Source organism: Christiangramia gaetbulicola, from assembly GCF_003054225.1.
Lineage (GTDB): Bacteria > Bacteroidota > Bacteroidia > Flavobacteriales > Flavobacteriaceae > Christiangramia > Christiangramia gaetbulicola.
Map to the genome: position 1 here is coordinate 1,095,759 of NZ_QBKQ01000001.1, position 369,088 is coordinate 1,464,846.

At 39.4% G+C, this 369,088-nt stretch carries 327 protein-coding genes, 3 tRNA genes and 2 pseudogenes (1 of these 332 running past the window's edge); 214 read left to right on the forward strand and 118 right to left on the reverse strand.

The genetic code is table 11. The features are described from left to right. The 3 genes in view from C8P64_RS04975 to C8P64_RS04985 are tightly spaced (at most 8 nt apart) and all read left to right on the forward strand, a layout consistent with a single transcriptional unit that may run on beyond the window. Positions 1-110 carry the end of an MBL fold metallo-hydrolase gene (locus C8P64_RS04975; RefSeq protein WP_108170918.1) on the forward strand. Its footprint begins 754 nt before the window's first position, so 110 of the gene's 864 nt are visible here — the last part of the coding sequence; its start codon lies beyond the left edge, outside the window; it ends in the stop codon at positions 108-110. 8 nt (positions 111-118) lie between these two features. Beyond that, positions 119-1,804, forward strand: a complete 1,686-nt coding sequence (locus C8P64_RS04980; protein ID WP_108170919.1) for a S8 family peptidase — start codon at positions 119-121, stop codon at positions 1,802-1,804. Between the two features lie 2 nt (positions 1,805-1,806). Beyond that, positions 1,807-3,696: a M1 family metallopeptidase gene (locus tag C8P64_RS04985; RefSeq protein ID WP_108170920.1), complete on the forward strand. Its 1,890-nt coding sequence runs from the start codon at positions 1,807-1,809 to the stop codon at positions 3,694-3,696. Between the two features lie 36 nt (positions 3,697-3,732). Here C8P64_RS04985 and C8P64_RS04990 read toward each other — a convergent pair whose 3' ends face one another. Together C8P64_RS04990 and C8P64_RS04995 are read right to left on the reverse strand one after the other, a co-directional pair. Then, a complete protein-coding gene (locus C8P64_RS04990; protein WP_108170921.1) occupies positions 3,733-4,935 on the reverse strand; it encodes a succinylglutamate desuccinylase/aspartoacylase family protein in 1,203 nt (400 codons plus the stop codon). Further along, complete coding sequence (locus C8P64_RS04995) at positions 4,932-6,788, reverse strand: glutamate-cysteine ligase family protein (protein WP_108170922.1); 1,857 nt, start codon at positions 6,786-6,788, stop codon at positions 4,932-4,934. Before C8P64_RS04995 ends, C8P64_RS04990 begins: the two co-directional genes overlap by 4 nt. A gap of 117 nt (positions 6,789-6,905) precedes the next feature. On the opposite strand from C8P64_RS04995, the gene rnpA reads away from it, so the two are divergent. From rnpA to C8P64_RS05010, 3 genes are read left to right on the forward strand one after another with little or no spacing between them, the layout of a single operon-like run. Beyond that, positions 6,906-7,274, forward strand: coding sequence for a ribonuclease P protein component (gene rnpA / locus C8P64_RS05000; RefSeq protein WP_108171288.1), 369 nt, complete (start codon positions 6,906-6,908; stop codon positions 7,272-7,274). A gap of 5 nt (positions 7,275-7,279) precedes the next feature. Beyond that, a complete protein-coding gene (locus C8P64_RS05005) occupies positions 7,280-8,914 on the forward strand; it encodes a S41 family peptidase (protein ID WP_108170923.1) in 1,635 nt (544 codons plus the stop codon). Positions 8,915-8,954: 40 nt separating this feature from the next. Continuing rightward, positions 8,955-9,743, forward strand: a complete 789-nt coding sequence (locus C8P64_RS05010) for a sterol desaturase family protein (RefSeq protein WP_245889658.1) — start codon at positions 8,955-8,957, stop codon at positions 9,741-9,743. Here C8P64_RS05010 and C8P64_RS05015 read toward each other — a convergent pair. The 3 genes from C8P64_RS05015 to C8P64_RS05025 all read right to left on the reverse strand — a co-directional run bounded on the left by C8P64_RS05015 (position 9,740) and on the right by C8P64_RS05025 (position 11,390). Further along, the gene (locus tag C8P64_RS05015) at positions 9,740-10,186 is read right to left on the reverse strand and encodes a GNAT family N-acetyltransferase (protein ID WP_108170925.1); all 447 of its coding nucleotides are present in this window, start codon (positions 10,184-10,186) and stop codon (positions 9,740-9,742) included. The genes C8P64_RS05010 and C8P64_RS05015 overlap by 4 nt on opposite strands. A gap of 3 nt (positions 10,187-10,189) precedes the next feature. Continuing rightward, positions 10,190-10,633: a ribose 5-phosphate isomerase B gene (gene rpiB / locus C8P64_RS05020; RefSeq protein WP_108170926.1), complete on the reverse strand. Its 444-nt coding sequence runs from the start codon at positions 10,631-10,633 to the stop codon at positions 10,190-10,192. A 514-nt stretch (positions 10,634-11,147) separates the two neighbouring features. Then, on the reverse strand, positions 11,148-11,390 hold the full coding sequence (locus C8P64_RS05025) for a hypothetical protein (RefSeq protein ID WP_108170927.1): 243 nt from the start codon (positions 11,388-11,390) through the stop codon (positions 11,148-11,150). Positions 11,391-11,811: 421 nt separating this feature from the next. Here C8P64_RS05025 and rnr point away from each other — a divergent pair, with 421 nt between their 5' ends. Both rnr and C8P64_RS05035 read left to right on the forward strand, forming a co-directional pair. After that, positions 11,812-14,010, forward strand: coding sequence for a ribonuclease R (rnr, locus tag C8P64_RS05030; protein ID WP_108170928.1), 2,199 nt, complete (start codon positions 11,812-11,814; stop codon positions 14,008-14,010). Positions 14,011-14,107: 97 nt separating this feature from the next. Continuing rightward, the gene (locus C8P64_RS05035; protein WP_108170929.1) at positions 14,108-14,845 is read left to right on the forward strand and encodes a LysE family translocator; all 738 of its coding nucleotides are present in this window, start codon (positions 14,108-14,110) and stop codon (positions 14,843-14,845) included. 253 nt (positions 14,846-15,098) lie between these two features. Here the strand turns inward: C8P64_RS05035 and C8P64_RS05040 are convergent. Then, positions 15,099-15,169, reverse strand: a tRNA-Cys gene (locus tag C8P64_RS05040). 51 nt (positions 15,170-15,220) lie between these two features. Then, complete coding sequence (gene folB, locus C8P64_RS05045) at positions 15,221-15,577, reverse strand: dihydroneopterin aldolase (protein ID WP_108170930.1); 357 nt, start codon at positions 15,575-15,577, stop codon at positions 15,221-15,223. A gap of 248 nt (positions 15,578-15,825) precedes the next feature. Here folB and C8P64_RS05050 point away from each other — a divergent pair, with 248 nt between their 5' ends. The 4 genes from C8P64_RS05050 to C8P64_RS05065 all read left to right on the forward strand — a co-directional run bounded on the left by C8P64_RS05050 (position 15,826) and on the right by C8P64_RS05065 (position 18,604). Continuing rightward, entirely contained in the window at positions 15,826-17,505 is a 1,680-nt protein-coding gene (locus tag C8P64_RS05050; protein WP_108170931.1) for a glutamine--tRNA ligase/YqeY domain fusion protein, read from the forward strand. Between the two features lie 125 nt (positions 17,506-17,630). Then, a complete protein-coding gene (locus tag C8P64_RS05055; RefSeq protein WP_108170932.1) occupies positions 17,631-18,005 on the forward strand; it encodes a YtxH domain-containing protein in 375 nt (124 codons plus the stop codon). A 6-nt stretch (positions 18,006-18,011) separates the two neighbouring features. Then, positions 18,012-18,371, forward strand: a complete 360-nt coding sequence (locus C8P64_RS05060) for a phage holin family protein (protein ID WP_108170933.1) — start codon at positions 18,012-18,014, stop codon at positions 18,369-18,371. Continuing rightward, positions 18,371-18,604: a DUF6327 family protein gene (locus tag C8P64_RS05065; protein WP_108170934.1), complete on the forward strand. Its 234-nt coding sequence runs from the start codon at positions 18,371-18,373 to the stop codon at positions 18,602-18,604. Before C8P64_RS05060 ends, C8P64_RS05065 begins: the two co-directional genes overlap by 1 nt. A gap of 42 nt (positions 18,605-18,646) precedes the next feature. Here the strand turns inward: C8P64_RS05065 and C8P64_RS05070 are convergent, their stop codons facing one another. Continuing rightward, positions 18,647-19,609: an SPFH domain-containing protein gene (locus C8P64_RS05070; RefSeq protein ID WP_108170935.1), complete on the reverse strand. Its 963-nt coding sequence runs from the start codon at positions 19,607-19,609 to the stop codon at positions 18,647-18,649. Between the two features lie 120 nt (positions 19,610-19,729). After that, positions 19,730-21,247 (reverse strand): glutamate--tRNA ligase, encoded by a 1,518-nt coding sequence (gene gltX, locus C8P64_RS05075; protein ID WP_108170936.1) that lies wholly within the window; start codon positions 21,245-21,247, stop codon positions 19,730-19,732. 118 nt (positions 21,248-21,365) lie between these two features. Between gltX and C8P64_RS05080 the strand changes: the two genes are divergently transcribed. The 5 genes from C8P64_RS05080 (at position 21,366) to C8P64_RS05100 (ending at position 28,587) form a co-directional block, all read left to right on the forward strand. Further along, the gene (locus C8P64_RS05080) at positions 21,366-24,611 is read left to right on the forward strand and encodes a DUF4175 family protein (RefSeq protein ID WP_108170937.1); all 3,246 of its coding nucleotides are present in this window, start codon (positions 21,366-21,368) and stop codon (positions 24,609-24,611) included. Beyond that, positions 24,592-25,026 carry an rRNA maturation RNase YbeY gene (ybeY, locus tag C8P64_RS05085; RefSeq protein ID WP_108170938.1) on the forward strand — a complete coding sequence of 145 codons (435 nt, stop codon included), beginning with the start codon at positions 24,592-24,594 and terminating at the stop codon, positions 25,024-25,026. The genes C8P64_RS05080 and ybeY overlap by 20 nt, the downstream gene beginning before the upstream one ends. A 15-nt stretch (positions 25,027-25,041) precedes the next feature. Then, positions 25,042-26,913 (forward strand): tRNA uridine-5-carboxymethylaminomethyl(34) synthesis enzyme MnmG, encoded by a 1,872-nt coding sequence (gene mnmG / locus C8P64_RS05090; RefSeq protein ID WP_108170939.1) that lies wholly within the window; start codon positions 25,042-25,044, stop codon positions 26,911-26,913. 38 nt (positions 26,914-26,951) lie between these two features. After that, positions 26,952-27,821: a class I SAM-dependent methyltransferase gene (locus C8P64_RS05095; RefSeq protein ID WP_108170940.1), complete on the forward strand. Its 870-nt coding sequence runs from the start codon at positions 26,952-26,954 to the stop codon at positions 27,819-27,821. A 211-nt stretch (positions 27,822-28,032) separates the two neighbouring features. Next, the gene (locus C8P64_RS05100) at positions 28,033-28,587 is read left to right on the forward strand and encodes an OmpH/Skp family outer membrane protein (RefSeq protein ID WP_108170941.1); all 555 of its coding nucleotides are present in this window, start codon (positions 28,033-28,035) and stop codon (positions 28,585-28,587) included. A gap of 70 nt (positions 28,588-28,657) precedes the next feature. Here C8P64_RS05100 and C8P64_RS05105 read toward each other — a convergent pair whose 3' ends face one another. Continuing rightward, positions 28,658-29,053, reverse strand: coding sequence for a DoxX family protein (locus C8P64_RS05105; protein ID WP_108170942.1), 396 nt, complete (start codon positions 29,051-29,053; stop codon positions 28,658-28,660). A gap of 2 nt (positions 29,054-29,055) precedes the next feature. After that, positions 29,056-30,213, reverse strand: coding sequence for a DNA polymerase III subunit (locus C8P64_RS05110; protein ID WP_108170943.1), 1,158 nt, complete (start codon positions 30,211-30,213; stop codon positions 29,056-29,058). A 74-nt stretch (positions 30,214-30,287) separates the two neighbouring features. Between C8P64_RS05110 and C8P64_RS05115 the strand changes: the two genes are divergently transcribed. Genes C8P64_RS05115 through C8P64_RS05125 form a run of 3 tightly spaced genes read left to right on the forward strand, consistent with a single transcriptional unit; the run spans position 30,288 to position 34,112 of the window. After that, positions 30,288-31,472, forward strand: coding sequence for a phosphoglycerate kinase (locus C8P64_RS05115; protein ID WP_108170944.1), 1,185 nt, complete (start codon positions 30,288-30,290; stop codon positions 31,470-31,472). Between the two features lie 49 nt (positions 31,473-31,521). Further along, the gene (locus C8P64_RS05120) at positions 31,522-33,108 is read left to right on the forward strand and encodes a lytic transglycosylase domain-containing protein (RefSeq protein ID WP_108170945.1); all 1,587 of its coding nucleotides are present in this window, start codon (positions 31,522-31,524) and stop codon (positions 33,106-33,108) included. Positions 33,109-33,131: 23 nt separating this feature from the next. Next, a complete protein-coding gene (locus tag C8P64_RS05125; RefSeq protein ID WP_108170946.1) occupies positions 33,132-34,112 on the forward strand; it encodes a DUF4837 family protein in 981 nt (326 codons plus the stop codon). A 53-nt stretch (positions 34,113-34,165) separates the two neighbouring features. Here C8P64_RS05125 and tatA read toward each other — a convergent pair whose 3' ends face one another. Beyond that, positions 34,166-34,372, reverse strand: a complete 207-nt coding sequence (gene tatA / locus C8P64_RS05130; protein ID WP_108170947.1) for a twin-arginine translocase TatA/TatE family subunit — start codon at positions 34,370-34,372, stop codon at positions 34,166-34,168. A 157-nt stretch (positions 34,373-34,529) separates the two neighbouring features. On the opposite strand from tatA, the gene C8P64_RS05135 reads away from it, so the two are divergent. From C8P64_RS05135 to C8P64_RS05165, 7 genes are read left to right on the forward strand one after another with little or no spacing between them, the layout of a single operon-like run. Further along, positions 34,530-35,399 (forward strand): M23 family metallopeptidase, encoded by an 870-nt coding sequence (locus C8P64_RS05135; RefSeq protein WP_108170948.1) that lies wholly within the window; start codon positions 34,530-34,532, stop codon positions 35,397-35,399. Between the two features lie 3 nt (positions 35,400-35,402). Then, complete coding sequence (locus C8P64_RS05140) at positions 35,403-36,896, forward strand: GH3 auxin-responsive promoter family protein (protein ID WP_108170949.1); 1,494 nt, start codon at positions 35,403-35,405, stop codon at positions 36,894-36,896. Positions 36,897-36,905: 9 nt separating this feature from the next. Next, entirely contained in the window at positions 36,906-38,594 is a 1,689-nt protein-coding gene (locus C8P64_RS05145) for a DUF6909 family protein (RefSeq protein ID WP_108170950.1), read from the forward strand. A gap of 9 nt (positions 38,595-38,603) precedes the next feature. Continuing rightward, positions 38,604-39,149, forward strand: a complete 546-nt coding sequence (gene rfbC / locus C8P64_RS05150; protein ID WP_108170951.1) for a dTDP-4-dehydrorhamnose 3,5-epimerase — start codon at positions 38,604-38,606, stop codon at positions 39,147-39,149. Next, positions 39,146-39,994: a dTDP-4-dehydrorhamnose reductase gene (rfbD, locus tag C8P64_RS05155; protein ID WP_108170952.1), complete on the forward strand. Its 849-nt coding sequence runs from the start codon at positions 39,146-39,148 to the stop codon at positions 39,992-39,994. The genes rfbC and rfbD overlap by 4 nt, the downstream gene beginning before the upstream one ends. Before the next feature lie 25 nt (positions 39,995-40,019). Continuing rightward, the gene (locus C8P64_RS05160) at positions 40,020-41,009 is read left to right on the forward strand and encodes a UDP-glucuronic acid decarboxylase family protein (RefSeq protein ID WP_108170953.1); all 990 of its coding nucleotides are present in this window, start codon (positions 40,020-40,022) and stop codon (positions 41,007-41,009) included. Between the two features lie 2 nt (positions 41,010-41,011). Further along, positions 41,012-41,797 (forward strand): glycosyltransferase family 2 protein, encoded by a 786-nt coding sequence (locus C8P64_RS05165; RefSeq protein ID WP_108170954.1) that lies wholly within the window; start codon positions 41,012-41,014, stop codon positions 41,795-41,797. On the opposite strand, the gene C8P64_RS05170 is transcribed toward C8P64_RS05165, so the two are convergent. Further along, positions 41,778-43,088, reverse strand: coding sequence for a phenylacetate--CoA ligase family protein (locus C8P64_RS05170; RefSeq protein WP_108170955.1), 1,311 nt, complete (start codon positions 43,086-43,088; stop codon positions 41,778-41,780). The genes C8P64_RS05165 and C8P64_RS05170 overlap by 20 nt on opposite strands. 84 nt (positions 43,089-43,172) lie before the next feature. Here C8P64_RS05170 and purD point away from each other — a divergent pair, with 84 nt between their 5' ends. Next, positions 43,173-44,444, forward strand: a complete 1,272-nt coding sequence (gene purD / locus C8P64_RS05175; protein WP_108170956.1) for a phosphoribosylamine--glycine ligase — start codon at positions 43,173-43,175, stop codon at positions 44,442-44,444. Here the strand turns inward: purD and C8P64_RS05180 are convergent. Then, positions 44,436-44,666: a DUF6341 family protein gene (locus tag C8P64_RS05180; protein ID WP_108170957.1), complete on the reverse strand. Its 231-nt coding sequence runs from the start codon at positions 44,664-44,666 to the stop codon at positions 44,436-44,438. The two genes, purD and C8P64_RS05180, sit on opposite strands and share 9 nt — an antisense overlap. 43 nt (positions 44,667-44,709) lie before the next feature. Here C8P64_RS05180 and C8P64_RS05185 point away from each other — a divergent pair, with 43 nt between their 5' ends. The 3 genes from C8P64_RS05185 (at position 44,710) to C8P64_RS05195 (ending at position 47,431) form a co-directional block, all read left to right on the forward strand. After that, positions 44,710-45,633, forward strand: a complete 924-nt coding sequence (locus C8P64_RS05185) for a DUF6427 family protein (protein WP_108170958.1) — start codon at positions 44,710-44,712, stop codon at positions 45,631-45,633. A 120-nt stretch (positions 45,634-45,753) separates the two neighbouring features. Then, positions 45,754-46,362 (forward strand): DUF4254 domain-containing protein, encoded by a 609-nt coding sequence (locus C8P64_RS05190; RefSeq protein ID WP_108170959.1) that lies wholly within the window; start codon positions 45,754-45,756, stop codon positions 46,360-46,362. Between the two features lie 4 nt (positions 46,363-46,366). Next, entirely contained in the window at positions 46,367-47,431 is a 1,065-nt protein-coding gene (locus tag C8P64_RS05195) for a glycosyltransferase family 9 protein (RefSeq protein ID WP_245889659.1), read from the forward strand. A gap of 105 nt (positions 47,432-47,536) precedes the next feature. Here the strand turns inward: C8P64_RS05195 and C8P64_RS05200 are convergent, their stop codons facing one another. Continuing rightward, positions 47,537-48,586 carry a ferredoxin--NADP reductase gene (locus C8P64_RS05200; RefSeq protein ID WP_108170960.1) on the reverse strand — a complete coding sequence of 350 codons (1,050 nt, stop codon included), beginning with the start codon at positions 48,584-48,586 and terminating at the stop codon, positions 47,537-47,539. Positions 48,587-48,681: 95 nt separating this feature from the next. On the opposite strand from C8P64_RS05200, the gene C8P64_RS05205 reads away from it, so the two are divergent. From C8P64_RS05205 to C8P64_RS05305, 21 genes are all read left to right on the forward strand, one after another. Then, positions 48,682-50,166 carry a DUF5687 family protein gene (locus C8P64_RS05205; RefSeq protein ID WP_108170961.1) on the forward strand — a complete coding sequence of 495 codons (1,485 nt, stop codon included), beginning with the start codon at positions 48,682-48,684 and terminating at the stop codon, positions 50,164-50,166. A gap of 12 nt (positions 50,167-50,178) precedes the next feature. Beyond that, entirely contained in the window at positions 50,179-50,889 is a 711-nt protein-coding gene (locus C8P64_RS05210; RefSeq protein ID WP_108170962.1) for an ABC transporter ATP-binding protein, read from the forward strand. Between the two features lie 95 nt (positions 50,890-50,984). Then, positions 50,985-53,516: a type IX secretion system periplasmic lipoprotein PorW/SprE gene (porW, locus tag C8P64_RS05215; RefSeq protein WP_108170963.1), complete on the forward strand. Its 2,532-nt coding sequence runs from the start codon at positions 50,985-50,987 to the stop codon at positions 53,514-53,516. Between the two features lie 12 nt (positions 53,517-53,528). Further along, entirely contained in the window at positions 53,529-53,927 is a 399-nt protein-coding gene (locus tag C8P64_RS05220; RefSeq protein ID WP_108170964.1) for a bactofilin family protein, read from the forward strand. Beyond that, the gene (locus C8P64_RS05225) at positions 53,908-54,123 is read left to right on the forward strand and encodes an AtpZ/AtpI family protein (RefSeq protein ID WP_108170965.1); all 216 of its coding nucleotides are present in this window, start codon (positions 53,908-53,910) and stop codon (positions 54,121-54,123) included. The genes C8P64_RS05220 and C8P64_RS05225 overlap by 20 nt, the downstream gene beginning before the upstream one ends. Next, positions 54,124-54,507 (forward strand): hypothetical protein, encoded by a 384-nt coding sequence (locus C8P64_RS05230; RefSeq protein ID WP_108170966.1) that lies wholly within the window; start codon positions 54,124-54,126, stop codon positions 54,505-54,507. A 135-nt stretch (positions 54,508-54,642) separates the two neighbouring features. After that, positions 54,643-55,743: a F0F1 ATP synthase subunit A gene (gene atpB / locus C8P64_RS05235; RefSeq protein WP_108170967.1), complete on the forward strand. Its 1,101-nt coding sequence runs from the start codon at positions 54,643-54,645 to the stop codon at positions 55,741-55,743. A gap of 24 nt (positions 55,744-55,767) precedes the next feature. Next, positions 55,768-55,989 carry an ATP synthase F0 subunit C gene (atpE, locus tag C8P64_RS05240; RefSeq protein ID WP_011711113.1) on the forward strand — a complete coding sequence of 74 codons (222 nt, stop codon included), beginning with the start codon at positions 55,768-55,770 and terminating at the stop codon, positions 55,987-55,989. Positions 55,990-56,072: 83 nt separating this feature from the next. Beyond that, positions 56,073-56,567, forward strand: a complete 495-nt coding sequence (locus tag C8P64_RS05245; protein ID WP_108170968.1) for a F0F1 ATP synthase subunit B — start codon at positions 56,073-56,075, stop codon at positions 56,565-56,567. A gap of 3 nt (positions 56,568-56,570) precedes the next feature. Then, positions 56,571-57,125 carry an ATP synthase F1 subunit delta gene (gene atpH, locus C8P64_RS05250; protein ID WP_108170969.1) on the forward strand — a complete coding sequence of 185 codons (555 nt, stop codon included), beginning with the start codon at positions 56,571-56,573 and terminating at the stop codon, positions 57,123-57,125. Between the two features lie 45 nt (positions 57,126-57,170). Then, positions 57,171-58,751 (forward strand): F0F1 ATP synthase subunit alpha, encoded by a 1,581-nt coding sequence (gene atpA / locus C8P64_RS05255; RefSeq protein WP_108170970.1) that lies wholly within the window; start codon positions 57,171-57,173, stop codon positions 58,749-58,751. A gap of 114 nt (positions 58,752-58,865) precedes the next feature. Next, entirely contained in the window at positions 58,866-59,726 is an 861-nt protein-coding gene (gene atpG / locus C8P64_RS05260) for an ATP synthase F1 subunit gamma (RefSeq protein WP_108170971.1), read from the forward strand. 126 nt (positions 59,727-59,852) lie between these two features. Beyond that, entirely contained in the window at positions 59,853-60,296 is a 444-nt protein-coding gene (locus C8P64_RS05265) for a hypothetical protein (protein ID WP_108170972.1), read from the forward strand. A 61-nt stretch (positions 60,297-60,357) separates the two neighbouring features. Beyond that, entirely contained in the window at positions 60,358-61,800 is a 1,443-nt protein-coding gene (locus C8P64_RS05270; RefSeq protein WP_108170973.1) for an oligosaccharide flippase family protein, read from the forward strand. Between the two features lie 3 nt (positions 61,801-61,803). After that, positions 61,804-62,238, forward strand: coding sequence for a dUTP diphosphatase (gene dut / locus C8P64_RS05275; RefSeq protein ID WP_108170974.1), 435 nt, complete (start codon positions 61,804-61,806; stop codon positions 62,236-62,238). Positions 62,239-62,259: 21 nt separating this feature from the next. Then, complete coding sequence (locus C8P64_RS05280) at positions 62,260-63,270, forward strand: sugar phosphate nucleotidyltransferase (protein WP_108170975.1); 1,011 nt, start codon at positions 62,260-62,262, stop codon at positions 63,268-63,270. A 9-nt stretch (positions 63,271-63,279) separates the two neighbouring features. Then, positions 63,280-64,647, forward strand: a complete 1,368-nt coding sequence (locus tag C8P64_RS05285; RefSeq protein ID WP_108170976.1) for a tetratricopeptide repeat protein — start codon at positions 63,280-63,282, stop codon at positions 64,645-64,647. Further along, positions 64,647-65,417 carry a lipoprotein insertase outer membrane protein LolB1 gene (lolB1, locus tag C8P64_RS05290; RefSeq protein WP_108170977.1) on the forward strand — a complete coding sequence of 257 codons (771 nt, stop codon included), beginning with the start codon at positions 64,647-64,649 and terminating at the stop codon, positions 65,415-65,417. Before C8P64_RS05285 ends, lolB1 begins: the two co-directional genes overlap by 1 nt. After that, positions 65,414-66,637, forward strand: coding sequence for a murein hydrolase activator EnvC family protein (locus C8P64_RS05295; RefSeq protein WP_108170978.1), 1,224 nt, complete (start codon positions 65,414-65,416; stop codon positions 66,635-66,637). The genes lolB1 and C8P64_RS05295 overlap by 4 nt, the downstream gene beginning before the upstream one ends. Positions 66,638-66,693: 56 nt before the next feature. Continuing rightward, complete coding sequence (locus C8P64_RS05300) at positions 66,694-67,380, forward strand: hypothetical protein (RefSeq protein ID WP_108170979.1); 687 nt, start codon at positions 66,694-66,696, stop codon at positions 67,378-67,380. Beyond that, positions 67,364-67,990 (forward strand): hypothetical protein, encoded by a 627-nt coding sequence (locus C8P64_RS05305; protein ID WP_108170980.1) that lies wholly within the window; start codon positions 67,364-67,366, stop codon positions 67,988-67,990. The genes C8P64_RS05300 and C8P64_RS05305 overlap by 17 nt, the downstream gene beginning before the upstream one ends. Here the strand turns inward: C8P64_RS05305 and C8P64_RS05310 are convergent, their stop codons facing one another. Together C8P64_RS05310 and C8P64_RS05315 are read right to left on the reverse strand one after the other, a co-directional pair. Further along, positions 67,991-68,503: an acyl-CoA thioesterase gene (locus C8P64_RS05310; RefSeq protein ID WP_108170981.1), complete on the reverse strand. Its 513-nt coding sequence runs from the start codon at positions 68,501-68,503 to the stop codon at positions 67,991-67,993. Positions 68,504-68,565: 62 nt separating this feature from the next. Next, positions 68,566-69,495 (reverse strand): HU domain-containing protein, encoded by a 930-nt coding sequence (locus C8P64_RS05315; protein ID WP_170106626.1) that lies wholly within the window; start codon positions 69,493-69,495, stop codon positions 68,566-68,568. A gap of 99 nt (positions 69,496-69,594) precedes the next feature. Between C8P64_RS05315 and dprA the strand changes: the two genes are divergently transcribed. Continuing rightward, positions 69,595-70,695: a DNA-processing protein DprA gene (gene dprA, locus C8P64_RS05320; protein WP_108171290.1), complete on the forward strand. Its 1,101-nt coding sequence runs from the start codon at positions 69,595-69,597 to the stop codon at positions 70,693-70,695. Here dprA and trpS read toward each other — a convergent pair. Continuing rightward, positions 70,692-71,660, reverse strand: a complete 969-nt coding sequence (trpS, locus tag C8P64_RS05325) for a tryptophan--tRNA ligase (RefSeq protein ID WP_108170983.1) — start codon at positions 71,658-71,660, stop codon at positions 70,692-70,694. The genes dprA and trpS overlap by 4 nt on opposite strands. 75 nt (positions 71,661-71,735) lie before the next feature. On the opposite strand from trpS, the gene C8P64_RS05330 reads away from it, so the two are divergent. Beyond that, a complete protein-coding gene (locus C8P64_RS05330) occupies positions 71,736-72,479 on the forward strand; it encodes a lysophospholipid acyltransferase family protein (protein ID WP_108170984.1) in 744 nt (247 codons plus the stop codon). Here C8P64_RS05330 and C8P64_RS05335 read toward each other — a convergent pair. The 4 genes from C8P64_RS05335 to recA all read right to left on the reverse strand — a co-directional run bounded on the left by C8P64_RS05335 (position 72,476) and on the right by recA (position 76,102). Continuing rightward, the gene (locus tag C8P64_RS05335) at positions 72,476-73,963 is read right to left on the reverse strand and encodes a hypothetical protein (protein ID WP_108170985.1); all 1,488 of its coding nucleotides are present in this window, start codon (positions 73,961-73,963) and stop codon (positions 72,476-72,478) included. The genes C8P64_RS05330 and C8P64_RS05335 overlap by 4 nt on opposite strands. Further along, positions 73,960-74,508 (reverse strand): RNA polymerase sigma factor, encoded by a 549-nt coding sequence (locus C8P64_RS05340; RefSeq protein ID WP_108170986.1) that lies wholly within the window; start codon positions 74,506-74,508, stop codon positions 73,960-73,962. The genes C8P64_RS05335 and C8P64_RS05340 overlap by 4 nt, the downstream gene beginning before the upstream one ends. Positions 74,509-74,533: 25 nt before the next feature. After that, positions 74,534-74,995: a hypothetical protein gene (locus tag C8P64_RS05345; protein ID WP_146167179.1), complete on the reverse strand. Its 462-nt coding sequence runs from the start codon at positions 74,993-74,995 to the stop codon at positions 74,534-74,536. 93 nt (positions 74,996-75,088) lie between these two features. Next, the gene (gene recA / locus C8P64_RS05350; RefSeq protein ID WP_108170988.1) at positions 75,089-76,102 is read right to left on the reverse strand and encodes a recombinase RecA; all 1,014 of its coding nucleotides are present in this window, start codon (positions 76,100-76,102) and stop codon (positions 75,089-75,091) included. A gap of 198 nt (positions 76,103-76,300) precedes the next feature. Here recA and trhO point away from each other — a divergent pair, with 198 nt between their 5' ends. The 7 genes from trhO (at position 76,301) to C8P64_RS05385 (ending at position 86,437) form a co-directional block, all read left to right on the forward strand. Further along, positions 76,301-77,332 carry an oxygen-dependent tRNA uridine(34) hydroxylase TrhO gene (gene trhO, locus C8P64_RS05355; RefSeq protein WP_108170989.1) on the forward strand — a complete coding sequence of 344 codons (1,032 nt, stop codon included), beginning with the start codon at positions 76,301-76,303 and terminating at the stop codon, positions 77,330-77,332. Between the two features lie 212 nt (positions 77,333-77,544). Then, a complete protein-coding gene (locus C8P64_RS05360) occupies positions 77,545-78,720 on the forward strand; it encodes a PSP1 domain-containing protein (protein WP_108170990.1) in 1,176 nt (391 codons plus the stop codon). Continuing rightward, positions 78,713-79,201 carry a gliding motility lipoprotein GldH gene (locus tag C8P64_RS05365; RefSeq protein WP_108170991.1) on the forward strand — a complete coding sequence of 163 codons (489 nt, stop codon included), beginning with the start codon at positions 78,713-78,715 and terminating at the stop codon, positions 79,199-79,201. The genes C8P64_RS05360 and C8P64_RS05365 overlap by 8 nt, the downstream gene beginning before the upstream one ends. A 17-nt stretch (positions 79,202-79,218) precedes the next feature. Then, the gene (locus C8P64_RS05370) at positions 79,219-81,528 is read left to right on the forward strand and encodes a penicillin-binding protein 1A (RefSeq protein WP_108170992.1); all 2,310 of its coding nucleotides are present in this window, start codon (positions 79,219-79,221) and stop codon (positions 81,526-81,528) included. A gap of 108 nt (positions 81,529-81,636) precedes the next feature. After that, a complete protein-coding gene (locus C8P64_RS05375; RefSeq protein ID WP_108170993.1) occupies positions 81,637-82,338 on the forward strand; it encodes a CoA transferase subunit A in 702 nt (233 codons plus the stop codon). 2 nt (positions 82,339-82,340) lie between these two features. Further along, on the forward strand, positions 82,341-83,000 hold the full coding sequence (locus C8P64_RS05380; protein WP_108170994.1) for a CoA transferase subunit B: 660 nt from the start codon (positions 82,341-82,343) through the stop codon (positions 82,998-83,000). A 224-nt stretch (positions 83,001-83,224) separates the two neighbouring features. After that, the gene (locus C8P64_RS05385) at positions 83,225-86,437 is read left to right on the forward strand and encodes a M4 family metallopeptidase (RefSeq protein ID WP_108170995.1); all 3,213 of its coding nucleotides are present in this window, start codon (positions 83,225-83,227) and stop codon (positions 86,435-86,437) included. A gap of 47 nt (positions 86,438-86,484) precedes the next feature. Here C8P64_RS05385 and C8P64_RS05390 read toward each other — a convergent pair whose 3' ends face one another. From C8P64_RS05390 to hemA, 18 genes are all read right to left on the reverse strand, one after another. Next, positions 86,485-86,844, reverse strand: coding sequence for a DUF6616 family protein (locus C8P64_RS05390; RefSeq protein WP_108170996.1), 360 nt, complete (start codon positions 86,842-86,844; stop codon positions 86,485-86,487). A 174-nt stretch (positions 86,845-87,018) separates the two neighbouring features. Continuing rightward, positions 87,019-88,299 carry a tetratricopeptide repeat protein gene (locus C8P64_RS05395; protein WP_108170997.1) on the reverse strand — a complete coding sequence of 427 codons (1,281 nt, stop codon included), beginning with the start codon at positions 88,297-88,299 and terminating at the stop codon, positions 87,019-87,021. An 80-nt stretch (positions 88,300-88,379) separates the two neighbouring features. Further along, positions 88,380-89,090 (reverse strand): DUF4331 family protein, encoded by a 711-nt coding sequence (locus C8P64_RS05400; RefSeq protein WP_108170998.1) that lies wholly within the window; start codon positions 89,088-89,090, stop codon positions 88,380-88,382. Positions 89,091-89,116: 26 nt separating this feature from the next. After that, positions 89,117-89,794 (reverse strand): DUF4331 family protein, encoded by a 678-nt coding sequence (locus tag C8P64_RS05405; protein ID WP_108170999.1) that lies wholly within the window; start codon positions 89,792-89,794, stop codon positions 89,117-89,119. A 154-nt stretch (positions 89,795-89,948) separates the two neighbouring features. Beyond that, entirely contained in the window at positions 89,949-90,665 is a 717-nt protein-coding gene (locus C8P64_RS05410; protein ID WP_108171000.1) for a 3'-5' exonuclease, read from the reverse strand. Then, entirely contained in the window at positions 90,655-91,803 is a 1,149-nt protein-coding gene (locus tag C8P64_RS05415; RefSeq protein WP_108171001.1) for a serine hydrolase domain-containing protein, read from the reverse strand. The genes C8P64_RS05410 and C8P64_RS05415 overlap by 11 nt, the downstream gene beginning before the upstream one ends. 71 nt (positions 91,804-91,874) lie before the next feature. After that, positions 91,875-92,345, reverse strand: a complete 471-nt coding sequence (locus C8P64_RS05420) for a methylated-DNA--[protein]-cysteine S-methyltransferase (protein WP_108171002.1) — start codon at positions 92,343-92,345, stop codon at positions 91,875-91,877. Then, complete coding sequence (locus C8P64_RS05425; RefSeq protein ID WP_108171003.1) at positions 92,326-93,483, reverse strand: CNNM domain-containing protein; 1,158 nt, start codon at positions 93,481-93,483, stop codon at positions 92,326-92,328. The genes C8P64_RS05420 and C8P64_RS05425 overlap by 20 nt, the downstream gene beginning before the upstream one ends. A gap of 131 nt (positions 93,484-93,614) precedes the next feature. Next, a complete protein-coding gene (locus C8P64_RS05430; RefSeq protein ID WP_146167180.1) occupies positions 93,615-94,073 on the reverse strand; it encodes a hypothetical protein in 459 nt (152 codons plus the stop codon). A 107-nt stretch (positions 94,074-94,180) separates the two neighbouring features. Beyond that, positions 94,181-94,537: a hypothetical protein gene (locus tag C8P64_RS05435; protein ID WP_108171005.1), complete on the reverse strand. Its 357-nt coding sequence runs from the start codon at positions 94,535-94,537 to the stop codon at positions 94,181-94,183. A gap of 175 nt (positions 94,538-94,712) precedes the next feature. Then, complete coding sequence (gene hemB, locus C8P64_RS05440; protein ID WP_108171006.1) at positions 94,713-95,702, reverse strand: porphobilinogen synthase; 990 nt, start codon at positions 95,700-95,702, stop codon at positions 94,713-94,715. A gap of 34 nt (positions 95,703-95,736) precedes the next feature. After that, on the reverse strand, positions 95,737-96,096 hold the full coding sequence (locus tag C8P64_RS05445; protein ID WP_108171007.1) for a four helix bundle protein: 360 nt from the start codon (positions 96,094-96,096) through the stop codon (positions 95,737-95,739). 49 nt (positions 96,097-96,145) lie between these two features. Then, a complete protein-coding gene (hemF, locus tag C8P64_RS05450; protein ID WP_108171008.1) occupies positions 96,146-97,048 on the reverse strand; it encodes an oxygen-dependent coproporphyrinogen oxidase in 903 nt (300 codons plus the stop codon). Further along, positions 97,048-97,443 (reverse strand): hypothetical protein, encoded by a 396-nt coding sequence (locus tag C8P64_RS05455; RefSeq protein WP_108171009.1) that lies wholly within the window; start codon positions 97,441-97,443, stop codon positions 97,048-97,050. Before C8P64_RS05455 ends, hemF begins: the two co-directional genes overlap by 1 nt. Further along, positions 97,440-98,474: a uroporphyrinogen decarboxylase gene (gene hemE, locus C8P64_RS05460; RefSeq protein WP_108171010.1), complete on the reverse strand. Its 1,035-nt coding sequence runs from the start codon at positions 98,472-98,474 to the stop codon at positions 97,440-97,442. Before hemE ends, C8P64_RS05455 begins: the two co-directional genes overlap by 4 nt. 13 nt (positions 98,475-98,487) lie before the next feature. Beyond that, complete coding sequence (locus C8P64_RS05465; RefSeq protein ID WP_108171011.1) at positions 98,488-99,138, reverse strand: uroporphyrinogen-III synthase; 651 nt, start codon at positions 99,136-99,138, stop codon at positions 98,488-98,490. A 3-nt stretch (positions 99,139-99,141) separates the two neighbouring features. After that, a complete protein-coding gene (gene hemC / locus C8P64_RS05470) occupies positions 99,142-100,059 on the reverse strand; it encodes a hydroxymethylbilane synthase (protein WP_108171012.1) in 918 nt (305 codons plus the stop codon). Continuing rightward, positions 100,056-101,312: a glutamyl-tRNA reductase gene (gene hemA, locus C8P64_RS05475; RefSeq protein ID WP_108171013.1), complete on the reverse strand. Its 1,257-nt coding sequence runs from the start codon at positions 101,310-101,312 to the stop codon at positions 100,056-100,058. Before hemA ends, hemC begins: the two co-directional genes overlap by 4 nt. Positions 101,313-101,514: 202 nt before the next feature. Between hemA and C8P64_RS05480 the strand changes: the two genes are divergently transcribed. From C8P64_RS05480 to C8P64_RS05540, 13 genes are all read left to right on the forward strand, one after another. After that, the gene (locus tag C8P64_RS05480; protein WP_108171014.1) at positions 101,515-102,405 is read left to right on the forward strand and encodes an AraC family transcriptional regulator; all 891 of its coding nucleotides are present in this window, start codon (positions 101,515-101,517) and stop codon (positions 102,403-102,405) included. 3 nt (positions 102,406-102,408) lie between these two features. Beyond that, positions 102,409-103,122, forward strand: a complete 714-nt coding sequence (locus C8P64_RS05485) for a ThuA domain-containing protein (RefSeq protein ID WP_108171015.1) — start codon at positions 102,409-102,411, stop codon at positions 103,120-103,122. 86 nt (positions 103,123-103,208) lie between these two features. Further along, complete coding sequence (gene hemH / locus C8P64_RS05490; RefSeq protein WP_108171016.1) at positions 103,209-104,243, forward strand: ferrochelatase; 1,035 nt, start codon at positions 103,209-103,211, stop codon at positions 104,241-104,243. Further along, a complete protein-coding gene (locus C8P64_RS05495; protein WP_108171017.1) occupies positions 104,243-105,583 on the forward strand; it encodes an MATE family efflux transporter in 1,341 nt (446 codons plus the stop codon). The genes hemH and C8P64_RS05495 overlap by 1 nt, the downstream gene beginning before the upstream one ends. A 58-nt stretch (positions 105,584-105,641) precedes the next feature. Then, on the forward strand, positions 105,642-108,743 hold the full coding sequence (locus C8P64_RS05500; RefSeq protein WP_108171018.1) for a VPS10 domain-containing protein: 3,102 nt from the start codon (positions 105,642-105,644) through the stop codon (positions 108,741-108,743). Beyond that, a complete protein-coding gene (locus C8P64_RS05505; protein WP_108171019.1) occupies positions 108,743-109,291 on the forward strand; it encodes a CopD family protein in 549 nt (182 codons plus the stop codon). The genes C8P64_RS05500 and C8P64_RS05505 overlap by 1 nt, the downstream gene beginning before the upstream one ends. Positions 109,292-109,332: 41 nt before the next feature. Further along, positions 109,333-110,787 (forward strand): sensor histidine kinase, encoded by a 1,455-nt coding sequence (locus C8P64_RS05510; protein WP_108171020.1) that lies wholly within the window; start codon positions 109,333-109,335, stop codon positions 110,785-110,787. Between the two features lie 5 nt (positions 110,788-110,792). After that, on the forward strand, positions 110,793-111,575 hold the full coding sequence (locus C8P64_RS05515; protein WP_108171021.1) for an enoyl-CoA hydratase/isomerase family protein: 783 nt from the start codon (positions 110,793-110,795) through the stop codon (positions 111,573-111,575). Between the two features lie 154 nt (positions 111,576-111,729). Then, positions 111,730-112,803 carry a PA0069 family radical SAM protein gene (locus tag C8P64_RS05520; RefSeq protein WP_108171022.1) on the forward strand — a complete coding sequence of 358 codons (1,074 nt, stop codon included), beginning with the start codon at positions 111,730-111,732 and terminating at the stop codon, positions 112,801-112,803. Positions 112,804-112,878: 75 nt separating this feature from the next. Then, positions 112,879-113,661 carry an Fpg/Nei family DNA glycosylase gene (locus C8P64_RS05525; RefSeq protein WP_108171023.1) on the forward strand — a complete coding sequence of 261 codons (783 nt, stop codon included), beginning with the start codon at positions 112,879-112,881 and terminating at the stop codon, positions 113,659-113,661. A gap of 67 nt (positions 113,662-113,728) precedes the next feature. Then, complete coding sequence (locus C8P64_RS05530) at positions 113,729-115,426, forward strand: tetratricopeptide repeat protein (RefSeq protein ID WP_108171024.1); 1,698 nt, start codon at positions 113,729-113,731, stop codon at positions 115,424-115,426. A gap of 213 nt (positions 115,427-115,639) precedes the next feature. Next, positions 115,640-116,059, forward strand: coding sequence for a hypothetical protein (locus C8P64_RS05535; protein WP_108171025.1), 420 nt, complete (start codon positions 115,640-115,642; stop codon positions 116,057-116,059). 119 nt (positions 116,060-116,178) lie between these two features. Continuing rightward, positions 116,179-118,476 carry an alpha/beta hydrolase family protein gene (locus tag C8P64_RS05540; protein ID WP_108171026.1) on the forward strand — a complete coding sequence of 766 codons (2,298 nt, stop codon included), beginning with the start codon at positions 116,179-116,181 and terminating at the stop codon, positions 118,474-118,476. A gap of 51 nt (positions 118,477-118,527) precedes the next feature. Here the strand turns inward: C8P64_RS05540 and C8P64_RS05545 are convergent, their stop codons facing one another. The 3 genes from C8P64_RS05545 to C8P64_RS05555 form a co-directional block, all read right to left on the reverse strand. Next, positions 118,528-119,181: an HD domain-containing protein gene (locus C8P64_RS05545; protein WP_108171027.1), complete on the reverse strand. Its 654-nt coding sequence runs from the start codon at positions 119,179-119,181 to the stop codon at positions 118,528-118,530. A gap of 9 nt (positions 119,182-119,190) precedes the next feature. Then, positions 119,191-119,922 carry a lysophospholipid acyltransferase family protein gene (locus C8P64_RS05550; RefSeq protein WP_108171028.1) on the reverse strand — a complete coding sequence of 244 codons (732 nt, stop codon included), beginning with the start codon at positions 119,920-119,922 and terminating at the stop codon, positions 119,191-119,193. 91 nt (positions 119,923-120,013) lie between these two features. Continuing rightward, positions 120,014-120,424 (reverse strand): BrxA/BrxB family bacilliredoxin, encoded by a 411-nt coding sequence (locus C8P64_RS05555; protein WP_108171029.1) that lies wholly within the window; start codon positions 120,422-120,424, stop codon positions 120,014-120,016. A gap of 182 nt (positions 120,425-120,606) precedes the next feature. Between C8P64_RS05555 and C8P64_RS05560 the strand changes: the two genes are divergently transcribed. Further along, a complete protein-coding gene (locus tag C8P64_RS05560; RefSeq protein WP_108171030.1) occupies positions 120,607-121,341 on the forward strand; it encodes a TerB family tellurite resistance protein in 735 nt (244 codons plus the stop codon). Positions 121,342-121,377: 36 nt separating this feature from the next. Here the strand turns inward: C8P64_RS05560 and C8P64_RS05565 are convergent, their stop codons facing one another. Then, positions 121,378-121,845 (reverse strand): thioredoxin family protein, encoded by a 468-nt coding sequence (locus C8P64_RS05565; RefSeq protein ID WP_108171031.1) that lies wholly within the window; start codon positions 121,843-121,845, stop codon positions 121,378-121,380. Between the two features lie 10 nt (positions 121,846-121,855). Continuing rightward, positions 121,856-124,213 carry a TonB-dependent receptor gene (locus tag C8P64_RS05570; RefSeq protein ID WP_108171032.1) on the reverse strand — a complete coding sequence of 786 codons (2,358 nt, stop codon included), beginning with the start codon at positions 124,211-124,213 and terminating at the stop codon, positions 121,856-121,858. 102 nt (positions 124,214-124,315) lie between these two features. Here C8P64_RS05570 and C8P64_RS05575 point away from each other — a divergent pair, with 102 nt between their 5' ends. From C8P64_RS05575 to C8P64_RS05585, 3 genes are read left to right on the forward strand one after another with little or no spacing between them, the layout of a single operon-like run. Further along, positions 124,316-124,972 (forward strand): metal-dependent transcriptional regulator, encoded by a 657-nt coding sequence (locus tag C8P64_RS05575; protein ID WP_108171033.1) that lies wholly within the window; start codon positions 124,316-124,318, stop codon positions 124,970-124,972. 1 nt (position 124,973) lies between these two features. Then, positions 124,974-125,795 carry a ZIP family metal transporter gene (locus C8P64_RS05580; RefSeq protein ID WP_108171034.1) on the forward strand — a complete coding sequence of 274 codons (822 nt, stop codon included), beginning with the start codon at positions 124,974-124,976 and terminating at the stop codon, positions 125,793-125,795. 51 nt (positions 125,796-125,846) lie between these two features. Continuing rightward, the gene (locus C8P64_RS05585) at positions 125,847-126,299 is read left to right on the forward strand and encodes a hypothetical protein (RefSeq protein ID WP_146167181.1); all 453 of its coding nucleotides are present in this window, start codon (positions 125,847-125,849) and stop codon (positions 126,297-126,299) included. On the opposite strand, the gene C8P64_RS16435 is transcribed toward C8P64_RS05585, so the two are convergent. From C8P64_RS16435 to C8P64_RS05600, 4 genes are all read right to left on the reverse strand, one after another. Then, the gene (locus C8P64_RS16435; protein WP_146167182.1) at positions 126,300-126,449 is read right to left on the reverse strand and encodes a FeoB-associated Cys-rich membrane protein; all 150 of its coding nucleotides are present in this window, start codon (positions 126,447-126,449) and stop codon (positions 126,300-126,302) included. Positions 126,450-126,481: 32 nt separating this feature from the next. Further along, positions 126,482-128,584, reverse strand: a complete 2,103-nt coding sequence (gene feoB, locus C8P64_RS05590) for a ferrous iron transport protein B (RefSeq protein WP_108171036.1) — start codon at positions 128,582-128,584, stop codon at positions 126,482-126,484. A gap of 1 nt (position 128,585) precedes the next feature. Continuing rightward, positions 128,586-128,816, reverse strand: a complete 231-nt coding sequence (locus C8P64_RS05595; RefSeq protein ID WP_011711045.1) for a FeoA family protein — start codon at positions 128,814-128,816, stop codon at positions 128,586-128,588. Between the two features lie 75 nt (positions 128,817-128,891). Further along, on the reverse strand, positions 128,892-129,563 hold the full coding sequence (locus tag C8P64_RS05600) for an SCO family protein (protein ID WP_108171037.1): 672 nt from the start codon (positions 129,561-129,563) through the stop codon (positions 128,892-128,894). A 153-nt stretch (positions 129,564-129,716) separates the two neighbouring features. Between C8P64_RS05600 and rseP the strand changes: the two genes are divergently transcribed. From rseP to C8P64_RS05620, 4 genes are all read left to right on the forward strand, one after another. Continuing rightward, complete coding sequence (gene rseP / locus C8P64_RS05605; RefSeq protein ID WP_108171038.1) at positions 129,717-131,033, forward strand: RIP metalloprotease RseP; 1,317 nt, start codon at positions 129,717-129,719, stop codon at positions 131,031-131,033. A gap of 233 nt (positions 131,034-131,266) precedes the next feature. Next, positions 131,267-131,340, forward strand: a tRNA-Asn gene (locus C8P64_RS05610). Between the two features lie 439 nt (positions 131,341-131,779). Then, a complete protein-coding gene (locus C8P64_RS05615) occupies positions 131,780-132,985 on the forward strand; it encodes a porin (protein ID WP_108171039.1) in 1,206 nt (401 codons plus the stop codon). A 70-nt stretch (positions 132,986-133,055) separates the two neighbouring features. Next, complete coding sequence (locus tag C8P64_RS05620; RefSeq protein WP_108171040.1) at positions 133,056-135,299, forward strand: inorganic phosphate transporter; 2,244 nt, start codon at positions 133,056-133,058, stop codon at positions 135,297-135,299. A 49-nt stretch (positions 135,300-135,348) separates the two neighbouring features. Here the strand turns inward: C8P64_RS05620 and C8P64_RS05625 are convergent, their stop codons facing one another. Together C8P64_RS05625 and C8P64_RS05630 are read right to left on the reverse strand one after the other, a co-directional pair. After that, on the reverse strand, positions 135,349-135,795 hold the full coding sequence (locus C8P64_RS05625) for a protein-disulfide reductase DsbD domain-containing protein (RefSeq protein ID WP_108171041.1): 447 nt from the start codon (positions 135,793-135,795) through the stop codon (positions 135,349-135,351). Then, positions 135,782-136,372, reverse strand: coding sequence for a peroxiredoxin family protein (locus tag C8P64_RS05630; protein WP_108171042.1), 591 nt, complete (start codon positions 136,370-136,372; stop codon positions 135,782-135,784). Before C8P64_RS05630 ends, C8P64_RS05625 begins: the two co-directional genes overlap by 14 nt. A 293-nt stretch (positions 136,373-136,665) precedes the next feature. Between C8P64_RS05630 and C8P64_RS05635 the strand changes: the two genes are divergently transcribed. Genes C8P64_RS05635 through pncA form a run of 4 tightly spaced genes read left to right on the forward strand, consistent with a single transcriptional unit; the run spans position 136,666 to position 139,796 of the window. After that, entirely contained in the window at positions 136,666-137,166 is a 501-nt protein-coding gene (locus C8P64_RS05635) for a hypothetical protein (protein WP_108171043.1), read from the forward strand. A gap of 55 nt (positions 137,167-137,221) precedes the next feature. Next, positions 137,222-137,758 (forward strand): macro domain-containing protein, encoded by a 537-nt coding sequence (locus C8P64_RS05640; RefSeq protein ID WP_108171044.1) that lies wholly within the window; start codon positions 137,222-137,224, stop codon positions 137,756-137,758. A gap of 14 nt (positions 137,759-137,772) precedes the next feature. Continuing rightward, on the forward strand, positions 137,773-139,185 hold the full coding sequence (locus C8P64_RS05645) for a nicotinate phosphoribosyltransferase (RefSeq protein WP_108171045.1): 1,413 nt from the start codon (positions 137,773-137,775) through the stop codon (positions 139,183-139,185). After that, on the forward strand, positions 139,182-139,796 hold the full coding sequence (pncA, locus tag C8P64_RS05650) for a bifunctional nicotinamidase/pyrazinamidase (RefSeq protein WP_108171046.1): 615 nt from the start codon (positions 139,182-139,184) through the stop codon (positions 139,794-139,796). Before C8P64_RS05645 ends, pncA begins: the two co-directional genes overlap by 4 nt. Here pncA and C8P64_RS05655 read toward each other — a convergent pair. After that, positions 139,793-140,566, reverse strand: a complete 774-nt coding sequence (locus C8P64_RS05655) for a THC0290_0291 family protein (RefSeq protein ID WP_108171047.1) — start codon at positions 140,564-140,566, stop codon at positions 139,793-139,795. The two genes, pncA and C8P64_RS05655, sit on opposite strands and share 4 nt — an antisense overlap. A 200-nt stretch (positions 140,567-140,766) precedes the next feature. Between C8P64_RS05655 and gdhA the strand changes: the two genes are divergently transcribed. The 7 genes from gdhA to C8P64_RS05690 all read left to right on the forward strand — a co-directional run bounded on the left by gdhA (position 140,767) and on the right by C8P64_RS05690 (position 150,599). Further along, positions 140,767-142,110, forward strand: coding sequence for an NADP-specific glutamate dehydrogenase (gdhA, locus tag C8P64_RS05660; protein WP_108171048.1), 1,344 nt, complete (start codon positions 140,767-140,769; stop codon positions 142,108-142,110). 78 nt (positions 142,111-142,188) lie between these two features. Next, a complete protein-coding gene (recO, locus tag C8P64_RS05665; RefSeq protein WP_108171049.1) occupies positions 142,189-142,908 on the forward strand; it encodes a DNA repair protein RecO in 720 nt (239 codons plus the stop codon). Next, positions 142,909-145,308 (forward strand): TonB-dependent receptor plug domain-containing protein, encoded by a 2,400-nt coding sequence (locus C8P64_RS05670; RefSeq protein WP_108171050.1) that lies wholly within the window; start codon positions 142,909-142,911, stop codon positions 145,306-145,308. Positions 145,309-145,448: 140 nt separating this feature from the next. Continuing rightward, entirely contained in the window at positions 145,449-148,850 is a 3,402-nt protein-coding gene (ileS, locus tag C8P64_RS05675) for an isoleucine--tRNA ligase (protein WP_108171051.1), read from the forward strand. 3 nt (positions 148,851-148,853) lie between these two features. Further along, positions 148,854-149,237, forward strand: coding sequence for a TraR/DksA family transcriptional regulator (locus tag C8P64_RS05680; RefSeq protein ID WP_108171052.1), 384 nt, complete (start codon positions 148,854-148,856; stop codon positions 149,235-149,237). A 41-nt stretch (positions 149,238-149,278) separates the two neighbouring features. Then, positions 149,279-149,932, forward strand: a complete 654-nt coding sequence (locus C8P64_RS05685) for a DUF4097 family beta strand repeat-containing protein (protein ID WP_245889660.1) — start codon at positions 149,279-149,281, stop codon at positions 149,930-149,932. Positions 149,933-149,975: 43 nt separating this feature from the next. Continuing rightward, the gene (locus tag C8P64_RS05690) at positions 149,976-150,599 is read left to right on the forward strand and encodes a lipoprotein signal peptidase (RefSeq protein WP_108171053.1); all 624 of its coding nucleotides are present in this window, start codon (positions 149,976-149,978) and stop codon (positions 150,597-150,599) included. Here C8P64_RS05690 and C8P64_RS05695 read toward each other — a convergent pair. The 8 genes from C8P64_RS05695 to C8P64_RS05730 form a co-directional block, all read right to left on the reverse strand. Further along, the gene (locus C8P64_RS05695) at positions 150,596-151,012 is read right to left on the reverse strand and encodes a response regulator (protein ID WP_108171054.1); all 417 of its coding nucleotides are present in this window, start codon (positions 151,010-151,012) and stop codon (positions 150,596-150,598) included. The genes C8P64_RS05690 and C8P64_RS05695 overlap by 4 nt on opposite strands. Before the next feature lie 12 nt (positions 151,013-151,024). Further along, positions 151,025-152,479 carry a sensor histidine kinase gene (locus tag C8P64_RS05700; protein ID WP_108171055.1) on the reverse strand — a complete coding sequence of 485 codons (1,455 nt, stop codon included), beginning with the start codon at positions 152,477-152,479 and terminating at the stop codon, positions 151,025-151,027. A gap of 53 nt (positions 152,480-152,532) precedes the next feature. Beyond that, positions 152,533-153,105 (reverse strand): 5-formyltetrahydrofolate cyclo-ligase, encoded by a 573-nt coding sequence (locus C8P64_RS05705; RefSeq protein WP_108171056.1) that lies wholly within the window; start codon positions 153,103-153,105, stop codon positions 152,533-152,535. After that, entirely contained in the window at positions 153,086-154,087 is a 1,002-nt protein-coding gene (locus C8P64_RS05710) for a succinylglutamate desuccinylase/aspartoacylase family protein (RefSeq protein WP_108171057.1), read from the reverse strand. The genes C8P64_RS05705 and C8P64_RS05710 overlap by 20 nt, the downstream gene beginning before the upstream one ends. Before the next feature lie 3 nt (positions 154,088-154,090). Then, the gene (gene rimK / locus C8P64_RS05715; protein WP_108171058.1) at positions 154,091-154,963 is read right to left on the reverse strand and encodes a 30S ribosomal protein S6--L-glutamate ligase; all 873 of its coding nucleotides are present in this window, start codon (positions 154,961-154,963) and stop codon (positions 154,091-154,093) included. Then, the gene (locus C8P64_RS05720) at positions 154,932-155,384 is read right to left on the reverse strand and encodes an ATP-dependent zinc protease family protein (RefSeq protein ID WP_108171059.1); all 453 of its coding nucleotides are present in this window, start codon (positions 155,382-155,384) and stop codon (positions 154,932-154,934) included. The genes rimK and C8P64_RS05720 overlap by 32 nt, the downstream gene beginning before the upstream one ends. Positions 155,385-155,501: 117 nt before the next feature. After that, positions 155,502-157,727, reverse strand: coding sequence for a TonB-dependent receptor (locus C8P64_RS05725; protein ID WP_108171292.1), 2,226 nt, complete (start codon positions 157,725-157,727; stop codon positions 155,502-155,504). 122 nt (positions 157,728-157,849) lie between these two features. Then, complete coding sequence (locus tag C8P64_RS05730; protein ID WP_108171060.1) at positions 157,850-158,308, reverse strand: hypothetical protein; 459 nt, start codon at positions 158,306-158,308, stop codon at positions 157,850-157,852. Positions 158,309-158,432: 124 nt separating this feature from the next. On the opposite strand from C8P64_RS05730, the gene uvrC reads away from it, so the two are divergent. The 13 genes from uvrC (at position 158,433) to C8P64_RS05795 (ending at position 179,669) form a co-directional block, all read left to right on the forward strand. After that, positions 158,433-160,226, forward strand: a complete 1,794-nt coding sequence (gene uvrC / locus C8P64_RS05735) for an excinuclease ABC subunit UvrC (protein WP_108171061.1) — start codon at positions 158,433-158,435, stop codon at positions 160,224-160,226. Beyond that, positions 160,227-162,455 (forward strand): patatin-like phospholipase family protein, encoded by a 2,229-nt coding sequence (locus C8P64_RS05740; protein WP_108171062.1) that lies wholly within the window; start codon positions 160,227-160,229, stop codon positions 162,453-162,455. It begins immediately after the preceding gene. Between the two features lie 171 nt (positions 162,456-162,626). Further along, the gene (locus tag C8P64_RS05745; RefSeq protein WP_108171063.1) at positions 162,627-163,799 is read left to right on the forward strand and encodes a homogentisate 1,2-dioxygenase; all 1,173 of its coding nucleotides are present in this window, start codon (positions 162,627-162,629) and stop codon (positions 163,797-163,799) included. 104 nt (positions 163,800-163,903) lie between these two features. Beyond that, the gene (gene hppD, locus C8P64_RS05750; protein WP_108171064.1) at positions 163,904-165,046 is read left to right on the forward strand and encodes a 4-hydroxyphenylpyruvate dioxygenase; all 1,143 of its coding nucleotides are present in this window, start codon (positions 163,904-163,906) and stop codon (positions 165,044-165,046) included. Between the two features lie 301 nt (positions 165,047-165,347). Continuing rightward, positions 165,348-166,124, forward strand: a complete 777-nt coding sequence (locus C8P64_RS05755; protein ID WP_108171065.1) for a DUF3108 domain-containing protein — start codon at positions 165,348-165,350, stop codon at positions 166,122-166,124. Between the two features lie 2 nt (positions 166,125-166,126). Continuing rightward, the gene (locus C8P64_RS05760; RefSeq protein WP_108171066.1) at positions 166,127-167,092 is read left to right on the forward strand and encodes a tryptophan 2,3-dioxygenase family protein; all 966 of its coding nucleotides are present in this window, start codon (positions 166,127-166,129) and stop codon (positions 167,090-167,092) included. A 4-nt stretch (positions 167,093-167,096) separates the two neighbouring features. After that, complete coding sequence (locus C8P64_RS05765; RefSeq protein ID WP_211307592.1) at positions 167,097-168,332, forward strand: peptidoglycan DD-metalloendopeptidase family protein; 1,236 nt, start codon at positions 167,097-167,099, stop codon at positions 168,330-168,332. After that, on the forward strand, positions 168,333-169,967 hold the full coding sequence (gene pgi / locus C8P64_RS05770) for a glucose-6-phosphate isomerase (protein WP_108171068.1): 1,635 nt from the start codon (positions 168,333-168,335) through the stop codon (positions 169,965-169,967). Positions 169,968-170,152: 185 nt separating this feature from the next. Beyond that, a complete protein-coding gene (locus C8P64_RS05775; protein WP_108171069.1) occupies positions 170,153-172,885 on the forward strand; it encodes a TonB-dependent receptor in 2,733 nt (910 codons plus the stop codon). Positions 172,886-173,175: 290 nt separating this feature from the next. After that, on the forward strand, positions 173,176-175,710 hold the full coding sequence (locus C8P64_RS05780) for a TonB-dependent receptor (RefSeq protein WP_108171070.1): 2,535 nt from the start codon (positions 173,176-173,178) through the stop codon (positions 175,708-175,710). Positions 175,711-175,720: 10 nt separating this feature from the next. Beyond that, complete coding sequence (locus C8P64_RS05785) at positions 175,721-177,436, forward strand: hypothetical protein (RefSeq protein WP_108171071.1); 1,716 nt, start codon at positions 175,721-175,723, stop codon at positions 177,434-177,436. 109 nt (positions 177,437-177,545) lie between these two features. Continuing rightward, positions 177,546-179,183: an Ig-like domain-containing protein gene (locus tag C8P64_RS05790; protein ID WP_108171293.1), complete on the forward strand. Its 1,638-nt coding sequence runs from the start codon at positions 177,546-177,548 to the stop codon at positions 179,181-179,183. A 48-nt stretch (positions 179,184-179,231) separates the two neighbouring features. Beyond that, on the forward strand, positions 179,232-179,669 hold the full coding sequence (locus tag C8P64_RS05795) for a hypothetical protein (protein WP_108171072.1): 438 nt from the start codon (positions 179,232-179,234) through the stop codon (positions 179,667-179,669). An 84-nt stretch (positions 179,670-179,753) separates the two neighbouring features. Here the strand turns inward: C8P64_RS05795 and C8P64_RS05800 are convergent, their stop codons facing one another. Then, positions 179,754-180,740, reverse strand: coding sequence for an endonuclease/exonuclease/phosphatase family protein (locus tag C8P64_RS05800; protein ID WP_245889661.1), 987 nt, complete (start codon positions 180,738-180,740; stop codon positions 179,754-179,756). A 175-nt stretch (positions 180,741-180,915) separates the two neighbouring features. On the opposite strand from C8P64_RS05800, the gene C8P64_RS05805 reads away from it, so the two are divergent. The 3 genes from C8P64_RS05805 (at position 180,916) to C8P64_RS05815 (ending at position 185,625) form a co-directional block, all read left to right on the forward strand. After that, positions 180,916-183,741, forward strand: a complete 2,826-nt coding sequence (locus tag C8P64_RS05805; protein WP_108171074.1) for a TonB-dependent receptor — start codon at positions 180,916-180,918, stop codon at positions 183,739-183,741. A gap of 11 nt (positions 183,742-183,752) precedes the next feature. After that, positions 183,753-185,132 (forward strand): DUF5689 domain-containing protein, encoded by a 1,380-nt coding sequence (locus C8P64_RS05810; protein ID WP_108171075.1) that lies wholly within the window; start codon positions 183,753-183,755, stop codon positions 185,130-185,132. 133 nt (positions 185,133-185,265) lie between these two features. Then, positions 185,266-185,625, forward strand: coding sequence for an endonuclease domain-containing protein (locus tag C8P64_RS05815; protein ID WP_170106627.1), 360 nt, complete (start codon positions 185,266-185,268; stop codon positions 185,623-185,625). 184 nt (positions 185,626-185,809) lie between these two features. Here the strand turns inward: C8P64_RS05815 and mfd are convergent, their stop codons facing one another. Continuing rightward, positions 185,810-189,190 carry a transcription-repair coupling factor gene (gene mfd, locus C8P64_RS05820; protein ID WP_108171294.1) on the reverse strand — a complete coding sequence of 1,127 codons (3,381 nt, stop codon included), beginning with the start codon at positions 189,188-189,190 and terminating at the stop codon, positions 185,810-185,812. Between the two features lie 143 nt (positions 189,191-189,333). Here mfd and C8P64_RS05825 point away from each other — a divergent pair, with 143 nt between their 5' ends. Beyond that, on the forward strand, positions 189,334-190,689 hold the full coding sequence (locus tag C8P64_RS05825) for a dihydrolipoyl dehydrogenase family protein (RefSeq protein ID WP_108171077.1): 1,356 nt from the start codon (positions 189,334-189,336) through the stop codon (positions 190,687-190,689). Here C8P64_RS05825 and C8P64_RS05830 read toward each other — a convergent pair. The 6 genes from C8P64_RS05830 to C8P64_RS05855 form a co-directional block, all read right to left on the reverse strand. Further along, entirely contained in the window at positions 190,686-191,483 is a 798-nt protein-coding gene (locus tag C8P64_RS05830) for a hypothetical protein (RefSeq protein ID WP_108171078.1), read from the reverse strand. The two genes, C8P64_RS05825 and C8P64_RS05830, sit on opposite strands and share 4 nt — an antisense overlap. A 10-nt stretch (positions 191,484-191,493) precedes the next feature. Next, positions 191,494-192,129: a ligase-associated DNA damage response endonuclease PdeM gene (gene pdeM / locus C8P64_RS05835; RefSeq protein ID WP_108171079.1), complete on the reverse strand. Its 636-nt coding sequence runs from the start codon at positions 192,127-192,129 to the stop codon at positions 191,494-191,496. After that, on the reverse strand, positions 192,129-193,280 hold the full coding sequence (locus tag C8P64_RS05840) for a methionine aminotransferase (RefSeq protein WP_108171080.1): 1,152 nt from the start codon (positions 193,278-193,280) through the stop codon (positions 192,129-192,131). Before C8P64_RS05840 ends, pdeM begins: the two co-directional genes overlap by 1 nt. Before the next feature lie 84 nt (positions 193,281-193,364). After that, entirely contained in the window at positions 193,365-194,108 is a 744-nt protein-coding gene (locus C8P64_RS05845) for a succinate dehydrogenase/fumarate reductase iron-sulfur subunit (RefSeq protein WP_108171081.1), read from the reverse strand. 81 nt (positions 194,109-194,189) lie between these two features. Beyond that, complete coding sequence (locus C8P64_RS05850) at positions 194,190-196,193, reverse strand: fumarate reductase/succinate dehydrogenase flavoprotein subunit (RefSeq protein ID WP_108171082.1); 2,004 nt, start codon at positions 196,191-196,193, stop codon at positions 194,190-194,192. 3 nt (positions 196,194-196,196) lie between these two features. Then, positions 196,197-196,913, reverse strand: a complete 717-nt coding sequence (locus C8P64_RS05855) for a succinate dehydrogenase cytochrome b subunit (RefSeq protein WP_108171083.1) — start codon at positions 196,911-196,913, stop codon at positions 196,197-196,199. A 262-nt stretch (positions 196,914-197,175) separates the two neighbouring features. Between C8P64_RS05855 and C8P64_RS05860 the strand changes: the two genes are divergently transcribed. The 3 genes from C8P64_RS05860 to C8P64_RS05870 are packed head-to-tail and all read left to right on the forward strand — an operon-like array spanning position 197,176 to position 198,907. After that, entirely contained in the window at positions 197,176-197,685 is a 510-nt protein-coding gene (locus C8P64_RS05860) for a DinB family protein (RefSeq protein ID WP_108171084.1), read from the forward strand. A gap of 14 nt (positions 197,686-197,699) precedes the next feature. Further along, positions 197,700-198,620, forward strand: a complete 921-nt coding sequence (locus tag C8P64_RS05865) for a DnaJ C-terminal domain-containing protein (protein ID WP_108171085.1) — start codon at positions 197,700-197,702, stop codon at positions 198,618-198,620. Continuing rightward, positions 198,617-198,907, forward strand: a complete 291-nt coding sequence (locus C8P64_RS05870) for a chaperone modulator CbpM (protein WP_108171086.1) — start codon at positions 198,617-198,619, stop codon at positions 198,905-198,907. The genes C8P64_RS05865 and C8P64_RS05870 overlap by 4 nt, the downstream gene beginning before the upstream one ends. 7 nt (positions 198,908-198,914) lie before the next feature. Here C8P64_RS05870 and C8P64_RS05875 read toward each other — a convergent pair whose 3' ends face one another. Beyond that, entirely contained in the window at positions 198,915-199,433 is a 519-nt protein-coding gene (locus C8P64_RS05875) for a GNAT family N-acetyltransferase (RefSeq protein WP_108171087.1), read from the reverse strand. 120 nt (positions 199,434-199,553) lie between these two features. Here C8P64_RS05875 and C8P64_RS05880 point away from each other — a divergent pair, with 120 nt between their 5' ends. Together C8P64_RS05880 and C8P64_RS05885 are read left to right on the forward strand one after the other, a co-directional pair. Further along, entirely contained in the window at positions 199,554-200,846 is a 1,293-nt protein-coding gene (locus tag C8P64_RS05880; RefSeq protein WP_108171088.1) for an aminopeptidase P family protein, read from the forward strand. 91 nt (positions 200,847-200,937) lie between these two features. Next, positions 200,938-201,717 carry an alpha/beta hydrolase gene (locus C8P64_RS05885; protein ID WP_108171089.1) on the forward strand — a complete coding sequence of 260 codons (780 nt, stop codon included), beginning with the start codon at positions 200,938-200,940 and terminating at the stop codon, positions 201,715-201,717. A 320-nt stretch (positions 201,718-202,037) separates the two neighbouring features. Here the strand turns inward: C8P64_RS05885 and thiL are convergent, their stop codons facing one another. Beyond that, the gene (thiL, locus tag C8P64_RS05895) at positions 202,038-203,093 is read right to left on the reverse strand and encodes a thiamine-phosphate kinase (RefSeq protein WP_108171091.1); all 1,056 of its coding nucleotides are present in this window, start codon (positions 203,091-203,093) and stop codon (positions 202,038-202,040) included. Between the two features lie 224 nt (positions 203,094-203,317). Here thiL and C8P64_RS05900 point away from each other — a divergent pair, with 224 nt between their 5' ends. The 17 genes from C8P64_RS05900 (at position 203,318) to C8P64_RS05980 (ending at position 216,626) form a co-directional block, all read left to right on the forward strand. Next, a complete protein-coding gene (locus tag C8P64_RS05900) occupies positions 203,318-203,647 on the forward strand; it encodes a HesB/IscA family protein (protein ID WP_108171092.1) in 330 nt (109 codons plus the stop codon). 30 nt (positions 203,648-203,677) lie between these two features. Continuing rightward, entirely contained in the window at positions 203,678-204,067 is a 390-nt protein-coding gene (locus C8P64_RS05905; RefSeq protein ID WP_108171093.1) for a four helix bundle protein, read from the forward strand. A gap of 38 nt (positions 204,068-204,105) precedes the next feature. Continuing rightward, positions 204,106-205,551 carry a Fe-S cluster assembly protein SufB gene (gene sufB, locus C8P64_RS05910; protein WP_108171094.1) on the forward strand — a complete coding sequence of 482 codons (1,446 nt, stop codon included), beginning with the start codon at positions 204,106-204,108 and terminating at the stop codon, positions 205,549-205,551. A 25-nt stretch (positions 205,552-205,576) separates the two neighbouring features. Next, positions 205,577-205,972 carry a hypothetical protein gene (locus C8P64_RS05915; RefSeq protein WP_146167183.1) on the forward strand — a complete coding sequence of 132 codons (396 nt, stop codon included), beginning with the start codon at positions 205,577-205,579 and terminating at the stop codon, positions 205,970-205,972. A 38-nt stretch (positions 205,973-206,010) separates the two neighbouring features. Continuing rightward, a complete protein-coding gene (gene sufC, locus C8P64_RS05920) occupies positions 206,011-206,763 on the forward strand; it encodes a Fe-S cluster assembly ATPase SufC (RefSeq protein WP_108171096.1) in 753 nt (250 codons plus the stop codon). 79 nt (positions 206,764-206,842) lie between these two features. Continuing rightward, entirely contained in the window at positions 206,843-208,159 is a 1,317-nt protein-coding gene (gene sufD / locus C8P64_RS05925) for a Fe-S cluster assembly protein SufD (protein WP_108171097.1), read from the forward strand. A 24-nt stretch (positions 208,160-208,183) separates the two neighbouring features. Next, positions 208,184-209,422: an aminotransferase class V-fold PLP-dependent enzyme gene (locus C8P64_RS05930; protein ID WP_108171098.1), complete on the forward strand. Its 1,239-nt coding sequence runs from the start codon at positions 208,184-208,186 to the stop codon at positions 209,420-209,422. A 41-nt stretch (positions 209,423-209,463) separates the two neighbouring features. Beyond that, the gene (locus tag C8P64_RS16715; protein ID WP_108171099.1) at positions 209,464-209,655 is read left to right on the forward strand and encodes a PLDc N-terminal domain-containing protein; all 192 of its coding nucleotides are present in this window, start codon (positions 209,464-209,466) and stop codon (positions 209,653-209,655) included. 418 nt (positions 209,656-210,073) lie between these two features. Next, positions 210,074-211,048 carry a zinc metalloprotease gene (locus C8P64_RS05940; RefSeq protein ID WP_108171100.1) on the forward strand — a complete coding sequence of 325 codons (975 nt, stop codon included), beginning with the start codon at positions 210,074-210,076 and terminating at the stop codon, positions 211,046-211,048. Between the two features lie 82 nt (positions 211,049-211,130). Then, positions 211,131-211,562: a hypothetical protein gene (locus C8P64_RS05945; RefSeq protein WP_108171101.1), complete on the forward strand. Its 432-nt coding sequence runs from the start codon at positions 211,131-211,133 to the stop codon at positions 211,560-211,562. Positions 211,563-211,599: 37 nt separating this feature from the next. Then, positions 211,600-212,022: a SufE family protein gene (locus C8P64_RS05950; RefSeq protein WP_108171102.1), complete on the forward strand. Its 423-nt coding sequence runs from the start codon at positions 211,600-211,602 to the stop codon at positions 212,020-212,022. A 1-nt stretch (position 212,023) separates the two neighbouring features. Continuing rightward, the gene (locus C8P64_RS05955; protein ID WP_026914726.1) at positions 212,024-212,347 is read left to right on the forward strand and encodes an iron-sulfur cluster assembly protein; all 324 of its coding nucleotides are present in this window, start codon (positions 212,024-212,026) and stop codon (positions 212,345-212,347) included. A gap of 9 nt (positions 212,348-212,356) precedes the next feature. Next, the gene (locus C8P64_RS05960) at positions 212,357-212,869 is read left to right on the forward strand and encodes a DUF2480 family protein (protein ID WP_108171103.1); all 513 of its coding nucleotides are present in this window, start codon (positions 212,357-212,359) and stop codon (positions 212,867-212,869) included. A 2-nt stretch (positions 212,870-212,871) separates the two neighbouring features. Further along, positions 212,872-213,768 (forward strand): DUF3078 domain-containing protein, encoded by an 897-nt coding sequence (locus C8P64_RS05965; protein ID WP_108171104.1) that lies wholly within the window; start codon positions 212,872-212,874, stop codon positions 213,766-213,768. A 115-nt stretch (positions 213,769-213,883) separates the two neighbouring features. Further along, a complete protein-coding gene (gene hflX / locus C8P64_RS05970; protein ID WP_108171105.1) occupies positions 213,884-215,107 on the forward strand; it encodes a GTPase HflX in 1,224 nt (407 codons plus the stop codon). Positions 215,108-215,177: 70 nt separating this feature from the next. Next, positions 215,178-215,900, forward strand: coding sequence for a hypothetical protein (locus C8P64_RS05975; RefSeq protein WP_108171106.1), 723 nt, complete (start codon positions 215,178-215,180; stop codon positions 215,898-215,900). Positions 215,901-216,050: 150 nt separating this feature from the next. Next, complete coding sequence (locus C8P64_RS05980; protein ID WP_108171107.1) at positions 216,051-216,626, forward strand: hypothetical protein; 576 nt, start codon at positions 216,051-216,053, stop codon at positions 216,624-216,626. Here C8P64_RS05980 and C8P64_RS05985 read toward each other — a convergent pair. Both C8P64_RS05985 and C8P64_RS05990 read right to left on the reverse strand, forming a co-directional pair. Beyond that, entirely contained in the window at positions 216,623-217,426 is an 804-nt protein-coding gene (locus tag C8P64_RS05985; RefSeq protein ID WP_108171108.1) for a Rossmann-fold NAD(P)-binding domain-containing protein, read from the reverse strand. The two genes, C8P64_RS05980 and C8P64_RS05985, sit on opposite strands and share 4 nt — an antisense overlap. 1 nt (position 217,427) lies before the next feature. Continuing rightward, complete coding sequence (locus C8P64_RS05990) at positions 217,428-219,749, reverse strand: M20/M25/M40 family metallo-hydrolase (protein WP_108171109.1); 2,322 nt, start codon at positions 219,747-219,749, stop codon at positions 217,428-217,430. Between the two features lie 123 nt (positions 219,750-219,872). On the opposite strand from C8P64_RS05990, the gene C8P64_RS05995 reads away from it, so the two are divergent. Beyond that, complete coding sequence (locus C8P64_RS05995) at positions 219,873-220,340, forward strand: CBS domain-containing protein (RefSeq protein ID WP_108171110.1); 468 nt, start codon at positions 219,873-219,875, stop codon at positions 220,338-220,340. Here the strand turns inward: C8P64_RS05995 and C8P64_RS06000 are convergent. Continuing rightward, positions 220,337-220,753 (reverse strand): helix-turn-helix domain-containing protein, encoded by a 417-nt coding sequence (locus C8P64_RS06000; protein ID WP_170106628.1) that lies wholly within the window; start codon positions 220,751-220,753, stop codon positions 220,337-220,339. The two genes, C8P64_RS05995 and C8P64_RS06000, sit on opposite strands and share 4 nt — an antisense overlap. A gap of 212 nt (positions 220,754-220,965) precedes the next feature. Between C8P64_RS06000 and C8P64_RS06005 the strand changes: the two genes are divergently transcribed. Next, a complete protein-coding gene (locus C8P64_RS06005) occupies positions 220,966-221,664 on the forward strand; it encodes a CPBP family intramembrane glutamic endopeptidase (RefSeq protein WP_108171112.1) in 699 nt (232 codons plus the stop codon). Position 221,665: 1 nt separating this feature from the next. Here C8P64_RS06005 and C8P64_RS06010 read toward each other — a convergent pair whose 3' ends face one another. The 7 genes from C8P64_RS06010 to C8P64_RS06040 all read right to left on the reverse strand — a co-directional run bounded on the left by C8P64_RS06010 (position 221,666) and on the right by C8P64_RS06040 (position 225,629). Beyond that, positions 221,666-222,094, reverse strand: a complete 429-nt coding sequence (locus C8P64_RS06010; RefSeq protein ID WP_108171113.1) for a DUF4174 domain-containing protein — start codon at positions 222,092-222,094, stop codon at positions 221,666-221,668. A gap of 47 nt (positions 222,095-222,141) precedes the next feature. Then, positions 222,142-222,489, reverse strand: a complete 348-nt coding sequence (locus C8P64_RS06015; RefSeq protein ID WP_108171114.1) for a hypothetical protein — start codon at positions 222,487-222,489, stop codon at positions 222,142-222,144. 51 nt (positions 222,490-222,540) lie between these two features. Beyond that, the gene (locus C8P64_RS06020; RefSeq protein ID WP_108171115.1) at positions 222,541-223,506 is read right to left on the reverse strand and encodes a hypothetical protein; all 966 of its coding nucleotides are present in this window, start codon (positions 223,504-223,506) and stop codon (positions 222,541-222,543) included. A 37-nt stretch (positions 223,507-223,543) separates the two neighbouring features. Beyond that, positions 223,544-224,041 carry a hypothetical protein gene (locus C8P64_RS06025; RefSeq protein ID WP_146167184.1) on the reverse strand — a complete coding sequence of 166 codons (498 nt, stop codon included), beginning with the start codon at positions 224,039-224,041 and terminating at the stop codon, positions 223,544-223,546. Between the two features lie 51 nt (positions 224,042-224,092). Continuing rightward, entirely contained in the window at positions 224,093-224,413 is a 321-nt protein-coding gene (locus tag C8P64_RS06030) for an antibiotic biosynthesis monooxygenase family protein (protein ID WP_108171117.1), read from the reverse strand. Beyond that, complete coding sequence (locus C8P64_RS06035; protein ID WP_108171118.1) at positions 224,410-225,033, reverse strand: class I SAM-dependent DNA methyltransferase; 624 nt, start codon at positions 225,031-225,033, stop codon at positions 224,410-224,412. The genes C8P64_RS06030 and C8P64_RS06035 overlap by 4 nt, the downstream gene beginning before the upstream one ends. Positions 225,034-225,182: 149 nt before the next feature. Further along, entirely contained in the window at positions 225,183-225,629 is a 447-nt protein-coding gene (locus tag C8P64_RS06040) for a hypothetical protein (protein ID WP_108171119.1), read from the reverse strand. A 239-nt stretch (positions 225,630-225,868) separates the two neighbouring features. On the opposite strand from C8P64_RS06040, the gene C8P64_RS06045 reads away from it, so the two are divergent. Next, entirely contained in the window at positions 225,869-226,201 is a 333-nt protein-coding gene (locus C8P64_RS06045; protein WP_108171120.1) for a single-stranded DNA-binding protein, read from the forward strand. A 51-nt stretch (positions 226,202-226,252) separates the two neighbouring features. Here the strand turns inward: C8P64_RS06045 and C8P64_RS06050 are convergent, their stop codons facing one another. From C8P64_RS06050 to metG, 7 genes are all read right to left on the reverse strand, one after another. Further along, a complete protein-coding gene (locus tag C8P64_RS06050; RefSeq protein WP_108171121.1) occupies positions 226,253-229,027 on the reverse strand; it encodes a M16 family metallopeptidase in 2,775 nt (924 codons plus the stop codon). A 158-nt stretch (positions 229,028-229,185) separates the two neighbouring features. Continuing rightward, positions 229,186-230,088 (reverse strand): histone deacetylase family protein, encoded by a 903-nt coding sequence (locus C8P64_RS06055; protein WP_108171122.1) that lies wholly within the window; start codon positions 230,086-230,088, stop codon positions 229,186-229,188. 21 nt (positions 230,089-230,109) lie between these two features. Next, positions 230,110-230,328, reverse strand: coding sequence for a hypothetical protein (locus C8P64_RS06060; RefSeq protein ID WP_108171123.1), 219 nt, complete (start codon positions 230,326-230,328; stop codon positions 230,110-230,112). A 48-nt stretch (positions 230,329-230,376) separates the two neighbouring features. Next, complete coding sequence (locus C8P64_RS06065; RefSeq protein WP_146167185.1) at positions 230,377-230,988, reverse strand: hypothetical protein; 612 nt, start codon at positions 230,986-230,988, stop codon at positions 230,377-230,379. A gap of 38 nt (positions 230,989-231,026) precedes the next feature. Next, the gene (locus tag C8P64_RS06070) at positions 231,027-233,480 is read right to left on the reverse strand and encodes a hypothetical protein (RefSeq protein ID WP_108171125.1); all 2,454 of its coding nucleotides are present in this window, start codon (positions 233,478-233,480) and stop codon (positions 231,027-231,029) included. A 213-nt stretch (positions 233,481-233,693) separates the two neighbouring features. Further along, positions 233,694-236,105 carry a hypothetical protein gene (locus C8P64_RS06075; protein ID WP_146167186.1) on the reverse strand — a complete coding sequence of 804 codons (2,412 nt, stop codon included), beginning with the start codon at positions 236,103-236,105 and terminating at the stop codon, positions 233,694-233,696. A gap of 367 nt (positions 236,106-236,472) precedes the next feature. Then, a complete protein-coding gene (gene metG, locus C8P64_RS06080; protein ID WP_108171127.1) occupies positions 236,473-238,548 on the reverse strand; it encodes a methionine--tRNA ligase in 2,076 nt (691 codons plus the stop codon). A gap of 124 nt (positions 238,549-238,672) precedes the next feature. Between metG and C8P64_RS06085 the strand changes: the two genes are divergently transcribed. Continuing rightward, entirely contained in the window at positions 238,673-239,254 is a 582-nt protein-coding gene (locus C8P64_RS06085; protein ID WP_108171128.1) for a hypothetical protein, read from the forward strand. Positions 239,255-239,266: 12 nt separating this feature from the next. Continuing rightward, positions 239,267-239,626 carry a YraN family protein gene (locus C8P64_RS06090; RefSeq protein WP_108171129.1) on the forward strand — a complete coding sequence of 120 codons (360 nt, stop codon included), beginning with the start codon at positions 239,267-239,269 and terminating at the stop codon, positions 239,624-239,626. 51 nt (positions 239,627-239,677) lie between these two features. Here C8P64_RS06090 and C8P64_RS06095 read toward each other — a convergent pair whose 3' ends face one another. The 3 genes from C8P64_RS06095 to C8P64_RS06105 all read right to left on the reverse strand — a co-directional run bounded on the left by C8P64_RS06095 (position 239,678) and on the right by C8P64_RS06105 (position 243,045). Continuing rightward, positions 239,678-241,744: a M13 family metallopeptidase gene (locus C8P64_RS06095; RefSeq protein ID WP_108171130.1), complete on the reverse strand. Its 2,067-nt coding sequence runs from the start codon at positions 241,742-241,744 to the stop codon at positions 239,678-239,680. Between the two features lie 176 nt (positions 241,745-241,920). Next, complete coding sequence (locus tag C8P64_RS06100; RefSeq protein WP_108171131.1) at positions 241,921-242,451, reverse strand: nuclear transport factor 2 family protein; 531 nt, start codon at positions 242,449-242,451, stop codon at positions 241,921-241,923. A gap of 15 nt (positions 242,452-242,466) precedes the next feature. Continuing rightward, positions 242,467-243,045 (reverse strand): hypothetical protein, encoded by a 579-nt coding sequence (locus tag C8P64_RS06105; RefSeq protein ID WP_108171132.1) that lies wholly within the window; start codon positions 243,043-243,045, stop codon positions 242,467-242,469. A gap of 153 nt (positions 243,046-243,198) precedes the next feature. On the opposite strand from C8P64_RS06105, the gene C8P64_RS06110 reads away from it, so the two are divergent. Continuing rightward, a complete protein-coding gene (locus C8P64_RS06110) occupies positions 243,199-244,158 on the forward strand; it encodes an NAD-dependent epimerase/dehydratase family protein (protein ID WP_108171133.1) in 960 nt (319 codons plus the stop codon). A 52-nt stretch (positions 244,159-244,210) separates the two neighbouring features. Here C8P64_RS06110 and C8P64_RS06115 read toward each other — a convergent pair whose 3' ends face one another. From C8P64_RS06115 to aspS, 4 genes are all read right to left on the reverse strand, one after another. Further along, on the reverse strand, positions 244,211-244,405 hold the full coding sequence (locus C8P64_RS06115) for a cold-shock protein (protein WP_072553653.1): 195 nt from the start codon (positions 244,403-244,405) through the stop codon (positions 244,211-244,213). 91 nt (positions 244,406-244,496) lie between these two features. Beyond that, complete coding sequence (locus C8P64_RS06120) at positions 244,497-244,724, reverse strand: hypothetical protein (RefSeq protein ID WP_108171295.1); 228 nt, start codon at positions 244,722-244,724, stop codon at positions 244,497-244,499. A 92-nt stretch (positions 244,725-244,816) separates the two neighbouring features. Further along, a complete protein-coding gene (locus C8P64_RS06125) occupies positions 244,817-246,607 on the reverse strand; it encodes a chloride channel protein (RefSeq protein WP_108171134.1) in 1,791 nt (596 codons plus the stop codon). 56 nt (positions 246,608-246,663) lie between these two features. Further along, on the reverse strand, positions 246,664-248,412 hold the full coding sequence (gene aspS, locus C8P64_RS06130) for an aspartate--tRNA ligase (RefSeq protein ID WP_108171135.1): 1,749 nt from the start codon (positions 248,410-248,412) through the stop codon (positions 246,664-246,666). A gap of 229 nt (positions 248,413-248,641) precedes the next feature. Between aspS and C8P64_RS06135 the strand changes: the two genes are divergently transcribed. Continuing rightward, entirely contained in the window at positions 248,642-249,007 is a 366-nt protein-coding gene (locus tag C8P64_RS06135) for a toxin-antitoxin system YwqK family antitoxin (RefSeq protein ID WP_108171136.1), read from the forward strand. A 57-nt stretch (positions 249,008-249,064) separates the two neighbouring features. Here the strand turns inward: C8P64_RS06135 and C8P64_RS06140 are convergent, their stop codons facing one another. From C8P64_RS06140 to C8P64_RS06155, 4 genes are read right to left on the reverse strand one after another with little or no spacing between them, the layout of a single operon-like run. Continuing rightward, a complete protein-coding gene (locus tag C8P64_RS06140) occupies positions 249,065-252,526 on the reverse strand; it encodes an efflux RND transporter permease subunit (protein ID WP_108171137.1) in 3,462 nt (1,153 codons plus the stop codon). 5 nt (positions 252,527-252,531) lie between these two features. Further along, complete coding sequence (locus C8P64_RS06145; protein ID WP_245889662.1) at positions 252,532-253,734, reverse strand: efflux RND transporter periplasmic adaptor subunit; 1,203 nt, start codon at positions 253,732-253,734, stop codon at positions 252,532-252,534. Continuing rightward, positions 253,724-255,163 carry a TolC family protein gene (locus tag C8P64_RS06150; protein ID WP_108171138.1) on the reverse strand — a complete coding sequence of 480 codons (1,440 nt, stop codon included), beginning with the start codon at positions 255,161-255,163 and terminating at the stop codon, positions 253,724-253,726. The genes C8P64_RS06145 and C8P64_RS06150 overlap by 11 nt, the downstream gene beginning before the upstream one ends. Next, entirely contained in the window at positions 255,153-255,833 is a 681-nt protein-coding gene (locus tag C8P64_RS06155; protein WP_341476482.1) for a TetR/AcrR family transcriptional regulator, read from the reverse strand. Before C8P64_RS06155 ends, C8P64_RS06150 begins: the two co-directional genes overlap by 11 nt. A gap of 56 nt (positions 255,834-255,889) precedes the next feature. On the opposite strand from C8P64_RS06155, the gene C8P64_RS06160 reads away from it, so the two are divergent. From C8P64_RS06160 to odhB, 3 genes are all read left to right on the forward strand, one after another. Beyond that, positions 255,890-256,864, forward strand: coding sequence for a polyprenyl synthetase family protein (locus C8P64_RS06160; RefSeq protein WP_108171139.1), 975 nt, complete (start codon positions 255,890-255,892; stop codon positions 256,862-256,864). A 168-nt stretch (positions 256,865-257,032) separates the two neighbouring features. After that, entirely contained in the window at positions 257,033-259,813 is a 2,781-nt protein-coding gene (locus tag C8P64_RS06165; RefSeq protein WP_108171140.1) for a 2-oxoglutarate dehydrogenase E1 component, read from the forward strand. A 44-nt stretch (positions 259,814-259,857) separates the two neighbouring features. Continuing rightward, the gene (odhB, locus tag C8P64_RS06170) at positions 259,858-261,132 is read left to right on the forward strand and encodes a 2-oxoglutarate dehydrogenase complex dihydrolipoyllysine-residue succinyltransferase (RefSeq protein WP_108171141.1); all 1,275 of its coding nucleotides are present in this window, start codon (positions 259,858-259,860) and stop codon (positions 261,130-261,132) included. Between the two features lie 243 nt (positions 261,133-261,375). Here odhB and C8P64_RS06175 read toward each other — a convergent pair whose 3' ends face one another. Continuing rightward, positions 261,376-261,810, reverse strand: a complete 435-nt coding sequence (locus C8P64_RS06175) for a retropepsin-like aspartic protease (RefSeq protein WP_108171142.1) — start codon at positions 261,808-261,810, stop codon at positions 261,376-261,378. 109 nt (positions 261,811-261,919) lie between these two features. Here C8P64_RS06175 and C8P64_RS06180 point away from each other — a divergent pair, with 109 nt between their 5' ends. Both C8P64_RS06180 and C8P64_RS06185 read left to right on the forward strand, forming a co-directional pair. Further along, entirely contained in the window at positions 261,920-263,479 is a 1,560-nt protein-coding gene (locus tag C8P64_RS06180; RefSeq protein WP_108171143.1) for an NAD(P)/FAD-dependent oxidoreductase, read from the forward strand. Between the two features lie 252 nt (positions 263,480-263,731). Continuing rightward, positions 263,732-264,541, forward strand: coding sequence for a hypothetical protein (locus tag C8P64_RS06185; RefSeq protein WP_108171144.1), 810 nt, complete (start codon positions 263,732-263,734; stop codon positions 264,539-264,541). Between the two features lie 241 nt (positions 264,542-264,782). Here the strand turns inward: C8P64_RS06185 and C8P64_RS16520 are convergent, their stop codons facing one another. Then, the gene (locus C8P64_RS16520; RefSeq protein ID WP_170106613.1) at positions 264,783-265,088 is read right to left on the reverse strand and encodes a hypothetical protein; all 306 of its coding nucleotides are present in this window, start codon (positions 265,086-265,088) and stop codon (positions 264,783-264,785) included. 110 nt (positions 265,089-265,198) lie between these two features. Between C8P64_RS16520 and C8P64_RS16695 the strand changes: the two genes are divergently transcribed. The 4 genes from C8P64_RS16695 to C8P64_RS06195 all read left to right on the forward strand — a co-directional run bounded on the left by C8P64_RS16695 (position 265,199) and on the right by C8P64_RS06195 (position 266,929). Further along, complete coding sequence (locus C8P64_RS16695) at positions 265,199-265,375, forward strand: FAD-dependent protein (protein WP_341476483.1); 177 nt, start codon at positions 265,199-265,201, stop codon at positions 265,373-265,375. Between the two features lie 49 nt (positions 265,376-265,424). Then, on the forward strand, positions 265,425-265,637 hold the full coding sequence (locus tag C8P64_RS16700; protein ID WP_341476484.1) for an FAD-dependent protein: 213 nt from the start codon (positions 265,425-265,427) through the stop codon (positions 265,635-265,637). A 39-nt stretch (positions 265,638-265,676) separates the two neighbouring features. Then, on the forward strand, positions 265,677-265,874 hold the full coding sequence (locus C8P64_RS16705; protein ID WP_341476485.1) for a hypothetical protein: 198 nt from the start codon (positions 265,677-265,679) through the stop codon (positions 265,872-265,874). A 236-nt stretch (positions 265,875-266,110) separates the two neighbouring features. Further along, entirely contained in the window at positions 266,111-266,929 is an 819-nt protein-coding gene (locus C8P64_RS06195; RefSeq protein WP_146167187.1) for a hypothetical protein, read from the forward strand. Between the two features lie 154 nt (positions 266,930-267,083). Here C8P64_RS06195 and C8P64_RS06200 read toward each other — a convergent pair whose 3' ends face one another. Together C8P64_RS06200 and dinB are read right to left on the reverse strand one after the other, a co-directional pair. Beyond that, on the reverse strand, positions 267,084-270,077 hold the full coding sequence (locus tag C8P64_RS06200; protein ID WP_108171146.1) for a DNA polymerase III subunit alpha: 2,994 nt from the start codon (positions 270,075-270,077) through the stop codon (positions 267,084-267,086). A gap of 451 nt (positions 270,078-270,528) precedes the next feature. Beyond that, a complete protein-coding gene (dinB, locus tag C8P64_RS06205) occupies positions 270,529-271,749 on the reverse strand; it encodes a DNA polymerase IV (protein WP_108171147.1) in 1,221 nt (406 codons plus the stop codon). A gap of 152 nt (positions 271,750-271,901) precedes the next feature. Here dinB and C8P64_RS06210 point away from each other — a divergent pair, with 152 nt between their 5' ends. The 3 genes from C8P64_RS06210 to C8P64_RS06220 all read left to right on the forward strand — a co-directional run bounded on the left by C8P64_RS06210 (position 271,902) and on the right by C8P64_RS06220 (position 275,725). Then, the gene (locus tag C8P64_RS06210) at positions 271,902-272,291 is read left to right on the forward strand and encodes a (deoxy)nucleoside triphosphate pyrophosphohydrolase (protein WP_108171148.1); all 390 of its coding nucleotides are present in this window, start codon (positions 271,902-271,904) and stop codon (positions 272,289-272,291) included. Then, positions 272,288-275,425 carry a DEAD/DEAH box helicase gene (locus C8P64_RS06215; protein ID WP_108171149.1) on the forward strand — a complete coding sequence of 1,046 codons (3,138 nt, stop codon included), beginning with the start codon at positions 272,288-272,290 and terminating at the stop codon, positions 275,423-275,425. The genes C8P64_RS06210 and C8P64_RS06215 overlap by 4 nt, the downstream gene beginning before the upstream one ends. A gap of 66 nt (positions 275,426-275,491) precedes the next feature. Continuing rightward, on the forward strand, positions 275,492-275,725 hold the full coding sequence (locus C8P64_RS06220; protein ID WP_108171150.1) for a hypothetical protein: 234 nt from the start codon (positions 275,492-275,494) through the stop codon (positions 275,723-275,725). Between the two features lie 50 nt (positions 275,726-275,775). Here C8P64_RS06220 and C8P64_RS06225 read toward each other — a convergent pair whose 3' ends face one another. Further along, a complete protein-coding gene (locus C8P64_RS06225) occupies positions 275,776-276,252 on the reverse strand; it encodes a YybH family protein (protein ID WP_108171151.1) in 477 nt (158 codons plus the stop codon). A 154-nt stretch (positions 276,253-276,406) separates the two neighbouring features. Here C8P64_RS06225 and C8P64_RS06230 point away from each other — a divergent pair, with 154 nt between their 5' ends. Beyond that, on the forward strand, positions 276,407-277,030 hold the full coding sequence (locus tag C8P64_RS06230) for a dioxygenase family protein (RefSeq protein ID WP_108171152.1): 624 nt from the start codon (positions 276,407-276,409) through the stop codon (positions 277,028-277,030). Positions 277,031-277,151: 121 nt separating this feature from the next. Here the strand turns inward: C8P64_RS06230 and C8P64_RS06235 are convergent, their stop codons facing one another. Together C8P64_RS06235 and C8P64_RS06240 are read right to left on the reverse strand one after the other, a co-directional pair. Further along, complete coding sequence (locus C8P64_RS06235) at positions 277,152-278,948, reverse strand: DUF885 domain-containing protein (RefSeq protein ID WP_108171153.1); 1,797 nt, start codon at positions 278,946-278,948, stop codon at positions 277,152-277,154. Between the two features lie 155 nt (positions 278,949-279,103). Then, positions 279,104-279,472 (reverse strand): TM2 domain-containing protein, encoded by a 369-nt coding sequence (locus tag C8P64_RS06240; protein ID WP_108171154.1) that lies wholly within the window; start codon positions 279,470-279,472, stop codon positions 279,104-279,106. A gap of 51 nt (positions 279,473-279,523) precedes the next feature. Here C8P64_RS06240 and C8P64_RS06245 point away from each other — a divergent pair, with 51 nt between their 5' ends. After that, entirely contained in the window at positions 279,524-280,393 is an 870-nt protein-coding gene (locus tag C8P64_RS06245) for a hypothetical protein (RefSeq protein WP_245889664.1), read from the forward strand. A gap of 293 nt (positions 280,394-280,686) precedes the next feature. Further along, positions 280,687-281,163, forward strand: a complete 477-nt coding sequence (locus C8P64_RS06250) for a PEGA domain-containing protein (protein ID WP_108171155.1) — start codon at positions 280,687-280,689, stop codon at positions 281,161-281,163. A gap of 83 nt (positions 281,164-281,246) precedes the next feature. Here C8P64_RS06250 and ahcY read toward each other — a convergent pair whose 3' ends face one another. Beyond that, entirely contained in the window at positions 281,247-282,563 is a 1,317-nt protein-coding gene (ahcY, locus tag C8P64_RS06255; protein WP_108171156.1) for an adenosylhomocysteinase, read from the reverse strand. Between the two features lie 64 nt (positions 282,564-282,627). On the opposite strand from ahcY, the gene C8P64_RS06260 reads away from it, so the two are divergent. The 11 genes from C8P64_RS06260 to C8P64_RS06310 all read left to right on the forward strand — a co-directional run bounded on the left by C8P64_RS06260 (position 282,628) and on the right by C8P64_RS06310 (position 291,483). Continuing rightward, a complete protein-coding gene (locus C8P64_RS06260; protein ID WP_108171157.1) occupies positions 282,628-283,275 on the forward strand; it encodes a 4'-phosphopantetheinyl transferase family protein in 648 nt (215 codons plus the stop codon). Next, entirely contained in the window at positions 283,275-283,991 is a 717-nt protein-coding gene (locus tag C8P64_RS06265; RefSeq protein ID WP_108171158.1) for a phosphoglycerol geranylgeranyltransferase, read from the forward strand. The genes C8P64_RS06260 and C8P64_RS06265 overlap by 1 nt, the downstream gene beginning before the upstream one ends. Before the next feature lie 522 nt (positions 283,992-284,513). Further along, positions 284,514-284,900 (forward strand): VOC family protein, encoded by a 387-nt coding sequence (locus C8P64_RS06270; RefSeq protein ID WP_211307593.1) that lies wholly within the window; start codon positions 284,514-284,516, stop codon positions 284,898-284,900. Between the two features lie 16 nt (positions 284,901-284,916). Beyond that, a complete protein-coding gene (locus C8P64_RS06275) occupies positions 284,917-285,282 on the forward strand; it encodes a VOC family protein (protein ID WP_108171159.1) in 366 nt (121 codons plus the stop codon). Between the two features lie 318 nt (positions 285,283-285,600). After that, positions 285,601-285,861, forward strand: coding sequence for a YkoF family thiamine/hydroxymethylpyrimidine-binding protein (locus tag C8P64_RS06280; RefSeq protein ID WP_108171160.1), 261 nt, complete (start codon positions 285,601-285,603; stop codon positions 285,859-285,861). Beyond that, positions 285,845-286,477, forward strand: coding sequence for a nicotinamide riboside transporter PnuC (gene pnuC / locus C8P64_RS06285; protein WP_108171161.1), 633 nt, complete (start codon positions 285,845-285,847; stop codon positions 286,475-286,477). The genes C8P64_RS06280 and pnuC overlap by 17 nt, the downstream gene beginning before the upstream one ends. Then, positions 286,438-287,010 carry an AAA family ATPase gene (locus C8P64_RS06290; RefSeq protein ID WP_108171162.1) on the forward strand — a complete coding sequence of 191 codons (573 nt, stop codon included), beginning with the start codon at positions 286,438-286,440 and terminating at the stop codon, positions 287,008-287,010. Before pnuC ends, C8P64_RS06290 begins: the two co-directional genes overlap by 40 nt. Next, positions 287,007-288,545 carry a DUF4301 family protein gene (locus tag C8P64_RS06295; RefSeq protein WP_108171163.1) on the forward strand — a complete coding sequence of 513 codons (1,539 nt, stop codon included), beginning with the start codon at positions 287,007-287,009 and terminating at the stop codon, positions 288,543-288,545. Before C8P64_RS06290 ends, C8P64_RS06295 begins: the two co-directional genes overlap by 4 nt. Before the next feature lies 1 nt (position 288,546). Further along, the gene (arfB, locus tag C8P64_RS06300) at positions 288,547-288,948 is read left to right on the forward strand and encodes an alternative ribosome rescue aminoacyl-tRNA hydrolase ArfB (RefSeq protein WP_108171164.1); all 402 of its coding nucleotides are present in this window, start codon (positions 288,547-288,549) and stop codon (positions 288,946-288,948) included. Between the two features lie 503 nt (positions 288,949-289,451). Continuing rightward, positions 289,452-289,787, forward strand: coding sequence for a hypothetical protein (locus C8P64_RS06305; protein ID WP_108171165.1), 336 nt, complete (start codon positions 289,452-289,454; stop codon positions 289,785-289,787). Between the two features lie 343 nt (positions 289,788-290,130). Then, positions 290,131-291,483: a sigma-54-dependent transcriptional regulator gene (locus C8P64_RS06310; protein WP_108171166.1), complete on the forward strand. Its 1,353-nt coding sequence runs from the start codon at positions 290,131-290,133 to the stop codon at positions 291,481-291,483. Here C8P64_RS06310 and C8P64_RS06315 read toward each other — a convergent pair. Continuing rightward, positions 291,473-293,914, reverse strand: coding sequence for a hybrid sensor histidine kinase/response regulator (locus tag C8P64_RS06315; RefSeq protein WP_108171167.1), 2,442 nt, complete (start codon positions 293,912-293,914; stop codon positions 291,473-291,475). The two genes, C8P64_RS06310 and C8P64_RS06315, sit on opposite strands and share 11 nt — an antisense overlap. A gap of 283 nt (positions 293,915-294,197) precedes the next feature. On the opposite strand from C8P64_RS06315, the gene C8P64_RS06320 reads away from it, so the two are divergent. Beyond that, a complete protein-coding gene (locus C8P64_RS06320; RefSeq protein WP_108171168.1) occupies positions 294,198-296,579 on the forward strand; it encodes a TonB-dependent receptor in 2,382 nt (793 codons plus the stop codon). 67 nt (positions 296,580-296,646) lie between these two features. Here the strand turns inward: C8P64_RS06320 and C8P64_RS06325 are convergent, their stop codons facing one another. After that, positions 296,647-297,075 (reverse strand): Rieske (2Fe-2S) protein, encoded by a 429-nt coding sequence (locus C8P64_RS06325; RefSeq protein WP_108171169.1) that lies wholly within the window; start codon positions 297,073-297,075, stop codon positions 296,647-296,649. Between the two features lie 253 nt (positions 297,076-297,328). Here C8P64_RS06325 and greA point away from each other — a divergent pair, with 253 nt between their 5' ends. The 3 genes from greA (at position 297,329) to C8P64_RS06340 (ending at position 298,708) form a co-directional block, all read left to right on the forward strand. After that, positions 297,329-297,805 (forward strand): transcription elongation factor GreA, encoded by a 477-nt coding sequence (greA, locus tag C8P64_RS06330; protein WP_108171170.1) that lies wholly within the window; start codon positions 297,329-297,331, stop codon positions 297,803-297,805. A 97-nt stretch (positions 297,806-297,902) separates the two neighbouring features. Further along, complete coding sequence (locus C8P64_RS06335; RefSeq protein WP_108171171.1) at positions 297,903-298,298, forward strand: HIT family protein; 396 nt, start codon at positions 297,903-297,905, stop codon at positions 298,296-298,298. After that, positions 298,295-298,708, forward strand: a complete 414-nt coding sequence (locus tag C8P64_RS06340; protein ID WP_108171172.1) for an acyl-CoA thioesterase — start codon at positions 298,295-298,297, stop codon at positions 298,706-298,708. Before C8P64_RS06335 ends, C8P64_RS06340 begins: the two co-directional genes overlap by 4 nt. Here C8P64_RS06340 and C8P64_RS06345 read toward each other — a convergent pair. After that, a complete protein-coding gene (locus tag C8P64_RS06345) occupies positions 298,705-299,853 on the reverse strand; it encodes a sensor histidine kinase (RefSeq protein ID WP_108171173.1) in 1,149 nt (382 codons plus the stop codon). The genes C8P64_RS06340 and C8P64_RS06345 overlap by 4 nt on opposite strands. Before the next feature lie 114 nt (positions 299,854-299,967). Between C8P64_RS06345 and C8P64_RS06350 the strand changes: the two genes are divergently transcribed. From C8P64_RS06350 to aat, 3 genes are all read left to right on the forward strand, one after another. Then, positions 299,968-300,840, forward strand: a complete 873-nt coding sequence (locus C8P64_RS06350; protein WP_108171174.1) for a flavin reductase family protein — start codon at positions 299,968-299,970, stop codon at positions 300,838-300,840. Between the two features lie 8 nt (positions 300,841-300,848). Continuing rightward, a complete protein-coding gene (locus C8P64_RS06355; protein WP_108171175.1) occupies positions 300,849-301,223 on the forward strand; it encodes a DUF3127 domain-containing protein in 375 nt (124 codons plus the stop codon). 106 nt (positions 301,224-301,329) lie between these two features. Beyond that, on the forward strand, positions 301,330-301,968 hold the full coding sequence (gene aat, locus C8P64_RS06360) for a leucyl/phenylalanyl-tRNA--protein transferase (protein WP_108171176.1): 639 nt from the start codon (positions 301,330-301,332) through the stop codon (positions 301,966-301,968). On the opposite strand, the gene C8P64_RS06365 is transcribed toward aat, so the two are convergent. The 7 genes from C8P64_RS06365 to C8P64_RS06395 all read right to left on the reverse strand — a co-directional run bounded on the left by C8P64_RS06365 (position 301,961) and on the right by C8P64_RS06395 (position 306,497). Further along, positions 301,961-302,554: a DNA-3-methyladenine glycosylase I gene (locus C8P64_RS06365; RefSeq protein ID WP_108171177.1), complete on the reverse strand. Its 594-nt coding sequence runs from the start codon at positions 302,552-302,554 to the stop codon at positions 301,961-301,963. The two genes, aat and C8P64_RS06365, sit on opposite strands and share 8 nt — an antisense overlap. Before the next feature lie 5 nt (positions 302,555-302,559). Continuing rightward, entirely contained in the window at positions 302,560-303,288 is a 729-nt protein-coding gene (locus C8P64_RS06370) for a hypothetical protein (protein WP_108171178.1), read from the reverse strand. A 22-nt stretch (positions 303,289-303,310) separates the two neighbouring features. Next, on the reverse strand, positions 303,311-304,027 hold the full coding sequence (gene truB / locus C8P64_RS06375; RefSeq protein ID WP_108171179.1) for a tRNA pseudouridine(55) synthase TruB: 717 nt from the start codon (positions 304,025-304,027) through the stop codon (positions 303,311-303,313). After that, positions 304,017-304,811 carry an undecaprenyl-diphosphate phosphatase gene (locus C8P64_RS06380; protein WP_108171180.1) on the reverse strand — a complete coding sequence of 265 codons (795 nt, stop codon included), beginning with the start codon at positions 304,809-304,811 and terminating at the stop codon, positions 304,017-304,019. The genes truB and C8P64_RS06380 overlap by 11 nt, the downstream gene beginning before the upstream one ends. Positions 304,812-304,816: 5 nt before the next feature. Beyond that, positions 304,817-305,074: a DUF3098 domain-containing protein gene (locus tag C8P64_RS06385; RefSeq protein WP_108171181.1), complete on the reverse strand. Its 258-nt coding sequence runs from the start codon at positions 305,072-305,074 to the stop codon at positions 304,817-304,819. Between the two features lie 34 nt (positions 305,075-305,108). After that, a complete protein-coding gene (locus C8P64_RS06390) occupies positions 305,109-305,483 on the reverse strand; it encodes a GxxExxY protein (protein ID WP_108171182.1) in 375 nt (124 codons plus the stop codon). 135 nt (positions 305,484-305,618) lie between these two features. Then, on the reverse strand, positions 305,619-306,497 hold the full coding sequence (locus C8P64_RS06395; RefSeq protein WP_108171183.1) for a cell division protein FtsX: 879 nt from the start codon (positions 306,495-306,497) through the stop codon (positions 305,619-305,621). Between the two features lie 384 nt (positions 306,498-306,881). Here C8P64_RS06395 and C8P64_RS06405 point away from each other — a divergent pair, with 384 nt between their 5' ends. The 3 genes from C8P64_RS06405 (at position 306,882) to ald (ending at position 311,976) form a co-directional block, all read left to right on the forward strand. Next, the gene (locus C8P64_RS06405; RefSeq protein ID WP_108171185.1) at positions 306,882-307,814 is read left to right on the forward strand and encodes a ketopantoate reductase family protein; all 933 of its coding nucleotides are present in this window, start codon (positions 306,882-306,884) and stop codon (positions 307,812-307,814) included. Positions 307,815-307,959: 145 nt separating this feature from the next. Beyond that, a complete protein-coding gene (gene leuS, locus C8P64_RS06410) occupies positions 307,960-310,773 on the forward strand; it encodes a leucine--tRNA ligase (protein WP_108171186.1) in 2,814 nt (937 codons plus the stop codon). Positions 310,774-310,875: 102 nt separating this feature from the next. Further along, the gene (gene ald, locus C8P64_RS06415; RefSeq protein ID WP_108171187.1) at positions 310,876-311,976 is read left to right on the forward strand and encodes an alanine dehydrogenase; all 1,101 of its coding nucleotides are present in this window, start codon (positions 310,876-310,878) and stop codon (positions 311,974-311,976) included. Here the strand turns inward: ald and rimM are convergent. Together rimM and C8P64_RS06425 are read right to left on the reverse strand one after the other, a co-directional pair. Beyond that, positions 311,973-312,500: a ribosome maturation factor RimM gene (gene rimM / locus C8P64_RS06420; RefSeq protein ID WP_108171188.1), complete on the reverse strand. Its 528-nt coding sequence runs from the start codon at positions 312,498-312,500 to the stop codon at positions 311,973-311,975. The genes ald and rimM overlap by 4 nt on opposite strands. Before the next feature lie 13 nt (positions 312,501-312,513). Then, positions 312,514-313,110 (reverse strand): 30S ribosomal protein S16, encoded by a 597-nt coding sequence (locus C8P64_RS06425; protein ID WP_108171189.1) that lies wholly within the window; start codon positions 313,108-313,110, stop codon positions 312,514-312,516. Positions 313,111-313,384: 274 nt separating this feature from the next. On the opposite strand from C8P64_RS06425, the gene C8P64_RS06430 reads away from it, so the two are divergent. The 39 genes and pseudogenes from C8P64_RS06430 to C8P64_RS06620 all read left to right on the forward strand — a co-directional run. Further along, positions 313,385-313,831 (forward strand): ferritin-like domain-containing protein, encoded by a 447-nt coding sequence (locus C8P64_RS06430; protein ID WP_108171190.1) that lies wholly within the window; start codon positions 313,385-313,387, stop codon positions 313,829-313,831. Between the two features lie 433 nt (positions 313,832-314,264). Continuing rightward, on the forward strand, positions 314,265-318,650 hold the full coding sequence (gene dnaE / locus C8P64_RS06435; protein WP_108171191.1) for a DNA polymerase III subunit alpha: 4,386 nt from the start codon (positions 314,265-314,267) through the stop codon (positions 318,648-318,650). Between the two features lie 302 nt (positions 318,651-318,952). Beyond that, positions 318,953-319,270, forward strand: coding sequence for a thioredoxin (gene trxA / locus C8P64_RS06440; RefSeq protein WP_108171192.1), 318 nt, complete (start codon positions 318,953-318,955; stop codon positions 319,268-319,270). An 81-nt stretch (positions 319,271-319,351) separates the two neighbouring features. Beyond that, positions 319,352-320,281: a DUF58 domain-containing protein gene (locus C8P64_RS06445; RefSeq protein WP_108171193.1), complete on the forward strand. Its 930-nt coding sequence runs from the start codon at positions 319,352-319,354 to the stop codon at positions 320,279-320,281. Between the two features lie 86 nt (positions 320,282-320,367). Beyond that, positions 320,368-320,441: transfer RNA gene (locus C8P64_RS06450), tRNA-Asp, on the forward strand. A 619-nt stretch (positions 320,442-321,060) separates the two neighbouring features. Beyond that, a complete protein-coding gene (locus C8P64_RS06460) occupies positions 321,061-321,675 on the forward strand; it encodes a hypothetical protein (RefSeq protein ID WP_146167188.1) in 615 nt (204 codons plus the stop codon). Positions 321,676-322,050: 375 nt separating this feature from the next. Next, complete coding sequence (locus tag C8P64_RS06465; protein WP_108171196.1) at positions 322,051-323,640, forward strand: tetratricopeptide repeat protein; 1,590 nt, start codon at positions 322,051-322,053, stop codon at positions 323,638-323,640. A 173-nt stretch (positions 323,641-323,813) separates the two neighbouring features. Continuing rightward, positions 323,814-324,884, forward strand: coding sequence for a type IX secretion system outer membrane channel protein PorV (gene porV, locus C8P64_RS06470; protein ID WP_146167189.1), 1,071 nt, complete (start codon positions 323,814-323,816; stop codon positions 324,882-324,884). Positions 324,885-324,889: 5 nt separating this feature from the next. Continuing rightward, positions 324,890-332,485 carry a S8 family serine peptidase gene (locus tag C8P64_RS06475; RefSeq protein WP_108171197.1) on the forward strand — a complete coding sequence of 2,532 codons (7,596 nt, stop codon included), beginning with the start codon at positions 324,890-324,892 and terminating at the stop codon, positions 332,483-332,485. A gap of 192 nt (positions 332,486-332,677) precedes the next feature. After that, complete coding sequence (locus C8P64_RS06480; RefSeq protein ID WP_108171198.1) at positions 332,678-333,232, forward strand: hypothetical protein; 555 nt, start codon at positions 332,678-332,680, stop codon at positions 333,230-333,232. Between the two features lie 720 nt (positions 333,233-333,952). Then, the gene (locus tag C8P64_RS06485) at positions 333,953-334,426 is read left to right on the forward strand and encodes a UpxY family transcription antiterminator (RefSeq protein ID WP_108171199.1); all 474 of its coding nucleotides are present in this window, start codon (positions 333,953-333,955) and stop codon (positions 334,424-334,426) included. 236 nt (positions 334,427-334,662) lie between these two features. Continuing rightward, complete coding sequence (gene gmd, locus C8P64_RS06490; protein WP_108171200.1) at positions 334,663-335,775, forward strand: GDP-mannose 4,6-dehydratase; 1,113 nt, start codon at positions 334,663-334,665, stop codon at positions 335,773-335,775. Between the two features lie 27 nt (positions 335,776-335,802). Further along, positions 335,803-337,053: an L-2-hydroxyglutarate oxidase gene (gene lhgO, locus C8P64_RS06495; RefSeq protein WP_108171201.1), complete on the forward strand. Its 1,251-nt coding sequence runs from the start codon at positions 335,803-335,805 to the stop codon at positions 337,051-337,053. Between the two features lie 25 nt (positions 337,054-337,078). Further along, positions 337,079-338,248: a GDP-L-fucose synthase family protein gene (locus C8P64_RS06500; protein ID WP_108171300.1), complete on the forward strand. Its 1,170-nt coding sequence runs from the start codon at positions 337,079-337,081 to the stop codon at positions 338,246-338,248. 171 nt (positions 338,249-338,419) lie between these two features. Continuing rightward, positions 338,420-339,859, forward strand: a complete 1,440-nt coding sequence (locus C8P64_RS06505; RefSeq protein WP_146167190.1) for a hypothetical protein — start codon at positions 338,420-338,422, stop codon at positions 339,857-339,859. Between the two features lie 83 nt (positions 339,860-339,942). After that, positions 339,943-341,574: a hypothetical protein gene (locus C8P64_RS06510; RefSeq protein ID WP_108171203.1), complete on the forward strand. Its 1,632-nt coding sequence runs from the start codon at positions 339,943-339,945 to the stop codon at positions 341,572-341,574. A 73-nt stretch (positions 341,575-341,647) separates the two neighbouring features. Then, a complete protein-coding gene (locus C8P64_RS06515; protein WP_108171204.1) occupies positions 341,648-342,685 on the forward strand; it encodes a Gfo/Idh/MocA family protein in 1,038 nt (345 codons plus the stop codon). A 15-nt stretch (positions 342,686-342,700) separates the two neighbouring features. Continuing rightward, a pseudogene (locus tag C8P64_RS16720) lies at positions 342,701-342,937 on the forward strand (LbetaH domain-containing protein); the annotation flags it as partial. A gap of 93 nt (positions 342,938-343,030) precedes the next feature. Then, positions 343,031-343,180 (forward strand): annotated as a pseudogene (locus C8P64_RS16725) (acyltransferase); the annotation flags it as partial. A gap of 25 nt (positions 343,181-343,205) precedes the next feature. Then, positions 343,206-344,330: a DegT/DnrJ/EryC1/StrS family aminotransferase gene (locus C8P64_RS06525; RefSeq protein WP_108171206.1), complete on the forward strand. Its 1,125-nt coding sequence runs from the start codon at positions 343,206-343,208 to the stop codon at positions 344,328-344,330. Next, positions 344,320-344,967: a NeuD/PglB/VioB family sugar acetyltransferase gene (locus tag C8P64_RS06530; protein WP_245889665.1), complete on the forward strand. Its 648-nt coding sequence runs from the start codon at positions 344,320-344,322 to the stop codon at positions 344,965-344,967. Before C8P64_RS06525 ends, C8P64_RS06530 begins: the two co-directional genes overlap by 11 nt. Positions 344,968-344,976: 9 nt before the next feature. Beyond that, entirely contained in the window at positions 344,977-345,948 is a 972-nt protein-coding gene (locus C8P64_RS06535) for a glycosyltransferase (protein WP_108171208.1), read from the forward strand. Position 345,949: 1 nt separating this feature from the next. Next, the gene (locus tag C8P64_RS06540) at positions 345,950-346,318 is read left to right on the forward strand and encodes a DMT family transporter (protein WP_108171209.1); all 369 of its coding nucleotides are present in this window, start codon (positions 345,950-345,952) and stop codon (positions 346,316-346,318) included. Then, positions 346,311-347,306 (forward strand): NAD-dependent epimerase/dehydratase family protein, encoded by a 996-nt coding sequence (locus C8P64_RS06545; protein WP_108171210.1) that lies wholly within the window; start codon positions 346,311-346,313, stop codon positions 347,304-347,306. The genes C8P64_RS06540 and C8P64_RS06545 overlap by 8 nt, the downstream gene beginning before the upstream one ends. Continuing rightward, a complete protein-coding gene (locus tag C8P64_RS06550; protein ID WP_211307594.1) occupies positions 347,290-348,441 on the forward strand; it encodes a DegT/DnrJ/EryC1/StrS family aminotransferase in 1,152 nt (383 codons plus the stop codon). The genes C8P64_RS06545 and C8P64_RS06550 overlap by 17 nt, the downstream gene beginning before the upstream one ends. A gap of 30 nt (positions 348,442-348,471) precedes the next feature. Then, a complete protein-coding gene (locus tag C8P64_RS06555) occupies positions 348,472-349,782 on the forward strand; it encodes an MATE family efflux transporter (RefSeq protein WP_108171211.1) in 1,311 nt (436 codons plus the stop codon). A gap of 167 nt (positions 349,783-349,949) precedes the next feature. Beyond that, a complete protein-coding gene (locus C8P64_RS06560) occupies positions 349,950-351,041 on the forward strand; it encodes a hypothetical protein (protein WP_211307595.1) in 1,092 nt (363 codons plus the stop codon). Positions 351,042-351,091: 50 nt separating this feature from the next. Beyond that, the gene (locus tag C8P64_RS06565; RefSeq protein ID WP_108171212.1) at positions 351,092-351,982 is read left to right on the forward strand and encodes a glycosyltransferase family 2 protein; all 891 of its coding nucleotides are present in this window, start codon (positions 351,092-351,094) and stop codon (positions 351,980-351,982) included. 22 nt (positions 351,983-352,004) lie between these two features. After that, entirely contained in the window at positions 352,005-353,069 is a 1,065-nt protein-coding gene (locus C8P64_RS06570) for a glycosyltransferase family 4 protein (RefSeq protein ID WP_108171213.1), read from the forward strand. 22 nt (positions 353,070-353,091) lie between these two features. Next, positions 353,092-354,351, forward strand: coding sequence for a glycosyltransferase family 4 protein (locus tag C8P64_RS06575; RefSeq protein WP_108171214.1), 1,260 nt, complete (start codon positions 353,092-353,094; stop codon positions 354,349-354,351). Between the two features lies 1 nt (position 354,352). Beyond that, positions 354,353-355,690: a hypothetical protein gene (locus tag C8P64_RS06580; RefSeq protein ID WP_245889666.1), complete on the forward strand. Its 1,338-nt coding sequence runs from the start codon at positions 354,353-354,355 to the stop codon at positions 355,688-355,690. Positions 355,691-355,733: 43 nt separating this feature from the next. Then, the gene (locus C8P64_RS06585) at positions 355,734-356,789 is read left to right on the forward strand and encodes a glycosyltransferase family 4 protein (protein ID WP_108171215.1); all 1,056 of its coding nucleotides are present in this window, start codon (positions 355,734-355,736) and stop codon (positions 356,787-356,789) included. Positions 356,790-356,844: 55 nt separating this feature from the next. Next, positions 356,845-358,017, forward strand: coding sequence for a glycosyltransferase family 4 protein (locus C8P64_RS06590; RefSeq protein ID WP_108171216.1), 1,173 nt, complete (start codon positions 356,845-356,847; stop codon positions 358,015-358,017). Beyond that, positions 358,014-359,183, forward strand: a complete 1,170-nt coding sequence (locus tag C8P64_RS06595; RefSeq protein WP_108171217.1) for a glycosyltransferase — start codon at positions 358,014-358,016, stop codon at positions 359,181-359,183. Before C8P64_RS06590 ends, C8P64_RS06595 begins: the two co-directional genes overlap by 4 nt. 37 nt (positions 359,184-359,220) lie before the next feature. Continuing rightward, positions 359,221-360,153 (forward strand): glycosyltransferase family 8 protein, encoded by a 933-nt coding sequence (locus tag C8P64_RS06600; RefSeq protein WP_108171218.1) that lies wholly within the window; start codon positions 359,221-359,223, stop codon positions 360,151-360,153. A 55-nt stretch (positions 360,154-360,208) separates the two neighbouring features. Further along, on the forward strand, positions 360,209-360,814 hold the full coding sequence (locus tag C8P64_RS06605; RefSeq protein WP_108171219.1) for an LbetaH domain-containing protein: 606 nt from the start codon (positions 360,209-360,211) through the stop codon (positions 360,812-360,814). 57 nt (positions 360,815-360,871) lie between these two features. Continuing rightward, entirely contained in the window at positions 360,872-361,705 is an 834-nt protein-coding gene (locus C8P64_RS06610; RefSeq protein ID WP_108171220.1) for a glycosyltransferase family 2 protein, read from the forward strand. 13 nt (positions 361,706-361,718) lie between these two features. Further along, positions 361,719-362,690 (forward strand): UDP-glucuronic acid decarboxylase family protein, encoded by a 972-nt coding sequence (locus tag C8P64_RS06615; RefSeq protein ID WP_108171221.1) that lies wholly within the window; start codon positions 361,719-361,721, stop codon positions 362,688-362,690. Between the two features lie 216 nt (positions 362,691-362,906). After that, positions 362,907-369,088: N,N-dimethylformamidase beta subunit family domain-containing protein (locus C8P64_RS06620; protein WP_108171222.1), on the forward strand; the 6,182-nt coding region annotated here is incomplete at its 3' end.

The window sequence follows — 369,088 nt, forward strand, 5'->3', positions numbered from 1 at the left end:
ACTATTTGTTCTTAGAGCATGATGCTCATAATGAAATAATAACCCTAAAACACACTGAGAAAGGAGTGAGGCTTGATAAAACCCACACTTTCAACGAAATCTTTAACTAAAATAAGACATGAAGATACCTTTTTTTAAACCATTTCTATCCCTACTTGCTGCCGGTATCATTACCGGATGTAGCAGTACCGCACCTAAAATAGTTTCTACGCCGGTAAAGAATATCGATTCTATCCCTTTAAAAGTTAGAGATCTTAGTGATGCACAGTTAAAGACCTGGACCAATGCAGATCTTTTAACCGACACCATTCCGGGAATGAGCGTGGATAAGGCATATGCTGAAATCATTAAGAAGAACAGGCCTTCCCCGGTGATCGTTGGAGTTATTGATAGCGGTGTAGACATTGATCATGAAGATCTTCAAGGCGTTATCTGGACTAACACAGACGAGATACCAGGTAACGGAAAGGATGATGATAACAACGGTTATATAGACGACATTCATGGATGGAATTTCCTGGGTGACGCAGTCGCAGAAAATATGGAGTATACCCGTATTTATAAAAGACTGAAACCAAAATTTGAGGGTAAATCTGAAAGCAGTATAAGTACGGCAGATCGTGAAGAATACAACACCTATAAAGCTGCCAAAGCAGAATATGAAAAAGAGTATAACGAATCTGTACAAACCCGTGATCAATACCTTCAGATCAAAGAGCAGATCACTACCGCGCATAATGCCGTTTCAGCGAAATTAGGAACTGAGGATTACACCAAGCAGCAACTTTCAGATTTTAAACCAGAGACTCAGCAGATGAGTCAGTACAAATCTATACTTTCCCAGATCCAGTATAACGTGAACGAGAATATTCCGGAAGCATTAAAGGAATTGAATGAAGCCATAGATTATTATAAAGACAGACTTTCTACCCATTTTAATCTGGAGCTTGATGGCCGTGCGGTTACTGGTGACGATCCATATGATATCACTGATACCGATTATGGAAACAATGAAGTTTCTGGACCAGAGCCAGATAAGGAGCATGTGAAGCACGGTACCCACGTTGCCGGGATCATCGCGGCAGATCGTTCTAACGATATTGGACTTAAAGGTGTTTCCAGCAACGCCAGAATAATGGTGGTTAGAGCAGTACCAGATGGAGATGAGTATGACAAGGATATCGCTCTTGGAATTAGATATGCTGTAGATAATGGCGCAAAAGTGATCAATACCAGTTTTGGTAAATACTTTTCTACCAATCCGGAATGGGTGATAGATGCCATAAAATATGCTGCTGAAAATGATGTATTAATCGTGAATGCAGCAGGTAATGAAGGGCTTGACCTTGATTCTAACAGGGTTTATCCGAATGACCAGGATCCTACTAGCACTACAGAGTTTGCAGATAATTTCCTTACCGTTGGAGCCTTAAATTATGAGTATGGTTCTGGACTTGTAGCAGAATTCTCTAATTACGGAAAAACCAACGTAGATGTTTTCGCACCAGGAACCAAAATATGGTCTACAACCCCTAATAACGAATATGAGTACCTACAGGGAACTTCAATGGCTTCACCGGCCGTTGCAGGTATTGCCGCAATTATCAGAGGTTATTATCCGCAACTTAGCGCCGCTCAGGTAAAGCAGGTTATTATGGATAGCGGTCTTACTACCAATGCTACAGTTATCGTTGGAGGTGATAGAAGCAATACCAAAAAATTCGAAAGTTTGTCCACTTCAGGAAAGATGGCCAACTTATATAACGCATTAATCTTAGCCGACCAAATCTCTAAAAACAATTAAAAATGAATAAGATACTTTTTAGTTTTTTATTAATTACTACAGGCCTTTTACAGGCTCAGAATAATACCTCTTACTGGCAACAGCATGTAGATTACACCATGGAGGTAGACATGAATGTTGAGAATTTCAAATATACCGGAACCCAGGAACTGGTTTATACCAATAATTCTCCAGATACCCTGAACAGGGTTTTCTATCACCTGTTTTTTAATGCCTTCCAGCCAGATAGCGAAATGAATGCCCGCTTGGAAAGTGTGCCAGATCCAGACAGTAGAATGACCATGAATAAAGGAACTAAGGAAAATCCTGAGATCGTAAGCAGGATCACCGGTCTTTCTCCTGAACAACAGGGATACCTTAGAGTGAATTCCCTTACCCAGGATGGGAAAGAACTTCAATATGAAGAAGTAGGAACAGTACTGGAAGTAGAGCTTGCCAAGCCAATTCTACCTGGTGAAAAGACCACCTTTAATATGAATTTTGAAGGTCAGGTGCCAGAGCAGATAAGGAGATCTGGTAGAAACAGTTCTGAAGGTGTAGCTCTTTCCATGAGCCAGTGGTACCCTAAATTAGCTGAATATGATTTTCAGGGATGGCATGCAGATCCATATATCGCTCGTGAATTTCACGGAGTTTGGGGAGATTTCGATGTAAAGATCACTATTGATGATGAATACACCTTAGGTAGTACCGGATATCTTCAGAATCCACAGGAAATAGGCCATGGTTATGAAAAAGAGGGTACAAAAGTAAAATCCAAAGGAGACAAACATACCTGGCATTTCGTTGCTCCTAAGGTGCATGATTTCACCTGGGCTGCAGATCCAGACTATATACATGATAAACTGGTAGCAGAAGATGGCACCGTGCTTCATTTCCTTTACAAGGATAACGATGAGATCAAGGATAACTGGAAGAAACTTCAGCCTAAAACTGCCGAATTACTTGCATACTTCAATGAACATATAGGCCCTTATCCATGGGATCAATATTCTGTGGTTCAGGGTGGAGATGGCGGAATGGAGTACGCGATGCTAACCCTTATTACCGGGGAACGTTCTTTTGAAAGCCTGGTAGGAGTAACCGCTCACGAGATGGCTCACGCCTGGTTCCAGCATCTGCTTGCTACCAATGAAAGTAAACATGAATGGATGGATGAAGGTTTCACTTCTTATATCTCTTCTGAAGCTGAAAATGTAGTTCTTGGTAAGAATGCCGAAAATCCACATACTGGATCATACAGAGGCTATGGATACCTGGCAAATTCAGGTAAGGAACAGCCACAAACAACTCATGCAGATCGTTATGCCATGAATGCATTATATGGTGCTGCGGCTTATTCTAAGGGCGCTGTGTTCCTTGCTCAGTTAGGTTATGTTATAGGAGAGGAAAACCTGGCAAAAACCCTTAATCGCTATTATGACGAATGGAAATTCAAACATCCAACTCCAAACGATTTTATTAGAATTGCTGAAAAGGTTTCCGGAGCTGAACTTGACTGGTATTTAACCGACTGGACACAGACTACCAATACGATAGATTACGCGATCAATTCTGTAGAAGGGGATGGAGAAAACACAAAGATTATTTTACAGAGAAAAGGAGCTATGCCTATGCCTGTAGATGTTGATGTTACTTATACCGATGGTTCTAAAGAAACGTTCTACATTCCATTGCAGATGATGCGTTGGGAAAAACCAGCTGCAGCCGGACAGAATAGAACTGTTGAAAAAGACTGGGCCTGGGCATTTCCTGGTTACCAGTTAGAAATTCCTGTAACAAAAGATAAGATCTCTGTGATAGAAATTGACGAATCCAAGTTAATGGCAGATGTAGACCGTTCAAATAATAAATGGAGCGATTCAGATAATACTTCAGATTCAAGTAATTAATATTTGAACACTTAATTTTTTAAAAAGCCCTTTCTGTCATGAAAGGGCTTTTTTATACCATTTAAGTTCCCTATAAAGCTCCATTTTTGAAACCCGGTCACGGCTGCTAACCTTTATATGATCAGGTCCTGTTTCCCTGCTCCTGTAACCCAGCAAATGGAAAATTTGTTTCGCCAGGAACCTCGCTATTTTCAAATTAATCAATAGGGCAGACCTGTTAGAATTCTCCCAGGAAACACCGGGTAGTAGCACCAGAACATGATCGGCATTGATCTTTCTTAAATAAGCTGATAATCGCAAAAAGAAAGGTTCAATTTTTCTGATGAGGTAATAACCATCCTCACCTTTTTTCTGATACAGTGGCATGAACATGGTTGCCTTCCGCGAAAGGTAGATATCCCTTTCATCGCTCGTTGCCAGTAAGGTTCCTTTTTCTACCTTTTCAAAACTTACAAAACCCGGTTTCATCTTAAAATGTTCGTTCTTCATGATATTATATCTGTAGATGATCTCGTATATTTTTCTATTATTTTCAGCCGCTTTGGCCAGTTTTAAAGATTCCTTTTCCACCTGGTCACTGAGTTTCAATATTCCCGAAAAATGCAGTGCCATTCTTATAAAAGATTCCGCATTATAAACAGCTTCTTTAGAGGTATGCTGGCCAGATTCAAAACCAAGAGAAACAAAACCAAGATTATTGATATAGCTTAAAAGGGGTCCTTCAAGGTATTCTTCGATCCCAAGGATCACGGGAACGGGAAAAAGTTTTGAAAACCTGCGGTTTATGAGACTGTCATTTATGGTTATAAAAGGCAGGGTATCACTGGAAGTTGTATGCAGGTCTATAAAGTAAAGTGGAGTTTTATTTTCTGAAATTATCTCCTGGATGATCCCGAACAATTCCTCCTGTTCAAGATCTTCAGCATATAATTCTTTCTCAAAAGATCTTTTTTCTATCCTGGCAGAAGTCCACATCCTGTTAAGATCACAATCCAGATATCTCTTGTTTTTAGAGAGTGCTTTCAAATTCCCTGATATGGCATAAACACTCCCCTGAAGCATTTTTGGATCTATTTCACTTAAAACCTTCTCCAAAGCAATCATTCCAGCCGGTTCATTACCATGTATCCCGGCAAAGAAGATCAAAACGGGACCAGTTCTTTCGCTTTTAAGAACTTTTAAAAACCTCCTTTTTTTCAGATCTTCTATGGTGACTTCCTTTTGAAATTCCGGGGTCATATGTTCAGGTCATTCTTAGTTAGTATGGCGATAAGTTTATTTCTATTTATCACAGGAAGGCAACCTATTTTATTATTTTTCATAAGCTCTACAGCCTCATTTAAAGGCTGGTCCTGTGTGGTGGTGATAAGGTCTTTCTTCATTACATCCTGTACGTAAAGCTGCTGGCTATCTCCGTTTCCTACATATTTTTCGATATCACTCCAGCTCAATAATCCAATGATCATTTTTTTTGAATTGATCACGGGCATATGATGTATATTATTCCAGAGCATCATATTAATCACCAGTTGCAGGCTATCTTTTGGATCAACAGAATAGATGTTGGTGTTCATGTTATGTTTAACGATACGCTGAATATGGAAGTGGGTAGAAATATCGGACTCTAAGATCCTCCAATCACTAACTGGTAGATCCTTTTTTTGATTCTCATAGATATAGGAAGTCAATACCTGCATGGCTTCCAGAGGTTTTTTCTTTTCCTGAAGACTTCTAAAGCTTTTAACGGTCCACTCGGCACCATTCCAGGTCTCTAATCTCTTTTCTATTACGTTCAGATATTTATCTATATCTGCTTCTAAAATGTGGCATTTTTCCAGTCCTTTTCTTGCAATGGGGAGTAACTCCTTCAAAAGAAGCTGTTTTGCGGTAATTTGCCTGCCATTCCAGGTAAATACCGAATCGAGACCCGTACGACCGGCTTTATAAAAATTCGCTCTTACATTCCTGAAATCTTCCCTTTCATGAATATTCCTGAATTCTTCCGGCTGTCCCATCATTAACCCTATCCACAAAGCCATATTTGCGATCTCATCTAAAACGCTAGGTCCTGCTGGAATATACCTGCATTCTATACGTACATGAGGCTTTCCACCCCCAACACCATAACATACCCTGTTCCACCTGTAGACAGTGCCATTATGAAGATTAAGTGCTTTTAACTTAGGAATTTTGCCCTGTTCTAACTGGCTCATATTGTCTTCATCAAAATCTGAAGTTAACAGACTTCTAAACCTGGAGATATTGTCTTTAAAAATATCTGTAATCCCTTTTGTTTCCCAGTGCGATCCAAAACTTACCCTGGCTTGCTTTTCATTCAGCACAAAGGAATTGGCCCGGGTATCTGTACTTTGATTAAAAAGGGCAATTCGGGTCTCAGACCAAAGTTCCTTTCCAAAGAGAATAGGGGAGTTAACACATACGCTTAGAACTGGACCAGCGATCGCCTGTGCCCAGTTATATTTATCTATGAACTCGTCTGGGTTGATCTGCAGATGCATTTGAAAACTCGTATTGCAGGCCTCCAACATAACCGAATCATGCATAAGATTGAGTTCATCTACTCCCTTGATATGTATCCAGAAATCCTGTTGTCTAGATCTTTTTATAGCATCGTTCAGCGCAAAATATCTCGGCTTTTCGGTCATATATTCTTCTGAAATATGCCTTAGACGCAGGGTAGGTAAGATGCCGGTTAAAATGATACGGGAATCGTGCTTATTAGCAATTACTTCAGCTTTCTTTAAATAGGAATTCAGCGTTTTGTGCAGCCTGGAAAAACAATCTGAAGTCAGTTCTAATGGGTCAAGATTAAGTTCCAGGTTATACCGTCCAATTTCGGTCGTGAAATGATCATCATCGAGATCCTCCAGAATGTCGAGCGAATTATTTACCGGTAAGAAATAATTGTTGATGAGGCAAAATTCCTGTTCTGCCCCAATTCTTATAGGCGATTTCTCTATGAGATCATTTTCAATTAAATGATCTAAAGCCTGCAGATCTTTAATGAGGTGATTTACAAAGCTTGCCCTATCCTTTTTTCTATTTAAAACAGAAACTTCTAAATTTCCCATATCCTAAGAATGAACATACAATTAATTGAAATTCAGCATATCATACTATGATCACTGTCATATTTGAATTATTTTAATTAATTGTGGAATTGCTACTTTTACCGCATGTTAAGTAAGATGGACCAAGGATTCGGAAAGAAAGACCGTTTAAAAAGCAAAAAACTTATAGATAAGTTATTTGTGGAAGGAAAAAGTATCAAATCCTATCCTTTAAAACTGGTGTATACCTCTTTTGAAAGTTCAGAATTACCTGGACTTAAGACCGGAGTTTCTGTTCCTAAGAAACTCGTGAAGACCGCGGTTAAACGAAATAGAATTAAAAGATTGATGCGGGAAGTTTTCAGAAAAAATAAGTATCTTGTTACAAGTGATTTATCTACTTCCCAGGCCTTCATGTTCATTTATATTTCCCGAGACGAAATAACCTACGAAAAACTAGAAGAGAACATGATAAGAATTCTGAAGAAATTCAGTGAAAAAAATTGAAAAAAATGAAAAAGCGCATCATCAAAATCATCATCCTTCCGGTTGTTCTGATCGGAATTTTCATTGGTACCGTAAGTTTTAAATCAGACTTTTTTGAGATCGCCAAACAGATAGAGATCTTCACCACGCTTTTCAAGGAGATCAACATGAACTACGTTGATGAAACGAATCCTGCGGCACTTATGGATACTGCCATTAAATCCATGCTTACAGATCTGGATCCTTATACCAATTACTGGAACGAACAGGATGTTGAGGCAGCCAGGATCAATAGCGCGGGGGAATATACCGGTATTGGAGCACTGGTAAAAACAGGGCCCGAGGCTATCACCGTAGTGGAGACTTATAAAGATTATCCTGCCGATAAAGCCGGTTTAAAAGCGGGAGATGAGATAATTAAAATCGGAAATATCAATGTAGTAGATTTTAAAGAAGATGCGGGAGAATTGCTTAATGGCGCTCCAGAAAGTAATATAGATATCACTTACCGCCGCCAGGGAGAAATCAAGACCACTTCCCTAAAAAGAAGTTCGGTAGAGCTGAATGCTGTTCCATTTTATAAATTATTAGAAGATAAATCTGGATATATCGTGCTTTCAAGGTTCAACGCAAAAGCTTCTACAGAAGTCGCCAGAGCTTTAAAAGACCTTAAAAACCAGGGTGCAGATAAGATCATTTTAGACCTAAGGGGTAACCCGGGTGGATTGCTTAACGAAGCTATAAACGTTAGTAATATTTTTATTCCTGAAGGTGAGCTTATTGTTACCACCAAATCTGTTATCGAAAAATATAACCGGGAATATTTTACCAAGAAGGAACCTATAGATACAAAAATTCCACTGGTGGTGCTTGTTGATGGTAGAAGTGCTTCTGCCAGTGAGATCGTGGCCGGGGCCATGCAGGACCTGGACAGGGGAGTGATCGTGGGAGCAAGAAGTTTTGGAAAAGGACTGGTACAGAGACCACGTGAACTTGCTTATGGAACACAGTTAAAAATTACCATTTCCAGGTATTATACGCCAAGCGGAAGATGTATACAGGCACTGGATTACCGCAGAAGAACTGAAGATGGTAAAGCGATAAGAACCAAGGTTGAAGATTATAATGAGTTCAAGACCAAGAATGGTAGAAAAGTTTATGATGGTGGAGGAGTGCTTCCAGATATAAAAATGGAATCCTCACAATTCAGTAATATCACCCAGTCATTGCTCTTTCAGGATGCTATTTTTAATTACGCGACAGATTATTATTATTCCCACGAGCTTAAAAAACCCGATAATTTTAATTTTACCGATGAAGATTTTGAGGATTTTAAAAGCTACCTGAAATCTTCAAATTTTGAATATCAAACCGCGACAGAAAGGGAATTGAACGAGATGATGGATAAAGCGGAAGATGAAGAATTAAAATCTGAGATCGCTCCTGAAGTTGAAAAGATAAGATCGCAGATCGCCTCTTTCAAACAGCAGGAACTGGAAGAAAAAAAGCCTGAGATCGTTAGTCTTTTAACCGATGAGATCATTAAAAGATATTTCTACAAAGAAGGTCTTTATGAATATTATACAGAGAATAATCCTGAGATTGCTAAAGCTCAGTTCATTCTGAAAAGCCCTGAAGAGTACGCTAAGATCTTGAAGTAATACCTGAGAATTGGAAAATTTTCTTTTGTTTTTTGAAAATATGCCCACCTGGCAAAAGCTGCTTTGGATAGTATTTGTACTGGGTATTTTCTGGATGCTGGAAGGTTACTATGCCCTGGTAAAATTCAGGTATCATAAATGGAAACATGCCAGGACCAATTTCATTCTGCTGGGATTTGTAATGTTGATCAACCTCATTTTCGGAATTATAACTGGAGGTATCTTTCTATGGCTGGATGATTCAAATTTCGGTTTATTACAACTATTTGATCTGCCAATATGGATAGAGCTCATAATGGCTATTTTCGTGCTGGACCTTATCGCACAGTATTTTGTGCATTATTTACTGCATAAAGTAAAATGGATGTGGAGATTGCATTTAATCCATCATACCGACACCCATGTAGACGCCACCACAGGTACCAGGCATCATCCTTTCGATTTTATCATCAGGGAATCATTCGCTTTGATCGCCGTGATCATAATGGGAATGCCGGTCGCTTATTATCTTTTCTACCGGATCTTAAGTATTTTCTTTACCTATTTTACCCATGCGAATATCAGGTTGCCAAAAGGTCTTGATAAGATATTGAGCTATGTCATTGTCACACCCAATATGCATAAATTCCATCATCATTACCAATTGCCGTGGACAGATAGTAATTACGGAAATATGTTAAGTATCTGGGACAGGATCTTTGGAACTTTCTCATATGATGACACTAAAAAGATTAGGTATGGGATAGATATCGTGGAAGACGATACCTCAGATAAAATTGGCTTTCAACTGGGCATTCCTTTCAATAGATCTATAAAAACAAAGAATTAATCCTTTACCATGGCGATGTGGGGGATCCCATCTTCCAGATATCCTTCTCCGGTAGTTTGGTAACCGTGAGATTCGTAAAATTTGATTAGATATTGTTGTGCTGAAAGTTTGATCCTGGAGGTTTTATATTGCTCCTTTATCGCTTTATCTGATGCTTTCATGATCTCGTGGCCATAACCATGTTTTCTTTCAGAATCCTTAACCACCACACGACCAATGGCAGCTTCTTCAAAATAATAACCTGGTTTAAAACAACGGGTATAGGCTACGATCTTACCGTTCTTAAAACCTATGACATGCAGGGCTTCCGCATCCTTACCATCGATGTCCTGATAGACACAATCCTGTTCTACCACGAAAACTTCCGATCTTAATTGTAAAATATCATAAAGTTCAGTGAGCTTTAACTCACTGAACTTTTTTACTTCTATGTTTAAAGCCATAGGTTATGAGCAGTATTTTTTTGCCGGTATCTTATCTACCCTTCTTTGGTGACGGCCACCTTCGAATGGAGTATTCACAAAAGTTTCGGTCATTTTTTCTGCAAGTTCTTCAGAAACGAATCTAGCTGGTATACTTAATACATTAGCATCGTTATGTTCTCTAGCCAGCTTGGCGATCTCTTCATTCCAGCAAAGAGCAGATCTTACACCCTGGTGTTTATTAGCGGTCATGTTCGCTCCATTACCACTACCACATATAATGATACCAAGATCTGCCTTTTTGTTTTCCACGTCTTCTGCAACGGGATGTACAAAATCTGGATAATCTACACTATCATCAGAGTTGGTTCCATAATTAGTCACTGTATGACCCATAGATTCAAGTTTCTCCTTGATCATTTTTTTATAACCGGTACCGGCGTGGTCATTTCCAATAGATATTTTCATAGTTGAATTGTTTGCCGCAAAGTTAAAAAAAGAGGCTGTTAACTAGCTTATTTTTGATTGTTAATTACTTTATCGAATAGCTTAGATTCCAAGGCTTTAAAATTGACACCTAATTGTTAAAAACATATGATGATTTCCTAATAAAGAAATTTGTTTTATAAGATAATTTTAACAATAGCAACATTAAACTGGATAAATCAAATTATAAGTCTGGATTTTTTTAGATACTTATGAGCACTTAAAAACACGTTATCCACAATTGTTAACTTCTAACTTTTCAAGAAACTTTATTAATTCAATTTTATGAACTTTTGTTAAGTAAATCTTAAAACGCTAAGAATATCAATCACTTAAGAATTAACACTTATGTTCATAACCTGTTAGCTAATGCTTACAAGTGAAATACCAAACAAACTTCATTTTAATTGTTCTACAAATTAACACACCATCATATAACATCATTTTAATTTTTTAAAAAAGAAGAAAAGATAAATATGATATATAATGTTTATAACTAAACGATCCTTAGATGGGAAGTTTTGTCATTTAAAGAATCTATTATTTGTTTTGCTTTGGTAAGATCTGCTGGGTGGACCATTAGTCTTATACCGCCAAAGGCTACCGAGGATAAGGGCAAAAGGCCAATCAGTGTTTCGTTCTGGAAATAATGGCGAATGCCACCGTCATCGAATTTTAGCTTAAGCACAAAATATTCGTACGGATAGGTAAAAGTAGCCAGGCATATATAATCTTTCATAAGTAAAGAATTAACCTAACTAAAGATAGGTTTTATTCCTGATAAGTAGATGCTATCGCAACAGGTTGGGTTGGCTGTTCTTTTCTGAAGAATTCGGTCTTTTTATCCAGCGAACGATTTATGGAGGTCACAACGAGAATTATTCCGAAAATAAATATCAGAAAAAATAAAGCGGAGAATTTGGCTGACTTGCTGACTTTCATAATATTAATCAAATATAGGGGCAAGTAGTCCGGGGGAATGTTAAAGTAAAATTAAGAAAAAATTAAGAATTAATCCTAATTGAATCTAAAAAAAATCTAAAAATTGATCTTTCGGTTTTGAAACTACCGGTTTGAAGCATAGTGAGTTAACAAAACTTTAAACTGAAATCCTGTGTGAGTGATTATAATGGCGTAATTTTATCGTATACTAGTTGATAATGAAGAAACAGAAAAAGAACAAACCAAAAATACAAGGCAATCTTTCCAGAAGTATCATCGATATACTTCGAAACAATTCCGGAAAAACATATAACTACAAACAAATTGCTTCCATTCTTGGAGTAAATGATGCCAGTAGCAGAAATCAAATAATTAAAAAACTGGCTCAATTGGCAGCAAAAAAAGAAATTCAGGAAGTAGATCGTGGCAAGTTCATGATCGAAGGAAATAAGAATTATTACACCGGCGTACTCGATCTTACAACCAAAGGTTATGGTTATGTGATGGTGGAGGAATTTGCAGATGATGTTTTTATCGCGCAGAAAGACCTGCACGCAGCTTTTGACGGGGATACCGTAGAGATCTACGTTTATAACCGCAGAAGAAGAAAAAGATCTGAAGGTGAAATCACCAAGATCTTAAAAAGAAAAAGAACCGAATTTGTTGGAACGCTTCAGCAGAAAAAAGATTTCGGATTTGTGGTCATCGATGATAAATCGATGTATACAGATTTCTTTGTTTCAGGAAATAAACTGAACGGTGCCCAGAATGGCGATAAAGTAGTGGTGGAATTTGAAGAATGGCCAGATAAAGCCGATTCTCCATTTGGAAAGATTACCAGGGTTCTGGGAACTCCCGGTGAACATCATACCGAAATTCACTCTATCCTTGCCCAGTACGGCTTACCACATGATTTTCCTGAAGAAGTTGAAGAATTTGCCAACCAGATAGATACTTCCATCAACGAAGAAGAGATCAGTAAAAGAAGAGACATGCGAGATGTACTTACTTTTACTATAGATCCTAAGGATGCGAAAGATTTTGATGATGCCTTAAGTTTTCAAAAACTTGAAAATGGTAATTACGAGATAGGAATTCATATAGCAGATGTATCACATTATCTTCAACCAGGAACTATCCTGGATGAAGAAGCCTATGATCGTGCAACCTCAGTATATCTGGTAGATAGGGTAGTACCCATGTTACCTGAAATTTTATCGAATAATGCCTGCTCTTTAAGACCAAAAGAAGAGAAATTCACTTTTTCAGCAGTTTTTGAAATCGATGATAATGCGCAGGTAAAGGATCAGTGGTTTGGTAGAACGGTAACATATTCAGATGAGCGATTTGCTTATGAAGAAGCTCAGCATATAATAGAAACGGGAACAGGAACTATTCCTGATGATGTTTCGATTAGAAAACACGCTTATAGTGTTCGTGGTGCTTTGGTGGAAGCAGTGGTTACTTTGAACCGTCTGGCTAAAAAGATGCGTTCCAGAAGAATGCGTGATGGAGCAATTTCTTTCGACAAAGTGGAAGTCAAATTCAATTTGAATGAAGAAAATGAACCTGTTGGAGTTTTCTTTAAAACAGCCAAGGACGCTAATAAGCTTATTGAAGAATTCATGCTGCTGGCCAATAGGAGAGTTGCAGAATTCATTGGGAAACAGAGCCCTAAAAAGACTTTTGTTTACAGATGTCATGACGAGCCAGATGATCAAAAACTAGCTGCTTTGCAAACTATAGTTGGAAGATTCGGGCATAAACTGAATCTTAAAGATCGCAGCACTACCACTTCTTCTCTGAACAAATTACTTGAAGATGTTCAGGGTAGAAAAGAACAGAATATGGTAGATACACTTACCATTAGAACCATGAGCAAGGCCTATTATGGTACAGAAAATATTGGGCATTATGGTTTAGCCTTCGATTATTATACTCATTTTACCTCACCAATTCGTAGGTATCCAGATGTGATGGTACACAGGTTGCTTCAGCATTATCTGGATGGAGCAAAATCTGCCAGTGAAGAGGAATATGAGGCTAAATGTCATCATAGCAGTGAAATGGAAAACCTGGCTACCAATGCCGAAAGGGATTCAATTAAATACATGCAGGTGAAATTCATGCAGGATCATGAGGATGAAGAATTCCTTGGTGTGATCTCTGGTGTAACCGAATGGGGAATCTTTGTAGAGATCGTTGAGAATAAGTGTGAAGGAATGATTCGTTTAAGGGATATGAACAATGATCACTACGAATATAATCCGGATGAATTTGCCGTAATTGGTAAAAGAACCGGGCAAACTTACACTTTAGGTGATGAGGTTTATGTAAAGGTTAAAAATGCCGATCTTGTAAGAAGACATCTTGATTTTACCTTATTAGGAAATCGTCAGGAAGTAGAAGCTAATTAATTTCAAAATCAAGGTAAACTTCTTGAAATTAGGCTTTAACAGCATCATGTTCTTCTAAAAGGACAAAAAGTTTACATTTGCATTACAACTTAACTGTATGTTACAGGACGTTTTAGCTGCCCTACCACTAGGAATTTTTCTGGCTTTTTTATTTGGGCCGGTATTTTTCGTATTACTCGAAACCGCCGCCATAAAAGGGTTTAGGGCCGCTTTCTCTCTGGATATAGGCGTTATTCTAGCCGATATTGTCTTTATTACCATCGCTTATTTTAGTACTACCAAACTTTTGGAAAGACTAAAGGATGATCCTGCCTTATTCATATTTGGAGGTATGATCCTGGCCACTTATGGGGTAATGAGTTTTATACAGTGCAAAAAAGTTCTTCATACAGATGAGGAAACTCCTGAAATCAGGAAACTTGGAAAAAGCGCTTATTTTAATCTCTGTGCGAAGGGTTTTCTGCTCAATTTTATCAATATAGGTGTTCTGGGCTTCTGGCTCGGAGTAATCATCGTATTTGGCCCTAAAATGGATATGGAGCCCGATAGGATCTCTGTTTTCCTGGGTAGTGTACTTCTAACATACCTGGTCGTTGATATTGCCAAGATCCTTCTTGCTAAAAAACTGAACCGGAAATTAACCCCGAACCGCATTTACGTGATGAAAAAGGCGATAAGTGTGTTATTGATCGTCTTTGGCGGGGTGCTGATATTCCAGGGTTTATTTCCAAACCAGGTTGATGAGATCAAGGATCAGATCGAAGAAATTACTCCGAGTGATTCTCTTATTGGAAAACTGGAACATTTCGTAGATCCAGAAGAAAACAGGAGATAATAATATATTTTCTGGCTAATTTTTATCCTTTTCGTAAAGCCATTCAGTTTCCTGAAAAACTTTATTCAGGCATCGAACGTCCCGATACTTCGGGAGCACCGCTGTCGTATTTGAATTAATGCCATAAAAAAAGCTCCCTGTTTTACAGGAAGCTTTGTTGAGGCATCTATCGTTCCGATGCTTAGGGAGAACCGCTGTATTATTTGAAATAATACCATAAAAAAAGCTCCCTGGATTACAGGAAGCTTTGTTGAGGCATCGAGCGGATTCGAACCGCTGTACAAGGTTTTGCAGACCTCTGCCTAGCCACTCGGCCACGATGCCCTATATTGGGTTGGCAAATGTAATAAAAATTTTAAGTTTCAAAACTAAAATCTAGCGGGATTTGGTTCTGCTTACCGTAACCATAGCTACATTTCCGCCAATAGGGGGGTTGATCTTGGAAACATCTACCTTAGCCTTCTGCACCATAATGAGTTCATCCATAATGCGTTTCAGTATCCTTTCAGCCACGGTTTCCAGTAACTTGGAACGAATCGCCATTTCTTCTTTCACGATCTTATTAAGATGCACATAATCTATGGTATCACTAAGTTTATCTGTCTTTGCAGAATGCGAAAGGTCTCCATGAACTTTAAGATCTACCCGGTATTCGCTTCCAATTTTACTTTCTTCATCAAGACATCCATGATATGAAAATACCTTGATATTGTTAAGTTTTATTACTCCCACACTTATTTTTTTACAAAGATAACGGCTCTAAACTTGTTTTCAATTATTGAATATGTTTTTTCAATCCAGGTGTTTTAAAAAATTAAGTAAATAGCTGAAAATGCTCGGAATAAATCGAATTCAAATACATCCTGCAGGCCTATGAATAGTCGTTCCGGCTGTGTTATTGAATTTTACTGATACTAATAGGCTTAACCTGGCGGTATCGACTTAAATTTTGATAAATTTGCCTTTTATTTTAAATCATTATGGCCGAAGGAAAAAAGTCGCTCAATTTCATTGAGCAAATTATAGAAGAGGATCTAAATACTAATTATAAAAAGGAAGACCTGAAATTCAGGTTTCCACCAGAACCAAACGGATATCTACATATTGGGCACGCATCTTCCATCTGTCTTAATTTTGGACTTGGAGAAAAGTATGATGCTCCTGTAAATCTTCGATTTGATGATACCAATCCCGCAAAGGAAGAACAGGAATATGTAGACGCTATTAAGGCTGATATCGAGTGGCTTGGTTATAAATGGGCTAAAGAGTGTTATGCCTCAGATTATTTTCAGCAGTTATACGACTGGGCGGTAGAAATGATCAAAAATGGCGATGCTTATGTAGATAGTCAGACTTCTGAAGAGATCGCCGAACAAAAAGGAACTCCAACTCAGCCTGGAACCGACAGTCCTTATAGAAATCGTTCAGTTGAAGAAAATCTTGAGCTTTTCGAAAAAATGAAGAATGGAGACACCCCTGAAAAAGGTGATGTTCTAAGGGCTAAAATTAGTATGGGAGCTTCTAATATGTTGATGAGGGATCCAGTTATGTACAGATGTCTGCATAAAAACCATCACCGTACCGGGACAGACTGGAAGATCTATCCAATGTATGACTGGGCGCATGGTGAAAGTGATTTTATCGAGCAGGTTTCACATTCTTTCTGTACCCTTGAATTCCTTCCACATCGCGAATTATATAACTGGTTTATTAAGAAAGTAAGTAAACCGGGAGATTTTGAACCTAAACAACGTGAGTTCGCCAGGAGAAATCTTAGCCATACTGTTGTTAGTAAGAGAAAACTTCTGCAACTGGTAGAGAAGGGGATCGTGGATTCCTGGGATGATCCAAGAATGCCAACTATTTCTGGTTTAAGAAGAAGAGGTTATACACCAGATTCTATTAGAAAATTCGCCGATTCTATTGGTGTTGGAAAACGAGAAAATCTAATAGATGTTTCTCACCTGGAATTCTGTGCCAGGGAAGATCTTAATAAGGTTGCTCCACGTGTAATGGGTGTTCTGGATCCTGTAAAACTGGTCATCACCAACTATCCTGAGGGAGAGGAAGAGTGGCTTGAGGCTGAAAATAATCCTGAAGACGAATCTGCTGGAAGTAGAGAAGTTCCTTTTTCCCGTGAATTATACATAGAACAGGAAGATTTCAAGGAGAGTGCCAATAGAAAATTCTTCAGATTAACCTTAGGAAAAGAAGTAAGGCTGAAGAATGCTTATATCATTAAAGGAGAGGACGTAGTAAAGGATTCTGAAGGAAATATTACAGAAATTCACTGTACTTACGACCCTAAAAGTAAAAGTGGAAGTGGTACCGAAGAATCTTTAAGAAAAGTAAAGGGAACCTTGCACTGGGTATCTGTAAAACATGCGATCGAAGCTGAAGTAAGGCTTTATGACAGGTTGTTTACTGAAGAGACACCAGATGGGGTAAAGGATAAGGACTTTATGGATTTTATAAATCCGGAATCCTTAAAAGTAGTGACTGGATATCTCGAGCCAAGCCTGAAAGATGCCAAAGTTCAGGACAAAGTACAATTTCAACGCTTAGGATATTTCTGTGTAGACAAAGATTCTACTGCAGCGAAGCCTGTTTTTAACAGAACGGTTGGTCTGCGTGATTCCTGGGCTAAGATCAAAAATTAGACAGATTTTTTGTATATTAAGAATAATTTAGCAAAGAATTTTTTACATATTAACCGGTTGTTAACAACCTATGGCATTTGCATCTGTTACCTTTGAGAGAATAATAACTTAAAATTCAAAAACTTATGGCAAATACAGGAAATACACTTTTAGCATTAATTACAGGAGCTGCGATAGGCGCCGGAGTAGGATTACTATATGCTCCAGATAGCGGTGAAAAGACTCGCAAGAAGCTTAAAAAAGATGCTCAGAAAGCTCAGGATAACCTAAACAAGCGTTATCATGAAACAAGTTCAAACCTAAGCGAAAAAGCTAAAAAGGCTAGAGTGGATTTTGAGGAGAGATTAGAAGAAACTTTATCTTCTGCAAGTCATAAAGCAGACGATATTCTGGCCGCTATGGAGACCAAACTTGAGGAATTAAGAAAACAAAATGCTAAATTGCAGAAAGACAAAGCAAGCAAATCCTCTGGTAGCTCTCCAGATAAAGCAGTAGTATAATCTTTTATGGCATTTGAAAAACTATCCAACAGTGTTCACGATTTAAACAATAATGTTCAGTCTTTCTTACACAGTAATTCTGAGTATTATAAATTAAAAGCCTTCAGACAGGGAATGAAAGGAGCTACGGCTCTTGTTCGTTTTCTTATAATGGCATTTTTGCTGAGTACTGCAGGAGTGATGATTTCTTTTGCCCTGGCTATAGTCATTAGCCAAGCGATTGGGGTTCCAAGTTCCGGTTATTTTATCGTAGGCGGATTTTACCTGATCGTATTTGTATTGATATTCATCTTTGGAAAAGAGCCTATAGAGAAATTAGTTCTAAGAAAATTCTCTAAAGCTGTATTTAACGATAAAGACGACTAATGAGAGTATATTCATCCTTTGAAGAAATAGATAAGGATCTAAAGATCCTGAAGCTTCAGACCGAAATAGACAAGGAAGAGATCAAACTAAGCATTGATCAAACTAAAGAAAGTCTATCTCCGGTTTCGCTTATTGGTAGCACCATAGGTTCTATCATCCAGAAAGCTTTGGTCTTAAAAGCTGTTTCTAAGATAATAGGAGTGAAGAAGGTTATTGCTTCAACGAAAAAATAACCTTGTATCTCAAAATTTAAAAAGCCCCGTTTGGGGCTTTTTTTATGCATCATCGTTATCTCTGTCTTTTTTAGACTTACCGGCTTGTTTCCTGTTCTGTTCTTTCATTGCTTCTCCAATTTGATTGGAAGCGGTGAACGAAGCCACCATGTTGTTCAACATATCGCTACCGGCCTGGGGAGAATTTGGTAATAATATTAAGTTAGAATTGGTCTCTTCACCTATAGCCTGTAAAGTGTCATAATGCTGGGTAACTACTATTAATGCTGAGGCTTCCTGGGAATTAATACCAACATTATTTAAAACATCCACACTCTCTTCCAGTCCTCTGGCGATCTCGCGTCTCTGGTCTGCAATACCCTGTCCCTGTAAACGCTTGCTTTCTGCTTCTGCTCTGGCCTTGGCTACGATCTTGATCCTGTCTGCCTCGGCATCGTACTCTGCAGCAACCTTTTCTCTTTCTGCGGCATTTATACGATTCATAGCGGCTTTTACCTGTACATCTGGATCTATATCTGTAACCAGGGTTTTAATGATATCATACCCATAAGACTGCATAGCCTCGTTCAATTCACGATTAACAGCGATAGCGATGTCATCTTTACGTTCAAAAACATCGTCCAGCTTCATTTTAGGTACTTCTGCGCGCACAACGTCAAAGACATAGGCTGTTATCTGGTCGTGAGGACTTTCGAGCTTATAGAAGGCATCGTATACATTATCTTTTCTAACCTGGAACTGTACCGATATCTTAAGTTTTACAAAAACATTGTCCTTGGTCTTTGTTTCTACCATTACATCCAGTTGCTGGACTTTTAAATTTATTCTTCCCGCAACCTGGTCTATAAAAGGAATTTTAAGCTGTAATCCTGAACTTCTTATACTGGTGAATCTTCCAAAGCGTTCTATGATCGCTGAAGTTTGCTGTTTTACAATAAAGATCCCGGAAAAAATTACCAGGATCATGAGGACCACAAGAATGGGTATAAAAATTAAATTAAGCATGGTGTAATTATTAAATTATGAATGCTTCAATTTAAGAATAAAAGGTTGAACCCTTATAAAAATAAAAAACCGGCTTTGAACTGTTTCAAAGCCGGTTTTCTTTATGATATAAAATGAATTTTAGGACAGGGTTTCTGTCGCTTTTTTTATTCTGGCTAAAGTTGCTTCCTTTCCAATAAATTCTGCGATTTTATAAAGATCTGGTCCCTGTAACGCTCCTACCAAAGCAACGCGCAAAGGCATCATAACTTTACCAAAGCCAATTTCCTTGCTTTTTATCCAGCCTTTTACAGTTTCCTGAAGACTTTCGGCTTCAAAATTATCAACCGATTTAAGGAAGGCATAAAGTTCATTCAGTAACTCATTGGTATCTTCTTTCCAGGCTTTTTTTGAATCCTTAGGATCAAAAGAAGTAGGGGCGATAAAAAAGAAGTAGCCCTGGTCCCAGAAGTCTTCTACGAAAACGGTTCTTTCTTTGATCAAGGCCACTACATCGGCGATATACTTTTTATCTGCCTTGATCTCTTTCTCCTGAAGCTCTTTTTCGAATTCATCAGCTAAAAATGCATTATCTGCTTCCTGCATATAATGTTGCTGGAACCATTTGGTTTTTTCAGGATCAAATTTAGCGCCTCCTTTATGTACACGTTCCAATTCAAAAGCTTTACTAAGTTCTTCAAGCCTGAAGAATTCCTGCTCTGTACCCGGGTTCCATCCTAAAAAGGCCAGCATGTTTACTACGGCTTCCGGGAAATAACCTTCCTCGCGGTAACCGGTAGAGATATCTCCAGATTTTGGATCTTTCCATTCTAAAGGAAATACCGGGAATCCCATTTTTTCACCATCTCTTTTACTTAATTTTCCTTTCCCCTGTGGTTTAAGTATAAGTGGGAGATGAGCGAATTCTGGTGCTTTCCAGCCAAATGCACGGTAAAGCATATAGTGTAAAGCCAAAGATGGCAGCCATTCCTCACCACGAATTACATGTGTGATCTCCATTAGGTGATCATCAACGATATTCGCCAGGTGATAAGTTGGCATTCCGTCACTTTTAAAAAGTACTTTATCATCCAGGATATTGGTATCGATCTCCATATCACCTCTAATCACATCTTTTAGATGTAAAGTTTCATCCTGAGGAGATTTAAAACGAATCACATATGCTTCGTCTGCATCCAGTTTTTCCTTTACTTCTTCCTGGGATAGAGACAGGGAATTTTTCAATTTCTGGCGATTATGCCAGTTATAGATAAAGGTTTTCCCTTGTTCTTCATGATCTTTTCTATGCGCATCAAGTTCATCTGCGGTATCGAACGCATAATAGGCGTTTCCAGATGCTATTAACTTTTCAGCATATTCACGATACTTATCTTTGCGCTCACTTTGTCTATAGGGACCAAATCCTTTTTCCTTTCCCGGGCCTTCATCATAAGGGATTCCACACCAGTTTAGAGATTCTATGATATAATCTTCAGCTCCTTCTACAAAACGGTTTTGATCTGTATCTTCAATTCTCAATACAAAATCACCGCCGTGCTTTTTGGCGAACAAATAATTATATAAGGCAGTTCTTACACCACCAATATGTAATGGTCCTGTTGGGCTGGGAGCAAATCTTACTCTTACTTTAGAAGACATGTTATTTAAATTTTTGTGAGCAAAGATACAACCTTATTAATCCAATCCTAAACCCTGATTCATACATCCTGAATAAGTACTAATTTTATTGTATTTTTAAGGAAACATTGCATTGAAAATGGGGAATTTCGGGCTGGTGCAGCAAAAACTGGAAGCTTTTATAAAAAAGTATTATTTAAATCTAATACTTAAAGGGAGCATACTGTTTTTGGCTACCGGTCTTCTTTATTTTTTATTGGTAGTAAGCCTGGAATATTTTCTTTGGCTTTCAACAACGGGTCGAAGTATTCTCTTCTGGTTATTCATCCTGGTAGAAGTCCTGCTGCTTTTTAATTTCGTAGGGATTCCCTTGTTCAAAGTTCTTAAGATCTCCAAAGGAATTGATGAATTCGAAGCTTCAGAAATTATTGGAAAACATTTTCCTGAAGTGAACGATAAGCTTACCAATTTGCTTCAGCTTAAAAATGATTCCCGGCAAAGTGATCTTTTGATCGCCAGTATAGATCAAAGATCAAAAGAACTTACCCTGGTACCTTTTTCAGGAGCAATCGATCTCAGGGAAAATAAAAAATATCTACGCTATGTGGTCCTGCCATTATTGATCATTCTTGGTTTGTTTGCTGCCGGAAAAGCCGAGGTGATTACCAAAAGTTTCAGCAGGATCTCAGATTATAATACCACCTATCTAAAGCCAGCTCCTTTCCAGTTTATAATTAAGAATGATCAATTAAAGGTTAGGGAAGGGGAGACCTTAAAATTGCAGGTTAGAACCGTTGGAGATTATAATCCAGAAAGTGTGCAGATCGTTCTTGATGGAAATGAGAATTTCATGAAACAGATTTTGCCCGGAATCTTTGAATATTCCATTTCAGGAATTTCAGAAGACTTGGAATTTAAGCTCAGGTCTAACGAGGTTTCTTCAGGAGAATATAAAGTTGAAGTGATCATGGTTCCCAAATTATTGAATTTTGAAATGGATCTGGATTATCCTTCCTACACCGGTCTTAATGATGAAAAACTTGCCGGTACTGGAAATATTACCGTTCCAGAAGGCACTAAAATCAACTGGAATTTCAATACAAGGAATACTGATCTTATCATTTTCAAAATAGCAGATTCCACTATTAAAGTAAGGGCTAAAGATGGGAAGGCTAATTTTCAAAAAACGCTGGGTTCTAATTTGGATTATTCGGTGAGCTCCTCCAATAGTCTGGTAAAGGATTTTGAAAATCTGGACTATGCGGTAAAGGTAATTAAAGATCAATTTCCCGAAATAAGGGTTATTTCTGAAAAGGATAGTTTAAATTCTGATATACAGTATTTTAAAGGTGAAATTTCAGATGATTATGGGTTAAGTAGGCTTGAACTGGTCTATTTTACTGAAGAAACCGAAGAAAAGCCCGAAAGATTGGTAATTCCTGTTTCAAAAGAGAGTTACGATGAATTCCATTTTAGTTTTCCTGGTAATCTTCAACTAAAGCCGGGCAGGAGTTATAATTACTTTTTCAGGGTTTATGATAATGATGCGGTAAACGGATCCAAATCTTCCCGATCTGCTACATTTTCATACCGCAAAAAGACGCTGGAAGAATTACAGTACGAGCAGTTGCAGGAACAAAATGATGCGATAAAGAATATGGGTGAAAGATTGGAAGAGTATGAAAAATCTGACGAGGAATTGAAGGAGATCTCTAAACTTGAGAAAGAGAAAGATGAGCTTAATTATAATGAAAGAAAAAAGCTGGAGGAATTTTTAAAGCGACAGAAGAAGCAAAATGAAATGATGAAAAGCTATTCTGAAAAGCTGGAAAAAAGTCTTCAGAAAAATGACGATCAGGAGAATTCTCCGATGAAAGAGGAATTGAAAAAAAGGCTGGAAAATAATGAGAAGAGACTGGAGGCAAATGAAGAATTATTGAAAGAGCTGGAAGAATATTCTGAAAAGATCCAGAAGGAAGATCTCGGTAAAAAACTCGATGAACTTTCAAAGCAAAATAAAAATAATCAAAGGAATCTTGAGCAACTTTTAGAACTGACCAAACGCTATTACGTAGAAGAGAAAAAACTAAAACTAGGTCGTGATCTGGAGAAACTTGCCGATGAGCAGGAAGAGCTTTCAGAAAAGAAAGATGAAAACACTGCTGAAGAACAGGAGGAGTTGAATAAAGAATTCGATAATTTCAGAGAGCAAATGGATGAGCTGGAGAAGGAGAATGAAAAATTAAAACAGCCACAGGAACTGGATAGGGAAGAGGTAGAGGAAGAAAGTATTCAGAAAGATCAAAAAGAAGCTACCGAGAGTTTAAAACAGAAAAATGATTCTGAAGCCAAACCCAAGCAAAAGGATGCGGCAAAGAAAATGAAACAAATGAGCCAGCAAATGCAACAATCTTCCATGGCGCAACAGCAGGAACAACTCGAAGCAGATGCTGAAACCTTAAGACAGATCCTGGATAATCTTATAGTATTTTCATTTGAACAGGAAGATCTTTTAAATGAATTTAAAGTGATTCAACAAAGCAATCCCAGGTATGCGGGCAGGCTCAAAGAGCAAAGCAATCTAAGAGAAAATTTCAGTCATATAGATGATAGTTTGTACATGCTGGCCATGAGAAATCCTATGGTGAATGAGGTGATTACCGATAAGCTTACGAACATAGAATTTGATATTGAAAAGTCTATCGAGAGACTTTCAGAAAATGAGATCCCCCAGGGAACTTCAAGTCAGCAATACGTGGTTACCGGCGCTAATGATCTTGCCAATTTACTGGACCAGATCCTTGGTTCCATGCAGCAAATGATGGCTAATCCTCAATCTGGAAATGGTAAGGGCGGTCAGGAATTTCAGCTTCAGGATATTATAGAGCAGCAGCAGCAGCTTTCAGAAAAGATGAAAGAAAAGTCTGATGGCGAGAAAGAACAAAAAGAAGGTATGCGGCAAAGTGAGGGTGAAGGACAAAGCGGGGAACTTTATGAGATCTATAAAGAACAACAGATGCTGCGTATGCAAATGGAACAATTAATGCAGGAGAATGGTATGAAATCTGGCGACGCGGCAGTGGAAGAAATGAAAAGGATAGAAGAACAACTGCTCGATAAAGGATTCGATCCTGAGACAGCGAGGAGGATGCAACAACTGCAATACGAATTGCTTAAATTCGAGAAGGCACGAAAACTTCAGGGAACCGATGATAAACGAAAATCTGAAACAAACAGATTAGACTATGAGAACGGTCTTAACAATCAGATTGATAGGGCTAAAGAATATTTCAATTCTACTGAAATTTTAAACAGACAAACCTTACCTTTGCGCCAAATTTACAAAGAGAAAGTAAAGGATTATTTTGGAAAAGGGAGAGATTAACTTTTTTAGTGAAAATGATTTTAAGCTCAAGCAGGAAAATGATTTTCGAAAATGGGTAGAGCGCGTCATAGAATCAGAAGATAAATATGTTGGTGACATCAATTTTATTTTTTGCGATGACGAATATTTACTTGATATAAACGTAAAATATCTCGACCACGATACCTACACCGATATTATTAGTTTTGATAATGGGATAGGGAATACTTTACACGGAGACATTTTTATAAGCACCGAAAGGGTAGAGGAAAATGCTTCGAATTTCAACGTAGATTTTATAGAAGAATTAAAACGTGTCGTGATTCACGGCGTGTTGCATTTTTGCGGATATCAGGATAAATCTGAAAGGGATAAGGAAATGATGCGACGCAAGGAAGAAGAAAAAATCAAATTGTTCCACGTGGAACAATCATAAAAATTAGATCAGGATATGTTCGATAAGCAGTATGATGTTATTGTTGTTGGAGCGGGGCATGCCGGAAGTGAGGCAGCTGCTGCAGCCGCAAATATGGGTAGTAAAACCCTTCTTATAACCATGAATCTTCAAAACATTGCTCAAATGAGTTGCAACCCTGCTATGGGTGGTATCGCCAAAGGGCAGATCGTGAGAGAGATCGATGCTATGGGAGGTTATAGTGGTATTATAAGTGATACCAGTGCTATCCAGTTCAAGATGCTTAATAAATCTAAAGGACCTGCTATGTGGAGTCCGAGGGTACAAAGCGACCGAATGAGGTTTGCGGAGGATTGGAGGATCAAACTGGAGCAAACTCCAAACCTTGATTTTTATCAGGAAATGGTAGCTGGTCTAATTATAAAAAATGAAAAGGTCGTTGGAGTTCGTACTTCTCTCGGACTTGAAATAATGGCTAAATCTGTAGTATGTACCAATGGTACTTTTTTAAATGGATTGATCCATATTGGAGATAAACAATTTGGGGGAGGTAGAGCAGGAGAAAGAGCCGCAACCGGAATCACTAAAGATCTAATTGATGTTGGTTTTGAAGCCGGCAGAATGAAGACAGGAACCCCACCAAGAGTAGATGGAAGATCACTGGATTATTCTAAAATGGTGGAGCAACCGGGAGATGATATTCCAGGGAAATTTTCATTTTCAGACGAGACTAAACCACTTACTAAACAACGTTCCTGTCACATGACCTATACCTCTAATGAGGTGCATGAAATTCTTAAGGAAGGTTTCGATAGGTCTCCAATGTTTAACGGTAGAATTAAAAGTATAGGACCAAGATATTGTCCTTCTATTGAGGATAAAATAAATCGTTTTGCAGATAAGGACAGGCATCAACTTTTCGTGGAGCCAGAAGGATGGAATACGGTTGAAGTATATGTAAATGGATTCTCAACTTCGTTGCCAGAGGATGTTCAGTTTAAAGCTTTACGTTCTGTAGAAGGATTCGAAAATGTAAAATTCTTCCGTCCGGGATATGCTATAGAATATGATTATTTTCCACCTACGCAGTTAAAGCATACCTTAGAAACTAAACTGGTAGAAGGTTTGTATTTTGCTGGACAGATCAACGGAACTACTGGTTATGAAGAAGCAGCCTGCCAGGGAATGATGGCTGGTATAAATGCTGCTTTAAAAGTTCAGGAAAGGGATGAGTTTATCCTTAAACGTAATGAAGCATATATAGGTGTTCTTATAGATGATCTAATTACTAAAGGTACAGAAGAGCCATATAGAATGTTTACTTCCCGAGCAGAATATAGAACTTTATTAAGACAGGATAATGCCGATTTCAGGTTAACCGAAAAGTCTTATAATTTAGGTCTTGCTTCTGAAGAGCGTATGCGTAAAATGGAACAGAAAAAAGAGAAGTCTTTTAAATTTGTTCAGTTTTTGAAAGATCTTAGTGTGGTTCCTGAAGAAGCGAATCCGGTTCTTGAGAAAAGAAAATCTTCTCCAATGAAACAAAGTGATAAGGTCTTTAAAGTTTTTTCCAGGCCACAGATCACCATGGAAGATGTGAAGAATTTTAGTGGAGTAGAGGAGTTCATTTCTGAAAATGATCTCGATGAAGAGATGATCGAACAAACCGAAATTCAGGTGAAATATTCCGGATATATTCAGAAGGAAAAAAATAATGCCGATAAGTTGAACCGTTTGGAGGATATCAGAATTCCGAATAATTTTGATTACTCAAGGATCAAATCCATGTCTTACGAAGCGAGGGAAAAATTGAAAAAGGTTCAGCCAACAACGATTTCTCAAGCATCAAGAATCAGTGGAGTTAGTCCGAATGATATTTCGGTTTTACTGGTTTATATGGGTAGATAATTTTCCAATGTTCCACGTGGAACATAGCAATTGAATTTTTGATTACAACAGAAAAAAAATACAGCACTCAGATCCAGGATGAGCCAAAACTGGTTTGCAAAGATCATTTGGTAACTGGAGAAGAATTTCAAATTTCAGAATACGAAAATGGAATTCTAAGAACAAAACCTGTTCCTTCAGATCTTGGTAAATATTACGAGAGTGAAAATTATATTTCTCACAGTGATTCCAAAAGCGGTTTACAGGATAAGATTTATCAACTTGTAAAATCTCACATGCTTTCTAAAAAAGCGAAGTGGGTGAGAAGGTATTTTAAGCAGGGAGATATTTTAGATTTTGGAGCGGGTACCGGAGAGTTTTTAAATAAGATGAAAAAGTTCCTCTGGAATGTAGACGGAGTAGAGCCAAACAAAACTGCCCGGGATCTTGCCATCTTAAAAGGGCTGAATTTAAAACCCGATCTTTCAGAACTCAGGATCAAGAAATTTGATGTTATAAGCTTGTGGCATGTTTTGGAACATCTGCCAGATCTGGAAAAAAAGATCCAGGAATTTTATGATCTTTTAAACGAGGATGGAATTTTGATCATTGCCGTTCCTAATCATAGATCTTATGATGCGGAATTTTATAAAGAGGATTGGGCAGGCTGGGATGTGCCCAGACACCTCTGGCATTTTTCCAGAGAAGGACTTACCGAAAAGTTTTATGATTTCAATTTTGAACTGGTAGATGAAAAGCCTTTAAAATTTGATTCTTATTACGTAAGCCTTTTAAGCGAAAAAAATAAAAACTCTTCAACCAATCCTTTAAATGCATTCTATCGGGGATTCGTCTCTAACCAGAGAGCCAGGAAGACTGGAGAGTATTCTTCTATCGCTTATTTCTTTAAAAAGACACCCAAAACTTAATTTAAGCCATTTATAGGCTGTTTTACTTTATTTAGCTTGTCGTTTATTAGCTATAAAGCGAATATGCTCTTAAAACGCTTAAAAACGCACCGTTTTTTATAGGTGTACGCTATATTAAAAATAATAACCATAGAATTTTACTATTACTAATAAAAATAAGGCTTTGGTAGAAAAAATACTTTTATACATTTGCCTTTCAAAACAAAAACTTATGATCAAAAGATTTATTGGAGTTGCAGCAATTGCAATTATGATGGTTTCATGTAACGAGCAAAAAACTGCTTATGTAGACACCACAAAAATTGTTCAGGAATATAAAGAGATGAAAGATGTGGAAGCAGAGTTCACCTCTAAATCAGATTCAGTGAGAAAACAACTGGATTCTGTAGCTCGGGTTTTTCAGCAGGAAGTTCAGGCCTACCAGTCTGAAATGAATTCAATGTCTGATGCTCAGCGTAAGGAAAAAGAGCAGCAGTTGATGCAAAAGCAGCAAATGCTACAACAGCAGCAACAAATGCAGAGCAATCGTCTTAGAGAGCAGAGTTCTGCGATCATGGATTCTATTGTAACCAAGATCAAGGATTACGTGAAAGATTACGGTAAGGAAAATAACTATACTTATATCTTTGGATCTAACGAGAGCGCGAACATCATGTATGCTGAAGAAGGTTTAGATATTACTCAGGATATTCTAAAGAAAATGAACGAGGAATATGGTGGAAGTGATGCTGTGGAAACTGAAACTACCGAAGAAGTAGAGGACTAGTTCCAACTCATATCAAATAAAAAAAGCTTCAGATACCTCTGAAGCTTTTTTTATTCTATTTATTTTGGGGTTAACTTAAAATGTAAACCCCGAACATGCAAACTATAAAGTAACCGGTTAGGGTGAAGGCTCCCGCATAATCCTTGGCAATTCGCTGCCCGAACAATAACATCAATAAAGTAATACAGGAAAGTACACAGGTATATAAAGCCATATTGGAATCTATCCCTGCCAGGATATGATAAAGGCTTATAATAGCCATTAAACCGGTGATCACTTCAATAACTAAAATTATAGCGACCATTAACGGTACGATGCCTGAAAGTATGGTGCCTGAAAAATGATCTTTTAACCATCCTGTATTACCACCCCAGTCGGTAGCTTTATCTATTCCAGACTGCAGGAAGGTGATGAGGATGAAAATAAGGATAAGGATCTCGGTAAAGTTCGAAGTAATGTTTTCCATATTTATGCGGCTTTTTTATGTAAAAATCGGGTTAGTTTTATCGAAAGATCGGTAAGGATTATTTTAGCGTTACCATTACGCTCTATATGATAAATGGCCTTTTCCAGGGCATCTGTTATTTCCATGATATTATTCCCGTGAACAAAAGGCGCAAAATTTTCCAGTTTGAATTTTTCTGCCGTAGGTTCAAGATAGACCAGCGTTTTTGCCTTGTAGTTCATTAAAAGCGACTGCCGGAAAAAATCCATACAGTATAAAAGGAAGCTCTTTTGGGTCTCCCTGCCTAGCGCGGCGATCTCTTCACTCCAGGCAACCAGTTCCAGCACGGTAGATTTATTTCCTTTTGCCTTAAAGGCACTTCTTATCCAGCTGATGAACCAGGCTTCGAATTGTTCGTCGCCAGCGTTCTTTTTCAAAATATGGATAGCTTTCGTGTAATCTCCATTCGCCTGGTGGGCGATCTTTTTTGCCAGAGATTCCTCACAGCCCTCACGTTCTATAAGTGCCTTGCAGATGTCTGCTTCTCCCAGCGGAGGGAAATGCAGGCTCTGGCAACGGGAACGAATGGTCTGTATAATGTTCTCCTCGTCTTCTGCTACCAGGATGAAAACCGTATTTTTTGGTGGCTCTTCAATGAGCTTCAGTAATTTATTAGATGCGGCAATATTCATTTTTTCAGCCATCCAGATGATCATCACCTTAAAACCTCCTTCATATGCTTTTAAGGAAAGAGATTTTACAATATCCTGGGCCTCATAAACGCTTATTTGTCCCTGTTTGTTCTCTACTCCTAAGTTCTGATACCAGTCATAAAGGCTACCGTAAGGATTGTTCTTTACAAAGCTTCTCCATTCCTCCAGAAAATGAGAGGAAACCGGGTTTTTTTTCACCTTTTCATTACCGGCTACGGGGAAGGCAAAATGCAGATCTGGATGAGATAAATTCCTGAATTTCAAATTGCAGCTTGCCGACTCTTCATTGTTGTTTTCTCCATCTGTATTTTTGCACAAAATGTACTGTGCATAAGCTATGGCCATAGGCAGAACGCCACTTCCCGGTTGTCCCGTAAAAAGTTGGGCATGGGGAATTCGGTTTCTGTCTGCGGTGGTCGTCAGATGATTTTTTATGTGTGGAAGACCAATTACATCGTTAAAAAGCATAGGCAAATATAAAATTATATAGGCTTTATTATCTTCGGAAAAATTTATATTTGTAAGAAAGCAAAAGCAATACTATGAAAACTATAGACGATTACAATTTTAATAATAAAAGGGCACTTATAAGAGTTGATTTCAATGTTCCTCTAAATGATGAGATGAAAGTGACCGATGCAAATCGGATTGAAGCAGCTAAGCCAACAATTATTAAGATTCTCGAAGATGGTGGTAGTGTTGTGCTTATGTCACATTTAGGAAGGCCTAAAGGAAAAGAAAGCAAATATTCTTTACAGCATATAACCTCTAAGGTTTCTGAAGTCCTTGGGGTGAAGGTGAAATTTGTTGAAGATTGCGTTGGTGAAGAGGTTGAGAAAGCCGCAGCCGATTTACAGTCTGGTGAAGTGCTTCTTCTGGAAAACCTTCGTTTTCATGAAGAAGAAACCAAAGGAGATGAGCATTTCGCAGAACAACTTTCAAAACTGGGAGACATCTATGTAAATGATGCCTTTGGTACTGCCCACAGGGCTCATGCTTCCACAACTGTAGTAGCTAAATATTTCGAAGACAAATGCTTTGGGTATTTACTGGCTAAAGAGATCAAAAGTCTTGATAAGGTATTAAACAGTAAAGAGAAACCTGTTACTGCCGTTCTTGGTGGAGCAAAAGTTTCTTCTAAAATCACCGTAATTGAAAACATACTTGATAAAATAGATCATCTAATTATAGGTGGAGGGATGACTTATACCTTCATTAAGGCACAGGGAGGCCATATAGGGAATTCCCTGGTCGAAGATGATAAGCAGGAACTGGCACTGGAAATACTTAAAAAGGCCAAGGAAAAAGGAGTGGAAGTACACCTTCCAGTAGATTCTATTATTGCCGACAGTTTTTCTGAACAGGCAAGTACTCAGACAGAAAGTGTAGATAATATTCCTGACGGCTGGATGGGATTGGACGTAGGTCCGGAGACTGTTAAGAATTTTTCTGATGTCATCAGTAAATCCAAGATCATCCTTTGGAATGGACCTTTAGGAGTATTCGAAATGGATACTTTCGCAAAGGGAACTATCCAGTTGGGTGAAGCGATCGCTGAAGCTACTAAACACGGTGCTTTCTCTTTAGTTGGAGGAGGGGACTCTGTTGCAGCTGTTAAAAAATTCGGACTCGAAGATAAGGTAAGCTACGTTTCTACCGGTGGTGGAGCGATGCTTGAGATGCTTGAAGGAAAATCCCTTCCGGGAATTGAAGCAATTAAAAAGTAAAGAGGTACGAAATTTGATTACTTTCCGTTCGTTAATGTAAAATGAATTTATGCTGAAACGAAAATATTTTATGTTATTGCTCCTTGCCGGGATGTCTACCCTGGCACAGGAAAAGAAGAACAAGGAAAGGGTTGAAAAGGCTAATTTCAGGGTTCAGATATTTCAAAAGAGCGATGACACAGAGATCAAACTCGCAGAGCCTGATCCTGAATTTAGAGACAAACTGCCAATTTCTGCAGCAATTAGAGATTCCTCGAAGGTAAAACTGAAGGATCTCCCCCATGCAAAAACGATAGATTCGTTATGGAAGCTTGAACTTACTAATTCAGATCTTTTCGAGGATATGCAAAAAAGCATTCGCGAACAGGATTATGAAGAGGTGGTCTATAAAGAACTTCCAACAGATACTTTAAAAGCCCGACTGGCAAAATTAAATGCCAGAACGCCTTTTAATATTGAATACAATCCAATCCTGGAAAGTGTTATAAAGTCTTACCTGAAGCGAAATAAGCAGGGTATGGAGCGCCTAATGGCCTTGAGCACCTATTATTTCCCAATGTTCGAACAGGAACTGGATAAATATGACATTCCTTTAGAGATCAAATACCTTGCGATCGTAGAATCTGCCCTAAACCCAAAGGCTAAATCCAGAGTTGGAGCTACGGGACTTTGGCAGTTCATGTTTACCACTGGTAAAATGCACGGCCTGGATGTAAGTTCTTATGTAGACGAACGTATGGATCCGGAAAGGTCTACTGAGGCTGCTGCACAATACCTTGCCAGCCTGTATAAGGTTTTTGGAGATTGGGACCTGGTACTGGCTTCTTATAATTCTGGCCCGGGAAATGTTTCCAAGGCTATTCGAAGAAGCGGTGGATCTACAGATTACTGGCAATTAAGGAGGTATCTTCCACGTGAAACAGCAGGATATGTTCCTGCATTTCTGGCTACTATGTACCTTTTTGAATATGCAGATGAGCATAATTTCCAGCCTAAGAATCCAGATGTGGTCTATTTTGAAACCGACACCATCCAGGTAAAACAATTACTTACTTTCGACCAGATCTCCAAGGTAACAGGTGTGGAAAATGAAATGCTTCAGTTTTTAAATCCAAGCTATAAGCTAGGGATCATTCCGTTTGTGGAAGATGAAAAATATAGCCTAAGGTTACCAAAACCTGCTTCAGGAAAATTCGTGAGCAACGAAAGCGCCATCTATAATTTCGCTGAAACTCAAATAGCCGAGGAAAAGAAAGAACTTCCTAAATACGTAGAGACTGAAGATCGTATTCGCTATAGAGTAAAAAGCGGTGATTACCTCGGGAAAATCGCAGAACGTTATGGAGTAGGAGTTAGCAGCATCAGGAGATGGAATAATATGCGTAGCAATAACATCAGGGTAGGGCAATATCTTACGATCTACCCACGGAAACCGGTAGAGGTTGCCAGTAGCAAAAAGGCCTCTGAAACTAAGAAGAGTTCAAATCCCAGATTCTATACGGTGAAAAGTGGAGACTCACTTTGGAGTATTTCTAAAAAGTTCCCGGGCGTTACGGTACAGAATTTGCGGTCATGGAATGATATGAACTCAAATAGTCTTAAACCGGGCATGAAAATTAAGATTTCCAAAGGTTAAGACCACTAATCAAATCCGATAAAATGAAACGTAGCTTAATCCTGCTAGCCAGTATTTTTCTAATTATTTCCTGTAATGACGGGAAAACCAAAAAGGAAAGAAGGATCCTTTCAGATTCCTCAGGAAACATTAACCAACTAACCGTAGTGATAGAGAATGAACTCTGGGAAGGAGAGGTAGGAGAAGCGATTAGAACTAATTTTGCAGCGCCGGTAGATGGTCTGCCTCAGGAGGAACCTTTATTCAGTTTAAGCCAGATCCCGCCAGAAACCTTTTCTGGTTTCGTTAGAAACAGCCGGATCTTTTTAAAAATAGAAGATTCTACCCCTAAGGGTATGGACCTTTTCGAAGATGAATTTGCCCGTCCGCAAACCGGAGTGGTGCTTATGGGAGACAATTCTGAAGAGTTAATCGATGTGATTAACGAAAAGTCAGATTCTATCGTAAAGCTTCTTAAAAAGACAGAATTGACCGAAAAACAGCGAAGAATACGTAAGTCTTTGAAGAAAGATGATGCTCTTAGCGAGAAATTTGGATTAAAATTAAAGTTTCCTTCAGCTTACAGATACGCAAAAGAGGATGAACATTTTTCCTGGATACGTAAAGAGATCCCTAAGGGAAGTATGGAGATCCTGGTATATGAAGTGCCTATCAACCAGATCGAGAATGATTCCAGCGTTATTGCGAACATTATAGAGATGAGAGACTCAATTGGAGAAGCTCAGATTCCTGGTCGTTTAAAAGGTTCTTATATGATCACTGAAAAGGCTTATGCGCCTTACCTTTTCGAAACGGAGATAGACGGTAAATTCGCTTATGAAACTCGTGGTACCTGGGAAGTGGCCAATGATTTTATGGCTGGTCCATTTGTGAACTACGCGGTGAAAGATGAAGAGAATAACCGCTTTGTGATCCTGGAAGGTTTTGTATTCTCACCATCGAGAGGAAAACGGGATAATATATTCGAGCTGGATGCGATACTGCAATCGGCAGAATTTGAATAAATAAAAAACCCAACTGAAAAGTTGGGTTTTGTTTTTTTATATAAAAGCCTGTGTTACTTTTTTTCTTCAGAAACCTTATTGTCGTCTGATGTTGTTCCTTTTTCGTCGTCTTTAGAAGCGTCCTTGAATTCTTTAATTCCACTACCAAGTCCTCTCATCAATTCAGGAATCTTACGTCCTCCAAAGAGCAGCAATATTACAACCACAATTAAAATGATCTGTGGAGCTCCTATAGCTAAAGGCAAAATAAATGCATTCATGTCTTTTAATTTAGTTTTACAAACTTAGCAAGAATTCACCAATTTAAACGTTAAGAAGGCAATAATTTGACTCTCATTAGTGTCAGCTTTAATTACTTATCTGGCATTATTAAAGAGGAAATTATTTAATTTATCTTTGTAGAACCTAATAAAGGCTATGGCTCAAAATAACAAACCAAAAAAGAAGTTCGCGAAGAAACTGCTTCATAAGTACCGTATGGTCGTTCTTAATGAGGATACTTTCGAAGAACGTTTTTCTTTCAGGCTTACCCGCCTAAATGTATTTGTGACCGTTGGTTTATCTGCCATATTTCTTGTGGTCATTACCACCATTCTTATCGCTTTTACTCCGCTAAGAGAATATATACCGGGCTATTCCTCGGCAGAACTTAAAGAAAGAGCAACTAATCTTTCCTATGTTTCAGATTCCCTGCAGAATGTAATACGAATGAACGACCAGTATCTTAGTTCGATTAAGAATGCTCTTACAGGAGATCTGGATACTGAGCAACTTAACCGTGATTCGATCTTAAGTCAGCCAATTACTGATGCTGAATATGAAGAAATAAATCGGATAAAAGCAGATTCCCTGCTGAGGGAAGAAGTAGCCCAGGAGGATAAATACAATATTCTACCTACGGCGACAGACGATATTAATTTCTCTCTTTTTCCGCCGGTGAAAGGATCCATATCAGATCCTTACAGCATAGAAGATAAACATTATGCGGTAGACATCGTTACTTCCCGTAATGCGCCCATTAAGTCTATTGCAGACGGCAGGGTTATCTTTGCTGAATGGACCGCAGAAACGGGTTATGTAATTATCATAAAACATAGCTATGGCCTTATTTCGGCCTATAAGCATAATGCTTCTATTTCAAAATCCCAGGGTGATATGGTTAGAGCAGGAGAAGTGATCGCAACAGCCGGAAATACCGGCGAATTAACTACCGGGCCTCACGTGCACTTTGAATTATGGAATGAGGGAAATCCGGTTGACCCTTCAGAATACATTGATTTCAATTAAAATATGTCTATAAAGTCTTTTGCAGCTAAAATATTCGCCTCACACATCAGGAAAAAGATCGATAAATGGGCCGCGAATCCTCATGATACCCAGCAGAAAGTTTTTGATGAACTAATCAAAACAGCCAGAAACACCAGGTTTGGTAAGGATCATGATTTTGGTGAAATAAGATCACATGCAGATTTCGTGCAAAAGGTTCCGGTTCGGGACTATGAAGAACTTAAGAATTATGTAGATATGATGGTTGCAGGCAAAGAGGATATCCTTTGGCCGGGGAAACCATTGTATTATGCCAAGACTTCCGGAACTACGAGTGGGGCAAAATATATTCCGCTTACCAAGGAATCCATGCCAACTCATATCAACGCGGCCAGGAATGCTATTCTATGTTATATCGCCGATACCGGCAAGTCTAAATTTGTAGATGGGAAAATGATCTTTCTACAGGGAAGTCCGGAACTTGACGAGAAGAATGGCGTTAAACTGGGCAGGCTTTCAGGGATTGTAGCGCACTATGTGCCAGGATATTTACAGAAGAACCGTATGCCGAGCTGGGAAACGAATTGTATAGACGACTGGGAGAGAAAAGTAGATGCGATCGTGGAGGAAACTCTGCCGGAAGATATGTCTGTGATTAGCGGTATACCTTCCTGGGTACAGATGTATTTTGAAAGGCTTATCGATAAGACCGGAAAAAAGGTAGGTGATATTTTCCCTAATTTTGATCTGTTCATTTACGGAGGCGTGAATTATGAGCCCTATCGCTCTAAATTTGAAACGCTGATAGGCAGAAAAGTGGACAGTATTGAGCTTTACCCTGCTTCTGAAGGTTTTTTTGCTTTTCAGGACAAACAGGATGTAAAGGGAATGCTGCTTCAGCTGGACTCGGGTATGTTCTATGAATTCATCAAAGCAGATGAGTTCTATTCAGAAAACCCTGAAAGACTGCTTTTAAAAGATGTTGAAGAAGGAGTGAATTACGTAATGATCATTTCTTCTACAGCCGGTTTGTGGGCTTATAATATCGGGGATACGATTCAGTTTACTTCCTTAAAGCCTTACCGGGTGATCGTTTCTGGCCGGATAAAACATTTTATTTCAGCTTTTGGAGAGCATGTTATCGCTAAAGAAGTTGAAGAGGCCATGCAGGATGCGGTTGCCGAAACAGGTGCAGAAATTAGTGAATTTACAGTGGCGCCGCAGATAAATCCTGACGGAGAAGAACTTCCCTACCATGAATGGTTCATAGAATTTGAGCAGGAACCGGAAGATTTAAATAGATTTGCTGATATTATTGATAAATCTTTACAAAAGCAGAATTCCTATTACCTGGACCTTATCAAGGGAAATATTCTGCAGCGACTTAAGATCACAAAAATCCCCAGGAACGGATTTCAGGATTATATGAAATCTATCGGGAAACTTGGTGGGCAGAACAAGCTTCCAAGATTATCTAACGATCGCCAGATCGCAGATAAACTCAAAAATATTATTTAAAAAATTACTATGTCGATATTAAAATTACAGGGACGCACGAGAGCACAGGAGAGTTCGGGAGCTATAGAACGTATGTATATCACCATGAGACACCTCTTCAATCGAGGTTTCTATAAGCCAATGGGAGTTTCTGGTGATACCCTGAGAGAATCCCTTTTAACCCTGAGACCGGAGATCTATGGATCTATAGCTAATGATAAAGCAGAACTTGAAGGGCTTTTATATGTGATAGACCGTCTTCCCCACGGGATAGAGGAATGTCGTTTTATCAATCTTACCAGTGATGAGGGTTATGGGAATTCACATTTTAAACCTATTGTTCCTCCAAAAAGAAGAAGAAATTGTTACAGGATCGATGATGAGCAAATGAATATTGAGATCACCAGGGGAAGATCTGAGATCTATGATATTCTTACCCACTTAACCTTCCTTTTTATTGAATCACATAAAATCATGAAAAGGGTATTGATAGATGAGGAAGGCAGCGTGAACCGTGATTGGGAAAAGCTTGAATTCGCTGTAAAACAACAGGGCGATCTATCCCAGGCTCAGCGTGAGGTTGCATTAACCCATACCGCCAGCATTCTGGGCAGGACCTTTCATGAAATTTCTAAATTGTATCCCAAGTTCTCAACGCCAGATAATCCTGATCGCTTTCTAAGGCTGGTATGGTCTTTAGGAAACATGGCGATTAGAGAAGGTGTGAAAAATGAAAAGAGGATCATCACCTTTAGCCCGGTGCTTAGAGAGCGCCTGGGTCACCACATTCATGGAGAGATATGGGCAAATCATATCAAGCAGTGCCTTATGGAAAATGATCTTATGGACCGGCCACTGCACATAATCAGCGCCAATATGCATAGCGTGATGAACACTCTGTATACGCCTTATGCCCTTAAGACAGAATTGAAAAAGAAGAAGACCCTCGATATTTACGAGGAATTAAGTGATAGCGGTAATGGTGCTCTTAGAAATAAAGTGACCAAAGCTGCTTTAGATAAGGGTATGTTCTTCCTAGAAGATAAAAGCGGAACCAATATCGATGTTCAGATCTTTGATACCGCCAAGCTTGAGGATGGCTTTAATGGCAAGAAACTGGAAAACCTTAAAGCCGGAGATAAACCGGTAATTCTGGTGATGGACTATGCCTTTGGAGAGCAGGCTTATGAAACAATGGATGAGTTGCTTAAGCCTTATAATCTGAAGGATGAAGAGTTGAAAATGAACGTCAAGTCTATCTCTATTATGGGGAAAGCGGGAATTCTTGAAGGCGGAAAAGGTGATATAATGATCCCGGATGCTCACCTTTTTGAAGGGACAGCAGATAATTACCCATTTGAAAATCAGCTTAGAAAATCCGATCTTGAAGGACACGGAATCAAAGTAGTTGACGGAGCGATGATCACGGTACTTGGAACATCGCTACAGAACAAGGATATTTTAAGGTTTTTCCATGATTCAACCTGGAATGTTTGCGGGCTGGAAATGGAAGGTGCTCATTACCAAAAAGCCATCCAGGCTGCCTCTAGATTACGAAGAAGTATTTCTGAAGATGTTGAGGTAAGATATGCCTATTATGCTTCAGATAACCCGTTGGAAACAGGGAGTACGCTGGCCTCGGGAGGATTGGGAACTTCAGGAGTAAAACCTACTTATCTGATCACAGAAAAGATACTGGAACAAATTTTTAATTCATAAACTAAAAGAATGCAGGTAGAAGAAACACCTTTAAAAGACTGTTTTCTTGTAAAACCGAACATATTTAAAGACCACCGTGGAATCTTTCTGGAGACCTATCACAGGAAGCGTTTTGCTGAACTTACCGGGATAGACACCGAGTTTGTTCAGGATAACCAATCGGTGTCTTCTTACGGCGTACTTCGGGGGATGCATTACCAAAAAGGTGAGTTTGCGCAAACCAAAATTGTAAGAGTGATCTATGGCAAAGTGCTGGACGTCGTGGTAGATCTCAGGCCAGATTCTCCGACATTTAAACAAACCTATTCTGCCATTCTGGATGATCAAAACCTTCATCAGTTATACGTTCCCAAAGGGTTTGGTCACGGATTTTTGACGCTTTCAGCGAAATCTGTTTTCGGATATAAATGTGATAATTACTATACACCAGGATCTGAGGGAGGTATTATTTTTAACGACCCAGATCTTAATATAGACTGGGACTTTCCTTTTAAAGAAATGGTGCTTTCAGATAAGGATAGAGATCTTCCAACTTTTAAGGAGGTATTTGGATGAAAACGATTCTAGTAACAGGAGCTAACGGCCAGTTGGGGCAATGTTTTCAAAAACAAAGTAAGAAATTCCCGAATTTCAGGTTTCTTTTCTGCTCTTCAAAAGAATTGGATATAAGCTCGAAGAAATCTATAACTGCCTTTTTTCAGGTACATAAAATCGATTTCTGCATCAATTGTGCGGCCTACACTAACGTAGAGCAAGCCGAAAATGAACAGGAAAAAGCATTTCTGATCAATGCGGATGGAGCAATGAATATAGCTGAAGCCTGTAAAGAATTTGGGGCAACTCTATTCCATTTTTCAACAGATTATGTTTTCAATGGTCAATCTCAAGAGCCATACAAAGAAACAGATGAGGTTGACCCTATTAATGTTTACGGTGCTTCCAAGATAAAAGGGGAGGAGTACATCCAAGAAACTCTGGGAGAATATTTTATTTTCAGAACTTCCTGGTTGTATTCAGAATTCGGGCATAATTTTTTCCGCACCATTCTAAGAAAGGCTGATGAAAAAGCTGAGCTGAATATTACTACCACACAACTAGGAACACCAACCAACGCAAACGATCTGGCAGATTATGTACTTTGTATTATAGCTGCAGGCTCTAAGAAATATGGCCTTTATCATTTTAGCAATGAAGGTAAAGCTACCTGGTATGATTTTGCCGTAGAGATCCTAAATTACTCCAAAAAAATGGCTGAGGTTACTTTAAATAAGACCGGGTTCTTTAAAACTTTGGCGGAAAGACCTGAATATAGTGTACTTTCAAAGGAAAAGGCAATAAAGAATTTTGGACCAATCAAGGACTGGAAAATAAGTCTTCATCAGCTAATTGATGAAAATTGACTAATTTTTGACCAAGTAAAAAATTATGGCTAAAAGAATATTGATCACCGGTGCAGCCGGATTTTTAGGTTCTCACCTTTGCGACCGATTTATCAAAGAGGGTTTCGAAGTAATTGGGATGGATAATCTTATTACCGGAGATCTCAGGAACATCGAGCATTTGATGAAAAACAAGAATTTTGAATTTCATCATCACGATATTACTAAGTTCGTGCATGTTGCCGGTGACCTGGATTATATACTGCATTTTGCTTCCCCGGCCAGCCCTATAGATTATCTTAAGATCCCTATTCAAACACTGAAGGTGGGGTCTGTTGGGACTATGCATTGCTTGGGACTGGCGAAGGAGAAGAATGCCAGAATCCTTATTGCATCTACTTCTGAAGTGTATGGAGATCCCCTGGTTCATCCTCAAAATGAAGAATATTACGGCAATGTAAACGCCATAGGCCCACGCGGAGTATACGATGAAGCCAAGCGTTTCCAGGAATCAATTACCATGGCCTATCATAGATTTCACGGTTTAGAGACCAGGATCGCCAGGATATTCAACACTTATGGCCCCAGAATGAGGCTGAATGACGGTCGTGTAATTCCCGCTTTTATTGGTCAGGCATTGAGAGGAGAAGACCTAACGGTTTTCGGGGACGGTTCACAGACCAGGTCTTTCTGTTATGTAGACGACCAGGTAGAAGGTATCTACAGGCTGCTTTTAAGTGATTATTCTGAACCGGTAAATATTGGTAACCCCAATGAAATAAGCATTCTTGATTTCGCAGATGAGATCATCAAGCTTACGGGTACAGATCAAAGAATCGTTTATAAGGAACTTCCGCAAGACGATCCGTTACAGAGAAAGCCCGATATCACCAGGGCCAGGGAGATCCTTGGCTGGGAACCAAAAGTGAGCAGGGCAGAGGGAATGAAGATCACTTACGACTATTTCAAAAGTCTTAGCCAGGAAGAATTACAGAAAAGAGAACATAAAGACTTTTCAGAACACATCAGGAGATAGTCATGGAGCTTAACAGAATGGTTTCAGTCATCATGCCCGCCTACAATGCCGAGGCCTTTATTGCTGATTCCATCCAGTCGGTCATAGCTCAAACATATCCAAACTGGGAACTTCTGGTGATCGATGATGCTTCTTCAGATAAGACGAAAGAAATAGTAAAGGGATTTTCTGAAAAAGATAAGAGGATTAAACTCTTGGGAAATGATTCTAACCTGGGAACCCATCATAGCCGTAATAAAGGAATTAAAGCCGCTCAGGGAGATCTTATAGCTTTTCTGGATGCAGATGACCAATGGAAGCCCTGGAAGCTTTATAGGCAAGTGAAAATCCTTCAGGAGGAAAGAATCGCAGCATGTTTTTCCAGCTATGAACTCATTTCGGAAAATGGCGACCCATTGCATAAAAAGATCGAAGCCCTGCCGAGACTTTCCTATGAGAAATTATTGAAGGCTAATTATGTGGGTAACCTTACCGGAATTTACGATGCACAAAAGATCGGGAAGATCTATTGTCCTGAAATTTCTAAAAGACAGGACTGGGCTTTATGGCTGAAAGTGATCGAGAAAGGTGGTCCCATGACAGGAATAGAGGAATCGCTGGCCATTTACCGTGTGCGTAAAAATTCGATTTCAAGAAATAAACTAGAGATGCTGAAGTACAATTTCAGGATCTACCACGAAGTCCTTGGATACAGCTATTTCAGCAGCCTTTCTAAAATGCTGGTGTTTTTAAACGAACAGTTTTTTGTGAAGTCCAGGCAAACCAAGATTATTGCAACTGAGAAGTAAATTGTTTTAATTTCCCGCTTTGGCTTCGCTTAAGAATATCTTTTCTTTCGAAACCTATCTTTAAATTCTCTCCCACGTAAATGCCTACGGCATCCAGAATTTTGCTTTTTTGATCTGAGGTAAGCTCATGCTCGCTGACATATTCGATCTGGAATTCATCAATTTCAGTCTGAATGATTACGAACTCTTTGATATTCCCGTTGTCTTCAATTATGGTTTTGGTAACGTAGTAAAACGTTAGCCCCGGTACTACTTTCCCATCGGGAAGCCTGGCGATATCATTGGTTCTACCTATAAGCTTTTCAAGAATAGGCTTTTTAAGCGTACTTTTTTTAGAAAGAGAACCAATATCCCCAATATCATAGCGAATCATGGGATGCGCTTTATTATAAAGCGAGGTGATCACTACACGACCCTCTTCCCCATAGGGCAGAATATTGTCATTTTCGTCCAGGATCTCGATATAAAGGTCTTCAGAGTTAACGATCCAGTGATTTTCGGCGTCCTCAAAGGCGATCAGGCCTACCTCGCTGGCACCGTATTCATTAATTACCGGCACCCCCAAGGCAGCTTCAATAAGTTGTTTGTCCTTTTCAAAAAGCCTTTCAGAAGTAACTATACAAATATTGAGGCTGGGACAGAGTTCTTTTAGAACAATGCCTTTATCTTTCAGAAACCGTGCAAAAAGGACGATGGCGCTGGTATATCCGTTCAAATAATTAAAATCTGATTTTTTAAAGCGTTCCAGGAAGATCTCCATTTTCTGCTCGCTGAGGTCGAAAATATTGAAACGGCGTCTAAGGCTTATTCTGTCTTTAAGTCTCTCCTGAATATTCCCGTAAAAATCCAGCGGAATGCCATAAAAACGGGCTTGTAGAGACTTATTGAGGTCTATGTCGTACCAGCTGTACCTGTCCTGAAAACCTGCCCAGCTAAGCGCATGTGCAAACCTGTTCTTGGCGAAAATAAATGGATGCCCGCTGCTGCCAGAAGTCTTCCCAATATAGGCCGTTTTGGTATTATAAGTAGAACTCAGCCTTTCTTTTAAAGGATGCTGAAGATCTGCTTTTTTCATGATGGGCACATGTTTCCAGTCATCGAAACCTTCCCAGTTGAAAAATTCACGATAGAAATTATTATGCTGTATATGATAATCGATGATGGCATTGCGCCGTTTTCTCTGGAATTCGGCATAGTGTTCCTCTGGAATATTCTGAATCTTTTCCAGGGTACTTTGCGCCCTTTTGATCGGGAATTTATTTAGTTGCAACGAAAGTTTAAACCAATCCAAGGGCAGAGAAGCTTTTTTAACGATTTTATTCGTGCTTCAATTTACAAACAATTATTTTTGAAGCAATATTTAAAACCACAACTAATGAATATTCTTATCCTTGGCTCTGGTGGCCGTGAACATACTTTTGCCTATAAGATTTCGCAAAGCAATAAATGCAGTAAACTCTATGTTGCTCCGGGTAATGCGGGTACAGCGCAGATCGCTGAAAACCTTCAGCTTAATCCTATAGATTTTGCTGCGGTGGCCAATACTGCCATAGAAAAGGATATAGATATGATCGTGGTTGGACCGGAAGATCCTTTGGTTAAGGGAATCGTAGATTTCTTCGCCAAAGATGAAAGGCTTAAGGATATACAGATCATTGGGCCATCAAGCCGCGGAGCTTTACTTGAAGGAAGTAAGGAAAGAGCGAAAGAATTCATGGCAATGCATAAAATACCTACTGCAGCTTATGAAAGTTTCAGTTTTGAAAGCCTGGATGCCGGAAAGAACTTTTTAGAAACCCTGAAGCCGCCATATGTTTTAAAAGCAGATGGACTTGCCGCAGGGAAAGGTGTTTTGATCATAGATGACCTTGATGAGGCCAAAAAGGAGCTTGAGAATATGTTGTCTGGAAAATTTGGTGCTGCCAGCGAAAAAGTGGTGATCGAAGAATTTCTGGACGGTATAGAATTAAGTGTGTTTGTGCTTACAGATGGTAAAAACTACAAGATCCTGCCAACGGCGAAAGATTATAAAAGGATCGGTGAAGGAGATACAGGATTGAATACCGGTGGGATGGGAGCTGTTTCCCCGGTTCCTTTTGCTGATGATACCCTGATGCAAAAAATCGAAGATCGCATTGTAAAACCTACTGTTAATGGCCTTCAGGAGGAAGAAATAGATTATAAGGGATTTGTATTCATTGGGCTTATTAAAGTAAATAATGAGCCTTATGTGATCGAATATAATGTGAGAATGGGTGATCCTGAAACAGAGGTTGTGCTTCCAAGAATAAAAACAGACCTGGTAGAATTACTGGAAAAGACCTGGAGCGGAGAGCTTGATAAAATAGATCTGGAGATCGACGAAAGATCTGCTACTACAGTGATGCTGGTTTCAGGAGGATATCCGGAATCTTATCAAAAAGGAAAAGAAATTAGTGGATTAGACCAAATCGAAGATTCGATCGTTTTCCATGCTGGAACAAGGAATGAAGAAGGGAAGATATTAACTAGTGGAGGGCGTGTGATCGCTTTAACTTCCTTTGGAGAAGATTACAAACAGGCACTAAAAAAATCTTACCAAAGTGCAGGCATGCTGCAATTTGATAAGATGTATTTTAGAAAAGATATAGGTTTCGATCTAACCTAGGAAAGAGTGAGAAGTAGATTCTCTGTTTTCCTCGTTTCTATCGTTGAATTTCTTTAATTGCTTCATCCAGTAAAGGAAAGCAACAAAACCAATAAGCATGAAGCCCCAGTTAAGGATATTCGCTAGAAACCATGAATCTAACTCAAGTGCTCTTAAAGCATCAAGAGGATAAAAAAGTATATTTTCAAAAAACCACTGTATCGCCTCAAAAAAATCTTTCATTGTCTGAACTTTATTTGTGAGTACAAAAATATAAAAAACCCTAATGCTAACAAGCTTTTTTAGCAAATCCAAACCTTTTAACCTTGCCGTCATCATTCTGTTGATGAGTCTTTTCTACATAGGTGCTAGTTTTACTGATTGGGACAACGGTTTTGACTGGCTGGAATTTTTTGAAAAAATAGGAGTACTACTTCTACTGGTTTTGAGCCTTCTGGTACTCAACTTTATTGCTAAAAAGAATGAGCTAACCAAGCGGAGTGCTTATAAAACGTTGCTTTTCGCGATATTCTCGATATCCTTTTTCAACCTTTTACGTAATGAATCCATCATTATTTCCAACTTATGTGTGCTGTTTGGGTTAAGACGAATTATTAGCCTGAAATCATATATTTCTGTTCAGAAAAAGATATTTGACGCTACTTTCTGGATATGTATTGCCACGCTTTATCATTTCTGGTCGGTGTTATTTCTTGCTTTGGTGTTTTTCGCGATTCTAAATTTCGCTTCTTCATTCAAGAACTGGTTAATACCTTTTGTTGCCTTTTTTGCCGTGGCATCGCTCACTATTTGCTTCCATTTACTGGCCTATGATGAGTTTTACCTGTTTGCCGACTGGTACCAACCAATTAATCTGGACTTTTCGAAGTATGGTGATCTTAAAATGCTGATTCCTTTGAGTATTTTCCTGGGATTGCTCATCTGGACCCTTTTCCAGTATTTCGCAGCGATTCAAAAAGCCAGTATTACCAGAAGACCGGTACTGAGTATGATCCTTTTCAGCCTGGCGACCTCGGTGGCGGTAGCGATATTTTCGCCTACCAAGAACGGGAGTGAGCTTATCTTCTTTTTTGTTCCATTAAGCATAATCGCTTCAAATTATTTTGATGATAAAAAAGATAAGATCTTCAAGGAGATCATTCTCGTGACACTTTTATTGGTGCCGTTCATTGTGGCTTTTTTTGTTTAGAACCGAATGTTTAAGCTTGCCTTAAGCCTTACTCTTTTTAAAAATAATATCTTTGCAAAGGCTTTTATTATGGATTAAAGCCGCTTGGAATTAAAATAGAACCAGAAGAAATTATACAATATGTTTTCAGATAAGGCCAACACGATTTTTAGAGAAGTAATCAAGAAATATCACGAAATAGACAGCGTAGACCAGGAATTCAAAAATCCTTATGATGCTGAACAAAACCTGATAGAACACCTTCTTTACAGAAAATGTTGGATAGATACCGTGCAATGGCATTATGAAGATATCATCAGGGATCAGAATATAGATCCGGTTGAAGCTCTGGAATTAAAAAGGAAGATCGACGCTTCTAACCAGGACCGTACAGATACTGTTGAATACATAGACAGCTACTTTTTGGAAAAATATAAGGATGTACAGCCAAATACAGATGCTACCATAAATTCTGAAAGCCCGGCATGGGCCATAGACAGACTTTCAATTCTTGCTTTGAAGATCTATCATATGAATGAAGAAGCGAACCGTGAAGACGCTTCACAGGAGCATCAAATGAAATGTAAAGCAAAGCTGGATGTACTTTTAGAGCAAAGAGTAGACCTTTCTACAGCCATTAATCAGTTGCTTGAAGATATCGCCAATGGCGAGAAATATATGAAGGTTTACAAGCAAATGAAGATGTATAATGATGATGAGTTAAACCCGGTTCTACGAGGCAATAAGTAATTTTATGGACCAAGACCGCAATTCCTTGTCTGCAAATAAAGGAAAGAGCACACATATCCTGGTAATTCGCTTTTCTGCAATGGGCGATATTGCCATGATCGTTCCTGTTCTCAGCGTACTGGTAAAGAAATATCCGGAGCTTACCATCACCGTACTTACCAGGCAATTCTTTGCTCCACTTTTTAGTCATTTGCCTAATGTTAGGATCTATGAAGCAGATCTTAAGGGCGTGCATGATGGTGTTCTGGGATTAGGGACACTGGCCAGAGAGCTAAGGGAAGAGGAAATAGATGCGGTGGCAGATCTTCATGATGTGCTTAGAACAAATGTCTTGAGATCCCTGTTTTATTTCTACGGAATACCTTTTAAACAGATCGATAAAGGACGTTCAGAAAAGAATGCGTTGGCTAGTAATAAGAAAGGCTTTCGCCAGTTAAAATCCACCCATCAAAGGTATGCAGATGTGTTTGCAGACCTTGGTTTCCCAATAGACCTTTCAGAATATACCCCGCCTCAAAGACGGGAATTGTTACCTAAGGTCTATGACCTTATTGGGAAGCAATCAAAAAAATGGCTTGGAATTGCACCTTTCGCCCAGCATGATTCCAAATGTTACCCGACGGACCTGATGGAAGAAGTGATCTCTGATCTTTCTTCTAAAGGAAATATCAAACTAATTATGTTTGGTGGCGGAGAGTCAGAAAGAGAACAATTGGAAGAATGGGAGCAAAAATTCGATAATTGCATAAGTGTCGTGGGCAAACTTAGTTTTGCTGAAGAATTAAGTCTTATTTCCAATCTTGACGCCATGCTTTCTATGGATAGTGGAAACGCGCACCTGGCGGCTATATTTGGAATCCCGGTAATAAGTATCTGGGGAGTTACCCATCCTTTTGTAGGTTTCAAGGCGTTTAATCAGCCCATAGAGAACTGTATACTTCCCGACCTGGAAAAATATCCTAAGATACCGACTTCGGTTTATGGAAATAAGGTTCCGGATGGTTATGAAGATGTGATGCGCAGCATTCCGCCAGAAAAAGTTGTTCAAAAGGTTCTGGAAAACCTATAATTTACCACCATCTAAAACCGGTTTGAACTATTTTACAAGTTCTTATTGAAGAAAAAAGGAATCCTGAAGCTTTGGGCTATTATCAAAGCTTCAGGATTTTTTTATTTAAACATCATCAAAGTCTACCTTTAGGGTAGGAGTGGTTGGATGCGCCTGGCAGGTTAGAACAAAACCTTCTTCGATCTCTTCATCTGTTAAGATCTGGTTTTTGCTCATCTCAGCTTTACCTTCAGTGATCCTGGCCATACAACTACTGCAAATACCGCCCTGGCAGGAATAAGGAACATCGATGTCGTTTTCAAGAGCAACGTCAAGTACTACCGATTTTCTATCCATAGAAAAAGTAAATTCCTCATCATCTACCGTGATCGTTACCGCAGTTGCGCCATCTGTATCACCCTGGATTTCTTTCTCCTCATCTGTCGTGGTGAAAAGTTCGAACAGGATCTGTTCCTTTTTCACACCATTATTAAGCAATACATCCGTAACGTGGTTGATCATTTCTTCGGGACCACACAAATAGAATTTATCGAAAGGGTGGTCCTTGAACTTGTTCTTCACGATATAGTTAACCGTACTGGTCTCTATTCTTCCAAAATGAGCATTATCTTCCCTCGTTCTGCTGTAAATGAACTCCACGAAAAGTCTATGTGGAAATTCAGCCTGAAGCTCAAGAAGCTCTTTAAAGAAGATGGTATCGTCTATAGATTTATTACCGTAAGTAAGCACGAACTTACTATGGGCTTCATCTCTAAGCACAGATTTTATGATTGAAAGTACAGGAGTTATCCCGCTTCCGGCAGCAAAAGCCGCGTAATTCTGTCTTTTTTCACCGGGTTCAAAAATGAACTTTCCTTCTGGTGGGTGTACCTCCAGAACATCGCCGGCTACAAGTTTGTTATTGGCGATTACTGAAAATCTACCGCCTTCTACCTCCTTAACCGTTACCTTGAATTCATCTGAATTTGGTGCGGAACAAAGGGAGTAAGCCCGGCGAATCTCCTCGCCATCTACCTTGGTTCTTATGGTTATATACTGTCCTGCAGAAAAGTTAAATTCCTCTTTAAGGTTTTCAGGGATCTCAAAAGATAAACTTACCGCCTGTGATGTTTCGCGAATTATTTCCTTTATTTTTAGCGGATAGAACTTGCTCATTATTTTTTATTTGTGCGCAAAAATACAAAGTATGACGGTTTTAGAAATGTAACAAAAGTTTAAATTTCAATACCAATTAATCAAATACGGTGTTTATGTTCAAAAAATTTGCCTGGTTGGAATGGAAATCTTTCCTGAGATCTGCCAGTTTTGGAAAGAGTTTGGGACTAAAGATCCTTATGGCATTTTTGGCCTTATATTTTTCGGCAATGTTCCTTCTCTTCGGGATCTCCTTATTTCCTTTGATACATAAATTTTACCCGGAACAGGATCCATTAAAGGTGGCGAACAGCTTCGTCCTGGCATATTTTACTTTTGAACTTATATTCAGGTTTATGTTGCAAACCCTGCCGGTAATGGATATAAAACCATTAATGGTCTTGCCGGTAAAGAAGAAGAAAGTTGTGAATTTTGTGCTTTTCAAGTCGCTCTATTCGTTCTATAATTTTCTTCCATTATTACTGATAGTTCCGTTTGGTTTGTTTTGCATGTTCAAGGACGATTACAGCACTGCTGGAATGACGGGCTGGATCATCGCCATGTATGCGATCACTTTGTGCATGAATTTCCTGAATTTTATCATCAAGAAAAGGTTCACAGAAAATCTCAAGGCACTTATTCCTATTGTAGGTGCAGGAGTTATTATCGCGTTACTGGATTACCTAGGGATATTTGATATCACGGCCTATTTTGGAACTTTACTGGATTACCTCGTGCTGAATCCTTACCTGGCTATTATTCCCGTATTGATACTAATTGCTTTGTTCTGGTGGAATTTTCAGAATCTCAGAGATAAGTTTTACCTGGATGCAGATCTTAAAGGAAAAAATAAAGCCGCCAGCACTAAGGAATTCGGCTGGACCAAAAGGTTTGGAAGTCTGGCTCCTTTTCTTCAGCAGGATCTCAAGCTTATCTGGAGGAATAAAAGACCGAAGACTACGATCTATTTATCTTTCATTTTCCTCGCTTACGGACTTATCTTTTATCCGAATGACACATACCAGGAAATGCCAACATTTTTCGTTTTTGCGGGAATTTTCATAACTGGGATTTTTATGATCAATTTCGGGCAGTTCGTACCGTCCTGGGATGCTTCTTACTATCAAATGATCATGGCTCAGAATATCCCAATGCGGCAGTACCTGGCCTCCAAAATGGGCTTGATCACTTTTAGTGTGCTTGCTCTTGCTATATTATCCACGCCTTATGTATACTTCGGTTGGAATATCTTATTTCTGAACCTGGCCTGTGCTCTTTACAATATGGGAGTAAACATTCCTATCCTTTTATATGCCGGTTCATTCAATAAAAAACGTATAGATCTGGATAAAAGTCCGTTCATGAATTACCAGGGTACTGGTGCTTCACAATGGCTGGTAGGTTTACCGCTTATCTTAATCCCGATATTTCTTTTCTGGATCACCAACAAATACATTAATTACGAAGCAGCGATCGTAATACTAGCGGTACTGGGAATTATAGGACTTATTTTAAGGCCAAACCTGCTAAGCTTTTTAACACAAAGGTATCGCAGCAGGAAATACGTGATGATTCAGGGATTCAAACAAAAAGGAGACTAAAACTTTATTTTTATGATTACAGCAACCAATCTTTCAAAAATGTATAATGGCACGAAAGTGCTGGATATAGAACATTTGGACATCCCTTCAGGACAGAACTTTGGCCTGGTAGGAAACAACGGCGCTGGCAAGACTACCTTTTTCAGTCTGCTTTTGGATCTAATTCAGCCTACCACGGGGAATATTTTCAATAAAGACATCACCGTGAGCGAAAGCGAGGACTGGAAACCTTTTACTTCTTCCTTTATCGATGAAAGTTTTCTTATTGGATATCTTACTCCTGAAGAGTATTTTTACTTCATTGGCGAGCTTAGAAACCGAAATAAGGCAGATATCGATAGCTTTCTAACACAGTTTGAAGATTTCTTCAATGGAGAGATCATTGGCCGCAAAAAGTATCTGAGGGATCTTTCCAAAGGAAACCAGAAAAAAGTGGGGATAGTAGCTGCTTTGATCGGCGATCCTGAAGTGGTCATTCTTGATGAGCCATTTGCGAACCTTGATCCAACTACCCAGATAAGGCTAAAGAAATTATTGAAGGAACTTTCACAGATCTCGGGAACTACCGTTTTGATCTCCAGTCATGATCTTATTCATGTTACCGAGGTTTGCGAGCGCATCGTGGTCCTGGATAAAGGGGTGATTGTGCGTGACATGGAAACTTCAGAAGCTACTCTAAACGAACTGGAGCAATACTTTTCCGCTGAAATTGCCGAAAGCTAGTACATCCTACTTATTGGACTTTGGAAAAAGAAGTTTACTTTTACATACTAAACCAGCTGTATCAAAGTTATTCATGATACCACAAAAGGTTCATTTTGAATACGTTTACCCGTTTTACTCTTTTTCTAGTGCTTTCGGCAGCCATCTTTAGCTGTTCCCGAAAGAAAGACACTTTTATCAACAGGAATTACCACGCCATTACTGCCGAATACAATACGCTATTCAATGGCGAGATGGCTTTTGAGCAGGGTAGAGAAGAGATTAATCAAAACTATGCCGATAATTACTGGGATATTCTTCCGGTTGAAAGGCTGGATGTGGATGACAAGATCTTACTACCAGACAGCGTTAGAAATCAGAATTTTGGAAGGGCAGAGGAAAAGGCTGTAAAGGCAATTCAGAAACATTCCATGCAGATTGGTGGGAAAGAACGCAATCCAGAAATGGATGAAGCTTACCTTCTGCTAGGAAAAGCAAGGTATTTTGATCAGCGATTCATTCCTGCTTTAGATGCCTTCAATTATATACTTTACCGCTATCCCGCCAGTAATAATATAAACCATGCGCGTATCTGGCGCGAAAAGACCAATGTTAGAATTGGGAATGAGAAATTAGCTATTAAAAACCTTAAGAAGATACTGGATTCAGATAATCTGGAAGATCAGGACATAGCAGATGCAAGCTCCAGTCTTGCTCAGGCTTATATAAATCTCAATCAAATAGATTCGGCTGTAGTTCCCATTCAAAATGCAGCTGAATTCACGAAGATCAACGCTGAAAAAGGAAGATTTTACTTTATTCTGGGACAGCTTCATGATCGCCTGGGAGAAACAGCGGAAGCAAATGCAGCTTTTGATGAGGTCATAGAACTTCACCGTAAGTCACCAAGGATCTACTACGTGAATGCTTTTGTGGAAAAAGCCAGAAATTTCGATTTCGGTAAGGGAGACGAGGAATTTTTACTGGATATTTTAACCCAGCTTGAAGAAGACCGGGAGAACAGGCCATACCTGGATAAGATATATTTCCAGCTGGGAGAATACTACACCAAACTGGATTCTACAGATAAGGCCATGGAGTATTATAATAAGTCCCTGAGGTCTAGATCCAGTGATGTCTATCTTAAATCTGTGAATTATGAGATCCTTGCCAATATAAATTTCGACAGGGCAAATTACCAGGATGCAGGAAAATATTATGATAGTACGCTTATTAATATGTCTCCAGATTTACTGGAATATAGAAGTATAAAAAAGAAAAGGACCAATCTCGATGATGTTATCAAGTATGAGAAGATCGCTGAAGAAACCGATAGTATTTTAAGATTAGCCGGATTGTCTGAAGAAGAGAGAATTGCAATTTTCACCAGATATACAGATGATTTAAGAGAAAAAGCGGTTCGGGAGATGGAAGCCGGTGAATTACCTGTTTACACAGCGAGTATAGGACCTCAAAATAATTTTTCTTCGGCCAGCGTACCTCCGGCAGGTGAAGGAAATGCTTTCTATTTTTATAACCCATTGCGGGTATCAAGAGGAGCCCAGGAATTCCTTCGCGTATGGGGAACCAGGGAGTTAAAAGATAACTGGAGATGGGGTTCTACAGCTATGAATCAAAGCTCGGTGAATGCCCAGGAAAGGCTTATGGACATTAACCTGGATAACGATCCTTTATATGACCCCATGACCTATGTAAGCCAGATACCCGGTGAACAGTCTGTGCTGGATAGCCTGGCTACCCAGAGAAACCTGGCCTATTTTCAACTAGGGGTTATTTATAATGAAAATTACAAGGAATACGAACTGGCTGCAGAGAAACTGGAGTTCCTGCTAGAAAACGATCCACAGGAGCGATTGATCCTTCCGGCAAAATATAACCTTTATAATATTTACGGAGCACAGGGCAGGCTTGCAGATCAGGAAAGGTTGAGAAATGACATTCTTCAAAACTATTCAGATTCGAGATATGCCGCTTTTATAAGAGACCCACAAAGTATTCAGAGGGATGAGAATAGTCCGGACCTGCTTTATAATGCCCTCTTCAGAAAATATGAAGACCAGCAATACCAGGAGGTTATTGATGAGGCAAATGAATATGTCTCACGTTTTACAGGAGATCCTATAGTTCCAAAATTTGAATTACTGAAGGCCCGTGCAGCTGCCAGGCTAATGGGAGTTGATGCTTATGAAAAGGCTTTAAACTATGTCGCGGTTACCTATCCGCAAACCACAGAAGGTAGAAAAGCTCAGAATATTCTTAATACTTCGATACCCGAATTAAAGGGACTTGAGTTTAGTAATGACAGCATACCTACCAGCTATAAACTTATTTTTCCTTTAGATAATCCTGCAGAGGAAGAAGCAGAGAAACTGAAGAAAACCATCGAAAAAGCTTTGTCAGAATTAGACTACAATAAATTTTCAGTTTCGATCGATGTTTATGATATTGACCAGACTTTTGTTGTTGTTCATGGATTAAGCGAAAAATCTAGATCTCTTGGCTTTCAGGAGTTACTGAAAGAAAATAAAAACTATAAAATAGACAGGCAGGCTTTTGTCATGTCGGCGGAAAATTATAGAATTGTACAAATTAAGAAAACTTTAAGAAGTTATCTGGACAATTACTAAAACCGCCCTATCATGTTTTCAGAATCCAAAAAGACCAAGCCAGCTAGTAATCAGAACGAACAAAATAGAATAGCCGCCGGTACGCTTATCACAGGTGAGATCTCTGGAAAAGGTTGTTTCAGGATAGAAGGAACTCTGGAAGGTAGTTTGAAAACGCCAGGAAAGGTTGTAATTAGTGAAGGAGGTTTGATCAATGGTACCCTAGAGTGTGATAATGCCGATATAGAAGGCAGATTCAAAGGCAAGCTTCTGGTAAAAGGAGTGCTAACGCTTAGAAGTCCTGCAAATTTAGAAGGTGAAGTAATTGCAGGGAAACTGGCGGTAGAGCCTGGAGCAATTTTCAATGCTACCTGTGAAATGAATGGGGGAGTAAAGCCTCTTAAAAAGGAAAATGAAAAACGATCGGCCTAATAAATATCTCGCCTTTGTAAATATCGCCCTCCAGATGGGCATAATAATAGCGGCAGGAGTTTTTGCCGGCATCTGGCTCGATGGGAAGTTTCCCAATAAATATTCCGCTTATACTATTTCTCTATCCCTTCTGGGAGTTTTTATAGCATTATACCAGGTTTTCCGGGCGGTTAAAAACCTAAATGAAGACGAATAAATGCAAGCAAGACTTATTTCCTTTCTGAAATTATTTTTACCCTTTTCGATAATTTTATTTTTCATTCAGTTCGCGCTGGTCAATTATGTTTTCAAGATCGAATTATACTATTCTACACTGGCAATCTATGCTTTCCATTTTCTAGCGACATTCTTGATCTTTCTTTTTCTGGTTTTCGTGCATAAGACCTTCAGTGACAAGACGGGATTCGCCTTTATGGCCTGTAGTCTTTTAAAGATGCTGGCCGCTGTGCTGTTTCTCTTGCCGGTGATGTTGAATGATACTCCTAATCCATTTCAGGATATAGTTGCTTTTTTTATCCCTTATTTTTTATTTCTGATTTTTGAAACTATTTACGCGGTAAAGCTTATCAATACTAAATAACTGACTGTAATTCAGTAAAATCGTTAAAATTGCCGAAACTGCTAAAAAATTATTCGCCGGACTTTCAGATAAAAATTAAAAGTATACCTTTGCACGGAAATTTAGAGCCCATAATTTTTAAGTAGAACAGGTACTATGACAGCACAGAAATCTTTAGTGATTAGCTTGTACTTTACATTAGCATTTGCCATTTTCCCTTTGTTTACCTTCGCTCAGGAGCACGAGCAGGAGCATAAGTCACTTCAGGAGGCTGAAGAACAGTTTAACGCGACCGAGATGATCATGCACCATATTGGTGATGCTCACGGATGGCACTTTTTTGGAGAGGGAGATAGCTCTGTGACCCTGCCTTTACCTGTGATTCTTTACACAGATAACGGGCTGGTTACATTCATGTCTAGCGAATTTCATCATGATACTGAAGGACACCACGTTGTGGAGAAAGATGGAATGCGTTTCGTAAATCTTCATGAAGATATTTATAAGCTGGATGCTGGGGCAGAGGCTGTTGAGTTTGATGCAGATCATCATCCTGTAAACGCTTCCAAGCCATGGGATCTTTCTATAACCAAGAACGTTGCTGCAATGTTCCTTACGGTGATCTTAATGCTTTTATTTTTCACTAGTCTTGCGAGACACCACAAGAAGAACAAGCATGCGCCAAAAGGATTTAATAACGCTCTTGAAACTTTAGTGTTATTTGTAAGAGATGATATCGCAATACCACAGATCGGGGAGAAAAAGTACATGAAATTCATGCCTTTCCTTTTAACGGTATTCTTCTTTATCTGGATCACCAACTTAATGGGATTACTTCCTGGAGCGGCTAACGTAACCGGAAATATAGCGGTAACAGTTTCTCTTGGATTATTTACCATGTTGATCATGATCTTCAACGGTAACAAAGATTTTTATAAGCATACTTTCTGGATGCCGGGGATCCCAACATGGGTTAAGCCTATACTTGCGGTTGTTGAAGGTTTAGGTTTGCTTATTAAGCCTGCTGCACTAATGATTCGTTTATTTGCGAACATTACAGCAGGACACATTATCATCCTGAGTTTGATCGGGTTGATATTCATATTAGAAAATGCAGGTATTGCCGGAGTTTCGGTTCCGTTTGCCTTATTTATAACAGTACTGGAATTGTTAGTAGCATTCCTTCAAGCGTTTATTTTTACGATTCTGTCTGCCCTGTTTATCGGGATGGCAGTTGAGGAACATGAACATCATTAATTTTAATTTTTAATTTTTTCAACTATGGAATTATTGTATGTAGGTCTTGCAGCTTTAGGAGCTGGACTAGCGGTTCTTGGAGCCGGAGTAGGTGTAGGTAAAATCGGTGGTTCTGCCATGGATGCTATCGCACGTCAGCCAGAAGCTTCTGGAAAGATCCAGACAGCTATGATTATCGCTGCTGCACTTGTAGAGGGTGTTGCTCTTTTTGGAGTGGTTGCCTCTTTACTAGGTGTATTAAGATAATTAATTCAAAGAGTCCCTTTCGCAACGGTTGGTTGCGAAAGGACTTCTTTAAATGATGTTTTTAACTATTATTATTTAAAACTATGGATTTAATAACTCCCGAAATTGGCTTGTTCTTCTGGCAAACCGTTGTTTTTTTAGTATTGCTTTTCCTTATGGCGAAGTTCGCCTGGAAACCTATTCTTAGCTCGATAAGAAACAGGGAACAATCTATTAACGATGCGTTGGCTTCAGCTGAAAATGCACGTAAGGAAATGCAGAATCTTAGATCAGACAACGAGCAATTAATGAAAGAAGCTCGTGCTGAAAGAGATGCTATCCTTAGAGAAGCCCGTGAGTTAAAAGAAAAAGTGATTGCAGATGCTTCAGAAGAAGCTAAAGTAAAAGCTGATAAAATTGTTGCAGACGCTAAAAGAAGCATTGAGCTTGAAAAGCAATCTGCTATGGCTGAATTGAAAAATCACGTAGCCGAACTTTCAGTTGAGATCGCTGAAAAGATTGTTCGTAAAGAACTTTCAGGAAAAAATGAACAACACCAGATGATCGAGAAGATGATCGGTGATGCTAAGCTAAACTAAGTTATGAGAGGAACCAGAGCCGCACAACGATATGCAAAGGCGATCCTTTCTTTAGCAAAGGATAAGAATTCGGCGGAAGCTGTAAATAAGGATATGATCACGATCTCCAAGACTGTGCACAACAGTAAGGATCTTGAGAATATGCTTACCAGTCCTGTAGTAAAAGACAGTATTAAGAAGAGCGCCTTGCTTGAAATTTTCAAGGATCTTAATGCCGTGACCAAAGGTGCGATAGATATATTGCTGGAAAACGGAAGGATCAACATTCTTCATATTGTAGCCAGACAATATTTCATTCAGTATAACGAAATGAATAATGTACAGCAGGCGGTAGTTACCACTGCAGTACCTTTAGATAAAGAACTTGAAGCTGTTATCCTTGCCAAGGTTAAGGAATTAACAGGTTCTGAAGCCAGTCTCAAAAGCATCGTTGATGAAAGCATCATTGGTGGTTTTGTGTTGAGGGTTGGAGATTTGCAATATGATGCAAGTATCTCCCGTAACCTGAGCAGGCTTAAAAGAGAATTGAAAAACAATACATACGTTTCAAAAATTTAATTAAAACCGGTACGCCTCTGGCGCACCATTTTATCTTGAATAATTATGGCAGAAGTAAATCCTGCTGAAGTATCAGCAATATTAAAACAACAATTATCAGGTTTTGAATCCAAGGCCTCTTTAGATGAAGTAGGTACCGTTCTAACCGTAGGTGACGGTATTGCTAACGTTTATGGATTGGCTAATGCTCAGTATGGAGAATTAGTACAGTTTGAAAGCGGTCTGGAAGGGATTGTTCTTAACCTTGAAGAAGACAACGTTGGGGTAGTACTTTTAGGTCCTGCAAAGGAGATCAAAGAAGGTTCTACAGTAAAAAGAACTCAGCGTATCGCTTCTATCAAAGTAGGTGAAGGAATTGTTGGCCGTGTGGTTGATACTCTAGGGAACCCTATTGATGGGAAAGGACCAATTGAAGGTGAGACTTATGAGATGCCGCTTGAGCGTAAAGCTCCTGGGGTAATCTACCGTCAGCCTGTAACCGAGCCGTTACAAACTGGTATTAAGTCTATCGATGCGATGGTACCGGTAGGAAGAGGACAGCGTGAGCTTGTAATTGGTGACCGTCAAACTGGTAAAACTACTGTTTGTATCGATACCATCCTTAACCAGAAAGAATTTTACGATGCCGGTGAACCGGTATATTGTATATATGTAGCTATTGGGCAAAAGGCCTCTACTGTAGCAGGGATCGCTAAGGTTCTTGAAGACAAGGGAGCTTTAGCTTATACTACGATCGTAGCTGCAAACGCATCAGATCCTGCTCCAATGCAGGTTTATGCTCCTTTCGCAGGTGCAGCGATCGGCGAGTATTTTAGAGATACAGGTCGTCCTGCATTGATCGTTTATGATGATCTTTCTAAGCAGGCGGTTGCTTATCGTGAGGTTTCCCTATTACTTCGTCGCCCACCAGGACGTGAGGCATATCCTGGGGATGTATTCTTCCTTCACTCAAGACTTCTAGAGCGTTCTGCGAAGGTGATCAATGATGATGATATTGCAAAACAAATGAACGACCTTCCAGATGTTCTTAAGGATAAGGTAAAAGGTGGTGGGTCACTTACTGCCCTTCCAATTATCGAGACTCAGGCGGGAGACGTTTCAGCATATATTCCAACAAACGTAATTTCGATTACAGATGGACAGATCTTCTTAACATCAGACTTATTTAACTCAGGGGTGCGTCCTGCAATTGACGTGGGTATCTCTGTATCTCGTGTGGGTGGTTCTGCACAGATCAAGTCTATGAAGAAGGTAGCTGGTACTTTAAAACTTGACCAGGCACAGTATCGTGAACTTGAAGCATTCGCTAAGTTTGGTTCAGACCTTGATGCTGCAACTATGAACGTGATCGAGAAAGGTAAGCGTAACGTGGAGATCCTTAAGCAGGGACAAAACGATCCTTACCCAGTAGAAAACCAGATCGCGATCATCTATGCTGGTTCTAAGAACCTGTTAAGAGATGTACCAGTAGAAAAAGTAAGAGAGTTTGAAAGAGATTATATTGAATATCTTGATGCTAAGCACAGAGACGTTCTTGATACTCTAAAAGCAGGAAAATTAACTGATGAAGTAATTGATACTTTAACTCAGGCTGCTAAAGAACTTTCATCTAAATACAGAAGCTAGTATTGAGTACAAAGATTTGAGGTCTTAGATCTCGGGTTGCAGTATTTAAATTGAAAATTATAAAGGTATTGAGCGATTAACAACTAATTGCTCAATACTCAATACTAAATAAAAATGGCAAACTTAAAAGAATTACGTAGTAGGATCACTTCAGTTTCCTCAACGATGCAGATCACCAGTGCCATGAAAATGGTATCGGCTGCAAAATTGAGCAAGGCTCAGGATGCGATCACATCTATGAGACCTTATGCTGAAAAGCTGACCCAGTTGCTACAGGATTTAAGTGCTACTCTGGATGATGACGCCGGCAGTAAATTTGCTGAAGAGCGTGAGGTAAAAAAGGTTTTGATCGTTGCTATTTCTTCTAACAAAGGTTTAGCCGGAGCTTTTAATACCAATATCATCAAGAAGGTAAAAGTTAAGATCCAGGAACAATACCAGGGGAAAGACGTTGAAGTTTACACCATTGGTAAGAAGGGTAATGACATTCTTAAAAAGACCTTTGATATTTATAAAAATAACAATGGCATTTTTGATGAACTTACTTTCGATAATGTTTCTGAGATCGCAGAAGAATTGATGCAGGTATTCCTTGACGGTAAATTCGACAGGATCGATATCGTTTATAACCAGTTCAAGAATGCGGGAACCCAGTACGTGATAGACGAGCAGTTCCTGCCTATTGAAAAATTTGACAGCGATAGCGGGAAGCAACTGGATTATATCTTTGAACCTTCTAAATTGGAGATCGTTAAGGATCTTATCCCTAAGTCTTTGAAAATGCAAATATTCAAGGCTCTAAGAGACTCTTTTGCTTCTGAGCATGGTGCACGTATGACTGCGATGCATAAGGCAACAGACAACGCGAAAGAGCTTAGAGATGATCTTAAACTTTCTTATAACAAAGCAAGACAGGCTTCTATTACCAATGAGATCCTTGAGATCGTTGGTGGTGCCGAAGCATTGAACGGATAATTTACTACGTCATGCTGAATTTATTTCAGGATGACTAAATGAATAAAGAAAGCCCTCAATTTAGAGGGCTTTTTTTATTTGGTACGTGTTTTGTTTTAATAACTTCAACTTCTAAAATCTGTAGTTATGACTAAAATATTATTCTTTATGGCCGGAGTCTTAATGGTAGTGCTATTTGCCTCCTGTGGGAGCAATAAAGACCTTCAGGAAAGAGCGCCTGCTCAGTTCAACAAGGTTTATTATACCTACAACTCCAATGGTATTGAATTGAATATTCCGGTAGTTTCTATCCAGGATGAATTGGTGAGTCTGGATGCCGTATATTTTCACGGGATGAAGTCTGTACTTGAAAAAAGCGATGACCAGCCTAATCTTTATGTGGCTAATTTCCGCATGGGGACAGGAGATATGGTCATGGATGCCGATCCTGCGAAAGAGTATGGCAATAAACCACCGCAATTACCAGAAGAGAGTCCTTTTTCTATAGATGAAGATGAGGCGATACTGGTTTTTACTCAGGACGATAAAATCAAATATTATAAGCTAACAGGGATTGTGGAAAAGGAATAAAGGCTAAAGCTTTTATAATCCTGATTTATTCAGATATTTGTAGTAAACCAACCCGCTCCTGTTGAGTACTTTAAAAAGATTTTTTCAAGACACTCTTATTTACGGTTTTGCAACGGTATTCCCGAGACTGATGAATTTTGTCCTGGTGCCGTTGCATACCGATGTCTTACCGGCAGAGGAATATTCTGTTAATACTGTTTTCTATGTCTGGGCGGCATTTTTTAATGTGTTGCTTACCTATGGGATGGAAACCTCTTTTTTCAGGTTTTTTAGCCGTTCTAAAGAAAGTTCCAGTGTTTTTTCTACGGTATTTATAGCGCTCACGGTTACCACGGTATTATTCGCTACTGGGGTATTTATTTTCCAGGAAGAACTAATTGCCTTAATGGATCTGGATCCTTTTTATTTCAGGTTGCTTTTTAGCGTGCTGGTCCTGGACACGCTGGTGGTAGTTCCATTTGCTTATTTAAGGGCCACAGGCAGACCTTTAAAGTTTGCAGGTATCAAAGTCCTGAATATTCTTGTCGTGGTCATCCTGAACCTTTATTTCTTATGGTTCGTAAGGGATTATCCTCAATACGCCCCACAATGGGTTTTAGATAATTACGGTCCTAAGGATATTGTAGGCTATATTTTCATTGCCAACCTTGCTGCAAGTGCGGTGACCTTTCTCTTGCTTCTACCTTATTTTTTCAGAACAAAGATCAGTTTCGATACCGCTGTTTTCAAACAGATGTGGAAATACGGCTGGCCTATTATGGTGGCCGGTATCGCCTTCGTGATCAACGAAAACCTGGACAAGTTGCTTATTAAGGACATGATCTCAGATGAGATTATGGGTGCCTATTCGGGTTGTTATAAACTGGCGGTTTTTATGACCATTTTTGTTCAGGCTTTTAAAATGGGGGCAGAGCCTTTTTTCTTTAATCATGCAGATAAGGACAACGCAAAGGAAACCTATGCCGATATATTGAAATATTTCGTGATTTCAGGAAGCCTTATTTTTCTTGTGCTGGTTTGTTTTATCGATTTTTTCAAAGCACTGGTAATTCGTGATCCTGAATACTGGATGGCCATAAGCATAGTTCCAATCATTTTGCTGGCCAATCTGTTCCTAGGGATTTATCATAACCTATCTGTATGGTATAAACTAACCGACAGGACCAGAACAGGAATGTATATTTCCATTCTCGGGGCTATTATCACCATTGTTCTTAACCTCGCCCTGATCCCGGTGCTTGGTTTTATCGCTGCTGCCTGGGCTACACTTTTCGCTTACGGCAGTATGATGCTGGTTTCCTATTTCCTCGGAAAGAAATACTACCCAGTGCCTTACGACATTAAAAAAATTGCCGGTTATATATCACTTTCAGTCTTAATTGCCGCGATCTCATTTTATGTATTCCCGGGAAATTATTTTGTGGGAATACCGTTATTATTACTATTCATCGGGATAGTTTATTTTTCTGAAAAAGATCAAATTCTCAAAATCATACAATCTTAATTTATGGATGTTAAAATTATAAACAAGTCGGCCCATAAATTGCCGCATTACGAAACAGATTTTTCAGCAGGGATGGACCTTAGGGCTAATATTGAAGAGCCAATCACCCTGAAGCCCCTGGAAAGAGCCATCGTGAAAACAGGACTTTTTATGGAGCTTCCTCTAGGATTTGAAGCACAGGTAAGACCAAGAAGCGGACTGGCAGCAAAAAAGGGGATCACCGTACTTAATTCTCCAGGCACAATTGATGCCGATTATCGCGGGGAAATAGGAGTGATACTTGTAAATTTGTCCAATGAAGAATTTGTGGTGAACAATGGAGAGCGCATCGCTCAAATGGTCATAGCAAAACACGAACATATTTCCTGGAAAGAAGTAGATATCCTTGGCGAAACTTCACGTGGCGCCGGAGGATTTGGAAGTACAGGACACGAATAAAAATTAATTTAAAAAGTAGAAATGAAAATTATTGTACCAATGGCAGGTCGTGGTTCACGACTTCGTCCACATACTTTAACCGTACCAAAACCGTTAATTCCTATAGCCGGTAAGCCAATTGTGCACCGTCTGGTAGAAGATATTGCCAAGGTTCTGGACGAGAAAATAGAAGAAGTTGCTTTTATCATAGGTGAAGATTTTGGTGAGCAGGTAGAAAAAGATCTTATGAAGATCGCCAATAGCCTTGGAGCTAAAGGAACCATCTATTATCAGGATAAGCCCCTGGGAACCGGTCACGCGATCATGTGTGCCAAGGAATCCCTAACAGGACCAGCGGTAGTAGCTTATGCAGATACGCTTTTTAAAGCAGATTTCAACCTGGATAAATCAGCAGATGCGGTAATGTGGGTGAAGAAAGTGGAGAATCCTTCTGCTTACGGTGTGGTAAAACTGAATGAGAAAAACGAGATCACAGATCTTGTTGAAAAACCAGAAGAATTCGTTTCAGATCTTGCAGTGATCGGAATTTACTATTTCAAGGATGTTGAAGTATTAAAGAACGAACTTCAGAATGTACTGGATGCAAAATTAACCCGTGGCGGTGAGTACCAGATCAATGATGGTATTGAGGCCATGCGAAAAAGCGGATTGAGATTTGTACCTGGTAAAGTTGATGAATGGATGGACTGCGGGAACAAGAACGTAACCGTTGAGACCAATGGAAGAATGCTGAATTTCCTCCATAGGGATGGAGAGAAGCTGATCTCAGATTCTGTAAAGATCAAGGATTCTGAAATAACCGAGCCTTGTTATATAGGTGAGAATGTAGAACTGGTTAACGCTAAGATAGGACCAAACGTTTCTATAGGCGACGGAACTAAAGTTGTAAATTCTACCATAAAAAATAGTCTTATTCAAACTTTTGCAGAAATAAAAAATGCAAATTTGGATAATGCTATGATCGGGAATCATGCTAAATTTGATGGGGATTTTACTCAAATTAGCATAGGTGATTTCTCTGTTCTGGAATAAACATTTTATATGAAAAACCTGATTATCATCCTGATCGCGGTGTTTACGGTGATTCCGGCTAAAAGCCAGGAGTTGCTGCCACAGCTTTTTCTGGATGTTAATCAGGATGATCTTGGAAACGTCAACAATGAATTCCAGGAATATTTCTTTGAAGCCCTTAAACAAAAAGGCATCGAGAATTACGAGAAAGCAATTACCGCTTTAGAAAAATGTCTTGAACTCGATACAGAAAAAGCGGTCGTTTATTTTGAATTGGGTAGAAATTACCGAGAACTTGAGCAGTTCGAAAATTCCCTGGAGAATCTTAAAAAGGCCCATGAACTGGCCCCTAAACAGGAAGATATCCTGGTATATCTATTCCAGACCTATGGGATGACCAAAGATTATGAGGGATCTATTGCAACAGTAAAGCAGCTTATTCCGCTGGATGAAGCTTATAAAGAAGATCTTGCGAATCTTTATTTCCTTAATGAGAATTACGATAAAGCCCTGCAACTTTTAGATGAACTGGATGAAGAGCAGGGAGCAACCACTTACAGGAATTCTTTGAGGAGACAGGTCTACGCCCGCACCAATAACACCGGAGCTCAGATAAATAATCTCCAGGAAAGCATTTCTGCAAATCCAGAAGTGGAACAGAATTACCTGAACCTTATTTATATCTATAGCGAACAGGGAGAGGATGAGGAAGCCTTTCGCGTAGCACGGGAGCTTTTGGAGACAAATCCCGGCTCTTCTCTGGCTCACCTTGCGCTGTATAAGTTTTACCTTGATAAGAACGATACAGAGGCCGCAGTGGCTTCTATGAAAATTGTTTTCGAGAGTGAAGAAATAGATGCTGAATCCAAGTTCAAGGTGCTTAATGATTTTCTGAGTTTTGTTCAGGATAATCCACAATACGAGGATGAGCTGATTGAAGTTGCCGGTAAACTAACAGAATGGGAAAACGCACCAAAACTTTTCGAGCAGCTGGGAAAATATTACCTAAAAAAAGATAACCGGGAAGATGCCCTTAAGTTCTTTGAACTGGGCCTTAATGAAGATCCTGGAAATTTTGAACTTATAAAGAATACTCTTTTGCTGCAGCTGGAGTACCAGAAGTTTGAATCTGCACGCGACCTGAGCGAAACAGCCCTGGAAAGTTTTCCTTCCCAGCCTATGCTTTACCTTTTTAAAGGAGTAGCATTGAATAACCTGAATGAATTTGAAACTGCTGAAGAAAGCCTGAAAGATGGCCTTGATTACCTGATTGATGATAAAAGAATGGAGTTCGATTTTTATTCTCAGCTAGCCATAAGCTACAATGGTATGAATAATGCTGTTAAAGCTGATGAGTATCGCCGTATGGCGGAAAATTTAAAAAAAGAAATTAACTGATGTTAAAGAAGATATTTACCCTGATGCTGCTTTCCACTTTTGTGATCTCTTGTGGTAGTAGAAAATCGACCGGAAAGATAGCAACTAAGGATGCTGAAGCAGTTTCGGTCATTAAAAAACATTATTCCAGCGAAACCCAGTTTAGCACGGTTTCAGGAAAGTTACGTGCGGTTTACCAGGATGAGGAGAAAACCCAGTCTGTAAACCTTAGTTTCAGAATGGAAAAGGACAAAGCCATCTGGATGAGTGCAAGTATACTTGGTTTTCCCGTGGCTAAAGCTTATATCACCCCAACCAGGGTAAGCTATTATGAAAAAGTATCTCAAACCTATTTTGAAGGGGACTTCAGTCTGGTAAGTGAATTTTTGGGGACTCCGCTGGATTTCCAGAAACTTCAGAATTTATTGATCGGGCAGGCGATCTATGATCTGCGAACCGAAGAATATAGTTTTATGCAATCTCCAAGAGGATTTCAGTTCGTGAAAGATGATGCGATGTTGATGAAAAGGATGTTCCTGCTTAACCCGGCAAGCTTTAAAGCTGAAGCCCAACAATTAGTACAGGATAAGGATAATCGTGGATTAACGGTTACTTATGATGAATATCAAACGGTGAATGGCCTTGTATTTCCAGAAAATATCAGGATCATTGCCAATGAAGGTGGATCTAGCACCAATATAGATCTTACTTACAGGTCTCTTACTTTTAATGAACAGGTAAGTTTCCCATTCGATATTCCATCAGGTTATGAAGAAATCAGCTTGAAATGATTGCATTAAAATCTCCCAGAAACCTACTTTGCTTACTTTTATTTATTCTTGGACTGAACATCTCAAATGCTCAGACCAACAGGGAAGAACTTGAAAAAAGACGTGTTGAGTTGCGTAATGAGATCACCAGGATCAATGAGCTTAGGATCTCCAACCAGAAGAAACAACGCTCTGTCCTGGTACAGGTTGAAGATCTCAACCAGCAGATAAAAAGCACCGAGGATCTTATCAAGCTTACCAATCAGCAGGCAAACCTATTAACCCGGGAGATCAGTACCAATACCAATAAGATTGGGCAACTAAGAAAAGAGTTGGAGAAGCTTAAGGAGGATTATGCGAGGATGATCGAGAAATCCTATAAAAGCAAATCCCAGCAGAGCAGGGTGATGTTCTTATTATCTTCAGAAAGCTTTTTACAGGCATATAAACGGCTTCAGTATATGAAACAGTATACGAACTACAGAAAGCAGCAGGGTGACGAAATAAAAGCTAATACACAGGAACTGCAGGAGCTTAACGCGAGGCTGGTAAGACAAAAGGAAGAAAAGGAAAAGCTTATTGCCGAGAACAGGAAAACAAGGGCTGAATTAGAAAAGAACAGGAAATCTCAGCAAACCCTTATGGCTACGATCAGGCAGAAAGAAGGTCAGTTTGCTTCACAGATCAAGAAAAAACAGGAAGAAATAGATGCTATAGACCGTGCCATAGATAAAATGATTCGGGAGTCTATTGCTAAGGCCAACAAAGAAAGCGGATCAACTTCCAGAAGTACTTACAACCTTACGCCCGCAGCCAAAGCACTGGCTGCAGACTTTACCAATAATAAGGGAAAATTACCATGGCCGGTAAAATCTGGTGTAGTGACCATGAGGTTTGGAAAACAACCACATCCCGTGGTAAAATCTGTAATGGTAAATAACAACGGGGTTAGAATTGATACCGATGAAGGAGGGAAGGCCCGGGCGGTTTTTAACGGTACCGTTAGTGAAGTACAGGCGGTAAAAGGAGCGAACCAGGCGGTGATGGTGAGACATGGTGATTATATCACGATCTATAACAACCTGGAAAAGGTATATGTGAAAAGAGGTGATAATGTGACCACCGAACAGGAAATAGGGGAGGTAGCCACCAGCAGGGCTACCGGTAAGACGACCTTACACTTTCTAATTTACAAGAATGACCAGAAGATGGATCCTGCGGCATGGATCTATAGAATGTAAGCTGCCAACGCAACCTTTATTGTATTTTAGCATCTAATAAATGTGATCCTTCAATTATGAAAAAACTGATCCTTCTTGCGTTTATTATTTCACTGGTAGGTTGCGATGAGGTTCTCATAGAGCAAAACAGGCGTATTCAGATAAAAGGAAATTTAAACTCACCTGAAGGCGATCCTATAGGTGGAATTCATATTATTTCTGCCGGAACTTACGAGAATTACCTCGGTACAAATAGTGATAAAATTCTGGGCAGAGATGTCTCTGCAGCTAATGGGAATTTTGATTTTATTTCCCTGGACACCTATTCTCATGATCTCATCATGGCGATAAATGCTGAAGAGATAGATCATGATTCAGTATATTCCTCGCTGTATTTCTTTGATCCAAGGGGAGAACATGCCGAATCATATGATCTGGGAGAACTTCAGCTAGCTAAAAAAGTATCGTTTCAGTTCAATATTGAAAGAACATCCCAGTCGCAGGATACCTTGCGCTATGTTCTGAATTTTCAAAAGCCGGTGAAAAGATTCATTTACGAAAATGGAACATTTACCGAGCAGCCAGATAATGATAACTTCATTTCCATAAGGCGACATATGCCGGAAAGCGAACCTTTGGCTCTTGCTTTACCCATAATGGTAGGCACAGAGCTTGTTTTTTCTTATAGCCTTGGCGATGATCCCCTGCAACGAATAACTATTCCTATTAGTGCTGAAAATACTTCCTATGATTTTGAATACTAGGCTACTTTTATTCGCTCTGCTATTTACTGGTTTGGTTAAAGCCCAGGAGCAGGAAAGACAACCGAATCAATATTCTGAAGATCCTGAGACCGTATTTTTAAATTTTGAATTGTATTATCCCGTAAGTCTGGGAAATTCAGCCTATGCCGATTATAATTTTGATCCTGGTTACGCAATAGATTTCAACTGGTTCTTCAGACCTGAATTCACCCTTGGAGCTAGATTGGCCGTTCACAGGGGCTTTCCTCAGGATATTTCGGAAACCGGTAATATTACCCGGGGTACTTTTCATCTTCTTGGAGCAGATCTTGGGTATTACGTTCCGTTACAGAATGACTGGAACCTGCATTACAAAGCCGGAATTGGGATTACCAGTAATGTTTACCAGGCTAAGGAAGATAAGTTCAGTGAAGATGGTGGTAAAGCCTGGCTCTCTGCCGAGGTTGCCAAAAGATTAGACCGTACCTTCGGATTGTTCCTGAAGGCCGGCCTGGATTATGATTTTAATACGATTGAAACTTCCGCAGAAAAGAATAACTATTTCAACCGTAATTTTCTATTCACGGTTGGAGCAGGTATCAGAATAAATTTTCAGAATCCCGGAGGATAATTATTCCTCGAAAAGGGCTTTTAATTCGGTAGCCTCGTTCGGTTTCATTTTGCCGGCAAGTACAAGGCTGAGTTGCTTTCTTCTTAAAGCGGCTTCAAAACGCTCTTTTTCGATCTTTGTTTCCGGTTCTAAAGCAGGTACCTGGATTGGAGCACCGGTTTCGTCTACTGCTACAAAAGTATAGATAGCTTCGTTTGCCTTGGTTCTACGGCCACTTTCTCTATCTTCCACCCAAACATCTATATAGATCTCCATAGAGCTCTTAAAAGCTCTTGAAACGGCAGCTTCAACGGTTACGACGCTTCCCAGTGGGATCGCTTTGTTAAAGGCAACGTGGTTTACCGAAGCGGTAACTACGATTCTGCGGCTGTGTCTTCTGGCGGCAATACTTGCTGCTCGATCCATTCGCGCAAGAAGTTCCCCTCCAAAAAGATTATTTAAGGGATTAGTTTCGCTTGGTAATACAAGGTCTGTTAATGTAGTACGTGATTCACTAGGTCCTTTGGCCTCCATATCTAATTTTTTTGCAAAAGTAAGGAGGATTTAGGAGGTATAGCCGTTAACGAAGTATTAAATTAAAGTTCCTGAACAAGTAACCAGGCGGCCTCGTTAGTTCTTTTTACCTCGTATAACTTGTTGATGGCATCCCTTCTGGACTGGTGACTTGAATAAACTACCTGATGAAGTCCGTATTTGTTTGCACCAATGTATCTGGCTTTAAAACCCGCATCTCTAAGTTCATCAACTTTCTTATGAGCATTTTCTTCTACTCTGAACGCTCCGGCCACGACGTGGTAATTTCCTGATTGTTTTTCAACCTCGAAAGTAACCGCAGGTAATGGGTTGTCTATAACGAAAGTTGCCTGCTGAATTTGCTCGTGAAGCTGGTTTTCAGCTTCCTGTTGCTCTGCGATGTTGTGTTTCGAAACCTGGCTGCTGTAAATGTTCAGTCCGGCAAAACTTGAAACCCCAAGGGCGATAAGACCAATTGCGGCGTATTTAAGAATAGATGATCTTCTTCTTTCCGGAGTAAATAAAAGCGGAGTTTTCTCTTCAAGTTCTTCAACCTGTTTCTTGTACACTTCTCTTTGTACCGGTAATGCTTTATAAGAAGCAAGCCCGAAAGATTGTGTAAGGAAATTGATCTCGCTGAAAGGTTCAAACTGCAGTTTGTCTTCGGCATCCAGGTAGAACTTACCAATATTAGCCAATTCTGCCTTAGCGTCATTCTGCAGTGAATTCTCCAGGTCGTAAACGAATTCCTGGATCATGTTATTTGCAGAATTATATTTCACAGATTCCACCTCGGCGATATAGTTCGCTAATAAACCGTCATTCTTGATCAACTGCCTGTTGAAAGAGATCACTTTATTAGGTGGATAAAATTCGTTGGAATTCTCGTCTATATATGCTGACTGCTTTTGCGAAAGAAAAGCACCGAAACCGGGCAATACTACGCATTCGTATCTGTAAAGCAGATCCTGGATGTGGCTGGAAATATTCATTGGTCGCAAAAATATAGGTTATTGGTAGTGGGTTAAAGTTACCCAAAGAATTTTTATTAACAAATGTTTTTTTCTGTAAATTTATTCAAATTGGCCTGGATGAATTCTGATGACTTATTATATGCTCTTGCTTTGCAACATATTCCAAATCTGGGAGATACGACGGCTAAAAAACTATTGGGCAAATTTGGTAATTCCCGGAATATCTTCCAGGAAAAAAAGTCAAATCTTCTTAAAATTGACGGAGTTGGACAGGTAAGGATACAGGAATTAAATAATTCCAGTCACTTAAAAGCTGCTGAAGAAGAACTAAAGTTCATCGAATCTAATAAGATCAAGGTGCATTATTTCCAGGACAACGATTACCCGGAAAAACTGAAACATTGCCTGGACGGTCCTATAATCCTCTTTTCTAAAGGGAATATAGATCTTGCCCGAAAAAGAGTGATAAGCGTGGTAGGCACGCGTAGGATCACTTCTCATGGAGTTTCATTTTGTGAGGAATTCATTGAAAATCTGGCAGTTTTAGATCCCGTGATAGTTTCAGGCTTTGCTTATGGCGTTGATATTACTGCCCAAAAATCAGCCATGAAAAATGGATTGCAAACCATAGGGTGTCTTGCACATGGATTGAATCAGATCTACCCGAAATCGCATAAAAAATATATGAAGGAAGTCGAGGAGAACGGAGGCTTTTTTACTGATTTCTGGAGTACAGATAATTTTGACCGGAATAACTTTTTGAAACGGAACCGCATTATCGCTGGCCTTAGTGAGGCAACGATCGTTATTGAAAGCGCAGAAAAAGGTGGAGCACTGGTAACTGCAGATATTGCTAATTCATATGACCGGGAAGTATTCGCCGTGCCGGGAAGACCTTCAGATAAATATAGTTTAGGTTGTAATAACCTCATTAAGGCTCAAAAAGCCCACGTTTTGACCTCTGCCGCAGACCTGGCTTATATTCTTAACTGGGAAATTGAAAGAAAGCATGAACCGGTTCAGAAACAATTGTTCATAGACCTTGAGGAAGAAGAGCAGGTTCTATATGAATTCCTGAAATCCAGCGGCAAGACCGAACTGGATCTTCTCGCCCTTAATTGCAAGGTGCCAACTTTTAAAGCAGCTTCCCTTTTACTTAATATGGAATTAAAAGGAGCGGTAAGACCGCTCCCTGGTAAACTTTTTGAAATTATCTAGTAGCCGAGTTTCGTTCTCACTTTTCCAAGGACTTCATTGGCAACTTTTTGTGCCTTTTCTGCTCCAAAGGTTAATGCCTTATCTACTTCTTCTAGATTATTGATATAGTATTCGTATTTCTCACGTGGTTCAGCAAACTTTTCCTTGATAAGTTCAAATAATGCCTGTTTAGCATGACCATAACCGTAATTTCCTCCTTCATAATTCTGGCGCATTTCTGCAGTTTGCTCTTTACTGGCTAGAATTTTATACAGGGCGAAAACATTACAGGTGTCTGGATCCTTAGGTTCTTCCAGCGGAGTGCTGTCTGTCTCGATACCCATGATCTGTTTTCTTAGCTTTTTGTCTGTCTGGAAAATATTGATGAGGTTATCCTTAGATTTACTCATTTTTGCACCATCGGTTCCCGGTATATACATGGTCTCCTCCTGTACTTTTCCTTCAGGAATTACAAATACATCACCCATTTTGGCGTGAAACCTGGAAGCGACATCCCTAGTCATTTCAATGTGTTGCAATTGATCTTTTCCTACCGGAACAATTTCAGCATCATATAAAAGTATATCTGCCGCCATTAGCATAGGATAGCTAAAAAGTCCGCTGTTCACATCTTCCAGCCTGTCTGCTTTATCTTTAAAAGAATGAGCCAGGGTTAATCGCTGGTATGGGAAAAAGCAGCTCAAATACCAGGATAGCTCGGTAACCTGGGGAATATCGCTCTGGCGGTAAAAAACACTTCTTTCAATGTCAAGGCCACATGCAAGCCAGGTAGCAGCTACAGAATAGGTGTTTTGCCTAAGCGTTTCTGCATCTTTGATCTGAGTAAGAGAATGCAGGTCTGCAATGAAAATAAATGAATCATTATCTGGATCATTGGCCATTTCTATTGCCGGCATTATAGCTCCTAAAAGATTCCCTAAATGTGGGGTTCCTGTACTTTGTACTCCTGTAAGTATTCTGGACATTGACTTCTTGAATTTTGTTGCAAAGGTAATTTTTTTATAGAATTCACTCGGTTCATTTTACTACTTTTGGAGACTATGAGATTTATTAAATCGGCGGCAATTCTGTTATGGCGAATCTGGTTCTATATTCTAATGATCGTCCCGATTGTTATCATGCTTCCCTTTTTAATAGTCTTTACTTCTTCTGAAAAGTTTTACCCGCAGTTCTTTATATGTGCGCGTATCTGGGCAAAAGTGATCATTTTCGGGATGGGTTTCAATATAAAAGTTGAAGCTGAAGAATTTCCTGAAAGAGATAAAAGCTATATGCTTGTGGCCAATCATGCTTCAATGCTGGATATTATGTTAATGCTAAGCGTGATAAAACAACCTTTCGTATTTATCGGTAAAAAAGAACTTGGTAGAATCCCTGTTTTTGGATTCTTTTACCGCCGTACCTGTATCCTTGTAGATAGAAGTAACCAGAGAAGTGGAATGGAAGCATTTACAGAAGCTCAACGAAGACTGCAACAGAAGAATAGTGTGTGTATCTTTCCTGAAGGAGGCGTGCCAGATGACCAGTCGGTTATACTGGATCAATTTAAGGATGGTGCTTTCAGGCTGGCGATAGAACACCAGATCCCAATTGTGCCAATTACATTTCACGATAACAAAAAGCGTTTCTCTTACAGCACCTTTACCGGTGGCCCCGGGAAATTAAGAGTTAAGATCCATCATTTCATCGACACCAAAAAGCTGGAACTCACCTGCCGGAAGGATCTTAAAGAAAGAACTCATAAGATCATTCTGGAAGAACTGAAAAATCCCAGTTTTACTTAGAACTTGAAGTTAAGCCCTGAATAGATTCCGAAGTTTGTTGGCCTTACATTATCTACGTTACTAAAGGCGTTTAGCTGGTATTTAAATATTGGCTCAACGCTAATGCTGAATTTATCGCTGATATCATAATCCATTCCCAGCCCTATGTTGGTACTGAAACTGGTGCTGTTAATGTTGGTTGCTTCTCCCAGGTTGGTTCTGTTATTTGCTGAAACAAGGTCAACCTTATTATCATCTAAAAATAAACTGCTGGCACCTCCAATTAAATTAAGACCGAATTTTTTATCGATAAGCGCAAACTCCAGTTCTAATGGCACTTCGATATATCCATATTGCTGGTTTATTTCTCCAGGTGTAAAAGACATGGCTGTAAACGAATTGCTAAGATCTCCCGTTCCTATGGGCAGACCATTTTCTGATGGACTGTTGCCCATAATTTCCAGGTTGTCTTCTACAGGGTTTATGTTTTCAAATCCCATCGATCTTGCCACTGGTGAATAGCTAATATCCTGGATATTGTTGCTGATGTTCACTTTGCTGATACCCGTCCTTATACTCAGTTTTTTGGATACCTGATAGGCTACTTTCACCCCATAGGATAGGGTAACTTCTGAGGATGACCCGTTCTCAGCGAACTGATTGGAAAGCTCATTTCCACTGCCTACATTATTGTAAAAAATAGGCGCTGCAAAGGTAGAGAGGCGCATTCTTTTGGAATTCTCTGCAATGGCATTCTCCTCTTCCTCTTTGGCTTGCTTTTCCTTTTCTATATCTGCCAGCGCGTTTTCCTCCTGAAGTATAGATGTTGTTTTTGTTGAATCGATTTTTGCCTCTTGGGTCTGTGTTTCTTCGGTTTGCGCAATGATGGCGGAAGCTTTATTTTGATTTGCCCCCGGCTTAATTACGCTTTTTTCCTTTTCATGGATCGGTTTAGAAGATCCTGCTTCTGTATCGGCAATTGCAGTACTTCTTTGCTGTGTATTATTATTTTCTGGTTTCGCCAGTTCAGAAGGATCTGGCTTTTCTTTTATGTTTTTTATAGTGTTCGAAGACGAAATAGCTGAATTTGCTGCAGAAGAAGATCTGTTATTAGATTTGCTGTTTTCGGTTCCTTCTAATTCTTTTTTTGCGGGATCTACAGTGATTTCTTTGGTAGAGGTTTTATCTGAATTTTCGCTGTTATCAGAAACACTTGTATTTATTGTATCCTGGTTATCTGAGGCTTCATCGGGATTTTCAAAGACAACTTCAGGTTCTCCGCTTAATGGGTTTTCATTATTGGTGAAGAGCAGACTGGCCACGATTATTGCTAATACCGCCGCTACACTTCCCATTTTCATCCATAGGGGGATGATAAATGGTTTCTTTTCTTCCTTCTTATCAAGTCTGTTCGAGATATTTTCCCAAACCTTATCGCTGGGCTCCCTTTCGAAATCCTTGAATTTCTCCTGATAAATCCGGTCTATGTTCTTTCTTTCTTTCATATCGATTGAGCCGAATTTTTAATATTCTGATCTTTTTCAATCTTTTCCTTTAAAGCCTTTCTTGCCCGGGCAAGGTTCGACTTGGAGGTTCCTTCTGAGATATTAAGGAACTCTGAAATTTCTTTATGTGAATAACCGTCCATCACGTAGAGGTTAAAAACCTGCCTGTATCTGTCTGGAAGGCTTTGTATACATTCCAGTAGAAAATCTACCGAAAGATCTTCGGTTTCTATCTCGACCTCTTCCTGTTCTAAATGCTCTTCATTTCTTATGTCGTAAACCTTTTGCTGACGGTGTTTCTGAAGAGCGGTATTAATAAGGATCCTTTTCATCCATCCTTCGAAGGATCCCTGGTCCTTGTATTGAGAAATTTTTTCAAAAATGGTTATGAACCCATCCTGAAGGTTATCTTCAGCCTGCTGATAATTATCTGAATATTTAAGGCAAACACCGAACAGCTTTCCCGCGTAAATGCGGTAAAGCTGCTCTTGTGCCTTTCTATCCTGTTTCTTGCAGTTTAGGATGAGATCCTTTGTCGTAACCAATATTTTATCTTGATTGAATCAAACTTTAGCTAGCCGGTTCCAAATCGGTTTCTCCAACAGGGATTTCAATGGTTTCATAAACCGGGTTGCCTTCAGCATCATTTTCTATCCAAAGATTAAAAATAAAAACTTCATCCTCAGAAACATTTTCACTGATCATAAAATTTCTGATCGTACTAAAATTGGTCAATTCTGCATCTTCAGTATCACAATCTGTACGGTCCAGGTTTCTCGTGGTCAAAGCATAAATAAAGAATTCCTGTGAGTTGATATCTTCTCTCCCTCCGTCAAAACCAACGAAATTGTGACATGAGCTTGGCAGCTTGTAGGTAAGCTTAATATCATAATTTTTTCCAGCTTCAAAATACGCGGGGAATTCTGAATCTGTTATTGGAGCTAACCCATATTCAATGTTCGGACCATCATCTTCCGGGGAACAACTCGTCATTAAAAGTCCCAGAAGGACAAATAGCATTAATCTTTTCATTTTTTTATTTAATGTTTATTTCTATCTCCTAGATGAAATGAAAGTGAAAAGGTTGCGTGCTATCCAAAAAAAAATCCCCTTTCGGGGACTTTTTTATTCTTTAGCGATCTTGATCGCATTTTTGATCTTCTCTTCGAGTTCCTCCATGAGGTCTGGATTATCTTTCAGCAGTGTTTTAACCGCATCACGACCCTGGCCTAATTTTGTGTCTTCGTAGCTGAACCATGAACCGCTTTTCTTCACGATCTCATAATCCACTCCAATATCGATGATCTCACCTATCTTGGAAACTCCCTCTCCGTACATAATGTCGAATTCGGCGGTTTTAAATGGTGGAGCTACTTTATTCTTAACCACCTTCACCCGGGTCTTGTTACCCATTACGTTATTGGCGCTGTCTTTTATTTGAGTTGATCTTCTAATATCCAGTCTTACCGATGCGTAGAATTTTAGAGCGTTACCACCGGTAGTGGTTTCAGGATTCCCGAACATCACCCCGATCTTCTCTCTTAACTGGTTAATGAAAATAACCGTACAATTTGTTTTACTAATAGAAGAGGTAAGCTTTCTAAGAGCCTGAGACATTAATCTCGCATGAAGACCCATTTTAGAATCTCCCATTTCCCCCTCGATCTCACTTTTTGGAGTAAGCGCGGCTACGGAGTCAATTACAATAATATCTATTGCGCCAGAGCGAATAAGGTTATCGGTAATTTCAAGAGCCTGTTCCCCGTTATCTGGTTGAGAGATAATAAGGTTATCGATATCTACATCCAGCTTTTCCGCGTAAAAACGATCAAAGGCGTGCTCTGCATCAATAAACGCTGCAATTCCTCCTTTTTTCTGAGCTTCAGCAATGGCATGCAGCGTTAGGGTTGTTTTACCTGAAGATTCAGGTCCATAAATTTCTATCACCCTTCCTCTTGGATATCCTCCAACACCTAAGGCAAGATCAAGACCTAAAGAACCGGTGGAGATCGCATCTACATCTACTACGACCTGGTCGCTCATCTTCATAACGGTCCCTTTACCGTAGGTTTTATCCATCTTATCAAGGGTAAGCTTTAGTGCCTTTAATTTCGCTTCTTTTTCTTTATCGTTGCTCATTTATGTGTTTTATAAATTTGAAATAAGGTCTGCTAAAATAAGATAAGTTTTGCTGCAATACAATAATTATTATGGACGATTTATGGAATTATTCCAAATATTTGGACAAAACCTATTCTGTAGGAACTTTTATGGCTTATTAATGGAAAAATGTATCTTTGCAAAAATTTTCTTTAACACTTAAAATATTAGTATAGCATGCAACTGTACAATAAATTGAGCGCTAAAGAAAGAGAAGCCCTTTTAGAAGAAGCCGGTGAAGACAGGCTTACGCTCTCTTTCTATGCTTACGCAAAGATCGGAAATCCCGAACTATTCAGAAATCATTTATTCATTGCCTGGGACCAGATGGATGTTCTTGGTAGAATTTACGTTGCCCACGAAGGGATAAATGCCCAGCTTTCGGTTCCGGCAAAACGCTTTGCCGAATTCAAGGCTTTTATAGATGATATCTATTTCCTGGAAAATGTTCGTTTGAATATTGCTATTGAACACGATATAAAATCCTTCCTTAAGTTAAAAGTTAAGGTTAGAAAAAAGATCGTTGCAGACGGTTTGAATGATGATACCTTTGATGTTACCAATAAAGGTGTTCATGTAGATGCTGCCAAATTCAATGAACTTATAAATGATCCAAACACGATTTTGGTGGATATGAGAAACCACTACGAAAGCGAAATTGGTCATTTCCAGGGAGCGATAACTCCAGATGTAGATACCTTCAGGGATTCTCTGGATATAATCGAGGAAGATCTTAAGGAGCATAAGGAAGATAAGAACCTGGTGATGTATTGTACCGGCGGAATTCGTTGTGAGAAAGCCAGTGCCTATTACAAACACCGCGGATTTAAAAATGTATTTCAGCTTGAAGGCGGGATCATTGAATATACGCGACAGGTTGAGAAACAGAAGCTTGAAAATAAATTCATTGGTAAGAATTTCGTGTTTGACCACAGGCGTGCCGAGCGAATTTCAGAAGACGTGATCGCTCAGTGCCATCAATGCGGAAAACCTTGCGATACGCATGTGAATTGTGCCAATGAAGCCTGTCATTTGCTTTTTATTCAGTGTGAAGAATGCGCTGAAAAAATGAATAATTGCTGTTCAGACGATTGTAAAGAGATAGCTGCCCTGCCTTACGAGGAGCAAAAAGCCTTGAGAAAAGGAAAAGGAGCCAGCAATAAGATCTTTAAAAAAGGAAGATCTGAGGTTCTGCGATTTAAGCATTAGGTTTGTTTTCTAAAATGGTGGTGCCAATTAATATTGGTATATTTACTGTTGAAAATTTTTATGAACCTCAAGGAGGTGCTTTAATAAACGTGTCTGGCTAATATTTAGCCTGTCGAAGATGAAGGAGATTCTGCGATAATTGCCTGATGGGCAGGACAGAATGATGATTAAATATGAACACGAAAAAGTAACTTCCTCAATATATATAATATATGGCTTGCACAAGTTGCTCGACCGGCAAAGACGGTCAGCCGAAAGGATGTAAGAATAATGGAACCTGTGGAACCGACGGATGTAATAAACTTACCGTTTTCGATTGGCTTTCTAATATGTCCCTTCCCGGGGGCGTAGAACCTTTCGATTTTGTTGAAGTTCGCTTTAAGAACGGTCGCAAACATTTCTTCAAAAACACAGAAAATTTAAGCCTTAGTATCGGTGATGTGGTGGCAACTGAAGCCAGTCCGGGTCATGATGTTGGTATTGTAACCCTTACCGGGGAGCTGGTTAGGGTGCAGATGAAAAAGAAAAAGGAAGATCCAAATTCTGGAGAGTTCCTTAAAATATATAGAAAGGCATCCCAGAAGGATATCGATGTTTGGCAGGAAGCCCGTGACCGGGAAGAGAAGATCAAACAAAGGTCCAGGCAGATCGCGATCAGGCTTAAACTAAGCATGAAAATCAGCGATATCGAGTTCCAGGGAGATGGTTCTAAATGTACTTTTTATTATACGGCTGAGGATCGTGTAGATTTCCGCCAGCTGATCAAGGAATTCGCCCGTGAATTCAATACCCGTATCGAAATGAAGCAGATCGGTCTGCGCCAGGAAGCGGCCAGATTGGGAGGAATTGGTTCTTGTGGTCGTGAACTTTGCTGTTCTACCTGGTTAACAGATTTTAGATCGGTAAGCACTTCTGCGGCGAGATACCAGCAATTATCCCTGAATCCGCAGAAATTAGCGGGACAGTGTGGGAAGCTTAAGTGTTGTTTGAATTACGAATTAGACACTTATCTGGAAGCATTAAAATCTTTTCCAAAAACCGACGTTAAATTAAAGACCAAAAAGGGAACTGCAGTATGTCAGAAGATCGACATATTCAAAGGGCTTTTATGGTATGCATATGAAGGGGAGTGGATGAACTGGCATACTTTAACACCAGAGCAGGCCAATAAGATCATCGCTAAGAACAAAAAAGATGAAGCTGTAGGGAGCCTGGAAGAATATGCTCTTGATCTGCAACTGGAAGAAACCAATACCAAGAATTTCAATAATGCCGTTGGAGAAGATAGTTTAACACGTTTTGATAAACCTAAACAACAGCGTAAAAAGCGTCCTAATAAAAAGAGAAAAAAACGTAAAGGAAATTCCTCAAGATCTAAGAATGCGTAGTGCTTTTTTTGTTTCTTTTCTGGCTTTAATGATCATCGCTTTTTCCTCTTGTGACAGGAATAGAGTATATGATGAATATAAATCACTAGGAGGCTGGAATAAAGATTCGGTAGTTACTTTTCAGCTTAATAATATAGATTCCAGTAAGGTTTATGATCTTTTTATAAACGTAAGGAACAATAATGAATATCAATACAGCAATCTTTTTTTGATCACCGAAATTAAATTTCCGCAGGGAAAAGTTATCAGCGATACCCTGGAATATGAAATGACGAAGCCTAATGGAGAATGGCTCGGCACAGGATTTGGTGATGTAAAAGAAAGTAAGCTTTGGTATAAAGAGGATGTTAGATTCGATGAACCCGGAGAATACAAAGTAACCATTCAGCAGGCAATGCGTAAGAATGGTGAAGTGGATGGCGTCCAGGTACTGGAAGGAATTACCGACGTAGGATTCAGAATTGAAAACAGCGATAATTAATTTTTGTGATATAGATAATGGCCCGCACTACAAAAAAGACTAAAAAACCTGCTCATAGCAATCGTAAATATATAATCGGTTTCTGGACCCTTTTCGGAATTGGACTTCTGGCAGCCGTTCTTATTTTTCTTCTTGCAGGTTGGGGAGCATTCGGTAAAATGCCAAGTTTTGATGAGCTCGAAAATCCTGAAACCAATCTTGCTACCGAAATTTTTTCTTCAGACGGAAAAACCTTGGGGAAATATTACAGCGAGAACAGGACTCCTATAAAATATGAAGACTTGCCGGAACACCTGGTGCAGGCTTTGGTTGCGACCGAAGATGAAAGATTCTATCAACATGCCGGGATCGATGCTAAAGGAACCGTTCGTGCGGCCGTGTTCCTGGGAACCCGTGGGGGTGCGAGTACCATTACGCAACAGCTGGCAAAGCAGTTATTTACCGCAGATGTTGCCCAGAATGACCTTGAAAGGGTTTTTCAGAAAGTAAAAGAATGGGTGATCTCAACGAGACTGGAAAGACAGTACACCAAAGAGGAGATCATTACCATGTATTTCAATAAATACGATTTTGTATACCAGGCGGTGGGAATTCGTTCTGCCTCCAAGATCTATTTTGATAAGGAGCCAAGAGAACTAAAGATAGAAGAATCTGCTGTTCTTGTGGGAATGCTTAAGAATTCAGCCCTTTATAATCCAATGAGAAGGCCTGAACTGGTAAAATCCAGAAGAAACCAGGTCTTTGAACAAATGAACAGGAATGGCTTTATTTCTGAGACCGAAATGGACTCGCTTCAGAAATTACCTATGAAAATAGAATTCACTCCTGAAGGTCATGACGAAGGTATGGCGACATATTTTAGAGTATATCTGCAGGGATTCATGAAAGACTGGATCGAGAAAAATCCTAAACCAGATGGTGAGGAATACAATTTATTTCGTGATGGTTTAAAGATCTATACGAGCATTGACTCAAGAATGCAGAAATATGCCGAAGAGGCCGTAACCAAACATATTTCTCATCTTCAGAAAGAATTTGACCGCCAGAATGAAAAGAATCCAACGGCACCTTTCAGGGATATCGATAAGTCCCAGGTAGAAAATAGTATTCAGAATGCGATGAGAGTTTCCGCGAGATGGAAAAAGATGAAAGCTCAGGGAAAATCTGAAGAAGAGATCAAAAAGTCTTTCGAAGAAGATGCTGAAATGCGTGTTTTCAGCTGGAATGGAACTATAGATACGGTGATGACCCCAAGGGATTCTATCCTGTATTATAAATCTTTTCTACAGGCTGGTATGATGTCTATGGTACCACAAACCGGTGAAGTAAAAGCCTGGGTTGGTGGAATCGACTTTAAGCATTTTAAATATGAACACGTAAAACAGGGGAAGAGACAGGTAGGATCTACCTTCAAGCCTTTCGTGTATGCAACGGCCATAGATCAGCTTAAATTCTCACCATGTGACACCTTACCGAGAAGTAAGTTTACCATTGAAGCAGGAAAACATGGTAATATGAATGACTGGTCACCCGCGAACAGTGACAATGAATATGATGGTATGTATACCCTTAAAAAGGCGCTGGCTAGTTCAGTAAATACCATTACTGCCCGTCTTATAGATAAAACTGGACCTGGGCCGGTAATAGATTTGATAGGTAAACTGGGAATAGATACAGAGAATATCCCGGCAGTGCCTTCTATCGCTTTGGGAACAGCAGATATTAGTCTTTTTGAGATGGTTTCAGCTTACAGCACGTTTGCCAACCAGGGAGTTTATATTAAACCGGTGATGGTAAATAGAATTGAGGATAAGAACGGAACAGTTCTATATCAAAATGTGCCTGAAACCAGAGACGTTCTGAGTAAGGAAGCAGCCTATGTAACCGTTAATTTACTCGAGGGTGTAACCCAGGGTGGTTCAGGAACCAGGTTGAGAGGAACTTGGGCCAAAGGACGTACAGATTATGAGAGAGCTGTAACCGGATATCCATACGATTTCAAAAATCCGATTGCCGGTAAGACCGGTACTACTCAAAATCAGAGTGATGGATGGTTCATGGGAATGGTGCCAGACCTGGTTACAGGAGTTTGGGTTGGAGCTGAAGACAGAGCGGTTCATTTCCCTACCATCACCTACGGGCAGGGAGCGACCATGGCCTTACCTATCTGGGGGATGTATATGAAAGATGTCTATTCAGATCCAGAACTTGAGGTTTCCAAAGGAGAATTTGAAAAGCCGGAAAACCTAAGTATTGCCGTAGACTGTGATAATTATGGTGCTTCTAAAGAAACTGATAATTCGGTGCCAGACGAACTGGATTTTTAGAATTTTCGCAATAATAACTACGATTATTTTCAGATAAATCAAGGAAGTGGTCTTTTAGCGTTGTAACCACATTTTTATTTTTGTATTTTCGGTTAAAATACTGAAAAAATGATCATAAAAACTGTTGATAACGTACAGGAGGCCGTGAATGGCGTAAAGGACGGGATGACGTTTATGCTGGGAGGTTTCGGACTATGCGGAATCCCCGAAAATGCCATTTCTGAGCTGGTTCGCTTAAATGTAAAAAACCTTACCTGTATCTCTAATAATGCCGGGGTCGATGATTTTGGCCTGGGACAATTACTTCATAAAAAACAGATCGATAAAATGGTTTCTTCCTATGTAGGGGAGAACGCGATCTTCGAAAAACAAATGCTTAGCGGGGAACTTGATGTGGAACTAATTCCGCAGGGAACTCTTGCGGCCAGATGCCAGGCTGCTCAGCAGGGATTTCCGGCTATTTATACCCCGGCTGGTTACGGTACCGAGGTTGCTCAGGGAAAAGAAACCCGTGAATTTGATGGTAAAATGTATGTGCTGGAAAAAGCTTTTAAAGCCGACTTCGCTTTTGTAAAGGCTTGGAAAGGTGATAAGGCTGGGAACCTGATCTTTAAAGGGACAGCCAGAAATTTTAATCCGGTTATGTGCGGTTCGGCTACTATCACGGTGGCTGAGGTTGAAGAGCTTGTAGAACCTGGTGAATTAGATCCAAATCAAATTCATATTCCAGGGATCTTCGTACAAAGGATCTTTGAAGGAAAGAACTACGAGAAAAGAATTGAGCAACGCACGGTAAGACAAAAAGCATAATTATGGCACTGGACAAAAACGGAATAGCACAAAGAATAGCTAAAGAGGTAAAAGATGGATATTATGTGAACTTGGGAATAGGTATTCCAACCCTGGTAGCTAACTTTGTAAGAGATGATATACAGGTAGAATTTCAGAGTGAAAACGGAATTCTTGGTATGGGGCCATTTCCTTTTGAAGGAGAGGAAGATGCCGACCTTATCAATGCAGGTAAACAAACGATCACCGCCTTACCGGGAGCAAGTTTTTTTGATTCAGCCACAAGCTTTGGGATGATTCGCGGTCAGCATGTAGATCTAACCATTCTTGGCGCTATGGAAGTTGCTGAAAATGGTGATATCGCGAACTGGAAGATCCCTGGAAAAATGGTAAAAGGTATGGGAGGAGCGATGGACCTTGTTGCTTCGGCTGAAAATATTATCGTTGCAATGATGCATACCAATAAAGCGGGAGAATCGAAACTTTTAAAACGATGCTCGCTGCCTTTAACAGGAGTAGGTTGCGTGACCAAGATCGTTACCAATCTAGCGGTTATCGAGGTAACCGATGAAGGTTTCAAGTTACTGGAAAGAGCACCTGGCGTTAGCGTTGAAGAAATTCAGCAGGCTACCGAAGGAAAATTAATAGTTGAAGGTGAAATACCAGAGATGAAACTGGGCTAAATAACAGCTTTCTACTAATTCTTATGAAAGGATGTGGTAGGTGATGGTTTTGGATGAGGCTCAAAACTTTAACATCACCTGTTACATCCTTTTCTAGTCTGGGCTAAGAGCTTCTATAAACATCGATTAAGTGCAGAATAATTCGTTAAAATGCGTTAAAATTTTATCATAATGTTATAATCTCCTACTTTAGGGCCAGTAAAACCAAACTAAACCCTATTAACGTGAGAAAAAAATTACTCCTCAATTCCGCATTATTTGCGGGATTAACCCTTTTTACTTTCCACACAAATGCTCAGGAATCTGACAAGGAGGTAAAAAAACGTATCAATGACGAGAAGGGGAAGCCCACCCTTATCGTATTTAAAGAAAATTCCAGCTACAAAGCAAGTGATAACCGAAAGCTGTTTAAGGAACAGTTGAAGCTAAACGACCATTCGAACTTCAAAAAAATAAAATCGGAGCGGGATAACGCAGGCTTTAAACATGACAAATTCCAGTTATTCTACAAAGACCTTAAAGTAGAATTCGCAACCTATACCATTCATTCGGCTGGAGAGGATCTGCGATCTATGAGCGGTGAATACTACAATGTTGAAGATGTGGATGTCACCCCAAAGATCTCTGCACAGGTAGCTTTTAGAAAAGCTGTTCAGCATATAGGAGCGCAATCCTATCTATGGGAAGATCCTGCCAGTGCCGCTAAAATAGGTTACAGCAAACCTGAAGGCGAACTGGTACTGTTACCTACCATGGAATTTGAAGCGGTAAACGAAAAGAGTTTTAAAGAAGAGGTTCGCTTAGCTTACAAATTTGATATCTACGCGACAGCACCGGTAAGTCGTGGTAATCTTTATATCGACGCTAAAAACGGTAGAGCTTTATTATACGATGCCGTTATAAAGCATGCCGGTAAGTTTAGTCATGCTAAATCTGGTAATGCAGCAACATCTAAAAGATCGATGCTGGAAGATGCCATGTTTGCAACAGGAACTGCAGCTACAAGGTATAGCGGGTCCAAAAGTATTCAAACCTCTGTAAGCGGATCTTCTTATATACTTTCTGATGTGACCAGGGGTAACGGTATACAAACCTATGATATGAATACCGGGACTAATTACAGCAACGCGGTTAACTTCACCGATAATGATAATAACTGGACAGCAGCAGAGCATAATAATGCCGCAAAAGATAATGGCGCATTAGATGCACATTGGGGTGCAGAAAAGACCTATGATTATTTTGCCAGTGTTCACAATCGTAACAGTTTTGATAACCAGGGAGCGGCTATTCGCAGTTATGTGCATTACGACAATGCTTATGATAATGCTTACTGGAATGGTAGTGTAATGACCTATGGTGATGGTAGTGGAACTTATTTTGACATACTTACTTCACTAGATGTTGCTGCCCACGAAATTGGACACGCGGTTTGTGAAAAAACAGCTAACCTGGCCTATCAGAAAGAATCCGGAGCTATGAACGAAGGTTTTTCCGATATCTGGGGAGCCTGCGTTGAATATTATGCTGCACCTTCAAAATCTACCTGGTTGATCGGGGAAGACATCGAAAGACGTTCCGGTAGTGCTGCTCTAAGATCTATGAGCGATCCTAATTCTGAGGGTCAGCCAGATACTTATGGAGGAACTTACTGGAAAAATGTGAACTGTACACCTACAGATCAAAATGATTATTGTGGAGTGCATACCAATAGCGGAGTTTTAAATTACTGGTTCTATGTTCTGGCTGTCGGGAAATCTGGTACCAACGATATTGGAAACTCGTTCAACGTGACGGGGATCAGTATAGATAAAGCGGCTAGAATAGCCTATAGACTGGAAAGCGTTTACCTTTCTGCCAATTCAACTTTTGCCAATGCCAGGACTTACGGAATTCAGTCTGCCATAGATCTTTATGGGGAAGGTTCTCCGGAAGAGATCGCTGTGACCAATGCATTTTATGCCGTTGGGGTTGGAGCAGAGTATGGAAATGTTAGCTACTGTACTTCTAAAGGAAATAGTGTTGCAGATGAATACATAGGTAGAGTTCAATTAGGAGATATAGATAATGCTTCTCCTGCAGGCAGCGGATATACAGACTTTACTTCTGTTTCCACAAATCTTTCAAAAGGAAATTCTAACACTATAACTATAACTCCAACCTGGACAGGAACTACCTATAATGAAGGCTATGCAGTGTGGATCGATTATAATCAGAATGGTGATTTTAGCGATGCAGGAGAACTGGTATGGAGCAAAGCAGCCTCTAAAACTACTCCGGTTTCCGGATCTTTCACTGTGCCGGCTAATGCTGCCAGCGGGGAAACCAGAATGAGAGTTTCTATGAAATACAACGGTATTCCAACCGCATGTGAGAGCTTTAATTATGGAGAAGTAGAAGATTACACAGTAAACATTGGTGCTGGTGCTGCAGATACCCAAGCGCCTTCTGCACCGTCTAATTTGGCGGCCAGCGGTACTACTCAAACTACTACAAGCCTTTCCTGGAATGCTTCTTCAGATAATGTAGCCGTAACAGGTTATGATATTTACCTGGATGGAAGTTTGCTAGGTTCTACAACATCAACCAGTTCCAACATCACTGGTCTTACTTCTTCAACCACTTATGCTTTTTACGTAAAAGCTAAGGATGAGGCTGGAAATGTTTCAGCAAAATCGAATACGATATCTGTAACAACCCTGGGTAGTTCAGTTTCTTATTGTGCTTCAAAAGGGAATGATTCTAACTACGAGTGGATAGACCTTGTACAATTGAATAATTTGAACAATCCTACAGGGAATAATGGCGGTTACCAGGATTTCACTTCTATGAGCGCAAACCTGCCCTATGGATCTAATACTATTTATATAAGTACCGGTTTTTCTGGTACCGCTTATACAGAGTACTGGAAGATATGGATAGATTATGATAAGGATGGTGTTTTTGAAACTTCAGAACTTGTAGTAAACGGATCTTCATCCAGCAGCGGAACTTTATCTGCTTCTTTTACGGTGCCTACTACCGCAACTGCAGGACCTACAAGAATGAGAGTTTCCATGAAGTATAATTCGGTTCAAACAGCCTGTGAGACCTTCTCTTATGGTGAAGTTGAAGACTACACGGTGAACGTAGGACAGGCGGCTGCAAATATAGCCGGCAACGGATACGCTTTAGGTGATTCAAAAGCTCTTGGTAACGAGAAAAATGTTTTTGACGCCAGCCTTTATCCAAACCCGGTAGTAAGTGGAAACCGCCTGAATGTGGATATTCCAGACAACAGAAAACTGGATTACAAGATCTTTAATTCTGTTGGCTATGAAGTGGCTTCCGGAACACTTAATAAGGTAATTAATGTATCAAAATTAACCAGCGGAACTTATATAATCAGGTTCAGTGATGGTCAAAAGGAGATCGTTAAGAAGTTCATCAAGCTTTAAATTTGATTTGCCAAATGAAAGAGCCGGATTTAACGATCCGGCTTTTTTTATGCAAACGAAGTTGAATTCTCTTCGATGTCTATCAGGAAGTCTATTGCTTCATCCTGGGTAATAAGTTCTCCTCTGGAGTTAGCTTGCGAGAAATAGTTATACCAGCCAACCTTTTCCAGGTTGCTTTCAAGAACCTTTACTTCTTCTATAGAGGGCATTTTCCAGACGGTCATATAACGGTAATCACTGCGATATGGAGTGAATTCATCATTACGGGCCCAACCCAGGTTTTCTACACCACTAGCTTTCATGTTATTCACACGCTGATGCATATTATCCATGAGTTCCTTTCTCTTTTCCCGGCTTAATTTCATCCACCTGGTAGTGACATTCCACATTTCGATATATAAATACATAGAATTAAATTTTTAGTTAGAAAAAAGATTAATAGCTATATAAAGGTAACATTCAGATTTGAGAAAACCAGAAGTTTGGCTGGGTAAGTTTTTGATTAGTAGTGTATTAAAATTTAAAAAGGTCTGAATATCTTGAATATTCAGACCTTTTATAAAATGGAAAGTATTGGGTTTTTACAAAGCCTGTATTTCTTTATAAGTTACCGGTCCCAGTTCAAATTTGGCTTCCAGTAGCTCGCCTTTCAATCTTTCAACCTCACTCTTACGATTATTGGCCTTATAAACCTTAGCCATCGCTAACTGTGCTTCGGGTTCAAAAGTTTTACCAGCAACATTATTTTCTATGATCTGTAAAGCTTCCGCCTTATTGCCATTTTCCAATTCTGCCAGTGCCAGCATTTGATAAGTTTCTGGTGTGGCTCTGTTAGCTATTTCCTTTCTGGCCAGTTGCAGTGCCTTTTGTTCATTTCCGTTTTCAGCCAGGTAAACTTTAAGGTTATGGGCATTATACATCTCACCATATTCCGGTTTACTGGTCAATTTAATGTAGTTATCAAGAGATTCATTTTTTAATTTCGAATTCCCATTGCTTTCGGCTATTTCGGCCTTTAAGAGGTAAAGATCGGGCGACTGGTGGCTTACCAGAATGGAATCTAAAATTCGAAGAGCCTCCTCGGTATTATCTTCATGAGAGAAAAGTATCCAGGCGATTCCTTTTTTAGCGTAAGAATTCGCGGGATCTATCTCCAGGGTTTTTAAGTAATGATCATAACTTTCCTTTATCCTTCCGGCATGACCGTAATAATCTGCGATATTGGAGTAAACCCACAATAATAAGCTCCTGTTCTTGCTTTCTTCTGCCTTTTGCCGTGCTTTCTCCATGAACATGATCGTACGGTCCAGATCACCTTTATAATCGTTCCATTTGGCTGCACGTATCATATAATTGAAATCGTAGGGATCTGCAAACAGCTTTTGCAGGCTATCAGCCTTTATATAATGTCCCAGTTCCATATGAACATCAAATAAAAGATGCTGATTTTCGGGAAGATCTTTTCCCAGATACGAAGCCGAATCAGCGTATACCAAAGCTTCTTTAAATCTATGCTGAGAAATATAATTCCTGGCTAAAGAGCGGTAATATTTGTCTTTATCAATATTCGCTACTTCCACCGCCTTTTCCAGGGTTTTTTCTGCTTTCTTAAGATATTCAACATCACCAGTAGACTCGAAGAAGGAATTGTATTGTCCTGCTACGGGCCCGAAACTTGGCAATTCTACACTATCTGCAGTGATCTTTGAATTCCACAGCTCAAAATAGGGAGAAGTAGTTCTTGTTTCCTGTACGGCAAGGTATTTATTGTAATCCCCGGGACTGGAAACTATTTCTTTAGATTGCCTGTCACAGCCTATGATCAGGATGGAAAGAAGGATGTAAAAAATATTGATTCTCATGATTTCTACTTATTAGATAAAAAAGAGGTTGTATGTGATCGGGAATGTTTCCCGCATACAACCTCTAGGCAAAATTCATATTATTCCGGCGCTCCGATATACGGAAAACTGCTGGTTATATTATCTGCGGTTAAAGCCACACCGTCGGTAACCAGTTGAGGTAATCCACCTTCACCATTAAAGCGTGCTCCGGTTTCTCCACCAAATAAAAGGATAAGGGAAACATCGATCACATCGTCCTGAAGCGTTCTGCCAGTAAGGCCTACTGCTCCTTCAAAAGTTGGTGCTCCACTTCCTGGGTTAAAATAGGTCGTAGGGGCGTCTGGTGCTACTTCAAGTACATCTGCAGCCAGAACTGTGGTTAATACAGTTGCTGAAACCGGGTTTGGATTATCCATTGAAGTTGGTTCAGGCCCGTTAAGGATATCACCAAGGATATTAGGTTCAAAATTAATTGCTGCCGGGTCTGCTCCAAGAGCTACTGCATATGCATCGTGCAAACCTTCCAGTTGTGCTTCAAAAGAAGCCTGGAAAGCAGCCCCCATTTCAGAAGGGATCGTTCTGTTGTGCATGTTCTTGATCTCTGAACTGCTGCTAAGAACAGTGTTTATTCCTGGTCTTCCCATATGGTCTACCTGGCTATAAGTTCCACTGAAATCTACCTCCATTACCGGTGGCGGGTTCATCCCATCAGTTTCAGTCATCATAAAGTCATCATCTTCGCTACAACCTACCATCAATATGCTTAGGCATAGGGCAGAGAACAAAATATTTATATTACGTAATCTCATAATTCTATTTTTTAAATAATTAAAGTCTATTGTTTACGGTTCGTAGTTACCCATGTTTTGTAAACCGGGATTCCCAGAACATTGGTGGCAGTTGGAGTTCCCAGTAAAGAATTTGGAATTTCCAAAGCAATAGACAGGGTGTTGGCACCGTCGAAGGTATCTGTTCCTGGAACGTTGAATCCTGAATTGTCCTCTGCAGTAGGAGCTACAACTTCGTTGAATCTCACAAAATCAAAATAGAACGCATCCTGTCTTGGTCCTGCAAATATGGAAGCTCCACTGGCAGTAGTGTTAGTGATAGCCGTGGTAGAAGAAATTTCTACGCTACCTAAAGGACTGTCGGTATTAACTTCACTATCAAGTCCTGTAGAACCTGGAGTAAAAGGTCCGAAGAAATACATCATCCCGTCTCTAGGGATCGCCTGTATCACTCTGTCTTCAACCAGGTCTCCATCAAGGTCGATATTGATCTCTACAAGTACATCTTCATCGAAGCTTCCATAAGTAAGGTCTGGAAGAACGTTGGATTGGACATCTACAATAAATACCGTGTTACTGGATCCTGTAGTTGGTTCGAATGCATAAAAATCAGCGATATCTGCTGAAGTTCCGGCCACTCCCGGAGCATCTACGTGGTCTGCGGCTATAAAAATTGCTGCGGAAAGAGCAATTCCTAAAACTGCGAAAAGCTTAACTTTTTTCATAAGGTTTGTTTTTAGATCAAAAACTTTCTTGTTTTTAACTGCTATATGTACGCTTATGAAAAGGGGTGGGGTTTTGTATTCGTAGTTAAGGTTTTGTTAAAGAAATTTATGGCTTTTCAGCAGCCTAATATCAGGGCTTTAATAATAGTATTTATTATTCCAGAGAAGTGATCTCGCTATCACTAAGCAGATTTTCCTGCCTAAGCTTCAGGATAACCTGTGCTATAGCCACCACATCCCGCTCGCAATATTTCACGATACGGTCCAGTTCTCCATTCTCATAATATATGTCCCTTACCATAGAACCATCTATATCTTCCTTGGGAGATGGTATTCCCAGAACATGGGTTAGAAGTTTAAGGGACGTATAATGTTTATAATCTCCGAATTTCCATAATTCCAGGGTATCCAGATGAGGTACTTCCCAGGGCTTCTTTCCGAAGAGATCAAGCTTTGCCGGAAGTCTCATATTATGAATAAGCATACGCCGGGCGATATACGGAAAATCGAATTCCTTCCCATTATGTGCGCAAAGAAGATTATAAGGCTGGGGAAAATACTTTTCCAGCAGGCTCGTGAAATCTCTTAATAATTCTTTTTCCTCTCCTTTAAAACTGGTCAGCCTGAAATGCCTGCTTCCATCCCTGAAACTGAAGAAACCGGCAGAGATACAAATGATCTTTCCAAACTCGCTCCAAATGCCGGCGCGGGAATAGAATTCTTCAGCAGTAAACTCATCTTTTCGCTGATACTTGGATTTTTCATCCCACAACGATTTTTTTACCTCATCTAATTCAGAGTAATCCCTGAATTCAGGTACGGTTTCAATATCCAGAAAAAGGATATTTTCCAGGTTTAATTTAAGAAGCATGATCTAACATTTTATAAGCTTCCTCAATATACATATAAAAGTCCTGGTAATGTTTATCACCGTTTGTACTTCTTATAAGTTTACTGCCCAGCCGTACGATCACCAGGTCATCTTCAGGAATTACTATAACGTACTGGCCTAAAATCCCGCGCATGTAAAAGATATCTTTATCAAGATGATCGCTCAGCCAGAAGCCGTAACCATAATAGGGAGTTTCTTCGAATCTCGGTTTTGAGGCTTTTGCGATATAAGCCGAATCCAGTAACTGTGTTCCCTGCCATTCACCATCGTTGATGAATAGCTTCCCGAATTTGGCAAAATTGCGAGCATTGCTGGCGATACAGCAATAGGCCTTTTCCATACCCGATTCTTTGCTGTCCAGCTGCCATAGAGCATCATCGTTCATTCCCATTGGTTGCCAGAAACTTTCACTTAGGTATTGGCTCAGGGTTTTTCCGGTGGCTTTTGCTATGACCATACCCAATAATTCGGTGTTGCCGCTGAGGTATTTAAATTCTTTGCCCGGTTTATTTATAACTTTAAGATCCAGGATCTGTTCTTTAATATCATCATCAAAATAGGCTCTTGCTGTAGAGGCGAAGGGATTATAATAGTTCTCGTTCCAGTTAAGCCCAGAGGACATTGAAGAAAGATCTCCAATAGTAAGTTGCTTATCAAATTGGGGATAAAAATCTGCTACTGGTTGGTTGATGTTTTCCAGGTGACCATCCTGAATGGCCTTGAACATTAAAGCAGAAACAATGCTTTTTGCCATGGAAAACGAATTGGTCCTGGACATTTCATTGTAACCATTATAATATTCCTCGAACCAGATGCTGTCATTTTTGATGATGAGAAAAGCAGCGGTCTCCAGTTCCTGGTTAAGACTATCTAATTTTGAAGTTGGTGAAGCTTCGTTATAATCTTGAGATAAAGCCCATGGCTGAACTTTATCTGGTTTTTGGATCACATGGTTATCAAAATAAGTGTAGTCGTCTATAAAGGCGGTCTTATGACCTGTAAAATAGGTCGTGGCAATTCCCTTAAAGATATAGCCATAACCTGCAACATATAATACCAAGGAGGCCAGAAGCAGGAATGCAATGAATAATAAAAATGCTTTTGAGAGCTTTTTCATCTATAATATTTTAATTCAACCAGAATTGAGGAAAGTTGAGACTCAATTTTTCCAGTAGTAAAATACTATTTTTAAAACAGACTTTGCTGTGAAGGAGGGTTTTCCATATCGAGCAGCCATTTTTTTCTTTGTAATCCTCCGGCATAACCGGTAAGCGATCCATCACTGCCTATAACCCGGTGGCAGGGAACGATGAACCATAAAGGATTTTTTCCATTAGCCGAAGCTACAGCCCTGATAGCTTTCTTATCTCCCAAATCTTTTGATAACTGAAGATAAGAGGTAGTAGTACCATAAGGGATCTCAAGTAATTTTTTCCAGACTTTTTTCTGAAAATCTGTGCCTTGCGGATTCAATTTAAGATCGAAGCTTTTTAAGATTCCCTGGAAATATGCTTCCAACTGTGAAGCAGGTTCTTGCAGTTCTGAAGGGATTTCTGCAGAAACAATACCTTCATCCAAAACCTTTACTGAAGCCAGTCCATATGAATCACCCGTTAATTCTGCAATTCCCAGAGGAGTCTTAATTCTGGCTTTTTTCATTCTTTTCCTCTTCTTCAGTTTTCTCCTCGTCTTTCTTTTCTTCTTTCTTCTCCTCAGCATCTTCTGTTTCCTGATCCTGTTTTCTCTGGATCAATCCAAGGCGTTTTGCACGTCTTTCCCAGTTCTTTCTGGCCAGCATCTGCATATCCTCAACACTATCACTTTCATCCATGATCTCAAGGCCTAGCAGGGTTTCAATGATATCTTCCATGGTGACGATTCCGGTAACATTACCGTATTCGTCCACGATCATGGAAATATGCGCCCTTTTCTGAACAAAAATTTCAAAAAGTTCCGGAATAGGCGTGTTATCATTGGTAACGAGGATGTCTCTTTTTATTTCGCTTAAAGGCTGGTGACCTTTTTCATCGATTACTTCTTCAAGAACATCATCTTTAAGGATAAAACCGGAAATGTTTGTAGATCTACCCTGGTAAACAGGAATACGCGAAAACTTCAGGTTTTTATGGTTCTGATGAAATTCCTTTAATGAAAGGCTCTCATCTTCGGTTATCGCCACAGAAAATGGGGTCATCACATCTTTTGCCTCCACAGATTTAAATACCAGAAGGTTTTTGATCACCGTAGTCTCGCTTTCTTCAAATACACCTTCTTCTTCCGCAGCATCTGTTATAGCTGCAAATTCTTCCCTGCTCATAGAACTTACGTGGGCCGATTTTCCTATAAGTTTTGTAGTAAGCATCAATAGCCATAGAATTCCGGTATACTTCAATGGGAAGATCATCAAGGTTAGCGCTCTGGCTGTGAAATTTCCCAGGGACTTCCAGTAAGTGGCTCCAATGGTTTTTGGGATGATCTCAGATAAAATAAGAATGGCCAGGGTCATCACCGCAGAGACGATCCCTACAGAATTGCCGCCATCACCAAATGTTTTCTCTGCCTGCACCCCAACCAGGATAGCACCTACGGTATGCGCAATGGTGTTTATGGTTAGAATTGCTATAAGAGGTTTATCGATATCCTGCTTTAAACTTGCCAGGATTTTGGCATAAGGTTTACCTTCTTTCTTCTTGATCTTAATGTATGATGGCGTAATACTGAGCAATGCCGCTTCAAGTATTGAGCACATGAATGAAAAGAAGATCGATAAAAATGCATAAATAAATAATAAGCCCATACGCTTAAATGACTGTTAGACTGGCTAATTTATATATTCTGAATGCAAAATTTAAAAAAGAAATGATAAAAGGGAATTAAAAAAGCCTTCCGGTATCCCGAAAGGCTTCTAATTATTACTGATAACAGGGCTTAAACGGCCATATTTTTATGAATGATCTCATCCCATTTTTTTGCCTCATGCAAGCGTATGTCCGCATCGGTGCTTTCATAATCCTCTTCATCATAAAAGACCAGTTCGGTCACTTTTGAAGAATTTTGCTCTGCAAGCTGAAGACCAAGATGAATGATCCTTTCTTTATTAGAATCAACACGAAGAGTGTTTTTTGAAATATTCACCTTGCTCACCTTTTTCAGGTCTATCACTAAATGATCTATTTCCATTTTGGGATCAATCGCTACCAGAATTTTATTCGAACTGTCCAGCCCAAGGCTTAAATGACCAATAGTTTCGAATTTATCCAGCTTAAGGCCGTGTTTCCCGGCAATTGTATTAAGGGCTTTTTTTTGTTTCGCTTCTATGGATTTTTGTTTTCGCAAAACGTATATTATTGGGAACATGAAGATAACGAACAACAGTGTTCCGATCATTAAAGATGATTTATCCATTTTATTTTTATTAAGTAATTGAACAACTACCCGCTCATAAAAGGAACGAGTAAATTTTGCTTTTTAAAGCCTGTAAATAAGCTGTTTAATTACCAGAAAAAATGGAAGGGAAAAATCTGTGTTTTTAAAAGGTTTCTCTTGTTCGGCTGAAAAGTTGAAGCAACTTTTTCTTCAGAAGATACTTGGGATTCAAATTCGGTAAAACGTAGATCCAGGTACTGGGGAAAGAAATCATTTTCATTCTCCTGTGAAGATCTAAAGTTACCTTCAGCAACAGTCTCTTCAAAAATTACAGCCTTGGTATTCTGCTCTGTTCTTAGAAATTCTCCCTGTCTTGAATCAAGATCTGGAGTTACTTTGGTGAAAGCAAAAGCGTTCGTGGCTGAGGTTAGGAAAATAACCTGCAGCAGGAACAGACTAAAAAAAGAAGACTTCTTAATTTTCACAATGTAAAGCTACTGAGAAAACAGATTCGTGACTGAAAATTATAGTTATATTTTTCAGATCTAGATTATTTTATTTGGTGTTAAAATACTCAGAAATAGAAATGCCGGTCGAATTAAACCGGCACTCCTGTTATATAAATTATTAAACCCAAACCTTTTAAATCGGGGAATGATATTAAGAAATTAATTTCACTGCTTCTTTCGCAAAATAGGAAGCGATCATATTCGCTCCTGAACGTTTAATAGCGGTTAATTGTTCCAGGATTACGGCATCATGATCTAGCCAGCCTTTTTCGGCTGCAGCTTTTATCATTGCGTATTCCCCACTTACCTGGTATACCGCAACAGGTACATTTACAACGTTCTTGATATCTCTGACGATATCCAGGTAGCACAATCCAGGTTTTACCATAACTATATCGGCACCTTCTTCGATATCCATCAAAGTTTCTCTAATGGCTTCATCGCGATTTGAAGGATCCATTTGGTAGGTCTTTTTATCTTTTGGAATATCCTTGGCGTCTACCGGGGCCGAATCCAATGCATCTCGAAAGGGTCCGTAAAAAGCGGAAGCATATTTCGCGCTATAGCTCATGATGCCTGTTTCATCGAATCCTTCATCTTCAAGGAGGCTGCGTATTTCAAAAATACGACCATCCATCATATCACTTGGCGCTACGAAATCTGCTCCTGCCTTGGCGTGGGAAAGAGACATTTCAGCAAGCAGGGCAGTAGTATCATCATTCAATACCTTTCCGTCGGCAATGATCCCGTCATGTCCGTAAGCAGAATAAGGATCCAGGGCAACATCGGTCATTACCAGCATTTCAGGAACGGCATTCTTCACGGTTTTTATTGCTCGTTGCATCAAGCCTTCAGGATTTATTGCTTCCTTACCTGCGTTATCTTTAAGATCTTCAGGCACCTTTACAAATAGCAAAACCGACTTCAAGCCCAGGCTCCAAAGTTCCTTTACCTCTTTTTCAATTAGATCGAGGCTATACCTGTAATATCCCGGCATAGATGCGATCTCATCTTTTACATTTTTCCCTTCAACAATAAATAGCGGCACTATAAAATCATTAGGAGAGATAATGGTCTCTCTAACCAGTGATCTTATAGATTCGTTCGTTCTTAGTCTTCTGTTTCGGCGTAGTGGGAACATAGCGTTAAGTTTTAAGTTATAAGCTTTAAGCTAATTATAGATCAGATTTAATTTTCTGAATTAGTACATAAAGCATTTTTTTGATTTCCATTATTTCAGTCATCAGCTTTTCAGAATTTGCTGAATCTATAAATTTTAAATCTGTAGAAACTAAAATTAAATATTCAAGTTCGAAAGCTGAACCTGAAGAAATATGCAGGAAACGTAAAAATTCTTTTTGGGTTTCTCTTCCACAACCTTCAACAATATTCGTTGGGATAGAAAGGGCCGCTCTGTTTAATTGTGAGATCAAATTGAATTTTTCCTCTGCAGGAAAACTCCTGGTAATTTTATAGATTTCCAGTACCAGGGCATGAGCCTTTTTCCAAACCATATAATTTCTATAATCTACCATAGTTGTCAATAATAAGAGCTTAAGACTTAGAGCTTAAAGCTATTATCCTCTAAACCCATTTCACGGGCTTCTGTAATACTTTAAGCAGCTTCTCTTCTTCGCTTCCTTTTTCAGGATGATGGTCATAGACCCACTGTACATGGGGTGGCAGACTCATCAAAATACTTTCGATCCTTCCGTTGGTTTTAAGCCCGAATAAAGTTCCTTTATCATGCACTAAATTGAACTCCACATAGCGGCCACGTCTTATTTCCTGCCATTTTCTATTCTCTTCAGTATAAGACATGTTTTTTCTCTTTTCCACAATAGGAACGTAGGCTTCCAGGAAGGAATCTCCAATATCGGTTACAAAATCATACCAGTCTTCGATCTTCATATGGCTGTCACCTTTCAGGTAATCGAAGAAAAGTCCGCCAATTCCGCGGGCTTCATCGCGATGTGCGTTCCAGAAATACTCATCGCATTTTTGTTTATAATCTGAGTATAAGGAAAAACCATGGGGATCACAGGCCTTTTTAGAGACCTTATGGAAATGTCTCGCATCTTCTTCAAAAAGATAATAGGGGGTAAGGTCCTGCCCGCCGCCAAACCACTGGTCTATAACGGTTCCATCTTTATCATACATTTCAAAATATCTCCAGTTCGCGTGTACTGTAGGAACCATAGGGTTTTTTGGGTGAAGTACCAGGCTGAGCCCACAGGCGAAAAAATCTACGTCACCAACCTTAAAATATTTTTGCATTGCAGGAGCCAAAGCGCCGTGAACAGCAGAGATATTAACTCCTCCTTTTTCGAAAACCTTTCCATTTTCGATAACCCTGGTTCTTCCGCCACCGCCTTCTTCGCGCTTCCAGATGTCTTCGTGGAATTTGGCCTTTCCATCAATTTCCTCAAGTTTTGAGGAGATCTTATCCTGTAGTTCCTTTATATATTTTAAAAACTCGTTCCGCATTAACTTAAGGATTTTGCTTCTTTTATTTTTTCGATCAGGCCGAAGGAATATGTTTTAGATTCAGTTTGGAAATATTCGTAAAAGAATAACGCATGGCTGGCCAATTGTTGTGTATGGTCTGGCTCCACCAGTGTAATATTCAGCATAAGATCACCAAAATGTTCATACTGGTCTGCACTGAATCTTTTATTTTGAAGTTTTAGAAGCAATACATCGGGTAAAGTTTCATAGAGTCCCGAAAGTCCGGTTTCTATGATTTCCTCCAGCGCTTTATCGACTTTTTCCCTCTGGCTTTTTCTCCAGAGATCTGGCATAAAGTCTTCCTGAAGCAAACCCGTTAAGACTTCCCCGGCCTTTTCATTTTCATCGTCTCTAAAACTCTTACTGCGTATCATCTGTTTGGCGGTTGGTATCCCTTTACCGCATCTACAAAAGCTTTCGCGTTATCTACCGGGATATCTGGTAAGATACCATGGCCCAGGTTGGCGATATATCTGTCTTTACCAAAAGCATTGATCATATCGTTAACCATATACTTTATCTCAATTGGTTTGGAATATAATCTTGCAGGGTCAAAGTTACCCTGAAGGGTGATCTGTCCGCCACTTAAATACCTCGCGTTTCTAGCTTCACAGGTCCAGTCTACTCCAAGTGCAGCTGCACCTGATTGTGACATTTCTTTCAAGGCGAACCAGCATCCTTTACCATAAGCGATCACGGGTACTTCGTCTTTTAATGCATCGATGATCTGCTGCATATACTTCCAGGAGAATTCCTGGTAATCTTTAGGTTCTAAAAGTCCACCCCATGAATCGAAAAGCTGTATAGCATCTACACCCGCTTTTACTTTTTCCTTTAGATAAGCGATCGTGGTGTCCGTGATCTTTTGTAATAAAGTATGCGCAGCGATAGGTTCCATAAAGCAGAATCTTTTCGCCTTGTCAAAGGTTTTTGAACCCTGGCCTTGCACGCAGTAACATAATATGGTCCATGGAGAACCGGCAAAACCTATTAAAGGAACATCGTCGTTAAGTTCCTGTTTGGTAAGTTTGATAGCTTCAAAAACATAGTCCAGTTCTTCATTCACATCTGGAACGATTACTTGCTCAACCTTTTTGGCAGTATTTACAGGGTTTGGTAACCATGGTCCAACCCCAGGTTTCATTTCCACTTCAATGTTCATCGCCTGCGGCACCACCAGGATATCGCTAAAAAGAATAGCGGCATCAGGTCCAATCTGCCTGATCGGCATAACCGTAATTTCTGTAGCCAGCTCCGGAGTTCTGCAACGGGTGAAGAAATCATATTTCTCCTTAAGTTTCATGAAATCTGGTAAATATCTACCGGCCTGTCTCATCATCCAAACTGGTGGGCGTTCAACAGATTCTCCTTTTAGTGCTTTTAAAAACAGGTCGTTCTTTATCATTTCCTGATGTATTTTATTCGTTCTTTAAATTCGAGACCACTTTTGCGATCACATTTTCAATTGCGGGTTTGGTAGCGACAATAATTTTATCTGTATGTTTTCTTGCTTCTGTAGCGGTAGTTTCTCCAATGCAAAATGCCGTTGTATTTAACGGGTTCTTTTCAGTGAAACTCTTAACTCCGCTGGGGCTGAAAAACAAAATGCCATCAAATTCCGATTCGAATTTTCTTGGGTTCAGGCTGGTTTCGTAAACCCTGGTCTCGTTATATTTTATATTATTTTCTTTTAATATCTCCGGAAGTTCTTCTCTTCGCTTATTTCCGCTGAAAAAGTGAAATTCCTTTTGAGCATGTTCTTTTACTATTTGCAAAGCCAGCTCTTTGGCGTTATCTGCCCTGGCTGAAATTTTCAAGCCACGAGCTTCGGCATAAGCAGCCGTTTTCTCACCCACACAAAAGCAATTTTCAACTGCAATATTCTTTCGTTCAATTGCTTTCAGGGCATTTTTACTGGTGAAAATAGCATTCCCGATCTTGCTATCCTCTAATTTGAAATCAATGAACTTAATAGTGATCGCATCATATTCTACCAATCCTATTCTGCTGTTCAGCAATAACTCTTTCTGGTTAAGAGCGAGTTTTTTGGTGGATAGAACCGTAGGCATCGATCAATTATTTAATACCGACTTTATATCGGCCATCAATTCTTTTCCGCCGTTATTCAGTATTTCCAGAGCACAGTCTTTTCCTAAATTCTCGACTTGGGCTACAGGTAGACTTTTCTCAACATCTATCTTATGCTTTCCATCTAAACTGAATAAAGCTCCATGAAAATGTATATGTTCATCCACGATCCTGGCTAAAGCTCCAATAGGCGCTGTACAGCCACCTTCGAGAACTTTCAGGAACTCACGCTCAACATGAACACATATCTCAGATTCTTTATGATTTAGCAAGGCTAAGGCTTCGCGGCAATATTCGTCATCCTCCATCGCAACAATAAGCATGGCGCCCTGCGCAGGTGCCGGGATCATCCAGTTGAGGTCGATGAAATTCTCTGGTTTTATCTCTATCCTTTCCAGGCCTGCAGCAGCGAAGATCGCCCCATTCCATTCGTTATCATCAAGCTTCTGCATACGGGTATTTACATTGCCGCGCAGATCCACTACTTTATGATCTGGATATTTATGAAGCCATTGTGCTTTTCTTCTTAAACTTCCGGTAGCAATGGTGCCTTCTCCATTTTCTAAAAACTTTACGCCTTTATGCACCAGGATATCTTTATTACTCGCCCTCTTCATCACCGCTCCTTCAACAATTCCCTTGGGCAAAGCCGTTGGAACATCCTTCATAGAATGTACAGCGATATCAACTTCTCCCTTGATCATAGCGACGTCAAGGGTCTTGGTGAAAATCCCCGTAATTCCCATTTCGTATAGAGGCTGATCCAGATTTAGATCCCCGGTAGATTTTACAGGAACCAGTTTAGTCTTATGACCTGTTTTTTCAAGAGCATTTTGTACGGTTTTGGCCTGCCAAAGCGCTAATTCGCTATCGCGGGTACCAATTCTTATCACTTTGCTCATTTTGTAACTTCTTCTAAATGAAAGACCTTTTGTATAAGTTCAAGGCTTTCATCGGTGGTTTGGTTATCTTCCTTTAAATGATTGGCGAAGTGTTTCATGATCTTTTGAATGATCCTGTTACTTACGATCTCTGCCTGTTCATCATTAAAGTCTGATATCTTTTTACGTTGAAAATCGAGTTCGGCATCCTTCATCATTTTCAGCTTTTTCTTTAAAGCTTTAATGGTAGGTGCAAATTTTCTCGTTTCCAGCCACTGGTTAAAATCGTTTTCAACCTCGGCGATGATCTCTTTTGCCTGCGGAATGAATTGTTTACGTCTTTCCAGGGTTTCATCTGTCATTTGAGATAGATGATCAAGATGGATCAATTTTACATTTTCCAGTTCCTGAACATCGTCTGAAACGTTCTTGGGAATAGAAAGATCAAGGATCAGAAGCTCTTTTTTCGGGTAAATAAGTTCCTTTGAAATGGTAGGATTATGAGCTCCGGTAGCAACGATAAGAATATCGCTGTTTCTTATTTCGGCCTGTAGATCTGCGTAATCTTTAACGATAAGGTTAAACTTACCAGCGATCTTTTCAGCTTTGTCCTTGGTACGGTTTATAAGGGTAATATGGTTGTTCCTGGTGTGTTTTACCAGGTTCTCACAGGTATTTCTCCCAATTTTACCGGTCCCGAAAAGAAGGATGTTCTTTTCAGAAATATTTTCAATGTGCTTTAAAATATACTGAACCGAAGCGAAGGAAACAGAAGTTGCTCCACTGGAGATCTCGGTTTCGTTCTTGATTCTTTTGCTTGCCTGTATCACCGCATTCACCAATCGCTCCAGGAATGCATTTACCAGACCTAATTTTTTAGATCTTACAAATGCAACTTTAAGCTGACTTATGATCTCGAAATCTCCCAGGATCTGACTGTCCAGTCCTGTTCCCACTCTAAATATATGTGAGATGGCTTGTTTGTTCTTATATACGTAAGCTACTTTTTCGAATTCTTCTACAGTACCGTGTGTATGTTCGCAAAGTAATTTTATAAGCTGAAATGGGTGCTGCGCGAAACCATAGATCTCGGTTCGGTTACAGGTAGAAGTCACTAAAATACCGTCAATACCTTCATCTTTAGCCTGTTCCAGCAGTCTTTGCTTGGACTCTTCGGTAAGACTAAAATGGCCTCTTATCTCAGCATCGGCCTTCTTGTAACTTAAACCTATGGTATAAAAGTGTTTTCCTTTAGAAATGTGATAATCTTCCATGTATCAGTTTAGGTGGACACGGCAGCAAAATTAATATAAGCTTAAATCAAAAAGTAACGCTGGAGGCACTAAATATGTCGATAGATGATAATTATCATGAAAATAAGACCCAAAAGATGAAAATGCCCTACTTTTGTAGTAATGATAGCAGGTTTAGAGCGATTAGTTTAGATTGATTCTAAATAAATAAAAATTGCATTCTATGGAAGATCACTTAAAAAATAACGCTGTAAGTATCTCTGAAGAGATAAAGATCGAAGATGGTTTTTTCATTCTTAAGTTTCAGAACGATACTTCAGATACCAAGCTAATGTCCAGGGAGATAGACAATAGTTTTATCCAGTTTCATTTTAATGTAAAAGGCACAAGCAAGTTCCTTTTTAATAATGGCAGTTACGAATTGCCTTTAGCCGAAGAGAATTCATTATTGCTTTATAATCCGCAGAGAGACCTGCCTTTGAATGTTTCTTTGGCGCCAGAATCCTGGCTGATATCCCTGGTGATCTCGATCAAGAAATTCCATGCACTTTTCTCGCAGGAAGCAGATTATATCACTTTTTTAAGTTCAGACAATAAGGATAAGAAGTACTACAAGGACGCGGCGATATCTCCGTCTATGGCGGTGGTTTTGAATCAGTTAATGAATTTTAACCTAACGCCAAGTATTAAAAATTTATATTTTAAGGCCAAGGCTTTTGAATTGTTGAGTCTGTATTTCAATAAAGCAGAAAATCCCGACCTGGAGCAATGTCCGTTTTTAAGTGATGAAGAAAATATTAAAAAGATAAGGAGAGCTAAGGATATTGTTATTGCCCGGATGGCCGAACCGCCTTCGTTACAGGAACTTTCCGAAGAAATAGGCTTGAGCCTGAAGAAGCTAAAAGAAGGTTTTAAGCAGATCTATGGTGATTCTGTATATAGTTTCCTTTTCGATTATAAAATGGAATACGCCCGGAAGTTACTGGAAACCGGTGAGTATAATGTGAACGAAGTTGGTTTGAAAGTTGGCTATAGTACCGCGAGCCATTTCATTGCCGGGTTCAAAAAGAAATTTGGAACAACCCCTAAAAAATATACGCTTTCAGTAAATTAGGTGATGCATAAATTCCTTTTCGCTTTCGTGTTTTCGATATTGTTAAGTCTGGAAATGGCGGCTCAGAGGAGTGTACTAATATTTCATGAGACCGAGGACTACAGGCATGCATCTATAGAAAATGGTATTCAGGCCATACAGCAGATGGGAGATGAAAACAATTTCAAAACATTGGTTAGCCAGGATAGTAATTTCTTTATAGAGAATGATCTGAGTTCCCTGGATCTGATAATATTTCTGAATACCGAGGGAGATATTTTGGATATGGAAGAGCAAATGGCTTTTCAGAATTATATGGATAATGGCGGTAATTTCTTCGGAATTCATGCCGCAGCAGATACAGAGCATGATTGGAGTTGGTACGGAGATCTTGTAGGCGCTTATTTTAACGGTCACCCTGAAATTCAGGAAGCCGAATTGAATATAAAAATGCCCCAGCATATGACCGTGGAACATTTACCTGAGCCATGGAAAAGAGTGGATGAATGGTATAATTATAAAGAAATATCCCGCGGTTTAAACATTTTTATGACCCTGGATGAGAGTACTTATGAAGGCGGTGAAAATGGCGATTTTCATCCTATTGCCTGGTTTCAGAATTACCGCGGTGGCGGAAAATCTGTTTATACAGGTCTCGGGCACACTTCAGAATCCTATTCAGAGCCGAATTTTCTGAAACATTTAAGCAGGTGTATCGAATTTGCGATGATGGATTAAAAATTATTCTATTATAGAAAACTACGATAGTAAAGGAAGACAAAGAATTATACAGAATATTATTTTTGAGTTGAAAAAGAAAAATTATGAGTAAAGGTGTACTGATGGTTAACCTGGGTTCCCCCGATAGTACCGACCCAAAAGACGTGAAAAAATATCTTGGCGAGTTCCTAATGGACGAGCGCGTGATCGATGTTCCTTACTGGGCGCGTACATTGCTGGTAAAGGGAATTATCCTGAATACACGTCCTAAAAAATCGGCAGAGGCATACCAGAAGATCTGGTGGGAAGAAGGTTCACCGCTGATCGTACTTTCAGAAAGGTTGCAATCCAAGATCGATGATCAAACCTCGATTCCTATTGCTTTGGCTATGAGGTATGGAACGCCAAGTATATTGCAGGGATTACAGGAATTACACGATAAGGGTGTAGATGAGGTATTACTTTTTCCGCTGTACCCTCAATTTGCTATGGCCACTACCGAGACAATCCTGGTGCTGGCAGAGGAGCTTAGAAAAGAGCATTTCCCTGAAATGAGTTTCACCACTGTTCCGCCTTTCTATAATCATTCAGATTATATAAGAACCCTGGGAAATAGTATCGCTGAATCCCTGAAGGATGTGGAATATGAACATCTTCTTTTTTCATATCACGGTGTACCAGAAAGACATATTAGAAAGAGTGATATAACCAATTCACATTGTAAGATAGATGGCTCCTGTTGCCAGTCGGCTTCTACGGCGCACCAGTTCTGTTACCGTCATCAGTGTTACGAGACCACCCGTCTTGTAGCCGAATATCTTGGAATGAAACCTAATACTTACAGCGTTTCCTTCCAGTCCAGGCTAGGATTTGATCCATGGTTAAAACCTTATACAGATAGAACTATTGAAAGATTTGGGAAGCAGGGGATGAAGAAAATGGCCATTGTGACTCCGGCTTTCGTTTCAGATTGCTTGGAAACCCTAGAAGAGATCGCCATGGAAGGTGAAGAGATCTTCCACGAAGTAGGTGGAAAAGAATTTACCGTGGTTCCTTGTCTGAATGATAGGGAAGAATGGGTAAAAGTGCTTTCGAGATGGATCGATGAATGGGCTCATCAAAAGCCGGTCGAGGCTTAATGGCCGTTCGAAATTCTAAAGAGCTGGGCGAAAAGCCTATTGGGAAGCTGTTAATTCAGCAAGCCGTTCCTGCGTCTGTCGGGATCCTGGTAATGTCCCTTAATATTCTTGTAGATACTATTTTTGTTGGAAACTGGATTGGACCCATAGCTATTGCGGCAATAAATGTGGTGCTTCCGGTTTCGTTCTTTATAGCCGCCTTGGGAATGGCCATTGGTATTGGCGGTTCCTCAATTATTTCCCGTGCCCTTGGTGCTGATGATAATTATAAAGCTCTTAAGACCTTCGGAAACCAGATCACGCTAACGATCTTACTTTCCAGTGCGCTGGTAATACCCGGGCTAATATTCGTGGATAGTCTGATCCCGGCTTTTGGGGGAAAAGGGGAAATATTCGATCCTGCCAAAATATACTATATCATCGTTTTGTGCGGGGTTCCTTTCCTGGCTTTAGCCATGATGGGGAATAACGTAATCAGGGCAGAGGGAAAACCAAGGTTTGCCATGACGGCGATGATCATTCCTTCTGTCGCTAACCTGATCCTGGATTATATTCTTATCAACCGTCTCGATATGGGTATGCAGGGAGCTGCTCTTGCTACAACGGCTTCTTATGTTTTCTGCCTGGGTTATATTGTATGGTTCTTTTTATCTAAGAATTCAGAATTAAAGATCAGCGCAGCCCACTTCAGGCTGGATATTCCTATTTTAAAGGAAATGTCTTCCCTTGGCGCAGTTACCCTGGCGAGACAGGCCGTGGTAAGCATCACCTATCTTTTGATGAACAACATTCTTTTTGACCTGGGAGGGGAAGATTCGGTTACCGTATATGCGATTATTGCCAGAATGCTCATGTTCGCATTATTTCCTGTGCTGGGAGTTACCCAGGGATTTCTGCCAATTGCCGGGTTCAATTACGGGGCTCAAAAATTTGCACGGGTTAGAAAAAGTATAAATACCGCCATTTTATATTCCTCTTTAATGGGACTTTTGATCTTTCTGGGGATTATGTTCTTCGCGTCAGATATCGTAAGCATATTTACCGATGAAGCTTCGATTATTGAACAAACCCCGTCTGCAATGCGATGGGTATTTGCGGCGATACCAATCGTTACCATTCAACTGATCGGGGCGGCCTATTTTCAGGCCATAGGAAAAGCAATTCCTGCATTCCTTTTAACGTTGTCCAGGCAGGGCTTTATCTTTATTCCCCTGGTTCTAATATTACCTTATTTTTATGGGGAGATAGGTGTTTGGATTTCTTTTCCTATAGCAGATCTTCTTTCAACCATTATTACTGCCTATTTTCTAAACCGTGAGATCAAGGAGACCCTGAAATAAGCCTTATTGAAAATTAACTTAAATCCTTATCTTTAAAACTTAACTAACCTGCACCTCTATGAGTAAAAATCTACTTCAGTTAAGCATTATTCTATGTTTATTATTTAACGGAATTTTTATTGAGCAGACGTCGGCTCAGAACTACGATGAGAAATTATATGGCGCCCTTGAATATAGGTTGATAGGACCTTTTAGAGGAGGGAGAAGCGCTGCTGTTACTGGCGTTCCACATAAACCAAACCTGTTCTATTTTGGAGCTGCAGGCGGTGGAGTATGGAAAACAGAAAATGGAGGTAGAAGCTGGGAAAATATATCTGATGGTTATTTTGGTGGATCTATAGGTGCTATCGAAGTAGCAAAAAGTGATCACAATGTCATCTATGTTGGAGGAGGAGAAAAGACGGTTCGTGGGAATGTATCTTCTGGATATGGAATCTGGAAATCTGAAGATGCTGGCAAAACCTGGACCAGTGCCGGATTAAAAGAGAGCAGGCATGTACCTAGAATAGTAACTCATCCCAAAGATTATAATACCGTTTACGCGGCTGTCCTGGGGAATATCTATAAACCTACGGAAGAACGTGGGGTTTATAAATCTACCGATGGTGGTAAGAACTGGAGAAAGGTATTGTTCTCCAACTCACAGTCTGGTGCGGTAGATCTAACTATGGATCCCAATAATCCAAGGATACTTTACGCTTCTACCTGGAACGTGCAAAGAACACCATATAGCCTGAGCAGTGGAGGTGAAGGTTCAGCTTTATGGAAAAGTACAGATAGCGGCGAGAATTGGAAAGAGATCTCAAAAAATAAAGGTTTTCCGCAGGATACATTGGGTATTATAGGTGTCACGGTTTCTCCAGCTAATAGCGATCGTGTTTGGGCAATCGTGGAAAATAAAGATAAAGGCGGAGTTTACAGAAGTGATGATGGTGGAGCTACCTGGGAGCTTATTAATGATGACCGCAGCCTGAGACAAAGAGCCTGGTACTATACCAGAATTTATGCCGATACAGAAGATGAAGATATAGTTTATGTGCTGAACGTAGACTACCATAAAAGTACAGATGGAGGTAAATTCTTTACATCAGATAAAGCACCACATGGTGACCACCATGATCTCTGGATCGCTCCTGAAAATTCTCAGCGCATGATCATGGGGGACGATGGAGGAGCACAGGTGACCTATGATGGTGGAGAAACCTGGAGTACTTATCATAACCAGCCAACCTCGCAGTTTTACCGCGTAACCACAGATAATGCTTTCCCATACCGGATTTATGCTGCTCAGCAGGACAATTCTACCGTTAGGATAAGACATCGTACCGAAAGTGGAAGTATAGATGAAAGCGCCTGGGAATCGACTGCAGGAGGAGAAAGCGCCCATATTGCCGTGGATCCTGAAAACAGCGATATCGTCTATGGAGGAAGCTATGATGGCTTCTTAACCAGGTATAACCATGAGAACGGAACCGTTAGAAGCGTGAGCGTATGGCCCGATAATCCCATGGGTCATGGTGCCGAAGATCTCAAATACAGATTTCAGTGGAATTTCCCGATCTTCTTTTCTCCGCATGACTCTGATAAACTCTATACGGCTTCAAATCACCTGCACCTGACTACCAATGAAGGAGAAAGCTGGAAAGAAATTAGTCCGGATCTTACCAGGAATGATAAGTCAAAGCAAAAATCTTCTGGAGGACCAATTACCCAGGATAATACTTCCGTAGAATATTACAGCACCATTTTTGCCGCGGCTGAATCCCCGGTGAAGGAGGGAGTTCTTTGGACAGGTAGTGATGACGGACTTATCCACGTTTCTAAGGATGGTGGCGAGAACTGGGAAAATGTCACACCTAAGGGAATGCCCGAATGGATGATGGTAAACAGCATGGAACCTTCTTCTTTTGATGCGGGAACTGCGTATGTTGCCGGGACACGTTATAAACTTGGAGATTTCGCTCCATATTTATATAAAACTACCGATTACGGGAAGTCATGGAAAAAGATTACCAACGGAATTGAAAATGAACATTTCACCAGGGTCTTAAGAGAAGATCCGGAGCAAAAAGGACTTCTTTATTCAGGGACCGAAACCGGGATGTATATTTCTTTTGATGATGGAGCAAACTGGAAAAAATTTCAGTTGAATCTGCCAATCGTACCTATTACAGATCTTGCCATCAAAGACAATAATCTTATTGTAGCTACTCAGGGTAGAAGTCTCTGGATCATAGACGACCTCACGCTTATTCATCAGTTAGGCAAAGTCGATAAAGATTCAAACGTTCTTTTCCAACCGAAAGATAGTTACCGGATGAGTGGAAGCTCTTCTGAATCTCTTAGCGCCGGGACCAATCATCCGGCAGGAGTGATGACCTATTTTTATCTTAAAGATCCAAAAGATAAAAAAGTAAAAATCAGTTACCTGAATACTTCTAACGATACCATCCAGAGTTTTAGCACTACAGATGATAAGAATAAACTGGAAGTGGAAGAAGGTGCCAATATGCATACTTGGAATATGCGTGGTAAAGGAGCTGAAAGACTGGAAGGAATGATCCTGTGGTGGGCAAGTACTGAAGCTCCGCAGGCAGTTCCCGGCACCTATCAGGTAGTTCTTGAAGTTGGTGATGAAGTACTGAAAAAAGAATTTAAAATATTAGCAGACGCCAATGCTGAAACTGATATCGCAGGCATGCAGAAGCAATACGACTTTATTAGCAGCGTGAATAAAACCGTTGATAAGGCGCATAATTCCATCAGGAAAATGAGAGATATCGAAGCTCAGCTTGAAGATTTCCAGAAGCAGTACAAGGGAAATGAAAAGGTACAGCCCCTTATTGAAAAAGCTAAATCTCTGAGCAAGCAACTTTCTGAGATCGAGAATGCCCTGTATCAAACCAAGAACAGGAGTAATCAGGATCCGTTGAATTTCCCGATCAAGCTTACCAATAAGCTTGCACATTTGAACAGCCTGGTGAGCATAGACGATTTCCCGCCAACAACCCAGGATATCATGGTGAAGGATGAACTTACGGCCGAGATCAATGCTGAACTGGATAAATTTGATAGCTTGCTGGCAGATGAGATCAAGGAATTTAACAGGCAGTTCAATGAAATGGATCTGAACTATTTATTCGTACAGGCTGAAGAATAATGGAATATTACAATTACATAAAAGCACTGCACCTCATATTTGTGATCACCTGGTTCGCGGGCTTATTCTATATCCCCCGGTTATTTATATACCAGATCGAGGCCTATCAGAAAGATGAACCTGAGAAGAGTATTCTTACCCGTCAGTTAAAACTGATGACCAAAAGATTGTGGTTCATCATCACCTGGCCTTCGGCGATACTCGCCAGTATCTTTGCTTTTACCTTGCTCATTATGATCCCAGACTGGCTTCAGCAACCGTGGATGCATGTAAAACTGGGATTTGTGGTGCTATTATATGCCTACCATATTAAATGTCATCTTATTTTCAGGGAGCTTCAGAATGACGTGGTGAAATGGAATTCGAACAAAATGAGGATCTGGAATGAGGGTTCAACGTTAATTCTGTTTTCGGTTATTTTCCTGGTGATCGTTAGGGATGCTATCAACTGGATCTATGGAGTTGTCGGTATTTTTGTACTCGCGATCATGCTCATGCTGGGTATCAAACTTTATAAAAGAATAAGAGCAAAAAATCCAGATGCCTGAAATGGTTCGATAATTGTAACAATTGAGGCAAGCCGTCAACTATGAAACTGCTTAAATTATCTTTACGAACCCGTATTTTTATCTCCATGATCTTATTGGTGCTGGGAGCATCGATCCTGATCTTTGGGGTTACGGTCTATCAATATAAGCAGGAAGCTGAAAGTTACCACAAGGAAAGGCTGGAAAGAAAACAAAAGGCGATCCTGGAGAACATTAAGTTCGTACTTGCCAGTACTACCTACGTGGTAGATACAGAAAATCTTGAGCCTATTTTCAATGAGCGCAACAAGATCGATGAGATGGCTGAGGTTCACGAAATGCAGATCCATATTTATGATCTGGAAGGAAACCTCATTATTAAATCTGATGAATCTTTCTTTAAAGATACCACCGAGGTAAAGATCGAAAAAGAGACGCTGGAAAAGCTGGATGCTACGGCCGACAAGAGATACCTGAAGAAGACCGAGATCAACGGGCAGAAATACCAGTCTTCTTATTCCTATATCACAGATGGTAAATTCAAGCCGCTTGCTATCTTATATTTGCCCTATTTGCAGGACGATAGTTTACTTAACAGGGACCTGAATAATTTCCTTGTGCGCATGGGGGAGGTTTACCTGTTCATGCTTTTTATTGCCATTATCCTCTCATTTTTTCTTTCAAAATATATTACCAAGTCCTTGAAAATAGTTTCTGAAAAGATCAACCAGACCCGGCTTGATAAGAGAAACCAGAAAATTGAACTTTCTAACGCAACAGAAGAGATCTATGCCCTTGTTTCGGCTTATAATAGTATGATAGATGAACTTGAAGAAAGCGCGGTAAAACTGGCTACAGGGGAGCGTGAGCAGGCCTGGAGGGAAATGGCGAAACAGGTGGCCCACGAGATCAAGAATCCGCTTACGCCAATGCGTCTAAGCGTGCAAAGCTTTCAGCGTAATTTTGATAAGAACGACCCCAATATAGAATCTAAAGTAGAGGAATACAGTAATACGCTCATCAACCAGATTGATACTATGAGTTCTATTGCTTCTGCATTTTCGAATTTTGCCAAAATGCCGGCTCAGCAGAGCGAAACTTTAAATGTGCCTAAGATCGTGAAGCTCGCGCTGGATATTTTCAATGAGAACTACATCGAATTTAAATCTGAGAAAGAGGAGATACTGGCTAAATTCGACCGTACCCAATTGATCAGGGTGGTTACCAACCTAGTTAAAAATGCTACCCAGGCTTTAAAAGATGTGGAGAATCCTCATATTCTGGTGATGGTAGAAGAGGAGGAAGAGACTGTGCTGGTTTCGGTTTCAGACAATGGTTCGGGAATTTCTGAAGAAAATAAAGAAAAGGTCTTTGAGCCAAAATTTACCACCAAATCGAGCGGAATGGGACTTGGCCTGGCGATGGTTAAAAACATCGTGGAGACCTATAACGGAAGCATTAGCTTTGTTTCAAAACAAAATAAAGGCACTATATTTAACGTACGATTTCCAAAATAAAATTTATGAGTTATAAGAACATATTAGAGGAGATAGATGATAATATCTTAACGATCACTATTAATAGACCTAAAAAACTTAATGCCCTTAACCGGGAGACCATCCAGGAACTTCACGATGCGCTTAAAGAAGCTAAAAGCGATGATGAGGTGAAAGTTGTGATTTTAACCGGTAGCGGTGAAAAAGCATTTGTAGCTGGCGCAGATATTAGCGAGTTTGCAGATTATTCTCCGAAAGAAGGAAAGGGACTTGCTGCCGATGGGCAGAAAAAATTATTTGATTATGTAGCAAATTTCCCAAAACCGGTCATTGCAGCGATAAACGGATTTGCACTTGGTGGCGGACTTGAACTTGCCCTGGCGGCACACTTCAGAGTGGCCAGCGATAACGCGAAAATGGGACTTCCAGAGGTTTCTCTTGGGGTGATCCCTGGTTATGGGGGGACACAGCGTTTACCACAACTAGTAGGAAAAGGACGCGCCATGGAAATGATCATGACCGCCGGAATGATAGATGCTAACCAGGCATTGCAATATAATCTCGTGAACCACGTGGTGGAACTCGGAGATTTGCTTGAATTTACTGAAGATATCGCGGCTAAGATCATGAAGAATTCTATGGTAGCGATTTCAGGAGCGATAAAGGCGATCAATGCCAATTATGATGATGGTGTAAATGGATTTGAAACCGAGATCAATGAATTTGGACGTGCTTTTGGTACCGAAGACTTTAAAGAAGGAACTACAGCTTTCCTGAATAAGAGAAAAGCAGACTTTCCGAATAAATAGAAGCAACTAAAGAGGCGATCGTTAGTTTTAAAACCTCATCCTGTCCCGATGCTTCGGGATAGCTTGACGAAAAATTATAGCGATCCCCTCTTTTTTATTATTACAAAATATGGAAATAATCCTTTAAATAGGAAAAATTCCATATTTTTGCTTTATGTCGTCAGAGGAATATATCAAAGGAAGAGGAGCACAATTAAACGTTTCTAATCGGTTTCACGAAAACAGTCATGAAACGAGGGACGATTTTCTCAACTATTGCGCTTCAGAAGGTGAGGAAGCTGAAAGCAATCGCACTACGATCATAGAAACCTTTCCCAAAACAATAATAAATAAAGTGACCAGCCCCGATGTGGGAATGGATTTTTCACTGAATCCTTACCAGGGATGTGAGCATGGCTGTATTTATTGTTATGCCCGTAATTCTCATGAATACTGGGGTTACAGCGCGGGAAAAGATTTCGAACAAAAGATCCTGGTAAAACGGAATGCGGTGGAACTGTTGGAGAAAAAATTAAAAAGCAAAAGCTGGAAGGCATTGCCTATCGTTCTTTCTGGAAATACCGATTGTTACCAGCCCATCGAGAAGAAATTGAAGATTACCAGGAATTTATTGCAGACCTTTTTAAAGTATCGCCATCCGGTGGGAATGATCACCAAAAATGCGCTCATTCAGAGAGACATGGACATTCTTAAAGAGCTGGCGCAGGATAACCTGGTTCATGTTAATATTTCTATCACCTCGCTCCAGGAAGAAACACGCAGGATCCTGGAACCTCGAACAGCAAGTATTAAAAAACGACTGGAAACGGTTGAAAAACTGTCGGCAGCGAATATCCCGGTGAGCGTGATGATGGCGCCTATAATTCCTTCGATCAATAATCATGAGATCATGCCGCTGGTAAAGGAAATAGCTGAAAGAGGAGCTCTTGGAGTAGGTTATACGATCGTAAGGCTGAATGGTGCCATCGGGGAGATCTTTAGCGACTGGATAAGGAAAACGATGCCAGATAGGGCAGACAGGGTATTGAATCAGATTGAGAATATTCATGGAGGTAGTTTGAATGATAGCAGGTTTGGAACCCGCATGAAGGGAGAAGGAGAATTTGCCGATCAGGTGAAACAACAATTCGCGATAGCGAGAAAACTATACCTGAAAGACCGTGAAAAACCAAAACTCAATTGTAAACTTCATGAGGATTACAAGGACGGGCAGATGAAGCTTTTTTAATCCTGACTACTCAAAAACTGAAATTTTCAATAACTTCAAAAATTATAATTCAGGAAATTCTAAAAACAAAAAATTATGCCCGAGTTACCAGAGGTCGCCTATCAGAAGTTGTATGTAGATTCTACTAGCCTGCACCAAAAAATAGTGAAGGTTGATCTGGGTGCAGATAAGATCTTTCAGTCCCCGAAAAAGGATTTTGAAGAAGTCCTTACGGGAAATGAATTTGTTGCCAGCCATCAGATTGGTAAATACCTTTTAATGGAACTAAAGGATAAAGGCTTTCTGGTAATACACTTTGGAATGACCGGTAAGCTGGACTATTTCCAGCATAATGAGATCCAGAAACATGCGCAATTGACCTTGATTTTCGAAAATGGAGGTAAACTGTCTTTTGTTTGCCCCAGGAAATTCGGGAAGCTTTTTCTAACTGAAAGTATCGGGGCTTTCAGGAAACAACAGAATTTAGGTCCACATGCTACCGAGCTTAAAAAAGCCGATTTCCATAAGTTATTCGAAAAGAAAAAAGGAAGTGTGAAAACCGCTTTAATGGATCAGTCTTTTATTGCCGGGCTCGGGAATTTATATGTAGACGAAATGTTGTTTCAAAGTGGCATTCATCCCAAAACAAAATCGGAGAACCTGAATAAAAAGGACCTGGACAAAATGTATAAAAACATGGTCGACATATTGGATACGGTCACTAAATGTAAAACTGAGGGCGTTCCGGTTCCAGATTCATATTTACGAAGGCACAGAAACGAAGAAGAAGACTGCCCTAACGGAAAAGGAAAAATTGAAATGATAAAAGTAGGAGGAAGGAGCACCTATTTTTGTCCTGAATGCCAGGAGGTAAAATAGAAGTTGCTTTAATTTTTAATTAGGTATATTTAGCGTCCTTCAAAATCTGGGGGATTTTAATAATTCTATGAGATTTTTCAAACTTGCTTTGCTTCTTTGCTTATTCATTTCTTTTAATCTAATTGCTCAAAAAGATTCTTTAGAAACTAAGACTTATGATGAGCTCAGAACGTTAATAGGAGGATTAGAAAAAGAGGAAATCAACTTTGATCTTATAAATTATTACCTCAGGAAAGCCGAAAAGGAGCGAAATATTGAGCAGCAATTTGCAGCTAAAAGCTTATTTATCGAAGCTTCTATCTGGGATAGAAATTTTGATAGAGCACAGGACTCCTTAAAGCCCTTAAGAAATTTTTCTTCCCAACATGAATTAGCACCTCAAACTGTTAGTTCTTTATTTCGAATTGGCGTGGCTTATTTTTATCAGGGTCTATTGGGAAAAGCTTTGGATATTTATAATGAGGCCCTTGCTATTTCAGAAGAAATAAAAGATAAAAAGATTCAGCATAAGTTACTGCTTCAAATAGGATATATTAGATCCTCTATTGGAGATCATACTGAGGCTATAGATATTTATAACAAAAGTTTAGATGTTTTAGATGATTCAGATTTCGAAGCTATAGAGTTAGAAAAGGCTAATGCACAAAGCTATTATTATCTATCATTAACTTTTACCGATATAAAGAAGGGAGACTCTGCTTCCTATTATATCGAAAAGGCTTTAAAATTAACTCAAAAGGAAAAGGACTCCTGCCGAAGAAAATATTTTCTAAGAAGTAAAGCAAACATTCAATTGCTTAATAATGATCTCTCAAACGCAGAGAATAATCTAAAAAAAGCATTTAAGTTATGCCAGCCTTCCTCTAAAGGTGATACCCTTGTATTTTATAAGGACTTAGGGGAGGTTTATCTTGCAAAAAAAGAATATAAAAAAGCCCAAAGGTATATTCAGGACGCGATCGATATTTATCAAGTCAAAGAAGGCGAAGAGGGGTTTATGGATGATTATTACAAGCTTTTAGCCAAAGCATATAAACATACCGGAGATATAGAAAAATCTAATTTTTATCTTGAAAAGTATATAAACACTGTAGCCCAGTTTAATAAAATCAAGGACACGGTAAACCAATCTTTAAAACTTAAGGAAGTAGAGGATTTCAAAAACGAGTTATCTACGATTAAGCAGGAAAAGAACCTAACACAAGCCCACTTAAATTATCTTTTTCTTGGAGCCTCGATCATTGTGCTTTTATTATTGGCTGTGTTGCTTCGTTTTTACAGAAATAAGAAAAAGAACGAAGAGAAATTTGAAGCCTTGTTGCAGAAAATCGAAAATAATAATGAGTTAGAACGGATTACTGATTCAAAAGATCAGGTATTAGAAGAGAAAAGCAGTAATGATGTACCTGAAGAGACTAAACAAAATATTCTGCAGGGTCTCAAAAAGCTGGAAGAAAAAGAATATTTCTTAAGACAGGATTGTAATTCTTACAATGTTGCCAGGAAGATTAATACCAATACCTCCTACCTTTCCAAGGTGGTTAATTCACATTTCGGCAAAAACTTCAATACTTATATCAATGATCTGCGAATAAATTATGCGATCGTTAGGTTAAAGAACGATGTGATCTTTCGTTCCTATTCCATACAATCTATAGCCGAGGAGGTAGGTTATAAAAGCGCCGATTCCTTCAGTAAATACTTTAAACTTAATACCGGTTTAAATCCATCCTTTTACATTAAAGAGATCAAGAATATTGCCTGAAGAAGATGATCAAGCCCTAAATTTATAAAAATAGGGTTGGAGGATCCCCCCACCTTTTCAATCTAATCCGTTTCCCTGAAGGGGCTCTTTTAGCGGGGCTTTACAGGGTATTTTCTGTTCCCCAAATTTCTAAAACTGGGTCGTCTTTTCTTTTTAAATGGAATTTAGTGTTGCAGATTTGGTTCTGGAAATCAACTATTAAATATTTCAATTATGAAATTAAAAAAACCAGTAAAGCTAATCTTCATTATGATAATTTCCGGTTCAATCGGACTCACTTTTGGATTTGGAGTTGCCCAGGGTGTCATGGCCAATAATAAATTGGTAAACGCGATCGAAACCAAACTTCAGAAGAATTGCAATTGTGAAATTGTAAGTTCAGATGTAAGTTCTGTGGGAATTCAGTTCAATGTGGAGGACGGCTTCAGTAATTCTAAAGCCAGTTTCATTCTTGAAAATTGCGCTTTTCCTCTTTCTGTAGAACATGAAGCAATACGCCTAAATGATATGCTGAAAAGAGATATTGAAAATTATGATTCTCTAGACCTGATCACTTTTCATTTCAAAAATTCAGACCAACAAAAACCTGTAAAGTTCAAAGAAGGTTGTTTACTCGAAACCGGAAATATCTAATAATAACCAGATGAAGATAGACACAGCAAAGCGCATAAAAATTATTAAGGCGGCTATCGGCGTCATATTCGGCATTACTATTTACTTATTCATTAAACTCTTATTTTAAATTAAACACTATGATATCACTTTTAAAATACGTGACGGCATTGATTCTAATGCTTTTCGTAACATCGCTGGAGGCACAGGAATTAAAGGGCTCCTATAAAGGAAACCTTGAAATTCAGGGTATGCAAATGGAATTAGTTTTCAACTTTACACCAACAGATAATGGTTATACAGCAACTTTAGATGTTCCTGCCCAGGGAGCTTCGGGATTCAAGCTCGATTCGGTAGTTTTGCAGGATAAGGACGTAACAATTAAGTCTGCCAAGTTACAAATGACTTATACAGGGACATTTGAAAATGGTAGTATTAAAGGAACGTATAACCAAATGGGGAAAGAATATCCCTTAAACCTAGAGAAAACTGTGAAGAAAAAACCGGGAAACACATCATTGCCATCTACTACAGTCGAACTGGAAAAGCTTGAAGCCTTAGAGACCGGAGATTATAAATATTCTGTAGAGGATTATTTTAAAACTCCCGAAGCTTATTCCTTTCAGCTGTCTCCAGATGGAAAATATATTGCTTATATGAAACGTAGGGATTCTGGAGAGCGAGATATCTACATAAAGGAAACAGCCACCCAGAAGGAAAGTTTGCTTAAAAAACAAGGAGAGGATTTGATACGTGGATTCTACTGGTCAACCAAGGACCGTATTTTATATCTTCAGGATAAGGGCGGAGATGAAAATTACCATGTATATGGCGTAGATGTTAACGGTGAAAACGATAGCGATCTAACTCCTTTCGATGGAGTAAGAGTGAATATCATCGCTACCTTAAAGGAAGATGAGGAGCATGTTATTGTGCAAATGAACAAGGATAATCCTGGACAGGAAGAGCCTTATAGGCTGAATATAAATACAGGTGAGGTCACTAAGCTTTATACTGTTAAAGAGGGTGATGCGCCCGTCGCAGGTTACGATTTTGATCGTAAAGGAAACTTGCGCGCTATTACGCGTGTGGTAGATGGGGTGAATACTGAGCTTTTATATAAGATTGATGGTGAATTTCAAAGGGTTAAACTTACTGAATTTGGAGACTCTTTTGGAATTTCCTCTTTTAATACAAATTCTGAAAATCCTGATGACGCCTATGTAGTATCTAATCTGGAGGGTGATAAAACCGAAATTCAGCTTTATGACCTGAAGAAAAATAAAAGGCTAAAAACTGTATTCAGCAATGATACTTTCGATGTATCAGGGATATCGCTTTCCAGAAAGCGCGACTATGAAATTGACTATTTCAGGTATACCGGAGAAAAGACAGTGATCGTCCCAGTGAGTGATACTTATAAAAAGATCCATGCCCGTTTAAAGAAGGAGTTTGGCGAAAAGCAATTCTTCACTGTTGGAAAAACAGACGATGAAACGCAATATATGGTTCTTGTTAACGGCGATAAGATTATAGGAGAGTATTATTTGTACGATGTAGAGAAGGATGAGGTGAAGTTGCTATACAAACTTTTACCTCAATTAAGGGCTGAAGATATGGCTTCCATGAAGCCAATTAGTTTTAAGAGTCGGGACGGTTTAGACCTTCACGGTTATATTACATTGCCTCACGACTATAAAGCCGGTAAAAGAGTACCGCTTATAGTGAATCCTCACGGTGGACCTCAAGGTATTCGTGATAACTGGGGCTTTAATCCAGAAGCACAACTTTTTGCCAGTCGCGGGTATGCAACTTTGCATGTTAATTTTAGAGTTTCTGGTGGTTACGGTAAGAAGTTCTTAAAAGCTGGTTTTGGTGAGATAGGACGAAAGGCTATGGATGATGTAGAGGATGGTGTTGATTTTGTTGTGAACCAGGGATGGGTAAATAAAGATAAAGTCGCTATATACGGGGGAAGCCATGGCGGTTACGCAGTTTTACGTGGAATGACCAAAACCCCTGAAAAATATGCCTGCGGGGTGGATTACGTTGGAGTAAGCAACCTGAATACCTTTATGGAGACCATTCCTCCATATTGGGAGAAATACAGGGAGATCCTTTACAAGATCTGGTACAACCCAAATATTCCTGAAGAGAAAAAAATAATGGACGAGATATCTCCTGCCTTGCATGTGGACAAAATAAAGAAGCCACTATTTGTAGTGCAGGGAGCAAATGATCCCCGGGTGAATATAGACGAGGCAGACCAGATAGTTAAAAGTCTTAGAGAGCGTGGTGTTGAGGTGCCTTATATGGTGAAATATGACGAAGGACACGGTTTTGGGAAAGAAGAGAACAGGCTGGATCTTTATAAAGCTATGATGGGCTTCTTCGCTGAACATCTTAAAGATGAAAAGCTAGAACAAGTGAAGGGATAAATATTCTGAATCCTGTTATATTTAAAAGGCTGATGCTAATGCATCGGCTTTTTACTTTTCACCATTCCATTCTTTATAGAACTGGTCAAGATACTGCACCATAAAGGCATGCCTGTCTGCAGCAATCTTACGACCGGTCTCTGTATTCATACGATCCTTTAGCAAGAGAAGTTTTTCGTAAAAGTGATTGATGGTTGGAGCATTCGATGCTTTATACTCTTCCTTGGTCATATTTAAATTCGGCTTTATCTTGGGATTATAAAGTCCTCTGTCCTTAAAGCCGCCATAATTAAAAGCACGGGCAATACCAATTGCTCCCAAGGCATCAAGCCGGTCGGCATCCTGCACGATAGCAAGTTCGGGAGAAGTGAATTTCTGGTCTACATTTCCACCCTTGAAAGAGATATTTTCGATGATTTTAATAACATGATCTATCACTTCTCCTGAAGCTCCCTGAGATCTTAAAAAATCTGAAGCCACTTTTGGGCCTACGGTCTCGTCACCACCATGAAATTTTGAATCTGCGATATCATGCAGTAGAGCACCTAATTCAACGATCTCAAGGTTGGCATTTTCTCCTTCTGCTATTAACCTGGAGTTATTGAGCACTCTTTTTATATGAAACCAGTCATGACCTCCTTCAGCATTTGCAAGGCGTTCTTTTACGAATTTGATCGTATTATCGATCAGCGTATTTTCAAGCATAAATAAGAGTTATATGATATCGGCAATAATGATTCGCTCCACTTTAGCGGCAAGACTTTCCGGATCTTCAGAATTAACAGGAATGGGCTTATGTGTTTTCAATTTGACATTCACTCCAAGGTCTATGGGATAATTCCCATGTTTGAAAAGTTTCCAGGAATTATTGATGGTAATGGGCACCACGACCGCATCTGGAAGTTTTTTGAATAACATCATCAGTCCGTTCTTCCGGAATTCCTTTGGCTCCCCGGTTCTGCTGCGGGTTCCTTCTGGAAATATCACGGCAGATCTTTTGGTTTCTTTCAGGTAATCTCCAAACTGACTCATTTTCAATAAAGATTCCCGGCGATTCTTACGGTCTATCAAGACAGAACCTCCATGCCTTAGATTGAAGGATATACTAGGGATTCCATGTCCCAGTTCTTTCTTGCTTACGAATTTGGGATGATGCTTTCTAAAATACCAGATAATAGGAGGGATGTCATACATTCCCTGGTGATTAGAGACAAAGATACAGGTCTTGTCTACCGGGATATCGTGATCATTTTCTATGGTAAAAGTAGTCCCCAGGATATTCAGGCTGCGCAGTAAGAACCAGTTGAAAATATCTACACTTTTCTTGTGCGCCTGGTAACCTCCAATTTTCAAACAGATCCACTGGATAGGATGAAAAATGAGCATACTTAGAAAAAAGAAAAAATAGAATATGACCGATAAGGGATAGGAGAAAAATCTTTTCATCTTAAATTAAAAGTACAAAAATAACTATTTCAAAATAGGCGCATAAAAAAACCACGCGTAAAGCGTGGTTTGATCTGCTATTTAAAACTTATTAGCAAAATTCGTTATAAGCTCCAATCAGGTTCTCTGCGATCATATCTGCAGGACGTCCCTCAATGTGGTGACGCTCTAGCATATGAACCAGTTCCCCGTCTTTAAATAGAGCCATAGATGGAGAAGATGGAGGGAATGGTACCATCATATCTCTTGCTTTTTCTGTAGCTTCTTTATCTACACCTGCAAAAACAGTTACCAGGTTATCTGGTTTCTTAGCGTTCTGTAGAGAAAGTCTTGCTCCCGGACGTGCATTCGCTGCAGCACAACCACAAACTGAATTCACCACTACCAAAGTAGTTCCTTTTAGTTCCATAGCCTTCTCAACATCTTCTACAGTATGTAATTCTTTAAAACCAATATTGGTAAGATCTTCTCTCATTGGTTTTACTAATTCTGCTGGATACATATATATTCTATTTTTTTATTAAACTTTATTGAGGCACAAAGATACCAAATTAAGTTCAGCTTACATATCTCAAATTACTATGTGCTAATAGGTTCAATTTATGACAGAAGCTAAGAACAGATAGGCTTAGATTACCAATTAAATACTGAAAATGTTATCTTAGCCGCAAAGAAAATTGCCCGATGATCAAATGGCTTGCCGCAGTTCTGGGATATATGTACTTCAGGTTTCCCGGCGCTATTCTTGGATTTATTATAGGTTCCCTGCTGGATAATTATATCCGGTCTTCTGGAGGCATCTTCAATTCCATGATGGGAGAGAAGAAGCAAACCGTTTCCCCGGGTGATTTTGAATTGAATCTTTTATCTCTAAGCTCTATCGTTATAAAAGCAGATGGACAGGTTTCCCAGCAGGAACTGGATTATGTACGTTCTTATTTTATCCAGGCCTACGGAAAAGAGCGGGCCAATGCCACTTTTAGAACCTTTAACGAGGTGGTAAAGAACAGGCAGGTTTCGGCTTCTAATATCGCCAGGTACCTGGCCGCGAGGACAAAATATCCTACCCGTCTACAGATCATTCATTTTCTCTTCGGAATTGCCCAGGCAGATGGTCGTGTTAGTGAAGCTGAAGCTGAAGTAATAAGCGAGATTGCCGGTTATCTTCAAATTGGAAGACGAGATTTTGAAAGCATCAAAGCGATGTTCTTTAAGAACACAGACTCTGCCTATACCATTCTGGAGATCGATAAATCTGCTACTGATGCTGAAGTGAAAAAAGCCTATCGTAAAATGGCCAAAAAATACCACCCCGATAAACTGGGGCATATGGATGAAGCTTATAGAAAAGGAGCTCAGGAGAAATTTACTAAAGTCCAGGAGGCATACGAACAGATACAGAAAGAGCGAGGGCTTTAGAAACTTGGCTTTTATGTTTTGAAGTAAATTCTACAGTTATCCATTAATCAATAGCTTCATTTTCTCTGAAGTCAGGTAATCGTAACTTTTAATTTTCACCCTGAAATTTTCATCAAGAACCATTAAAACGGGAAAAGATATCGGTCTATCATCCCTGCTCCCCAGAATTAGAGGAATCTGGTGGATGCCGTTTCGTTTTATCCTGGCCTGTTCGTTGGTAAAAACCTGACCGTCGAATTCAATTTTTTCCAGGCTTTCAGCATTCATCTTTACCGGATAAAAATCTTTATTCAGTTTTGAAACTATCTTGGGATCTTTAAAAGCATTCCTGTCCATCTTTTTACAGTACACGCACCAGTCTGTATAAAAATATACAAATACCGGTCTGCTTTCTATCTGCAGCGAATCTTCCAGTTCTTCAAATCCCATCCATTGGATCTCCTTCTGTTGCCCCAGAACAGCTTGTGAAAGACAGATGAATATTATGAGAATTGTTCTATTCATGCTTCAGCAACTATTCGTGCAGATTTCCAAACTTGATCCCAAAGAAAAAAGTACGGGGCCTCGATGGTCCATAGATGAAATCTGAATCCCGTGTAGGGCCGGAGTCAAAGTCATCCTGGTATTCATTGAACACATTCTGGACACCCGTACTTAGATTAATATGAAAATTCTCCGTTATATCTATATGCTGACTAAGCTTAATATTCATGTCCCAAAAAGTTGGGGACTCTATTAAATCCAACATTCCATTAGGATTGATCACCCGTGGAATGGTCATTTTGCCGGTATAAGTTCCTGTAAGGTCAACCGCAAAGCCTTCGAAAGGGGAGGTGTTAACATTTAAGTAGCCGTAAAAATCAGGATTCCTTACAAATTCAGAGATAATAATATCCTGTTCTGAACCTGAATTTGGGTCTGCTTCAAATAGGATCTGGTCTTCTTTATAGATAGAACGCTGGTAAGTTCCACCAAGTTGAAAGGTTAGATCTGAATTTGGAGAAACACCGATTTCAAAATTCGTTCCCGTTACGTAGGCTCCACTTCCGTTCCGTACTTCTTTCAGGATAGAACCGTTGGGGAGGCTTGCACCAGTACTTACGGTAGTGAATGGATCCTGAAGTTCGGTAAAGAACCCTTCCAGAAGAAAATCTGTTTGTAGTTTGTTTTTGCTGAAAGAATAATTGAAAGAGGCCGTGTAGGCATTCGAATATTCAGTTTCGAGATCGTTCGATAAGATCACGAACTGAGGTTCTCCACCTACCGAAGATATATGCAGGTCTTCATTAAAGGCTTGCGGTGCCCTGAAGCCTCTGGCATAGCCTCCTCTAAACTGTAATTCTTCGGTTATGTCATAAAGTATGGTGATCCTTGGGCTCAGAACTGTTTGATCGATAATGGAGAATCTGGAAATATCCTCTACAGCGTAATTCCCTGTAATATTTATGTGGTCGAGCCTTGCTCCTAATAAAGCGGTGAAATTTTCAACGGGTTTCCATTCATATTGGGCAAAAGCGGCATAAGAATTCACTTTCTGATCTATATATCGATTATAACCGGCTATATCATCTTCGGTATTGCTATGATTATATTCTACACCTGTGGTAAGCACGTCATTGTTGGCAAAATTTCTTGTGAACTGAAAACCTCCCAGTAATGCGAGATCAGTTGTATTCCCATAGGCATTAGAAGCAGAAATGCTATCCTGTGCGGTACGGCCTCCACCAAGGCCGCCATAATAACTCTTTCGGTCTGTATGCTGACCGGAAACATAAACAGAATAATTATTGGTTCTTTCGACGTTTGAAAAGTCGTAGGTAAGTCCGCCTATAAATGTATTATGATCCAGTTGTTCGGTAATATCTGTTAAGTGAGGAGGGAGTTCCAGGCGATCACCGCCTTTTCTATATTCTTTTAGTGCGGTGAGATCAAGGCTCAGTTTACTAAGTTCATCAGGTTTAAAAAATGCTTTCGCACCCAGCGTGTTATTGGTAAGTTCGGTTATCTCGGTAAAACCATCGCCATTGGCATCGAAGGCCGAGCGATCTCTGTTCATTCCATAAATAGTAACTCCACTATTCAGATCTTCGGCTACAACCGAACCTGCAAAATTTAAAGTTCTATCGGGGATCTCGCCATCTATTAAAGAAAGATTACTAGCGATATTCCAGGTATTCAGGACCGGTTCTTTGGTAATAATATTTATAGTACCGGCAATGGCGTTTGAACCGAATAGCGCAGATCCTCCACTGCGGACAACTTCTACCCGGTCCAGAATAGAGGTTGGGATCTGTTCTAACCCGTATACGCTGTTCAAAGCGCTGAACACAGACCGGCTGTTTATGAGGATCTGGGTGTAACTCCCGTCAAGACCGTTTAGCCTAACCTGGGTAAAACCGCAGTTCTGGCAATTGGTTTCCACACGTACTCCGGGTTGAAAATTTAAAGTTTCAGCAACCGAAGCGGACTGGGTAGCATTGAACAATTTCGAATTCAGTACGTTAACGATGACCGGAGCCTGCTTTAGGTCTATTCTGTTCCTGGTAGCACTAATAACTACCTGGTCCAGTCCAAGTGCATCCTCTTCCATTTGGATCGTTAATAGTTCTGCTTCATAATCCCTTGGATCAATCTTTATTTTTCTTGTTTTAAAGCCGATCGCCTGGATAATAAGTTCTGCTTTTTCAGATTTAAGCTTAAGAGAGAACCTGCCATTAGGGTCTGCACTGGCGCCATGATTGGTTCCTGAAACAGAGATATTGGCAAATGGAACTGCCCGGCCATTGTGAGATACCAGTCCTTCGATTTCAGTGGACTGAGCTATCGCCGTTGAACAAAAAATACTTAATAATATACCTGCTAAAAGCTTCACGTAGAGTTATTTTATGCAAAGCTATAAAATTAATTTAGGCTAATCTAAAAAATTGATTAATTAAATTTAAAAATGTATTTTTGGGCAATTAAAATTTAATTCATGTTCAGCTTATCTGAAGAAAATTATCTCAAGGCCATTTTTCATCTGGAAACAGCTTATAAAAGTGGAGTTAGTACGAACGCCCTCGCGGAAGAAATGCAGACCAAGGCTTCTTCTGTGACCGATATGATTAAGCGTCTGTCTGATAAAGACCTGGTGAATTATAAAAGGTATCAGGGAGTTAAACTGAGTGAAGCGGGAAAGGATGCGGCGATAGAAGTCATAAGAAAGCATCGCCTCTGGGAGGTTTTTCTGGTAGAAAAATTAGGTTTTAACTGGGATGAGGTTCATGAAGTTGCCGAGCAACTGGAACATATCAAGTCTGAAAAGCTTACCAACGAACTGGATAAATTCCTGGAATACCCAAAAAGGGACCCGCATGGAGATCCTATTCCAGATGCTAAAGGGAATTTTGCCGTGGCCAACCGTGTGCTTTTATCTGAACTTAAAAAAGGAGAAATCGGTATTTGTGTGGGTGTTAAAGATTCTTCAGCCGAGTTCCTGCAATACCTGGACAAGAACAATATTTCTCTTGGTAAGGAGATAGAGGTTAAAGAAAAAGAAGATTTTGACCAGTCCATGCTGATAAAGATGGACGGAAAGGAATTAAGGATATCCAACCAGATATCAGCGAACTTATATATAAAAACAACTTAGAATGGATATTATTTTAGATTATTTTGAATCTCTGGATCCTGTTTTTGCGGCTTTTCTGGCGACACTTTTTACGTGGGGTCTTACCGCATTAGGAGCCTCCCTGGTTTTCCTATTTAAAGGGATGAACCGTGCTTTCTTTGATGGAATGCTTGGTTTTACCGGTGGAGTGATGGTAGCAGCAAGTTTCTGGAGTCTTCTGGCTCCAGGAATTGAGATGAGTCCAGGAGAAGGTTTCGTAAAGGTGATTCCGGCAGTAGTTGGTTTTGGTTTAGGAGCTCTTTTTATTTTTGGACTGGATAAAGTGTTACCGCACTTGCATGTGAATTTCAAAATGAGCGAATCTGAAGGTATAAAAACACCTTGGCATAAGTCGGTTTTATTAACTCTTGCCATCACGCTTCACAATATTCCGGAAGGTCTTGCGGTAGGAGTTCTTTTTGGTGGTGTAGCTGCTGGATTTGAAGGCGCCAGTATCGGTGGGGCGGTTGCTCTGGCGATTGGGATAGGACTTCAGAATTTTCCTGAAGGTTTCGCCGTAGCCATGCCTTTAAGAAGATTGGGCCTTAGTCGTTGGAAAAGTTTTAATTACGGGCAACTATCGGCTATCGTGGAACCCGTGGCCGCTGTTCTGGGTGCCTGGGCTGTACTTACTTTTCAGCCTATACTTCCTTATGCCTTATGTTTTGCTGCTGGAGCAATGATCTTTGTGGTTGTGGAAGAAGTGGTTCCGGAAGCCCAGCAGGGTAACTTTACAGATATTTCTACCATGGGATTTATTGGCGGATTCATGGTGATGATGACCCTGGATGTAGGGCTGGGATAATATTTCCTGTAACACTTCATTGGAATGGTCGTCCTTATAATAAAGCCAACCATGAAGATAGCTCTATTTTTTCTCGTTCTGTTCCATTCAGTTTTAATTGGAAATCAGGATCCTGTACCTTCCAAATATAACGTGCAGGAGGCAACTCTTTGCCAGGGAGACAATCTGGTACTGGGCGATAAGGAGATCAAATTCAAGGAAATAATTTCAGATTCGAGATGTCCTAAAAGAGTTTCCTGTATCTGGGCGGGTGAAGTTAAGGTGCTTGTAGAGTTTTATCAGGACGGTAAATTCAAAGGTGAAAAGGTTATTACTGGATCTAATTATTCAGCGGGAAATGCGAGTGTTACGGCTTCAACCGATATTTCAATAGCTGAATTTTTTAAAAACTCAGAATTCGTAATTAAGAAAGTTGTAGTGATGCCTTATCCTGAAGCAGGATATAAAATAGGGGAGGAAGAATACAGTTTACAGCTTATGGTGTCACAAGCTTTAAAGAAGTAATTAATCACCGCATCCACAATCTGAAACTCCGCAGGATCCAGATTTCTTTTTACCACTTAGAAATGCAGGTTTCCAAACGAACTTGGTGATAATATATCCCAGTGCGAATAAAAAGGTGATAAAGACCAGTATTTCCTGTAAGATTTCCATATTCTTTAAGTCGTTTTCAATTCTTTTCCTTACTATTTCAGCAATTGAAATGCAATGAGGGCCACTACATAAGCAAAACCACTCATTATAATTAATTGCAATAATGGCCATTTCCAGGTATTGGTTTCCCGTTTTACAATAGCCAGGGTACTCATACATTGCATGGCAAAAGCATAGAACAATAAAAGGCTGACCCCGCTGGCAAAAGTAAACAGAGGACCTCCCAGAACCGGATTGGTTTCAGCGGCCATTCTATTCTTTATGGTTTCTTCTTCATCACTACCAACACTATATATCGTAGCCAGTGTGCCAACAAAAACCTCTCTTGCGGCAAATGAACTAATAATGGCGATACCGATCTTCCAGTCGTAACCAAGTGGAGCCACAGCAGGCTCGATACCTCTACCCATGATACCGATATAAGAATTCTTCAGTTTAAAAGATGCGATCTCTTCATCCAGTTCATCCTGAGGAATACTGTTTTCAGTAGTATAATTTGAAGAAACGATCTCTTCGGCATTTTCAAAATTATCTCCCGGGCCATAACTTGCCAGAACCCAAAGTATCACTGAAATAGCTAAAATGATCTTTCCGGCTCCAAATACAAAAGACTTGGTTTTTTCCACCACATTGATCGCGACATTCTTGATCATAGGCAGTTTATAATTCGGCATTTCTATCACGAAATAGCTCTTGGTCTTGGTTTTCATGATCTTATTAAGGATCCAGGCTGAAAATATGGCCATTCCAAACCCTAAAAGATAAAGGATCATTAAGGTGATTCCCTGTAAATTAAGTCCAAGGAAAGCTTTGTCTGGTATTACCAGAGCGATAATGATCAAATAAACGGGTAACCTCGCCGAACAGGTTGTAAAAGGCACTACCAGGATGGTGATAAGCCTTTCTTTCCAGTTTTCGATATTTCTTGTAGCCATTACTGCCGGTATCGCACAGGCGGTACCAGATACCAGTGGCACAACGCTTTTTCCGCTTAAACCAAATCGCCTCATGATACGATCCATAAGGAAAACAACCCGGCTCATATAGCCAGATTCTTCAAGAATGGAAATGAAAAGGAACAGGAATGCGATCTGCGGAATAAAGATTACGATCCCACCTAAACCGGGCACGATCCCTTCAGATATTAGATTTGTAAATGAACCTGAAGGTAAAGTATCCTTGGTCCACTCGCTTAATGAAGCGAAAGCGGCATCGATCATATCCATAGGATAACTCGACCAGCTGTAGATAGCCTGGAAAATCAATAATAATATTCCGAAGAAGATAAAATAACCCCAAACCTTGTGTGTAAGGATCCGGTCCAGTCTGGATCTTAAGTCTGTCGCGGCATTTTTATCAACTTTCATGGTTTCCCTAAGGACTCCATTAATGAATTGATACCTCAAAATGGTTTCCTTCTGCTGAAGTCTTTTAAGATCGCTTATGGATTTGGTGCTGAAATCAGAGTTCTTCTTTAGTTCTCCACGGTTAATGTTTCCAAAGTTCACATCCTGGGTGATCACCAGCCATAATTTGTAAAGAGACTGGTTAGGAAACGCTTTTCTTAAGTTTCCGAAATATTCCGGGTCTATTACCGATGCATTTACGCAGGGCTCGATAGGAATATGTCTGTAATTAAGTATAAGTTCTTTAAGATAATCTATGCCCATTCTTTTACGGGCGCTAATAAGAGCGATCTTCGTCTTAAGACGTTCCTCCAGAAGTTCTACATCAAGGCTGATTCCCTTTCTATCCATCCTGTCGGCCATATTAATGGCAAGAATTGTTGGAATACCAAGATCTTTTATTTGGGTAAAAAGTAGAAGATTCCTTTTCAGGTTTTCAACATCGCTAACTACTACCGCGACATCTGGAAAGTCCTTGTCGTTCTTATTGAGTAATAGTTCGATAACAACATTTTCATCAAAAGAAGATGCGTTAAGGCTATAAGTTCCGGGAAGGTCAAGAATATGGGCTTTCAGGCCCCGGGGAAGTTTACAGATCCCTTCTTTTTTTTCAACCGTAATACCGGGATAATTACCAACCTTCTGGTTAAGGCCTGTTAACTGATTAAATACAGAAGTCTTGCCGGTGTTGGGATTACCAATTAAAGCAACATTAATTTGCTTACCCATATTAGCCTATTAATTCAATTTCTATTAGTAAAGCGGTTTCTTTTCTTATGGCCAGATGACTTCCATTTATATTGAGATACATTGGATCATGGAATGGCGCAGTTTGAACCAGTTCTACCTCGTTCCCGGGAAGGCAACCCATTTCAAGCAGCTTTAGAGGTACCATATCTGCCGAGAATTCTTTGATGATTCCCCGCTGACCTCGTTTTAAATTAGCAACCGTCACCTTCACTTTTTATTTAGATTGATTTTAAACAAGGCAAAAGTAATGGATTTTAGACCAATACAAAAGTTAAAGGCCAAATTATTAGTTATCCTCGGCTTTAAGGACTTTTAGGTCATGCATAAGGTTCTCGATGGCTTCAGGATCTGTACCATCATAAAATCCTCGAATCTGCCTGTCTTTATCAACCAGGACGAAGTTTTCTGTATGGATCATGTCATATTTTCCGCCATCTCCGGTAGACTTTGTGGCCAGGTAAGATTTACGGGCAAGATCATAGATCTGTTTTTTATCCCCGGTGACCAGGTTCCATTTTTCATCGATGACTCCTTTTTCTTCCGCGTACTTCTTTAAAACAGGCACACTGTCTGTAACCGGAAAAACAGTATGCGATAGCAGGAAAACTTCATCATCGTTCTTGATCTTCTCCTGAATCTGGATCATATGATCTGTCATGATAGGGCAGATCGTAAGGCAGGTAGTAAAGAAGAAATCGGCTATATAGATCTTGTCTTTATAATCTTCCTGGGTGATCGTATCACCATTTTGATTCACCAGTTCGAAATCGGCGATCTTATGATATTTTCTAACATATTGCTTGGTGGAGTCTACCAGTTCAGCATTTACCATATCTGGCTGGTATACTGGCAGGCGTTCTTCGGGTTTCAGTAATGTATAAATGCAGAAAATAATAATTACTGAGAGTATAAAGAAAACTATGGCAAAGGTTTTGTATCGTGCAAAAAACTTGAGCATAAGTTTAAATTTCTGCAAAGTTATAGCCTGGGGATCAAATAGTCGAATTCTGTTGATGAAATTTTCAGAAGAGGATAAATCACTTGAAACATAAACTTTTGTAGGAGCTTATAAAAACTTACTTTTGTGCGATTTTAAATTTGAAGTTACCTGATGGATCCATTTTTAGTAAAAGCCATACAATTAATACTTAGCCTGTCTTTTTTGATCGTTCTGCATGAACTTGGTCACTTTGTTCCGGCGAAACTTTTTAAGACCAGGGTTGAGAAATTCTTCCTTTTCTTCGATGTTAAATTTGCCCTTTTCAAAAAGAAAATCGGTGATACCGTTTACGGGATAGGATGGCTGCCTTTAGGTGGTTATGTCAAAATCTCCGGAATGATCGATGAGAGCATGGACAAGGAGCAGATGGCTCTTCCACCTAAAGAATGGGAATTCAGGAGCAAGCCGGCCTGGCAAAGACTTATCATCATGCTTGGTGGGGTGACGGTGAACCTTGTTTTAGGTTTCCTTATCTATATGATGATCATGTTTGTTTGGGGTACGGCTTATGTTGGTCCAGATGATATGCCAGAAGGATTTGCAGTTGTAGATTCTTTTGAAGAGTATGGATTTGAAGATGGGGACAGAATACTTGAAGTAAACGGAAAGGAATTCGAGAATAGCCTGGATATCAATAAACATCTTTTTATGAGAGATGTTGAGAACATCACGGTATTACACCAGGATGGGACCGAGGAAACTATAAGTGTTCCAGAAGAAATAGGTACCCAGATGTTCGAACAGGGCATAATGCAGCCATTCGTGCCGATAATGGCTCCTGTATTGGATTCGGTTCAACCAGGACTGGCAGCTGAAAAAGCAGGCCTTAAAAAGGGTGATAAGGTTATCTCTTTAAATGACATTGAAATAGGATACTACCATGAACTGGCTCCGGTATCTGTTGAAAATAAAGGAAAAGAGGTGAGCTTGGTTTATGAAAGAGACGGTAAAATTAAGAGTACTTCTATAACTCCTAATGAAGAGGGTAGACTTGGGTTTGTCAAAAATTACGAATTCGATATCCAGAGAAAAAGCTATAACTTTTTACAGAGTATAAGTAAAGGTTTTGATTACGGGTATTGGACACTTCGTGATTATGTATATCAATTTAAATATGTATTCACCAAGAAAGGAGCTTCTCAATTAGGAGGTTTTGGTGCTATTGGAGGTTTATTCCCTGATACCTGGAACTGGGCCGGATTCTGGCATACCACAGCTTTATTATCGATTATCCTCGCGTTTATGAATATCCTGCCAATCCCGGCACTGGACGGCGGGCATGTAATGTTCCTGTTATATGAAATGGTAACCGGTAGAAAACCAAACGACAAGTTCATGGAAGTAGCGCAGATGGTTGGATTCTTCTTATTGATCGCCCTGGTGCTTTACGCGAATGGAAATGATATCTATCGCTGGCTTTTTGAATAAGTAGATGATATCAATTAAAATAGAAAAGGCAGTGCGTTGGCACTGCCTTTTTTTTGGTTTTTACTTTTTCTAATGAAGAAATTTAAAATTATAATATTTTGCTCAAGCACCTAAAATATTGACATTCTGAGGGATTCAAAATTCTCTAAAAATTCTTCAAAAAAAATCGAAAAAATCTTTTGACGGCATTTAAAAATTGATTTATATTTGCAACCGCTTACAAAGCAAAACACTCCTCCTTAGCTCAGTTGGTTAGAGCATCTGACTGTTAATCAGAGGGTCCTTGGTTCGAGCCCAAGAGGAGGAGCAAAATTAAAGCCTGACATTTATGTTGGGCTTTTTTTATGGATTAATATTTGGGCGAGAAGTTTATCCCGGGCGGGGAACAAGTCTCGGGAAGCCTAAGAGGAGGAGCAAAAAAAGCCATTCGTTTTACGAGTGGCTTTTTTGTTTTCAGATGGAACCTATCACTAATTCTATCCTTTAGGAAATCTAATCCTTAATTTTTATTTAATATACCGTTGATGCAAAGTTTAAACTTGTGGGTTTTATTTGTTGCCTATATAAGACACACTTAAAATCGTTTAAGTTTTTGTCGACTTGATTAGTATAGTGTGTAAGGGCTGTCTTTAAAGGCGGCCCTTTTTTTCTTATAAAAACTTGCCGTAGTCTTAACTGTTTGGAAACATTAAGTTAACCTTGGAGTCGTTTCTTTGCCGGCGACAAAAACTTAATAAACGATTTTCATGAAAAATGCGATCTACGCAGTACTAGTGTGTGTTTTGACTTCTTTTAACCTGTACTCACAGGAGATTAGCGATACAAAATTTGGTAAAGGATTGATCAACTTCACGGCTAAGGACAGTTCTTTTAGCGTGAAATTTGCTCCAAGGATTCAGTTTAGATCATATACCTCCTGGGATTATGATGGTGAAAACTTTGAAGATCCAGAGCAGGCGTTTCTAATTAGAAGAGCCAGATTGAAATTTGACGGTTGGGCGCTTACTCCAAAACTTAAATACAAGATCGAATTAGGATTATCTAACAATGACATTTCTGGTGCCAATGAATTTACCCGGAATGCTCCTAGATATATCCTTGATGCGGTTCTTAAATGGAATTTCTATGAGAACTTCGAACTATGGGCTGGTCAGACCAAACTTCCCGGTAACGTAGAACGTGTAGTTTCTTCCGCCAACCTTCAGTTTATAGATCGATCTATCCTAAATAGCAGATTCAATATAGACCGTGATATAGGATTACAACTTCACCACAAGATAAATATCGGGGAGAATTTTGTGATCAAAGAGAAACTGGCCCTTTCCCAGGGTGAGGGGAGAAATATCACTGTAGGTAATCTTGGTGGTTTGCAGTATACCGGTAGACTTGAATTATTGCCTTTCGGTGAATTTACTAATAAAGGAGATTATGTACAGTCAGACCTTGAAAGAGAACAAACCCCAAAACTGATGTTGGGTGCGGTTTACGATTTTAACGACGATGCGGTAAAAACAAGAAGTAACCTGGGTAGTTATATGATCCTGGAAGATGGTACTTTGTATCAAACAGATATCACCACATTATTCTTGGATGCCGTTTTTAAATATAATGGTTGGTCTATGCAGGCTGAATATGCGAACAGGGAGGCAGATGCACCTCTGGCAATTAGAGAAGGTGAGACCAATCTTCCAGACTATGTTGTTGGTGTGGGAAATGCTTTTAATATTCAGGCAGGTTATTTATTCAAAAGTAATTATGAGATCGCCGCAAGGTATTCTACCAACGATTTTAAAGAAATAACAAATTTATTGAACAGAAAAGAATATACTCTGGGAGGTTCTAAATATATTGTAGGGCATAAATTAAAGATTCAGGCAGATTTGACCTATGCCTTACAGGATGATATAAACGACTATATAGCTTTTAGAGCTGGTTTTGATTTTCACTTTTAAAAATTAACAATTTGGTAACAGTAAATCCTTAATTTGATTGGATACTTGCACCGCTTTTTAAACATAAAAAATGGAAAATATTTATTTGTTGATGTTAGTAGCATTAGTGGTTCTTGCCATCGCCGATTTGGTGGTTGGAGTTAGTAATGATGCTGTAAACTTTTTGAACTCAGCTATTGGTTCCAAAGCGATCTCATTTAAGACCATTATGATCGTGGCCAGTCTGGGTATTTTCTTTGGAGCAGTATTCTCCAGCGGAATGATGGAAGTGGCGCGTAAAGGGATCTTTATGCCCGGCCAGTTCTACTTCGATGAGATCATGATCATTTTCATGGCCGTGATGATCACCGATATTCTCTTGCTGGACTTTTTCAATACCCTTGGGATGCCGACCTCTACAACGGTATCTATTGTATTTGAATTACTGGGTGCAGCCGTTGTTATGGCCTTAATAAAAATAAGTGCTTCAGACACGCAAACGCTTTCAAACCTTGCTGGGTATATAAATACAGACAAAGCAGGTGAAATTATCTCGGGGATATTCCTCTCGGTAATCATCGCCTTTACTATAGGTGCCCTTGTACAATGGCTCTCCAGGTTGGTTTTTTCATTTGAATATGAGAAGAAGGTTAAGAATTTCGGGGCCATCTTTGGTGGAGTTTGTTTGACCGCTATCGGGTATTTTATCTTCTTTAAAGGTTTAAAAGGAACCCCTTACTACGGAAGTTTTAAAGATATTCTTGCCAGCCAGTGGCTAACTGTAGTTGGTGTTAGTTTTGTATTCTGGACCCTGTTCTCATGGTTGTTCATGAAAATATTCAAGAAAAGTATACTTATTATAGTTATCGCGATTGGAACCTTTGGTCTTGCTCTGGCATTCTCTGGGAATGACCTGGTGAACTTCATCGGGGTACCAATGGCTGCATATCACTCTTACGAGGCATGGGCAGCATCTGGACAGGCGGCGTCTTCTTTCTCTATGGAAGTTTTAAGAGAGAAAGTACCGGCAGAACCTATCCTGTTGTTCATCTCTGGAGGTATCATGGTTTTAACCTTGTGGTTCTCTAAAAAAGCAAGAAGCGTAGCAGAGACAGAAATTGGTCTTTCCAGACAGGGTCACGGAACAGAAAAGTTCGATCCTAATATGTTATCCAGAGCTGTAGTTGCAGGAAGTACAAAACTTGCCGACGGTTTAAGACATATATTACCAGTTGGTACAAAGAGAAGGATCAGCAAAAGCTTTGAGAAACCAGATGATATCCTTGTAGGGGATAAAGCTGAAGAACAACCGGCTTTTGATATGATCAGGGCTTCTATAAACCTTACGGTTGCCGGAGTTCTTATCTCTATCGCAACTTCTTATAAATTACCATTATCTACAACCTATGTGACCTTTATGGTGGCTATGGGTACTTCGCTGGCAGATAAAGCCTGGGGAAGAGAAAGTGCAGTTTACAGAGTTGCAGGGGTGCTTAATGTGATTGGTGGATGGTTCTTTACGGCATTTAGCGCATTTACCGCAGCCGGGATCCTTACCTATATCATCTTCCTTGGGAAAGGACCTGCAATAGCAATTCTGTTATTAGTAGCTATTGGACTATTGGTGAGAAACTATATTTCTCATAAGAACAAGGCGATCGCGAAAGCAGATAAATCTGGTCTTAAAAAATCTGAAAGTAAGACCGTACAGGGAATTATCGCTGAAAGTGCAGATAATATCTCCAACGTGGTTTCAAGATCTAACAAGATCTATTCAGATGTATTGACCGGTCTGGCCAAACAGGATAAGAAGAAGCTTAAGAAAAGTAAGAAAGGTGTAGATAAGCTTGAAGCTGAAATTGAAGATCTTCGTGATCATATATTCTTCTTTATTAAAAGTCTTGATGAGACAAGCGTAAGAGGAAGTAGTTTCTATATCGCTATCCTTGGTCATCTTACAGATATAGCTCAGTCTTTAGAATATATCTCTAAAAAGAGTTACAAGCATATCAACAATAATCACAAGCCGCTTAGGTATAATCAAATCACCGATCTTAAAGAGGTAGATGATACTTTAAGTGATCTTCTTGGAAAGATCGACAGGATCTTTACCGATAAGAGGTTTGAATATATTAGTGATATTGTAGATTCTAAACCTGAAATGCTTAAGAGCATCAATGATAAGATAGAAAAACAGGTTTCAAGAACAAGAACTGAAGAGTCAAGTCCTAAGAACACGACTTTATACTTCAATATTCTGCTAGAAACTAAAGAATTAATGAACGCTATTATGAACCTTATGGAAGAGTATCATTCCAGTTATAAAAAGGTATAATCAATAGTTTGAAATTTTAAAAAGCCACGTCATTTTGAAGTGGCTTTTTTTATAGAGCTATTTCAAATTTGAGATCTCTGGGGAAATAGCATTTCCGGTTATCACATGCCTGGTAAGTAAGCACACCTTTAAGTTTCTCTGTGGTTAATTTTTTTGAATCTAAAGGGCGTAATTGAACTTTTGCCTGAAATTCATGACTTATAACCTCATGGGGGATTTTGTCTAAATAAATAGTGTCATAAGCAGGAACAAGCAGTTGTTGAAGTGATATTGAAAATGCACTGGACGGCTCAAAAATTATTGAACTAGGAATTATATTTTCAGGAACATCTTTATCGCTTTGAATATGGTAGCCTGGCTCTATGCTGAACGAAATAATAACTTCGGTATAAGCGTCATTGATATTGATCTCGGTTAAGTCGTTATCAAGAGCGACAAAATCGGTTTGAAGCTGAAGAAAAAGAAATGTAATTAGTATTTGCTTAAAGAAGCTCATTGAGTTTTTCCTTAAGTGCCAGGAGTTCAGCGTCAAAATTTTTGGAATCAAGGAGTGACATGAACCTGATCTTGCCTTCCTGATCTATGATAAGATTCGAAGCCAGCATTACCTCATCCCTGGATAGTTCCGGCAGAATTTTTTCCGGAGCGAAACTGGCGGCAACTTCTCCATCTGTATCCAGTAAAATAGGAAAAGACAGATCGTGTTTCTTTTTCAGTTGTTGTTCTACCAGCTCTTTAGGCTCTTTTACGTCGATGATCAATACTTCTACCCCCTTATCCTTATATTCCTGGTATAGTTTCTCCAGATGTGGAGCTTCCGCATTACAAAATGGGCACCAGGTAGTGGCAATATGTAATACCAGTATTTTATCCTTATAATCCTGCAACTGGACCATTTTGCCATCCAGATCTGGTAATTCAAAATCTGGCGCTTCTTTTTTGTAGTCTATTTCAGATGTTTCTGAAGAGTCTTTGTCAGTCTGAGCATAAATATTCTGTGAGATCCAGAAGCTGAATATCATGCTGAAAATTAATTTGAACACCAGTCCCCGTTTTGTTCTTGCTAAACTCATAACGCCTTCTTTTAATTGGCGAGTCTACTGAAAAGCAGTGCTTTATAAATTTAATATTAAATGTCTTATTGATGAAATAAATAGGTGATAATGGTCTTGCCGGGAGCATTTTAACCAAAATTAACATTGTAAGCTTCCTACGCTGAAAAAACTCCGATTTATGGTCTTTTATCGAGTTAATTGATGAGCTTGTAGAAAAACCAGTCTCAGGTTTTTCTGCGGGATTTAATAGGCATATTTTCGCGCCGCCCCAAAAATCTATTGCGATCTAGCCTATTATATCGAAAATAGAAATGACATTATTAAAAAATGTATTCTCTGAATACAAATTTGCCCCAGCACTTTTTAATAGCCGTTTTTTCGGCCGAATTATTAAGTTAAATTTACTTGTAGTCTTTTTCCTATCTTTTACAGGATGTAATCCCGTAGCCCTGGTCAATCCAGAAAGTTATGGAGATAAATGGGATAACACCTATATATGGTTTAAACCTGGAGATATGAATACGATCTTTATCTCAGATAGCGGAGATCCAAATACCGCTGAGCCCATTCCTAACGACAGTGAATTCCTTATAGAATGGAGTAAAAAAGACGAGGTATATGATCTAAAGATCACTTCCTATTATCAACAAATAGATTTTGCTTGGTTCACTGGTTATGATGCTGAAAATCCTTCGGAAGAAATTCCATGGGTTCAGAATGGTAATACCATAGAATTGCAAAGCACAAAATTACTGGAACCAACTGATGGTGAGATGTACCAGATCTCCATTTCCGAAGATCTGAAAGACTAATAACCGATCTTATTTTTCCTTGTTTTGATTATTGCGTAAATTATACCTTAAAAGTATGGTTTACAACGATCAGAATATTCAGTTAGAGGTCTCTAAAGGCGATATCACAGATCAGCCAGATCTCGATGTTGTAGTGAATGCAGCCAATGCCGAACTTGCTCCAGGCGGAGGGGTTGCGGGAGCAATACACCAAAAGGCCGGCCCAGGGCTTTATAAGGAATGTAAACCTCTTGCTCCAATATATCCCGGAGAAGCAGTACTCACCAACGCCTTTGATCTTCCCAATAAAAAAATAATTCATTGCCTTGGTCCAGTATATGGTCGTGATAAACCCGAAAAGGAACTTCTGGCCTCTTGCTACAGGAATAGTTTGCGTCTAGCAGATAAGGAGCGATTAGAATCCATTGGGTTTCCCGGAATCTCCACAGGCATCTTTGGGTATCCTCCAGATCTAGCGGTAGAGGTTGTTTTTAATACAGTTTTAGCAGAACTGCCGCAGCTCGAGCATCTTAAAAAGATTAAATTTGTTGTTTTCAACGATGAGGATCTCCGGCTTTATGAATCTAAACTGAAGGAGATCAGCGATAGCTAACCAATCAAATATCCATGAATAATTTTTCTGCTACTTATACAGATCAGTACCAACTTTCCATGGCACAGGTCTACTTTAAAAAAGGACAAAAAGATCATAACGCGATATTCGACTATTACTTTAGAAAAATTCCCTATGATGGAGGTTACGCGATCTTCTCTGGACTGGAAAATCTGCTGGAAATAATTTCAGAATTAAGATTCAACGAAAGTGATCTTGAATTTCTAAAAAAGCAGGGATTCGAAGATGACTTTTTAAAATATCTGCGGGATTTCCGTTTCAGAGGGAGGATCTATTCTGCCAGCGAAGGGGATGTGGTCTTTCCAACCCGGCCAGTGCTACAGGTAGAAGCGAAGATTATAGAAGCTCAGATCATAGAAACTATTCTTTTGAACCTGCTTAATTTTCAAACCTTGATCGCTACAAAGGCCAGTAGGATAAGATTGGTTGCCGGTGATTCCACTTTGCTTGATTTCGGACTAAGAAGAGCTCAGGCAACTGGAGGATATTATGCTTCGCGCGCCGCGATTGTGGGTGGTTTTGATGGCACTAGTAATGTTGTTGCGGGTAAGAATTTTGATATCCCGGTTTCGGGAACCATGGCTCATTCCTTTATTCAGAGTTATGATGACGAACTCGAAGCTTTCCGTGATTTTGCTGAAGGAAGACCCGATGGTTGTGTGCTATTGGTAGACACCTATAATACTCTTAAAAGCGGAGTTCCTAATGCAATTAAGGTGGCCAAGGAAATGGAGAGCAGGGGTGAAAAATTGCTCGCCATCAGGCTTGATAGTGGCGACCTCTCGTATTTTGCTAAAGAAAGTCGGAAACTGCTGGATGAAGCCGGACTTGATTATGTAAAGATCGCGGCCTCGAATCAACTGGACGAACACGTCATTAAAAGTTTGCTGGAACAGCAGGCGCCTATAGATATTTTTGGAGTGGGAACCAATCTGGTTACCGGTGACCCAGATGGCGCCCTGGACGGAGTATATAAACTGGCTTTTTCCAGTGATAAACCCAGGATCAAGATCTCTGAAAGTATCTTCAAGGTAACGCTTCCGCATAAAAAGCAGGTTTTCAGGATGAAAGATGATCATGGTAAATGTATTGGAGCAGATGCCATTGGATTATTTGAAGAAAATAAGATCACCGAGATGTTCCATCCTTTTGAACCTTATAAATCCATGAACCTTGAAAAATTTCATCAGGAACCTATACTTAAAAAGGTGATGGAAAATGGTGAAATGCTTATAGATAAAAGGAGTCTGAAAGAGATCTCGGAATATAGTCTAAGCCGCCTCTCAGAATTACCTATAGAATATAAGCGATTTAATAACCCTCATATCTACAAAATCGGGATCAGCGAAAGGTTAAGAGATGAAAGGGAAAAACTTATTAGGTCTTCAAAGCAAAAATTGAAATGAAAGCACTTATTCTTATAGATGTTCAGAACGATTTTATGCCGGGCGGCGCACTTGCCGTACCTCAGGGTGATGAAATTGTGCCTTTAATAAATCAACTCCAGGAAAAATTTGACCTTGTGATCGCTACACAGGACTGGCATCCTGCTGGCCACGCTAGTTTTGCTACTTCACACAAAGGCAAAAATGAATTCGAGGTAATTAAATTAGATGGATTGGACCAGGTGATGTGGCCAGAGCATTGTATACAGAATACCACGGGAGCAGAGTTTCATCCAGAACTAAATACTTCATGGATCGAGGCGATTTTCAGAAAAGGAACCGATAAAAAAATAGATAGTTACAGTGGTTTTTATGATAATGCGCATTTGAAATCCACCGGTCTTACCGGATATCTCAAGGAAAAGAAAGTTGAAGAATTATATTTTGCCGGTCTGGCTGGAGAGTACTGTGTTTATTTTTCGATCATAGACGCATTGGGAGAAGGATTTAGATCTAATTTGATCGAAGATGCTACGAGGGCATTGAATAAAGATGATTATGAAAAGGCCAGGATAGATATTTTGAGAAAAGGAGGAAAGGTGATCAATTCTACTGAACTTCCTTCCAATTAATTAAGATATAGGATATATCCCAGGTTGAACCAGAGTACAAAATCATTGAATTTATTCTGCGGTCCCTGAACGTCGAGCCCATCGATCTTATCTGAATCATAATAAAGAGCCCTGGCTTCAAGTTGCAGGTCGTTCTGCCTGCCCAGCCTGTACCTAACTCCGGCACTTCCGCTTATAGAAAAGGTGCTTCCACTTTCAAGGAAAATTCCATCTTCAAAGGTATTGAACAACACTTTCGGGTTGTCTAAAGGTCCAAGTTCTGAATAGGCATCGGGACTGTAATAAACATAATTTGCACCTAGGCTTATGAACGGAGCAAAAAGAACCGCAAAATCCCTTGCTTCTTTTATTCCGAAGAAATGATATTCCAGCGCCAGGCCACCTTGATACAGTTCGGTACTCCCATGCATTGCTCTTAGTTGCCTCCCGCCTTCAGTATTTTTGGAAGCTACAGGCCCAAAATGGTCTAAATTAGAACGCATATAGTCGATCTCGGCTCGAACTCTAAAGTGTTTTCTAAAGAATAGTTTCGTGGGTTTACAATTGCAATAGGGTTTGTAGGCCAGGTTCGCATAATATACGAGGCCTACTCCAAAGCCATCATTTTCAAGGTTGTTCCTAACATTCCATCTTTCGCCGTAATCTGTAAAGAAGCCAGCAGGACCGGTAATTACACCTACTTCATGGGAGACATATAATTGACCAAAACTCTTTCCCGACCAAAGCGAGAGAAGCAAAGTAATAATAATTATTGCTCTGGTTTTAATCATGAGAGTTGACTAGCGGTATAGGCAAATATAGCAAAATACAATATCGGAAATTTATTTAAGCTGGCTAATATAGGGCTGTTTAATATAAAAGTTAATTTTATATCAAATGACAAAATGAAACTTTTAATCATTAAAGAATATTTATATTTGCTGCAGAATTTGGACCTAATTTTTATAATTCAATAATAGCGCCAGTCATTATGGAAAAAAACATCAAAAATTTCCTGGAAAAGGTGTCAACCAGAAACCAGAATGAACCAGAATTTATGCAAGCGGTTCATGAAGTTGCAGAAACGGTAATTCCTTTTATAGAAAAGAATAAAAAATACCAGAACAAAATGCTTCTCGAGCGCATGGTAGAACCAGAGAGAGTAGTGATGTTCAGAGTGCCTTGGTTAGATGATAAAGGTGAGATACAGGTAAACCGTGGTTTCCGAATCCAGATGAACTCGGCGATTGGACCTTATAAAGGTGGTTTGCGTTTTCACCCTTCAGTAAACCTTAGTATTCTTAAATTCCTTGCTTTTGAGCAGGTATTTAAGAACAGTCTTACCACGCTGCCTATGGGTGGTGGTAAGGGAGGATCAGATTTCGATCCTAAAGGAAAATCAGATAATGAAGTAATGAAATTCTGCCAGAGTTTTATGACAGAACTTCAAAGACATATTGGTGCAGATTGTGACGTGCCGGCTGGAGATATAGGTGTTGGTGGTCGTGAGATCGGATACCTTTTTGGTCAGTACAAGAGAATTCAGAATGAATTTACCGGTATACTAACCGGGAAAGGACTTTCTTATGGAGGTTCTTTAATTAGACCTGAAGCGACTGGTTACGGTAACGTATACTTTGCGCAGAATATGCTGAAAACCAGAGATGAAAATCTTGAAGGTAAAACAGTGGTGATCTCAGGAGCTGGAAACGTAGCACAGTACGCTGCTGAAAAAGCTACTCAACTTGGTGCTAAGGTAGTTACCATGTCAGATTCTGGAGGATTCATATATGATAAAGACGGGATTGACGCTGAAAAGCTTCAGTTCATCATGGAATTGAAGAACGAGAAAAGAGGAAGAATCAGCGAATATGTTGATGAATATTCTTCTGCTGAATACCATGAAGGTAAAACTCCATGGGGAATCAAATGTGATGTAGCGCTTCCATGTGCCACTCAAAATGAGCTGGAAGAAGAAGATGCGAAAACATTGGTGAAGAACGGTTGTATGTGTGTTGGTGAAGGAGCTAACATGCCTTGTACCCCAGAAGCTATTGCTGTTTTCCATAAAGAAAAGATTCTTTTCTCTCCTGGAAAAGCTTCTAATGCTGGTGGTGTTGCCACTTCTGGATTAGAAATGTCTCAGAACTCTATGAGATATAGCTGGACTGCAGAAGAGGTTGATAAAAAACTACACGAGATCATGAACGATATTCATGAGAAGTGTGTGGAATATGGTAAAGATGAAGATGGTTTTGTAGACTACGTGAAGGGAGCGAATATTGCAGGTTTCGTAAAAGTTGCCGATGCCATGCTTTCTCAGGGTGTAGTATAAGAATCAAAAAATATATTATTGCCAGAAGCCGCTTTTTTAAAGCGGCTTTTTTTATAAATTCACCCCAAATTTTCCTGAATGCTCATCCAGACCAAAGCGATCATTATTAGTGCTTTAAAATATGGGGAGGCAGATCTGATAGTGAAAGCTTATACTTTATCTGATGGTCTGTGCACCTACATGCTGAAAGGGGTGCTTAAGTCTAAAAAAGGAAAATTCAAGGCTTCTATGTTTCAGAGTCTTACTCAGCTGGAGATCGTTGCAAATCATCGAGGCACCGGGAAAATGGAATATTTGAGAGAAGCGAAGGTGACAGGGAATTATCAAACCCTGCATACACATCCGGTTAAACAGGCTATGACCATGTTTTTGGCCGAAATGCTGCGGAATTCCATTCATGAAGAAGAGAATAATGAGCCTCTATTTAACTATCTCGAATATAGTTTTCAGTTCCTGGACCTTACCGATAAATTCGCTAATTTTCATTTGTTATTTTTGCTGAATCTTACGCGATACCTGGGCTTTCAGCCGGAAATCGGGATGACCGATCTTCCTTTTTTCAATCTCCTGGATGGTGTTTTCCAGGAAATCCCAACGAATGATTATTGTATAGAAGGTAAAAATGTAGATTTGCTGAAAAGTCTCCTGGGCACCGATTTTGATGCCTTGCACCAAATAAAGATGAATCAGACTTCCCGCAACGAATTGCTTAATATGCTCTTGTTGTATTACGAGCTGCATATCGAGGGATTTCGTAAACCAAAGTCTTTGAGCGTACTAAATGAAATTTTTGGCTAAATGCGACTAAAAATACTTTCTCTATTTCTTTTTATTTTTTCAATTACCTCTGCCCAGGAAATTACCGTCCTGGATAATAATTCTGGTGAACCAATAGATGAAGTGGCCATCTATAATAGAGACAGATCGGTTTCTACTATTACCAATAGTGCAGGAAAAGCTGATATTTCCCAGTTTTCAGATACCGAAGTGATCATATTTAACTCTGATACCTATATCGAAGCCTATCGCAGAAAAAGGGAGATCCTCAATAATTCAAATATCGTGCTGCTACATTCCAGCGAGAATCAACTGGAGCAGGTGACCCTTTCGGTAGCACGCTTCAAATTAAAGAAGGACGAGATTCCGCAGAAGATCGTGAGTATCACTCCGTCAGAAATTCAGCTGGCGAGCCCGCAGACATCGGCAGATCTGCTGGAAAGTACCGGGCAGGTATTTGTTCAGAAGAGTCAGCTTGGTGGGGGAAGTCCTATGATAAGGGGATTTTCAACGAACAGGTTGCTTTTGACCGTGGATGGAGTTCGAATGAATTCGGCAATATTTAGAAGTGGGAATCTTCAGAATGTGATCTCGATAGATCCTATGATGGTGGAGAGCGCAGAGATCATTTTAGGCCCCGGTTCTGTGGTGTATGGGAGTGATGCGATTGGCGGAGTGATGAATTTTTATACTTTGAAACCGAAATTCAGTTTTGATGAAGGAACTTCTTTCTCAGGAAATATCTATACCCGGTTTGCCACGGCCAATAATGAAAATACGGTGCATGCAGATCTTAATATCGGGCTGGATAACTGGGCATTCGTTACTGGGGTGACCTATTCAGATTTCGGGGATCTTAAGATGGGGGAACACGGTCCCGATGATTTTTTAAGGAACGAATATGCCGCGAGGCAGGATGGGGTAGATGTGATACTGCAAAATGATGATCCCCTGGTTCAGAAGCCAACGGGTTATGATCAGTTAAACCTGCTTCAAAAGGTGAAATATATGCCGTCTAAAGACTGGGATCTCAATCTCGGACTCATTTATTCTGAAACTTCTGATTTTCCGCGTTACGACAGGCTATACAGAAAAAGAGATGGAGTTCTTCGTGCGGCAGAATGGTATTACGGACCTCAAAAATGGTTCCTGGGAAACCTGAACGTTAATCACCGCAGCGATTCAGAATTTTATGATAAAGTGCAGTTTACCGGGGCTTATCAATTCTTCGGTGAAAGCAGGAACGACCGGAACTTTGGCGAGAACATATTGTTTACTACTGAAGAAAATGTAGATGCTTATTCGGCAAACCTGGATTTTGAAAAGGGCTTGTCTCAAAGTAAGTTATTCTATGGTTTTGAGTATGTGCTGAATAATGTAAGTTCTAATGGTAACTTCAGAAATATTTCAAACAACGATACCGGCGAAACGGCCAGCAGGTATCCCGATGGATCGAGCTGGCAGTCTATGGCCGTTTATTCCAGTTACCAGTGGAAACTCACCGAGAAGTTTTCCTTACAATCCGGGATCAGGTATAATCATATTCTTGTAGACGCCAGTTTTGATGACCGTTTCTATGATTTTCCTTTTGAAAAGGCAGATATCAGCACCGGAGCGCTTACCGGAAGTCTTGGGTTAAACTGGAGACAGAATGATTTTGTGGGTTGGAGGCTAGGTCTTTCAACCGCCTTTAGAGCTCCAAATATCGATGATGTTGGGAAAATATTCGATTCTGAACCTGGATCGGTGGTGGTTCCTAATCCAGACCTCAGATCTGAATATGCCTATAATGCAGAGCTGGGAGCCGATTTCAATTTTAATGAAAATATCCGCCTGGCCCTTACGGGTTATTATACCTATCTGGATAATGCCATGGTGAGAAGGGATTTTGATCTTAACGGGGAAACCGAAATAGATTACCAGGGAGAGCCAAGCAGGGTGCAGGCGATCCAAAATGCCGCCAATGCTTATGTCTATGGTATTGAAGCGGGACTGGAAGTAGATTTTTCTGTAGCCTTAAGGCTTAAATCCCAGTTTAGTTATACCCATGGAGAAGAGAATGAAGGAGGAGAATATGTGCCTCTGAGACACGCGGCCCCGATGTTTGGAAATACGCATTTGATCTGGAATAAAAGAAGACTGAAATTTGATCTTTTTACCGAGTATAACGGGCAGTTCGATTTTAAGGATCTTGCCCCTGGAGAACAGAATAAACCCTATTTATATGCCCTGGATGAAAACGGGAATCCATACTCACCTTCATGGTACACATTGAATCTAACCGGGCAATATGAATTGAGTTCGAACTGGCTGGCCACGGTTTCTTTAGAGAATATTACAGACCAGCGCTACCGCACCTATTCATCAGGAATCGCGGCTGCTGGCAGAAATTTGATCATCGCCCTATCCTACACTTTTTAATTCTGCCTTAATAAAAAGCCTTTAAGTTCCAGCTTTTTAAGTTTTCGCATAAGAATAATAACACATGCATTTTACCTTAGAATAATATCTTCTTTTGTTAAAAATCCTTATTTTCGCACATCATTTGAAAAAAGCAGAAAATGAGCAGAAGGTTCCCTGAATACAAAGGTCTTGACCTGCCTAAGGTGGCAGAAGAAATCCTCAATTATTGGGAAGAGAATGATATTTTCGAAAAGAGCGTGTCTACCCGTGAAGGTAAAGAGCCATTCATATTTTTTGAAGGTCCGCCTTCAGCTAATGGTCTGCCGGGAATTCACCACGTAATGGCACGTGCCATAAAAGATATTTTTTGCCGATATAAAACTCAAAAAGGTTTCCAGGTAAAGCGTAAAGCCGGATGGGATACTCACGGACTTCCTGTGGAGTTAGGAGTAGAGAAGGAACTTGGAATTACCAAAGAGGATATCGGAACCAAAATAAGTATCGAGAAGTATAACGAAGCCTGTAAAAATGCGGTGATGCGTTATACCGATGTCTGGAACGATCTTACTCAGAAAATGGGTTACTGGGTAGATATGGAAGATCCATATATTACCTACAAATCCAAATATATGGAAACGGTTTGGTGGCTGCTTTCCGAGATCTATAAGAAAGATCTTATCTATAAAGGCTATACCATTCAGCCTTATTCACCAAAAGCGGGAACGGGATTGAGCTCGCATGAGCTGAACCAACCTGGAACTTACCAGGATGTTACCGATACTACGGTAACCGCAATGTTCAAGGTAAAAGAAGATACACTTCCGGATTTTCTAAAAAATATTCCGAATTTGTTCTTTATCGCATGGACCACAACTCCATGGACCTTGCCTTCGAATACGGCTTTAACCGTTGGTCCTAAGATCGATTACGTTACCGTAAAGACATATAACCAGTATACCTTCGAGCCAATTACTATCATTGTAGCGAAGGAACTTGCTGAAAAGCAATTCGATAAAAAATTCAGAAAAGCAGAATCTGAGGAAGATCTTAACTCTTATTCAAAAGAGGATAAGAAGATTCCTTATTTGATAGGGGAAAGCTTTTCAGGAAAAGATATTGTTGGGGTTAAATATGAGCAATTACTGCCATATGCCCAGCCCAACGATAATCCTGAAAACGCCTTCAGAATAATTTCTGGAGATTTTGTAACTACAGAAGATGGTACCGGTATCGTGCATACCGCGCCAACCTTTGGTGCAGACGATGCCCTGGTTGCAAAACAGGCAACTCCAGAGGTGCCGCCAATGTTGGTGAAAGATGAGAATGGAAATTTGATTCCTCTTGTAGATCTTCAGGGTAAATTCAGACCAGAAATGGGTGAATTGGCCGGGAAGTATGTGAAGAATGAGTATTATGATGATGGAGAGGCACCAGAGAAATCTGTAGACGTTGAGCTTGCGATCAAACTAAAAGAAGAAAACAGGGCTTTTAAAGTTGAAAAATATGTTCACAGCTATCCAAACTGCTGGAGAACAGATAAGCCTATATTATATTATCCGCTGGATTCATGGTTCATTAAAGTAACCGAATTCAAGGACAGAATGCATGAGCTGAACCAGACCATAAACTGGAAACCGAAATCAACCGGAGAAGGTCGTTTTGGAAACTGGCTTGCAAATGCTAATGACTGGAACCTTAGCCGAAGCAGGTACTGGGGAATTCCATTACCTATCTGGAGAACCGAAGATGGAGTAGAAGTAAAGGTTATTGGGTCTGTAGCTCAGCTTAAGGAAGAAATGGCCAAAGCTGTTGAGGCGGGAGTTCTAGAGAAAGATATTTTCGAAGACTTTGAGCCAGGTAATATGAGCGAGGAGAATTACGAAAAAGTAGATCTTCACAAGAATGTTGTAGATGGTATTACCCTTGTTTCAGATTCTGGTAAACCAATGAAGCGTGAGGCAGACCTTATCGATGTTTGGTTTGATTCCGGTTCCATGCCATATTCACAGTGGCATTATCCTTTCGAGAACAAGGAAAAAGTAGAAGATAAATGGCGTAAAGCCGACTTTATCGCTGAAGGTGTTGACCAGACACGAGGATGGTTCTATACGCTTCATGCGATCGCAACCATGATCTTTGATGATGTTGCTTATAAGAATGTTGTTTCTAACGGTCTTGTACTGGATAAGAACGGACAGAAAATGTCTAAACGTCTTGGAAACGCGGTAGACCCTTTCGAGACACTAGCGGTTTATGGTCCAGATGCCACTCGCTGGTATATGATCTCTAACGCGAATCCATGGGATAACCTGAAATTCGATATTGAGGGGATTGGAGAGGTTCAACGTAAATTCTTCGGAACCTTATACAATACTTATTCTTTCTTTACGCTATATGCTAATATCGATGAATTCAGTTATGCTGAAGATGATATCGCATTAGAGCAAAGACCTGAAATAGATAGATGGATACTTTCAGAATTACATACACTTATCGAAAAAGTAGATAAGTTCTATGCAGATTATGAACCAACAAAAGCGACCAGGGCGATTTCAGAATTCGTTCAGGAAAACCTTAGTAACTGGTTCGTAAGATTAAGTAGAAGAAGATTCTGGAAAGGTGATTATGAGCAGGACAAGATCTCTGCGTATCAAACCCTTTATACCTGTCTGGAAACCGTTGCTAAATTAGGAGCCCCGGTAGCGCCTTTCTTTATGGACAGGTTGTTCCGCGATCTTAATGCTGCAACTGGAAAAGATAAATCTGAATCTGTGCATACTGCCGATTTCCCGGTTTATGAACCGAAATTTGTGGATAAATCTTTGGAGAGAAAGATGGAGAAGGCTCAAACCATCTCATCTTTAGTGCTTTCACTTCGTAAAAAGGAGATGATCAAAGTGCGTCAACCTCTGCAAAGGATAATGATTCCGGTACTTGACGAGGAGCAGAAGCAGGAGATAAAAGCGGTGGAAGATCTTATCAAATCTGAAGTAAATGTTAAAGAAATCGAGCTGATCGATGATGCATCAGGCCTTCTTGTGAAGCAAATAAAGCCTAATTTTAGAGTTCTTGGCCCGAGATTTGGTAAGGATATAAAGCTGATAGTCAGTAAGATAAACGAATTTACAGCAGAGGATATCTCCAGGATCGAGCGTGAAGGCGAGATCGAGGTGGATGTTAACAAAAATTTAGTTAAATTGAACCTTGAGGAGGTGGAAATATCTTCTCAGGACATTGAAGGATGGTTGGTTGCCAGCAATGGTGGCTTAACTGTAGCCCTGGACGTTAGTATCAGTCCGGAGTTGAAGAAGGAAGGTGTTGCCAGAGAGCTGGTTAACAGGATCCAGAACCTCCGAAAGGATTCAGGCTACGAGGTGACTGATACAATAGATGTGACCCTACAAAAGGACGGTGTTATCGAGGACGCCGTAAACGATAATATAACTTATATTAAGAACGAAACATTAACTGCGAAGCTCGAATTCGTAGAGGTGGTAGATGAAGGTGCTGAAGTCGAATTTGATGAAGTTGCCACCAAATTGTTTATTAAAAAACATTAAGCCATGTCTACAGAAGTAAAAGAACGTTACAGCGATGCTGATTTGGCAGAGTTCAAAACTCTGATTAAGAAGAAGATTGAAAAGGCTCAGGAACAACTTGAAATCTATCAAAGCGCCTATAAGAACGATGGTAATAACGGTACAGATGATACTTCACCTACGTTCAAGGCATTTGAAGAAGGAAGTGAGACCATGAGCAAGGAAGCGAATTCCCAGTTAGCGATACGCCAGGAGAAGTTTATTAGGGACCTTAAAAATGCCTTATTGCGCATTGAGAACAAGACTTACGGGATTTGCCGTGTAACCGGTAAGCTTATTGCTAAAGAAAGATTGCTTTTAGTACCGCATGCTACTTTAAGCATCGAGGCTAAGAACATGCAGCGATAGTATACAGATTAATTATAAACGAAACGTCCAGAATTTATTTTTTGGACGTTTTTTTGTTGGATCTAAGATTGATGATGCTGAAGAATATTTTATTATTTGCGGTGGTTTTAATTTCCGGGACGTTACTTGCCCAGAGGGATACTCGTGAGATTATTGATGCTGAAAACATAAAAAGTATCCAGATCGATACCGATGAAGTTTATCATATAAAGATCACATCTACCTGGACTTCACAGATCAGTATCAGTACACATTCTGAAGGGGAATATTTTAATGATATCATCCTGAATACGGAGCAACAGAAAGATGTCTTTAAGATAAGCACGCGATATCCCGAAAGATTGACCGGTGGTTACGACAAGCTTAGTGCCCATAAGGTATTTTCCCTTGAAATCGAATTAGAAGTTCCGCAAGGTTTAGAGGTGATTATTAATTCAAATATCGCCTCGGTAGAAGCAAGTGGAGATTTTAGATCTATTTATGCAGATCTCAAACAGGGTTATTGTAAGCTATTGGATTTTTCCGGTGACGCCGTGATCAATACCTATTCGGGACATATTCTGGTGGAAACAGCATCTGGTCTTATAGAGGCAGAAAGCCGTCATGGAACCGTGGAGATACCAGAATTCCTGCCGGGCCGAAATCCATTAAGACTTAAGAGTATAGACGGAGATATTAAGGTGCGTAAAAACTAAATAATATTAGTATTTTTGACCCGTTTTCAAACAAAGTTGATTCATGTCCCTTAAAAAAGCCGGATTCCTTATTATACTGATCCTTTTGATCGATCAGATTTCAAAATTATATATCAAAACCAATTTCGCATTAGGAGAAGAGATCGAAGTCTTCGACTGGTTCAGGATCCTATTTGTAGAAAATGAAGGAATGGCCTGGGGTACTAAAATTCCTGGAGAATATGGGAAACTAGCCCTTACTCTTTTTCGCCTTGCAGCGATCGTAGGGATTGGATACTGGCTGTGGGATTCGGTTAGAAAGAACGGTTCAAGGATCCTAATTACTTCTATCGCGTTGATCTTTGCCGGGGCTTTCGGGAATATCATCGACTCTGTATTTTACGGAGTAGTCTTTAACGAAAGTTACGGGCAGGTAGCGAGCTTTTTACCGGAAGGTGGAGGCTATAGCTCTCTTTTCCACGGAAAGGTGGTAGATATGCTCTATTTCCCTTTGTGGAAAGGTTATTTGCCTGAATGGATACCTTTCTGGGGTGGAAAATACTTTACCTTCTTTGAACCGGTATTCAATATTGCCGATTCTGCAATAAGTGTGGGTGTGGCGATGTTGCTTCTCTTCAATAAAAGAGCGTTCCCGAAGGAGAGCAAGCCTGAAAAGAAGAAGAATTAGGCAGCTGTTCTATCGAAGATCTTTTCGAACTTCTTCAATTCTATAGGTTTGATAAGATAATCTGTTACCAGGTTAAAAGACTTAGCTCTTTCTAGATCACGCGGATCTATAGAGGAACTAACCACATATAAAGTGATCTTTTTGTTGAGATTGTTCTTGATCTTGATAAACTCGTTTAGAAATTCCCAACCGTCCATTACCGGCATATTGAGATCCAGGAAAATAATGTCTGGAAGTTTATCTTCGTCGGTGACATTTTGCATGATCTCCTTGAAGTAATCCAGCGCCTCTTTCCCGTTCTTGTAAATGAGTAAGTTTTCTGAAAGCTTTTTGATCTCTATGATCTTCTTTACTAAGTTCACGTATATCTTATCGTCGTCGATGATACACGCTAGTTCTACTTTTTGCCCCATAATAAATAGAATCTAGAATTTGATTTTAAAGGTTGTCCCAATATTGAGGGTACTGCTAACAGATATTGTCCCCCCAAGGGCCTCTACCTGATTTTTTGTTATGAACAAACCAATCCCTTTTGCCTCGGGATTACTAGGATGAAAGGTTTTATACATTCCAAACATCTTTTCACCATATTCATCGAGGTCTATTCCCATCCCATTGTCGCTAACTTCTAAAAACTCTTTATCGTTCTCGACGTAGGTCTGTATAAAAATGACTGGTTTACGTCCCGGTTGTCTATACCGGATGGCGTTCGTGATTAAATTTAGTAAAATACTTTCAAGATATTCAGGTATATAGCGAATTTCTTTCAAATCCTGAAATTCAGCGACGATTTTTGCATTTTCTCGATTAATCAACGAAGAGATGGATGCTAAAACTACCTCCAGGGCTTCCTCAAACCTGATAAGAACCGGTTCTTTTTTCAGTGAAGTCTGTATGCTAACGATATTATTCAGTCTTGAAATGGCTGAATCAAGATTATCTGATACATCCTCGACATTGGCCAGTAGATCTAATTTATCGCGGTCTGTTTTAGATTCTCTCAGCAGCTCTACAATGAGGCTTAGGTTACTGCTGTGAGATCTTAAATGATGAGAAACTATATGGGCAAAGTTGAATAATCTTGAATTTTGTGTGGCGATGATATCCAGGGAATTCTGAAGGTTAAGTTCGTTGTTCTTGTTCTCGTCTATATTCTGAAGAACTCCGCGAATACCTACCACTTCCTGTTCGTCGTTATAAACGGGTTTACCGGTTAATCTCACCCAGAATTCACGGTGCTGAAAGGAGACCATTTTAAGCTCCAGTTTAAAAGGAATACCGAAGTTTTCACATTTATCGAAGGCATTTCGCATCCGGTTGTGATGCTCCTTGGCATAGAATTTCATACGATCTTCATAGGCCGGTTGAAAATCGCGGGGACATTCAACGATCTTCAGCGATACATCATCCCAGTATATATTCTTGTTTACCGTATCTACATACCAGCCTCCGGTGGAGGTCATCTCGGCAGTTTCCCGGTAATAGAAGAAGTTCTCTTCAATAGTGTATTGATCTCTCTTGCTCTGGTGAATATTCACGAATAAGAGCACCGCGGTTTCCCGGAATTCAGAATTCCTCTTTTTCTGGTTCTTACACTCGAACCAGCGATACTTGCCGTTTTCCAGCTTTAACTTGATCTCGAAACTAAAAGGTTCGTTCTCCTTGATAAGTTTTTCGAAGTGTATCCTGAAATCGTAGCGATAATCGGGATGCAGGATATGATTTATGAAGAATTCAAATCTATCCTCTTCAATTTCAGGTTTCCCAACCAGAATATTGAAATGCTCAGACCAGGATATCTCCTTGGAAAACAAATTTATTTTCCAGTAGGCAATATCAAAATCTTCCAGTATGCTATTTAACTGTAGGTCGTTGAGCATCAAAGTGATTTGTTCAGGTTAAAAATAAGCTAATAACCTTATCATTACAAAAATTATTTTGTGCCGAATTCATAAATTCTATCTGGGGTGACACAATAATCCAGAGGGATATCACTGCTAAATATTTCTTTGATCTCTTCTACAGGTTCAAAAAATGAAAGCCCAATTTTAATGACTTCAGGTTTGCAGCCTGCGAGGAATTTATCATAGAAACCCTTCCCGTAGCCTATGCGGTGACCGGTTTTGTCGAAAGCCAGCAGGGGTATGAATACTACATCTATCTTATCGCTAGGAACTTCGATTCCTTCCTGTGGTTCAGGGATGTTCCAGCGGTTCTTTTTGATCACGGTTTGATCTGTCAACAGATAATTTAAAAGTCCACCGGTCTCATGATCTGTTTTTGGAATGATCACTTCCTTGTCCTTGCCTTGCAGAATATGCAGTAAGAACTCTGTATCTACCTCCTTTTGCTCTGGGATACTCAGGAAAATATGGTAATATCTGTATTCCCAAACCGGTAATTCCAGGGATCGGTTGGCAATATCCAGGCTCATTTTTTCAATTTCGGCATCTTCCAGTTTTAACCTTAGATCTTTGAACTTCTTTCTAAGTTCCGACTTGTTCATGCTCTTCAGTTTTTGGCTGCATAGAAATGTGGAAAATAGCATCTCCCTGGTATACAATAGGAGATTCATTGATGTTGATCACATATCCCTCACTGGGAGATTTGATCTTATGGCTGAATTTACCATAAGGGTCTGTAATGGTTGCGATATATTCCCCTTTGGTAACATGTTTTCCGCAAGGGATCTTAACATGCAGTAACCCGCTGTATTTTGCCCTTAACCAGGAACTGGAAGCGATTACTACGGTTTCTTTTTTTACATCGGGATAGTCGAATTTTGGATTCAGCATATCCAAATGGCTTAAAATTCTCATGGCACCATCAACTCCGTATTTCGCAATATCTTTATTGCTGTCTAAAGATTTACCACCTTCAAAAAGTAAGACAGGTATCCCTAATTTAGAACAGGTTTCCCTAAACGATTTGGTAATGGTCTTGGAGTGAATGGTAAATGGTGCATTAAAGATCTTAGCATATTTTATACTTTGTTCATCTCCCTTTTTCACTCTTATCTGTGGTGCATTGAACCTTGCGGCTCCACCGGTATGAAAATCAAGACAAAAATCGGCGATTGGCAAGATCTTTTTTACGAACTGGTAAGCGAAACGGCTGGCCAGGGAACCGTGCTTGGTTCCTGGAAATACCCGGTTTAGATCACGGCCATCGGGAAATTCCCGTGCCATGTTCAAAAACCCAAAGATATTCACGATAGGAATACAGATCACCGTACCAATTCGGGGTTTATTTACCCCTTTGGAAATGATCTGTCTTACGATCTCTACGCCGTTGATCTCATCTCCATGGATACCGGCGGTTAGAAGTACCACCGGACCCGGTTTTTTAGAACGTTCAATGATAACCGGAACTTCTACCGAAGTAGTGGTGTAGAGCTTGGCCATATTAAAATTGATGGTTGCTCCCTTCCCGGGTAATACTTTTTCACCTAAAATTTCAAGAACATTGTTCTTGTCTATACGAGGCATACACTATACGTTTCTTTCAATATATCTTATTATGGTTTTGGCAATATCCTTTCCAGTAGCTTCTTCGATCCCTTCCAGTCCCGGAGAACTATTCACTTCAAGGATAAGTGGTCCACGGCTACTTTGCAGCATATCTACACCCGCAACCCCCAGTGACATTGCCTTGGCGGCTTTGATCGCAGCATTTTCTTCTTCATCTGTTAGTTGGATAACTGAAGCAGATCCACCTCTGTGAAGGTTAGATCTGAATTCTCCTTCTTTCCCCTGTCTTTTCATCGCTCCAACTACCTGTCCGTCTACAACGAATGCTCTAATATCTGCACCGCCAGCTTCTTTAATGAATTCCTGAACGATAACCCTGGCTTGTAAGCCGTTGAATGCTTCGATTACAGATTCTGCTGCATTCTGAGTTTCGGCAAGTACCACTCCAAGTCCCTGTGTTCCTTCAAGTAATTTGATGATAACCGGGGCTCCACCAACATGCTCCAGGATCTCAGTTACATCCTTGGAATAATTCGTAAAAACTGTTTTTGGCAAACCTAATCTTGCCCGGGAGAGGATCTGTAGGCTTCTTAACTTATCACGACTTCTAACCAGTGCCTGGGATTCTGTAGTGGTAAAGGTTCCCATCATTTCAAATTGTCTTACCACGGCCGTACCAAAAAATGTAACTGAAGCTCCAATTCTGGGAATAACCGCATCGGTTTCTTCCAGCCAGTGACCTTTATAATAAATTGTGGGTTTTTTCTTCTCAATGATGAGATCACATTTTATAGGATCTATCACTTCAACTTCATGATGTCTTTTCTTAGCCGCTTCGACCAGTCTGCTTGTTGAGTATAGTCTAGGGTTTCTTGATAGAATTCGTATCTTCATCTAGCTTCTTGTTATAAGACACATCGATCAATTCTGTGTCTACTATAAATTTTTTGGTTAAAAACTTTCTTCCAATTAAAACCGGAAATCTCATTTCCTGCCTGGAAGAAAGAGATAACGAGATCTTAAATACTTTCCCGAATAATTTAATATTGGATTGAACCTGATACCTTTTTTGGATGATACCATTACTGCTTCTAACAAAGACAATATCATAATCCTCGAAAACGAATTCTTTACCATTATAAAGAGGGTGTTCGTCATCTAAAAAAGTACAATGTATCGCATCGTCTTTTTCGATAATATTATCGCAATGAATAGAGGAAGTATAGGCTCCGGTATCAATTTTTATGGCAATGTCGTTAAGCTGTAAAGCCGGGAAATCTGCTTTATCAAACCTGCCGATCACTATTTTTTCCATGTTGCAATATACTAAAAAGCAGTTGCTTTGTTTGGAAACAAAAATAAGGGATATTCTTATGAATTATTAGTAAAAAATAATCCGGCTGAGAATATCGGTTCCCAGCCGGAATTTACTTTAGAAGAATACACTTAGCTTTCCTCTAAGAAAGAAAGGTGTACCAGGGGTGAAATGTATTTCTTCTACCGGGAATTCTTCATTTCTCAACCTGCTTTCGGTAGCAAACTGGGTTTCATTCCATTCGGTATCCAGAAGGTTCTCTATGATAACTCCAAGCTGAATGTTCTTATAACGATAATTCAGGTTAAGATCTGTAACTACGTATCCTTCTGCAGTAATGCTGAAATCTTCATTCGCAGGCCTGTTATTAATATATCTATATGAGAGTGCACCAGAAAATCCTGAAAGATTCTCTACGGCTAATCCACCTGAAGAAGTGAATTCTGGAGCTAGCGGAATATAATCTTCCCCTGAAGGTTCTTCGATACTTCTGGCATAGGTGTAATTAAGGTCTGAATAGAAATAGAGCCAGTCATTAGCCTGAAACCTTGCGCCAAGGTCTAATCCTAATCTTCTGGTTTTTCCACTTGGTTCCACGATGGCCGCATCTCCTACATAAACAAATTCCTGTTCCAGGAACAAAACCCAGGCAGCGGCATTCAGGATCCATTTATTGCCGGGCTTGTAGATCAATCCAAGGTCACTACCGTAGGCGGCAGGAAGAATTTCCTCGCCACTTCTGGCAACTACCACCCTGGTGTCATTAGAATGGAAGCCAATTCCATTTTTAAGGTATATCTGTAAATCAGCTGAAGCGGTGTAATTGAAATTTAATTTTGGACTGAAGAATACCTTGTCTTCGCTTTTATTGTCATAGGTTTCTGTGATAAGATTCTCATAATCGAAATTGAAATAATCAATCCTAAGTCCCGGATTTACCTGAAGTTTTCCCAGGTTGAACTCGGTGTTTAAAAAACCATAAAGATTGGTTTCGTCAATATTTCCATAAGAAAGTCTTTCCAGCAATTCCTTTCGGTTTTTGGTCCTGGAGAGTTCATTCAGGTTACTATCGTCATACCTGAAACCTATCCCCGCTGAATAACGCATTTCTAGTGGAAGTTCCCTGCCAGTATATTCTAAAACACTTTCGGCACCAAGAATATTCCGGTCTTCCTTTTGTTTTATCTGGTCACCGTTTACCGGATCTTCCAGGAAAAAGGTGAAGTTTGAATACAGCTCAAAATCATAATGCGAATAAAAAGCACGAGATTTCAGCTTTTTAGATCCTGGAAGGAATTTGGCGTGGTTCAGCAAAAGATTTGTTCTTGAAGTATTTCCACCTTCAGTATCATCTATGGCTCCAAACCTGTTGATCGAACCATCTGCCACTGCTCTTTCTGGAATCTGACCCGACGCGTCCCACTTGCTTTGAAAATATGAAAGCGTAAGGTTTAGTTCTTCTTCACCGGGTTTCATATAATTATATTTCCCCATAATGTTGAAGCGATTGAAATTCTGCGGACTTTCGAATGGCCCGTCAAAAAGGTTGAGCGAGCTCGCGATATAGGCGCTGCTGTAGCCTTTGTCCAGCACCTGGAACATTCCCACCAGCCTTTTGCTGTTGAAATCTCCAAGTTCCAGGGAAACCATATTTTCGTCCAGTTTGTCCATGGTTCTGAAATTCACGAATCCAGCGGTAGTGAAATTCCCCTGATCTGAATAATAGGGACCTTTCCCGAATTCGATATTTTTGATAGTCTCCGGGATAAGAAAATGCAGGTCGCTGTATCCCTGCCCGTGGGCGTGGGATACCATGTTTACCGGCATTCCTTCTACCGCCAGGGAAATATCTGTCCCGTGGTCTATGTCAAATCCCCTTAAAAAGATCTGTTCTGCTTTTCCGCCACCGGCGTGCTGGCCAATGATTAGACCCGGAATTTTACGCAATATCTCCTGTGAGGATTTTACAGGATTGGTTTGAAGCTCAACCCTGATGACCTCGCTAAGCGGATCACGATTACTGCTTAAAACGATCTGGTCCAGGCTAAGCGTGGCCTCTTTCAGCTCAAAGACCTTTTGCTTATTAAAGTCTTCCTTGCTTATTGTGTAATCCTGTTTTTCAAAACCAAGAAAGGTGATCTTGATAAGGTTTCCCGGGGTAACGTTTTTTAAATTAAACTCTCCTGAAGAATTGGTGTGCGTATGGAATCCCGAGGAGCTATCGTAAATAGCGACATCTTCAAGAGGGTTCCCATCTGCATCGATTATTTTGCCCTCAAAATTTTGAGTTTGGGCAAAACCGATTCCGCAGAAAAGAAATAGGATGTTTAATATTCTTCTCATTTTTATTTTGGTTGAAGCATTTTGATTCCTGCTCATGTATTATATACGTGAGAAAGTTCAAAACGGTTTCTTTGGATAAGTAAATAGGTTTTTTGACGTAGCTGAATTACAGCTCGTCTGCGTTAAATTTTATGGAAAACAGGTTCAGGAGGAGGGAAAAGGTTGTCAGGGAAATGTGAATATTTCCTTTGAATATATGCTGAATAGGTGTTTTTCTCTGTCACTTTAATAAGCTGAATCTGGGAATAGTATTCAATAAGATGTTTATCGTAGGTCTCTTTTTGGGTCTTTTCAACAGGAGCTTTTTCCTCGTCTGAAATATTTAAAGCGGTACTTATAAACTCAAGAACATCGTGAGAATGTTCTTCAGCATGCGTTTTATGCTTTGGAGGTTCATGGTCATGTGAAGATATGCCAGAGTGCGAGTGAGCGTTGGTATGCTGGTGAGCAGAAAATGTTTCAGAAACTTTGTGGGACACCAAATGTGAGATATCTAAAATTTCTTCGTTAAGCGGACTAAGCAAATATAGCAGGGCAAAAAAAACTGCTAGAAAATCCTTGATTGAAGGAGGTATTTGCATTTATACGTTTCGGTGTTAGATCCAAATTTAGCCAAAAATTGCAGAAGCTTTGAGAAGAAAGCTTTTTAAATTTTATAACGCCAAAACCTGAAAAGACTGTCAATTAAATTTTAAATTTGAACTAATGGAAAAACCTGCTCTGGACGTTCAGTTAAAGACTTTGCCCAACAGCCCGGGAGTCTATCAATATTATGATAAGAACGGGAAAATTCTTTATGTTGGGAAAGCGAAAAACCTTAAAAAAAGGGTCACCTCATATTTCAATAAAAATCATGACAGCCATCGCATAGGGGTGATGGTAAAAAAGATCCGGGAGATAAAGCATATCGTGGTTTCTTCTGAAACAGATGCGCTTTTACTGGAAAACAATCTTATTAAGAAGCTTCAGCCCCGCTTTAATGTGATGCTGAAAGATGATAAGACCTATCCCTGGATATGCATTAAAAATGAGCGTTTTCCCAGGGTTTTTCCCACCAGGAGATTGATCAAGGACGGCAGTGAATATTATGGTCCCTTCACCAGTTTTAAAACGGTGAATACCTTATTAGATCTTATCAAGGGTCTCTATAAATTGCGAACCTGTAATTATGATCTGGCCGAAGATAAAATAAGGAACGGGAAGTATAAACTGTGTTTGGAATATCATCTGGGGAACTGCAAAGGTCCTTGTGAAGCGCTACAATCTGAAGAAGAATACAATAATAATATTGAAGCGATCCGGCAGATTGTGAAGGGGAACTTTAAAGATTCCCTGCAGCGTTTCCGAAACCAGATGAAGGAGCATGCTGAAAATATGGAATTCGAGGATGCACAGCGTATCAAGAACAAGATCGATGTGCTCGAGAATTACCAGTCTAAATCTACCGTGGTAAATCCTAAGATCAATAATGTAGATGTCTTTTCAGTAGTAACCGATGAGGGTTATGGTTATGTGAATTTCCTTCAGCTTTCCCATGGGGCGATCATTCGTTCGCATACTATCGAGATGAAAAAGAAACTGGATGAAAGTGATCGGGAACTTCTGGAGCTGGCGATCGTGGAGATACGACAGCGCTTCAGTTCTAATTCAAATGAAATTTATGTTCCTTTTAAAGTAGATGTAGGAGAAGACCTAAAGATCACCGTGCCTAAACTTGGTGATAAAAAGAAGATCGTAGAACTTTCTGAAAGGAACGCGAAATACTTCCGCCAGGAAAGGTTCAAACAAATGAAGATCGTAGACCCAGACAGGCATGTGAACAGGGTCATGGCGCAGATGAAAGAAGATCTCAGGCTGAGTAAGGAACCTAGACATATAGAATGTTTCGATAATTCGAACATCCAGGGAACCAATCCTGTGGCCGCCTGCGTTGTTTTTAAAAACGGGAAGCCCAGTAAGAAAGATTATCGTAAATTTAATATTAAGACCGTAGAAGGGCCGGATGATTTTGCCTCTATGGAAGAAGTGGTCTTTAGAAGATACCGCAGGCTTCTTAATGAAGGTGAGGAGTTACCGCAGCTTATTATTGTAGATGGAGGGAAGGGCCAGTTGTCCAGCGGAGTAAAGGCTTTGGATGATCTTGGTTTAAGAGGGAAGATCGCCATTATCGGTATTGCCAAGAGGTTGGAAGAGATCTTTTATCCTGAAGACCCAATTCCTTTGTACCTGGACAAGAAATCTGAAACATTGAAGATCATTCAGCAGTTGAGGAATGAGGCACATAGATTTGGAATTACCTTTCACCGCAATAAAAGGAGTAAAACCGCGCTTAATACAGAGCTGGAGTCTATTGAAGGTATTGGAGAAAAGACGGTTGTAGAATTGCTGAAACACTTCAGGTCTTTAAAAAGGGTGAAGGAGGCTTCAGAAAAAGACCTGGCAGAAGTTATTGGAGCTTCAAAAGCAGGAATAATATTTAATCATTACCACACGGGATAAATGCGTAGATTTTTAGCTTTTTTATTCTTCCTATCTACATTTAGTGGGTTCTGTCAGGATGAGCACGAACCTAAAGTAGGGCTTGTACTTAGCGGGGGAGGAGCAAAAGGGCTTGCGCATATTGGAGTTCTAAAGATACTCGAGGAAGAGGGTATTAAGATCGATTATATTGGCGGAACCAGCATGGGCGCTATTATTGGTGGCTTATATGCTTCGGGGTATACTGCGAACGAACTGGATTCTATCTTCAACCAGACTAATTTCGATATTCTTATTCAGGATGATATTCCGAGAAGGGCCAAAACCTTTTATGAAAAGGAAGATTCAGAGAAATATGCCATAACCTTACCTTTCGATAATTTCGATATTTCATTTCCTACCGGACTCTTTAAAGGCCAGAATATCTATAATCTCATGTCCCGGCTTACCATGCACGTAAGTGATGTGAACGATTTTAGTGAATTACAGATCCCATTTTTTTGCGTGGCCGCGAATGTTGAAACCGGGGAAGAAGTGATCCTCGATAGCGGATCCCTGGCTAAGGCTATATCTGCCAGTGGAGCGATCCCTACAATTTTAAGTCCAATCAAGGTAGACGACCAGTTGTTAACCGATGGTGGCGTAGCCAATAATTATCCCGTAGAAGAATTAAAACGAAGAGGAGCTGAGATTATCATTGGGGTAGATGTTCAGGATACCCTCGTGAAGAGAGATAAATTGAGAAGTGTTTTCGAGATCATGTCTCAGATTAGCAATTTCAGGACGATTGGGGATATGAAAGAGAAAATTCCGATGACCGATATTTATATCAAACCGAATATCTCTCCATTTTCGGTGATGTCTTTCGAAGATGGCCGTGCGATCATAGATTCGGGTAAGGTCGCCGCCTTAAGAAAACTGCCCCAGATAAAAGATCTTGCCGATAGAACAGAAGGAAATTTTGAAAGGAAACGGGTAAAGAAGATCGATACTTTTAATATTAGCGATCTTACGCTTGAAGGGAATAATACCTATCCCAGGGCCTATGTTCAGGGTAAACTGAAACTGGATTATGATGAGCCTTATAACTTCGAAGACCTTAATATCGGCATCAATAACCTTTCGGCTACGGGAAACTTCGATAGGATAAATTACCAGTTGATCCCTAAAGATGAGGAAGATAATTATATCCTTGCCATGCAGATTGAGGAAAGCGAGAACAAGATGTTATTAAGGTTAGGCTTGCATTATGACGAACTATACAAAAGCGGCGCCCTGGTAAACCTTACCAGGAAGAGTTTGCTTTTTACTAATGATGTGGCTTCCGTAGATCTTATTGTTGGGGATAACCTTAGGTATAACTTTAATTATTACCTGGATAAAGGTTTTTACTGGAGCGTTGGTCTTAATTCAAGGTATAATACTTTTGAAAAGTATATAAACCTGAACAATATTCGCAAGTTAGAAGGGAACGACGAGCCTGCATCGGTCGCTGAACTGGAAGTGGATTTCGAAGATTTCACTAACCAGATTTACGTTGAAACGCTTTTTCAGCAGGTGTTCTCTATTGGAGCCGGGCTGGAGCACAAATATTTAAAATTTAGCAGTACAAGCTTTAATGATTTGAACAATCAGAATAATCAGCTGATTTTTGATAATAGTCATTATGCGAGCGCCTTTGGGTATTTAAAATACGACTCTTATGACAGCAAGTACTTCCCAACTAAGGGCGTGAGTTTTAATGGAGATTTTCATGTATACCTTTATTCCAGTGATTTTAATGATAATTTCGCTGAATTTTCTATTGCCAAAGGGGCTATTGGTTATGCGGTTACGCCTTTTACTAATTTTAGCACACGCGTTTCTACCGAAACAGGTTTTAAAATAGGAAATGACGGGACAGAGGTGCTGGATTTCTTTCTTGGAGGTTATGGGAACGACTTCATCAATAACATCAAGCCATTTTATGGATATGATTTCTTGAGTCTAAGCGGCGATAGTTATATACAGGCGCTTTTTGAATTCGATTATCAGGTGGCGCGAAAAAACCATATTATCGCCAGTGCTAATATCGCGAATGTAGAAGACAGGTTGTATACCACCGGGAACTGGTTCTCATGGCCAGATTATACGGGGTATGCTTTAGGATATGGCCTGGAGACTTTTATGGGGCCTATGGAAGTAAAATATACTTATTCCCCTGAAGTAGGAGATAGTTACTGGTTTTTTAGCCTTGGATTCTGGTTTTAAGGAGGTTAAACCATCTTAATAAGATGCTCAGCTGAGGCCTTGTTTTTAGTCTACATTTAAGAATATTTCGCTAAATTTTCATGATATTTGTATAAATCGAAAAATAAAGTCGAAAAAATCCCAATATCTTAATGATTTGCCGGATGTTGATCGATTCAAAAACAAAAAATTATGCCTTTTTATCATAAACTAGGTAAAATTCCACATAAACGCCATACGATATTCAGGAAGCCAGATGGAAGCCTCTATTATGAGCAACTTTTTGGTACCATTGGTTTTGATGGGATGTCCTCTAATTTATATCACGAACATCGTCCTACTCAGGTCAAGGAGATCAAGGGGAAATATGATGCAAAGCCTAAGATCGCGATTGAGAATAACCTTAAATCCTATAGACTAAAAGGATTCCAGGTAACTCCGCATCCAGATTATTTGCAGAGTCGTAAGCCAGTGCTTACTAATGCAGACTGTGATATAGTTCTTGCTTCTCCACAGGGGGAGACCCAGGATTATTTCTATAAGAATGCAGATTCAGATGAACTTTTATTTATTCATAAAGGAAGCGGGAAACTGCGCACGCATCTAGGAAACCTGGATTTTAAATATGGTGATTATTTATTGATCCCGAGAGGAACGATCTATAAGATAGATTTTGATGATGAGGACAATCGTTTGTTCATCGTAGAATCCAGAAGACCTATTTACACTCCAAAGAGATACAGAAACTGGTTTGGGCAATTACTGGAGCATTCACCATTTTGTGAGCGTGACCTAAGGCAGCCTCATGAATTGGAGACCAACGACGAAAAAGGGGATTTCCTTATCAAGATCAAGAAGAAGGGCGAGATCTTCGATATGGTCTATGCCACGCATCCTTTTGATGTTGTAGGTTATGATGGTTATAATTATCCGTACGCATTCTCTATTCACGATTTTGAACCTATAACAGGGAGAATACATCAGCCACCACCGGTACATCAAACTTTTGAGACCGATGCTTTTGTGGTTTGTAGTTTCTGCCCGAGGAAATATGATTATCATCCGGAAAGTATTCCGGCGCCATACAGCCATAGTAACATAGATAGCGATGAGGTTCTGTATTATGTAGATGGTGACTTTATGAGCAGGAATGATATCGAAGCAGGTCACATTTCCTTGCACCCGGCCGGTATCCCGCATGGTCCACATCCTGGAGCTGTGGAAAGAAGTATTGGGCAGACCGATACTGAAGAGCTGGCGGTGATGGTAGATACATTTAAACCTTTGATGCTTACTGAAGATGCTATGGAAATAGCAGATGAGACCTACCATAAATCATGGTTGGAGGAAGAAGACAGAGAATAAAATGAAAGAAGATTTATCAGCGCAGGATAGAGCGATGTGGTAAAATTTTGAAAGCACTTTTCAATTTTTTACAATATCAATAATCCTTAAAAACTTAAAACAAAATGTCTACAGATAACACATCATTAAATTTAGAAAAAGTAGTTCCAGAAGCAGAGGATTTTCTGCCAATTCTTGGAACAGATTTCGTTGAACTATACGTTGGAAATGCCAAGCAGGCGGCATATTATTATCAGCACGCCTGGGGATTTCAGCCGGTAGCTTATGCCGGTCTTGAAACAGGAAAGAAAGACAGTGTTTCTTATGTACTGCAACAGGGAAAGATCAGGATCGTACTAACCTCTCCTTTAGAAAAAGGCGGTGAGATCAATGAGCATATAAACAAGCATGGCGACGGAGTTAAATTTGTTGCTCTGTGGGTGGACGATGCCCGTAAAAGCTATGAGGAAACCACTAAAAGAGGTGCGAAATCTTATGTTGAGCCTTACGAGATCGAAGACAGTAATGGGAAGGCGGTAATTTCCGGAATCCATACCTATGGTGAGACCATTCACCTTTTTATCGAAAGAGGAGAGTACGAAGGTCCGTTTTTGCCTGGCTACAGGGCTTATAATACAAAAGCTAAATCTACAGATACCGGCCTGAAGTTCATCGACCATATGGTTGGAAATGTAGGTTGGAACGAAATGAACAAATGGGTTGAGTTCTACGGAAAAGTGATGGGATTTGCCCAGTTGGTGTCTTTTGATGACAAGGATATTTCTACAGATTACACTGCTCTTATGAGTAAGGTAATGAGTAACGGAAATGGACGTATCAAATTCCCGATCAACGAACCTGCTAAAGGGAAGAAGAAATCTCAGATCGAGGAGTATATAGATTTCTATAATGGAGCGGGAGTTCAGCATATCGCGCTGGCAACAGATAATATTATCGAAACCGTGACTCAGTTAAGAGATCGTGGGGTAGAATTCCTATATGTGCCAGAAACTTATTATGATGATCTTTTAGATAGAGTTGGCGAGATTGATGAAGAGCTGGAGCCATTAAAAGAACTTGGAGTTCTGGTAGATAGGGATGATGAAGGTTACCTTTTACAGATCTTCACAAAACCTGTTTTAGACAGGCCAACCATGTTTTTTGAGATAATTCAACGAAAAGGAGCACAATCTTTTGGAAAAGGAAATTTTAAAGCTCTTTTTGAAGCTATCGAAAGAGAGCAGGATTTGCGAGGTACATTAAATTAGAATTAAAAAATTGCTAAAACTTAAGTTTAAATATTTAATTATTGATAATTAGATAATTTTTCAGTTAAAGTTAATTATGCTGTTGCGGGTAAGGTAGAAATATCAGACTTTTGCACCGCATTTTTGGAGTGGTTACCAAAAATCATATTTAAATTTTTTTCATAATTTAAGTTTTAGTTGGTTAATAAGATAAAATTCCCTGTCATTAATTTGATGGGGTTTTTTGTTTTAATACTTTTGGAATAGTAATTGTAATTAGGGTATTATTCCCAGAAATACTGATACTTAGTAACAAATTATGATGAAAAAACTCTTTGCAATTACCATTCTTTTCTGTCTGGTTAGTTCCGCCCAATTATATTCTCAACAGGCCTTTGAAGATGGCGAATGGTTTAAGTTTCGCATTCATTACGGAATTTTCAATGCAAGCTATGCAACTTTAGAAGTAGACGAAGCCAGGTTGAATAATAAATCCGTATACCATATCAAGGGGAGAGGAAAATCTACCGGGCTCCTGAGTCTTTTCTTTAAAGTTGATGATGATTACCAGACCTATATAGATAAAAAGACAGGTAAACCTTACAAGTTCATCAGAAAAATAAATGAAGGCGGTTATACCAAGGATCTTGAAATAGACTTTGATCACGAGGATAACAAAGCCCACGTTCTAAACAAGAAAAATAATCAGCTTCAAAGCTTTTCTGTACCCAATAATGTGCACGATATGTTATCGGCATTTTATTATATTCGCAACCAAATTGATATTGATGGTTTGAAGCCTGGAAAAGAGATGCGCCTTAACATGTTCATAGACGATGAAAATCTCGATTTCAAGCTTGTATTTCTGGGCAGGGAAGTGATCAAAACTAAGTTTGGAAAGATAGCTACCCTTAAGTTCAGGCCTTATGTTTTAGCGGGCCGCGTATTTAAGGAAAAGGAAAGCCTTACTTTTTGGGTTAGTGATGATAAAAATAAAATCCCTGTGAAAATCGAAGCAGATCTGGCGGTTGGTTCGCTAGATGCAGATTTAGAAGCATATAAAGGTCTCAAACATCAGTTCAGCATCATAATGAATTAAGCATGGAGATAAAACCCGAGATCGCGGAACGAATCATAAAACTTGAAGAAAAGTTTAAGAATTCGGGTCAGGATATGGGGTCCTATTTGGATGGTCTGCTTTACGACCGTTACTTGTCCTATTGGGATTATATAGAGGTAGACACTCTTTTAAGTCTGCAAAAAACAAATACGCATTTTCCTGATGAAATGATCTTCATTACCTATCATCAGATCACCGAGCTGTATTTCAAACTTATCATACACGAGCAAAAGCAAATCATAGAAAGTGCGACTTTAACCGCATCTTTCTTTATTGAAAAGCTTAATAGAATAAATCGCTATTTCAGGATCCTGATAGATTCCTTCGACGTGATGATCAAAGGGATGGAAAGGGAGCAATTCCTGAAATTCAGGATGGCCTTACTTCCAGCCAGTGGATTTCAGTCGGCACAATTCAGAATGATCGAGTTGTATTCTACGCCATTAGAGAATCTTGTTTCCGCAGATATCCGTAAAGATTTTTCAGAAGAGAACGCTGTAGAAGAACTTTATGAGAATATCTACTGGAAAAAAGGAGGTATAGATTTGGAAACCGGCGAAAAAACACTCACTTTAAAACAGTTTGAAAAGAGATATACTCCGCGATTCTTAAGGATTGCGAATGGAGTATACGGAAATACCATTTATCATCGTTTCCTCAACATGCATGAAGATGACAGGAATAATGAGGAGCTGGTAAAGGCAATGCGTAACCTTGATGTGAATGTGAATATCAACTGGTTGCTTATGCATATGGGGGCTGCCTACAGGTATTTAAGTAAAGACAAACAAACTGTAAAGGCTACGGGAGGAACCAATTGGAAGAAATTCCTGCCTCCAAGCTTTCAAAGAATATCCTTCTTCCCAGCTCTCTGGACCGAAGAAGAAAAACAGGATTGGGGCAAACAATGGGTTAACCATACGTTTAATACAGAAAATAAAAAGTAGAAAATTGAAGAAACTAGGCTTACTGTTAATGTTGATGCTGGCATTTGTTGCCTGCAATGATGAGGAAAAAGACCAGGCTGTAAACAAAGAGGTTAAAAAAGAAAAATTACCTCCGGTTGAAAAAGAATATGGTTTTGTCCTTAATGATTTTGAAGTAGTTAAAGACACTATCGAACCTGGAGACAGTTTTGGGTATATTATGGATAAAAATGGTGTTGGCCATGGAAAGGTGTTTGAGATTTCCAATAAGGTTAAAGACACTTTTAATCCTGCCCGTATTACTGCCGGTAAAAAATATATGATCCTTAAGGCTAAGGATTCGGCGAAAACTCCGCAATACTTTATTTACGAGAACGACAAGATCAACTATACTGTGGTCTCTATTGGGGATAGTATTTATGCGGAAACCAAAAAAAGACCGGTAACGGTAAAACGAAGAGAGGTTTCTGGAGTGATCGTTTCTTCTCTATCGGAATCTATGCAGGCGCAGGGATTAAGCAATCTGCTGGTTTATGAATTATCCAATATCTACCAGTGGAGTATCGATTTCTTTAAACTTCAGAAGGGCGATCAGTTCAAGATGATCTACCATGAAAAATATATCGACGATACTGTTTTTGTGGGAGTAGAGAAGGTAGATGCGGCAGTTTTCAAACATTCAGATAAGCCATTTTACGCATTCAATTATTTAAGCGATACTATTTCTGGTAAACCAAGCTTTTATGATGAGGAGGCAAAAGCATTGCAAAGCTTCTTTTTAAAGGCACCGCTTAATTATTCCAGGATATCTTCAAGATATACCAAAAGACGTTTTCACCCGGTTCAAAAAAGGTGGAAAGCTCACCTGGGGACAGATTACGCTGCAGATTATGGAACTCCAATCGTAAGTACTGCTAACGGTACGGTGATCGCTTCCAGCTATACTTCTGGTAACGGAAATTACGTGAAAATACGCCATAACAGTAAATACACTACGCAGTATCTTCACATGACGAAAAGAGCGGTCAGAAACGGCCAGACGGTAAAGCAGGGAGATGTTATTGGTTATGTGGGAAGCACGGGACTTGCTACGGGACCTCACGTATGCTATAGATTCTGGGTAAATGGCAGGCAGGTTGATCCTTACCGTCAAAATCTTCCATCTGCGAAGCATATAGAAGATAATCTGAAGGATGAGTATTTCGCTTATATCCAACCTTTAAAGGAAGAATTAGAAGAAATACCCTACAAAAATATATAGATGAAAAATATCAATCCAACTACTACCAACGCGTGGAGCGAATTAAAAGATCATTATAAAAAAATAGAGAATGCGCATATGCGCGAGATGTTCGCCCAGGATGGTGATCGTGCAGATAAATTCACTCTAAAGTGGGAAGATTTTTATGTTGACCTTAGTAAAAACAGGATCACAGAAGATACCCGGGATTTACTTCTCAAACTAGCTGAAGAGTGCAAACTTGATGAGGCTATTGATAGTTATTTCTCAGGAAAAGCTATAAACCAGACTGAAAATCGTCCGGTATTGCATACTGCTTTAAGGGCAGATAAAAATGCTGATATCAAGGTAAGAGGTGAGAATGTAGTTCCTGAAGTTCAGGAAGTGAAAGAAAAGATTCGTGCCTTTAGTAACGAGATCATAGATGGAACCAGAAAGGGTTACACCGGGAAAACCTTTACCGACGTGGTAAATATTGGTATTGGCGGCTCAGACCTTGGACCTGTAATGGTTACTGAAAGTCTTGAATTTTATAAGAATCACCTGAAAATGCATTTTATTTCTAATGTAGATGGTGATCATGTTCACGAGACAATAAAGGATCTTAATCCTGAAACTACCTTATTCCTTATCGTTTCCAAGACCTTTACTACAATGGAAACATTGAGTAATGCGACTACGGTTAGGGAATGGTTCCTGAAATCTGTGCCTGAAAAGGAAGTTTCCAAACACTTCGTGGCGGTTTCTACCAACCTTGAGAAAGTAGAAGCTTTTGGGATAGATCCTAAAAATATTTTCCCGATGTGGGATTGGGTTGGAGGCCGTTTCTCTCTATGGAGCGCGGTAGGCCTTTCCATAAGCCTGGCTATAGGATACGATAATTTCGCTTCTCTACTTGAAGGTGCACGAAAAATGGACGATCACTTTAAGAATACTCCGTTTAAAGAAAATCTTCCCGTTCAGTTAGCCATGTTAACGATCTGGTACAATAACTTTTTCAAGGCAGAAAGTGAAGCGGTAATTCCTTATTCTCAATACCTGGATAAGTTCCCGTCTTACCTTCAGCAAGCCATCATGGAAAGTAATGGTAAGAGTGTAGACCGTAATGGGGAAAAGGTTTCTTATGGAACCGGAACCATTATTTGGGGAGAACCTGGAACCAACTCTCAGCATGCATTTTTTCAATTGATCCACCAGGGAACTAAATTGATCCCGACCGACTTTATCGGCTTTAAGAAATCTCTTTTCGGGGATAAAGTTCACCAGGACCAGTTAATGGCAAATTACTTTGCTCAGACTGAAGCATTACTGAACGGTAAAACGGCTGAGGAAGTAGAGAAGGAGTTAAAATCTAAAGGATTTGCCCAAGATGAAATAGATAGAATTAGTCCTTTTAAAGTTTTTGAGGGGAATAATCCTACAAATACCATCCTTATCGAAAAACTGACTCCGGAGAGTATGGGGAAACTTATTGCCATGTATGAGCATAAGATCTTTGTGCAGGGGATCATCTGGAATATTTTTAGTTATGATCAATGGGGAGTAGAATTAGGGAAACAACTCGCTAATAAGATCCTTTCAGAATTCGCAACAAAAACGGTAGATGAGCATGATTCTTCAACAAAAAATCTGTTGAAATTCTACCTGGACAAATAGTCTGAACATATATAAATATTCATTTTTAATTTTTAAAGCCCTTGTAATCAAGGGCTTATTTTTTTATGCTTAATCCCTGAGAACAAGATTGTTAAAATTTCTAATCTTAACATTTGTGAATTTTACAAAAGTCAGGAATTGACTTTTTTTGCAAAAATTTTAAAACAAACTACAAATTTTTGAAGATGAGAAAGATTCTTTTTTTAGTGATGCTACTGGCTTCAACTACAATCTTTGCCCAGGGTACTATTACCGGTACGGTAATGGATTCTGAAATGGATGGTCCATTACCAGGTGCGAACGTGATGGTTGTTGGCACACAACAAGGTGCCATGACCGACTTCGACGGTAACTTCAGCATAGATGTTGAAGATTCTTCTGGGAAACTAAGAATCAGTTTTGTGGGGTATTCTCCTAAAACTGTTCAATTTAATGTAAGCGGTGGTCAAACCGTAGATCTTGGAGAGATTGTATTGAGTCCAGATGCCAATGCTCTATCTGAAGTAGTTATTACAGGAGTTGTGGATCTTGCAAAAGATCGTCAAACACCGGTTGCTGTTTCTACGATACGTTCTACAGAGATCCAGGAGAAATTAGGAAACCAGGAATTCCCTGAGATCCTTAATACTACTCCTTCTATCTACGCTACTAAACAAGGTGGTGGATTTGGAGATTCCCGTATCACCATTCGTGGTTTTGATACTCAGAACTCTGCTGTAATGATCAACGGTATTCCTGTTAACGATATGGAAAACGGGCAGGTATACTGGAGTAACTGGGCTGGTCTTAGTGATGTAGCTTCTGCAGTACAGGTGCAAAGAGGTTTAGGTTCTTCTAAACTTGCCGTTTCTTCTGTTGGAGGTACTATTAACGTTGTAACCCGTTCAGCTCAAATGTCTGAAGGTGGTTTTGTAAAGGCTAGTTTCGGTAACGATAATTACCTGAAAACAATTGCTTCTTATAACACAGGACTTAGCGATAGCGGTTGGTCTGGATCTTTCCTTTTAAGCAGAACTGCTGGTGATGGTTACGTGAACGGAACCGAATTTGAAGGATATAACTACTTTATTGGAGTAGGATACCAGCCAAATGATGATCATGAATTCAATTTCATGCTCACCGGTGCTCCACAGCAACACAACCAAAGAGGTTTCTTTACCAGACTTTCCAGCTACCTTGCTTATGGTGAAAATGGAGAGCCAAACGAAAAATATAACCCAGATTTTGGATACAGAAATGGAAAAGAGTTTACTTTCTCAGGAAACTTCTACCACAAACCTGTAGCTTCTCTTAACTGGGAATGGGATATTACAAGCCTTTCTAAATTATCTACCACTGCTTATGCTTCTTTTGGTAGAGGTGGTTCTATTGGTTCTATTGGTAGAATTAATGGTAGACAGTCTTTCGCTTTACCTTTAACAGATGACGGTCTGCTTCCTATAGATGATATTTTTGCATGGAACTCTGGTCAGGATGTTCCTTCTCTTGGAGATCCTAGACAGCCATATTCTGGTGAAGGACAATATCAGGGACAGTTTGTAAACACCGGGAACGGAGATCGTTCTGGTGAAAATGGTATTTCACAGCGTTCTTCTGTGAACTCACACAACTGGTTTGGGGTGATCTCAAACTTTGAAACAGAACTTACAGATAAGATAACTTTAGACGTAGGTGCAGATCTTAGATCTTATAGAGGTTTCCACTACCGTAGATTGGTAGACCTAATGGGAGCAGATATATACCGCTCAACTGCAGATAGCAACAATCCTAGCAGGTTCTTAAGTGAAACTTACGATCCTACCATCGGTAATACTTTGAACGTTTTCAAAAGTATCGACGATGAAGAAAAGATCGACTACTATAATGATGGTCTTGTAAGATGGGCTGGTGTATTCGGACAGTTGGAATACGCCGGAGACCAGATCTCTGCTTTTGTTCAGGGAGCTTTATCTAACCAGGGATTCAAAAGAATTGAATATTTCAACGAGGCTCCGGGTAACCAGGAGACAGGATGGGAAAACATCCTTGGAGGAAATATTAAAGGTGGTATGAACTATAATATCAATGACCAGCACAACGTATTTGGTAACATTGGTTATTACTCTAAGCAACCATTATTTGATGCGGTTTATATCAACTTTGGTAATACTTTAAACCCGAACCTAACTAACGAGCAGGTATTTGGAATTGAACTGGGATATGGTTTCCGTTCTCAATACTTCAATGCTAACGTTAACATCTACAGAACTTCATGGGCAGATAGATTCGAGAGTGATGCCGCTACTTTCTTCGAGGATACTCCACAGGAAATTAGAGGTACTGCCAACCTACTTGGAATTACCCAGGTTCACAAAGGTTTTGAATTTGATTTTTATGGAAGGGTAACCAACAAATTTAAATGGAATGCCATGCTTTCTGTTGGTGACTGGGAATACAAGGATGATGTTGTGGCTTCTTATTTCGATGAGAACCAGAACCCAATTCCTGGTGTAGACGATGCAGTTCTTAGCCTTGACGGAGTTAAGGTAGGTAACGCTGCTCAGTTCACTGCCAGTGCAGGTGTAGATTATCAGATAGTTGATAACTTAAACGTTGATGCAACTTACAGATATGCAGATAAACTTTATGCAGATTTTGATGCTACAGATGCATTGAACAATCCTAATTTCGAGGTATTTGAACTTCCTTCTTATGGTCTTTTAGATCTTGGAGCTTCTTATGGTCTTGATCTGGGAGATAACAGGTTGAGCTTTAGAGTTAACGTGAATAACGTTACAGATAACATCTATATGTCTGAATCTAATACGAATATCCTTGCGCAGCCAGGAGACGAGACTTATGACGGAGTAAATACAAGAAATAATGTATTCTTCGGATGGGGAAGAACCTGGAATGCGAGCGTAGCTTTTAGGTTCTAGCCTTATTTCCAGATAATTAACAAAAGCTCCAGAGAAATCTGGAGCTTTTTTATTTTTTTTAATAAATAATAAAATTTCACCCTCAATAGAATCTCAAAATGCTATTAATTGATTTTCAATTGCTTAACAATTAATTTGTAGGATTTTTTAAATTTTTCTTTTCTCTATTCCCTTGATTTTGGCAAGAATCATACGTAATAAGTTAAAAGTCTTAACACTTAGATAATGCTAGTTATGTAAGAATTGTGTTTTTTTGCACCGAATTTTAATCAAACACAAACAAAAAAGAAATGAGGAAATTATTACTGCTAGCGATGCTCCTTACATCTGCTACAATTTTTGCTCAAGGAACTATAACTGGAAAGGTTATGGATTCTGAAATGGATGGTCCCCTGCCAGGTGCCAACGTAAAAGTTACTGGCACAAGCAATGGTACCATGACAGATTTTGATGGAAACTTTAGCCTTGATGTAAGCAAAGCCGAAGGTTCTATTGAGATCAGTTTCGTAGGTTATGAAACAAAAAAAGTGAAATTCTCCATCTCTGGAGGGACTAAAGATCTAGGTAGTATCATTCTTAGCCCAGATGCAGATGCATTGGATGAGGTTGTTGTTACTAGTTTCTCTCTTGCGATAGACCGTAAGACACCTGTAGCCGTTTCTACGATTAGCGCTGCAGAGATCGAAACTAAGATCGGTAACCAGGAATTTCCTGAAGTACTTAAGTCTACTCCTGGAGTTTACGCGAACAAAGCCGGTGGTGGTTTTGGTGATGCTGAGCTTCGTATGAGAGGTTTCGAAGGTGAAAATATTGCCGTTATGATCAACGGTGTTCCTGTAAACGACATGGAAAATGGTCGTGTATACTGGAGTAACTGGGCAGGTCTTTCAGACGTAACCAGAACTATGCAAACACAAAGAGGTCTTGGTGCTGCGAAAGTTGCCGTTCCATCTATTGGTGGTACTGTAAACATCGTAACTAAGTCAACTGATGCTGAAAAAGGTGGAAACATCTATGCTGCAACAGGTAACGATGGTTATACTAAATTTGGAGCTACTGTTTCAACTGGTAGAACTGAAAATGGTCTTGCTGCTACTGTTTCTGCTTCAAGAACCGTTGGTGATGGATATGTTGACGGAACTGAATTTATTGGTTATAACTACTTCGTGAACATCGCGAAGGAATTTGGAGAAAACCACGAGCTTTCTTTCACTGCTTTTGGTGCTCCACAAAGACACGGTCAGCGTCAGAACAGATATTTGATCGAAACTTACCGTGAAAGCGAAAGAGGTATCAAATTTAACGGTGACTGGGGTTACCTTAATGGTCAGGTTACACACATCGAGGATAACTTCTACCACAAACCACAAATGTCCCTTAACCATTACTGGGATATTAATGAGAACACACTTTTATCTACTGCCGTTTATGCTTCATTCGGTACTGGTGGAGGTGGCGGATGGGCCGGAACAAACAAGTTCGGTCTTGATTCTGAATACAGAGACGGATATTTACAGCCTGTAAATCTTGATCTTATCGTAGACGAGAATATCGCTAACGGTGCTCAGGGATCTGAAACTATCCTTAGAGCTTCAAGAAACGACCACAACTGGTTTGGAGCTTTATCTACGCTTTCTACAGATATTACTGAAGACATCGAACTACTTGCTGGTGTAGACCTTAGATACTACAAAGGGAAGCACTTCCAGGAAGTTACAGATCTTCTAGGAGGTCAGTACTGGTATGATGACTCTAATGCAAATGATCCTGTAAACCTTGCACAGGTTGGAGATAAGATAAGCTACTGGAATGATGGTATCGTACTTTGGGAAGGTGGATTCCTTCAGGCAGAGTATACAAAGTCAGATTTTGACGCATTTATCTCTCTTGCAGCTTCAAATACATCTTATAAGAGAGTTGATTATTTCAACTATTTAGATTCAGATCCAGCACAGGAAACAGATTATGTTAACTTCTTTGGATACCAGGTAAAAGGTGGTGCTAATTACAACTTTACAAAGAGTAGTGGTGTATTTGCCAATATTGGATACTTCGAGAAAGCTCCTTTCTTCGATGCTGTATTCCTTAACTTCCAGAATGACGTAAACTCTGATGCTAAAAATCAAAAGATCTTTAGTGCTGAAGTTGGATATACTTTCAGAACAGACAAATGGAGAGCTAACGTAAATGCATACAGAACTAACTGGAACGATAGATCTCTTACTTATAGCTATAACAACCCTGATGGTTCTCTTGGTGTAGCAAACATCCTAGGGGTGAATGCACTTCACCAGGGTATCGAGGTAGATTTCGAATACCGTCCTTTCGAAGAACTTAGCATTACAGGTTTTGCTTCTTTAGGTGACTACACCTGGGCAGACGATGTGACTGGAGTTCAGATATTTGACGAGGAACAAAACCTTGTAGACGAAATAAATCTTTATATTGGAGATACAAAAGTTGGTGGTACTCCACAGACAACTGCTGGTCTTGGTGTAGATTACGAATTCCTTTCAGAAATGAGACTTAGAGCTAATTATAACTTCTACGGAGATTTCTATTCTGACTTCGATCCTGTAAGCAGAACTAATCCAGATGCTCCTGAAGTATGGCAAGTGCCAGATTTCGGAACTCTTGATGTAGGTCTTTCTTATGACTTCTCAGTAGCTGGTTTTGATACTGCCCTGAATGCGAATGTTTACAACATCACCAATACAGAATATATTGCTAACGCTCAGAATGGTTTAGGAAACAATGCACGTACAGCATTGGTATGGTACGGTTTCGGAAGAACTTACACTGTAGGAGCAAAACTTAATTTCTAAAAAAATAATAATGAAAAAGTCTTTTAACCTTTTATTGATGTTATTAGGGCTGGTTGTAGTTAGCTGTAACCCTCTTGATGACATTCATGACGAAATCGACAATGAGCTGGATAATCAGCTGGCAGTCGCTCAGGCAGATTACGTGCTTACTGAAGATGATTATGATGATCTGGGACTTAATTTCCCTAACTTCAGTTCAGAAGAAGATGCGAGAACTTTGATTCCAACACTTCTTTCAGACCTTTTCCCAACCTATGGAGCTGGGTCTATCCTTAACGTAGGATTCGATCTTTACAATCCTCTAAGAATAGAGTCTTATACAGTAGCTTCTTCAGACTATGCTTTAATAGATCTTTCTACAGATTATTTTACGGGTAGAGGAGAAGTTATCGATTTTCTTGATGAAAAGTACCCACAGGTACAAGAAGGAGAATATATCGAGCTTACTTACAACATCCTTGCAGAAGAGATTGCTTATACTTTAACTGCAGATGATTTTGACGTGATTGGAGATGAGCTTGGAGATGTATATCCAGAGCCTGCTTCCAGTGCTGCTCAATACAGCAACTTCGATAGAAGAGATGATAGAGATGCATACTGGAGCAACGATATGATCGTAGAAGCTCTTGGTGCTGTAATTTCTGAAGAATTTGGAGATGTAGCTGGTCAAAAATACAATGTTAGCTATGCAATTTACGATGGTAGCTCAGGAACAGAGAGTATGACCGTTCAATTTGACGGGAATGCATATGTTGCTGTAGGTGGAATGGCTTACGATTTCTCTGATGCAGATTATGATGCTGTAGGTGCAGAATTCGCCGATACTTATCCTGGACCTGCTGCAAACGTTGCTCGTTTTGGAAGTTTTGATGTTAGATCTACTAGTGATAACTACTGGAGTGAAGGTATGCTTCTTGAAGCGATCAACTTCACCCTGAAAACTGCCTATCCAGATGCTGCGGACGGAAGCAAGTTCGTTGTTTCTTACGCGATCTATAACGGTTCTGTAAGCTCTGCGATCACTAACGTGATCCTAAGTGGTGATGACTATGTGATCGATGCTGATGCTTCAGTTTCAACTATCGAAGAAACTACAGTATTCGCTTATACTAATGGTGACTGGGATGAGCCTTATATGCTACCTGAAAATAGCTATACTGAGGAATTCGGTCAGCGTTTTGGAAACTTCGGAGACGAGGAAGAAGCACTTGCGAAGATCGGTATCTTCTTGGGTAGAGAATTTCCTTATGCAGTTGAAGGTGAATACAAAGCTGTTGGTTATAAATTCTATAACGGTGAAGCTACGGTAACAGAATATGTGAACTATGTATTCCAGAACGGAGCATGGATGGCTATTCCATCTGTAACTTCTGAAACTCTTCAGTTTGGTTACGAAAATGGAATGTGGGTTCCAGATAATACTATCAAATACACACTAGCAGGACCAGATTATGGAATTATTGCTGAGGCATTGAGTGGAAATGCAGATCTTTCTACTCAGATTGCTAGTATGGAGCGTTATACTAACTTCGATCGTAGACCGGGAGCTTCTGCTTACTGGAGTGACGATTCAATTCTTCTTGCAATGCAGGCATTTCTTAACGAGACTGCTCCAAATGCAGCTGAAGGACAGAAGTATGTAATTACATTCGATATCTATAATGGATCTAACACTACTGAAGACATTCGTCTTATAAAAGAAGGTGGTGAGTGGGTTCGTTTCTAAATAATGATCCAATATCATTGATTATTCTAAAAACCTCTTGTCTAACGGCAAGAGGTTTTTTAATTCATTGATTTATATGATATTTGCAATCCTGATACAAAAATCTACTATGAAAAAATATATTTACCTGGTTCTTATCACTGTACTTTTAGGTTGTAGTTCAGATGAGAATCCTGCGCCAAAACCAGATCCAACTCCTGGAACAGGCAATCCCGAAGCAGTTAATGATGCATTTAATGCCAGAGAGAATCAGCAGCTTAAGATTTCCCTTAGCGACCTTACTTCTAACGATAACCTTGTTGATAACGCCAGGGTTAGCGATTTTGACAATGAAACTGTAGAAGGGGGAACGATCACAGATAACCGTGATGGGAGTATTACTTACGATCCTCCTACAGACTACATCGGGGAAGATAGCTTCTCATATGATCTTTGTGTTCCCGGTGATGATAGCAGATGTTCGTCTGCCATGGTAACACTTACGGTTACAGATGCCGGTGATCCGGTAGCGAATAATGATGCCTATACGATCAATGAAGATCAGGATCTGGTCATTAGAAATTACCTGGAAAATGATGAACTTCTGGATGCAGCGGCTACCACCGAAGTTAAGTCTGAAAGCGGTAATGCTACCGTTGTCCTTAATGAAGATGGAAGCATAAGCTATACACCAAATGAAGGTTTTAGCGGGGAAGATTCATTCACTTATACTATTTGTGATTCAGATGAAACTCCTTCCTGTTCTACGGCTACGATCAATATGACGGTGCTGGATGAAGGTGATCCGGTAGCTAATGACGATACAGTGGTGATCACAACCACTGCTACGGAAGTGGTGATAGATAAAATGCTTAATAATGATGAGGTTATAGATGATGCCGAAATAGTTTCTATAGATCTTGACGGGGCTTCTGGAACAGCAGAACTTAATGCAGATGGTACCATTACCTATAAACCATCCGCTGGCTTCAAAGGTGACGATTCTTTCACTTACACCTTATGTGACGACGATGCTGAACCTACCTGTGTAACCGCAACGATTACTGTTAGCGTTGTTGAACCGGTAAGTTTTAACATTCCTGCCAGCCTTGCAGATTACTATAATGATGTGGCTTTTACCCAGGACCCTGAATTACTGTATGAAGAACTTTCAGGCTTTACTACCACCATGCACACCAATCGCCTGGAATACTATCAAAGACACGATTACCTTTATGATGCAGATGAAGATCCGGCTAATCCAAATAATGTAATCTTGATGTATTCAGGTGAAAGTAGGCCAGAAGATGAATATCAGGTGGGAGATCTTAACGCAGGAGAAACTTTTAATACCGAACATATTTATCCGCAGTCCAGACTATCTTCAGAAGAAGCTAAGAACGATATGCACCATATGCGAGCGGCAGACGTTGATGTGAATTCAGAGAGATTGAACTTTCCTTTTACCGATGGCAGCGGAGATTTTAAGCTGGTAAATGATAATTCCTGGTTCCCTGGAGACGACTGGAGAGGAGATGTTGCCAGGATGGTAATGTATGTTAACCTAAGGTATGGAGAGGATTTTGTGACCGTAGGTGGTCTTGATCTGTTCCTTGAATGGAATATTGAAGATCCGGTTTCAGAATTCGAGATTCAGCGAAATAATGTTATTTATGCTGCTCAGGGAAATAGAAATCCATTTATCGATAATCCATTTCTGGCAACCCTCATCTGGGGCGGTGATGATGCTGAAAACAGATGGGAATAAAAAGAAATACATTTAGTATTTTAGCCCATACTTAAAAACACTATTACTATGTACGAAACAGTTCAATTCATTCACTCATATTGGGCATACCTGGTGCTGTTCATGTTATTGATAGCCAGTTTTAATGCGATCATTGGCTTCGCTACAAATAAGGAATATTCAGCGACCAATTTTAGACTAGCGCTGTTTACACTTATCGTTTCGCATATACAGCTGCTTATAGGGATCGTTCTTTACTTTACCACCCCGTATTTTAAGATGTGGGGCGAAGTAGGAATGGGTGGTGTCATGAAAGATTCTGTTTTAAGACTTTATAATGTAGAGCACCCTTTAATCATGATCATTGCCATTGCCCTGATCACCATTGGGTATTCCAAGCATAAAAAGAAACTTACTTCCAGGCCTAAATTCAAGATGCTGGCCATCTTTTACGGATTTGCTTTGATAGCAATGCTTTCAAGAATTCCTTGGTCTGCCTGGCTCTAGATGATATAATAAACGGTCACATTGAGCACAGTCGAAATGTGATTATCTGAATACTAAAAAGCCTCCAGTATCATGGAGGCTTTTTTATTGTTCGTTTTTAACTTGCCTGATCAGGAACAGGTACACTGGAAAGTGATCGCTATAGCCCGGTTCGTAACCCGAACTACCATAGGTTCTGAATGGGTAACCTCTGTATTGCCCGCTTTGGGTGATCACATACGGCGGATTGAATATTCCTGCTTTGTAAAGCTGAAAACCTTCAAAGTTTCTCGAAACCAGGCTTTGGGAAAGATAGAATTGATCAAATAGATTCCAGGAATCTCGATAAGCAAGGGTGCCTTTTCCGTTTTTGAGCATTATTTCCATAGGATTATATAGTTCTCTTTCCTTCAATTCTGAAATTTGAGCTTTTGTTTGTAAGAACTTTTTAAAGCTTTTATTGGTAGGATCATCGTTAAAATCTCCCATTCCAATGATGCGGGCATTTGGATCCTGCCGATATAAGGAATCTATGATCCTTTTATTCAGTATTGCTGCTTTCTCACGCTTATAACTGCTTTTAGCTTCACCACCAGACCGGGATGGCCAGTGATTTACTATAAAATGGATCTCTTCACCATGCATTACTCCGCTTACAACCAATTGGTCCCGGGTGTAATCCCGCTTATCGGCATCATAGATCATTAGTTTTCTGGGTTGTGAATTCAGGGGAATAAATCCTGATTTTCGATATAAGAGGGCGACATCAATACCTCGTTCGTCTGGTGAATCGAAGTGAATGATTCCGTAATTCTTTTCTGCCAGGTATTCATGAGAGATTATATCTTCCAGCACCAGCCTGTTCTCGATCTCACATAATCCAATAATTAGCGGAGTGTTTCCTGCTTCATCCTTCCCGATCTCTGAAAGTACCCGGGCGATATTTTCTATTTTTCTTTGATAACGCTCCTCTGTCCAACGATCTTTTCCTAGCGCTGTCCTATCATCATCAAAAGTCAATGTGTCGTCTACGGTATCAAAAAGGTTCTCTACGTTGTAGAAAGCCACGGTTTCGATCTGGTAATCTTTCATATTCTGACAATGTACGGCATTGCCCGAAAAAAGTATCAGGTAAAAAACTAAAAATACCGGTATAAGGTTTGGCTTCAAATTAATATCGTGAATAATGGAGTTTAAAGTACTGATATTTTGTTAGTTATAATATAATTGACTAACATTATATTACATTTCGATGAGAAGGCACTAGATGAAAATTTCGATTTTCTGGGTCTTCATCTTCATTCTTATAAGTTTGAAAGTGAGTTCCCAGCAACCGGCCGGACAGGGCAGGTTAGTAGACGCAATCACCGATGTGCCCTTACCACAGGTTAAAATTGCAATTCAGGGATCGTTTAATGAAACCCTGACCAATACCGACGGATCATTTTCCATCGGGGTGGAAACCACTGTTTCTAACGAAGTCATTCTGGTGGTTTCCAGGCCGGGATATATCACCAAACGCTTACCGCTAAAAATAACTTCTGAAAATAAAGATCTGGGAGATATCTTACTTCAGCCCGATGAATTTTACGAACGCAGCCAGCAGTTTACGATCAGTCTTACAGAATCTGAGATCCTTGCCGAAGAAGGAAAATTCGATAATATTTCGGGGCTGCTGCAATCCACCAGGGATGTTTATCTCAATGCTGCCGCTTTCGATTTTAGTCAGACTTTCTTTAGGGTTCGGGGTTTAGGTTCAGAATATGGAAAGCTGCTTATTAACGGGGTTGAAATGAACAAGCTTTATGATGGTCGGCCACAATGGAGCAATTGGGGCGGACTGAATGATGTGCAGCGAAACCAGGTTTTCAGTATTGGTATAGCACCTACAGAATATGGTTTTGGAGGTTTGGGCGGGACCACCAATATTATGATGCGGGCTTCAAAATATCAAAAGGGATCGAGGATTTCGGTTGCCGGTTCCAATAGGTCATATTCCGGAAGGCTTATGGCAACTTATGCTTCCGGGGAAAAGGGGAATGGATGGTTTTATGCATTTTCTATAGCGAGGCGTTATGCTGAGGAAGGATACATGGATGGAACTTTATATGATGCAAATTCCTTTTTTGCTTCGGTAGAGAAAAAGATAAGTGACAATCATTCCCTGAATTTTACAGGTTTTTATACCCCGGTTACCCGAGGGAAATCTGCCCCGCTTACTCAGGAAGTGCTGGATCTCAAAGGACGAAAATATAATCCTTACTGGGGTTACCAGGAAGGTGATATTCGAAATTCCAGGATGAGGGAGATCAGAGAACCTGTTTTAATGTTGAATCATTTCTGGCAGTTTTCTGAAAATATGGATTTGAATACCAATATTTCCTACCAGTTTGGTGAAGTAACCAATTCAAGGATAGATTATGGCGGAACAACTTCAGCAGAGCTGGACTGGCAGCAGGCTTATCTTGGCGGTGGGGCAAACCCAGATCCTGCGTATTATCAAAAATTACCAAGCTATTATTTGAGATTCGAGGGTTCTGAAAATTTTGAAGCTGCCTTGCGTTCTCAAAATGATTTTGTTGATAACGGACAATTCAATTGGGAACAATTATACCTGGCCAATAACACGGCATCTCTAAGTGGTACAAACTCCATCTATGCTTTAGCCGAAGATGTGAACCGGGACAATCAATTAAGCGCAAACCTTATTCTGAACTGGAAATTGCAGGATAATTTTAAGGTCAATGCGGGAATTAGATTTAGTTCTCTGAAAAGTGACAATTTTGCCAGGATCAAAGATCTTTTTGGTGGGTCAAGTTTCCTGGATATTGATGTTTTTGCCGAAGAGGTGTCTGGTACTCCTTTGATACTTGCCAGCCAGTCTGATCTTTTGAATCCTGACAGGTCGGTTGCAGTCCGGGATAGCTATAAATACAATTATGAGATAAGTTCTAACCTTTCCGAAACTTTTCTGCAGGCACAGTATTATTTCAAAAGATTGGAATTGAGTCTCTCTGGAAAGTTTGGAACGGTTAAATATCAGCGGGACGGAAAATATCAGAATGGCATCTTCTCAGGAAACTCCCTCGGGGAAAGCGAATCAGCAGATTTTCTGGATATCGGCTTAAAATCTGGTTTGATCTATAAATTCTCAGGGAGACAGAATATTGAAGTTAATCTTTGCTATTTTAATAAGCCACCCGGTTTTAGAAATGTATTTGTTAATCCAAGGCAGAATAATGAAATAGTCAGAGGTAGTGAGGAAGAGATCATTCAGACTTCAGATCTAAGCTATAGATATCGCTCTTCAAAGTTCAACTTACGTCTTACCGGGTATTTAACGAAGATCAATAATGCCGCTGAAGTATCATATTATTTCAGCAATGGCTTAGGAGATCTTGGAAGCGAAAATACGGTGGCATTTGTTCAGGAAGTGCTTACAGATATAGATAAGCAATTATTCGGTTTGGAATTTGGGAGTGAATACCAGGTAAATTCTATGATAAAACTGAAGGCGGTGGCCTCATTAGGTCAGTTTACCTATGCAAATAATCCTTCTTTGTATTTGAGTTCGGCATCATTTTCCGCTCCTAAAGATTATGGGAAGACCTACTTAAAAGATTATTACCTGGCCGGTGGTCCTCAAAGAGCGGCACAAATAGGATTTGAATATAGGGATCCTCAATACTGGTGGTTTGGCAGCATGCTGAATTACTTCTCACATGGCTTTATAGATATTAATCCGTTAAGCAGAACTTCTAATTTTCAAACAGATTATGACGGATTTCCCCTGCTGGATTATGATGAAGAGGTCGCCCGGGCACTATTGCAACAGGAAAAATTTGATAGTTATTTCCTGGTGAACCTGGTAGGAGGGAAGTCCTGGCGAATTAAGGATAAGTATCTCGGATTTTTTGTGAGTATAAATAATCTACTTGATAAGGAATATAAATCTGGCGGATTTGAGCAGGCGCGAAATTCAAATTATAGAACCCTGAAGCAAGATATGGACAGGGATATGCCCGTTTTTGGTAATAAATACTGGCTGGGGTATGGTACCAGCTTTTTCGTGAATCTGAGTTTGAGATTTTAATTTGAATAGGTATGAAAAAGATATTTGTAGTCTGTGCTTTAATAGGTTTTCTCCTCAATTCTTGTGTGAAAACAGACGATTATGATACACCCGGAATTGATATACCTGAAATAGATATTACCGGCGATCTCACTTCTATAATGGCTGTGAAAGGAAATTTTGACCCTCGAACAGGGGAGATATATACGTTTCAGGATTCTGAAACCTGGTTTGAAGGCTATGTGATCTCAAGCGACGCTGGAGGAAATTTTTATAAGGAAATTATTTTGCAGGATAAACCTGAAGATCCTACCTCTGGAATCCAGATCCTGTTAGATGACAATTCAATATATGAGACATTTGATGTTGGCCGGAAAGTGGTTGTGAAATTAGATGGCTTAAGTCTTAGCTTTAATAATGGGGTTTTACAATTGGGAATTCAGAATAGGGGTGATGTCGTGGCAATTCCAGGTTCCCTTATTGCTGATCATATTATTAGAACTGAAGTAAAACAGGAAATAAAGCCACTTCAAATTAGTATTGATGATTTTTCTGATGAGTTAAAGAATTTATATATACAGATTAATGATGTTCAGTTCGATCCAAACCTGGTGAAGGAAAATAATCTATACTCGTTTGCCTCGAATGTTGTAGATCGATATGATGGGGAACGGCAGCTCATAAGTTGCCAAACCGGATCCACTTCTATTTTAAGTACTAGTACGTTTTCAGATTTTAAATCTTTACTACTGCCTACAGGTAGCGGAAGTGTAGAAGGTATTCTAACCCGTGATTTTTACGATGAACATTATGTTATCATGATAAATACTCCAGATGCTTTGAATATGAATGGCGAGCGTTGTGACCCTGTTTACCTGGATTGTGGGAATAATTTGGTTGAAGGATCTAAATTCCTTTTAGAAGAAAACTTCGACGGAGTGACTTCCAATACTACTTTGAACTCGCGGGGTTGGACCAATATTAATGTAAGCGGGGGAGAAAAGAAGTTTACACCTACCTTATCTGCGGGAAACCGGATCCTGAGAATTTCGGCTTATAATACTATAGAAAGTCCGTTGGAGGCCTGGCTGGTCACCCCAGAGATCGATTTAGATGACACGAGTAATGAGATTCTGCTTTTTGATATGCTTTCCTCGTATGATAACGGACTTTTAATGAAGGTATTTATCACCTCAGATTTTACTGGTGATCCGCGAACCACCACCTGGACAGAGTTGGATGCAAATATTCCCTTGGGACCTTCAGGTGCTAATTCTACTATTTTTAGGGAATCAAAGATCGATATTTCCTGCCTGGAAGGAGAGATTTGGATCGGTTTCAGGTACCTGGGAGCCGCGCCAGATAAAACTACTACCTATGATCTGGATAATATTAGGGTGATTGGTGAATAAAACAACGAACCACCCCGTCTTGCGGACACCCCTCCTGTTTGCAGGAGGGGAGCTTTTTTAAAAGCTCCTTCCCTGAAATTTCAGGGAAGGTGTCAGGCGTAGCCTGACGGAAGGGTCAAAACTTGAATTTATTATGAGAAGAATACATAACAAAAAGTATCTTAAGCCTAATCGGAAAAAACTTAGAAAATCACTTACTCCCGCTGAGGCATTTCTCTGGAAACAAATTCAGAATAAAAAACTGGAAGGCAGGAAATTTAGGCGGCAACATAGTATTGAAAATTACATTGCAGATTTTTATTGTCCTCAGGAAAGACTTGTTATCGAGTTAAATGGGGAGGTTCATAATAATGAGACTGCCCGTGAATATGATAGGAAAAGAACAGAGGTACTGAATAATCTCGGTATAACCGTAATTCGATTTGAAAATAAAATGGTATTTGAAAATCTACATTATGTTCTGGACGAGATAAGGCAAAATTTTAGAAACTGACCTCCCCGTCCTACGGACACCCCTCCTGTAAACAAGAGGGGAGCCTTTTTAATCATTAACAGAATACACCTTCTCATTTTCTTCCCTCCGGGAAGATGTCGGTTTAGGGACAGAAGGTCTAAGAAGGTTTCAGGCGTAGCTTGACGGAAGGGTTCGATTAAAATTTCATTACCCAATGGAATTTCTAACTCACCACTTCTTCCTTCTTCTCTCTGAAATCAAGTGGTTCCAATACCTTCAGGGCTTTTTCTACAGAGGTGATCCTATCAAAAGTAAGAAGAAGCTTTAAGCCGTTTCGAGTTTCTTTTTCTTTCATGGTGCAGTTCTGCCTGTGTGTTTGCACATACTGCAATACCTTGGTGAAATTACTGGTCTGGTAGAACCTGGATTTCTGGTCTGAAATAAAATAGCCTACCAGTTTGTTCTTCTTCATGATCACCCGTTCTAAACCAATTTTAGCAGCGATCCATTTTATTCTAACAGAATTAAGCAAATCAACCGCCTGTGTTGGTAATTCTCCAAATCTGTCTACCAGTTCTGCTTCGAATTTCTGAAGCTCCTCCTCGGTCTTCAGCTCATTCAGCTTGGTGTAAAGATTCAGCCTTTCAGTGATATTATTGATATAATCATCAGGGAATAGTAACTCGAAATCGGTGTCTATCTGGGTATCCTTAACGAAATCCTTATGTTCCAGGTCTTCAGTTTCGGCATACAGATCACGGAATTCATTTTCTTTCAATTCCTCTATGGCCTCGTTCAGGATCTTTTGATAAGTGTCGAAACCAATGTCATTGATGAATCCACTTTGCTCTCCTCCCAAAAGGTCTCCAGCACCACGAATCTCGAGGTCTTTCATAGCGATATTGAATCCGCTGCCCAGTTCTGAGAATTGTTCCAGAGCGGTAATTCGCTTTCTGGCATCTTCGGTCATGGCCGAGTAAGGCGGAGTAATAAAATAACAAAAAGCCTTTTTATTACTTCGTCCTACGCGTCCCCGCATCTGGTGAAGGTCAGAAAGACCAAAATTATTAGCATTGTTGATGAATATCGTATTCGCTTCAGAAACATCTAAACCACTTTCAACGATCGTCGTTGAAACAAGCACATCAAACTCACCATTTATGAAACTCAACATCAGTTTTTCCAGTTTTTTACCTTCCATCTGACCATGGCCCACCCCAATTTTGGCATCTGGAACCAGTCGCTGTATCATTCCGGCGACTTCCTTGATATTCTCTACCCGGTTGTGGATAAAGAATACCTGGCCGCCACGCTGAATTTCATAAGATATTGCATCCCTGATCGTCTCTTCTGAAAATCTAATCACATGACTTTCTATAGGGTAGCGGTTAGGTGGAGGAGTGGTGATCGTGGAAAGATCACGCGCCGCCATCAAACTGAATTGAAGCGTCCTTGGAATAGGAGTAGCGGTGAGGGTTAAGGTGTCCACGTTTTCCTTGATGGTTTTCAGCTTGTCTTTTACGGCTACACCAAATTTTTGTTCTTCATCTACGATAAGTAATCCAAGGTCCTTGAATTTGACCGATTTGCTTACAAGTTGATGCGTTCCAATAATGATGTCTACTTTACCATCCGCAAGATCGGCCAGGGTTTCTTTACGTTCCTTTGCGGTCCTGAAACGGTTCAAATAATCTATTCTAACCGGGAAATCCTTTAATCTTTCTGAAAAGGTCTGGTGGTGCTGAAATGCCAGGATAGTAGTAGGTACCAGAATAGCTACCTGTTTATTGTTATCTACAGCCTTAAAAGCAGCTCTTATGGCAATTTCAGTTTTTCCGAAACCAACATCTCCACAAACCAAGCGGTCCATAGGCCTTTCATTTTCCATATCGGCCTTTACCGCAGCAGTTGCTGAACTCTGATCTGGGGTATCTTCATACATGAAAGAAGCTTCGAGCTCATGTTGTAAATAGGAATCTGGATCATATTTAAATCCTTTTTCCATTCTTCGCTTGGCGTAAAGCTTGATCAGGTCATAAGCAATATGCTTAACCCGCGCTTTGGTTTTCTTTTTAAGGTTTTTCCAGGCGTTGCTTCCAAGTTTATAGATCTTAGGCGGTTTGCCGTCTTTTCCGTTGAATTTAGAGATCTTATGTAGCGAATGAATGCTGAGGTAAAGAATATCTCTTTCCCCATAGATCAGTTTTATGGCTTCCTGTTTTTTCCCTTCAACATCGATTTTTTGAAGTCCGCCGAATTTTCCAATTCCGTGATCAATATGGGTCACGTAATCTCCAACTTCAAGATTGGTTAGTTCCTTTAAAGTGATCGCCTGCTTCTTGGCGTAACCGTTCTTTAAATGGAATTTATGATAACGCTCAAAGATCTGGTGGTCGGTATAGCAAACGGTTTTTGAGTTCTCATCGATAAAACCCTGGAACATTGAAAAGACCGGAGTTTGATATTTTACTTCCTTCTCCTGGTCTTCAAAAATATCGTGGAAACGCTTCGCCTGCTGCTCGCTCACGCAGCAAATAAAATTGGTGTAACCGGCTTCCTGGTTTTCAATAAGATTTTCTATTAAAAGATCAAACTGCTTATTAAAAGAAGGCTGAGGTTTAGTGTTGAATTCTATAAACCTGTCTGCTTTAAAAAATGCCTGGTTACTAAGTTCTACTGAAGAAAAATCCAGCAATTGCTTTTTGATAAGCTCACCATTACAAAATAGTTCCTTTGGTTCACTATGCTTAATGTCTTCAGAAAGTTGTCTGAATGCATCCTCGGCCTTTTTAAATAATTTGTCTGCCTGTGCTGCTAGCAGGTCCAGATTCTTGATAAAGACAATGGTCTTCTCTGAAATATATTTTAAAAAGCTTTCTCTTACTTCATCCAAATGTTTGTTCTCCACATTCGGCATGACTGAGATCTTCTTCTTTTTATCTGTGGAAAGCTGAGTTTCCACATCAAAGGTCCTTATGCTGTCTACTTCATCTCCAAAAAATTCGATTCGGTAAGGTTCATCATGACTGAAAGAAAACACATCGATAATACCACCACGAACAGAAAATTCTCCCGGCTCGGTCACAAAGTCAACCCTTTTGAACTGATATTCGAAAAGTACCTCGTTCACGAAATCTATAGACAGCTCATCGCCAACGGCTATCTTTAGAGTACTTCGATCCAGTTCTTTCCTGGTCACCACTTTCTCGAATAATGCTTCGGGATAGGTTACGATAAGTGCTGGTTTCTTTCTGGAATTAATGCGGTTAAGCACTTCTGCCCGCAAAAGCACATTGGCATTATCGGTTTCTTCGATCTGGTATGGTCTGCGATAACTTCCCGGGTAAAAAAGCACATTTTTCTCACCAACTAATTGTTCCAGGTCGTTCAGATAATAGGCGGCTTCCTCCTTGTCATTAAAGATCATCAGGAAAGGATGATCAGATTCTTTAAAAGCGTCTGCTGCTACAAAGGAAAGAGCAGAACCTACGAGGCCTTTAAGATGAATATTAGAACGATTTTTTTCAGAAGCGGCAATAGCTTTTCGCAGTTCCTTCTGTTGGGAGGACTGTGCGAAATTTTGGGCGATAAGATTTGTACTCATTACCACAAAGATAATTTCCTCCAAATTGCCTTACAACCAGTTAATTGATTTTTAACGATTAAATAGCATTTGATTTTTTTACCATTTTGCTAACGCAAATTCCGTTGAAACTTGGCTACTTTCACCTAAAATCATTAGGAATTATGGGATTTGAGGAATTTGATGTTTTTGTAATAGGTACCGGTACGGCAGGAAAAAGTGTGGCTAAGGAATGTGTGGCTGAAGGATTGAGGGTGGCCATTGCCGATAATCGTGAATTTGGTGGTACCTGTGCAAATCGCGGATGTGATCCCAAAAAAGTCCTCGTAGGGCTTACCGAAATCCTGGACAGAGCAGAAAAAATGAAGGGACACGGCATTACCAAAATGCCTGAATTCAGCTGGAAAGATCTTATGGAGTTCAAAAAAACATTTACCAGTGCTGTGCCGGCCGCGACCGAAAAAGACATGAAGAAACTCGGTATAAAAATGTACCATCAGTCTCCTAAATTCCTGGATGAAACCACACTCTCAGTAGAAGGAAAAACTGTAACGGCAAAAAAGATCGTTATCGCCACCGGGAACAGGGCCTTTGAATTGCCAATACCAGGGAGGGAACTTCCCATTATAAGCGACGATTTTCTTGAACTGGAAGAGCTGCCGGAGAGTATAATATTTATCGGGGCGGGATATATCGGGATGGAGTTTGCCCATATTGCTGCTAGATGCGGAGTGGATGTTACTGTTATCGATGGCGAATCCAGGCCGTTGAATAATTTTGATGAGGATATGGTAAAGCATCTTCAGGATGCTTCAGAAGAGATCGGCATTAAATTCATTTTTGATGCGGAAGTGACCGAAGTTGAGAAGCTGCAAACGAATTACAGGGTTAAGGCAATCAGAAAAGGAAAAAAGGTCGAAATAAAGGCAAAACTGGTCGTGAATGCTGCCGGTAGAGTACCATCAATAGAAGATCTTGACCTGGAGAAAGGGAATGTTGAATATTCTAAAAGAGGAATCACGGTTAATGAACATTTACAGAACCCCGGTAATAAAAATGTATACGCCTGCGGGGATGTATCAGACAGTGAAGGCTTGCCTTTAACCCCATTATCTTCTCAGGAAGCACGTATTGTTGCGGCCAATATTCTGAATAAAGACAGGGCTAAAAAGGTCGATTTTCCACCACAACCATCCGTAGTTTTCACGCTTCCTAACCTGGCTTCAGTAGGAATGAACGAGAAAGAGGCAAAGGAAAAAGGCTATAATTTTAAAGTGGAGCAAAAACTGGCGCCAAAATGGTTCAATGCCAAAAGGATCAATGATGCTTATTACGCCTACAAGATCTTAGTTGATAAAGATAACGGGCTTGTTTTAGGAGCTCATTTGGTAGGACCGGAGGCAGGTGAAATGGTGAATATGTTCGTGATGGCCATGTGTGGTAAGTTACCTTGTGAAACCCTGAAAGGAATGATCTTTTCCTATCCTAGCTGGGCCAGCGATATAAAAGCCATGGTTTAGCCTTTCTCTCCCATCAGCAAACGATACATTGGGTTCTCCTTGCGATTTATAAATCCGTGGTAAGAAATATTCAGAAATAAAATAATTGCTCCCGCCAGGGCAGTTTTCGCAATGAATTCTTCGGTTCCCTGATGTCTCATGTAGATAGCGACCAGCGCCCAGACTCCAACCAGGGCGAATTCGCGCATATTACGCAAATGTATCATCAGCAGGTTTACGATCACGGCAACCCCTATCATAATGACCGTCCATTCTACTTCAGTAAAAACAGCTCCATCCCAGCCAATAACCGTTAGCCATGAAGCCATATTTGCTATACTGGCCACGCTTATCCAACCGGAATAAAGACAGATAGGCCACCAGTAAAAAGCGATAATATTAAAAGGGGCATCCCAGAGCTCCATATCGTTGTTCAAAACTATCTTCAGAAGTTTTGCCAGGATAAGAAACATGATGGCGACTGAAAGGCCGGTGTATTCGAATAGCCAGGCAACTACCCAGAGGCTGGTGCCGATATTCGCGATTATAAACCAGAAGGAAGTCCTGGTTATAAATTCGGTGTATTTTCCGTTGGTAAAGGCCTGGTAAAGCATAAAGCCTGAAAAGGAAAGCAATCCTATATAGATCAATCCCCAAATAGAGAACGCATAATCTGCCGGGGTAAAAAGATTGGAATACTTTTTACTCAATTCCCCAATGGTCATATTGTTTATTCTTCCCGTTTGCGCATAGAAATTGGTCAAAATCGCAATGATCACGGAAAGAAAATTAAGAACAGCCAGTCTTTTTACCATATAAAATATTTTAATTCACCGGGATAACTTCCTTGCCGGTAATAGCGAAGATACGATCACCTTCCTCGGGTTGCATTATATAATTACCGGTGAACTCTCCAAAAGCGGGAAGGATCATTTGATTACTGCTTCTATAGAAACATGCCAGCTTCAGGGATTGTTTGCCGGTGCCTTTCATCTTAATTCCGGGATGTATATGCCCGCAAATATTAAAATGGCCTGGCATTTCTTCCGGGTGATGGCTTAAATAGAATCCGTCGACCTTTACTTCAGGATATACCTTTATATTCAGAGCCTCATACCTCAAAGGAGAAATGATATCATGGTTCCCGGCGATCAAATGCACCTTGTTATCTATGTTCTCTATCCATTCTTCGAACATATTCCACTCCATATTCATGGAACTATGAAAAAGGTCCCCCAGGAACAATATATGTTCAGGATCAAACTCCTTTCTTAGCTGGTCAAGTTTTATAAAATTCTGAGAAGTGGACTTGAGAGGAACCGCGCTGCCGTGTTTCCTAAAATGGGATACTTTCCCTAAATGTACATCTGCGACTAGTAGAACTTCTTTTTCGGGCCAGTATGCGGCGCCGAATGGATGTAGTACAAAGTCCTGATCCTTGATCTTGATATTCAAATTCATTATAACTTACAAAGTATTTCGGCAGCCCGTTCTAATGTTTCATCTGTTTTTGCAAAACAGAATCTAAGCTGCTGGTTATCTTTCTCATCAATGTTAAATACAGAAACTGGGATGGAAGCCAGTCCTTTTTCTTTTACCAGTCTTTCTGCAAAATCAACATCTTTTTCATCGGTGATGTTAGAAAAATTTAAAAGCTGGTAGTAGGTTCCGTTTGATGGGGTATAATTGAATTTCGAATCTTTGATTAAATGTAAGAAAAGATCTCGTTTGTTTTGATAGAATTTTGAAAGTTCCAGGTAGCGCTCTGGTTTTTTCAAATAATTGGCATATGCCACCTGCATAGGGTGGTTTACCGAAAACACAACTATCTCATGTATCTTTCTTATTTCTTTCATCAATTGGGCCGGGGCGACACAATAGCCGGTTTTCCAGCCGGTGTTGTGAAAGGTTTTGCCGAATGAAGAACAAACAATGGCTCTTTCGGCTAGTTTTGGGTATTTTGAGACGCTTTCATGGTTCTTTCCGTCAAAGACGAGATGCTCATAGACTTCATCGCTCAAAAGGATAATATTAGTGCCCGTGAGGATCTTTTCGAGCTCCTTCATATCTTCTGCTGAAAATATGCTTCCAGACGGATTATGGGGAGTATTAATAATGATCATTCTGGTGGAGGATGTCACTGCTGATCTAACTTCTTCCCAGTCTACTTTATAATTTTCTCCTTTTAACTGAATCTGAACCGGAATTCCTCCATTTTGTTTAATGGTTGGCTCATAGGTATCATAGGCAGGTTTCAAAACGATGACTTCATCACCTCTATGAACAAAGGCGGTGATGGCAGAATATAACGCCTGGGTCGCTCCGTTGGTTATGGTAATTTCTTTTTCAGAGTCGTAAATCTTTCCGTAAAGCGATCCTATTTTCTTTGAGATTTCTTCCCTAAGGCTTTGAACCCCAATATCTGGAGGGTATTGGTTGTAACCTTCCTGCATAGCTTCAGTTACCAGGTTTTTCAGGGTCTGGTCTGTTTCAAAATTCGGGAAACCCTGGGAGAGATTAATGGCATTATAGTCCTTTGCCATCTTGCTCATTACTGAGAAGATACTGGTCTTGGTTCCGGGTAATTTAGAGCTATTCGTAAAAGTTTCCAATAGGCCTATTTTTTAAATAAGTTGCATAAAAAATCCCGGACTGCAAAGTCCGGGATGAGGTATATGTTAATAAACAAGTGTTAATTACTTAATACTCGCTTTTAGGTATTCCCTGTTCATTCTGGCGATGTTCTCTAAAGAAATTCCTTTAGGACATTCAATTTCACATGCTCCGGTATTTGTACAGTTACCAAAGCCTTCTTTATCCATTTGCTCTACCATTTGCAGCACTCTTCGGTCGGCTTCAACTTCACCCTGAGGTAAAAGTGCGAATTGACTTACTTTCGCTGAGGTAAAAAGCATGGCGCTGGCATTTTTACACGCAGCTACACAAGCCCCACAACCTATACAGGTGGCAGCGTAAAAAGACATATCTGCATTTTCCTTTTCTACTGGAATAGAATTAGCATCCTGTGTATTTCCTGAAGTATTTACAGAAATATATCCACCAGCCTGCTGAATTCTATCAAATGCGCTACGGTCTACAACCAGATCCTTGATCACTGGAAATGCCTTCGCTCTGAATGGTTCAATAATGATAGTATCACCATCATTGAATTTTCTCATATGCAGCTGGCAGGTAGTAACGCCACGGTCTGGACCGTGAGGCTCCCCGTTTATCTGTAAGTTACATGACCCGCAAATTCCCTCACGACAGTCATGATCAAAAGCTACCGGTTCATCTCCTTTACTGATAAGTTGTTCATTAAGAACATCCATCATTTCAAGAAAAGACATATCGTTAGAAATGTCAGAAACCTGGTAGGTTACCATTTTTCCTTTTGTGTCGGCGTTTTTCTGACGCCATATTTTTAGTGTAAGGTTCATACTTTTAGTATTGAGTATTTAGAAATGAGATCTTAGAATTATTGGAACTTGGTTTCAACATTCAAATCTCAAATCTCAAATCTATTTATAGCTCCTTGTTTTTACCTGGATATTTTCGTAATCTAAATCTTCTTTGTGTAGGATAGCATCGGCAGGTTTACCTGTGTATTCCCATGCTGCTACATACATAAAGTTCTCATCGTCACGAAGGGCTTCCCCTTCTTCAGTCTGATATTCTTCTCTAAAGTGACCACCACAGGATTCTTCTCTGTGCAGGGCATCTTTAGCGAAAAGTTCACCAAGTTCAAGGAAATCTGCCACACGACCGGCTTTTTCCAGTTCGGCGTTCATTTCATTGGTGCTTCCCGGAACTCTAACTTCATTCCAGAATTCTTCACGTAATTCCTGGATCTCCTTGATCGCTTCTTTAAGACCGGTGGCATTTCTCGCCATTCCAACCTTATTCCACATGATCTTACCAAGAATTTTATGGAAGTGATCTACAGATTTAGTTCCCTTGGTATTTACCAGTTTTTCCAGTCTTTCACGTACCTCAGTTTCAGCAGCGTCGAATTCTGCAGAATCTGTTGGGATCTTTCCGGTTCTAATATCATTAGAAAGATAATCTCCTATAGTGTATGGTAATACAAAGTAACCATCTGCAAGTCCCTGCATCAAAGCAGAAGCTCCAAGCCTGTTCGCTCCGTGATCTGAGAAGTTTGCTTCTCCAATCGCATAGCAACCAGGAATTGTTGTTTGCAGGTTATAATCAACCCAAACACCACCCATGGTATAGTGAACCGCTGGATAGATCATCATTGGAGTTTCGTATGGGTTTTGATCTACGATCTTCTCATACATCTGGAAAAGGTTACCATATTTGGCTTCTACAACCTCTTTCCCTAGCTCCTTAATTTTAGCGTCTGAAGGATTATTTATTTTTCTAGTAGTTGCTTCTTCCTTACCATATCTCATAATGGCAGAGCTGAAGTCAAGATAAACCGCTTCTCCGGTCTTATTTACACCGAAACCGGCATCACAACGCTCTTTAGCTGCTCTTGAAGCCACATCACGTGGTACAAGGTTACCAAAAGCAGGATATCTTCTTTCTAAATAATAATCTCTTTCATCTTCTGAAAGCTCGGTCGGTTTTTTCTTCCCGGCCCTGATAGCTTCAGCATCTTCTTTTTTCTTCGGAACCCATATTCTACCATCATTACGTAAGGATTCAGACATCAGGGTCAGTTTAGACTGATGATCTCCTGAAACCGGAATACAGGTAGGGTGGATCTGAGTGAAACAAGGGTTAGCAAAATAAGCTCCCTTTTTATGTATTTTCCAGCTGGCAGTAACGTTACTTCCCATTGCATTGGTAGAAAGGAAGAATACGTTCCCGTAACCTCCTGAAGCAATTACCACGGCGTGTGCTGAATGTCTTTCTAATTCTCCTGTAACTAGGTTTCTGGCGATGATCCCGCGAGCTTTCCCATCAACCTTAACAATATCAAGCATCTCATGCCTGTTAAAAGGCTGGATTTTTCCACGGTTGATCTGGCGGTTCATTGCTGAATAGGCTCCAAGTAATAACTGCTGACCGGTTTGTCCCTTAGCGTAGAATGTTCTTGAAACAAGAACTCCTCCAAAAGAACGGTTATCTAAAAGACCACCATATTCACGGGCGAAAGGAACTCCCTGCGCCACACACTGGTCAATGATATTTCCTGAAACTTCAGCAAGACGGTATACGTTAGACTCTCTTGAGCGGTAGTCACCACCTTTAATGGTATCGTAGAATAAACGGTAGACAGAATCTCCATCTCCCTGGTAATTCTTAGCTGCGTTGATTCCTCCCTGAGCCGCAATAGAGTGAGCTCTACGAGGAGAATCCTGATAACAGAATGTTTTTACGTTATAACCCAGTTCGGCAAGAGTTGCCGCGGCACTACCACCGGCAAGTCCTGTTCCAACAACGATAACATCAATATTACGTTTATTGGCCGGGTTAACGAGATTTATATCGTTCTTATGTTTGGTCCACTTTTCTGCCAATGGGCCTTTAGGTGCGTTTGATTCGAAATTTCCCATAGCTTAAATTTTTTCTAGTACAAAGTGAATATAAAAAGGTATTACCGCGAATGCCAGTGGTACTAATACCGCAAAGGCATAACCGGTCTTTTTGATAAACCCGTTGTATTTAGGATGATTAACTCCAAGTGACTGAAATCCGCTTGAAAACCCGTGAGAAAGGTGAAAGCCGATTGCCAGCATAGCCACAGCATATGCGATGGCCCAGATCAACCCGTACTGAGCATCCTGGAATGTTTTTATTGTTAGCGTGTAAAGGTCTTTTACCTCCTCACCATTTGCGGTTGTGTAAACAGTTTCGTCCAGCCCTCCAAATTTCATCTCTGCCCAGAACATTGACATATGAACAACTATAAAAGCAAGAATAACAGTTCCAAGGATCCCCATATTTCTTGAAGACCACATGGTGTTAGTAGAAGGTTTGAAACTCACATAACCCTGAGGACGTGCCTTGCGATTATGAATTGTAAGCAGGATTCCGTCTATTGCATGGAAAAGAATACTTAGGTAAGTAACGTAAGAAAGGATTTTAACCGCGGGATTGGTGGTCATGAATAAAGCATATTCATTGAATTGATCCCTGGCTCCTTCACTTACCGGAATAAGGAGTTGTAGATTTCCGAATAGATGTCCTACTAAAAAAAGGCACAGAAAAAGGCCGGTGAAAGCCATCCAATATTTTTTCGCCAGTGATGACTTTAAAAGCGCAGATTTCGCCATAAATTTTATGAATTATTTTGATAAAGTGTAGCAAAAATAAGCTTCCTTCTAATTCTTAACAAACTTTACAAGTCTTTTTAGAGTCAATTTAGAACTAATTTAAAGTACTTTATAAATTGTTGAATCTTTGAATCAGAGCGGCTTGAGCTAAAAGCATAAATTCAACGCGTTTTGCCCGTATAATTCACCAGAAACTGTTTTGGCAAAAACTTAACTGCTCTTAAAATGCAATTTTCGTAATTTCCTATTTCATTAAATCCCTATGAATAATAAACTAAAGAGTATGGTGAAGGCGCTTTCTGAAGTGTTCGAAGGCGAGCCGTGGTACGGTGAATCTGTGATGAGGAAACTGGAGAATGTTCCTTATGTTATTGGCTATAAGACCTGTATTCCAGAATCGCACAGTGTTTCCCAAATTGTAGGGCACCTTATCGCCTGGAAAAATTTCGCTGCAGAAAAGCTGAAAAATAACAAGGAATACTCAATAAAAATGGACACTGAGCAGGACTGGCCAGAAATAAAAATAGAGTCACAGGAGGAGTGGGAAGCTTTAAAAAGGGAATTGGTAGCTGCACAAAGCAGGATCTACGAAGCCCTGAATGAGAAGAAAAATGATGCTTTTCTTTCTGAAAAAGTTCCGGGAAAAGAATATGATTTTGAGTATCTTTTAAGAGGCGTTCTTCAGCATGATATTTATCATTTAGGCCAGATTGGGCTAATTGAAAGTCAGCTTAAAAATAAAGAAGTAGATTCTGGTGTTTTTAAAGCGTAAAAGCAGATGATTTTATGGAATTCATAGACTATTACAAGCTTTTAGAATTAGATAAGTCGGCCAGCAAGGCCGATATCAAAAAGGCCTACCGAAGGCTGGCCCGTAAATACCATCCAGACCTTAATCCTAACGATAAAGAAGCCCAGGCGAGGTTTCAGCAGATCAACGAAGCGCATGAGGTTTTAAGCGATCCCGAAAAACGTAAGAAATATGACGAATACGGGAAAGACTGGCAGCATGCCGATCAGTTCGAAGAGGCTAAACGACAGCGGGCTTCTTCCGGTGGCTTCGGAGGAGGATTCGGTGGTGGCGGACAATCTTATTCCTATTCCGGTAATTTTGATGACGATACTTTTTCAGATTTTTTCGAACAAATGTTTGGTGGAAGAGCAAGAGCAGAAGGAGCTCATCGTGGCAGGCATTTTAAAGGACAGGATTTTAATGCCGAGCTTCAGCTTAGGTTAAGCGAAGTTTACGAAAGCAGGAAACATACACTTACCGTTAACGGCAAGAATATAAGGCTTACCATACCTGCCGGCGTTGAAAATGGGCAGACCATCAAAATTAAAGGTCACGGCGGTCCCGGTACACAGGGCGGTCCAAAAGGGGACCTTTATATTACCTTCAATATCTTAAATGATACTTCTTTCCGAAGGGAAAAGGAAAACCTGTATTCTACAGAGGAGATCAGCTTGAGTACGGCTGCTCTTGGTGGAGAGATCAGGGTGAAGACCTTTAATGGCGAGGTAAAATTAAATGTGAAGCCGGGTACCCAGAATGGCAGTAAGGTAAAATTAAAAGGGAAGGGATTTCCAAAGTATAAAAAAGAAGGGCAGTTTGGAGATCTGTATATAACCTATAAGGTAAAGGTGCCCGAACATTTAACTGAAAAGCAAAAAGAACTATTTCAGGAACTTAAAAAAACAGGAATATGAAAAATGAAGACCTGATTCCTGCAGATGAGATCTGTGTGCGGTATAAAGTGGAGCGGCAATTTGTAAGTTCCCTCTATGAAAGTGGGATCATAGAAATGGTCACCATACAGGAGACCGAATATATTCACTGCGATCATCTGGCCGATTTTGAGAAGATGATGCGACTGCACAAAGAGCTAGATATAAATCTGGAAGGCCTGGAGGCTATCAATCACCTTTTGAGAAAAATAAACCGGTTACAGGAAGATAATCTCCGCCTGAAGAACAGGTTAGGGCTCTACGAATAGAATAGATCTAAAGTTTTGCCGTATAAAGCATAAGTTCATTAGGATCGTTAGGTATATGAATGATCTCTTTAAATTCAAAACCCAGTTTTTCCAGCAATTTTCTCGAGCCGCTATTTTCCTGGACCGTGATCGCATTAAGATCTTTCATTCCAAATTCTTCTTTCGCCGCCCTTTTTAATTCTGCTGCAGCCTCAAAAGCATAGCCTTTTCCTTCGAATTCAGGTAGAAAACTATAACCAATATCGATACCCTCAATACCTTCCCGGTCATAAAGACCCACGCATCCAATTTTAGTGTTATCAGTCTTTCGAATAACTGTATAATTTGAATAGCCCAATCTTTCCAGTTGAGTGATCATTCTGTCGTTGATATATTTCTCGGCGTCCTGGGTATTATTAAGGTTTTTATTTCCTACGAACTGTATATATTTAGGAGAGGTTAATAGTTTCAGAATAAATTCGGCGTCCCCGGTTGAGGTAGGCTGGATGATTAATCTCTCGGTTTCAAATTTCTTATAGCTTTTCATGGAAATTTCTAATAATAAGGTCTAAAGTAGGAAAACCCCGTCTTATCTAAAATTTTAAATCGCTTTTCTAGCTATTGCGTTTAAATCCTTTAATTTTGAAAAAATTGAAAAGATTTATTTATGAAATACGATAGAATAGACTCTAAGCTCTTTATAAAAAACCGAAAAAACTTCATGGAGAAGATGAAGCCAAAAAGTCTGGCGGTTTTTAATTCGAATGATATTTACCCTATTGGTGCAGATAGTACCATGCCTTTTCAGCAGAACCGTGATATCTTTTATTTAAGCGGGGTAGACCAGGATGAAAGTATTCTTGTTTTGTTTCCAGATGCTCCGGAAGAAAAGCACCGTGAGATCCTTTTTCTAACTGAAACCAACGAGCATATCGCTGTTTGGGAAGGCGCAAAACTTACCAAGGAAGATGCTTTTGATGTAAGCGGAATCAAGACTGTTTACTGGATGAAAGATTTTGAAAAGATCTTCTTCGAGGTGATGACGCAATGTGAAACGGTTTATTTTAATACCAACGAACATTATAGGGCTAACCATAAGACTGAAACGAGAGATGATCGTTTTATAAAGTGGTGTAAGGAGAAATATCCAGCACACCAGGTGGCTAAAGCAAATCCTATTTTACAAAGACTGCGTTCAGTAAAAGATCCTATCGAACTGGATTTGATGCAAAAGGCATGTGATATTACCGAAAAAGCTTTCAGAAGAACTCTTAAATTCGTGAAGCCCGGAGTTTGGGAATATGAGATCGAAGCGGAGTATTACCATGAGATGATAAGGAACCGTTCAAAAGGTTTCGCTTATACGCCGATTATTGCCAGTGGTAATAATGCAAATGTGTTACATTATATAGAGAACAGGCATCAGTGTAAGGATGGAGATCTTATTCTTCTTGATACGGGGGCAGAATATGCTAATTATTCCAGTGACCTTAGTAGGACCATTCCAGTTTCTGGAAGATATTCAGACAGGCAGAAGCAGGTTTATAATGCGGTGAATAAGGTAAAGAAGGAAGCTACGAAAATGCTGGTTCCGGGAACTATGTGGAAAGAATACCACGTGGAAGTTGGGAAAATGATGACTTCAGAATTGCTTGATCTTGGATTACTAGATAAGGCTGATGTTCAGAATGAAGATCCGGACTGGCCTGCTTATAAAAAGTACTTCATGCACGGTACCTCTCACCATATTGGGCTGGATACTCATGATTATGGAATTTTAACCGAGCCAATGCAGGCAAACCAGGTATTTACCGTGGAGCCGGGAATTTACCTGCCAGATGAAGGATTCGGAATCAGGCTTGAAGACGATGTGGTGATCCAGGAAAAAGGCGAGCCATTTAATCTTATGAGAAATATTCCTATTGAAATCGAGGAGATCGAAGATATTATGAATTCTTAGTTTCTAGATCCTTAAAGGAAATTTAAACTTAAATACTTGCCGCGAATTCCTGAATTTTTATTCTTGGATTCGCGGTTTTTTAATTTAGAACATGGCTGAAATAACATATAAAGGGGCAAACATATATTTTGAAGTTGTCGGCGACGGGGAAAAAATTCCATTGGTGCTGTTACACGGTTTTCTAGAGGATTCCAGGATTTGGGGGCCAATTGTTAAAGAACTCCAAACGGAACGGCAGGTTATTTGCATTGATTTACCCGGTCATGGAAGGTCTCAGGGAATTGCAGAAATACATACGATGAAGCTTATGGCAGAGGTGGTTCGGGAAGTGTTGATTTCGCTTGGAAAAGAGAAGATTAGCATCGCCGGTCACAGTATGGGTGGATATGTGAGTTTGGAATTGCTTAGAAATTTTCCTATGATAATAAGGAGCGTAATGTTGATAAATTCAACACCTCTTGAGGATACTGTAGAAAAGCAGGAAATTCGTGAAAGATCTGTTAAACTGGTGGGTCGAAATAAGAAGGCTTATATAAGTATGGCGATCTCGAATCTTTATCCTGAAAGAAGCAAGCAAAAGTTTGCTGCTGAAATTGAAGATTTGAAGAGCCGTGCCTATGAAATGAAGTCGAAAAATATACAGGCAGCTCTAAAAGGTATGAAAATTCGTACAAATTATTTAGAAAAGCTTAAAGCCTTTACCGGGCAGAAGATCATCGCGGCCTCAAAAGAGGATCCTATATTGGATTTCAATGAATTACAAAGGCTTTCCGAAGGATGCGACTGTGAATTCCTTTCCCTGGAAAATGGTCATAATTCCTACATGGAAGACCTCGATAATTTAACAAAAAAGATGCATTTTATCGATTAATTAACGCTTTTTGTCGAATCATTAACTATTTTTTATACTTTAGGAATCTAGAAACCAGAATTTTAACCTTATATGAAAAAAGAACATCCTACATTGTTTTCATTCGCGAAGGTTTATTGCAGCATTTTTGGACACCAGTTGAGAGTGTCAAAAAACATTACCAATCACGTACATGAATACCAATGTAAAAAGTGCGGAATGGAAATGACAGATACTGCAGACGGCCTTTTGGCAAGACTTACCCCAAAGTTCAAGGAAACAAATGCTTACTTGGCTAAAATCCATCAAAGACGCAAACGCGTATTCTTAGCCAAGGCTTCTTAGTCTTCTTTTTCTTCCATAGAATTCCAGCCTCTCGCGATCAATGGCAATTTTTGATTCGCACGGGTAACCAAATGCATACCTTCATTTTCTTCGGTCATATGGCCGATAACGGTTAAATGCGGGTTCCCCTTAATTTTATCATAATCGTCCTGTGAGATCGTGAATAGTAATTCATAATCTTCGCCACCGCTCAATGCGATCATGGTGCTGTCTATTTCAAATTCTTCGCATACCGATATCACTGCAGGATCTAACGGGATCTTTTCTTCAAATAGATTTGCTCCAACTTTCGAATTCTTGCATAAATGAATGATCTCAGAAGAAAGTCCGTCGCTGATGTCGATCATGGAAGTAGGTTTTACGTCCAGATCTTTTAAAAGTGGCGCGATATCTTTTCTCGCTTCCGGTTTTAACTGTCTTTCTATAAGATAGGTATATTGATCCAGGTCTGGTTGGGCATTTGGATTGGCTTTAAAAACCTCTTTTTCGCGTTCCAATACCTGAAGTCCCATATAAGCCGCGCCCAGGTCTCCGGTTAGAACCAGGAGGTCGTTAGGTTTAGCTCCGTCCCTGTAAACAACTTCATCTTTTTCAGCTACCCCAAGAGCGGTGACGCTTAGCATTAAACCAGAGGTAGAAGAGGTGGTGTCTCCACCAATAACATCTACATTGTATAATTTAGCCGCAAGTTGAATACCGGCGTACAATTCTTCGAGCGCTTCTACCGGGAAACGGTTAGAGACCGCAATCGAGATCGTAACCTGGGTAGCCGTACCATTCATGGCGTAGATGTCTGAAAGGTTTACCATAACCGCCTTGTATCCCAAATGTTTAAGTGGCATATAGGCCAGGTCAAAATGAACTCCTTCGATGAGAAGATCTGTGCTTACCAGGGTTTGCTTATTTTCAAAATTAAGCACCGCGGCATCATCGCCAATAGCTTTTATGGTCGATTCCAATTTTGGACTAAAATTCTTGGTTAGATGATCTATAAGTCCAAATTCTCCTAATTCTGAAAGGTTTGTCCTGCTTTCCTGACTATTCTCAAACATGCGATTGAATTTTAAAGTGCAAAAGTACGATTATAAAATTCAATCAGGAAGAATGAAGCAAAAGCTTTATCGAGTAACGGCGGGTGTAAAACAGGCTAAAAAACAAATGCTTTTTTTGATTGTCATGCTCTATATGTCAATTCTTAAAACATATGCTTAGTCTATGGTAAAACACATGCTTTGTAGTATATTTGTGCCCAATTTAGAATTAATCTTTATAGCTTATGATTAAAGTTAGCGAAGAGGCTAAAAAGAAAATTTCCGCACTAATGTCTGAAGGAGGATTTAATCCTGAGGCCGACTATGTTCGGGTAGGCGTTAAAAGTGGCGGTTGTTCTGGCTTATCTTACGAATTGAATTTCGATAAGAGTCAGGCGGAAGGCGATAAGGTCTTCGAAGACAACGAAGTAAAGATCGTTGTTGATAAACGCAGCGTTTTATATCTGGCGGGAACCATCCTGGAATATTCAGGTGGTTTGAACGGCAAGGGCTTTGTTTTTAACAACCCTAATGCACAGAGAACCTGCGGATGTGGTGAAAGTTTCTCTTTGTAAAGTTCAAAGTTTAAAGTTCAAAATTCAAGAATGGCGAAAATAGAAAGTTTTGAAGATCTTGAAGTTTGGACAAAGGCTAGAGGATTATGTAAGAGAATATTTGACATAAGAAACGAATCGAATTTAAAAACCGATTATCGATTATATGATCAAATAAATGCCGCTTCAGGATCCATTATGGATAATATAGCAGAAGGATTCGAAAGAAACGGCAATAAGGAATTTATTCAATTCCTATCTATAGCTAAAGCATCTTGTGGAGAAGTAAGATCGCAGCTATATAGAATTAGAGACCGAAATTATATTTCTTCGGAAGTATTCGAAGAACTATTAGAAGAAGTTCGATCTCTAAGCAGACAAATTGGAGGTTTTATAACATACCTTCAGAAAAGTGATTATAAAGGAACAAAGTTTAAATAATTTTGAACTTTTAATCTTGAATTTAGAATTAATAGAACATGGCATATACTGAAGACGATTTAAAGAAAGAGCTCGAAACCAAAGAGTATGAGTATGGATTTTATACAGATATAGAATCTGATACTTTTCCTGTGGGCTTGAACGAGGATATCGTGCGGGCTATTTCTAAAAAGAAAGAGGAGCCGGAATGGATGACCGAATGGCGCCTGGAAGCTTACCGCGCCTGGGAAAATATGATAGAACCGGAATGGGCAAATGTAAATTACCCAAAACCGGACTTTCAAAATATTTCATATTATTCCGCACCAAATAAAAAACCTAAGTACGATAGTTTAGATGAGGTAGATCCAGAATTGCTGGACACCTTTAAAAAACTTGGTATTTCACTGGATGAGCAGAAAAAGCTTGCCGGTGTTGCGGTAGATGTGGTAATGGACTCAGTTTCGGTTACTACGACTTTCAAAAAGACTTTGGCAGAGAAAGGAATTATTTTCTGTTCAATTTCTGAAGCGATCAAAGAGCATCCGGAATTGGTGAAAAAATATTTAGGTACTGTAGTTCCTAAGAAAGATAACTTTTACGCGGCTTTAAATTCAGCTGTATTTAGTGACGGATCTTTCTGTTATATCCCGAAAGGAGTTAGATGTCCTATGGAACTTTCTACTTATTTCAGGATCAACCAGGCCGGTACCGGGCAGTTCGAAAGAACGCTGGTTGTGGCAGATGAAGATAGTTATGTAAGTTACCTGGAAGGTTGTACTGCTCCATCCCGTGATGAGAATCAACTTCATGCGGCGGTGGTAGAGCTTGTGGCCTTAGATGGTTCTGAAGTAAAATATAGTACGGTACAAAACTGGTTCCCTGGAAACAAAGAAGGCAAAGGAGGAGTTTTCAATTTTGTGACTAAAAGAGGGCTTTGCGAGAAAAACGCGAAGATCTCCTGGACACAGGTTGAGACCGGATCTGCAGTAACCTGGAAATATCCTAGTTGCATCCTTAAAGGGGATAATTCGGTAGGAGAATTCTATTCTATCGCGGTTACCAATAATTTTCAGCAGGCAGATACAGGTACCAAAATGATCCACCTTGGTAAGAACACCAAGAGTACGATCATTTCCAAAGGTATTTCTGCCGGTAAATCACAAAACTCTTATCGTGGTCTGGTTCAGATCAACGGTCGTGCAGAAAATGCAAGGAACTTCTCGCAATGTGATTCCCTGTTGATGGGGAATAAATGTGGAGCCCATACTTTCCCTTATATCGAGGTGAAGAATAAATCTGCGCAGGTGGAGCACGAGGCGACTACCAGTAAGATTGGGGAAGATCAGATATTCTATTGTAATCAGCGTGGAATTGATACTGAAAAAGCGATTGCCTTGATCGTTAATGGTTTCAGTAAGGAAGTGCTGAATAAACTACCAATGGAATTTGCAGTAGAGGCACAAAAATTACTAGAGATTTCACTTGAAGGTTCAGTTGGATAATCAAATCATCGGTGAGATCTGTGCTATGAAGAAGTTATTTGGATTATTGATAATTAGTATAATGCTTTTCTCCTGTCAGGATGAAGAACGAAAGGAGCTTATGGATGCTCCCGAAGTTGAAAAAGTTCCAGACAGCATTCAGGTTCTTGAAGGAGAATTCATTTACGCGGCAGATGCTGCGGTTTTAAGGGGCGACAGCTTTGTTTATGGAGTAACCCTGGACTCGATGTCTAATGTGCTTTCAGAAAAAATAGCTCCTCTTAAAAATGATGATTTCGATATGATCCCGGTAACGGTAAAAGCCAAAATATTACCGAACCCTAAACAAGAAGGTTGGGCTGAGGTAATAGAGATCAGGGAGATATTAGAGATCCCGGAAGGTGGAAAAGTGACAGATACTATTAAAGAAAAAAAGAAATAATAAAACTATCTGCTTCGGCAGGTTCAGAATTGATAGACATGCTTAAAATAAAGAATTTACACGCCAGCATAGAAGATAAAGAGATACTAAAAGGAATTAACCTGGAGATCAATCCGGGAGAAGTTCATGCCATCATGGGGCCTAACGGTTCTGGTAAAAGTACCTTATCGTCTGTAATTGCAGGAAGGGAAGAATATGAAATGACTGAAGGTGAATTGATCTTTGAAGGTTCAGATCTTAGTGAAATGGACCCGGAAGAAAGAGCACATAAAGGCATCTTTCTTTCTTTTCAATACCCGGTGGAAATTCCTGGAGTTTCAGTAACCAATTTTATTAAAACGGCGATCAATGCTCAGCGTAAAGCTCATGGGAAAGAAGATATGCCAGCTAATGAAATGCTGAAACTTATCCGTGAGAAGTCTGAAATGCTCGAGATAGACCGTAAATTCTTATCCCGTTCCCTTAACCAGGGATTCTCTGGTGGTGAGAAGAAACGTAACGAGATCTTCCAGATGGCGATCCTGGACCCGAAATTATCTATACTAGATGAGACAGATTCAGGTCTGGATATCGATGCTTTAAAAGTTGTGGCTAACGGAGTGAATAAGCTTAGAAGAGAAGATAACGCAGTGTTGCTTATTACTCACTACCAGAGATTGCTGGATTATATCGTACCAGATGTAGTGCATGTAATGGTAGATGGTAAGATCGTGAAGTCTGGCGGAAAAGAGCTGGCACACGAACTTGAGGAAAGAGGCTACGATTGGGTAAAGCCGGAAAAAACAGTTTAAATAATTCAAGATTGAATTTTCGATAAGGCCTGGAAAATGGATTATTGACTTTTAAATTTTGAAATTGAAATTGAACAAAATGGAATTAAAAGATAAACTTATCTCCTCTTTTTTAGCTTTCGAAGAAGGTCTGGAGCCAGATAACGGCATGGATCTTATAAGAAATCAGGCGATCAAGGATTTTGAAGAACTTGGTTTCCCGAATAGAAAGGATGAGAACTGGAAATATACTTCGCTTAACTCGGTTCTTAAACATGATTACAGCGTATTTCCGAAGAAAGAAGAAGCAATAGAATACCGTGATATCAAGAAATATCTTATCCACGACATAGATACTTATGACCTGGTATTTATCGACGGTATCTTTTCTTCACATCTTTCGCAAACAACACACGATAAGATCGATGTTTGCTTGATGTCTTCGGCATTAACTAAAGATAAATACAGACCGGTTATTGAGAACTACTTTAATAAAGTGGCTCCAAAATCTGGGTTGAACTCTTTGAACACCGCTTTTTCAAGAGAGGGTGCTTTTATACATATTCACAAGAACAAGCTTGCCGATAAGCCGATACAGATCATCAATTTCGCAACCGGGAATGAGTCTTCATTACTTTTGCAACCAAGAAATCTGGTAGTTGTTGAGGAGAATTCACATGTACAGATCATCGAAAGACATCAAAGTCTTACAGATCATCCTGTGTTAACGAATTCGGTAACCGAAATTTTTGCAGATCGCAGAGCGATCGTGGATTACTATAAGATTCAGAACGATAATCTTTCAGCTTCGCTTATCGATAATACATTTATCGAGCAAAAGGATGAAAGTAATGTTTCTGTACATACTTTTTCTTTCGGTGGAAAGCTAACGCGTAATAACCTTAATTTTTATCAGAGAGGTGAGCGTATAGATTCTACCATGAAAGGTGTTACCATCATTGAAGGGAAACAGCATGTAGATCACAATACCCTGGTTCATCATATTGAACCTAATTGTGAGAGCCACCAGGATTATAAAGGAATCTATGGCGATAGTTCTACGGGTGTTTTCAACGGAAAGGTTCTTGTGGAGAAAGAAGCCCAGAAGACCAACGCATACCAGTCTAACAACAATATCCTCGCAGACGATAAAGCGACCATCAACTCTAAGCCACAGCTGGAGATCTTTGCAGATGACGTAGCTTGTAGTCATGGTTGTACTATTGGACAGTTAGACGAAGATGCATTGTTCTATTTGCAGTCCAGAGGTATTCCAAGAAAGGAAGCCCGTGGATTAATGATGTATGCATTTGCTAATAACGTACTGGAAAGTGTGAAGATCCCTGAAGTGAAGAAAAGGATCAATAAACTGATCGCTTCGAAACTAGAGGTTGAACTGGGGTTTCATAACCTATAATATAAATTCAAAAAAACATAAAGGATGAGTCATCAAACTCAGGCTAAGACTTTTGAGGTTGAAAAAATTCGAGAAGATTTTCCAATCCTGAAACGTGAGGTTAATGGCTATCCTTTGGTTTATTTTGACAATGCGGCCACAGCCCAGACCCCTAAACAGGTTATGGATGTGATCGTGGATTACTACTCAAATTACAACGCCAATATTCACAGAGGCGTACACTCCCTGTCTCAGGAAGCTACAGATAAATACGAGCAGGCGAGAATAAAAATTCAAAAGCATTTTAATGCTGAAAAAGCTCACGAGATCATTTTTACCTCGGGTACTACCCATGGAATCAATCTTGTGGCGAACGGTTTTTCATCGATGCTGAAAGAAGGCGATGAGATCCTGGTTTCGGCTATGGAGCATCACTCCAATATTGTTCCATGGCAAATGTTATGCGAAAGAACCGGGGCCGTGCTGAAGGTGATTCCTATGGATCTTAACGGTGAACTTATCTATGCCGAATTTGAAAAGCTTCTAAATTCCAGAACCAAGCTGGTTTTTCTTAATCACGTATCCAATGCTCTTGGGACAGTAAACCCGATCAAGAATATTATTGACAAGGCTCATGAGTATGGGGCAGCTGTATTGATAGATGGAGCCCAGGCGGCACCGCATATTAAGGCAGACGTGCAGGAGCTGGACGTAGACTTCTATGTGGTCTCAGCGCACAAGATGTGTGGACCCACGGGAGTTGGGGTGCTTTACGGAAAAGAAGAATGGCTTGAAAAATTACCGCCTTACCAGGGTGGTGGAGAAATGATCGCGACGGTTTCTTTTGAAAAGACTACTTATGCAGGATTGCCTCATAAATTTGAAGCCGGAACTCCAAATATTTGCGGAGGTATTGCTTTTGGTGCAGCCATCGATTATATGAATGAGATCGGTTTTGATGCGATCGCTAAATACGAGCATGAATTGCTTGAGTATGCTACTGCAAAGCTAAAGGAGATCGACGGCATGCAGATCTACGGGGAAGCTCCGGAAAAGACCTCGGTAATTTCATTTAATATTGAGGGCTTACATCCTTATGATATAGGTACTTTGGTAGATAAAATGGGAATTGCAGTTAGAACTGGTCATCACTGCGCGCAACCGATCATGGATTTCTTTAAGATCCCGGGTACGGTGAGAGCATCCTTTTCATTTTACAACACCTTTCACGAGATAGACCTTTTTATCGACGCGGTGAAAAAGGCAAAAATGATGCTGCAATAAATTCTTAGGGATTTTCCTATATGGCCTTAAATTAAAATTTTATGGCTCCTGAAGTGTCTATCTACCTTTGGCAAACTCATGTGATTACTGCGTTAATTCTGGGATTTTATATATTATTAAAAGTCAAATGCAAATTGGAGCTTAAAACTGCCTGGATGCTTATGGTACTTTTTGTACCATTAATTGGTTCTTTAGCATACCTGAGCTTTGGTAGAAAATATCTAAAAACCTAGACCGGATAAACTCCTTTTCTTAAGTTTATTACTACTAATTTCTATTCTTTTCCTATACTTCAAAATCGCATTACTCATATTTTGAGTATTCAGACTTCTTGCCCGCAATTTGACTAAGCGGGTTGATATTTGCCAATTAATTTCCATTAATTTAAAAATTTAACACAACCGTTGAGCCGACGAATAGCCTATATTCATCGGTGAAATGCATATTTGCGTTAATAATTCATTGTTTTTGCGTTAAGGATAACTTAAATATTTATCTATATTCGGCTCGTATTTTTCAGGAAAAACCCTGAAATAGTGTCAAAATTTCTAAACAAAAACCAAACAATTAGAAAGTCGGTAATTCTATTTTGACCAATACATTTTTAATTACTGACGGAAAAACAATTTATTAACCAAATACTTATTCTTAATGAAAAGAATTTATTTACTGGCTTCGGCCCTGACCCTAATTTTTGCTTCCTGTGAGAAGTCTTCAGAACAATCTGCAGATGAAACACTAGCTGTAGAGCAAGAAACCCTTAGCATCGCTGCAGATCAGTGTGGAACTATGGGTGTTCTGGAAGAAAAAATGGCTGAAAATCCTGAACTCGCTGAAAAAATGGCTGCTGTAGAAAGGCATACCAAAATGGCGGTTGAAAGAGGTCTTACCAAGCGTTTGGCTTCCGATGGGAAAATCGAAATTCCTGTTGTTTTTCATGTACTGTATAACAGTGCTAGTGAAAACATCCCGCTTTCTCAGTTACAGGATCAGATCACTGCTTTAAATGAAGATTTCAGCATGAGCAACCCGGGAAGAAATTCTATCCCTGCAGAATTTGCTGCTGTTGAATCTAACATTGGGATTAGATTTGTACTGGAAGACGTTATTAGAGTTAAAACTAAAAAACGTCAGTGGAGACCAGATGATGCTATGAAGTTTTCTTCAAGTGATGGATCTGATGTTGTTAATCCACAGGAATTCCTGAACATCTGGGTTGTAAGTAATATGCCATACCGTGGAGGTAATATCCTTGGTTACGCTCAGTTCCCTGGAGGTAGCTGGTCTACAGATGGAGTGGTAATGGATCACAGATTCACAGGAACTACGCAATATTCTACTGGTAGAACTGCTACTCACGAGGTTGGTCACTGGTTGAACCTACGTCACATTTGGGGTGATGGTGGATGTGGAGCTACAGATTATGTGGCCGATACTCCAGACTCTGATGGTCCTTCCAGAGGATGTCCTTCTTATCCAACAGTTAACTGTGGTACTGCAGATATGACCATGAACTTCATGGACTATTCAGATGACCCTTGTCTTAACATGTTTACTGAAGGTCAGAAATCAAGAATGCTTAGTGTATTCGCTAACGGAGGTTTCCGTGCGACTATGGCTGACTAATCTTTCAGTTAATAAAGTTCTAAAGAGGCACCCCTGTGGTGCCTTTTTTTGTAATATGCTATCAACCTAAAAATGAAGACCAATGAAAATCAGCTTTTTTGCTTTTGTAATATTCCTTTTCGCAGCTAATGACTGCTCAAACCAGCAGGCACAAGCCATAAATTCTATTACCTATGAAACCTTTACCCGTGGTTCATCCACATTATATACGGTTAGCCCGGATAGTATCCATCTAAAAAGTACCGGGTTGAACGCTAATGAGAATTCGAAGAGCATAACAGGTGAAGACTGGAGAATGCTTATGGATAAGCTTACCGAGGTAAACGTCGCGAACATAAACCAGTTAAAGGCACCTTCAGATTCCAGGGCTTCAGATGCTGCCCCGCATGCGATCCTGAGCATTCGTAAGAATGACACCATTTATAAGACTAATTCTTTCGATCATGGGAATGCCCCTGCTTCAATAAAACCATTGGTAGAGGCTATCTTAAGATTAGCAGAAAATGTTGAATAGCAGTAGTTCTTATTGTACTTTTGCGTAAAATTAAAATATGACGATTCAGGAAAAACAACAGGAGGTAGTTGATGAGTTTGCAATGTTCGATGACTGGATGCAGCGTTATGAATATATGATAGAGCTGGGTAAGTCATTGCCTTTAATAGAAGATAAATATAAGATCGATGAGAATCTCATCAAAGGTTGCCAGAGTAAGGTTTGGGTTCATGCCGAACTGGAAGGCGATAAACTTGCTTTTACGGCAGATAGTGATGCTATCATTACCAAAGGTATCGTAGCGATCCTTATCAGGGTATTTTCAGATCAGCATCCTTCTCAGATCATAGAGGCCGATACTAAATTCATAGACGAAATAGGATTGAAGGAACATCTTTCTCCAACTCGCGCCAATGGATTGGTAAGTATGATCAAACAATTAAAAATGTATGCGGTAGCATATCAAACACAATTGAATTAAAATGGAACAGGAAATAAACACTCAGGAATTAGGGGAAAAGATCGTAACCGTTCTAAAAACGATCTATGATCCAGAAATACCTGTAGATATCTATGAGCTTGGGCTTATTTATGATGTGATGGTGAGTACAGATTATGATGTAAAGATTTTAATGACGCTTACTACTCCAAATTGCCCGGTTGCCGAAACACTTCCTTTAGAAGTTGAAGAAAAGGTGAAGTCTCTGGATATGGTAAAAGACGCTGAGGTAGAGATCACTTTTGATCCACCATGGAGCCAGGACCTTATGAGTGAAGGCGCCAAGCTGGAACTCGGACTTTTATAATATTAAATTATGGCGGAAGAGATTATAAATCGCGTCGCTCAAAGTAAATTAATAACCTTTAATCTTGAGGATTACTATCCAAAAGGTCAAAGGTTTATTTTTGACCTTAGTGAGTGGCTTCATGAAGGTTTTGTACTTAGAGAAAAGGATTTCAGGGAACACGCTAAAAACCATGACTGGTCACAGTATAAGGATCAGTTCATCGCATTAACATGTTCTACAGATGCCATTGTGCCTGCCTGGGCTTATATGCTGGTGTCTACTTATCTGGAACCCTATGCTAAAAAAGTAGTAATAGGAAACCTGGAAGACCTCGAAAGTCACCTGTACCAGGAAGTGATAGAAAGACTTGATGTTTCGGCATTAAAAGATCAACCGGTAATAATTAAGGGTTGTTCAAATAAGCCTGTTCCAAAAAATGCGTATATTTTCCTGATTAAAAAGCTCCAGCCCGTTGTGAAAAGCCTAATGTATGGTGAAGCCTGTTCTTCGGTTCCATTGTATAAACAACCAAAAAAATAAATATGAAGAAAATTTTACTTTGCGCTTTTTCCTTACTATGTATAGGAATGGCACAATCTCAGGAAGAAGAAAATGATACTATACCAAATGGCTGGACCAGAGAAGGAAATGTCCAGTTGCTTTTTAACCAGTCTGCTTTCAACAAGGAATGGACTGGTGGGGGTACTTCCAGTATCGCCGGTAACTTATCTGTAGACTATCAGTTCAATTACAAGATGGACGACTTTTCCTGGAACAACAGGATTTTCGGAAACTATGGTCTTACCAAGGTAAAGGATGATGAGTTCGTGAGAAAGACCAGTGACCGTTTGGAACTAACTTCCATTGCGGGAAAAAGGATACAGGAGTCTAACTTCTATTATTCCTGGTTCCTTAATTTCAGAACTCAGTTTGCTAAAGGTTATGAATTCAGTGAAGATGCTGAAACAGGTAAAACCGTGAGAACAGAGATCTCAGATTTCATGTCTCCTGCTTATCTTCAAACCGGTCCCGGGATCATGTGGAAAAAGACCGATGATCTTGTGATAAATTTCGCTCCGGCAACCGCAAGATTCATTTTTGTAAATAAAGATTTCACAACCAGACCGGGTTACGTTGATGGAGATTACTTTGGAGTAGATGAGGGAAAGACCATGAGATTTGAGCTTGGTGCTTCACTAAGTGGATATTCAAAATACGAGATCATGGAAAATGTTTCCATGGAGCATACACTTTCTCTGTATTCCAATTACCTGGATAAACCTGGAAATATTGATATAGATTATTTACTGAATGTAGAAATGGGAATAAACGATTACCTTTCTGCTAACCTGGTATTTCAGGCAATCTACGATGATAATGCGGTGGGAGCATTTCAGATAAGAGAAGTATTTGGTTTAGGAATTAACTTCGGGTTTTAGAAGACCCTAATAATAAAAACAAGGCTCGCTAGAATGCGGGCCTTTTTCAGTTAAAATTTTGTTGAAGTATTTTCAGTATTAAACTGATAGCTTTCTATTGATTACCTTTGTGCTTATGATTGAAAAGACCGATTTAGCTTATGAAAGAACTGTTCTAATTGGTATAGTTACCAAAGATCAGGATCAGGAAAAACTGGAGGAATACCTGGACGAACTGGAGTTCCTTACCTATACTGCAGGAGGGGAAGTAGTGAAGCGCTTTTCACAGCGTTTGGACAGGCCAGATCCAAAGACTTTTATTGGTTCTGGGAAGATGAACGATGTCAAGGAATTCGTAGATGAGAATGATATTGGAGGGGTGATCTTTGATGATGAACTTTCTCCTGCTCAGCAAAAGAATATCGAGAAGATCCTGAAGTGTAAGATCCTGGACAGGACTGGGCTTATTCTGGATATTTTCGCCCAGAGAGCTAAAACAAGTTATGCCAGGACACAGGTAGAACTGGCGCAATATGAATATTTACTTCCAAGACTTGCCGGGATGTGGACTCACCTTGAAAGACAGCGAGGTGGTATTGGAATGCGTGGTCCCGGGGAAACAGAGATCGAGACCGACCGTAGAATTGTTCGAGATAAGATCTCCCTGCTTAAAAATAAATTAAAGACCATCGATAAGCAGATGGAAGTTCAGCGTGGTAATCGCGGGCAACTGGTTCGTGTGGCCCTGGTTGGATATACCAATGTTGGTAAATCTACCCTGATGAACGTGATTAGCAAAAGTGAGGTCTTTGCTGAAAATAAACTTTTCGCCACCCTGGATACAACCGTTAGGAAGGTGGTTATACGCAATTTACCGTTCCTGCTGAGCGATACGGTAGGATTTATTAGAAAGTTGCCTACTCAGCTTGTAGAGTCCTTTAAATCGACTCTTGATGAGGTAAGGGAAGCAGATTTGCTTTTACATGTGGTTGATATTTCCCATCCCAATTTCGAAGAGCATATAGATTCGGTAAACCAGATTCTAACCGAGATAGAGACCCTGGGAAAACCTACGATCATGGTCTTTAATAAGATCGATGCTTACGAACCCGAAAAGATCGAAGAGGATGATCTTATGACCGAAAAAACTTCGGCACACTATACTTTGAAGGAGTGGAAAAAGACATGGATGAACCGTATGGGAGATAATGTGTTATTTATCTCTGCTCTTAACAAAGAGAATATGGAAGATTTCCGTAAAAAGGTATACGAAGCCGTAAGAGAGATACATATTACCAGGTTCCCTTATAACAATTTCCTTTATCCCGAATACGATAAGTACGGGGAGCAGAAAGAATAGCTTAGCAAAGCTTTAACTGAATTCGTTGGCTTTCTTTTCTAAATTTATAAGAATCAAAAACTTATAGATCATGAAAGGATTCGTCGTACTTGCTATTATATTATTTTCTACCGGTTTATTTTCTCAGAACCTGGAAGGCTCCTGGAAACTAATTGAAGAAAATGGCCGTGGTATTTCAGATAAAGAGGTCGTTAGGATCTACCAGGATAATTACTTTGCTGAAGGAGCAAAAGAAACCGAAACCAACGAATTTCTCTGGGCTTTGGGAGGGGAATATACTTCAGAAGATTATAAGGTTACCCTAGATTTTAATACCCATGCTCCAGAGTTGGTGGGTACCACCCAGGATCCAAAACTTACTTTTATTGGAGATGATAAGATTGAAATCGATAATGTAAAAGAAGTTCAGATCTGGGAACGGATTTCTGTAAATGAAAATGCTCTCAGCGGCAACTGGGTTATTACCGGAAGAAAACGAAACGGGGAAATGAACACCATGAAACCCGGCGACCGGCGAACTATCAAGATCCTTGGCGGGAATAGATTCCAGTGGGTCGCTTTTAATTCTGCCACCAGGGAATTCTACGGTACCGGAGGCGGAACCTATTCAGCTGAAGATGGAAAATATATAGAGAATATCGAGTTCTTTTCCCGGGACAGTAATAGAGTAGGAGCCAGCCTCGATTTTGAATTTGAGGTGAGAGATGGAGAGTGGCATCATTCAGGAAAAAGCTCCAAAGGCGACCCCATATATGAGATCTGGTCTCCTTATGCCGAAGCCTATTCAGAATAAATTGTAAGAAATTTAAACAGTTCTTTTCATTTCAACTGTTTTTGTCACTGTTTCATCTAAAAAACACTTAAACTATTGAAAAACAGATGTTTATGTTTTAACTTTTAGTTGCGTTAGACCCTACGAGCGTTTAATCTAAACCTGGGGGACATGCGTTTTTTCTACAAAGTATTTCTAGTTTTCATTTTCCTTCTTTCCTGTGATTCAGAAGATGATAAGATATCTCCTGATCCGTTAGGATCTGAACCAGAACTTATCAATTTAGAAAATTATGAAGAGTATATTCTGCTCGAGCTCGAGGATCATCACGTGATCTTTAGCGATATAATGAAGAATTATAAAAATGAGAATCTTGGGGCAGAGCTGGTTTCCAAAGTAGATTATGATGGGAATCGTTATAATTCCCTGAAATTATGGGGTGTTCTGGAAGATCAGAATTCCAGGGAAGTAAGAAGGTTGGGAATCACCATTCAATATTTTTATGGAGAAGGTATATATGAAACCGGTAAGCAGTATAATAGCAATTGTGATTATTTTGACCTGGGTACTTCCTGGTATTCACATTACGCGGAACAGGGAAAAGGATATCTGGAAATCACCTCTTTTGAAGCTGGTTCTGTGGAAGGCAATATCGATCTAATGGTCCATAATTCCAACGATAGGAAACAGGACAGGAAAATTACCGGGAAATTCAAATTAAAACTGGAAGATCGAAACTCTAACTAAATAGATTCTGAAAATTCAAATTTCAATTCCTTCATCAATTTTTCTGAGGAGATCTTTTTGCCTTTTGATGGCTTTGAATGATCAAATTCAGGTCCCTGGAGATTTCTTTCTTTAGCTATCCTGGTATAATATGCTTCTTTCGAAGGATGTTCCGGGTTGACTACATTCCAGACTGAATTGTCTTTTTCCAGCTCTATTAATTTGCAAACTGCTTTAATACAGTCTTCCTGGTGCACCAGGTTCACAGGAGCTTCAGGATTACTAATCCCGGTTTTTCCAGACAGAAACTTTACGGGATGTCTTTCCGGACCAATAAGTCCGCCAAATCTCAAAATAGAAGCATTGAAGCTTTCATTATTCAACAGCAGTAATTCAGCATTTCTAAGCTGGATTGAAATATCATTGGAATTATCTGTTTGCGCGCTCTCGTCATAAACAGGGAAGTCTTCTGTATCCTCATAAACCGAGGTCGAACTGGTAAAGATAACCTTCTGTAAATATGATTTTTCTATATAAGGGATCAGCTTTTTTATCTTTTTGACAAAGTTTCCTTCGGGATTTTTTCTCAATCCCGGCGGAATATCGATGATCAGGATATTCGCTCCGGAAAGAAATGATCTCATATCTCCCTGTATACCTTTTTCGAAAAGCTTTATAGAATAAGGAACGATTCCCGCTGCACGTACTTCCTGCATTCTTTCATGCCTGGTGACCGATCCCCGCACCTCATGATTCTGTTCCCAAAGTCTTTTCCCAAGCTCGAGACCGAGCCATCCACATCCTAATATCGCTATTTTCATTCTAGTCTTTTATTCTGATAGTTTTCTTTAAAATAGTAGCATCATTCAACACAAAAGGCTTTGGTATCATCGCTTCAGGCCGTTCTTGGACCTCCAAATCCTTATTGCCAATAAGATCATATGCCGACTCATAAAGTACAAATTCTGGCGTATCTTCTTTACCAATACTGAATTCAATTCTCAAAGTATCCATATTAGAGGCATAATAAGTGAGTAAATGCTCTTTCCAGCGTCTTTTGAACATATGGAAGGCATTTTCTCCTAAATACACTTCTTCGGCTTCGAGACCGTTTACTTTGAATTCTTCAAAATCTACATCTTTAATTTCAAATAGCTCGATCCTGTTTATAGATCTGTTTGGGGCTATTTTCAACGAATAACTTTGATGCCCAAGGCTATCCCGGCCGGTATCTTCAATAATGACCGAAGGTTCAGGAATTTCAATAAATGGGGCTTCTGCCTTGAAGGTAAAGTTAGTCCCGTATTTACTGCTGAAAATCGATTCTGTATGAGAGCTTTTCTGTGCATCCTCCCCAAAAAACGTTGAAGTCCAGTCATCGATCATTTTGTCATAGGAATACCAGGTTGAGGTATTTTGATCCAGATCCTGCAAGTACACCAGGCTGTTAGGTTTAGGTCTTTCTACGCTGAATTCTGAATAATAATGTGCCACGAATATAAGAACATTAAATACCAGGAAGCAAAGTACCGCAAAGGATTTCAGCCTTCTGAAGTATCCAAAAAGCGGAAGAAAAAGAAAGAACAATAAACTGGTTAAGATCGCGGTGGCAAATAACATTTTCAGTCCTAAAGCTACCGGCAGGCTCCAGATAAATGGAAGCAGGATAAAGATTGCCGGGCAGGAAAGCAGCACCATTAAGATCCTGTTCGGTTTTTCCTGGCGCACCATGATGAACAGCTGTAAAAGTCCGAAATAAACCGGGATAATAAAATAGGAAGCTCCTGTCAGGTAAACAGATAAAAGAGCGCATATCGCGAGCCAGATGGCCAGTGGAGCTACAAAGACCGAGGCAGTTCTAAGACTTCTGCGTAATAAGTGATAGACCATGAAACATACAGCAAGGCTTAGAAAAATAGCGAGGGCGATATACCAGTAACCATTATAGGTGAAGCCTTGTTCCATTTCAGAATATTCCGGGTAGATAAAAAGGCAGAACTTCCAGAATGCCCATACCAGCAAGCCGGAAACTATAAGGCTTAATATCACCGGGATAAATCCTTTAAGAATGCCTAACAGATCCAGTCTTTCCCTTTTTATTCCATATATGACCAGAACCAAAAAGAGTATGATCGCCAGGATGAGCATAGGCTGGATCCAGTCGAAAGGATATTTTACAAATTCTCCGAAAGGCAGGGAGAAATAGATGAGATCGCGATCGCTGGAGAGATTCGTTATATCTTCATTGCCGAAATAATTTAAAAGTGGCATCAGGTAAGTTCCCTGGTGCGCGAGGGTTTCTTTATCCAGGTTTGCAGGTACGTCGTTTGCAGTATGGTAATCAAAATGATCGTCTATGAACGCGAAATTATACCCGTTGATATCTGCTTGTTCTCTTAAAACAGTCAGGTCTGTGTCATTTGGGAGCATCTTGTAGATGCTGTAGGCAAGAGAATTAGAAACCGGGTATGCTGTTTCTGCCTTTTCAAAGGCTTCGATAAGGCGTGCATTCTTAGCATTGGTTTCCAGAAGCATGAAAGGATTTCCACCACTACCACGCGCTTCAAAATTAAGGGCAAGGGCAACATCTTCTGCCCAGGGATGATCTTCAATAAAAAGACCGGCACCGTTCAGTCCTAATTCTTCAGCATCGGTAAATAAAAGGATAATATCATTCTTATGAGAAGTGTCTTTTTCAAGAAATGCCCTGATGCCTTCTAATATTGTGGCCACTCCGCTCCCGGCATCACTTGCTCCAAAAGAAGAATGCGTGGCAGAATCATAATGGGTCATTAGAACCAAAGCATCACCCTTACCTGTACCTTCTATCCTGGAAAGTATATTTTGTGGTCTTGCCAGAATCCCTTTCTTATTCAGATAATAACCTTCCTGGGTTTGAACTTCCAGTCCCATATTCTGAAGCTGGTCTACTATATAATTCCTGACCTTATTGTGAGCAGGACTTCCAAGATAATGTGGCTGTTGGGCGATCGCTTCTACATGTTTAAAAGCTCTTGAAGTGGAAAATTGTGTGAGCGATATATGGTCATCAGGATCAAAACCTGGCTGATCAAAATTGAAATTTACCCATACCGCCAGGATAATAAGCAGAAAGGCGATGAGGCCGGTAAGTCGGTTATTCATGGATTCGGATTCAAAGGTCTTAAAGTTAAATAAGTTTTTGATTTTTAGGCAATGAAAATTCAGAAGTAGCTGCTAAACTAAAATTCGTTATATTTAAGTAATTAAGAATCAAAAGTTTATACTATGGGAATCAAAAGTTTTATGGGGAAGCGGGCAGCGCCCGAAAAACCAGCAGAATTACCAATTTCGGTCAAGGATTATATGGCTACTAACCTGGTTACCTTCCGGGAAAATGAAAATATAATGGACGTGATGGAAAAGCTTATCAAGCATGGGATTTCCGGAGGTTGTATAGTAAATGAAAAGAACGAGCTTTTAGGGATGATCTCTGAAGGTGATTGTATGAAGCAGATCTCAGACAGCCGTTATTATAACATGCCAATGAGCGACCTTACCGTGGGCAAGCGCATGAACAAAAATGTGGTTACCATAGATGGTAATATGAACGTGCTGGAGGCGGCCAATAAATTCACTGAGCTTAAATTCAGGAGGTTTCCTATCGTGGAAGATGGAAAACTAGTAGGACAGATCAGTCAGCGGGATGTGCTTCACGCGGCCATTAAGTTAAGGGCTCAAACCTGGGGCCATTAATTTTTTGAAGATTTCCAGATGAAAACCTGGATAAGGACTAGAGCCAACACAATAAAGAACCAATAAACCTGAAGTTCAAAATCGGTTTCAGGAAAGGAATTAGACTGGGATAAAAAGGCCATCGCACCCAGAATTATCAAGAATAAACTTCCAATAGAAACTATCAATTTTATAGCGATGTTCGAAGAACTTTCAATTTGAGACTCTTTAGTCGATATTTCAAACGTAGTGTCCAAAGCTTCCGATAATTTATTGAGCGAATAGGCTCTTGGCTTTACTTCAGCCTTTTCTATGCGTTGAATGGACCTTAAGCTAAGTCCGGTTTTTTCGCTTAGAGATGCCTGGGTGAAACCCTTTTCTTTTCTGGATCTTTTTAAATGTTCGGCTATTTCTATTTTTGGGTCCGATTTCAATTTTCTAGAATAAATTTCGGTTTTTATTTACGACATTCTTACGTCATTTCTTCGACAGAAGGCTGCTAGGGTAAATTTATAAATTATCAGGAATAGCCTGGACCGGAATGCTAATTCTTTTTATTCCTGCTTACGCCATTTATCGAATCCGTTAGTTTAAGCAACACTTTCAAACCTGATAAAAGCCTAATTTTGATCAAAAAGATTCATTGATGATCGGAATTATAATTTGCATTCTTGCTACCTGGCTACTCATTAAGATCACAAACACGAAACCCTCGGTTCTTGGATTTAAACCTAATATTAAAAGACTTAGGCAATTTGGATTAGGTTTTGGTTTCTCATGTATTGCGGCCCTTATTTATTATTGGTTAACGGTATGGATGTTAGATGCCCGCCTGGAAGTGAATGCCAATTATAGCATAATAGATTTCCTTGAGGCCTCTTTTTGGACCTTTAGATCGGTTCTTTTCGAGGAATTGATCTGGAGAGGAATTTTACTGTATTTACTTATTAAATATGTTGGGGTTCGAAATGGGATTATACTTTCGGCCATCACTTTTGGTATTTTTCATTGGTTCAGTTACGAGATTCTCGGTAATCTTTCGCAAATGCTGGCAGTTTTCCTACTTACAGGAATCGCAGGTATCATGTTTGGTTATGCATATGCTTTAACGGGATCCCTATACCTTCCGGTTAGCCTGCATTTTGGTTGGAACTTTGTTTCGATCGTGATCTTCTCACAAGGCCCTATTGGGAATCAATTATTAACGGTTTCTACTTCGAACCAAATTGAAGGTATAAGTTCACTCGTATTTTTTCTTGTGCAATTATTCATATTACCAATAATCATGTTGGTATACTTTTATTTTTTGAGAAAGAAGCAGGGGAAATATCCTGTATTAGAATGAGTTAATTTTTATTCCTGCGCATTTCAGCCTGTCGCATAGGCATGGAATCTATGAGACCGAATAGCTTTTTAGTCGTTAGTATTTGGTTCTGCCTTAATTTGACTCCGCCATCGAGCCCGATGAGGATCACTTCGAAGCTCTCTTCAGAGCCTTTTCTGTTTTGATAAAGGTTTGAGTCCTGCCATCTGGTTTCTTTGGGAAGAATAGTTCTCTGTTTTTGAGGCAGGGAGTGGATAATTAAAAGTTTCCTGTCCTTTAAGCCAGTGATATCGCTTTCAAGTTCCTCAAATTGTTCCTGAAATTCTTTGGAATCTTCGGCTTCAGTAAAAATGACTATAAGCCTGTTTTCCCATTGATATTCAGAAAGAGATTGTGCAGACATAGATGGAATTGCTAAAAATAGAAGAATAAGAATTAGAACTTTTTTCATGCTCCTTAAGATAATAATCTGCGGGCACTCTATATCTCAAGAAAATGCTAATTCCTTTTTACCAGCGCATAAAAATCATTTTCCAGTTTCAGGTAACCCTGGTCATAAACAAAGAAATACTGGTTCCCCGTTTTGGTAACATAGATACTGGTGAAAACCTCGAAACTGAAACCTTTGGCCAGAAGCTTTGTTCTGGGCACCGAGGTCTTATCAGTTGGATTCAGCTCCTCGAGAATGCGATGATTCTTCCTTAGCTGATTATTCGTATTCCTGATGAGGTTACTACTGTCTTTATTGGCTTTATTGTGATAAGCATTCCGGCAATAATCACTGCAAAACTTCTTATCGGTTCGGCCAATGATCTTTTCGCCACATTCCGGGCAAGATTTTTCCATAGTGAAATATAGGGAAAAACCTATATACCCGGAAATGAGTAAATAAAAAGCTTAATTGAAGATATGAGTCCCATAAATAGGCTCCCACACGTCTTCATAGGTACTTTTGTTATAAGACTGTTTGGGTTCCTGCATTTGAATAAATGGAGACTCATCTTCTTCTCCAGTGGCTACATCAACTTCTACTTCCCATTCGTTATCAGATATTTTTGTTCCGGTAATTTCTCCCTTAGTTACTCGTCGTATGATTTTGTCACTTGCTGAAAAGCCTATTAGAGCATTGGCTTCTTCAAAATTATCTGTATTCAACGTAAATTCTGTCGCTTCGGGATCTACTTCGAAATAGACAATTTTGGTGAGTTCATCATCGGCAACTTGCTCGCTACCTTCATCATGAGTGAGTAATTTAAATACAAGTTTATCTCCCTGTACCACATCAATATCCTTTAAGTTGGAATTAAAGTATGAATTCGCAAATGGAGTTATTTCCAATTCTGAATTTTCGAAAAAGGCATGATAATTCTCTAAACTTTCACTAGCTCCTACTGAAGACCTGATAGATTTTTTAATTATATAAATGCCAGTTTCCTCATCAAGCTCATAGTCTGCCCCTTCTATAATCACGTCATTTATTTGCACGGAAAAGCAACAGTCTTCAGTTCGTTGTTCGGTATCCACAGAAAATTTGAAAATCTCTTCATTGGTATAATAATAACTATGTGTAATAGTGAAATCGGAGGGATTGAAGGTGCTGATTCGTAAAATGTTGCGGTCGTTTTCAGTAATAATGCTATAATCCGGATCTGAAGTTGATAAGGCATTGGTTACCTCTATACCCTGGCCTGAAATTATCTTTCCAATAATATTTTCTCCGGTTTCAATATCTACGATCTTAAACTCAAAAACTGCGGGACCAGAATTACATAATATATCTGAACAATCATTATCATCATTATTACTACAGGACTGCACTACGATTACGGCTAAAAAAAGAAGAAATTTAATTAAGGTTCGCATAAATAGGTATTTCGGTTGATCAATAAGGTTTAAATTATTAGGGTCTGAAAGTTCCTGAATTTTGAATGGCTATGGTTTCAACAATTTCTCCATCTTCTTCTATCGCGGCTTCAACGTCAAAACTTATATTCCATGTATTATTACCAATCTTTTCTCCAGAAATCTCTCCGGACGTAAGCGGTCTGAAATCGGTAAAAATACAAAAACAGGATCGTCGCAAATATGCGCGGCTAATAGTAATGCCTTCATCAATTAGTCGAAAATCCTCAGTTCCTTCCTCCAGCTCGAAGTATAGATATTCATCATACCCACTATCGGCAATATCAGGATCTTCTGCCTTACTAAAATGATATTCAAAAACCAGTTTATTTCCCCGAACGATGTCTACGAAAGTACCAAATTCTAAAGTTTCTATTTCTAATTCTGAATTTCTATGTACAATATACTCTTCATTTATTCCACCCGAATCATCGTCTGAAGTATCACAGGAAATGGCAAAAATCATTAGTGATAAAAGTAAAAATATTCTTTTCATGATGCAACGGGATTTATAGAGTAGATGAGGTTTTCCTTAAAAGGTTGCGTATTAAATTGTTTTAAAATGATAATCGCGTTCTACTTTAGTGATCCTGATATGGTATTGTTCGTACCAATTCTCTCTTCCTGATTTTTGAGCGAGTAAATGTTTGGTATTTTGTTTCCAGGATCTTATGCTTTCCAGGTCTTTCCAGTAGGAAATGCTAATTCCAAGCTTTTGCCTGGCCGATTCAAAACCTAAATAGCCAGGTTGTAGCTTCGCTAGTTCTTCCATTTTATCTGCCATTTCTGAATATCCCTCATGAGTTTTTTTCAAAACGGAAGTAAAAATAACGGCGTAATATGGTGGTTCGGGAGTTTTGGCGATCATGGTTTTTTAAATAATAGGCTGAGTATCCTGGGAGTATGGTTTCCACCTTCATCAAAGCCTTCGTTTAACTTTTCCAGTTGGAAACCGGCAGTGCTTGCAGTTTCCAGGAATTCTGAAATATGGTGGGTATAGGTTTCCAGTTCTAAAATCCCTTCTCCTGCGTCGAACCTGGCTTTAGAGCCAGTATATTGTTTGAAGGGATGAAGTTCTGAGATGAAAAAATATCCACCAGGTTTGAGTTTTGAAAACGCCTGTGCAAAAATAAAGTTCAGGTTCTCAATATGTTCCAGGATCAGGTTGCAGGTAACCAGATCAAAATTATCGGTAGTCCAATCCCAGTCTTTGGTAATATCTGCTTTAAGGAAAACAGTTTTTTCTGTTTTGATCTTTTTCTTGGCGATGTTCAACATTTCTTCTGAGAAATCTACTCCGAGGATTTTCTCTGCCTTTTTTTGCAACCAGATCGTGTTTTTTCCTGTTCCACAACCTAATTCCAATACCGTCTTAAAATTGACTTTATTTAGAATCTCCCTGGTAACCTTTTTATCAAGGTCCCGGGTTTTATTCTGATTAGTGTCATATTGCGAAGACCAGGAATCGTATGCTTTTTCTATACTCATGGTTTACAAGTTCAGAAAATAAATTAAAAAATAACTGGAGCTAATTTAAATAAACTTGCACTTCTTAAGGAAGCTTGCCAGGTTTCAAGATGTTTTAGTCATGAACCTGTTTTTCCTTAACTGGTTAAATCGTTACTTATATCAGGAAATTAATCAATTAAGATAGCGAAGTAATAATCGTCAATTTCCTCAAATTCTCCCAAGGTTATTTGAAGATCAGAAATAATTTTACCAGAACAACATTCAGATCTTTTCGTTTCAGTATCCACGCTCATTTCTAAAACAATGTCTGAATTCACCTGAACGCTCATATCATGATTTCCATCCTGCCAGTTATCTATAAACACGTATAATTGTTCTCCATTACTATTAAATCCTACGTTGGGACCTATAATATTTGATACCTCGATCTTGATATCTTCAGCATCGATCGTTCCATTTTTCAATAAGTTTTCATTGCTTTCTTTATCTATAAATTCTAGTTGAATACCGGGCGAAATACAGTCTACAGTGCTGCAATCAACATCGTCCTCGCTACCACATGATATTAGAAAAAGGCTGGTAAATACCAGGAATAGGTTAGTTAGTCTTTCCATTTTATGGTTTTATATAAGTTTGATATCTTATCTAAGATGCAGTGATCGCATAATAGTTGCGTGAAAAATTAATCAAAATGAGATCCCGGTGATTGTGGCCTGTTAGCCATTTTCAAACGTTTACAAACGCAAGTAAACACATACAAATACTTTACAGACGAATAAAGCCTTCAAAGCCTCACATCTTTGTCCTGTTGAAATGAACTAATGATTTTCAGCTGCAAAAAAATTCTATAGTTATGAGCACTTTAAGAAACACAGTACAATTGATAGGGCATGTAGGTAATGATCCTGAAATCGTAAATCTTGAATCGGGTAAGAAACTGGCTAAATTTTCAGTTGCTACCAATGAGAGTTATAAGAACGCTAAAGGCGAAAAAATCACCGATACGCAATGGCATAATATAGTTGCCTGGGGAAAGACTGCCGAATTGATCGAAAATTACGTTCCTAAGGGTAAAGAAATAGGAATTGAGGGTAAGCTTACCAGCAGAAGCTACGAGGATAAAGAAGGTGTTAAGAGGTATATTACCGAGGTTATTTGTAACGAGGTTTTGCTACTAGGTAAATAATTGAAATTATCATATTAAAAAACCCCCGCTGAAAAGCGGGGGTTTTTATTTTTATTGATCAACTTTATCTTTTTCTTTCTTAATGGTCTTAGGCTTAATTGGATTTCCGTCTACATCGATTTCCACGATCTCGTCGAAATCCAGTTCGTCCATTTTTGAAGCTATCTTGGCCCTGTCACCAATGATGAACCAGTTCACCTTTTCAGGACTCACCATTTTCTTACTAACCTTCTGAATATCCTCAGCACTTAGATTTCTTATTTCAGAATCATAAGTTTTATAATAATCGTCTGGCAGATCATATTTTACCATATTTCTAAGTGAGGCATTAACAGCGGCATTGGTTTCCCACTGTCCCGGAAGTGCCAGCACCTGGTTGGTCTTTACTTTTTCTACCTCTTCTGCCGTTGCCGGACGGGTAGTTACAAACTCAGCGATCTCTTTTCTTAGTTCGGTTACAGATTCAGCCGATTTATCTGTTTGTACCGGAGCATAAACAAGGAAAGGTCTTTCTTCTTTAGTGCCTAATACAAAACCACCTGCACCATAAGCCCAGTGCTTGTCTTCCCTTAGGTTCATGTTGATCCTGGAAGTAAATTCTCCACCAAGGATATTTACCATTTGCTCTACGGCATATTCAGGATTCTCCCCATACTTATCTGTTAAGTGACCGGCGATGATCACAGATTGCTGTGATTCGGGACGGTCCATTAAATAAAGAGTGTTCTTAGTGTCAGTTTTCGGCTTGGTAAATGTAACCTGAGGCACGTCTCCTTTTTTCCATTTTCCAAGGGATTTTTCAAGATACTGCTTCAATTGGTCCATTTCAATATCACCCGTAACCACCAGAGTAGCATTGTTAGGCTTTAACCAGGTGTTATAGAATTTAACAACATCCTCCCTTTTTAGGTTTTCAACCGTCTCTTCATATCCCGAACCTGTTTGAGGGGTGCTATACGGATGATCTTCCCCGTAAAGGTATTTATTCATAACCCTTAGGGCCATGGTGATAGGTTGAGACTTTTCACGTTTTATATCATTCAGCTGGTCTGTTTTTAATCTGTCAAATTCCTTTTGAGGAAAGGAAGGATTCAATACCACATCTGAGAATAATTCTATACTAGCCTCCAGGCTTGGTTTCAAAGTTCTAAGACTTACCGTAGAAACATCCATATCTGAACTCGTGTAAAGATCTGCTCCCAGTAATTGCAATTTCTCACTGATCTCAAGGGAATTTAGATTTTCGGTTCCTTCATCTAAAAGGTTCATCGCTAAGGAAGCTGTTCCAGGGCTGGCCATATAATCTGTTTTGTAACCGGCATCGAACATAAGATCCATAACTATCGTAGGAACTCCTTCACGTTTTGCCAGGACGATCTCCATTCCGTTCTTCAGGGTTGAACGCTGAACATCGGGGAATTTCGAAGGTTTCGCTTCAGCAACCGGAGGAAGGGAAGACCTGTCTACAGAAGTTTCGGTAATGCTATATTCCGGGAATGGTTTTGCGATGAGCGTATGTTTTCCTTTGGTAAGCCATTTTTTTGCCGTAGCCTGAAGATCTTCTACGGTAGCATTTTCAACGAATTGAAGTTTTTTCTTGTAGTAATCTGCGTCACCATGATAGGTTTCATTAGAGGCGAGGATATCTGAAATTCCGCCAAATCCTCCAATTCGCTCCATTCCTTTGATAAAATCAGCGAAATATTCCGCTTTTACTCTCTTCAGTTCAGCTTCGGTTGGGCCTTCGGCAATGAATTTATTTATTTCTGAAAGCATTTCAGTTTCTACCTTCTCGATATCTACGCCCGGCTTCACGTTCGCCTGTGCAATAAACCTGCTGGCGATCTCTGAAGAAGCCTGGTAAGCACCTGCGCTGCTGGCGATCTGGTTTTCATAGACCAGGTTCTTATATAAACGGGAATTTTTACCGCTGCTTAGGATCGCGGAAATAAGGTCAAAATGAAGATCTTCTTTTGAACCAAACTCCGGGCTGTTCCAGGTGTATACCACACGAGCTTCCGGAACACGGTCTTCATAAACCTGGTAAGTATCTGTTGGATGCTCAGGAATATTTCTTTCCTGTCTTTCGATGGTTGGCCCCGCAGGAATATCTCCAAAGTACTTTAAAACCTTTTTGTGAGCCTCTTCCGGAGTAATATCACCGGCGATGGCAACAACCGCGTTGTTAGGCCCGTAATACGATTCGAACCATTCTTTTACATCTTCTACCGTGGCTGCATTTAGATCTTCCATTTCCCCAATCACGGTCCAGGAATATGGATGCCCTTTTGGATACATGGCCTTGGTAAGATAATTCCACTGTTGCCCGTATGGCTGATTTTCTCCCTGGCGCTTTTCGTTTTGCACCACTCCGCGTTGTTCGTCAAGCAACTCCTGACTTATCACTCCCTTGAAATGACCCATTCGGTCTGATTCCAGGAATAGAACCTGGTCCAGTGCTGCTACAGGTACATTCTGAAAATAATTGGTTCTGTCTGTATTGGTAGTTCCGTTCACATCGGTTCCTCCAATTCTTTCAATCGCCTGGAAGTAGTCGTCTTTAAAGTTTTCACTACCGTTGAACATGAGGTGTTCAAATAAATGTGCAAAACCACTCTTGCCGGGTTTTTCATTTTTTGAGCCTACATGATACCAAACGTTCACGGCTACAATTGGAGCTTTATGGTCTTCATGAACTAAAAGTGTCAACCCATTGGGAAGGACAAATTTTTCATAGTCGATATTGATATCGTCTGCCTTAAAAGTTTGAGCCTGTGATGAACCTATAATGAATAGGCAGGCCATTAGAAATAGGAATCTTTTCATAATGAATTAATGATTAAAATTGATTAATTGGTAAGTAGGGCTCCTAAATATAGAAATTAAAATATTATCATTCAGCCGGTTGAATTGAAATTACGCGTTTTTGAAGCGAACAAGCCGGCAAAATTGATAATTCTGCCACGGTTTAGTGTGTAGAAAATCTAAAAATAGATCTGCTGGGCGAGTCTATAGGTATTGGCGTGTGCATCGATGATGAGTTTGATGTCTTTGGAATATCCGCCGCCCATACTACATTCCACCGGAATTCCCAGGTCATGGCAGGTTTGCAGCACATAGCGGTCTCTTTCCTTACATCCTGAAATTGAGCAGGAAAGTCTCCCCAGTTTATCAGTTTCGAGAATATCTACGCCACAGAGATAAAAAATAAACTCCGGCTCGGTTCTTTCGATAAGATCGGGTAGGGTAGACTTCAACTTTTTGAGATACTCTGCATCACCAGTGCCGTCTGCCAGTTCAATGTCCAAGTCAGATTTCTCTTTTCTAAAGGGATAGTTTCCTTTCCCGTGCATTGAAAAAGTAAAAACCGAATCATCATTCTGAAAGATCTCTGCGGTGCCATTTCCCTGGTGCACATCAAGATCTACGATCAGTATCTTTTTTGCGAGGCCTTTTGCCTGAAGATATCTCGCTCCTATAGCCTGATCGTTTAGCAAACAGAAAGCCTCAGCGCGGTTGGTATAGGCATGATGTGTACCGCCGGCGATATTCATGGAAATTCCATTTTCCAAAGCAAAATGACAGGCTTTTAGAGTGCCATCGGCAATGATCTGCTCGCGATCTACCAATTCCTGCGATAAAGGAAACCCGGAAACGCGAATCTCCTTTTTGGTTAATTCAAGATTCTTTAATCGTTTTACATATTCTGCCGCGTGAACTTTTAGGATATGAGATTCCTCCGCAAAGTCCGGCTCAAAGAAATTATCCTCCTCACAAGTCCCTTCATGCAAAAGCTGTTTTGGCAGCAGGTCATACTTCTCCATAGGGAAGCGATGTCCTTCTGGTAACGGATGTTTATAGATATGATGATTGGCTATTTTAAGCATTAGCCAAATGTAACAAACCTGCTAATTAACTGAAATAGATTTCACATCATAGATCAGATCACCACCTGCGGTAAACCCTTCGATAATTAATTTGAAATCGACCTCGGGCCTGGCAAATTCGATAGCAATATTTTCTCCTTTTCTCGCGATGAGATCGCTTTTCCAGTCGATGACGCCATATTGTTGAAAGAATTCGTCATTGGTATTTGTATATTTTGGAACGTAAAATTCTTTTTTCACGGCATAAGAAACCGGGAATTCAAATTTTTGAAGCCTGTTCCTGGTAGGTTAATTTTCTGTTTCGAATGAATTTGTATACTGGCTAAAAGCTAGATCTTTTATTTGACCATCACTTTTTCTAAGTTTTACATTACATATTTCGTTGTTTGTGCTATTTCTGAAAAAAAAGAAATATTCGTTATTCTCTAAGGGTTGAACAGATTTCTCCCCACAATTCCATTCCATTTCAATTTCAGAATATTCTTTAAAAGGTACCTGACCTACAAAAACCGTGAAACAGTAATCCTCTTCCTCAGGAAAATTATCCGTCTTTTTCTCATTGAGTAAAATAAAACAATGGTTCTTATGAAACATTGATTTGGAACCATTTCCATTTAATTTCGCATAACTTATAAGATTGCTGTTTCCTTCCAGAAATCCGTAATAATGATCTTGATTTAACTTGTATATAAGCCCGGTATAGCTAGAATCAATCTTTTTACTTAAAACCAAGTCAATATCCTTTATTTCATTTGGACTTGTTTTCTGTGAATGAAATCTATAAAGAATGGCTTCATATTTTTCATCGGTGTATTGACCTTTCTCATTACAACCCATGAAAGCCATAAAAATTAATATTATAATTCCCCGGAATAGGCTATTACTGTTTCTGAAATTCATAAAGTAATTTTTAGTTGGTTTTTTGAAATATTTAGATGTTAATTAACTGAAATAGATTTCACATCATAGATCAGATCACCACTTGCGGTAAACCCTTCAATAATTAATTTGAAATCAACCTCTGGTTTGGCAAATTCAATAGCGATATTTTCTCCCTTCCCGGCCATAAGATCACTTTTCCAGTCGATGACGCCATACTCTTGAAAAAATGTGTCTTTTTTATTGGAGTACTGAGGCACATAAAATTTCTTTTTTGAGGCATATGCTACAGGAAATTCAAACTCCTGTAATCGGTTGCGGTAGTTCCTATTGAAACTGACATCAAAATCTGAATAAATTTTGATACTTCCCCTAGATCCAATAAACCCATTACCCATCCCAGTTCGATTAATTTCAATATAGTCTATATTAGAAAGAGGGTATTGGTATAGCATTCCCTTATTAAAAAGAGGCATACCGTCCATGAATATAGCCAGGCCTCGAGATTCTTCAATACCCGAAGTATCTGCGGTACCAGTAAAGGTTTCATCAAATCCTGCATCTGGTGTTCCAGCAGATTCAGAGGATTGTTGCGATAAGCTTGTTTCTACAACGAATTGGTCTGGAGATTCGCTAACTCGTAAACCTTGAGCAATTAAATAACCTGCAAGAGTATTAAACATCATCTTTTCCTCGTCATCCAGAACGTCAACTTTTCCCCAGGCGTGATTACTCAATTTCCTTTCCCGTGCAATTATTTTATCTATTTTGGTCTCGATCAATACTTCATCCAGTTGTTCTAAACCTTTAGCAAAGTCATTGAAATAAGAAAAGCCGGGATCTAATTTTTCAGAAAATAAATGTGATTTCTGCACCAATCCCTTTGCATCATGCTTTAATTCCTCAATATGGTTTGGATAGAATTGAACCGCAATGCCAGCAGGTGCTAGCGCATCCTTTCTTCTGACTTTAGAAATAAAAAGCTTCTCTTCTTCCATTGGGATCACTTCTTCAACCATAAAAGAATCTTTGCCTGCTGGCAGGTCAATGTAGGTAGGAGGATTTGTACTGGAAGCATGAATCAGGAATCTTCTGTCTTTATCATTATCCCCGTTAGCACGGGCTGTGAGATGTACATATTTTTCGAATTGGTATTTCGGAAATTTATTAACCTTCATGAAGATCTCTGTCCAGTCATAACTACTCCAGCCCTGTGTGAGGAGTAATAAATCGAGAGCAGTTTTTTTCTCACTATCAATATCCCGAAAATACCAGCTGGCATCTTCAATAGTTCCATTTACAAAAGGTTGTAACATCATGTATGAAATGATATTATGATTCCTGTGATCTGAAATGGTATTTTCCGGTAAAATAGATACACTCAAAAAAGTACTATCGGCGAGTTTTTTAGTAGGTATCGTCAATCGAAGAGAATCGTTTTGATCTACAAATATTGGTTTCTCAAGCTCCTCTACTTTTAAGTCATTATAATTGAAAAATAATCGCTCCGCCACCGGTCTCTTGTTCTTGTCGAACAAGGTGATAATATTTATTCCAGAATTTAAATCAGTATAAGGGACCTCTAAGCTCATGGCTTTTTCATCGTTAAAAGTTACCTGATAGGTAATAGCCTTTCCCGGATTTTGTATGGATAATATAAAAGGATCTTTTCCGAAATTCTCTATAGTTTCTGAATTGGTTTTTAAGACTATCTCTACAGCATTTTCTTTATTCACAGTAGCTATTAGAATGCCCTGGTCTTCGATCTCAGTGTCAATAATTTCAGTGAAATTCCGGCCTTTGTAATTTATTAGTGCAACATATTCTTCCTCTATTTTTGGGGTAAAAGAGATACTGCCAATACCAAACCGATTCAATTTCGTTTCTCCTATAATGCGATTTTTTTTATCCTTTATTTGAACACTGGCATCAGATAAACCGTAGCCTAGACTATCTTTTATTGCAATTCCCAGGTTATTTACTGTATTCTTTAATAAATGTCCGCTTTCAGATAAGAATTGTGCATCAATTTTATGCAGATTATCAATCTTCTTCTCTTCAAAACCTAAATTGCTTTCAATAACTTGAATCTTTTCAGTGAAAAAATATTGCTGCTTGAAATTACGCATCCAATTGGTAAAAGCGACGATGGAGTAAGTTCCATTGGTAAAGGTAGAGTCTATATCGAAAGTATCTGCACCAGTACCCCGATCTATCAAAAGCATTTTTTCCTTTATCACAACATCGTTAGAGTCTTTAACCTGTACATACAAATTGGTAGTTTCCAGCGAAGGCTTAAAATCTTTTTGAAGCATCACATAAGCCGATATTCCCAGCTGTTCACCTTGCAAAAGAATTGATTTGTTAAGATGCAGATAAGCAATTTCCTTTGGGGTGGAATGGTAATCCAAAAGTTTATTTAATACCTCCCTTTGATAATTCTGGCCTGCAGCATTTTGAAAGTTGAAAATTAAAAACAATAGGAGTAAAGCAGGGGAGTATTTACGAATCATAAAGTCGTTTTTAATAATGGTAAAATATGAAAATATCAGTATAATTAACGGTTACTTATAAAAAAACCTCCGAAGTTTCTATCTTATTAAAGTTTCGGAGGTTTTATAATATATATTGAAATTAATTTATTGTAGTTCCGAGCTTTACTCCATCTTCATCCGAATCTACAAAAACCAGTTTTCCTTAAGCCTTAACCTAAAGTAATAATCCTGCTAATTAATTGAAATAGATCTCACCTCATTGATGAGATCACCACCTGCGGTAAAACCTTCAATAATTAATTTGAAATCGACCTTTGGTTTGGCAAATTCGATAGCAATATTTTCTCCGATACCGGCGATGAGATCGCTTTTCCAATCGATGACTCCGTATTGCTGAAAGAATTCGTCATTAGTATTTGTATATTTTGGAACGTAAAATTCTTTTTGTACAGCATAAGCAACCGGAAATTCAAATTTCTGGATTCTGTTCTTCGTAGAAACTTTGTCTGGACTAAGATCAAAATCTGAATGGATTTTAATTGTTCCGGCACTACCCATGAAACCTTCTCCCATCCCAGACTTATTTATTTCGATGTAATCTATTGTAGATAAAGGATAACGATAAAACATGGTAGTATCAAAAATGGGGACACCGTCCAGATAAATAGTTACTGGGGAACCTGTTCCGGAAAATCCATCACCGCCGCCACCTATGGCTAAACTGCTTACTACTTTAAACGCCAGAGGGGATTCTGTGACTCTAAATCCTTGCGAAATTAGATAGTTACCTAGAAATTGGAACATGTTTTTATCTTCCTCACTCAGGACATCTACTTTACTATGGGCAGATTTGCTTAGACTTCGTTCCCGGACCAGGATTGGGTCTACTTTGGTTTCTAGTAAAACTTCTTCCAGCTGTTCGATTCCTTTTCCAAAATCGTTAAATTGAAAAAATACAGGATCTGGTTTTACAGAATATAAATGTGACCATGGGGCAAGACTTTCACCTGAATGTTTAAAATCCTCAATATGATTGGGAAAGAATTGCACGGAAAGACCGGCCGGAGTGAGCTTGTCATTGTTTTTTACCCTGGAAATAAAAAGATTCTCTCCTTCCAGGGGCTTAATACCTTCAAAGATAAAGGCATCCTTACCTTCAGGTACCTCTACAAAAGTAGGGGCATTCGTAGAGGAGGCATGAATCAAAAATCTTTGCTCTTTATCCCGGTTATTATTTATGTTCGCCTTTAGATCTATATAATTCTCGAATCCATAATTCAGTTCCCTGGATCCTTCAAAAATGTTTCTCCAGTTATAACTGCTCCATCCCTGGGTTAATAATAAATTATCCAGAGCTTCTTTTTTAGTCCCATCAATATCTTTAAAATACCAGGAAGCATTTTCGACTGTTCCTTTTAAGTGTGGTTGTAGCATCAGGTAAGAAATGATATTGTGGTTTCGCTTATCTGAAATGGTTTTTTCCGGTAAAATGGAAACACTTAAGAAGGTACTGTCAGCGATCTTACCTGTGGGTAGACTTAATTGAATGGAATCTTTTCTATCCTGAACAATCGGTTTATCCAGTTCTACGATGGGTAGGTTTTTATGATTGAAGATCAATCTTTCGGCTAAAGGCTTTTTATCACTATTAAATAGGGTAATGATATTGATACCTGAATTTAATTCCTTGTATGGAACAGGAACTAACACCGATGTAGCGTTATTAAAGTCAATTTGGTAAGCAATTACCTTATTAGGATTCTGAATTGTTAAAATAAAAGGAGTGCCTTCAATAGATTTCTGTGTCTCCAGGTTTGTATTTAAAGTTACCTGCAATTCATTTTCCTGATTATTGGTGTTAATGGTCACTCCGCGCCTTTCTATCTTTGTGGAAATTTTTTGAGAAAACTCCCGGCCTTTAAAATTGATAAGTGCCGTGTATTGCTCTGAAACATCAGGGATTAAAGAAACCTTCCCAATTCCTAATTGATTAAGCCTGGTGTAAGCCACCATTTTATTGTCCTGATTCAAAATTCTAACATTGGCTTTGGAAAGTCCGTAACCCAGGCTATCCTTGATAATAATGCCTAGATTATTAACCACATTATTCAATAAATGACCACTTTCAGGCAGAAATTGCGCATCTAATTTTTGAAGCTTATCGACCTTTTTTTCTTTATAATCAGAGTCAGATTCCAGGATCTGAATTTTTTCTGTAAAGAAATTTTGCTGGTCAAAATTGCGCATCCAATTCGTAAAGGCGGTGATCGAGTAAGTTCCTTTGGAAAAGGTGGAATCGATATCGAAGGTGTTGGAAGCAGTACCATTCTCTACTAGCAACATTTTTTCCTTAACCACTTTATCATTCGAATCCTTGACCTGTACATATAAGTTAGTCGTTTTCAAGGAAGGTTTGAGGTCCTGCTGATTGATGATATAAGCTGAAAATCCCAACTGTTCCCCCTGTAATAATATGGATTTGTTTAAATGTAGGTAGGCAGTTTCTTTTGGTGTAGATTGAAATTCGATGAGCTTTTCCTGAATTTCCTTAGAAGTATCCTGTGCGTTGATTGATTGGTGAAATGAGAGCCTGAAAATAAATAGAATTAACAGTAAGGGTTTTGCGAGTAGTAGTTTTTTCAAAATGATTGGTTTTGGCTGTGTTAGGTTTTTCGATAAACACAAATAACCTGCCAAAATTAACGGTTGCCCCTAAAAAATAAGATTGATTGTTATTTTCTAATGGCAGAAATCTTTTAATATTTATGTTCTATTAATTGATTTTCAGTTGTTTGTATTTAATTATTTCTAACTGATTTAATCTCAATAATTTTAATAAAAATGGTTTTTCAGATGCATCGATTTCATAAAGAAATGATGAATTGATAGTTGAGCAATTATTTAAAAATGAAAAAACCTGTCCTTTTGAGCAAAGTCAAAAAAGACAGGTTTTATCCTAAATATTTAGTGTTTGATCACATTTCAAATAGGCTCAATGTGACGGGAAGATCTAATTTATCGTAGTTCCGCTTTTTACGCCGTCTTCATCCGGATTCACAAATACCAGTTTTCCTTCCGCGTTTTCGGTCATTAAGATCATTCCCTCACTTTCTACTCCGCGTAATTTTCTTGGAGCAAGGTTTACCAGTACGGTCACTTTTTTGCCAATGATATCTTCAGCTTTAAAATGCTCGGCTATCCCTGAAACAACAGTTCTTTTATCTATTCCGGTATCCACCTTTAAAACCATTAATTTCTTGGTTTTTGGCATTTTTTCAGCTTCGATGATGGTTCCTACGCGAAGATCCATTTTGGTGAAATCTTCAAAAGTAGCGATCTCTTTCTGAGGTTCTGCTTTTTGATCTTTCATGGCATTTGCAGTTTTCGTTGCTTCTAATTTTTCCAGTTGTTTCTCCATTTGTTCATCCTCGATCTTGCTGAATAATAATTCGGCTTTTCCAATTTGATGCCCTGCAGGAATTAATGCTTCCTTGGTTCCGATAATATCCCAGTCTGGTGTATTATCTGAATTCTCATCTACATGATTCAGCATCTTTTTTAGTTTGGCTGAGGTAAATGGTAAGAAAGGTTCGCTGATGATAGATAGGGCAGAAGCGATCTGAAGTGCTACATACATAATGGTTTTTACCCTTTCCTCATCGGTCTTGATCAATTTCCATGGTTCTTCATCAGCAAGATATTTATTACCAAGCCTGGCCAGGTTCATCAATTCTCCCTGGGCTTCTCTAAACCTGTATCTTTCGATGGAACTTGCGATAACCGAAGGATATGCCTTTAGTTCAGCAACGGTCTTTTCATCAACTTCAGAATAGGTTCCCGGTTCTGGAACAATCCCGTTGTAATATTTATTGGTTAGAACCACCACCCGGTTAATGAAGTTTCCGAAGATGGCTACCAGTTCATTGTTGTTTCTTGCCTGGAAATCTTTCCAGGTAAAATCATTGTCCTTAGTTTCAGGTGCGTTTGCAGTTAAAACATATCTAAGCACATCCTGCTGGTCTGGAAAATCTTCCAGATATTCATGAAGCCAAACCGCCCAGTTCTTGGAAGTTGAAAGTTTCTTTCCTTCAAGGTTCAGGAACTCGTTAGCAGGAACATTTTCCGGAAGTATGAATTCGCCGTGAGCTTTTAACATCACCGGGAAAATGATACAATGGAAAACGATATTATCCTTCCCAATGAAATGTACCAGTTTGGTGTTTTCGTCTTTCCAGTATGGCTCCCAGTCCTTGCCTTCTCTTTCAGCCCATTCTTTGGTAGAAGAAATATAACCTATAGGCGCATCGAACCAAACGTAAAGAACTTTACCATCGCCGCCTTCAACAGGAACGGGAATTCCCCAATCCAGGTCACGGGTTACCGCACGGGCACGCAGCCCATCGTCTATCCATGATTTCACCTGTCCGTAAACATTCGATTTCCAGTCGGCTTTATGCCCTTTAAGTATCCATTCTTTCAGGAAATCCTCATATTGATCTAAAGGAAGAAACCAGTGACGGGTTTCCTTTAAAGTTGGAACTGCGCCGGTAATGGCAGATTTTGGATTTATAAGATCTGTTGCGTTCAGGGAAGTCCCGCAGCTTTCACACTGGTCTCCATAAGCTTCTTCGTTACCACATTTAGGGCAGGTCCCGGTTACAAATCTATCGGCCAGGAATTGTCCTGCTTCCTCATCATAAAGCTGCTTGGTGGTCTCCTCAATGAATTTACCATCTTCATACATTTTTTTGAAAAATGCCGAAGCGGTATCATGGTGGGTTTTTCCGGAAGTACGCGAGTAATTGTCAAAGCTTACTCCAAAATCTTCAAAGGATTTTTTAATGATCCCGTTGTATTTATCAACTACATCCTGCGGAGTTACCCCTTCTTTTTTTGCTTTTATGGTAATAGGCACTCCATGCTCATCACTACCGCAAACAAAGGCCACATCGTGCCCCTGCATTCGAAGAAAACGGGAATAAATATCTGCCGGAACATAAACACCGGCTAAATGTCCAATATGAATAGGCCCGTTGGTATAAGGTAAGGCCGCTGTAATCGTAAATCTCTGAGGATTTTTGTTCATTATTCTATGTCCTTTTTTAAGAGCCGTAAAGTTAAGCAAAGACGTTCGATTACGCGTTAAATTCTTGCAAAAGGCAAATGAGCTCATCAATAACTTTCTACTTTTACCTTAAATAAAAATTGAAATGCGTAAAATAATCCTGATCGTTGCCGTGATATTTATGGCTGCCTGTAATTCTGCAAAAAAAGGAACTTCTGCTGGTACGGCAAAGTATACCGTGGAAAATCTTGGTAAGATGAGTGCTGCCGATATTCAGAAGAATTATCCCGATGCAAATATCGAACAGGGAACAGATATGTTTGAAGAAGGAACAGACGAGCGACCTTTCACTATTCTTTATCCGGGAACTGAAAATGAATTACATATCACCTGGCAGGATAAGAACAGGACTGAAATTCATGACCTTCGATTTTCGAATAAGGGAAAATGGAATTCTGAAACCGGAGTAGTTATTGGAACTACCTATGAGGAACTGAACAAAATGAACGGGAAAAAAGTTTCATTTTATGGTTTTGGCTGGGATTACAGCGGTGCTGTAGACTGGAATGGAGGTAAACTTGAAAAAAGCGGGTTAAGGGTTTTCCTGACTCCTACAAAAGAACCTTCTAATAAATTTTACGGAGATAAGATCATTGAAGCTACACCCGAAGAGATCGAAGAACTCGATCTAAAAGTAGGCTCGATAATGATCAATTACGCGATCTAGAACTAAAAAATCATGGCAGATCACAACGAACTTGGAAGAAAAGGGGAGGACCTTGCCGTGGAATATCTACTTCTCAAGGAATTCGAAATTCTGGAAAGAAACTATAGATACCAGAAGGCTGAAATAGATATTATTGCCAAAAGGGGGAATACGCTTATCGCTGCTGAGGTGAAGACCAGGAGTACTCCAGAATTCGGGAATCCGCAGGATTTCGTAAAACCCAAACAAATTCAGCAGTTGGTTAAGGCCATGAACTATTACGTTGAAGAATCTGGCCTGGATGTAGATGTAAGATTCGATATTATCGCCATTGTAAAGAATAAAGCAGGACAAAAAATTGAGCATATTCAGGATGCATTCCTGTATTTCTAGAAACAAAAAAAGGCCGGTTTTTAACCGGCCTTTTTTTATCATTTCTGGTAATTACCATATCCTAACTCTTTCTTCAGGCTTCACATACATTGGATCACCTTCTTTAATCACGAAAGCGTCATACCATGCATCGATATTCTGAAGCGGTACATAAGCTCTGTACATTCCAGGAGAATGTGAGTCTGTCTTGATCCTGTTTCTCAAGGCTTCTTCTCTCATTTTTGTTCTCCATACGGTTGCCCATGAAAGGAAGAAACGTTGCTCTGGAGTAAATCCATCGATCTCACCAGGATTTCCATTTTCATTTAAGTGGATCTGCAGACCATCATAAGCGGCATTCACACCACCAAGATCTCCAATATTTTCACCTAAGGTGAATTTACCGTTGATGTAAACACTATCTAATACTTCAATTGCGCTGTACTGCTCGGCAAGTTCACTACCAAGTCCTTCAAACTGCTCAAGATCTTTCTCTGTCCACCAGTTGTTCAGGTTTCCTTCAGCGTCGAAACGAGCACCACTATCATCGAATCCGTGAGAGATCTCATGACCAATTACGGCTCCAATTCCACCATAATTTACAGCGGCATCAGCTTTATAATCATAGAAAGGTGGCTGCAGGATAGCTGCCGGGAATACGATCTCGTTGTAACGAGGATTGTAATACGCGTTCACAGTTTGCGGAGACATAAACCACTCGGTCTTATCTACCGGCTCACCAAGATCTGCCATATTTTCGGCTACTCTCCATTTCTGTGCGTTCAGCATGTTCTGGAAATAAGAACCACCTTCTTCAGGGCTCTGTATCTCAAGTTCGCTATAATCTTTCCAGGTATCAGGATAACCTATTTTCACATTGAAAGTACCAAGTTTTTCTAGGGCTTTTTTCTTAGTATCTTCGCTCATCCAGCTTAGGTTATTGATCCTGTTCTCGTAAGCTTTTAGAATATTGTCCACCATTTCTTTAGCGGTTTCCTTAGCTTGTGGAGGGAAGTGCTTTTCTACATAAAGCTTACCAAGAGCTTCACCAAGAACACCATTAATGGTGCTTAAAGCTCTTTCATTACGAGGTCTTTGTTCTTTAGCTCCACGAAGGGTCTTACTATAGAATTCCCATGATTCTTTTTCAAGATCTGTAGAAAGTGAAGAAGCCGCGCTGTTGAAAAGGTCCCATTTAAGGTATGTTTTCCAGTCTTCAACAGAATTTTCAGCAAGAAGGTCCTGCAGAGCTTTCATATATTCTGGCTGTGAAACGATGATCGTATCAAGATCTTTCGCTCCGATTCCTTCAAAATATGAATTCCATTGCATGGCCGGAGTGATCTTTTGTAATTCTGCAACCGTCATTGGGTTGTAAGTTTTACGCGCATCACGACGCTCTACTTTATCCAGTCTAGGCTCAGCCAGTCTTGTTTCAAAAGCAAGAATGGTCTCAGCCGCTTTTTTAGCATCTGCTTCGGTATAGTCTAAATACTGAAGCATATCTGTGATGTATTCCTTATACTTTTTTCTGGTGTCTTTAGAATCGGCATCGTCCAGCAGGTAATAATCTCTTTCTGGAAGCCCCAATCCTGAAGGGTTAAGATATGCAGCATTCATGTCTGAATTTTTGCTGTCTGCCCCAACTCCAAAAGAGAAAAATCCGGCACTACCGTATTCGCTCATTTCTACAAGAAAAGCCTGAAGATCTTCTTTAGACTGGATCTTGTCAATCTTAGCCAGGTAAGGTTTTACAGGTTCAACGCCCTGCTTATTTCTTGTAACGGTGTCCATTATGCTTTTGTAAAGAAATACCGCTTTCCCCTGGTCTGTAGAACCGTCAAGGCTATCGCTTTCAGCAGTTTTTTCTAAAAGCGCAAGGGCATCTTCATCTGTTCTCTGGCGTAATTCATCAAAACTTCCCCATCTTGTACGGTCGTTCGGGATCTCTGTGCTGTCCAGCCAGGCTCCGTTCACATAGCGGAAAAAGTCTTCTTGAGGTGTAGTGGTAGTATCCATGTAGGCAAGGTTAATCCCATGGATCTCTTCTTTCTCTTCTACTTTCTTATCGTCGTTACAAGCCGTTAAAAGACCTGCTCCAAGTGCAGAAACAAAGAGAATTCTGTTTATTTTTTTCATTGTTTTATATAATTGTTAGAAAATAAAGTCGCTAAAGTAAAAAATTGGCTAAAAAATCAAAGTTATTTTTGCTCGAATTTGAGCTGTAAGAACCTGTTTCTCAAAAAATGAGAAGACATATGCGTAGCTTGAAAATCGCTTTTCAAATCAAAAAAAGATGGTTGAGGGAAGTAAGATTAATTGTTCTTAAGCTTTTGGGTAAGATCCTTATCGAACTCTTGTTTCATCTTCGTGATCTCATCCACATTTTCATTGGGAATCGCGATAGAGAGCACATAATGATGAATTTTCCATTTACTGTTTTCTTTCACAACAATTCCAGATCCACGGCATAACCCCATATGGGTGTCGAGTAATTCGTCGAACCAGGCAACCCTTAGGTTTTCATGAACATAGATATTTCGTTCTACCGGAGTGAAGCTCCAGGCTTTACCGGCGTCGAAGTAAGGTTTGGCGAATTTTTTGAATTCCGGAAGGTTCCAGTTCTCGGTAGCATCGGTGCCAATAAAGACGGCATCATTGGTCATAAGATCGAAGTAATCTTTAAAATCTGCTTCTGCAGCAGCTTCATGCCATTTATCAACAGTTTTGGTCACTCTTTTCTTTACGGCTTCGATATTTTGTTCGGTGTTCTTAACCTGAGCCTGTATTCCTGAAACTGAAAAAAGAAGAAAAGTGAAAACGACTAAAATTGTTGATCTATTCATTGGTTGAAATTTATTTTAAGATACATCTTTTTCCTCATTCTCAGAGGTGCTCAAACTGTCCATTTGCCTTTCCATTTCCTCGAAATCATCCAGTTCCTTTTCAAATTCCTCAAGGGTTTTAAGGAATATCTCGTTCATCTGTAATTTGAGATTGTTGAATTCCAGGTGCAGTTCCTGTGAGGTCTGGGCGATATCCCGGGCATTTGGATCCTGCCTGCCGGCATATTGCTTTAAAAGCTGGGCCTTGGTATTTACAACATTTAATCGAGCTTCTACCGCAACCGACTTTAAACTATCTGGAACAGAATTTTTCAGGGTTTCCATGATCTGGGCGATCGTCCCGGCATTATTCTTCACATCGTTTACAGAGGATTCTTCAAGTTTGTTTACTTCGTTTTGTGCTGTGATGAATTCAACCCAGTTCAAGGCATATTTTTTTGCTTCAGCTTCCAGGGCATAATTTGGATCTTCAATTTTCAGTTTTTCCTGGAAAGCTTCAGTGTCTTCTACATTTTCGGTAGAATTATCCGGTTCCTGGTCGGGTTTACAGGAAAATATGGTCAGTATAAATAACAGGTAAAAAAACTTGTTCATAAGGAAATTTCAATATTCAGCAAAGTTATTCATTATTTGGTGATCTCTTCAGAATAAAAAAGCATTGAAGAATTCATAACAGATTACGTCAAGAAAATACTAAGATTACGATTTCCTCTTTATAATTAAATATATTTGCAAAAAATTTAATTTATGGCCGGAAGGATTTTGATAATTGGTGCCTGCGGACAAATTGGTACTGAACTTACGCTGAAGTTAAGAGAGATACATGGGAATGATCAGGTGGTCGCCAGTGATATCAGGGAAGGAGCTGAGGAATTGATGCAGTCGGGTCCATTCGAAATATTGAATGCTACAGATGAAGCTCATATTAAGGAGATCGTCGAAAAATATAAAGTAAAAGAGGTTTATTTAATGGCAGCGATGCTTAGCGCTACTGCTGAGAAGGCTCCAATGAAAGCATGGGATCTAAATATGGATTCTTTGTTCCATATACTTAACCTAGCTAAAGACGGCAAGATCGATAAGATCTTCTGGCCTTCGAGTATAGCCGTTTTTGGGCCAAGTACTCCAAAAGATGATACCCCGCAAACCACGATCATGGAGCCTACTACGGTTTATGGAATTAGTAAGCAAACCGGGGAAAGATGGTGTGAGTATTATTTCAGGAAATTTGGGGTAGATGTGCGCAGCATACGTTATCCCGGGATCATTAGTTACAAGACGCTACCGGGTGGAGGAACGACAGATTACGCGATCGAGATCTTCCACGAAGCCATAAAAAATTCACAATATACCAGCTTCCTGGCTAAAGATGCTGCCTTGCCTATGATGTATATGGACGATGCGATAAAAGCAACGGTAGATATTATGGAAGCGCCTGCAGAAAAGATTAAGGTTAGATCTTCCTATAATCTTGCGGCGATCAGTTTTACTCCTGAAATTCTAGCGGAAGAGATCAAAAAGCACATCAAGGATTTTGAAATCTCCTATGAGCCAGATTTCCGTCAAAATATTGCTGAATCATGGCCTTCCAGTATAGATGACAGTTCTGCGAGAGAAGACTGGGGATGGACGCATGATTTTGATCTTGACAGGATGACCACGACCATGCTCGACGGAGTTGGAAAGACCCTGAAGGAAAAAGCATAAATAAAAAAAAGCCGCTGAAAAGCGGCTTTTTAATTTCCTCAGAAAAAATATATTATTCGATCACGCGTACTTCTGTAGCGTTCACTCCTTTTCTTCCTTCTGTTTCTTCGTACTCAACTCTATCACCTTCCTGGATAGTTTCTCCGTTCAAACCGGTGATGTGTACGAAAATGTCTCTTTTTGTGTCGTCGTTGGTAATGAATCCATAACCTTTAGATTCATTGAAAAATTTAACTGTGCCTTGCATAAAAATAATAATTAATAAAGCACAAACATAATAGATAAAATTTTAGAATCCGCTGAAAATCAGAATTTTTTATGATTTTTTTTGTCAGACTTTAGTCGATCCCTTTATCCCGCATTTTTTTCATATTGTCCTCAGAGAGAGTGTAATCCTTTAATTTTTTCCCTCTCCAGCGCACTGCTAAAAAGATAGGCATGAGTATAAATGCGCTTACCAGAACGGCAATTCCAATAATTCTGTCGCCGGTTAAAACATCATCATTTATGCGAAAATAAAATCCTACAGCGATCGCTATTAGAATTGCAATTCCCAATATTTTCATAAAAATTTTCATCGGTAATTCGAATTTTGAGTTTCTATTCTTGCCTGGATAAGCTTAGGCAAATTTAGTATTCAATTTGAAAGAAAATAGAACTAAACGGTAACTTCTATTAATTTCTTCCTGTAGGCTGTTAGCATTTTAGATTTAGAGATAAAGCCAATATACTTTCCTTCCTGCACAACCGGCAAATTCCAGGCATTGCTTTCCTGGAATTTTTTCATGATCATTTTCATTCTATCGGTTTCAAGATCGATGATCTCAGGAGCCTGTTGCATAATGTCCTGCACCTTTACTTCATCATAAAGCTTTTCATTGAACATGATAGGCCGAATATCATCTAATAATATGATACCCATGAAATTACGATTTTCGTCGATTACAGGAAAGATATTCCGGGATGATTTTACCACTCCTTTATGGATAACATCACCCAGGTTCATTTCTATTTCCAGCGGGATGAAATTCTTTTCAATAACCTGGCGAATATTCATTAAGGTAAGCACGGTTTGATCTTTATCATGGGTAAGCAGGTCTCCTCTTTGTGCCAGCTCCATGGTATAAACAGAATGAGGCTGAAATTTACTGGTGATCATATAAGAGATCGCTGCCGTTATCATTAACGGGATAAAAAGTTCGTAACCGTGAGTAAGTTCAGCTATAAGGAAAATCGCCGTGAGCGGGGCATGTAGGACACCCGCCATGAGTCCGGCCATTCCTACAAGCGTAAAATTGCTTACCGATATCTGATGCTTTAATACTGAAATATTATTTATAAAAAGGGCAAAGCAGTGACCCATAGCACTTCCCATGAACATCACCGGGGCAAAGATACCACCTACACCACCGGCGCTAAAAGTAAGCGAGGAAGCAATGATCTTGAATATAACCAGGCCGGCCAGAAGAAGGATTACTACCCAGATATTTTCCAGGTAGGCATTGAATAAATTTGTTCCCAGCGCTTCTATATAATTTTCCTGAAGCAGGTTGTTAATAACGTTATACCCCTCTCCATACAGGGGCGGGATAAAATAAATTAGAACTCCCAGACCAAGACCTGCAAGAATGAGCCGCACGAATGGGGAGGATATTTTCGCCAGAAGCTTCGTGGATCCAAAATATACTTTTGAAAAGTATATGGAACAGGCAGAGGCTAGTACTCCTAACAATATATAATAAGGGACTTCAGAAAGAGTAAAGGCATCTTCCAGTTTAAATGGGAGGATGATCTCGCTTCCGAAGAAAAAATAGGAGGTGATAATTGCCGAAACAGACGCCAGTAAAAGCGGCAGGAGGGAAGCCAGGGTTAGATCAAGGCTAAATACCTCTATGGCAAAAATGATCGCTGCAATAGGTGCTTTGAAGATCGAGGACATCGCTCCGGCAGCTGCACAACCAATAAGCAATGTTCTGGATGCCTGATTCATCAGGAACAGTCGGGAAATATTAGAGCCTAACGATGCTCCGGTAGCAACAGTAGGTCCCTCAAGCCCTACCGAACCACCAAAACCTACTGTTATGGGTGCGGTGATGACAGAGGCATACATCTGGAATCGTTTCATGATCCCTTTCTGCCGGGAAATAGCATACAGGGTAGTAGGAATCCCGTGTCCTACCTTTCGTTTCAGGACGAATTTTATGATGAGGTAAACCAGCAATAAACCTATAACCGGAAAGATAAAATAGAACGCGTCGTGGTATCTCACGATAAATTCACCTTCCAGCAATGATTGGATTAAATGCGTAAGGTTTTTAATGATGACCGCGAAGATACCGGCAACAAAACCTATCAGGGCACTTAAGAACATTAAGAATTGCCTGTGAGATAGGTTCCTGGATTTCCAGGTCAAAAACTTATGTAGCCAAGACCTCCTGAATTTCGCCACTGTCTATTAATTAGCTTATGAATATAAAAAATCCCGCAACACGCGGGATTAAATATTTATAATTTCAATTGAAGATGTAATTCGTCCAGTTGATCATTATCAAGTTTTGCAGGCGCATCTATCATTACATCACGCCCCGCGTTATTTTTAGGGAAGGCGATGAAATCTCTAATACTTTCCTGTCCACCAAGAATTGCTACCAGCCTGTCGAAACCAAAAGCGATCCCACCGTGTGGCGGAGCTCCATACTGGAAAGCATCCATTAGGAATCCAAATTGTGCTTTAGCTTCTTCAGGAGTAAATCCAAGATATTTGAACATCTGGGACTGAGTTTCCTTATCGTGTATCCTTATAGATCCACCTCCAATTTCGTTACCGTTCAATACAAGATCATATGCGTTTGCTCGTACTTTTCCAGGTTCTGTTTCCAGAAGCGCGAAATCTTCTTTTTTAGGAGAAGTAAACGGGTGGTGCATTGCGTGGAATCTTTCGGTCTCTTCATCCCATTCCAGAAGTGGGAAATCCACAACCCATAATGGCGCGAATTCATCAGCTTTTCTTAATCCAAGCTCATTTCCTAAATGCATTCTTAAGGCGCTAAGCTGAGATCTTGTTTTGGCAGCATCTCCAGCCATAACCAGCATAAGGTCTCCCGGTTTTGCACCGGTAGCTTCTGCCCAGGCAGCAAGATCTTCCTGAGAATAGAATTTATCTACAGAAGATTTTAGAGTTCCGTCCTCATTATATTTTGCCCAAACCAGTCCGTTTGCCCCAATCTGTGGTCTTTTAACCCAGGAAATAAGATTATCGATCTCTTTTCTAGTGAAAGAAGCAGCACCCGGAACAGCAATTCCAACCACTAGTTCCTGCTGATCGAAAACATTGAATCCTTTATTCTTTGCCAGGTCATCAAGTTCTGCGAATTCCATCCCAAAACGAATATCTGGTTTGTCGTTCCCGTACTTTTTCATGGCCTCATCATAAGTCATTCTTGGGAATTCGGCTACGTCTACACCTTTGATCTCCTTAAGCAAATGCATGGTAAGACCTTCGAAAATATTCAGGATATCTTCCTGCTCCACAAAGGCCATCTCGCAGTCTATCTGGGTGAATTCCGGCTGGCGATCTGCCCTAAGGTCTTCGTCCCTGAAACACTTAACGATCTGGAAATATTTATCCATTCCGCCAACCATCAGCAATTGTTTGAAGGTTTGCGGAGATTGAGGAAGGGCATAAAACTGACCTTCGTTCATTCTGCTTGGTACTACAAAGTCACGAGCTCCTTCTGGAGTAGATTTTATAAGGTAAGGTGTCTCAATTTCAATAAAACCTTGGTTAGAAAGGTAATTTCTCACCTTCATTCCTACCTGGTGGCGGAACATTAATTTGTTCTTAACCGGGTTACGACGAATATCCAGGTACCTGTATTTCATTCTAAGATCTTCCCCACCATCGGTTTCATCTTCAATAGTAAAAGGAGGGGTTTTAGAAGAATTAAGGATCTTGAAGTCATCAACCAGTACTTCGATCTCTCCGGTAGCCATATTCGGGTTTTTCGCCTCTCTTTCTATCACCGTTCCTTCTACCTGGATCACGAACTCACGAGCCAGGTTTCCAGCCTTTTCCATAAGCTCTTTGGAGGAGCGTTCCTCATCAAAAATTAACTGGGTTAAACCGTAGCGATCACGAAGATCTACCCAGATCATAAAACCTTTATTTCTAACTTTTTGAACCCATCCTGAAAGGGTTACTTTGTTACCGATCTGTTGTGCGTTTAGTTCACCGCAGGTATGACTTCTGTACATGTTATCCTTGAAATTTAGAATGGGCACAAAAGTAAGAAGTTAAACACTTTTACTGAACCTTTCCTGCTTAAAAATTATTCGATTTTATTTCAATGTTACCTAATGTTCATTACGTAATTGTTTGAAAACAAGTTAAAAAGCACTCCAATGTTAACTTAATGTTACGTAAATATTGATTGTTTGTAAACTTTTGGTATATTTGTAATATTAACGTTAACTGAAAAGAGCTATGAAGACTATAAAGAACATATTTTTGGCAGCGGTATTTCTAGTAGGAGGAACTGCATTAGCCCAGGATAAATCCCCTGAACCTACCTTTGAGAAAAAGGGAGATCTAATTAAAGGAACGTTTTATTATGAAGATGGAAGTGTTAGACAGGAAGGTACGTACAAGGACGGCAGACTCCACGGACAATGGGTTTCTTACGACCAAAATGGTGAGAAGGCAGCCATCGCGCATTACGAAAATGGTAGAAAAGACGGAAAATGGTTTTTCTGGTCTGAAGATAAACTTACTGAAGTGGACTATCAAAATAGCGTAATCGCAAGTGTGAACAGCTGGAAAAACGAAAGTTCATTAGTGAGCAATCAATAAAGAGAAATTAATATTTCAACAAAAAACCCCGAAGCATCGCTTCGGGGTTTTTTGTTATCAGGCTTTTTGCAGTTCCCTTTCTTTACGTTTATCTGCGAACTTCACCTTGGCCCTGTTCACCAGGTAGAACATTACCGGTACTACTACCAGGGTAAGGAAAGTGGCGAATACAAGCCCGAAGATCACCGTCCATGCCAGTGGTCCCCAGAAGATAACGTTGTCACCTCCAATATAAATTCCGGGATCGTAATCTGTAATTAACCCGAAGAAATCTATATTAAGTCCTACTGCCAGCGGGATCAAGCCAAGAACCGTGGTGATCGCAGTAAGCAATACCGGTCTTAACCTTGATTTACCACCTCTAACAATAACCTCGAAATATTGTGCTCTGGTTAAAAGCTCATCTTCCTCAAGTTCCAGCTCCTTTTTCTTACGATCTATCAGGATCTGGGTATAATCTATTAGAACGATCGCGTTGTTAACAACGATACCTGCCAGCGAAATGATTCCCATCATGGTCATGATGATGATGAAATCCATCTGGAAGATTATTAGTCCCAGGAATACACCTACAAGACTCAGTACCACCGCCATCAAAATAATGATAGGTTTGGAGATCGAGTTGAATTGAGCTACGAGGATCAACAGAATTCCACCAAGCGCAATAAGAAGTGCTTTTAAAAGGAAATTCATGTTTTCTTGCTGCTCCTCCTGCTCTCCGGTAAACTCAAGGCTAATATCTTCTGGCATCTCGTAATTCTTAAGAGCGGTTTTTAATTGCTCTACGATTTGGTTCCCGTTGTAACCTTGAAGCACGTTAGAATAGACCGTTATCACTCGTTTAAGATCCTTTCGTTTAATGGAGCTAAAAGAAGAGGCTACCTCTGTCTCTACCAAAGAGGAGATAGGGATCTGCCTGGTTTGCCCTGAATTTTGATCTTTAAAGGTTATTGGCTGGTTGAAAAGTGCATTTTCGTTATACCTGAATTCTTCATTAAAACGAACATTAACTTCATAATCATCATCACCTTCCTTGTATGTTGAAACTTCCTCACCATAGATCGCACGTCTTAAAGTTTGTCCAACCTGTGAGGTAGAAACCCCAAGCTGACCGGCTTTTCTTCGGTCGACTCTTACATCAAGTTCAGGTTTAGACTTGTTCACGTCAATCTTAAGTTCCTCGATCCCCGGAATGCTTAATTCCTGGATATAAGATCTAAGATTTTCAGCTTCGGCAAGCATGGTCTCATAATCCTCACCTTTTAATTCAATGTTTATTGGGTAACCTGCCGGAGGTCCTGCTGCGTCTTTTTCAACCTGTATAGAAGCACCTGGAAATTCATTAACTGCATTACGAACTTCAGCCAGAACCTGCGAACTTTCCACACCACGACGTTTCTTGAATTCCCGCATAACGATAGTGACCTTACCCTTGTGAGGCATTTCATTTTGCTGGCCACCGTCTGTCTGAGGGTTTCCGGCACCTTCACCTACCTGTGAAATAACAGATTCCACCATGAAGTTGTAGCCGTCCTCATCTTCATATTTTTCAATTACATCAAAGATCTGCTCCTCAACTTTCTTGGTAAGCTCATTGGTCTTTTCGATATCGGTACCTTCAGGATATTCAATATAAGTGATCACCTGTTTAGGCTGGTTTTCCGGGAAAAACAGAACGTCTGGCTGTACAAGTCCTATCAATACAAAAGAAAGGAATAATAAAAGCAGTGTTCCAAAGAAGAAACCATATGCTTTTCTCCCCCTTAAGGCAAACTTTAGAAAACGTTCGTAATTGCTCTCCAGTTTTTTAAGTGACTTGAACTGAAAGTATTTTACCGCTCCCGAAAGTACATATTTGTAGAACCACATTAATATTGCGCCCAGAAGGAATAAATTACCCAGGGCTCTTAGTGCTCCTACTTTTACCAGGTACCCAGAAACGAGTAATACAACACCGATCACCACCATAATAATACTTATCCTGATCAATCTCTTTTTAGAGATCCTGCCTTCCTCGGTCTTCATGAACTGCGAGGTTAGCATGGAGTTAATGATCAAAGCGACAAAAAGAGAGGAACCTAATACGATAGACAAGGTGATAGGGAAGATCACCATGAACTTTCCTATGGTTCCAGGCCATAATCCCAGCGGGAAAAAGGCCATTAAAGTGGTTGCGGTAGATGCGATAATAGGCCAGGCGATCTCACCAAGTCCTTGTTTCGCCGCTTTTTTTCTTGGCCAGCCTTCATCCATCAGGGTATAGACATTCTCCACAACAACGATCCCGTTATCTACCAGCATTCCCAGACCCATTACCAGTGCAAAAAGCACCATGGTATTCAGGGTATAACCAAGGCTGGAAAGTATGATATAAGAAAGGAACATAGACAGTGGAATCGCCAATCCTACGAATAGCGAGTTTCTAAAGCCCAGGAAAAACATTAACACCAGTACTACCAGGATCACCCCGAAAATAATGTTGTTTACCAGGTCATTTACCTGGTTACGGGTATCGGTAGATAGGTCATTGGTAAGGCTTATGTCTAAAGAATCCGGGAGATATTCTTCCTGCTCGGTCTTGATGATCTCCTTGATCTCATCTACCGCCTCGATCATGTTCTTTCCGCTTCGCTTCTTAACATCGAGCATGACTACCGGCTCGCCATATTCTCTCGCGTAAGTGGTTGCATCTTTTTCCTGAAAATTAACTTCAGCGATATCTTTAAGGAAGATATTTCCTCCGTCGCTTTTTACCACGACATTCCTTAGCTCTGCCGGATCCTCGATCTCTCCAATGATCCTGATATTCTTCTGAACTCCGCTGGTGATAATATTACCTCCTGAAATTGTCCTGTTTTCGGCACTAACCGCGCTTATAATATCCTGAAAACTAACTTCGGAAGCGCTCATTTTATAAATATCAACGGCGATCTCCACCTCCATATCTTCAGCTCCGCGAATACTGGCTTCTTTGATCTGCGGAAGTAATTCGATCTTTTCCTGGAGATATTCAGCGTAATCCTTCAGCTGCTGTACGGTATAATCACCCGTAAGGTTGATATTCAGGATAGGTTGTTCTTCCGATAGGTTGAGGTCAAAAACGTTAGGCTCGACCTTAGCGCCATTGTCCAGCGTCGGCCAGGTGGTTTCTGCTTTAACCAGGTCTACCTTATCCTTTATCTTTTGTTTGGCGACATCAACATTTACCTCTTCTTCAAATTCTACGATAACCAGTGAATAATCCTGAAGGGTAGTGGAGCTGATCTCCTTAACACCCCCAACATCATTGAATTCTTCCTCGAGGGGTTCAGTGATAAATTTCTCAACGTCTTCTGCCGAGTTACCCGGGTTAATGGAACTCACATATATTTTGGTCTCTATGATCTCAGGAAAAGATTCCCGCGGCATGCTATAATAGGAAAGTAAACCACCTATCATAATAATGGCGATGATCACGTACACCGTCATCTTGTTGTCTATCGCCCAGGAAGAGAGTTTGAATTCTTTATCTAATTTCATTCTGCTTATTTTCTGAATTTAACTTCCTGACCGTCGCGTATATTTTTCGCCCCGTCGGTAATTAAGATTTGTCCGCTTTCAAGTCCTTTTTTGATCTCGATAGAATCATTATAGACCAGTCCGGTTTCAACAACCACTTTCTTAGCAACGCCAAAATTCTTATCATTTTCCTGCTCCAGTACATATACTATGTTTTCTCCCTGGGCATTTTTCTGAATACTGCTTTCCGGGATCACGATAGCATTTTCTGAAGTGTAATCGTTCAATTTGATCGTGGCGATCTGGTTAGGCTTAATGAGTCCCTTTTCGTTTGGTACGGCAACTTCGATCCTGAAAGTCCTGTTGTTCGGGTTGATGTTATTTCCAACCTGGCTGATCTTTCCTTCAAATTCACGCCCTACAGATCCGATATTTACCTTTACTTCAGTTCCCTTCGAAATCTTACTCAGGTAATTTTCGGGAACATCGGCCTCCACATACATATTATCAAGACTAATTATTCTAAAAAGCTGGTTCTGTCCAGGGTTCACCACTTCGCCCTGCTCGCTGATTACATCATCTACCACTCCGCTAAAAGGAGCTCTAACTACGGTCTTATCCAGTTGCGACTTCAACCTGTTAACTGAACTCTGTAAAGATTCATAATTGGTTTTCGCTTGCAGGTACTGCATTTCTGAACCTATATTTTGTTCCCAAAGTCTTTCCTGTCTTTCATAGGTGGTTTTGGCAAGTCTTTCCTGAGCTTCCAGTTGGGCTAGTTCGTTTTGCAGTCCTCCGTCATCAATACGGGCAAGGACCTGTCCTTTAGAAACCATGTCTCCTTCGTTCACCCGAACATCGGTTAGAATTCCCGAAAATTCAGGATAGATTATGATGTTTTCATCTGTAGCAACATTACCCTGCACTTCTGCGTAGTGTTTGAATAGGGTATCCTGGATAGTATGGACATTTACCAGGTCCATTCTCCTATTCTTATCTAACTTTTTAATGGCTTCGTCCAAGCGATCTATTTGTTCGGCGATCTGGGCCTGTTCGGTGCTGAGTTCAGATTTTTTTGCTCTTATCTGGCTGAGATCTTCACTTTCCAGTACCTCGTCTATAGATTTGGTTTCCGCGTCTCCACCGCAGGAAATAAGGACAAGGGGCAATCCAAATAGTAGTATAAATTTTTTCATGTTCTTCTGTATAAATGGGAGATTAGTTTTCATCGTTATAACTTCTTGTATCCAGTAAATTTTCAAGTTCTGCTTTTGCGGTGATCACATCCAGCATAGATTGTAGATATTCCTGCTGGGCAGTATATAATTGTCTTTGCGCTTCGGTAAGTTCAAAACTGCTGGCGATCCCTTCAAAAAACTTTATCTGGTTTTTGTTTTCTATTCTTTCGGCCAATTCAAGATTTCTTACCGCATTCTGATAACTCTCTATGCTGAACTCGTATTCGCTTTTAGCCATATTGATTTGGCGTTTCACATCATTTTCGGTCTGTTCAAGATCAAGCAACGCCTGTTCATATTCCAGCTCTCTCTGCTGCGTCCGGGAACTTCTCATCCCGGAGCTGAAAATTGGAATATTCAGGCTCACTCCTAAAATGGATTGCCCATAATACTCCTGGTCGCTATTAAGAAAAGTGAATTTATCTGCAAATCCCTGGTAACCGTAATTCACGAATCCAGAAAGGGTAGGCAAAGCCTTGGCTTTTTGAAGTCTTACCTGAATTTGCGCAGACTCAGCAGAATTCTTGGCAATACGATAATCGATATTTTCTTCTATAGGTATGGTTCTTTCTAGAATTGCCGGCTCATAATATTTCATGGCCAGGCCATTGAGGTCATCGGTAAGGGTTACCTGGTCTTCTACCGGGATCCCTAAACTCAGGTTCAACAATTCATATGCGATCTCGCGCATTCTCTCGCTTCGGCTAAGATTGTTTTTAAGTCTTAAAAGAGTAATTTCCAGTTGCTCAACATCTTCCTGCTCGGCAAGACCATTTTCATAGATCTTCTGGGTGTCGTTATAATTCTTTTGAACCGTGGCCACATTCTTTTCAAGTATATCAACACTTTCTTCAGCCAGTAGTACATTTCCGTAAGCGCTTATGACAGATTTTTTTATCTCCAGGTCGGTCTTGGTTTTGGCATTTTTGGAGATCTGTAATAAGGTTTTCACAGATTGTATCCCTACGATATAAGATCCGTCGAAGATCAACTGCCTCCAGGTGGCGGTAGCATTTACACTTTGTTTGGTTCCAAATCTCACCGGGATAAAACCTTCCGGAGCATCTACCGGGGTGTCATTTCTTTCTACATTATCAAAATAATCCTGTACAATATCTATAGTGCTTTGTGTATTATCAAAAGCTGCTGCCGGTAATAAAGTGACCGGTTGTTTCAGGAGATTCTGATAATCTACCGCACCATCTATTTGCGGAAGCCCCTGGGCAATGATTTCCCATTTTTGCTTCAATGCGATCTGTACATCTTTTTCTGCGATCTGGGATTGATAATTGTTTTCAATTCCAAATTCTATAGCTTCCTCTATAGAAAACCGGTAATTTTTTGAGCTTTCTTCCTGGGCGAATAATCCTGAAGCGAGCAGGATCAAGAAGCTAAAAATCTTTACTGACCTATTTTTCATTTAAAATCTCTTCTAATGTTTCTATTCCTTTTGGGGTGCAGATGGCACGCAGATGATATTCGGTAAAATAATCCATGAGCATGGAGTGACTGTATTCTTCTATAGGGAAAACGTCTGTATCTTTTATTCCCATCATTCCAACAAAATGGATACGGCTAATAAAATCTATAGGCATATTCTTCCTGTAGTAACCCGTCTCGATACCTCTCTTTATATTATCTGTAACGCAATCGTCCAGCAATTCAAATTGTCTTGTTCTAAGACTTTCAAATGCCTTGGGATAATATTTCTTTAGCTGAAAATGAGGGGAGGTCTTCTGATCCTTCAAATGATGTATTACAAATCTTTTGATCTCGAAATTCTCTTTGATAGGATTCTGTTTCTTCGCTCTTATTTTTTCGATCCCGCAATTGATGTTCTCAAAAACATGATGGCCGGTGGCAAGTACGAGCTTGCTTTTAGTAGAATAGTGAGTGTAAATCGTTTTTTTTGATATACCAAGCTTTTCAGCAATATCATCCATGGTCACGCTCTTAAAGCCATAATTGAGAAACATCTCAGCGGCAGTATTTAAAATGGCATCTCTCACTAACAAATAATTTTTGGCAAAAGTAAATATGGAAACTTTAAAAACCATAATAGTTTCCAAAGTTTTACTATTATTTAACATCTGCTTAAAATTTGAATTACTAGCATTTATGGTATTTTAGCGGAAAATTTTTTTTCATGCTTGCCATTTCCCAGTATAGAGAAGCCGTAATCGACTATCTACACGAAAAGATCAAAGTAAAAGAACCCGCTAATTTATATGAACCAATGGTTTATATCCTTGAACAAGGCGGAAAGCGTTTACGTCCTGTCCTGGTTCTAATGGCAACAGAGATCTTTGACTGCAACTACAAAAAGGCCTTAGATGCTGCTTTGGCGATCGAGGTTTTTCATAACTTTTCCTTGGTGCATGACGATATTATGGACGATGCGCCAATTAGAAGAGGGAAGGAGACCGTACATGAAAAGTGGGATATTAATACCGGTATCCTTTCTGGTGATGCCATGCTCATTAACGCCTATCAGCTTTTTGAAAATTACGAAGGAGAAACATTCAAGGAATTATCATCTTTATTCACTAAAACTGCCATTCAGGTATGTGAAGGTCAGCAATATGATATCGATTTTGAAACAAGGGATAATGTAAGTATCGATGATTACCTTAAGATGATCGAATATAAAACCGCTGTCCTGGTAGGTGCTTCATTACAAATGGGGGCGATCGTCGCTCAGACTTCGAAAGCTTGCAAAGAAGCTATCTATCAATATGGAAGATTGCTGGGTATTGCATTTCAGCTTCAGGATGATTACCTGGATGCATTTGGAGATCCTGAAACCTTTGGGAAGCAACCTGGTGGAGATATCATCGAAAACAAAAAGACCTTTCTTTATCTAAAGACCCTGGAGCTGGCTAACAAAAGTGAGGCGATGCAATTAGAACATTTGTATACTATTTCTCCGGCAGAAAATTCCGGAAAGATAGAAGCGGTAAAAGCCCTATTTGAAAGTAGTGGTGCCGCCGAACTTACCCGCAGGGAGATTGAAAATTATACAGATAAGGCCTTTAAGATCCTTGATAAAATAGAATTACCTGAAGCAAAAAAATTACCGCTACGCAACTTCGGAAAAATGCTCATGGAGCGACAGGTATAATTATCATCCTTACATTCTTATTATCAGCTTACAATAACTTCATTTACAGTTACTGTTAAAATTCCTATAATGCTATAGAGAATTCTACTCATGCTTACAAGCTGTTTTTTTTAAAAATTGTATTTTTGCTATGTTTTCAAAAACAAAAGAAACATTTGTTTCAATTCTATGGATAGATTTTCATTTCTAAATGCTGCTCATACTGCATATTTCGCAGAACTTTACGATCAATACTTAAAATATCCTGATAGTGTGGAGCCCAGTTGGAGGGCTTTTTTCCAGGGATTCGACTTTGGAATGCAACAAGATGGCGTTTCTGAAGAGGTATTAAGTGAAGCTCCTGTAGATTTTGCTGAAGGAGATATACCAGCACACGTTATAAAAGAATTTCAGGTAATTCGTTTAATTGACGGTTACCGAACAAGAGGACACTTATTTACCAAAACCAATCCGGTTAGGGAGCGTAGAAAATATACTCCTACCCTGGAAATTTCCAATTTTGGTCTTGAAGAGAGTGACCTTGATACCAAGTTCAATGCAGGAGATATTCTGGGCATTGGGCCAACTTCTCTTAAAGAGATCATCAGGCACCTTGAAAAGATCTACTGTGAGTCTATCGGGATAGAGTATATGTATATTCGAAAGCCTGAGGAGATCGAGTGGATTCAGAATAAATTAAATGTAAATGAGAATCATCCAAAATTTGATGAAACTCAGAAGAAACAGATCTTAAAGAAGCTGAATGAAGCGGTTTCTTTTGAATCTTTTCTACATACAAAATATGTCGGTCAAAAGCGTTTCTCACTGGAAGGTGGAGAAAGTTTAATTCCTGCCCTGGACGCGCTTATAGAAAAAGCTGCTGAAATTGGCGTTGAAGAATTTGTGATGGGAATGGCCCACCGTGGGAGATTAAATACCCTTACCAATATCTTCGGAAAGAATGCCAAGGATATTTTCAGCGAATTCGACGGAAAGGATTACGAGCAGGATATATTTGACGGGGATGTGAAATATCACCTGGGATGGACTTCCTGCCGCACTACAGATACCGGTAAGGAAATAAATATCAATATCGCGCCTAACCCTTCCCACCTGGAAACAGTAGGAGCTGTGGTAGAAGGAATTGCCCGTGCAAAACAGGACAGACGTTACGAAAGAGATAATTCTAAAGTACTGCCTATTCTCGTTCACGGAGATGCCGCCATCGCAGGGCAGGGACTCGTTTATGAATTAGTACAAATGGCGAAGCTGGAAGGTTATGAAACCGGCGGAACCATACATATAGTGGTAAACAACCAGATTGGTTTTACCACAAACTATCTGGATGCAAGAAGTTCAACTTATTGTACAGATGTGGGGAAAGTAACGCTTTCTCCGGTATTGCACGTGAATGCAGATGATGCTGAAGCGGTAGTACACGCGATACTTTTCGCTTTGGATTTCAGGATGAAATTCAAAAGAGATGTATTCATAGACCTTCTTGGTTATAGAAAATATGGTCATAACGAAGGTGATGAACCAAGATTTACTCAGCCAAAATTATATAAGGCGATCTCGAAACATGAGAATGCCCGGGATATATATTTTGAAAAGCTGAAAAAAGAAGGTGTTGCCGATGATGAGTATCTAAAGAAACTTGAGGATACCTATAAAGCAGCGCTAGAGGAGAAGCTGGAAGATTCCAGAAAGGAAGAAACTACCAGGATCACTCCTTTTATGCAGGACGAATGGGATGGCTTCCAGAATGTGCAGGAAGATGAGATGATGAAAGACGTGGATACCACGTTCGACCTGGAAAAACTGGATAAGGTAGCTGAAGCTATTTCTCAATTACCGGAAGGTAAAAAGTTCATGAGAAAGATCCAGAAGATCATCGATGGTAGAAAGAAAATGTATTTCGAAGATAATAAGCTGGACTGGTCTATGGCCGAGCATCTTGCTTATGGATCTTTAATGACTGAAGGATATAATGTGAGGATCAGCGGTCAGGATGTGGAAAGGGGAACCTTCTCTCACCGTCATGCCGTGGTTAAAGTAGAAGATAGTGAGGAAGAGATTATTCTTCACAACAATATAAAAGACAGAGACGGAGATTTCTTTATTTACAATTCATTGCTTTCAGAATATGGAGTGGTAGGTTTCGATTATGGTTATGCCATGGCGAGCCCAACTACACTGGCGATCTGGGAAGCTCAGTTCGGAGATTTTGTGAACGGAGCCCAGATCATGATAGACCAGTATATTTCTGCAGCAGAGGATAAATGGAAATTACAGAATGGATTGGTGATGTTACTGCCTCATGGTTATGAAGGTCAGGGAGCAGAACACTCTTCAGGTAGAATGGAGCGTTTCCTTCAGCTTTGTGCTAAGGATAATATGTACGTGGCCGATATTTCAACGCCGGCAAACATGTTCCATATTTTAAGAAGACAGATGAAGGCTGAATTCAGAAAACCTCTGATTATTTTCACGCCGAAAAGTCTTCTTCGTCATCCAAAAGTGATCTCTACCAAAGAAGAGTTTGCCAACGGAAGCTTCCAGCCACTTATAGATGATTCAGAAGCTGATGTGGATAAGGTAGAAACACTTGTCTTCTGTACCGGTAAATTCTATTATGATTTGCTAAAACACAGAGAGGATAATGATAGAAACGATATCGCTCTGGTAAGAATAGAACAATTATTCCCATTGCCTAGCTCACAAATGAGAGAGATAATGGAGAAGTATAAAAATGCTGATGATGTAGTTTGGGCTCAGGAAGAACCTAGAAATATGGGGGCTTATGGTCACTTATTGCTACATTTTGAAGAGGCGCGCAAGTTCAGGGTATGCAGCCGTAAATTCTACGGATCGCCTGCTGCCGGTAGTTCAGTGCGTTTCAAGAAACGTCACGAGCGTGTGATAAATAGTGTTTTTGACAAGAATTTAAAAGAAGAAGAAAATAATTAAGAATCATTTTCCTGAGAATTCAGGAGACTAAATAGATAACAATCATGGCCTTAGAAATGAAAGTTCCTTCACCCGGGGAATCCATCACTGAAGTTGAAATAGCCCAGTGGCTGGTAGAAGACGGGGATTACGTTGAAAAAGATCAGGCAGTAGCCGAAGTTGATAGTGATAAAGCTACCCTGGAGCTTCCTGCAGAAGCTAGTGGTATCATCACTCTTAAGGCTGAAGAAGGCGATGTGGTTGAGGTTGGTGAAGTAGTTTGTCTTATAGACACCGAAGCTGAAAAGCCGGGTGGCGGAGATAGTAAAGACGACAAACCTGCTGAAGAAGAAGAAAAAGAACGTCAGGAAAAGACTGAAGATAAGAAGGATAGTGAAAAAGCTGATGCTAAAACTGAAGAGCCTTCAAAATCCAGCACTCCTAAACAAAAACAGGATACTTATGCTACGGGAAGTCCTTCTCCTGCGGCTAAAAAGATCCTTGATGAAAAAGGAATTTCTTCAAAAGATGTTAAAGGAACCGGAAGAGATGGTCGTGTAACTAAAGAGGATGCTGTGGAAGCTAAAGCTTCTATGGGAACTCCGGGAACAGGATCCAGAGGAGAAGAGAAGAAGAAGATGTCCATGTTCCGTCGTAAACTGGCAGAACGTCTGGTAAGCGCTAAGAACGACACGGCGATGCTAACTACTTTTAACGAAGTAGATATGTCTCCTATCTTCGAACTAAGAAAGAAATATAAAGAAGAGTTTAAGGATAAGCATGGGGTAAGTCTTGGGTTTATGTCTTTCTTCACTTTAGCCGTTATTCGTGCATTAGACGAATATCCTGCGGTGAATTCCATGATAGATGGAGATTACCAGGTGAGCTATGACTATAAAGATATTAGTATTGCTGTTTCCGGACCTAAAGGACTTACGGTTCCGGTAATTAGAAATGCAGAGAACTTAAGTTTCCGCGGAGTGGAAGCAGAGGTTAAACGACTTGCGCTAAGAGCTCGTGATGGAAAGATCACGGTAGACGAAATGACTGGAGGTACTTTTACCATTACTAATGGTGGTGTGTTTGGATCTATGCTTTCAACGCCAATCATTAATCCTCCACAAAGTGCGATCCTTGGAATGCATAATATCGTGGAAAGACCGGTTGCGATCGATGGGCATGTAGAGATTAGACCTATCATGTATGTGGCCTTATCTTATGATCATAGAATTATTGATGGTAAAGAATCTGTTGGATTCCTGGTAGCGGTTAAAGAAGCACTGGAAAATCCTGAAGAGTTATTAATGGATAATGATGTAAAAAGAGCTCTGGAATTATAAATATTTCCAGAGAATAATAAATAAAAAAAGGGGTCCGAAATTTCGGACCCCTTTTTTATTCTAACGAAATTAAAACAAAACTAACAAACGAATAATATTCAAAGCTAAAGTGCTTACTACTAGAATGGCTAGGATTACAAATAGGATCTGCGAGTGTGCTTTAGTTTTGATGATATTTCCTTTTATTATTAAAACACTCAAATCTAGGTTTAATAAGAAAGTGAGTCAAAGGGGATTTTTCCCTTATTTCAAAAATAGAGCTTTGTTTTTGTAGTCTATTACGGCTTTCCCTTTTTTGAGGATATCGGCACCTATTATTCCGTGTACTTTTTCGGCCTTATGATTGGTTAATGCTTCGTTCACGTGTTTAAGGTCGAAAACCACCAGATCCACCTTTTTCTTTTTCCATTTATCTATTTGCAGGCTATTCTTCTGGGAGACCTGCGTAAGCATATTTGTAGCTCCGGCGCCGGCAGCTTTAATATCGCTGTCTTCTGAAAGCAGATCGAAATGTTCTATAGCTTCAATTCCCACGCAGGTGCTGGAAGCACCCGTATCCAGGATAAAATTACCTTCAATATCGTTTATTTTGGCTACCACCTCGAGATGATTCGTTTTGGTGAATTTCATCTTGATTCGATGATATCCTTTTTCTTCTAATAGCTTCTTTAGAGACATTCTTTTTTTTACAAATATATGATTCTAAGAAATAGATAAGGAAAGAGAGGCTTTTCTGAAATTAGGTAAATTGAAATTTTAGAGAAAATCCGTCTTATCTTTGAGGCCTATGAGCACATTGGTACAAATCACGGCTTTGCCACACGAACTGGAGGATCATTATCTTTTGCTGAATAGAGTGGTTCAGAAATCGAAAATCAGGAAGGATGATATCGGGGACTGGCGAATTAGAAAGCGTTCTATAGATGCCCGAAACAAACCTGTACGGTTCAATCTTCAGGTCGAAATATGGAAATATGGGGAAGAAAAGAAGGTTATCCCACCATTCGTGCCTCAAGATGTTGCTGAAGCTAAAGAAATTGCCATTATTGGTGCCGGACCTGCTGGTTTATATGCTGCACTTCGTGCTGTCGAAGCCGGACTCAAACCTGTTGTTTTTGAACGCGGAAAAGATGTTAGAGCCAGAAGGCATGATCTTGCGAAGATCAATAAGGAGCAAATCGTAAATCCTGAATCTAATTATTGCTTTGGTGAAGGAGGTGCAGGAACTTATTCAGACGGAAAATTGTATACGCGATCTAAGAAACGTGGAAATGTGCTTAAGGCTCTGGAGTGGTTTGTAGAATTTGGTGCCGATCCCGATATTCTCGTGGATGCGCATCCACATATTGGAACCAATAAATTACCTAAGATCATTACCGCCATGCGTGAAGCGGTGATCGAGGCAGGTGGAGAAGTTCATTTCAATTCCAAACTCACCGATCTTAAATTAAAGGACAACCATATAGAAAGTATAGAGGTCAATGCTGAAAAGTGGTATTCTTTTGATGAAGTGATTCTGGCAACAGGGCACTCGGCCAGGGATATTTTTTACCTGCTGCATGGTAAGAATATCAAAATAGAAGCTAAACCTTTTGCTTTGGGTGTTCGCATAGAACATCAGCAAAAACTGATAGATAAGATCCAATATCACGGTGATGATCAAAATCCTTATTTGCCTCCGGCTTCCTATAGCCTGGTGGAGCAGATGGAAGGATTGGGGGTTTATTCTTTTTGTATGTGTCCCGGTGGAATTATCGCGCCTTGTGCTACAGACCAGGAGGAAGTGGTGACCAATGGGTGGAGCCCAAGCAAGCGGAATAATCCTTATTCTAATTCCGGAATTGTGGTGAGCATTGAGCCATCAGATCTGCCTGATTACAAGCCAGACGATCCTTTTGTTTGTCTTGACTTCCAGAAATTAGTGGAAAAGAACTGCTGGGAAGCAGCCGGGAAAACTCAGCAGGTTCCGGCTCAGCGTATGAAGGATTTCGTGGAAGGTAGAATTTCAAAGGATTTCCCTAAAACTTCCTATCAGCCGGGAATCGTAAGTGTAGACCTGAATAAGGTTTTACCAGATCTTATCGCTCGAAGGTTACGTAAGGCATTCGTGCAATTCGGTAAAAAATTGAAAGGCTATTATACGAACGATGCGGTATTACATGCTCCGGAAAGCAGGACTTCTTCGCCTGTTTTAATACCTCGTGATCCTGAAACTCTTGAGCATGTGGAGGTAAAAGGTCTTTATCCCTGCGGGGAAGGTGCCGGTTACGCTGGCGGGATCATTTCTGCGGCTATAGATGGTATTAATTGTGTGGATGCGATCTCGATGAAGTATACTGCACTTTAACTGTCCCAATAATTTTTTAGCCTAAATAGTGAGTTTTAGATCATACAAATTTTCGGCAAAAATCATAGTATAGATTAAAAATCTATAAATAAGAAAATTCCTCAATTTCTTACATCTTTAAAGACACATTTTCAAGAATTTTGGTTGTTAAAAGATATAATAGTTCATTTTAACGAAAATAGGACCTGGCGGTAAAATTACCTAAATCTAATTAGTAATTTTATCGTGAAAAACATTAATAACCAGTTTCTTATGAGAAATTATTATTTTTTCACCGTGTTGGTGGGGCTATTATTCTTGGGGTGTACCTTAGATAATGACGAACTGAACTTTAACGAAGATCAAATTCAAACTGCAAATTTAGATATCAATGATGTTTGTATTCCTTCGATTTATGGAATTGAAAATTCGGGAGTATTATTGGGAAATGTTACTGTAAGCAATTCTGATGATGGTAACATAGCTAATGTGAAATTCACAGCTGAAACGGGATTTTATATTACAGAAATCAGGTTTATGCATGCTGATGATGAGAATGGACTTCCTATTAATAATGGAGGTGTAATTCCGGGGAAATTAGAAAAACTGACTTATCCTTATGTTACTGAAGTTGATTTTGAATATGAAGTTTCTAGCTACTTTGTTTTAGCTGCAAGAGTTACTTTTGTAGACCAGAATGGCCAAAAGTATATAAGTTGGATTGGCCATGAAATGGCCGGAAATAACAGATCAACTTATTTAAGTTATAATGTCTGCATTCCTCCGCAACATAATCCAGTTTGTGAAGTAAATGCAGGTTACAATAACTCAAGGACATATACTTTTTCTGAAGTGGATGCATTGGTCAATGACGTAGGCGATGTAGAGCCTCTTTATAAAACATTATTAGATGAGGGAGTAAGCCGAGATGGAACTTTCGCTCCTACAGCAGCGGAATTATTAAGAGCTTTTAATCAAAATCCCTATCGAGAATTTACAACTGTTTATACTTTAAGGAATGAAGTTGGTGGTGTGGTATGTACAGATTCTACTGAATTAACTATTACAGTTATCCCTGATTAATTGATATAATATTTTTTTAATGAATTTTATGATTATAGTACTTTTGATCGGCAATTAAAACAACTACCTTATTAGGAAAGGTCTAATGCTCTTGATTTTATTATTTAATAGGTAGCTTAACTTTAAATCATGTACCCACCAGCCTTGGATCTGTTTGAGTAGGCTGCCTTGAGATCCATTTTATATCTAGGGAAATATAACCGAGATTGTGCATCACTTTTCCTTAACATAGTTAGATACCTTAATTTCTAAGTGTGTATTTTTCTGTAACTTTTGGAAAGATCACTACATCAAAAATATCCCCGTCAACATCAAAGAAAATCCCGAAATACAGATATTTTCCATTGGAAGTTCCCGTTTTTCTGGAATTTACCAGGTTGCCGTAGATCTCAATGTTCTCAACTATACGATGCTTTAGAGCCTTTGCTTTTAATGTTCCTTTTAAAGGATCTTTAAGGAGTTTAATATGATTGCAAAGTGGTATTCTTTTGTTGAAGTGATCCTGGCAACAGGGCACTCGGCCCGGGATATTTCTTATCTTCTGCATGATAGGAATATTAAGATGAAGCTAAACCTTTTGCTTTGGGTGTTTGTATTGAGCATCAGCAAAAACTGATAGATTAGATTCAGTATTACGGTGATAATGAAAATTATTATTTGCCTCCGGCTTTGTATAGTCTGGTGGAGCAGGTTGAAGGATTAGCTGTTTGCTCTTTTTGTATGTGTTCCGGTGGCATCATCGCTCCTTGTACTACAGATCAGGAGGAAGTGGTGACCAATGACTGGAGACCGAGCAAGCGGAATGATCCTTATTCTAATTCCGGAATTGTGTGAGCATTGAGCCATCAGATTTTCCTAATTACAAGCCAGACGATCCTTTTGTTTGTCTGGGCTTCCAAAAATTAGTGGAAAGAACTGCTGGGAAGCTGACGGGAAAACCCAGAAGGTACCAGCGCAGCGTATGAAGGATTTTGTGAAAGGTAGAATTTCAAAGGATTTTCCGAAAACTTCCTATCAGTCAGGAATCGTAAGTGTAGATCTGAATAAGGTTTTATTAGATCTTCTCGCTCACAGGTTACAAAAGGCTTTTGTGTAATTCGGTAAAAAGCTGAAGGGTTATTATACCAATGATGCGGTGCTGCACGCTCCGGAAAGTAGAACTTCATCACCGGTTTTAATACCTGGTGATCATGAAACTCTTGAGTATGTGCAGGTAAAAGTTCTTTATACCTGTGGGGAAGGTGCTTGTTATGTTGGTGGAATCATTTCTACGGCTATTGATGGTATTAATTGTGTAGATGCGATTTGGGTAAAAGGTAATTTTAAAATTTAATAGATCTAAAGGTTAATCTATTTGAGGTATATTTTTTTGGGAAAATAATAACAAACTTTAAGAAATTATAAATAAGAAAATTCCGTGTATTCTTACATCTCATTGCTTTGATTTTCAGTTTTTTACGCGGTTGTGACGGTATAATTAAACACCTTAACGAATATCAATATTTCTATTAAAATCGCGCTTTGCTAATTTGTAAATTAATTGTGAAAAACGTTAATAACCAGTGTATTATGAGAAATTATTATTTTATTGCCGCGATTGTGGGGTTATTATTGATGGGGTGTTCCGTAAATAATGACGAAATGAGCTTTAACAATGATCAAATTAAAACTGTAAATTCAGTTTGGGAAGTTGATGGATGTGAATCGATGATTTATGAATTTCATAGTTCATTAGGTGAATTTATAATCACTAATGATAATGATAATTTGTATTTAAATTTTTTAGCGAACGATGGATTTTTAATTTATGATATTAGATGGGAAGCTATGCCTTCTGAAGCAGACTTACCGATTAATGCAAATGGAATTAATTCAAGTCGGCTTGATCAAAGGGACAAATTTGATTCAGGAATAGCATATCATGGGGAAACGGTTCCTATTTCCGACTTTGGAGTTGATCCTGGTTATGTAATTGTAGCTGCAGAGGTAATACTTAAAAATTCCTTAGATCAAAAATTTACTGCCTGGGTTGGTAATGAATCTGATTTTAGAAATGGAAGTAATTATTTGGTTTACGATATTTGTGACCCTAGTAGTGATCCAATTTGTGAAGCAAATGCGGGTTCTGACAACTCAAGGACATATACTTTTTCTGAAGTGGATGCATTAGTCAATGACCTAGGCGATATAGAGGCTCTTTATAAGACATTATTAGATGAGGGAGTTAGCCGAGATGGTACCTTTTCGCCCACAGGACTCGAATTGTTAAGAGCTTTTAACCGAAATCCTTATCGAGGTTTTACAACTGTTTATACTGTAAGTAACGATGTCGGGGGTGTGAAATGTACGGATTCGACTGAATTAACTATTACAGTTACCCCTGATTAATTGATGAAATAATTTCAATATTTCTAAATAAGGCAACTATTAATAGTTGCCTTATTTAGAAATATTTTTTAAATATATTTTATGATTATAGTATTTTTGATCGGTAATTCAAAACAACTTCCTTATTAGGAAAACTCTGATGCTCTTGAATTTATTATTTAATAGTAGCTTGTAGCTTAACTTTAAATCCATTTCCCACCAACCTGGTGTCTGTTTGGGTAGCCTGCCTGGAGATCCATTTCACATCTAATGAAATATATCCAAGATCATACATTACCTTTCCGAAGCATTTATAGATACCCCGGCTCCTGAGCGGATATTTTTCAGCGACTTTTGGAAATAGAACCGTGTCAAAAATACCTCCATTTACGTCGTAGAAAGTTCCAAAATACATGTATCTGCCATTAGAGGTTCCTGTTTTTCTGGAGTTCACAAGATTGCCATAGATCTCGATGTCTTTACCAATATGGTCTTTAAGATCCCTGGCAGTAAGCGTATCTTCCAAGGGATTCTGTAAAAGTTCAAAATGACTGCAGAGCGGAAATCCCAGTAATTCCATCTGGTCATAAGCCTCTATAAGTTTTGAATACTCAAATTCCGGAAGTTCAAAATCCCTGTGCTGGGGTTTGAATAGTAAAGCCTGGTTGCTTTTGGGTTTGCTGTTATGAAGTTTAAAATAGGCTTTCCATAATAATTCATGCTTGTCTATTCCCGTAAACCTAAAGGCATTGATCTTGAGTAAGAGGCTAAGTTGTTCAATTGAAATATGGATGCGGTCTATAAAATCATCCAGGGACTTGAAAGACCCAAAAAACTGTCTGTTTTCCAGGATCTGTTGAATGGTTTTAAGCTCAAGTTCTTTAATATATCCAAATCCCAGGTAGATGTCCTTTCCGTAGATCGTATTGGGATGATCGCTTTTGTTTATACAGGGAGCATGGATTTTACCTCCACATTTTCGTATCTCCTGGATATAGGTCTGCAGATCATAAAATCCGCCCCCGTTATTTATAGCCGCCACCATGAATTCCAGAGGAAAATACTTTTTGAGATATAAACTCTGGTAGCTCTCTACCGCATAGGAAGCTGAATGTCCTTTAGGGAAGGCGTAACCGGCGAAAGAAGATATTTGTTCCCAGACCTCGCTGGTAAGCTCTTCGCTGTAGCCTCTGTCTTTACAATTCTTTCTGAAGGTCTTTTCGATCTTCTCCATCTGTCCTTTGGAGGTTTTCTTTCCGCTCATTCCCCGGCGGAGCACATCGGCATCGTCCAGGTCCAGCCCGGCAAAAATATGGGCTACCTTCATCACATCTTCCTGGTAGACCATAACACCATAAGTATCTTCCATGATCTTATACATGACGGGATGTGCCTGTTTTCTGAGTTCAGGATCACGATGCCTCTTTATAAATTCTTCTTTCATCCCAGCGCTGGAAACGCCCGGCCTTATTACCGAGCTGGCCGCGACCAGGTTCATATAATTATCGGTTTGCAGCCTGGTGAGTAGTCCGCGCATTGCCGGTGATTCTACATAAAAAACTCCCATACAGTCGCCAACCTTTAGAAGATCATTAATGGCTGGATCTTCCTTGAAGGTTTTTATGTTTTCAATGTCTTCTATTTCCGCATCCGGCTGATTCTGTTTTATGATCTCGATGGCATCAGTGATCTTGGAGAGTCCACGCTGGGCCAGAATATCAAACTTATGGATACCTACATCCTCGGCGATGTTCATATCTATCTGGATCGTTTGAAAACCTTTGGGAGGCAGGAATGTACCGGCATAGTTGAAGACCGAATCGTTCAGAATAAGGATTCCGCCGGAATGAACACTCAGGTAATTAGGGAAACCTTCAATAAGCCTGCTGTACCTGATCACCAGTTTTTCAAGATGATCCAGTTGTTTATATTCAAAAAATCCCGAAGAAAGCTTATCGATATTTTCTTTAGGCAGACCAAAAACTTTTCCCAGTTCCCGGGCTACCGCTCTGCTTTTAAAAGTCACGTAAGTGCCCATTAAAGCAGTGTTTTTATAGGTTCTGAAGATATAATCGGTCACATCGTTCCGGTCTTTCCAGGAAAAGTCGATATCAAAATCGGGAGGCGAGCTCCGGTTAGGATTTATAAATCGTTCGAAATACAGGTCCAGTTCTATAGGGTCTACATTGGTGATGCCCAGAATATATGCAACGATGGAATTTGCCCCGCTGCCACGCCCTACAAAAGGATAATTCTTAGAGCGGGCATAATTAACGATGTCGAGATTGATCAAAAAGTATGAAACGAACCCGAGTTTTATAATGGTGTCGAGCTCTTTCTTTAATCTTAAATACACTTCCTCTTTTGTGTCCGGGTATTTTTCAGGTAGATTCTGATAACATAAATCAATAAGTTTTTTTTCATCTTCTTCCGGACTTTCTCCTGCTACCAGTAGATTGCGATTCTGCCCACGGCCAAATTCGAAATCCACCTTACAGGAATCCATAAGGTCTTGAGTATTTTTCAGAATGTGGGGAAAATCTTCAAATTCTTTTCTGAGTTCGGTTTCCGGGATCATTTGATGAGAAAAAGAACCTTGCTGGGTTTCGGGAAGTTTACTTAGCAGAGTGTTATTGTCAATTGCCCGCAGCAGGCGATGCGCGTTATAATCTTTTTTATTTCTGAAACTCACTGTTTGCAGAACCACCAGTTTATCTTCCAGTTTTCTATATGCCGAAAATTTTAATTTTCTCAGGTTGTCTATAGAAACCCCTATGAATTCATTGCTTCTGAAATCTGTCTTTTTCAGGGCTATTATTTTTTCAAACGGATAGATAATAAAACAATCGGGCAGGAGCGGGGCTTCTGTTTCAAATTCTTTTTTTTGATGCAGGTGACTGGAAAGATGTGCATTGAGCTGTCGGAAACCATCATTATTCCTGGCGATGCCAATATATTGCTGGGCTGCCCCATTTCTAAAATCGATCCCGACCAGTGTTTTGATATCGGTTTCCTTGTTTATTTTGATGAATTCCAGGCAGGCCGAGGTATTATTGATGTCGGTTACCGCGAGTCGTTTTACCCCGTTCTTTCGCGCAAGTTCACAGAGTTCCTGTACCGGAAATGTTCCGTAGCGTAAGGAGTAATATGTGTGACAGTTTAAGTACAAAGTTCAATTATCAATTTTTCATTCTTCATTTTTTACTTTTAATGAGGACGTCTGAAAAATTTTATTCCGTCATGCTGAACTTGTTTAACTACGTTGAATCTTCGATTTCAGCATCTGTTGAGATCCTGAAACGAGTTTAGGGTAACGTCTCAGTTTTTTGTCATTGCGAACGTAGTGAAGCAATCTCTTTCGTTTCATATTTTAGTTTGAGGCTGCTTCTTTTCACCCTCAGTTATGTTTTTATTGTCATTCTGAACGCAGTAAGAATCTCTCTTAATCCGAATTTCTGTTATTTAGATTCTTCGCTTCATTGCATTCCGCTCTGAATGACAATGATATGTCATGCTGAGCGTAGTCGAAGCATCTCGTTATCCATTTTCAATTTTTCATTTTCAATTAAGCTTTCCGCTTCCCGCATCTGTTTATTGTTCATTGAGCATTTTTAATTGATTTACAGTTTCCTATGCGCCAGCACTACCGGAGGTTCTCCGTTGAACGGATTCCCCATTCTGCCGATCGTCTTTGCATCCATCGAAATGGCCCGCATCACACTATGTTCGCCAAAGCGCTTCTTGATCTTATCCAGCGAATTATAAAGATTCAGCATCTCTTCAGAATCATCAAAAAGGTTGATCTGGTAATGCCCGCCTACGAGTCCGCTGAAACGAACGCCGATAAGCCTGATGAGTAATCGGCGGGTGTACAGCTGCCGGAATAACTCTTCAACTTTTGGAATAAGAATATGGTCGGCGCTGGTATAAGGGATCTTCACCTGCTTGCTGTAAGTTTGAAAATCTGAATACCTGATCTTGACGCTTACATTAGAGGTAAGTTTATCTCCACGTCTTAATTGATAGGCGAGACTTTCGGCCATGGCAACGAGAGTACCGTGAAGTCTTATCATATCTATAGTATCCCGGTTAAAGGTACGCTCGGTAGAAATGGACTTTCGCTCGTGGAAAGGGATGATGGGCGGATTATCAATTCCGTGGGCCCTTTTCCAGATGGTTCGCCCATTCTTGCCCAGAACGCTTTCCAGTACTTCTACGGGCATCTTTTGTATGGTCTCAATTCTTCGTACTCCCAGGTTAAGCAGTTTCTGAAAGGTCTTGTTCCCGATCATCGGGATCTTGTTAACCGCCAGTGGCGCCAGGAAGCTTTTTTCGGTACCGGCTTCTATGATCTTTTGTGCATAAGGTTTTCCCTCGCCGGTCGCGATCTTGGAAACCACTTTGTTTTGTGATAGTCCGAAAGAGATAGGCAAATGTGTTTCTTTCAGAATGGTTTCCTGCAGTTCTTTCGCAAACTGGGTGATCCCGAAAAAACGATCCATCCCGGTGAGATCTGCGTAAAACTCATCTACACTGGCCTTTTCAAAAGAGGGCACTTTACTACGAATGATCTCGGTGACTTCGTGAGAGAATTTGGTATAGGTGGAAGCATTCCCTTTGATAACCACAGACTGCGGACAAAGCTGCCTCGCTACTTTCATCGACATGCCCGAGTGTACGCCGAATTTCCGGGTTTCATAACTGCAGGCTGCTACCACACCACGGTCTCCCAGCCCGCCTACGATAAGCGGTTTGTTATTTAATTTTGAATCTAAACGTCTTTCTGCCGAAACAAAAAAGGTATCCAGATCCAGGTGAATAATAGACTTTACGTTTTTCATAAATAGGAATAATTCCTTTTAATTGGAAATATTCCAAAATTATGAAATTATTCCGGATGAAGATGTGGAGGGAGCGTTAAAAAGTAAATTAGATTGGGAGTGAAATATTCAATTAAACATGTAATTTTATTAAGAACAATAATTTATATCAATTGATTCAAGTTACATGTGCTCTTATTGAAAATAAGCAAAGAGTATTATGTGCTCAGCGGAGCGCAAAAATGAGCCTTCCTTTAAAATGGGAATTCCCTGGAGGGAAACTTGAAAAAGGAGAAACCCTGGAAGACTGTTTAAAAAGAGAAATAAAAGAGGAACTTGGATTAAGTATAGAAATCCTAGAGCGACTTCCCTCTAACACGCATAAATACTCCGATAAAAAAATTATTGAACTTATTCCATTTCGTTGTTCCCTACAAACCTCAGAAATCGATTTAAAAGAACATTCTAAAATAGAATGGGCAAGTGTTTCCCAATTAGAAAGTTTTGATTGGGCAGAAGCCGATATTCCAATCGTACAACATTATATACAGAATTTTAAATGAGTTTTGAAACAGGTCTTTACGAACAGTTAATAAATAAACTTGTCACGAATAAACTAGATTCTCTTGATTGTCAAAAGTTTCATATTAGTGAAACCCCTTTAGATAAGGAAGAAGCATCTCAGTACTTAAGTCTTTATTTGGCAGAAACTATTAAATATGCTTTAAATGAAATTAAAGAAAAAGATAGACCTATAAAGCAAATTGAAATTTCGAACAAGATTATTACGTTATTGGCCAAAGAGCTTAAAAACTTAGATTTAACTGAAAATCTAATTGAAAACGAAGGTAGGATATTAGAAGCGGTCTTTTCTAAATCAAACTTTCCTTATTCAAATTTAAAAGATCGCTTAAAGGAAATAACACCTTATACTCGTCTTAGTCAAAGCGAACTATTTACTGGAAATAATACTGGGATTTCATTGGAGAGTGAGATTAAAAAGGAAATTCTTTCTGCCGATGAAATTTGTTGGCTTGTCTCTTTTATTAAATATTCTGGAATTCGAATATTTATAAAGGAATTAGAAGAATTTACTAAAAGTGGTAAGAAATTAAAAATCATCACCACTTCTTATATGGGAGCGACAGATGCTAAAGCTGTTGAATATTTAGCTTCCTTACCAAACACCGAAATCAAAGTTTCTTATAATGTAGAGCATGAAAGATTACATGCTAAAGCATATCTGTTCTTAAGAAATTCCGGATTTCATACTGGTTACATTGGCTCTTCCAACCTCTCTCGTTCAGCATTAACTAATGGATTAGAATGGAATTTGAAAGTAACAACTCAAGAGATTGGCCATATCATAGATAAATTCCAAAAAACCTTTGAAACCTATTGGGAGGATCCCGAATTTGAATATTACGAAAAGGGAAAAGATAGAGCTAAACTTATAAGCTCTTTGAAAAGGCAAAGCAGTCAAGGAATCAATCAAATTACTACCTTTTTTGACCTCAAACCATATCCATATCAGGAGGAAATTCTTTCTAAGCTAGATTCAGAAAGGATTATTCATAATCGAAATAAGAATTTATTGGTCGCTGCAACAGGAACTGGTAAAACGGTGATATCAGCATTCGATTTTCAGCGTTTTAAAAAATCTAACCCCAGCCCAAAATTTTTGTTTGTTGCCCACAGAAAAGAAATTCTGGAACAAGCACAAAAAACATTTCAACATGTTTTGCGTGACTCTAATTTTGGAGAACTTTGGGTTGGAGGTTATGAACCTGAAAAATATGACCAGCTTTTTGCCTCTGTTCAAACCTTGAATAATCGGCTTAAGAATTTACCATTAACGGAAGATTTTTTTGATTATATCATAGTAGATGAAGTTCATCATATAAAGGCCGATAGCTATAGGCCAATTTTGAAAAGATTCAATCCTAAAATTTTATTAGGCCTCACAGCAACTCCCGAAAGAATGGACGGTGGAGATATAACTGAAGATTTTCATAATAAAATTGCTGCAGAAATAAGACTTCCTGAAGCCTTAAATCGTAAACTACTTTCTCCTTTTCAATATTTTGCTTTATCAGATTCTATTGATTTGACCAATGTGAGTTGGAAAAATGGTAAATATGAGATTAAAGAATTAACCAAGCTATATACCGAAAATGATAGAAGAGTAGGAGATATACTTAAAAATTGTGAAGATTATCTTACTGACGTGAATGATGTTCAGGCGTTAGGGTTTTGTGTGAGCCAAGAACATGCAAAATATATGGCAAGTAAATTTAATCTTGCTGGATTAAAAGCAGATTATCTAATTAGCGGGAACAGCTCTGACAGATCTATTTTGAGAAATCGTCTCGGTAAAAAAGATATCAATTATTTATTCGTTGTTGATATATTCAACGAAGGCGTAGATATACCAGAAATAGACACTATTTTATTCCTTCGTCCAACAGAAAGTTTAACAATCTTTCTACAGCAACTCGGTAGAGGACTGCGTCTTGCTGAAAATAAAGATTGTTTAACCGTGCTTGATTTCGTAGGAAATGCAAGACCGGAATATGACTTTGAGCATAAATTCAGAGCTCTAATTGGAAAAACTCATACCTCTGTAATTAAAGAAATTGAAGATGAATTTCCTCACCTTCCACTAGGTTGTTCTATCGTATTAGAGAAAAAGGCCAAAGAAATAATTCTAAAAAACATAAGAGAGGCGACTGAATTTAGGAGACCACAACTTGTCCAAAAGATTCAAAATTTCAAGCATTATTCTACTAGACCTCTAAACCTCGCTAACTTTTTGGAATTTCATCATTTGAATATTGAACAAGTTTATAAAAAAGGAAGTTGGAGTAGACTTTGTGCTGAAGCTGGGGTAATAGAGGATTTTTCAGAACCTAATGAAAAGGAGCTGTCTAATTTTATAAGTAATAGGTTGATAAGTTGCAATTCTGTTAGCTATCTCAATTATATCAAACGCCTATGTGAAACCAATTTTGAAATTTCTGAAAATTCAGATATTGGTAGGCTCAAAGCATTAATGTTTCATTATGATGTATGGCAAAAGTCAGGTCCAGATTGTGGATTTAAAAGTTTACAAGAAAGTTTAAAGCAAATTGCGAGGAATCCGGTGATGAGAAATGAAATAATGGAAGTGGTGAAGTATACAATTGAAGAAATTGACTTTGTGGAAAAATCTGTTGAGCTCGAGTTTGACTTTCCACTAAAAATCTATAGCCGATATAATCGAAATCAAATTCTTGTTGCGATTAGAAGACATAAATTTGAAAAGGCTAAGCCTAGTCGTGAGGGATCTTCTTATGAAAAATCTATAAATACTGAAGCCTTATTTGTGACATTGAAAAAATCTGATAAGGAATATTCTCCAACTACTATGTATGAAGATTATGCCTTAAATAAACATCTTTTTCATTGGCAAACTCAAAACAGCGCTTCCCCAAACACTCCAAAAGGACAGGCATATATAAATAGTGAAAAGAATGTTTTGCTTTTTGTAAGAGAACAAAATAAAGATGAATACGGTTTTACGATGGGTTACGTATTTTTAGGTAAAGTCGAGTTTCAGAAATATTCGGGGGAAAAACCTATGAATATAGAATGGAAATTAAAAGAACCTATGCCACCCTATATCCTGAAGGAAAGTCAAAAATTGGCGGTTGGATAAAAAAGAATAATATCACGATAAGTTTTTTTTCGTACCTTAATTGTTCTAACCAAAAACCAAAATATTATGAAAGGTTCTTCAGGTAAACGCAGGTTGGTAAAGAAATACGTATCAGAATTTATATTTTCAGAAAAGACGAGGTTCGTGCTGGATGGCACTAATTATCAGTTTTCTACTGATGAACCCGCTGGAAAATTTATAAAATTTCGCTTCGAAAGAGGTCCGCGTAAGAAAAAACGGAAACTAGTTTTTAAATGTATCTATAAAATGATGAAGAACTTTCAAACTTCATTGAACTAAAAAAAAGCTCTTTCGATCGAAAGAGCTTTTTTATTCCTCATAATATTATTTTATTCTGTAGCCGTCGTATCCGGCTCCTTATCTGTGATATTCATCACTTGCATTTTCCAGTCGTTGTTGGTTTTTTTCCAGATGAAGGTATAGGTGCCTTCATAGGTCGTATTTAAACTGTCATTTTTTATTCCATGACTGTAGGTGCCGGCTTCATAGGCGATATCATTACTAGTATATTCAACTTTGGCGTTTGTTCTAAGGTCTTTCATCATTGGTGCCGCGTTGTTATACCAGGAACGGATGCTATCTGCATTCATACTCTGACCCTGCATAAAAAGAACTGCATCTTTAGAAGTAAGTGTGTCTAATTCCTGTGGATTATTACGGTTCCAGGCATCGATCCACTGTTTGTTAGCTTCAGATGGAGCACGAACTTCGGCCTGCTCAGTCGTCTCAACTGTTTCTTTTTTTCCTTCGTTACAACTACTAAAGAGAAGAAGGGCAAAAACGGGCAAAATTTTCATTAATTTCATACTGGTTGGTTTTAGATTATCTGATAATTTACTCAAAAACCTGTAATCCAGTAAAATATGTTCGATTTTTCAGGTTAAAGGAAAGTATTAGGGGTTTAATGGTTAACTGAATGACCATCAATTTTTAAGTAAATTTAGGTATAACAAATTAGTCATGGATTTTAGAATTGTAGTCTTCGGAATTTCATTTTTACTTTTTTCATGTGTCCAATCCCAGGAACAAAATAAACCCAGACTGGTAGGAGGGCCTTGCGAAGGCTGTGAAGCAGTATTTGAATATGGAGACCGGGATCTGAAACCGGTGGATACACTTCCGGAATTCGCTTCCGCAGAAAATAAACTGAAGATCACCGGAACTATTTATGAAGCTGATGGTGAAACGCCTGCTGAAAATGTGGTGCTGTATATTCATCATACCAATGCAGAGGGAATTTATCCAACCAAAGGCGATGAGAAAGGCTGGGCGAAACGGCATGGGTATTTAAGAGGCTGGATCAAAACGGGTAAGGATGGGCGCTATACTTTTTATACCCAGGTGCCGGGAAGCTACCCCGATGGAACAAATCCGGCGCATATCCACCCGATCATTATGGAACCTTATGGGAAATATTATTATTTGTCTGCTTATTTTTTTAAAGGCGATCCATTGTTGACCGAAGATCATATGGAAGATCCTCCACGTGGAAGTGATGGTGTTGTAAACCTAAAGGAGAACGATGGAATGGCTCTTATTGAAAGGGATTTTATTCTGGGTAAGGGAGTGCCTGATCATCAATAAAAAATCCGTTTAAAATTTTCAATTATCGTCATCCTGAACTTGATTCGGGATCTCTAAAGTAGCTGAATTAAGTTCAGCCTGGCGCTTAAACCTTTCAAACGGACTTTATTATATTCAAAGCTTATTTCGCTTCCGCGATCCAGTTGTCGATCTTATTTTCCAGCAATTCCAACGGAACGCAACCGGTTTCCAGAACCTGTTTATGATATTCCCTGATATCAAAAGCTTCACCCATCTGCTGTTGGGCGCGATCTCTTAATTCCATGATCTTTAACTGGCCTATCTTATAAGAAAGAGCCTGCCCTGGATTAGCCATATAGCGTTCGATCTCAGAGATCACACTCGCTTTCGGCTCGGCTTCGTTCTCTAAAGAATACTGAATTGCTTCTTCGCGTGTCCATCCTTTAGAATGCAAACCGGTATCTACCACCAGACGGACCGCACGGTGCATTTCTGCTCCAAGCATCCCGAAGTATTGATAAGGATCTGTGAAAAGCCCCAGCTCTTCCCCCAGAGATTCTGAATAAAGCGCCCAGCCTTCACCATATCCACTGTACCATAGTGTTTTTCTGAAATCTGGTAACTCTTCATTTTCCTGGGTTAGAGAGATCTGATAATGATGTCCCGGAATGGCTTCATGCAGAAATAAAGATTCATCACTGTAAATATTATAACCCGAAGCATCAGGAATAGGTACGTAAAAGATACCTGGTCTGCTGCCATCCAGAGAACCCGGATTATACTGTGCGCTGGCAGATTTTTCGCGGAATTCCTCTGTTCTTCTTACCTCAAAAGCCGTTTCTGGAGTTTCGCTGAAAAGCTTGCTAATATTTGGTTTCATACGCTCATGAATCTTCTCGAAATTGGCGATTACTTCTTCTGGTTTGGTAAAAGGCATCAGGTCTTTGTTCTCACGCACATAATTGAAGAAAGATTTCAGATCTCCTTCATAACCAACTTCCTTCTTCACTTTTTCCATTTCCTTTGAAATGCGCGCCACTTCATCCAGCCCAAGCTGATGTATCTCCTCAGCGGTCATATCTGTAGTGGTGTAAAGCTTTATCTGGTGCTTGTAATATTCTTCACCCTCAGGGATGTCTGCTATTCCACTGGACTCCCGTCCCTTTGGTAAATATTCATCCTTCATGAAAGAATGCATTTTATTGTACTGTGGGATCACCTTTTCTCGGATCATTTTGGTGTATTCCTCAGTAAGTCGCTGTTTTTCTTCTTCGGAAAAACTATCTGGAAAATTCTTTACCGGGCTATAGAACAAATGATCTTCTACTTCAGGATTGGTCATGGATTTCATTTGCGGAATCACTTTTTTTATCAGGGAGGCCGGTAAAACATATCCCAGTTCCATTCCTTTGCGCATGTTTTCTTCGGCAGAATCCATCCAGGTAAGAAAACCATCCACACGTTTTAACCAGTTCTCATAATCCTCAACCGTTTTAAAAGGCTGCGCACTCGCGCCACTTGCCAACTGGCCCATAAAAAGATTCACAGACCACATCTGGTCTATGGGCATATATTTATTCTTTTTGAATTCCAGGGTACCCAGGTTAAGGTCGCATTCCCACAACAGGATATCCTTGCTCAATTTCTCGGTAGCACTTAGATCTTCATCATTTATTTGTGAAACCACATCTCTGTATTTCGTGTAGTAATTTCTTAAACTGTCTTCATAGGCTGAAGATAGAAAGTTCGGAAACCGGTCATTATACCTCATGTCTCCAGACGTGGTGGCCGAAACCGGGTTTAACTTAAGGCCATCTTCATAATAGTTGTTCAGGATAGAATCGAGTTTAGTACTCACCTGATTTTCTTTATTTTCTACTGAAGAATCCTGGTTTTCATTTTTACAACCTATAAGGCTTAGAACCAGAACAAATGGAATTATAATTTTTTTGATCATTGTTGTTTTAATTTGGTTTTCCTAAGATAGAAAAAATCGCTATTGGATTTTCAGGTTTAAAAACCTGAGGTTTTTTGAGTAATTGAAAGTTGGAATAAATAAAAAACCCGCTTGAGTGGCGGGTTCTAATAAGTAGCGTTAAATTTTTGATGTTTTTAAAAGAAACTGTCTTTGTAAGTTCCATTTTTAGGTGCATAATCCTTGGTGATAATTCCAATAAGGTCAACAATCCACCAGATACCTAATCCTCCTGCAGTAATTATGAAAAGAATATTCCAGTACCATGGGCTTCCCAGATACCATCTGTGTCCTGCTGCAAACCCCAGAAAGACAAGCAATAAGATCGCAACTCCCTGACTCCTAGTTCCAGCCAGCGCAGCAGGAGAAAACAATTCTCCTTCTTCTTCAGCCTGAGCTGTAACAGTTTCAGATTCTACAAGAGTTCTTTGCACCGGAAATGAAGCGTAACTAAGGTTGGTAGCTAGCGCAAATGCGAAAATCGAAAGTAATAACTTTAGTTTCATAGTTAATAATTTAACGTTAAGTTTATTAAATTAAATAAAATAATTGTATTAATGGTAAAGAATCTTATTCTATTAACATTTGTTCTAGGTTTTATTGGTCATTCACAGCAAAGTGCTGAGTATATGGGTACTATAAAATTAAATGACACTTCTTTCATCTCCTATAAGGTCGCTTTTGAGCTAAAAAAAGATAGTATTTCGGGGTATTCAATTACTGATCTTGGAGGTGCTCATGAAACCAAATCCAACTTAAAAGGGAACTATAATTCTAATACCAAAGAATTGAATTTTGAAGAGGCTGATATTATTTATACCAAATCTCCTATCACCCAGAATGACTTTTGTTTTGTTCACTTTACCGGCAGGGTAAAGGATATCCATGATATTGAGGAGATCGATGGAAAATTTCAGGGATTATATACCGATGGCAAAAAATGTCTAGATGGGGAAATAAGGATGGTGAGTATAGAAAAAATAATGAAGAAAGCTGAAAAAGTCGACAGGAAGATCCAGCGAACCGGTAGAATAGATGATGAGACAAAGAAAAATATAAGCGTTAAGAAAACCCTGGATACGCTTAGTATGAATATTATAGCAAGCAACGAAAACCTTAACATTTTAACTTCCGATCAAAAAGTAGAACTTACCATATATGATGCTGGAAAAGAAGATGATGACCGTATCGATCTTTTTATCAATGGGGAGAAAGTACTTAACAATTATACGGTTACCAAGAAGCATAAGATAATTCACATTGACCTGAATCAGGAGCAAACTAGCATTGAGGTCGTGGCATTGAATGTTGGAACCTCTGCTCCCAATACGGTAAAGATACATTTTAAGGATACCAGGAATTATGTAACTACACTTACCAATTTAAAAGAAGGTGAACGTGCCGGAGTCACCATCGTGAGAAGATAATTCGGGTAGAAATTCAGGACGCAAAAAATTTTACAATTAAATTCACTCTTAGGTGTAAAATGAAAGCTTTTTTTGAATAGATTCGTCTGGTTAATCCAGATATTTTTGTGAATAAGACGGGGTTATCGCTCAAGGTTAATGGAGCGAATTATGTACAGCCTGTTGAAAAGAAAATAAAATTCATCTGGGGAACTAATTACAGACTGAAAATCGAATTCCAAAATTTTGATGGCAGGTTGTCGGGCCTGCCTCAATATCAACTAATCCCCGACTAACCTAATCAACATCAATTAATGAAAAACTCTTTTAAAATTATTTTTTTAAGCGGGCTTTTTGTATTTCAAAGCTGTGCTACTATTGTGTCTGGTTCCAGACAAACAATTAAATTCAATTCGGTTCCTGCATCTGCAACAGTATTTATCAACGAGGTGGAAATAGGTAAAACACCGGTCGAAAAAAATCTGAAGAGGAACCAAGAATACGAGGTTTTGATAAAATTGGATGGATATAAAACCTATAAGACTACTTTGTCAAAAAAATTCAATGAATGGTATGTTGGAAATATTTTATTTGGAGGTATTATAGGTCTGGTTGTAGATCCAATCACTGGTGCGATTTATAAATTAAGCCCTAATGAATTAACTACAAGATTGGAAAACGAAACTACAGATGTCGTTTTTAAGGATAAGGGTGATGATGTTCATATAAGCGTAAGTCTAAATATAGATCCGGAGTGGGAGAAAATAGGTCAGTTGGAAAAAACTGAATAAATCTCAAACCCAAATGACAGAATTGAAAAGCCCCGCTAATTGCGGGGCTTTTCAATATCTAATTTCTCAGATCTAAAATTTGATTAGTATCTGTAGTATTCAGGTTTGTATGGTCCTTCAACCGTCACCCCGATATATTCAGCCTGGTCTGGTTTAAGCTCGGTAAGCTCCACACCAATTCTTTCCAGGTGAAGTTTCGCTACCTTTTCATCTAAATGCTTAGGCAACATATATACTTCATTTTTATACTTATCGGTATTGTTCCAAAGTTCCATTTGTGCCAGGGTCTGGTTTGTGAATGAGTTACTCATCACAAAACTTGGGTGACCTGTAGCACATCCAAGGTTTACTAAACGACCTTCAGCAAGAAGGATGATATCTTTCCCGTTGATGGTATATTTATCTACCTGTGGCTTGATCTCTACTTTAGAATCTCCGTGTTTTTCATTCAACCAGGCAACAGCGATCTCATTATCAAAGTGACCAATGTTAGCAACGATGGTTTTATCTTTCATTGCTTCGAAATGCTCTCCACGAACAATGTCTTTGTTTCCTGTGGTTGTGATCACGATATCTGCCTTAGGAAGTACAGTTTCCAGTTTCTTTACCTCAAAACCATCCATGGCAGCCTGTAGTGCACAGATAGGATCAATTTCAGTAACGGTTACGATAGAACCGGCACCTTTAAAAGATTGAGCCGTTCCTTTTCCAACGTCACCATATCCACAAACAACCACTCTTTTTCCTGCAAGCATCACATCTGTCGCACGACGAATCGCATCTACCGCGCTCTCACGACATCCGTATTTATTGTCGAATTTAGACTTGGTCACAGAGTCGTTCACATTGATCGCAGGCATAGGAAGTGTTCCTTTTTTCATACGCTCATAAAGTCTGTGAACTCCGGTTGTGGTTTCTTCTGAAAGTCCTTTGATACCTTCAGCAAGCTCAGGGTATTCATCAAGGACCATATTAGTAAGATCTCCACCATCATCAAGGATCATATTTAACGGCTTACGCTCTTCTCCAAAGAAAAGAGTTTGCTCGATACACCAGTTGAATTCCTCTTCAGTCATTCCTTTCCAGGCATAAACCGGGATTCCGGCAGCAGCAATTGCAGCAGCAGCGTGATCCTGAGTAGAGAAAATATTACAAGAGCTCCAGGTTACATCTGCACCAAGAGCAACAAGAGTTTCAATAAGAACAGCAGTCTGAATGGTCATATGTAAACAACCCGCAATTCTCGCTCCTTTAAGTGGCTTGGATTCTCCATACTCCTCACGAAGTGCCATTAAACCTGGCATTTCAGCTTCAGCAAGTTCTATTTCACGGCGTCCATATTCTGCAAGCGCAATATCTTTTACTTTATAGGCGGTATACGGTACTGTTTTAGTTGACATATTATTATATTTGAATATTAGCAATTTTTGTGCTTGCAAAAATAAGGAAAAGCTTAGAAATTTTATGCCTCTTTATAAAACAATAACAGTTGATGAACTTACTAAAGTCTTCATTTGGAAGGTGGAAGAAACCTTTGAGTGGTTATCTGATGGTATCGAATTAACCGATCATTGCCAGAGAAGGGTTGACGGAATGAAGTCTGAAATTCACCGCCGTGGTTTTATGAGCATCAGGCATTTAATGGCTGAAGCCGGCTATGTAGATCATGATCTTTATTATGACGATCACGGAAAACCTCACCTAAAGGACGATAAATATATTTCTATTACCCATTCCTTCAATTTCACCGCGATCATCATTAGCGATAAGGATGTGGGAATAGACATTGAAAAACAGCGTGAAAAGATCCTGAAAATTGCTAATAAGTTCACTCCGCTGGATGAGTATCATACGCTTGCCAATGAGGACGCTTTGATACGGAAACTTACCATCGTTTGGGGAGCTAAGGAATCGGTTTATAAGATTCTGGCAGAACCCGGTTGCGGATTCCTGCAACATATCAATGTGATCGATTTCGATTTCGATGATTTTAAAACGACCACTCACGTGAGGTATAATGGGGTAGATAGGTGGTTCGATGTAAAATTTCTGGAATTTGAGAATTTTACCTGCGTGTATGCCATGCCTTCCAATTCTAAAGCGAAAGGCTGATGATCGAAATTCAAAGTTATCTGGAAGAAATTGAACAGGCGGCTTATGAAAAACGGAAACTGCTGGCAGTTCTGATAGATCCCGATAAGTTTGAAGAAGCCACGGCTTCTCTATTTATCCGGAAATTACCGAAAGAAACAACCCATATTTTTGTAGGCGGAAGCACCGTGGAAGAGGGCAGAACCTGTGAGGTGGTGAAAGCTATAAAAAATCTCTGCGGATTGCCGGTAATTTTATTTCCCGGTGACCACAGCCAGATCTCTTCTCATGCCGATGCCTTGCTTTTTTTAAGCCTTATTTCCGGAAGGAATCCGGAATTTTTGATCGAACAGCAGGTACGTTCTGTAGAAAAGATAAGAAATACGAATCTGGAGATCATTCCCACGGGTTATATTTTGATAGATGGCGGAAGAGAAACTTCGGTTCAGAAGGTAAGCAATACAATTCCACTTGCTCAAAACGATATTCGGCAAATTGTGAATACGGCGCTAGCCGGGCAATATTCCGGAAAGAAACTCATCTATCTCGAAGCTGGAAGCGGAGCTGAAAAGCCTGTCTCTAGTGAAATAATTAAAGCGGTTAAAAAGGCTTTAAATATTCCAGTGATCGTAGGCGGAGGTATCCGCAGCGCACAACAACTTCAGTTATCCTATGAGGCGGGAGCCGATCTTGTAGTGATCGGGACTGCTTTTGAGGATGGATCATTTGATGCATAGCACTTCGACAGATCAATCTAGCAATTTAATGTCATCCTGAGCGCAGTCGAAGGATGCATGCATAGAAGCCTTTTCTTTACTGTCATTCCGAGCGAAGCGAAGGAATCTCAACCTCGAGACTGCTTCACTTTGTTAGCAGTGATAATCAAAAGATTTCTCAGGCGCTTCACTCCTTCGAAATTACAGGCGAACAGAGCCACACTTCGACAGGCCCAGTGCAACAAAATTCCGTCACCCTGAATTTATTTCAGGGTCTCTACAGATGCTGAAACTCCCGATGCTTCGGGACAGCATGACGTGGTTTTAAAAAATGTCATCCTGAGCGCAGTCGAAGGATGGGTTCCTTATTGTCTTTCCGAGTGAAGCGAAGGAATCTCAACCTTGATACTACTTCACTTTGTTTGCAGTGACATATACAAAAAATGCTGCTTTACTAATGACGAAAAATCAGCAGAAACTCTCCTATCAATTCTGGGAATAATAATCTTAAATTAGGAAAGTCTAACACCTAATCGATAAGTTATGAAAATTGAAAATCCGGTGGTCTGGTTCGAGATCTACGTAGATGACATGGAGCGGGCTACATCCTTTTATGAAAAAGTGTTCAAAACAGAGTTATCTGAAATTGGCGATCCCACTAATGAAGGTTTAAAAATGATGGCCTTCCCTGGAAATATGGATTCCCAGGGGAAAGCGGGAGGAGCCCTGGCGAAAGCAGAGGGTATGCCTGCAGGGGGGAATAGTACGGTAGTTTATTTCCACAGCGAAGATTGCAATATAGAGGAAGCCCGGGTTAAAGATGCCGGCGGCGAGGTTCTAAGGTCAAAAATGTCTATTGGGGAGTTCGGTTTTGTATCTATTATAAAGGATACCGAAGGTAATATGATCGGAATTCATTCTATGAAATAATTAATCTGAAAAGTAAATGGAATATAAAGTCAGGTCTGTCCGGCCTTTTATTGGGGCGAAGATTTTTGAATTATCACGACAGTTTTATCTCGACCTTGGATTTGAAGAAATCCCTACTTCCTTTAAAATGTCCTATTTTCATTTAGGGGATTTCGGCTTTTATTTACAGGATGCATATGTAAAAGACTGGATTGATAATTCCATGATTTTTATGGAAGTTGAGGATCTTGAAAGGCATTTAGAAATAATCAGGGACAGGAACCTGCACGAGAAATATCCTGATATACGCCTATCAAAAATAAATTATAACGATTGGGGTAATGAGTTTTTTCTTTACGATCCTTCAGGGATTCTCTGGCATATTGGAGAGTTCGAAAAATAATCCTGAGTGGCCAGTTTTGAGCGCACTTCGACAGGCTCAGTGCAACAAAATTCCGTCACCCTGAACTTATTTCAGGGTCTCTACAGATGCTGAAACTCCCGATGCTTCGGGACAGCATGACGTGAATTTTAGAAATATCATCCTGAGCGCAGTCGAAGGATGCTTCCCTTGTGTCATTCTGAGCAACGCGAAGGAATCTCCACCTGGAGACTACCTGAATTTCTGCACAGTGACTTTATTATCAATTTCCAATTATACATTATCAATTATCAGAAATCCATTTAGTTTTGGCTAACTTTGGCTGGAAAACAGAACTCTATGAACATTTCAGTAGAATTAACCCTGACGCCAATCCAGGATGATTACGAACCTGCGATCATCAACTTCATTAAGAAAATGAGAGAATCTGGCCTTACGGTAAAGGAAAATCCGTTAAGCACCCAGGTTTATGGTGATTATGATGAGGTGATGGGATTGCTAAATAAAGAGATCAGAAATACATTTGAAGCCATAGAGCGCGGACTCATGTATGTTAAGATCGTAAAATCTGACCGTAGCGAGTATGCAGCCGATTTTTGATTTTTTCTTTGATCAGTATTCCGGGTATCCAACACTATTTATAATTCTCGAGATCATTGCCGTGATCTTCGGTTTCCTTTCGGTCTGGTATTCCAAGCAGAATAATATTCTGGTATACCCAACCGGTATTGTGAGCACCATGATCTTCGTTTACCTTCTATGGCAATGGCAATTGCTTGGCGATATGATGATCAATGCCTATTATTTCTCTATGAGTATTTATGGCTGGTATATCTGGACCAGGAAAGTGGATTCTGAACATTATACCCCCATCACGAGCACTACCAGGAAGGAGCAATTTCAGTCGGTTTTTATTTTTCTGGGTACATTGCTCTTTGTCTTCGCGGTCTATGAGTACTTTGATAAATGGAATAACTGGACGGCTTATGTTGATACCGTGACCACAGCTATTTTCTTTGTGGGAATGTGGCTTATGGCGAAGCGAAAGATCGAGAACTGGATCTACTGGATCATTGGTGATATAATTTCTGTACCGCTCTATTTTTACAAAGGCCTTACCTTTACCAGTCTGCAATACCTGGTATTTACCATAATTGCAATTTACGGTTATAAAGCATGGAAGAAAAACTTGCGCAACGACCTGCGTCCTGCATAAAAATTGTCCTTTTCGGGCCTGAATCTACGGGTAAAACTACCTTGTCTGAAGACCTGGCAGAATATTTCAATGTCCCAATGGTAAAGGAATATATGCGGGAATATCTTCAGGAAGTATGGAATGCTGAAAAACGTATCTGTGAACCTCGCGATATTATTCCCATTGCTGAAGGCCAGATAAAAACCGAAAACAAGCTGGCGCAACAAGCTGAAGATCTGCTTATTTGTGATACAGACCTGCTGGAACTTAAAGTGTATTCTGAAGCATATTATGAGGGTTACTGCGACCCGCGACTTCTTAAACATGCGTTAAAGAATCACTACCATCTCTACTTTTTAACGTATATTGATGTTCCCTGGACTCCAGACGATCTAAGGGATAAACCTCACGATCGTGAGGGAATGTTTCAAAGATTTCAAAATGCTCTTGAGCAACATCAAAAACCTTATTTCATTTTGAAAGGAGATCGGGAAAGGCGATTAGAGATCGCTGTGAAAAAAATCAATGAATTATTAAAAATTAGAAAAACGTGAATTTCAGCGAGAAGGACATACTTCAGATAGAGGAAAAAGGATTAACGACGCAGGAAGTAGAAGAACAGATAGATATTTTTAAACGTGGAAATATCAAAGTAAACATTACCGAGGCTGCTACCGTGGGAAATGGAATAAGCAAGGTAGAATCTACAGAAAAGCATGAGCTTATAGAATTTTACGATTCAGAAAAAGAAAAGCATAGCATTTTAAAATTTGTTCCTGCCTCTGGTGCTGCTACCAGGATGTTCAAGGCATTGCATAATTTTGCTGATGAATTCGATCCCGAAAATGATAATTTAAGAGGATACCTGGATAAAAAAGAAGATACCGATCTGCAAAGGTATTTCAATCACTACGATAAGCTTCCCTTTTATGAGCAGGCACTTAAAAAGGCCAAAAAAAGCCATCCAGATTATGAGGAGTTATCCCATGACCATCAGCATAAGATCTTGGTGAAAACCATTCTGGAATCTGATGGATTATACCTGAGCAATCTGCCCAAGGGGCTGGTTCCGTTTCATAAATATGGATCGCATACCGCTACAGCTTTTGAAGAGCATCTTTTTGAAGCTTCAAAATATATCGCCGTTAACGGAGTGGCAAAACTTCATTTTACTGTTGCTGAAGGGGATAAAGAAAAATTCCAGGGAGAATGGAAAGAAATTCAGCAAAGAGTAGAGGAGAAGACCGGAGTTAAATTCGAAATCGAGTATTCATATCAGGATCCAAAGACCGATACCATTGCGGTAGACAATGATTTTGAGCCTTTCAGAACCAAAGACGGAGATCTTTTCTTTAGACCCGGTGGTCATGGTGCCCTTATCGAGAATATGAACCAGCTGGAAGAAGAGGTGGTCTTTGTTAAGAATATAGACAATGTGGTTACTGAAGACAACGTCCAGAACGTGGTGGATTTCAAAAAAATGCTTGGAGGTAAGCTTTTTAAAGTTCAGCAAAAAGTACATGGATATCTTGAGACCTTAGATAAAGGCAATGTGCCTTCAGAAAAACTGGATGAGATCCAGGAATATTTAAGGGAGGAACTTTTTATAAAAGATTCATCCAATCATGATTTGTTCATAGAGTATCTAAAAGAAAAATTACATCGCCCGATCAGGGTTTGTGGAATGGTGAAAAATGAAGGTGAACCTGGTGGAGGTCCATTCCTGGTAAAAGATAAAAACGGGGAGATCTCGCTGCAGATCATTGAAGGTGCGCAAATAGATAATGATAATCCCGAGCAGGCTAAAACCGCCAAGGAGTCGACCCATTTTAACCCGGTTGATATTGTATGCGGTTTAAGGGATCATAAAGGCGAATCTTATGATCTTAATGAATTTGTAGATGAAGAAATGAGCTTTATCGCAGATAAGACCAAGGACGGTAAGCCATTAAAGGCACTCGAACGTCCAGGATTATGGAACGGTGGTATGGCCAGGTGGAATACTATTTTCGTTGAGGTGCCTGTGGAAACCTTTAATCCCGTTAAAACTGTCTCAGACCTGTTGAAGGAATCGCACCAGCCTAGATAGTATGGATAAGGATCTTATTCTTACTGAACTGGACTACAAGGCGGTTAGAAGTTCCGGTCCCGGTGGGCAGCACGCCAATAAAACCGCAACCAAAGTAGAGCTTGCTTTCGATATTTCTAATTCTGAAGCTTTATCAGATTATGAAAAGAGACGTATTTCCAGAAAGCTTTCGGGCAGGATCAATAAGGACGGTGTCTTGAAAATGTCTAGTGAAGATTCCAGAAGTCAGCATACGAATAAAGAGATCGTAACTCAAAATTTTCTTTTTGAGTTAAGAGAAGCTTTGAAAAAGCAGAAGCCTAGAAAGAAGACCAAACCAACGAAAGCTTCAAAGCTTAAAAGGCTAAAAGCGAAAAAGAAAAAGTCTGAAATTAAGGCCAATAGGAAAGATCCTTTAAAGTGAAAAACTGGGGAATTTTTACTCAATTGTGATGTCGTGTCTACAACTTTTCTGTGGAAATAAATGGGGCATATAAATGTTCATTTTTCATTAAAGCCTTGTTTTACAGTATAAACAGGTAATTTAATGCTTGATATTTCTTGTGGTACGATTTTTACAATGTAATAAGTAGGTTAGTATTGGGAATGGAATAAATTATCAACTAACTAATTTATTCTGTTTTATAATTTAGATTTTCGGATTGAAAAGGCTCCACTCGGAGCCTTTTCTATTTTACAGTTTTTCGGGCATTAGAAAAGTAAGTTGATAAATAGGCTAAAATTCCCCGTAAGTGTTGAATTTTATGCAGGTTTCTACATAATATTATGTGAAATAAAAATAAGTTTGCTAATCAATCCCTTGTTCTGTAAGGCTTTGCGTTAAATCGTTGAAGATGGCACAATTATTCTATTACATAATGCATAATAAAATGATCACAACCAATTAGATCACAAAAACCACAAATTATGAAAAAGATTGCATTAAGTATTATGACCGTTGGAGCGTTGTTTTTTGGGACACAAAGTACATATGCTCAGGAAGAGGAAATGGAAGAAGTTGAAGCTATAGAAATGGAAGTGCAGGAGGAGACTTTTGCAAGTGTAGATGTAGCAGAATTGCCTCAGGCAGTTAAAGATGCTGTAGCTTTAGACTACGCAGGAGCAGAAACTTCTGAAGCATGGGTGAAAACTAAAGATGAAACAAAAATCTATAAGTTGAAACTTGATGTTAATGGTGAAACCAAAAAGGTCTATGTAGACCAGGATGGAAAATGGCTGGAAAAAGAAGATAAGGACAGCTAAACAAAAATTGCCGGTCAAGGAGAAACCAACTCTGCGGCAACAGATCAATGAAATAGCTAAGTAGAAAGTATTCTACCCCGGCAGACTTGCAAAAAAGTGACTTTTTTTCGGATCTAAATCCGATTAAAACAACCAGAAAACTAACACTATTGGTCACTTTTTTGCTTGTTTATCGAAGTGTAATCGGAAAATCTGTTAAATGGGAATTAGTTAAAGGCAATTATATACATACAGAATTGCCAGGAAAGAGAGGTTGTAGAGCAACCTCTCTTTTTTTATGGTTTCTTTTAAAAACTAATGATTTAAAGATTGTTACCTTTGTTAATCTTATTAAAATTAATCTATGTCTAAAGTTTTGGTCGTTGAGGATGATGTGGCATTTGGAACCATGTTAAAAACCTTTCTGGAAAAAAGGGATTACAAGGTTGCCTTGGTTTATTCAGCAGCTGAAGCCTTCAAGAAAATATCATCAGATAAATATGACCTGGTGCTTACCGATGTAAGACTGCCAGATAATGATGGCCTCGAGATCCTTAAGAATGTTAAGAGTGAAAATCCATTAACCCAGGTGATCGTTATGACCAGCTATGCCGAAATAAGTATGGCTGTAAACGCGATGAAAGAAGGAGCTTTCGATTATGTTTCAAAACCCTTCAGACCTGAGTCGATATTACAGACCATAGAAAACGCGCTTCATACCAATGAAGTTGCTCCGGTAGCTGAAAAGCCTAAACCGGCTAAAAAAAGCGAAGGACCACTAACAGAAAATAAAGATCTTGTGCGAGGGGTAAGTGAACCTTCCAGAAGATTAAGCGATTATGTTGAGCTGGTAGCACCTACCAATATGTCGGTACTTATTACCGGGGAAAGTGGTACCGGAAAAGAACAGATCGCGAAAAGCATACATCTGCAAAGCAAAAGACATGCGGCGCCATTTATCGCTGTAGATTGCGGTGCTATACCTAAAGAAATAGCTTCTAGTGAATTCTTTGGACACCTAAAAGGATCATTTACCGGTGCCATCAACGATAAGACCGGACATTTCGCGGCCGCAAACGGAGGAACCCTTTTTCTTGATGAAATTGGAAACCTCACTTACGAACTTCAGGTACAATTATTAAGAGCCCTACAGGAGCGAAGGATCAAACCTGTGGGTAGTAACAATGAAATAGAAGTTGATATCCGAGTGGTTACTGCAACCAATGAAGATCTTTCTGAAGCTGTTAAAGAAGGAGAGTTCAGGGAAGATCTGTATCACAGGCTGAACGAATTCTCTATAAAAGTACCGGCTCTAAGAGAAAGAAAAGAAGATCTTATGCTTTTTGCTAACCAGTTCCTGGATGAGGCCAATGCAGATCTTGAAAAAAACATCGTTGGCTTTACAGATGAGGCCATCCATGCCTTCAAGAACTATAACTGGCCTGGTAACCTCCGGGAGCTTAAGAATATGGTTAAAAGGGCAGTATTGCTTACCAAGGATGATCTAATTCCGCTTAAAGTGCTTCCACACGAGATCGCTACTTCCAGCCGTACCAACGAAAATGATTACGGTCTGTTTAAAAATAAGAATGAGGAGCAATTGATTCTTGATGCTTTAGAAAAGACAGGCGGGAATAAGAGTAAGGCGGCCAGGATGCTGTCTATAGATCGTAAAACCCTTTATAATAAGCTGAAACAATACGGCATCAAACTGTAATTTTTGTATCCAGGCTGGCCATTAATTCCTTGAACTTTCTCTCGAAATTATCAAATTCTGCTTTGCTAACGTCATCCCAGGATTCAAGTTTAATGAGTATCACGATCACCTCGTTGGCTTTCATCTGTCTTAGCATGGGTAACATGCGGTGAGCAAGTTTTCCCATCTTATCAACGTTCTTTTCCTGATAGGCTTTCTTTAGCTCTTGCATACTTTGCTGCGCACCTTCCAGGAAGGCCTGGATGATCGTTTGCATGGCATCTTCATCTCTACCTGAAAATTCATAAATGTCGGTAAGATCATAATTGTCTGATCTTAGTCTCTCTTCATCTATAGCTTCATTGACCTCTTCTTCTTTATAGTTCAAATGAAGCAGCTCCGCAATATTCTCTTTTAACTCAGAAGGCTTATAAGGCTTTAGTAGTTTATTGTTGAAACCAACTTCAGTATAAACCTCTTTTTCTATATCGGTTCTACCGGAAAGCGCGATCACTGGCAGGTCTTTATATTTTTCGTTAGAGCGGATGGTCGTGATGAGGTCAAAACCATCAAGAATAGGCATTTGAATATCGGTCAATATAATGTCATAATCACCGGAATATAGCTTTTCAAGCCCTAGCTTTCCGTTTTCGGCGGTGTCTATCTCAAATCCCATAGACTGGGCCAGCTCTACGGTTAAGGATAGCTGTCCCGGCTCATCATCAATGACCAGGGCTTTCATTCCCGTGGCATCTATATTAGCTATTTCTGCATCTTCCAGTTCCTTTTTAGATCTTTCTGGCTCCTCCCTGGTTTCTGAAAGTTTTATGACCGGGATCATGATGGTGAATTCACTTCCTTTGCCCTGATCACTTTCCAGTTTTATTTCTCCTTCAAGAAGTTGGGTAAGTCTTTTGGTAATGGCCAGTCCAAGACCGGAGCCTCCAAATCTTTTCTCTATGCTGCTATTTTCCTGCGAAAATTCTTCAAAGATGTTTTCCTGCATTTCCTTGGAGATCCCGATTCCTGAATCCTTTACCCTGATCTCCAGGATATGATTTTCCCCGGAAACTTTCTTCAGTTCAGCAGCGATAACGATTTTACCTTTTTCAGTAAACTTCCAGGCATTGGAAATAAGGTTAGCCAGGATCTGTTTTATCCTGAAAGGATCACTTTGTATCTGCACATTCGTGCCTTCAGAAACTTCGATAATGATCTCTACTTCCTTTTTCTTTTCCGCCGGAATGACATTATTCACGGTGTCATGAATAAGTTTCTTCGGGTTGAAGGAGAGATTCTCTATTAGCATTTTTCCCGCTTCCAGTTTCGAAAGGTCTAGCAGGTCGTTCACCAGTCTTAGAATGAATTCCGAAGATTTTTTTATCTGGGTGAGATAATGCTTTTGTTTTTCGCTGAGGTCTGTTTTCTGAATAAGATCTGTATACCCCATAACCGTAGTTAATGGACTCCGCAGGTCATGGGTGATAGCTGCCATAAATTGTTCGCGACTGGCCAGGAGGGATTCGGCAAAATCTTTCGCTTCTTCCAGTTCCACCCGGTATCGCTGGCTGCGGGTAATATCACCAATAATATTGATGATGAAATACAGAATGGTTAGAAGGATAATGCAACTTCCAATAATGATGATATTGGAGGTTTTATTAAGCATGTTCTGGAAAGTTTCCGCCCTTTGTACCGTATTCTCCCGTTCTTTTTGTTCCAGGCCGGCCAGCAATCTTTGAAGTTGCTGGTTTAAGATCATGTCATTGTTCAGAAGTTCATTTTCTTTCTGGTTCACCTCGTTCCTGAACTGCCGGTTCGCCATTTCCAGTTCATACAAAACCTTTTTCACCGAGCTTACCAGGGAATCCAGTCTTTGGTTCGTTAATTCCTGGGCATTATCTTCCTTGGCATATTCCAGTAATCTGATTAATACCCTACGCTGATGAGGTTCAAGATTGGCAAATCGTCTTTCGTAATCATCATCGGCAAAAGATTCATCAACTTTTTTTAGTTCAGCTAAAACCCTGGAATAGTAGTTTGTATTACGGTCTGAATCTCTTAAAACAACCAGCTCCTTTAAGTTCTGCGTCTTCTGATCCAATAATTTGGAGATGGAATCCACCTCATTTTCAAGGTCTATTTCCTCATAGGTCTCTTCCAGTTCCCTTAATTTGAATTCGATGCTATCTAATTGAGCATTATAAAGATCCAGGTCTTCCTTATCTCCTGTCTGGATAAGGCGTCGACTGGTATTCTCAGATTCGTTAAGGTCTGTAGTGATCTCACTTACCAGGATTAGCTGTCGGTTGTTTTCTGTATTGGATTGAGCGATCTCAGAATAGGAGATGACCTGGTTATAAACATACCAAACTGCGAGAGCGGCCAGAATTGCCACGATGACATATCCGGTAACTACTTTTACAGTGATGGAACGTTTAGCGCTAAACATTACTGAGGTTTTATCTAAAATTAAGCCAATTCTCTTAAATCTCCTCAAAAGTATTGTATTTCTAAAAAAGCGTATTACTTTTGCGCCACAATCTCAAAGGGGTGCCATTTAAATTTGGCTGAGATCATACCCAACGAACCTGGGCAGGTAATGCTGCCAAGGGAATTGTGCGAAAGCACAGTGTATGTACTCCTGTTATTGCCAAAAGGCAGTTTCAGGATTTTTTATTTTTAAACCAAATCAAAAAGAATAATCGCCCCTTTTATTCGTAAAATCATTACGAATGAAAAATGTATTATTTTTTGCTGGTCTGCTTTTCTTCACCTTGCAGATGCATGCTCAAAAATTCACTGTTTCAGGAACCATTACAGAAAATGGAGACCCGCTGGAGGAAGCCACGGTCTACGTGAAAAGTACCGGTAAAGGTACTGTGGCCGATGAAAATGGTTATTACAGTCTTACTCTTGAAGAAGGGAATTACACCCTTGTTTTTGCTTTCGGAAATCAGAAATCTAAGAAGCTTTTTTTAGATGCAGATACCCAATTGAATGTTGATCTGGCAGGGGCTGAAGAAACTCTGGATGAGGTTTTCCTGTCATCGGTAAGAGTCACTGATAAGTCGCCAATCACTTACAGCAACTTAAGTAATGAGGAGATCGAAGATCGTAATCTTGGTCAGGATATTCCCGTTCTTATGAACTATATGCCGAATGTGGTGACCACCACAGATGCTGGAAATGGAATTGGTTATACCGGAATTCGGGTTCGTGGGAGTGACGCGACCAGGGTGAATGTAACCATTAACGGAATTCCTTATAACGACTCCGAGAGTCAGGGAACTTTCTGGGTAAATCTGGGGGATTTTGCCTCATCTGTGGAAAATTTGCAACTACAACGCGGAGTAGGGACTTCTACGAACGGGGCAGGAGCTTTTGGTGCCAGTCTAAATATTCTTACAGATTCCTATAAAGAGAATGCTCAGGCTGAAGTTTCAAACAGTATAGGTTCTTTTAATACTTTTAAGCACACGGTGAAATTCAGTACCGGACTCATCAATGATCATTTCTCTTTTGGCGGAAGAGCTTCAAAGATCCGCAGCGACGGGTATATAGACCGGGCTTCTACAGATCTTAAATCCTATTTTATGCAGGGAGCTTATGTAGACGAGAATACGCTTATAAAAGCCATAACATTTGGAGGAAGCGAAAGGACTTACCAGGCGTGGTATGGGATAGATAAGGAAACTCTGGAAAATGATCGCACCTTTAATCCGGCTGGTATTTATACCGATGAAGATGGAAATACCAGGTTCTATGAGGATCAAACCGATAATTATTCTCAGGATCACTACCAGTTATTGTGGAACCAGGATTATAACAGCAACTGGTCTTCTAATATCGCCTTGCATTATACCTATGGTAGAGGTTTTTATGAGGAATATGAAGAAGATGCAGAGCTTTCAGAATTTGGCTTGACTTCTTTTATCGCAGATGGGGTAGAGGTAACCACTTCAGACCTTGTAGGTACCAAATGGCTGGATAACCATTTCTACGGAACGGTTTTCAGTTTTAATTATGAGAATGCTAACTGGGATATCACTCTTGGTGGTGGCTGGAATAAATATGAAGGAGATCATTTTGGGGAGGTTATTTATACCAGGTTTGCCAGAAATAATGATCCTTACGAACCTTATTATTTCAACCAGGCAGATAAGACCGATTTTAATATCTATGGCAAAGCAAATTTCAAAATTACCGAAAAACTTGCTGGGTATGCAGATCTTCAGTTAAGAACAGTGAATTATGAAACCGATGGTTTACTGGACGATCAAACCAGGTTCCTGAATGATGATAATTTCATCTTTTTTAATCCGAAGGCAGGATTAACCTATCAATTAGCACCTTCAGACCAGTTCTATCTTTCTTATGCCCGGGCACACAGAGAACCTAGCAGAAATGATTATGAAAACGGTGATCCTGAGCCAGAAGAATTGAACGATTTTGAACTCGGTTGGAGGCATGCTTCCAGTAAATTTCAGATGAATGCTAATCTCTATTTTATGGATTATCAGAATCAGCTGGTTTTAACCGGCGGTATAGACGATGTGGGGGCATTTGTTCGCCAGAATAGCGGAAATAGCTATAGGTTAGGTCTTGAGTTAGATGCAACAGTTAGACTTCTGGAAACGCTAAGTATTCAATCCAATCTTTCGGTTAGCCGAAATAAAAATGTGGATTTCGTTTCAACTTTTAATGGGGAACTTATAGAGTATGGAGATACCAATATTTCTTTCTCTCCGGAAGTGGTTGCTGGCGGATTCATAAACTACGAGCCGGTTGATGGGCTTGAATTGAAATTGCTTTCAAAATATGTGGGTGAGCAGTTCATGAGCAATGTAGAAGCTGAAAATTCCAGGCTGGACAGCTATTTCGTGAGTGATCTGAATGTGCAGTACAGCTGGGAAAAGCCATGGTTTTTTAGAGAGATCGTTATAACCGGATTGGTGAATAATATCTTCAATGAGAAATATGTCTCTAATGGCTATTATTATACTTATAACATACCAAACGAAGACCTGCCATCTGGGGAACAAACCTTTGATGGTGCTGGATATTACCCACAAGCCACTACTAACTTTTTGCTGGGACTTACGCTTAAGTTCTAACAGGATATTGTGATTTTAGCCGCCTCCTTTCCTTATTATTGGGGTAATGCTGGGGAAGGGGGCTTTTTTAATTAAAGACCTCGAGAACGTTGCCAGATCGCTGCACGCGGTATGGCTTCATGGTATACTGTCCTTCTCCTTCTGCCAGTTCACCGGTTATCACGTTATATTTGTTGTCATCGCAACCACAGCTGGCAATAACACCATTAACGGTCATGCCAGAACAATTACTTGGTGGATGGTTGGGATCGCTAAGTTCAAAGGCCACATATTGTGAGTTGTTGATATTGTAGATGACCACTCCTCTAACCCCATGGTTATAGGTCGCATAAGAATTACCCGGGAACTGCAGATCGTTGTATTCCGGAAAACTTAAGTTAAGCTGAAACCGGAAATTTACATCGGGTAAATTGGGATTATTTCTGTAATTATCATCAGAACTCGAGCAAGCCAGGACAAGCAGGAATATTGGGAGAAAGAAGAGTATTTTTTTCATAAATATTTGAGTTGCAACGAAAATAATATAATTGTATCGAAAGATTAAATTTCTTACATTTGTTTAAAGAAATCCCGCTAAAAATGGGATTTTTTCTATTAATGATACAATAGTTTGAACCCGGAACGCTAAAACCTTTTAGATCCGGGCAATTCCACATCCAGGGATTTGTTTTATTACTAAAATCATTATAAGGTATGTTTTCCGGTTTCAGGAGTAAATCCCTGTCCGCGATTAATTAAACGATAAAGTTATGAGCAAAGTATCTTATTATACCCCAGAAGGTTTAAAAAAGCTTAGGGATGAGCTTAATCAACTCAAAGACGTAGAAAGACCAAAAGCTTCACAGGCAATTGCAGAGGCTAGAGATAAAGGAGATCTAAGTGAGAACGCTGAATATGATGCAGCGAAGGAAGCTCAGGGGCTGTTGGAAATGAAGATCTCAAAATTAGAAGAAGTAGTGGCTAACGCCAGAGTAATAGATGAGTCTCAGCTGGATACTTCTAAAGTGCTTGTGCATTCTCATGTAAAGATCAAGAATAAAACCAACGGGGCCGAAATGAATTATAAGCTGGTGGCCCAAAGTGAAGCCGATCTTAAATCGGGGAAGATATCTGTAGATTCACCAATTGGTAAAGGCCTGCTGGGTAAGAAGGTTGGAGATACGGCAGAAATTGAAGTTCCTAACGGAACCGTTAAATTTGAAGTTATCGAGATCTGGAGAGAATAATCCTTTCTATTTCAGTTAAAATTTAATCCTTTTCTTTCATCTGTAATTTCGGATTTGAGTAAAGGATTCTTTATTTTTATTAAAAACCAACTTAATCATGTCAACACTATTTACCAAGATCATAAAAGGCGAAGTGCCGGCCTATAAAGTAGCTGAAAACAGCCAGTTTCTGGCGTTTTTGGATATCAGGCCAAATGCGAAAGGTCACGTTCTGTGCATCCCGAAGAAAGAGATCGATAAGATCTGGGACCTGGAAGAGGAAATGTATCAGGAGTTGATGCGATTTACCAGAAGGGTTTCTATTGCGCTGGAAAAAACAGTTCCTTGTAAAAGGGTAGGAATGGCTGTTGTAGGCCTGGAAGTGCCGCATACTCACGTTCACCTTATTCCTTTGAATAATATGAAGGATATGGACTTTTCAAATAATGTAGAAATGAGCGATCAGGAGTTCAAGGATCTTGCCGCTGCGATAGAAGCCAACGTTGAATTGTGACAGATTTTTCAGATTACAAGTTAAGTCTTGAATTGCGAATAGACTGGGGCGACCTGGACATGTATGAGCATGTGAACAACGTCTCCTATATGAAATATTTGCAAAGCGGAAGGGTGAATTTCTGGGAAGCTTCCGGAATCCATGAATATTATCGCAATTCCAGCCAGGGGACGATGCTGGTCTCTACGAAATGCGATTTCAGGAAATCACTTCATTACCCTGGGAAAGCGATCATTAAAACCAAACTTGATTTTATAGGAAATAAGAGTTTCGGGTTGAAACATGTGATCCTGAATGAAAAAGGAGAATTGTGTGCTGAAGGCACAGATGTGGTGGTTTGTTTCGATTTTCAAAAGAAGGAAACTATCCCGGTTCCCGACTGGATGCGAGAAAAGATCTCTGAATTTTAAACCTTCTTCAGGCTTATCTGGAAAGTGGTTCCTTTGTTAATTTCACTTTGCGCGACCTTGATCTTTCCGCGGTGATATTCTTCAATGATCCTTTTAGCTAAAGATAGTCCGAGACCCCAACCTCGCTTTTTAGTGGTTTGCCCCGGTTCAAAAATAACCCTGAATCTATTCTTATCTATTCCCTTTCCCGTATCGGTAATGTAGATATGTGCCTGTCTAAGATCCTGCTTGATCTCAATTAGCAATTCTCCCTTACCACGCATGGCATCTATCGCATTTTTCACCAGGTTTTCTATGGTCCAGCTGTACAGCTGTTCGTTCAGCATCACATTGATAGGCTGTCGTGGCGCCCTGATACTGAATTCGATAAGATTAGAGCTTCGGGCTTTTAAGTAATCATAACTTTCCTTGGTAGCAGCCACAATATCGGTCTGCTGTAAATTCGGGGAAGATCCTATTTTAGAAAAGCGTTCTGTGATCGTTCTTAATCGATCAATATCCTTCTCCATCTCTTCTACATAAGAAGGATTTACATCTTCGGTCTTTAATATTTCAGCCCAGCCAATAAGGGAGCTCAGCGGAGTCCCAATTTGGTGGGCTGTTTCCTTGGCCATCCCCGCCCATAATTTATTCTGCTCGCTGCTTTTTGTCGTAGTATAGAAGAAGTATACCACGCCGATGAAAAGGAAGCCTATCAGGGTGAGGCCTATGGGATAATACTTGAGTTTATTCAGTGCTGGAGAGTTCCCATAGTATAAATACTGTATCTGGTTATCGCCTAGGTCTACAGCTATAGGCTCATTTTCTTCTTTCAGGTCGTCAAGATAATCTTTGATACGCTCAGGATCTTCCTGTATGGTAGGATCAAGATTAGTGGTGTATACGATCGCACCATTTTCATCTGTATGAATTATGGGGATGGTTGTGTTATTATTTAAGATCTCTAGAATAAGGGAAAGATCGGCATCTTCAGGGGCATTGCTTAGCTCTTCCTGAGCCTGGGCCCAGATATTCATTTTCGCCCGTTCGTCCTCTTTTAGTCGCTGGAAGAAAATACTCGTATTCCAGAGCACCAGCACGATGACCACCAGGCAGGAAATAATGATAAACCAGCGATTAAAGCTGCGTTCGTCGGGTAAATTCATGTATGTTTCCGGCTTTTAATCAAAAATAAATATAAGCGTTTTAAAACTATTTATATTGTAATGCATTGCTTTTCATTCCCTGTTCGATTCTTTATCTTTGGCAAAAATTAATCTATGTTCAGTTTAGAACCCAAGGATGTAAGTGTCGGGAAATTACACCAGTATCTGCTTGGTGCGGTGGGTCCAAGGCCTATTGCTTTCGCGAGTACTATAGATGCAGAAGGAAATCCCAATCTTTCACCTTTTAGTTTTTTCAATGTTTTTGGCGCAAATCCGCCAGTTTTGATCTTTTCTCCAGCAAGGAGAGGAAGGGATAATACCACGAAACATACTTTTGAAAATGCTAAAAAGGTGGATGAGGTAGTGATCAACATTGTGAATTATGATATAGTTCAGCAAATGTCACTTTCCAGCACCGAGTATGCTGAAGGGGTTAACGAATTTGAAAAGGCAGGGCTAACAATGCTTAAATCTGATTTAGTAAAGCCTTTTCGTGTAGCTGAATCTCCGGTTCAATTTGAATGTAAGATCCAGGATATTATTGAAACCGGGACCGAAGGTGGTGCAGGAAACCTGGTGATCTGCCACGTGGTGAAAATGCATATCAAGGAAGATATTCTTGATGAGAACGGATACATAGATCAATATAAAATAGACCAGGTCGCTCGTATGGGTGGTAATTGGTATACCCGTGCGAGAACAGGAATGTTCGAAGTTCCTAAGCCACTTTCCACTTTAGGAATTGGTGTGGATGCTATGCCTGAAGAAGTTAGGGCCAGCAAGGTGCTTACGGGAAATGATCTTGGAATATTGGGTAATGTGGAGTCACTGCCAGAGAATGGTGAGATAGAAGCATTTCTTAATGAGAATACAGAAGATGCCGGACTTGTAAAAAGCGGTGATACAGAAAAAATTCATAAACAGGCGAAGGTGTATCTTGAAAATGGAAAGCCAGAAGATGCCTGGAAAATATTACTAGCAAAATAAAGGAAACAATGGAAGTACAGGGAAAAATTAAGCTTATTGGCGAAACTAAGACATTCGGTAGCAACGGATTTCAGAAGAGAGAAATGGTTGTTACTACAGAGGAGCAGTATCCTCAACATATTATGATCGAATTTGTGCAGGATAAATGCAGCTTACTGGACGCTTTCCAGGTAGGACAGCCGGTAAAGGTTGGAATCAACCTTAGAGGTCGCGAATGGGTAAGCCCACAGGGTGAAACAAAATATTTCAACTCTATCCAGGGATGGAGGATCGAGAATCTTGCTGCGCAACAGCCTTCAGGTGGTTCTAATGTACCGCCACCAGACCAGTTCGAGCCGGCAAATGATTTGAATGAAGAAGATTATGACGATCTTCCTTTCTAAGGATAATTGTTGAACTGAGCTTGTCGAAGTTCGAAATTAAAAAACTAAAGTCCGGTTAGAAATTTCACCGGACTTTTTTATTTTCAGACTTTAAACCATAACCGATTTGTATTTCATTCAGCCATACGAGAAGCTTCCTCCTGTATCCTATGCCGATGCAGATGGCTTGCTTGCGGTTGGCCGGGATCTAAGCCCAGAGCGTCTTAAAGAGGCTTATTATAATGGCATATTTCCATGGTATAACGAAGGGCAACCAGTGCTATGGTGGTCCCCAGATCCCAGGATGGTACTGTTCCCTGAAAATTTGAAGATCGCTAAAAGCATGAGGCCATTTCTCAATCAGGATAAGTTCCAGGTAACTTTTAACCAGGAATTTGAAAAGGTGATAGAGAACTGTGGAAATGTGCTTAGGAAAGGCCAGGATGGGACGTGGATCACTCAGGAGATAAAAGAGAATTATCTTCAGCTACACCATGAGGGAATTGCGATTTCTACTGAGGTCTGGGATAAAAAGGAATTGGTTGGAGGTTTATATGGGATCTATTTAAGGGATAAAAAAATGTTCTGTGGAGAAAGTATGTTCGCGAAGGCCAGCAATGCTTCCAAATTTGGTTTAATAAAACTGGTACAAAAGCTAGAACAAGAGGGTGTAAAATTGATCGATTGCCAGAGCTATACCAGTCACCTTGAAAGTCTGGGAGCTGAAGAGATTCCGAGATCTGAATTTCTGGAATATCTTAAATAGAAACTTTACCTCCAAGTTTCTTTACCTCCTCATATCTAAAACAATCTACCTGATGATCGTTCACCATTCCGGTTGCTTGCATATGAGCATATATCACGGTAGAGCCCACGAATTTGAAACCTCTTTTCTTAAGATCTTTGCTTAGTTTATCACTAATATCTGTGGTTGCAGGTGCTTTCTTGTGATCCTCGATTTGATTCTGAATAGGCTCACCATCCACAAATTGCCAGATATACTTACTGAAACTGCCAAATTCGTCCTGGATCTTCATGAATTCCCGGGCGTTAGTAACCGTCGCTCTAATTTTCATTTGATTCCTGATAATACCAGCATTCTGCATTAATTCGGTGATCTTGGCGTCTTTGTATTGTGCGATCTTCCGGTAGTCGAAATTATCAAATGCCGCTCTGAAATTATTCCTTTTTCTAAGCACGGTGATCCAGCTGAGTCCTGCCTGGAATGTTTCAAGCGTAAGAAATTCGAAAAGCGTTTCATCATCCAGTACAGGAACTCCCCACTCATGGTCATGATAGGCCTCGTATAAAGGGTCGCCTTCGCACCATCCGCAACGTTTGATTTCAGCCATAATTCTTAAGATCTAAAATAATAAGTGATCGTTCCCGGTTGTGAATTTCTGCCTGCAAGCTTACTAAATCTGGCACCCGCAGAATATTCCAGGGCACGATCTGTTAAACACTCATTGGTTGAGGTTGAGCTGGCTTTATTTACTGAAGAATCTATCACATAACCGTTCGCATCCACACTGATATTGATCACAATTTTACCCGCAGTATCACAGGTGTAGACCGGATTCGGAATTTTAACCGCGCGCCTTCCTTTTAGAGAAAAGGAAATAGAACTGTAATCGTAAACGGCAGATTTTTGAGATGCTTCCTCAGCCGAATCATTACCATCTGACCGATTTTTTTTGTCTTCAGAATTCTTCTTATTTACAGTATAGTTGCCTTCAGACCCATCTGTATCTTCATTTTCGGCCTCTTCCTGGTCAGCACTATTCTTTTCAAATATCTTGTCTAGTTGACTTTTAAAATCTGCCTCGCGAGTTTCTTTGTCCTGATTGTAGGCCTGGTGAGTTTGTACGTCTCTGGGATTTCTCTTTGGAGTTTCCTCCTGCTTCTCAGGTTCGGTCTCTTTCTTTTCTTCTACTTTGAATTGTTCAAGGTCTACGAGCATTTCAGCTGTTTCCTTGTTTGCGTTGGCAAGATTGAAATTATACAATGCCAGCATAAGGACAGCAAATAAAAGCGTAGTAATGATAAGCGCTTTATGCTTATCGAAAAATTCCTCGAAAAACTCCATATTTAATTAAACGTCAGTAGACTTACTTATTCTCCTGTGAAGGTAGTAAATTTTCAAAATACTCGAGGTCCATGGCTTTTTCTACAGAATATTCTCCAATTCCGGTACGTCTTAATTCAGAAAGATGCGCGCCACTATTCAATGCCTGCCCGTATTCATGCGCAAGACTTCTAATGTAGGTTCCTTTGCTGCAAACTACTCTGAAATGAACTTTTGGAAATTCTTCCGTATCGATCTCGAATTCAGAAATTTCAACCTTCCTTGACTTTACTTCAACTTCCTTGCCTTCTCTGGCATATTCGTAAAGTCTTTTTCCGTCTTTCTTTAAAGCTGAGAAAACTGGCGGGGTCTGGTCAATTTCGCCAAGAAATTTTTTTGTGGTCTCATGAAGCAATTCTTCTGTAATATGATCTGTGGGGAATTTTTCGTCAATTTCGGTCTCCAGGTCAAAAGATGGAGTAGTGCTGCCTATAGTAAAAGTGCCTGTATATTCCTTGATCTGTCCCTGAAGCTCAGGAATGGTTTTAGTGAATTTTCCGGTGCAAATGATCAGAAGTCCTGTAGCAAGCGGATCTAAAGTTCCCGCATGACCAACCTTGATCTTTTTGATCTTGCAGCTTTTTCTTATTAGCCACCGCACTTTGTTGACTAACTGGAAAGAGGTCCAGTTCAGCGGTTTATCAAAGAGAAGTACCTGGCCTGTTTTGAATTCTTCTGGAGTAAATTCGTTATTGCGCATATGCAAAAGTAATAGCGGCAAGTCCCACCACAAAACAATAGACAGCAAACCATGAAAGTTTACTTTTCTTTACCAGGGCGATCATCCAGGTGCAGGCAACCAAACCTGCAATAAATGCCGCGACAAAGCCTACTGCCAGGATCGAAAAATCTGCAGTGCTTTCCATTAGTTCTCCGCTTAAGAGATCTTTGGCGATCTTTCCGAAGATCAAAGGCACGACCATTAAGAAAGAGAATCTCGCAGCTTTGGTCTTATCATTTCCTAATAGAACTGAAGTTGAAATGGTAGCTCCACTTCGAGAAATTCCGGGAAGCATGGCTATCGCCTGAGAAATCCCGATAACGAATGCGTTGCTGTAACTAACCTTTTTTCCGGTATTCTTGGCTTTATCAGCAAGCCAGAGTAGTAAGGCGGTAATTAGAAGCATGAACCCGACGAAAAGAATATTTCCGCCAAATAATGCTTCGAGTTGTTCTTCAAAAAGCAATCCTACAATGACTGCGGGGATCATTGAAACTATGATCTTTAAAGAGAACTGAGTCTCTTCATTCCATTTAAAGCTTAACAAGCCGCCAATGATCTCAAAAACATCTTTTCTGAAAACTACCAGCGTACTCAAAGCTGTGGCAAAATGAAGTACTACGGTAAATAGCAGAGACTCTTCAGGAACACTGGTATCTCCTAAAATAGCTTTTCCTAATTCTAAATGTCCACTTGAAGAAACTGGTAAAAATTCGGTAAGTCCTTGGATGATACCAAGGATCACGGCGTCTAATACGTCCAAACTTATTATTTTTTATGGGGATTCAACAATATGGCATATACCTCTATCGCAAAGCCAATCAGCACCAAAGCCGGTGCAAGTCGAATTCTTTGAAAGTTATAGATAGCGTCATTAAATTCATTTGGATCTTCGCTACCACCGCCAGACATCAAAATAAAGCCCAGAACGATCACGCCAATCCCAATAAACATGAAGGTGTAGTTCTTCTTCCCGAAAACAAACCCAGTGTTGAAGCTTCCTTTTATTTTATTCTTTTCATTCATCTTTAAATCTTTTTGCCACGAATGCACTAATGAATTACAAAACTATTCTTTGATGCATTAATTTATCCGGTTCAAAATTAGCCAATATTGCCAATTTATTTCCCGAAACCTTAAGATAATTAATACATTGAGCAATATGGCGATCATTAAGAGCTGCAACAGATTTTATTTCCAAAATTATTTTATCGTAGATCACGAAATCTGCCACATATTGGTGAGGCAGAACCACCTCTTTATAGTTTACCTGATATCTTTTTTCCCTTTCGAAAGGAATGTTTCTGGCTTTCAATTCATATTCTATAGCATCTGAATAAACTGCCTCTAGAAAACCTCCCCCTAATTCATTATGAACATCAAATAAAACACCTATTAACTCATAACTTTCCTGTTTATAGGTGAGATTTGCCATGTTTGAAGTTCTTTCTTTATTTCATTTCTCTAACGAATGCCCTTATACTTTTCAGCTGTTGATACAGAACTTTTTACCTTCTTTGATCCGAGCGAGATAAAAAATTATCCGTGCATTAGTGGCTGAAAACAACTACTAATAGTATAACTCGTCTGTTTTTAAATTTAGAAAACGCGAGGTCGCAAAATACGTACTAATCCATGTAATTACAATTCCCATCAGGAAAATTCCGGAGAATAGAATGACCAGCATTTTAATATCACCTAAAAGATTGAGTTCAGTAAAACTATTGTTCAGGTAATAAAGTACTGCAGCCATCCCAATGAGTGCCAGGATAGCACCTATCAGTCCTAGTTTTACACTTTGCCAGATAAAAGGTCTTCTAATAAAGCCTTTGGTGGCGCCCACCATCTGCATCGTCTTAATAATGAATCTTTTGGAGTATACTGCCAGTCTTATGCTGCTATTGATAAGTAATACCGCGATAAACGTAAAAACAGAGCTCGCAATCAATACCCAGAAACTTATTTTTTTAACGTTGTCGTTCAGCAAGGCGATAAGAGGTTTGTCATAAACGACCTCGTCTACAAAATTCTTGGAAGTAAGATCATCAGCAATTTTGTCTACTTGCTCCGAGGAAACAAAATCTGCGTTCATATAAACGTCTATAGAATTCTGAAGTGGGTTATATCCCAGGAATTCCATAAAATCTTCACCAATTTCTTCACTATGCGCCTCTGCGGCTTCCTCTTTGGAAACAAAAGTGGTTGACTTGGTATAATCTGCCATAGCCAGGCTTTTCTTCAACTGCTCGATCTCAACCTCTTTGGCGTTATCCTTAAGATAAACCGTAAGGGCGATCTGCTCTTTAAAATGATCGGCTACCTTTTTAGTATTTAAAACCAGAAGGCCAAGCATTCCTAAAAGGAATAATACCAGGGAAATACTGATAACTACTGAAAAATAGGAAGATATGAGTCGGCGTTTCTGATACCTTTCAAAAGATGTGGTCATAGAGTGACTTCAGATTTTTTGTAAAAATAAGAAAGTTAAGTTTTCCTAATCTTTAAAACGTTTAAACTTTTGAAAATATTGGGACTATCCTAATTAAGTTGCCTAACTATTGGTTTGGTACGTCATGCTGAACTTGTTTCAGTATCTTCAGATACCCGGAAGTAAATTCAAGGTGACGTCGAAGATTGGTTGGTCATGCTGAGCCTGTCGAAGCATGGTTTCTGGATAACACATTTCGACTGCGCTCAATGTGATATTCCCTTTGTCATTCCGAGCGTAGTCGAGGAATCTCTTTAGGTCAGATTTCTCAGTCGTTTCACTTCTTCGAAATGACACCACTGCGGAATCTCTCATATCTTTCCTAAATTTGAGAAAATTCAATTTATGGAAATTTTGGTTTATGGAATTGGCGGCGTTGGAGGCTATTTTGGTGGAAAACTAGCTAATGCAGGATTCAATGTAAGTATGATCGCAAGAGGTGAACACCTTAAAGCTATACAGAAAAACGGACTAGAGGTGGAAAGTATCAAGGGTAATTTTAAAGTAAAACCAAAGATAGCTACTTCAGATGTTTCTGAAGTTCCAAAACCAGACCTTATTATTCTTGGAATTAAATCCTGGCAGATCCCATTGGTTGCTGCAGAATTAAAACCCATAATTGGTGAAAATACCATAGTTCTTCCATTGCAGAACGGAGCCGATAACTATGAGAAACTAATTGAATTTCTTCCGAAGAAAAATGTGCTTGCCGGGCTTTGCTTTATTGTAAGTTTTTTAGAAGAACCGGGAAAAATAAAACATGCTTCTTATGAGCCGAAGATCGTTTTTGGAGAGGCAGATAATTCACGATCAGAAAGGGTTTTAAAAATTCATGATATCCTTGATGAGGCGGGAATAGAAAATAATATCCCTGAAAACATCCAGTTAGAGATCTGGAAAAAGTTCCTGTTTATCTGTACCGTCAGCGGCATTGGCGGACTCACGAGAGTTCCAATAGACAAGATCAGAGATAGCAATTATCTTAAGGAAATGATGAGAAATTCCGCCAGGGAGATCATTGAAGTTGGAAAGGTTAAAGGAGTTCCTTTAACCGAAAAGCATCTGGAAATGGTCTTTGAGATAATCAATTCGCAACCTGAGGGGACTACCGCTTCTACCCAGCGGGATATCATGAATGGCAAACCTTCAGAACTGGAAAATTTTAATGGCTTTATCGTTAAACAGGGAGAAAGGCTAGGGGTTAAAACTCCCGTGAACAGGTATATCTATGAATGCCTGAAACCTATGGAAGAAGAAGCGAGAAAAAGCCGGGAATAGAACTTTCAATCATTCCGCATAAGTCCTTTAAAATTGTATTTTTGCGTTTCAGAAAATACCGTCAAGCTGAACTTGTTTCAGCTTCTCATTTTTTAGACCCTGAAACAAGTTCAGGGTGACGTAGATAAATAAGAAAGAGAAGAAGATGAGTTACCACTTTAATAAGATCGAAGAGAAATGGCAGAAATACTGGGCCGAAAACCAGACTTTTAAAGCCAGCAACGATTCTGATAAACCAAAATATTATGTGCTGGACATGTTTCCTTATCCTTCGGGAGCGGGACTGCATGTAGGGCATCCACTGGGCTATATTGCCAGTGATATCTATGCCCGCTTTAAAAGGCATAAAGGTTTTAACGTGTTGCATCCACAGGGATATGATAGTTTCGGGCTTCCGGCAGAGCAATATGCCATTCAAACCGGGCAGCATCCTGCGGTAACAACTGAAAATAATATTGCCCGTTACAGGGAACAATTAGATAAGATCGGTTTTTCTTTCGACTGGAGTCGTGAGGTGAGAACCAGCGAGCCAGATTATTATAAGTGGACACAGTGGATCTTTATACAGCTTTTTGAAAGCTGGTACGACCAAGAGGCTGAAAAATCCCGTCCAATTTCAGAACTTGAAGAGATCTTTTCTTCTGAAGGGAATACCAGGGTGAATGCTGCCTGCGATAATGATACTGAAGAATTTTCAGCGGCAGAATGGAATAAATATTCTGCAGATGAAAAGGAGCAGGTTCTTTTAAAATATAGGCTTACTTATTTAGCGGAAGCAGAAGTTAACTGGTGTCCGCAACTTGGAACCGTTCTGGCAAACGACGAGATCGTGAACGGAGTTTCTGAACGTGGAGGTTATCCCGTAATTAGAAAAAAAATGACCCAATGGAGCATGCGAATTTCAGCTTTTGCTGAAAGATTGCTTCAGGATCTTAATAAAATTGACTGGACCGAAAGCTTAAAGGAGAGTCAGCGTAACTGGATAGGGAAATCGGTTGGGGCGCATGTGGACTTTAAGATCAAGGATACTGGACATACAGTTGGGGTTTTCACCACGCGACCTGATACCATTTTTGGCGTAAGCTTTATGACGCTTGCACCAGAACATGACCTGGTAAAGGAGATCACTTCAGAAGCTCACCGTGAAGAAGTTGAGGCTTATATCGAAGCCAGTGCCAAGAGAAGTGAGCGCGAACGTATGGCAGATGTGAAAAGCATCACCGGTGTGTTTACCGGGGCATATGCCGAACATCCATTTACCGGGGAATCTATCCCGATCTGGATAGGAGATTATGTGCTTGCGGGTTACGGAACCGGCGCTGTTATGGCCGTACCATGTGGTGACCAGCGAGATCATGATTTCGCTAGGCATTTCGATCTTCCAATCCCTAATATTTTTGAAAATATAGATGTTTCCCAGGAAGCTTATGCGGGGAAAGAAGGTACGGTGATCGCGAATTCAGAATTCCTTAGCGGACTGGAATATAAAGAGGCATTAAATAAAGTAATTCTGGAACTGGAGAAAACTGGTCAGGGTTATGGAAAGACAAATTACAGGCTTAGAGATGCGGTTTTCAGCCGTCAGAGATATTGGGGAGAGCCTTTCCCAGTTTATTACGTGAACGGTTTACCGAAAATGATAGACCTTGAGCATCTTCCTTTAAGATTACCTGAAGTAGAAAAATATCTCCCAACCGAAACCGGTGAGCCGCCATTAGGAAATGCTACCGACTGGGCCTGGGATACAAAGAATAATAAAGTGGTTTCGAATTCTGAAATAGACGACGAAACTGTTTTTCCTTTAGAGCTTAATACCATGCCGGGATGGGCAGGAAGCAGCTGGTATCTTTTCAGGTATATGGATGCCGGGAACCCTGATCGCTTTGTTTCAGAAGAAGCCCAGAAATACTGGGAAAATGTAGATCTGTATATTGGAGGTAGCGAGCATGCTACCGGGCACTTATTATATTCAAGATTCTGGACTAAGTTTTTACATGACCGCGGTTGGTTGACAGTTGAAGAACCATTCAAAAAGCTGATCAACCAGGGAATGATCCTTGGAACCAGTGCTTTCGTTTATAGATTGGAGGGAGAGAATGTATTTGTTTCTAAAAATCAGATCAAAGGCAATAATGTTCAGCCTATTCATGCTGATGTTTCTTTAGTTAATGCTTCAGATGAGTTGGATATTGAAGGCTTTAAAAAATGGCGTCCGGAATTTGCTGATGCTAAATTCCTAACCGAAGATGGGAAATACATTGTAGGTAGAGAAGTGGAGAAAATGTCCAAGTCCAAGTACAATGTGGTGAACCCAGATGAGATCTGTAAAGATTACGGGGCAGATACTTTAAGAATGTATGAAATGTTCCTTGGGCCTCTGGATCAGGCGAAACCATGGAATACTGCCGGGATCACCGGAGTGCATAACTTTCTGAAGAAACTCTGGAAGCTTTACCATGACGGTGAGGAATTCTCTGTTTCAGATGAAAAACCTTCAGCAGATTCATTAAAGAGCTTGCATAAGACCATTAAGAAAGTAACCGAGGATATTGAAGAATTCAGCTTTAATACTTCTGTATCGACTTTTATGATCTGTGTGAACGAGCTTACCGCTCAAAAATGCAATAGCCGTGAGATTCTTGAGCCATTAGCGGTGCTTATCGCTCCTTATGCTCCTCATATCGCTGAAGAGCTTTGGGAAAAGCTGGGGAATTCAGATTCTGTTACTACCGCAAAATATCCTGAATTCGAAGAGAAGTATTTAGTAGAAAGCAAAAAGAACTATCCTGTTTCTTTTAATGGGAAAATGCGTTTTACGATGGAGCTTCCTTTGGATATGGGTAAAGATGAAATTGAGAAAAATGTTCTGGAAGATGAAAGAACAAAAAATCAATTAGACGGATCTACCCCTAAAAAAGTTATAGTTGTTCCGGGTAAAATTGTAAATATTGTAATTTAACCCCCTTAAAAATATCAAATAGGGGTGTCAAATGTTATTTTTTACATTTGACACCCCTATTTTTATTTTCTTTACTATTTTTCGGAATCTAAAACTTCTACTATGATAATCGGGATTCCAAAAGAGATCAAAAACAATGAAAACAGGGTGGGAATGACTCCCGCCGGAGTGCTTGAACTTTCCAAATTAGGTCATCAGGTTCTGGTTCAATCTACCGCTGGTGACTGCAGTGGTTTCGATGATAAAGATTACCATGCTGCCGGAGCTACCATTTTACCTTCCATAGACCGGGTTTATCAGCAAAGTGATATGATCGTAAAGGTTAAAGAACCTATCGAGCAGGAATATGATCTTATTAAAGAGGATCAGATCGTGTTTACCTATTTTCATTTTGCTTCCAATCAAAATCTTACGGAAGCCATGATGAAGAGTAAATCTGTTTGTATTGCGTATGAAACGGTAGAAGATGAGGATGGTACCTTGCCTTTGCTAACTCCTATGAGTGAAGTTGCCGGAAGAATGGCTATTCAGCAGGGGGCGAAATATCTGGAGAAACCGGTTAAGGGGAAAGGCCTTCTATTAGGCGGTGTTCCCGGCGTACCTCCGGGTAAAGTGCTTGTGTTAGGTGCAGGTACAGTTGGGATCCAGGCCGCGAAAATGGCTGCAGGTCTTGGGGCGCAGGTTACGGTTCTTGATGTGAACATGAATAAGTTGCGTTACGTGAATGACATTATGCCGAGTCATGTGGTGACCGAATTTTCCAATGAATACAATATTAGAAAGCATCTACAGACCACAGATCTTGTGGTGGGTGGTATTCTTATAACCGGCGCAAAAGCACCAAAATTAATTACTCGTGATATGCTGAAATTGATGCAGCCGGGTGCGGTGATCGTGGATGTGGCAGTAGATCAGGGTGGTTGTGTTGAGACTACCAGGCCTACGACTCATGAAGATCCTGCTTATATTATAGATGGCGTGGTGCATTATTGTGTGGCTAACATGCCTGGTGCAGTGCCTTATACTTCAACTCTTGCGCTTACCAATGTGACCTTGCCTTATGTATTGAAACTTGCCGAGCATGGCTGGGAGAAGGCATGTGAAAAGGATAGTTCTTTGGCTAAAGGACTTAATATTATAAACGGAAAAGTTGTTTTTGAGCCAATTCTGGAGGCTTTCGACTGGAATAAATCTTTTGCCTAACCTAAGTAAAGATCTACAAGGCCTTCAGGAGTAATTACCTTTACGGTCTTGTTTTTCTTATCCACTTTTTCAATGAATTCATCATTCATAGGGATAAGGATCTGTTTGCCGTCTTTTTCTATTTCGAAAAGGGCTTGTGAAGTGGTATCGTTGATGGAGACTATTTTACCGATATTTCCATGTTCGGCATCCATAACATCGAAACCTATGATCTCGTGAAAGTAGAATTTGTCTTCCGGTAGTTCCGGAAGCATGCTTAGTGGAAGATAAACCTCGGTGCCTATCATATCTTCGGCATTATCCTCGGTGTCTATATCTTCAAATTTCACCCTGAGCAGAGTGCTTTTGTGCAGGTAGGAGCGTTCAATAAAAAATGGAACCAGATTATCGTTGTATTCAACGAGAACTGATTCCATTTCTGTGTAAGTTTCAGGTTCATCGGTGTCAAGTTTTATGAGCACCTCACCTTTAAAGCTAAATTTCGCAACGATTTTTCCAAGATAGAAACATTCTTCCTTAGTCATTGCAGGTTGCTGTTTAAGCGTCTTTTTTGTCTTCAGTTTTAGCTTCTTCTGCAGTTGCAGCGCCCACCTCTTCTTCAGCATTTTCAACGGTAGCCTCGTCTGTAGCTTCTGCAGTTGCAGCAGCTTCAGCCTCAGCAGCAGCTTTCGCCTCAGCTTCTTCAGCTTCTTTGAATTCAGCTTCACGCTTAGCGTTAGCTTCTTTCTCAGCTTCCAGAGCTTTAGCTTTTTCAGCTTCCTGAGCTTTGCTCAAAGATTCTTTTTTAGCTCCGATCTTTCCTTCTTTTTCTTCTAACCATGCTTTGAATTTCTCCTCAGCCTGCTCTTCAGTTAAAGCTCCTTTTTTTACACCTACTGCTAAGTGTTTCTTAAGTAAAGCTCCTTTGTAAGAAAGGATAGCACGAGCGGTATCTGTTGGTTGAGCACCGTTTTGTAACCACTTTACAGCTCCGTCTACATCAAGTTCGATAGTAGCAGGATTTGTGTTAGGGTTATAGATTCCCAATTTATCCAAAAATTTACCGTCTCTTTTTGCGCGGGTATCCGCAGCAACAATCCAGAAAAAAGGTTTTCCTTTTTTACCGTGTCTTTGTAATCTTATTTTTACTGGCATAAAAATTAAATTTTGGGGTTCTCGACCCCGGTTATTAATAAGTGCGCAAAGATACTACATTTTTCTAATTTTCAAGTATTTCTGGTTCGATTTTACAAATCTTCCTGAAAAGGGAATTTGCCACAGTCAAATTTTAATTTAGGAAGAATTTTAGTTAAAAAATGGCCCTGCTGTTAAAAGAGGTTAATTAGTGCTAAACCCTGTTAAAGAGGTTGTTGGGGCGGTCCTCTGACCTTATCTTTACTCGAAAGAAAAATTGAAAAAAATATAAGCTATGAGTTATTCAAGTGAGGTTTCTAAGAAACTGAATGAATTGTTAGAAAAGAATTATGATGCTGAAAAAGGATATAAACTGGCAGCAGAAAAAGTAAAAAATGAGCGTTTGAAGAATTTCTTCTCAGAACGTGCGCAGGAAAGATATGATTTTGGTCATGAATTAAAATCTGAGATCAGGAATTTTGGGGAAAACCCAGATAAAGGAACCAGCATTGCTGGAGATGTGCACAGATCCTGGATGAATTTAAAAGCTAGTGTGTCTAATGATAAAGACGAAGCAGTTCTTGAGGAAGCGATTAGAGGAGAGAAAGCTGCTGTTGAAGAATATGAAGCTATAATAAAAGAGTCAGATATTCCTGCATCGACAGGAAATATCCTGATCAAGCAGAAAAATGCGATCGTAGCTTCGCTTAATGAAGTAAAAACCCTGGAAAAACAGGCATAGTTTACTACTATTTAAAGTCTTTCGGGAAAATCACCCCAATGACAATATACTGAAGGATTGTAAACCCAAAGATGCGAGCAATGTTTGATTGAAGTAGTAGTAGTTTTTAGTGTTCGTATCAGGCCTCACAAATCATCTGAATTTTCAGGTTTTTGTGAGGCTTTTTTTTGCGAAAATTTCAAATAATAATATAGGTGTGATTCACCTCTCCCTGGGGAGAGGTCGGAACTGATTTTTTCATTTCCGTGGGAGGGGCAATAAAAAATTCAACTATAGAATGAAGTCAAAATAGTGGATTACACGTAATTTTTTATTGGTTAATAATTCCTGAAAACAAAGTTTTATTTCAGGGATAAAGTTCCTTATTTTAGCCCGGATGGTTTAATTTTGCGAACCATAAATTTTTCTTCATTAAGGCTTAAAATACTAAGGAATGTACTTCATTTTTGATACCGAAACCACCGGTCTTCCCAAGCGCTGGGACGCCCCGCTAACCGATTCAGACAACTGGCCGCGATGTATACAGATCGCCTGGCAGTTGCATGATGAGATGGGGAATCTTGTAGAAAACCAGGATTACCTTGTACAGCCAGAAGGTTTCGATATTCCTTATGATTCAGAGCGTATTCACGGTATCTCTACAGATCTTGCAAAAGAGCAAGGGATCCCGCTGGATGAGGTGCTGGAAAAATTCAATGAGGCTTTAAAAAGATCCAAGTTCGTAGTAGGACAGAATGTTGGATTCGACCTTAATATCATGGGGGCCGAATTCATAAGAAGGGATTTTGATAATTCCCTGCAGGAAATGCCTGTTTTGGATACCTGTACCGAAAAAACGGCCGAGCTTTGTAAAATTCCCGGAGGTAGAGGAGGAAAGTTTAAGTTGCCTACGCTTACAGAATTACACGAATTTTTATTTGATGAGGCTTTCGCGGAAGCACACAATGCGACTGCCGATGTGGAAGCTACCACGCGTTGTTTTCTTGAGTTGATCCGTCAAAGAATTTATACCGTGGAGGAGCTTGATGTTCCTTCAGATTATTTTGAAAACTTTTCTGAAGAGAATCCGCAAAGGATAGAATTGATAGGACTGAAGCATATCAACCTTAAAAAGGCTTCAGATAAGATAAGAAAGAGGCTGGAAAAGCAACAGCCTTCAGATGATATTTCTCATGAAGAGATCCAGGAAAACCTGGAGATGCTGGATGAGGTTCCTTTCGCTCACCTGCATAATCATTCGCAGTTTTCGGTATTACAGTCTACCATAAGTATTCCAGATCTTGTGGCTGCAGCTGCTGAAGAAGAAATGAGTGCGGTGGCACTGACCGATCATGCGAATATGATGGGTGCCTTTCACTTTGTAAAGGAAGTGGGAACCTATAATAAGAGTGTAAAGGAGCATAATGCAACTGCCGAGGAAAATGGAGAAGACCTGAAAAAACCTTTAAAGGCAATTGTGGGTTGTGAATTCTTTGTTTGTGAGAATCATGCCGATAAAAGCCGGAAAGATAATGGTTACCAGGTGGTGATGCTGGCTAAGAATAAGAAGGGTTACCATAACCTGGCAAAAATGTCTTCCAAGGCCTATACAGATGGGTTCTATTATGTGCCTCGTATAGATAAGCAAGTTATTAAACAATATAAAGAAGACATTATCGTGCTTACCGGAAACCTCTATGGAGAGGTTCCAAGTAAGATCCTGAATGTAGGTGAAAAGCAAGCAGAAGAAGCTTTGCTTTGGTGGAAAGAAGAGTTTGGTGAGGATCTTTACATCGAACTAATGCGTCACAACCAGGAAGATGAAAACAGGGTGAATCCTGTTCTGGTGGAGTTTTCTAAAAAACATGATATAAAACTGATCGCTACCAATAATACCTATTACTGGAAGCAGGAGGATGCCAATGCCCACGATATTTTATTGTGTGTAAAAGACGGTGAGAAGCAGGCGACGCCAATAGGGCGTGGTCGTGGTTACCGTTATGGGTTGCCAAATGATGAATACTACTTCAAGTCTGGTAGCCAGATGAAGAAGCTTTTCAAGGATCTGCCTGAAGCTATTAGCAATATCCAGGAGATCGTAGATAAAATTGAGCCTTTTGAACTGGCCCGGGATGTATTACTTCCGGCCTTTGGGATCCCTGATGAGTTTTTAAGCGAGGAAGATAAAGTAGACGGTGGGAAAAGAGGTGAAAATGCCTATTTAAAACATATCACTTTTGAAGGCGCTAAGAAACGTTATCCTGAAATTACTCCGGAAATAGAAGAACGTCTGAATTTCGAATTATCGGTTATTGAAAATACCGGTTATCCCGGATACTTCCTTATCGTGGAAGATTTTATTCGCGCCGCAAGAGAAATGGGAGTTTCGGTAGGGCCGGGTCGTGGTTCGGCTGCAGGATCTGTGGTAGCATATTGCCTTTGGATCACGAATATTGATCCTATTAAGTATGATCTGCTTTTTGAGAGATTCCTGAATCCGGATCGTGTGAGTATGCCCGATATTGATATCGACTTTGATGATGAAGGCCGAAGCCGGGTGATGGATTACGTGATCGAGAAATACGGAGCAAACCAGGTGGCGCAGATCATTACTTATGGTACCATGGCTGCGAAATCATCTATTCGTGATACGGCAAGGGTATTAGACCTGCCTTTAATGGATTCTGATAGGATCGCGAAGCTCATCCCGAATACTAAATTAGGTAAGCTGTTCGCTATGGATGACAAGACCATAAAGTCTAAATTCCGTAGTGAAGAAATTGAAAAAATAAACGAACTCTTTAATATTGCTGAAGGAGATGACCTGGAAGCCGAAACGGTGAACCAGGCGCGAATCCTTGAAGGATCGGTTAGAAATACGGGTATTCACGCCTGTGGGGTCATCATTACTCCCGGTGATATTACCAATTATGTACCGGTATCGGTGGCTAAGGATTCAGATCTTTATGTGACCCAGTTCGATAACTCGGTCGTGGAAAGTGCGGGTCTGCTAAAAATGGACTTCCTGGGTCTTAAAACGCTAACCTTAATTAAGGACACTGTAAAAATTGTAAAGGGAAGACATGATATAGACCTGGACCCTGATAATTTCCCGCTGGATGATGAGGAAACTTATAAGTTGTTCCAGCGAGGTGAAACAATCGGGATCTTCCAATATGAATCACCGGGGATGCAAAAGCACATGCAGGCATTAAAACCTACGGTTTTCGATGATCTTATTGCCATGAACGCTCTCTATCGTCCCGGACCAATGGAATACATTCCAAGTTTCATTGCCCGTAAGCATGGTGATGAAGAGATCGCCTATGACCTTCCGGAAATGGAAGAATACCTGGAAGAAACTTACGGAATTACGGTTTACCAGGAGCAGGTGATGCTCTTGTCGCAAAAACTGGCAGGATTCACCAAGGGTGAAGCGGATATGCTTCGTAAAGCGATGGGTAAAAAGATCGCTTCTTTACTGGCAGAATTAAAACCGAAATTCATTGGTGGTGGAGAAGCCAAAGGGCATCCAACCGAAGTCCTGGAAAAGATCTGGAAAGACTGGGAAGCCTTTGCATCCTATGCTTTTAACAAATCTCACTCTACCTGTTATGCCTGGATCGCCTACCAAACAGCCTATTTAAAAGCGCATTATCCTGCGGAATATATGGCGGCGGTACTTTCTAATAACATGAACGACATTAAGCAGGTTACTTTCTTTATGGAAGAATGTAAGCGCATGAAGTTGAATGTTCTTGGGCCAGATGTAAATGAATCTTACTATAAGTTCTCGGTAAATAAAGATAACGCGGTTCGTTTTGGAATGGGAGCGATCAAAGGGGTTGGAGCCGGAGCAGTGGCCACCATCGTTGAGAATAGAAAAACAAAAGAAGGACCATATCGATCTATATTTGATATGGCCAAAAGAATAGACCTTAGAGCAGCCAATAAAAAGGCATTTGAGAATCTCGCCCTTGCCGGCGGTTTCGACGGATTTGGAACCACTCACCGTGCGCAGTATTTCCACGATGATGGGAACGGAATGAGTTTCCTGGAAAAGGTGGTAAAATATGCGCAGAAGTTCCAGGAGAGTCAGAATTCCTCACAGGTAAGCCTCTTTGGCGAAGCCAGCGATGTGCAGATCCCGGAGCCTGAAATTCCCGGTTGTGAGGAGTGGGGAACCATGGAGAAACTACGCCGTGAAAAAGAAGTGGTAGGGATCTATATTTCGGGTCACCCACTGGATGATTTTAAGATAGAAATGAATTATTTCTGTAACGGGAAATTATCAGATTGCAGGAATCTAGAGTCCATCGTGAACAGGGAACTTACCATGGGATGCGTGGTAGTAGATGTACAGCATCGTGTTTCCAAGAATGGTAAAGGCTGGGCGATATTTACAGTAGAGGATTACGATGAATCCTATGAGTTCAAGATCTTTGGAGAGGAGTATTTGAGAATGAAACATTTCTTCGTTCCGAATAATTTTATACACATGAAGATCTTTGTGAAAGAAGGTTGGACCAATAAGGATACCGGCAAAAAAGGAGAGCCTAGAATACAGTTCAGGGAGATTGGTCTTTTACATGATGTGATGGACAAAAATGCCAAGAAACTTACCATTCAGTTGAATATTGATGATCTTAAGAATGAAAAGATAGAGTGGTTAAAGGATACTTTTATGTCTCATAAGGGAGATTGCCATTTGAACTTCGTGGTCTATGAAATGAAAGAGCAGGTAAAGCTGCGTATGCCTAGTAGAAAGCATAAGATCAAGATTTCACAGGAATTGATCGAAGCCCTGGAGGCCGAGCAGTTCATGTATAAGTTGAACTAGCTCTATTTCGTCATCCTGAACTAGTTTCAGGATCTTTTTGCTTGAGAAGCTGAAACTCCCGAATCGTCGGGACAGCTTGACGGAATTTCTCGTAAAAAGGAGAGGGCTTAGGCCAGGGATTGAGGCGAGCTACCGCGTAGCGCCGAAAGCCCGGTCACCCGGAGCGGAAGCGCAGGGTGGGGACCTCAAATAAAACTAACCAATATGCTCATAGTCAAATGCAATATTGGTAGTGTAAGGAATATTTATTTTATTGACTACTTTTACGAATCAAATTAGAAACATTAAAAAAATAACATATTATGGCTGTTGAAATAACTGACGCGAATTTTGAAGAACAGGTACTTAAAAGTGATAAGCCTGTAATGGTAGATTTTTGGGCTGCATGGTGCGGACCTTGTAGAATGGTTGGACCGATCATCGATGAAATTAGTACTGAATATGACGGGAAAGCCGTTGTAGGGAAACTAGACGTTGATGCGAACCAGGAATTTGCTGCAAAATACGGCGTTAGAAACATTCCTACCGTACTTATCTTCCAGAACGGAGAAGTTGTAGGACGTCAGGTTGGAGTAGCTCCAAAACAAACTTATGCAGATGCAATTGATCAGTTATTGTAAGAACTGATTTCATATAATATTGAGCCTCGCTTTTAGCGGGGCTTTTTTTATTCATAAAGTATCGGTAATTTCATACGAACTATGAATATTGAAAAAGAACTTCACGAAACCGGCGGATTTTTGAACCTCGACCTCCTGGCGAAACAGGTGGTGGAAGGTTATATTTCAGGAATTCATAAGAGTCCGTTTCACGGATTTTCTGCGGAATTCGCCGAGCATAAGATCTACAACAATGGGGAGAGCACCCGGCATATCGACTGGAAGCTTTTTGCCAAGACCGATAAGCTGTATACCCGCAGGTATGAGGAGGAGACTAATTTAAGGTGTCATTTGATCCTGGATAACTCGGCTTCCATGCATTATCCTGCCATGAAGGATCAAAATTTAGGTGCTTTGAACAAGATCGGGTTTTCTGTGCTGGCTTCGGCCTGCCTGATGGAGATCTTAAAGCGACAGAGAGACGCTGTGGGAGTTAGCATATATAGTGATGAATTTGAGTTTTACGCGCCAGAGAAGTCCAGTGAGCGCCATCATCACATGCTTTTGCATAAACTGAACGAGCTATTAAGCAGTTCTGCGAAAAGAAAGAATACAGATACCTATACTTATTTGCATCAGATCGCCGAGAAATTAAAACGACGTTCGCTGATATTCCTTTTTACAGATATGTTCCAGGCCGATGCCGAAGAGGAAAAATTGTTCGAGGCTTTAAGGCATTTAAAATATAACCGGCACGAAGTCATCCTTTTTCATGTGATGGATGAAAAAAGGGAACTGGAATTTAATTTTGAGAACACTCCTCGACGATTTACAGATGTTGAAACCGGGGCTGAGGTGGATCTATATTCAGATAATATCAGGGAGAATTACAAAAAAGCCATAGAGGAATACCTCGCAAATCTTAAAATGCAATGCGCGAAGTACCGGATTAAATATGTCGAGGCAGATATCAATAAAAATTTTGAAAAAATATTGACGGCTTATTTACTTGAAAAACAAAAGTTTGGCTAGAGGGGAGAAAATTAGTTTGAAAAATTTTAAAAAAAGGTTTGGTGAATCTAAAAAGGGACGTATATTTGCCCTCGCAATAACGCAACGGTCTGGTAGTTCAGTTGGTTAGAATACCTGCCTGTCACGCAGGGGGTCGCGAGTTCGAGTCTCGTCCAGACCGCAAAATTGCAAAAAGAAGCTCCTCAAATCGGGGGGCTTTTTTTGGCGCTAATGATTAGTTGTGTTGTTTGTCCCGACTTGTCGGGATGTGTAGTTAACCGAATTATAATCCTATGTTGTGAGGATTTTGGTTAACCAATGAAAAGCTTTTTTCCATTTGATGGAAGAAGGCTTTTTTGTTTATATAGGCTGGACGTTTATTCAGTTTCCAATCTAACCATTCTTTTTTCCTGCTTTTCCAGTCGGGTATTTAAATAATTCTCAATTGCATTTGTATTCAACTTGAATGAACCAACCGTCCCAGGTTTCCTGACATAAAAATTATGCTCTCTGGTTATCAAGGTTACAATGGCTTTTAGAACTGGTTTTTCAGATTCGATAGTCAATAGATTGTGCCTTTAATCTTTAAAAAGGGTATAATTAACTAGTATTCAGTAATTTGTGTGTTTTTCATTGTATTTATTCTTAATTTATAAGATTCAATCAACATTATAAGAATTATGAAAAACTACATTATTTATTTTTTAGCCTGTTTCTTATTTTATACAACAGCTAATTCACAGGAAAACAGCGAGCCCAAATCCCTTTATGAAACTCTTTATCTTGTACCGAAGCCTGGTATGAACAAACAGTTCGAAGCGGGTGTTGCAGCTCACAACAAAAAATTCCATGCGCCTGGGAAAGACAACCAGGCCATGCTTAGAAGAGTGGAATACGGTAATAAGGCGGGATGGTATGTATGGGTCATGAATGGTAGCTATGCCTCTTTAGATAGTAGACCAGTGGATGATGCTCATTCCAAAGACTGGGAAGAGCAGGTAGGGCAATATGTGGAGGAGTATGGGACAACAGATCTCTGGTCCCTTAATAAGGAAATGTCCTCTGGAATGGACCAATTCAGAAATAAGAAAAGATATGAGACCTGGGCAGTTTATTTAAAACCTTGGGAAGGTTACAGGTTCGATGATTCCATGAAAAAGCTTCAGAAAGCCTTTGCGAAAATGAGTGACCGTAATATGCTGGTCTTCGAATCTGAGGTGAGCCGTAAGGGCGGACCCGATGTTGGACTTGTATGGGGATACGATAAATTTGCCGATATGGAAAATGACAGTAAACTCGTGGATACCTATGAGGAAGTACACGGGAAAGGGTCATGGAGATTGTTCCTGGAAGAATGGAAAGATGTAGTGGAAGATGTAGATATGGAACACCGCGTGAAGGTGGGTGATATGTAAGCTTTATTAGATCCTATTTAATATAAGCCTCTGATTTTTTTCAGGGGCTTTTTTGTTTCTATTTTTAACTGAAATGTGAAATTCAAGATGGAGTTTTATAGGTTTCTAAGGAAGTTGGAAATGTCCTTGAAGTCCTAACCTAAAGAATTTTCTTACTTCATAATCTTTAATCTGAAAACCAATACTCCTTGCTCTCATCATCTTCTTTTCCTTTTATTTATATACATGCCTGGTAAACTAGCATCTCGAGCATAAAAGTTTACAGAAAAAACCTATTTGAAAATCAGGTTAATACACTTAAAATTATATTTTTGCGGACCTGAAATGTTAAGAAAAACTAAAGTTGTTTTTAATAAGCCTACTAGATTTTAAACAATGAAGAAGATTATTCCCTTACTAATCTTTATAAGTGTTTATGGAATGGCTCAAGGTCAGAAAATGACCTCTGCAGATAGCCTGTTCTATTCTGAAATTTATAAAAAGGCCACTGACCTTCGGGAAACCAACCTCGACTCGGCATTTTACTACTACCAGCGACTTGAAGCCTTCCTGGCAGATAAGGGTTACTCCAAACAGAGATATCGTATTTTACTTGATATGGGAAATACCTATCTCACCCAGGGACAATCAGACAGGGCTATGGAGACCTATCTCGAAATTGCAGAAGCTTCTGAGCTTGATGAGGATGCCCAGTATAGGTTTTATGCAGATATAAGCATAGCTGGAATTTACCTGGATTCTGAAGATTATGAGAAGGCACTTAAGCGTTTTCAAAAGATCAGGGAGCAATATACTGTTAAAGACTCCACGAGGATCGAACTATTGCCCTATTGTGTTATATACAATAACGAGGGTATTGCCAATGAGAATATCGGTAAGTTAAAGGAGGCCGAAGAATTATATAGAAAGGCCATAAAACTTTCTGAAGAGCTTGATGAGCCATACTACCTTGCCAATGCATACAGTAATATGGGCTCCCTGGAAGTAAAACGGGAGAACTTTAATAAAGCGCTTGTTTGGCACAAAAAGGCTCTGGAGATAAGAAAGGAGAGCAATTATACCCTGGGCATCTGCCAGTCTCAAACACATATTGGTATCATTTATTTGAAGCTTGACCAGGTTAAGGAGGGAGAAGAGTATCTGCAGGCATCCTTGGAAAGTGCAATGCAAATGGGTTACGAGAAGCAGGTAATAGAAAATTCTGAAGCTCTGAAAACAGTTTATGAGAACAGAGAAGATTTCGAGAAAGCTTACCAGATGCAGAAACTCGAGATGGAATCCAGGAATAATGTGTTTAATGAGGAAAGCATAAAAAACCAGGAGCGGCTAAAAGCGAAATATGAATATCAACTACAAAAGCAGATAGAAGAAAAGAAAAGGGAATTCAGGGAGACGGTTTATAAATTCATCTTCGGGATACTTTTGCTTTTATTGATCATTGCTTTTATACTCTTCCGTCTTCAAAAGATCAAGACCAGGCAAACCAGGCTTCAGAACGAGAACATTAAAAAGGAGAAGCACTTATTACACCAGGAACTGGACTATAAGAATAAAAAGCTGATGTCTAACCTGATGTTCCTGCTGCAAAAGAACGAGATGATCTCTGGTCTTATCGAAAAACTTCGAGAGGCAAAAAAACTAACTAAGGCTCAATGCGATAAAGCTCTTTCAGAAATGATACGGCAACTAAAGTATAGCCATAACAACGAATCCTGGGAAGAATTTGATCTTTATTTCCAGGAAGTACATTCAGAATTCTACGAAAAGCTGTCTTCAAATTACCAGCTAACCCCAAATGAAATGAAGTTGGCAGCCTTCACCAAACTCAAACTTTCTTCAAAAGAGATCTCTTCCCTAACCGGGCAAAGCATCCGTACAATTGATGTGGGAAGATACCGGTTACGTAAAAAATTGGGTATAACTAACTCTGAAGTCAATCTTACTACCTTTTTAAATAGTATTTAGTTTAAGTGTCTTATAATTAGGTTTTTAAGACCTTTTGTATAGGTATTGTAACCTTAAATAACTGGCGTGTATAGATTTTGTCACGCCTAATTTTGATCCCGTCTTAACAAAATTTTTTCATTTGAAGAATCATTAATCGGTGCACTAACTAATGCACCAAAAACTTAATTCAAATGAAAAAATTATTGTTCTGGTTGCTCCTGATACCTTTATCGGTAAAGGTAGGTTTTGCACAGGAGGACTCAGGGGTGCAAAATACCGCTGCACCTTTTCTTTTAATTGTACCCGATGCACGAAGCGGGGGAATGGCAGATATGGGGGTTGCTACCTCTGCAGATGCCTATTCGCAATTCTTCAATGCTTCGAAATATGCCTTCATGGAAGGAGAAATGCTTCTTGGGCTGAACTACACCCCATGGCTAAGAAACATTTCTAACGATGTTTTTCTGGGTAGTTTTTCTTTCGCACGAAGAATAAACGAAAGAAGTACCTGGGGAGTGGGAATGCGCTATTTTTCGCTGGGAGCCATAGAGCTTTCTGATGCTTCTGGAAACGGCACCGGTAGTGCAAATCCTTACGAAGCTGCCCTTGAAGGTTCATATTCTTTGAAACTAGGTAAAAATTTCTCTACTGCCGTTACGGGAAGATATGTACGTTCAGATTATGCTTTAGATGGCAATAATTCTAACATAAATACCTTCGTGGCCGATGTTGGAGCATACTATCAGTCAGACCTTATGAAACTCGGAAAAAATCAGGGTATCTGGCGTGCTGGGATGTCTTTGAGTAATATCGGTTTTAATGTAGAACTGGTAGAAGGAGGTCCAAAATCCCAGATGCCCACCAACCTAAAACTGGGAACGGGTTATGAACTTTTAATGGATCCTAAGAATTCTATCACGGCAAACCTTGAACTGAATTCTCTATTAGTTTCAGATACCGAGTTTGGTAGCCTGGTTTATGCGCTTGGAGCAGAATATAAATATAAAGATGTCTTCGCTTTACGTACCGGATATTTTCATGAAGCTGAAGATGCTGGTAACAGGCAATTCGCCACTGTAGGTGGAGGAGTTAATTTCAGAAACGCCAGACTTGACCTTTCTTACCTGTTCAATACTTCAGATGTGGTGAGCCCACTGGAGAATACACTTAGATTTTCCGTGAGTTTTGCTTTTGGTAATGGCAATAAGGCATCGAATAATGAACCTCTGGAAGAAAAAGTAGAAGTAGCTCAAACTAAATAGAAAACATGAAGGAGCAGGATGACGAAAGTGTCGACCACTGGCTCAATAGAAATGCCTCACAAAGAAAGGCACTTCGCTCCATGTTAAACGTATTGAAGAGCAGGGAGGTGAAGGAATTCGATACTGAGATTAATCAAGAAAAAAATAACGATAGCAAAAATAGAATTATGAATAAAATTACACAGTTATTTAAAAAGCTGGGAATCCTGACGATCATGTTATGGATGGCCGGTTCTTTAAATCTTATGGCCCAAAATTCCGATTTTGTGCCGGGTAAGGTTCGGATAAAGATCAAGCCGGACAAATTAGAATTAGTTGTAAAGGACCTTAATAAGGCATCAACCAGTGGTGTTCTAAAAACAGGACTTAGCAGCTTTGATAAAATCAGCGCGAGGTATGCAGCCTCTAAAATGCGCCGCCTTTTTCCAGATGCAGGAAAGAACGAGGCAAAACACATTAAGCATGGTCTTCATCTTTGGTATGAAATAAATGTTGAGAACGAGGCAGATATCAAGGCAGTTGCCAATGAATATGGAGGGAATGAATATATTTCCTGGGCAGAGCCAATTCGTCAGAAATCTTTGAACTATTCTGGAAGCAGTGTAGTAGAAAGACCAAGCGCTGCTGCCATGGAAACTACTACCAACGATCCTTATCTAAGCGATCAATGGCATCTTTCCAATGACGGAAGTCTTGAAGGATCGGTTGCAGGATCAGATATCAATGCTCCAAAAGCATGGGACATAAGCATGGGGAAATCCAATGTGATCGTTGCCGTGGTTGATGGTGGTGTAGATACAGATCACGAAGACCTAAAAGATAATATGTGGATAAATACCGCAGAATTAAACGGTACACCCGGAGAAGATGATGACTTTAACGGGTATGTAGATGATGTGTATGGATATAACTTCGCTGAGAACCAGGGTGAGATCACAGATCAGGACCATGGAACTCACGTTGCCGGAACAGTAGCAGCCACCAGCAACAACGGTAAAGGGGTAGCCGGCGTTGCAGGTGGATCCGGTAATGGCGACGGAGTAAAGATCATTTCAGCCCAGGTATTTAGCGATAACGGTTCCGGAAGCTTTGCTCCTGCAATCGTTTATGGTGCAGATAATGGTGCGGTGATCTCTCAGAACTCCTGGGGTTACCAGTCTGCTGGTGCATTTGAGCAGGCAGTACTGGATGCGATCGATTATTTTATCGAGGAAGCAGGAAACTATCCTGGAAGCCCGATGAAGGGTGGAGTAGTATTATTCGCTGCCGGAAATAATGGAAGAGACGAAATTCACTACCCAAGTTATTATGACCAGACCATCGCTATCGCTTCTACCGGAACCGATTATAAAAAAGCGAATTACTCAAACTATGGAACCTGGGTAGACCTAACTACTACCGGTGGAAGTTTGAGACAGGGAAATAAAAGCCAGGTGTTAAGTACACTTCCAGATAACCGTTACGGTTATATGCAGGGAACTTCCATGGCGACTCCTCATGCTTCAGGTATCGCAGCACTTGTGATCTCTAAATATGGATCTGAAACTTTTACTAGCGAAGACCTTAAAAAGCGTTTGTTCCGTGGGATCAGGGAGATCGATTCTCATAACCCGGAGTTCGAAGGAAAACTAGGGCTAGGATTTATGGATGCTTACCTGGCACTTGCGCCAGATGATGAGCAGGCACCTGAAACCATCTCTGACCTAACTCTATTGGGAACATCAGAAGATTTCGCAACGCTGAGCTTCACGGTTCCTTCAGATGCTGGAGATACGACTCCTTACGAATATAAACTTCAGTGGTCCAAAAACATGGATATGAGCGAAGCTTCAGAAATGATGGTCGCTAATGATTTCAGCAACGTGGGAGATCTTATCGAAACTACCGTTGAAGGCCTTGATTTCGAGACTACCTATTACTTCACCGTAACGGCTATAGATCGTTGGGGTAATGCTGCTGAAGCTTCCAACCAGGTTGAAGCAACTACCAACCAGGGGCCAGATATCGCTACAGATGTGGCTAACATCAATGTGAATATCGATACCCAGGTAGATGAAAATGCTCTTGAGAACTTCAAGATCCTTAACCAACAGGATGGAATTCTTAACTGGGATTCAGAAATTCGTCAGGTTTCCAATTTCCAGTCATACACCAGGGCTGCATTACCAGCTAGAGGAACTACGGTTAGTGCAAACCAGCTTACTGTAAAGCAGGAACCGGTTGAATTTGTCCAGAAATTCGAAACCAGGAACGCGGTTCAGAATGCATGGGAATCTTCAGAGAAAAAATATCATGGTATCAATCCAATTTATATTATTGGAGAGACCGATACCACAGCGACCAACTCTTCTGCCACCAGGTTTAGAGTAGATGAGGCTGACGGCTTCAACCTTACTTATGTTAAGGCTTATTTGAACCTTGACCAGGAAGATGGTCCTGCCATCCTGGAGATCTATAAAGGAGAAGAGCTGCTTGAGGATAATCTTATCTATTCAGACGACCAGTTCGTAGGTCGCAGCGAGAACGATTCCAGATATCATGGGTATAACCTGAAAGAACAATTGTTCTTTGAGCAGGGAACTACTTTCTGGATCGTATTCCATATTCCTGCCGGGAACCTTTACCCGCTTGGAGTTGGGCCGGAGCAAAGCCCGGAGCAATCAGATAATGCTTTGATGAGTTTTGACCTTGGGGAAACCTGGGTGCCGCTTGCAGGGGCCATGAACAACGATCAGTTCGTTTGGGCCGTTACTGCTGCAAGCAATGTGGAGCCTCTTCATAATTATATGACGCTAAACCCAACGGAGGGTCAGATACTTGGGGTAGGTGAACAGGATATGGAAGTTGCTATTGACGCCAGCCAGCTGATCAATGGTAACTACAAGTCTAATATCGTTATTAATTCTAACGATTCAGACACACCAATTCACAGGGTAGCTGCAGATGTGACCGTTACTGGTCATAAGCCGGCGCTTGCTACCAATAATATCCTTGACTTCGGAAGCGTTTTCAACGGGCTTTCAGCAACCAGGGAAATGACTATTCAGAACACAGGTTTTGGAAGATTCAGAACCCGTACGGTAACTTCTTCAAGTCCAAGTTTTAAGGTGAATACTTCTACTTTTTCCTTGAATGTTGCCGCCAAATCTGAAACTACGATGTCTATTACCTATACACCATCTGGGGTAGGTAACGAAAATGCTGAGATCACACTTACCAGCTGGAATGGTGATGTTCATACTTTCAACGTATTTGGTGTTGGAACTGAATCAGCGCATATCGAGGCCGATCCTGCGGTAGTGAACTTCGAAAACATCAATGTTGGAGATAACGCCCAGGCAAGTTTCACTTTGAAGAATACAGGAGAATATCCACTTCAATACGGATTCCCTGCATTTACTGAAGATGTAAGTCATATCGAGAATCTTCCGGAGAGTGTTCAGCGTTATCCATACGTGATGGAAAGAACACCCTATAATGGTTATGAATTCAATGATATCTCTACTTCCGGGACAGATATTACCGAATTCTTTAAATCCAACCCGATGAACAACTATTATAATGTTGATCTTGGGTTTGACTTCCCATTCTTCGGAAAAGCGGTAGACCACATGTATATCACTAAATATGGTGTGCTTACTCTAGGAAAAAACGGGAATTTTAATTCCACTTCTAAGTTCCATAGCGCTCAATTGCCAGATGGATACATATCAGGATTGTTAAAAGAATGGGCTCTTTCCAAAGCTGGAAGCATCCATTTGAAGAGAGAAGTTGGTAAACTGATCGTTCAGTATACCGATGTTAGACACTCAAATGACAGGGATAATGTTGCGATTACCTTCCAGATCGAGCTTTACAGCGATGGAGACATCAAATTGATCTATGATAAGTTCGACGGATTATTTTCTTACCAGTTGAGAAGTTTCTATAGCGCTATTGAAAATGAGGCTAAGAATGATGGTGTCCTGGTTAATTCCAGCTCTGATAAGGTAGAATTACCAATGATGCCTCAGCAGATCGTTCATATCCACAGCCCAGGACTTGGTCTTATCAAAGAAGTTACCGAGGCCAAAGGAATGATACAGCCAGGTGAATCGAAAGAGGTCATGATCACTCTTGATGGTGAAAAACTTATCGAGGGAACGCATAAGGAATATATTTCAGTTCTTTCCAATGATCCTTTTAATAGCTCTATTCCGCTAGAAGTGAATATCGATGTAGTTGGTGGAGGAGAATCTGAACTGATTCTTAGTGAGACCGAAGTGGACCTTGGTGATAATTTTCAGCAGGCAGAAGTTAGAGGAATAATTGGTGCCAAGAACGAAGGTTCGAAGCAGATAGAAATTACTGATATCAACTTTGCTAACGCGAGTCTTCGTTTTGAAGGAGAGAGCAGTGTGGTGATCGAGCCAAACCAGACCCTGTTCATTGAATATACGCTGAACACTTCTGAGGTTGGTGCAGTGAACAATACACTTACTTTAACCGATAGTGAAGGCGCAACTTACGAAGTAGCCTTTACAGGAAATGTGATCGATGCTCCAGGTATTGAAGTAATGGAGACTGAATATTCAGTTTCTATGAACCCTGATGAGGAAATGACGAAAAGTTTCAAAGTTACTAACACCGGGAAGTCAACCTTGGAATATGCGATCGCAGCTACAGAGCACGTGACCGTTCAGCAGCCAGCAGCTCAGAATTCGGTTCCTGAATTTACTTATGTACATCGTTCTACTTATGACGAGACCATGCAGCCGAATGCGCAGTGGATAAAACTCAACGAGGAGGACAAAGTTCAATTCTACCTGGCTGATGGAGATCTTTGGGAGGTACTTGACCTGCCTTTCGAATTCGAATTCTACGAGGAAAAATATGATAAAGTCTGGATGAGTAGCCAGGGTGTTTTAAGCTTTGATGAGATCGAGGATGAGTCATTATCTTACTTTGTACCTCCATCTGTTCCTAACGATGATGAGTTAAACAATATAATTTCTCCATATTTTGCGGCTGGTGGACCAAATACTAACCTTGCTGAAGATCAGTGGGGAAGATATATGAAAGCCTTTGATGATAAAGTGGTTTTCGAATGGAGAGGTTACAACAACCTGTTCTATATTGGAGGAGAATTTAGCATACAGGCCATACTATACAAAAATGGAAAGATCAAGTTCCAGTATAAGAACGATCCTTCCAAGCCAATTAGAGCCTTCTACGGACTTATAGGTATCGAAAACAAAGATGGATCTGATGGAACCCAGATCGCTTACTACCAGGATTACCTGGCGAACGAGGTAGCTGTAGAATTTAACCCTGCAACCAAGGAAACTCTTGAGGCCGGCGCCAGCAGGGAATATGATCTTACTTTCAATACGAATGGAGCCAATGCTGGAACTTATGAGGAATCCTTAAAAGTGATCAATAATACTCCGTTAACTCCTGAAGTTGTAGTACCAATTAACCTTGAGGTTTCGGGTGATGCGGAATTAACATTCATTCCTGAAACAGTGGATCTTGGAGAAGAAATGGTAGGTCCAGATGCAGCATATATGCACGACGTTGCTTTCAAGAACACAGGTAAAAAGACCATGACGGTTAATAATATTCGTGTTGAAGATGCATCTACTGCAACTATAGAGCACCTCGTGTGGCACTTTAGATGGGGATGGAGCTGGCAACCAATTGGAGCAACAGATTCATTTACGGTCGAACCAGGTTTTGAATCTAAAACTTTCAGGCTTACGGTAAGTCCTCAAACTCCAAATGATGCTTATACTAACAAAGTGTTGGTTGATACCGATTTTGGGACTACTGAAGAGTTGCTTATAAAAGCTGCCTTCAAACTGCCACCATCGTTTACTGTTAACAATGAAGAGATCTATCACCTTGCTTTTAACGATGATGTATACACACATACTCTGAATATGGGGAATGTTGATGGAGAGTCTCCATTGAACTATACCATCGGGATGAACTATATGAGAACTGATGTAAGCCCGGCAGCGGCTCCACTGAATTCTGATGTAGATGCAACCCTATTGAGAAATGACGTGAGCTTTGAACCGAATTACTCGATCGTTCAGAACAACGAGGAATTCGCAAACATCCTGGCTCATGAAGATACTCAAAGTCCATGGACTTCTGTTGGATTCAACGGAGATCTTGTATTCGCGAGTTCAACGAGATTCATTGCACCGGAAAGTGGTTTCAATCTATCTCATATTCAAACCTGGTATGCATGGGGTGACTGGTTAAATTCAGACCTTACTGTAGAGATCAGGGTTGGAAACCAGCTGGAAGATTCAGATGTACTTTATAAAGAAACTTTGAACTATGTAGCAGAAACTGCAAATGTTGATGGAGAGCTTATCACTCTTGCCCTTGGTGAGACGGTAGATCTTCAGCCATATGAGAAGTTCTTTGTGGTGATCACTTATCCGCTTGGTGCTAACTATCCACAGGGTCTTGGTTATGTCGACGCTCACGAAAGCAACAGGTATAAGTTCTACAATGCAGGTTTCTGGTGGGATATCGCCGATGCAGGATTGTCCAATTCAGGATGGATCGTACGTGCCGGGGAAGTAGAGGCAGCTCAGAAGAACTGGCTTACTTTAACTGGAAATACCACTGGAGATGTTGCCGCAGGAGCGACTATGGATATGAATGTTGAATTAAATCCAGCCAGAGCTTCCAAGGCAAGTAATTTCGCGATGCTTAATATTGAAACCAATGATCCAGAGATGGAACTGGTAAGTATCCCGGTTACCCTTGATATTAACCAGGCGCCAGATCTAGTTGCTGATGAGATGTATTATGTTAATGAGAACGAAACGCTTAATATAAGCTTAGGTACTTCAGATCTTGAAGGAGACCTGGTTGCAGGAGCGAGAATGGCAGAGGCTAATCCTAAGACCGAACTTAACTTCGCTGAAGGAATGGTAGACTTCTCATTCAGTCCAGACTTTGAGGATGCGGGAATTCATACTTTCGACGTGATCCTTGAAGATGAAAATGGAATCGAAGGAACTTCTACTATCAAAGTTGAGGTTGTAGATGTGAACAGAGCTCCTGAAGCAAACCTTTTAGATAACCAGACCTTGAATCTTTATACAGGTGAATATCGTCTGGACTTGAGTTCAGTGTTTACCGATCCCGATGGTGACCAGGTAAGTTCATTGACTCCAACTTCGAGTAGTGAGGTAGTGGAGATATTTGTGAACGATAACAATATGCTGGTTACCCCATCTACTTTGGGTACTTCTACTATCACCCTTAAAGGAGTTGATGGTAGAGGCGGAGAGATCACAACAACATTTGATGTGGTTGTAGTAGACAAGGTTACCAATGACAGCGACTTAGAAGAAAGCTGGAAGGTTCATCCAAACCCTGTGAAAGAGGTAATGTATGTGAAGTTGTACAGCCCGGTGATGGAAAAGATGAACATCAGATTCTATAATACTCTTGGAGCACTGGTAAAAACGACTCAGTCTGAAGGCTCAGACTCGATGATCGAAGTGCCAGTCTCTAACCTTAGTCCTGGTATTTATTTTGTAGAAATAACTACAGAAAATGCCAGATCTGTAAAGAAGATTGTGAAAAATTGATTAAAATTCCTCTCTTTTTTAAACCCGGCTCCCTTACAGAGCCGGGTTTTTTATTTTAAGCTATGCCGATATAAGTTGTTTGATTACAGTTATTTGATAGTTAAAAACTTGTTGAAGAGAATTAAATAATTTAATTTATAAATCCTAAGTCATCCCCCTGATGCTTGATTGTTGAACTTTCAAATTTGAGGGATGAAAAAATATTTCTTTACACTGTTTATAGTAATATTCCTTGGTGCCTGCCAGGGCGATGAAGTTACCAACGATCCACTATTAGACGATATTTATGATGCAAAGCCAGACTTCGTTGAATATTTCAGGGCTGAAATAAACGGAGAAACTTTTGAGGTCCTTAACGGGGATCAGATTAAAGGTACCGTCTACCCCAGTGACGATACTGGAAATATAAACTTCGATTTTCTCGCAGAAATCTCAAAGAAGGAGCTTGAAACAGATTTTTATGAAGCTTTCAATTTCAAGGTCTGCTTTTTTGATGGGCCGGGAACTTATTATACGGGTACGAGAGAAACCGTAAGCTGGGCTATGTACTGGTATGATTTTGAATTATGGGAAAATCATTATGCCTTTGGAACAGAACCGGGCACTGTAACCATCACCAAATTTACCGACCAGGTTGTAGAGGGGACTTTTAGCTTTGAAGGTTTTAACAATCAACTTGAAAACACGATCCTTGCCGAGGGTGAGTTTGGGATCATCCTGGAATCTAAAGAGGTTTATCACAACTAGTTGAATGGAATTTAAATTCAATACTTACCCTACCTAAATTCTTGGCAAAATAATTTCATTCCAGGTTTCTAAATCCGGTATAGATAGCTTAATTATACGCAATAAACCTTCCCAAGTTAAATATTTAGGGGGTGTTATTCTATTCGGCAAATTAATTGAAGTGATATGCGTTTCATAATCTCTAATTTACCTTTAGTCTATTTTCTTAAAATTTATAACTAGCTAGTATTCAACATGTTAAAAATTTAAGATTTGCAGTTTTCTTATATAATTTCGATTAAATTGTTTATTTCTAAAACTTATGCTTTTAATAATAGATATTTTTATTAATTACTTAACGAAAGGGTTGAGGTATACTTAATATTATGTTCTGATAGTAAAATGTAGGACGTAAATTTAACATTTCGTTGTTGCCAGAATTGATTCAATTTCTTAATTTCATCTTAACATTTACTATTACCCTACGATTTAGTTTCCCTACTTTTTATAATTTTTTTTCTCCCCTTATCACTTAATATTCCTACTCAAGAGCAATAATCATTGTGACTCTTGTGGCGAAGCCATATCTAATTAGCATTAACTTCGACCATAAGATCAAATTTTCTTCCCCCCGCGCAGCAATATTTACGCTGTTTTTTACCCAATTCTGAATTATTTATTGACTGGAATTCTTAATCGAATTCCCTTAGTGTTTAATACTAATTTTTAAAAATTGTATGTATGGGGTGGTATGTCTTGTATACAAAGCCACGGTCTGAAATAAAAGTTGCAGATAGTCTGGCCGAGGCTAATTTTGAAGTTTATTGTCCTACCATTAAAGAGGTTCGGCAATGGAGCGACCGGAAGAAAAAAGTTGAGGTTCCCTTATTTTCCTCTTATCTATTCATAAAGATCAAAAACAGCGAAAGGGCTAAGGTTTTTAATTATCCCGGAGTGATTAAATATTTGTTTTGGCTGGGAAAACCTGCAATTGCCAGGGATGAAGAAATTGAAGTAATTAAAAACTGGCTGGAAAAGGATACTTATGATCATTTTACTATAGAGAGTATTTCACCTGGCGACAGGGTTAAAATAAAATCTGGTCCCTTTCAAAATAAAGAAGGTATTGTACAGGATATTGGTTCTAAAAGAATGCGCCTTATTTTGAAGGAAATGGGCCTTACAGTAAATGTCAAATTGAAGGAAATCGCCTAAATTATTGAATCAATTGATAGGAAATAGTATGTCAATTCCAAAAATTATAGACTAAACCGTAGTATAATTCTCTCATTTAGAATATGAGTTGAATTAATATTCTTACTTGATAAAATCTATAAAAAGGAATAGCAGGATTTTCTACTTCAATATTATAAAAGTTAAGCCTTAACAGTTGCTATACATAGTTAAGAGTACCCGAAAAATCTTATTATTTAAATGAAAACCACTGGAATATGAAAGTTGCATTAATAACAGGTGTTACAGGACAGGATGGTGCCTATCTGAGTGAATTTCTTTTGGGTAAAGGATATGTTGTTCACGGGCTAAAAAGGAGATCTTCTCAATTTAATACAGCCAGAATAGATCATCTTTACCAGGATCCTCATGAAGAAAATAGAAATTTCATTTTGCATTATGGGGATATGACAGATAGTACATCGATAATAAGGTTGATCCAGCAAATAAAACCTGATGAAATATACAATTTAGCGGCTATGAGTCATGTCCAGGTTTCATTTGAGACGCCAGAGTATACTGGTAATACCGACGCCTTAGGTGTACTGCGTATTTTAGATGCAGTTAGGTTATTGGGACTTGAACAAAAAACAAAGGTCTATCAGGCCTCGACCTCTGAATTATATGGAAAGGTCCTGGAAGTTCCGCAAACTGAGAAAACTCCATTTTATCCTAGAAGTCCTTATGCAATTGCAAAAATGTATGGTTTTTGGGTTACCGTAAATTATCGTGAAGCCTATGATATGTTTGCCTGCAACGGAATTCTTTTTAATCATGAATCACCTATACGTGGAGAAACCTTTGTCACCAGAAAAATAACCAGAGCAATATCAAGAATTGCTTTAGGACTACAGGATAAAATGTATTTGGGAAATCTGGATGCCCGCAGAGACTGGGGACATGCTAAGGATTATGTTAGAGTCATGTGGATGATATTACAGGCAGAGGAGCCAGAAGATTGGGTCATAGCCACAGGAATATCGACCAGTGTAAGGGATTTTGTAATAGCAGCTTTTGGAGAAATTGGAGTTGAGCTGGAATTTCAAGGTAAAGATTTACAAGAGAAGGCCTTTGTGAAATATTGCTCGAACCCAGACTTTCAGTTAGAGATCGGAAAAGAAATTCTTTCAATTGATCCACGATATTTCCGACCTACAGAAGTTGATTTATTAGTAGGAGATTCTACAAAAGCACGGACGAAATTAGGATGGAAACCAGAATATAATCTTGTAACCTTGATTAAAGAAATGATGGAAAGTGATCTTAATCTTATGAGAAGGGAAAGATACCTTAATGAGGTTGGCTTTAAAACCCTTAACTACTACGAATAGCTATAATTTCTTTAGATCTTAATAAGAATGGCTACAGATTTAAAATACGATTATCTCTTAATAGGAGCAGGGATCATGGGTATGACCATAGCCTATGAACTAAAAAAAGCTGAACCCGATGCCCGCATTGCTATAATTGAGAAAGAACAAAACGTAGCAATGCATGCCAGTGGCAGGAACAGTGGAGTATTACATGCTGGTTTTTATTATAGTCCAGATTCAATGAAGGCAAGATTTACAAGAGATGGCAATAAGTTAATGAAGGAGTTTTGCAGGAATAATGGAATAAAAGTAAATGAATGTAAAAAAGTAGTGGTTGCTCAAAATGAAGAAGAACTTAAAGCCTTATTCGAATTGGAAAGGAGAGGGAAAGAAAATGGGGTTGAACTCTATTTAGTAAATGAGGAAGAACTTCAAAAGATAGAGCCTAATGCAAAAACCTATAAGTATGCTCTTTTTTCCCCAACAACTGCAACAGTGGATCCCAGGGAAGTTTGCCAGGTTCTAAAGAATGATTTGCTGAACAAGGGAATACGGTTTTTTTTCAATAGCGGTTATATAGAAAGGAACGGAAACAATGTGATAACCAAAAGCCATATTTTTAATGCGAGATTTGTAATTAATTGTGCAGGACTGTACGCGGATAAGATTGCCCGTGATTTTGGATTTTCAGACTCCTACACCATCATTCCTTTTAAAGGACGATATTTGAAATATTCAGGAGAAGTAAGACCGGTTTCCACAAATATATACCCGGTTCCTAACCTGGAGAATCCATTCCTTGGAGTACATTATACGATCACTTCAAAAGGTGATATAAAAATTGGGCCTACGGCAATGCCTGCATTTTGGAGGGAAAACTATAAAGGCTTAAGTAATTTCAGACTTAATGAATTTCTTGAGATCATATATTTTGAAGGTAAATTGTTTTTTAGAAATGCTTTTAATTTTAGAAAACTTGCCTGGTCTGAAATTAAAAAAAACAACAAAAAATATTTTGCAGGTTTAGCCTTGAGCCTGGTCAAATCTGTTGATGCTTCAAAATTCGATCAATGGCTTCCTTCAGGTATAAGAGCCCAATTATTAAATAAGGAAAGCCTTCAGTTAGAAATGGACTTTATAGTGGAAGGAGATGAGAATTCCCTGCATTTACTAAATGCAGTTTCCCCGGCCTTTACCTGTAGTTTTGCCCTTGCAAAATTCATAGTCCAGGAAAAGCTGAGACTTGGCAACAAGGTCGATTTAACCACAAGTTTAAGCTCTACAGGAACAATTTGATTTCAATTTTATAATAGGAATGCTGATGCTGAAAAATTCTAAAATTTATGTTGCTGGGCACAATGGTTTGGTTGGAAGTGCCATTACAAGGAATCTTCGAAGCAAAGGATATTCAAATATTCTTACCAGATCACATGAAGAACTTGATCTAAAGGACTGCGAAGCCGTCAGGACATTTTTTGAAGAGGAGAAGCCAGATTATGTTTTCCTGGCAGCTGCAAAAGTCGGTGGAATTGTCGCTAATAATAAATACAGAGCCGATTTTCTTTATGAAAACTTAATGATTCAAACGAATGTAATTCATCAAAGTTATCTTCATGGAGTTAAAAAGTTGCTGTTTTTAGGGAGTACCTGTATATATCCTAAAAACTGTCCGCAGCCTATAAAAGAGGAATACCTTCTTACCGGAAGCTTAGAATATACTAATGAGCCTTATGCTATTGCGAAAATAGCCGGGATGAAAATGTGCGAATCTTATAATCTTCAATACGGTACTAACTTCATTTCAGCAATGCCTACTAACCTATACGGTCCTGGAGACAATTTTGATCTTGAAAAATCTCACGTTTTACCCGCTCTACTCAGGAAGATGTACATAGGTAAACTTCTGGAAAAAAACGATTGGGAAGCTCTACAAGTTCATCTACGAGAAATGCCCTTGAATGGGATAAAAAACAAAAAAACAAGCAAAGACGAAATTATCAGATCTCTGGAAAACTATGGAATAAAGCTAGATAATGGCCAGGTGAGGGTGGAAATCTGGGGTACAGGAAAACCCTTAAGAGAATTTCTATGGAGTGAGGATATGGCCGATGCCTGCGTGTTTCTAATGGAAAGAATAGATTTTAAGGATATTGTTTCCTCCATGGATAATAATGAAATAAGGAATTCTCATATGAATATTGGTACTGGCAAAGAAATATCAATTAAAGATCTGGCTGAACTGATAAAAGATATAGTAGGATTTGAAGGAGAACTATATTTTAATAAATCCAAAAAAGATGGAACCTTAAGAAAGGTCACAGACACTTCAAAATTGAATGACCTTGGATGGAGTGCTAGTGTTAATTTGAAGGAAGGTATTAATTGGATGTTCACAGACCTTCGAAACCTAATTAAGAAAAGGGAAAAATCAGATTCCCCAATAGACATAATGGAAAGGGTTTTAAAAGTTTCGCAGAAACCAGTAGAATGAAGCTTATTACTGTAAAAAGTAGAAGTTTCGAACTTGATTTAATAAATAATCGAAATTTACCGGAAGGATTAAATGATACTTAAGGGGATAAATAATTACTTTTCCAATGCTAACTCATGGCTTGCCTGGTTAGTTTTAGTTCTTCCAGTTTTGGTGATTTTTTCAATTACTATGGTTAAGGGACCATACTTACATCCCGATGAATTGGTAATTGTAGATCTTGGACGTTATATTCTCACACCTTCCTCTTCCTGGTCCATAACCTGGATTCCGTCGATACAGGAACCGGCATTTCTAATTTCATATTTAGGAGTGGTTATTCAGGAAATAAATTATGAATATCTCGGGCAATATGGCCCCAGGATCTTTTCTCTGCTTGGAGGAATTGCCGCCGCAACTTCTTTGGTAGGATGGCTGAAGAAAAGAAATATACCTATTAGAATTTCTCTATTACTAGGACTTGTATTCCTGCTCGATCCATTATTTGTTCAATCTTACACCATCGGCAGGATAGATGGTTGGTGTATGTTTTTATGTATTGGTGCCTGTTGGTTAATCCACGGTAGCTATGATGGTAAAAATAGTTTTAAATTAATTACAGCAGGAGCAATGGCGGCCTTAGCACTTTTTATCTGGCCATCTGCAATATTTCTTTTTCCTTTAATAATCTTAGAAATTTTTGAAATTTTTTTGAATAAAGGAGATCATAAGATAGACCTAAAACAAAAGCTGAATATTCTTGCATTATTTATTTTGGGGAGTCTCATTATAACTTTCATATTAGTGTTGCCGGTATTTGACCAGTTTTATAAACAATATGAAAATATAATTCAAAGCCTGTATGCTAATTCACATGCAGGATCAGAATATAATATTGATGGTCTTATAAATAACATTTATGAATTACCGCGCGTCCTAAAATTCAGTCCGTTTCTCGTAATCGCTGCTATTATCGCATTTATCAAAATAAAAGAGAAAGGCTTACTAATTTCATTAATGATAGTAACGGCTCTAATGGTAGTGACCTTGGTGTATATAAATCGGGTACAATATTTAATACCTTATTTGTTATTAGCCACTAGTACTTTGTACAGGAGAGAATTAAAATATATTATTTCTAATAATTTGAAAAGATGGCTTCTTGGGGTAATGCTTCTTTGGTCAATAAGTCTTTCAATTGTAGTAAGATCCTATTTGGTATATAATGATCAAAAACTGGATGAGAGGATGATGCTATACCAAGCTGCGGGAAACATGATTGGTGAAGGCGAGCATAGGGTTTATATTCCTTATGAATTCTATTATCCAGGTCGAACTTTTAACTGGGAAATGTATAGAGCATACCTGGCTAATAATAATCCATTAACTGTAGAGATATTAGGGAAGGTTCTGCCAAGAGTAGATCATGTTATAATGACAGAACCAACTGTAGAAATTGAGAATGAAATTATCAAAAAAGGCTTTGCAATAAAAGGAGAATATCAGCTGTATTTGGATCCACCTGAACCATTTAACGGGATAACAACAAATATGCAAAGAGTAAGGAACCTTTATTCGATATTTGATAAGCCTTATGGCCCTTATAAGCTTTATAGCCGGGAGAGCAATTAGAATTTTATAATCTCCTTTCAGCTATTGAAATAAGAAACTTCAACTCTAAAAGCATTGAATTTTATTTTTCAATATATACTGTAATGTATTCTGAAAGTAAAAATTTTTCTTCTAAAGATATATGGGCTTTTTGGATAGCTTGTGTGCTAATTGCAGTATTAATTCAACTTTATACCCTTGATGTTTTACCTCATTTACAACAGGATGAGGCCCAGATTACAGAATATGGCAGACTGGTTTTAGATCCCGAAAGTAATTGGTCTATAAACTGGAGGTTAGAGGAGAAAAAGCCTTTATTGTTATGGTCCTATTTGGGGCCTTTAATAGCGGAATCTAGTTTTCATATCTGGGGAGGTTCGGGGATTGGAACAAGAATAGCCTCGATCCTAGGAGCGGTTTTAGCAGCAACAATGGCATTTGGATGGTTACTTTCAAGAGATGTTGTAAAATACGCAGCATTTGGTTTAAGTCTGGCTTTTTTATTAGATCCTTTGTTCGTCCTGTCTCAAAGAATGGGAAGAGTAGATTCCTGGGTTATTGCTCTATGTCTTGGATGTTGTTGGCTTATAAGGTTTTCGAAATATAAAAATGAGAAACAAAAACGATTGTTAATTCCTTTATGCGGAGGTATAGCCGCAACGGCAGCATTAGTATGGCCTTCAGCAATTTTTCTTCTTCCCTTAATTTTTCTTGAACTTATTCAGAGCGCGCCAACTAAAGTGGAAAAAAGAGGTAAGTGGAAGATTGTAGGTAAAAGGTTTCTGCTGTTTGGTTTAGGAGGTTTTATTACAACGGTCCTGCTTTTATTACCAATTTTGGACAACCTGGTTTTAATTTTAAGCGATAGTTCAGCAATGATCTCCGGAAATATCGATGCTTCGAAATCTGCTGAAAGTAGATTCCTAAGTTTCTTTTCTAAAGACTCCTGGTTCAAATTAATAAAGGCCTTAATTAAAACTTGGACACCTTTTTTTCCTATGCTCGCATTGGCGGGGATAATTATCTGCCGTAAATCAAAATTGATTATAGCGTTTTTAGCGGCTCTGGTCCTAATATTTGCCTCTCTTGTATACGAATTTAGAGTGCTTTACTTACTGCCTTATTTTATGGTTCTCAGCAGCGGTCTGTTTTTGAATGGTAAAGTGAAGACTTATAAGAAGTGGATTAATAAAACAGCTGGGATCTCTTTGGGTTTACTGCTATTCTGGGCTGTATTTATCTCCCTGGGTTTGAGAACTTCTTTAGGTGCAAAAGTTAAATCAGAAAAAGATCGGAATAAGATTCTCAGCATGGCTACTAATTCTATTGGAGCTGGTGATTATAATGTATACCTGGATTTTACCTACGAATTTTATTTTGCGGGAAGATCGCTCGGGTGGAATTTATATACCCCATACATCCAATACTCACAGGATGAACAGGGGAATTGGATAAGGCAAAATGATCACCAGCCGGAAAAAGATTTTTTGAAGTTACTTGCTGATATGGATTATGCCCTGTTTTATGAATACATGGTGACCCCTGATCTTGAAAAACAAATTACATCGAGCGGATTAGTAGAGAAGCAAGTTTTTGATCTCGATACAGAATCTGAACCAATAGCAAAAGACAGGAGTAGAAACGAAGAAATTTTACTTTACTTTCTTCGGGGTCGAGAAAAATATGGCTCATTTATTCTGTACTCAAGAATGAACTCCCTTAATAGCAGTTTATAATCGCATCCAACACTATGCGAATAAGCCTGTAGCATATCGATGCTCAGCAATTTCATCCTAAAAATTATAGATCATGATTAATGTAGGAATAATAGGTTATGGATATTGGGGACCAAACCTCGTCCGTAATTTCTTTGCAGCTAATGACTGTATGGTTAAATCTGTAGCAGATGCCCGTCCGGAAAGACTTCAGCAATTAAATAAGCATTTTCCTGCAATCAAAGGTGTGTCGCAGGGGGATATGATAATTCGTGATTCAAAAATTGATGCGGTAGTAATAGCGACACCAGTTTTTACTCATTTTGAATTGGCAAAAAAGGCCCTAAATGCTGGAAAACATGTTCTTCTAGAAAAACCAATGGCTGCTTCTGCAGCAGAGGCAGAAATTCTAATCAATCTGGCAGAGAAAAAGGGGCTTTTACTTATGGTAGACCATACATTTCTATATACAGGGGCGGTACAGAAAATGAGGCAGTTAATCGATAGGCATGAATTGGGAAGTATTAAATACCTCGATTCAACAAGGATTAATTTAGGTCTATTCCAATCTGATATTAACGTGCTCTGGGACCTCGCTCCACACGATCTTTCAATTCTAAGTTATCTGGTCGATGAAAAACCCCATAGCGTTAATGCCCGCGGAATTACCCATACTTGCAATGGAATAGAGAATATTGCCTATCTCACGGTAAACTTTCCTTCAGGACTCATCGCTCATTTTAACTGTTCCTGGACCAGTCCGGTGAAAGTAAGAATGATGCTAATTGGTGGGGATGAAAAGATGATCCTTTATAATGATCTTGAAATAACTGAGAAGATCAAAGTCTACGATACGGGATATACATATTACAATGATGAAGAAAGACAACAGGTACTGGTGGATTATAGAACTGGTGATATTCATGTACCGAAAGTAAGCACTATCGAAGCTCTTCTAAATATGGCTAATGATTTTATCACCTGTATCAAAGAGAAAAAACAACCTCAGTCTTCCTGTTATTTAGGTTTAGAAGTGGTCAGGATCCTTGAAGCTTCTAATGAGTCCATTAAAAACAAGGGCCGTGAGGTCGTAGTAGATAATCTGTCTGCTTCGGTTGCATATAGTGCCTGATAATTAAAAATAATTATGGAAACAGTTTCAGCTAATAAGGATTACCAGATCCTGAATAATGTACGTTTAGGCAAGAACGTGAAAATATACAGCTTCGTGAATGCCTATGGTTGTAGTATAGATGAAGGTTCGAAAATAGGAACCTTTGTGGAGATTCAAAAAGGCGCAAGCATTGGTAAAAATTGCAAGATCTCAAGCCACAGCTTTATATGTGAAGGAGTGCATATCGCAGATAATGTATTTATAGGTCATAACGTAACCTTTATAAATGACAAATTTCCCAGGGCAACCAATGCAGATGGTATTCCACAAACAGAGGAAGACTGGAATTGTGAAAGTACCTATATAGAAGATGGAGCTTCCATTGGATCTAGTGCAACCTTGCTTTGTGGTATCACCATTGGAAGAGGTGCTATTGTTGGGGCCGGGTCTGTTGTTACGAAAAGTGTTCCTGAAAACGCCGTTGTTGCAGGTAACCCTGCGAAGGTTATTAAATATTTGGAAAAAAAACCTGTATAAAATGTTTAGATCTATTGTAAAACAAAAAATTCCCTTTCTCGATCTAAAGATCCAACATCAACAGATCAAGAATGAGATATTTCAGGCCTTTGAAAAGGTCTATGAAAATACATCTTTTTCTGGTGGGGCTTTCGTAGAGGAATTCGAGAAAGATTTTGCTGAATTTTGTAGAACAGACTACGCAATTGGAGTAAATAATGGGACTTCAGCATTACATCTGGCCATGATCGCTTTAGGAATTGGGGAGGGCGATGAGGTTATTATTCCAGCAAATACATTTATAGCTACTGCCTGGGGAGTTTCTTATACTGGAGCAAAGCCTGTTTTTGTTGATTGTACCGCAGATACCTGGCAAATTGACCCTTCAAAGGTTGAAGAAAAAATCACTCCTGCTACAAAAGCTATAATTGGCGTGCATTTGTATGGCCAGCCCTTTGATGTGGAAGGAGTAAGCTCTATCTGTAAAAGGCATAAGCTTTTTTTGTTAGAGGATGCTGCGCAGGCACAGGGTGCAAAATATGAAAATATTCCAGTTGGAGGATTTGGAGAAATGGGTTGCTTTAGTTTTTATCCCGGAAAAAACCTTGGTGCCTGTGGAGAGGCAGGTGGCATCACCACTAATAATAAAGATTATTACAATGAGCTTCAGAGATTAAGAAATCATGGTTGCAAGGAACGATACTACCATGACATATTAGGTTATAATATGAGAATGGGTGGTCTGGAAGCTGCTTCACTGGGGGTTAAAATTAAATATTTACAAGGATGGAATCAGCGGCGAAAAGAGATCGCAAAGAAATACCATAATGGAATCAATAATCCTGCAATCAAGATGCAGTCCCAGCCAGATTGGGCCGATTCCGTTTATCATCTTTTTGTGATTGTCACCAAAAACAGGGAAAATCTTATGGAATATTTAAATAAGCAAAACATTTTTCCTGGTTTGCATTATCCTGTTCCCTGTCATTTGCAGAAGGCATATACTCATTTAGGGTATAAGAAAGGGGATTGTCTAAATGCTGAATATCTCTCTAACCATTGTTTATCTCTTCCCATGTATTCTGAATTGACAGATGAAAATGTGGAATATATCATAGAAGTATTGAATGCCTACGATGATGAATAAGAAGAAACTAATAATTTTTCCTTTTAATGGAAATGGAATTGAAGCATTGGATTGCCTTTCTATGGAGGAATATGATTTTCTCGGTTTCATAGATGATAACCAGGATAAAACTTCTATTGATTACGAGATATTTTCCAGAGACATCCTGAAAAAACATCCTGAACTATTTGTATTAGCTGTCCCGGGAGGCCCGGATAGTTTTAAGGAAAGGAAAGATATTATATCTTCTCTGGACATTCACGAAGACCGATTTATTTCGGTAATTCACCCCTCAGCCTCCATCGGAAGAAATTCAAAGGTGGGAAAGAATTGTTTGATCATGGCGGGGGTAGTACTTACCAGTAATTCTGTTATTGAAGATCATGTATGTGTCTTACCAAATTCCGTTGTTCATCATGATTCAAAAATTGGTGAGTACACCTTGATTGGGAGTAAAGTTGTGATCGCAGGAAATACCAGTGTCGGCTCAAACTGCTATATAGGAAGTGGGACTAATATTAAAAATGGTCTTCACATAGGAGATAATACTTTAATTGGAATGGGCAGCAATATTCTTAAGGATGTTCAACCAGATTCTAAAATGGTAGGCAATCCAGCCAGGAACCTTAATAAAAGGATCCATCAGCCCATACATTAATGAAATGTCATGAAAGTATCAGTGATTATCCCTGTATTTAACGAAGAGGATAATATTCCTTTTCTGGTTGAAGAGTTAAATTCGTTTTTCCAGAAAGAAAAAAGATTTTCAACCGAGATCCTTTTTGTGAATGATGGCTCTACAGATGAAACCTATCAGAAGCTTAAAGGTGCCAGGCATTTATTCTACTCCTATAAGATCCTTTCTTTTTCCCGGAACTTTGGATCACATGCGGCCTTAAGAGCAGGAATTCTGAAAGCTGAGGGTGATTATATCACTTTTATGTATGCAGATCTCCAGGATCCGTTAAGTCTTATAAGTCGAATGTATGATCAGGTTATTGCTAATGGAATCGATATTTGTTGGGCATTTAGAAACTCTTCAGCTTCAGCCGGAACTGAAAAATTATTTTCGAGGGCTTATGCCGGATTAATGAGAAAATATGCCGTTCCAAATTTTCCAAAAAAAGGGTTTGATATAGTTCTATTCAGTAAAAAAGTAAAAACCTGCCTTGATAAGAATCTGGAAAATAATTCCTCTGTATTCATTCAGATCTTAAGTCTAGGTTTCAAACAAACCAGTATTACTTATGATAAGAGGGGAAGAAAACATGGAAAATCAAAATGGACGCTTTCTAAAAAGATTAAACTCTTGATAGATTCCTTCGTTGCTTTCTCCTTCGCCCCAATCCGTCTGGTATCTATTATAGGATTTGTCTTTTTCCTTGTGGGAATTATCTGGACGGCAATAATTATAGTCCGGAAGTTAATTTATGATGACCTGGCCAGTGGTTGGCCTGCTTTATTATCTATTCTTTTGGTTGGTTTTGGGATCACCAATATTTCACTGGGAATCATTGCAGAATATTTATGGAGAACCTTAGATGCCAGTAGAAGGAGGCCTGCCTTTATAATTGATGAAGTTACTGAAAAGTTAGAAAGTACTGAGAAACCGGTAAGGGTTTTAAAAGATGTAAAATAAAATGGGCAGAACGTTAATTTACATAATTCTTTATGCTGCTCTCAATGTCACAGGTGCTGCGCTTATAAAATGGCAGTTAAAAGGTAGAAGCCTGGAATCTGTAAGTGAATGGTTAAAATTAATTTTGAATGTGACCTTTGTCGCTGCTTTTGTGCTCATTATTCTTTCTGCCCTGGCATTTTTCAAAGCACTCTCTACCAATAGTTTTTCTTTAATTATTCCTATAGCAACGGGGATCAATTTCATATTGACTATTGTGGTTGGTTACTACCTCTTTCAGGATAAATTATCGACGCTCGCTTTTCTAGGATTTGCGCTAATTATAGCGGGGATTATTTTATTAAGTCTAAATACCAAAGTACATGTATAACAAGATAAAAGATAGTACGATCCTGGTAACTGGCGGTGCTGGGTTTATTGGATCTTATGTAGTAGAAGAATTACTGCTAAGTAAACCTAAAAAGATCATAATCATAGATAACCTGATAAGGGGGAGTTTTGATAATATAGCTTCTTTTATAGAGAACCCTCTAGTGGAATTTATAGAAGGAGATATTAGAAATAAGGTTTTATTAGAGCAGAGTATTGCTAAATCTGATTATGTATTTCATATGGCTGCCTTAAGAATTAATTCCTGTGCTGCTAATCCTTCAGAAGGTTTTGAAGTAATGCTCAAGGCAACTTTTGATATCGCAGAATTATGTGTAAAACATAAGATAAAAAAGGTTATTTATAGTTCCAGTGCTTCAGTATATGGCCTGGCACAACATTTCCCTACACCAGAATCTGATAATCCTTATAACAATCAAACATTTTACGGGGGAGCTAAATTATGGGGAGAACAATTATTCCGTAGTTTTCATTTCATGTATAATCTGGATTATGTTGCTCTGCGTTATTTTAATGTTTATGGTGTAAGAATGGATACCGATGGTAAATATACCGAAGTCATGATTCGATGGTTAGATTGCATAAGAGACCAGAAGTCACCACTGATTTTTGGTGATGGGAACGATACCATGGATTTCGTCTATGTGAAGGATGTTGCCAAGGCAAATATTGCAGCTTTAGTTTCAGATATTTCAGATGAGACTTTTAATGTGGGAAACTGTGAGGAAACTAGTCTCAGGGAATTACTTGAAACTTTATTAAAAGTAAACGGTTCTTCTCTTAAACCAGAATTTAAAGAAGCAAACTCAATAAATCCGGTAAGTAGAAGACTTGCAGATATTTCGGCAGCAAAGACTAAGCTTAGTTTCGAACCTTCGATCACTTTGGAAGAGGGTCTTTCTGAATTAAGTCGGTGGTATTTTGAGAAAAATAACTTAAAAAAAGTTGATCATGATACCTATCGCTAAACCATATTTAATCGAAGAGGATGCCCTTGCTGCATACCATACCATACTTTCCGGATGGATCACACAGGGTCCCCGGGTTCAGGAATTCGAAGAGAAATTTGCATCCTTTACCGGAGCAAAGTATGCGGTCGCAGTATCTAATTGTACTACCGCGCTACATCTTTCAATGATAGTTGCAGGGATTGGTCCAGGGGATGAGGTGATCTGCCCCTCAATGAGCTATATCGCAACGGCTAATTCGATAAAATATGTGGGGGCTAATCCTGTTTTTGCTGAGGTGAATGAATTTTATAATCTCGATATTGCTGATGTAGAAAACCGTATAAATTCTAAAACCAAAGCAATCCTTTTGGTTCATCAAATTGGCATGCCAGGGGATATAGATGCCTTTAAAAAATTATGTGTCCGGTATAATCTGAAACTTATAGAAGATGCTGCCTGTGCTGCAGGTTCAGAATATAAAGGTCAGAAAATAGGTTCTCACTCAGAACTGGTTTGCTTTTCCTTTCATCCCAGGAAGATTATCTCTACCGGTGACGGTGGTATGATCACCACGAACAGAGAGGATTATTATAACAGGCTAAAATTATTAAGACAACATGGGATGTCAATTAATGACCGGGTGCGTCATAATTCAGACAAAGTTATTTTTGAAGACCATATCGAGGTTGGTTACAATTACAGGATGACCGATATACAAGCTGCAGTAGGAATAAAACAATTGGAAAAACTGGACTGGATTGTGGATCAAAGAAGAATGATTGCAAAAGTATATCATGATGGATTAAAAGATATAAGCAGTATAGTTTTACCAGGAGAGGAAGAGGGGTATCAAAGTAATTACCAGTCTTATAGTATTTATTTGAAAGAAGATTTTCCGATTTCAAGAAACGAATTAATGCAGAAATTACTGGAAAAGGGAATCGCCACGAGACGCGGGATAATGAATACTCATAGAGAAACGGCCTATAAAAAATTAAAAAGAAAGGTGAAACTACCTCGCTCAGAGGATCTTCAGGAAAGATCAATTTTACTTCCGCTTTATGTGCCCATGTCCCCACAGGAAATAGAATTTATTATAGGCACCCTAAAGGGGCTTATTGAGTCTCCCGCGATCCCAAATAGTAGTGTGTAAGGCAAACTGCTTGAATATAAGTAGCCCGGAATGAAAGCATTATTTCTCCAAATTTTTAATGATTTTAAGATTCATAATCCTTTTGAATGGGGAAGGTTAATTGCCGTTACCGGTTCTGCACAAGCAGTGATACATATAATCAGTTTCGTTAGCGGGATTTTAATTATCAGATTTCTTCCAACAACAGAATATGCTCTTTATACCCTGGCTACAGCAATTTACTCCAACATGGTTATTCTTGCAGACAGCGGGATAACTGCAAGCGTAATGGCTCAGGGAGGAAAGGTCTGGCAAGACCGTGAAAAATTAGGAAAAGTGTTAACGACAGGCTTTCAGCTAAGAAGATTATTTGGAGTAGGAAGTATTATAATCTCGGTTCCTATTATGTTATATCTGCTTCATCATCATGGTGCAGGCTGGTGGAAGGCTTTCGCAATTACATTGGCAATTTTGCCCGCTTTTTTCGCAACCTTGTCAGGTAATTTATATGAAATCATACCGAATTTACACCAGAGTATTGTAAAACTTCAAAAGATAAAATTAGTAGCCAGTGTCATTAGAGCAATATTTATTATTGTGGCCCTTTATTTTTTCCCGTACACTATTCTGGCTTTACTTGCTTATGGAATTGCTCAAATTTGGGCAAACAAGAAACTAAAGAAACTTGCCAGATCATTTATAAAGGCTACTAAGAGATCAAGTTCTGCTGTAAGGCATGAAATACTTAAAATGATCAAGCGGTTGATGCCCGAGTGTATTTATCTGTGTATATCTGGTCAAATTACCATTTGGTTGATCTCCTTTTTTGGAACCACCGCAGCTGTTGCGCAGGTGGGAGCGTTGGGTCGCATAGCGGTAGTGCTTAGTTTTTTTGGGGTAATGTTTGGAACCCTGATTTCACCAAGATTCTCCAGATTATCAAAAAACAAGGAATTGATATTCAAAAGGTTTATACAAATTCAGGTGGCACTTTTGCTAGTCGGGTTTTTATTTATTGGAGGGATCTGGATGTTCTCCTCCCAGTTACTTTGGATTTTAGGCGATGCTTTTTCCAATCTGGAACAGGAGATCGTATTGTTAATGTTAGGTAATTTTATTGGTCTTTTTGCAGTATCTAATTTTTACCTGTGTACTAGCCGGGGTTGGGTAATTAATCCTTTAATATCTATACCTATTAGCATGGCCGCAATAATTAGTGGAGCAATAATATTTGATGTTTCAAGTCTTGTGGGGTTATTCAATTTTAATATTTACATCAATGTTGTCATGTTAATTATGCATCTAACTTATGGGTTGCATAGAATTCATGATATTAAAGAAACTCCTGAATTAAATATTTAACCCCAGCTTAAATCGACCTTTAAAAATGACCTTCTTTTTGATCTTTTGGGATCATAAAGATCAATATGAACATGAATTCCTTCTAATGAAGAGTCCAATAGGAGGCTATTAATGATTGCTTTAACCTGCCTATTAACTCCAATTATATACGTAATCTTCAAAAAGTGATGAATATTTTATTCTTAAATGCCAGTATACCTAATTATCTAATAGACGGTCTTTTTCATGGTTTACGGTCACTTACAGATATTACTGTGGTGGATGTTCCAAGAATGGATTATATGTATGAAGACGCATCTGTAGAGGATCTTCAGAAAACGGGCAGTAGAGGGAATACTCTTTATAAAATTCTTCCAGAGGAAAAACAGATCAGGGGAAAACGTACCTATTGGCTGGCAGATATTGAAAAATATGACCATATCATTTTCACCGATATTTTTGAACAATGTGACCTGTTCAACTATATATATAAAAGTCTCAGAAAGGAAAAGCGATCAAGGATTAGCATTATAGATGGGTATGACTCTTCCTCGAGATTTCCGTTTTTCCACAATTCTTTCAATCTCAAAGTTAGGCCTTGGTCTTATTTTTACAATTTTAACAATGTAAATGTTTTTAAAAGGGAATTTGAAAATACGGGTGAATTATATGGTATTAGGAAGGGAAGCTTTCCTGTGCTTAATAAAATAGCTTCTAAGATATTAAGCATCCCATCCAGGCAATATAAAATCTCCATGTCTATTCCTGAATCACATATTGAAAATATTTCTTTCAAAAATAAAACTCAGGATTTCATAAACTATAACATTGATGATGAGCTCAATGAAATTTTTAATGAGTTGCCGGTTGCTGAAGCTGGTGTTTGGAAACCAAGTTTCGAAAAACAGGAAGACTATTATAATGACATTAAAAATTCAAAGTTTGGAATTACCACCAGAAGATTAGGTTGGGATTGCCTTAGACATTATGAGTATGCCGCCAAAGGAGCAATACTCTGTTTTAAAAATCTAGAGCAGAAAAATGAAATTTGTGCTCCATTTGGCCTGGACGAAACTAACTGCATTCCTTATACCACAAAGGACGATTTACTCTTTAAAATTAAATCAAAAACTATCGGGGAACTGGAGGGAATTCAGAAAAATCAATATGAATGGATTAGAAGATATACTACGAAAAATGTAGCTAAAGATTTTCTTCTACACCTGTCAAATATTAGAGAAGTACCTAAGAGGACAGTGGTCGATTTTAGGTTCTGGTAAATCCATAAAATGAAATAAATTCTAAAGCAAATCTTTAAGATTAAAGGGAAATGAGTCAATTGGGAATTTTAGTAACTAATTATAATACATGGTCTTTAACCAGCACGTGTATCAAAAATTGTTTGAAATATGCTGATGCTGAAATCGATCAATTCCTTGTGGTAGATGATTGTTCTACGGAAAGCTTTGAGAATACTTTTGAAGAGGTTGACCTAATTAGAAACCAAACTAATCAGGGACTTATAAAGTCTTTAAACCTTGGGCTTAAGAATATGAAGACTGATCTTATCTTAATACTGGATTCAGATGCATGGCCTTTGGAAGATTATATTAAAAAAATAAAAAATCACTTTACAGAAAACCCCGAGGTTGGAATTGCCACATTTAAAACCATCAACGGAAATGGTGAGGAATCTGATTCATATGAGGCTGAACCTGGAGCATTGAGTTTAATTCTGGGGCAACAACTCCACAGGTTATATTTAAATAGGTTTTTGAAAAAACCTCAGAATATAAATGTCTTCACTTGTGCGATGGTCATCAGGAAGAGAGTTCTGGAAGAGATTGGATTATTCGATGAGAATTTTGACTGGTTAGAACTTGACCATGATCTGTGCATGCGTGCTAGCCGAAAAGGATGGAAAATAGAAGTAATGCCTATTAGAGCTTTTCATCGTGGTAGCGGAACTCCACAAAAAGTAGGTCAAAGAGTTGTACGTTTTTATAAGAACCGATGGTACTTACTTCGAAAGTTTAAAAAGGTAAAATTTGAGTATCCAACTGCCCTGCTAATTTGTTTTCGGCTAAGTGTAGAGTATATCCTTTTAAGCACCGTAGGCCCTTTGTATTATAAGAATACGGAGATTGTAAAAGATAAAATTTACAGTCGAAAAAAAATGATACATTACTTCATGTCATTAGACTGGAAAAGAACAGTTTGAAATAGTAATTAGATCCGCCTAGATGGCTCTCAAAATTTTATTCATATCTCATAATTTTACTCCCTTTATTGGAGGGATCGAAGTTATTTCGCAGATGCTTGCGGAAGCTTTTACCAGGGATGGTCATGAAGTACATTTGTTGACCTGGTCTAAGGACAAATCTGGTAAAACCTTTCCTTACGAAGTTATTCGAAATCCAAATATTTTAACTCTTTTTAGGGAACACAGTTGGGCAGATATGGTCTTTGAGAATAATCCTTGCTTAAGATTATCCTGGCCAGCCATATTGTTTAAAAAACCTTTGGTGGTTACTCTTCAAACCTGGGTTTCTAGAGTCAATGGTAAGATTAGTTTCAAGGATAAACTTAAATTAAAATGGTTAAAAAGGGCAGATCAGGTGATCTCCTGCAGTAAGGCAATACAGTTAGGCTGTTTCCCGGAGTCTATTGTTATTCATAATCCATATCAGGAAGATCTATTTCGGGTAATTCCTTCCATAAAAAGAAATAAGGATTTTGTCTTTTTAGGAAGAATGGTTTCAGATAAAGGAGCGGAACTTGCAATTAGGGCTTTTCATGAAATTAATAAGTCAGATCTAAATGATCCGAATTTAAGTTTGACTATGGTTGGAGGTGGTCCTGAACGGAAGAACCTTCAGAATCTGGTGAAACAATTGAACCTGCAGAATAAAGTAACTTTTACAGGTTGCCTTGTTGGTGAAGAGTTGGTAAATTGTTTAAATCAACATAAGTTTTTACTCATTCCTTCCATATGGGAAGAACCATTTGGGATTGTCGCTTTAGAGGGAATGGCATCTGGTTGTTTGCCGATAGCCTCTGATGGAGGCGGGCTTCCTGAAGCCACCGGGGAAGTTGGTTTAATCTTCAAAAGAGGAGATTTAGATGACCTCGTGAATTGTATGCAAAAAGTAATTAATCAAGATGGACTGAAAGAAAAGCTACTGAAGAAAGCGCAGTCTCATTTAGCCAATCATAATTCATCAGGAATTTCCAGTAAATATCTTGGTGTGATTAAAATGACCTACAAGAAAAAAAGTTTCTCCAACCCTCAGAAAGTTTCAGTTTAACCTTTTAATAAAATTTTTTTAAATGAAACTAATCCTTTCACATCCAACAGGTAATTCTTTCGTCAGGGCTGCAGCAATGGGATTTCTTAAAAATGATATGCTTTTAAATTTTAGTACTTCAGTAACCTCCTTTCCTGGCAGTGTTATGGATAGACTTGGAGGAATTGGTCCCTTATCAGAAATTAGAAGAAGGCGTTATGATTCTAATTTGAAACCACATACAAAAAGCTGGCCCTGGGTAGAACTTGGGCGTCTGGGTGCTAAAAAGTTAGGTTTGAACGCGCTGGTTAAACATGAAAAAGGAATTTTTTGCGTGGATGCTGTTTATAAATATCAAGATAGAAAAGTTGCAACCTTGATTAGCCAGACAGAAAGTAATAAAGCCACCCTAATTTATGCATATGAAGATGGAGCTCTGGAATCTTTTAGGGCTGCAAAAAAATCAAACCTAAAATGTGTTTATGATCTTCCTATCGGCTACTGGCGGGCTGCTAGAGAATTAATGCTTCAGGAACAAAAAAATAGACCTGAATGGGCTTCCACTATTTTAGGTTTTGATGATTCAAATTTAAAATTATCCAGAAAGGATGAAGAAATTGCCCTGGCAGATCTTATTATCGTTGCTAGCAAATTTACAGCAGAAACACTTAAACTTTATCCTGGAAACCTGCCGCCTGTAAAGATTATTCCATATGCTTTCCCCGAGGTTGCTGAGCCAAAACAATATTTGGGTCTGGATGGTAAAAGGCCATTGAAACTTTTATTTGTTGGAGGACTTTCTCAGAGGAAAGGGATAGCCTATTTAATTGAAGCTGTGGAACAATTAAATTTAAATATTGAGTTGACAATTGTTGGTCAAAAATCAGTTCCAAATTGTAAAGTTTTAAATAATGCACTTGATAAATTTAAATGGATCCCGAGCTTACCACATCAAAAAATTTTAGATCTCATGCGAGACCATGATATTCTTGTTTTTCCAAGTTTATTTGAAGGTTTTGGTCTGGTAATTACAGAGGCGATGTCCCAAGGGACACCAGTAATCACCACAAATAGGACAGCAGGCCCAGATTTAATAACTCATGGAGAGAATGGTTGGATCATTGAGCCGGGTTCTACTGAAGCCTTAAAATCTGTATTAGAGGAAATAAATAGTAATCCAGGAGTGATAGCAGAACTGGGAAAAGCGGCCAGGGAGACAGCGAAAAAAAGAAACTGGGAAGCTTATGGAAGGGAGCTGGCAGAAGTTATTAAGCAAAGTGGATTACAAAAGTTAATTAATTAAGATGGCTGGAATTTCAAATTTTCAATCTGCTACTTACGAAATGGGAGCTGGTTATCCTAATACTTCCGTATTGTCGAGTTCAGAAATACTTATCAAAAGGGGGGTATGGTTATATTTCTGGCTGATAATATTTGAAGGAGCACTGAGAAAATGGGTGCTTCCTGGACTTTCAGAACCATTGTTAATCATCAGGGATCCGTTGGCTATCTGGTTAATTTATAAATGTTTTATGAATAATATCTGGAGTCCAAATAATTACGTAGTCGGTATGCTTGGGATCACTATTTTATCTCTAGCCGTTACTTTGATTCTTGGCCATGGTAATATTTTTGTAGCCCTATATGGTTTTAGGATCATGGCGATCCATTTTCCTTTGATCTTTATTATAGGCAGGGTTTTTAATAAGGACGACGTCATTAAATTAGGTTTAATAATTTTGTGGATTACCATTGGGATGACCATTCTTGTTGGAATTCAATTCTACAGTCCGCAATCTGCCTGGGTAAATCTGGGAGTAGGAGGAGATTCACAAGGTTCTGGTTTTAGTGGTGCAGGTGGGTTTTACAGGGTTCCGGGAACTTTTTCTTTCACAAACGGATTATCTTTATTTTATGGGATCGCTGCGGCTTTTATATTCTATTTCTGGGCATCCAGAGATGTAGTTAAAGTTAATAATCTATTGCTGATCATAGCTAGTTTTGCTCTTCTGGCAGCCATTCCTTTAAGTATAAGTAGAGGTGTACTTTTTGAAATAATACTTTCAGCACTTTTTCTTTTTGCTATAGTAGGGAAAGATCCCAGGACTATAAAATCCATAATCCTGGTGGGAATAACCGGAGTGTTTCTATTTTTTGTGTTAGGAAACTTTAGTTTTTTTCAAACGGCTACGGCCTCATTTAGCGAGCGATTAACCAATGCTGGTTCTGTAGAAGGTGGTCTTGAGGGAACATTAATGGATAGATTTTTTGGAGGATTATATTCTTCGATTACCGATTCTAATTCATCCTTTATAGGGCTAGGTTTAGGAATGGGGACCAATGCAGGAGCAAAGTTAATGATGGGTAACAGGGAATTCCTAATTGCTGAAGGAGAATGGGCGAGATTAATAGGAGAGATGGGGTTTATTCTTGGTATGATCGCTATCATAATCAGGGGGAGTCTTGTTTTTCAATTGATTACACGGTCATGGAAAGCTATAAAATTAGATAATAAATTACCCTGGATGCTTATGAGTTTTGGAACAGTAAACATTTTACAGGCTCAATGGGCACAACCTACCGCACTTGGATTTAGTGCCTTGATAGGTGGACTTGTCATTGCTTCTTTTAACGAGAGCTGATAATTACGGCTACTCCGAAATATTTAGATTCCCATATCAAAATATGCCTTTAAATATCTTATTGCTTTCAAATAACTTTTATCCCTTTGTGGGGGGTATTGAAGTCAATTCAGAAATTCTTGCCAGGGCTTTTTTAGATCATAATCATAATGTTTGTGTTCTTACCTGGACACAAGACCCGGAAGGTAAAGATTTTCCGTTTCAGGTGATGAGAAATCCTGACTATGCAGACCTTCTTAAAATTCACTCCTGGGCAGATGTGGTATTTGAAAATAATCCTTGTCTAAGGCTTGCCTGGCCGGCTTTAATTTTTGGTAGACCTTCCGTTGTTGCCTTAAATACCTGGATTGTTCAGGAAAACAGAACTAACAAACTTCAGGAAAAATTAAAATCATTCTGGTTAAAAAGGGCTAATAAGGTTATAGCGGTAAGTCATGCTTTAAGAAAAGTAATATTTCCCAGTGCAATTGTAATTGTGAATCCCTACCGGAAAGAATTGTTTAAAATGATGCCAGAAATAAAGAAAACCAAGGATTTTGTTTTTCTTGGAAGACTTGTCTCCGATAAAGGTGCAGACCTGGCTATTAAAGCAATTTATCAACTTAAAAAAGCCACCAGGATTGAACATGGTCTGGGAATTCAACCTAACCTAACTATAATTGGTGAAGGAGAGGAAAGAGAAAAGCTTGAAGATCTTGTCGAGGAATTAGGCCTTTCAAATGAAGTCCACTTCGAGGGGCAGCTTGTAGATAAAGACCTGGTTTTATGTTTGAACCAACACAGGTTTATGATAATACCGTCAGTTTGGGATGAGCCATTTGGGATGGTAGTTTTAGAGGGTATGGCCTGTGGTTGTCTTCCCATAGCCGCAGATGCAGGTGGACTCCCTGAAGCTGTTGGTCTTGCAGGAATTTTATTTTCAAGAGGTAATGTAAACGATCTGGTGTCCAAAACTCTTCAGGTTTTACGTGATAATGATCTCGAAAATCAATATAGAGCCCAGATTCAAAATCATCTGAATTATCACCAATCAAATTTGGTGGCTAAAAGATATTTAGATGTTATTGAAAGTGCTGCATCCAGTTTTTCGAAAAATTGAATTTTTTGGAAATTTCTATTATCTGGAAAACTTTTTCATCTCCAACTTTTAAAAAATGCGCATAGTGATTTTTGTTCATCCAGATTTTAGTAATTCGCAGAGCATGCCCCGGTATGCAAGAATGCTCGCTGACGGAATGAGAAAGCACCAGCATGATGTTGAGATCTGGACCGCAAAAAAGTTTTTTTACAGAATACCTTCCCCAAAGATTCTAAAAAAGTGGTTGGGATATATAGATCAGTTTATCCTCTTTCCAATTGAAGTCAAAATGAAAATGTCAAAATATCCCTTTCAAACCTTGTTTGTTTTTGCTGACCAGGCTTTGGGTCCATGGATGAATTTAGTCGCGAACCGACCTTTTGTAGTGCATTGTCACGATTTTATGGCTCAGCGATCTGCTCTGGGAGAAATGGCAGAAAACCCAGTTAAACCTTTTGGGAGATTATATCAGAAATTAATTCGAAAGGGTTATAGAAGGGGGAAGTATTTTATTTCGGTTTCAAAAAAGACAAAAGATGACCTCCATAGATTTTTAAAAACTAGTCCTGAGATCTCAAAAGTGGTGTACAATGGTCTAAATCAAAATTTTCATCCTGGAAATGTAAATGAGGTTAGGGAGAAACTTAGTGAGTATCTAAATTTCTCTTTGCATGACGGATATATCTTGCATGTTGGAGGAAACGAGTTCTATAAAAATCGAAAAGGCGTCATCAAAATATATAATGCCTGGAGGGATATTTCTAATAAAACTATCCCATTAATAATGATTGGTCCGCCCCCCTGCGAAGAACTTGTTTTCTTAAGGGATAATAGTAAATACACCAATTCTATTCATTTTCTAATTAACCTCTCAGATGAATATCTAAGACTCTTTTACCAGGGCGCTTTCATTTTTCTCTTCCCTTCCTTAGATGAAGGATTTGGCTGGCCTATAGCAGAAGCTTTAGCGAGCGGATGTCCAGTGGTTACTACAGATAAAGCTCCTATGACTGAGGTAGGTGGTGAGAATTGCTACTATATTCCCAGAATGCCCTCTGAGGATACTTTAACAGAAAGTTGGGCAAAATATTCTGCTGGTATTTTAAATGATCTTGCCGAATTGAAATTAGAAAAGAGGAAGCTGTTGATTGCAAATGGTATTGAAAACGCCAGAAGATTTGATGCCAAAAATGCTTTAAATAAAATTGAATCGATTTATAGAAAGGTTTATCAAATCAATCAGTTATGAGAATACTCAATGTAATAGCCACGATGGACCCAAAAAGTGGTGGGCCATGTCAGGGTTTGAGAAATAGCATCCCAGTGCAAAAAAAAGGAGGGATTGAAAATGAGGTTGTTTGTTTTGATGAACCAGATATGAACTTTTCAAAATACGACGATTTTAAAATTCATGCTATTGGTCCTGCGAAGGGACCTTATGCTTATTGTCCTCGACTAAAAAAATGGTTGTATGAAAACATGGAACGGTTCGATATTACATTAATTCATGGCTTATGGTTATATAATAGTTTTGGCACCTATATTTCCTGGCTACATCTTAAGAAAAAGAATAAGCACGTCCCAAAATTATATTTAATGCCACATGGTATGCTGGACCCATATTTTCAGAGGGCACGTTCCAGAAGGTTAAAAGCTATAAGAAACTGGTTTTTCTGGAAGTTAATAGAGAAAAGAGTGGTTAACGGAGCCGATGGATTGTTATTCACCTGTAATAAAGAGCTAAATCTCGCAAAAGAAACTTTTAGCAATTATAAACCCAAATCGGTTTTAAATACTGGTTTTGGAATTCCTGAACCACCGGCAAAAAATATAAATCATTTATGGACCTTCCTTAAAAAATGCCCCAGGATATCAACTAATGCCTATTGGTTATTCTTAAGCAGAATACATCCTAAAAAAGGAGTTGATCTACTTGTAAAGGAGTATTTAAAATTAAAAAATGAAAATGATGAAATTCCAGATCTCGTGATTGCAGGACCAGGTTTGGAGACTACATACGGTAAGGATGTTCAGATGACTGGGAAACACCCTTCCATTCATTTCCCGGGTATGCTTGAAGGCAAAGCTAAGTGGAGTGCTTTCCATTTTTGTGAAGCTTTTATTCTACCAAGTCACCAGGAAAATTTCGGGATCGCGGTAGTGGAAGCACTGGCCTGCAAGAAACCGGTTTTAATTTCCGACCAAATTAATATCTGGAAAGAAATAGAAGCAGGTGGAGGTGGTTTAGTTTCAAAAGATACGAGCGAAGGTATAAGAAACTTATTAAAGAATTGGATCAGTCTTTCAGCCAGACAGCAAGCCGAAATGGGATTGAATGCATATAATGTTTACCGGGAAAACTTTTACGTTGAAAAAACGGCTTTAGATATGATTAGTAAGATTGAATCAAATTAGATTTTTACTGGTAAAGATCTAACCTTTTAATTAAAGCATGAATATAGCTTTTTGTATTAATGAACCTGGATTAAGGGGCTTAGGAGTAAGCCTGGCTTCATTAATAGAAAATTGTTCCAACCCTGGCCGCCTTAAAATATGGTTTTTATGCTCCGGATTAAAAAATAGAACGAAAAATAGAATCAGGGAATATTTAGAGGCAGGCGATAAAAAAATAGATCATGTTTTTATCGATTTTGATCCAGAAGAACATTTTGGAGCATATGCCTCCTTACATGGAGATAGAACTACTTATGGCAGGCTTTTACTGGCAGACATTGTAAAAGGGAATAGTGTTTTATACTTAGATGCAGACCTGGTAGTAGAAATAGATGTGTTGGAATTAGAACATTTTCAATTCGGGGGAAATTTTTTAGCGGCTGTTGGTGGTGGAATTTTCAAAAATACACTCGGGAATAAATTTTATATAGGAAAATTAAAAATAGATCCTTTGGAGGAATATTTTAACGCTGGAATACTATTATTTGATCTTAAAAAATGGCGTGAAGAAAAAGTAAAGGATCAGTGTTTAGAGTTGGCCAATAAGTATCCTTTAGAATTGCCGTCCCACGATCAATCCTTATTAAATATTTTATGTCAGGGAAAATTTGCCAAGCTTCCAAATAACTTCAATTGCAGTTGGGAAGCAGATCAATCGAAACCTGGTCTGTCTGATAAACAGATACTACATTTCGTTGGTGCACCTAAACCCTGGGATCCTTTAGCTTCAATTTTACATCGAGGATTTAAAAGCTGGAAAAAATACCACCAGAAGGAATCGAATTTCAGTGTAGGAAGATTTACTTTTTTTGAGTTAAAGAGATTATGGCATTTAAGACGGTCATATGCCAGGTGTATTTTAAATCATTTTAAGAATTTATCTCATAAAGAAGATTTTAGAACGGTAAGGAGAATAAATGAAAAGATATAAATGTTCATTGCCATTAATAATTAAATAATAAACCGGGGTAATCCAGCAATATATTATGGATCTGTCAGCTTATAATTCCAGTTTCAGTTTAAAGAATAAGTGCGCTCGAGTACTTTGGGGTGGCTGTTACTGGTTATTATTCAGACCTTTTAATTTGCCCGTTTTTAGCTCCTGGAGATCGATGATCCTAAGGCTTTTTCGAGCGAAAGTTGCTAAAGGAGCTAACATTTATGCAAGCGCAAGAATCTGGGCTCCGTGGAATTTTGAAATTGGAGAGTTTTCCAGTATTGGTCCTAAAGCAGATATTTATAATCAGGGAAAAATAGTTATTGGCTCTAATACCGTTATTTCTCAGAAAGCATATTTATGCGCTTCTACTCATAATCATAATTTGCCCTCCTTTCCATTAATTACAAAACCAATTATCATTGGTGATCAGGTATGGGTTGCTGCAGCTGCCTTTATAGGTCCGGGCGTTCAAATAGAGCATGGTGCCGTAGTAGGAGCAAGGTCAGCGGTTTTTAAAAATGTAGCTGCCTGGACTGTGGTTGGAGGAAATCCCGCCAAATATATAATGGAAAGAAATATTAGATTGAATGGTTCTGCTAAAATATCTGAGGTAAATTTCAAGGTTCGAGACTCTGGCTCAACTTTAAATTAATGCAGAATTGGCATCAAGGATTTTTACTTAAGTGGTCAATTCGAAAATTTAATCGACATGGTTTCTGTGGTTATTCTCACAAAAAATGAAGAACGGGATTTGGCGAGGTGTCTTGAATCCTTAAAGTGGTCGAATGACGTACACGTTCTTGATTCAGGTAGTGTAGACCAAACTATAAAGATCGCATTGGATTATAATGCAAAAGTTAGCAAGCATAAATTTGAGAGTTTTGGACAACAACGAAATTTTGCTCTTGAACATATTGACTTTAAAAATGAATGGATTTTGTTTCTTGATGCAGATGAGGTAGTAACCAAAGAATTTAAAGAAGATCTTATTTCTTCGATTTTAGAAGCCGACGATGAGACTGTTGGGTTTTACTGTTGCTGGAAAATGATGCTTGAGGATCGCTGGTTGAAATACTGTGATAATTTCCCAAAATGGCAATTTAGAGTATTAAAAAAAGGTAAGGCTGAATTCACAGATTTTGGCCATGGTCAAAAGGAGGGTAGGGTTGACGGTAAACTGGAATATATAAAAGAACCTTATCTGCATTATAGCTTTTCTAAAGGTTGGACTCAATGGATTGAAAGACATAATAAATATTCAAGTCAGGAGGCGGAAGCCAGGCTTGATAATTGTCCACCTTTCAGGAATATTTTTAATAAACACTCCAGCACTAGAAATCCGGCTTTAAAATCGTGGTTAATTAAAGTTCCCGGATGGCCATTATTAAGATTTCTTCACGCCTACTTTTTTAATCTAGGCTTTCTGGAAGGATCCCCAGGTTTTATCTACTGCACAAATATGGCTTATCACGAATTTCTTATCTCAATAAAAATGCGTGAACTTAAAAGAAAGAAGCGTCAAGTGGAATTAAAAACAATCTAAATAATCTAAGATCATGAAAAGAATTTTAATTACAGGTGGAGCGGGGTTTATTGGTTCTCATCTTTGCGAACGCATGCTCGAAGAGGGAAATGAAGTGATATGCCTTGATAATTATTTTACCGGTACAAAGAAAAATATCGTCCATCTGCTGGATAATCCATATTTCGAATTGGTGCGGCATGATATCACCATGCCATATTTTATTGAGGTAGATGAGATCTATAACCTGGCTTGTCCCGCTTCGCCAGTACATTACCAGTATAATCCAATTAAAACCATTAAAACCTCTGTAATGGGAGCTATTAATATGCTTGGGCTGGCTAAACGAGTGAAAGCAAAAATTTTACAGGCAAGTACCAGTGAGGTTTATGGCGATCCAGAATTACATCCACAACCGGAATATTATTGGGGAAATGTAAATCCTATAGGTCCACGATCATGTTATGATGAAGGAAAGCGTTGTGCTGAAACGCTGTTTATGGATTATCATATTCAGAATAACGTAAATATTAAGATCGTGAGAATATTTAATACCTATGGTCCCAATATGAATCCAGATGATGGCAGGGTTGTTTCTAATTTTATTGTTCAGGCTTTGAAAGGTGAAGATTTAACCATTTTTGGTAATGGAACACAAACACGGTCTTTTCAGTTTGTGGACGATCTTATAGAAGGGATGATAAGAATGATGAATACCCCAGATGAACTAACCGGTCCGGTGAACCTTGGAAATCAGAATGAATTCACCATGTTGGAATTAGCTGAAACAATAGTAGATCTAACGGGATCAGGTTCCGGACTGATTTTTAAGGAACTACCAAAGGATGATCCTCAGCAACGAAGACCTGATACAACTCTTGCAAAATCAACACTTCAAAATTGGGAACCTAAAGTTCAGCTACGGGAAGGATTAGGAAAAACCATTGAATATTTTGAAAGCGTTTTAAATCAAGGCAAAAAGGAAAGAATTTCCATAACAAACTAGATATTGCGTCCCCATCTTTCTCCCTTAAAGTAATCCTAACCATAGAAATACCTACTTCTCTTGACGATTTTTAATTGGTCGATAAGACCAGTATAATATTTATAAATTTTGTCTTCCTCAAAACATTAGCCATTGATCCAATGGTAAGTAGGTGATACTGCTTATTCCAGAAATGACGGAATCTTAAATTATTTTTTCAACGATACTTTCTTTATTATGAATAAGTTTTATTCAAATTACCGTACCGGGAAAAATCTCCTGTTCGTAGTACTCAGCTTTTTCTTTATTTTCAATTCTTATTCCAGAACGGATATTAGGGATGAAAATAATTCCAACATTCAAGGTCCTGGTGGTCCCATTTTGGTATTAACTTCTTCAGTAAATCCATTCAGTAGTTACACCTCTGAGATTTTACTGGCTGAAGGACTTAATGAGTTCACTACGCTCGATATTTCAGGTTTATCCCCAGAAATAGCAAATAATTATGATGTTGTTATCGTGGGAGACATCCCTATTAACACAACTCAGGTTGGAATTCTAACAAATTGGGTGGAAGCAGGGGGGACATTAATCGCTTTTAAGCCTGATGCCAGCCTTTCACCGTTATTAGGGATCCAAAAATTAACAGGGTCTTTATCAGACGCTTATTTATTGATTAATACTTCTTCAGGTCCTGGTAATGGTTTGGTAAATGAGACAATCCAGTTTCATAGTGAGGCAGATTTGTATGGATTAAATGGAGCCACCAGCCTGGCAACCTTATATTCATCCTCTAGTACTGCTACTTCTTATCCTGCGGTAAGTATTAATAATGTGGGAGAAAATGGAGGTGTAGCGGTGGCATTCACTTATGATCTTGCGCGGTCTATAGTCTATACCCGGCAAGGAAATCCGGAATGGAACGGGCAGGAAAGAGATGGAGTTGTTCCTGTAAGATCAAATGATCTTTTCTACCCAGACTGGCTGGATTTCAGTAAAGTTGAAATTCCTCAGGCCGATGAGCAACAACGTTTACTTGCCAATATTATCATACATAACAGTCAGAAGCCTATTCCTAGATTCTGGTATTTACCTAGAGGTCTAAAGGCGGCGGTTGTTATGACCGGTGATGATCATGCTTCCGGAGGTACCATAGCACGATTTAATCAATATTTACAATTAAGCCCGGACAATAGTCCGGAAGCAGTTGCCGATTGGCGAGCTATTCGAGGAACCTCCTATGTTTATCCAAATACTCCTATGTCTAATCAACAGGCAAAACTTTTCCAGGATCAGGGTTTTGAGATCGCACTTCATTTACATACCAATTGTGATAATTATACTTTACAGTCTATAAGAGGAAATCTTACAAATCAGTTAGATGATTTTAGTTTCTATTATCCAGACCTTTCAGATCCTGTATCTAATCGTACACATTGTATTGCTTTTAGCGACTGGGCCTCACAACCAAAGGCCGAGTCTGAAAATGGTATTCGCCTGGATGCTAACTATTATTATTGGCCAGAATTCTGGGTACAGGATCGCCCAGGTTTATTTACCGGTTCTGGAATGGCGATGCGATTTGCAGATCTTGATGGAACAATTATAGATACTTATCAACTGGCCACGCAAATGACCGATGAATCGGAGCAAAATTATCCTTTAACCGTTAATAGATTATTAGATAATGCACTTGGTTCAAAAGGATACTACGGTATTTTTTGTGCCAATATGCATACAGATGAGAATTTCTCTGCAGGTTCAGACGCTATAGTTGCTTCGGCTATCTCCAGGAATGTTCCAGTAATATCTGCCAAACAATTATTAACCTGGTTAGATGGAAGGAATCAGTCATATTTCGAAAATATGGTATGGGATGGTAACGCTCTGGCATTCTCTATGGGAATTGGTAGCGGTAGCCAAAGTTTAGAAGCAATGTTACCAGTAGTTTTCGGTTCTAAAAGACTAGTTCAATTAACCCGAAACTCTACTCCTGTAAACTTTAGAACAGAAAAAATTAAGGGCATAGACTACGCGATATTCCCTGCCGGAAGTGGAAATTTTAATGCTATTTATGAGATTAATGAACCTCCGGTGGTATCTATTGCATCTCCTACAAATAACCAGGTGTTTCTAGCTTTTGAAGAAATTGAATTGACCGCTTTAGCATCAGATCCTGATGGAACCATACAAAAAGTAGAGTTTTTCAGTAATAATATAAAATTAGGAGAAGATCTGGACTATAGTGATGGATGGTCTTTCATCTGGCCTGGAGTAGAAGATGGAAATTATACTATCACGGCTAAGGCTACAGATAATAAAAATTCTTCTAGTTACTCTGATAGTGTTACTATAGTAGTTGAAGTAGATCCAAATAATTTCAATTGCCCGTGTACTGTTTTTGAACCTGAGTCAATTCCTTTTAATCTCTTGAATGAAGGGGCAGGAATTCAATTAGGTATGAAGTTTTCCTCGGAAATAGATGGGTATATAAATGGCGTGCGTTTTTACAAACAAAATGGACATACTGGAACTCATATTGGTCAGCTTTATGACCGTTCAGGAAATCTTTTAGCTGAAGCCACTTTTGTAAATGAGAGTGCCTCTGGATGGCAGGAAGTTTTATTTTCCTCATCTGTTCCTATACTAAAAAATACAACTTACATTATTTCCTATCATAGTAGTGATGGGTATTATTCAGTGAGTGATTCCTTTTTTGGTCAGGCCGTGGTTAATCGTCCATTAAAAGCTCTGGCTGAAGGGGAAGATGGGCCCAATGGCGTTTTTCTTATAAGTGAAACTCCTGGTTTTCCTATCGATGAATTTGAGGCTTCTAATTATTGGGTAGACGCGGTATTTCATACTGACCCTATAAACTTTAATGCCGTTCCCGTTATAGATATCTTAACTCCGGTAGCTGGAGCGAACTTTGTTGAACCTGCAACTATTGATGTTAACGTGAATGCTTCAGATCCAGATGGTCAGGTGGTTAAAATCGAGTTCTTTAATGGTTCTGTAAAATTAGGAGAAGATCTGGATGGAAATGATGGTTGGAGCTATTCCTGGAATGATGTTTCTGCAGGAAACTATAATTTGATCGTAAAGGCAACAGATGACCAGGATGCTATCTCTGAAAGCAGTATTAATTTTTCGGTAACTACAATTCCTGTTAGCCAGAATTCTATCGTTGCTGAAAATGCCTTACCAGGAAACCCATCTAGTGAATGGGATATAAATGGTGCAGGAGACCAATCTATTCAAGGTTTCGCTACAGATATGAGCTACAATAAAGGAGAAACTGCCAGGTTTAAAATAGATACAGATGCAAGTAATTATACTGTAAAAATCTACAGACTGGGGTATTATCAGGGTAATGGAGCGAGGTACCAGGGAGATGCAACTATTACAGCCAGTCTGCCGCAAAACCAGCCAAATTGTTTGGTTGATAACAATACTGGCTTAGTAGATTGTGGAAACTGGCAGGAGTCAGCGATCTGGGAAATTCCGGCAAATGCAGTCTCGGGTATCTACCTGGCATTATTAACCAGGAATAATGGAGGTTCAAGTCATATAGTTTTTGTGGTTAGAGATGATGCTAGTAATTCAGAATTGTTATTTCAAACTTCAGATGCGACCTGGCAAGCCTATAATATTTATGGTGGCCGAAGTTTATATACTGGACAAGGAGGAAAGGCAAATAAGGTAAGTTACAACAGGCCATTTTTAACTCGTGATGGTGGTGGAGGCGGAGGAGCCGAAGAAGACTGGATCTTCAATGCTGAATATCCCATGTTAAGATGGCTTGAAAGAAATGGATATGATGTAACATATACTACTAATGTTGATAGTGACCGAAGGGGAGAACTAATTAAAAATCATAGAATTTTTCTTTCCGTAGGACATGATGAATACTGGTCTGGTCCACATAGAAATTATGTAGAATCGGCCAGGGATCAGGGGACCAGCCTGGCATTTTTCAGTGGTAATGAAGTTTACTGGAAAACCCGCTGGGAAAATAGTATAGACGGGAATAATGACTCACATAGAACCCTTGTTTGCTATAAAGAAGGCTCAGGAGGAGAAAACACCTGCGGTGGTAAATGTGATCCAACCTCTAGTTGGACAGGTCTTTGGAGAGATGGATGCGATTATGTAACGGGAGATCCTAACCTCGATGGATGTAGTCCGGAAAATGCGCTAACAGGTCAGATAAGCTGGGAGGAATCTGATGCCTCTCTAAGAGTTCCATCAACTTTCAAAGACTTAAGATTCTGGAGAAATACCAGTGTCGCTACCCTTAATGAGGGTCAATCGGCTTCATTTACTTATGCAACCATTGGATATGAATGGAATTCAGAACAGGATGCCTATAGATCAACCTATCCTGAGGGTAGAATCTTGTTGTCCAGAACTGAAGTAAATGGATCTGTACATAATTTATCTTTTTATAAGCATAATAGTGGTGCTTTTGTATTTGGAGCAGGTACTGTACAATGGTCCTGGGGATTAGATAAAAATCATGATCGGGGAAATGATGCCCCGAGCAAAGATATGCAACAGGCCACGGTAAACCTTTTTGCAGATATGGGGGCTCAACCAGCAAGTATTCAGAGTGATCTAGTTAGGGCAGCTCCATCTACAGATTTTGAAGCTCCGGTCATAACTTATTCTTCTCCTGTTGAAGGAGCAGTAGTTCCTATCAATACAGAGGTAATTATATCTGGAACCACCGCAGAAGATAATGTTATTGTTAGAGTAGAGCTTTCTTTGGATGGAGGTATTACCTGGGTAGTTGCCAGTGGAAAAGAAGACTGGGTATATTCATGGACGCCAACTATTGAGGGGCCAGTAGCAATACAGGTTCGATCTTTAGATGATTCTGGGAATCTTAGTGTTCCAACTATTTTAAATGTAAATGTTTCTGATATCGTAAATAATGCTCCCCCTCAGGTAGAGATTACAGAGCCATTATCTTCAGCAAACTTCACTGCTCCGGCATCCATTAGTATTATTGCAAATGCCTTAGATCCCGACGGAACAATCAGTAAAGTCGAATTCTTTAGTAATGAAACAAAATTAGGTGAAGTTCTAAATAGTCCGTACACTTTTAATTTTAACGATGTGGCAGCTGGAAATTACTCCTTAACTGCAAGGGCTACAGATAATTCAGGTGTTCTTACTATTTCAAATCCAGTAAATGTAATAGTTAGTCCAGATCCTAAGGATTTAGATTGTCCCTGTACTGTTTTTAATGAAACAGATCTCCCTTCAAGCGGATTATTAAATGATGGCCAGGCCCTTCAATTAGGAATGAAATTTCAAACTACGATAGATGGATTTATTTCTGGGGTAAGGTTTTACAAGGAGATTGGCGATACCGGAGTTCATACAGGGCAGTTATATAGTTCTCTTGGTGTTCTTCTTGCGGAAGTAATTTTTGAGAATGAAACTGCTTCGGGTTGGCAGCAGGCAAGTTTTCCTGATCTAGTTCCCGTTACTGCCGGGGTAACTTATATGATAACTTATCACAGTAGTAATGGAAATTATGTCTCTGAAGATTCAGGGTTTCAGGTGGCAAAAGTGAATGGACCTGTAATTGGTCTAGCTAATGGTGATGATGGACCAAACGGAATGTATTCATATTTCCCTACACCAACGTTCCCCGTTAATAATTTCCAGGCAAGCAACTACTTTGTTGATGTGGTTTTTGAAACCGAGGAGGTACCAACTAATAATTTACCTGAAATAGCCATAACTGCACCTTTGGAAAATGATTCTTTTATTGCTCCTGCAGATGTATTAATAACAGCAGATGCTTCCGATTCAGATGGAACTGTCACTTCTGTAGAATTCTTTCATGGTACAGTTTCAATTGGTTTAGATAATGATAATAGCGACGGGTGGAGTTTTAATTGGCTTGGAGTACTCCCTGGAAACTATGAATTAACTGCTATTGCTACCGATGATCTGAATGGGAAAACAGTATCCGCGATCGTAAATATCAGCGTTGCTGAACTAATAAATGTGTTACCTACGGTAGCGATCACATCGCCACTGAACAACGAGATATTTACTTCCCCTGCAGATATAGTTATCACCGCGGATGCTACAGATCCTGATGGAATTGTTAACAGTGTGGAATTCTTTGAAGGCACTAATTCTTTGGGCATTGATACCGATGGTACCGATGGCTGGAGTGTGACCTGGAACGGAGTGACCACGGGCAGTTATGCTTTAACTGCGATAGCTGCGGATAATGACCTGGAAACAACCACTTCCGAAAGTATCAATATCACGGTCGAAGCACCGAACCAATTACCAGCTGTAGCCATTACTTCGCCACTGAATAGCGAGGTCTTCACGTCTCCGGCAGATATAGTTATCACCGCTGATGCTACAGATCCTGATGGAAATGTCAG

Coding starts and splice junctions, on each gene's coding strand:
- C8P64_RS05870 (WP_108171086.1), top strand. CDS start 198,617: ATGAAAAATGAAGACCTGATTCCTGCAGATGAGATCTGTGTGCGGTAT.
- C8P64_RS05900 (WP_108171092.1), top strand. CDS start 203,318: ATGATTAAAGTTAGCGAAGAGGCTAAAAAGAAAATTTCCGCACTAATG.
- C8P64_RS05875 (WP_108171087.1), bottom strand. CDS start 199,433: ATGAAAAGCTATAAGAAATTTGAAACCGAGAGATTAATCATCCAGCCT.
- C8P64_RS05065 (WP_108170934.1), top strand. CDS start 18,371: ATGAGAGTATATTCATCCTTTGAAGAAATAGATAAGGATCTAAAGATC.
- C8P64_RS05640 (WP_108171044.1), top strand. CDS start 137,222: ATGGTTTACAACGATCAGAATATTCAGTTAGAGGTCTCTAAAGGCGAT.
- C8P64_RS06535 (WP_108171208.1), top strand. CDS start 344,977: ATGAAAGTATCAGTGATTATCCCTGTATTTAACGAAGAGGATAATATT.
- C8P64_RS05060 (WP_108170933.1), top strand. CDS start 18,012: ATGGCATTTGAAAAACTATCCAACAGTGTTCACGATTTAAACAATAAT.
- C8P64_RS06445 (WP_108171193.1), top strand. CDS start 319,352: ATGAATATTGAAAAAGAACTTCACGAAACCGGCGGATTTTTGAACCTC.
- C8P64_RS05430 (WP_146167180.1), bottom strand. CDS start 94,073: ATGATCGGAACACTGTTGTTCGTTATCTTCATGTTCCCAATAATATAC.
- gdhA (WP_108171048.1), top strand. CDS start 140,767: ATGGAAAAAAACATCAAAAATTTCCTGGAAAAGGTGTCAACCAGAAAC.
- hemH (WP_108171016.1), top strand. CDS start 103,209: ATGAGTAAAGGTGTACTGATGGTTAACCTGGGTTCCCCCGATAGTACC.
- sufB (WP_108171094.1), top strand. CDS start 204,106: ATGGCATATACTGAAGACGATTTAAAGAAAGAGCTCGAAACCAAAGAG.
- C8P64_RS05210 (WP_108170962.1), top strand. CDS start 50,179: ATGATTACAGCAACCAATCTTTCAAAAATGTATAATGGCACGAAAGTG.
- C8P64_RS04980 (WP_108170919.1), top strand. CDS start 119: ATGAAGATACCTTTTTTTAAACCATTTCTATCCCTACTTGCTGCCGGT.
- C8P64_RS06320 (WP_108171168.1), top strand. CDS start 294,198: ATGAAAAATGTATTATTTTTTGCTGGTCTGCTTTTCTTCACCTTGCAG.
- C8P64_RS05815 (WP_170106627.1), top strand. CDS start 185,266: ATGAGAAGAATACATAACAAAAAGTATCTTAAGCCTAATCGGAAAAAA.
- C8P64_RS06065 (WP_146167185.1), bottom strand. CDS start 230,988: ATGAATTTCAGAAACAGTAATAGCCTATTCCGGGGAATTATAATATTA.
- ahcY (WP_108171156.1), bottom strand. CDS start 282,563: ATGTCAACTAAAACAGTACCGTATACCGCCTATAAAGTAAAAGATATT.
- C8P64_RS06010 (WP_108171113.1), bottom strand. CDS start 222,094: ATGAAAAAAGTTCTAATTCTTATTCTTCTATTTTTAGCAATTCCATCT.
- C8P64_RS06155 (WP_341476482.1), bottom strand. CDS start 255,833: ATGTTAAATAATAGTAAAACTTTGGAAACTATTATGGTTTTTAAAGTT.
- C8P64_RS16435 (WP_146167182.1), bottom strand. CDS start 126,449: ATGGAAATCTTACAGGAAATACTGGTCTTTATCACCTTTTTATTCGCA.
- C8P64_RS04990 (WP_108170921.1), bottom strand. CDS start 4,935: ATGACCCCGGAATTTCAAAAGGAAGTCACCATAGAAGATCTGAAAAAA.
- arfB (WP_108171164.1), top strand. CDS start 288,547: ATGGATAAGGATCTTATTCTTACTGAACTGGACTACAAGGCGGTTAGA.
- C8P64_RS05480 (WP_108171014.1), top strand. CDS start 101,515: ATGGAAGATCACTTAAAAAATAACGCTGTAAGTATCTCTGAAGAGATA.
- C8P64_RS05395 (WP_108170997.1), bottom strand. CDS start 88,299: ATGAGAATCAATATTTTTTACATCCTTCTTTCCATCCTGATCATAGGC.
- greA (WP_108171170.1), top strand. CDS start 297,329: ATGAGCAAAGTATCTTATTATACCCCAGAAGGTTTAAAAAAGCTTAGG.
- C8P64_RS06115 (WP_072553653.1), bottom strand. CDS start 244,405: ATGCAAGGCACAGTTAAATTTTTCAATGAATCTAAAGGTTATGGATTC.
- C8P64_RS06040 (WP_108171119.1), bottom strand. CDS start 225,629: ATGGAAAGACTAACTAACCTATTCCTGGTATTTACCAGCCTTTTTCTA.
- C8P64_RS05645 (WP_108171045.1), top strand. CDS start 137,773: ATGAATAATTTTTCTGCTACTTATACAGATCAGTACCAACTTTCCATG.
- C8P64_RS06245 (WP_245889664.1), top strand. CDS start 279,524: ATGGTAAAGAATCTTATTCTATTAACATTTGTTCTAGGTTTTATTGGT.
- truB (WP_108171179.1), bottom strand. CDS start 304,027: ATGCGCAATAACGAATTTACTCCAGAAGAATTCAAAACAGGCCAGGTA.
- C8P64_RS05700 (WP_108171055.1), bottom strand. CDS start 152,479: ATGCTCAACGACCTACAGTTAAATAGCATACTGGAAGATTTTGATATT.
- C8P64_RS06265 (WP_108171158.1), top strand. CDS start 283,275: ATGATCGAAATTCAAAGTTATCTGGAAGAAATTGAACAGGCGGCTTAT.
- atpA (WP_108170970.1), top strand. CDS start 57,171: ATGGCAGAAGTAAATCCTGCTGAAGTATCAGCAATATTAAAACAACAA.
- C8P64_RS05855 (WP_108171083.1), bottom strand. CDS start 196,913: ATGGCGAAATCTGCGCTTTTAAAGTCATCACTGGCGAAAAAATATTGG.
- C8P64_RS06195 (WP_146167187.1), top strand. CDS start 266,111: ATGAGAAATTATTATTTTATTGCCGCGATTGTGGGGTTATTATTGATG.
- C8P64_RS05465 (WP_108171011.1), bottom strand. CDS start 99,138: ATGCCTACGGTTCTATCCACCAAAAAACTCGCTCTTAACCAGAAAGAG.
- hppD (WP_108171064.1), top strand. CDS start 163,904: ATGTCTACAGATAACACATCATTAAATTTAGAAAAAGTAGTTCCAGAA.
- dprA (WP_108171290.1), top strand. CDS start 69,595: ATGAATTCTGATGACTTATTATATGCTCTTGCTTTGCAACATATTCCA.
- C8P64_RS06260 (WP_108171157.1), top strand. CDS start 282,628: ATGCCTCTTTATAAAACAATAACAGTTGATGAACTTACTAAAGTCTTC.
- C8P64_RS06235 (WP_108171153.1), bottom strand. CDS start 278,948: ATGATCAAAAAAATTATAATTCCATTTGTTCTGGTTCTAAGCCTTATA.
- hemB (WP_108171006.1), bottom strand. CDS start 95,702: ATGTTCCCACTACGCCGAAACAGAAGACTAAGAACGAACGAATCTATA.
- C8P64_RS05740 (WP_108171062.1), top strand. CDS start 160,227: ATGCGTAGATTTTTAGCTTTTTTATTCTTCCTATCTACATTTAGTGGG.
- uvrC (WP_108171061.1), top strand. CDS start 158,433: ATGGAAAAACCTGCTCTGGACGTTCAGTTAAAGACTTTGCCCAACAGC.
- C8P64_RS05165 (WP_108170954.1), top strand. CDS start 41,012: ATGGAGCTTAACAGAATGGTTTCAGTCATCATGCCCGCCTACAATGCC.
- C8P64_RS05070 (WP_108170935.1), bottom strand. CDS start 19,609: ATGCTTAATTTAATTTTTATACCCATTCTTGTGGTCCTCATGATCCTG.
- C8P64_RS05985 (WP_108171108.1), bottom strand. CDS start 217,426: ATGAAAATAGCGATATTAGGATGTGGATGGCTCGGTCTCGAGCTTGGG.
- C8P64_RS05115 (WP_108170944.1), top strand. CDS start 30,288: ATGAAAACTATAGACGATTACAATTTTAATAATAAAAGGGCACTTATA.
- C8P64_RS05125 (WP_108170946.1), top strand. CDS start 33,132: ATGAAACGTAGCTTAATCCTGCTAGCCAGTATTTTTCTAATTATTTCC.
- dinB (WP_108171147.1), bottom strand. CDS start 271,749: ATGAAAAACGTAAAGTCTATTATTCACCTGGATCTGGATACCTTTTTT.
- C8P64_RS06590 (WP_108171216.1), top strand. CDS start 356,845: ATGCGCATAGTGATTTTTGTTCATCCAGATTTTAGTAATTCGCAGAGC.
- C8P64_RS06350 (WP_108171174.1), top strand. CDS start 299,968: ATGTTCAGTTTAGAACCCAAGGATGTAAGTGTCGGGAAATTACACCAG.
- C8P64_RS06100 (WP_108171131.1), bottom strand. CDS start 242,451: ATGAATAGATCAACAATTTTAGTCGTTTTCACTTTTCTTCTTTTTTCA.
- C8P64_RS05850 (WP_108171082.1), bottom strand. CDS start 196,193: ATGGGAAATTTCGAATCAAACGCACCTAAAGGCCCATTGGCAGAAAAG.
- C8P64_RS05515 (WP_108171021.1), top strand. CDS start 110,793: ATGAGTTATAAGAACATATTAGAGGAGATAGATGATAATATCTTAACG.
- C8P64_RS05825 (WP_108171077.1), top strand. CDS start 189,334: ATGGGATTTGAGGAATTTGATGTTTTTGTAATAGGTACCGGTACGGCA.
- C8P64_RS05005 (WP_108170923.1), top strand. CDS start 7,280: ATGAAAAAGCGCATCATCAAAATCATCATCCTTCCGGTTGTTCTGATC.
- C8P64_RS05655 (WP_108171047.1), bottom strand. CDS start 140,566: ATGATTAAAACCAGAGCAATAATTATTATTACTTTGCTTCTCTCGCTT.
- C8P64_RS06325 (WP_108171169.1), bottom strand. CDS start 297,075: ATGAAAAAAATACTCTTCTTTCTCCCAATATTCCTGCTTGTCCTGGCT.
- C8P64_RS05015 (WP_108170925.1), bottom strand. CDS start 10,186: ATGGCTTTAAACATAGAAGTAAAAAAGTTCAGTGAGTTAAAGCTCACT.
- C8P64_RS05785 (WP_108171071.1), top strand. CDS start 175,721: ATGAAAAAGTCTTTTAACCTTTTATTGATGTTATTAGGGCTGGTTGTA.
- C8P64_RS05200 (WP_108170960.1), bottom strand. CDS start 48,586: ATGAGCAAGTTCTATCCGCTAAAAATAAAGGAAATAATTCGCGAAACA.
- C8P64_RS06165 (WP_108171140.1), top strand. CDS start 257,033: ATGGATAGATTTTCATTTCTAAATGCTGCTCATACTGCATATTTCGCA.
- C8P64_RS06465 (WP_108171196.1), top strand. CDS start 322,051: ATGAAGAAGATTATTCCCTTACTAATCTTTATAAGTGTTTATGGAATG.
- C8P64_RS06220 (WP_108171150.1), top strand. CDS start 275,492: ATGAAAGGTTCTTCAGGTAAACGCAGGTTGGTAAAGAAATACGTATCA.
- C8P64_RS05720 (WP_108171059.1), bottom strand. CDS start 155,384: ATGGAAAAAATAGTGATCGGCAGGTTTGATAAAGCAGATTTCCCGGCT.
- C8P64_RS06355 (WP_108171175.1), top strand. CDS start 300,849: ATGGAAGTACAGGGAAAAATTAAGCTTATTGGCGAAACTAAGACATTC.
- C8P64_RS05505 (WP_108171019.1), top strand. CDS start 108,743: ATGGAATATTACAATTACATAAAAGCACTGCACCTCATATTTGTGATC.
- C8P64_RS05730 (WP_108171060.1), bottom strand. CDS start 158,308: ATGCAAATACCTCCTTCAATCAAGGATTTTCTAGCAGTTTTTTTTGCC.
- C8P64_RS05525 (WP_108171023.1), top strand. CDS start 112,879: ATGCCCGAGTTACCAGAGGTCGCCTATCAGAAGTTGTATGTAGATTCT.
- C8P64_RS05265 (WP_108170972.1), top strand. CDS start 59,853: ATGACTAAAATATTATTCTTTATGGCCGGAGTCTTAATGGTAGTGCTA.
- C8P64_RS06310 (WP_108171166.1), top strand. CDS start 290,131: ATGTCTAAAGTTTTGGTCGTTGAGGATGATGTGGCATTTGGAACCATG.
- C8P64_RS05500 (WP_108171018.1), top strand. CDS start 105,642: ATGAGTAAAAATCTACTTCAGTTAAGCATTATTCTATGTTTATTATTT.
- C8P64_RS05410 (WP_108171000.1), bottom strand. CDS start 90,665: ATGCTTCTTAAATTAAACCTGGAAAATATCCTTTTTCTGGATATTGAA.
- C8P64_RS06615 (WP_108171221.1), top strand. CDS start 361,719: ATGAAAAGAATTTTAATTACAGGTGGAGCGGGGTTTATTGGTTCTCAT.
- C8P64_RS05620 (WP_108171040.1), top strand. CDS start 133,056: ATGGAAAATATTTATTTGTTGATGTTAGTAGCATTAGTGGTTCTTGCC.
- C8P64_RS06055 (WP_108171122.1), bottom strand. CDS start 230,088: ATGCTTAAAATAGCCAATCATCATATCTATAAACATCCGTTACCAGAA.
- C8P64_RS05705 (WP_108171056.1), bottom strand. CDS start 153,105: ATGAACAAGTCGGAACTTAGAAAGAAGTTCAAAGATCTAAGGTTAAAA.
- lhgO (WP_108171201.1), top strand. CDS start 335,803: ATGGCTACAGATTTAAAATACGATTATCTCTTAATAGGAGCAGGGATC.
- mfd (WP_108171294.1), bottom strand. CDS start 189,190: ATGAGTACAAATCTTATCGCCCAAAATTTCGCACAGTCCTCCCAACAG.
- ald (WP_108171187.1), top strand. CDS start 310,876: ATGATAATCGGGATTCCAAAAGAGATCAAAAACAATGAAAACAGGGTG.
- C8P64_RS06050 (WP_108171121.1), bottom strand. CDS start 229,027: ATGAAAAGATTCCTATTTCTAATGGCCTGCCTATTCATTATAGGTTCA.
- C8P64_RS06610 (WP_108171220.1), top strand. CDS start 360,872: ATGGTTTCTGTGGTTATTCTCACAAAAAATGAAGAACGGGATTTGGCG.
- feoB (WP_108171036.1), bottom strand. CDS start 128,584: ATGGGTAAGCAAATTAATGTTGCTTTAATTGGTAATCCCAACACCGGC.
- hflX (WP_108171105.1), top strand. CDS start 213,884: ATGATTGAAAAGACCGATTTAGCTTATGAAAGAACTGTTCTAATTGGT.
- C8P64_RS06275 (WP_108171159.1), top strand. CDS start 284,917: ATGGAATATAAAGTCAGGTCTGTCCGGCCTTTTATTGGGGCGAAGATT.
- C8P64_RS05110 (WP_108170943.1), bottom strand. CDS start 30,213: ATGCTTTTTAACGATGTAATTGGTCTTCCACACATAAAAAATCATCTG.
- trhO (WP_108170989.1), top strand. CDS start 76,301: ATGCAACTGTACAATAAATTGAGCGCTAAAGAAAGAGAAGCCCTTTTA.
- C8P64_RS05555 (WP_108171029.1), bottom strand. CDS start 120,424: ATGTATCCAGCAGAATTAGTAAAACCAATGAGAGAAGATCTTACCAAT.
- C8P64_RS05975 (WP_108171106.1), top strand. CDS start 215,178: ATGAAAGGATTCGTCGTACTTGCTATTATATTATTTTCTACCGGTTTA.
- C8P64_RS05330 (WP_108170984.1), top strand. CDS start 71,736: ATGAGATTTATTAAATCGGCGGCAATTCTGTTATGGCGAATCTGGTTC.
- C8P64_RS05160 (WP_108170953.1), top strand. CDS start 40,020: ATGGCTAAAAGAATATTGATCACCGGTGCAGCCGGATTTTTAGGTTCT.
- C8P64_RS05940 (WP_108171100.1), top strand. CDS start 210,074: ATGAAAAGAATTTATTTACTGGCTTCGGCCCTGACCCTAATTTTTGCT.
- C8P64_RS05905 (WP_108171093.1), top strand. CDS start 203,678: ATGGCGAAAATAGAAAGTTTTGAAGATCTTGAAGTTTGGACAAAGGCT.
- C8P64_RS16715 (WP_108171099.1), top strand. CDS start 209,464: ATGGCTCCTGAAGTGTCTATCTACCTTTGGCAAACTCATGTGATTACT.
- C8P64_RS05885 (WP_108171089.1), top strand. CDS start 200,938: ATGGCTGAAATAACATATAAAGGGGCAAACATATATTTTGAAGTTGTC.
- gltX (WP_108170936.1), bottom strand. CDS start 21,247: ATGTCTTCTAAAGTAAGAGTAAGATTTGCTCCCAGCCCAACAGGACCA.
- C8P64_RS05560 (WP_108171030.1), top strand. CDS start 120,607: ATGATCAAATGGCTTGCCGCAGTTCTGGGATATATGTACTTCAGGTTT.
- C8P64_RS05280 (WP_108170975.1), top strand. CDS start 62,260: ATGAAAATTATTGTACCAATGGCAGGTCGTGGTTCACGACTTCGTCCA.
- C8P64_RS05535 (WP_108171025.1), top strand. CDS start 115,640: ATGAAATTAAAAAAACCAGTAAAGCTAATCTTCATTATGATAATTTCC.
- C8P64_RS05335 (WP_108170985.1), bottom strand. CDS start 73,963: ATGAAAGAAAGAAAGAACATAGACCGGATTTATCAGGAGAAATTCAAG.
- C8P64_RS05285 (WP_108170976.1), top strand. CDS start 63,280: ATGAAAAACCTGATTATCATCCTGATCGCGGTGTTTACGGTGATTCCG.
- C8P64_RS05830 (WP_108171078.1), bottom strand. CDS start 191,483: ATGGTAAAAAGACTGGCTGTTCTTAATTTTCTTTCCGTGATCATTGCG.
- C8P64_RS05100 (WP_108170941.1), top strand. CDS start 28,033: ATGATCAAAAGATTTATTGGAGTTGCAGCAATTGCAATTATGATGGTT.
- C8P64_RS05630 (WP_108171042.1), bottom strand. CDS start 136,372: ATGAGTTTAGCAAGAACAAAACGGGGACTGGTGTTCAAATTAATTTTC.
- tatA (WP_108170947.1), bottom strand. CDS start 34,372: ATGAATGCATTTATTTTGCCTTTAGCTATAGGAGCTCCACAGATCATT.
- C8P64_RS05295 (WP_108170978.1), top strand. CDS start 65,414: ATGATTGCATTAAAATCTCCCAGAAACCTACTTTGCTTACTTTTATTT.
- C8P64_RS05615 (WP_108171039.1), top strand. CDS start 131,780: ATGAAAAATGCGATCTACGCAGTACTAGTGTGTGTTTTGACTTCTTTT.
- pnuC (WP_108171161.1), top strand. CDS start 285,845: ATGCAGCCGATTTTTGATTTTTTCTTTGATCAGTATTCCGGGTATCCA.
- C8P64_RS05510 (WP_108171020.1), top strand. CDS start 109,333: ATGAAACTGCTTAAATTATCTTTACGAACCCGTATTTTTATCTCCATG.
- C8P64_RS05680 (WP_108171052.1), top strand. CDS start 148,854: ATGTCTACAGAAGTAAAAGAACGTTACAGCGATGCTGATTTGGCAGAG.
- C8P64_RS05930 (WP_108171098.1), top strand. CDS start 208,184: ATGAGTCATCAAACTCAGGCTAAGACTTTTGAGGTTGAAAAAATTCGA.
- pncA (WP_108171046.1), top strand. CDS start 139,182: ATGAAAGCACTTATTCTTATAGATGTTCAGAACGATTTTATGCCGGGC.
- C8P64_RS06110 (WP_108171133.1), top strand. CDS start 243,199: ATGGCCGGAAGGATTTTGATAATTGGTGCCTGCGGACAAATTGGTACT.
- C8P64_RS06160 (WP_108171139.1), top strand. CDS start 255,890: ATGCTTGCCATTTCCCAGTATAGAGAAGCCGTAATCGACTATCTACAC.
- mnmG (WP_108170939.1), top strand. CDS start 25,042: ATGTTCGATAAGCAGTATGATGTTATTGTTGTTGGAGCGGGGCATGCC.
- C8P64_RS06335 (WP_108171171.1), top strand. CDS start 297,903: ATGTCAACACTATTTACCAAGATCATAAAAGGCGAAGTGCCGGCCTAT.
- C8P64_RS06180 (WP_108171143.1), top strand. CDS start 261,920: ATGAGCACATTGGTACAAATCACGGCTTTGCCACACGAACTGGAGGAT.
- C8P64_RS06485 (WP_108171199.1), top strand. CDS start 333,953: ATGGGGTGGTATGTCTTGTATACAAAGCCACGGTCTGAAATAAAAGTT.
- C8P64_RS05195 (WP_245889659.1), top strand. CDS start 46,367: ATGGACCAAGACCGCAATTCCTTGTCTGCAAATAAAGGAAAGAGCACA.
- C8P64_RS06405 (WP_108171185.1), top strand. CDS start 306,882: ATGGAAATTTTGGTTTATGGAATTGGCGGCGTTGGAGGCTATTTTGGT.
- rnr (WP_108170928.1), top strand. CDS start 11,812: ATGAAGAAACAGAAAAAGAACAAACCAAAAATACAAGGCAATCTTTCC.
- C8P64_RS05220 (WP_108170964.1), top strand. CDS start 53,529: ATGTTTTCAGAATCCAAAAAGACCAAGCCAGCTAGTAATCAGAACGAA.
- C8P64_RS06005 (WP_108171112.1), top strand. CDS start 220,966: ATGATCGGAATTATAATTTGCATTCTTGCTACCTGGCTACTCATTAAG.
- ileS (WP_108171051.1), top strand. CDS start 145,449: ATGAGCAGAAGGTTCCCTGAATACAAAGGTCTTGACCTGCCTAAGGTG.
- C8P64_RS06460 (WP_146167188.1), top strand. CDS start 321,061: ATGAACAAACAGTTCGAAGCGGGTGTTGCAGCTCACAACAAAAAATTC.
- atpG (WP_108170971.1), top strand. CDS start 58,866: ATGGCAAACTTAAAAGAATTACGTAGTAGGATCACTTCAGTTTCCTCA.
- C8P64_RS06570 (WP_108171213.1), top strand. CDS start 352,005: ATGGCTCTCAAAATTTTATTCATATCTCATAATTTTACTCCCTTTATT.
- porV (WP_146167189.1), top strand. CDS start 323,814: ATGAAAAAATTATTGTTCTGGTTGCTCCTGATACCTTTATCGGTAAAG.
- C8P64_RS05725 (WP_108171292.1), bottom strand. CDS start 157,727: ATGAGAAGAATATTAAACATCCTATTTCTTTTCTGCGGAATCGGTTTT.
- trxA (WP_108171192.1), top strand. CDS start 318,953: ATGGCTGTTGAAATAACTGACGCGAATTTTGAAGAACAGGTACTTAAA.
- C8P64_RS06085 (WP_108171128.1), top strand. CDS start 238,673: ATGCGTAAAATAATCCTGATCGTTGCCGTGATATTTATGGCTGCCTGT.
- sufD (WP_108171097.1), top strand. CDS start 206,843: ATGGAATTAAAAGATAAACTTATCTCCTCTTTTTTAGCTTTCGAAGAA.
- C8P64_RS06175 (WP_108171142.1), bottom strand. CDS start 261,810: ATGTCTCTAAAGAAGCTATTAGAAGAAAAAGGATATCATCGAATCAAG.
- C8P64_RS05050 (WP_108170931.1), top strand. CDS start 15,826: ATGGCCGAAGGAAAAAAGTCGCTCAATTTCATTGAGCAAATTATAGAA.
- C8P64_RS06525 (WP_108171206.1), top strand. CDS start 343,206: ATGTTTAGATCTATTGTAAAACAAAAAATTCCCTTTCTCGATCTAAAG.
- C8P64_RS05300 (WP_108170979.1), top strand. CDS start 66,694: ATGAAAAAACTGATCCTTCTTGCGTTTATTATTTCACTGGTAGGTTGC.
- C8P64_RS06390 (WP_108171182.1), bottom strand. CDS start 305,483: ATGGCAAATCTCACCTATAAACAGGAAAGTTATGAGTTAATAGGTGTT.
- C8P64_RS06270 (WP_211307593.1), top strand. CDS start 284,514: ATGAAAATTGAAAATCCGGTGGTCTGGTTCGAGATCTACGTAGATGAC.
- C8P64_RS05950 (WP_108171102.1), top strand. CDS start 211,600: ATGACGATTCAGGAAAAACAACAGGAGGTAGTTGATGAGTTTGCAATG.
- C8P64_RS05445 (WP_108171007.1), bottom strand. CDS start 96,096: ATGGTAGATTATAGAAATTATATGGTTTGGAAAAAGGCTCATGCCCTG.
- C8P64_RS05080 (WP_108170937.1), top strand. CDS start 21,366: ATGGGGAATTTCGGGCTGGTGCAGCAAAAACTGGAAGCTTTTATAAAA.
- C8P64_RS05230 (WP_108170966.1), top strand. CDS start 54,124: ATGCAAGCAAGACTTATTTCCTTTCTGAAATTATTTTTACCCTTTTCG.
- C8P64_RS05310 (WP_108170981.1), bottom strand. CDS start 68,503: ATGGAGGCCAAAGGACCTAGTGAATCACGTACTACATTAACAGACCTT.
- leuS (WP_108171186.1), top strand. CDS start 307,960: ATGAGTTACCACTTTAATAAGATCGAAGAGAAATGGCAGAAATACTGG.
- C8P64_RS05580 (WP_108171034.1), top strand. CDS start 124,974: ATGGATATTATTTTAGATTATTTTGAATCTCTGGATCCTGTTTTTGCG.
- C8P64_RS05860 (WP_108171084.1), top strand. CDS start 197,176: ATGAATAATAAACTAAAGAGTATGGTGAAGGCGCTTTCTGAAGTGTTC.
- aspS (WP_108171135.1), bottom strand. CDS start 248,412: ATGTACAGAAGTCATACCTGCGGTGAACTAAACGCACAACAGATCGGT.
- C8P64_RS05585 (WP_146167181.1), top strand. CDS start 125,847: ATGAAGATAGCTCTATTTTTTCTCGTTCTGTTCCATTCAGTTTTAATT.
- C8P64_RS06425 (WP_108171189.1), bottom strand. CDS start 313,110: ATGCCAGTAAAAATAAGATTACAAAGACACGGTAAAAAAGGAAAACCT.
- C8P64_RS06240 (WP_108171154.1), bottom strand. CDS start 279,472: ATGAAACTAAAGTTATTACTTTCGATTTTCGCATTTGCGCTAGCTACC.
- C8P64_RS05800 (WP_245889661.1), bottom strand. CDS start 180,740: ATGAAAGATTACCAGATCGAAACCGTGGCTTTCTACAACGTAGAGAAC.
- C8P64_RS05520 (WP_108171022.1), top strand. CDS start 111,730: ATGTCGTCAGAGGAATATATCAAAGGAAGAGGAGCACAATTAAACGTT.
- C8P64_RS05945 (WP_108171101.1), top strand. CDS start 211,131: ATGAAAATCAGCTTTTTTGCTTTTGTAATATTCCTTTTCGCAGCTAAT.
- trpS (WP_108170983.1), bottom strand. CDS start 71,660: ATGTCCAGAATACTTACAGGAGTACAAAGTACAGGAACCCCACATTTA.
- C8P64_RS06070 (WP_108171125.1), bottom strand. CDS start 233,480: ATGATTCGTAAATACTCCCCTGCTTTACTCCTATTGTTTTTAATTTTC.
- dnaE (WP_108171191.1), top strand. CDS start 314,265: ATGTACTTCATTTTTGATACCGAAACCACCGGTCTTCCCAAGCGCTGG.
- C8P64_RS06090 (WP_108171129.1), top strand. CDS start 239,267: ATGGCAGATCACAACGAACTTGGAAGAAAAGGGGAGGACCTTGCCGTG.
- pgi (WP_108171068.1), top strand. CDS start 168,333: ATGAAAAATATCAATCCAACTACTACCAACGCGTGGAGCGAATTAAAA.
- C8P64_RS05695 (WP_108171054.1), bottom strand. CDS start 151,012: ATGGGGCAAAAAGTAGAACTAGCGTGTATCATCGACGACGATAAGATA.
- hemC (WP_108171012.1), bottom strand. CDS start 100,059: ATGAGCAAAGTGATAAGAATTGGTACCCGCGATAGCGAATTAGCGCTT.
- atpE (WP_011711113.1), top strand. CDS start 55,768: ATGGAATTATTGTATGTAGGTCTTGCAGCTTTAGGAGCTGGACTAGCG.
- C8P64_RS06585 (WP_108171215.1), top strand. CDS start 355,734: ATGCCTTTAAATATCTTATTGCTTTCAAATAACTTTTATCCCTTTGTG.
- C8P64_RS05775 (WP_108171069.1), top strand. CDS start 170,153: ATGAGAAAGATTCTTTTTTTAGTGATGCTACTGGCTTCAACTACAATC.
- C8P64_RS06385 (WP_108171181.1), bottom strand. CDS start 305,074: ATGAATGAAAAGAATAAAATAAAAGGAAGCTTCAACACTGGGTTTGTT.
- C8P64_RS05965 (WP_108171104.1), top strand. CDS start 212,872: ATGAAGAAAATTTTACTTTGCGCTTTTTCCTTACTATGTATAGGAATG.
- C8P64_RS05455 (WP_108171009.1), bottom strand. CDS start 97,443: ATGATACGCAGTAAGAGTTTTAGAGACGATGAAAATGAAAAGGCCGGG.
- C8P64_RS05245 (WP_108170968.1), top strand. CDS start 56,073: ATGGATTTAATAACTCCCGAAATTGGCTTGTTCTTCTGGCAAACCGTT.
- C8P64_RS04985 (WP_108170920.1), top strand. CDS start 1,807: ATGAATAAGATACTTTTTAGTTTTTTATTAATTACTACAGGCCTTTTA.
- C8P64_RS05795 (WP_108171072.1), top strand. CDS start 179,232: ATGTACGAAACAGTTCAATTCATTCACTCATATTGGGCATACCTGGTG.
- C8P64_RS06565 (WP_108171212.1), top strand. CDS start 351,092: ATGAGTCAATTGGGAATTTTAGTAACTAATTATAATACATGGTCTTTA.
- C8P64_RS06345 (WP_108171173.1), bottom strand. CDS start 299,853: ATGAATTTACCCGACGAACGCAGCTTTAATCGCTGGTTTATCATTATT.
- C8P64_RS05710 (WP_108171057.1), bottom strand. CDS start 154,087: ATGCCTCGTATAGACAAGAACAATGTTCTTGAAATTTTAGGTGAAAAA.
- C8P64_RS05960 (WP_108171103.1), top strand. CDS start 212,357: ATGGCGGAAGAGATTATAAATCGCGTCGCTCAAAGTAAATTAATAACC.
- hemE (WP_108171010.1), bottom strand. CDS start 98,474: ATGATAAAGAACGACCTGTTTTTAAAAGCACTAAAAGGAGAATCTGTT.
- C8P64_RS05635 (WP_108171043.1), top strand. CDS start 136,666: ATGACATTATTAAAAAATGTATTCTCTGAATACAAATTTGCCCCAGCA.
- C8P64_RS05025 (WP_108170927.1), bottom strand. CDS start 11,390: ATGAAAGATTATATATGCCTGGCTACTTTTACCTATCCGTACGAATAT.
- lolB1 (WP_108170977.1), top strand. CDS start 64,647: ATGTTAAAGAAGATATTTACCCTGATGCTGCTTTCCACTTTTGTGATC.
- C8P64_RS06395 (WP_108171183.1), bottom strand. CDS start 306,497: ATGACCACATCTTTTGAAAGGTATCAGAAACGCCGACTCATATCTTCC.
- C8P64_RS06015 (WP_108171114.1), bottom strand. CDS start 222,489: ATGGAAAAATCTTGCCCGGAATGTGGCGAAAAGATCATTGGCCGAACC.
- C8P64_RS06370 (WP_108171178.1), bottom strand. CDS start 303,288: ATGGAGTTTTTCGAGGAATTTTTCGATAAGCATAAAGCGCTTATCATT.
- C8P64_RS05690 (WP_108171053.1), top strand. CDS start 149,976: ATGTCCCTTAAAAAAGCCGGATTCCTTATTATACTGATCCTTTTGATC.
- C8P64_RS05375 (WP_108170993.1), top strand. CDS start 81,637: ATGATCATAAAAACTGTTGATAACGTACAGGAGGCCGTGAATGGCGTA.
- C8P64_RS06560 (WP_211307595.1), top strand. CDS start 349,950: ATGAATATTTTATTCTTAAATGCCAGTATACCTAATTATCTAATAGAC.
- rnpA (WP_108171288.1), top strand. CDS start 6,906: ATGGACCAAGGATTCGGAAAGAAAGACCGTTTAAAAAGCAAAAAACTT.
- C8P64_RS06290 (WP_108171162.1), top strand. CDS start 286,438: ATGGAAGAAAAACTTGCGCAACGACCTGCGTCCTGCATAAAAATTGTC.
- gmd (WP_108171200.1), top strand. CDS start 334,663: ATGAAAGTTGCATTAATAACAGGTGTTACAGGACAGGATGGTGCCTAT.
- hemA (WP_108171013.1), bottom strand. CDS start 101,312: ATGGAAGATTATCACATTTCTAAAGGAAAACACTTTTATACCATAGGT.
- C8P64_RS05485 (WP_108171015.1), top strand. CDS start 102,409: ATGCATAAATTCCTTTTCGCTTTCGTGTTTTCGATATTGTTAAGTCTG.
- C8P64_RS06230 (WP_108171152.1), top strand. CDS start 276,407: ATGGATTTTAGAATTGTAGTCTTCGGAATTTCATTTTTACTTTTTTCA.
- C8P64_RS06550 (WP_211307594.1), top strand. CDS start 347,290: ATGATACCTATCGCTAAACCATATTTAATCGAAGAGGATGCCCTTGCT.
- rpiB (WP_108170926.1), bottom strand. CDS start 10,633: ATGAAAATATCTATTGGAAATGACCACGCCGGTACCGGTTATAAAAAA.
- C8P64_RS06135 (WP_108171136.1), top strand. CDS start 248,642: ATGAAGACTATAAAGAACATATTTTTGGCAGCGGTATTTCTAGTAGGA.
- C8P64_RS05810 (WP_108171075.1), top strand. CDS start 183,753: ATGAAAAAGATATTTGTAGTCTGTGCTTTAATAGGTTTTCTCCTCAAT.
- C8P64_RS06020 (WP_108171115.1), bottom strand. CDS start 223,506: ATGCGAACCTTAATTAAATTTCTTCTTTTTTTAGCCGTAATCGTAGTG.
- C8P64_RS05915 (WP_146167183.1), top strand. CDS start 205,577: ATGAAGAAGTTATTTGGATTATTGATAATTAGTATAATGCTTTTCTCC.
- C8P64_RS06030 (WP_108171117.1), bottom strand. CDS start 224,413: ATGATCGCCAAAACTCCCGAACCACCATATTACGCCGTTATTTTTACT.
- C8P64_RS06185 (WP_108171144.1), top strand. CDS start 263,732: ATGAGAAATTATTATTTTTTCACCGTGTTGGTGGGGCTATTATTCTTG.
- C8P64_RS06150 (WP_108171138.1), bottom strand. CDS start 255,163: ATGAAAAATAGGTCAGTAAAGATTTTTAGCTTCTTGATCCTGCTCGCT.
- C8P64_RS05225 (WP_108170965.1), top strand. CDS start 53,908: ATGAAAAACGATCGGCCTAATAAATATCTCGCCTTTGTAAATATCGCC.
- C8P64_RS06480 (WP_108171198.1), top strand. CDS start 332,678: ATGAAAAAATATTTCTTTACACTGTTTATAGTAATATTCCTTGGTGCC.
- C8P64_RS06140 (WP_108171137.1), bottom strand. CDS start 252,526: ATGAAATTAGATAAAGAATTCAAACTCTCTTCCTGGGCGATAGACAAC.
- C8P64_RS05180 (WP_108170957.1), bottom strand. CDS start 44,666: ATGAAAGATTTTTTTGAGGCGATACAGTGGTTTTTTGAAAATATACTT.
- C8P64_RS06530 (WP_245889665.1), top strand. CDS start 344,320: ATGATGAATAAGAAGAAACTAATAATTTTTCCTTTTAATGGAAATGGA.
- sufC (WP_108171096.1), top strand. CDS start 206,011: ATGCTTAAAATAAAGAATTTACACGCCAGCATAGAAGATAAAGAGATA.
- C8P64_RS05145 (WP_108170950.1), top strand. CDS start 36,906: ATGTCGATATTAAAATTACAGGGACGCACGAGAGCACAGGAGAGTTCG.
- C8P64_RS06365 (WP_108171177.1), bottom strand. CDS start 302,554: ATGGCTGAAATCAAACGTTGCGGATGGTGCGAAGGCGACCCTTTATAC.
- rfbD (WP_108170952.1), top strand. CDS start 39,146: ATGAAAACGATTCTAGTAACAGGAGCTAACGGCCAGTTGGGGCAATGT.
- C8P64_RS05185 (WP_108170958.1), top strand. CDS start 44,710: ATGCTAACAAGCTTTTTTAGCAAATCCAAACCTTTTAACCTTGCCGTC.
- C8P64_RS05625 (WP_108171041.1), bottom strand. CDS start 135,795: ATGAGCTTCTTTAAGCAAATACTAATTACATTTCTTTTTCTTCAGCTT.
- C8P64_RS05105 (WP_108170942.1), bottom strand. CDS start 29,053: ATGGAAAACATTACTTCGAACTTTACCGAGATCCTTATCCTTATTTTC.
- C8P64_RS06105 (WP_108171132.1), bottom strand. CDS start 243,045: ATGAACAAGTTTTTTTACCTGTTATTTATACTGACCATATTTTCCTGT.
- C8P64_RS05360 (WP_108170990.1), top strand. CDS start 77,545: ATGGCTTGCACAAGTTGCTCGACCGGCAAAGACGGTCAGCCGAAAGGA.
- metG (WP_108171127.1), bottom strand. CDS start 238,548: ATGAACAAAAATCCTCAGAGATTTACGATTACAGCGGCCTTACCTTAT.
- C8P64_RS06145 (WP_245889662.1), bottom strand. CDS start 253,734: ATGAAAACTAATCTCCCATTTATACAGAAGAACATGAAAAAATTTATA.
- C8P64_RS05995 (WP_108171110.1), top strand. CDS start 219,873: ATGGGAATCAAAAGTTTTATGGGGAAGCGGGCAGCGCCCGAAAAACCA.
- atpH (WP_108170969.1), top strand. CDS start 56,571: ATGAGAGGAACCAGAGCCGCACAACGATATGCAAAGGCGATCCTTTCT.
- C8P64_RS05990 (WP_108171109.1), bottom strand. CDS start 219,749: ATGAATAACCGACTTACCGGCCTCATCGCCTTTCTGCTTATTATCCTG.
- C8P64_RS05805 (WP_108171074.1), top strand. CDS start 180,916: ATGAAAATTTCGATTTTCTGGGTCTTCATCTTCATTCTTATAAGTTTG.
- C8P64_RS06025 (WP_146167184.1), bottom strand. CDS start 224,041: ATGAAAAGAATATTTTTACTTTTATCACTAATGATTTTTGCCATTTCC.
- C8P64_RS05190 (WP_108170959.1), top strand. CDS start 45,754: ATGTTTTCAGATAAGGCCAACACGATTTTTAGAGAAGTAATCAAGAAA.
- rseP (WP_108171038.1), top strand. CDS start 129,717: ATGGATCCATTTTTAGTAAAAGCCATACAATTAATACTTAGCCTGTCT.
- C8P64_RS05670 (WP_108171050.1), top strand. CDS start 142,909: ATGCGACTAAAAATACTTTCTCTATTTCTTTTTATTTTTTCAATTACC.
- C8P64_RS16520 (WP_170106613.1), bottom strand. CDS start 265,088: ATGCAGAAGATAAGAAATATCCCGGGCCGAGTGCCCTGTTGCCAGGAT.
- pdeM (WP_108171079.1), bottom strand. CDS start 192,129: ATGAATTTGAATATCAAGATCAAGGATCAGGACTTTGTACTACATCCA.
- C8P64_RS05140 (WP_108170949.1), top strand. CDS start 35,403: ATGTCTATAAAGTCTTTTGCAGCTAAAATATTCGCCTCACACATCAGG.
- C8P64_RS05120 (WP_108170945.1), top strand. CDS start 31,522: ATGCTGAAACGAAAATATTTTATGTTATTGCTCCTTGCCGGGATGTCT.
- C8P64_RS05370 (WP_108170992.1), top strand. CDS start 79,219: ATGGCCCGCACTACAAAAAAGACTAAAAAACCTGCTCATAGCAATCGT.
- C8P64_RS05980 (WP_108171107.1), top strand. CDS start 216,051: ATGCGTTTTTTCTACAAAGTATTTCTAGTTTTCATTTTCCTTCTTTCC.
- C8P64_RS05955 (WP_026914726.1), top strand. CDS start 212,024: ATGGAACAGGAAATAAACACTCAGGAATTAGGGGAAAAGATCGTAACC.
- thiL (WP_108171091.1), bottom strand. CDS start 203,093: ATGTTTGAGAATAGTCAGGAAAGCAGGACAAACCTTTCAGAATTAGGA.
- C8P64_RS06605 (WP_108171219.1), top strand. CDS start 360,209: ATGGATCTGTCAGCTTATAATTCCAGTTTCAGTTTAAAGAATAAGTGC.
- C8P64_RS06215 (WP_108171149.1), top strand. CDS start 272,288: ATGAGTTTTGAAACAGGTCTTTACGAACAGTTAATAAATAAACTTGTC.
- C8P64_RS06225 (WP_108171151.1), bottom strand. CDS start 276,252: ATGAAATTAATGAAAATTTTGCCCGTTTTTGCCCTTCTTCTCTTTAGT.
- recA (WP_108170988.1), bottom strand. CDS start 76,102: ATGAGCAACGATAAAGAAAAAGAAGCGAAATTAAAGGCACTAAAGCTT.
- C8P64_RS05575 (WP_108171033.1), top strand. CDS start 124,316: ATGTTCAGCTTATCTGAAGAAAATTATCTCAAGGCCATTTTTCATCTG.
- odhB (WP_108171141.1), top strand. CDS start 259,858: ATGGCCTTAGAAATGAAAGTTCCTTCACCCGGGGAATCCATCACTGAA.
- C8P64_RS05035 (WP_108170929.1), top strand. CDS start 14,108: ATGTTACAGGACGTTTTAGCTGCCCTACCACTAGGAATTTTTCTGGCT.
- C8P64_RS05315 (WP_170106626.1), bottom strand. CDS start 69,495: ATGAATATTTCCAGCCACATCCAGGATCTGCTTTACAGATACGAATGC.
- rfbC (WP_108170951.1), top strand. CDS start 38,604: ATGCAGGTAGAAGAAACACCTTTAAAAGACTGTTTTCTTGTAAAACCG.
- C8P64_RS06120 (WP_108171295.1), bottom strand. CDS start 244,724: ATGAAAATATTGGGAATTGCAATTCTAATAGCGATCGCTGTAGGATTT.
- C8P64_RS06505 (WP_146167190.1), top strand. CDS start 338,420: ATGGTTAAGGGACCATACTTACATCCCGATGAATTGGTAATTGTAGAT.
- C8P64_RS05790 (WP_108171293.1), top strand. CDS start 177,546: ATGAAAAAATATATTTACCTGGTTCTTATCACTGTACTTTTAGGTTGT.
- rimK (WP_108171058.1), bottom strand. CDS start 154,963: ATGAAGATACGAATTCTATCAAGAAACCCTAGACTATACTCAACAAGC.
- C8P64_RS05135 (WP_108170948.1), top strand. CDS start 34,530: ATGGCTCAAAATAACAAACCAAAAAAGAAGTTCGCGAAGAAACTGCTT.
- C8P64_RS06045 (WP_108171120.1), top strand. CDS start 225,869: ATGAGCACTTTAAGAAACACAGTACAATTGATAGGGCATGTAGGTAAT.
- C8P64_RS06575 (WP_108171214.1), top strand. CDS start 353,092: ATGAAACTAATCCTTTCACATCCAACAGGTAATTCTTTCGTCAGGGCT.
- C8P64_RS05345 (WP_146167179.1), bottom strand. CDS start 74,995: ATGAAAAGATTAATGCTATTTGTCCTTCTGGGACTTTTAATGACGAGT.
- C8P64_RS05565 (WP_108171031.1), bottom strand. CDS start 121,845: ATGAATAGAACAATTCTCATAATATTCATCTGTCTTTCACAAGCTGTT.
- C8P64_RS06510 (WP_108171203.1), top strand. CDS start 339,943: ATGTATTCTGAAAGTAAAAATTTTTCTTCTAAAGATATATGGGCTTTT.
- C8P64_RS05400 (WP_108170998.1), bottom strand. CDS start 89,090: ATGAGATTACGTAATATAAATATTTTGTTCTCTGCCCTATGCCTAAGC.
- C8P64_RS06250 (WP_108171155.1), top strand. CDS start 280,687: ATGAAAAACTCTTTTAAAATTATTTTTTTAAGCGGGCTTTTTGTATTT.
- C8P64_RS05415 (WP_108171001.1), bottom strand. CDS start 91,803: ATGAAAAAGCTCTCAAAAGCATTTTTATTATTCATTGCATTCCTGCTT.
- C8P64_RS05205 (WP_108170961.1), top strand. CDS start 48,682: ATGTTCAAAAAATTTGCCTGGTTGGAATGGAAATCTTTCCTGAGATCT.
- C8P64_RS05390 (WP_108170996.1), bottom strand. CDS start 86,844: ATGTATTTATATATCGAAATGTGGAATGTCACTACCAGGTGGATGAAA.
- purD (WP_108170956.1), top strand. CDS start 43,173: ATGAATATTCTTATCCTTGGCTCTGGTGGCCGTGAACATACTTTTGCC.
- C8P64_RS06315 (WP_108171167.1), bottom strand. CDS start 293,914: ATGTTTAGCGCTAAACGTTCCATCACTGTAAAAGTAGTTACCGGATAT.
- C8P64_RS06555 (WP_108171211.1), top strand. CDS start 348,472: ATGAAAGCATTATTTCTCCAAATTTTTAATGATTTTAAGATTCATAAT.
- C8P64_RS05405 (WP_108170999.1), bottom strand. CDS start 89,794: ATGAAAAAAGTTAAGCTTTTCGCAGTTTTAGGAATTGCTCTTTCCGCA.
- C8P64_RS06430 (WP_108171190.1), top strand. CDS start 313,385: ATGAGTTATTCAAGTGAGGTTTCTAAGAAACTGAATGAATTGTTAGAA.
- C8P64_RS05380 (WP_108170994.1), top strand. CDS start 82,341: ATGGCACTGGACAAAAACGGAATAGCACAAAGAATAGCTAAAGAGGTA.
- C8P64_RS05545 (WP_108171027.1), bottom strand. CDS start 119,181: ATGCTTGAAAATACGCTGATCGATAATACGATCAAATTCGTAAAAGAA.
- C8P64_RS06035 (WP_108171118.1), bottom strand. CDS start 225,033: ATGAGTATAGAAAAAGCATACGATTCCTGGTCTTCGCAATATGACACT.
- C8P64_RS05760 (WP_108171066.1), top strand. CDS start 166,127: ATGGAGATAAAACCCGAGATCGCGGAACGAATCATAAAACTTGAAGAA.
- C8P64_RS05495 (WP_108171017.1), top strand. CDS start 104,243: ATGGCCGTTCGAAATTCTAAAGAGCTGGGCGAAAAGCCTATTGGGAAG.
- C8P64_RS05745 (WP_108171063.1), top strand. CDS start 162,627: ATGCCTTTTTATCATAAACTAGGTAAAATTCCACATAAACGCCATACG.
- C8P64_RS06580 (WP_245889666.1), top strand. CDS start 354,353: ATGGCTGGAATTTCAAATTTTCAATCTGCTACTTACGAAATGGGAGCT.
- C8P64_RS06500 (WP_108171300.1), top strand. CDS start 337,079: ATGCTGAAAAATTCTAAAATTTATGTTGCTGGGCACAATGGTTTGGTT.
- C8P64_RS05780 (WP_108171070.1), top strand. CDS start 173,176: ATGAGGAAATTATTACTGCTAGCGATGCTCCTTACATCTGCTACAATT.
- C8P64_RS06095 (WP_108171130.1), bottom strand. CDS start 241,744: ATGAAAAAAATAAACAGAATTCTCTTTGTTTCTGCACTTGGAGCAGGT.
- C8P64_RS05055 (WP_108170932.1), top strand. CDS start 17,631: ATGGCAAATACAGGAAATACACTTTTAGCATTAATTACAGGAGCTGCG.
- C8P64_RS05600 (WP_108171037.1), bottom strand. CDS start 129,563: ATGCTCAAGTTTTTTGCACGATACAAAACCTTTGCCATAGTTTTCTTT.
- dut (WP_108170974.1), top strand. CDS start 61,804: ATGGATGTTAAAATTATAAACAAGTCGGCCCATAAATTGCCGCATTAC.
- C8P64_RS05425 (WP_108171003.1), bottom strand. CDS start 93,483: ATGGGCTTATTATTTATTTATGCATTTTTATCGATCTTCTTTTCATTC.
- C8P64_RS05010 (WP_245889658.1), top strand. CDS start 8,955: ATGCCCACCTGGCAAAAGCTGCTTTGGATAGTATTTGTACTGGGTATT.
- C8P64_RS05540 (WP_108171026.1), top strand. CDS start 116,179: ATGATATCACTTTTAAAATACGTGACGGCATTGATTCTAATGCTTTTC.
- C8P64_RS06545 (WP_108171210.1), top strand. CDS start 346,311: ATGTATAACAAGATAAAAGATAGTACGATCCTGGTAACTGGCGGTGCT.
- C8P64_RS06600 (WP_108171218.1), top strand. CDS start 359,221: ATGAATATAGCTTTTTGTATTAATGAACCTGGATTAAGGGGCTTAGGA.
- C8P64_RS05755 (WP_108171065.1), top strand. CDS start 165,348: ATGAAAAAACTCTTTGCAATTACCATTCTTTTCTGTCTGGTTAGTTCC.
- C8P64_RS06305 (WP_108171165.1), top strand. CDS start 289,452: ATGAAAAAGATTGCATTAAGTATTATGACCGTTGGAGCGTTGTTTTTT.
- C8P64_RS06515 (WP_108171204.1), top strand. CDS start 341,648: ATGATTAATGTAGGAATAATAGGTTATGGATATTGGGGACCAAACCTC.
- C8P64_RS05880 (WP_108171088.1), top strand. CDS start 199,554: ATGAAATACGATAGAATAGACTCTAAGCTCTTTATAAAAAACCGAAAA.
- recO (WP_108171049.1), top strand. CDS start 142,189: ATGCTCATCCAGACCAAAGCGATCATTATTAGTGCTTTAAAATATGGG.
- atpB (WP_108170967.1), top strand. CDS start 54,643: ATGACAGCACAGAAATCTTTAGTGATTAGCTTGTACTTTACATTAGCA.
- C8P64_RS05845 (WP_108171081.1), bottom strand. CDS start 194,108: ATGAACCTTACACTAAAAATATGGCGTCAGAAAAACGCCGACACAAAA.
- C8P64_RS06280 (WP_108171160.1), top strand. CDS start 285,601: ATGAACATTTCAGTAGAATTAACCCTGACGCCAATCCAGGATGATTAC.
- C8P64_RS06475 (WP_108171197.1), top strand. CDS start 324,890: ATGAAGGAGCAGGATGACGAAAGTGTCGACCACTGGCTCAATAGAAAT.
- hemF (WP_108171008.1), bottom strand. CDS start 97,048: ATGCGGAACGAGTTTTTAAAATATATAAAGGAACTACAGGATAAGATC.
- C8P64_RS05530 (WP_108171024.1), top strand. CDS start 113,729: ATGAGATTTTTCAAACTTGCTTTGCTTCTTTGCTTATTCATTTCTTTT.
- C8P64_RS04995 (WP_108170922.1), bottom strand. CDS start 6,788: ATGGGAAATTTAGAAGTTTCTGTTTTAAATAGAAAAAAGGATAGGGCA.
- C8P64_RS05365 (WP_108170991.1), top strand. CDS start 78,713: ATGCGTAGTGCTTTTTTTGTTTCTTTTCTGGCTTTAATGATCATCGCT.
- C8P64_RS05420 (WP_108171002.1), bottom strand. CDS start 92,345: ATGAAAAAAGCCAGAATTAAGACTCCTCTGGGAATTGCAGAATTAACG.
- C8P64_RS05550 (WP_108171028.1), bottom strand. CDS start 119,922: ATGAAAAGATTTTTCTCCTATCCCTTATCGGTCATATTCTATTTTTTC.
- C8P64_RS06540 (WP_108171209.1), top strand. CDS start 345,950: ATGGGCAGAACGTTAATTTACATAATTCTTTATGCTGCTCTCAATGTC.
- C8P64_RS06595 (WP_108171217.1), top strand. CDS start 358,014: ATGAGAATACTCAATGTAATAGCCACGATGGACCCAAAAAGTGGTGGG.
- C8P64_RS05865 (WP_108171085.1), top strand. CDS start 197,700: ATGGAATTCATAGACTATTACAAGCTTTTAGAATTAGATAAGTCGGCC.
- C8P64_RS05305 (WP_108170980.1), top strand. CDS start 67,364: ATGATTTTGAATACTAGGCTACTTTTATTCGCTCTGCTATTTACTGGT.
- rimM (WP_108171188.1), bottom strand. CDS start 312,500: ATGACTAAGGAAGAATGTTTCTATCTTGGAAAAATCGTTGCGAAATTT.